Annotated in this window: 341 protein-coding genes, 2 tRNA genes, 1 other RNA gene, 5 pseudogenes, 1 riboswitch and 1 other annotated feature (1 of these 351 running past the window's edge); of the genes and pseudogenes, 150 read left to right on the forward strand and 199 right to left on the reverse strand. The window is 51.7% G+C overall.

Features of this window, described 5'->3' with window-relative positions; translation table 11 throughout:
• From feoB to ABIE10_RS18045, 3 genes are all read left to right on the forward strand, one after another.
• Positions 1–2,038, forward strand: the 3' portion of a protein-coding gene (feoB, locus tag ABIE10_RS18035) for a Fe(2+) transporter permease subunit FeoB (RefSeq protein WP_016157644.1). Its footprint begins 281 nt before the window's first position; only the last 2,038 of its 2,319 coding nucleotides appear in the window; its start codon lies off the left edge, out of view; its stop codon occupies positions 2,036–2,038.
• A gap of 11 nt (positions 2,039–2,049) precedes the next feature.
• The gene (gene feoC, locus ABIE10_RS18040; RefSeq protein WP_003023516.1) at positions 2,050–2,286 is read left to right on the forward strand and encodes a [Fe-S]-dependent transcriptional repressor FeoC; all 237 of its coding nucleotides are present in this window, start codon (positions 2,050–2,052) and stop codon (positions 2,284–2,286) included.
• A gap of 236 nt (positions 2,287–2,522) precedes the next feature.
• The gene (locus ABIE10_RS18045) at positions 2,523–3,473 is read left to right on the forward strand and encodes an Rpn family recombination-promoting nuclease/putative transposase (RefSeq protein ID WP_429156488.1); all 951 of its coding nucleotides are present in this window, start codon (positions 2,523–2,525) and stop codon (positions 3,471–3,473) included.
• Between the two features lie 44 nt (positions 3,474–3,517).
• On the opposite strand, the gene bioH is transcribed toward ABIE10_RS18045, so the two are convergent.
• On the reverse strand, positions 3,518–4,288 hold the full coding sequence (bioH, locus tag ABIE10_RS18050) for a pimeloyl-ACP methyl ester esterase BioH (protein WP_016157646.1): 771 nt from the start codon (positions 4,286–4,288) through the stop codon (positions 3,518–3,520).
• A 37-nt stretch (positions 4,289–4,325) separates the two neighbouring features.
• Here bioH and gntX point away from each other — a divergent pair, with 37 nt between their 5' ends.
• The 3 genes from gntX (at position 4,326) to gntT (ending at position 7,339) form a co-directional block, all read left to right on the forward strand.
• Positions 4,326–5,009 (forward strand): DNA utilization protein GntX, encoded by a 684-nt coding sequence (gene gntX, locus ABIE10_RS18055; protein WP_016157647.1) that lies wholly within the window; start codon positions 4,326–4,328, stop codon positions 5,007–5,009.
• A 58-nt stretch (positions 5,010–5,067) separates the two neighbouring features.
• Positions 5,068–5,643, forward strand: a complete 576-nt coding sequence (gene nfuA / locus ABIE10_RS18060; RefSeq protein ID WP_003023509.1) for a Fe-S biogenesis protein NfuA — start codon at positions 5,068–5,070, stop codon at positions 5,641–5,643.
• Positions 5,644–6,022: 379 nt separating this feature from the next.
• Positions 6,023–7,339 (forward strand): gluconate transporter, encoded by a 1,317-nt coding sequence (gntT, locus tag ABIE10_RS18065; RefSeq protein ID WP_003023507.1) that lies wholly within the window; start codon positions 6,023–6,025, stop codon positions 7,337–7,339.
• Positions 7,340–7,420: 81 nt separating this feature from the next.
• On the opposite strand, the gene malQ is transcribed toward gntT, so the two are convergent.
• Together malQ and malP are read right to left on the reverse strand one after the other, a co-directional pair.
• Positions 7,421–9,508 (reverse strand): 4-alpha-glucanotransferase, encoded by a 2,088-nt coding sequence (gene malQ, locus ABIE10_RS18070; RefSeq protein ID WP_429156491.1) that lies wholly within the window; start codon positions 9,506–9,508, stop codon positions 7,421–7,423.
• 9 nt (positions 9,509–9,517) lie between these two features.
• A complete protein-coding gene (gene malP / locus ABIE10_RS18075; protein ID WP_429156493.1) occupies positions 9,518–11,911 on the reverse strand; it encodes a maltodextrin phosphorylase in 2,394 nt (797 codons plus the stop codon).
• Positions 11,912–12,540: 629 nt separating this feature from the next.
• Here malP and malT point away from each other — a divergent pair.
• The gene (gene malT / locus ABIE10_RS18080) at positions 12,541–15,246 is read left to right on the forward strand and encodes an HTH-type transcriptional regulator MalT (RefSeq protein WP_016154810.1); all 2,706 of its coding nucleotides are present in this window, start codon (positions 12,541–12,543) and stop codon (positions 15,244–15,246) included.
• A gap of 41 nt (positions 15,247–15,287) precedes the next feature.
• On the opposite strand, the gene ABIE10_RS18085 is transcribed toward malT, so the two are convergent.
• The 3 genes from ABIE10_RS18085 to glpE all read right to left on the reverse strand — a co-directional run bounded on the left by ABIE10_RS18085 (position 15,288) and on the right by glpE (position 17,389).
• Positions 15,288–16,046 (reverse strand): DeoR/GlpR family transcriptional regulator, encoded by a 759-nt coding sequence (locus ABIE10_RS18085; protein ID WP_003023499.1) that lies wholly within the window; start codon positions 16,044–16,046, stop codon positions 15,288–15,290.
• A gap of 15 nt (positions 16,047–16,061) precedes the next feature.
• Entirely contained in the window at positions 16,062–16,892 is an 831-nt protein-coding gene (gene glpG, locus ABIE10_RS18090; protein WP_016154811.1) for a rhomboid family intramembrane serine protease GlpG, read from the reverse strand.
• A gap of 170 nt (positions 16,893–17,062) precedes the next feature.
• Positions 17,063–17,389, reverse strand: a complete 327-nt coding sequence (gene glpE / locus ABIE10_RS18095) for a thiosulfate sulfurtransferase GlpE (RefSeq protein ID WP_049271932.1) — start codon at positions 17,387–17,389, stop codon at positions 17,063–17,065.
• A gap of 198 nt (positions 17,390–17,587) precedes the next feature.
• Between glpE and glpD the strand changes: the two genes are divergently transcribed.
• On the forward strand, positions 17,588–19,096 hold the full coding sequence (glpD, locus tag ABIE10_RS18100) for a glycerol-3-phosphate dehydrogenase (RefSeq protein WP_047415950.1): 1,509 nt from the start codon (positions 17,588–17,590) through the stop codon (positions 19,094–19,096).
• Between the two features lie 108 nt (positions 19,097–19,204).
• Here glpD and glgP read toward each other — a convergent pair whose 3' ends face one another.
• From glgP to asd, 6 genes are all read right to left on the reverse strand, one after another.
• A complete protein-coding gene (gene glgP / locus ABIE10_RS18105) occupies positions 19,205–21,652 on the reverse strand; it encodes a glycogen phosphorylase (RefSeq protein ID WP_016154813.1) in 2,448 nt (815 codons plus the stop codon).
• Positions 21,653–21,671: 19 nt separating this feature from the next.
• Positions 21,672–23,105 (reverse strand): glycogen synthase GlgA, encoded by a 1,434-nt coding sequence (glgA, locus tag ABIE10_RS18110; protein WP_016154814.1) that lies wholly within the window; start codon positions 23,103–23,105, stop codon positions 21,672–21,674.
• On the reverse strand, positions 23,105–24,400 hold the full coding sequence (glgC, locus tag ABIE10_RS18115) for a glucose-1-phosphate adenylyltransferase (protein WP_016154815.1): 1,296 nt from the start codon (positions 24,398–24,400) through the stop codon (positions 23,105–23,107). Before glgC ends, glgA begins: the two co-directional genes overlap by 1 nt.
• Before the next feature lie 13 nt (positions 24,401–24,413).
• The gene (gene glgX / locus ABIE10_RS18120; protein WP_019078135.1) at positions 24,414–26,390 is read right to left on the reverse strand and encodes a glycogen debranching protein GlgX; all 1,977 of its coding nucleotides are present in this window, start codon (positions 26,388–26,390) and stop codon (positions 24,414–24,416) included.
• Positions 26,390–28,573 carry a 1,4-alpha-glucan branching enzyme gene (gene glgB / locus ABIE10_RS18125; protein ID WP_016154817.1) on the reverse strand — a complete coding sequence of 728 codons (2,184 nt, stop codon included), beginning with the start codon at positions 28,571–28,573 and terminating at the stop codon, positions 26,390–26,392. The genes glgX and glgB overlap by 1 nt, the downstream gene beginning before the upstream one ends.
• A 364-nt stretch (positions 28,574–28,937) precedes the next feature.
• Positions 28,938–30,044: an aspartate-semialdehyde dehydrogenase gene (asd, locus tag ABIE10_RS18130; protein WP_016154818.1), complete on the reverse strand. Its 1,107-nt coding sequence runs from the start codon at positions 30,042–30,044 to the stop codon at positions 28,938–28,940.
• Positions 30,045–30,235: 191 nt separating this feature from the next.
• Here asd and yhgN point away from each other — a divergent pair, with 191 nt between their 5' ends.
• Positions 30,236–30,829, forward strand: coding sequence for an NAAT family transporter YhgN (gene yhgN, locus ABIE10_RS18135; RefSeq protein ID WP_003023480.1), 594 nt, complete (start codon positions 30,236–30,238; stop codon positions 30,827–30,829).
• Positions 30,830–31,068: 239 nt separating this feature from the next.
• Here yhgN and gntU read toward each other — a convergent pair whose 3' ends face one another.
• The 5 genes from gntU to ABIE10_RS18160 all read right to left on the reverse strand — a co-directional run bounded on the left by gntU (position 31,069) and on the right by ABIE10_RS18160 (position 36,155).
• Positions 31,069–32,409, reverse strand: coding sequence for a gluconate transporter (gene gntU, locus ABIE10_RS18140; protein WP_429156497.1), 1,341 nt, complete (start codon positions 32,407–32,409; stop codon positions 31,069–31,071).
• On the reverse strand, positions 32,409–32,939 hold the full coding sequence (gene gntK / locus ABIE10_RS18145; protein WP_003023475.1) for a gluconokinase: 531 nt from the start codon (positions 32,937–32,939) through the stop codon (positions 32,409–32,411). Before gntK ends, gntU begins: the two co-directional genes overlap by 1 nt.
• A 141-nt stretch (positions 32,940–33,080) precedes the next feature.
• Positions 33,081–34,076 (reverse strand): gluconate operon transcriptional repressor GntR, encoded by a 996-nt coding sequence (gntR, locus tag ABIE10_RS18150; RefSeq protein ID WP_016157654.1) that lies wholly within the window; start codon positions 34,074–34,076, stop codon positions 33,081–33,083.
• A gap of 222 nt (positions 34,077–34,298) precedes the next feature.
• Entirely contained in the window at positions 34,299–34,994 is a 696-nt protein-coding gene (gene yhhW / locus ABIE10_RS18155) for a quercetin 2,3-dioxygenase (protein ID WP_016154822.1), read from the reverse strand.
• Between the two features lie 123 nt (positions 34,995–35,117).
• Entirely contained in the window at positions 35,118–36,155 is a 1,038-nt protein-coding gene (locus tag ABIE10_RS18160) for an oxidoreductase (RefSeq protein WP_046274517.1), read from the reverse strand.
• Positions 36,156–36,611: 456 nt separating this feature from the next.
• Between ABIE10_RS18160 and yhhY the strand changes: the two genes are divergently transcribed.
• From yhhY to ABIE10_RS18190, 6 genes are all read left to right on the forward strand, one after another.
• Positions 36,612–37,100 (forward strand): N-acetyltransferase, encoded by a 489-nt coding sequence (yhhY, locus tag ABIE10_RS18165; protein ID WP_019078130.1) that lies wholly within the window; start codon positions 36,612–36,614, stop codon positions 37,098–37,100.
• Between the two features lie 46 nt (positions 37,101–37,146).
• Positions 37,147–38,031 (forward strand): hypothetical protein, encoded by an 885-nt coding sequence (locus ABIE10_RS18170; RefSeq protein WP_429156501.1) that lies wholly within the window; start codon positions 37,147–37,149, stop codon positions 38,029–38,031.
• A 324-nt stretch (positions 38,032–38,355) separates the two neighbouring features.
• A complete protein-coding gene (locus ABIE10_RS18175; protein WP_216403576.1) occupies positions 38,356–39,570 on the forward strand; it encodes a PfkB family carbohydrate kinase in 1,215 nt (404 codons plus the stop codon).
• Between the two features lie 15 nt (positions 39,571–39,585).
• Positions 39,586–40,347, forward strand: coding sequence for a glutamine amidotransferase (locus ABIE10_RS18180; protein WP_049283109.1), 762 nt, complete (start codon positions 39,586–39,588; stop codon positions 40,345–40,347).
• 54 nt (positions 40,348–40,401) lie between these two features.
• The gene (locus ABIE10_RS18185) at positions 40,402–41,373 is read left to right on the forward strand and encodes a DMT family transporter (protein ID WP_049283110.1); all 972 of its coding nucleotides are present in this window, start codon (positions 40,402–40,404) and stop codon (positions 41,371–41,373) included.
• Positions 41,370–42,404: a phosphotriesterase family protein gene (locus ABIE10_RS18190; RefSeq protein ID WP_279265442.1), complete on the forward strand. Its 1,035-nt coding sequence runs from the start codon at positions 41,370–41,372 to the stop codon at positions 42,402–42,404. The genes ABIE10_RS18185 and ABIE10_RS18190 overlap by 4 nt, the downstream gene beginning before the upstream one ends.
• Before the next feature lie 44 nt (positions 42,405–42,448).
• Here the strand turns inward: ABIE10_RS18190 and ggt are convergent, their stop codons facing one another.
• Entirely contained in the window at positions 42,449–44,194 is a 1,746-nt protein-coding gene (ggt, locus tag ABIE10_RS18195; RefSeq protein WP_046274514.1) for a gamma-glutamyltransferase, read from the reverse strand.
• A gap of 118 nt (positions 44,195–44,312) precedes the next feature.
• Here ggt and ABIE10_RS18200 point away from each other — a divergent pair, with 118 nt between their 5' ends.
• Positions 44,313–44,753, forward strand: coding sequence for a DUF2756 family protein (locus tag ABIE10_RS18200; RefSeq protein ID WP_210591410.1), 441 nt, complete (start codon positions 44,313–44,315; stop codon positions 44,751–44,753).
• On the opposite strand, the gene ugpQ is transcribed toward ABIE10_RS18200, so the two are convergent.
• The 11 genes from ugpQ to livK all read right to left on the reverse strand — a co-directional run bounded on the left by ugpQ (position 44,750) and on the right by livK (position 55,219).
• Positions 44,750–45,493, reverse strand: coding sequence for a glycerophosphodiester phosphodiesterase (gene ugpQ, locus ABIE10_RS18205; RefSeq protein WP_047501430.1), 744 nt, complete (start codon positions 45,491–45,493; stop codon positions 44,750–44,752). The two genes, ABIE10_RS18200 and ugpQ, sit on opposite strands and share 4 nt — an antisense overlap.
• Positions 45,490–46,560 carry a sn-glycerol-3-phosphate import ATP-binding protein UgpC gene (locus ABIE10_RS18210; RefSeq protein ID WP_016154829.1) on the reverse strand — a complete coding sequence of 357 codons (1,071 nt, stop codon included), beginning with the start codon at positions 46,558–46,560 and terminating at the stop codon, positions 45,490–45,492. The genes ugpQ and ABIE10_RS18210 overlap by 4 nt, the downstream gene beginning before the upstream one ends.
• Before the next feature lie 2 nt (positions 46,561–46,562).
• On the reverse strand, positions 46,563–47,408 hold the full coding sequence (gene ugpE / locus ABIE10_RS18215) for a sn-glycerol-3-phosphate ABC transporter permease UgpE (protein ID WP_003023450.1): 846 nt from the start codon (positions 47,406–47,408) through the stop codon (positions 46,563–46,565).
• A complete protein-coding gene (gene ugpA, locus ABIE10_RS18220; protein WP_016154830.1) occupies positions 47,405–48,292 on the reverse strand; it encodes a sn-glycerol-3-phosphate ABC transporter permease UgpA in 888 nt (295 codons plus the stop codon). The genes ugpE and ugpA overlap by 4 nt, the downstream gene beginning before the upstream one ends.
• A gap of 112 nt (positions 48,293–48,404) precedes the next feature.
• Positions 48,405–49,721, reverse strand: a complete 1,317-nt coding sequence (ugpB, locus tag ABIE10_RS18225) for a sn-glycerol-3-phosphate ABC transporter substrate-binding protein UgpB (protein WP_429156506.1) — start codon at positions 49,719–49,721, stop codon at positions 48,405–48,407.
• Positions 49,722–49,969: 248 nt separating this feature from the next.
• Complete coding sequence (locus ABIE10_RS18230; protein ID WP_019078125.1) at positions 49,970–50,251, reverse strand: hypothetical protein; 282 nt, start codon at positions 50,249–50,251, stop codon at positions 49,970–49,972.
• 101 nt (positions 50,252–50,352) lie between these two features.
• On the reverse strand, positions 50,353–51,066 hold the full coding sequence (livF, locus tag ABIE10_RS18235; protein ID WP_085951092.1) for a high-affinity branched-chain amino acid ABC transporter ATP-binding protein LivF: 714 nt from the start codon (positions 51,064–51,066) through the stop codon (positions 50,353–50,355).
• A 17-nt stretch (positions 51,067–51,083) separates the two neighbouring features.
• A complete protein-coding gene (gene livG, locus ABIE10_RS18240; protein ID WP_003023438.1) occupies positions 51,084–51,851 on the reverse strand; it encodes a high-affinity branched-chain amino acid ABC transporter ATP-binding protein LivG in 768 nt (255 codons plus the stop codon).
• Positions 51,848–53,125, reverse strand: coding sequence for a branched chain amino acid ABC transporter permease LivM (livM, locus tag ABIE10_RS18245; RefSeq protein ID WP_016154835.1), 1,278 nt, complete (start codon positions 53,123–53,125; stop codon positions 51,848–51,850). Before livM ends, livG begins: the two co-directional genes overlap by 4 nt.
• A complete protein-coding gene (gene livH / locus ABIE10_RS18250) occupies positions 53,122–54,048 on the reverse strand; it encodes a high-affinity branched-chain amino acid ABC transporter permease LivH (protein ID WP_003023435.1) in 927 nt (308 codons plus the stop codon). The genes livM and livH overlap by 4 nt, the downstream gene beginning before the upstream one ends.
• Before the next feature lie 61 nt (positions 54,049–54,109).
• Complete coding sequence (gene livK / locus ABIE10_RS18255; RefSeq protein ID WP_429156510.1) at positions 54,110–55,219, reverse strand: high-affinity branched-chain amino acid ABC transporter substrate-binding protein LivK; 1,110 nt, start codon at positions 55,217–55,219, stop codon at positions 54,110–54,112.
• 424 nt (positions 55,220–55,643) lie between these two features.
• On the opposite strand from livK, the gene panM reads away from it, so the two are divergent.
• A complete protein-coding gene (gene panM, locus ABIE10_RS18260; RefSeq protein WP_429156790.1) occupies positions 55,644–56,027 on the forward strand; it encodes an aspartate 1-decarboxylase autocleavage activator PanM in 384 nt (127 codons plus the stop codon).
• Positions 56,028–56,184: 157 nt separating this feature from the next.
• On the opposite strand, the gene livJ is transcribed toward panM, so the two are convergent.
• Positions 56,185–57,288 carry a branched chain amino acid ABC transporter substrate-binding protein LivJ gene (gene livJ / locus ABIE10_RS18265; RefSeq protein WP_101700395.1) on the reverse strand — a complete coding sequence of 368 codons (1,104 nt, stop codon included), beginning with the start codon at positions 57,286–57,288 and terminating at the stop codon, positions 56,185–56,187.
• 528 nt (positions 57,289–57,816) lie between these two features.
• Between livJ and ABIE10_RS18270 the strand changes: the two genes are divergently transcribed.
• Genes ABIE10_RS18270 through dapA form a run of 6 tightly spaced genes read left to right on the forward strand, consistent with a single transcriptional unit; the run spans position 57,817 to position 62,131 of the window.
• Positions 57,817–58,218: a PTS sugar transporter subunit IIA gene (locus ABIE10_RS18270; protein ID WP_047501419.1), complete on the forward strand. Its 402-nt coding sequence runs from the start codon at positions 57,817–57,819 to the stop codon at positions 58,216–58,218.
• A gap of 6 nt (positions 58,219–58,224) precedes the next feature.
• Positions 58,225–58,710 carry a PTS system mannose/fructose/N-acetylgalactosamine-transporter subunit IIB gene (locus ABIE10_RS18275; RefSeq protein ID WP_103766958.1) on the forward strand — a complete coding sequence of 162 codons (486 nt, stop codon included), beginning with the start codon at positions 58,225–58,227 and terminating at the stop codon, positions 58,708–58,710.
• Between the two features lie 15 nt (positions 58,711–58,725).
• Positions 58,726–59,472: a PTS mannose/fructose/sorbose/N-acetylgalactosamine transporter subunit IIC gene (locus tag ABIE10_RS18280; protein ID WP_047501416.1), complete on the forward strand. Its 747-nt coding sequence runs from the start codon at positions 58,726–58,728 to the stop codon at positions 59,470–59,472.
• Positions 59,465–60,319 carry a PTS system mannose/fructose/sorbose family transporter subunit IID gene (locus ABIE10_RS18285; RefSeq protein ID WP_429156513.1) on the forward strand — a complete coding sequence of 285 codons (855 nt, stop codon included), beginning with the start codon at positions 59,465–59,467 and terminating at the stop codon, positions 60,317–60,319. Before ABIE10_RS18280 ends, ABIE10_RS18285 begins: the two co-directional genes overlap by 8 nt.
• A 1-nt stretch (position 60,320) precedes the next feature.
• Positions 60,321–61,241 carry a phosphoglycerate dehydrogenase gene (locus tag ABIE10_RS18290; protein WP_153689935.1) on the forward strand — a complete coding sequence of 307 codons (921 nt, stop codon included), beginning with the start codon at positions 60,321–60,323 and terminating at the stop codon, positions 61,239–61,241.
• On the forward strand, positions 61,241–62,131 hold the full coding sequence (gene dapA / locus ABIE10_RS18295) for a 4-hydroxy-tetrahydrodipicolinate synthase (protein WP_049283119.1): 891 nt from the start codon (positions 61,241–61,243) through the stop codon (positions 62,129–62,131). The genes ABIE10_RS18290 and dapA overlap by 1 nt, the downstream gene beginning before the upstream one ends.
• A 237-nt stretch (positions 62,132–62,368) precedes the next feature.
• Here the strand turns inward: dapA and rpoH are convergent, their stop codons facing one another.
• The 4 genes from rpoH to ftsY all read right to left on the reverse strand — a co-directional run bounded on the left by rpoH (position 62,369) and on the right by ftsY (position 66,727).
• The gene (rpoH, locus tag ABIE10_RS18300; RefSeq protein ID WP_005121585.1) at positions 62,369–63,223 is read right to left on the reverse strand and encodes an RNA polymerase sigma factor RpoH; all 855 of its coding nucleotides are present in this window, start codon (positions 63,221–63,223) and stop codon (positions 62,369–62,371) included.
• Between the two features lie 255 nt (positions 63,224–63,478).
• The gene (ftsX, locus tag ABIE10_RS18305) at positions 63,479–64,537 is read right to left on the reverse strand and encodes a permease-like cell division protein FtsX (protein WP_016154839.1); all 1,059 of its coding nucleotides are present in this window, start codon (positions 64,535–64,537) and stop codon (positions 63,479–63,481) included.
• The gene (ftsE, locus tag ABIE10_RS18310; protein WP_003023420.1) at positions 64,530–65,198 is read right to left on the reverse strand and encodes a cell division ATP-binding protein FtsE; all 669 of its coding nucleotides are present in this window, start codon (positions 65,196–65,198) and stop codon (positions 64,530–64,532) included. The genes ftsX and ftsE overlap by 8 nt, the downstream gene beginning before the upstream one ends.
• 2 nt (positions 65,199–65,200) lie before the next feature.
• Entirely contained in the window at positions 65,201–66,727 is a 1,527-nt protein-coding gene (ftsY, locus tag ABIE10_RS18315; RefSeq protein WP_429156518.1) for a signal recognition particle-docking protein FtsY, read from the reverse strand.
• A gap of 276 nt (positions 66,728–67,003) precedes the next feature.
• Between ftsY and rsmD the strand changes: the two genes are divergently transcribed.
• Together rsmD and ABIE10_RS18325 are read left to right on the forward strand one after the other, a co-directional pair.
• The gene (gene rsmD / locus ABIE10_RS18320) at positions 67,004–67,600 is read left to right on the forward strand and encodes a 16S rRNA (guanine(966)-N(2))-methyltransferase (protein WP_016157666.1); all 597 of its coding nucleotides are present in this window, start codon (positions 67,004–67,006) and stop codon (positions 67,598–67,600) included.
• Positions 67,590–67,865, forward strand: coding sequence for a DUF1145 family protein (locus tag ABIE10_RS18325; RefSeq protein WP_016154842.1), 276 nt, complete (start codon positions 67,590–67,592; stop codon positions 67,863–67,865). The genes rsmD and ABIE10_RS18325 overlap by 11 nt, the downstream gene beginning before the upstream one ends.
• Before the next feature lie 84 nt (positions 67,866–67,949).
• Here ABIE10_RS18325 and ABIE10_RS18330 read toward each other — a convergent pair whose 3' ends face one another.
• A complete protein-coding gene (locus tag ABIE10_RS18330) occupies positions 67,950–68,324 on the reverse strand; it encodes a DUF2500 domain-containing protein (RefSeq protein ID WP_016154843.1) in 375 nt (124 codons plus the stop codon).
• A 141-nt stretch (positions 68,325–68,465) separates the two neighbouring features.
• Here ABIE10_RS18330 and ABIE10_RS18335 point away from each other — a divergent pair, with 141 nt between their 5' ends.
• Positions 68,466–69,092: a lysoplasmalogenase gene (locus ABIE10_RS18335; protein WP_016154844.1), complete on the forward strand. Its 627-nt coding sequence runs from the start codon at positions 68,466–68,468 to the stop codon at positions 69,090–69,092.
• Positions 69,093–69,166: 74 nt separating this feature from the next.
• Positions 69,167–71,365 carry a Zn(II)/Cd(II)/Pb(II) translocating P-type ATPase ZntA gene (gene zntA / locus ABIE10_RS18340; protein WP_429156522.1) on the forward strand — a complete coding sequence of 733 codons (2,199 nt, stop codon included), beginning with the start codon at positions 69,167–69,169 and terminating at the stop codon, positions 71,363–71,365.
• 46 nt (positions 71,366–71,411) lie between these two features.
• Here zntA and tusA read toward each other — a convergent pair whose 3' ends face one another.
• Positions 71,412–71,657 (reverse strand): sulfurtransferase TusA, encoded by a 246-nt coding sequence (gene tusA, locus ABIE10_RS18345; protein WP_003827551.1) that lies wholly within the window; start codon positions 71,655–71,657, stop codon positions 71,412–71,414.
• Positions 71,658–71,825: 168 nt separating this feature from the next.
• Between tusA and ABIE10_RS18350 the strand changes: the two genes are divergently transcribed.
• Positions 71,826–72,491: a 7-cyano-7-deazaguanine/7-aminomethyl-7-deazaguanine transporter gene (locus ABIE10_RS18350; RefSeq protein WP_019078120.1), complete on the forward strand. Its 666-nt coding sequence runs from the start codon at positions 71,826–71,828 to the stop codon at positions 72,489–72,491.
• A 72-nt stretch (positions 72,492–72,563) separates the two neighbouring features.
• Positions 72,564–73,121 carry a DcrB family lipoprotein gene (locus ABIE10_RS18355; RefSeq protein ID WP_016154847.1) on the forward strand — a complete coding sequence of 186 codons (558 nt, stop codon included), beginning with the start codon at positions 72,564–72,566 and terminating at the stop codon, positions 73,119–73,121.
• A gap of 3 nt (positions 73,122–73,124) precedes the next feature.
• Here ABIE10_RS18355 and ABIE10_RS18360 read toward each other — a convergent pair whose 3' ends face one another.
• Positions 73,125–74,342: an MFS transporter gene (locus ABIE10_RS18360; RefSeq protein WP_047358184.1), complete on the reverse strand. Its 1,218-nt coding sequence runs from the start codon at positions 74,340–74,342 to the stop codon at positions 73,125–73,127.
• Between the two features lie 133 nt (positions 74,343–74,475).
• On the opposite strand from ABIE10_RS18360, the gene ABIE10_RS18365 reads away from it, so the two are divergent.
• Together ABIE10_RS18365 and acpT are read left to right on the forward strand one after the other, a co-directional pair.
• A complete protein-coding gene (locus ABIE10_RS18365) occupies positions 74,476–75,525 on the forward strand; it encodes an AI-2E family transporter (protein ID WP_047358185.1) in 1,050 nt (349 codons plus the stop codon).
• A gap of 62 nt (positions 75,526–75,587) precedes the next feature.
• Positions 75,588–76,178, forward strand: coding sequence for a 4'-phosphopantetheinyl transferase AcpT (gene acpT / locus ABIE10_RS18370; protein WP_216403864.1), 591 nt, complete (start codon positions 75,588–75,590; stop codon positions 76,176–76,178).
• Here the strand turns inward: acpT and ABIE10_RS18375 are convergent.
• Entirely contained in the window at positions 76,170–76,676 is a 507-nt protein-coding gene (locus ABIE10_RS18375; RefSeq protein ID WP_019078109.1) for a phenolic acid decarboxylase, read from the reverse strand. The genes acpT and ABIE10_RS18375 overlap by 9 nt on opposite strands.
• A 99-nt stretch (positions 76,677–76,775) precedes the next feature.
• Here ABIE10_RS18375 and ABIE10_RS18380 point away from each other — a divergent pair, with 99 nt between their 5' ends.
• Together ABIE10_RS18380 and nikR are read left to right on the forward strand one after the other, a co-directional pair.
• Positions 76,776–77,636 (forward strand): LysR family transcriptional regulator, encoded by an 861-nt coding sequence (locus tag ABIE10_RS18380; RefSeq protein ID WP_103928725.1) that lies wholly within the window; start codon positions 76,776–76,778, stop codon positions 77,634–77,636.
• A 91-nt stretch (positions 77,637–77,727) separates the two neighbouring features.
• Positions 77,728–78,129, forward strand: a complete 402-nt coding sequence (gene nikR / locus ABIE10_RS18385; RefSeq protein ID WP_005121550.1) for a nickel-responsive transcriptional regulator NikR — start codon at positions 77,728–77,730, stop codon at positions 78,127–78,129.
• Positions 78,130–78,208: 79 nt separating this feature from the next.
• Here the strand turns inward: nikR and ABIE10_RS18390 are convergent, their stop codons facing one another.
• Genes ABIE10_RS18390 through ABIE10_RS18400 form a run of 3 tightly spaced genes read right to left on the reverse strand, consistent with a single transcriptional unit; the run spans position 78,209 to position 83,144 of the window.
• Entirely contained in the window at positions 78,209–79,333 is a 1,125-nt protein-coding gene (locus tag ABIE10_RS18390; RefSeq protein WP_047501395.1) for an ABC transporter permease, read from the reverse strand.
• A complete protein-coding gene (gene rbbA / locus ABIE10_RS18395) occupies positions 79,333–82,080 on the reverse strand; it encodes a ribosome-associated ATPase/putative transporter RbbA (protein WP_429156533.1) in 2,748 nt (915 codons plus the stop codon). The genes ABIE10_RS18390 and rbbA overlap by 1 nt, the downstream gene beginning before the upstream one ends.
• Positions 82,077–83,144, reverse strand: a complete 1,068-nt coding sequence (locus ABIE10_RS18400) for an HlyD family secretion protein (protein ID WP_016157686.1) — start codon at positions 83,142–83,144, stop codon at positions 82,077–82,079. The genes rbbA and ABIE10_RS18400 overlap by 4 nt, the downstream gene beginning before the upstream one ends.
• Positions 83,145–83,555: 411 nt before the next feature.
• A riboswitch (M-box (ykoK) riboswitch) is annotated at positions 83,556–83,739 on the forward strand.
• 55 nt (positions 83,740–83,794) lie between these two features.
• Between ABIE10_RS18400 and ABIE10_RS18405 the strand changes: the two genes are divergently transcribed.
• Entirely contained in the window at positions 83,795–84,808 is a 1,014-nt protein-coding gene (locus tag ABIE10_RS18405) for a magnesium transporter (RefSeq protein ID WP_016154873.1), read from the forward strand.
• 38 nt (positions 84,809–84,846) lie between these two features.
• Here the strand turns inward: ABIE10_RS18405 and ABIE10_RS18410 are convergent, their stop codons facing one another.
• Entirely contained in the window at positions 84,847–86,040 is a 1,194-nt protein-coding gene (locus tag ABIE10_RS18410; RefSeq protein WP_153689928.1) for an NAD(P)/FAD-dependent oxidoreductase, read from the reverse strand.
• 229 nt (positions 86,041–86,269) lie between these two features.
• Between ABIE10_RS18410 and pitA the strand changes: the two genes are divergently transcribed.
• Positions 86,270–87,769: an inorganic phosphate transporter PitA gene (gene pitA, locus ABIE10_RS18415; protein WP_016154875.1), complete on the forward strand. Its 1,500-nt coding sequence runs from the start codon at positions 86,270–86,272 to the stop codon at positions 87,767–87,769.
• 64 nt (positions 87,770–87,833) lie between these two features.
• On the opposite strand, the gene uspB is transcribed toward pitA, so the two are convergent.
• The gene (gene uspB / locus ABIE10_RS18420) at positions 87,834–88,169 is read right to left on the reverse strand and encodes a universal stress protein UspB (protein WP_003023371.1); all 336 of its coding nucleotides are present in this window, start codon (positions 88,167–88,169) and stop codon (positions 87,834–87,836) included.
• A 393-nt stretch (positions 88,170–88,562) separates the two neighbouring features.
• On the opposite strand from uspB, the gene uspA reads away from it, so the two are divergent.
• On the forward strand, positions 88,563–89,000 hold the full coding sequence (uspA, locus tag ABIE10_RS18425; protein WP_003023368.1) for a universal stress protein UspA: 438 nt from the start codon (positions 88,563–88,565) through the stop codon (positions 88,998–89,000).
• Positions 89,001–89,281: 281 nt separating this feature from the next.
• Positions 89,282–90,754 (forward strand): dipeptide/tripeptide permease DtpB, encoded by a 1,473-nt coding sequence (gene dtpB / locus ABIE10_RS18430; protein ID WP_016157689.1) that lies wholly within the window; start codon positions 89,282–89,284, stop codon positions 90,752–90,754.
• Positions 90,755–90,953: 199 nt separating this feature from the next.
• Here the strand turns inward: dtpB and ABIE10_RS18435 are convergent, their stop codons facing one another.
• The gene (locus tag ABIE10_RS18435) at positions 90,954–91,457 is read right to left on the reverse strand and encodes an RrF2 family transcriptional regulator (protein ID WP_016154877.1); all 504 of its coding nucleotides are present in this window, start codon (positions 91,455–91,457) and stop codon (positions 90,954–90,956) included.
• A 232-nt stretch (positions 91,458–91,689) separates the two neighbouring features.
• Here ABIE10_RS18435 and ABIE10_RS18440 point away from each other — a divergent pair, with 232 nt between their 5' ends.
• The 7 genes from ABIE10_RS18440 (at position 91,690) to ABIE10_RS18470 (ending at position 98,272) form a co-directional block, all read left to right on the forward strand.
• Entirely contained in the window at positions 91,690–92,889 is a 1,200-nt protein-coding gene (locus ABIE10_RS18440) for an NAD(P)/FAD-dependent oxidoreductase (protein WP_047501388.1), read from the forward strand.
• Positions 92,890–93,340: 451 nt separating this feature from the next.
• Positions 93,341–94,150, forward strand: a complete 810-nt coding sequence (locus tag ABIE10_RS18445; RefSeq protein WP_429156552.1) for a sorbitol-6-phosphate dehydrogenase subunit — start codon at positions 93,341–93,343, stop codon at positions 94,148–94,150.
• A gap of 30 nt (positions 94,151–94,180) precedes the next feature.
• Complete coding sequence (locus ABIE10_RS18450) at positions 94,181–95,629, forward strand: PTS mannitol transporter subunit IICB (RefSeq protein ID WP_016157692.1); 1,449 nt, start codon at positions 94,181–94,183, stop codon at positions 95,627–95,629.
• On the forward strand, positions 95,626–96,054 hold the full coding sequence (locus ABIE10_RS18455) for a PTS sugar transporter subunit IIA (RefSeq protein ID WP_047501384.1): 429 nt from the start codon (positions 95,626–95,628) through the stop codon (positions 96,052–96,054). The genes ABIE10_RS18450 and ABIE10_RS18455 overlap by 4 nt, the downstream gene beginning before the upstream one ends.
• A 39-nt stretch (positions 96,055–96,093) precedes the next feature.
• A complete protein-coding gene (locus ABIE10_RS18460; protein ID WP_049283126.1) occupies positions 96,094–96,792 on the forward strand; it encodes a DeoR/GlpR family DNA-binding transcription regulator in 699 nt (232 codons plus the stop codon).
• A gap of 17 nt (positions 96,793–96,809) precedes the next feature.
• Positions 96,810–97,982 (forward strand): mannitol dehydrogenase, encoded by a 1,173-nt coding sequence (locus ABIE10_RS18465; protein ID WP_019078100.1) that lies wholly within the window; start codon positions 96,810–96,812, stop codon positions 97,980–97,982.
• A 2-nt stretch (positions 97,983–97,984) separates the two neighbouring features.
• Positions 97,985–98,272, forward strand: coding sequence for an HPr family phosphocarrier protein (locus ABIE10_RS18470; protein WP_029139725.1), 288 nt, complete (start codon positions 97,985–97,987; stop codon positions 98,270–98,272).
• Positions 98,273–98,370: 98 nt separating this feature from the next.
• Here the strand turns inward: ABIE10_RS18470 and rsmJ are convergent, their stop codons facing one another.
• On the reverse strand, positions 98,371–99,123 hold the full coding sequence (rsmJ, locus tag ABIE10_RS18475) for a 16S rRNA (guanine(1516)-N(2))-methyltransferase RsmJ (protein WP_101700420.1): 753 nt from the start codon (positions 99,121–99,123) through the stop codon (positions 98,371–98,373).
• Between the two features lie 8 nt (positions 99,124–99,131).
• Positions 99,132–101,174 (reverse strand): oligopeptidase A, encoded by a 2,043-nt coding sequence (gene prlC, locus ABIE10_RS18480; protein ID WP_429156557.1) that lies wholly within the window; start codon positions 101,172–101,174, stop codon positions 99,132–99,134.
• Between the two features lie 214 nt (positions 101,175–101,388).
• Here prlC and ABIE10_RS18485 point away from each other — a divergent pair, with 214 nt between their 5' ends.
• Positions 101,389–102,231: a 23S rRNA (adenine(2030)-N(6))-methyltransferase RlmJ gene (locus tag ABIE10_RS18485; RefSeq protein WP_016154881.1), complete on the forward strand. Its 843-nt coding sequence runs from the start codon at positions 101,389–101,391 to the stop codon at positions 102,229–102,231.
• A gap of 104 nt (positions 102,232–102,335) precedes the next feature.
• Positions 102,336–103,688, forward strand: a complete 1,353-nt coding sequence (gene gorA / locus ABIE10_RS18490) for a glutathione-disulfide reductase (RefSeq protein ID WP_016154882.1) — start codon at positions 102,336–102,338, stop codon at positions 103,686–103,688.
• 66 nt (positions 103,689–103,754) lie between these two features.
• On the opposite strand, the gene dinQ is transcribed toward gorA, so the two are convergent.
• Together dinQ and ABIE10_RS18500 are read right to left on the reverse strand one after the other, a co-directional pair.
• Complete coding sequence (gene dinQ / locus ABIE10_RS18495) at positions 103,755–103,838, reverse strand: damage-inducible type I toxin DinQ (RefSeq protein WP_003837776.1); 84 nt, start codon at positions 103,836–103,838, stop codon at positions 103,755–103,757.
• A gap of 183 nt (positions 103,839–104,021) precedes the next feature.
• Positions 104,022–105,416: a cytochrome-c peroxidase gene (locus ABIE10_RS18500; RefSeq protein ID WP_016157700.1), complete on the reverse strand. Its 1,395-nt coding sequence runs from the start codon at positions 105,414–105,416 to the stop codon at positions 104,022–104,024.
• A 425-nt stretch (positions 105,417–105,841) separates the two neighbouring features.
• Between ABIE10_RS18500 and ABIE10_RS18505 the strand changes: the two genes are divergently transcribed.
• Positions 105,842–107,491: an alpha,alpha-trehalase gene (locus ABIE10_RS18505; RefSeq protein WP_016154885.1), complete on the forward strand. Its 1,650-nt coding sequence runs from the start codon at positions 105,842–105,844 to the stop codon at positions 107,489–107,491.
• A gap of 27 nt (positions 107,492–107,518) precedes the next feature.
• On the opposite strand, the gene ABIE10_RS18510 is transcribed toward ABIE10_RS18505, so the two are convergent.
• Positions 107,519–109,108 carry an STY4199 family HEPN domain-containing protein gene (locus ABIE10_RS18510; RefSeq protein WP_429156562.1) on the reverse strand — a complete coding sequence of 530 codons (1,590 nt, stop codon included), beginning with the start codon at positions 109,106–109,108 and terminating at the stop codon, positions 107,519–107,521.
• A gap of 167 nt (positions 109,109–109,275) precedes the next feature.
• Here ABIE10_RS18510 and ABIE10_RS18515 point away from each other — a divergent pair, with 167 nt between their 5' ends.
• Positions 109,276–109,830: a GNAT family N-acetyltransferase gene (locus ABIE10_RS18515; protein WP_103766977.1), complete on the forward strand. Its 555-nt coding sequence runs from the start codon at positions 109,276–109,278 to the stop codon at positions 109,828–109,830.
• 71 nt (positions 109,831–109,901) lie between these two features.
• Positions 109,902–110,252: a glycoside hydrolase family protein gene (locus ABIE10_RS18520; RefSeq protein ID WP_103766978.1), complete on the forward strand. Its 351-nt coding sequence runs from the start codon at positions 109,902–109,904 to the stop codon at positions 110,250–110,252.
• A gap of 18 nt (positions 110,253–110,270) precedes the next feature.
• Here ABIE10_RS18520 and ABIE10_RS18525 read toward each other — a convergent pair whose 3' ends face one another.
• Positions 110,271–110,873, reverse strand: a complete 603-nt coding sequence (locus ABIE10_RS18525; RefSeq protein WP_047501367.1) for a helix-turn-helix transcriptional regulator — start codon at positions 110,871–110,873, stop codon at positions 110,271–110,273.
• A 547-nt stretch (positions 110,874–111,420) separates the two neighbouring features.
• A complete protein-coding gene (locus tag ABIE10_RS18530; RefSeq protein ID WP_181629638.1) occupies positions 111,421–112,179 on the reverse strand; it encodes an SDR family NAD(P)-dependent oxidoreductase in 759 nt (252 codons plus the stop codon).
• Between the two features lie 119 nt (positions 112,180–112,298).
• Between ABIE10_RS18530 and ABIE10_RS18535 the strand changes: the two genes are divergently transcribed.
• The 3 genes from ABIE10_RS18535 to ABIE10_RS18545 all read left to right on the forward strand — a co-directional run bounded on the left by ABIE10_RS18535 (position 112,299) and on the right by ABIE10_RS18545 (position 115,891).
• Positions 112,299–113,198, forward strand: a complete 900-nt coding sequence (locus ABIE10_RS18535; protein WP_247799344.1) for a LysR family transcriptional regulator — start codon at positions 112,299–112,301, stop codon at positions 113,196–113,198.
• A 47-nt stretch (positions 113,199–113,245) separates the two neighbouring features.
• A complete protein-coding gene (yhjD, locus tag ABIE10_RS18540; protein WP_204566500.1) occupies positions 113,246–114,274 on the forward strand; it encodes an inner membrane protein YhjD in 1,029 nt (342 codons plus the stop codon).
• A gap of 294 nt (positions 114,275–114,568) precedes the next feature.
• Positions 114,569–115,891 carry an MFS transporter gene (locus ABIE10_RS18545; RefSeq protein ID WP_003023312.1) on the forward strand — a complete coding sequence of 441 codons (1,323 nt, stop codon included), beginning with the start codon at positions 114,569–114,571 and terminating at the stop codon, positions 115,889–115,891.
• 93 nt (positions 115,892–115,984) lie between these two features.
• Here ABIE10_RS18545 and ABIE10_RS18550 read toward each other — a convergent pair whose 3' ends face one another.
• Both ABIE10_RS18550 and pdeH read right to left on the reverse strand, forming a co-directional pair.
• The gene (locus ABIE10_RS18550) at positions 115,985–118,045 is read right to left on the reverse strand and encodes an AsmA family protein (RefSeq protein ID WP_141875773.1); all 2,061 of its coding nucleotides are present in this window, start codon (positions 118,043–118,045) and stop codon (positions 115,985–115,987) included.
• A 76-nt stretch (positions 118,046–118,121) separates the two neighbouring features.
• Positions 118,122–118,889: a cyclic-guanylate-specific phosphodiesterase gene (gene pdeH, locus ABIE10_RS18555; protein ID WP_047415877.1), complete on the reverse strand. Its 768-nt coding sequence runs from the start codon at positions 118,887–118,889 to the stop codon at positions 118,122–118,124.
• 230 nt (positions 118,890–119,119) lie between these two features.
• Between pdeH and ABIE10_RS18560 the strand changes: the two genes are divergently transcribed.
• On the forward strand, positions 119,120–120,049 hold the full coding sequence (locus ABIE10_RS18560; RefSeq protein ID WP_047358201.1) for a sugar kinase: 930 nt from the start codon (positions 119,120–119,122) through the stop codon (positions 120,047–120,049).
• Positions 120,050–120,113: 64 nt separating this feature from the next.
• Here ABIE10_RS18560 and ABIE10_RS18565 read toward each other — a convergent pair whose 3' ends face one another.
• From ABIE10_RS18565 to ABIE10_RS18580, 4 genes are all read right to left on the reverse strand, one after another.
• Positions 120,114–121,607, reverse strand: coding sequence for a M16 family metallopeptidase (locus ABIE10_RS18565; RefSeq protein WP_047358202.1), 1,494 nt, complete (start codon positions 121,605–121,607; stop codon positions 120,114–120,116).
• A 222-nt stretch (positions 121,608–121,829) separates the two neighbouring features.
• Positions 121,830–123,116, reverse strand: a complete 1,287-nt coding sequence (gene dctA, locus ABIE10_RS18570) for a C4-dicarboxylate transporter DctC (protein WP_003023301.1) — start codon at positions 123,114–123,116, stop codon at positions 121,830–121,832.
• Positions 123,117–123,273: 157 nt separating this feature from the next.
• Positions 123,274–125,280, reverse strand: a complete 2,007-nt coding sequence (gene hmsP / locus ABIE10_RS18575; RefSeq protein ID WP_429156571.1) for a biofilm formation regulator HmsP — start codon at positions 125,278–125,280, stop codon at positions 123,274–123,276.
• 226 nt (positions 125,281–125,506) lie between these two features.
• Entirely contained in the window at positions 125,507–125,614 is a 108-nt protein-coding gene (locus ABIE10_RS18580; protein ID WP_016154898.1) for a type I toxin-antitoxin system toxin Ldr family protein, read from the reverse strand.
• A 425-nt stretch (positions 125,615–126,039) separates the two neighbouring features.
• Between ABIE10_RS18580 and megL the strand changes: the two genes are divergently transcribed.
• Both megL and ABIE10_RS18590 read left to right on the forward strand, forming a co-directional pair.
• Positions 126,040–127,236, forward strand: a complete 1,197-nt coding sequence (gene megL, locus ABIE10_RS18585) for a methionine gamma-lyase (RefSeq protein WP_003023295.1) — start codon at positions 126,040–126,042, stop codon at positions 127,234–127,236.
• A 117-nt stretch (positions 127,237–127,353) separates the two neighbouring features.
• Entirely contained in the window at positions 127,354–128,652 is a 1,299-nt protein-coding gene (locus ABIE10_RS18590) for an amino acid permease (protein ID WP_103283339.1), read from the forward strand.
• Positions 128,653–128,685: 33 nt separating this feature from the next.
• Here ABIE10_RS18590 and ABIE10_RS18595 read toward each other — a convergent pair whose 3' ends face one another.
• The 12 genes from ABIE10_RS18595 to ABIE10_RS18650 all read right to left on the reverse strand — a co-directional run bounded on the left by ABIE10_RS18595 (position 128,686) and on the right by ABIE10_RS18650 (position 140,726).
• Entirely contained in the window at positions 128,686–129,888 is a 1,203-nt protein-coding gene (locus tag ABIE10_RS18595) for a sigma-54 interaction domain-containing protein (protein WP_016154900.1), read from the reverse strand.
• Positions 129,889–130,064: 176 nt separating this feature from the next.
• Positions 130,065–131,069 carry a dipeptide ABC transporter ATP-binding subunit DppF gene (gene dppF, locus ABIE10_RS18600; RefSeq protein ID WP_103766980.1) on the reverse strand — a complete coding sequence of 335 codons (1,005 nt, stop codon included), beginning with the start codon at positions 131,067–131,069 and terminating at the stop codon, positions 130,065–130,067.
• Positions 131,066–132,049 carry a dipeptide ABC transporter ATP-binding protein gene (gene dppD, locus ABIE10_RS18605; RefSeq protein ID WP_019078085.1) on the reverse strand — a complete coding sequence of 328 codons (984 nt, stop codon included), beginning with the start codon at positions 132,047–132,049 and terminating at the stop codon, positions 131,066–131,068. The genes dppF and dppD overlap by 4 nt, the downstream gene beginning before the upstream one ends.
• Positions 132,050–132,059: 10 nt before the next feature.
• The gene (gene dppC, locus ABIE10_RS18610; RefSeq protein WP_016154902.1) at positions 132,060–132,962 is read right to left on the reverse strand and encodes a dipeptide ABC transporter permease DppC; all 903 of its coding nucleotides are present in this window, start codon (positions 132,960–132,962) and stop codon (positions 132,060–132,062) included.
• Positions 132,963–132,971: 9 nt separating this feature from the next.
• Entirely contained in the window at positions 132,972–133,991 is a 1,020-nt protein-coding gene (gene dppB, locus ABIE10_RS18615; protein ID WP_016154903.1) for a dipeptide ABC transporter permease DppB, read from the reverse strand.
• Positions 133,992–134,152: 161 nt separating this feature from the next.
• Positions 134,153–135,760: a dipeptide ABC transporter periplasmic-binding protein DppA gene (dppA, locus tag ABIE10_RS18620; RefSeq protein WP_016154904.1), complete on the reverse strand. Its 1,608-nt coding sequence runs from the start codon at positions 135,758–135,760 to the stop codon at positions 134,153–134,155.
• Positions 135,675–135,911 (reverse strand): hypothetical protein, encoded by a 237-nt coding sequence (locus ABIE10_RS18625; RefSeq protein WP_137398959.1) that lies wholly within the window; start codon positions 135,909–135,911, stop codon positions 135,675–135,677. Before ABIE10_RS18625 ends, dppA begins: the two co-directional genes overlap by 86 nt.
• A gap of 419 nt (positions 135,912–136,330) precedes the next feature.
• A non-coding RNA gene (locus ABIE10_RS18630) (RtT sRNA) lies at positions 136,331–136,464 on the reverse strand.
• A 33-nt stretch (positions 136,465–136,497) separates the two neighbouring features.
• Positions 136,498–136,574, reverse strand: a tRNA-Pro gene (locus ABIE10_RS18635).
• Positions 136,575–136,665: 91 nt separating this feature from the next.
• A complete protein-coding gene (gene eptB / locus ABIE10_RS18640; protein WP_016157716.1) occupies positions 136,666–138,360 on the reverse strand; it encodes a kdo(2)-lipid A phosphoethanolamine 7''-transferase in 1,695 nt (564 codons plus the stop codon).
• A gap of 210 nt (positions 138,361–138,570) precedes the next feature.
• Complete coding sequence (locus ABIE10_RS18645) at positions 138,571–139,773, reverse strand: L-lactate MFS transporter (protein ID WP_016154906.1); 1,203 nt, start codon at positions 139,771–139,773, stop codon at positions 138,571–138,573.
• Positions 139,774–140,024: 251 nt separating this feature from the next.
• Complete coding sequence (locus ABIE10_RS18650; RefSeq protein ID WP_053388700.1) at positions 140,025–140,726, reverse strand: autotransporter outer membrane beta-barrel domain-containing protein; 702 nt, start codon at positions 140,724–140,726, stop codon at positions 140,025–140,027.
• A gap of 159 nt (positions 140,727–140,885) precedes the next feature.
• Between ABIE10_RS18650 and tag the strand changes: the two genes are divergently transcribed.
• A complete protein-coding gene (gene tag / locus ABIE10_RS18655) occupies positions 140,886–141,455 on the forward strand; it encodes a DNA-3-methyladenine glycosylase I (RefSeq protein WP_103766982.1) in 570 nt (189 codons plus the stop codon).
• Positions 141,445–141,885: an N-acetyltransferase gene (locus ABIE10_RS18660; RefSeq protein ID WP_047501344.1), complete on the forward strand. Its 441-nt coding sequence runs from the start codon at positions 141,445–141,447 to the stop codon at positions 141,883–141,885. The genes tag and ABIE10_RS18660 overlap by 11 nt, the downstream gene beginning before the upstream one ends.
• Here ABIE10_RS18660 and ABIE10_RS18665 read toward each other — a convergent pair.
• The gene (locus tag ABIE10_RS18665; RefSeq protein WP_429156577.1) at positions 141,854–144,187 is read right to left on the reverse strand and encodes a molybdopterin guanine dinucleotide-containing S/N-oxide reductase; all 2,334 of its coding nucleotides are present in this window, start codon (positions 144,185–144,187) and stop codon (positions 141,854–141,856) included. The genes ABIE10_RS18660 and ABIE10_RS18665 overlap by 32 nt on opposite strands.
• A 159-nt stretch (positions 144,188–144,346) precedes the next feature.
• Between ABIE10_RS18665 and ABIE10_RS18670 the strand changes: the two genes are divergently transcribed.
• From ABIE10_RS18670 to ghrB, 6 genes are all read left to right on the forward strand, one after another.
• Entirely contained in the window at positions 144,347–145,009 is a 663-nt protein-coding gene (locus tag ABIE10_RS18670; protein WP_016157720.1) for an OmpA family lipoprotein, read from the forward strand.
• A gap of 101 nt (positions 145,010–145,110) precedes the next feature.
• Complete coding sequence (locus ABIE10_RS18675; RefSeq protein ID WP_005133828.1) at positions 145,111–146,127, forward strand: LacI family DNA-binding transcriptional regulator; 1,017 nt, start codon at positions 145,111–145,113, stop codon at positions 146,125–146,127.
• 99 nt (positions 146,128–146,226) lie between these two features.
• Positions 146,227–146,976 (forward strand): sugar phosphate isomerase/epimerase family protein, encoded by a 750-nt coding sequence (locus ABIE10_RS18680; protein ID WP_429156580.1) that lies wholly within the window; start codon positions 146,227–146,229, stop codon positions 146,974–146,976.
• A gap of 3 nt (positions 146,977–146,979) precedes the next feature.
• Complete coding sequence (locus ABIE10_RS18685) at positions 146,980–147,918, forward strand: sugar kinase (protein WP_046275780.1); 939 nt, start codon at positions 146,980–146,982, stop codon at positions 147,916–147,918.
• 70 nt (positions 147,919–147,988) lie between these two features.
• On the forward strand, positions 147,989–149,269 hold the full coding sequence (locus ABIE10_RS18690) for an MFS transporter (RefSeq protein WP_003827389.1): 1,281 nt from the start codon (positions 147,989–147,991) through the stop codon (positions 149,267–149,269).
• A 22-nt stretch (positions 149,270–149,291) separates the two neighbouring features.
• Entirely contained in the window at positions 149,292–150,266 is a 975-nt protein-coding gene (gene ghrB, locus ABIE10_RS18695; RefSeq protein WP_016154914.1) for a glyoxylate/hydroxypyruvate reductase GhrB, read from the forward strand.
• Positions 150,267–150,324: 58 nt separating this feature from the next.
• Here the strand turns inward: ghrB and ABIE10_RS18700 are convergent, their stop codons facing one another.
• Complete coding sequence (locus ABIE10_RS18700; RefSeq protein ID WP_016154915.1) at positions 150,325–151,035, reverse strand: DUF3053 domain-containing protein; 711 nt, start codon at positions 151,033–151,035, stop codon at positions 150,325–150,327.
• 380 nt (positions 151,036–151,415) lie between these two features.
• Between ABIE10_RS18700 and ABIE10_RS18705 the strand changes: the two genes are divergently transcribed.
• The 3 genes from ABIE10_RS18705 to cueP all read left to right on the forward strand — a co-directional run bounded on the left by ABIE10_RS18705 (position 151,416) and on the right by cueP (position 152,927).
• A complete protein-coding gene (locus ABIE10_RS18705; RefSeq protein ID WP_016157726.1) occupies positions 151,416–151,706 on the forward strand; it encodes an HTH-type transcriptional regulator in 291 nt (96 codons plus the stop codon).
• A gap of 279 nt (positions 151,707–151,985) precedes the next feature.
• Positions 151,986–152,198 (forward strand): transcription antiterminator/RNA stability regulator CspE, encoded by a 213-nt coding sequence (gene cspE / locus ABIE10_RS18710; protein ID WP_000014594.1) that lies wholly within the window; start codon positions 151,986–151,988, stop codon positions 152,196–152,198.
• 189 nt (positions 152,199–152,387) lie between these two features.
• Positions 152,388–152,927: a copper-binding periplasmic metallochaperone CueP gene (gene cueP / locus ABIE10_RS18715; protein ID WP_046275781.1), complete on the forward strand. Its 540-nt coding sequence runs from the start codon at positions 152,388–152,390 to the stop codon at positions 152,925–152,927.
• A 64-nt stretch (positions 152,928–152,991) separates the two neighbouring features.
• On the opposite strand, the gene glyS is transcribed toward cueP, so the two are convergent.
• The 3 genes from glyS to ABIE10_RS18730 form a co-directional block, all read right to left on the reverse strand.
• The gene (gene glyS, locus ABIE10_RS18720; protein ID WP_016157728.1) at positions 152,992–155,061 is read right to left on the reverse strand and encodes a glycine--tRNA ligase subunit beta; all 2,070 of its coding nucleotides are present in this window, start codon (positions 155,059–155,061) and stop codon (positions 152,992–152,994) included.
• Between the two features lie 9 nt (positions 155,062–155,070).
• Complete coding sequence (glyQ, locus tag ABIE10_RS18725; protein WP_001168551.1) at positions 155,071–155,982, reverse strand: glycine--tRNA ligase subunit alpha; 912 nt, start codon at positions 155,980–155,982, stop codon at positions 155,071–155,073.
• A gap of 95 nt (positions 155,983–156,077) precedes the next feature.
• Positions 156,078–156,386, reverse strand: coding sequence for a YsaB family lipoprotein (locus tag ABIE10_RS18730; RefSeq protein ID WP_016154920.1), 309 nt, complete (start codon positions 156,384–156,386; stop codon positions 156,078–156,080).
• Positions 156,387–156,559: 173 nt separating this feature from the next.
• Here ABIE10_RS18730 and ABIE10_RS18735 point away from each other — a divergent pair, with 173 nt between their 5' ends.
• Positions 156,560–157,555 carry an acyltransferase gene (locus tag ABIE10_RS18735; protein WP_046275799.1) on the forward strand — a complete coding sequence of 332 codons (996 nt, stop codon included), beginning with the start codon at positions 156,560–156,562 and terminating at the stop codon, positions 157,553–157,555.
• A 40-nt stretch (positions 157,556–157,595) separates the two neighbouring features.
• Here the strand turns inward: ABIE10_RS18735 and yiaA are convergent, their stop codons facing one another.
• The 4 genes from yiaA to xylA all read right to left on the reverse strand — a co-directional run bounded on the left by yiaA (position 157,596) and on the right by xylA (position 161,417).
• Positions 157,596–158,033, reverse strand: a complete 438-nt coding sequence (yiaA, locus tag ABIE10_RS18740) for an inner membrane protein YiaA (protein WP_142418069.1) — start codon at positions 158,031–158,033, stop codon at positions 157,596–157,598.
• Positions 158,034–158,402: an inner membrane protein YiaB gene (yiaB, locus tag ABIE10_RS18745; protein ID WP_103766986.1), complete on the reverse strand. Its 369-nt coding sequence runs from the start codon at positions 158,400–158,402 to the stop codon at positions 158,034–158,036.
• 166 nt (positions 158,403–158,568) lie between these two features.
• Positions 158,569–160,023, reverse strand: coding sequence for a xylulokinase (gene xylB / locus ABIE10_RS18750; RefSeq protein WP_429156605.1), 1,455 nt, complete (start codon positions 160,021–160,023; stop codon positions 158,569–158,571).
• 71 nt (positions 160,024–160,094) lie between these two features.
• Complete coding sequence (gene xylA, locus ABIE10_RS18755; RefSeq protein ID WP_153689912.1) at positions 160,095–161,417, reverse strand: xylose isomerase; 1,323 nt, start codon at positions 161,415–161,417, stop codon at positions 160,095–160,097.
• Positions 161,418–161,778: 361 nt separating this feature from the next.
• Between xylA and xylR the strand changes: the two genes are divergently transcribed.
• Positions 161,779–162,957, forward strand: coding sequence for a D-xylose utilization transcriptional activator XylR (gene xylR, locus ABIE10_RS18760; RefSeq protein ID WP_049282794.1), 1,179 nt, complete (start codon positions 161,779–161,781; stop codon positions 162,955–162,957).
• A gap of 42 nt (positions 162,958–162,999) precedes the next feature.
• On the opposite strand, the gene ABIE10_RS18765 is transcribed toward xylR, so the two are convergent.
• Complete coding sequence (locus ABIE10_RS18765) at positions 163,000–163,824, reverse strand: protein bax (RefSeq protein ID WP_016154930.1); 825 nt, start codon at positions 163,822–163,824, stop codon at positions 163,000–163,002.
• Between the two features lie 316 nt (positions 163,825–164,140).
• Here ABIE10_RS18765 and malS point away from each other — a divergent pair, with 316 nt between their 5' ends.
• Together malS and avtA are read left to right on the forward strand one after the other, a co-directional pair.
• On the forward strand, positions 164,141–166,171 hold the full coding sequence (gene malS / locus ABIE10_RS18770) for an alpha-amylase (RefSeq protein WP_235116992.1): 2,031 nt from the start codon (positions 164,141–164,143) through the stop codon (positions 166,169–166,171).
• 176 nt (positions 166,172–166,347) lie between these two features.
• Positions 166,348–167,598: a valine--pyruvate transaminase gene (gene avtA / locus ABIE10_RS18775; protein ID WP_407056501.1), complete on the forward strand. Its 1,251-nt coding sequence runs from the start codon at positions 166,348–166,350 to the stop codon at positions 167,596–167,598.
• A 36-nt stretch (positions 167,599–167,634) separates the two neighbouring features.
• On the opposite strand, the gene ABIE10_RS18780 is transcribed toward avtA, so the two are convergent.
• Positions 167,635–168,108: a 4Fe-4S dicluster domain-containing protein gene (locus ABIE10_RS18780; RefSeq protein ID WP_049282797.1), complete on the reverse strand. Its 474-nt coding sequence runs from the start codon at positions 168,106–168,108 to the stop codon at positions 167,635–167,637.
• Positions 168,109–168,344: 236 nt separating this feature from the next.
• Positions 168,345–169,085, reverse strand: coding sequence for a MipA/OmpV family protein (locus ABIE10_RS18785; RefSeq protein WP_016154944.1), 741 nt, complete (start codon positions 169,083–169,085; stop codon positions 168,345–168,347).
• A gap of 121 nt (positions 169,086–169,206) precedes the next feature.
• On the opposite strand from ABIE10_RS18785, the gene ABIE10_RS18790 reads away from it, so the two are divergent.
• Positions 169,207–170,160, forward strand: a complete 954-nt coding sequence (locus ABIE10_RS18790) for a LysR family transcriptional regulator (RefSeq protein ID WP_016157735.1) — start codon at positions 169,207–169,209, stop codon at positions 170,158–170,160.
• 48 nt (positions 170,161–170,208) lie between these two features.
• On the opposite strand, the gene ABIE10_RS18795 is transcribed toward ABIE10_RS18790, so the two are convergent.
• From ABIE10_RS18795 to ABIE10_RS18835, 9 genes are all read right to left on the reverse strand, one after another.
• The gene (locus ABIE10_RS18795; RefSeq protein WP_016154946.1) at positions 170,209–171,345 is read right to left on the reverse strand and encodes an HlyD family secretion protein; all 1,137 of its coding nucleotides are present in this window, start codon (positions 171,343–171,345) and stop codon (positions 170,209–170,211) included.
• A 5-nt stretch (positions 171,346–171,350) separates the two neighbouring features.
• Positions 171,351–171,674 carry a DUF3302 domain-containing protein gene (locus tag ABIE10_RS18800; RefSeq protein ID WP_016154947.1) on the reverse strand — a complete coding sequence of 108 codons (324 nt, stop codon included), beginning with the start codon at positions 171,672–171,674 and terminating at the stop codon, positions 171,351–171,353.
• Positions 171,675–171,858: 184 nt separating this feature from the next.
• Positions 171,859–173,397: an aldehyde dehydrogenase AldB gene (gene aldB / locus ABIE10_RS18805; RefSeq protein ID WP_200046815.1), complete on the reverse strand. Its 1,539-nt coding sequence runs from the start codon at positions 173,395–173,397 to the stop codon at positions 171,859–171,861.
• A gap of 92 nt (positions 173,398–173,489) precedes the next feature.
• Positions 173,490–174,641, reverse strand: a complete 1,152-nt coding sequence (yiaY, locus tag ABIE10_RS18810) for an L-threonine dehydrogenase (protein WP_151222231.1) — start codon at positions 174,639–174,641, stop codon at positions 173,490–173,492.
• Positions 174,642–174,829: 188 nt separating this feature from the next.
• The gene (selB, locus tag ABIE10_RS18815) at positions 174,830–176,674 is read right to left on the reverse strand and encodes a selenocysteine-specific translation elongation factor (protein WP_235116991.1); all 1,845 of its coding nucleotides are present in this window, start codon (positions 176,672–176,674) and stop codon (positions 174,830–174,832) included.
• Positions 176,671–178,062 (reverse strand): L-seryl-tRNA(Sec) selenium transferase, encoded by a 1,392-nt coding sequence (gene selA, locus ABIE10_RS18820; RefSeq protein WP_429156611.1) that lies wholly within the window; start codon positions 178,060–178,062, stop codon positions 176,671–176,673. The genes selB and selA overlap by 4 nt, the downstream gene beginning before the upstream one ends.
• Positions 178,063–178,160: 98 nt before the next feature.
• Positions 178,161–178,769, reverse strand: coding sequence for a glutathione S-transferase (locus ABIE10_RS18825; protein WP_047501319.1), 609 nt, complete (start codon positions 178,767–178,769; stop codon positions 178,161–178,163).
• A gap of 70 nt (positions 178,770–178,839) precedes the next feature.
• Entirely contained in the window at positions 178,840–179,976 is a 1,137-nt protein-coding gene (locus ABIE10_RS18830) for an HlyD family secretion protein (RefSeq protein WP_016157740.1), read from the reverse strand.
• Between the two features lie 2 nt (positions 179,977–179,978).
• On the reverse strand, positions 179,979–180,341 hold the full coding sequence (locus ABIE10_RS18835; protein ID WP_016154955.1) for a DUF3302 domain-containing protein: 363 nt from the start codon (positions 180,339–180,341) through the stop codon (positions 179,979–179,981).
• A gap of 534 nt (positions 180,342–180,875) precedes the next feature.
• On the opposite strand from ABIE10_RS18835, the gene mtlA reads away from it, so the two are divergent.
• From mtlA to mtlR, 3 genes are all read left to right on the forward strand, one after another.
• The gene (gene mtlA, locus ABIE10_RS18840) at positions 180,876–182,792 is read left to right on the forward strand and encodes a PTS mannitol transporter subunit IICBA (RefSeq protein ID WP_047501314.1); all 1,917 of its coding nucleotides are present in this window, start codon (positions 180,876–180,878) and stop codon (positions 182,790–182,792) included.
• A 220-nt stretch (positions 182,793–183,012) separates the two neighbouring features.
• Positions 183,013–184,161 carry a mannitol-1-phosphate 5-dehydrogenase gene (mtlD, locus tag ABIE10_RS18845; RefSeq protein WP_016154957.1) on the forward strand — a complete coding sequence of 383 codons (1,149 nt, stop codon included), beginning with the start codon at positions 183,013–183,015 and terminating at the stop codon, positions 184,159–184,161.
• The gene (gene mtlR / locus ABIE10_RS18850) at positions 184,158–184,748 is read left to right on the forward strand and encodes a mannitol operon repressor MtlR (RefSeq protein WP_005120486.1); all 591 of its coding nucleotides are present in this window, start codon (positions 184,158–184,160) and stop codon (positions 184,746–184,748) included. Before mtlD ends, mtlR begins: the two co-directional genes overlap by 4 nt.
• A gap of 12 nt (positions 184,749–184,760) precedes the next feature.
• Here the strand turns inward: mtlR and ABIE10_RS18855 are convergent, their stop codons facing one another.
• The gene (locus tag ABIE10_RS18855) at positions 184,761–184,967 is read right to left on the reverse strand and encodes a hypothetical protein (protein ID WP_016154958.1); all 207 of its coding nucleotides are present in this window, start codon (positions 184,965–184,967) and stop codon (positions 184,761–184,763) included.
• Between the two features lie 292 nt (positions 184,968–185,259).
• On the opposite strand from ABIE10_RS18855, the gene ABIE10_RS18860 reads away from it, so the two are divergent.
• The 6 genes from ABIE10_RS18860 to trmL all read left to right on the forward strand — a co-directional run bounded on the left by ABIE10_RS18860 (position 185,260) and on the right by trmL (position 191,556).
• The gene (locus ABIE10_RS18860) at positions 185,260–185,622 is read left to right on the forward strand and encodes a YibL family ribosome-associated protein (RefSeq protein ID WP_016154959.1); all 363 of its coding nucleotides are present in this window, start codon (positions 185,260–185,262) and stop codon (positions 185,620–185,622) included.
• Positions 185,623–185,884: 262 nt separating this feature from the next.
• Entirely contained in the window at positions 185,885–187,540 is a 1,656-nt protein-coding gene (gene lldP / locus ABIE10_RS18865; RefSeq protein WP_016154960.1) for an L-lactate permease, read from the forward strand.
• Positions 187,537–188,313: a transcriptional regulator LldR gene (lldR, locus tag ABIE10_RS18870; protein WP_003024170.1), complete on the forward strand. Its 777-nt coding sequence runs from the start codon at positions 187,537–187,539 to the stop codon at positions 188,311–188,313. The genes lldP and lldR overlap by 4 nt, the downstream gene beginning before the upstream one ends.
• Entirely contained in the window at positions 188,310–189,500 is a 1,191-nt protein-coding gene (gene lldD / locus ABIE10_RS18875) for an FMN-dependent L-lactate dehydrogenase LldD (protein ID WP_153646726.1), read from the forward strand. The genes lldR and lldD overlap by 4 nt, the downstream gene beginning before the upstream one ends.
• A gap of 195 nt (positions 189,501–189,695) precedes the next feature.
• Entirely contained in the window at positions 189,696–191,036 is a 1,341-nt protein-coding gene (locus tag ABIE10_RS18880) for an MFS transporter (protein ID WP_429156617.1), read from the forward strand.
• A 46-nt stretch (positions 191,037–191,082) separates the two neighbouring features.
• Positions 191,083–191,556 (forward strand): tRNA (uridine(34)/cytosine(34)/5-carboxymethylaminomethyluridine(34)-2'-O)-methyltransferase TrmL, encoded by a 474-nt coding sequence (gene trmL / locus ABIE10_RS18885; protein WP_049042808.1) that lies wholly within the window; start codon positions 191,083–191,085, stop codon positions 191,554–191,556.
• A 181-nt stretch (positions 191,557–191,737) separates the two neighbouring features.
• Here the strand turns inward: trmL and cysE are convergent, their stop codons facing one another.
• The 5 genes from cysE to ABIE10_RS18910 form a co-directional block, all read right to left on the reverse strand.
• Positions 191,738–192,559: a serine O-acetyltransferase gene (cysE, locus tag ABIE10_RS18890; protein WP_016154965.1), complete on the reverse strand. Its 822-nt coding sequence runs from the start codon at positions 192,557–192,559 to the stop codon at positions 191,738–191,740.
• Between the two features lie 77 nt (positions 192,560–192,636).
• Positions 192,637–193,656, reverse strand: a complete 1,020-nt coding sequence (gene gpsA, locus ABIE10_RS18895) for an NAD(P)H-dependent glycerol-3-phosphate dehydrogenase (RefSeq protein WP_016154966.1) — start codon at positions 193,654–193,656, stop codon at positions 192,637–192,639.
• Positions 193,656–194,123, reverse strand: coding sequence for a protein-export chaperone SecB (gene secB / locus ABIE10_RS18900; RefSeq protein WP_003024155.1), 468 nt, complete (start codon positions 194,121–194,123; stop codon positions 193,656–193,658). Before secB ends, gpsA begins: the two co-directional genes overlap by 1 nt.
• Positions 194,124–194,169: 46 nt before the next feature.
• The gene (gene grxC / locus ABIE10_RS18905) at positions 194,170–194,421 is read right to left on the reverse strand and encodes a glutaredoxin 3 (RefSeq protein WP_003024152.1); all 252 of its coding nucleotides are present in this window, start codon (positions 194,419–194,421) and stop codon (positions 194,170–194,172) included.
• A gap of 51 nt (positions 194,422–194,472) precedes the next feature.
• On the reverse strand, positions 194,473–194,904 hold the full coding sequence (locus ABIE10_RS18910; protein ID WP_005120473.1) for a rhodanese-like domain-containing protein: 432 nt from the start codon (positions 194,902–194,904) through the stop codon (positions 194,473–194,475).
• Positions 194,905–195,151: 247 nt separating this feature from the next.
• On the opposite strand from ABIE10_RS18910, the gene gpmM reads away from it, so the two are divergent.
• The 3 genes from gpmM to ABIE10_RS18925 are packed head-to-tail and all read left to right on the forward strand — an operon-like array spanning position 195,152 to position 198,964.
• Positions 195,152–196,696: a 2,3-bisphosphoglycerate-independent phosphoglycerate mutase gene (gene gpmM, locus ABIE10_RS18915; RefSeq protein WP_016154967.1), complete on the forward strand. Its 1,545-nt coding sequence runs from the start codon at positions 195,152–195,154 to the stop codon at positions 196,694–196,696.
• Positions 196,697–196,729: 33 nt separating this feature from the next.
• Entirely contained in the window at positions 196,730–197,989 is a 1,260-nt protein-coding gene (gene envC, locus ABIE10_RS18920) for a murein hydrolase activator EnvC (protein WP_230330234.1), read from the forward strand.
• Between the two features lie 3 nt (positions 197,990–197,992).
• Positions 197,993–198,964 carry a divergent polysaccharide deacetylase family protein gene (locus ABIE10_RS18925; protein ID WP_429156622.1) on the forward strand — a complete coding sequence of 324 codons (972 nt, stop codon included), beginning with the start codon at positions 197,993–197,995 and terminating at the stop codon, positions 198,962–198,964.
• On the opposite strand, the gene ABIE10_RS18930 is transcribed toward ABIE10_RS18925, so the two are convergent.
• A complete protein-coding gene (locus ABIE10_RS18930) occupies positions 198,951–199,985 on the reverse strand; it encodes a glycosyltransferase (protein WP_429156793.1) in 1,035 nt (344 codons plus the stop codon). The two genes, ABIE10_RS18925 and ABIE10_RS18930, sit on opposite strands and share 14 nt — an antisense overlap.
• Before the next feature lie 243 nt (positions 199,986–200,228).
• Here ABIE10_RS18930 and rfaY point away from each other — a divergent pair, with 243 nt between their 5' ends.
• Positions 200,229–200,915: a lipopolysaccharide core heptose(II) kinase RfaY gene (gene rfaY / locus ABIE10_RS18935; RefSeq protein ID WP_429156624.1), complete on the forward strand. Its 687-nt coding sequence runs from the start codon at positions 200,229–200,231 to the stop codon at positions 200,913–200,915.
• A gap of 67 nt (positions 200,916–200,982) precedes the next feature.
• Here rfaY and tdh read toward each other — a convergent pair whose 3' ends face one another.
• The 3 genes from tdh to yibB form a co-directional block, all read right to left on the reverse strand.
• A complete protein-coding gene (tdh, locus tag ABIE10_RS18940; protein WP_016154972.1) occupies positions 200,983–202,008 on the reverse strand; it encodes an L-threonine 3-dehydrogenase in 1,026 nt (341 codons plus the stop codon).
• A gap of 9 nt (positions 202,009–202,017) precedes the next feature.
• A complete protein-coding gene (kbl, locus tag ABIE10_RS18945; protein WP_046275754.1) occupies positions 202,018–203,214 on the reverse strand; it encodes a glycine C-acetyltransferase in 1,197 nt (398 codons plus the stop codon).
• Positions 203,215–203,493: 279 nt separating this feature from the next.
• Positions 203,494–204,351, reverse strand: a complete 858-nt coding sequence (gene yibB, locus ABIE10_RS18950) for a protein YibB (RefSeq protein ID WP_047418310.1) — start codon at positions 204,349–204,351, stop codon at positions 203,494–203,496.
• A 278-nt stretch (positions 204,352–204,629) separates the two neighbouring features.
• Here yibB and rfaD point away from each other — a divergent pair, with 278 nt between their 5' ends.
• The 4 genes from rfaD to rfaL are packed head-to-tail and all read left to right on the forward strand — an operon-like array spanning position 204,630 to position 208,815.
• Positions 204,630–205,562, forward strand: coding sequence for an ADP-glyceromanno-heptose 6-epimerase (rfaD, locus tag ABIE10_RS18955; protein WP_003827312.1), 933 nt, complete (start codon positions 204,630–204,632; stop codon positions 205,560–205,562).
• Positions 205,563–205,564: 2 nt separating this feature from the next.
• On the forward strand, positions 205,565–206,611 hold the full coding sequence (gene rfaF / locus ABIE10_RS18960) for an ADP-heptose--LPS heptosyltransferase RfaF (protein WP_046275755.1): 1,047 nt from the start codon (positions 205,565–205,567) through the stop codon (positions 206,609–206,611).
• Between the two features lie 3 nt (positions 206,612–206,614).
• Positions 206,615–207,592: a lipopolysaccharide heptosyltransferase RfaC gene (gene rfaC / locus ABIE10_RS18965; protein WP_103767011.1), complete on the forward strand. Its 978-nt coding sequence runs from the start codon at positions 206,615–206,617 to the stop codon at positions 207,590–207,592.
• A 14-nt stretch (positions 207,593–207,606) separates the two neighbouring features.
• Positions 207,607–208,815 carry an O-antigen ligase RfaL gene (rfaL, locus tag ABIE10_RS18970; RefSeq protein WP_103928752.1) on the forward strand — a complete coding sequence of 403 codons (1,209 nt, stop codon included), beginning with the start codon at positions 207,607–207,609 and terminating at the stop codon, positions 208,813–208,815.
• A 37-nt stretch (positions 208,816–208,852) separates the two neighbouring features.
• Here rfaL and ABIE10_RS18975 read toward each other — a convergent pair whose 3' ends face one another.
• The 6 genes from ABIE10_RS18975 to rfaQ form a co-directional block, all read right to left on the reverse strand.
• Entirely contained in the window at positions 208,853–209,995 is a 1,143-nt protein-coding gene (locus ABIE10_RS18975; RefSeq protein ID WP_049282862.1) for a lipopolysaccharide N-acetylglucosaminyltransferase, read from the reverse strand.
• Between the two features lie 11 nt (positions 209,996–210,006).
• Positions 210,007–211,020 carry a glycosyltransferase family 8 protein gene (locus ABIE10_RS18980; RefSeq protein ID WP_103767013.1) on the reverse strand — a complete coding sequence of 338 codons (1,014 nt, stop codon included), beginning with the start codon at positions 211,018–211,020 and terminating at the stop codon, positions 210,007–210,009.
• 90 nt (positions 211,021–211,110) lie between these two features.
• On the reverse strand, positions 211,111–212,121 hold the full coding sequence (gene waaO, locus ABIE10_RS18985; protein ID WP_429156795.1) for a lipopolysaccharide 3-alpha-galactosyltransferase: 1,011 nt from the start codon (positions 212,119–212,121) through the stop codon (positions 211,111–211,113).
• Between the two features lie 74 nt (positions 212,122–212,195).
• Positions 212,196–212,993 (reverse strand): lipopolysaccharide core heptose(I) kinase RfaP, encoded by a 798-nt coding sequence (gene rfaP / locus ABIE10_RS18990; protein ID WP_429156629.1) that lies wholly within the window; start codon positions 212,991–212,993, stop codon positions 212,196–212,198.
• Entirely contained in the window at positions 212,986–214,110 is a 1,125-nt protein-coding gene (locus ABIE10_RS18995; protein WP_047501663.1) for a glycosyltransferase family 4 protein, read from the reverse strand. Before ABIE10_RS18995 ends, rfaP begins: the two co-directional genes overlap by 8 nt.
• A complete protein-coding gene (gene rfaQ, locus ABIE10_RS19000) occupies positions 214,107–215,177 on the reverse strand; it encodes a lipopolysaccharide core heptosyltransferase RfaQ (protein ID WP_016157758.1) in 1,071 nt (356 codons plus the stop codon). Before rfaQ ends, ABIE10_RS18995 begins: the two co-directional genes overlap by 4 nt.
• A 397-nt stretch (positions 215,178–215,574) precedes the next feature.
• On the opposite strand from rfaQ, the gene waaA reads away from it, so the two are divergent.
• Positions 215,575–216,852, forward strand: a complete 1,278-nt coding sequence (waaA, locus tag ABIE10_RS19005; RefSeq protein ID WP_016154983.1) for a lipid IV(A) 3-deoxy-D-manno-octulosonic acid transferase — start codon at positions 215,575–215,577, stop codon at positions 216,850–216,852.
• A gap of 8 nt (positions 216,853–216,860) precedes the next feature.
• Complete coding sequence (coaD, locus tag ABIE10_RS19010) at positions 216,861–217,340, forward strand: pantetheine-phosphate adenylyltransferase (RefSeq protein ID WP_016154984.1); 480 nt, start codon at positions 216,861–216,863, stop codon at positions 217,338–217,340.
• A 47-nt stretch (positions 217,341–217,387) separates the two neighbouring features.
• Here coaD and mutM read toward each other — a convergent pair whose 3' ends face one another.
• The 4 genes from mutM to radC all read right to left on the reverse strand — a co-directional run bounded on the left by mutM (position 217,388) and on the right by radC (position 219,662).
• Positions 217,388–218,197 carry a bifunctional DNA-formamidopyrimidine glycosylase/DNA-(apurinic or apyrimidinic site) lyase gene (gene mutM, locus ABIE10_RS19015; protein ID WP_019078041.1) on the reverse strand — a complete coding sequence of 270 codons (810 nt, stop codon included), beginning with the start codon at positions 218,195–218,197 and terminating at the stop codon, positions 217,388–217,390.
• 98 nt (positions 218,198–218,295) lie between these two features.
• A complete protein-coding gene (rpmG, locus tag ABIE10_RS19020; RefSeq protein ID WP_003024094.1) occupies positions 218,296–218,463 on the reverse strand; it encodes a 50S ribosomal protein L33 in 168 nt (55 codons plus the stop codon).
• A 20-nt stretch (positions 218,464–218,483) separates the two neighbouring features.
• On the reverse strand, positions 218,484–218,720 hold the full coding sequence (gene rpmB / locus ABIE10_RS19025; protein ID WP_003024071.1) for a 50S ribosomal protein L28: 237 nt from the start codon (positions 218,718–218,720) through the stop codon (positions 218,484–218,486).
• Between the two features lie 276 nt (positions 218,721–218,996).
• The gene (gene radC, locus ABIE10_RS19030) at positions 218,997–219,662 is read right to left on the reverse strand and encodes a RadC family protein (protein ID WP_016154986.1); all 666 of its coding nucleotides are present in this window, start codon (positions 219,660–219,662) and stop codon (positions 218,997–218,999) included.
• Between the two features lie 172 nt (positions 219,663–219,834).
• Here radC and coaBC point away from each other — a divergent pair, with 172 nt between their 5' ends.
• The 3 genes from coaBC (at position 219,835) to slmA (ending at position 222,204) form a co-directional block, all read left to right on the forward strand.
• The gene (gene coaBC / locus ABIE10_RS19035; protein ID WP_429156797.1) at positions 219,835–221,055 is read left to right on the forward strand and encodes a bifunctional phosphopantothenoylcysteine decarboxylase/phosphopantothenate--cysteine ligase CoaBC; all 1,221 of its coding nucleotides are present in this window, start codon (positions 219,835–219,837) and stop codon (positions 221,053–221,055) included.
• Complete coding sequence (gene dut / locus ABIE10_RS19040; RefSeq protein WP_016154988.1) at positions 221,033–221,491, forward strand: dUTP diphosphatase; 459 nt, start codon at positions 221,033–221,035, stop codon at positions 221,489–221,491. Before coaBC ends, dut begins: the two co-directional genes overlap by 23 nt.
• Positions 221,492–221,607: 116 nt before the next feature.
• Positions 221,608–222,204 carry a nucleoid occlusion factor SlmA gene (gene slmA, locus ABIE10_RS19045; protein ID WP_016154989.1) on the forward strand — a complete coding sequence of 199 codons (597 nt, stop codon included), beginning with the start codon at positions 221,608–221,610 and terminating at the stop codon, positions 222,202–222,204.
• Between the two features lie 87 nt (positions 222,205–222,291).
• Here slmA and pyrE read toward each other — a convergent pair whose 3' ends face one another.
• Positions 222,292–222,933, reverse strand: a complete 642-nt coding sequence (pyrE, locus tag ABIE10_RS19050; RefSeq protein WP_429156637.1) for an orotate phosphoribosyltransferase — start codon at positions 222,931–222,933, stop codon at positions 222,292–222,294.
• A gap of 65 nt (positions 222,934–222,998) precedes the next feature.
• The gene (gene rph / locus ABIE10_RS19055; protein WP_016154991.1) at positions 222,999–223,715 is read right to left on the reverse strand and encodes a ribonuclease PH; all 717 of its coding nucleotides are present in this window, start codon (positions 223,713–223,715) and stop codon (positions 222,999–223,001) included.
• A 125-nt stretch (positions 223,716–223,840) separates the two neighbouring features.
• Between rph and ABIE10_RS19060 the strand changes: the two genes are divergently transcribed.
• Both ABIE10_RS19060 and ABIE10_RS19065 read left to right on the forward strand, forming a co-directional pair.
• Positions 223,841–224,704: a YicC/YloC family endoribonuclease gene (locus ABIE10_RS19060; protein WP_019078038.1), complete on the forward strand. Its 864-nt coding sequence runs from the start codon at positions 223,841–223,843 to the stop codon at positions 224,702–224,704.
• A gap of 256 nt (positions 224,705–224,960) precedes the next feature.
• Entirely contained in the window at positions 224,961–225,578 is a 618-nt protein-coding gene (locus ABIE10_RS19065; protein WP_003024049.1) for a trimeric intracellular cation channel family protein, read from the forward strand.
• On the opposite strand, the gene ligB is transcribed toward ABIE10_RS19065, so the two are convergent.
• Positions 225,575–227,254 (reverse strand): NAD-dependent DNA ligase LigB, encoded by a 1,680-nt coding sequence (gene ligB / locus ABIE10_RS19070; RefSeq protein WP_429156641.1) that lies wholly within the window; start codon positions 227,252–227,254, stop codon positions 225,575–225,577. The two genes, ABIE10_RS19065 and ligB, sit on opposite strands and share 4 nt — an antisense overlap.
• 261 nt (positions 227,255–227,515) lie before the next feature.
• Here ligB and gmk point away from each other — a divergent pair, with 261 nt between their 5' ends.
• From gmk to recG, 5 genes are read left to right on the forward strand one after another with little or no spacing between them, the layout of a single operon-like run.
• Positions 227,516–228,139: a guanylate kinase gene (gmk, locus tag ABIE10_RS19075; protein ID WP_019078035.1), complete on the forward strand. Its 624-nt coding sequence runs from the start codon at positions 227,516–227,518 to the stop codon at positions 228,137–228,139.
• 54 nt (positions 228,140–228,193) lie between these two features.
• Positions 228,194–228,469, forward strand: a complete 276-nt coding sequence (gene rpoZ, locus ABIE10_RS19080) for a DNA-directed RNA polymerase subunit omega (RefSeq protein WP_000135058.1) — start codon at positions 228,194–228,196, stop codon at positions 228,467–228,469.
• 18 nt (positions 228,470–228,487) lie between these two features.
• A complete protein-coding gene (gene spoT / locus ABIE10_RS19085) occupies positions 228,488–230,602 on the forward strand; it encodes a bifunctional GTP diphosphokinase/guanosine-3',5'-bis pyrophosphate 3'-pyrophosphohydrolase (RefSeq protein WP_003024038.1) in 2,115 nt (704 codons plus the stop codon).
• A 10-nt stretch (positions 230,603–230,612) separates the two neighbouring features.
• The gene (gene trmH / locus ABIE10_RS19090; protein ID WP_016155007.1) at positions 230,613–231,302 is read left to right on the forward strand and encodes a tRNA (guanosine(18)-2'-O)-methyltransferase TrmH; all 690 of its coding nucleotides are present in this window, start codon (positions 230,613–230,615) and stop codon (positions 231,300–231,302) included.
• A gap of 5 nt (positions 231,303–231,307) precedes the next feature.
• Positions 231,308–233,389 carry an ATP-dependent DNA helicase RecG gene (gene recG / locus ABIE10_RS19095; protein ID WP_016155008.1) on the forward strand — a complete coding sequence of 694 codons (2,082 nt, stop codon included), beginning with the start codon at positions 231,308–231,310 and terminating at the stop codon, positions 233,387–233,389.
• Positions 233,390–233,431: 42 nt separating this feature from the next.
• Here the strand turns inward: recG and gltS are convergent, their stop codons facing one another.
• Positions 233,432–234,637 (reverse strand): sodium/glutamate symporter, encoded by a 1,206-nt coding sequence (gltS, locus tag ABIE10_RS19100; protein ID WP_016155009.1) that lies wholly within the window; start codon positions 234,635–234,637, stop codon positions 233,432–233,434.
• A 225-nt stretch (positions 234,638–234,862) separates the two neighbouring features.
• Here gltS and xanP point away from each other — a divergent pair, with 225 nt between their 5' ends.
• Both xanP and ABIE10_RS19110 read left to right on the forward strand, forming a co-directional pair.
• Positions 234,863–236,254, forward strand: coding sequence for a xanthine/proton symporter XanP (gene xanP, locus ABIE10_RS19105; RefSeq protein ID WP_003024026.1), 1,392 nt, complete (start codon positions 234,863–234,865; stop codon positions 236,252–236,254).
• A gap of 121 nt (positions 236,255–236,375) precedes the next feature.
• On the forward strand, positions 236,376–238,085 hold the full coding sequence (locus tag ABIE10_RS19110) for an AsmA family protein (RefSeq protein WP_429156652.1): 1,710 nt from the start codon (positions 236,376–236,378) through the stop codon (positions 238,083–238,085).
• A 41-nt stretch (positions 238,086–238,126) separates the two neighbouring features.
• Here ABIE10_RS19110 and ABIE10_RS19115 read toward each other — a convergent pair whose 3' ends face one another.
• The 9 genes from ABIE10_RS19115 to ABIE10_RS19155 all read right to left on the reverse strand — a co-directional run bounded on the left by ABIE10_RS19115 (position 238,127) and on the right by ABIE10_RS19155 (position 248,330).
• Positions 238,127–238,810, reverse strand: a complete 684-nt coding sequence (locus ABIE10_RS19115) for a D-lyxose/D-mannose family sugar isomerase (protein ID WP_429156655.1) — start codon at positions 238,808–238,810, stop codon at positions 238,127–238,129.
• A gap of 49 nt (positions 238,811–238,859) precedes the next feature.
• The gene (locus ABIE10_RS19120; RefSeq protein ID WP_153689895.1) at positions 238,860–239,720 is read right to left on the reverse strand and encodes a ketose-bisphosphate aldolase; all 861 of its coding nucleotides are present in this window, start codon (positions 239,718–239,720) and stop codon (positions 238,860–238,862) included.
• 80 nt (positions 239,721–239,800) lie between these two features.
• Positions 239,801–240,652 (reverse strand): class II fructose-bisphosphate aldolase, encoded by an 852-nt coding sequence (locus ABIE10_RS19125; RefSeq protein ID WP_429156658.1) that lies wholly within the window; start codon positions 240,650–240,652, stop codon positions 239,801–239,803.
• Between the two features lie 11 nt (positions 240,653–240,663).
• Positions 240,664–241,755 (reverse strand): PTS fructose transporter subunit IIC, encoded by a 1,092-nt coding sequence (locus ABIE10_RS19130; RefSeq protein WP_003837581.1) that lies wholly within the window; start codon positions 241,753–241,755, stop codon positions 240,664–240,666.
• A 26-nt stretch (positions 241,756–241,781) separates the two neighbouring features.
• The gene (locus ABIE10_RS19135; RefSeq protein WP_016155014.1) at positions 241,782–242,102 is read right to left on the reverse strand and encodes a PTS fructose transporter subunit IIB; all 321 of its coding nucleotides are present in this window, start codon (positions 242,100–242,102) and stop codon (positions 241,782–241,784) included.
• Between the two features lie 19 nt (positions 242,103–242,121).
• The gene (locus ABIE10_RS19140) at positions 242,122–242,592 is read right to left on the reverse strand and encodes a PTS sugar transporter subunit IIA (RefSeq protein ID WP_003842172.1); all 471 of its coding nucleotides are present in this window, start codon (positions 242,590–242,592) and stop codon (positions 242,122–242,124) included.
• Positions 242,593–242,618: 26 nt separating this feature from the next.
• The gene (locus ABIE10_RS19145) at positions 242,619–244,172 is read right to left on the reverse strand and encodes a BglG family transcription antiterminator (RefSeq protein WP_016155015.1); all 1,554 of its coding nucleotides are present in this window, start codon (positions 244,170–244,172) and stop codon (positions 242,619–242,621) included.
• 446 nt (positions 244,173–244,618) lie between these two features.
• Positions 244,619–246,937, reverse strand: a complete 2,319-nt coding sequence (gene yicI, locus ABIE10_RS19150; RefSeq protein WP_429156664.1) for an alpha-xylosidase — start codon at positions 246,935–246,937, stop codon at positions 244,619–244,621.
• A gap of 10 nt (positions 246,938–246,947) precedes the next feature.
• A complete protein-coding gene (locus ABIE10_RS19155) occupies positions 246,948–248,330 on the reverse strand; it encodes a glycoside-pentoside-hexuronide family transporter (protein ID WP_016155017.1) in 1,383 nt (460 codons plus the stop codon).
• 290 nt (positions 248,331–248,620) lie between these two features.
• Between ABIE10_RS19155 and ABIE10_RS19160 the strand changes: the two genes are divergently transcribed.
• From ABIE10_RS19160 to ABIE10_RS19170, 3 genes and pseudogenes are all read left to right on the forward strand, one after another.
• Positions 248,621–248,715, forward strand: a tRNA-Sec gene (locus ABIE10_RS19160).
• Between the two features lie 283 nt (positions 248,716–248,998).
• Positions 248,999–249,398 (forward strand): annotated as a pseudogene (locus ABIE10_RS19165) (magnesium-translocating P-type ATPase); the annotation flags it as partial.
• A 16-nt stretch (positions 249,399–249,414) separates the two neighbouring features.
• A pseudogene (locus tag ABIE10_RS19170) lies at positions 249,415–249,780 on the forward strand (anti-virulence regulator CigR family protein); the annotation flags it as partial.
• Positions 249,781–249,825: 45 nt separating this feature from the next.
• Here the strand turns inward: ABIE10_RS19170 and ABIE10_RS19175 are convergent.
• The 6 genes from ABIE10_RS19175 to ABIE10_RS19200 form a co-directional block, all read right to left on the reverse strand.
• The gene (locus ABIE10_RS19175) at positions 249,826–250,344 is read right to left on the reverse strand and encodes a fimbrial protein (protein ID WP_103767026.1); all 519 of its coding nucleotides are present in this window, start codon (positions 250,342–250,344) and stop codon (positions 249,826–249,828) included.
• Entirely contained in the window at positions 250,337–250,855 is a 519-nt protein-coding gene (locus tag ABIE10_RS19180; RefSeq protein WP_429156668.1) for a fimbrial protein, read from the reverse strand. Before ABIE10_RS19180 ends, ABIE10_RS19175 begins: the two co-directional genes overlap by 8 nt.
• 11 nt (positions 250,856–250,866) lie before the next feature.
• Entirely contained in the window at positions 250,867–251,874 is a 1,008-nt protein-coding gene (locus ABIE10_RS19185; protein ID WP_429156671.1) for a fimbrial protein, read from the reverse strand.
• A 20-nt stretch (positions 251,875–251,894) separates the two neighbouring features.
• Positions 251,895–252,593, reverse strand: a complete 699-nt coding sequence (locus ABIE10_RS19190; RefSeq protein ID WP_103767028.1) for a fimbrial chaperone — start codon at positions 252,591–252,593, stop codon at positions 251,895–251,897.
• Positions 252,586–254,943 carry a PefC/AfrB family outer membrane usher protein gene (gene pefC / locus ABIE10_RS19195; protein ID WP_429156675.1) on the reverse strand — a complete coding sequence of 786 codons (2,358 nt, stop codon included), beginning with the start codon at positions 254,941–254,943 and terminating at the stop codon, positions 252,586–252,588. Before pefC ends, ABIE10_RS19190 begins: the two co-directional genes overlap by 8 nt.
• A gap of 68 nt (positions 254,944–255,011) precedes the next feature.
• Positions 255,012–255,545: a fimbrial protein gene (locus ABIE10_RS19200; protein ID WP_103767030.1), complete on the reverse strand. Its 534-nt coding sequence runs from the start codon at positions 255,543–255,545 to the stop codon at positions 255,012–255,014.
• A 344-nt stretch (positions 255,546–255,889) separates the two neighbouring features.
• On the opposite strand from ABIE10_RS19200, the gene ABIE10_RS19205 reads away from it, so the two are divergent.
• Positions 255,890–259,726, forward strand: a complete 3,837-nt coding sequence (locus ABIE10_RS19205) for a S6 family peptidase (protein WP_429156677.1) — start codon at positions 255,890–255,892, stop codon at positions 259,724–259,726.
• A 922-nt stretch (positions 259,727–260,648) separates the two neighbouring features.
• The gene (locus ABIE10_RS19210; RefSeq protein WP_429156680.1) at positions 260,649–261,473 is read left to right on the forward strand and encodes a helix-turn-helix transcriptional regulator; all 825 of its coding nucleotides are present in this window, start codon (positions 260,649–260,651) and stop codon (positions 261,471–261,473) included.
• A 186-nt stretch (positions 261,474–261,659) separates the two neighbouring features.
• Here ABIE10_RS19210 and misL read toward each other — a convergent pair whose 3' ends face one another.
• Complete coding sequence (misL, locus tag ABIE10_RS19215; protein ID WP_429156683.1) at positions 261,660–264,500, reverse strand: intestinal colonization autotransporter adhesin MisL; 2,841 nt, start codon at positions 264,498–264,500, stop codon at positions 261,660–261,662.
• A 75-nt stretch (positions 264,501–264,575) separates the two neighbouring features.
• Entirely contained in the window at positions 264,576–265,193 is a 618-nt protein-coding gene (locus ABIE10_RS19220; RefSeq protein ID WP_046276006.1) for a helix-turn-helix transcriptional regulator, read from the reverse strand.
• A gap of 577 nt (positions 265,194–265,770) precedes the next feature.
• On the opposite strand from ABIE10_RS19220, the gene ABIE10_RS19225 reads away from it, so the two are divergent.
• From ABIE10_RS19225 to ABIE10_RS19235, 3 genes are all read left to right on the forward strand, one after another.
• Positions 265,771–266,544: a winged helix-turn-helix domain-containing protein gene (locus ABIE10_RS19225; protein ID WP_049282829.1), complete on the forward strand. Its 774-nt coding sequence runs from the start codon at positions 265,771–265,773 to the stop codon at positions 266,542–266,544.
• On the forward strand, positions 266,541–267,005 hold the full coding sequence (locus ABIE10_RS19230) for a hypothetical protein (RefSeq protein WP_016155024.1): 465 nt from the start codon (positions 266,541–266,543) through the stop codon (positions 267,003–267,005). Before ABIE10_RS19225 ends, ABIE10_RS19230 begins: the two co-directional genes overlap by 4 nt.
• Before the next feature lie 343 nt (positions 267,006–267,348).
• Complete coding sequence (locus tag ABIE10_RS19235) at positions 267,349–268,845, forward strand: C69 family dipeptidase (protein ID WP_181547044.1); 1,497 nt, start codon at positions 267,349–267,351, stop codon at positions 268,843–268,845.
• 62 nt (positions 268,846–268,907) lie between these two features.
• Here ABIE10_RS19235 and ABIE10_RS19240 read toward each other — a convergent pair whose 3' ends face one another.
• Positions 268,908–269,570, reverse strand: a complete 663-nt coding sequence (locus tag ABIE10_RS19240) for a LuxR C-terminal-related transcriptional regulator (RefSeq protein ID WP_429156688.1) — start codon at positions 269,568–269,570, stop codon at positions 268,908–268,910.
• A gap of 481 nt (positions 269,571–270,051) precedes the next feature.
• Between ABIE10_RS19240 and ABIE10_RS19245 the strand changes: the two genes are divergently transcribed.
• The 4 genes from ABIE10_RS19245 to ABIE10_RS19260 are packed head-to-tail and all read left to right on the forward strand — an operon-like array spanning position 270,052 to position 274,810.
• The gene (locus ABIE10_RS19245; RefSeq protein ID WP_131347214.1) at positions 270,052–270,630 is read left to right on the forward strand and encodes a fimbrial protein; all 579 of its coding nucleotides are present in this window, start codon (positions 270,052–270,054) and stop codon (positions 270,628–270,630) included.
• Between the two features lie 51 nt (positions 270,631–270,681).
• On the forward strand, positions 270,682–271,389 hold the full coding sequence (locus ABIE10_RS19250) for a fimbrial biogenesis chaperone (RefSeq protein WP_131347215.1): 708 nt from the start codon (positions 270,682–270,684) through the stop codon (positions 271,387–271,389).
• Between the two features lie 20 nt (positions 271,390–271,409).
• Positions 271,410–273,872, forward strand: coding sequence for a fimbria/pilus outer membrane usher protein (locus tag ABIE10_RS19255; protein ID WP_429156693.1), 2,463 nt, complete (start codon positions 271,410–271,412; stop codon positions 273,870–273,872).
• On the forward strand, positions 273,863–274,810 hold the full coding sequence (locus ABIE10_RS19260; protein WP_429156696.1) for a fimbrial protein: 948 nt from the start codon (positions 273,863–273,865) through the stop codon (positions 274,808–274,810). The genes ABIE10_RS19255 and ABIE10_RS19260 overlap by 10 nt, the downstream gene beginning before the upstream one ends.
• 60 nt (positions 274,811–274,870) lie before the next feature.
• On the opposite strand, the gene ABIE10_RS19265 is transcribed toward ABIE10_RS19260, so the two are convergent.
• Together ABIE10_RS19265 and ABIE10_RS19270 are read right to left on the reverse strand one after the other, a co-directional pair.
• Positions 274,871–275,707, reverse strand: coding sequence for a helix-turn-helix domain-containing protein (locus ABIE10_RS19265; RefSeq protein ID WP_200080323.1), 837 nt, complete (start codon positions 275,705–275,707; stop codon positions 274,871–274,873).
• 355 nt (positions 275,708–276,062) lie between these two features.
• Positions 276,063–276,968 (reverse strand): LysR family transcriptional regulator, encoded by a 906-nt coding sequence (locus ABIE10_RS19270; protein ID WP_016157792.1) that lies wholly within the window; start codon positions 276,966–276,968, stop codon positions 276,063–276,065.
• Positions 276,969–277,078: 110 nt separating this feature from the next.
• On the opposite strand from ABIE10_RS19270, the gene ABIE10_RS19275 reads away from it, so the two are divergent.
• The 3 genes from ABIE10_RS19275 (at position 277,079) to ABIE10_RS19285 (ending at position 279,414) form a co-directional block, all read left to right on the forward strand.
• Positions 277,079–278,086 (forward strand): zinc-binding alcohol dehydrogenase family protein, encoded by a 1,008-nt coding sequence (locus tag ABIE10_RS19275; RefSeq protein ID WP_016155033.1) that lies wholly within the window; start codon positions 277,079–277,081, stop codon positions 278,084–278,086.
• Between the two features lies 1 nt (position 278,087).
• Positions 278,088–278,393 carry a putative quinol monooxygenase gene (locus ABIE10_RS19280; protein WP_429156700.1) on the forward strand — a complete coding sequence of 102 codons (306 nt, stop codon included), beginning with the start codon at positions 278,088–278,090 and terminating at the stop codon, positions 278,391–278,393.
• A 118-nt stretch (positions 278,394–278,511) separates the two neighbouring features.
• A complete protein-coding gene (locus tag ABIE10_RS19285; RefSeq protein ID WP_016155035.1) occupies positions 278,512–279,414 on the forward strand; it encodes a carboxylate/amino acid/amine transporter in 903 nt (300 codons plus the stop codon).
• Between the two features lie 28 nt (positions 279,415–279,442).
• Here ABIE10_RS19285 and nlpA read toward each other — a convergent pair whose 3' ends face one another.
• Both nlpA and ABIE10_RS19295 read right to left on the reverse strand, forming a co-directional pair.
• The gene (gene nlpA / locus ABIE10_RS19290) at positions 279,443–280,261 is read right to left on the reverse strand and encodes a lipoprotein NlpA (RefSeq protein ID WP_046276188.1); all 819 of its coding nucleotides are present in this window, start codon (positions 280,259–280,261) and stop codon (positions 279,443–279,445) included.
• A 171-nt stretch (positions 280,262–280,432) separates the two neighbouring features.
• Entirely contained in the window at positions 280,433–280,849 is a 417-nt protein-coding gene (locus tag ABIE10_RS19295) for a GNAT family N-acetyltransferase (protein ID WP_016155037.1), read from the reverse strand.
• Positions 280,850–280,979: 130 nt separating this feature from the next.
• Between ABIE10_RS19295 and ABIE10_RS19300 the strand changes: the two genes are divergently transcribed.
• On the forward strand, positions 280,980–281,273 hold the full coding sequence (locus ABIE10_RS19300; RefSeq protein ID WP_019078023.1) for a YicS family protein: 294 nt from the start codon (positions 280,980–280,982) through the stop codon (positions 281,271–281,273).
• Between the two features lie 92 nt (positions 281,274–281,365).
• On the forward strand, positions 281,366–282,748 hold the full coding sequence (locus tag ABIE10_RS19305; protein ID WP_429156705.1) for a glycoside hydrolase family 1 protein: 1,383 nt from the start codon (positions 281,366–281,368) through the stop codon (positions 282,746–282,748).
• A gap of 55 nt (positions 282,749–282,803) precedes the next feature.
• Here ABIE10_RS19305 and nepI read toward each other — a convergent pair whose 3' ends face one another.
• The 11 genes from nepI to rbsK (ABIE10_RS19360) form a co-directional block, all read right to left on the reverse strand.
• Complete coding sequence (gene nepI, locus ABIE10_RS19310) at positions 282,804–283,988, reverse strand: purine ribonucleoside efflux pump NepI (RefSeq protein WP_429156708.1); 1,185 nt, start codon at positions 283,986–283,988, stop codon at positions 282,804–282,806.
• Positions 283,989–284,106: 118 nt separating this feature from the next.
• Positions 284,107–284,406: a helix-turn-helix domain-containing protein gene (locus ABIE10_RS19315; RefSeq protein ID WP_016157799.1), complete on the reverse strand. Its 300-nt coding sequence runs from the start codon at positions 284,404–284,406 to the stop codon at positions 284,107–284,109.
• A gap of 8 nt (positions 284,407–284,414) precedes the next feature.
• Positions 284,415–284,756, reverse strand: a complete 342-nt coding sequence (locus ABIE10_RS19320) for a type II toxin-antitoxin system RelE/ParE family toxin (protein ID WP_016157800.1) — start codon at positions 284,754–284,756, stop codon at positions 284,415–284,417.
• Between the two features lie 100 nt (positions 284,757–284,856).
• Positions 284,857–285,309: a DUF1198 family protein gene (locus tag ABIE10_RS19325; protein ID WP_429156712.1), complete on the reverse strand. Its 453-nt coding sequence runs from the start codon at positions 285,307–285,309 to the stop codon at positions 284,857–284,859.
• 148 nt (positions 285,310–285,457) lie between these two features.
• Positions 285,458–286,849, reverse strand: a complete 1,392-nt coding sequence (gene uhpT / locus ABIE10_RS19330; RefSeq protein WP_003023929.1) for a hexose-6-phosphate:phosphate antiporter — start codon at positions 286,847–286,849, stop codon at positions 285,458–285,460.
• Positions 286,850–286,991: 142 nt separating this feature from the next.
• A complete protein-coding gene (locus ABIE10_RS19335; RefSeq protein WP_016155042.1) occupies positions 286,992–288,320 on the reverse strand; it encodes an MFS transporter in 1,329 nt (442 codons plus the stop codon).
• A gap of 9 nt (positions 288,321–288,329) precedes the next feature.
• Positions 288,330–289,832 (reverse strand): signal transduction histidine-protein kinase/phosphatase UhpB, encoded by a 1,503-nt coding sequence (uhpB, locus tag ABIE10_RS19340; protein ID WP_016155043.1) that lies wholly within the window; start codon positions 289,830–289,832, stop codon positions 288,330–288,332.
• Positions 289,829–290,422: a transcriptional regulator UhpA gene (gene uhpA / locus ABIE10_RS19345; RefSeq protein WP_016155044.1), complete on the reverse strand. Its 594-nt coding sequence runs from the start codon at positions 290,420–290,422 to the stop codon at positions 289,829–289,831. The genes uhpB and uhpA overlap by 4 nt, the downstream gene beginning before the upstream one ends.
• A gap of 195 nt (positions 290,423–290,617) precedes the next feature.
• The gene (locus tag ABIE10_RS19350) at positions 290,618–291,631 is read right to left on the reverse strand and encodes an aldose 1-epimerase family protein (protein WP_216404037.1); all 1,014 of its coding nucleotides are present in this window, start codon (positions 291,629–291,631) and stop codon (positions 290,618–290,620) included.
• 11 nt (positions 291,632–291,642) lie between these two features.
• Complete coding sequence (gene fucP / locus ABIE10_RS19355; RefSeq protein WP_003023919.1) at positions 291,643–292,959, reverse strand: L-fucose:H+ symporter permease; 1,317 nt, start codon at positions 292,957–292,959, stop codon at positions 291,643–291,645.
• Between the two features lie 27 nt (positions 292,960–292,986).
• Positions 292,987–293,907, reverse strand: coding sequence for a ribokinase (gene rbsK / locus ABIE10_RS19360; protein WP_003827124.1), 921 nt, complete (start codon positions 293,905–293,907; stop codon positions 292,987–292,989).
• 325 nt (positions 293,908–294,232) lie between these two features.
• Here rbsK (ABIE10_RS19360) and ABIE10_RS19365 point away from each other — a divergent pair, with 325 nt between their 5' ends.
• Positions 294,233–295,018, forward strand: a complete 786-nt coding sequence (locus ABIE10_RS19365) for a DeoR family transcriptional regulator (RefSeq protein WP_429156721.1) — start codon at positions 294,233–294,235, stop codon at positions 295,016–295,018.
• Between the two features lies 1 nt (position 295,019).
• On the opposite strand, the gene ilvN is transcribed toward ABIE10_RS19365, so the two are convergent.
• From ilvN to ivbL, 3 genes are all read right to left on the reverse strand, one after another.
• Complete coding sequence (ilvN, locus tag ABIE10_RS19370) at positions 295,020–295,310, reverse strand: acetolactate synthase small subunit (protein ID WP_003023914.1); 291 nt, start codon at positions 295,308–295,310, stop codon at positions 295,020–295,022.
• A gap of 3 nt (positions 295,311–295,313) precedes the next feature.
• The gene (gene ilvB, locus ABIE10_RS19375; protein ID WP_016155049.1) at positions 295,314–297,002 is read right to left on the reverse strand and encodes an acetolactate synthase large subunit; all 1,689 of its coding nucleotides are present in this window, start codon (positions 297,000–297,002) and stop codon (positions 295,314–295,316) included.
• A 107-nt stretch (positions 297,003–297,109) separates the two neighbouring features.
• Positions 297,110–297,208: an ilvB operon leader peptide IvbL gene (gene ivbL / locus ABIE10_RS19380; protein WP_003827118.1), complete on the reverse strand. Its 99-nt coding sequence runs from the start codon at positions 297,206–297,208 to the stop codon at positions 297,110–297,112.
• 522 nt (positions 297,209–297,730) lie between these two features.
• On the opposite strand from ivbL, the gene tisB reads away from it, so the two are divergent.
• From tisB to emrD, 3 genes are all read left to right on the forward strand, one after another.
• On the forward strand, positions 297,731–297,820 hold the full coding sequence (tisB, locus tag ABIE10_RS19385) for a type I toxin-antitoxin system toxin TisB (protein ID WP_003023909.1): 90 nt from the start codon (positions 297,731–297,733) through the stop codon (positions 297,818–297,820).
• A gap of 123 nt (positions 297,821–297,943) precedes the next feature.
• Complete coding sequence (locus ABIE10_RS19390; RefSeq protein ID WP_016157806.1) at positions 297,944–298,777, forward strand: DMT family transporter; 834 nt, start codon at positions 297,944–297,946, stop codon at positions 298,775–298,777.
• Positions 298,778–298,970: 193 nt separating this feature from the next.
• Positions 298,971–300,155, forward strand: coding sequence for a multidrug efflux MFS transporter EmrD (gene emrD / locus ABIE10_RS19395; RefSeq protein WP_016157807.1), 1,185 nt, complete (start codon positions 298,971–298,973; stop codon positions 300,153–300,155).
• Here the strand turns inward: emrD and ABIE10_RS19400 are convergent.
• Together ABIE10_RS19400 and dsdC are read right to left on the reverse strand one after the other, a co-directional pair.
• Positions 300,082–301,164, reverse strand: coding sequence for a cellulase family glycosylhydrolase (locus tag ABIE10_RS19400; protein ID WP_429156727.1), 1,083 nt, complete (start codon positions 301,162–301,164; stop codon positions 300,082–300,084). The two genes, emrD and ABIE10_RS19400, sit on opposite strands and share 74 nt — an antisense overlap.
• Positions 301,165–301,242: 78 nt before the next feature.
• Entirely contained in the window at positions 301,243–302,169 is a 927-nt protein-coding gene (gene dsdC, locus ABIE10_RS19405) for a DNA-binding transcriptional regulator DsdC (protein WP_016155054.1), read from the reverse strand.
• 229 nt (positions 302,170–302,398) lie between these two features.
• On the opposite strand from dsdC, the gene dsdX reads away from it, so the two are divergent.
• Both dsdX and dsdA read left to right on the forward strand, forming a co-directional pair.
• Complete coding sequence (gene dsdX / locus ABIE10_RS19410; RefSeq protein WP_429156731.1) at positions 302,399–303,736, forward strand: D-serine transporter DsdX; 1,338 nt, start codon at positions 302,399–302,401, stop codon at positions 303,734–303,736.
• Between the two features lie 17 nt (positions 303,737–303,753).
• Positions 303,754–305,076, forward strand: a complete 1,323-nt coding sequence (dsdA, locus tag ABIE10_RS19415; protein WP_429156734.1) for a D-serine ammonia-lyase — start codon at positions 303,754–303,756, stop codon at positions 305,074–305,076.
• A gap of 12 nt (positions 305,077–305,088) precedes the next feature.
• Here the strand turns inward: dsdA and ABIE10_RS19420 are convergent, their stop codons facing one another.
• From ABIE10_RS19420 to ABIE10_RS19440, 5 genes are all read right to left on the reverse strand, one after another.
• Positions 305,089–306,201 (reverse strand): anaerobic sulfatase maturase, encoded by a 1,113-nt coding sequence (locus ABIE10_RS19420; RefSeq protein ID WP_160312099.1) that lies wholly within the window; start codon positions 306,199–306,201, stop codon positions 305,089–305,091.
• Positions 306,198–306,560: a DUF202 domain-containing protein gene (locus ABIE10_RS19425; protein WP_016155058.1), complete on the reverse strand. Its 363-nt coding sequence runs from the start codon at positions 306,558–306,560 to the stop codon at positions 306,198–306,200. The genes ABIE10_RS19420 and ABIE10_RS19425 overlap by 4 nt, the downstream gene beginning before the upstream one ends.
• On the reverse strand, positions 306,550–306,897 hold the full coding sequence (locus ABIE10_RS19430) for a YidH family protein (protein ID WP_016157812.1): 348 nt from the start codon (positions 306,895–306,897) through the stop codon (positions 306,550–306,552). The genes ABIE10_RS19425 and ABIE10_RS19430 overlap by 11 nt, the downstream gene beginning before the upstream one ends.
• A gap of 98 nt (positions 306,898–306,995) precedes the next feature.
• Entirely contained in the window at positions 306,996–308,489 is a 1,494-nt protein-coding gene (locus ABIE10_RS19435) for a sulfatase-like hydrolase/transferase (protein WP_141875735.1), read from the reverse strand.
• Positions 308,486–310,201 carry a solute:sodium symporter family transporter gene (locus ABIE10_RS19440; RefSeq protein WP_047499146.1) on the reverse strand — a complete coding sequence of 572 codons (1,716 nt, stop codon included), beginning with the start codon at positions 310,199–310,201 and terminating at the stop codon, positions 308,486–308,488. Before ABIE10_RS19440 ends, ABIE10_RS19435 begins: the two co-directional genes overlap by 4 nt.
• Before the next feature lie 167 nt (positions 310,202–310,368).
• On the opposite strand from ABIE10_RS19440, the gene ABIE10_RS19445 reads away from it, so the two are divergent.
• The gene (locus ABIE10_RS19445) at positions 310,369–311,262 is read left to right on the forward strand and encodes an AraC family transcriptional regulator (protein ID WP_047498785.1); all 894 of its coding nucleotides are present in this window, start codon (positions 310,369–310,371) and stop codon (positions 311,260–311,262) included.
• On the opposite strand, the gene ABIE10_RS19450 is transcribed toward ABIE10_RS19445, so the two are convergent.
• Positions 311,259–312,581, reverse strand: a complete 1,323-nt coding sequence (locus tag ABIE10_RS19450; protein WP_019078008.1) for a 6-phospho-alpha-glucosidase — start codon at positions 312,579–312,581, stop codon at positions 311,259–311,261. The genes ABIE10_RS19445 and ABIE10_RS19450 overlap by 4 nt on opposite strands.
• A complete protein-coding gene (locus tag ABIE10_RS19455) occupies positions 312,578–314,197 on the reverse strand; it encodes an alpha-glucoside-specific PTS transporter subunit IIBC (RefSeq protein ID WP_181221018.1) in 1,620 nt (539 codons plus the stop codon). Before ABIE10_RS19455 ends, ABIE10_RS19450 begins: the two co-directional genes overlap by 4 nt.
• A gap of 222 nt (positions 314,198–314,419) precedes the next feature.
• Here ABIE10_RS19455 and ABIE10_RS19460 point away from each other — a divergent pair, with 222 nt between their 5' ends.
• Positions 314,420–315,136, forward strand: a complete 717-nt coding sequence (locus tag ABIE10_RS19460; RefSeq protein ID WP_046276201.1) for a GntR family transcriptional regulator — start codon at positions 314,420–314,422, stop codon at positions 315,134–315,136.
• On the opposite strand, the gene ABIE10_RS19465 is transcribed toward ABIE10_RS19460, so the two are convergent.
• Positions 315,137–316,798 (reverse strand): putative transporter, encoded by a 1,662-nt coding sequence (locus ABIE10_RS19465; protein ID WP_047415676.1) that lies wholly within the window; start codon positions 316,796–316,798, stop codon positions 315,137–315,139.
• A 71-nt stretch (positions 316,799–316,869) separates the two neighbouring features.
• Here ABIE10_RS19465 and ABIE10_RS19470 point away from each other — a divergent pair, with 71 nt between their 5' ends.
• Positions 316,870–317,091, forward strand: coding sequence for a hypothetical protein (locus ABIE10_RS19470; protein ID WP_131341530.1), 222 nt, complete (start codon positions 316,870–316,872; stop codon positions 317,089–317,091).
• Here ABIE10_RS19470 and ibpB read toward each other — a convergent pair.
• Positions 317,080–317,508 (reverse strand): small heat shock chaperone IbpB, encoded by a 429-nt coding sequence (gene ibpB, locus ABIE10_RS19475; RefSeq protein WP_003827096.1) that lies wholly within the window; start codon positions 317,506–317,508, stop codon positions 317,080–317,082. The genes ABIE10_RS19470 and ibpB overlap by 12 nt on opposite strands.
• 92 nt (positions 317,509–317,600) lie before the next feature.
• The gene (gene ibpA, locus ABIE10_RS19480; protein ID WP_003023882.1) at positions 317,601–318,014 is read right to left on the reverse strand and encodes a small heat shock chaperone IbpA; all 414 of its coding nucleotides are present in this window, start codon (positions 318,012–318,014) and stop codon (positions 317,601–317,603) included.
• Positions 318,008–318,080, reverse strand: a sequence feature (ROSE (Repression Of Heat Shock gene Expression) occurs in the 5'-region of heat shock genes and acts as an RNA thermometer to modulate expression.). It overlaps the preceding gene by 7 nt.
• 236 nt (positions 318,081–318,316) lie before the next feature.
• Here ibpA and ABIE10_RS19485 point away from each other — a divergent pair.
• Positions 318,317–318,652: a YceK/YidQ family lipoprotein gene (locus tag ABIE10_RS19485; RefSeq protein WP_016155062.1), complete on the forward strand. Its 336-nt coding sequence runs from the start codon at positions 318,317–318,319 to the stop codon at positions 318,650–318,652.
• Between the two features lies 1 nt (position 318,653).
• On the opposite strand, the gene ABIE10_RS19490 is transcribed toward ABIE10_RS19485, so the two are convergent.
• Positions 318,654–319,880, reverse strand: a complete 1,227-nt coding sequence (locus ABIE10_RS19490; RefSeq protein WP_181598725.1) for a DUF3748 domain-containing protein — start codon at positions 319,878–319,880, stop codon at positions 318,654–318,656.
• Positions 319,881–319,979: 99 nt separating this feature from the next.
• Here ABIE10_RS19490 and cbrA point away from each other — a divergent pair, with 99 nt between their 5' ends.
• Positions 319,980–321,098: a colicin M resistance lipid reductase CbrA gene (gene cbrA / locus ABIE10_RS19495; RefSeq protein WP_094761521.1), complete on the forward strand. Its 1,119-nt coding sequence runs from the start codon at positions 319,980–319,982 to the stop codon at positions 321,096–321,098.
• A gap of 4 nt (positions 321,099–321,102) precedes the next feature.
• On the opposite strand, the gene yidA is transcribed toward cbrA, so the two are convergent.
• From yidA to dnaA, 5 genes are all read right to left on the reverse strand, one after another.
• Positions 321,103–321,915 carry a sugar-phosphatase gene (gene yidA / locus ABIE10_RS19500; protein WP_016155065.1) on the reverse strand — a complete coding sequence of 271 codons (813 nt, stop codon included), beginning with the start codon at positions 321,913–321,915 and terminating at the stop codon, positions 321,103–321,105.
• A 130-nt stretch (positions 321,916–322,045) separates the two neighbouring features.
• On the reverse strand, positions 322,046–324,460 hold the full coding sequence (gene gyrB, locus ABIE10_RS19505) for a DNA topoisomerase (ATP-hydrolyzing) subunit B (RefSeq protein WP_016157816.1): 2,415 nt from the start codon (positions 324,458–324,460) through the stop codon (positions 322,046–322,048).
• A gap of 28 nt (positions 324,461–324,488) precedes the next feature.
• A complete protein-coding gene (gene recF / locus ABIE10_RS19510; protein WP_016155067.1) occupies positions 324,489–325,562 on the reverse strand; it encodes a DNA replication/repair protein RecF in 1,074 nt (357 codons plus the stop codon).
• Complete coding sequence (dnaN, locus tag ABIE10_RS19515) at positions 325,562–326,662, reverse strand: DNA polymerase III subunit beta (RefSeq protein WP_429156750.1); 1,101 nt, start codon at positions 326,660–326,662, stop codon at positions 325,562–325,564. Before dnaN ends, recF begins: the two co-directional genes overlap by 1 nt.
• Before the next feature lie 4 nt (positions 326,663–326,666).
• Positions 326,667–328,070 carry a chromosomal replication initiator protein DnaA gene (dnaA, locus tag ABIE10_RS19520; protein ID WP_047498800.1) on the reverse strand — a complete coding sequence of 468 codons (1,404 nt, stop codon included), beginning with the start codon at positions 328,068–328,070 and terminating at the stop codon, positions 326,667–326,669.
• A 297-nt stretch (positions 328,071–328,367) separates the two neighbouring features.
• Between dnaA and ABIE10_RS19525 the strand changes: the two genes are divergently transcribed.
• The 10 genes from ABIE10_RS19525 (at position 328,368) to ABIE10_RS19570 (ending at position 336,364) form a co-directional block, all read left to right on the forward strand.
• Positions 328,368–328,448: a hypothetical protein gene (locus ABIE10_RS19525; protein ID WP_420361643.1), complete on the forward strand. Its 81-nt coding sequence runs from the start codon at positions 328,368–328,370 to the stop codon at positions 328,446–328,448.
• A gap of 228 nt (positions 328,449–328,676) precedes the next feature.
• Complete coding sequence (gene rpmH / locus ABIE10_RS19530) at positions 328,677–328,817, forward strand: 50S ribosomal protein L34 (protein WP_003023858.1); 141 nt, start codon at positions 328,677–328,679, stop codon at positions 328,815–328,817.
• 17 nt (positions 328,818–328,834) lie between these two features.
• Complete coding sequence (gene rnpA, locus ABIE10_RS19535) at positions 328,835–329,194, forward strand: ribonuclease P protein component (RefSeq protein ID WP_003844432.1); 360 nt, start codon at positions 328,835–328,837, stop codon at positions 329,192–329,194.
• A complete protein-coding gene (gene yidD / locus ABIE10_RS19540) occupies positions 329,158–329,415 on the forward strand; it encodes a membrane protein insertion efficiency factor YidD (RefSeq protein WP_003023846.1) in 258 nt (85 codons plus the stop codon). Before rnpA ends, yidD begins: the two co-directional genes overlap by 37 nt.
• 2 nt (positions 329,416–329,417) lie before the next feature.
• The gene (gene yidC, locus ABIE10_RS19545; RefSeq protein WP_003023844.1) at positions 329,418–331,064 is read left to right on the forward strand and encodes a membrane protein insertase YidC; all 1,647 of its coding nucleotides are present in this window, start codon (positions 329,418–329,420) and stop codon (positions 331,062–331,064) included.
• A 135-nt stretch (positions 331,065–331,199) separates the two neighbouring features.
• Complete coding sequence (mnmE, locus tag ABIE10_RS19550) at positions 331,200–332,564, forward strand: tRNA uridine-5-carboxymethylaminomethyl(34) synthesis GTPase MnmE (RefSeq protein WP_429156757.1); 1,365 nt, start codon at positions 331,200–331,202, stop codon at positions 332,562–332,564.
• 180 nt (positions 332,565–332,744) lie between these two features.
• Positions 332,745–333,926: an MFS transporter gene (locus ABIE10_RS19555; RefSeq protein WP_019078000.1), complete on the forward strand. Its 1,182-nt coding sequence runs from the start codon at positions 332,745–332,747 to the stop codon at positions 333,924–333,926.
• Positions 333,895–334,854 (forward strand): HTH-type transcriptional regulator YidZ, encoded by a 960-nt coding sequence (gene yidZ, locus ABIE10_RS19560; protein ID WP_016155073.1) that lies wholly within the window; start codon positions 333,895–333,897, stop codon positions 334,852–334,854. The genes ABIE10_RS19555 and yidZ overlap by 32 nt, the downstream gene beginning before the upstream one ends.
• A gap of 166 nt (positions 334,855–335,020) precedes the next feature.
• On the forward strand, positions 335,021–335,767 hold the full coding sequence (locus ABIE10_RS19565) for a 4'-phosphopantetheinyl transferase family protein (protein ID WP_016157819.1): 747 nt from the start codon (positions 335,021–335,023) through the stop codon (positions 335,765–335,767).
• 30 nt (positions 335,768–335,797) lie between these two features.
• Positions 335,798–336,364: an NADPH-dependent FMN reductase gene (locus ABIE10_RS19570; RefSeq protein ID WP_003827046.1), complete on the forward strand. Its 567-nt coding sequence runs from the start codon at positions 335,798–335,800 to the stop codon at positions 336,362–336,364.
• Between the two features lie 115 nt (positions 336,365–336,479).
• Here ABIE10_RS19570 and adeP read toward each other — a convergent pair whose 3' ends face one another.
• Complete coding sequence (adeP, locus tag ABIE10_RS19575; protein WP_016155075.1) at positions 336,480–337,817, reverse strand: adenine permease AdeP; 1,338 nt, start codon at positions 337,815–337,817, stop codon at positions 336,480–336,482.
• A gap of 167 nt (positions 337,818–337,984) precedes the next feature.
• Here adeP and yieH point away from each other — a divergent pair, with 167 nt between their 5' ends.
• Positions 337,985–338,650, forward strand: coding sequence for a 6-phosphogluconate phosphatase (yieH, locus tag ABIE10_RS19580; protein ID WP_016155076.1), 666 nt, complete (start codon positions 337,985–337,987; stop codon positions 338,648–338,650).
• A gap of 87 nt (positions 338,651–338,737) precedes the next feature.
• Here the strand turns inward: yieH and ABIE10_RS19585 are convergent, their stop codons facing one another.
• Positions 338,738–339,646 (reverse strand): chitinase, encoded by a 909-nt coding sequence (locus tag ABIE10_RS19585; RefSeq protein WP_049040614.1) that lies wholly within the window; start codon positions 339,644–339,646, stop codon positions 338,738–338,740.
• Positions 339,647–339,867: 221 nt separating this feature from the next.
• On the opposite strand from ABIE10_RS19585, the pseudogene ABIE10_RS19590 reads away from it, so the two are divergent.
• Positions 339,868–340,080, forward strand: a pseudogene (locus tag ABIE10_RS19590) (diaminopimelate epimerase); the annotation flags it as partial.
• Positions 340,081–340,171: 91 nt separating this feature from the next.
• Here ABIE10_RS19590 and ABIE10_RS19595 read toward each other — a convergent pair.
• From ABIE10_RS19595 to asnC, 24 genes and pseudogenes are all read right to left on the reverse strand, one after another.
• Positions 340,172–342,256 (reverse strand): metallophosphoesterase family protein, encoded by a 2,085-nt coding sequence (locus tag ABIE10_RS19595; protein ID WP_200108507.1) that lies wholly within the window; start codon positions 342,254–342,256, stop codon positions 340,172–340,174.
• 113 nt (positions 342,257–342,369) lie between these two features.
• Positions 342,370–342,981, reverse strand: coding sequence for an oligogalacturonate-specific porin KdgM family protein (locus ABIE10_RS19600; RefSeq protein ID WP_233623854.1), 612 nt, complete (start codon positions 342,979–342,981; stop codon positions 342,370–342,372).
• Between the two features lie 149 nt (positions 342,982–343,130).
• Positions 343,131–343,353, reverse strand: a pseudogene (locus ABIE10_RS19605) (AraC family transcriptional regulator); the annotation flags it as partial.
• 44 nt (positions 343,354–343,397) lie between these two features.
• A pseudogene (locus tag ABIE10_RS19610) lies at positions 343,398–343,531 on the reverse strand (VRR-NUC domain-containing protein); the annotation flags it as partial.
• Between the two features lie 63 nt (positions 343,532–343,594).
• Entirely contained in the window at positions 343,595–344,320 is a 726-nt protein-coding gene (gene phoU, locus ABIE10_RS19615) for a phosphate signaling complex protein PhoU (RefSeq protein WP_047498806.1), read from the reverse strand.
• Between the two features lie 14 nt (positions 344,321–344,334).
• Positions 344,335–345,108: a phosphate ABC transporter ATP-binding protein PstB gene (gene pstB, locus ABIE10_RS19620; RefSeq protein WP_003023821.1), complete on the reverse strand. Its 774-nt coding sequence runs from the start codon at positions 345,106–345,108 to the stop codon at positions 344,335–344,337.
• A 106-nt stretch (positions 345,109–345,214) separates the two neighbouring features.
• Complete coding sequence (pstA, locus tag ABIE10_RS19625; RefSeq protein WP_016155077.1) at positions 345,215–346,105, reverse strand: phosphate ABC transporter permease PstA; 891 nt, start codon at positions 346,103–346,105, stop codon at positions 345,215–345,217.
• On the reverse strand, positions 346,105–347,064 hold the full coding sequence (gene pstC, locus ABIE10_RS19630) for a phosphate ABC transporter permease PstC (RefSeq protein ID WP_016155078.1): 960 nt from the start codon (positions 347,062–347,064) through the stop codon (positions 346,105–346,107). Before pstC ends, pstA begins: the two co-directional genes overlap by 1 nt.
• A 192-nt stretch (positions 347,065–347,256) precedes the next feature.
• Positions 347,257–348,297 carry a phosphate ABC transporter substrate-binding protein PstS gene (gene pstS / locus ABIE10_RS19635; RefSeq protein WP_016155079.1) on the reverse strand — a complete coding sequence of 347 codons (1,041 nt, stop codon included), beginning with the start codon at positions 348,295–348,297 and terminating at the stop codon, positions 347,257–347,259.
• A 333-nt stretch (positions 348,298–348,630) separates the two neighbouring features.
• Positions 348,631–350,460, reverse strand: coding sequence for a glutamine--fructose-6-phosphate transaminase (isomerizing) (glmS, locus tag ABIE10_RS19640; protein WP_016155081.1), 1,830 nt, complete (start codon positions 350,458–350,460; stop codon positions 348,631–348,633).
• Positions 350,461–350,683: 223 nt separating this feature from the next.
• Positions 350,684–352,054: a bifunctional UDP-N-acetylglucosamine diphosphorylase/glucosamine-1-phosphate N-acetyltransferase GlmU gene (gene glmU, locus ABIE10_RS19645; RefSeq protein WP_019077996.1), complete on the reverse strand. Its 1,371-nt coding sequence runs from the start codon at positions 352,052–352,054 to the stop codon at positions 350,684–350,686.
• Between the two features lie 658 nt (positions 352,055–352,712).
• Positions 352,713–353,132 (reverse strand): F0F1 ATP synthase subunit epsilon, encoded by a 420-nt coding sequence (locus ABIE10_RS19650; protein WP_003023809.1) that lies wholly within the window; start codon positions 353,130–353,132, stop codon positions 352,713–352,715.
• A 20-nt stretch (positions 353,133–353,152) separates the two neighbouring features.
• Positions 353,153–354,535 carry a F0F1 ATP synthase subunit beta gene (atpD, locus tag ABIE10_RS19655; RefSeq protein ID WP_003023806.1) on the reverse strand — a complete coding sequence of 461 codons (1,383 nt, stop codon included), beginning with the start codon at positions 354,533–354,535 and terminating at the stop codon, positions 353,153–353,155.
• Between the two features lie 26 nt (positions 354,536–354,561).
• On the reverse strand, positions 354,562–355,425 hold the full coding sequence (atpG, locus tag ABIE10_RS19660; RefSeq protein WP_016155083.1) for a F0F1 ATP synthase subunit gamma: 864 nt from the start codon (positions 355,423–355,425) through the stop codon (positions 354,562–354,564).
• A gap of 50 nt (positions 355,426–355,475) precedes the next feature.
• Positions 355,476–357,017 carry a F0F1 ATP synthase subunit alpha gene (gene atpA / locus ABIE10_RS19665; RefSeq protein WP_003023802.1) on the reverse strand — a complete coding sequence of 514 codons (1,542 nt, stop codon included), beginning with the start codon at positions 357,015–357,017 and terminating at the stop codon, positions 355,476–355,478.
• A gap of 12 nt (positions 357,018–357,029) precedes the next feature.
• Positions 357,030–357,563 (reverse strand): F0F1 ATP synthase subunit delta, encoded by a 534-nt coding sequence (atpH, locus tag ABIE10_RS19670; RefSeq protein WP_006687767.1) that lies wholly within the window; start codon positions 357,561–357,563, stop codon positions 357,030–357,032.
• 14 nt (positions 357,564–357,577) lie between these two features.
• On the reverse strand, positions 357,578–358,048 hold the full coding sequence (gene atpF / locus ABIE10_RS19675; protein WP_003827022.1) for a F0F1 ATP synthase subunit B: 471 nt from the start codon (positions 358,046–358,048) through the stop codon (positions 357,578–357,580).
• Positions 358,049–358,107: 59 nt separating this feature from the next.
• A complete protein-coding gene (atpE, locus tag ABIE10_RS19680) occupies positions 358,108–358,347 on the reverse strand; it encodes a F0F1 ATP synthase subunit C (protein ID WP_003023794.1) in 240 nt (79 codons plus the stop codon).
• A 46-nt stretch (positions 358,348–358,393) separates the two neighbouring features.
• Positions 358,394–359,209: a F0F1 ATP synthase subunit A gene (gene atpB, locus ABIE10_RS19685; protein WP_003023792.1), complete on the reverse strand. Its 816-nt coding sequence runs from the start codon at positions 359,207–359,209 to the stop codon at positions 358,394–358,396.
• Between the two features lie 7 nt (positions 359,210–359,216).
• A complete protein-coding gene (gene atpI / locus ABIE10_RS19690; protein ID WP_003023790.1) occupies positions 359,217–359,597 on the reverse strand; it encodes a F0F1 ATP synthase subunit I in 381 nt (126 codons plus the stop codon).
• A gap of 614 nt (positions 359,598–360,211) precedes the next feature.
• Positions 360,212–360,835 (reverse strand): 16S rRNA (guanine(527)-N(7))-methyltransferase RsmG, encoded by a 624-nt coding sequence (gene rsmG / locus ABIE10_RS19695; protein ID WP_141875727.1) that lies wholly within the window; start codon positions 360,833–360,835, stop codon positions 360,212–360,214.
• A 103-nt stretch (positions 360,836–360,938) separates the two neighbouring features.
• On the reverse strand, positions 360,939–362,828 hold the full coding sequence (mnmG, locus tag ABIE10_RS19700) for a tRNA uridine-5-carboxymethylaminomethyl(34) synthesis enzyme MnmG (protein ID WP_016155085.1): 1,890 nt from the start codon (positions 362,826–362,828) through the stop codon (positions 360,939–360,941).
• A gap of 372 nt (positions 362,829–363,200) precedes the next feature.
• Positions 363,201–363,650, reverse strand: coding sequence for an FMN-binding protein MioC (gene mioC / locus ABIE10_RS19705; protein ID WP_016155086.1), 450 nt, complete (start codon positions 363,648–363,650; stop codon positions 363,201–363,203).
• Positions 363,651–363,738: 88 nt separating this feature from the next.
• Positions 363,739–364,197: a transcriptional regulator AsnC gene (gene asnC / locus ABIE10_RS19710; protein WP_003023780.1), complete on the reverse strand. Its 459-nt coding sequence runs from the start codon at positions 364,195–364,197 to the stop codon at positions 363,739–363,741.
• Positions 364,198–364,348: 151 nt separating this feature from the next.
• Here asnC and asnA point away from each other — a divergent pair, with 151 nt between their 5' ends.
• Positions 364,349–365,341, forward strand: coding sequence for an aspartate--ammonia ligase (gene asnA, locus ABIE10_RS19715; protein ID WP_016155087.1), 993 nt, complete (start codon positions 364,349–364,351; stop codon positions 365,339–365,341).
• Positions 365,342–365,344: 3 nt separating this feature from the next.
• On the opposite strand, the gene viaA is transcribed toward asnA, so the two are convergent.
• Positions 365,345–366,796, reverse strand: coding sequence for an ATPase RavA stimulator ViaA (gene viaA, locus ABIE10_RS19720; RefSeq protein WP_016155088.1), 1,452 nt, complete (start codon positions 366,794–366,796; stop codon positions 365,345–365,347).
• Positions 366,790–368,286: an ATPase RavA gene (gene ravA / locus ABIE10_RS19725; protein ID WP_429156782.1), complete on the reverse strand. Its 1,497-nt coding sequence runs from the start codon at positions 368,284–368,286 to the stop codon at positions 366,790–366,792. The genes viaA and ravA overlap by 7 nt, the downstream gene beginning before the upstream one ends.
• Positions 368,287–368,616: 330 nt before the next feature.
• On the opposite strand from ravA, the gene kup reads away from it, so the two are divergent.
• The 7 genes from kup (at position 368,617) to rbsR (ending at position 376,563) form a co-directional block, all read left to right on the forward strand.
• Positions 368,617–370,485 carry a low affinity potassium transporter Kup gene (gene kup / locus ABIE10_RS19730; protein ID WP_003023768.1) on the forward strand — a complete coding sequence of 623 codons (1,869 nt, stop codon included), beginning with the start codon at positions 368,617–368,619 and terminating at the stop codon, positions 370,483–370,485.
• 192 nt (positions 370,486–370,677) lie between these two features.
• Entirely contained in the window at positions 370,678–371,097 is a 420-nt protein-coding gene (gene rbsD / locus ABIE10_RS19735; RefSeq protein ID WP_016155090.1) for a D-ribose pyranase, read from the forward strand.
• A 7-nt stretch (positions 371,098–371,104) separates the two neighbouring features.
• Positions 371,105–372,610 (forward strand): ribose ABC transporter ATP-binding protein RbsA, encoded by a 1,506-nt coding sequence (gene rbsA / locus ABIE10_RS19740; protein WP_003023764.1) that lies wholly within the window; start codon positions 371,105–371,107, stop codon positions 372,608–372,610.
• A gap of 5 nt (positions 372,611–372,615) precedes the next feature.
• Complete coding sequence (gene rbsC / locus ABIE10_RS19745) at positions 372,616–373,581, forward strand: ribose ABC transporter permease (RefSeq protein ID WP_003023762.1); 966 nt, start codon at positions 372,616–372,618, stop codon at positions 373,579–373,581.
• A gap of 24 nt (positions 373,582–373,605) precedes the next feature.
• On the forward strand, positions 373,606–374,496 hold the full coding sequence (gene rbsB / locus ABIE10_RS19750; RefSeq protein ID WP_016155091.1) for a ribose ABC transporter substrate-binding protein RbsB: 891 nt from the start codon (positions 373,606–373,608) through the stop codon (positions 374,494–374,496).
• 141 nt (positions 374,497–374,637) lie between these two features.
• A complete protein-coding gene (rbsK, locus tag ABIE10_RS19755; RefSeq protein ID WP_047498819.1) occupies positions 374,638–375,567 on the forward strand; it encodes a ribokinase in 930 nt (309 codons plus the stop codon).
• A gap of 3 nt (positions 375,568–375,570) precedes the next feature.
• Positions 375,571–376,563, forward strand: a complete 993-nt coding sequence (gene rbsR / locus ABIE10_RS19760) for a ribose operon transcriptional repressor RbsR (RefSeq protein ID WP_016155093.1) — start codon at positions 375,571–375,573, stop codon at positions 376,561–376,563.
• Here rbsR and mdtD read toward each other — a convergent pair.
• From mdtD to ABIE10_RS19775, 3 genes are all read right to left on the reverse strand, one after another.
• Entirely contained in the window at positions 376,529–377,956 is a 1,428-nt protein-coding gene (gene mdtD / locus ABIE10_RS19765; protein ID WP_046276279.1) for a multidrug transporter subunit MdtD, read from the reverse strand. The genes rbsR and mdtD overlap by 35 nt on opposite strands.
• Position 377,957: 1 nt before the next feature.
• A complete protein-coding gene (locus tag ABIE10_RS19770; RefSeq protein ID WP_016157828.1) occupies positions 377,958–378,662 on the reverse strand; it encodes a FadR/GntR family transcriptional regulator in 705 nt (234 codons plus the stop codon).
• Positions 378,663–378,884: 222 nt separating this feature from the next.
• Positions 378,885–379,069, reverse strand: a 185-nt coding sequence (locus ABIE10_RS19775) for a hypothetical protein (protein ID WP_429156786.1), incomplete at its 5' end; no start/stop codon positions are given.

Genomic DNA, 379,069 nt, shown 5'->3' on the forward strand with positions numbered 1-379,069 from the left:
TGCTTCAAACCTTGAACGCAACCTCTACCTGACGTTGCAACTGCTTGAGCTGGGCATCCCCTGCATCGTCGCGTTGAATATGCTGGATATTGCCGAGAAGCAGCAAATCCGTATTGATATCGATGCCCTCTCCGCTCGCCTTGGCTGCCCGGTGGTTCCGCTGGTATCCACCCGCGCCCGCGGCATTGAAGCGCTAAAGCTGGCGATCGATCGCTACAAAGAAAACGACACCGTCGAGCTGGTTCATTATGCCCAGCCGCTGCTGCAGGAAGCGGATTCCCTCGCCGATGCGATGGCCAAAGATATGCCGTTAAAACAGCGCCGCTGGCTGGGCCTGCAGATGCTGGAAGGCGATATCTACAGTCGGGCCTACGCGGGTGATGCCGCGCAAAACCTTGATGCCGCCATTGCACGTCTGAGCGAGACAATGGACGATCCGGCACTGCATATCGCCGATGCGCGCTATCAGTGCATTGCCGCTATCTGCGATACCGTCAGCAACACCCTGACGGCAGAGCCGAGCCGCTTCACCACCGCAGTAGATAAAATCGTCCTCAACCGCTTCCTCGGGCTGCCGATTTTCCTGTTCGTGATGTACCTGATGTTCCTGCTCGCCATCAACATTGGCGGCGCGCTGCAACCGTTGTTTGACGTCGGCTCCGTAGCGCTCTTTATCCATGGTATTCAGTGGATTGGCTACACGCTGCACTTCCCGGACTGGCTCACTATCTTTTTGGCGCAAGGTCTTGGCGGCGGGATTAACACCGTGCTGCCACTGGTACCGCAAATCGGCATGATGTACCTGTTCCTCTCCTTCCTTGAAGACTCAGGTTACATGGCGCGCGCCGCGTTTGTAATGGACCGTCTGATGCAGGCGCTGGGACTGCCGGGCAAATCGTTTGTCCCGCTGATCGTCGGCTTTGGCTGTAACGTACCGTCAGTGATGGGCGCACGTACGCTGGACGCCCCGCGTGAACGTCTGATGACTATCATGATGGCGCCGTTTATGTCTTGTGGCGCTCGCCTGGCGATTTTCGCCGTCTTTGCCGCAGCGTTCTTTGGTCAGAACGGTGCGCTGGCGGTCTTCTCACTGTACGTACTGGGTATCGTTATGGCGGTATTGACCGGTCTGATGCTCAAACACACCATCATGCGTGGCGAAGCAACGCCGTTCGTGATGGAGCTGCCGGTGTACCACGTGCCGCACATTAAGAGTCTGATTATTCAGACCTGGCAACGCCTGAAAGGCTTCGTTCTGCGTGCGGGTAAAGTCATCATCATCGTCAGCATTTTCCTCAGCGCGTTTAACAGTTTCTCGCTGAGCGGAAAAATCGTCGACAACATCAACGACTCTGCTCTGGCTTCCGTCAGCCGCGTAATCACGCCGGTCTTCAAGCCGATTGGCGTTCACGAAGATAACTGGCAGGCAACCGTAGGTCTGTTCACCGGCGCGATGGCGAAAGAAGTGGTTGTCGGTACGCTGAACACGCTCTATACCGCAGAAAACATTCAGGAAGAAGAGTTCAACCCGGCAGATTTCCACCTCGGTGACGAGCTGCTCGGCGCGGTAGATGAGACCTGGCAAAGCCTGAAAGACACCTTCAGCCTGAGCGTACTGGCTAACCCTATTGAAGCCAGCAAGGGCGACGGTGAAATGGCTACGGGTGCAATGGGCGTGATGGGCGAAAAATTTGGCAGCGCTGCCGCCGCTTACAGCTACCTGATTTTCGTGCTGCTGTATGTGCCGTGTATTTCGGTAATGGGCGCTATTGCACGTGAATCCAGCCGTGGCTGGATGAGCTTCTCGATTCTGTGGGGCCTGAACATCGCCTACTCTCTGTCGACGCTGTTTTATCAGGCGGTCAGCTACAAAGAGCACCCGACCTACAGCCTGGTGTGCATTTTAGCTGTCATCCTGTTTAACATTGTGTTGCTGGGCCTGCTGCGTCGAGCTCGCAGTCGCGTGGATCTCGCACTGCTGGCGACCAACAGGACGGCAAGCTCCTGCTGTTCCAGCACCACTGGCGACTGCCACTAAGGTTATCGACAATGGCATCGCTTATTCAGGTTCGTGATTTATTGGCTTTGCGGGGACGCATGGAGGCAACTCAGATTAGCCACACGCTGCACACCCCGCAGCCCATGATTGACGCCATGCTGAATCAGTTAGAAAAGATGGGCAAAGCGGTGCGGATTCAGGAAGATGCCGACGGGTGTCTTTCCGGAAGCTGCAAGAGTTGTCCGGAAGGTAAAGCCTGCCTGCGCGAGTGGTGGGCTTTGCGCTAGTTCGATGCCGGATGGCGCTACGCTTCCGGTCTAAAAATGACTGCAAACGTCCTGGCCGGATAAAGCGTTTATGCTGATATCCGGCTTTTTACGTAATGGATTCCACAAAGATGTCTCTGTTTCAGCAAAGCAGATCTATCCTCCAGCCTGGCGCGCATCGTGATCAACTCATGAATGATTACTGGCGACCAGGGAAGTAGAGTCTCGTCATCTTGTTTCTCAGGTGACGGATCGCCATGAATACTGACACGACTGCTACACCGCATGACGCGATTTTTAAAACGTTCTTAAACCACCCTGCTACCGCACGCGACTTTCTTCGGCTCCACCTTCCAGCCTCTTTGCAAAAACTGTGCGATCTGAAAACGCTACAACTGGAATCGGGCAGCTTTATTGAGGACGATTTGCGCACGTACTATTCCGATGTGCTGTGGTCATTAAAAACCCGCGAAGGCGATGGCTATATTTACACCATCATTGAGCATCAGAGCACCGCCGATGCCCATATGGCATTTCGGCTGATGCGTTATGCCATTGCGGTCATGCATCGTCATTTGGCTGCAGGTCACAAGAAACTCCCGCTGGTGATACCCATGCTTTTTTATCATGGCGCGGCAAGCCCATACCCCTACTCACTCTGCTGGCTGGACGAATTTGACGACCCAAAGGCCGCCAGACAACTTTATACCTCAGCGTTTCCACTGATCGATATCACCGTGGTTCCTGATGACGAGATCATGCAGCATCGCCGGATGGCGCTGTTGGAACTCATCCAAAAACATATTCGTAAACGCGATTTGATGGGGCTGGTAGAAAAACTGGCCATCCTGATTATTAAAGGACACGCTAATGACAGCCAGTTGAAAGCCTTGTTTAATTATCTAATGCAGGTCGGGGACACCGCACATTTTACCGAGTTTCTTCATGAGGTCGCCGAACGTTTACCCCAACATAAGGAAAAGTTGATGACTATCGCCGAAAGATTACGACAAGAAGGGCATCTTAATGGTCTTCAGGAAGGTCATATGAAAGGGTTACAAGAGGGATTACAAACGGGCTTGCAACAAGGTAAACGAGAGGAAGCTTTACGTATTGCATCAACCCTGCAGGCTGATGGTATCGACCCGCTGACCATCTTCAGAATTACCGGCCTGACCGCTGAGGATCTGGCTACGCGCAGCCATTAATCTCAAGCCCGGTAAGCGCGGCTCTACCGGGCAACACAACAGATTTATAGGCGTTTTTTTAACGCCACCAGCGCTGCGCAGAACTCTGCAGGATGCGAGATAAACGGAGCATGCGCCGCTTTAGCAAATATCAACGACTCGCTATGCGGCCACAGGGCATCGAGCATTGGGACCACTTTGCGCGGAACCAGTCCATCGAGATAGCCGTACAACCGCAGAAAAGGCATGTCCACAGCGCACAGAGGCTCACGCAGATCGACCGTTTTCAGGATCTCCAGTCCGCCATTGAGCACCTCGACCTTCGGCATGGGTAACGCCAGCACTGTTTTCTTCAGTGCCCGCGCATCCTGACGCGCGGTGTCCGTGCCCATCGTCTGCAACGCCAGAAAACGTTCCACCGTACGCTGGAAATCTTCGCTCAACTGCTGCTGGAAACCTGCCAGCACTTCTGGCTTGATACCCGGCCACTCGTCGCGCGCGCTAAAGCAAGGGGAAGACGCCACGGTCACCAGCGCCTGAACACGTTCAGGATGGGTTAACGCCACCTGGCTTGCGACCAACCCGCCCAGACTCCAGCCGAGCCAGATGGCTTTCTCCGGTGCCTGTTTTACTACCCGCTCAGCCATCTCTTCCAGCGACATTGCGCCGAACCCCTGGCTGCGACCAAATCCCGGTAAGTCGACAAGATGCAGCGTGAAATGCGAACTCAATTCCTCGCTTATGCAATGCCACACTTGCGCATTCAGTCCCCATCCGTGCAGCAGCACAAGATGGCAATTTCCCGAACCCTGGGTCTGCCACCAGATGTCATTCATCAGTTATTGTTCTCTTTTAGCCTGAAAGGATGCTTCTATGCTAACAGTACCGGGATTGTGCTGGCTATGCCGAATGCCCCTGACGTTAGGGCATTGGGGGATCTGTTCAGTCTGCACACGGGCAACGCATCAGCACGTCAGCCGGTGCCCTCAATGTGGACTCCCTGCCGCGCATACCGTCGTTCCCTGCGGGCGCTGTCTGCAAAAACCACCGCCGTGGCAGCGACTGGTTACCGTCAGCGACTATGCTCCGCCGTTGAGCGGGCTTATCCACCAGCTCAAGTTTTCCCGACGTGGCGAAATGGCCCCCGCTCTTTCACGCTTGCTGTTGCTGGAGGTATTACAGGCCCGGCGCGTCAGCGGTCTTCCTCTGCCGGACAGGCTCGTCAGCGTCCCGCTCTGGCAACGTCGGCACTGGCGCAGAGGGTTTAATCAGAGCGACTTACTGTGTCGTCCCCTGGCACGCTGGCTAGACTGCGACTGGGACAGCCGGGCCATCACGCGGGTTCGGGCAACCGCCACACAGCACCATCTCAGCGCCCGATTACGTAAACGTAACCTGAAAAACGCCTTTCGCCTTGAATTGCCAGTGCAGGGACTCCATATGGTCATTGTGGATGATGTCGTCACTACCGGAAGTACGGTCGCGGAAATCGCGCAGCTGCTTTTACGCAACGGCGCGGCGACTGTCCAGGTATGGTGCCTGTGTCGAACCTTGTAGAGCCTCGATGATGGGCGTATTATAACCAAGTAAAATAGTCAACTATTAGGCCATTACTATGATCCATATTTCCGATGCTGCACAAGCGCACTTTGCCAAACTGCTGGCAAATCAGGAAGAAGGGACACAAATCCGCGTATTTGTGATTAATCCCGGCACGCCTAACGCTGAATGCGGCGTTTCTTATTGTCCGCCGGACGCCGTGGAAGCAACCGACACCGCCATTAAATTTGACCTGCTGACCGCATATGTTGATGAACTGAGTGCACCGTATCTGGAAGATGCAGAAATCGATTTCGTTACCGACCAGTTAGGCTCCCAGCTGACCCTGAAAGCACCAAACGCCAAAATGCGTAAAGTTGCCGATGATGCGCCGCTGATGGAACGCGTGGAGTACATGCTGCAATCGCAGATCAACCCACAGCTGGCAGGTCACGGTGGTCGCGTCTCTCTGATGGAAATCACCGATGAAGGCTACGCTATTCTGCAGTTTGGCGGCGGATGTAACGGCTGTTCAATGGTAGATGTAACGCTGAAAGAAGGTATCGAGAAGCAGCTGCTGGCTGAATTCCCTGAACTGAAAGGCGTTCGCGATTTAACCGAACACCAGCGCGGCGAGCACTCTTACTACTAACGCCTCAACCTGTAGAGTTTCCGTAGGCCCGTTAAGACGCATCCGCGCCGCCATCGGGCATTGATGCCGGATGGCAGCGTAATCGCTTTATCCGGCCTACAACCTTGCATTTCTCCGCATATTTCCTGCAACAATCCCCCTCATAATTTGACCAGCCTCTCATAATTTAAATTTTGCCTGCCCAGGTGATTTTCAAGCGCCGCATGTTACCCGTATCATTCGCATCAGCACCTAACACACACATAACAGCCAGCTAAACTGATTAGTTTTGAAGGCAACCAGCATTGGTGCTGAGAATGCTCTGTTCCCGGTCGGGACAATCGGAATTTGTCATCTAAACACTGACGTTACCCATAACAAAGTAAAGGCCAGGTAAATCATGCCATTAGTCATCGTTGCTATCGGTGTAATCTTGTTACTCCTCCTGATGATCCGTTTCAAAATGAACGGTTTCATCGCTCTCGTCCTGGTGGCGCTTGCTGTCGGATTGATGCAAGGGATGCCACTGGATAAAGTCATCGGTTCGATTAAAGCCGGCGTCGGCGGAACCCTTGGCAGCCTCGCCCTGATTATGGGTTTTGGCGCCATGCTAGGCAAAATGCTGGCGGACTGCGGCGGCGCACAGCGCATCGCAACCACCCTGATTGCTAAATTCGGCAAAAAACATATTCAGTGGGCGGTGGTATTAACCGGCTTCACCGTCGGTTTTGCCCTGTTCTACGAAGTCGGCTTCGTGCTGATGCTGCCGCTGGTGTTCACCATCGCCGCTGCTGCCAACATCCCGCTGCTGTATGTTGGCGTGCCGATGGCTGCTGCGCTGTCCGTAACTCACGGCTTCCTGCCGCCGCACCCAGGTCCGACCGCTATTGCCACCATTTTCCACGCAGATATGGGTAAAACCCTGCTGTTTGGTACGATTCTGGCAATCCCGACCGTTATTCTCGCCGGTCCGGTATACGCTCGCTTCCTGAAAGGCATCGATAAGCCAATCCCGGAAGGTCTGTACAGCGCGAAAACGTTTACTGAAGAAGAGATGCCTGGCTTTGGCGTCAGCGTCTGGACCTCCCTGGTACCGGTTATCCTGATGGCGATGCGCGCCGTGGCGGAGATGATTCTGCCAAAAGGTCACGCTTTCCTGACGGTGGCAGAATTCCTGGGTGACCCGGTCATGGCAACGCTTATCGCGGTGCTGATTGCAATGTTCACTTTTGGTCTGAACCGTGGACGTTCGATGGATCAGATCAACGACACGCTGGTGTCCTCCATCAAAATCATCGCGATGATGCTGTTGATCATTGGTGGTGGCGGTGCCTTCAAACAGGTCCTGGTGGATAGCGGCGTGGACAAGTACATCGCGTCAATGATGCACGGTTCAAACGTTTCTCCGCTGCTGATGGCATGGTCTATCGCTGCGGTACTGCGTATCGCACTGGGCTCCGCAACCGTTGCGGCGATCACCGCTGGTGGGATTGTGGCACCGCTGATTGCAACGACCGGCGTAAGCCCTGAGCTAATGGTTATTGCGGTTGGTTCCGGTTCTGTCATTTTCTCCCACGTGAACGATCCGGGCTTCTGGCTGTTCAAGGAGTACTTCAACTTGACCATCGGTGAAACCATCAAGTCATGGTCAATGCTGGAAACCATTATCTCCGTCTGCGGTCTGGTAGGGTGTCTGCTGCTGGGTATGGTGGTCTGATAAAACTGTGCCGGGTGGCGCTTCGCTTACCCGGCCTACCTGCTATCACCCTAAAAAAAGCCGGGGAAATCCCCGGCTTTTTTACTTCTTCTTCGCGGCCGCTTTTCGGCGCTTATCTAAATCCTTAATCAGCTTGTTCACACCGTCATCGGCAAACATCTGCTCCAGCGTGGCGGTGAGCTTACGCCGCCAGTTTTTGTACTGGTCGCTGGTCCCCGGAATATTGACGGGCTCAGCCATATCCAGCCAGTCTTCCGGTTGCAGGCCCAACAGCGCACTGTTGCTGTCAGCGATGTAGCGTTGCATGCCGCGATTAAGAATCGGCGTCATCGACATCAGTGACGCCTTGTGACCAGCACGTTTTGGCAGGCACCCGTATTTGTGCAGCGCGTCCAGCAGCCCCTGTTTCGCCAGTTCTCTGTCCTGATACAACCCACGCAGCACGACTTCATCCGGGTACAGACCCAGCGCCTTACCCAGCGTCAGATCGCCGCTATCCCAATAACCTTTAAGCGTAGGAAGGTCATGCGTCGCCGCGACTGCCATTGATTGTTCCGGGTACGCTTTCGGCGCGCGGAAGTTTTTCTCATGGTCATTCTCAAAATAAAGCACTTTGTAGGAGTACACGCCGCTGTCACGCAGCTTGCTGACGATCTCTACCGGCACAGTCCCCAGATCTTCACCAATTACCATGCAGTGATGACGTTTACTTTCCAGCGCCAGAATTGAAAGCAGATCGTCGACCGGATAATGCACGTAGGCGCCGTGATCGGCAGTTTCACCGTAAGGGATCCACCACAGACGCAGCATCGACATAACATGGTCGATACGCAACGCACCGCAGTTCTGCATATTGGCACGCAGCAGTTCGATAAACGGTTCGTAAGCGCGTGCCGTGATGATATGCGGATCCATCGGCGGCAATCCCCAGTTTTGCCCGAGCGGACCGAGAATATCCGGCGGTGCGCCAACCGAGGCTTTCAGGCAATACAACTCGCGGTCGCACCAGGTTTCCGCCCCGCCTTCGGCCACGCCGACAGCCAGATCGCGATATAATCCAATCGGCATCGCAAAGCCCTGGCTGGTTTTCCAGCAATCAGCAAACTGGGTATACGCCAGCCACTGCAACCACAGGTAGAAATCCACTTCATCACGATGCTCTTCGCAAAAGCGTTTTACCTCTGGCGAATCCACCGACTGGAAAGCTTGCGGCCACACCGGCCAGCCCCAGCGCAGTGCGTCCTCTTTCACCTGATGCGCATGCAGCGCGTCAAAGGCCGCCTGCCAGTACAGGCTATCCCCTTCCTGAATCACAAACTGACGAAATGCCGCCATCTGCTCATCGTCACGTGCAGAGAAGCTTTTCCACGCCATACGCAGCGCTGTCATCTTCAATGCGGTAACGGCAGAATAATCAACCCACTCGGTATCACGCGCGCATTGCAGAGCTTGCTGAGTCGCGGGTTTCTGCCACCAGGCCTGTGCCTCTTTACTCAGGCGAAAATCGTCTACGGCGTTCACATCTATATAAATAACGTTCAGCCAGCGACGTGACGACGGGCTGTACGGACTGGCACTCTCCGGGTTCGCCGGATACAGCGCGTGAATCGGATTCAGGCCAATAAACGCGCCGCCGCGTTGCGCCACATCCACCAGCATGGCACGGAGATCGCCAAAGTCGCCAATCCCCCAGTTTTTTTCTGAACGCAGGGTATAGAGCTGAACGCATGCGCCCCACAGCTTCTGCCCGGCTAACAGCGCCTGCGGCTCATAGCAGCGTTTCGGCGCGACGATGATGCGGCAATGGGTACGCAACTCCCCCTGGGTGAGGGTAAGCGTGTGATACCCTTCCGGCAGCTTCGCCGGAAGGTTGAACGATTTACCGCCGACGGCATGTCCTTTGTGCTGCACGCCCTCTTCGGTGGTCAGCAACCAGTTAAACTCTCCGCGTCCCTCAACTGCCAGCGGCATTTTCTTACCCGCGGTATAAACCATGACATTCGGCACCGGGGTCACCGCCACCTGAACGGCGGCGGTGGAGCGATGCATAGCGTCAAGCAAACGCCGCTTGGTTTCGACGCCAATAGACTGCGGTTTACCGTGGGCATTAATGTAATTGGGGCTGATCCCCGCCGCCAACGCGGCATTATCCAGACGTTTGCTTTCCATCGCGGTTCCTTAACGTTTCGCCTGCCAGATACGAGTCTGATAATCGCGGATGGAGCGATCCGAACTGAACATGCCGCAACGCGCGGTATTCAGAATCGCCGCCCGGGTCCAGGCTTCCTGGTCACGATACAACACGTCAACCTGCTTCTGGGCCTCAACGTAGGCCGCGAAGTCCGCCATTACCAGATACGGGTCACCGCCCTGCTTGCCAATACTGTGCAGCATCTGGTCGAAAGCATGTTTATCACCGTCGCTGTATTTCCCGCTTTCCAGCTCTTTCAGAACAGCATCCAGCACTTTATCTTTCTTACGCCATTTCACCGGGTCGTAACCTTTGGCCTTGAGCGCCTTCACCTCTTCCACGGTATGACCAAAGATAAAGATATTCTCGTCACCTACCTTCTCGGCGATTTCGACGTTTGCGCCATCCAGCGTACCGACGGTTAACGCACCGTTCAGCGCCAGCTTCATGTTACCGGTGCCGGAAGCCTCTTTCCCTGCGGTGGAGATTTGCTCAGAGATATCCGCCGCTGGGATCAACATTTCCGCCGCCGAGACACAATAATCCGGCAGGAATACGACCTTCAGCTTGTCGCCCACTTGCGGGTCGTTATTGATGGTTTCTGCGACCTTGTTAATGGCGAAGATGATATTTTTCGCCAGGTAGTAACCCGGAGCGGCTTTCGCGCCAAACAGGAATACGCGCGGCACGCGATCGGCCTGCGGGTTCTCACGGATTTCTTTGTATAACGCCAGAATATGCAGCAAGTTGAGGTGCTGACGCTTGTACTCATGCAGGCGTTTAATCTGAATATCAAAGAGAGCGTTAGTCGTTATCTCAATACCGGTACGCGCTTTAATAAACTTCACCAGACGCGCTTTGTTCGCCAGCTTGATGTCACGATACTGCTGACGAAACTTCGCGTCGTCGGCGTATTTTTCCAGGTTAATCAACTGATCGAGGTCGTTGGCCCACTCTTTTTTCAGCGATTTATCCAGCAGCGCGGCAAGTGCCGGGTTGCACTGCTTAATCCAGCGACGCGGAGTAATCCCGTTAGTGACGTTATGGAATTTGTTCGGCCAGAGCTGATGATATTCCGGGAACAGATCCTTCACCACCAAATCGGAGTGCAGCGCCGCCACGCCGTTAACCGCAAAGCCGCTGACCACGCACATGTTGGCCATACGCACCTGTTTGTTGTGCACCACCGCCAGCTTCGCCCAAACTTCAGCGTCACCCGGCCAGGTTTTCTCGACCAGCTTCTTAAAGCGGTCGTTAATCTCTTTGATGATTTGCATATGGCGCGGCAGTAGTGCTTTCACCAGCTTCTCGTCCCAGCACTCCAGCGCCTCTGGCATCAAAGTGTGGTTGGTATAAGCAAAGGTCTTACTGGTAATAGCCCACGCATCGTCCCAGCTCATCTGGTGCTCATCAATCAGCACACGCAGTAGCTCAGGGATGGCGATGGTCGGGTGAGTATCGTTGAGCTGAATCACCTCAAAATCAGCCAGCTCATGCAGTTTACGCCCTGCCAGATGATGGCGGCGCAGAATGTCAGCTACGGAGCAAGCGCACTGGAAGTATTGCTGCATCAGGCGCAGCTTTTTACCCGCGGTGTGGTTGTCGTTCGGGTACAGCACTTTGGTGAGTTTTTCAGCGTCGATGCCCTGCTGCTCTGCGCGCAGGAAATCGCCGTCATTAAATTTGGTCAGGTTAAACGGATGCGCGTGGCTGGCCTGCCACAGACGCAGCGGTTGCGCCACGCCGTTACGGTAGCCGAGAACCGGTAGATCCCAGGCCTGGCCGGTGATAACAAACCCCGGCTCCCAGAGCCCTTCTTTGGTGACCTTGCCGCCAATCCCTACTTGCACATCCAGTGCCTCGTTGTGACGGAACCACGGATAGCTGCCGCAATGCCAGTCATCCGGGGCTTCCATCTGCTGCCCATCGGCAAATGACTGACGGAACAGGCCGTACTGGTAGTTGAGACCATAGCCCGTCGCCGATTGACCGACTGTCGCCATCGAATCAAGGAAGCAGGCCGCCAGGCGTCCCAATCCACCGTTACCCAGCGCCGGGTCGATCTCTTCTTCCAGCAGGTCGGTCAGGTTGACGTCATGCGCTTTCAGCTCATCGCTCACCGCCTGATACCAGCCGAGATTGAGTAAGTTGTTGCCGGTCAGACGGCCAATCAAAAACTCCATCGAGATGTAGTTAACATGGCGCTGATTTTTTGCCGGCTTCGCCGCAGGCTGGGCGCTGAGTAACTCAGCCAACGCCCCACTCACTGCCTGCCACCACTGGCGCGACGTCATTTCTTGAGCCGACAGTAAACCGAAGCGCTGCCACTGACGCGTCAGGGCAGCCTGAAATTGATCTTTGTTGAAAGTAGGCTGTGACATAGGGGTTCCAGATCCTTAGGTAATAAAACAACGTTATCGCTAGTTTGCCAGGCTCGTTGTTGACCTTCCTCATCCTGGCACGGATTAGGCAGGGAGGAGGAGCGGGGATGAGCATAAAAGTGTGATCGCTGCCACTTAAAGGGGGTGTTATCGCCCGTAAATTCGCGTAAGTCCGGCATAACGCCCCTGTAATGCCCAACGGACGGCGCATTAATAACAAGAGATAAATCGACAATATCAAATAGAGGGGTGACGATGGGAAACAATCTGTAAACAGAGAAATAGTTTCTAACCTGAAATATCCAAGGTGGATAAGATAATTCACATAAAACTTTTAAGTCGGCCACAAAATTCGGCTCTTTACATTAAGCAACTGAGTAACCTTATAAAAAGGGAGGTATTTTTCGGCTCAGCCAAAATACCGACGGATCCAGTCGCCACGCCTGTTGTGACTCTTTAAAGCAATTAATGTAATAGATGTTTAGATTTGTGACATAGTGCAAAATCAGACACACAAAAAGTCCGCTTAGCTTGCATAAAACACTAATCTGGCCGACCTTATATCTATTAATTACGAAGCGCAAAAAAAATCATTTTTCCCCATTTTCACACAGTGAAGTGACTAACTTATGTTGATTCCGTCTAAATTAAGTCGTCCGGTTCGACTCGACCATACGGTGGTTCGTGAGCGCCTGTTGGCTAAACTTTCCGGCGCGAACAATTTCAGGCTTGCCCTGATAACAAGTCCTGCTGGTTATGGAAAAACGACGTTGGTTTCACAATGGGCAGCGGGGAAGAACGACTTAGGCTGGTACTCTCTGGATGAAGGCGATAATCAGCAAGAGCGCTTTGCCAGCTATCTGATCGCCGCTATCCAGCAGGCAACCGGTGGACACTGCACCACCAGCGAAGCGATGGTGCAAAAGCGCCAATACGCCAGCCTGACGTCACTGTTTGCGCAGCTATTTATTGAACTGGCCGAGTGGCACCGCCCGCTCTACCTGGTAGTGGATGATTATCATCTCATCTCCAATCCGGCAATTCACGAAGCGATGCGTTTCTTCCTGCGTCATCAGCCTGAGAACCTCACGCTGGTCGTGCTGTCGCGCAACCTGCCGCAGTTGGGTATTGCCAACCTGCGAGTACGCGATCAGTTGCTGGAGATAGGCAGCCAACAGCTGGCGTTTAACCACCAGGAAGCCAAACAATTTTTCGATCGACGTTTGTCCTCACCTATCGAAGCGGCAGAAAGCAGCCGGATGTGCGATGACGTTGCTGGCTGGGCCACGGCGTTACAGCTGATTGCCCTCTCCGCCCGCCAGAACAACCATTCTGCGCATCAGTCCGCACGCCGCCTCGCCGGGATCAACGCCAGCCATCTGTCCGATTATCTGGTTGATGAAGTGCTGGACAGCGTCGACCTCGGCACCCGTCACTTCCTGCTGAAAAGCGCCATTCTGCGCTCAATGAACGACGCACTGATCGTCCGGGTCACCGGGGAAGAAAACGGCCAGATGCGGCTGGAGGAGATTGAGCGCCAGGGATTATTCTTGCAGCGGATGGATGACGTCGGTGAGTGGTTCAGCTACCACCCGCTGTTTGGCAGCTTTTTACGCCAGCGCTGTCAGTGGGAGCTGGCAAGCGAACTGCCCGAAATACACCGCGCCGCCGCTGAAAGCTGGATGGCGCAAGGCTTCCCCAGCGAAGCTATCCACCACGCGCTGGCGGCAGGCGACGCCCATATGCTACGCGATATCCTGCTTAACCATGCGTGGGGACTGTTTAACCACAGCGAACTGACATTACTGGAAGAGTCGCTGAAAGCCCTGCCGTGGGAAAGTCTGCTGGAAAATCCGCGTCTGGTTCTGCTGCAAGCCTGGCTGATGCAAAGCCAGCACCGCTACGGCGAGGTTAATACCCTGCTGGCGCGCGCTGAGCAGGAAATGAAAGGCGACATGGAACCGACGCTGCACGCCGAATTTAACGCCCTGCGTGCGCAGGTCGCGATTAACGACGGAAATCCTGACGAAGCCGAGCGCCTGGCAAAGCTGGCGCTGGATGAGTTACCCATCGCCTGGTTCTATAGCCGTATCGTCGCCACCTCGGTACACGGTGAAGTCCTGCACTGTAAGGGCGATCTCACGCGTTCTCTGGCGTTGATGCAGCAAACCGAGCAAATGGCGCGCCATCATGACGTCTGGCATTACGCGCTGTGGAGTTTAATCCAGCAAAGCGAAATTTTGTTTGCCCAGGGCTTTTTACAGGCCGCCTGGGAGACTCAGGAAAAAGCGTTTCAGCTGATCAAAGAGCAGCATCTGGAACAGTTGCCGATGCACGAGTTCCTAGTGCGTATTCGCGCGCAGCTGCTGTGGGCATGGGCGCGCCTGGACGAATCGGAAGCGTCTGCCCGCGCGGGTATTGAACTGCTTTCCACATTCCAGCCACAGCAACAGCTACAGTGCCTGGCGCTGCTGATTCAATGTTCGCTGGCCCGGGGAGATCTGGATAATGCGCGTAGCCTGCTCAACCGCCTGGAAAACCTGCTGGGTAACGGTCACTATCACAGTGACTGGATCTCGAACGCCGATAAGGTACGGGTGATTTACTGGCAAATGGTGGGCGACAAAAACTCGGCCGCCAACTGGCTGCGCCACACGCCGAAACCGGAATTCGCCAATAACCACTTTCTGCAAAGCCAGTGGCGCAACATCGCCCGCGCACAGATCCTGCTGGGCGAGTTTGAACCGGCTGAGATTGTGCTGGAAGAGTTGAATGAAAATGCGCGCAATCTGCGCCTGATGAGCGATCTGAACCGTAACCTGCTGCTGCTTAATCAGCTCTACTGGCAGGCAGGACGCAAAAATGACGCACAGCGCGTGTTACTCGACGCGCTGCAGCTTGCGAACCGCACCGGATTTATCAGTCACTTTGTCATTGAAGGTGAGGCCATGGCGCAGCAACTGCGTCAGCTGATTCAGCTCAATACCTTACCGGAACTCGATCAGCACCGCGCCCAGCGTATTTTGCGTGAGATTAACCAGCATCACCGCCATAAATTCGCCCACTTCGATGAAGGGTTCGTTGAGCGTCTGCTTACTCACCCGGAAGTACCGGAGCTTATCCGCACCAGCCCGCTGACCCAGCGCGAATGGCAGGTTCTTGGGCTGATTTATTCGGGCTACAGCAACGAGCAGATCGCCGGAGAATTGGCTGTCGCGGCAACGACCATCAAGACGCACATCCGCAATTTGTATCAAAAGCTCGGCGTCGCACACCGCCAGGATGCGGTGCAACATGCGCAGAAACTGCTGAAAATGATGGGGTATGGGGTTTAGTTAATGCCTGATACGCTACGCTTATCAGGCCTGGAATTAACTTAGCACAGCTCTAACTGAATATGATGATCCGCGATAACCTGCATCACGCCAGCTGGCGGCAGCGTGTCGGTATACACCGCATCCACCATGCTGATACTGCCCATATTCACCATCGCGTTACGCCCAAACTTCGAGTGATCCACCACCAGCATCACATGCCGTGAATTCTCAATAATCGCGCGCTTGGTGCGAACTTCGTGATAATCAAACTCCAGCAGGGAGCCATCGCTATCGATACCGCTAATCCCTAAGATGCCGAAGTCCAGGCGGAACTGAGAAATAAAGTCGAGGGTCGCTTCGCCCATAATACCGCCGTCGCGGCTACGCAGTTCGCCACCGGCGAGTATGATGCGGAAATCCTCTTTCGCCATCAGCGTATTCGCCACATTGAGGTTGTTGGTCACAATGCGTAAATTGCTGTGATTGAGCAGCGCGTGAGCCACCGCTTCCGGCGTGGTGCCGATATCAATGAACAACGTAGAACCGTTCGGGATCTGCGTGGCAACTTTGCGGGCAATGCGCTCTTTTTCCGCCGTCTGTGTCGCTTTACGGTCATGCCACGGGGTGTTGACCGAGCTGGAGGGCAGCGCCGCGCCACCGTGATGGCGCAAAATCATGTTCTGATCGGCCAGATCGTTAAGATCGCGGCGAATCGTCTGCGGGCTGACGGAGAAATGCTCCACCAGCTCCTCAGTACTGACGTATCCCTGTTTCTTTACCAGCTCGATGATCGCGTCATGTCGTTGTGTTTGCTTCATTATTGTTCCCTGAAATTACGTTCGTTTTCGTACATTCATAGTATCGGCAAACGCCATTGCCAGACCCACGGCCAGCCCGGCGATATGTGCGCCGTTCGCCATCGACATGCCGAACACATCAAACCAGCCGGCAACAATCCAGATCAAAGCAAAGATAATCAAACCACGCTGCAGGAAAATACCACTTTGTGGATCGCGCTCGCCGCGCAACCACACATAACCCATCAGCGCATATACCACGCCAGACAGCCCACCAAACCACGGGCCGCTAAATTTCTGCTGAACGTAGCCGCTTAGCAGGGCGCTGATCACGGTAATTACAATCAGTTTTCCGCTGCCCAGACGCTTTTCTACCGCACCGCCGAGATACCACCACCACAGCAGGTTGAACAGAATATGCATCAGCGAGAAGTGCATAAAAGCGTGGGTGAAATAACGCCAGAATTCAAATTTCAGCGAAGGGTCAAACGGCCATGCCAGCCAGAGCATCACAGTCTGGTCGCCCAGCGTGTTCATCGCGATAAACACCAGCACACACGCGGCCATCACCACCCAGGTTACCGGGCCTGCGCGTTCGCGCAATGTGGCCAGGAACGGATAACGCTGATAGCGCAGACCGCTGTCGGTATGACCCGACTGCCAGCTTGCCGCGAGGTAACGCGGATCGCCTGGATTCTCCAGAAACCGCGCCAGCTCAGCATGCACGCGCTCAGCCTGGGACTCATCCGCCAGCCAGACATCCGTTTGCTGATGTTGTTGAATCGTCAGGATAACGCCCTGTGTCGCCATATAATCAACAAATGCCTGCGCCACGCGGGGGTTAGCAAAAGAGGTAATCATCAACATGTTTGCTGTCGCTTATTCCACACAAAAGAGGACAGTATATATACCCTTCTTACTTCGAGCTGCATCTTTGTTGGCTTTCCTCACTCACTCCGGTCACGTACTGTTCGTACGCGCCCGGAGATTTGCTGCGTCGCCGTCGCGATGCAACTCGAATTAATTTGGGTATAGTCTTACGAACCGTATGCCACTTCTGCCGGAAAATGTCGATGCCAGGCGTCGAAGCCGCCGTCAACACTGTAAACCACGTCATAGCCCTGCTGAAGAAGATATTGCGCCGCGCCTTTACTGCTGTTGCCGTGATAACACATTACTAACACGGCGGTGTCGAAATCATGCTCGCGCATAAATGACCCCAGCGTGTCGTTCGTCAGATGAAACGCCTGTGGGGCGTGACCCATCGCATAGCTTTGCGGGTCGCGGATATCCACTAACACCGCGGTCCCCTGGTGCAGCTTCTGATGCGCTTCTTCGACATTAATACATTCAAACTGATCCATTGCTCTCTCTTCTTTATATTGCAGGTGACGCTTTTCAGACATGTTACTTCTTAGTGTACGTCCCGACGGCAGTTAAACGCCATAATGTTATATGTATCACTGTAAATTGTTTATCCGATGTTACCAATGGCGCGATTCTTTGCTATTATGCTCGATAACGAACATTAATGAGCTATAACGAAAGTGCGAGAGGCCAGCATGGAAACCAAAGATCTGATTGTGATAGGTGGAGGCATCAACGGTGCCGGTATCGCGGCAGATGCCGCTGGACGCGGTTTATCCGTGCTGATGCTGGAAGCGCAGGATTTAGCCTGCGCCACCTCTTCCGCTAGCTCCAAACTCATCCACGGTGGCCTGCGCTACCTGGAACACTACGAATTTCGCCTGGTGAGCGAAGCGCTGGCCGAACGTGAGGTGTTGTTGAAAATGGCACCGCATATCGCCTTCCCAATGCGCTTTCGTCTGCCCCATCGCCCGCACCTGCGTCCAGCGTGGATGATCCGCATTGGTCTGTTTATGTACGATCATCTGGGCAAACGCACCAGTTTGCCGAGTTCGACCGGTTTGCGTTTTGGCGCAGATTCCGTAATGAAACCTGAGATTGTGCGCGGTTTCGAATATTCTGACTGCTGGGTAGACGATGCGCGACTGGTTTTGGCAAACGCCCAAATGGTCGTACGCAAAGGCGGAGAGGTGTTAACCCGCACTCGCGCTACCTCCGCTCGCCGTGAAAACGGATTGTGGATTGTTGAAGCTGAAGATATCGATACCGGTAAAAAGCACACCTGGCAGGCGCGTGGTCTGGTCAATGCCACCGGCCCATGGGTGAAAGAGTTCTTCGACGACGGCATGCATCTGCCATCGCCGTACGGTATTCGTCTGATTAAAGGCAGCCACATCGTCGTGCCGCGCGTCCATACCCAGAAGCAAGCTTATATTCTGCAAAACGAAGATAAACGTATTGTGTTTGTCATCCCATGGATGGACGAATTCTCGATCATCGGGACGACTGACGTCGAATACAAAGGCGATCCGAAAGCGGTAAAAATTGATGAGAGTGAAATCAATTACCTGCTGAAGGTCTACAACGCGCACTTTAAGAAACAACTGGGCCGTGACGATATCGTCTGGACCTACTCGGGCGTACGTCCGCTGTGCGATGACGAGTCCGACTCGCCGCAGGCTATCACCCGTGATTACACGTTGGATATCCACGATGAAAACGGCAAAGCGCCGCTGCTGTCGGTCTTTGGCGGTAAGCTGACGACCTACCGTAAGCTGGCCGAACACGCGATGGAAAAACTGGCGTCGTACTATCAGGGAATCGGTCCGGCGTGGACAAAAGAGTGCATTCTGCCAGGCGGTGACATCGGCGGCGATCGTGAAGATTACGCGGCCAAACTGCGCCGTCGCTACCCGTTCCTGACCGAGTCGCTGGCGCGCCATTATTCGCGCACCTACGGCAGTAACACCGAATGGATTATCGGGGAAGCCACCTCGCTTGCCGAGTTAGGTGAAGACTTCGGCCATGAGTTCTATGAGGCCGAGCTGAAATATCTGGTCGATCACGAATGGGTGCGCCGTGCGGAAGATGCGCTGTGGCGTCGCACGAAAGAAGGTATGTGGCTGAACGCTGAACAGCAGTCGCGCATGACCCAGTGGCTGGTGGAGTACATTGAGAAACAGCAGCTGTCGCTGGCGTCTTAAGACACTCGATATAAAACTGTAGGCCCGGTAAGCGTCAGCGCTACCGGGCCTTTTGCCGGATGGCGGCTAACGCCTTATCCATCCGGCCTACAGATCGTCCTGCCCTTGTTACAACCGCACCGAGTCGATATGCCAGATGTTCTCGGCGTACTCTTTGATCGTCCTGTCCGACGAGAAGTAGCCCATGTTGGCGATATTAATCATCGACTTGGTGGTCCACTCTTCCGGGTGGCGATACAGTTCGTCAACCTTATCCTGGCAATCAACATAGCTGCGATAATCCGCCAGAACCTGATAGTGGTCGCCAAAGTTGATCAGCGAGTCAACCAGGTCACGATAGCGCCCCGGCTCCTCAGGACTGAATACACCGCTGCCGATCTGCGTCAGCACCTGGTGCAGCTCTTCGTCTTTCTCGTAATACTCACGCGGCTTGTAGCCCTGGCTGCGTAAGGCTTCGACCTCTTCCGCCGTATTACCAAAGATAAAGATATTTTCTGCGCCCACATGCTCCAGCATCTCGACGTTGGCACCGTCCAGCGTCCCAATGGTCAGCGCGCCGTTGAGGGCAAACTTCATATTACTGGTACCAGAGGCTTCGGTCCCGGCCAGCGAAATCTGCTCAGACAGGTCGGCAGCAGGAATAATCACTTGCGCCAGGCTGACGCTGTAGTTAGGAATAAACACCACTTTCAGCTTGTCACCAATTTGCGGATCGTTGTTGATCACTTTCGCGACGTCGTTGATCAGGTGAATGATGTGCTTCGCCATATAATAGGCCGAAGCCGCTTTACCGGCGAAGATATTCACGCGCGGCACCCACTCGGCATCAGGATCGGCCTTAATGCGGTTGTAGCGGGTGATCACATGCAGCACGTTCATCAACTGGCGTTTGTATTCGTGAATACGCTTGATCTGCACATCAAACAGCGATTTCGGGTTCACAACCACGTTAAGCTGCTGGGCAATGAGCGTTGCCAGACGCTTTTTATTCTCCAGCTTCGCACGGCGCACCGCCTGATTTACCAGCGGGTAATCGCAGTGCTGTTCAAGCTCGCTTAGCTGGCTGAGATCGGTTCGCCAGGTGCGGCCAATGTTCTCATCCAGCACCTCAGAGAGCGATGGGTTAGCCAGTGCCAGCCAGCGGCGTGGCGTCACGCCATTGGTGACGTTACAGAAGCGAGTCGGGAAAATCTTCGCAAAGTCAGCAAACAGCGACTGCACCATCAGGTTGGAGTGCAGCTCAGAAACGCCGTTAACCTTGTGGCTCACCACCACTGCGAGCCATGCCATACGCACCCGGCGGCCATTGGATTCATCGATAATCGACGTCCGTCCCAGCAGACTGGTATCGTTCGGATACTGTTCCTGCAACGTCTTCAGGAAGTAGTCGTTAATCTCAAAGATGATTTGCAGATGGCGCGGCAGAATTTTGCCCAGCATATCGACAGGCCAGGTCTCCAGCGCTTCGCTCATCAAGGTGTGGTTGGTATACGAGAAGACCTGGCAGCAGACCTCAAACGCATTATCCCAACTGAATTTGTGCTCATCTATCAGCAGACGCATCAGCTCAGGAATCGACAGTACCGGATGGGTGTCGTTGAGGTGAATGGCGATCTTATCTGCCAGGTTGTCGTAGGTTTTGTGCAGTTGATAATGACGGTTCAGGATGTCCTGCACCGTGGAGGAGACCAGGAAATACTCCTGGCGCAAACGCAGCTCGCGTCCGGAATAGGTGGAGTCATCCGGATACAGCACGCGGGAGACGTTCTCGGAGTGGTTTTTATCTTCCACCGCCGCAAAGTAGTCGCCCTGGTTAAATTTACCGAGGTTGATTTCGCTACTGGCCTGGGCATTCCACAAGCGCAGCGTATTGGTGGCGTCTGTGTCATAACCGGGAATAATTTGGTCGTAGGCTACCGCGAGGATCTCTTCAGTTTCTATCCAGCGCGTTTTCTTGCCTTCCTGCTGAATACGCCCGCCAAAGCGCACTTTGTAGCGTGTATTGTGGCGTTTGAATTCCCACGGGTTACCGTATTCCAGCCAGTAGTCCGGTGACTCTTTCTGTCGGCCATCAACAATGTTCTGTTTGAACATGCCGTAGTCATAACGAATACCGTAGCCGCGTCCCGGCAGACCCAACGTTGCCAGTGAGTCCAGGAAGCAGGCCGCCAGGCGCCCGAGGCCACCGTTGCCAAGACCAGGGTCGTTTTCTTCATCGATCAGATCTTCAAGATCCAACCCCATACCTTCCAGCGCATTTTTGACATCGTCATAAATACCCAACGATAACAGTGCATTGGAAAGTGTGCGGCCAATCAGAAACTCCATTGACAGATAATAAACCTGTCGAGTTTCCTGGGATAATTGCGCACGGTTAGAACGCAGCCAGCGCTCCACGAGACGATCGCGCACCGCGAACAACGTGGCGTTCAGCCACTCATGTTTATTGGCAATGACCGGGTCTTTACCAATCGTGAACATCAGCTTGTAGGCGATAGAATGCTTAAGTGCCTCTACGCTGAGTGTGGGCGATGCATAAGTAAATGGAGCATTCATATAGGTGATTCCTGGATATCTATTTCAAACGATAGTAAAGCTCACGGTATGACTTCGCCGCGACTTGCCAGCTAAAATCCATGGTCATGGCCTGACGTTGTACAAACCGCCACAACGAAGGCCGGGACCACAATACGAAAGCACGCCGGATCGCGCGTAGCAGCGACCAGGCATTACTATCTTCAAATACAAACCCACTGGCGATACCATCCGCCAGGTTTTCCAGCGAACTGTCAGAGACCGTATCAGCCAGCCCACCGGTGCGCCGCACCAGCGGCAGCGTGCCGTACTTCAGTCCATACAACTGCGTTAAGCCACACGGCTCAAAACGGCTGGGAACCAATATAACGTCGGCCCCACCCATGATGCGGTGCGAGAAGGCTTCGTGATAGCCAATCTGTACGCCCACCTGTCCCGGATGTTCCGCCGCCGCGGCGAGGAAACCTTCCTGTAAAACCGGATCGCCCGCACCGAGCAATGCCAGTTGTCCACCCTGCTCTAACAACCCCGGTAGCGCTTCCAGCACCAGATCCAGCCCTTTCTGACTGGTCAGGCGGCTGACTACGGCAAATAACGGCACTTTGTCGTTAACCTTAAGTCCCATCGCGATCTGTAGCTGGCGTTTGTTCTCCGCCTTCTCTTCCAGCGTTTCACGCGTATACCGCGACGCCAGCAGCAGATCGGTTTCCGGGCTCCAGATTTTTTCATCAACGCCGTTCAGCACACCGGAAAGACGTCCTTCACGATGACGCTGCTGCAACAGACCTTCCATGCCGTAGGCAAACTGCGGCTCGGTAATTTCCCGCGCGTAGGTCGGACTGACCGCCGTAATGTGGTCGGCGTAGTACAACCCGGCCTTCAGGAAAGAAATCTGCCCGTTAAACTCCAGTCCGTGCACGTTAAAGAACGACCATGGCAATTGGATGTCATCCATATGCTTTGCATAAAACATGCCTTGATACGCCAGGTTGTGCACGGTGAACACCGATTTCGCCGGATGGCCGCGCGCCGCCAGATACGCCGGGGCCAGACCGGCATGCCAGTCGTGCGCATGCACCACATCCGGGCGCCAGAATGGGTCAAAGCCACAGGCCATTTCACTGCCGACCCAACCCAGCAGCGCAAAACGCAGCACGTTATCGGTATATGCAAACAGGTTAGTGTCGTGATACGGGCTACCGGGACGGTCATAGAGATGCGGCGCGTCAATCAGGTAAATGCCCACACCGTTGAAATGCCCGAACAACAGCGTAATACGTCCGGCGAAGGTATCGCGACGCGTCACTACCTGCGCATCGGGAATGCCGCGACGGATATCAGGAAACGCCGGGAGCAGCACGCGGGCATCCACACCGTCCGCGATTTGCGCTGCGGGTAACGCCCCAATAACATCCGCCAGTCCCCCGGTTTTTAACAAAGGGAACATCTCTGAACAAACGTGTAAAACCTGCATTATCGCTCCTGTTTGATCTGCAGTTTGCGCAGCATTTCACGCGTGACCAGTACAATACCTTCCTCTGAACGGTAGAAACGACGAGCATCTTCTTCCGCGTTTTCACCAATCACCATGCCTTCAGGAATAACGCAGGCGCGGTCGATAATGCAACGACGTAAGCGGCACGAACGTCCCACCCACACTTCAGGTAACAACACTGCCGAATCAATGTTACAGAATGAATTCACCCGCACTCGCGGGAACAGAACGGACTGCACTACCACCGAACCAGAAATAATACAGCCGCCGGAAACCAGCGAGTTCAGCGTCATTCCGTGGCTACCGGAACGGTCCTGAACAAATTTCGCCGGCGGCAGTGATTCCATATGCGTACGGATTGGCCAGTCCTGGTCGTACATATCCAGTTCAGGCGTCACCGAAGCCAGATCGAGGTTTGCTTTCCAGTAGGCTTCCAGCGTTCCCACATCGCGCCAGTACGGCTCGGATTCCGGGTCAGACTGTACGCAGGACAATGGGAATGGATGAGCATATGCCATGCCAGCTTCGGTGATTTTCGGGATGATGTCTTTGCCAAAATCGTGACTGGATTTTTCATCGAGATCATCTTCCGCCAGCAGTTCATACAGATAATCGGCGTCGAAGATGTAGATCCCCATACTGGCAAGCGATTTGGTCGGATCATTAGGCATCGCTGGCGGGTTGGCGGGTTTTTCAACGAACTCGATAATTTTATCGGTGTCGTCCACGTCCATTACGCCAAACGCGCTGGCCTCTTCAATAGGCACAGGCATACAGGCCACTGTGCAACGCGCGCCTTTCTCAACGTGGTCGATCAGCATGCGTGAGTAGTCCTGCTTATAAATATGATCGCCCGCGAGGATCACCACATATTCCGCTTTGTAGCGTCGAATGATGTCCAGGTTTTGGGTCACCGCATCCGCCGTGCCGCGATACCAGTTTTCACCCTGCATCCTCTGCTGGGCAGGCAGCAGATCGACGAACTCGTTCATCTCTTCGCTAAAGAACGACCAGCCGCGCTGAATATGCTGCACCAGCGTGTGTGACTGGTACTGAGTGATCACGCCGATACGGCGGATCCCGGAATTAAGACAGTTGGATAAGGCAAAATCGATAATGCGGAACTTACCGCCAAAGTGCACGGCAGGCTTGGCACGCTTATTGGTTAAATCTTTCAGGCGAGTACCGCGGCCACCGGCCAGGATCAGGGCAACAGATTTTAATGGCAGCTGGCGCGCCAACATTACACGATCGTTCTTCTCTAAACTTACCATGACTAACTCCTTTTTATCTTCTCTGGAACACACACAGTCCGTGCGCAGGTCCCTGCCAGACCGCCGTAAGCACCGGATTATCCTCTCCGGCAAATGGGGGAATGGCGTGCCATTCCCCTTCAGGTAAAACGATATCTGTCACCTCAAGCGTGGCGTTTATTGCAATCAGGAAACGATCTGAAAGCAGGATTTGCATCTGCCTCGGGCCGTTATGCCACTCATCCGCACTTAAGGGTTGTGCGTACTTATTCAGCCAACGAACATTGCCATCGCCCTCTTCCCACCAGCAATCGCCTGTTAATGCAGGTATTTGCCGGCGCAGATGAATCAACGCGGCGGTAAATGTGGTTAGCCCACTGTTTGCCTGCTGCCAGTCCAGCCAGGTTAAGGCGTTATCCTGGCAGTAAGCGTTATTATTACCGTGCTGGCTATGACCATGCTCATCACCCGCCAGCAGCATCGGCGTCCCCTGGGAGAGCAACAGCGTGGTTAACAGCGCATGAATGCTGTCGCGCCGCCGCTCAATCAGGTCCAGCGAGCCGCCTAATCCTTCTTTACCATGATTGTCACTGTAGTTATTGCTAGTGCCGTCGCGATTTTCCTCACCATTCGCTTCATTGTGCTTATTTGTGAAGCAAACGCAGTCGCGTAGCGTAAAACCGTCATGCGCGGTCACCAGATTGACCGTGGCGCTGGGATTGCGGCCCGGGCGTTTAAACACGTCGCTGGATGCAGCAAAACGTCCGGCAAACTCGCCCAACGAGAGATTACGCTGGAGCCAAAAACGTCGCGTTGCATCGCGGAAATGGTCGTTCCACTCGGCAAACGGCGGGGGGAAATTCCCCACCTGATACCCGCCTTCACCAATATCCCACGGTTCCGCAATCAGCTTGGCGCGTGAGAGCAGCGGACAGTTTTGGATCGCGGTAAACAGCGGAGCATCCTGACGAAACTCAGGCGTACGCCCCATGACGGAAGCCAAATCAAAACGAAAACCATCCACATGGCAGGTTTCAACCCAGTAGCGCAGGCACTCGCATGCGTATTCCACAACGCCAGGATGGCTCAGATTGATGGTGTTCCCACAACCGGTCCAGTTGTAGTAATCGCCATCATCTCTGATCCAATAATAGCTACGGTTATCAATTCCGCGCAGCGAGAAGACAGGTCCTTCGAGATCCAGCTCGGCGCTGTGGTTTAAAACGATGTCGAGAATGACCTCAATACCCGCTTTATGCAGCGCTTTTACCGCGTCGCGAAACTCATCAAGCGCACTCTCCGGCGAGCTGGCATAGGCCGGATGCAGCGCATACATCGCCACCGGGTTGTAGCCCCAGTAGTTTGACAGGCCCAGTCGCTGAAGCCGCGGTTCGCTGGCGAAATGCGCCACCGGTAACAGCTCCAGCGCGGTAATGCCGAGGCGCTTGAAATAGTCGATCATCACCGGATGACCCAGCGCTTTGTAAGTCCCGCGAATCTCTTCCGGCAGGTCAGGATGCAAATACGTCAGCCCTTTGACATGCGCTTCGTAAATTACGGTATTGCCCCACGGCGTGCGCGGCGGGGCATCATCCTCCCAGTCATAATGGTCGGACACCACCACGCCCTTCAGCGCGATGGCGGCATTATCATGATGATCCGGTTCATTCAGACCACCGTGCAGCAGTGGGTTATCTTTTAACTCGCCATCCACCCGACGCGCGCAAGGGTCAAGCAGCAGTTTCGCCGGATTAAACCGATGGCCCTGCTGCGGTTGCCACGGACCATGTACGCGATAGCCATAGCGTAGACCGGGACGGGCGTTGGCCAGATAGCCGTGCCAGACATCGCCGCTACGCCCCGGCAGGTCGTAGCGGAGTTCGCAGCCTTGCTCATCGAATACGCATAATTCAACGCGTTCAGCGTGCGCCGAAAAGAGGGTGAAATTGACGCCATGGCCGTCATACGTTGCACCATGGGGGGTGGCGTTGCCGGTTGCCAGTTGCGTCATTATCCCTCCCGCACCAGCCAGATCGTTGCCAGCGGTGGCAACGTCAGGCTCAGTGAGTGCTGACGACCATGACTGGCGATTTCATCGCTGTGCACCGCGCCGCCGTTACCGGTATTGCTACCGTGATAATGCATCGAGTCGGTATTGAGGATCTCGCGCCATTTGCCCGGCTGATTGATACCGAAGCGATAGCCGTGGCGAGGTACTGGCGTAAAGTTGCTGATAACGATGATTTCATTACCGACTTTGTCACGACGAACGAAAGCCAGCACCGAACGTTCTTTGTCATCTACCACCAGCCACTCGAAGCCATAGGCGTCAAAATCAAGCTCGTGCAGCGCTTTGTGATGACGATAGGTAAGGTTCAGATCGCGCACCAAACGTTGTACGCCGTGGTGCCAGTTATCGCCGCCTTCCAGCAGATGCCAGTCGAGGCTGGCGTCATGGTTCCACTCACGCCCCTGAGCAAACTCGTTGCCCATAAACAGCAGTTTCTTGCCCGGGAAGGCCCACATCCAGCCGTAGTAGGCGCGCAGGTTGGCAAACTTCTGCCATGCGTCTCCCGGCATGCGATCGAGAATTGATTTTTTACCGTGTACCACTTCATCGTGCGACAGCGGCAGGACAAAGTTTTCGGTGTAGTTGTACAGCATGCCGAAAGTCAGCTTATCGTGATGGAACTGACGATGAACCGGATCCAACTTCATGTAGTCCAGCGTGTCGTGCATCCAGCCGAGGTTCCACTTATACCAGAACCCTAAACCGCCCATATCCTGCGGCCTTGAAACGCCGGCAAAGTCGGTGGACTCTTCCGCCATGCTCACGGCCCCCGGCACCTGCTCGCCAAGAATACGGTTGGTATTACGTAAAAACTCAATGGCTTCGAGGTTTTCACGACCGCCAAATTCGTTCGGGACCCACTCCCCTTCTTTACGGCTGTAGTCGCGATAAATCATCGACGCCACGGCATCTACGCGCAGCGCATCGATACCAAAACGTTCAATCCAGTACAGGGCATTGCCCACCAGATAGTTACTGACTTCACGGCGACCGTAGTTGTAGATCAGCGTGTTCCAGTCCTGGTGATACCCTTCGCGCGGGTCGCTGTGCTCATACAGATTGGTGCCATCAAACTCTGCCAGACCAAAGTCGTCCGACGGGAAATGGCCCGGCACCCAGTCGAGAATGACGTTCAGTCCGGCCTGATGCGCGGCATTCACAAAATAGCGGAAATCATCACGCGTCCCGAAACGACGGGTCGGCGCATACATACCGGTAGGTTGGTAGCCCCAGCTACCGTCGAACGGATGCTCATTAATCGGCAACAGTTCGAGATGGGTAAAGCCCATCCACTTGACGTAAGGCACCAGCTGATCCGCCAGTTCGCGGTAGCTCAGCCAGAAGTTGTTATCGGTATGACGACGCCATGAGCCCAGGTGCACTTCATAGATAGAGATCGGCGCATCAAACTGGTTGGCTTTTTTTCGCTCCTCGCTTTGCACCACTTTTTCCGGCAGACCGCAGATAAGCGACGCGGTTTCCGGGCGCATTTGCGCTTCGAAGGCGTAAGGGTCCGCTTTGATTCGCAGCTTACCGTTCGCATCGATCATCTCGTATTTATACAGTTGACCATGCTGCGCGCCGGGGATAAACAGCTCCCAGATACCGCTTTCTTTGCGCAGGCGCATCGGGTGGCGACGGCCATCCCAGTAGTTGAACTGCCCAACCACTGACACGCGTTGAGCGTTAGGCGCCCAGACGGAGAAGCGCGTACCAGTTACGCCATCCATGGTATCCGCATGCGCGCCCAGCGTTTCGTAAGGTCGCAGGTGCGTACCTTCAGATAACAGCCAGGCATCCATATCCTGGATCAGCGGGCCAAAACGATAAGGGTCATCAATCAGATTCTCCTGTCCATGCCAGACAACAGCTAACTGATAGCGAAAGAAATTTTTACGGCGGGGAAGTACAGCACAGAAAAAACCGCGAGAGTCGAGGCAGTCCAGCTTGCCGACTTTGCGCCCGGTTTTGGGTTCGATCACCCACACTTCGGTGGCGTCAGGTAATAGGGCGCGGACTTCAAGTCCAGCGTCAGTTTGGTGCATACCGAGTACGGAAAAAGGATCCGCAAAATGGCCTGCAATTAGCGCATTAATCACGTCTCTATCGATACGAACGGACATGGTTGTCATCCTGTTTTATGGTGTCACGCCTTCCAACTGATCTTCGACATCAGGTAGTGACACTTTTTTTGACCTGAACGGCGCAGCACAATTGTGCATCCTCTCTGCGTCGTCCCACCTTCAGGCAACAACTTAATACCTCCGGTACTAAGTCACCCTTAAAGAATAGCCAATGCTTTATCTTACTCCTGGTAAAAAATGAAACATCTGCGCTTACTCCTGTATTACGCAAAAAAATGGGTGACTCAGCACCCATTGTTAAAACACGAAATCACTCTGCCGGAGAGCCGTATTGACTGATCCGGCCAGGTGGTTCGCGTCGTTTGTAGGCCTGATAAACGTGGCGTCATCAGGCAGTCCCACATTACGCCAACTGACGCAGCATACGGCGCAATGGCTCTGCAGCCCCCCACAGCAACTGGTCGCCCACGGTAAAGGCTGACAGGAACTCCGGCCCCATATTCAGCTTACGCAGACGGCCTACTGGCGTGGTCAGCGTGCCGGTAACGGCCGCCGGGGTTAACTCACGCATGGTGATATCCCGATCGTTTGGCACGACTTTGGCCCACGGATTGTGCGCTGCCAGCAGTTCTTCCACGGTCGGAATAGACACATCTTTTTTCAGTTTAATGGTGAACGCCTGGCTGTGGCAGCGCAGCGCACCGACGCGCACGCACAGACCATCAACCGGGATCACGGAAGAGGTGTTAAGAATTTTGTTGGTTTCAGCCTGTCCCTTCCACTCTTCGCGGCTCTGACCGTTATCAAGCTGTTTGTCGATCCACGGAATCAGGCTACCGGCCAACGGTACGCCAAAGTTATCAACCGGCAGTTCACCGCTGCGGGACAGGGTCGTCACTTTACGTTCGATATCGAGAATAGCAGAGGAAGGGGTTGCCAGTTCATCGGCCACATGGCCATACAGATGACCCATCTGGGACAGCAGTTCGCGCATATGGCGCGCGCCGCCGCCGGAGGCCGCCTGATAGGTCGCCACAGAAACCCAGTCAACCAGGTCATTGGCAAACAGGCCACCGAGGGACATCAGCATCAGGCTAACGGTACAGTTACCGCCGACAAAGGTCTTAATACCTTTGTTCAGGCCGTCAGTGATGACATCCTGGTTAACCGGATCGAGAATGATGATGGCATCGTCTTTCATACGCAGCGAAGAGGCCGCGTCAATCCAGTAACCCTGCCAACCGCTTTCACGAAGCTTTGGATAGATTTCGTTGGTATAATCGCCGCCCTGACAGGTCACGATGATATCGAGCGCCTTCAGCGCATCCAGATCAAAAGCGTCCTGAAGCGTGCCGGTCGTGGTTCCACCGAATGTCGGTGCCGCCTGCCCGAGCTGGGAAGTAGAAAAGAAAACAGGGCGAATGGCGTCGAAGTCACGCTCCTCAACCATGCGTTGCATGAGAACAGAGCCGACCATACCGCGCCAGCCGATAAAACCAACATTTTTCATAGCGTTTTTTTCCTGCAGAGATGTGTGCTGTGTATGCTAACCAGTATCCTACTGGCCTATCCTTCACCATACAAAAAGCAGCCAAAGTCGCAAGTGAAATTAATCAATGATAGCGAAGCCATCAGTAATGCGACTTATCCCGCTGCGCAAGCAAGCAGAAAGTCCGCAGTAATTATCAGGGAATTTGAGTTATGAATGAAATCATTTCAGCGGCAGTTTTATTGATCCTTATTATGGATCCGCTCGGAAATCTGCCCATTTTCATGTCCGTATTGAAACATACCGAACCAAAACGCCGCCGCGCGATTATGATTCGCGAGCTGTTTATTGCGCTGTTGGTGATGCTGATATTCCTGTTTGCTGGCGAGAAAATACTGGCATTTCTTAACCTGCGCGCGGAAACCGTTTCGATCTCCGGGGGCATCATTTTGTTCCTGATCGCCATTAAGATGATTTTCCCCAGCGCCACCGGGAATAGCACCGGGCTTCCGGCAGGCGAAGAGCCGTTTATCGTGCCACTGGCGATCCCGCTGGTAGCGGGTCCAACAATCCTGGCTTCATTAATGCTGTTATCACATCAGTATCCGAACCAGATGGGGCATCTGGTGATTGCTCTGCTGATCGCCTGGGGTGGTACTTTTGTGATTTTGCTGCAGTCTTCGCTGTTTTTACGCCTGCTGGGCGAGAAAGGGGTGAACGCACTGGAGCGCCTGATGGGGCTGATTCTGGTGATGATGGCTACCCAGATGTTCCTCGACGGCGTAAGGATGTGGATGAAGGGGTAATCTCTCCTTTTTGGCTCAGATAGCATGTTACCCGGAGAACAGTTCCGTTCACGTCATGCTCATTACTTCTCTGAGATCTCGTCACCAGTGAACGTGTTAAGGGGGCTACGCAGCCCCCCTTAACAATCCAGGCTCTCCGGCAGGAAAATCGCCGCGCATCCTTGCGCTTCCCCGGCCTACGGTGTGGATGTGTGCTCGTTTCCAGGCCCGGTAAGCGCAAGCGCCACCGGGCAATGCCATCAGCTCAACAGCTGAAAGGCAATCATACCGACAATCGCACCGACCGTGCCGAGGATGGTTTCCATCATCGTCCAGGTCTTCAGCGTTTGCGCTTCGGTCGCACCGGTAAACTTACCGAATAACCAGAAACCGGCGTCGTTAACGTGGCTGACCACGATAGAGCCGCCCGCGATACAGATAGACAGTGCCGCCATCTGGGCACCGGAGTAGTTCAGTTGCTCAATCACCGGCATCACCAGACCGACCGCCGTTAAGCAGGCCACAGTCGCGGAACCCTGAATGATACGCACCGCCGCCGCCAGCACGAAGCAGGTGATGGCAATCGGCAGACCCATACCGGTTAACGCTTCGCCCAGCGCCGGACCGACGCCAGAATCAACCAGAACCTGTTTGAACACACCGCCCGCACCAATCACCAGCAGAATAATCCCCGCCGGCTGCAGCGCATGACCACAGATCTCCATCACGCGGTCTTTTGGCATGCCCTGGCGCACCGCCAGACCGTAAATCGCCACCAGACAGGCAACCAGAATCGCGGTAAACGGGTGACCGATAAACTCGAACCATTCATAGGTTGTAGAACCGACCGGAACAAAGCGTGCGGCGATAGTTTTCAGCCCCACCAGCACCAGCGGCAGCAGGATAAGCGATAAGCTGAAGCCAAAGGATGGCATTTTGCCTTCGCCCAGATGCGGCTCGGAAATATCTTCCGGTACGTGCAGCTCGACGTAACGGCTGATGAAATTCCCCCACAGCGGCCCGGCGATAATCATGCCCGGAATCGCGGCACACAGGCCAATCAGGATCATCCAGCCAAAGTCGGCGTGCATCTGAGAGGCCAGCAGCATCGGCGCAGGCCCAGGCAGCAGAAATGCCGCAGCAGCCGCTACGCCCGCAAACAGCGGGATCACAAGCTTAACCAGGTTTGTCCCCGTATGGCGCGCCATTGAGAATGCCACGCTAATCAGCAGCACAATCGCCACCTCAAAGAATAGCGGCAGCGCGCAAATCAGACCGGCCAGGCCAATCGCATAATGTGCGCGGCTGTGACCGAAGGATTTCAGCATTTTGACGGCAATCTGATCGACAGCTCCGGTCTCATGCAAAATCTTGCCGAACATCGCCCCCAGCGCCACAACAATCGCCAGGAAACCGAGCGTGCCTCCCATCCCTTTTTCCATGGTCGCCGCGATTTTATCGAGCGGCATACCGGAAAAGAGACCTGCACCAATGGATACCACCATCAAAGCAACGAAGGCGTGCATACGCGCCTTCATCACTAAAAACAGCAGTAATAAAACGGACCCTACTGCTGTTAAAACAAGCGTTAATATACTCACTACTTACTGCCCTGGTTAATAACCTCAATGGTGCTGGCGACCACACCGTCCAGTGGTTGATCGATATCGACCACCAGTACATCGTTTTCATTCGCACCCGGTTCTTCCAGCGCTTCAAACTGGGTCACCAGCATCTGCGTTTTGAAGAAGTGGCCTTTACGCGCTTTCAGGCGGCTTTCGATAACGTCAAAATCCCCTTTCAGATAGATGAATGAGAGGTTCGGGTTACCGTCGCGTAGCTGGTCGCGGTAGACTTTTTTCAGGGCGGAACAGACGATCAGCGAAACCTTGTTGGTACGCTGCATCGCAAAGGCGGCGTCATTCAACGCCTGTAACCACGGTTTGCGGTCGTCATCGTTGAGTGGCTCACCGGAAGCCATTTTCATGATGTTGCTGCGCGGATGGAGAAAATCGCCATCAAGAAACGCGGCCTGCAGTTGATGCGCCACTTCGCTGGCGACAGCAGATTTACCGCTGCCCGATACGCCCATCAGAACGTAAACGTGGTGATCATGATTAGTCGTGCTCAAAGCGTTGCCCCCACTGGTACAAGAATCAGGAAATTGTTACGGGTAACTGTTATCGGTAACATTGTCCAGCCGGATAAATAGAGAAGCAATATCCATTCGTGCTCGAAGTGTATAAGTGTGAGCTACTTCAAACTTGTTGGCTTAAATAGATCCGCCCGGTGACAAGGTGAAACCTAAATCTAACATTTTAGGTGTGACGGCTTCACCGCGGATGCGCGCCAGCAGACGTTCTGCGCCAATGCTGCCCATGCGTTCACGCGGCGTGAGCACGCTCGCCAGACGCGGCTCCATCACCTGCCCGATGTCGTGACCGTGGAATCCGGCAATCGCCATGTCATCAGGGATTTTCAGCCCTAAACGCTGGCATTCGAAGGCCGCCCCTACCGCCAGGTCATCGTTGGTACAAAAGACACCATCAAGCTGCGGGTATTCACGCCGCGCCTGACGGATAAGTTCAATACCGGAGGAGTAGGAAGAGGACTGCTCCACCATCACGCTGTACGGCACCAGGTCGGCATCGCGCATTGCCTGCTCGTAGCCTCTCTGTTTGATGATAGTACGTTCATCAAGGCGTGCGCCAAGATAGGCAACATGACGGTGCCCGCGGGCGATGATAGCGGCTGTCATCTGACGCGCGGCTTCGAAGTTGTCGAAGCCCACGGCAATATCAAGGCATGGGGACTGGCTGTCCATCAGCTCAACCACCGGGATACCGGCAACCTCAATCATTTTCAGCGTACGGGGCGTATGGCTACGTTCGGTGAGGATCAGGCCATCAATATTCCACGACAGCATCGATTCCAGACGCTCTTGTTCCATCTCAGGCTTATAGCCGTAGTGCGCCAGCATGGTTTGATAACCATGAGCGTCAGTGACAGCCTCAATGCCGCGTAGCACTTCAGCAAAAACCTGGTTGGTGAGAGACGGTAACAGCACGCCGATAGCGCGGCTGGTGGCGTTAGAAAGGATATCAGGAGCGCGATTGGGAATATAACCCAGCTCATCAAGTGCAGCGGCAATTTTGCCCCGCAGCGCCACGGAGACCTGCTCCGGGTTACGCAAAAAGCGGCTGACCGTCATTTTGGTCACGCCCACGCGGTCGGCTACATCCTGAAGTACGGGTCTTTTCTTTTTCATCGTCCTGAAGCGTTAAAAAGGGATAGATTCCCCCAGTTTACCACGGACGTGCGTGAACCTTCGCAGAGAAAAAAAGGAGTTTTTTATTGTGAGAAATACACAAAATCATTCGAGTTGCATCAAGGCGGCGACGCAGTAAATCCCCGGTCGCGTACATTAAGTACGCGACCGGGGTGAGCGAGGAAAGCCACACAGATGCAGCTTGAAGGATGCCGTGTATTTTTATACTGGCGGCAGATCAAACAACAACACTTCGCTGTCGCTGTCGGCATGAATAGAAATGGCCTGCTCATCCCAGATTGCCAGACCATCGCTGGTGGTCGCTTTGGTCCCGTTAATTGTCACGTTACCTTTTACTACCTGGATCCAGACGCGGCGTTCAGCGGCAATCTGATGCACCGACTGCTCATCTTTGATCAGTGCCCAACGGTACAGTTCCATATCCTGGTACACTTTCAGCGAGCCATCACGGGCATCCGGCGACAGCACCAGTTGTTTACCCTGAGCGGCATCAAAACGGCGCTGCTCATAGCGTGGGGTAATACCGTTTTCCTGCGGCATGATCCAAATCTGATACAGATGCAGCTTCTCAGTATTGCTCGGGTTGTACTCCGAGTGACGGATCCCCGTCCCGGCGCTCATTATCTGGAACTCACCGGCCGGAACCTGCTCTTTGTTCCCCATGCTGTCCTGATGTTCCACCGCGCCTTCCAGCACGTAAGTCAGGATTTCCATGTCTTTATGGGGGTGAGTGCCAAAGCCCTGACCTGCGTCGATCACGTCATCGTTAATCACGCGCAGTGCCGAGAACCCCATAAAGTTTGGGTCATAGTAGTTGGCAAAAGAGAAGGTATGCCAGGAATCGAGCCAGCCATGATTAGCGTGGCCACGGTCATTAGCTTTGCGTAAGTAGATCATTGTGTTCACCCCCAGATGTTTTCGATGGAGTAAGTGTGGACTCAATCCGCCGGGGATCATAGAGGGTGAAAATTGACTCCTCTGTTCAAAAAAAATGAACAAGCCCAGAGGAGTCTGCGCAAGCTATTTGGCGAGAGTTATCGTCGCCGGAGAAGCCTGTTCAAAGGCGCGTTCGAGGAGTTCCAGGTTGGTAAGAACTTCAGATTCCTTGACGTAATTAGGCGTACCGGCTGTCAGCGTCTGGTAAAGCGCATCATAGACGCGACCATAGTCCCCCACTTCCGGCTGCACCTCTTCTTTTACCGTCAGGCCGTCATCATTGACGTACTCCAGCATCCCAATGGAATCGTCAGCAGCGAAACCTGGCTCACCTGGCATGATATTGGCCTTCAGGCTGGTTTCCTGCTGGTCGATGCCGTACTTCACAAACGAGCCTTTGGTACCGTGAACGATAAACTTCGGATAGTCGATTTTCACCAAGTGACTGGTTTTAACAATGGCTTTCAGGGAGCCGTAGAACAGCTGTGCTTCAAAGGTATCGTCCGGGTTCGCTTTGTTGCGCAGGCTGCGGATGTCATAGGCCACGCAATCGGGACGACCGAACAGCGAGATAATCTGATCCATGGTGTGTACGCCCAGACCATAGAATGCGCCGTCCTGCGGCAGTCCCGGCTTGGTTTCCGCCTCGGGGCGGTAGTAATCGAAATGGCTTTCAACCTCAACAATTTCACCGAGCTTGCCGCTCTCAATCGCTTTTTTAGCGGTGAGGAAGCAGGAATCAAAACGACGGTTCTGATATGGCGTAACGGTCAGCCCTTTGCTTTGCGCCAGTTCGAACAGTGCTTTTGCTTGCGCAAGCGTCGGCGTGAAGGGTTTCTCAACCAACACGTTTTTACCCGCTTCCAGCGCGCGTTTGGCGTATTCAAAATGGCTGTCAGCATGGGTACAGACGATCACCAGCTTCACCTGCGGATCGTTTAAGATCTCGTCAAGGTCACTGGTGAAGTGAATATGTGAATATTGTGGCGCCTGCTCTTCCGGCTTGGCGTGGCGGCGAAAAATGTGCGCGACATGCCAGCTATTTTTGCGGTTGAGGACGTACGGCAAATGGTAGCGAGTGGTGCTTTTACCAAAACCAATAAATGCGCAGTGTAAGGTCATGAGACGATCCTTTCGAAGGTGATTGTCTACACCATAGCGCAAAGCGGCTGGAGACTGAATGTTGGATTCTTTGCCGGATGGCGCTTGAACTGCACCACAGGGCGACAGGATCGGCCGTCGGCGTCGCAGGCAGTTTGTTCACGGCAAGCGCGCAGGGCCCGGAGCGTACTAAATGTACGTGAGGAGCACGAGCACTTCCCGGGGACGAAATGGCAAGTAAGCCAGGCAGACACAAAACCTCAAAAAAAAAGCCAGCAAAAGCTGGCTAAAGTAATACTGGAAGCAATGTGAGCAATGTCGTGCTTTCAGGTTCTCCGTAGGGGTTCCCCTGAACGCAGAGCAATAATAATCATTCTCATTCGCACTTGTCTACTTCTTTTTGCAAAAAAATGCAGTTGACGGAATTTTCTTTCTCAGCGAGTGTAAATACACAATTAACCCTGCTGGAGATAAGGAATGAGTGAGATAGTGATACGCCACGCTGAACCGAAAGATTACGACGCAATTCGTCAGATCCACGCCCAGCCGGAGGTGTACCACAACACGCTACAGGTTCCTCATCCTTCCCTCGAGATGTGGCAAGCGAGGCTAACCGAGCAAGCCGGGGTCAAACAACTGGTTGCCTGCATTGACGATATCGTCGTGGGGCATCTCTGTATTGAGGTCGCGCAACGCCCGCGCCGCAGCCACGTGGCTGATTTTGGTATCTGCGTGGATGCACGGTGGCACAATCGCGGCGTTGCCAGCGCGTTGATTCGCACGATGATCGACATGTGCGACAACTGGCTGCGCGTCGAGCGTATTGAGCTAACGGTATTTGTTGATAATGAGCCGGCCGTGGCGGTGTATAAGAAATACGGCTTTGAAATCGAAGGCACAGGTAAGAAATACGGCCTGCGCAACGGTGAATACGTTGATGCCTACTTTATGGCGCGCGTGAAATAAAATTAAGGGCGAGTCTTATCGCCCTTCTTATTGAAAGGACGCAAGAGTGAAAAAGTACCTTCTCCTGGTGTTGCTGGCAGCACTCTCCCCTGCTTTCGCCACTACCGTACAAAATCTCGATTCCGTGCCCAGCGCCATTCAACACCCGGAAGGTAAACAGATTTTTGCTGAGCAAATGGCGGGAGCAACCCCAGCCAAAGGATTTGGCGAGCTTCCACAGGGATTATCTGAGAACGCGTGGATTGCCTGGGTTGCGCCGAATGAAGATCCTGACAACCTGATCCTCACGGGTGCCAAAGCCTGGGGCAAAGACGGCAAATATATCGGTGTCGCCTGTTTCGCCGACAATCCGGCCGACGCCGGGCAGGCAAAGAAATACGCGGATAACAACTGTCCGGAAAACTACAGCAACGGGCGCGCCAATAAATTATATCTCGGCGTTTTTTCCTGGCAGAACCAACAGCTAACGCCGATTGCACGCTCGGAAAAACCATTAAACCAACTCTCTGAGTGGAATAAAACCGCCGAAAAAGAGAGCGATGATGAGTCCGTCAGACCGCTGGCCTATTATACAAAACTGGATCTGGCACCGTACCGGATCGCACCCGATACGCTGGCGTTTGGGGTGCGCGGTGGATACTCTGAGGCGTATTCCGGCGGCGGCGCATTTTATGAAGTGCTGGAGCTCTATGCGATCAAAGACAACAGGATAATCAACGTGTATTCCGACCTTGTTTATCAATATACGGACATCGCCGGAGAGTGGAATAAAGACGGTACAAGACAGCACGACATCAGCGAAAGTAAATATATCCTCAAAATGCGTTCGGCAAAAACGCACGGGTTTTATGATTTAGAGAGAGTAAACCTGCAGGATAAAAGCAGCCAAATATTCCGCTGGTCTGAATCGCTGCAGCGATATGCGCCATAACCAACCAATAAGGCCGACATCGTTCCGAACGCTGTAGGCCATTATCCTTTATATCTCGCCGTTAAATTCAGGAGCGGAAGCGCTATCCGGCCCTGGCATAGAGTTTTTGATTGCAGTCCATCGTTTCCCCCGCCGTCATGTTCAGGCCTAACAACCACCTGAATTATATGGTTATTCACCTTTTTATCTTCATCGCTATTTTTCGTAACGTTAATAATATTAATATTACATTTTTGTTTTTTTTTGGTTTCTGCCATCACTTTATGGTGACAATCACAACAATATACTTCTCCTGGGACTAACTTAACCACGGTGAGGTAAAAAATGAAATTTGAACGCCATCATAGAATATTGAAAGAAATCAGTATTTCGGGAGTTGTAAAAGTTTCAAATCTGGCGAAAAGTCTCAAGGTAACAAAAGAAACCATTCGCTCAGATCTCAATGAACTTGCCGGACAGGGATATCTCACTCGCTGTCATGGTGGTGCATTTATTACCCTTGATTCTCTTGATAACGTTGCAAAAAACGAAATTGCTTATGTGCTGGAAAAATATGAATCAGCGCAGAAAATAAAAAAAGGTCTCTCTGCCATGAAAAATAATGTATGTGTTATTGGCTCGTTCAATGTTGATATTATCAGTTACCTACCGAGGCTACCCTCGACAGGAGAATCATTACTTGCCGATAAATTTATTTTTTCGCCAGGCGGTAAAGGATGTAATCAAGCATTAGCAGCAAGCTATGCCGATTCTGATGTGCATTTTATTACTAAAGTAGGGTCAGACCATTTTAGTGATTACGCCATTAATTTTATAAACTCATCAAAAATCCATAAAAGTGTAATCTACCAGACCAAAGAAACACAAACTGGTACAGCTACCATCATGGTGAATGGAGATACCGGGGATAACGTCATCGCTATCTATCCCGGTGCTAATATGACAATTTCACCTGATGAAATCACCATACAAAAAGAAGCCATTACTCATTCAGATATTGTACTTGTACAACTGGAGACAAATTACGAGGCGCTTCAGCAAACAATTCGTCTCGCACAAAAAAATGACATACCGGTAATTATCAATCCAGCGCCATACAATGAAATGGTCAATACCATCATTGATGACATCGATTACATTACGCCAAATGAAACCGAAGCTGGTCTCCTGGCAAACATGTCCGTCAATGACATTGAGTCAGCCAAATGTGCAGCGAAGATTATTCATCAGAAAGGTGTAAAAAATACCATTATTACTTTAGGTAGCAAAGGATCTCTCGCTTATGACGGAACGCAATTCATCTATTCTCCGGCATTCCCGGCAGTTGTAAAAAATACCGCAGGAGCTGGCGACGCCTTCAATGGCGCACTCGCATCTGGCCTTGCTAAAGGAAAATCACTGGCATCCGCATTATGCTACGCCAGCGCATTCGCCTCGCTTGCTGTTGAAACACCCAATGCCTCTGACATGCCAGAAAACGAATCCGTTCTACATCGCATTCAGAGTTCACATTACAAACAAACTATCTCAACTCACTAAATCAAGGAGCAGACTATGAACAATACGCAGAAAAAACTAAAGGTGCTCTTTATTGGAGAATCCTGGCATATTCACATGATTCATTCAAAAGGTTATGACAGCTTTACCTCCAGTAAATATGAAGAAGGCGCTACATGGTTACTGGAATGCTTAAAGAAAGGTGGTGTGGAAATTGATTACATGCCTGCTCACACCGTACAAATCGCATTTCCAGAAAGCATTGATGAACTAAACCGTTATGATGTCATTGTCATTAGCGATATCGGCAGCAATACATTCCTGTTGCAAAACGAGACATTCTATCAGCTCAAAATAAAGCCAAATGCTCTGGAATCAATTAAAGAGTACGTCAAAAATGGTGGTGGTCTGCTTATGATTGGCGGCTATCTGTCATTTATGGGTATTGAGGCAAAGGCCAATTACAAGAACACCATTCTTGCCGAGGTCTTGCCAGTTATTATGCTTGACGGCGATGACCGAGTAGAAAAACCAGAGGGTATCTACGCTGAGGCTGTCTCGCCTGAACATCCTGTTGTAGACGGATTCTCAGACTACCCGATATTTCTTGGATATAACCAGGTTGTCGCCAGAGAAGATGCTGATGTCGTATTAACAATAAATAATGACCCTCTATTAGTGTTCGGTAAATACCAACAGGGTAAAACCGCCTGTTTTATGAGTGACTGTTCGCCGCACTGGGGAACTCAGCAATTCATGTCCTGGCCGTTTTATACCGACCTGTGGGTTAACACGCTTCAATTCATCGCCAGAAAATAAAAAAACAATGGAGTAACGAAAGTTACTCCTTTTATAAAATATAAGGATTGATGTATGAACAAGAATAAGTACTCAACCCCCTTACTGATGCTTGCAACCATCTTAGCCGGTATGCTTTCCCCAATGCAGTCTGCCGTTAATGGGCAATTGGGACACTGGTTGCAGGATGGTAATGCTTGCGCAGTAATCTCTTTCGCCAGCGGTCTGGTCGTCATGTTTTTTATTATTATTGCGCGTAAAGAAACACGCCATCAATTCGCGTCGATCCCTACGCTGATTAAAAAGCGGAAAATCCCCTTGTGGAATTGGTTTGCCGGGTTATGCGGGGCGATGGTCGTATTTTCTGAAGGCGCATCAGCCAGCGCGTTAGGCGTTGCCACTTTTCAAACTGCTTTAATTTCCGCCCTGCTCCTTTCCGGCCTGTTGTGCGACCGTTTTGGCGTCGGTGTGGATGAGAAGAAATATTTCACGCCATGGCGCGTTACTGGCGCATTGTTCGCTGTTATTGCCACGATTTTTGTCGTGTCGCCACAGTGGCACTCAACCTCGTTTATCCTGCTGGCTATCCTTCCATTTTTGGCAGGATTACTCGCTGGCTGGCAGCCTGCGGGGAATGCCAAAGTCGCCGAGGCAACGGGATCCATGCTGGTTTCCATTACCTGGAACTTCATCGTCGGCTTTTGTGTCCTGGGTGCAGCGCTGGCGATACGTGTCGCATTAGGGCATGTCACCGTCCAGTTACCCGATACGTGGTGGATGTATCTCGGTGGCCCGCTGGGTCTGCTGTCCATCGGGCTGATGGCGATTCTGGTCAGAGGCTTAGGACTATTAATGCTGGGTGTCGCTTCTACCGCGGGTCAGTTACTGGGATCGGTGTTGATTGATGAGTTAATCCCATCATTAGGCAATACGGTCTATCTGGTCACCATCATCGGTACATTATTCGCGTTAGTAGGTGCAATTGTTACCACCATCCCCGAATACAGAGCATCCAAAATGGCGAAAAAAATGGAGGTGTCAGGATGAAAGGCTTCCTGCAAACCGTAACGGGCCCAGTGGCACACTCAGAAATGGGTCTGACGCTACCGCATGAGCACCTGTTTAACGATTTGTCATCCGTTGTTGACGAGCCACAGTATGCTTTTTCACAGCAGTTGGTGGGAAAGAAAGTCAGTGCTGACCTGCAGTGGGGACTGAAACACGACCCGTACTGCTGCGCCGATAACATGGACAGAAAAGAGATTGATGATGTCATCTTTGAAATCAATAACTTCATGTCACTGGGAGGCAGGACGATTGTCGACGCGACGGGTTCTGAATCTATTGGTCGGGACGCCACTTCATTGCGGGAAGTGGCATTAAAAACTGGTTTGAATATCGTTGCTTCTTCAGGACCTTATCTGGAAAAGTTTGAAAGCGCCAGGATCCACAAACCTGTCGAGTTATTAGCCTCACTTATTGATAAGGAACTGAATCAGGGGATTGGCGAGACGGATATTCGCGCCGGTATGATCGGTGAAATTGGCGTATCACCCGCTTTTACCCAAGCTGAGCGCAACAGCCTGCGCGCGGCGTCTCTGGCACAACGTAATAATCCCCATACGGCAATGAATATCCATATGCCAGGGTGGCTGCGGCTGGGTGATGAGGTACTGGATATTGTCCTTGAAGAGATGAACGTCTCTCCGGCAAAAGTTTCGCTGGCGCACTCAGACCCTTCAGGAAAGGATGTTGCCTATCAACGTAAAATGCTTGACCGCGGCGTATGGCTTGAATTTGACATGATTGGTCTGGACATTACTTTTCCCAAAGAAGGTATCGCCCCAGGTGTTCAGGACACCGCAGATGCGGTAGCAAATCTGATTGAACTGGGTTACGCCGACCAGATCGTATTAAGCCATGATGTTTTTCTAAAACAGATGTGGGCAAAAAATGGGGGGAATGGTTGGGGATTTGTCCCAAATGTTTTCCTCGCCTATCTGGCTGCCCGTGGCGTAGATAACGATACTCTTCGCAAGCTCTGTATTGATAATCCGGCGCGGTTACTCACGGCGTAACTAACATATAGCCCGGCGCCTGATGCCGGGCTATTAATCAACAATCAGTAACCCGCCGTTAAATCATCCACGGAACGCGGGTCGGACGCGCCATACAGTGCGCCATCCGGTCCAACCATAATGCTCTGCGTGCTGCCCATCGCTTCTTTCAGCGCCACTTTCTGTCCTTTTTGCTCCAGCAGCTTAATTGTATCCGGGCTGAAGCCCTTCTCAATACGAAGCTCATCCGGCAACCACTGATGATGGAAGCGTGGTGCGTTGGTCGCTTCGGCGACGTTCATCCCGAAATCAATGCTGTTGACCACCATTTGCAGCACAGTAGTGATAATTCGACTCCCGCCTGGGCTGCCGGTAACCAGCCAGGTTTTCCCATCTTTTACCACGATAGTCGGCGACATAGATGACAGCGGACGCTTCTTCGGTCCGACCGCGTTGGCATCGCCGCCTACCAGACCGTATACGTTCGGTACGCCCGGCTTGGCAGAGAAGTCGTCCATTTCATTATTGAGCAGAATGCCAGTGTTACCCGCCACAATACCGGTCCCGAAGGTGGTATTCAGGGTATAGGTCACCGCCACGGCATTGCCGTCTTTATCCACCACCGAGAAGTGAGTGGTCTGATTGCTTTCATACGGAGCGAGCTTGCCAGGTTTAATCTGGCTGGAAGGCTTAGCCTTGTTGATATCAATCTGATCGGCAAGCGTTTTAGCATAGGCTTTGTTGGTCAATGCCTGCCACGGCACTTTCACAAAATCGGGATCGCCCAGATACTCCGAGCGGTCAGCGTAGGCATACTTCTCCGCTTCAGCCATGACCTGCATGGCGTCGGCGCTGCCAAATCCGTATTTCTTCATATCAAAGTTTTCAAGAATATTGAGGATCTGCACGATGTGAATACCGCCAGAGGAGGGCGGCGGCATGGAGAAGACCTGATACCCGCGATAGTCACCGCTAATCGGCGTACGCTCCACGGCTTTATAGCTGGCTAAGTCCTCTTTGGTCATCAGCCCGCCGTTCTTCTGCATTTCCCCGGCGATCTGATCGGCAATAGCCCCTTTATAAAACGCATCAGGGCCGCTTTCGGCAATCATTTCCAGGCTTTTCGCCAGGTTCTTTTGTACCAGCTTATCGCCTTTTTTCAGTGGCTCGCCGTCTTTCCAGAAAATGGCTTTGCTGTTCTCGTGATTAGGGAGCACTTCACTGCCATAGGTTTTCAGATCGTCGGCCAGTGCGTCATTAACCACAAAACCCTCTTCCGCCAGCTTCATCGCCGGACGTACCACTTTGTTCAGCGGCATCGTGCCGTATTTCTCCAGCGCCAGCGAGAAACCCGCGACGGTACCCGGCGTACCGGATGCCAGATGCGACGTCAGCGACTTTTTCGCATCGGCGTTGCCCTGCTCATCAAGGAACATGTCGCGGGTCGCGCCAGCAGGGGCCATTTCGCGAAAATCAATCGCTGTGGTGTTACCGTCTTTGGTACGCAGCAGCATAAAACCGCCACCGCCCAGATTGCCCGCCTGGGGATGCGTCACCGCCAGCGCGTAGCCAACGGCCACGGCGGCATCGACGGCATTCCCACCCTGTTTAAGAATATCCACCCCCACTTGGGTGGCAAGCGCATCCACGGAGGCCACCATCCCCTGCTGCGCGCGCACGGGATGGAACACATCCTCCTCAACACCGTATGATACCGGCGGCGGTGCAGCCGGAGCGGCAGCAACGCTAAAACAACTTCCTGAGAGCAGAGCAGCAATGGCTACCCGGCGTAAAAACGTCGGTTTTATCATCGTTATTCTCCAGATGTATGGGGGTCAGCCCCCACTAAGCCTGGTGCATAACTCTGAAATAATCATCGTAACGGCGAGAAAGGAGTAAACTTAAGAGATCCCCGAGAGGAGAAAAGCGATGAAACGACTCTTACTTTTAGCCATGTTGTTGCCGTTTGCAGGCTTTGCACAGCCCATCAACACCATGAATAACCCGAATCAACCCGGTTATCAGATCCCGAGCCAGCAGCGTATGCAAACCCAAATGCAATCGCAGCAGATTCAGCAGAAAGGGATGCTCAATCAGCAGTTGCAAACGCAGACGCGTATGCAACAACAGCATATGGAAAACCAAATCAATTCCAACTCCCAGCGCGTCCTTCAGTCTCAGCCTGGCGAGTTTAATTCCAGCCAGCAGCAAATGCTGCCCAACAGCAACGGTGGGATGTTAGGTGGACCCCGTAACCCGGACAGCTCGCTGAATAAGCAACATATGCTGTCGGAGAAAAAGAACGGCGACATGCTGAAGCCCTCCAGCACGCCGCAGCCTAACGTTCCGTTAAAAACAATTGGGCCTTAACAGGGCTGGAAATCCGGACCAATCGTATCAATGGCATCGGTACAGATGCAGTCCACTCCCCAGCGTAGCAGTTCCGCCGCGCGCTGGGGTCGGTTGACGGTATACACCAGAATACGCAGCCCTGCGTCGCGCAGCGCATCCACGCGCGCTTCATCCAGCAGCTTGTGATTAAGATGAATAGAGACGCAACCCAGCCGCGTTGTCAGCTCACGCCAGTCCTCGCGCCACTCATCAAGCAGTAAGCCTCTCGGCAGTTCAGGCGCCGCCTGCTGCGCCGCTTCAAGCGCGTCAATTTCAAAGGATGACAACAGCGGTGGTGTCATTCCCGCCCACAGTTCCCGAGCGGCCAGCGCTACGGCTTTGCCGGTTAACGTTCCGGTGCCGGTGGTAGGTTTAATTTCAATATTCGCCATCATACCGTGCTGACGGCAGCGCTCGGCCACTTGCGAGAGCAGCGGTAGCGGTTCGCCTTTAAACTCACCGCTAAACCAGCCACCGGCGTCCACGCGCAATAAATCCTGCCAGTTCAGCTCGCCTGCCACACCCCAACCATTGCTGGTGCGTTCCAGGTTGTCGTCATGCAGCAAGAAGATCTCACCGTCTTTCGACAATTTAGCGTCAAACTCAATCATGGTATGCCCGTATCGCGCCCCCATGTCGATCGCCGCCAGGGTGTTTTCCGGTGCCAGCTTACCGCCGCCGCGATGGGCGACGATATGGGGGTAAGGCCAGTTACTCATACGCGTTGTCCTGTTTCGCCATCAAAAAGATGCAGATGATTTTCTGGCAGATGCAGCCACAGCGTGCTGCCTGCCGTCGGGCGATGCTGATGCGCCAGTCGCACCACCAGCTTTTGCTCACCCCAACGTCCGTGTGCCAGGTTATCCGCTCCCAGCATTTCCAGCGTGTCGACGACCAACGGCACGCCGCCTTCGGCCTGCGAGCTTAGCGCAATATGCTCCGGGCGGATACCCAACGTCATGTTGCGCCCACCAGACTCCCTCGCGCTTCTGCCGAGGGGCAACGTCATGCCGTCATCCAGTTCAAAATGGGTGCCCGAGGCGCTGATGCGCCCGTCCAGCAGATTCATCGCCGGGCTGCCGATAAAACTCGCCACAAAGCGGCTGGCAGGCTTTTCATATACCTCAACCGGCGTGCCGATCTGCTCGGCAATGCCTTTGTTCATCACCATCACCCGCTGGGCGAGGGTCATCGCTTCTACCTGATCGTGCGTCACATACAGTGAGGTGGTTTTCAGTCGGCGATGCAGATGTTGTAACTCCAGACGCATCTGTACGCGCAGCTTGGCATCGAGGTTAGACAGCGGCTCATCGAACAGGAATACCGCTGGATCACGGACAATCGCCCGCCCCATCGCCACACGCTGGCGCTGACCGCCAGAAAGCTCGCGCGGACGACGCTTGAGCAGTTCACCCAGCTCGAGAATTCGCGCCGCCTCTTTCACCCGTTCGGCAATGTGCTCCTTGCCCATCCCACGGATTTTCAGCCCCCAGGCCATATTTTCTTCCACGCTCATATGTGGGTAGAGCGCGTAGTTCTGAAAGACCATCGCAATGCCGCGATCCTTAGGCTCCATTTCGGTGACGCGTTTATTATCAATCCAGATATCGCCGCCGCTCACCCGTTCAAGCCCGGCTACCATCCGTAGCAGCGTTGACTTACCGCAGCCGGATGGGCCAACCATCACGATAAATTCTCCGTCCGCGACATCCAGCGTCAGCGGTTTAATCACCTGGGTTTTGCCGTCCCAGCTTTTGGTTACTGCCTGTAGTTTTAAACCAGCCATTTTTATTTCTCACTATCGACCAGGCCACGTACGAAGGCACGCTGCATGGCTAACACGATGATTACCGGAGGGATGAGCGTCAGCAGCATGGCTGCCATTACCTGATTCCACTGCGTGGTGCCTTCACCAGTAGCAATCATGCCTTTGATACCTGCCACCGCAGTGCCCAAATTGACATCGGTAATAATTAACAACGGCCACAAATACTGGTTCCAGCCGTAGATAAAGGTGATCACAAACAGCGCCGCCAGATTGGTTTTTGACAGCGGTAGTACAATATCGCGGAAAAAACGCATCGGTGACGCACCGTCAATACGCGCCGCCTCAACCAGTTCATCCGGCAGGGTCATAAAAAACTGCCGGAACAGGAACGTCGCAGTCGCCGATGCCATTAACGGCAGCGTCAGACCCGCATAGCTGTCGAGCATTTTCAGGTTGGCGATCACTTCCACCGTCGGGAAAATACGCACCTCGACCGGCAGCATCAGCGTGATAAAAATCATCCAGAAGAACAGGTTACGCAGTGGAAAGCGGAACCAAACGATGGCGAATGCGGAGAGCATAGAGACGGTGATTTTCCCTACCGTAATACTGAACGCCATGATGAAACTGTTGAGCATCATCAGCCAGAACGGCGCGCTGTTAACGCCCACGCCGTTGACCCAGATGTATTTCATGTTTTCCAGCAGCTGTGTGCCGGGAACCAGCGTCATCGGCGTTTCAAAGACTGCTTTGTTATCCAGCGTCGCCGCGACAAACGCGACGTACAGCGGAAACAGGATCACCATGATCCCCATAATCAACATGGCATGGCTGAATATTGTCAGCCCACGACGATTCTCAATCATTGGTAACGCACCTTACTTTCCACATAGCGGAACTGCACCACCGTCAAAATAATGACCAGGAACATCAGCACTACCGATTGGGCGGCCGAGGCGGAGAGATCCAGCCCGACAAAGCCTTCGCGATAGATCTTATAAATCAACGTAGTGGTCGCCTGTACCGGCCCACCCGCCGTGGCGGCATCGATCACCGGGAAGGTATCAAAGAAGGCATAAACCAGATTCACCACCAGCAGAAAGAAGCTGACCGGTGCAATCAGCGGCAGCGCCAGCTTAAAGAAGCGGCGAACCGGTCCCGCACCATCAATCGCGGCGGCTTCAATCAGCGACCGCGGAATAGACTGTAGTGCGGCAAAGAAGAACAGGAAGTTGTAACTAATCTGCTTCCAGACCGACGCAAACACCACCAGAAACATCGCCTGACCGCTGTTTTGCGCATGGTTCCAGTCATAGCCAAACTCACCGAGAAAATGGGTAATCAGCCCGCGCCCTGGGTTAAACAGGAAGATCCACAATACGGCGGCGACGGCGGGCGCGACGGCATAAGGCAACAGCATCAGCGTCTGGTAAAAACGGCTGCCGCGCACCACGTAATTCACCAGCGCCGCAAAAAATAACGACACCAGCAAACCGCTTACCGTGACTAACGTACTGAACTTAATGGTGGTCCAGAATGAATCAAGGTAGTACGGGTCATGAAACAGCGCGATAAAGTTTTCCAGTCCGACAAACTGGCTAGAAAGACCAAACGGATCAACGGATTGTAGTGAGTACCACAGCGCTTCACCGGCGGGCCAGATAAAGAAAATAACGGTGATAACCAGCTGCGGGGCCACCAGCAAATAGGGAAGCCAGCGCGAGCGGAACACCGGACGGGATGAAGACATGTAGGTTCTTTTCCTGGAAGGTGCCAGATTGCGGTGCACACACCGTATCCGGCCTACAAACTACACGCATTTGTAGGCCGGGTAAGTCGCAGCCGCCACCCGGCATTTCACATTACGATTTAGTCGATTGCTCAAAGCGGCGCAGTAACTGATTGCCACGCTCAACGGCAGCATCCAGCGCCTGCTGCGGGGTTTTCTTCCCGGTCCAGACGCTTTCCAGTTCTTCATCTACGATGGTGCGGATCTGCGGCATGTTGCCCAGACGCAACCCTTTGGTGAACGGCAACGGTGGCTTGTTCAGCATCTGGCGGGTGGCGATATCAGCCCCAGGGTTCTTATCATAGAAGCCCTGCTCGCGGGTCAAGTCGTACGCGGCGGTGGTAATGGGCAGGTAGCCGGTCTTCTGGTGCCATTCGGCAGCAATTTCAGGCTTCGCCAGGAAGTTGAGGAACTGCGCCACGCCTTCGTAGGTTGCTTTGTCTTTACCCTGCATCACCCACAGGCTCGCTCCCCCGATAATCGCGTTCTGCGGCGTGCCCTTCACATCGGCATCGTACGGCATCATGCCGACGCCATAGTTGAATTTGGCGTAGTGGCGGATGTCAGCCAGAGAACCGGAAGAGGCGGTGGTAATGGCACAATCCCCGTTATAGAACTTCTCGGTAGACTCGTCTTTACGCCCGAAGTAGCTGAAATCCCCTTTTTTGTTCAACTCTTCCAGCAGGGCGATATGTTTCACCTGTTCCGGTTTATTGAATTCCAGCACCGCGTCAGTACCGTCAAAGCCGTTGTTTTTGGTGGCCACCGGCAGACCATTCCAGGCGCTGAAGTTTTCAATCTGAATCCATCCCTGCCAGCCGCTGGCGTAGCCGCACTTCATGCCTGCTGCTTTCAGCTTCGCGGTGTATTCCGCCAGATCCTGCCAGGTTTTTGGCGGCTGCTCAGGGTCTAAACCGGCTTTTTTGAAGGCATCTTTGTTGTAGTACAGCACCGGCGTGGAGCTGTTAAACGGCTGGGAGAGTAAGTGTCCGCTTTTAGAGTCGGTGTAATAACCGGAAACCGTCGGCACGAACTGAGACTCATCGAAGTTAATACCAGCCTCTTTGAATACTTCATAGACCGGTTTAATGGCTTTCGAGGCCATCATCGTTGCCGTGCCCACTTCATAAACCTGCAGTAACGCAGGTGCGTTTCCGGTACGGAAAGCCGCAATACCTGCGCTCAGGCTCTGCTCGTAGTTGCCTTTGTACTGCGGAACAATTTTGTAGTCGGGATTGGCGGCATTAAAACGTTGCGCCAGTGAATCAACTTCTTTACCCAGTTCACCTTCCATTGAGTGCCAGAACGGGATAGTGGTGACGGCCAGAGCCTGACCTGCAAACGCCAGGCTAAGTGCCAGTCCTAAAGCTGTATGTCGTAACGATATCATCGGTTATCTCTCTTGTTGTGCCGGATGCGCGATATCACGCGTTTTATGCTCGCGGGGGTAACATGACATGCTCGAATGACAGAAAAATAACTTTTTTATTACAAAAAAAAGATAGTAAGGCGACAAACAGATGGCAAGGCGGTGAAAGCGTAGTGACAGGAAAATGCGGGGTGGTGCACAACAAAGCCGGGTAACGCTATGTCTTACCCGGCCAGGATGACGTTATCTGTTGCAGCCAGCAAGGAACATTAATCTTTACGCCAGCGTCGTTCATATTCATTCTGTAAACGCTGCTGTTCCCGCCGCTCACGTTCGCGCTGAATATCCGATTTCTCATCTTCCCAGCCCGGGCAGACAGAGGTGGTGAACACTTCACAGGGCGAGCTGGACTGGGCTAACGAGTTGTCCGGTTTCTCTTCCCAGATTGAAGGGTCGCGCGGGTCGAACGCTGGCGGTGTTAAGGCCAGGGTATTTGATGAAAGCGTCAAAAACAAACCGCCAATCATCATGCAGATACCGGAACGTATCATCCTTTCTCCATGTTCACTTTTATTATTGATAACTATTCTCAATAATAACATAGAGCAATAAAAAGGGGCCATATCAGGCCCCCTTGTCAATTCAGAGAATGTTAACCGCCCAGATACGCGCTGCGCACTGCTTCGTTAGCCAGTAACGCATCACCGGTGTCTTCCAGCACCACATGACCGTTTTCCAGCACGTAGCCGCGATCGGCGAGCTTCAGCGCCTGGTTAGCGTTCTGTTCGACGAGGAAGATTGTCATCCCCTGCTCGCGCAGTTGTTCGATGGTGTTGAAGATCTGCTGGATGATAATCGGCGCCAGACCCAGCGACGGCTCATCAAGCAGCAGCAGCCGCGGCTGACTCATCAGCGCACGGCCTATCGCCAGCATCTGCTGTTCACCGCCGGACATCGTGCCCGCACGCTGAATTCGACGTTCATGCAGGCGGGGAAACAGGTCATACACCCACTTGATGCGTTCCTGAAACTGGTCCTTTTCGGCAAAGAAACCGCCCATCGCCAGGTTCTCTTCCACCGTCATGCGAGAAAACACGCGACGCCCTTCCGGAACAATCGCTACCGCTTCGCGCATGATTTTCGCCGTCTGCCAGTCGGTAATGTCTTTACCATCAAAGACAATTCGCCCACTTGTCGCTCGCGGATCGCCGCACAGCGTACCAAGCAGCGTGGTTTTTCCCGCGCCGTTGGCGCCGATAAGCGTCACGATTTCACCCTGATTGATATACAAGCTGACGTCGTGCAGCGCCTGTATCTTGCCGTAGTGGGCGCTGACTTTGTCAAAGGACAACATGACTTTTTCCATATTATGCGTCACCACCATTATGCTTCACCTAAATAGGCGCGGATCACGTCCGGGTTGTTACGAATCTGTTCCGGCGTCCCGTTCGCCAGCGGCGTGCCCTGATTCACCACGTAAATACGGTCGGAAATACCCATCACCAGCTTCATGTCGTGCTCAATCAACAAAATAGTGGTGTTGTGATGGTTACGCAGTTCAGCAATCAGCTCGTCCAGCTCTTTGGTCTCTTTCGGGTTGAGGCCTGCGGCGGGTTCGTCGAGCATCAGGATTTCCGGCTGGGTCACCATGCAACGTGCAATCTCCAGACGGCGCTGGTCGCCGTAGGCCAGGTTACTGGCCTGACGGTTGGCGTGCTCCAGCAAACCAATACGCTCCAGCCAGGTGGCGGCGCGATCCAACGCTTCACTCTGCGCGCGACGGAACGACGGGGTTTTCAACAGGCCGGAGAAGACGCCGGTTTTCAGCTGCTGATGTTGCGCCACCAGCAGGTTTTCAATCACCGTCATCTCGCGAAACAGACGCACGTGCTGGAAAGTACGCACCACACCCATCCGCGCAATTTGCTGACCCGGCAGCCCTTCCAGATGCTGGTCGCGCAGTTTAATCGTCCCACCCGTCGGCTTATAAAAACCGGTCAGACAGTTAAAGACCGTGGTTTTTCCCGCGCCGTTTGGCCCGATTAACGAGACGATCTCCTGTGGTCTCAGCTCCAGTTCAACGTTGTTTACCGCCAGCAGACCGCCGAAGCGCATCATCAGGCCGTTGACGGATAATAATGGCTGACTCATGCCTGCTCTCCTTTTGCTTCCCCGTTTTTCAGCTTCAACTGCGGACGGGTCATCGGCAACAAGCCCTGCGGACGCCAGATCATCATCAGTACCATTAAACCACCCAGCATTAACATGCTGTATTCATTGAAATCACGCATCAGCTCGCGTGACACCACCAGCAGGATGGCCGCGAGGATCACTGCGAACTGTGAGCCCATTCCGCCCAGTACTACAATCGCCAGCACAAAGGCCGACTCGGCAAAGGTGAAGGATTCCGGGCTGACAAAACCCTGACGCGCGGCAAACAACGTACCGGCAAAACCGGCAAACGCGGCGCTGATGGTAAAAGCGGTCAGCTTGATACGCGTAGGGTTTAAGCCCAGCGAGCGACAGGCAATTTCATCTTCGCGCAGCGCTTCCCACGCACGACCCAACGGCATACGCAGCAGACGGTTGATGACAAACAGCGAGAAGACCACCAGCAGCAGCGCCACCAGATAAAGGAAAATCACGCGGTCAGAGGGATCGTACTTCACGTTAAAGAAGTTGCTGAAGGTATCCCAGCCACCTTCACGGGCAGTACGGCTGAACTCCAGACCGAAAAAGGTCGGTTTCGGGATCTGGCTGATACCGTTCGGACCACCGGTCACTTCGGTGTTGTTGAGCAGCAGGATACGGACGATTTCGCCGAAGCCTAAAGTCACAATCGCCAGATAGTCACCGCGCAGGCGCAGTACCGGGAAGCCGAGCATAAAGCCCGCAGCAGCGGAAACCAGCCCCGCCAGCGGCAGACAGGTCCAGAAGCCGAGTCCGTAATAGTGGTTCAGCAGCGCGAAGGTGTAAGCACCGATGGCATAGAAGCCGCCGTAACCCAGCACCAGCAGACCGGAAAGCCCCACCACCACGTTTAAGCCGAGGCCGAGGATGATATAAATCATCGTCAACGTGGCAATATCAACCGTACCGCGCGACACCATAAACGGCCACGCCACGGCAATCACCAGCAGCGCCACCAGGAACAGCTTCTGTTTAACGGTGGAGCCATCAATCGCCGGCAGAATAAACTTCGGTCCGGAGACGCTCTTCAGGCCCTTCTGGAAAGCTGGACGCAACAGTTGGAAGAGAAAGACCACGCCAGTGCCGATAAACACCCACTGCCAGCGGATATCCGCGGCGGTATCCACCACCAGTTTAGTGCCGTCAAGCTCCAACTGGACGCCCATAAAGACGCCCGCCAGGATGAAGAACATAGCGGCAGAGAGCAGCGCCATTGCAAAATGCATCGGTTTCATACTTTCTCTACCTCCGGGCGACCCAGAATACCGGTCGGCATCACCAGCAGCACCAGAATCAGCAGCGCGAATGAAACCACGTCTTTGTATTCGGTACTCAGATAAGCAGAGGAGAGCGCTTCCGCGACACCCAGAATCAGGCCGCCGATCATCGCCCCAGGAATGCTGCCGATGCCGCCCAGTACCGCCGCGGTAAAGGCTTTCATCCCGGCCATAAAGCCGATATAGGGGTTAATTACGCCGTAGAACTGGCCGAGCAGTACGCCCGCTACCGCCGCCATTGCCGCGCCAATCACAAAGGTCAGTGCAATCACGCGATCGGTATTTATGCCGAGCAGGCTGGCCATTTTCAGGTCTTCCGCGCAGGCACGGCAGGCACGGCCCATACGGGAGTAACGGATAAACAGCGTCAGCGCCAGCATCGCCAGGAAGGTTACAATCCAGATAACCAACTGCATGGTGGTGATGGAAGCAGAGAAGTTTTCGCTACTGCCGACGGTCCACTGGCCGTTAAACAGGCTGGGCAGCGCCACATCGCGCGAACCTTCCGTCAGGCTGACGTAGTTTTGCAGGAAGATGGACATCCCGATAGCGGAAATCAGCGCGATCAGGCGCTTAGAGCTGCGCACGGGCCGATACGCTACGCGTTCAATGCTCCAGCCGTAGGCGCTGGCAATCACAATCGCGCCGACAAAGCCCGCCGCGACCAGTAGCCAGCTGGAATCAATACCCATCATCATTAGCGCAGCGATGATCATAAAGGAGACATAGCTGCCGATCATATACACCTCGCCGTGGGCGAAGTTGATCATGCCGATAATGCCGTACACCATCGTGTAACCGATAGCGATCAGCGCGTAGGTGCTTCCCAGCGTGACGCCGTTAAACATCTGCTGCAAGAAATAGAGGAACTGCTCGGACATAAGGTAACCTTTCTTAACCCGCCCGTTTTGCACGGGCGGTGGGATAACTCGTCTTCAGCTATTACTTCGCGACGGTCGATGATCCGTCCGCGTGCCACTGGAAGACACCAAACTCAAATCCCTTCAAATCGCCTTTTTCGTCCCATTTCAGCGGCCCAATCACGGTGTCAGCCCCGTGTGCTTTCAGATCTTTCACCAGATCCAACGGCTCTTTGCTACCGCTGCGATCCATTGCGGTCGCCAATGACTGGACGGCTGCATAAGTGATCCACACGTACGGCCCGGTTGGATCTTTCTTGTCAGCTTTGAGCGCATCGACGATAGCTTTATTCGCCGGATCCTGGTCATAGCGTTTTGGCATGGTCACCAGCATGCCTTCAGCGGCATCACCGGCAATATTAGACAGCGACGCATTGCCCACGCCCTCAGGTCCCATAAACTGGGTATTCAGCCCGACGGAGCGAGCCTGGCGCAGCATTTGTCCCATTTCCGGGTAGTAGCCGCCGTAATAAACAAAATCGATATTTTCTTTTTTAAGGCGGGCGATCAGCGCAGAAAAATCTTTTTCCCCGGCAGTGATCCCGTCAAAGAAGACGATATTGGCTTTGCTCGCTTTCAGGCTCTCCTGCACTGAACGCGCCAGGCCTTCACCGTATTGCTGTTTATCGTGAATGATGGCGATGCGTTGCGGCTTCACCTTCTCCAGAATGTATTTCGCGGCGGTCGGCCCCTGAGAGGAGTCCAGGCCCGCTGTACGCATAATGTGTGCGTAACCGCGCTGGGTCAGTTCCGGGTTGGTCGCGCCCGGGGAAATCATCAGAATGCCTTCGTCTTCATAGATATCTGATGCGGGCTGCGTGGAAGATGAGCACAGATGACCAATAACGTACTGAATGCCGTCATTGACGATTTTGTTCGCTACCGCAACGGCCTGTTTCGGATCGCAGGCGTCGTCATATTCGACGGCAACGAGTTTGTCGCCTTTGACCCCGCCTTTGGCATTGATATCTTTAATGGCCTGACGTGCGCCATTAAATTCCATATCACCCCACTGCGCGACCGGACCTGACATCGCCCCGACAACAGCGACCTTGATATCCTCCGCCATGACCGCGTGTGACATTGCCAGTGCTATCACCCCTGCGATGATTGTTTTCGCACTCCGTTTCATTTTCCTGAATCCCCATTCGTGATGATGTATATATTTTGTATTTATGTGGTTAAAAAGCAGACTGTGCTTTTTTTGAACTGCACTATTTTTACCAGTCTCGTTAATGGTTTAGCGCAGTTTTTTAAGCAAATTACGGCTAAAATCTCTATTTTTCAGTCGATTAAGAAAAGATAATATTCTGCTTTTCACTATAGATAAACAAAAAAAAGTGCATTTGTCAGCATAAAATAACGGCACAAAGAGCGGAATAAAATGCTGCATTCCAGGGTATTATCCTGCCTGTTTTTCAATCTCTACTGTTTCAATCTGTCATTGTCGTTGTTACAAAACTATTAACCTGGTTAATCGCATTAAAAAGAGAAAGCATCCGGGCGAATTATTTCGGTACACTGATTCCATCTTTTGTGATTTGGACATGCTGTTAATGAAGCTGACCATCGTTCGTTTAGATAACTTTAGCGACCAGGACCTGATTGATCTGGGCAAAATCTGGCCGGAATATTCCGCCTCATCATTAAGCGTAGATGAAACGCACCGGATCTACGCCGCACGCTTTAACGAGCGTCTGTTAGGTGCCGTGCGAGTAACCCTGAGCGGCACACAAGGCGCACTTGATTCATTGCGCGTGCGCGATATCACCCGCCGTCGCGGCGTCGGGCAGTATTTGATCGAAGAAGTGATCCGGGAAAACCCTGACGTGAGTTCGTGGTGGATGGCCGACGTCGGCGTTGAAAACCGCAGCGTGATGGCCGCATTTATGCAGGCAACAGGGTTTGCAGAGCGGGAGAATGGATGGGAGAAACGGTAGAAAACCGCCCCCAACCAATTGTATTACGAGTATTTTCCCAAGAATTTTGTGTTGCAGGCAGGCGGCAAGTTATAAAATCCCCGGAGCTTACATAAGTAAGTGGCCGGGGTTGAATAACGCAGCCAACACACCTGCGGCACGAAAGGCGCCGGGAAAATCACTTGGCGTCTGTCGCCGTCCCGTTTGCATGCCAGTCAAACACGCCGAATTCGAAGCCTTTCAGGTCGCCCTTCGCATCCCATGACAGCGGCCCCATCACAGTTTCCACCGAGTTTGCTTTCAGATACTTGGCAATTTCAGCCGGATCGTCAGACTGGTTCAGACCGGCCTGCAAAGATTGCAGCGCGGCGTAGGTGGTCCATACGAATGCACCACTCGGATCCTGTTTCTTGGCTTTGATAGCATCTACGATGGGTTTGTTCGCTGGAACCTGGTCGTAGTTCTTCGGTTTCGTTACCAGTAAGCCTTCTGCTGATTCACCGGCGATGTTAGACAGCGACACGTTCGCTACACCTTCTGGCCCCATAAACTGGGTTTTCAGACCCGCGGCGCGTGCCTGGCGCAGGATTTGCCCCATTTCCGGGTGGTAACCGCCGTAGTAAACGAAATCGATGTTCTCTTTCTTCAAACGCGCTACCAGCGTAGAAAAATCTTTTTCCCCGGCGGTGATCCCGTCAAAGAACACCACGTTGGCGTTACCCTTTTTCAGGCCATCCTGCACCGCGCGGGCCAGGCCTTCACCGTACTGCTGCTTATCATGAATAATCGCGATGCGCTGCGGCTTCACTTTTTCAACGATATATTTGGCGGCCGTTGGGCCCTGATCGGAATCCAGACCCGTGGTACGCATCACCAGGCTATAGCCGCGCGCGGTCAGCTCCGGTGCCGTTGCCGCTGGAGTGATCATCAGAATACCTTCGTCTTCATAGATGTCTGACGCAGGCTGAGTGGAAGAAGAGCACAGGTGACCGATTACATATTTAATCCCGTCGTTGACCACTTTGTTCGCAACCGCTACCGCTTGTTTCGGGTCACAGGCATCGTCATATTTCACCATGACCAGTTTGTCACCTTTCACGCCGCCCTTGGCGTTGATATCCGCAATTGCCTGCTCTGCGCCGGTAAATTCCTGATCGCCATACTGCGCTACCGGGCCAGACATCGCCCCCACAACAGCAATTTTAATATCTTCTGCTAATGCCATGTTGCTGAATGCGAGTGCAATACATCCTGCCAGTAACGCTTTACCCTTCATTTTCATCCTGAGGTTCCTCATTGTTATGGTTGTTGCATTTGTTGTGATGTTGTTATTTAGCACATTATTCTGATATTGGCGTCACACCAAGTATAAGACATTGATATTTAGGCATGCTGACCGTGCATTTTCAGCATACTCTGCTAAAACATACCCCATTTTTATGGATTTGAAACGTGAATTTTTGCGATGACATAACATATAGGTGACAAAACTATAAATATCAATTCATCTCCATAATATGACCTTATATCATCGATATAAAATATAATTTTAATTAAGATGCATTGTTGAATATATATAAATAACAGTATTAATTATAAAAACCAAATATTATATTATTTTGTTATGCGTTATATGCATCCGCTAGAAATAGCCATATTAGTCAATACATTCAATATGTGATCTTGGTAACGTTTAAAAATCCATAAAACAATATATATTCAAAGAACAGAAACCACTCTCAAGAACGGAATCTGTTACATACAAAATATAAATCAAACATATGGATTATATATATAAGGAAGATAACCATTGAATCTCTATGATATCATCATATTAACACATGGTGACGCAGGTAAAGAGTTATTAAACAGTAGTGAAATGATTGTTGGCAAAACGAAAAATACAACGGCTATTTCTCTGATCATCGGGATGTCACCAGAAACGTTAATGGAGCAAACAAGGAAAATACTCAGACCCAATATTAAAACCGTTATTCTTACCGATATATATGGTGGAACACCATCAAATGTAGCGACGGTTCTCTCCAGAGAATACCCTATTCATTGTATTAGCGGCGTAAACCTTGCCATGCTGCTTGAAGCGAATATGTTACAAGACTCCGATAAAGAAATCACCATCGAAGAATATGTTCAATGTATTCATGATGCCGGTAAAGATATGGTTCAAAGTTATCAATTTAATAAAGGATAATAGAGTATGAGTATAGTACATGCCCGCATTGATTATCGCCTAATTCATGGACAGGTTATCACCAAATGGCTGAAAAGGAGCAACGCCGATAAAATAATTGTTATTGATGACGAATTATATAATGATCCTTTTTTAGCCGAAGTTTATAAAATGGCGGCCCCCAGCGGCATCGAAGTAATCATGACATCCATTGAGGAAACGACAACCCGCTGGAATGAGAAAAATTTCCATACTGGCAAACTTTTAATCCTTTTCAAATCTATTGATTCAGCATTAAAGACTATTCAGGGCGGATTAGAACTTGAAGAGTTGCAAGTAGGCGGCATAGAAAACATCCCTGGCAGAAAAATCGTCTTTAATCAGATATCAATAAATAAAGAAGATGCAGAAAAACTACAAGTCATAGAAGACAGGAATATTAAAGTTTATTTCCAGACTATCCCAGAAGAAGAACCAGCCAGTCTGCAAAAAATAAAGAATAAGTTACCTTAAAAAGGAGAGGAACTTATGGGCGTTTCTACAGCAATATTGATTGGTTTAGTTTATTGGATATCACAAGCGAAGGTATGGTATGGCTTTTCAATCATGCGCATGCCGTTATCTATTGCCCCCATTATGGGAATTATCTTTGATGATATGCCGACTGCATTATCAGTCGGTGCGACATTACAGATGATCTATATAGGAAGTATTGCTCCTGGTGGGAACCCGCCAGCAGATGAGGGATTGGCCTCCTGCATCGCTATACCTATTGCTCTTACTGCGGGGATAAAACCTGAAATAGCTATTTCGTTGGCAATCCCAATAGGTTTATTAGGGGTTGTCCTCGAAAACGTTCGTAAAACGGTTAATACCACATTTGTTCATATGGCCGATCGCTATGCCGAAAAAGCAGATATCAAAGGGATTCAGCGGGTAGCAACTATCTATCCTATTCTGTTGGCCTTCCCTATGCGCTTCGTTCCTGTTTTCGTTGCCTGTTTGTATGGCCCAGATGCTATTTCCTCATTTGTCAAACTGTTACCCTCCTGGACCACCAACGGCTTAGCTATCGCTGGTAATATTCTTCCAGCATTAGGTTTTGCTATCACTATCATTGTGATCGGGAAAAAACAATACATCCCGTTATTCATCATTGGTTTCTTCTTGGTCACATATTCAGGGTTAAACACCATAGGGATATCCATTTTTGGTTTATGTGCTGTTCTCTTATACATGCAATCAAAAACTGCGAAAGGAACACAAAATGGCTAATAATATCGACTTAAAGGAAGTCGAAAGCTCACCAATTACGAATAAAGATGTGCAGATTGTCTGGTTAAAATGGCATGCTTTCTCGGAAACATCATTAAATTTTGAACGGTTACAGGCTCTAGCCTTTTGTAATTCAATGACAGGGATTTTAGCTAAGCTATACCCGAATAAGAGGGATCTTTCAAAAGCGTTACAGCGCCATTTGACGATGTTTAACACACAAGCTAACTGGGGCTCAGTGGTAAACGGCATCACTATCGCACTAGAAGAAAAAGCATCCCAGGAACCTGAAGAACAGCGGACAGCCACAACCCAATTAGTGACCAGTTTAAAAACGGGGCTAATGGGTCCAGTCTCAGGTATCGGGGATACGTTAGATTTTGGCACATTGCGACCTATTGTTATTGGGGTATGTATTCCTTTTGTATTGCAAGGGTACGTATTAGCCGCATTACTGCCATTGATCTATCAAGTTGTCTATATGTTCTTCGCTAGCCGATTTGCACTTAATATTGGCTATAAAAAGGGGAAAGAGTCAATTTTAGAGATACTCCACTCTGGCAGTATCCATAAAATTATTGAAGGCGCAGGTATGTTCGGCCTGTTGATGATGGGGGCGCTTTCTGCCACTTATGTAAAGATTAAGACACCACTACATATTACTACTGGTGGGGGGAATACTATTGTCCTGCAGGACATGTTAGACAAAATTGTGCCTAACTTACTCCCCCTGGTTGCGGTTCTCGGTATTTATATATACATCCAGAAGTGTGGACCGCATTTCCTACGAATACTGGTAGCAATCCTCTCTTTAAGCCTTATTTTTTCATTCTTCGGTTTATTGTAATATGAAAAAAATACTTATAACGCCAAGGCCCTTTCTTAGTAAGGGGCAAAAATATCTGGATGAATTACAGGCAGCAGGTTATATCGTCGAATGTAATACGAGCGGAGAACGTTTTAGTAAAGAAGAGTTGATGGTAAAAATTAAAGATGCCGATGCTATTATTACAGGCAACGACCCTTTAGATCAAGACGTTATAGATTGTGCGAAAAAACTAAAAGTAATCTCAAAATATGGTGTTGGTTTAGATAATATAAACGTTGAGTATGCGAACAGCAGAAATATTGTGGTGCATAAAGCACTCAACGCCAATTCTGTATCGGTAGCAGAAATGGCTATTCTAATGATGCTATCCAGTGCCAGAAAGTATGTTGAAATCGAACAACAGGCTAAATGCAGTAATGATGTAAGATTGGTGGGTACTGAGTTACATAAAAAGACATTAGGGCTGATTGGCCTTGGTGCTATTGGCAAACATGTAGCCCACATCGCTAACGCTATGGGTATGGAGATCATTGCATACGACCCTTATATCAATCAGAGTCAGGTTTTTCCGTATATAAACTTTAAAGAGTTAGATGAGGTGTATCAGCTCAGTGATGTTATCTCGCTTCATTTGCCTTTACTAGATAGCACCAGGCACATGATTGATCAGCACGCATTCGAAAAAATGAAACCTTCCGCAATATTAATAAATACTGCACGAGGCGGTTTGATTGATGAAGATAGTTTATACAATGCTTTAATTACTCATAAAATTTCTTTTGCTAGTGAAGATATTGAACTTAAAGAACGAAAAGAAGAAACAAAACAACTCATGAATTACTCGATCACGCCACATGCGGCTTCGTTTACTCAGGAAGCAGATCTTAACACAATTCAAATCTCGATTAAAAATGTTACCAACGAACTGGAGAAAAGATAATGAAAGAACTTAAGGGAATTATTACTGCGATGGTGACACCTTTTGATGAAACGGAAAAAATGGATATCCCGGCAGCAAGAAAGATGGCTCGCTGGTTAGTCAATAATGGTGTTCATGGATTATTTATTTGTGGCACCAATGGTGAATTTCATCTGTTATCAGATGATGAAAAAGTAGAACTCACCAAAGCAGTTGTTGATGAAGTGGGTAATGACGTAACTATTTGCGCCGGTGCCGGTTGCTGTAGCACACAGCAAACTATTGCTCTGACTCAACGACTCGTTGATGCTGGCGCAGATTACATTTCAGTTGTAACCCCCTACTATCTGGTGCCTAATCAGGAAGATTTATATAAACATTACTATGATATTGCGGCCAGCACAGCAGCACCTATTATTCTATACAATCTCCCAGGGCAAACGGGCCTAAGTATTGAATACGAAACAGCGAATCGCCTGGCTGATATCGATAATATCGTGGCAATCAAAGATAGCAGTGGAAAATTTGAAGTACAAAAACAGTACCTTGAGATTTCAAAACACAAAAATTTTAAAGTATTGAACGGTTCAGATTCGCTGATGCTTGATGCATTTAAAGAAGGTTCAGTTGCCAGCGTCGCAGCCACATCAAATGTTTTACCGAAGATTGAAGTGGATTTGTATAACTACTTTATCGCGGGGCAGTTGGATCAAGCACAGGAAGAGCGTAATAAGATCGATGCGCTGCGTATGAACATTAAGAAAATGACCGCACCTGCAGTAATGAAAGAGGCTCTTAACTTAATGGGGATCACCGCAGGCATTACCAGAAGACCAATACATATGCCGAATGAAATCATCACTCAGGATATCAAAGAGATGCTGGCAGCCTATAATCTCCTGCCACAATAAGTTATACCGACAGTATTCGGCTGCATTAAGGTGACATGTTTGCCCAGAAACCGGGCAAACATGTCACCTTGTCAGGCGCAGGGGCATCAATCACTTCGGCCCCCCACCCCACAACACCAGAGAGGCAAAAGCAAACCTGGCAGAGGAAAGCGTGATAGCAGTTTGAAGTATCAATGAGACATAAAAAACCCCGGATTTTCATCCAGGGTTTATCAGCATTTCCAGGTCGGCGGAAGATTACGCTTCGATCGCCGCACGCAGTTTTTTCATGGCGTTCTTTTCAAGCTGACGAACACGTTCAGCAGAGACGCCGTAGCGATCGGCCAGTTCTTGCAACGTCGACTTGTTGTCTTCGTCCAGCCAACGGGCGCGAATGATGTCCTGGCTACGCTCGTCCAGACCCTCCATTGCGTGGGTCAGTTTGTTCGCGGCCTGATCTTCCCAGTTATCTTCTTCAATGCCGTCGGCAAAGTTAGATGATTTATCCTGCAGATACAGAACCGGCGCCATCGGCTGGCTGTCAGACTCGTCGTCTGAAGACATGTCAAACGTCATGTCCTGCGCCGCCATACGGGATTCCATTTCGCGCACGTCTTTGCTGGAAACACCCAGCTCACGAGCAACCATTTCAACTTCGTCCTGATTGAACCAGCCCAGACGCTGCTTGGTTTTACGCAGGTTAAAGAACAGCTTACGCTGCGCTTTGGTGGTCGCGACTTTTACGATACGCCAGTTACGCAGAACGTATTCGTGGATCTCAGCTTTGATCCAGTGCACGGCGAAAGAAACCAGGCGCACACCCACTTCCGGGTTGAAACGGCGCACGGCTTTCATCAGGCCGATATTGCCTTCCTGAATCAGATCCGCCTGCGGCAGGCCATAGCCCGCATAATTACGAGCAACATGAACAACAAAGCGCAGGTGAGACAGGATCAGCGTTTTAGCTGCTTCCAGATCGCCCTGGTAATGCAGCTTTTCAGCAAGTAGCCGCTCCTCGTCAGCCGACAACATCGGCCACGCGTTCGCAGCCCGGATGTAAGATTCCAGGTTACCAACAGGGGCTAAAGCTAAATTTTGCATTTCTTTGGTCATTCAAATCCTCTCAATCTTTTCATCTGACGCGTTGGCTAAAACCAATAGCAACAACCATGCCAGAGCTTATGAGCAACGAGAATATCATTCAATCTTTTATCAGACAGTGATTTTATCCACAAGTTCCATGTCGTAATGTGTATAGATTACGCACAAAATGTGACATCACAATGAATACGCTGGGAAGAGATAACAGGGACTCTTTCCCTGCAGAGCGAACTACTCAGTGCAGGGAAAGATTATACCAGAGATTTTTTAATCGGGGGTAAAGTGGCGTAAATGTTGAACCGTGGCAAGCCAGGCTGCCACCCAGCCAATCATCGAGCACACCAGCAGCAATAACAGGCATTCGTCGAATGATAAGCCGTTGATATCAAACTTAGTTCCAAAAACCTGCGCCACCTCAGTTACCGCTGACGACAGGCGCATCACCAAAATTTCTGACAAAATCAGTGAAAGAAATGCGCCGGAAAAACCGAGCAGCGCACCGCCGTAGAGGAACGGACGCAGGATAAACCCATCCGTCGCGCCAATCAGTTTCTGCACGTTAATGGTATCGCGACGCGCAAAAATACTCAGCCGCACACTGTTACCGATGACGAGGAAGACCGCCGCTACCATCAGCACGCCAATCATCGCGGAGACGCGTCCGACAAGGCCCGTCAGCGCCGCCAGACGGGCAAACCAGCTGTCATCCATGCGCACTTCATCAATACCGTTGATTTGTGCGATACGGTCGCGCAGCGTGTTCAGCGACTCCGTGCCCTGGAAGTCCAGTTTCGGGATAACTACCGCCACGGCCGGTAGCGGGTTCTCTTCCAGCATATCCAGCGCGCCGCCAAAGCCGGACCAGTTACGGAATTCGCCCAGCGCGTCATCGCGGGAAAGATAATTCACTTTCTCCACGCCCTGCTCGGCCTGCAACTGACCAACCACCCGCGCCGCTGCATCATCATCCAGCGTTTTTTGCAGGTAAACGGTGATCTGCGGAGAAGGATAATACTGGCTTGCCGCATGGTCGACGTTCTTATAAACCATGTAGCATACGCTTGGCAGCGTCAGGGAGATGGCAATAACCATCACCGTCAGGAACGTCGCCAGCGGCTTGCTTTTCAGGTCCTGTAACGCGCCCTGGAACGCGTAGCGTACCTGCTCGTTAAAGACATTGGTTTTACGCGAGTTCGGCTTTGGCGCGGCTTTCGCCCGCTTTGGCGCGTTACGACCGCCATCTCCCGGCGCGCCGCCCGATTTACGGAAGCGATCCAGTCGGCCACCGAACTGTTTGATTTGATTAATAGCGTCACGTCTATTCATGGGCCAGGCCTCCATGCAGATGTCCATCGCTCAGAACCATTTGGCGATAGGAGCGACGGGAGATCAGGCCAATATCGTGCGTGGCCATTAATACCGTGACCCCGACGCGGTTAAACTCTTCAAACAGGCGAAGGATCCCTTCCGACAACGCGTCATCCAGGTTCCCTGTTGGTTCATCCGCCAGCAATACCGCCGGTTTGTTCACCACCGCACGGGCGATGCCCACGCGCTGTTGTTCACCGCCGGAGAGCTGAATAGGGAAGTTTTTCGCTTTGTCCAACAGTCCGACCTTATCCAGCGCCGCTGACACGCGACGACGAATATCGTCCCCGCTGGCGCCCGCGATGATCAGCGGGATTGCCACGTTGTCAAACACGGTTCTGTCCATCAACAGATGGTGATCCTGAAAAATCATGCCAATCTGACGACGCAGAAACGGCACTTCACGGTTTTTCAAACGGCTGATGTCATGCCCGCTGAAGTAGATTTTCCCGGCGCTGGGCCGTTCAATTCCACAAATCAGCTTCAGCAGGGTACTTTTCCCCGCACCGGAGTGGCCGGTCAGAAATGCCATCTCGCCAGGCTGCATATGGAAGGTAACTCCCTGCAGCGCTTGTCTCCCACCGAGATAGGCCTTGCTGACATGTTCAAAGCGAATCATTGTTAATCCTCTCGGGCAAAAAGTGCCTCTATAAAATCGTCCGCTTTAAACGGACGTAAATCCTCGATACGTTCGCCTACACCGATATAGCGGATAGGGATGCCAAACTGATCGGCAACCGAGAAGATGACCCCGCCCTTCGCCGTACCGTCCAGCTTAGTCAGGGTGATACCGGTTAAGCCCACCGCTTCATGGAACAGTTTGGCCTGGCTTATCGCATTCTGCCCGGTGCTGGCGTCGATAGTCAGCATAACTTCATGCGGCGCATCTTCGTCGAGCTTCTTCATGACGCGAACGATTTTTTTCAATTCTTCCATCAGGTGCGATTTGTTCTGCAAACGCCCTGCGGTATCAGCGATCAGCACATCTACATTACGCGCCTTCGCCGCCTGGATGGCATCAAAGATGACGGACGCGGAATCCGCGCCGGTATGCTGAGCAATCACCGGGATGTTGTTACGCTGACCCCAGACCTGCAGCTGCTCTACCGCCGCCGCACGGAAGGTATCGCCCGCCGCCAGCATCACCGATTTACCCTGCTGCTCAAACTGACGCGCCAGCTTTCCGATAGTGGTGGTTTTACCCACGCCGTTGACGCCAACCATTAAGATAACAAACGGCGTCTTGCCATCAACATTCAGCGGTTCTTCCACCTTCGCCAGAATCTCGCCCATCTCTTCTTTCAGCAGGCCGTACAGCGCTTCCGCGTCTTTGAGCTGCTTACGGCTGGCACCTTCCGTCAGATTTGCAATAATCTTGCGGGTCGTTTCTACGCCCACGTCGGCAATCAGCAGTTGCTCTTCCAGCTCTTCAAACAGATCATCGTCGATCTTTTTACCACGGAACAGACTGATAAATCCGGAACCAAGGTTTTCTTTTGTTTTCAGGAGGCTGCGTTTCAGACGCGCAAAGAAACCTTCTTTCGTTGGTTTTTCCTGCTCCTGGACTCCCTCTTCTTCTGTCGGTGCTTCTACGGCAGGTTCTTCTACCGGCACCACCATCACGGCTTCTTCAACTGCCTCAGCCGCCAGCGCCTGCGCTTCCAGCTCTTCATCAGCCAGGTGCGGTTCGTTTTCGGCTTCCTCTTCAACCGCCTCAACGATTTCCACGGTTTCCGCTTCGGCCTGCCACTCTTCGGCAGAAACCTCTTCGGTTTTCACCTCTTCCGGCAGCGGCAATTCTTCGCGTTCGATAACCGTCGCCGCTGGCGTTTCCACAACAGGTTCAGCAGCGGGTTCAGCAACCAGCTCAATCTCCGGCTGCGGTTGTTCGGCAACAGGTTCTGCTTCCGGCTGCAGTTTTTCGATTTCCGCAACCTGTTCAGTCACTTCAACAACTTCAGCTGCAAAAGCTTCCGTTTCCGCCTCGCTACGGGTTTCCTCGGCGCGCGGCTGTTCGTCAACGACGGTAGTTTCTTCAGCAACCGGTTGTTGTTCTTCGTTTTTTAATTCTGTCTCGTTTTCCGGTGCCTGCTCTTTTTGACCAAAGCCCAGCCAGGAAAAAAAGCCACGTTTTTTCTCTTTCGCCATTTGCGACTACACTCCCCCGCTGTTGCTTCATGGCACAGCGTCAACGCTATGTACATAGCAGCTAAAAAAATGATGAAATAGTCTATCACTTATACCCAATGAATTTCGAGTTACGTCAAGGCGGCAAGCGCACGAATCCCGATGAGCTTACTTTTAGTAAGTGATTCGGGTGAGTAAGTGCAGCCAACGAAGAGGTAACTTGAAAGGCGACGGGTTAACTTAACTCACATCACCGCCTGGAATGACACGTCAGCAGCGGATTGAGCAATAATTGAAATGAAAAAACCGAATCACTCTGGTAGCGGCCAGATCCGCATTATTGGCGGTCAATGGCGTGGCCGTAAACTCCCGGTTCCGGATAGTCCCGGTCTGCGCCCAACCACCGACCGCGTACGCGAAACCTTATTTAACTGGCTGGCCCCGGTAATGGTCGATGCTCACTGCCTGGACTGCTTCGCCGGCAGCGGCGCGCTGGGGCTGGAAGCCCTCTCTCGCTATGCGGCAAATGCGACGCTTCTGGAAATGGATCGCGCGGTATCACAGCAGCTACAAAACAATCTCGCCACGCTGAAAGCTCCCCATGCCCGGGTCGTCAACACCAATACCCTGACATTTTTGGCCCAGACGGGTACGCCGCATAACGTGGTGTTTGTTGACCCGCCGTTTCGCAAAGGATTACTGGAAGAAACATTAACTCTTCTGGAAACTCATGGCTGGCTGGCAAATGAAGCGTATATTTACGTTGAAAGCGAAGTAGAAAACGGTTTGCCGCCGGTTCCGGTGAACTGGTCGCTGTACCGCGAAAAAGTCGCCGGACAGGTCGCCTATCGCCTTTACCAACGTGAAGCACGAGGAGAACACGATGCTGATTAACCTGGGACGCCTGCTGATGTTGTGCGTCTGGGCATTTTTACTACTCAATATTTTCCAACCCTTTCCACGCCCGCTTAACATCTTCGTTAACGTCGCACTGATTTTTATGGTGCTGATGCATGGCATGCAACTGGCGCTGTTAAAAAGCACCATGCCTAAAGATGGCCCGCAGATGACCCGCGGAGAGAAAATCCGTATTTTTCTGTTCGGCGTCTTTGAGTTACTGGTTTGGCAGAAGAAGATTAAAGATCAGTTGAAAAAGTAACTGTGATCTTTTCGCCCGGCGGCGCTTAGCAGGCCGGGGCGACAAAATCTCCAGGCCGGACAAAGCATAAGCCGCCATCCGGCATCAGTCAGATGAAACCTTAGCGTTCACTGTAAAATCAACAAAACGCGAACCTTTATAACTCAGCGTTCCCTTATCCCCGACCGTTAACGCATGGTACTGCTGGGCATCCAGACGAAACGTCTGCTCGAAGCCGCCACTTTGTGGCTTAAAACTGACTTCATAGCGCATGCTGGTCCCCGCCGGGCTCACTTCCTGCTGGCGGGATCGCCGATCGTTAAGCGGTTTTTCCCGTTTGTTACTCACCACCACCTGCTTTTGCACTAACGGCGCAGTATCATTATCGGCTTTTTCACGCCGCTGCTGAACGAAGCGAAACGACGCAGCAACAACGATTAATACAATGATAACAATGAAGAAAAGTGGTGGTTTGCTCATATTATTAACCCATCAGAAAATGCGGAAATAAGCATACATTGCCTGTTATGGTGTTGTCATCTGGCAGTGTCGACCTCTACACTGAACAGTAGAGCCGTGAGCACCCCGCTTACGAAAAAATAACGAATTCAAGGAACTAAGATGCTTTGGTCGTTTATCGCTGTCTGCCTTTCCGCATGGTTGTTCGTGGATGCTTCCTATCGTGGGCCCGCCTGGCAACGCTGGGTCTTTAAACCCCTAACCTTACTCCTGCTGGCGCTGCTGGCCTGGCAGGCGCCAATGTTTAATGCTGTCAGCTATCTGGTGCTGGCTGGCCTGCTTGCCTCGCTGCTGGGCGATGCGCTGACGCTGTTACCGCGCCAACGCCTTTTGTATGCCGTGGGGGCATTCTTCCTGTCGCATCTGCTGTATACCATTTACTTCGCCAGCCAAATGACGCTGTCGTTCTTCTGGCCTTTGCCGTTGGTGCTGGTGGTGCTGGGGGCGTTGCTGATTGCCGTGATCTGGACGCGACTGGAAGAGCTACGCATCGCTATCTGTACCTTTATTGGTATCACGCTGATGATGGTCTGGATGGCTGGTGAGCTGTGGTTCTTCCGCCCGACCGCTCCGGCGCTGTCGGCCTTTATGGGCGCATCACTCCTGTTCATCGGCAACATTGTCTGGCTGGGTAGCCATTACCGTCGCCGCTTCCGCGCCGATAACGCAATTGCTGCCGCCTGCTACTTCGCCGGACATTTCCTGATTGTTCGTTCGTTGTATCTTTAAAACGCTTGACTCTGGAGTCGACTCCAGAGTGTATCCTCCGGTTAATATGAAATGATTATCAACCGGAGGATGCCATGTCGACACCCGATTCCAGTGGCAAAAAAGCCCCACAATTTTCTTCTTTCAAGCTAACGCCTGCGCCACAAAAGACTGACGACTGCTGCTGCGAAGGAAGTTGCGCCACCCCACCACCCGTATCCGGTACCGTAATGGGTACCCGCTACTCCTGGAAAGTGGCAGGCATGGACTGTGCAGCCTGCGCCCGAAAAGTGGAGAATGCGGTCCGCCAGGTCAACGGCGTCAACCAGGTCCAGGTTCTGTTCGCCACCGAAAAACTGGTAGTCGACGCGGGTTCCGATATCCGCCTGCAAGTTGAAAGCGCAGTGCAAAAGGCAGGCTATACCCTGCGCGATGAGCAAGCGCCAGACGCCGCCCCCGAGTCGCGGTTTAAAGAGAACCTGCCGCTGATTTCGCTGATTATCATGATGGCGATTAGCTGGGGGCTGGAGCAGTTCAATCACCCCTTTGGCCAGATAGCATTTGTCGCCACCACGCTGGTAGGTTTGTATCCGATTGCCCGTCAGGCCCTGCGTCTGATGAAAACCGGCAGCTACTTTGCCATTGAAACGTTGATGAGCGTGGCCGCCATTGGCGCACTGTTTATCGGCGCGACGGCCGAAGCCGCCATGGTCCTGCTGCTGTTTTTAATTGGCGAACGCCTGGAAGGATGGGCCGCCAGCCGCGCCCGTAAAGGGGTCAGCGCACTGATGGCGCTCAAGCCGGAAACCGCCACGCGCCTGCGTAACGGCGAGCGCGAAGAGGTTGCTATCAATACTCTCCAGCCAGGCGATGTTATCGAGGTTGCCGCGGGTGGGCGTTTACCTGCCGATGGCAAGCTGGTCTCCGGATTTGCCAGCTTTGATGAAAGCGCCCTGACCGGCGAATCGATACCGGTTGAGCGCGCCACCGGCGAGAAAGTCCCGGCGGGCGCCACCAGCGTGGACCGTCTGGTAACGCTGGAAGTACTCTCCGAACCGGGTGCCAGCGCCATTGACCGTATTCTGAAATTGATTGAAGAAGCGGAAGAACGCCGCGCCCCCATTGAGCGCTTTATTGACCGTTTCAGCCGGATTTACACCCCAGCCATTATGGCGGTTGCGTTGTTGGTCACCCTTGTACCACCGCTGCTGTTTGCCGCATCCTGGCAGGAGTGGATTTATAAAGGGCTGACGCTGCTGCTGATTGGCTGCCCATGTGCGCTGGTGATTTCCACACCCGCCGCCATTACCTCTGGCCTTGCCGCCGCGGCACGTCGTGGCGCGTTAATCAAAGGCGGGGCCGCGCTGGAGCAGTTGGGTAGGGTAACGCAGGTCGCGTTTGATAAAACCGGCACCCTGACCATCGGTAAACCGCGCGTCACGGCGATTCACCCGGCAAGCGGTATTGGCGAGGCAGAACTGCTGGCGCTGGCGGCAGCAGTAGAGCAAGGCGCGACGCATCCGCTGGCGCAGGCGATTGTTCGGGAAGCCCAAACGCGCGAACTGACTATCCCTGTCGCAAAAGATCAACGGGCGCTGGTTGGCTCTGGCATTGAAGCACTGGTCAACGGCGAACGCGTGCTGATTTGCGCCGCCGGTAAGCAGCCTGCCGATGCTTTTGCCGGGCAGATAAGCGAGCTGGAAAGCGCGGGTCAAACGGTGGTGCTGGTGCTGCGTAACGATGCCGTTCTCGGCGTGCTGGCCCTACAGGACACGCTGCGCGACGACGCCCGTAGCGCCATCAGCGAGCTTAATCAGATTGGCGTGAAAGGGGTGATCCTGACGGGTGATAACCCGCGAGCGGCAGCAGCTATTGCCAGTGAATTGGGTCTCGAATTCAAAGCGGGTCTATTACCGGAAGATAAAGTACAGGCCGTTACCCATCTTAACCAACAGTCGCCGCTGGCGATGGTCGGCGACGGCATCAACGACGCTCCGGCAATGAAAGCAGCCACCATTGGCATTGCGATGGGAAGCGGGACCGATGTCGCGCTGGAAACCGCCGATGCCGCCCTGACCCACAACCGCCTGCGTGGTCTGGTGCAAATGATTCAGTTAGCCCGCGCCACCCACGCCAATATTCGCCAGAACATTGCGATTGCGCTAGGCCTGAAGGGGATTTTTCTCGTCACCACGCTGCTCGGAATAACCGGACTGTGGCTGGCGGTGCTGGCAGATACGGGGGCGACGGTACTGGTGACCGCTAACGCGCTGCGGTTACTACGTAAAGGATAATGCGTCTGTGCCGGACGGCTGTTGCATTAGCGCCATCCGGCTAAGATTACTGGCCTTTGCGCACCAGATAGCGGTACGGCAGAGAGTCGGTCTCTTTTGCTACCAGCTCATGCTCCATAAAGGTACAGAAGCCGGGAATGTCACGGGTTGTCGCCGGATCGTCGGCGACAATCAGCAGCGTTTCACCCGCTTGCATGCCGCGCACGGTTTTACGCACCATCATTACGGGTTCCGGGCAGCGCAGCCCTTGGGCATCAAGAGTATGGTCGGGAGAGGTAAACAGATCGCTCATCGTAGTCTCGTTCATTCAAAAACGGCGTTATTTTACGCTCTGTTGTGGCGTAAGCCAATCAGGTTAACGATTGCGTGAAAAACAACCATTGCAATGTGCTCTTAAAGCAGTATCATGCGACGGTTTTTTATTGGGTTCCCTCACCCCATCCAACAAAAAGGTCACAATATGACTCCGTTTACACAATCTCAACGCGTAAAAGCGTTGTTTTGGCTATCGCTATTTCATCTGCTGGTGATCACCTCCAGCAACTATCTGGTGCAGCTACCGATCTCCATTTTTGGTTTCCATACCACATGGGGCGCTTTCAGCTTTCCGTTTATTTTCCTCGCGACCGATCTGACCGTGCGTATTTTTGGCGCACCGTTGGCACGACGTATCATCTTTGCGGTAATGATCCCTGCGCTGCTGATCTCCTATGTCGTTTCATCACTGTTCTATATGGGATCGTGGCAGGGATTCGGCGCACTGCTGCACTTTAATCTGTTTGTCGCCCGTATCGCCGCCGCCAGCTTTATGGCTTACGCGCTGGGTCAAATTCTGGATGTGCATGTCTTTAACCGCCTGCGTCAGAATCGTCGCTGGTGGCTGGCGCCAACGGCTTCGACGCTGTTTGGCAACATCAGCGATACGTTAGCCTTCTTCTTTATCGCTTTCTGGCGCAGCCCGGATGCCTTTATGGCCGAGCACTGGATGGAAATCGCGCTGGTCGACTACTGCTTCAAAGTGCTGATCAGCATTATTTTCTTCCTGCCAATGTACGGCGTGCTGCTGAATATGTTACTGAAAAGGCTGGCAGATAAATCCGAAATCTCTGCATTGCAGACGAGTTAAAGGTTCATTTTCCGAGTTGTGATAAGATGGACGAATGAGCCGTTATGGCCGTTTATCGAAAGGAAGAAGTCAATGCGCAATCTGGTTAAATATGTCGGTATTGGCCTGCTGGTTATGGGGCTTGCGGCCTGTGATAATAGCGATACAAAAGCGCCAGCAGAGGGTGCTGCCGCAGAAAGTAGCGCCACTGGACAACCGGTCAGCCTGTTGGACGGTAAACTCAGTTTTTCCCTGCCAGCGGATATGACCGATCAGAGCGGCAAACTGGGCACCCAGGCGAACAATATGCACGTTTATTCTGACGCAACCGGCCAGAAAGCGGTGATTGTGATTGTTGGCGACAATACCAACGAAGACCTGGCTGTGCTGGCAAAACGCCTGGAAGATCAGCAGCGTAGCCGCGACCCGCAGTTGCAGGTCGTCACCAATAAATCTATTGAGCTGAAAGGCCACACGCTGCAACAGTTAGACAGCATCATCTCGGCCAAAGGCCAGACCGCTTACTCTTCCGTGGTGTTGGGTAAAGTCGATAACCAACTGCTGACTCTGCAAATCACGCTGCCTGCTGACGATCAGCAAAAAGCGCAGACTACCGCAGAAAACATCATTAACACGCTGGTTATCCAGTAACGGTTAAGACGATGACTCGGCCTCCGGTGACACCACCTGAGGCCGTTTTTTTAATCGCCAGGTAAGTAATAACGCCACCGCCACCAGCCCTGCCGCCGCCAGATAGATAACCGGCACGCCCGCCCAGGTCATGACCAGCCCGGCCAGCGGCCCCGTAACTCCCAGTGATAAATCCATAAACACCGTATACGTCGCCAGCGCAGCGCCCTGATTTTGCTGCGGGACGGCTTTTACCGCCACCACGCCCAGCGCCGGGAACACCAGCGAGAACCCTGCACCGGCCAGCAGGACGCCGCTTTTCGCCATCCACGGCATGGAAGCCATCCCCACCAGCAGCAACCCAACAATCTCGACGCTAAAACAGATCATCGCCACATTTAGTCCACCTAAACGGTTGATACCATTTGGGAATAACAGGCGGGTCCCCACAAACGTGCAGCTAAAAAGCGTCAGCGCGAAAGCGGCGCCGTCCCAGCCTTTGGCATCATAAAACAGGGTAATGAAAGTGGCGATCACGCCAAATCCGGCTGAGGCCAGGGCCAGCGCCATGCCGTACAACCAGACTCGCCCAAGCACCGCGCGAAACGGTAACGGTTTGCCTTTGCTGGCCTTCACCGCCGGACGAGGGAGCGCCAGCAGTATTGCCAACAGCGCCACGCCCATCACGGTCAGCGCCAGTCCCTGTAAGCCACCCCAGGCATAAAACAGAACGCCCAGCGGAGCGCCTATCGCCATCGCGCCATAGGTCACGATGCCGTTCCACGAAATCACCCGTCCGATGTGCATTGAACCAACGACCCCAACCCCCCACAGCGTAGAGCCCGTCCCGGCAAAGCTTTGCCCGATCCCTAGAATCACGCGCCCCAGGCATAACAGCAGCAGGCTGGCCAGCGGCCAGCCATTCGTGAAGCCCGCCAGGAAGTAGCCCAGACCACTTAAAAAACAGCCACACAGTCCGAATACCACAATCTTCTTTGGCCCCAGCAGGTCGGCATAGCGACCGGCATGTGGACGGCTCAGCAGCGTAGCGAAATATTGCAAGCTGATGACCAGCCCTGCCCAAAAAGCGCTAAATCCCATCACATCATGGACATAGCCTGGCAATACAGCGAGCGGCAGACCAATGGTCAGGTAGCTGGCGAAGTTAAACATCACCACAGAGACAATACGCAGATTAAGGCGTAAACCGCTAAGCGTCGGTTCAGCGACGGGTTCGGGCATGGAGGATCACCACGTTTTCACAACAGTGTTTCATTTCTACCATGTTGCCGGGCAGAAATCAGTAGTCAGTTTAGGAATATCAGTCGCAAGCCAGCCGCTACACTTAATGCAAAAACGCAAACAGGAAGACGACATGACAACCGCCCAGCCCGATAAAACGGGTTTGCACATTCTGCTCAAACTGGCCGCTCTGGTGGTGATCCTCGCGGGTATTCATGCTGCGGCGGATATCATCGTACAGCTTCTGCTGGCCCTTTTTTTTGCCATTGTATTGAATCCGCTGGTCACCTGGTTTATTCGCCGGGGTGTACGTCGGCCAGTCGCGATAACGTTAGTCGTGGTGGTGATGCTGATCGTTCTTACGGCGTTAATCGGCGTTCTGGCGTCATCCATTACTGAATTCATGGCCATGCTGCCAAAATACAACAAGGAGCTGACGCGCAAGGTTCTGTATCTGCAAGAGATGGTCCCTTTTCTGAATCTGCATATGTCCCCGGAGCGCATGCTGCAACGTATGGACTCCGACAAGCTGATGACCTTCACAACCACGCTGATGACAAGTCTTTCTGGTGCCATGGCCAGCGTCGTTCTGCTGGTGATGACGGTGGTCTTTATGTTGTTTGAGGTGCGTCATGTTCCCTATAAGCTGCGCTTTGCGCTGAACAACCCCCAAATCCATATTGCGGGGCTGCATCGGGCGCTGAAAGGTGTATCCCACTATCTGGCGCTGAAAACGTTGCTCAGCTTATGGACCGGCGCCATTGTCTGGCTCGGACTGGCGCTAATGGGGATTCAGTTTGCTCTGATGTGGGGTGTGCTGGCATTCCTGCTAAACTACGTGCCCAACATTGGCTCGGTCATTTCCGCCGTTCCACCCATGATCCAGGCGCTGCTGTTCAACGGCGTTTACGAATGCGTGCTGGTTGGGGCGCTGTTTCTGGTGGTGCATATGGTAATTGGCAACATCCTCGAGCCCCGCATGATGGGGCACCGGCTGGGATTATCGACGCTAATCGTGTTTCTCTCTCTGTTGGTGTGGGGATGGCTGCTTGGTCCGGTAGGTATGCTGCTCTCCGTGCCGTTAACCAGCGTGTGTAAAATCTGGATGGAAACCACCACAGGCGGTAGCAAACTGGCAATTTTGCTGGGACCCGGCAGGCCCAAAACCCGATTACCTGGATAAACTTGCAAACAGCATGTATAGAATGGTAAACAACCCCATTATTACTAAAGGTTAGCCTTGATATGTACCGGATCGTTCTTGGGAAAGTTTCTGTTTTAAGCGCTGGCACACTGCCTGCCGCACTGCGTGAGCAGGCCCCGCAAGGCGCTCGTCGTGCGCGCTGGCTGGCTGGTCGCGTGCTGCTTTCCCATACTCTTTCGCCATTACCGGACATCGTCTACAGCGAGCAAGGAAAACCGGCTTTTTCCGCCGACACTCCGCTGTGGTTCAATCTCAGCCACAGCGGTGATGATATTGCCCTGCTGCTCAGCGACGAAGGGGAAGTCGGCTGTGATATTGAAGTCGTTCGCCCGCGCGATAACTGGCAGACGCTGGCAAATACGGTGTTCAGTCTCAGGGAACATGCCGAAGTTGAGGCCGAACACCCGGAGCAACAGCTGGCGGCGTTCTGGCGCATCTGGACGCGTAAAGAAGCTATCGTGAAACAGCGTGGCGGCAGCGCCTGGCAAATTGTCAGCGTCGACAGCACCGTGCTAACCTCCTCACTCTCAGTCAGCCAGTGCCAGCTCGATACCCTGAGCCTGGCGGTGTGTACCCCCACGCCGTTTACCCTGACCGCCGACGCCGTGCAGCGTCTGGAAGCCTTAGCGTAAATTTTCCGGGAAGTTTTCCGGCAATTCATTGGCCGCACAGGCAATAACGCTGTCATTATTCGCCCCACAGTCACGCACGAAGGTGATGGTCGCAAACTCGTCAATCACCTCCGTTGGATATGCCGGACCCGCATCGCGATATGACATCATCAGCGGAATATGGTCATTCTGGAAACAGACCGTTTTTTGCGGATTGTTAATCACCCAGCGTGGGAAAAAGATGGTGCCGTGAAAGAGTTTGTCGCCCAGATTTACGATCAGGCTGACGTCGGTCCCGGTCGGTTCGGTCCATGAAATTTTATAAACACTCTCGCCAACCCGCACAATGTACGCCCGCTGATCCTTCACCCAACGATTCCCCACAATGCCGCTGTGAATACGGTAATCCAGAGTGGTGTCGTTTTTCACGTAGATCTCGTAATTCCAGCCATTATCGTAGGTATAGACCAGATGTTTGCCGACAAAGCCGCTCAAATCATGTTTATCAAAAGTGCTCATATTCGTTCTCCTCTTACTTGATGCGAGGATCTTACCGCTTCAAAAATTGGATGAATAACGCTATGTTTACATCATATTCATTCAATTTTTAGATGATTTATGCACAAGACAACGCTGGAGCAATGGGCCTTACTGGAGAAAGTCGTGGAGCTGGGCAGCTTTGCGAAAGCTGCGGAAGAGACCAACCGTAGCCAGTCTTCGGTGAGCTATAATCTGGCGCTACTGCAGGAGCGGCTTGGCGTGACGCTGCTGACGCCGGAAGGTCGCAGGGCGGTATTAACCCCTGCGGGAGAGCTACTGTTGGGCCAGGTCAAACCGTTACTGAAGGCCTTTTTATGGGTGGAAACCCGGGCAGCAACGTTGCAAAACGGCACGCGAACGCGGCTGGATTTCATGGTAGATAGCATCTTCCCACGCAAACGCCTGTTCGCGATCCTCAAGCAGTTTCAGCTGGCGTGGCCGCAGACGCAGGTACGTTTGACCGAAGTGCTGGAGAATGCTGACGATCGACTGGCAGCGCATGCCGATGCGGACGTGATGGTCCTGACCCGACGCCAGGATATCACCGGCCGCGGCGAATGGCTGATGAATATTGACTTCGTGGCCGTTGCCCACCGCGATCACCCGCTCTGCATGCTGGATGCGCCGCTGGATGAAGACGCATTACGCGCGTGGCCGCTGATTCGCATTGCCGATCGCGACAACCCGCAGCAAGCGGTGCGCGATGCCTGGACCTTCTCGACCATTGATGCCGCGATTGAGGCGGTGATGTATCAGGTCGGTTACGGCTGGTTGCCTGAGGAGCGAATCCAGCAGCAGCTTGAGCAGGGGTTATTACGACCGCTGCCGTTAAGCCATGGCGCTCGCCGTGCCACCCCGCTGCATCTGATCGTCAAAGACACGCTCGCGCCGCTGGATGAACAGGTAACAACCCTGCTGCGTTTATTGCGAGAGCATTAACCTTTTCCCCGGATGCCGGACGTGTGTTACAAAATACGCTATTCCCCTTACTCCCTGTGCGCCCACGCGCCACATGAAAGGTTAATTGCAGATGCAACGAGTCACCATTACCCTCGATGACGATTTACTGGAAACGCTCGACAGCCTGAGCCAGCGCCGTGGCTATAACAACCGTTCCGAAGCGATCCGCGATATTCTGCGCGGCGCACTGGCGCAGGAAACCACCCAGGAGCACGGCACTCAGGGATTCGCAGTGCTCTCGTATGTTTATGAGCATGAGAAGCGTGACCTGGCGAGCCGTATTGTTTCCACCCAACATCACCACCACGATTTATCAGTCGCCACGCTGCACGTGCACATCAACCATGACGACTGTCTGGAAATCGCTGTGCTAAAAGGTGACATGGGCGATGTGCAGCATTTTGCCGATGACGTGATTTCCCAGCGCGGCGTGCGCCACGGTCATCTGCAGTGCCTGCCGAAAGAAGAGTAATTGCTTGTTTTGTTGCCCGGCCTACATTCGCTCCCGTTTGTAGGCCGGATAAGGCGCAGCCGCCATCCGGCAATAATATTTACGCCATCGTGCCAATCGTCTTTCTGAAACGCAGCAGCGCTATCACGAAGAACGTACTGCCAATCGCCAGCAGCGTCAGGAACTGCGGCCAGACAATGTTAAATCCTGCGCCGCGGTAAAGAATCGCCTGCGCAAGGCTAACAAAATGGGTAGTCGGCATCGTCAGCATAATGTCCTGCACCGCCTGCGGCATGCTTTCACGCGGTGTAGAACCGCCGGAGAGCATCTGTAACGGCAGCAGTACCAGAATCATCAGCAGCCCCAGTTGTGGCATGGAGCGCGCCAGCGTGCCCATAAAAATGCCGATTGATGTGGTGGCGAACAGGCTCAGCGCCACTCCCAGCATAAACAGCGGTATCGAGCCTTCAATCGGTACGCCAAGCACACCTTTTACCATCAGCATCAACGACAGACCGGAAACCACCAGCACCACCAGCCCCATCGACCAGATTTTTGCCATCATGATTTCAAACGGCGTCACCGGCATCACCAGCAGGTGCTCAATGGTCCCATGTTCACGCTCGCGAATCAGCGCCGACCCGGTAAGCACAATCGCCAGCATGGTGATGTTGTTGATAATCGCCATCACCGCGCCAAAGCGGGCGGGTTCCAGATTAGGGTTAAAGCGCATACGCATTTCCAGCGCCACCGGCAGCTCGCTGTTATCGCGGAAACGCGACACAAAGCTGTTCACCTCGCCACTGATGATATTCTGGATATAGCTGTTGCCGGTAAAGGCCTGGCTCATCCGCGTGGCATCGACGTTAACCTGAATATCCGGCTGCCGCCCAGCCAGTACATCGCGCTGAAAATCAGGCGGAATGTTCACAGCGAAGGTATAGCGCCCGGCATCCAGCCCGGCATCCATCTCATCGGCGGTAATCATCTCCGGCGGTAAAAACCACGGACGATAAAAACTGTTCACAATGCGATTCGACAACTGTGACTGGTCCATATCAGCAATGGCAATCGGCGCCAGGTGCAGCGACCCTGGCAGAACGGTCGCAGAAGAGTAAACCGAGACCGTGAAGGCGAAGACGATCAGCGTCAGCATCGCTTTGTCACCCAGCAGGCTGCGTAACTCTTTGATGCCGAGGTTATAAATATTCCGTAATCGGCGCATCACCCCTCCTGTTTTTTCAGCAGCAATACGCTCAGACCAATGACCACTGGAATGGCTACCGCCAGTGGAATAAACAGCGGCCAGAGATCGGTCAGATCCAGCGCTTTAGAGAACGTCCCGCGCGCGATGGTCAGAAAATGGCTGGTCGGGTAAATTTCGCCAATCCACCGTCCCGGCCCTTCCAGCGAGGCGACCGGGTCGATCATCCCGGAAAACTGCGTCGCCGGGATCAGCGTAATAATCGCCGTACCAAAAATGGCGGCGATCTGACTTTTCATAAACGTGGAAATTAACAATCCCAGCCCGGTGGCAATGGTGACGTACAGCAGCGCGGCCAGCGTCAGGGTCACAAAACTCCCCTTATGCGGGACGCCGAATACAAACACCGACAGCGCGCACAGCAGCAGGAAGTTCAGCATGCCCAGCACGATGTAAGGCAACTGTTTGCCGAGTAAAAACTCGCTGCGGGTAGTGGGCGTCACGTACAGGTTGATAATCGACCCCAGCTCTTTCTCACGCACCACGCTCAGAGCGCTGAGCATGGAGGGGATCATCATCAACAGCAGCGGGATCACCGCCGGAACAATCGCTGGCAGGCTTTTCACATCCGGGTTGTAACGATAGCGAGTTTCAATGGTCATCAGTCCGTTTTGCCCGCTGGTATTTGGCTGACGCGCCATCACATCCTGCAGCCAGGTCTGGTGCATCGCCTGCACGTAGCCTCTGACCGTTTCCGCACGGCTCGGCATTGCGCCATCGACCCAGACGCCAATCTTCACCGGCGTTCCACGCGCGATATCGCGGCCAAAATTGGGCGGGATCTCTATGGCTACCGCGACTTCGCCCGAGCGCATCCGTTTGTCCAGCTCGTCATAACTGGTAAGCGGTGGCTGCTCGATAAAATAGCGCGATCCCGCCAGATTCAGCGTCCACGCCTGGCTGCTGACTGTCTGGTCACGATCGAGCACCGAAAAACGCAGGTTTTCCACATCCATGCTGATGCCGTAGCCCATGATCAGCATCAGGATCACCGTGCCCATCAGCGCCAGCGTTGAACGTACCGGATCACGTCGCAGCTCCAGCGCTTCGCGGCGGCTGTAGCTGAACAAGCGCCGCAGGCTAAATCCCTGGTGCGGCGGCTGACTGTTTTCATGCACTGCCGGGACATTGGCTGGCGGTAACTGAGCCTCCGGCGCCGGACCTGCCGCTTCCTGTAACCAGGAGATAAACGCCTCTTCCAGACTGGCGGCACCACGCTGTTTCACCAGCTCCTGCGGCGTACCGCTGGCCAGGACTTTTCCGGCGTGCATCAGCGACATGCGGTCGCAGCGCTCCGCTTCGTTCATAAAATGGGTGGAGATAAAAATGGTCACTTTATCCTGACGCGACAGATCGACCATCAGTTGCCAGAACATGTCTCTCGCCACCGGATCGACCCCGGAGGTTGGTTCATCGAGAATGAGCATCTCTGGGCGATGGATCACCGCCACCGCCAGCGACAGGCGTTGACGGATCCCCAACGGCAGCGCGCCGGGCAACGCGTCTTCGACATCGGTCAGCGAAAAGCGCTCACTCATTTCTTGTACCCGCCCCGGGATTTCTGCTTCGGGGATATGGAACAACCGCGCGTGTAGCTCGAGGTTTTGCCGCACGGTCAGCTCGCTGTAGAGCGAAAACGCCTGCGACATATAGCCTACCCGGCGACGGGTATCGATATTCTTCGGGTCAACCGCTTGCCCAAACAGCCACGCCTCACCTTCACTTGCGGGTAGCAGCCCGGTGAGCATTTTCATGGTGGTGGATTTACCGCAGCCGTTGGAGCCGAGAAAACCGAAGATTTCCCCGCGCGGAATACGAAAGTTAACGTGGTCAACGGCCACGAACTTGCCGAAGCGCATGGTCAGATCTTTCGCCTCGATGGCAATCTCTTCATGCTCAGCGTGATACGGCGGGATCACCACTGGCTTATGCGCCTGGCGCTGGGCTTCGGGTAACAGCGCGATAAACGCCTGCTCCAGCGTGTCGGAGTTGGTTTTTTCGCGTAGCTGCTGCGCGCTCCCGGTGGCCAGCACCTCCCCGGCGTTCATCGCCACCAGCCAGTCAAAGCGCTCGGCTTCTTCCATGTAGGCGGTCGCAACCAGCACGCTCATGTTGGTCTGCCGCTGGCGAATGCTGTTAATCAGATCCCAGAACTGGGCGCGGGACAGCGGGTCGACCCCGGTGGTAGGTTCATCGAGAATTAACAGTTCCGGGTCATGGATCAACGCGCAGCACAGCCCCAGCTTTTGCTTCATCCCACCCGAGAGTTTCCCGGCCGGACGATCGCGAAACGGCGCCAGTCCGGTGCTGTTCAGCAGCTCGGTAATCCGCGCTTCGCGCTCCGCTTTGTCATGGCCAAACAGCCGGGCAAAGAAATCGACGTTCTCATACACCGACAGCGTGTGGTACAGGTTTTTCCCCAGCCCCTGCGGCATCCAGGCAATGCGCGGGCAGACATCCCGGCGATGTTTCGGGTCGCGCATATCGCCGCCCAGCACCATCACGTTACCGTGTTCAATGACACGCGCGCCGGAGATGAGCGACAGCAGGCTCGATTTTCCGACGCCATCCGGGCCAATCAGCCCCACCATACAGCGGGCGGGGATATCCAGCGTGATATTGTTCAGCGCTACCGTTTTCCCGTAATGCTGACTCACGCCGTCAAGGTGCGCCACGGGAGGAACGGGAACCAGCGCCAGATGCGTCATTGCGGCAACCTCACCATCAGGTCGTCAGGCCAGGCTCGATTCTCATCGATACGCACCCACGCCATGCCCGGCAGACCGGTTTTCACGTACTCGAGATGCTGCTGCAACAGCTCTGGCGGGATACGCGCTTTAACGCGGAACATCAGCTTCAGCCGCTCATCGCTGGTTTCGACCGTTTTCGGTGTGAACTGCGCGACGCTTGCCACAAAGCTGATGGTCGCCGGAACACGCAGATCCGGTGCGGCATCCAGCACCAGGCGCGCTTCGCCGCCAATCTTCAGTAAGCCAGCCTGTTCGGTAGGCAAGAAGAACGTCATGTAGACATCGCTGAGATCGACCATATTCAGGACGCGCCCACCCGCAGAAAGCACCTCACCCGGCTCAGCAACGCGGTACTGCACGCGACCATCGCGCGGGGCTTTCAGTTCGCTGTCATCAATATCAGCCGCAATACGACGTTCAGTGGCCTGCGCGGCTTCTACGCGGGTTTGCGCCTGAATGATGCTGGTGCGAGCGGCTTCAATTGCGGCTTTTGCCGCTGAGACCTGCGCCTTTGCGGATTCCAGCGCCGCACGTGCGCTTTCTGCCGCGGCCCGATCGTCATCCAGTTGTTGCTCAGACACGGCCCCACGCTGGGATAGCGAACGGGAACGCACGTGGCGTTTAGAAACCGACTGCAGCTCCGCCTCGCGCTGTTTTACTACCGACTGCGCGGCGCGCATTTCACTTTGCCGCTGTTCCAGCAGCGCTCGCGCCGCCGCCACCGCGCTTTCGGCCTCTTTGATTTGCGCGATCGCTTCCAGCCGCTGCTCCTGCAGCACGCGAGTATCCATTTTCGCCAACACCTCGCCCTGACGAACGAACTGCCCTTCCGACACAAGGATCGTGTCAATTCGCCCGGCAATCTTGGTAGCAATATCCACTTCGGTGGCTTCAATTCTGCCGTTGCTGGCTGCGAACCCCTCCGGTATTCCGGCAGGACGGAGCATCCACCATGCTATCGCGGCCACCACGACCAGGATGCCCGCCCCCCACCACATTACATGACGCTTAAACTTATCCATATTCGACCCGCCGTAATCCCTGTTATCAAACGATGCGTGTCACAAAGCCCACTGAACAGCTATTCAGCGGGAGATTCCATCCGGGATGAGAAGGAATAAGAAACCATGGCCAGAGAGCGGACAGGCGTTAAGGCAACCTGCGCCGCGCAGGAAGTGAATGACGAAAATGCTGTGAAATCGGGTAGTAATGTTGTCATCATCAGCGTTCCTGGCCGGAAATGAAACACGCATACTCATAACTGCTATCTATTGAATACTAACACCTGGATTCAATATGTCTATTCGGTTGTAGTTTCCACTTCAGCCCTATCGCGCTCTGGCACAGGGAATATTTCGTATATCAACGATTGATAAACATTCACAACTATAAACATAATCAATAATTAGACATCGCTATAATAGTGGCTCATTTACCGATCTCGTTATGGCGAGGCTCCTGTACAAATACAAGTTACCGCCCTGCTGGTATCGAGAGAGGCCACTCAGGGAAATACAGGCATCCATCGAATCAAGGTGTTGCCAAGGTAACTTCTGACGATTTCACCATCGGGCAGATACGTTGTTCAGTGCTAAAACCAGGACGTAGGGATCCGCCTGCGCTAACCCTGTCTTGTTCGCCCCTATGAGAGATTTTTATAGGGAATTACACCATGTCATCTATGCCACTCTGCGCCGCCCATCATCCTATGCCGGATTTCAATGGCGATGCTATCGCGCAATATATGCGCACCGATTTTATTACCCTGCCGGATCATCTCAGCGTGAACGGCGCTCGTGAATACTTTGTCTCCCAGCTCACAACGGATGATATTCCAGGCCAGGTCTTTGTTGTAGCTGGAAAAGCGCTGCGCGGGGTGTTATCCATCAAGCGCTTATTGCAGGAAAAAGATACATCGCTGAACATCAACCATCTTACGGACAGTTGTTTATTTCATGTAAAGCCAGATGATGAACGGGCACAGGTCGTTGCCGAGTTAGCCGAACGCGAACTCGATCTGGTGGCTGTCGTTGAGAAAGGTGAGCTGGTCGGTTGTCTGATGGAAAAAGAGATCGCTCATCTACAGGAAGATGATGTTACCGAAGATGTTCAGCTTCAGGGGGCAACGTTGCCGCTGGAAAAACCCTACCTGGAGATTAGCCCGTGGACATTGTGGAAAAAACGTTCTGTCTGGCTACTGCTACTTTTTGTCGCAGAAGCCTATACCAGCAGCGTTCTTCAACATTTTGAAGAGGCGCTGGAATCTGCTATTGCACTGGCCTTTTTTATTCCACTATTAATTGGTACTGGCGGCAACAGCGGTACGCAGATCACCTCAACGCTGGTACGTTCAATGGCGCTGGGAGAAGTACGGCTGCGCGATATGGGTCGGGTGATCCGCAAAGAAGTTTCAACTTCGCTGCTGATCGCCCTGACGCTGGGTCTGGCTGGCTGCTTGCGCGCGTGGATGATGGGTATCGGAGTGGAAATCACGCTAATCGTTAGCCTGACGCTGGTTTGCATTACGTTGTGGAGCGCCGTGGTGTCATCAGTGATCCCCATGGTGCTCAAGCGTATCGGCATTGATCCCGCCGTGGTTTCGGCCCCGTTTATCGCCACGCTTATCGACGGTACCGGGTTGATTATCTACTTTAAAATCGCCCAGTATTTTCTTGGTCTGAACTAATGATAACGCCCGGCAGCCCAGGTTGTCGGGCACCACGGTCAGGCAGGTGCCAAATCCTGCGCGCATGCCCAGGCGCTCGACCACGCCCACTGGAAGTTATAGCCGCCCAGCCAGCCGGTGACGTCCATGACTTCGCCGATAAAGTAGAGTCCCGGTACTTTGCGCGCTTCCATCGTGCGCGATGACAGCTCGTTGGTATCGACGCCGCCCAACGTGACTTCAGCGGTACGATACCCTTCCGTACCGTTCGGCTGCACCCGCCACTCGGTCAGCGTCTCAACCAGCGTTTGCTGATCGCGCACATTAAGCTGCTTCAGCGAGACATCCGGGATTTGCCCTAACTGCTGTAAACATTCCACCAGACGCTTTGGCAACTGCATTGCCAGGGTGTTCTTTAAGCTTTGATTAGGGTGTGCGCTACGTTGGTCATCGAGGAAGCTCGCGAGGTCAACATCCGGCAACAAATTAATGCTGACAAATTCACCTGGCTGCCAAAAACTGGAAATTTGCAGCACGGCCGGACCAGAAAGCCCGCGGTGCGTAAAGAGCAGGTTTTCACGAAATACGGTGCCGTCCTCGGCGGTGATAACGGAAGAAACGGATACGCCAGAGAGCACCTGAAGCTGCTCCAGTAGCGGCTTATGTAAGGTGAAAGGCACCAGACCTGCGCGCGTAGGCAAAACGTTCAGGCCGAACTGTTCCGCAATTTTATAACCAAACGGCGTCGCGCCCAGACCCGGCATAGAGAGACCACCGGAGGCAATAACCAGCTTTTTCGTGCCGACACTCATCCCATTCAATTCCAGGACAAAATCGTCACCATCTCGCTCAACGCTCAGGATTTCGCTACGTAACCGCATAGTTACGTTACCTTTTTCACACTCATCCACCAGCATATCGACTATTTGCTGGGCGGAATCATCGCAGAAAAGCTGGCCTAGCGTTTTTTCATGCCAGGCAATACCGTGCTTACCCACCAGATCGATAAAATCCCACTGTGTATAACGCGCCAGCGCCGATTTGCAAAAATGCGGGTTTTGGCTCAAATACGCAGCCGGCTCGACATAAAGGTTGGTAAAGTTGCAGCGGCCCCCGCCAGACATGAGAATCTTGCGCCCGGGCTTTTTACCATTATCAATTAGCAGTACGCGACTACCTGCTTGTCCTGCCTGCGCGGCACAAAACATACCCGCTGCGCCAGCGCCTATAATAACGGTATCAAACCTTTCCACGTTGCGATCCTCTCTAAAAAGCGGGTGTGAATTGTAAAGATTCCTCAGTGGTCGCACCAGCACCAAACTACCGATAAAGGGTATTTATCTGAAATATATAGGATAATTCTTTAGTGGTGTAAAACAAAGCAGGAGACAAATCAAAAAAACTCTATATTTCACTTTGCCCGCGCCGCCAAAGTCACTGATAATGCGCCGCGTTCATGTCCTCAAAATGGCGTAACGTCCTATGCTACATTTGTTTGCTGGCCTGGATTTACATACCGGGCTTTTACTATTGCTTGCTCTGGCTTTCGTGCTGTTCTACGAAGCAATTAATGGCTTCCATGATACAGCCAATGCTGTCGCAACTGTGATCTATACCCGTGCAATGCGTTCGCAATTGGCGGTGGTCATGGCTGCGGTGTTCAACTTCTTTGGTGTTTTGCTGGGCGGTCTCAGCGTGGCGTATGCCATCGTGCATATGTTACCAACGGATCTGCTGCTTAATATGGGATCGTCACATGGCCTCGCCATGGTGTTCTCCATGTTGCTGGCGGCAATTATCTGGAACCTGGGTACCTGGTACTTTGGTCTGCCTGCATCCAGCTCCCACACGCTGATTGGCGCCATTATCGGTATTGGTTTAACCAATGCGCTGATGAACGGCACCTCGGTGGTGGATGCACTTAACATCCCGAAAGTTATCGGTATTTTTGCCTCGCTTATCATCTCACCCATTGTCGGTCTGGTGGTTGCAGGTGGTCTTATTTTCATTCTGCGCCGCTACTGGAGCGGTACGAAAAAACGTGCCCGTATCCACCTGACGCCGGCAGAACGTGAAAAGAAAGACGGAAAGAAAAAGCCGCCGTTCTGGACGCGTATTGCACTGATCCTCTCCGCTATCGGCGTGGCGTTCTCCCACGGCGCGAACGATGGTCAGAAAGGCATTGGTCTGGTGATGCTAGTGCTGATTGGCGTAGCGCCAGCAGGTTTCGTGGTGAATATGAATGCTTCCGGTTACGAAATTACCCGTACCCGTGATGCAATCAATAACGTCGAAGTCTTCTTCCAGCAGCGCCCTGACCTGCTTAAACAGGCCACAGGCGTAGACCAGCTGATTCCGTCCCCGACGGACGCGGCACCAGCGACGCCGACCGAGTTCCATTGCCACCCGGCGAATACCATCAACGCGCTGGAACGTGCGAAAGGTATGCTGGCAAATCTGGAAACCTACGACAAGTTAAGCGTCGAACAGCGTGGTCAGTTGCGCCGTATTATGCTGTGCATCTCTGATACCACCGATAAAGTGGTTAAGCTGCCTGGCGTAAGCGCTGACGATCAGCGTCTGCTGAAGAAACTGAAATCTGACATGCTGAGCACCATTGAGTACGCGCCTATCTGGATCATTATGGCCGTCGCACTGGCGCTGGGTATTGGTACGATGATTGGCTGGCGTCGCGTGGCAACCACTATCGGTGAGAAAATCGGTAAAAAAGGCATGACCTATGCCCAGGGGATGTCGGCGCAGATGACCGCCGCAGTCTCTATCGGTCTTGCCAGCTACACCGGTATGCCCGTTTCCACCACACACGTTCTCTCCTCTTCCGTTGCGGGAACGATGGTTGTTGATGGCGGCGGTTTGCAGCGTAAAACGGTGACCAGCATTCTGATGGCCTGGGTCTTCACCCTGCCAGCAGCAATTCTTCTTTCCGGCGGGCTGTACTGGCTCTCCCTGAAGCTTATCTAAGCGAATGCGCGGTAAAAAAGCGGGTCAGGAAACTGGCCCGCTTTTTTTGTATCTGTCGTTGGAATCAGTGCCAGATAATCAGCGCAACCATGCTGATTAGCACCAGGCCGCATAGCGCGCTGGTGAGAATGAACTGACCGCGAACCCGCTCACAGCGGCGAATAAATTCATCATCATGATGATCGCGGTAACGCTGAGCGTAGATATACCACACCAGACGCATCTGCTTGTTCGGTTGCCCATGCGAGGTAAAAAAGCCCCCTCCATCTACATACTGGTAAAGCAATGGATCGCAACCACGAAGTACTACTAACAGTGCGCGTAGCGAAGAAAAATAGCGCGCCATATTAACAATGCAAACGACACATAAAGCCCAGAACAATGCAATGGTGCTTATCATACCCCCTCCCCGGCGACCCGCCCACGGAACTCCTTTCCGGGACTACCGCTCCCCGATACCCTGCCAAACCATTCAGTGAAGAGTACTGAAGAAACCGTTCGTATTAGTATCACGCATTCGAACGCCCCTCTAGATAGTGTAGGAGATTAGTTAATTTTTTTGCCAGAAGGTTAATCGCTATCAATGCAATTAACTAAAAAATTTGTTTAACTGCTTGGCAAGCAAGGCGGATTGACGGATTATTCTGGTCGCTATAATGTAAGGATAGTCCTTATATGGTACGTTTTTACGACTGGGCTAGCCCCGCGCACAAGGTTCGCAGGACGCGGATGACGCGGCGGCAGAGAAACGCCAGCAGGCTAGTCATCGACAACTTATGGAAGGAGTAACACTATGGCTTATAAACACATTCTTATCGCGGTTGATCTTTCTCCGGAAAGCAAAGTTCTGGTTGAAAAAGCGGTCTCTATGGCGCGGCCTTACAATGCTAAAGTTTCCCTTATCCACGTTGACGTAAACTATTCCGACCTGTACACCGGCCTTATCGACGTGAATCTGGGCGACATGCAGAAACGCATTTCTGAAGAAACCCACCACGCGTTAACCGAGCTGTCCACCAATGCAGGCTACCCTATCACCGAAACCCTGAGTGGTAGCGGCGACCTGGGTCAGGTTCTGGTTGATGCCATCAAAAAATACGACATGGATCTGGTCGTTTGTGGTCACCACCAGGATTTCTGGAGCAAACTGATGTCCTCCGCGCGCCAACTGATCAACACCGTCCACGTCGACATGTTGATTGTTCCGCTGCGTGACGACGAAGAAGCATAAAATGCTTGCCGCCGGGAAATAGCCCGGCCTGCTGCAAGTAGTTAAGCCTGTAAACGCCCGCCTGTGCGGGCGTTTTTGTTTTTATCATTCGGACACAATTAGTACATCAATCCAACAAACAAATCATAATTAGTGTGATCAACTAATTGGATCGAAAACCATCTCTATAATACTCTACTCTCGCGGCTAATAGCCGCAGTCTATAACAAAATAAGACTTTTTCGGCGCGTTTAAGCATACGCGTTCATACTTTTCGGGATGGCTTTGAAAGGCGATGGAATATGAATAAAACTGCACCTACGGGCTTGCTGCAGCAACCTCGTCCGTTCTTCATGATCTTCTTTGTAGAATTATGGGAACGATTTGGCTATTACGGCGTTCAGGGCATCCTGGCGGTATTCTTTGTTAAGCAGCTAGGATTTTCACAGGAACAGGCATTTGTCACCTTTGGTGCCTTTGCTGCGCTGGTCTACGGCCTGATCTCGATCGGCGGCTACGTCGGCGACCACCTGTTAGGCACCAAGCGCACGCTGGTTCTCGGTGCCATTGTGCTGGCAATCGGCTACTTCATGACCGGGATGTCGCTGCTCAAGCCCGATCTGATCTTTATTGCTTTGGGTACCATTGCCGTCGGTAACGGGCTGTTTAAAGCCAACCCGGCAAGCCTGTTGTCAAAATGCTATCCACCAAAAGACGCCCGTCTGGACGGTGCTTTCACCCTGTTTTATATGTCGATTAACATCGGTTCGTTGCTGTCGCTGTCGCTGGCGCCGGTGATTGCCGATAAGTTTGGCTACGCGGTGACCTACAACCTGTGCGGAGCCGGGCTTATCGTCGCGCTGCTGGTCTACTTTGCCTGCCGTGGGATGGTAAAAAATATCGGTTCTGAGCCAGACCATAAGCCGCTGAATTTCCGTAATCTGCTGTACGTGCTGGCCGGTACGGTAGTGATGGTATTTGTCTGCGCCTGGCTGATGCACAACGTGCAGATTGCCAACCTGGTGCTGATCGTCTTGTCGATTGCCGTGACTATCATCTTCTTCCGTCAGGCATTCAAACTGGATAAAACCGGGCGCAACAAGATGTTCGTGGCCTTCATCCTGATGCTGGAAGCGGTTGTGTTCTACGTGCTGTACGCGCAGATGCCGACATCGCTGAACTTCTTTGCTATCAATAACGTGCACCATGAAATTCTCGGTTTCGCCATTAACCCAGTGAGCTTCCAGGCGCTGAACCCGTTCTGGGTGGTGCTGGCAAGTCCGGTATTGGCCGCGATCTATACCCGTCTGGGAAACAAAGGCAAAGACCTGACTATGCCGATGAAATTTACGCTCGGTATGTTCCTGTGCTCGTTGGGCTTCCTGACGGCCGCAGCTGCCGGGATGTGGTTTGCGGATGCGCAGGGGCTGACGTCGCCGTGGTTTATCGTGCTGGTATATCTGTTCCAGAGCCTGGGTGAACTGCTGATTAGTGCCCTGGGACTGGCGATGGTCGCCGCTCTCGTGCCGCAGCACCTGATGGGCTTTATTCTCGGGATGTGGTTCCTGACGCAAGCCGCCGCCTTCCTGATGGGCGGGTATGTCGCCACGTTTACTGCCGTACCGGAGAACATCACCGACCCGCTGCAAACTCTGCCTATCTACACCAACGTCTTCAGTAAGATAGGCCTGGTCACCCTGGCTGTCACGGTGGTGATGGCGATTATGGTGCCCTGGCTGAACCGAATGATTAATACGCCAGATAGCAGTAAATAAGCTTTTTTAACATTAACCGCGAGTCACATCGCGGTTTTTTTTGCCTTTTAAGTCCTGCATTGTAAGAGCGTAGTTTATACAAACAGGTCATCATGAATGGACATGACCATAAACGATATTGCGTTGATTAAGACTTCGGTCTTATCACGCCAGCGGAAAACGCTTCTCACCGAGGATGAGCACCGGGCATTTTCAATCGCTACCCTTTGCGCGCGTTAATCCACTCCTGAACTTCGACCACAAAAGTGTCCGGCGCTTTGCGGTACATTTTGCGCGCCAAATCCAGAATCGTATGCTGACCGAGCGCTTCTTCCATTCGCTGCTGAGCCATATCCATTACCGAGCGCACACCACAAATGCCTTCACAGGCCCACTCCGGCGGATGCTCCTCAAATACCGCCAGCCGCTGGCGAATTTCACGACACTCAAAGATGCGCTTATCGCCATCAATGGCATTCACCACGTCCAGCACCGTAATGTGTTCAGCAGGTTTAGCCAACTGGAAACCGCCGCCCTTTCCCTCAATGCTGCGCACCAGGCCCGCTTTCGACAAACGGGTGAAAATTTTCGCCAGGTAGTCGTACGGCACGCTTTGCAGCTCGGCAATTTCCCGCACGCTCATATCCCGCGCGTCGCCCTTGCTGTCGACCATACACATCAGGCTATGAATGCCGTACTCAACCCCGGAACTGTAAAATGCCATTCTCTTATCTCAGCCAAAATGAATCTGAGTTAATTGTAGCTTTTTCGTCTCATTCATTCCAGACAGCAGCACAACCCATATTTATATAAAAAATTTAATCATATATTTATCAAATAGATAATCAAACACCCTACGACATCAGGACAAAAAGGATCCTGATCGCATTGCAATTCTTAACTACGACAAATAAAATCCGAGTAAATTATTCGTAGTCACCAGAGAGAACCCCCCAATGCGTAAACGAATTCTGATCGTGGGCGCCGGCTTTGCCGGTATGTGGGCAGCATTAAGCGCCGCACGACTGGCGGATAAACATCAGCAGGCCATTGATATTACAGTAATTGCACCACAGCCTGAGCTGCGTGTCCGCCCACGCTTTTATGAACGCGCCGTACAAACCCTGGTCGCCCCACTGCAACCCTTGTTTGACGTTACCGGCGTCAACTTCCTGCAAGGTCACGTCGAGCAGATCATCCCGGACTCTAAAGAGGTGAGCTGGAAAGATGCCAACGGAGAAATTCATCTGCGCCGCTACGACCGCCTGGTACTCGCCAGCGGGAGTCACGTTAACCGCGACGCCGTTGTCGGTGCAGCCGAGCATGCGTTTGACCTCGACCAGCTCGAGAGCGCCACCGCACTGGAGCAGCACATTACAGACCTGGCATTACAGCCGGAAAGTGAGACTCGCAATACGGTGGTGGTCTGTGGCGGCGGCTTTACCGGGATTGAGATGGCGCTGGAATTACCTGGTCGTCTGCGTGAGATTCTGGGTGCCGATGCTAAGACCAGAGTGGTCGTAGTTGAACGCGGTGCTCAGCCTGCCGGGCGCTGGAGCCAGGAATTACGCGACGTGATAATCGAAGCCTCCGCTGAACTGGGCATCGAATGGTTGGTAAATGCAGAAGTAGAAAGCGTGGATGCTGGCGGCGTAACGCTGAAAGATGGGCAGGTTATTGCCTCTCAAACAGTTATCTGGACCGTCGGCGTGCAGGCCAATAGCCTGACAGCACAGATTAACGCCCCGCGCGATCGACAGGGCCGCCTGCATGTGAATGCCAATCTGCAGGTCGTGGGTCATGATGATATCTACGCCACTGGCGATGTGGCCTACGCCGCCACCGATGACAAAGGCAACCATGCGTTAATGACCTGCCAGCACGCTATTTTGTTGGGTAAATTTGCCGGTAATAACGCCGCTGCAAGCCTGCTAGGAGTAGAACCTTCACCGTACCGTCAGGAGATGTACGTCACCTGTCTGGATCTCGGCGCGTGGGGGGCGGTGTATACCGAAGGATGGGATCAGCAGGTCAAACTCACTCGCGCAGAAGCGAAGAAACTGAAAGTATCGATTGTCAGTGAACTGATTTATCCGCCGAAAGCGGAAAGAGCCGTCGCATTTGAGATGGCTGACCCATACGCACCGTTTGTCTAACCTCCAGTAAACATAGTCTTCCTGACGGACAATCACTCTGTCAGGAAGTCGCCAGTGCCATACAACCTCCCCAGCAATGCCCCATCAGTTATATACATGGTTCTTTATCAATTATTCCCCTCAATTTTAATCACGCATAAAGACGCATTAAAAAAGCAAACGTGCAAATAAACGCATTAATGAATCGATTAACAATCGTACAAGACAGAAATGCGATCCTTTACGCAAAACACCAGAAATCAAAGCAACCAACTGAATTAAAAGAATTTAAAATGTATCCTGTGATTAGTATCGCAAAAATCAACGATCTTCGTAGGCAATGCGTTTTTCTGCGCATAGATTATAAACACGCAAAAAACAGCATCAACATGTAAACAATATGCTGCGGGCATCGAATGTCAAATACCCAGGCAGCTGCTGTCAGTCAATCGTGAAAAGTGGGAGAACGTAAATGGATCAAGCAACAAAGTGGTTGGATCTTTCCGGTAAAGTCGTGGTCGTGACGGGTGGCAGTATGGGCCTGGGTGAAAAAATGGTTGAGAATCTCAACGCCAACGGTGCAACCGTGGTTTATGCCGATTTATCACCCAATAAAAACTTCAGCCAGTTCGACGACATCATCTTTATCAAATGCGATGTGACCAAAAAAACAGAAGTTGAGCAGCTCACGGCCTCAGTGGTAAAGAGGTTTGGTCATATAGACGGTTTAGTCAACAATGCTGGTGTCAGCCGTCCACGCCTGTTAGTCGATGTATTTAAGGAAAAACCAGAATATGAACTGAGCGAAGATGATTTCGACTTTATGGTCAATGTTAACCAGAAAGCTGTTTTTCTGGTATCGCAGTCCATTGGGCGCCAGATGGTCGAACAAGAATCAGGCGTCATTATCAATATGACTTCTGAAGCTGGTGTTCAGGGTTCACGCGGGCAGAGCTGCTATTCCGCAACGAAAGCCGCCGTTAACGCCTTCACATTTTCATGGGCGAAAGAGTTGGGCCCCCACAATGTGCGCGTTGTTAGCGTTGAGCCAGCCATCAATGTACCAACGCCAATGAACAGCGAAGCCAATTTCCGGGCGCTGGCTTACACACGAGGAACCGATCCAAATCATGTTCATAAAGACTATAAAGGCATTATTCCTCTTGGTCGTCCGGGGAAACTTGAAGAGATTGCCGACCTGATCTCTTTCCTGGTTTCCGATCATTCTTCTTATATCACCGGGTCCGTAATCAATATTACCGGCGGTAAATCGCATCATTAATCACTCATCAATATAAGAATGGAGCCGACCATGGGGAACAGTCGAATTGCCAATAGCCCTGCGTTAGCAAAAATTAGAAAGTTTGGTGGAGTTATGAGCGGCATGGTTATGCCGAATCTGGGAGCGTTTGTGGGATGGGGGTTAATGGCCGCCATCTTTATCCCTAATGGCTGGTTCCCTAATGAAAAATTAGGTGAAATGGTTGGCCCAATCCTGAATTACCTTTTTCCATTACTGATTGGCTATACCGCAGGATATAACATCCACGGTCAACGTGGAGGGGTCATTGCTGCATTCGCGACAATGGGCGTTATTGTCGGGTCCGAAATCACGATGATCAGTGGGGCGATGGTCATGGGGCCACTCTCTTCCTGGCTGTTGAAGAAATTTGACCAAAAAGTGCAGGACAAAATTAAGCCGGGATTTGAAATGTTCGTCAATAATTTCAGTCTCGGAATTATTGGCCTGATATGCGCTATTTTCGCCTATATGACCGTTGGGCCGGTTATCCGCCTGCTGATTGTCATTATCACGTCAGGGGTAAACTGGTGTACCAGCAATAATTTACTCCCTTTACTGTCCGTGTTTATGGCGCCCGCTCAGGTTCTGTTCCTGAATAATGTGGTTAACCACGGCATTCTCGCACCAATTGGTTTCGCCCAGGTTCCCGAACTGGGTAAATCAATTATGTTCCTGGTGGATACCAATAATGGCCCACTGCTCGGAACATTAATGGCGATAGCCCTGTTTGGACGTGGGCGCGCGAAGAAAACAGCACCGATGGCGATGTTTATTGCAGGTATAGCGGGGATCGGTGAAGTCTATTTTCCATTTGTGCTGGCAAATCCATTACTGGTATTCGCCACAATGGGAGGACTTGCCGTCTCCTTATTCTTACAAGTCATCATGGAAGGCGGGTTGATCGGCGTTGCATCTCCAGGCAGTTTAATCGCTATCGCCATGATGACGCCGAAAAGCGCCATCGTTGCCAATCTGGTGTCCATCAGCGCAGGGTTTATCGTGTCATGCGCGCTGGGCTGGTTAATACTTAAAATCAGCCCCGGTTCAGAAGATGATGATGAAAGCCCAGTGACTGTCGGCGGGCGTCAGGTTAAATCTGTGGCTGATTTTGTCCCGGGCTTATCCAATACCAGCGTAAAAAAGGTGCAACGTATATTAGTCGCATGTGATTCCGGGATGGGTTCTAGCGCAATGGGCGCTTCTGTTCTACGTAAACGACTACAAGAAGAAGGGCTCGGCTATATTAAGGTTATTAACGATTCAGCAAACCGAGTGGGTAGAGACTACGATATGGTAATTACTTTATCTGGGCTCCTTGAGCGCGCAAAATTAAGCTGTGAAAACACCGATACTGTGTTTATGACCGTTAATAACTTTATTAAGTTGAGTGATTATGACGAAACAGTTGCGTTTATAAAATCGCATAATCATGAAAACCATGAAGAGGTGCCAGCATGAGTGACATCTTTATCCCCGAGAACATTATTCTTAATGCACATGCCAACGATAAATTTGAAGCTATAACACTTACTGGAAATATTCTGAGAATGAATGGCTATGTGACAGATAAATACGTTCAGAGAATGAAACTCAGAGAGGAGATTGTTTCAACTTATTTAGGCAATGGTTTAGCAATACCACATGGTACCGATGGTTCAGATTGCGAAATCATTAAGTCAGGCATTTCTTTAGTACAGTTTCCTGACGGTATAGACTTTGGTGATGGAAATACTGCCTATATAACCATAGGTATCGCGGGTAAAGAAGGCGAACATATGGACTTGTTAAATAAAATCGCCTTAATTTGCATTGAAGAAAAGAATGTTCAGGCATTACGAACCGCTAATTCCATAGAATATATTTTACAAGTGCTAAACATCTAAGATATACTCATTATTCTCTGAATAAAATGAGTCATTACGATGAAAGCGGCAAGACAAGATATTATTCTTCAAATACTTGAGAAAGAGAAAAAGATTGTTGTCAGTAAATTAAGTGAGCGTCTTAAGGTTTCTGAGGACACCATAAGACGCGACTTAAATGAGCTTGCGAATCAAGGAGTAATTCATCGTGTTCATAGTGGCGCAATACGCGTCGGGCCTGCCATCACTGAGTTTAATATCCGGCAGGATCTGAACACCAGTGAGAAAGTAAAGCTGGCAAAGAAAGCCGTACATTTAATTAAAGAAAATAGCGTCATTTTAATTGACGGAGGAACAACTAACTACGAACTCATAAAGCTAATACCCAAAGATTTAAAATGCACTGTTGTTTCTAATAACATCCCTATTCTGCATTTATTAAGTGATTACAAGAATGTAGAGGTTATAGGATTAGGGGGCAGGCTTTATAAAAACTCTTTGGTTTTAATTGGTGCTGAAACTATTCGTGAATTAAATGCTATTCGCCCGGATATATACTTTATGGGTGTTGCGCATGTTGACAGTGAAGTCGGTGTAACTATTCCCGATCTGGATGAGTGTTATACCAAACAAAAAATGGCTGAAGTCTCAAATGAAGTTGCCATTCTTGTAACCGAAGAAAAACTTGAGACCAGATCTAATTTCGTGGTGTCCTCACTCAAGGATATAAATCATATATTCACGAGCAAGGATATCTAATAATATGAGGAGTTATAATGAAACGCGTATTAATTATAGGCGCTGGCCGCCTTGGTAAAGGCTTTGTGGGCGAAACATTTGACAATGCTGGCTGGGATATAACATTTCTGGATAAAGACCAAAGAGTTATTGATGAACTGAACCGTGAAAACAAATATACCGTTCAGGTTTTTCGTACTGATGACATCATTTTACACGAGATCACCAACTTTAATGCTTTTTTGACCGATGACAACTATTCTGTCATGAATGACTTTCTTGAGTCGTCTGTCATTATGTGTCCACTTTATCCAGAGGATTTTGCAGAATCCGCTCAGTATCTTGGCAAATGTTTTGAGCATCAATATCATATTGACCCAAACAAAAAAATGTCATTAATTTGCCTGACAAATAAAAATCATATTATTAAAGATATTGAAGGCTGGTACCGTGACGCAATCCCATCTGCTGAAGCGCGTCAATGGTTCGACACCCACGTAGCGATCCGCGACTCAATTGTCAGACGCTCCACCGATGCCAAAACGCACTACGCAACCCAGATAGACAGCACCGCCGTTGCCTCATTGATCATTCAAACTCCTCTTTATAACGACATCAGTGGTGTGGAATGGCTAGAGCCACGCGAACATCTGGAAATGCTTAAAGACATCAAAGTATTTACCATCAATGGCCCTCACGCTACTACCGCCTGGTATGGACACCTGAAAGGTTACAAAACCATTCCTGATGCCTCAGCCGATCCTCAGGTTTCAGATTTGGCCAATGCGGTACACGATGTCACAATTACTGCGGTAATGACCGAATACCCACAAATCACGCGTGAAGCATTAAAAGATCTGGAGTACTTACCTAAAGCTAAAAACGAACTCCCGGATTCGATTCATCGTGTCGCCTATGATCCTATTCGGAAATTGGCTTATCAGGATCGCTTAATGGGTGTAGTGCAACTTTGTCTTAAACACGACCTCGATTACACCCCCCTCACAAAAGCGATCGCTTGCGGCCTTGCTTATTATGCCGAAGACGATCAAGCCTCTGTCAAACTGCAACAGAAAATGCAACGAATGGGATTGCTGACTACCGCTGCCGAAATCATTGGCTTACCTAAAAATCACCCTGTGACGCTTAATGTTGCACAGCAATATTTAGCGCTGGATGCTGAAAATTTAATTCCAACGACACAGTGTTAATTATGATGCCTGATGCCAATTGCAATGCTCGTTTCATCATAAAAAATGAGCATGGTCTACATGCTCGTCCAGGAGCAAACCTGGTTGCGACATTAAAACCCTTTAAATGTGAAGTTAAGATCGCAAATCTTGCAAGAAGTGATAAATACGTAAATGCAAAGAGTCTAATGGCTCTCATGTCCCTGGGTATAAAAAAAGGCCATGAAGTCAATATCGTATTCCTGGGTGAAGATGCCCAAATTGCATTACAAAAACTTAGCGCCGAAATTGAAAATGGTTTAGGTGAATAAGCTAATATCATTGGCGCTTATTTTTAAATAAGCGCCAACATCCGAAGATTTGGGAGCATTATGATGACCACCACCCACGATTGAGTTAAGTGGAAAGGCTATTCAGGAGTCCCCGCGTAAATATCAAACCGATGCCCTTTCGTAACTACCGCGTTCGGCGTGGCGACATCCGCCAGCGGCGGTGCGTAATCCGGGCGCTTCACTACCACACGTTTAGTGGCTAGCTGACGCGCAGGCTCCAGCAGCCCATCCGCATCCAGGTCCGGCCCCACCAACGACTGAAACACCCGCATCTCTTTTTTCACCAGCGCGCTTTTCTGCTTATGCGGGAACATCGGGTCGAGGTACACCACCTGCGGACGCGGGGTGATATCGGTTAACGCCGTCAGGCTTGAGGCGTGGATCAGTTGTAAACGTTCCTGCAGCCACGGACCGATTTCCGGGTCAGCATACCCTCGCGCCAGGCCATCATCCAACAGCGCCGCCACGACCGGGTTACGTTCCAGCATTCGCACGCGGCAGCCTACTGAGGCCAGCACAAACGCATCGCGCCCCAGCCCTGCAGTCGCATCAACCACATCCGGCAGGTAATCGCCTTTAATGCCAACCGCCTTCGCCACCGCTTCGCCGCGACCACCGCCAAATTTGCGCCGATGGGCCATCGCACCGCCAACGAAATCCACGAAGATACCGCCGAGTTTGGGCTCATCACGTTTACGCAGTTCCAGATGTTCCGGTGTCATCACCAGCGCCATCAGGTTATCTTCATCGTGCGTAAGATTCCAGCGGGCGGCAAGAACAGATAAGGCGCCGTCTCCGGCGCCTGTTTCATCTACTAAGCAGATTTTCACGTGAATAATCAGCCTTTAATCCCGTAATGCTCCAGCATTGCATCCAGTTGCGGCTCACGGCCACGGAAGCGCTTGAACAGTTCCATCGGCTCTTCAGAACCACCACGGGTGAGAATGTTATCGAGGAACGATTGTCCGGTTTGACGGTTGAAAATCCCTTCATCTTCAAAGCGAGAGAATGCATCCGCCGCCAGCACGTCGGCCCACAGGTAGCTGTAGTAACCCGCCGCATAGCCACCAGCAAAAATGTGGCTGAAGGCATGCGGGAAGCGGCCCCACGTTGGGCCCTGCACCACGGCGACCTGCTTTTTAATTTCCGCCAGCGTTTCGAGGATTTTCGCCCCTTGCTGTGGGTTAAACTCCGCGTGCAGACGGAAATCAAACAGGCCAAACTCCAGTTGACGCAGAATAAACAGCGCCGCCTGGTAATTTTTCGCCGCCAGCATTTTATCCAGCAACTCCTTGGGCAGCGGCTCACCGGTCTCAAAGTGACCAGAGATAAATGCCAGCGCTTCGGGCTCCCAGCACCAGTTTTCCATAAACTGGCTCGGCAGTTCGACCGCATCCCACGGCACGCCGTTGATACCTGAAACACCGGCAGTTTCGATACGGGTCAGCATATGGTGCAGACCGTGGCCGAACTCGTGGAACAGGGTGATCACTTCATCGTGGGTAAACAGCGCGGGTTTGCCGTTCACCGGGCGGTTAAAGTTACAGGTCAGGTAGGCAACAGGCTTTTGCAGCGTACCGTCGGCTTTACGCATCTGGCCGACGCAGTCGTCCATCCACGCCCCGCCACGTTTATGTTCACGGGCATACAGGTCAAGATAGAAACTGCCGCGCAGTTCGTTGTTTTCGTCATACAGTTCGAAGAAACGTACTTCCGGGTGCCAGACGTCAACATCAGTGCGCTCTTTAGCGGTAATGCCGTAAATACGTTTAACCACTTCAAACAGGCCGTTAACGGCTTTGTTTTCCGGGAAGTATGGACGCAGCTGCTCGTCGCTGATGCTATAGAGGTGCTGTTTTTGTTTCTCGCTGTAGTAAGCGATATCCCACGGCTGCAGCTCATCGACACCAAATTCCGCTTTCGCGAAGGCGCGCAGTTGAGCCAGCTCTTTCTCGCCCTGAGGACGGGCACGTTTCGCCAGGTCGGTAAGGAAGTCGAGTACCTGCTGCGGGTTTTCCGCCATTTTGGTGGACAGAGATTTAAAAGCGTAGCTTTCAAAGCCCAGCAGCTGTGCCAGCTCGTGGCGCAGCGCGAGGATCTCTTCCATTATCGGGCTGTTGTCCCATTTACCAGCGTTTGGCCCCTGGTCAGACGCGCGAGTGGAGTAAGCGCGATACATCTCCTCACGCAGCCCCTGGTTATCACAGTAGGTCATCACCGGCAGGTAGCTTGGGATATCCAGCGTTAACAGGTAGCCTTCCTGCTGTTTAGCATCAGCCTGGGCTTTTGCAGCCGCCAGCGCGCTTTCCGGCATGCCGGAGAGTTCCGCTTCATCAGTCACCAGCTTAGTCCAGCCCATCGTGGCATCGAGGACGTTATTGCTGTAGAGATTGCCCAGCTCAGACAGGCGGGTGGCAATCTCACCATAGCGCAGCTGTTTTTCCTTCGGCAGACCAATACCAGAAAGCTCAAAATCGCGCAGCGCGTTATCGACCGCTTTTTTCTGTGCGGTGTTCAGGGTGGCGTAATGATCACCGTCACGCAAGTCGCGGTACGCTTTGTACAGACCTTCATGTTGCCCAACCCAGGTGCTGTATTCAGACAGCAGCGGCAGCGTTTGTTCGTAGGCTTCGCGCAATTCCGGGCTGTTTTTCACCGAGTTCAGGTGGCTAACCGGAGAGAAAATACGCCCCAGCACATCGTCAACTTCCGCCAACGGCTGGCAAAGATTTTCCCAGGTGTACGGCGCGCCCTGCGCAACCACTCGCTCAACGTTTTCGCGGCAATCGTTCAGCGCCTTAGTCACGGCAGGCACGACGTGCTCAGGCTGAATTTTAGAAAATGGCGGCAGTTCGAAGGGGGTCAGCAATGGATTGGTCATTAGCGCGGTCCTGTTGAAAAGAGTGAATGAAGCGCGTATCCGGCGCTGTGCATATTAATTTGTACAATGGGGTTAAGTGTAGAGGATTTCAATGCCAGGCGTTGCGCTTTCGCGGCAGTGACGACTTTTCTGTATACTGTGGCGATACGCTTTATTTTCGCCCGATATTGCGCTGTTTTCGGGCCTACGTTTATAACCTGGAACACGTTTACCCATGCTGAGTTATCGCCACAGTTATCACGCTGGCAACCACGCCGACGTCCTTAAACACACCGTCCAGAGCCTGATCATCGAATCGCTTAAAGAGAAAGAAAAACCGTTTCTCTATCTGGATACCCATGCTGGCGCAGGCCGTTATCAGCTGAGCAGTGAGCATGCCGAACGTACCGGTGAATATCTGGAAGGGATCGCCCGTATCTGGCAGCAGGACGATTTGCCTGCCGAACTGGAACCCTACATTGGCGTGGTGAAGCACTTCAACCGTAGCGGCCAGTTGCGCTACTACCCCGGCTCTCCGTTAATTGCTCGCCAGCTGCTGCGAGAACAGGACAGCCTGCAATTAACGGAACTGCACCCGAGCGACTTTCCTTTGCTGCGCGGCGAATTCCAGAAAGATGAGCGCGCACGCGTGGCCAAAGCCGATGGTTATCAGCAGCTAAAAGCAAAATTACCGCCGGTTTCCCGTCGCGGGCTGATCCTTATCGATCCCCCCTACGAAATCAAAAGCGACTACCAGGCGGTGGTGACCGGTATTAACGAAGGCTATAAGCGTTTCGCAACCGGCACCTATGCGCTGTGGTATCCGGTAGTTCTGCGCCAGCAAATCAAACGCATGATCCACGACCTGGAAGACACCGGTATCCGCAAAATTCTGCAGATTGAGCTGGCGGTGCGTCCGGACAGCGATCAGCGCGGCATGACGGCGTCCGGCATGATTGTAATAAACCCGCCGTGGAAGCTGGAGCAGCAGATGAACAGTGTCCTGCCGTGGTTGCACAGCAAACTGGTTCCGGCAGGAACCGGTCATACGTCGGTAAGCTGGATCGTGCCGGAGTAATCGCAGTCATCGGTGGAACCTTTTAATTTCAGGTATACAATCGCGAATATTTTGGCGGATGGCGTAACGCTTCTCCGCCCTACAATGAACATGAAGGAGCGGTCATGACCAAGCACTATGATTACATCGCTATTGGCGGCGGCAGCGGCGGTATTGCCTCCATTAACCGTGCAGCAATGTACGGCCAGAAATGCGCGCTGATTGAAGCCAAAGAGCTAGGGGGCACCTGCGTTAACGTTGGCTGCGTACCGAAAAAAGTGATGTGGCATGCCGCACAGGTCCGCGAAGCAATCCACATGTACGGGCCGGATTACGGTTTCGACACCACCATCAATAAGTTCGATTGGGATAAACTGATCGCCACGCGCACCGCTTATATTGATCGCATTCATACCTCGTACGACAACGTGCTGGGCAAAAATAATGTCGATGTGATTAAAGGCTTTGCCCGCTTTGTGGATGCCAAAACCATTGAAGTGAACGGTGAAACCATTACTGCCGATCATATTTTGATTGCTACCGGTGGTCGCCCGAGCCATCCGAGCATTCCGGGTGTGGAATACGGTATCGACTCCGACGGTTTCTTTGAGCTGCCCGCGCTGCCAAAACGCGTGGCCGTTGTTGGCGCAGGCTACATCGCCGTTGAACTGGCGGGCGTAATTAACGGTCTGGGCGCAGAAACGCATCTGTTCGTGCGTAAACACGCGCCGCTGCGCAGCTTCGACCCAATGATCGTCGACACGCTGGTTGAGGTGATGAACGCCGAAGGCCCGACTCTGCATACTCACGCGATACCAAAAGCGGTCGTTAAAAACGCTGATGGCAGCCTGACCCTGCAACTGGAAGATGGTCGTAGCGAAACGGTAGATTGCCTGATTTGGGCGATCGGTCGTGAACCTGCCACCGACAACTTCAACCTGGCGGTTACTGGCGTGAAAACCAACGAAAAAGGCTACATCGTCGTTGATAAATTCCAGAACACCAGCGTGCCGGGTATTTATGCCGTCGGCGATAACACCGGGGCCGTTGAGCTGACGCCGGTTGCCGTTGCCGCGGGCCGCCGTCTGTCCGAGCGTCTGTTTAACAACAAGCCGGACGAGCATCTGGACTACAGCAACATCCCGACCGTGGTCTTCAGCCATCCGCCTATTGGTACCGTGGGCCTGACCGAGCAGCAGGCTCGCGAACAGCACGGCGATGATCAGGTGAAAGTGTATAAATCATCGTTTACCGCGATGTATACCGCTGTCACCACCCACCGTCAGCCGTGCCGCATGAAGCTGGTTTGCGTCGGTCCGGAAGAGAAGATTGTCGGTATTCATGGCATTGGTTTTGGGATGGATGAAATGCTGCAAGGCTTCGCGGTCGCTCTGAAAATGGGCGCAACCAAGAAAGACTTTGATAACACCGTTGCCATTCACCCAACGGCATCTGAAGAGTTCGTGACCATGCGTTAATCGCGCTTCAGGAATGTTAAAGGGCAAAGAGGGGTTAGCTCTTTGCCCTTAGTTACGTTTCCGCTATCAGTTCAGCAGTTGCAGCAGATAGCGGATCAGCTCCAGCAACGCGATTAACGCTCCCAGAACGATGATTGCTTTATCAATCACCCGTTTTCTCCATCAGATGGAGTGAGAATGCATCCGCTTACTCATCCATTGCCTGTCACGGCGCATGTCCCAGTGTTAGATGATGGAACTCTCACTTCGGCCAGAACCACCAACTCGGGCTGAAGCGTAAAAAAACCGACGTGAAGTCGGTTTTTTTACGTCCGAATCTGGACCACAGAGAAATTATTTACCCTGCATATACGGTGTATATACCCCATTAAGGCTTTCGAGGAATGCCACGATATCGTCGATATCTTCCTGCGGCAGTTCTTTACCCACCTGATAACGCAGCATCAGTTTTACCGCGCCGTCGAGCGTAGGCACATCACCGCGATGGAAATAAGGCGCAGTCAGCGCAACGTTACGCAATCCAGGGACTTTCTGACGCAGCTTGTCACGTAATTCATTGGTGACGTTCATGCGGCCAATATCTGCAGCAGTGACCTCGCCGAAATTAAAGTCCTTTTTCAAACCCAATGGCTCAAATGAACGTCCGCCTAAAATAATACCGCCATGACAGGTCGCGCACTTATTATCTTTAAACAACTGATAGCCATGTTTTTGCTGAGCGGTTAAGGCCGCTTCATCACCACGCAGCCATTTATCAAACGGCGAATTTGGCGTAATCAGCGTTTTCTCAAACTCAGCAATCGCATCGGTAATATTATCCCCACTGAATCCCTGCGGATAAACGGCAATGAACTCTTGCTTAAGTTGCGGATCCTTGTCCAGTTTCTGGATAATTTCATCCCAGGATTTTGACGCCATTTCGATAGGGTTCAACGGTGGGCCACCGGCCTGCGCCTGCAGTGTTGGCGCACGGCCATCCCAGAATTGCTCAACGTTAAAGACCGAGTTAAATACCGTTGGCGCATTGATAGGGCCAACCGCGCCGCCTACACCGATTGACGTTTTCCGGCCATCCACGCCGCCCGCATTCAGGGCGTGACAGTGCGCACAAGAAATCGTGCTGTCGCCGGAAATACGCGGGTCATGGTAAAGCGTAAAACCAAGCGCTACTTTGCGGGCATCGGTCGGGATGCTTTCCGGTATCGGCTGTACAGGTTCATTACGATGCTGCGTGGCAGTATCGTTACTGGCGTAGTACTGCTCACGCTGTTTCGCAATCCAGCCCAGGATCTCTGCTCGCTCCGTATCGCTTACTTTGCCAGCCCAGTGCAGTGCGGTATAACGCGTCGGCGGCATGGTCTCGTACTGCATCACCCACTCAATTTTATTCAGATCGCTTTGCGAAACGGGTTTATCCGCGACCAGCGCCGCACGAACGGCCTCCAGATTGAATGATTTGTATCCCAGTTGAATATCGTAATTCATCAACTGCTTAGCGACGGGAAAAGAAGAATAGAAAGGTAATTCAGCCGAAGGAGTGTGACAATAATCGCATCCTTTTTCACGTAAGAACCCTAGTACTTTATTATTTTCTTCCAGCGTAGAGGCCTGAACATCAGCCTGTTTACTCCGTTGATTATCGTGATACCACACATAACCGGATAATCCAAAATAACAAATCGCGACGCCAGCTATGGCAATCACGGTAAGACGGGTAATGATTTTCATTATTTTACCCTCACCGTTGTGAGTTATTGTGACCCAGAAAATTAGAATAATTAATAGACAGTCTTTGTCAGACCTGACCATCATAGGAAATGAGGGGATTACTATTTTGATAAGTATCAAGCAATTACATGGAGGAGAACTATCGATAGAATAGCCTGTGCCTATTATAGAGTTAAACGTTACCAGGTTGTGTTCACACCTCGTTGCAATCGAATGTTCTGAAAATGGAATATCCTCAGGTTGTGCAGAATTCGGAATTCTGCATTATTTTCATTGGGATAGATTTACTTTTTGGATATTGCGCAGCACTAAAATGTGATCGACCGCACGCTTTACTCACCAGATACCGAAGCGAATGTCTACGCTTAATTGACGAGCGGGCAATAGCCTTAATCTTTCAACGTCCATCGGAGGTCTTTCGCATTATGCTCAACCAGAAACTACCCCACGCCCCTTCTGAAGAAATGACGATCGACATCGATCTGCTTTATGAAATGGATCCGTGCGAGTTAAAGCTGGATGAAATGATTGAGGCGGAGCCTGAACCAGAGATGATTGAAGGGTTACCCGCCTCAGATGCGTTAACTCCCGCCGATCGTTACCTCGAGCTGTTCGAACACGTTCAGTCGTCGAAACTGTTTGCCGATAGCAAAACCTTCCCCGACTGTGCGCCGAAAATGGATCCGCTGGATATTTTGATCCGCTATCGCAAGGTTAAACGCCACCGCGACTTTGATCTGCGACGCTTCGTCGAGAACCACTTCTGGCTCCCGGAAACGCCCTCCAGTGAATATGTTTCTGACCCGGCAAATTCGCTGAAAGAGCATATCGATCAACTGTGGCCGGTGCTGACGCGCGAACCACAGGATCACATTCCCTGGTCCTCGCTGCTGGCGTTACCGCAGTCATATATTGTGCCCGGCGGGCGTTTTAGTGAAACCTACTACTGGGATTCCTACTTCACCATGCTGGGTCTGGCGGAGAGCGGTCGCGAAGATCTGCTGAAATGTATGGCGGATAACTTTGCCTGGATGATTGAAAACTATGGTCACATCCCGAACGGTAACCGTACTTACTACCTGAGTCGCTCGCAGCCGCCGGTCTTTGCGCTAATGGTCGAACTGTTTGAAGAGGATGGCGTACGCGGCGCACGTCGTTACCTTGATCATCTAAAAATGGAGTACGCGTTCTGGATGGATGGCGCAGATTCCCTGGTACTCAACCAGGCCTACCGTCACGTGATCAGAATGTCGGACGGCTCCCTGCTCAACCGCTATTGGGACGATCGTGATACGCCACGCGATGAGTCGTGGCTTGAAGACGTCGAGACCGCCAAGCATTCGGGTCGCCCACCCAATGAAGTGTATCGGGATTTGCGCGCGGGCGCGGCCTCCGGCTGGGATTACTCCTCGCGCTGGCTACGCGATGCAGGCCGTCTTGCCAGCATACGCACCACTCAGTTCATCCCTATTGACCTGAACGCGTTCCTCTACAAGCTGGAAAGCACTATCGCCAATATTTCCGCACTGAAAGGCGACAAAGAAACTGAAGCGCAGTTTCGCCAGAAAGCCAATGACCGCCGCGATGCGGTGAATCGCTATCTCTGGGACGATGAAAACGGCTGCTATCGCGATTACGACTGGCGGCGCGAACAAATGGCCCTGTTCTCTGCCGCCAGTATTGTGCCGCTGTATGTCGGCATGGCAACGCATGAACAAGCCGACCGACTTGCCAATGCGGTCCGCAGTCGCCTGCTAACCCCCGGAGGGATTTTAGCCACAGAGCATGAAACGGGTGAGCAATGGGATAAACCCAACGGCTGGGCGCCGCTGCAGTGGATGGCGATCCAGGGTTTTAAACTTTACGGCGACGACCATCTCGGGGATGAAATTGCCCGTAACTGGTTGAAAACGGTGAATCTCTTTTATCAGGAACACCACAAGCTTATCGAAAAATACCACATCGCCGACGCCGCGCCGCGTGAAGGCGGCGGCGGAGAATATCCGTTGCAGGACGGCTTTGGCTGGACCAATGGCGTGGTGCGCCGACTCATCGGTCTGTATGGCGAACCCTAGCAGCTGACGGTCTGAATTATCAGACCGTCAGTTAATCGCATCGTACAGTTCGGCGTGAATTTTCTGCCATTTCTTGTTCTCTGGGCTTGGCTGCGCGCGAACGCGTAGCTCGGCCTGTTCAAGGTCATACTGCTGACGCGCGACAACCGCCGGCACCGAACAAAAACTTTGCAGATAGCTTTTATGCAGCGATGTGAGTGACGCCCCATTCGCCATCGCATGGCTGACCGTGGTCATAAACTGCCGACATGGCTTACTCTCACTCATCTGCGAAGGGTAACGCAGCAGCAGCCTCAACACCTCGGTATTGCCTGCCGAGAATGCCTGCTCCGTCCACGCCAGCTTCCAGTCCATCCCGCCCTGCAGGAAAAGTGACGTCACACGGGTGTCGTTGCGCTCGATAGCCGCGCGCATGTTAAAGGCATCCCAGGTGATGCCCATTCGGGTCACCGACTCCCGCGCACCAGGGGCATCACGCCGTGGCTCCTCCTGCACGATTTCAACGGATAGCCCGGAAGACGCTTGTGGCGCTGGCGAAGTGAATAACCAGAACGCGCCCAGCGAAATCACCAGCACCATCACGCCGACCGCTACCCACAACATGCCGGAAATCAGCTGTTCACGTTCTTCCGCCGTGCGCCTGGCCCGCTTCTCCGGCGGATCGATACTGTCTGCGATTTCCTGTTTATCGCCCCCTGCCTGCTCGTCTTTTTGCTTTGCGTTTTCCCAAAACTGGCGAACCGTCGCCTCATCGGACTCCATATACGACGCAGGATTAATGCGCGTACGCCGTTCTTCAAATGCCCGCTGCACAGGGTGAGTAATCTGTCGGTACTGGCAATCCAGCAACAGCAGTTGTACTGAGGTTAGCGGTTGCTGCGCGATAACGCAGTTACGGGCCACGCGGCAGTCATCCAGGAACATCCTCAGCGTGATACGTGGCTCAACAAACGACATGAGCACCGAGGTATCGTTAAAAATCTCGCTAAAATGCCGAACGAATAACTTCTTATCGACAACCATCAGCGCCAGTTCGCTAAACATCATGCCGTCCAGCGCGTCCCGACTTTCGCCCAGCTTTAACCAGCGACGCAGACGTTCACCGCCAAAGTGCTGTTTCAGGAAGCTGTTGAGCGGATGTTGATCCGGCCATACCCGCGCAATCAGGGATTTGAGGGTTAATTCTATTGCGCGAAGCTGACGCTGCGCCCGCATCTGCGCATCCGGCTCTGCACGTTCAATCTCGGTTGGATACTTCAGGAGGGGCTGTTGCTGGCGCAACTGTTCCAGAGAAGCGACAAAGCGCAGCGCAGAAATCAGCTGGTTTTCACTGACGTCCTGGCCATTTTCATATTGCGGCACGCTCTGCTGAAGATGGCGTAGCCGCAACGTGAACTGACTCAATTGCGCGTCATTCATCTGCAACCGCCTGGCGACAACGCCCCAACCTCCCAGATTCAATCGCGCCTGGTCAAGCTGCTCGAGAAACCAGCGTGGATCTTTACCCTCTGCGACGCGCACGCCAAGCATCAGCAAAATTTCTACCGAGGCCTGCCGGATTATCCCCAAACAATGTTCGAAGGGTGTACATGTCGCCTGTAACGCGCTATTGGTCATTATCTTCCCTAAAAGGACCCAAAAAGTGCGGCCTCACAATGGTGTGTAGTTATCTTTTTTAAATGCAGCGCTGTGCCGCCACAGACTAAAACACATTCATATAGCAAATAAATATGTTTTACAGTGACTTCCACACAATCATTGAAAATTATTCTGGAGATAAGCCTGTGCCTGTACTGAAAACCTCGCGTTTGATCTGCCGCCCGCTCACACATGACGACTGGGCGTTTTTCTTAACGTTACAGCAGAACGCAGATGTGATGCGCTTTGTCGCTGACTCGCGTACCGAAGAGGAGATACGGACAGTCTTTGACTCCCGCTTGCCTGAATGGTCTCCCGGCAGTCCACACTGGCTGTGCCTGGTCCTGTGCGATAAGGCATCGGGCGTACCGCTTGGGGTAACCGGATATATTCAGGATAAAAATGAATGTGCCGAGGTCGGCTTTCTGCTTACTCCCGAGGCGCAGGGAAAAGGTTATGGCGCTGAATCCCTGCATGCCGTTTGCGAGTATGCGTTTACCGCCGGAGGACTACGCCGACTGACGGCCTGCGTCACCGCAGGAAACGATGCCTCACGGCGTCTACTGGAAAAGGTCGGGTTCATTCTCGAAGGCACGCTGCGAGAAAGCTACTGGCTACATCAAACCTGGCATGATGACTGGATTTTCGGCCTGTTAAAACAGGAATATCAGCCACCCGCGCCATCAGGCGTTTTGCTGTAAAAAATGGCTGGATGGCGGCTGGCGTAACGGGGTGTGTTTCTTAAAATAGGTCTCTTTGTACAGAGATTATTATGCCGCTGCATTCGACGCATTTCACGCCCGCCTGTATCGCATTTATTAAGCAATGGCAGGGCCTGTCGCTGGAAAAGTATCAGGACAAAAAGGGGATCTGGGTCATTGGCTACGGGCACGAAATCACCGCAGATGAATCCTTTGATGCCCCAATTATGCTGATGCAAGCCGAAACATTGCTGCTCGCGGATATAAATATCTGCGAGGCATTCATCCATAAGGAAATGCCGCAAATACAAGATCGGTTTCAACAGGAAGCGTTAATTGCATGGATGCTCAGCGTGGGGATTAGCCGGTTTTGCACTGCTGAATTCTGGCCGTGGGCTATTTCACAGCCAGAAACAGTCTGACTGTGAAATATTTTCCCATTATAGGGTGTCGTTTAGCATCATTGCCGCCTGCGTACGGTTTTTTACCTCCAGGCGCTGATACAGCGATTCAAGATGGGCTTTTACCGTTCCAGTGCTGATATTTAATAATCGACCAATTTGTTTATTAGATTCTCCGGCGGCCAGCATCGTCAGAATCTCCCGCTGACGCGCGCTGAGCAATCTGATATTTTGCCCGCCACATTCGGTCGCTGTGATGCAATCTCTGGGGATAAACATCATACCTATCGCGACGCTATTGAGTGCCAGCGTGAAGGTTTCCGCATCAGAATCGCGCGGAACAATGGCCAGCACGTTTAATTGCGTGACTTCCTGTAGCCATTTTTTACGGCAGTCCGTTGCGGTTACCAGCACTTTTACCTTCGCAAAGCGCGCTGCTATCTGTTGCAGCAAGCTACGGCAGAACTCAGCGTCAAAATCTCCATCCAGCATTACCAGTGCATCAGGATTGTCTTCCAGCGTCCGCCAAAGATCATCTGCCTGACTGACACCCTGAACATTCACTCCTGGAATACGCTCTTGCAAAATTACATTCATTCCATGAATAAATATTGACTGCCTGTCAAACATTATTAACTGCATTATTTATCTCCGTCTGAATAAGATATTAGCCTTAACACGCGGAAGGGTATTATCCGAGGGGCAAAATATGAAGTCACCATTTGGCGGAGGCTATTTTACCGATAGACGGAGAAGAAAGAAGCAGACGTTATAAATAGTTACAGCTGAAACCAAAGAATCACACAAAGGATCAAAATCGGGGTCAAATATTCAGAAAATCCTCAATATTTGATGTTCAAACCTGGATTACTAATATTAATAATCCGGAGTTTATATTCTTAGCTAAAAATAAGGAACTCAAGATAACAGACAAATATGTTACAAAACAAAATATCGCATTAAATGATCATTCGGGCATGAGAATGGGGAGGTGATCATGGTTTCTGATGCAACAAATCCACTCCCGAAGAAGAATGAACTCTTCAGAACGTTTATCCCCGATCTCTTTCAGCACCGCGATTGCGGTATCAGATTCCAAATAATACCGGCAAACGCCATCAGCTATATTTTGACCTCTGATAGCGCGCCAGTTTTCTATTGCTCAAAAGGCTAAGTAAGAGGCGGTCGATTACAGGAACATCCCGCCAGAGACTTCGATACGCTGTGCCGTCATCCAGGCCAGCTCATCGCTGAGCAACGCAGCAATGGCGTCGCCAATATCGTCCGGTAACCCAACACGCCCCAGCGCCGTCTGCGATGCAATGTAGGCATTCAATTGCGCATTATCCCGCACGTTTCCGCCGCTAAAATCCGTCTCGATTGCCCCTGGCGCAATAATATTCGCCGTAATGCCGCGCTCTCCCAGCTCTTTCGCCTGGTAACGGGTTAACACCTCCATCGCCCCTTTCATGGCAGCGTAAGCGCTGTAACCCGGTAGCGCAAAGCGCGACAATCCGGTCGAGACATTAAGAATGCGTCCGCCGTTGTTGATCAGCGCCAGCAGGTTCTGTGTCAGGAAAAAAGGTCCTTTAAAATGGATGTCCAAAAGCTGGTCAAATTGCGCCTCAGTGAACGCCGGATACGGTGCGTTAATGCCAACTCCGGCATTGTTCAATAAATAATCAAAGGTGTCGCTTTGCCAGTGCGTTTGTAGGGTTTCCTGCACCTGTTGGACAAACTGAGGGAAAGTGGAAATATTTCCGACGTTCAACGGTAATGCTGCAGCTTTACCGCCAGATTGGCGAATTTCATCCACAACCTGCTGCGCTTCTTTTTCATTGCTGTTCCACGTCAGGATGACACCAATGCCTTTACTCGCCAGCTTTAGCGCCGCGTTTTTACCGAGTCCACGGCCGCCGCCGGTCACCAATGCGATACGTTGCGTCATAAGAAACCTCATTTCAGGTGTTGTGAAGATTGAGACAAAGCTTATTAGGTGGTAGAAAAACAATAAATACCGCTTACTGCGCATTACTGTTTCATTTAGAACAACAATAGGGCATGAGAATGGATAAAATTCACGCAATGCAGTTGTTCATCCGCGTCGCAGAACTGGAGAGCTTTTCGCGCGCGGCAGACACCCTCGGACTTCCTAAAGGTAGCGTATCGCGTCAAATCCAGGCCCTGGAAAATCACCTGGGCACACAGTTGTTGCACCGCACAACCCGCCGCGTTCAGCTCACGCAAGACGGCATGATCTATTACGAACGAGCGAAAGATTTGTTGAGCAATCTCGATGAACTGGATGGGCTATTCCATCACGACCCGGCCAGCATCAGCGGCAAGCTGCGCGTCGATATGCCGGTTGGCGTGGCGAGAAATCTGGTGATGCCCCGTTTACCGGCCTTCTTGCATCAGTATCCGGGGCTTGAGCTCGAACTTAGCAGCAGCGACCGCCTGGTGGACTTGATCCGCGAAGGCTTCGACTGTGTGGTACGCGTGGGAACGCTGAAAGATTCAGGGCTGATTGCGCGCCCGCTGGGGAAACTCACGCAGATTAACTGCGCCAGCCCGCAATACCTCGCCCGCTTTGGTTATCCGGAAAGCCTGGAGGATTTAGCCTCGCATGCGGTGGTGCACTACTCAGTCAATTTGGGAACGCGTGCGCAAGGCTTTGAAGTGGCGACAGACAACGGTTCTAAATGGGTTAAAACCGGCGGCATGCTGACGGTGAACAGTACCGAAACGTATCATGCGGCATGTCTTGCCGGTCTGGGCATTATTCAGGTACCGCGCGTGGGCGTGCGTGATGCCCTGCGCGCCGGTACGCTGATTGAAGTATTGCCGCAATATCGCGCCGAACCATTACCGGTTTCATTGCTCTATCCGCATCGCCGTAACCTCTCCCGCCGCGTACATCTGTTTATGGAATGGCTGACCGGCGTGATGAAAGACTATGTGGACTGACAAGCTATACTGTCCTGAGAATGAACAGAACAAGGATTACTGCCCTGATGACGCAGGAAAAAGAGATTAAACGCCCCATTCAGGAACTTGAGCACGCACCAATCCCAAAAATTGAGACCCTGGAGCGTAAAAAGACAGAAACCAACGGTAAGACCAACCAGGCGCTGAAAACCGCCCTGACCTTCGCCGATAAAATTCAACGCCAGCCCATGATTGCCCATCTGATTCGCGCCGCGGAGAGATTTAACGATCGTATGGGAAATCAGTTTGGCGCCGCCATTACCTACTTCTCGTTTCTGTCGATGATCCCTATCCTGATGGTGTCGTTTGCCGCCGCGGGTTTTATTCTCGCTTCGCACCCTACGCTGTTGCAGGATATCTTCAGCAAAATCCTGCTCAACGTCAGCGATCCGACGCTCGCCTCCACGCTGAAAAACACCATCAATACCGCCGTTCAGCAACGCACCACCGTCGGTCTGGTGGGTCTTGCCATCGCGCTCTATTCCGGAATTAACTGGATGGGAAACCTGCGCGAAGCTATTCGTGCCCAGTCGCGGGATGTCTGGGAGCGGACCCCACAGGATCAGGAAAAAATTTGGGTCAAATATCTGCGTGATTTTGTCTCATTGATTGGCTTACTGATTGCGCTGATTGTTACGCTGTCCATTACCTCCATCGCCGGTTCGGCCCAGCAGATGATTATCTCTGCGCTGTATCTCGACGGCATCGAATGGCTGAAGCCCGCCTGGCGACTGATCGGCCTGACCATCTCTATTTTCGCCAACTACTTGCTGTTCTTCTGGATTTTCTGGCGGCTACCGCGTCACCGACCGCGCAAAAAAGCGCTCATTCGCGGCACGTTTATCGCGGCACTGGGGTTTGAAGTCATCAAAATGATCATGACGTACACGCTGCCATCACTGGTGCAATCGCCGTCAGGCGCGGCGTTTGGTTCCGTACTTGGACTGATGGCGTTCTTCTACTTCTTCGCCCGTCTGACTCTGTTTTGCGCTGCCTGGATTGCCACAGCGGAGTACAAAGACGACCCGCGTATGCCGGGGAAAACCCACCGCTAATCTTTGTTAACTGCCGGATAACGCTGCGCTTATCCGGCCAACCCAATGCTTACGTCGAAATCCTGCGCATTATCAGAATTAAAATCCAGCCCGTAACTTTTGTTTAACCAAAAACCAGTTTTATCATCCAAGTTTTAAATTATGTGAAGCATTTCATGGAAGTGAAATCTCCAGCCTAAAAATTATCCCCTTTTTGCTCTATTTTTGACCGATAGCAAGGTTTGTTACAGATTGAAATGTCTCTTTTGCTGTGCGTAATATGACCTTTCGTTCGACCCAAAATAAGAAAATATTATGCAAGCAACAGCCACAACGCTCGACAACGAACAGGAACACACCCCGGTCAACTCGCGCAATAAAGTCGTCGTCGCCTCACTCATTGGCACTGCCATTGAGTTCTTCGACTTCTATATCTACGCCACCGCCGCGGTGATCGTGTTCCCCCATATCTTCTTCCCGCAGGGGGATCCGACCGCGGCAACGCTGCAGTCCCTTGCCACCTTTGCTATCGCCTTTGTGGCACGACCTATCGGTTCTGCTGTGTTCGGGCATTTTGGCGATCGCGTAGGGCGTAAAGTCACGCTGGTTGCCTCACTGCTCACTATGGGGATCTCGACGGTTGTCATTGGCCTGCTGCCGGGCTATGAAACTATCGGTATTTTCGCCCCGCTGCTGCTGGCGCTGGCGCGTTTTGGTCAGGGTTTAGGACTGGGCGGTGAATGGGGCGGCGCGGCGTTACTGGCGACGGAAAACGCACCGCCGCGTAAACGCGCGCTGTACGGATCATTCCCGCAGTTGGGCGCACCTATCGGCTTCTTCTTCGCCAACGGCACTTTCCTGCTGCTCTCCTGGCTGCTGACTGATGAGCAGTTTATGAGCTGGGGCTGGCGCGTACCGTTCATCTTCTCTGCGGTGCTGGTGATTATCGGTCTGTACGTTCGCGTTTCGCTGCATGAATCCCCGGTCTTTGCCAAAGTGGCTGCGGCGAAAAAACAGGTGAAAATCCCGCTGGGTACCCTGCTGACAAAACATGTCCGCGTGACGATCCTCGGCACGTTCATCATGCTGGCGACCTATACGCTGTTCTATATCATGACCGTCTATTCCATGACGTTCAGCACCGCCGCGGCGCCTGTAGGGCTTGGCCTGCCGCGTAATGAAGTGTTGTGGATGCTGATGATGGCGGTTATTGGCTTTGGCGTCATGGTGCCGGTGGCGGGCCTGCTGGCCGATGCGTTTGGTCGTCGCAAGAGCATGCTCATCATCACCACGCTTATTATTCTGTTTGCGCTGTTTGCCTTTAAACCGCTGCTCGGCTCTGGCAATCCGGTGCTGGTGTTCGCCTTCCTGTTGCTTGGTTTGAGCCTGATGGGTTTGACATTTGGTCCGATGGGCGCGCTACTGCCGGAGCTGTTCCCGACCGAAGTGCGCTACACGGGGGCGTCGTTCTCGTACAACGTTTCGTCGATTCTTGGTGCTTCCGTTGCCCCTTACATTGCCGCATGGCTGCAGGCGAATTACGGCCTGGCGGCGGTCGGTACGTATCTGGCATCAATGGCGGCGTTAACGCTGATTGCGCTGCTGTTAACCCACGAAACCCGCCATCAGTCATTGTGATTTTTTGGCTGTAACCACCGTCTGCGGCCTACGTTGAGCATGAAATGTAGGCCGCAGAAGCGAAGCGTTAGCGCCATCCGACAACGGCAAAAATCACTTCTTCATTTGCGACAAAATGGTCCGGCATTGATTAGCGTCTCCTTCAGAAGGTGAAATCAGCGCCAGCAAGGCCGCCGCGGGCGTCACTAACGTTGCCAGCGCGGCAGCAACCGCACCGCGCGCAATCAGCGGCCCGGCCTTCACACCGGCCTGAGGATTCTTAAAGGTGCCGCGAACATACAGCGGCGAACGCAGGGTAATAATACGAATGCCTTTGCTCTCCGGATCGATGGTTAAATCCAGTTGCTCCGACGCAAAACTCGCCGTACCAGTGACATTAATGACCGCGTTTTCCGTGTCGAAGGCAAAAATCTGCGGGCGGGCTACGCCGTTAACAATATCCAGATTCGCCGCCGCGCAGTTTACCCGTACCTCGTCATCACCAAATATCTGTCCAACAAGATAGTTGCCCAGATTCAAGCCAACAATTTCCATCAGATTCCGGCTGATCAAACCGTCGTTCATCAGCAGCTTCAGGTTGCCATTGCTGTTACCAAGCAGCGCCGCTACCGAGTTTCCGCTCCCGCTAAACCTGGCGTCACCGTTCATTTCACCGAGCGTTTTCTGCATCAGCTCCACATCCGGCATCAGCGCTTTTAGCTTCAGGCGGCGAGCCTGGATGTCCGCCTGCCCCCGCATCGGCTTTTTATCTCCTTCCAGATGGATGCTGGAGACAATGCTGCCTCCCGCGAGGCCAAATTTCAGCGGCTGCAGGCGCAGGTCGGCATTTTTCAGGATGATATGGGTGGAGAGATCGCTGATCGGCAGACTGCTGCCGTGCTCAATACGCCGTCCTTTGAAACGTACGTCAGCGTCCATCACGTTCCATTTGTCGGTTTCAAAACGGTCATACGGCAAGACCTTATCCGCGGGCTGGACGCTCTTCTCACCTTTGCGCTGTTCAGATTGTTTGGCCCGCTCCGCCCCTTTGCCTGAATCCACACCGATCAGCGGCCCCAAATCAGCCAGCCTTAGTTGGCGTGACTCAACATCCCCTTTCAGCATTGGGCGCGGCTTGCCGGTGGTATAGGCCAGCGTTCCGTGAATATCGCTGTCGCCAATTCGGCCATTAAAATCGCGGTAATCAAAAACAGAGGATTTTTCCGGGTCAATTTTCGCGACCAGATGTCCGTCGGTTTCAAACGGCGGCGTATCCGGGAGCAGCACGCCGGTCAAATCGTACAAATCCCCTAGCGAATCTCCCGAGAATTTAAGCCGCAGATCCGCCCCGCCCATATTCATCGGATCGTTTATCGTACCCATAAACGCCACACGCGTATTACCCGAACGGAAATCAGCCTGAATCGGGAAAGGAGTTCCTTCACCGCGCAGCGCCAGCATTCCGCCTATCTTCCCGCGACCGCTTAGCGGTTCGCCGTTATATCGGCCTTGCGCTTTCAGACCAAACACGTAGTCCTCAATGTGGGCGTTGCTCTCTTTACTTTTTGCGCCAGTCACTTCGCTAAAGGGCAACGGCTTACCCAGCGGATCGACCAGGATCTCAATCTCTGACTTCGTCACCTTATCGTTAATGGCGATGCGCCCTTGGTCGAACAGAATGTTATCCAGCCGGAAGGACCAGGCTGATGGCGGCGCATTGGGATCGCGGTTTTCATCCCCTGCCAGGTTAAAGGTCCAGTTATTATTTTTCTCCGACAGGCGGATAAGCCGTGCATCGGGTTTTACCAGCTTGATCCACGGGAGCCAGACGGTTTTTGTCAGCAATGCCAGTGGGGCGAGCGTGGCTTCAACGCGCGGGAGATGCACCATGGTGACGTCAGGAATGTCCGGCGGGTTGCCGAGGATGATATCCTCAGCATGAACATGCGGCCACGGAACCCAGCTACGCCAGCCGGTTTCCTGTTTTTGGCGTTCCCAAACCACGCCCAGGTCACCCCGTATGGCGAAGGGACGGTTGAGTTCTGTAGAGACTTTCTGGTTGATGGTCGGTTTGAGCCGGTTCCAGTCAAATGTCGCAATCACGATGATGAGTACGACGATCAACAACAAGAAAACCCCTATTACTGAAGTGGTTATTTTGCCTGTTCTCGTCATGTTTAACCTCCTTACTTTCTTCCTTGCCTGTCCTAAAGATAGTCCAGCAGAGGAAAGGAGGCGCTCTACATCCTTATCAAAGCGACAGAATTACGTCTTCAAGGGTATCCAGAGGCACTGGACGAGAGAGAAAATAGCCTTGCGCAGCGAAAGCCGGTGAGTTTTGCACATCACGCCACTCTTCCAGCGTTTCAACGCCTTCGACAATCACACCGCGGCAATAGCGGTTCATCAGCTGTAACAGCAGCGTAAAGAGATTGCGGCCCTCCGGCGTCTGGCGCAGCATGACAAACAGATCCCGCGCCACTTTGATATAGTCGTAACTCACTTCGCTCAGCGCCGAGAAGTTTGCCATTCCGGTACCAAAATCATCCAGCCAGAGCGGGCCAAACTCGCACATTGAGGCGAACGACGACCCCTTCGGCAAGCGGATATGTTCCACCAGTTCAAAGCGCAGCCACGGCAAACATTCGATGATTTTCAGGATTTCGGGATCCTGGCGCATTGCAATCAGCGTTGGCCCGTCGACATTCACGGATGCCAGCAGATCGTTGGCTTTGAAAAACGCCCCTTTTTGTTCAAGCTGTACAAGCTGCTCTTTCACCACATCTACACGATGTCGTACGGCCACTTCGGCGAAATAGCGGTCTGGCGCGATACGTTGGGAGGGGTTTTCAGGATGGCTCACGACGGTCAGCAGCTCAACGGCCATCAGCCGTCCGTTGGTCTGATAAATCGGTTGGTAGGTGTAAGCACGCTCGCACTGCAGCCAATAGCGTCTCTCCTGCAAGTTTTCAATACTCGCATCGAGCGTAATTAGCTGCTGGGTAACCTGCTTTATCATCTGAGATGTCCTGTGAATAAGAGTGTGACTGACCGGACTCGTCAAAGGTTATCGGCGCTCAGGCGAAGAACTTTACGTTCAGCCCTACGCAAAATAGAAACTAAGCGGCAAAAAACGACGCAGAACACGTGCTGGCTCAAAAAAATAATGGAACGATGTTTTAATATAGTTGACCACTTAACACCCACAGCGCACACTAACGCTAATTTTTTTCAGAGCAGGTTACGACTATGTCCAGAAAGATTGCCGTGATTGGCGAATGCATGATTGAGCTGTCACAGAAAGGCGCTGACGTTCAGCGCGGATTCGGTGGCGACACGTTGAATACATCCGTTTATATCGCCCGTCAGGTCGATGCTGCGGCACTTTCCGTACACTATGTGACTGCGCTGGGTACCGACAGTTTTAGCCAACAAATGCTGGAATCCTGGCAGAGCGAAAATGTGGATACCTCATTAACCCAACGCATGGAAAACCGCCTGCCGGGCCTCTATTACATTGAAACCGATAGCACCGGCGAGCGCACCTTCTATTACTGGCGTAATGAAGCCGCCGCAAAATTCTGGCTTGAGAGCGAACAGTCCGCCGCTATTTGCGAAGAACTGGCGACATTTGACTATCTGTATCTGAGCGGAATCAGCCTGGCTATTTTAAGCCCGGCAAGTCGTGACAAGCTGCTGTCGCTGCTGCAAGAATGCCGTGCCAACGGTGGAAAGGTCATTTTTGACAATAACTACCGCCCACGTCTGTGGAGCAGTAAAGAAGAGACCCAGCAGGTGTATCAGCAGATGCTGGAATGCACCGATATCGCGTTCCTGACGCTGGATGATGAAGACGCGCTGTGGGGTGAAAAACCGGTTGCCGAGGTGATTGCCCGTACTCACGCGGCTGGCGTACAGGAAGTGGTTGTGAAACGCGGTGCAGATTCTTGCCTGGTTTCCATCGCAGGTGAAGAACTCATCGACGTTCCGGCCGTAAAACTGTCGAAAGAGAAGGTTATCGATACGACCGCTGCGGGAGACTCCTTCAGCGCCGGGTATCTGGCGGTACGTCTGACCGGTGGCGATGCCGCTGATGCCGCAAAACGCGGGCACCTGACGGCAAGCACCGTTATTCAGCATCGCGGGGCGATTATTCCTCGCGACGCCATGCCGCAATAATCTGGCGTTCTGGCAGGCCGGATTAGACGCTAACGTCGCGTCCGGCCTGCAGGTCACGATTCCCTTATTGCACCGGCGGGATGTCCGTCACTTCAGAATGTGATTCATCCGTTTCTACCGACGTTGCCGCGGCGGTAACCGGCGCCATAATGCTATCCCACGTCGCCTGCAGATCCTTCATATTGAATTCAGGCTCACCCTTCGGCTGCAACAGAATTAACGCCATATCTTGCGACAGTTGCTGACGCAGGTCCTGATTCAGCATCTCAACACTCAGGTTGTTCAGGAAGCTCTGACGTAAACGCTGATACTGTTCAGGCGCAATATCTACGACCTGGTTTTGCAGCGAGCGCAAACGCTGGCTGATCAAAATATCGGTATCGGTGCGACCATAGGTGGCAAACAGCTTCTGCAGTTCCAGATTCTTTTGCGCCACCAGCGCATTAAACTCTTCTTCCGGCAGCCCCTTATCGCGCACTTTGGCCAGCTCACGCGCAACCGTGCTGAGGTTCGCGTTCAGCTTACCGTTCGGTGATTCAACGTTAATGGCACATTGCGCGCGCAGGAACAGCACCCGACAGTCAAAGCCAAGGCCAATGTCTTTGGCATTGTTTTTGGTGAGCTCCTGCTGAATGTGCCAGAACAACGCTTCACGGGCTAAATCAGCGCGCCAGTAACGTAACAGCGCGGCAGATTCACGGATCGGCTGCCACGGCGTATCCCACATAATAGACAGGCGATCCTGACGTACCGCATCGGTCATTATGCTTACGGCCTCTGCACGCAGCGGAGAGAGCGTGGGTACCGGCGCAGGCGTTTCGCGTTTACCTTTTAATTCGCCGAAGGTTTTATTGATTTGATCAGCCACGCTGCGCGCATCTACGTTACCGACGATAATCAGCGTCATCGCATCCGGGGTATACCATTTCTGGTAGAAGGACTGGATTTTCGTCGCATCAACAGGCGTTTTCAGCGGATCGGCAGGATCGTGACCCAGCAGCGTCGATCCCTTCAGACGATAGCGCCACCATCCCTCTTTGGTATCTGACGGCCAGGTTGCAACCATATCTTCGCTACTCAGCGCATGATTGACCGATTCAGGGGTGATGCTCAGATTACCGGAAATATTCGCCAGATAAGAAAGTGACTCTTTCAGCAGATCGTTGCGGCTGTTAGGCAGACTGAGGTTATACAGCGTGGAATCATAGGAAACGATAACGGGCGGCATGGGACGACTGGGATCGAACCCCTGCTGCCACAGAGAACGGGCTTGCGTAGCATCGAGGCCACCGCTTTGCGTCAGCGCGATACGCGGGATCGCATGGCTGAAACCACTCTGTTGTGTACTTTCGGTGAGTGAACCGGTATTGACCAGCAGGCGAACCTCAATACGGTCGCTGGGGCGCTGGGGAGTGGCTAAGACTTGCCACTGTAAACCATTTGCCAGCGTGCCCTGTTGCCACGCCGGGTCAGGCTGGAGCGCATCTGCCTGCACATAGCCGGCAGTGGCCATCATCAGCAAGCCGCCCGCTAAAAGTCGAATTTTTGTGCCCTGCATGTGAACCCCTGATCAACTATCCTGGAAATAAAAAGACAGCCCGCGAGAGGACTCTCTGAATATGACGTTAAAAACACTTCGTGTTAGACCGCAAGAACATAAAAATGTCACGGAGGAAGTGAAAAAATCCCGACGCCGCCGAATCGGCGGTTTCAGGCACAGGGGTTAATTATGCGCAAACGCCCGCAGTCCTGGAAGGGACTACGGGCATAAGTGGAGAGATTAAGAGGATATTTCGTGCGTTTTGCCATCCGGCGCACGATTATTCAGCACATCATCCAGCTTTTTATGGTCCAGTTCTTTCACCCATTTCGCTACTACAACAGTTGCCACACCGTTACCGACCAGGTTAGTCAGCGCACGGGCTTCAGACATAAAGCGGTCAATACCGAGAATCAGCGCCAGGCCAGCAACCGGCAAATGGCCCACAGCGGAGATAGTCGCGGCCAGAACAATGAAGCCACTCCCGGTCACACCCGCAGCACCTTTTGAAGAGAGCAGGAGCACCACCAGCAGGGTTATCTGATGGAAGATATCCATATGGCTGTTGGTGGCCTGAGCGATAAACACCGCCGCCATCGTCAGATAGATTGATGTCCCATCGAGGTTAAACGAGTAGCCCGTGGGTATAACCAACCCGACAACCGACTTGCGACAGCCCAGTTTTTCCATCTTATCGAGCATACGCGGCAGCGCGGACTCGGAAGAAGAGGTGCCCAGAACGATCAGCAGTTCTTCACGGATATAGCGGATGAATTTGAAAATGCTGAAGCCGGTTGCGCGCGCAATCGAGCCCAACACCACAACCACAAACAGAATACAGGTGATGTAGAAACAGATGATCAACTGACCCAACTGCACCAGCGTCCCGACGCCATATTTACCGATGGTAAAGGCCATGGCACCGAAAGCACCGATCGGCGCAAGGCGCATGATCATGTTGATGATGCCAAAAATAACCTGCGAGAAGCTTTCAATCACGTTGAAAATCATCTGGCCTTTGCTACCTAAACGATGCAGCGCAAAACCAAACATAACCGCAAACAGCAATACCTGCAGGATGTTGCCACTGGCGAACGCGCCAATGACGCTACCCGGGATAATATCCATCAGGAAGCCTACGATCCCCTGGTCTTTTGCCTGTTCGGCGTAAATCGCAACCGCTTTGGCATCCAGCGTCGCCGGATCGACGTTCATACCGGCACCGGGTTGCACCACGTTGACGATGATAAGGCCGATGATCAGCGCAATCGTACTGACAATTTCAAAATAAAGCAGTGCAACCGCACCGGTGCGGCCTACGGCTTTCATACTTTCCATGCCTGCAATGCCGGTCACGACAGTACAGAAGATGACAGGTGCGATGACCATTTTGATGAGCTTCACGAAAGCATCACCAAGTGGCTTCATTTGGGCGCCTAATTCAGGGTAGTAATGGCCAAGGAGAATACCTATGGCAATTGCTGTCAGGACCTGAAAGTAAAGGCTTTTGAATATAGAGGTTTTCATAGGGTGTCCTTAAAGTAAAAACCACAGGTCTTGTAAGGTTTTGTTTAACCTGCGGCCTTAAAGTAACACCCACACAACATGACAGAAATGCGCCTGGATCATAATTGATACAGAAATGTTAAAAATTTTGAGCTGGCTCGCACAAGCGAGACCTTTTTTAACTTTTGTAATCAGCGTTTTTCGGCGTCAGATAACGTTCTTCGAAGATATTCGCCGGAACCGGCCGGGCAAACAGGAACCCTTGTGCCACTTCTACCCCCGCTTGTGATAACCATTCACGTTGCGCTTCGGTTTCGACGCCCTCAGCGATCATCTGCAAATTGAGGCTATGCGCCAACTGAATGATGGCGGAGATCATGCTGCAATCTTCAGGGACGCCATCGACAAACATCTTATCGATTTTGAGTACATCCACCGGGAGCGACTTCATATGCTGCAGCTGCCGCAGACCCGCATAGCCCATACCAAAATCGTCCAGCGCGATACGCACACCCGCGTTGCGCAGCGGGCGTAAAATAGCCACAGCGGCGTTAGGATCATCAATATGCCGGCTTTCGGTCACTTCCAGAATCAACGTCCCAGGCTTGATGCGATAGCGGTTTAGCAATTCCAGCAGATCCGACACCATACTCGGATGCATCAGCTGTAGTGCAGACAGGTTCACCGAGAGCGGCAGCATCAGGCCGCGTTCCTGCCAGGCTGACAGCTGGCGGCATGTCTCCTCCAGCACCCAGTAACCGACCGTCACCATCAGGCCACAGGACTCAATCCTGTCGATTAACCCTTCTGGCAGCTCCCAGCTTCCATCTGGCTGCTGCATTCGCAATAATGCTTCTGCGCTCAATACCTTACCGCTGGACATCTCCACCTGCGGCTGCATCCAGAGCGCAAACTGATGGTTATCCAGCGCGGTAAGAATATCGTTCTCTTCCGTCAAACGCTGTTGCGCCTCTTCCATCTGCAACGGGTCAAAGAACTGAATCCGGTTTTTACCCTTGTGACGCGACGTTAACACAGCTGAGAGTGCGCGGTGGTAAAGCTGTTCTGCGGTCAAGTCGCCATTAAACATCGCCACCCCAATGTTACAGGTTGGACGGAGTTGAATGCCCTGAATCGGTAATCGCTCGTTAACGATAGTGAGCACTTGCTGACCTAGCGTAATAGCGTGCCAGGGTTCTTTCACACCATGTGCGATGATGGCAAAGTCATAGCCGCTCACCTGGGTAAGCACCATTCTGGGGGCCAATACTGACTTCAGCTTTTCAACCAGCGTAAGCAGCAGGATTTCCCGCTGGGTCTCGGATAACACACCCGCGGTATCACGCAGGGTTTCGCAGTTGACAATCATCAACGCCGTTGTCTGCTGGCGGTTCACAACCTGCTCCAGCAGCGCCATCAGAAACGACTTGTTGGGCAGCTCAGAAACCGGGAACCGCATTGAATGGTCGCTTTGCTCTTCACTGCGGCGCTGAATCAGTTGCTGATTGAGGTTGTAGCTACGCACCAGCAGGCCAATCTCGTCGTCCTGATGCAGACGCGGCAATGCCAGCTGATAGCCAATCAGATCCTGCTGGGGAATGTCGTTCAGCTCACGCGCTATTTTACGTAATGGATGCAAAATCAATCTGTTAATACACCATGAGATGGCTACCGTGAGTATTAACGAGAGAAGTAAGTAAATGGTCACTAACGTGGAGAGCGTACTCATCACGAACTTGTACATACGGTACGAATCCGCCTGCAGCACCAGATACGCCAGCGGTTGCGGATTCGCTGAACGCTCAAGAGAATAGACCGGCAGCGAAATTTGTACCGGAAGTTCAAACAGGCGAGTCACAGTAACCGGAACCGGGCGTTCAGGAATAAAGCTCATCCGCAGAGCCTGAAACTGATTGGGAAGCACCACATCGGCGCGGCTGACCACGCCTGCTGGTCGAATACTTCTTAAAATAGCTTCTGCTTCGGGAATATCCCCTTTCAGGATCGTGCCCGACAGAGGCTCACGGACGGAGCGAGCGATACTTTCCAGTTGCGTAGCCGTGTTGTAGCGATTCTGCTGGACCAGATGGAACAACAAAACGGTGCAAAAAATAAACACAAACACCATGACAACGGCCGCAACCATTGCCATCTGCTTAATTGTTAACGAGCGACTGACACGCAAACTGACTCTCCACGGATAGACGAAACTGCCGTCAGAGTATACCCGATCGTAGCGGTATTAAGAGAGGCGGTATCTGAAAACTTCCCAGCATGCATTATCCCGACAGGATAGGCACCTGGCGACGAGATTTATCCGCATTTAAGCCGAAAAAGGCCGCAAGGTTTCCCCCTGCGGCCTGGTTCGGGCGCATGTTGCCATCACGGCAGACAGACGCCCGCAAGGTGCATTACTTCCTGTTACGCAGCCAGCTCACAATCAGGCTGGCAATAATGCCAGCGATGATCGGAGCCGCTAAATCGTGCCAGAAGGCCACGCCTAACTGTGCGAGCGTCATATAGCCGCCTGTGTTGCAATGGCAACTGTTCACGGCTATTCTTGAGTTGTTCAGGTTCAAGTTAGCCCCCGTTTTGTTGCCAGGTTTATACCGAACAACGTGCGGGGGTTTTCTCTTTCCAGCAACCGATGCCGCCGGGGATCAAGCCCCCGCAACATTGCGCCTCACCGGGAATTCCCGGCTTGCCGCAGATTCTACGGTAGCCCACTTGCCATATCACTGCGCAATACACGGCTCTGCGTAGCGCCTCGCATTTCACCTGTTTTCTCACCATTACGCTGGAAAGATTCTTGCCAGTTGGCAACATTCCTGCCGCTCTTCAATACAGAAAAAGACATATCTCATTGATATCTATAATTTCATTTTCTGGCACAGCGATTGCTATTTGACTGTGAGCTGTTCTGTTCCGAATCAAAGGAGATATCATGTCTGACTGTCGTACTTACGGATTCAACACCCAGATCGTTCACGCGGGGCAACAACCCGACCCTTCTACTGGCGCGCTCAGTACGCCTATTTTCCAGACTTCAACGTTTGTTTTTGACAGCGCCGAACAAGGTGCCGCCCGCTTTGCGCTCGAGGAATCCGGGTACATTTACACCCGTTTGGGTAACCCCACCACCGATGCGCTGGAGAAAAAGCTGGCGGTACTGGAAAGAGGTGAAGCCGGGCTGGCAACCGCATCCGGTATTTCTGCCATCACCACCACGCTGCTGACGTTGTGCCAACAGGGCGACCATATCGTTTCCGCCAGCGCGATTTACGGCTGCACCCACGCGTTTTTGTCGCACAGCATGCCGAAGTTTGGGATTAACGTCAGCTTCGTCGATGCGGCAAAGCCTGAAGAAATCCGCGCCGCCATGCGCCCGGAAACCAAAGTAGTGTATATCGAAACGCCCGCTAACCCGACGCTGTCGCTGGTCGACATTGAAACGGTAGCCGGTATCGCCCATCAACAAGGCGCATTGCTGGTGGTGGATAACACCTTTATGTCACCGTACTGCCAGCAGCCTTTACAGCTAGGCGCGGATATTGTGGTACACAGCGTCACTAAATATATCAACGGTCACGGAGACGTGATTGGCGGCATCATTGTTGGTAAGCAGGAGTTTATTGACCAGGCGCGGTTTGTTGGTCTGAAAGATATCACCGGCGGCTGCATGAGCCCTTTCAACGCGTGGCTGACGCTACGCGGCGTTAAAACACTGGGTATACGTATGGAACGCCACTGTGAAAACGCATTGAAAATCGCCCGCTTCCTCGAGGGGCATCCATCCATTACCCGCGTTTATTATCCTGGCTTGTCTTCACACCCGCAGTATGAGCTGGGCCAGCGGCAGATGAGCCTGCCAGGAGGAATTATCAGCTTCGAAATTGCCGGCGGCCTCGAGGCTGGCAGACGGATGATCAATTCTGTAGAATTGTGCCTCCTCGCGGTCAGTCTCGGTGATACCGAAACCCTCATTCAGCACCCAGCGTCTATGACACATTCGCCCGTTGCGCCAGAGGAACGGCTTAAAGCAGGTATTACCGACGGGCTTATCCGTCTTTCTGTGGGTCTTGAAGATCCAGAAGATATTATTAACGACCTTGAACACGCCATCAGAAAGGCAACATTCTGACCATTATGACCTGAACCGACGCCGATCGGTTCAGGTTGTTGAGAATCAAGGCACAACAGTCTGGTAATACGCGCAATCCTGTTTCGGGGAGAGCGCGTATTTTGGGCAGGGGGTTCTATGCAGGACGACACATTACAACTAAGCAACAATACAGCAACCACCGTACCATTCTCAAAGAAAATACCGTTTACGAAATACGACTTTGGCTGGGTATTACTGTGTATCGGTATGGCAATTGGTGCCGGAACGGTACTGATGCCAGTACAAATAGGCTTAACAGGCATTTGGGTATTTATCGTCGCCTTTATTATTGCCTATCCAGCAACCTATATTGTGCAGGATATTTATTTAAAAACATTATCAGAAAGTGAAACTTGTAATGACTATACCGATATTATCAGTCATTACCTGGGAAAAAACTGGGGTGTATTTCTTGGCGTCATCTATTTTTTGATGATTATTCACGGCATATTTATCTACTCCTTATCCGTGGTTTTTGACAGTGCCTCATATATCAAAACATTCGGCTTAACCGATGCCGATCTTTCACAATCGATAATCTATAAAGTGGCCATTTTTGCCGTGCTGGTGGCCATTGCTTCCGGGGGAGAAAAGCTGCTGTTTAAAATCTCCGGCCCGATGGTGGTAGTCAAAGTGGGGATCATCATCGTGTTTGGTTTTGCGATGGTTCCGCACTGGAACTTCGCTAATATCAGCGCATTCCCTGAAGCATCGGTCTTCTTTCGCGACGTACTGCTGACCATCCCGTTCTGCTTCTTCTCGGCGGTATTTATTCAGGTGTTGAACCCAATGAACATCGCCTACCGCAAGCGGGTAGCGGACCGGGTTCTGGCCACCCGCATGGCAATACGCACGCATCGCATCAGTTACATTACGCTGATTGCGGTCATTCTGTTTTTCTCATTCTCTTTTACCTTTTCTATTAGTCATGAAGAGGCCGTTTCGGCCTTCGAACAAAATATTTCCGCACTGGCGCTGGCAGCGCAAGTCATTCCTGGGCAAATTATTCATATCACCTCAACGGTGCTAAATATCTTCGCCGTATTAACCGCATTCTTTGGTATTTATCTGGGGTTCCACGAGGCGATCAAGGGTATTATTCTTAATGTTCTGAGCCGTATTATTGATGTGGAGAAAATTAATCCCCTGGTGCTTACGCTGGGTATTTGTACCTTTATTGTTATCACCCTGGTGATCTGGGTGTCATTTCGTGTATCGGTACTGGTGTTCTTCCAGTTGGGTAGCCCACTTTACGGGATTGTGTCCTGTATTATTCCATTTTTCCTGATCTATAAAGTAACGCAACTGGAAAAACTGCGCGGGCTGAAAACCTGGCTAATCCTGTTGTACGGGATCCTGCTGTGCCTGTCGCCATTATTGAAGCTGATTGACTAATCCGTTTACAGCGCCGTCAGTCACTGACGGCGCTTAACTCACGCTCTCCAGTTGATAGCTGCGAATTTTATTCAGTACCGTGGTATGTGACACCCCCAGCGCTTTAGCGATATGCCGCGACGACACATTCTCTTCCACCATCTGTTCAATAAGCTGGCGTTCAGCACACAAAACCTGTTCTTTAAAAGGACGCTCTGTCGGCGTCAGCTCAACAGCAGGCAAATTCACCATCCCTAATTCTTCCCGCGTAATGACATCGGACTCCGCCATCAGCATCAGGCGAATGATGGTATTTTCCAGTTCGCGAACGTTTCCCGGCCAGGTGTGATGATGCAGGGCATCAAAGCAGGCTTTATCCAGAATGATCCGTCGCTGGAATTCCTTCGCGTATTTCTGCACAAAGTGGCGAATCAATAGGCTGATATCCTGCGGGCGCTCCCGCAGGGGCGGAATGGTCAGTGAAAGTACATTGATGCGGTAATAGAGATCGGCGCGCAGCAGACGTTGTTCCACCATCTCTTCCAGATTGGCGTTGGTTGCCACAATAATGCGCACATTGACCGGAATAATTTGCGCCCCGCCAACGCGACGGATCCCACCATCCTGAAGTACGCGCAGTAATTTAGCCTGTAAGCTCAGCGACATTTCACCAAATTCATCGAGAAAAAGGGTGCCTTTATCGGCCATTTCAAACAGCCCTTTTTTGCCTTTACAATCCGCACCGCTAAAAGCCCCTTTCTCATAGCCAAAGAATTCACTCTCCATCAACGACTCAGGTAGCGCAGAGCAGTTGACCGGAATAAACGGATAAAAACGTCGCTGCCCGGAATTATGGATAGCCCGGGCCAGCAGTTCTTTGCCAGTACCCGTATCGCCGCGGATCAAAACGGTATATTTGCTGTCGGCAATTTTTATCGCCTTTTCGATAAGCGAGTGCATGCTCTGGCTGCTACAAATAATGTCAGAGAAATAGCGCGGGCGTTCCGGCTCAGGCGTTGACAGTTCGCTTATCTCTTCACACAGGTAAGCGACGTTAATAATATCGGCGCGCCGGCCTAAACAGGATTGCACGCAGGAAATATCCTGTAACTGGCGGCACCAGGATTTAATCAGGATCCGTCCAGGCGTGACTTTCATAGAGATGATATTGATATCGCAGCAGGAAAATTCCTTCAGGACATCCTCAACCATCGACAGACGATCAATTGTTTTAATATCCCAGCGTATCGTGACCACATTTGCTCCTGACAGTTAGCAACTGCGAAATAGATATTTCTGTGACGAGAGGAAATCTGACTACATTTTAGACGCTGTGGAATAATGTTCTGCCAGAGGACTCACATTGTGGACGTAAAAACAAAATATAAAAAAACCGGAGCACAAGGCTCCGGTTATCAGGTCATAACCCACGTTTATTGCTGTGGATTTTCATCCTGGTCAACAGCGAAACAGGCCACGAGTTGTCCACCGTAATCCTTCAGCTGCGGCTGAAGCTGGGTACACGGACCAAAACGCCGACGGCAGCGGGCATTGAACGCACAGCCCGGCGGTGGATTCAGCGGGCTTGGCAGCTCACCGGTCAGCTTGATACGCTCGCGGCGATCGTCCGGGTTCAGGCGTGGCGTCGCGGATAGCAGCGCCTGCGTATACGGATGACGCGGATTATTGAAGATCTGATCCTTCGTTCCTTTTTCCACGCAACGGCCTAAATACATCACCATCACCTCATCGGCAATGTGCTCTACCACCGACAGGTCATGCGAGATAAAGACGTATGACAGCCCCAGTTCCTGCTGCAAGTCCATCATCAGGTTCAGCACCTGCGCACGAACAGAAACGTCCAGCGCCGAGACCGGTTCGTCGGCAATCACCACGTCTGGATCAAGCATCAGCCCGCGAGCGATGGCAATACGCTGACGCTGACCGCCGGAGAACATATGCGGATAGCGGTCGTAGTGCTCGGTTTTCAGCCCCACTTTCGCCATCATCACCAGCGCTTTTTCACGACGCTCCTCTTTGCTTAGCGTGGAGTTGATCAGCAGCGGTTCTTCCAGAATCTGCCCTACTTTCTTGCGCGGGTTCAGGGAACCGTACGGGTTCTGGAACACAATCTGGATTTTCTGCCGGCGCAGCTTCTGCGCCTGCGGGTCGTGCTTAAGCAGATCCTGCCCCTGGTAATACAACTCGCCGCCGGTCGGGACTTCAATCATCGTCAGCAGGCGACCAAGGGTGGATTTCCCACAGCCCGACTCGCCTACCACCGCCAGCGTTTTGCCGCGTTCCAGGGTAAAGGAGACGCCGTCCAGCGCTTTCACCAGGCGTTCCGGGGCGAACATCCCCTTCTTCACCGGGTAGTGTTTTTTCAGGTCAATTGCCTGCAACAGTGGCTGTGGCAAAGCGGCCTTTTGCGTACTCATAGCCCAGGCCTCCCGGCATCATCAAGTGGGTAGTGGCATTTCGACTGACGCCCGCCTTCCAGCAGGTTCAGTTCAGGTTCTTCAGCGCGGCATTTGTCGGTCGCATAGGGGCAGCGCGGGTTCAGTAAACAACCGGTCGGGCGGTCATATTTACCTGGCACCACGCCCGGCAACGAAGCCAGACGCGCTTTATCCTGTGCGAACTCCGGCAACGCGCGCAGCAACGCCTGGGTATACGGATGACGCGGCGCGCGGAAAATATCCTGTGCGGCCCCGGTTTCCACGACCTGCCCGGCGTACATCACAATGATCTTGTGCGCCGCTTCAGCCACCAGCGCCAGGTCGTGCGTGATTAAGACCAGCGCCATGTTCTCTTTTTGCTGCAATTCCAGCAGTAGCTCGATGATCTGCGCCTGAATGGTCACATCCAGCGCCGTTGTCGGTTCGTCGGCAATCAACAGCTTTGGACGACAGGCAATCGCCATCGCGATCATCACGCGCTGGCTCATCCCACCAGACAACTGGTGCGGATAGACATCCAGACGCGAGGCCGGATCGGGGATCCCCACCAGCGTCAGCAGGTCAATCGCCCGCTGAATACGCGTTTTTTTGTTGCCGCCCTGGTGCACCTTAATGGCTTCCATAATCTGGTAGCCGACGGTGTAGCACGGGTTAAGGCTGGTCATCGGGTCCTGGAAGATCATCGCCACTTCCGCGCCCACTAACTGGCGACGCTCTTTCTCAGAGATGCGCTTCAGGTCACGACCATTAAACTCCAGATTTTCGGCCATAACGCGACCTGGGTAGTCAATCAGTCCCATGATCGCCAGCGAGCTGACGGACTTACCAGAACCGGATTCCCCTACAATGCCAACCACTTCACCCTGGTTCACGCTGTAACTAATGCGGTCTACGGCACGGAATTCGGACCCCACATCGCCGAAGTGCACCGATAATTTATCTACATTTAATAACGCCATCTCGAACCTCTTACTGCTTCAGTTTGGGATCGAGCGCGTCACGCAGACCGTCACCCATCAGGTTAAATGCCAGCACCGTCAGCAGGATTGCCAGCCCCGGGAAGGTCACGACCCACCAGGCGCTTTGGGCAAATTGCAACACGTCAGAGAGCATGGTGCCCCATTCCGGCGTAGGCGGCTGTGCGCCCATCCCCAGGAAGCCGAGGGCAGCCATATCGAGAATGGCGTTAGAGAAACCAAGCGACGCCTGAACAATCAGCGGCGCAAGACAGTTAGGAAGAATATTGACGAACATCTGGCGCATCGCACCGGCTCCGGCCACGCGGGATGCGGTAACGTAGTCGCGGTTAACCTCCACCAGGACGGCGGCGCGCGTCAAACGCACATAGTGCGGCAATGCCACGAACGTCAGCGCCAGCGCGGCGTTGCCAATCGAGGGCCCAAATACCGCCACCAGCACCAGCGCCAGTAACAGGCTCGGCAGTGCCAGCATGATATCGACCACACGCATGATGACGTTATCGACAATCCCGCCAAAGTAACCGGCAATCAGCCCGAGAATCACGCCCATCAGCAGGGAGAGCACCACCACCAGACAGCCGACCAACAGAGACAAACGCGCACCGTACATCAGGCGGGACAGCACATCGCGGCCCACATCATCAGTACCAAACAGATGCGCCATGGTACCGCCTTCCTGCCACGCAGGAGGAGCCAGCAGCGTATCGCGGAACTGCTCTGCCGGGTTGTACGGCGCGAGGACGTTGGCAAAGACCGCAATCAGGATCATCACGACAACGTACACCAGCCCAACAACCGCACCTTTGTTGCGTTTAAAATAGTGCCAGAACTCCTGCAGCGGGGTCATGGGCACCGGTGCAGCAATAACTTTATTTTCAGTAACCTGTGACATGATGGCCCCTTACTTCCTATGCCGAATACGCGGGTTCACCACGCCGTACAGCAGGTCTACCAGCAGGTTGACGAGGATAATCATCGTCGCGACCAGCAGCACCCCGCCCTGTACCACTGGATAATCACGGCGTTGTAGCGCATCGATCAACCAGCGTCCCAGTCCCGGCCACGAGAAAATAGTCTCGGTCAGGATCGCCCCAGCCAATAACGTACCGACCTGCAGGCCGATAACGGTCACAACGGGCAGCATCGCGTTACGCAGAGCGTGAATGATGATGACGCGCATACGGGTCAGGCCTTTGGCGCGTGCGGTACGAATGTAATCTTCACCCAGTACTTCCAGCATTGATGAACGAGTCATACGCACAATTACCGCCAGAGGAATGGTGCCAAGCACCATTGCCGGCAGGATCATATGCGCCAGCGCATCGATAAAGTTGCCCTCTTCACCCCAAATGGCGGTGTCAATCAGCATGAAACCGGTCAGGGGATTGGAATCATCAAGGAACACCATGTCGCTCACCCGACCGGAAACCGGCGTCAGGTTCCACTGCACGGAAACCAGCATGATCAGCATCATGCCCCACCAGAAAATCGGCATGGAGTAACCGGTCAGCGCCAGGCCAACGGCAGTGTGGTCGAAAATGGAGCCGCGCTTAACGGCAGCAAGTACACCCACCGGAATACCCACCGCAACGGCGAAAATCATCGCGCAGACGCCAAGTTCCAGCGTTGCTTTAAAGCGAGGAACGAACTCTTCCCACACCGGTAATCGGCTTTTCAGCGAGATACCTAAATCACCATGCATAACCCCCCAGATATAATGGAGGTACTGCTGCCACATCGGTTTATCCAGCCCGAGTTCAGCCAACAGTTGAGCATGACGCTCAGGGGAAATTCCACGCTCACCCGCCATGATCATTACCGGATCGCCGGGGATCATATGAACGAAAGCAAAGGTGAGAAGAGTGATACCGATAAACGTGGGGATGACGAGTCCCAAACGTCGGAGAATGAACTGCAACATAACCCGGATTCTCTCTAATGACGCACGGCCTGGAACCGTGAATCTGTATTGCTCACAAATCTTATCCCCCCCTCCAGCGAGAGGGAGATAAAGCATTACTGTCAGGTGGCGCTACGGTGACCCGACTTAACGGTCCGTAGCGCTGCCTGGCTTGCTTTTAATTATTCGACAGAGACGTTTTCGAAGTGATGTTTGCCTAATGGATCAACCACATAGCCTTTCACTTCTTTACGCACTGGTTCATACACGGTGGAGTGAGCAACAATCAGAGCCGGGGCCTGATCGTGCATAACAACCTGAGCTTGCTTGTACAGTTCAATACGTTTGTTGTGATCGTCGGTCGCACGCGCCGGCTGGATCAGATCTTCAAACGGCTTGTAGCACCAGCGAGAGTAGTTGGAACCGTCTTTCGCTGCCGCACAGCTGAACAGGGTGGCGAAGAAGTTGTCCGGATCCCCATTGTCACCGGTCCAACCCATCATCACCGCCTGATGCTCACCCGCTTTGGCGCGTTTCAGATATTCACCCCACTCGTAGGTCACAATCTTGGCCTGAACGCCAATTTTCGCCCAGTCAGCCTGAACCATTTCCGCCATACGGCGGGCGTTCGGGTTGTAAGGACGCTGTACCGGCATGGCCCACAGCTCAACGGTGAAGCCTTTATCCTGACCCGCTTCCTTCAGCAGCGCTTTAGCCTTTTCAGGATCGTAGGTGTAGTCTTTAACGTCGTCGTTATAGCCCCACATGGTCGGTGGGATCAGGTTTTTCGCGGCAACGCCAGCGCCCTGATATACCGCTTTAATGATGGCTTCTTTGTTCACCGCGTAGGTCAGCGCCTGACGGACTTTCACGTCATCAAACGGTTTCTTCTCGGTATTGAAAGAAAGGTAGCCAACGTTCAGACCGGCCTGCTCCATCAGGTTAATGTTTTTATCCTGCTTCATGCGCGCGATATCTGCCGGGTTCGGGTACGGCATCACCTGGCACTCGTTCTTCTGCAGTTTGGCGTAACGCACGGAAGCGTCAGGCGTAATCGAGAAGACCAGACGGTCAATCTGTGGCTTGGTGCCCCAGTAACCTTCGAATGCTTTATACAGAATACGGGAGTCTTTCTGGTACTGCTGCAGCTGGAACGGACCGGTCCCAATTGGGTTCAGATCCACTTTCTCCGGGGAACCGGCTTTCAGCATGTTGTCTGCATATTCTTTGGAAAGAATAGAAGCGAAGTCCATCGCCAGATCAGCCAGGAAAGGCGCTTCCGGGCGAGTCAGCACGAACTGAACGGTTTTATCGTCCACTTTTTTCACTTCGGAGATCAGATCTGGCAGACCCATCCCTTCGAAGTATTCATAGCTACCGCCAGAGACTTTGTGGTAAGGGTTCTGGGCATTTTTCTGACGATCGAAAGAAAACACCACGTCATCGGCGTTTAAATCGCGCGTCGGTTTGAAATCTTTGTTGTCCTGCCACTTCACGCCCTGGCGCAGGTGGAAGGTATAGGTTTTACCGTCTTCGCTGATTTCCCACTTCTCAGCAAGGCCCGGGATCACTTCAGTTGTACCGGTTTTGAACTCGACCAGGCGGTTATAGATCGGTACGGAGCTGGCATCATAGGTCGTGCCAGAGGTGAAAAGCTGTGGGTTAAAGCCTTCAGGAGATCCTTCTGAACAATAAACCAGAGTTTTAGCCTGTACGCTTGCGGCGCAGGTCATAGCCACCAGGCTCAGACCAAGCTTCAGCATCCCTGACTTCTTCAAGGAAATACTCATTCTTCTGCTCCAAATGTGATGTTTGTTGTTTTACCCTTTGCAGTGGGTTTGCACCGCCTGGCCTTTTTTGTTTTTTACCCGGCCGGGTCGGCGTTAAGAGGATAGGGATTCCGTTCACATAAGCGACTGAGTTGCAGTGCGGATTCTCCATGAAATGCCCCTCATGCCCTACAATCTGTCAACAGAATGTGAAAACGTCAATACAGGTAACCGTGATTTACACCAACGGTGAGAATTCGCAAACAAAGATTAAAAAAAGTGCAGAAGGACATTTTCAGCAGGGAAATTTGTGCTACGCGCACTATGCCAGAATAAACATCTTAATATTTCGCAACATTTGGTGATTAACATTTATGCAAATTATTAAAACTTTCTAAATTAATGCTGCATATCTGAGCGATTAATGCCATGAACGCTAAAGCGCACAGCGGAAAATGCCAGGTTCAGCCATAAGTAGCGCAAAAAAAGTTTCAAGCAAATATAAAAAAAGGCAATGGAATATGTCACAGAATCGTTAACAGTCAGTGGGAAGTGGTGCACAATTTTTGCAGATAAAAGGAAGGTCAATTTTGGTCGGTGAGAGAGGATTACTCGCCACTGACGTGGCTCGCCCTACGGGCCGTTGCTAACGCAACGTTCTCTCGCTGCGCTCGAGTCGAACCTCTTACCCCCGGAGGTTCTCATCCTCGTGGGTTTCAAATGCAAAAAACCCTGCTCGTTGAGCAGGGTTTTGAATTTGGTCGGTGATAGAGGATTCGAACCTCCGACCCCTTCGTCCCGAACGAAGTGCGCTACCAGGCTGCGCCAATCACCGAATGCGGGGCGCATCTTACTGCTCAGCCGCGCCCCCGTCAATCCCTTAGTATCAAAATGCCATTTGATCGGCGAGAAAGTCAGCAGCCCAATTACTGAGCCGTAACCTTCTTCGCGTCCGGGATACGGCACCAGTTGTTATTCTCGTTAATACCGCCATTTGGCGAGGTATAACCGAGGCAACCCAAAATAGTGTCGTACAGTTCCACATGACGACGCGGCACCTTCATATCCGCTTCTTGCTTCAGGTGTGCAAACGCCTTCGCATGGTCTGGGTCTTCCAGATATTTGTCTGACATCCACACCAGCATTGGAACGCGGAACTGCTCTGGCGGAGCCATTTTACGCGGCGTACCGTGCAGGTGCTCACGCTCATTAATCGACTCACCGTGATCGGCGGCGTAGAACACTATCGCTTTCTTATCCCGCAGTTGATCAAACACTTTGGTAATAAAGTGATCAACATAGGTTACCGAGTTATCAAAAGAGTTAATCATCTCGGCTTTCGAGCAACCGCTATCCACATTGACACACTCCGGCTTCCACTGCGCATATTCGCGGGTGTAGCGCTGCGTGTAGTTAAAATGCGAACCTTTGGTATGCAGAATAATCAGACGTTTGCCATCATCATCCGTCGGTTGCAGAGACTGCTGCATTTCGGTAATCAACAGCATATCGTCAACGTTCTTGCCACGGTTACGCGGCTCTGCGCCAATCTGCTCTCGGTAAGCGATGTTCTCCGCCATGGTATTGCTGTAGAACCACATCTCGCTTTGCATCGCGTAGAGGTCTGTCTTGAACCCTAACTGACCGAGCACGGAAAAGACGTTTTGTTCTTTCAGGGTACGCTGCGGGTTTTCTTCCGCCCCACCTTCACGCACAAACATACAGCGCAGCGAAAGTTTGGTCGCCGTGTCACAGGAATATCCACGGAACGCGGCCAGGTTTTTCTCCTGGGCGAGCCTTGGCGTGGTATTTCGCTCATAGCCAAAAATCCCCATATGGTCCCAGCGGGTGGTTTCGCCGATAATAAAGACCACATAGGTGTCGTCGAGGTTCTTGGGCTCAACATAGGTAAATTTCTTCGCCGGGTTCATCAGCGATTTGTTGTCTGAGGATTCATCCACCTGTGCCCAGGCGTACAGACCCAGCGCAGAGAGCCAGTTTGACGGCAAGTAAGAGTTCGCCACAACCCCGCCATAGCTGGGTAAATCGATACCTGTTTCTCGCTCTACGCTTCTCTGTTGCATGCTCAGCAGGCGAATCGGCGCCCATACCATCAGGCCGGCCAGTAAAACTACCGCTACGCTACGCCACCTCATGCCCGGCGTACGAATTTGTCTCATCAACGTGTAGCGGCAGCGGTTACTCCAAATCAGCACCAAGGGAATAATACTGACCGAAACCAGCCACACGATGAAATGCCAGCCGACGACTTCTTTCGATAAATCAATATCCGTGGTCATTACGGAGGCGATAATACCGTAACCAATTACCACGTTCAGGAAGGTCATATAATAACTGGCGCCGGCAGAACACAGCACCAAACAGGTTGCCAGGACACGCCAGGCGCGGCGGCCAAACAAAGAGAGAAGGCGTAGTAAAAAGAAGGTCACCAGCACAGTGCCGGCCAATTCAACAACCGCGGAGAGTCCTTTCCAGACGGTAAAATCGTGCGCATATCCGCTAAAGCGACGGAAAAATACAGCACAGTTCATAAACAAACCGATATAGATTGCCAGCAAGAAACTGAGTTTCTGCTGCGTCATCGACTTAATGTATCTCATGCAAACAAACCCTGGAAATCGGGATAAAAAACCCTGAGCAGCGATCAATCAGACCTGACAGAGGAAAAATGCGACAACAGCAGAGGTGAAATGTCTACGGGCGCGGGTAAGTAGACCACAGGAGGGAGCAAAAGTGCTTATAGAGAATGAAAATGGCGCATAAATTTTTGTAAATATATGCGCCAGGTATTAATCATACTACTAATAGATTTAGGCGTGCGCCTCGGTATAGACGCTACGTTGTGGCTGACGAATAGTGGTAGAAAGCGCCAGCGAAATGATTAACAGCGCAAAGATAACGCAGAAGGTCACATAGAACCCGCCAAACAGCGAGGCGATAATGGAACCGCAAATGCTACCGATACCGAAGCCCAGGTAAATAACACCGTAGTTTTTAGCCAGGTTATTCAGACCGAAGAACTCGCTGACCAGTGACGGGAATACGGTGATGGTGCCGCCAAAGTTAAATGCGACACAGGCAATTGCCATAAAGAAGGTTACGTCATTCAGCGGCGCGAACAACAGTGCAGCCATACCGACCAGCGAAACGACCTGACCAATGGTGATCACGCGAATACGGGAGATTTTATCGGACAGAATCCCCAGCACCAGACGACCCGACAGGTTCGCGATAGAAATGACGGTAACCGCATTCGCCGCCGTCGCCACATCCATATGCGCCAGGCTTTGTGCGATATCTTTCGCCACGCCAATGACGTACAGACCGCTCATACACGCCGTCAGGAACATGACTGCCAGCATCCAGTACTGCGGTTTGCGCATGGACTGCGCCAGGGTGTAGTCGTTCTCAACCACGCCATTCTTCGCTTTCACTTCCTGATTCGGCGCATCTTTCATCAGCGTGGAGCCAAAGACGATCATCACCAGTACGATCGCGCCCCAAATCATGAAGGTTTTTTCCAGGCCCACGGTGCTCAGCAGTTGACTGTCGATAAATTTAAAACCGAGGCTGCCAAGGCCATAAGAACCGATGGCAAAGGCGGAAATCAGCCCTTTACGCTCAGGGAACCATTTTACGCAGTTGGAAAGCGTTAACAGGTAACCTGCACCATCCGCCAGACCAACCAGCACACCAGCGCTCAGCCACAGCATAATCAGGCTGTTGGAATGGGCGGTTAAGAAGAAACCGACGCCGAGTAAAATACCGGAAGCCATGGTGACGCGTTTCACGCCAAAACGTTCCTGCAGCTTGCCGGCAACGGAAGAGGAAATCGCCAGCCCGAGGCTCAGCAAGCCAAAAGAAAATGCCACCTGACTGACCGGCGCATCGAGCTTAGAAGAGAGCGCGCCATTAAACAGGCTCCAGGTATAAACAGAACCTAAAGCAAATTGGGTAATAATCGTGCCGATCAGTGTTAGCCAGCGTGTGCGCTGATAATCAGAAGTTTTCATGGCAGTCTTCCTGCATAAGCAAAATGGGAAATTCTCTGCCAACAACCATACCGAAGCGCTTTTATGGCCAGGAGAAAACGGCATGAAATGCCACCAGGACGGAATGAAATGCCTGGAATGCGGAATGAATGACGAGACAAAAAGTCGGGTTACTGAATTTTATCGTAAGAGTTAGTACACGCTATCGCTGAGGGGCGTGTGATTGCTGTTCTCAATATGTAACGGAGATGTTTAGCTGATGATTTTTTGCGTTAAAATTTGGCACTCACTCCCATGGTGTACATATAGTCGCTGTTATTGGCGCTATTTTCCGCCTGCGAAAGCGCCGCGTAAGCCGCCATGTGCCGGTTCAACAGCATATCTGCGCCAACGGTAACATCCAGCCAGTTACCGTCTTGACCCGCCGCCGTCATGCGACTGAGGCCCGACTGCGCTTTCCAGATATTCTCGCCAAACTGCTGGTTATAGCTGATTTGCGCCCACGGTCGCACATCACCGAACTGAGAATTGACTCGCCAGCCTAACGTGCTGACGCTGGCATGCCACAGCGGATCGTTCTGCGTTACCGACGTCACGCTATCGCCAAATTCGTTGTAAGTAGACGTGGTCGAACCGTCATAATGCAGCGCGGCCACCGGACCGGTCGTCACCTGCCCTGAAAGCGGAAAGTTCCAGCCCATACTCATGCCGCTGGTCGCATCCATAGGCGTTTCATCCGCCAGATTCACCACGGGACCCGCCACGTTTTGAGTGGAGCGAATACGTTCTTCCAGAATGTCGTTATAACGTGGTTGGTGATCGCTGTCCCATGTATAACGTTCAGCCGTATGCCCTGACATCGCATCAACGATATATTCTTGTTGCCAGCCATATGCTGTATTGATGAACAGCGCACAAACTACGACGCTCGCCAGAGTTAACCTTTGGCGACCACTACTGTTTCTTATAATCATCAACGCGACTCCAGAAAAGAGCCGAATTCGGCGATATTATTGTCATTGTGTGAAGGATATCGGGCCCATCAGGCCCTGTATTAAATATTGTCTTTTTAGCTGGCGCGTCAAGGCGGGCCGAATGAAATTTTTACGCCAGTAAAAACAGCGAGGAAGAATATGCAGCGTTGCGGATGGGTCAGCCAGGACCCACTTTACATTGCCTACCACGACAAGGAATGGGGCGTCCCCGAAACAGATGGCAACAAGCTGTTCGAAATGATCTGTCTGGAAGGCCAACAGGCCGGTTTATCATGGATCACCGTGCTAAAGAAACGAGAAAATTATCGCCACGCCTTCCACTATTTTGACCCGGAAAAAGTGGCGGCCATGACCGAAGAAGATGTGGAAAGACTGGTACTGGATGCCGGCATTATTCGCCATCGAGGAAAAATTCAGGCCATTATCGGCAACGCTCGCGCCTTTCTGACCATGGCGCAAAACGGAGAATCGTTTAGCGAGTTCGTCTGGTCGTTTGTTGATAACCAACCGCAACTGACCCGCGCCGCCAACCTGAGCGATATCCCCACCTCTACACCGGCGTCAGATGCACTGTCTAAAGCGTTAAAAAAACGCGGATTTAAGTTTGTCGGCACCACCATCTGTTACTCCTTTATGCAGGCATGCGGCTTGGTCAATGACCATGTCACCAGCTGTATCTGTTACCCGGGAGAACAACATGATTCGTGAATCAAAGGCTGACGATCTACCGTCGATTCTGGCGCTGTGGATGGAAAGCACGATCCATGCCCATCCGTTTATCGAAGAACGCTACTGGCGCGAAAGTGAATCCATCGTGCGGGATGTTTATCTGCCAGCCGCACAAACCTGGGTATGGGAAGAAGAAGGGGGGCTCAAAGGCTTTGCCAGCGTCATTGACGACCGCTTTCTCGGCGCGCTGTTCGTCGCGCCTGCCGCCATCAGAAGCGGGATCGGCAAAGCGCTGGTGCAGCATGTGCAGCAGCGCTTTTCGTTACTCAGCCTCGAGGTCTACCAGAAGAATCAATCAGCGGTGAACTTCTACCATGCGCTGGGTTTTCGCATTGAAGATGGCGCATGGCAGGAAGAGACTCACCATCCCACGTGGATTATGGGTTGGCAGGCGGATCAAACGCCGTAAGCGTCAACGTTGGTCCGCTGTATTTTTCGAGCCACGCCAGCGCAGTGTTGCCCGCGCAGCCATTCCCCAGCTTCGAGCTGGGGAGATCTTTGGTCAGCACGTTGACGGCGCCATTTTTACAAATACCGTTGGCGGCGAGATCCAAATCAGGCCAGGCGCCCTCATGAATACAGATGACACCGGGTTTAATTCCCGTCGTCACGACCGCTCCCGCCAGAACGTGCCCACGCTGGTTCCACACCCTGACCGTGTCGCCATCCGCAATACCGCGCGCTTTGGCATCCTGCGGATGAATCGTGACGGGCTCACGATCCGCTACCGCATACTGTTCGCGCAACGCGCTGTAATTTAGCTGACTGTGCAAACGGTGCGCCGGATGGGCGGAAAGCAGCTGTAACTGGCCCGGCTCGGCGTTACCGAACCACTCATCCGGCTCCAGCCACATCGGATGCCCCGCACAGTCCGCGTAACCGTAACCGGCAATCCTCGCGGAGTAGATTTCAATTTTACCGCTGTCCGTTTTCAGCGGATGCGCCTGTGGGTTGCGGCGAAAATCCGCGAAACGGATAAACTGCGCGCTGGCGGCATTTTCTGGCATTTCGATCAGCGCATTCCGCTGCCAAAACTCGGTGAATGGCGGCAACGTCACCTGCTGGCTAGCCCCACGCTGCCCGGCAATGTTGTAAAAAGTCTCCAGCCATTCCAGCTCGCTTTTGCCTTCGGTAAATCGCTCATATCCGCCCTTCTCCCAGCGTTCACTCAGCTCGGCAAAGACATCAAAATCATTTCGCGCTTCAGCCTGCGGCGATACAACCTGCTTCATCGGCACCAGATGCTGGTTGCTGTAATCGCCGGTCATGGTCAAATCATTACGCTCAAAGGACGTCGTCGCCGGCAGCACGATATCGGCATGCTTCGCTGCGGCTGTCCAGAAACACTCCGAGATAACCACCAGCTCCGGTTTTTGCCAGGCGCGGATCAGGCGGTTGGTGTCCTGATGATGGGTGAAGTTAGCGCCGCCCGCCCACCACAGCATACGGATGTCCGGGAAATGGCGGTCCATACCGTTGTGCTGATAAAAACCACCCGGGTTCTCCAGCGCTTCAACAATTCGCGCCACCGGGATTTTATCCACCGCGTCGGTGCCGTTTTTAACGCTGCCCTGCATTGAAGCCAGCACCGCAGCACGGCGCGTTGGGTTGCCGCCGTTGGCAAAATGGTACGACAGCCCAAAGCCGCCGCCAGGCGTCCCGATTTGCCCGAGCATGGCGGCCAACGTAACAATCATCCAGTGTTTCTGCTCGCCATACTGCTGGCGTTGCATACCCCATCCCGCCATCAGCATGGTGGTGTTTTGATGAAATATCGCCGCAAGTTCACGTATTTTAGCCGCCGGAACACCACAAATTTCAGCGGCCCATTCTGCCGTTTTTGCAACATCGTCAGATTTGCCCAGCAGATAGTCGGCAAAACGGTCATATCCGGTCGTACACCGGGCAAGAAAGTCCGCGTCGTGCCAGCCGTTTTCCACCAGCGTATGCGCGATACCCAGCATCAGCGCCACGTCGGTCCCCATATGCGGAGCGATCCATTCCATCTTCTCGCCAAAGAAATCGACGCTTTCCGATCGCATCGGATCGATACAGATCAACCGCTTCCCGCTGCCACGCAGTGCTTCAAAGTAAGCGAGGCCCTGCTCGTCGGAGGCGTTCCAGGCAATTTTCAGGGTATTCAGCGGATTGGCGCTCCATAACACCACCACTTCGCTGTTCTCCAGCACCACCGGCCAACTGGTCTGCTGCTGGTAAACTTCGTTACCGCCCACCACGTACGGCATGATGGCCTGCGCAGCGCCCGTCGAGTAATCCCCCAGATGCCCGGTATAACCACCCGCCAGCGCCATATAACGCTGTAGCAGGGTTGCGGCTTTGTGTAACACGCCGTTGGAACGCCAGCCGTAGGAACCGGCAAAAATCGAGGCCGGCCCGTAGCTGTCACGGATGCGTTTATGCTGCGTATGGATAAGATTCAGCGCGTCGTCCCAACTGACACGAACAAATTCATCCTGCCCGCGCACACCCTGCGGATCCTCCGGCGAGGCGAGAAAGCCTTTACGCACCATGGGAAAACGTACCCGCGTTTTACTGTGTACCTGGTCGCGCACCACGGTTTGCAAAGAGTTGGGATGGGCGGTGGGCAGCGCGCCGCGAGAGGAGAAAACCGTCTCGCCATCGGTTTCGACGAGAATAGGTCCCCAGTGGGCGGCGGTTAACACCGAGTAATGTGCGGGTGAATTAGCCAAGATGGCGCTCCTGAATGCGATGTGACGGCTTATTTATTATGCCGTTCAATGTTACTTACAAATTTCAGAGTGTTCCCTGGAATTTTCTTCATGTTCACACGTCATAATCAACCGCCACGGTCGCTGTGGTAAAGAAGAAAAAGTCATTAAGGAATTAAGATGAAGAAACGTGTTTTTGTTATTGCTGCCATCGTGAGCGGCGCCCTGGCGGTTTCTGGCTGCACAACAAACCCTTACACCGGCGAACGCGAAGCGGGTAAATCCGGCATTGGCGCGGGTATTGGCTCTCTGGTCGGCGCGGGTATTGGCGCACTATCTTCTTCGAAGAAAGATCGCGGCAAAGGCGCGCTGATTGGTGCGGCGGCTGGCGCGGCCGTTGGCGGCGGTGTCGGCTATTACATGGACGTGCAGGAAGCAAAACTGCGCGACAAAATGCAAGGGACGGGCGTCAGCGTGACGCGCAGTGGCGATAACATCATCCTGAATATGCCAAATAACGTCACCTTCGACAGCAACAGCAGCAACTTGAAACCTGCGGGTGCCAACACCCTGACCGGCGTGGCAATGGTACTGAAAGAGTACAATAAAACCGCCGTCAACGTGCTCGGCTTCACCGACAGCACCGGCAGTCAGGATCTGAATATGCGCCTGTCGCAGCAGCGCGCGGACTCCGTGGCCAGCGCCTTAATCACTCAAGGCGTCGCCGCTAACCGTATCCGCACTCAGGGTATGGGCCCGGCAAACCCGATCGCCAGTAACAGCACGGCGGAAGGTAAAGCACAAAACCGCCGCGTAGAGATCACCTTAAGTCCGCTCCAGTAACGTTTTGTGCCGGATAATGGCAGCATCTTATCCGGCATGAAGCACTTGCCATCGTTGATTTTCGCGTTAAGGTGTTGTCACCAAATTTAGGGAAATCAGCGATGAGCAAATCAACACGGGCAACCATCAGCGATGTGGCGAAAGCCGCAAAAACCGGCAAGACCAGCATTTCACGCTACCTCAACGGTGAAAAGCACCTGCTTTCCGACGCGCTACTGGCCCGCATTGAACAAGCCATTGCCGATCTCGACTACCGTCCCAGCCTGATGGCAAGAGGCCTGAAACACGGTCGTACCCGTCTGATTGGTCTGATCATCGCCGATATTACTAATCCCTACTCCGTCAATGTGTTAAGCGGGATTGAAGCCGCCTGTCGCGATAAGGGCTTTACCCCGCTGGTGTGTAACACCAACAACGAAGTGGATCAGGAGCTGCATTATCTCGACCTGCTGCGCAGCTACCAGGTCGAAGGGATTGTGGTCAACGCCGTTGGAATGCGCGAAGAGGGGCTGAACCGCCTGCAACAGTCTGCGCTGCCGATGGTACTGATTGACCGTAAAATTCCCGATTTTGCCTGTGATATGGTCGGGCTGGATAACACCCAGGCGGCAACGGTTGCCACTGAACATCTGGTCGAGCAAGGTTTTGAAGCCATCCTGTTCCTCAGCGAACCGCTGGGCATGGTGAATACCCGCCGCGAACGCCTGAGCGCTTTTCGCGCCACGCTCGCACAGTACCCCGGCGTTATCGCGCAAAATGCCGAAGTCCCGCTAACGGACAATACGCAACTGGATGATACGCTGCGCCAGTTTCACCAGCAGCATCGGGGGATGCGCAAAGCCGTTATCTCTGCCAACGGCGCTCTCACGCTGCAGGTTGCCCGCGCCCTGAAGCGCATAGGCCTTAACTGGGGCAGCGATATCGGCCTGCTCGGTTTTGACGAACTGGAATGGGCGGAGCTGGCGGGCGTCGGTATCACCACGTTGAAACAACCCACATGGCAGATTGGCTACACCGCCGTTGAGCAGGTTGTACGCCGAATTGATGGCGGCTCTGCTGCCATTCAGGAACAGGTATTCTCCGGCGAGCTGATCGTGCGCGGCTCAACCGCCCGTTAAATTTCCTTCGTGATGGTGATCATAAATTCGACATCATGAGCTTTTCTTTGGAACCGGTTCCATCTAGCGTTATAACAAGAATGCTAGTCTGGAGTTTCCATGAAAAGAAAAATTATGGTGGTTACCGCCGCCTACGGCTACGACCAGGTACGGGCCGCAGGCGGGCAAACGGCAATGTTGCCCATCATTGCCGAAGCCGGTGCTGACGGCGTCGAAATCCGCCGCGAGTTATTAACCGACGCCGAGCTGAAAACGCTGTCCACAATGGCCTCTGCAATCGAACTCTTCGGCCTGCTGGCCTGTTATTCAGCGCCTGAACCGTTATTCCTTGAGGATGGGAACCTGAATCCCCGACTTCCGCAGCTCCTCGAAGAAGCGCAGGCCCTACAGGCGCTGTGGTTAAAAGTCTCTCTCGGTCATTTTTCCCATACCGAACAGTTCGACGATTTACGTGAATGGCTGGACAACAGCGGCATGGAGCTGGTTGTGGAAAACGATCAGACCGCCTGCGGACGCCTGCAGCCGATGCAACGTTTCAATGAAGCCTGTCAGACGCAAAACCTGCCGATATCTCTGACTTTCGATATGGGCAACTGGCTGTGGGTTGGCGACTCCCCGGAACAGGCCGCGCAGAACCTGGTGCCAACCGTCGGATATATCCATGTCAAAGCCGCAGTTACGCATCGCGATAGCTACCGTGCCGTACCGCCTGATGAAGCAGATTCACGCTGGCTGGCGCTGTTAAAAACGCTGCCCAACGATGTTCCGCGCGGTATTGAGTTCCCCCTGGAAGGGCAGGATTTGACGGCGGTTACCCGCCACTACGTCGAGCTGTTACGCGAGGAGTAACACATGAAAAATTCACTGGATGCGGTCACTATTGGTGAAGCGATGGCGATGTTTGTCGCCACGCAAACCGGCGAACTGACGGATGTAGAGCAGTTTATCAAGCGCGTTGCAGGCGCTGAACTCAACGTGGCGACCGGTCTTGCTCGTCTGGGCCTGAAGGTCGGCTGGGTGAGCCGCGTAGGCAACGACAGTTTTGGTCGTTTTATCGTTAAGTCGCTGGAAAAAGAAGGGATAGATGCGCAGGGAGTTACCCAGGACGGGCGTTACGCTACCGGCTTTCAGCTTAAATCTAAGGTAGAAAATGGAACCGATCCCATTGTGGAGTATTTCCGCAAAGGGTCCGCCGCCAGCCACCTCAGCGTTGAGGATTATCACGAGGACTATTTCGCCAGCGCGCGCCACTTGCACCTGAGCGGCGTGGCGGCAGCGCTTTCTGCCAGCTCCTATGAACTACTGGCGCACACCGCCCGCACGCTGAAAGCCCAGGGGAAGACCATCTCGTTCGACCCAAATTTGCGTCCGGTGCTGTGGAAAAGCGAAGCCGAAATGGTGGAAAAACTGAACCGGCTGGCATTCCAGGCTGACTGGGTTTTACCTGGATTAAAAGAGGGGATGATTTTAACCGGCCAACAGACGCCTGAAGCCATCGCCGACTTTTATCTGCGCCACGGGGTGAAGGCCGTGATCATCAAAACCGGGGCTGATGGTGCCTGGTACAAAACAGCCAGCGGTGAACAAGGTTGCGTTGCACCGGTAAAAGTCGACAACGTGGTCGATACGGTCGGCGCAGGCGATGGCTTTGCCGTGGGCGTTATCAGCGCCCTGCTGGAAGGCCGTTCGCTGCATCAGGCGGTGACCCGCGGCAATAAAATCGGCGCACTGGCCATTCAGGTTCAGGGCGACAGCGAAGGATTACCCACACGTGAACAATTAGGGGAATAAACTCCCGGCCAACTCTGTCTCTGTACCCTACATACAGAGGCGGCGTATCAGCATAACCAGAGGGCAGTCTATGAATAGCTCAACTAATGCAGCAAAACGCTGGTGGTACATTATGCCAATCGTGTTTATCACGTATAGCCTGGCGTACCTTGACCGTGCGAACTTCAGCTTCGCCTCCGCCGCCGGTATCAACGAGGACCTCGGCATTACCAAAGGGATCTCTTCCCTGCTGGGCGCTCTGTTTTTCCTCGGCTATTTCTTCTTTCAGATCCCTGGCGCGATTTACGCAGAACGGCGCAGCGTACGAAAACTGATTTTTGTCTGTCTGATCCTCTGGGGCGCATGCGCGTCGTTAACCGGTATGGTCAGCAATATTCCAATGCTTGCCGCCATCCGCTTTATTCTTGGCGTCGTTGAAGCCGCGGTGATGCCCGCAATGCTGATTTATATCAGCAACTGGTTTACGAAATCCGAGCGCTCGCGCGCTAACACTTTCCTGATCCTCGGAAACCCGGTTACCGTCCTGTGGATGTCTGTGGTTTCCGGTTATCTGATCCAGGCGCTGGGCTGGCGGGAAATGTTTATCATCGAGGGCTTCCCAGCCATCATCTGGGCGTTCTGCTGGTGGGTATTGGTAAAAGACAAACCGTCTCAGGTCGGCTGGCTGTCAGAATCTGAAAAAGCCGCCCTTCAGGCGCAACTGGAAAAAGAGCAGCAAGGCATCAAAGCCGTGCGTAACTATAGCGAGGCCTTCCGCTCACGTAACGTCATCCTGCTGTGCATGCAGTATTTCGCCTGGAGTATTGGCGTCTATGGTTTTGTCCTGTGGCTACCGTCGATTATCCGCAACGGCGGCGCAAATCTGGGCATGGTAGAGGTTGGCTGGCTGTCATCTGTACCTTATCTGGCGGCGACGGCGGCGATGATCCTCGTCTCCTGGGCCTCCGATAAGCTGCAAAACCGTAAACTGTTTGTCTGGCCGCTGTTATTGATAGCCGCTTTCGCTTTTATCGGCTCCTGGGCCGTGGGTGCAGACCACTTCTGGATTTCTTACACGCTGTTAGTTATTGCGGGTGCGGCAATGTACGCCCCATATGGCCCCTTCTTCGCCATCATCCCGGAAATGCTGCCGCGCAACGTCGCCGGGGGTGCAATGGCGCTGATTAACAGCATGGGCGCGCTAGGCTCATTCTTTGGTTCATGGTTTGTCGGCTACCTCAATGGCGCAACCGGCAGCCCATCCGCCTCGTACATTTTTATGGGGGTAGCGCTTTTTGTCTCAGTATGGCTAACTTTAATTGTTAAGCCTGCTAATAATCAGCAATTACCTATTGGCGCACGCCACGCTTAAATTTTAACTTACGGAGATTCGCATGAAGCCGTCCATTATTCTCTATAAAGCGTTACCTGACGATTTACTGCATCGCCTGGAAGAGCATTTTACTGTGACTCATGTGCCTAACCTGCGCCCGGAAACGGTCGCACAGCACGCCGAGGCTTTTGCCAACGCGGAAGGTCTGCTGGGTTCCAGTGAAGCCGTCAATACCGCCCTACTGGAGAGAATGCCCAGGCTTCGTGCGACATCCACGATTTCCGTAGGTTATGACAACTTCGACGTCGATGCCCTCAACGCGCGCAAGGTGCTGTTGATGCACACGCCAACCGTGCTGACGGAAACTGTCGCCGATACGGTAATGGCGCTGGTGTTAAGCACCGCTCGCCGCGTGGTAGAAGTTGCTGAACGGGTGAAAATTGGCGAGTGGACCAAAAGTATCGGGCCGGACTGGTTTGGTACGGATGTACACCACAAAACGCTGGGGATTGTCGGCATGGGCCGTATTGGTCTGGCGCTGGCGCAACGCGCGCATTTTGGTTTTAGCATGCCGATTCTTTATAACGCGCGCCGTCATCACCAGGAGGCGGAAGAACGCTTCAACGCGCGTTACTGCGACCTCGATACACTGTTGCAGGAGTCCGATTTTGTCTGCCTGATCCTGCCGTTAACCGCAGAAACGCATCATCTGTTTAGTACCGAACAGTTTGCCAAAATGAAGTCCTCCGCCATTTTCATTAACGCCGGGCGTGGGCCAGTGGTCGATGAAAAAGCGCTGATTGCCGCCCTGCAAAGCGGGGAAATTCATGCCGCAGGCCTTGATGTGTTTGAGCAGGAGCCATTACCAGCAGACTCACCGCTATTGGCGCTGCCAAACGTGGTAGCCGTACCGCACATAGGTTCAGCGACGCATGAAACGCGCTATAACATGGCGGCCTGTGCGGTGGATAACTTAATCGATGCGCTGCAAGGACGCGTTGAGAAGAATTGCGTGAACCCGCAGGTCGCGCCATAAACAAAAGGCCGGGTAGCGCTTACGCTTACCCGGCCTTTTATGTATTACAGCGCCTTCATTACTGAGCGGCATTCACCGCAGCAGTCCAGGCCTGATTAAATGCCTGATGCTGAGAGGCCAACGGGCCAATCAGCGTGTTGTACTGACTTGCCTGCTGTGAAGTTGGGAACTGGATACCGTTAGCGACAAAGCTCACCTGCGTATCCTGCTGTGCCACAAAATCACCGACCTGCACTAACTGCTGCGTGAAGATTTGCGCGGCAGGGATCAGCGGCTGTAGCGCCTCTGAAGGTACAGTGACGACTTTATTGTAGACCTGGTCAAAGACCGGCTTCAGATCCTCGCCCTGCTTCAGCGCGCCATGCGCAGCATCTGCCTGCAGTTTCGCATTTTGCAACTGTTGCCCTAATACGCCCAACGCACCATTTGCCTGACGCAGCGGTTCACGCTGAGTCACATAATCCTGAGGAACACGAATCGCATTTACGCTATCAACCACCGGGCGCAGACCGGAGTCCATTGCCTGATTAACCTGCTGCGAATAGCCATACAGAATCGCGTAATCGGACACAAACGGGCCAAACTGTTTTTTCTGATCGGCGGTCAGCGTTGGTAAACGCTCTCCGCTACGCATTGCAGTATTCTGCAGAAAATCGATAAACGCTTTGCGTTGATCGCCTTCTTTATCAAAACACCCACTCAGGCCAACTACCATTAAGAGCGCCAAAACAGGCGCAAACCAGCGAGAGCAGGACTTACCTGTCGCCATTTTAATACTCCTTTCACCCAAAAATGCGCACAACGACACCCGCGTGCCTGACGTTGACAAGGATAGTCCAGGTCAGCCCCGCAAGATACCCTTTCCGCGTAATCTTGTGGGGGAAAATAACCGCTCCCGCCACCCATCGTTTTGCTAAACAATGCGCCATTTACCACACGACGTCATATTTTAGTCATCTTTACAATCGGGATCGATCGTTCGCAGATCACGACCTTTATCAGTTCGTTAGCCTGCAAAAGATTGTCGACCCCGATCCGCTGAAACGAATCCATCACACAAACCTAAAATCCGGCTTCATTTTTTCCGACTACTCTTAATGAGCTTCGATGAAATTCACGATCCCGCTGTGTGATTTGTAGGAGTTCTCAATGGAATACAAAGATCCTATGTTTGAACTGCTGAGCAGTCTGGAGCAGATTGTTTTTAAAGATGTATCGCAGACGGTTACTCTGACGCAAAAAACCAACCCTTTCACCGAATTTGAACAGCTACGACGAGGGACAGGTTTAAAAACAGATGATTTTGCCCGGGTGATGGGCGTGACGGTCGCGACGGTTCATGAATGGGAGTCTAAACGCGTAAAGCCTTCCAATACCGAATTGAAGTTAATGCGCCTGATTCAGGCAGACCCAAGATTAAGTAAGCAACTGATGGATTGAACTATTTTTCAATTTTACTTATGAACGGCCCTGTAAAAGGGCCGTTCCCTTAAGGGGGTTATCCACAAAAAAGAAAATAGTAGTTGCATCCACATGCGTAAAATGAGTTAATGCCCTCAACGGTTTGACGTACAGACCATTACAGCAGTTAGTAAGGCAAGTCCCTTCAAGAGTTATCGTTGATACCCTTCGTAGTGAGCATTTCCTTTACTGTTAAAAAATCTGTAAAGCACGCCATATCGCCGAAAGGCACACTTATTTTTTAAAAGGTAATACACTATGTCCGGTAAAATGACTGGTATCGTAAAATGGTTCAACGCTGACAAAGGTTTCGGCTTCATCACTCCTGACGATGGCTCTAAAGATGTGTTCGTACACTTCTCTGCTATCCAGAACGATGGCTACAAATCTCTGGACGAAGGTCAGAAAGTTTCCTTCACCATCGAAAGCGGCGCTAAAGGCCCGGCAGCTGGCAACGTAACCAGCCTGTAAGCTTAAAAAGCTCAAAATTCTGAATCCCTGCCAAACGGCGGGGATTTTTTTTATCTGTACTTCGCACAAGACTCCCCGCCCAAACGCTTCTTTGCATTACTTTACCCGTCCTCCCTTTGACCTTTCCCTAAGGGCAAGCTTTATAGTGAGCCAGTCTGTATTCCACAATATTCACAAGGAATTGAAGTTATGTCGAAATCCTCACTGCTGCTGGTTTTAGGTTTGCTCACAACCGGTAGCGCGTTCGCAGCAACTCCGGAAGCTGCTTTTCTGGCGGAACACGGGCTCAGCGGTAAATCCGTCGAGCAAATCGTCGAGACCATTGACCAGTCGCCACAGAACCGCCCGCTGCCGTACTCAGCATCTATCACCAGTACCGAACTGAAGCTCTCTTCGGGCGATCAGATTTATACCCTACCGCTCGGTGACAAGTTCTATCTGTCATTTGCCCCCTATGAATGGCAAACACATCCTTGCTTCAACCACAGCCTTTCTGGCTGCCAGGGCGAAATGCCGGAGAAGGCATTCAATGTCAAAGTGACGGATAACAAGGGTGAGGTGGTGGTACAAAAAGTGATGAAGAGCGGTCGAAATGGCTTCGTCGGGGTATGGCTACCGCGCAATATGGCAGGCACAATCGCGGTAAGTTACAACGGTAAAACAGCGGAGTATCCCATCAAGACGATGGAAGACAGCCAGACCTGTCTGACAAAATTACAACTGCGCTAACTACATACAAAAAAGCCGGATGGCACAATGCTTATCCGGCTTTTTCTAAGTCAGCTCAGGAGCGTTACTGCAGCAGAGAAATATCCGCTACGCGCAGGAACAGTTCGCGCAGTTTTGCGAGCATAGACAGACGGTTAATACGCAGATCTTTATCTTCCACGTTGACCATCACTTTCTCGAAGAACGCATCAACCGGTTCACGCAGTTCCGCCAACTCAACCAGCGCCTCCTGGTAACGACCAGCTGCAAAGACAGGCTCCAGCTTATCGCGCAGCACCACAACCTGCAGCGCCAGCGCAATTTCTTCCGGCTCTTTCAGCGTTGCCGAATTTACGCGGTCATTCAGCGTCTCTTCAGACTTCGCCAGGATGTTCGATACACGCTTGTTCGCTGCAGCCAGCGCGGACGCGGCCTCCAGCGTACGGAAGTGCGAAACCGCCTTCATACGTGCGTCGAAATCAGCCGGACGAGTCGGACGACGCGCCAGTACTGCCTGAATGGTATCGACGGTGTAACCTTCATCCTGATACCAGGCGCGGAAGCGACCGAGCATAAAGTCGATCACATCATCCACCACGTTGGCGTTAGTCAGCTTGTCGCCATACAGACGAACCGCTTCTTCGGTCAACGTTTGTAGATCCAGATTCAGGTTCTTCTCAACGATGATACGCAGTACGCCCAGCGCGGCACGACGCAGCGCAAACGGGTCTTTGTCGCCTTTTGGATGCTGACCGATACCGAAGATACCCGCCAGGGTGTCCATCTTATCGGCAATCGCCACGGCACAGGCAACCGGGTTAGACGGCAGGTCATCACCGGCAAAACGCGGCTGATACTGCTCGTTCAGCGCCACAGCGACATCTTCCGCTTCACCATCGTGACGCGCGTAGTGCATGCCCATCACGCCCTGAGTATCGGTGAACTCGAAGACCATGTTGGTCATCAGGTCGCACTTGGACAGCAGGCCAGCACGCGTTGCGTGGTTAACGTCAGCGCCAATCTGACCAGCAATCCAGCCCGCCAGCGCCTGGATACGGTCAGTCTTGTCGCGCAGCGTACCCAGTTGCTGTTGGAACAGCACGGTTTGCAGACGCGGCAGATGGTCTTCCAGACGTTTTTTACGGTCAGTATTGAAGAAGAACTCGGCATCCGCCAGACGCGGACGAACCACCTTCTCGTTACCAGAGATGATTTGCTGCGGGTCTTTGGATTCGATGTTAGCAACGAAGATAAAGTTCGGCAGCAGTTTGCCGTCGTTCGCGTATACCGGGAAGTACTTCTGGTCACCTTTCATGGTGTGTACCAGCGCTTCGGACGGAACAGCGAGGAATTTCTCTTCGAACTTCGCGGTCAGCACGACCGGCCATTCCACCAGCGAGGTGACTTCTTCCAGCAGGCTTTCACTCAGATCGGCGTTGCCGCCAATTTTACGCGCCGCATCTTCGGCATCGGCTTTGATTTTGGCTTTACGCTCAGCGTAATCCGCAATCACTTTGCCGCGCTCACGCAGAATTTCTGGGTACTGATCGGCATTATCGATGGTGAACTCCGGCTCGCCCATAAAGCGATGCCCGCGGATCACGCGATCGGACTGAATACCCAGAATAGTTGCCGGAATAACTTTGTCGCCCAGCAGCAGCGTCACGGTGTGAACCGGACGCACGAAGTGAACGTCAGACGCGCCCCAGCGCATCAGTTTCGGGATCGGCAGCTTCGCCAGTGAGGTGGCGATCATATTCGGCAGCAACGCTTCAGCGCTTTCGCCTTTCACATGCGCGCGATACAGCAGCCACTCGCCTTTGTCGGTGGTCAGACGCTCAGCCTGATCAACCGTGATGCCACAGCCACGCGCCCAACCTTCGGCCGCTTTGCTCGGTTTACCTTCGGCGTCAAACGCCTGGGCGATAGCCGGGCCGCGTTTTTCTACTTCACGGTCGGGTTGTGCTTCAGCCAGGGCAGCGACTTTCAACGCCAGACGACGCGGCGCGGCGAACCACTCCACGTTGCCGTGCGCGATGCCAGCATTATCCAGCTCCGCGGTAAAGTTCGCAGCAAAGGACTCAGCCAGGCTGCGCAGTGCTTTTGGTGGCAGCTCTTCAGTGCCGATTTCCACCAGAAAAGTTTTCTCAGACATGGCCGCCTCTTATTTGTCTTTGTTGCACATCGGGAAGCCAAGGGCTTCACGGGAAGCGTAGTAAGCTTCTGCCACTGCTTTGGTCAGGGTGCGAATACGCAGGATATAGCGCTGACGCTCGGTGACGGAGATGGCTTTACGCGCATCCAGCAGGTTGAAGCTATGGGCGGCTTTCAGAATACGTTCATACGCAGGCAGCGGCAGCGGATTTTCCAGCGCCAGCAGCTGCTGCGCTTCTTTCTCGTACTGCTCGAAGCAGGTGAACAGGAAGTCCACGTCGGCGTATTCGAAGTTGTAGGTGGATTGCTCCACTTCGTTCTGATGGAACACATCGCCGTAAGTGGTTTTACCCAGCGGGCCGTCGCTCCAGACCAGGTCGTAAACGCTGTCTACGCCCTGAATGTACATGGCCAGACGTTCCAGACCGTAGGTAATTTCCCCGGTCACTGGTTTACATTCCAGACCACCAACCTGCTGGAAGTAGGTGAACTGCGTGACTTCCATGCCGTTCAGCCACACTTCCCAACCCAGACCCCAGGCACCCAGCGTTGGGTTTTCCCAGTTATCTTCTACGAAACGGATATCGTGAATGGTCGGGTCCATACCCAGCTCTTTCAGAGAACCCAGGTACAGCTCCTGAATGTTGTCCGGAGACGGCTTAATCACTACCTGGAACTGATAGTAGTGTTGTAAGCGGTTCGGGTTTTCGCCATAGCGGCCGTCGGTCGGACGACGAGAAGGCTGCACATAAGCAGTCGCCATCGGTTCCGGCCCCAGCGCCCGCAGGCAGGTCATTGGGTGAGATGTCCCCGCGCCGACTTCCATGTCCAATGGTTGAACGATGGTGCAGCCCTGGCGAGCCCAGTAATCCTGTAAGGTCAGGATCAAGCCCTGGAAGGTCCTGGTATCAAACTTTTGCATATTATTTCGTGCTGGATACGTGTGGATTTAAAGGAAGCGGTCAGTATACCCGCTGGCTGCAAGATATACAGTACGAAACGGGAAAAAGGGGGAACTTAGCGCATGGAAAGGTGTAAAAACTGCCCGTCTGCATCAAAAGAGCAAACAAAACTCTCTTTACGGAAGGTAGAACCACGCATCTCATAGCTGCCCTGGAATTGTTCCAGACCGGAGATATCAATTTTCTGCACACCAGTGTTGTAGATTTGTGCCGCCTCATTTTTACACAGTGACTCCATATCCAGCGAACGTGTTGCACTGACTTTGATCTTTTGCGCCTTCTGCGCGGGTGCAGGCGGCTGGGTGTCGGCGCACGCAACCAGTAAAAGGGTAACGATCGCGGAAAAGAAATACTTCATCATCATTTTATTACCGCCTGGTTTGCTGGTCAGTCTTATTATTAAGTGTCTGGAAACGGATGCTATTTTGAGAATCTCATCAGACCATCTCAAGCTTTAGCGTAAGAACTCGGATTTTTCCAGTGAGCTACGCTCGCAAAATTTCGGTCAGACTTTTTTTAATGGATACAGAGGAACTGATGCAGCCCAAAATATTCTGGATTGATAACCTGCGCGGGATAGCCTGTCTCATGGTTGTGATGATCCACACCACGACCTGGTACATCACCAATGCGCAAAGCGTCAGCCCATTGAATTGGGATCTGGCCAATGTGCTCAATTCAGCTTCTCGCGTCAGTGTCCCGTTGTTCTTTATGATTTCGGGCTATCTGTTTTTTGGCGAGCGCAGCGCCAAACCGCGCCATTTCATGCGCATTGCGCTCTGCATCCTGTTTTACAGCAGCGTGGCGCTGGCCTACATCCTGCTGTTTACCTCGATCAACGCTGAGCTGTCGCTGAAAAACTTGCTGCAAAAGCCGGTGTTCTATCACCTGTGGTTTTTCTTCGCGATCGCCGTAATCTACTTGGTTTCCCCGCTGATACAGGTAAAAAATATCAGCGGCAAGATGCTGCTGGCGCTTATGGTGGTGATTGGGGTGATTGCCAATCCCAATACCGTCTCACAAAAAATTGGCGGTTTTGAGTGGCTTCCCATCAACCTGTACATCAGTGGCGACACCTTCTACTACATTGTGTACGGTATGCTAGGCCGAGCGATTGGTATGATGGATACGCACAAGCGCGCGCTTACCTGGCTCTGTGCGGCGTTGTTTATCACCGCAGTGTTTATTATTTCTCGAGGCACGTTGCATGAACTGCGTTGGCGAGGCAATTTTGCCGATACTTGGTATCTCTATTGCGGCCCAGCGGTGTTTATTTGTGCTGCCTCCCTCCTGACGCTGGTCAAAAATACGCTCAGTACGCGCACTCTGCCGGTACTGGGCCTTATTTCCCGCCACTCCCTGGGCATTTATGGCTTTCATGCGCTGATCATTCACGCGCTACGCACCAACGGTGTAGAACTCAAAAACTGGCCGCCGCTGGATATGTTATGGATTTTTAGCGCCACGCTGGCGGGAAGTTTACTGTTGTCTGTATTGTTGCAGCGCATCGATACGCGCAGACTGGTGAGCTAACAATAAAAGCCCTCGATCGGTAACCATCGAGGGCATACGATCACTCCGTAAAATCGTCTGCGACTGCCAGCGTTTCTTTTGGATGCTCAAAGTCACTATCACGGATATTTTTCTGCACCGCAACGGTACCAAACAGGCTTAAAAAGAAGGCCAGGCCGTAAAACCCTTTCTCGTTTAGCAGCAGCGTGGCATTCCACAAACCGATAACCAACAATGCAACCGCAATAATAAACGCGGCAAGACAGGTTATGTAGTAAATCGGCGTAGTCGGGATCCCCTCATATTTATCCCGTACCGTCTTTTGATACGACGCAGCAGAAAACAAACCAAGCACCAAAACAGCAAAGTAATACCCCTTTTCGTTCAACTGCATATCGGCATTCCACAACCCCAGCAGATAAACCACAATGCCGCCGAGAAGCGCGACCCATGACACAATACTAAATGCCGGTGAATAAGTTGATGTCCTGTTTTCCATTTAGAGGTCCTGTCCTTTAGATAAATATTCTGCTGAACGCATGAGTAAAACTTGCCCCAGTAAACATACGATGAATGCCACCGGGAACAGCCCCTTTTCGAGGGGGGATAATGGGACATTCAATACGCCCACCAACAGCACCCCGACCGTGATGAGCGCCACCATCTGACATACAGAGGCGAAGTGTTCATCGTTCTGATTGAGATTTTCTGCACGCTGATAAACGTACGTCACAAACATTCCCGTCATCAGCACGGCGAAAAAATAGCCTTTGCTACTCAATAACGGGCATGCCCGCCATAAGCCAATAACGTAAATAAATGCACCAGAGAAGAATAATATCCATGGCAACAGCCTTGTCGTCTTCATTGGGACCTCCTTATCCATCATGGATACAATATGAATAACCCGCTAAAGACAACACAGAAAAGGTCACTACGCCGGACTTTCAGAATAAATTCATGCGCGCTAATTATTAATTAGATTGAAATATATATTTGATAAATCCCCTCTGTTTATCAGAGGGGATTTAGGGTCAGGACATCAGCGGTTGTAATTGCTGATAGATTCGGCGGAAGGTTTCCCGACGCTGTTGGTAAAGGGCATGGCGCTCGGCATCAGGATAATGCGCCTGCTCCAGCGTAAGCTGAGGCAGAAGGTCTGATAATGGCTGCTGCGGATTAATGGCAATTTGCGCCAGACGCGCCGCACCGAGAGCAGGACCAACATCGCCGCCGGTACGGTAATCCAACTGCAATCCGCTGATGTCAGACAGCATCTGACGCCAGTATTCGCTACGCGCCCCGCCGCCAATCAGCGTAATGCTGGAGGGCTGCACGCCGCAGGCGTGTACCACATCCATACCCTCAGCCAATGCAAAACCAACGCCTTCCAACACCGCCTGAGCCAGCTCCGCCGGACCATGCTGATGCGTCAGACCGAAAAATACGCCTTTCGCCTGCGGGTTGTTGTGCGGCGTACGTTCACCGGACAGATAGGGTAAAAACCAGACCGGCTCAGCGTGTTCATCCGCCTGTTGCGCTGTGGCAATCAACGCAGGAACGCTCGCCAGTCCGGTTAATTTTGCCGCCCAGTCCAGGCAGGATGCTGCACTTAACATCACGGACATCAGGTGCCATCGTTCAGGCAATGCATGGCAAAAGCTATGGACCGCGCTTTCCGGTTTGCTGAGAAAGCCGTCGCTGACCGCAAAATAGACCCCGGAAGTACCCAGCGATAGCATCGCCTGACCGGCATTCATCATGCCCACGCCAACCGCCCCCGCTGCGTTATCCCCACCTCCGGCGACCACCGCAACCTCCTGCATTCCCCAGGCCCTGGCGACTGCTGGCAACAATGTTCCGGTAATCTCACTGCCTTCATAGAGCGCAGGCATATGCGCACGAGTCAGCTTACAGGCTTCCAGCATGACATCACTCCAGTCACGCTTCGCAACATCCAGCCACAGGGTACCAGCCGCATCAGACATATCGCTGGCGAAATCGCCGGTCATACGCAGGCGCAGGTAATCTTTCGGCAGCAGGACTTTATCAACCCGGCTAAAAATCTCCGGTTCGTGGCGCTGTACCCACAGCAGCTTTGGCGCGGTAAAGCCAGGCATCATCAGGTTGCCGGTGATGGCACGAGACTGCGGAACCAGGCTCTCCAGCATGACGCACTCTTCGGCGCAGCGACCATCGTTCCACAGGATAGCCGGGCGTAATACCTTCTGTTGTGCATCCAGTAGCGTCGCGCCGTGCATCTGTCCGGCAATTCCCAACGCTTTCACCTCGCGAAGTGAATGCTGCCGACCCAGGGCTTTCACAGCGCGATCCGTTGCCAGCCACCACTGTTCTGGGTCTTGTTCTGACCATAACGGGTGCGGGCGCGAAACGGTGAGTTTCTCTGTTTGCGAAGCGACCACATCGCCCTGCTCATTGAGCAGAATGGCCTTTACGCCTGATGTGCCAAGATCTATCCCGATATACATAGGGCATCGTTCCTTAAAGAAAGGCCCGGTCGCGCGAGCTGACCGGGCTTACGGACATGCTCAGAGACCCGTTATTTGTCGAACAAATAATGGTTCACCAGATTTTCCAGCAATTCCTGATGACCGCTCTGGTGCACTGGCGCCAGGTTGTGTTGTTCAGCGTACTGCGCAATTTCCGTCAGCGTCATCTGCCCTTTCAGAATTTGCTGGCCCAGCTCACCATTCCAACCGGCATAACGTTTAGCCACGCGCTGATCCAGACCACCGTCTTCAATCATACGCGCCGCAATTTTCAGCGACAGCGCCATGGTATCCATCGCGCCAATATGACCATAGAACAGATCGTATTTATCGGTACTCTGACGACGAACCTTGGCATCGAAGTTCAGGCCACCGGTGGTGAAGCCGCCGGCTTTCAGGATTTCGTACATCACCAACGCATTCTCTTCTACGCTGTTCGGGAACTGGTCAGTATCCCAGCCCAGTTGCGCGTCCCCACGGTTGGCATCGACAGAGCCAAACAGGCCCAGTGCGATAGCGGTGGCGATTTCGTGATGGAACGAGTGACCCGCCAGCGTGGCGTGGTTGGCTTCGATATTCAGTTTGATCTCTTTTTCCAGACCGAACTGCTTGAGGAATCCGTATACGGTCGCCGCATCGTAATCGTACTGGTGCTTGGTCGGTTCCTGCGGCTTCGGCTCGATAAGCAAAGTGCCCTGGAAACCGGTTTTGTGTTTGTGTTCCACGACCAGTTGCATGAATCGGCCAATTTGCTCACGTTCCTGCCGCAGATCGGTATTCAGTAGCGTTTCATAGCCTTCACGACCGCCCCACAGAACGTAGTTTTCACCGCCTAATTTATGCGTGGCATCCATAGCCGTAACCACCTGCGTGGCGGCCCAACTGAACACTTCTGGATCCGGGTTCGTGGCCGCGCCCGCGCCGTAACGTGGGTTGGTGAAGCAGTTTGCCGTTCCCCACAGCAGCTTCACGCCGCTCTGCTCCTGTTTTGCCGCCAGTACATCAACCATCTGCGCAAAATTGTTTTTGTACTCTTTCAGCGACGCGCCTTCCGGCGAGACATCCACGTCATGGAAGCAGTAGTAGGGCACGTTCAGTTTGTGGAAAAACTCGAACGCCACGTCCGCCTTGCGCTTCGCTAATTCCAGCGCTTCACCGGGCTGCTGCCACGGGCGATTAAATGCACCAACACCAAACATATCTGCACCATTCCAGCAGAAAGTGTGCCAGTAGCAGGCAGCAAAACGCAGATGATCTTCCATGCGCTTGCCCAACACGATTTCGTCTGGGTTGTAATGACGAAATGCGAGCGGGTTGGTGGACTGAGTTCCTTCAAAACGTACACGATCGAGTTGGTCAAAATAAGCCGGCATAATAAGCTCCATAATCAGGTAGTACGGCAAGTAAACTGCGATATGGCTATACTGGAATTTCCTGATTTATTGCTCAATTACGTTATTTCACACCGCGATTAAGAGAATACCCAAACGTGCGCTGGCTCCCAAAAAAACGCGCTGAAAAAAGAAATAAAAAGGCGATCACGATCGAAGGTTAGCCATTAAACAAAAAACCGTAATGCGCAGATAAAAAATGACAATTGTCATCCCGCTAGCAGTATGTAAATTTTGCGTAGCCTCAGGCAATCAGGAAATTTGTCACGCTTCATCAAGCAGTCGTACCTGCGGTTTTGCTAGTATCGACAGGCCCACGTTAACCTTTCCAGGACAGGTTCTTATGTTTGATAAACGTCACCGCATCACTCTGTTATTTAATGCCAATAAAGCCTATGACCGCCAGGTGGTAGAAGGAGTGGGTGAATATTTACAGGCATCGCAATCCGAGTGGGATATATTCATTGAGGAAGATTTCCGCGCCCGTATCGATAATATTAAAGACTGGTTGGGCGATGGCGTTATTGCTGATTATGACGACGATGATATTGCGCAATTACTTGTCGATGTCGATGTTCCGATCATCGGCGTTGGGGGTTCCTACCATCTGCAGCAAGATTATCCACCAGTACATTACATTGCCACCGACAACCACGCGCTGGTAGAAAGCGCCTTCCTGCATCTGAAAGAGAAAGGGATTAACCGCTTTGCATTTTATGGTCTTCCGGCTTCAAGCGGTAAACGCTGGGCCGCAGAACGTGAATATGCGTTTTGCCAGTTGGTTGCTAAAGAGAAGTACCGCGGCGTCGTCTATCAGGGGCTGGAAACCGCACCGGAGAACTGGCAGCACGCGCAAAATAGGCTGGCGGACTGGCTGCAAACTCTGCCGCCGCAAACCGGCATTATCGCGGTCACCGACGCGCGGGCACGACACGTCCTGCAAGTCTGTGAACACCTGCATATTCCCGTACCGGAAAAACTCTGCGTGATAGGGATAGACAACGAAGAATTGACCCGTTACCTGTCACGGGTAGCGCTGTCATCCGTGGCTCAGGGAGCCAGACAGATGGGCTATCAGGCCGCAAAACTCCTGCATCGTATGCTGGCGAATGAAGAACTGCCGCTGCAACGCATTCTGGTTCCACCGGTGCGTGTTGTAGAACGTCGTTCAACCGATTACCGCTCCTTGACCGATCCAGCGGTAATTCAGGCGATGCACTTTATTCGTAATCATGCCTGTAAAGGCATTAAGGTTGAACAAGTGCTGGATTCAGTAGGGATTTCACGTTCGAATCTGGAGAAGCGCTTTAAAGAAGAGGTCGGAGAGACCATTCACGCCGTGATTCATGCCGAAAAGCTGGAAAAGGCGCGCAGCCTGTTGATTTCTACCACGCTTTCAATCAACGAAATTTCACAGATGTGCGGCTACCCATCTCTGCAGTATTTCTATTCGGTATTTAAGAAAGAGTACGACACGACGCCAAAAGAGTATCGCGATGTGAACAGTGAAGTGTTGCTATAAGGATGATAGCCGGAGGGCGAAGTCGCCATCCGGCACTCGAAATTACATATGCGCGGCGATTAAACGCTGGTTGTCCTGATACATTGCGAACAGATAGTTGTTATAACTCTGTCCCTTAGTGGAATAACCCTTCAGCTTATGGATCATCGCGGTGGCGGTGACTTCCTGATCGGCTTTACGCAACTGCGCACGTGACTTACGGAAGGAAGAGTAGGCCGGATGCGTATTCAAATTAATGACGTAAGCATTCACCGACTCTTTCACTGATTCAAATTGTGAGTAGCCTTTCACCTTACCCGGTGCATTGTTACAACGACCCTTGCCACATTTCATGCCAAACAGGTTGTTGTTGCTACGCGCCAGCTTCGACGTACCCCAGCCGCTTTCTGCCGCAGCCATGGTTGCCACCATACTGGTCGGGATAATGTCTACACGTTCAAGCAGCGTATTCCACGGAATTTTACGCGTGTTACCAGACCAGTTCACCTTGTAGCGCTTCGCGATGTCTTTCATACGCGTACGCTCAGTCGGTGACCAGCGGTTCTGGTACTGTTTTGAAATCAGCCAGTTACGGTCCGCCGTAATGGCAGCATTTTGACTGGTAATATAAGGCATAACCGTCCGGAGAAACGCTTTTTTCCTTGGTGTTCCGGAAGGGTATTTTCGCAAATCAGGAAGTGAACTACTCTTTGCACTATTGCGAGAATACTCTTGTTTACTGCTAACCTGTTTATTACTTGCCTTGGTTATCTGGGGCTTGTGACTCGTTGTCGCCGTGTGTGTCTTTGCCAGCACCTCACCCGAAAATGCAACGGTGAGTAACATAAGAATCATTGCCCCATATCGTCGAATGGGAGTCAATATCATTAGGTCTCCTGGTCGGATTTATACATTCCAACACCTTATATTTTTCACAAAAATGAGAGATGAATCTCAAATCATATCAAAAATAGCCGTCAAGAGCACCCACAGGAATAGTCCAATTCTGAAACTATGTCACGTATTAACGGTTCTGGGTGCCATTAATTCGAAGAAAATGTGGAGGTTATCGCAAAATCAGTTCATTTTTTGCGCGCGATCGCTCACCCTCCCTTCTCCTCCTGGCGGAATCAACTCAAAGGAGGAGTTTCCGGCCTGATTTCACTGGCAAACTGGCGAAAATCGCAGCATCAAGGACAGCACTATGAAACTTGCCGCCGTTGCGCTGGCGCTAATGCCCGGCATTGCCATCGCCTCATCATGGACGTCTCAAGGACTTCCCACCTTCGAAGCGGAAGGTACGGGAAAATTCGTCAGCCATGCAGCGTTGACGAAGGGTACCCGTCCTTTAACCCTAAATTTTGACCAACAGTGCTGGCAGCCTGCTGATGCGATAAAACTCAACCAGATGCTGTCGCTAAAACCTTGTGAAGGCACGCCGCCACAGTGGCGTTTATTCAAAGACGGCGATTACACGCTGGAAATCGATACCCGCTCCGGTACGCCAACGCTGATGCTGTTGGTAAAAAGTGCTAAGGACACCGTCACCACCCAGATTCGCCAATGCCCGAAATGGGACGGTTCACCATTAACGCTGGACGTGAGCCAGACCTTCCCGGAAGGTGTCGTGGTGCGTGATTTCTACAGCCAGCAAACGGCAACGGTAAAAAACGGGTCGATTACCCTACAACCCGCCGCAACAAGTAACGGGCTGTTGCTACTGGAACGGGCAGAAACCGATGCCCCCGCCGCTTTCGACTGGCATAACGCCACGGTGTATTTCGTCCTGACGGACCGCTTTGTGAATGGCGATCCGAGTAACGATCACAGCTATGGGCGTCGCAACGACGGCATGCAGGAAATTGGCACGTTCCACGGTGGCGATTTGCGCGGGCTCGCCAGCAAACTCGACTACCTGCAACAGTTAGGCGTCAACGCCCTGTGGATCAGCGCGCCGTTTGAGCAAATCCACGGCTGGGTCGGCGGTGGCGCCAAAGGGGACTTCCCCCACTACGCTTACCACGGCTACTACACCCAGGACTGGACCACGCTTGACGCCAATATGGGAAACGAAGCGGACCTGCGTGCGCTGGTTGATGGCGCACACCAGCGCGGCATCCGTGTCTTGTTTGATGTGGTGATGAACCATACCGGCTACGCCACGCTGGCGGATATGCAGGAGTATCAGTTTGGGGCACTGTACCTATCGGGCGATGAGCTGAAAAAAACGCTCGGGGAACGCTGGACGGACTGGCAGCCAGCCGCCGGGCAAAGCTGGCACAGTTTCAATGATTACATCAACTTTAGCGATAAAACTGGCTGGGAAAAATGGTGGGGGAAAAACTGGGTCCGCACCGATATTGGGGATTACGACAATCCTGGCTTTGACGACCTGACGATGTCGCTGGCTTTCCTGCCCGATCTGAAAACCGAATCCACCACGCCTTCCGGGCTGCCAAACTTTTATCAGCACAAGCCGGATACGCACGCCAAAGCCATCGCCGGCTACACACCCCGGGATTATCTGACGCACTGGCTCAGTCAGTGGGTGCGTGATTATGGGATTGACGGCTTTCGGGTCGACACCGCTAAACACGTCGAGCTTCCCGCCTGGCAGCAGCTAAAAACACAAGCCAGCGCGGCGCTGCTCGAATGGAAGAAAGCCAATCCGGAAAAAGCGCTGGATGATAACCCCTTCTGGATGACTGGCGAGGCCTGGGGTCACGGTGTGATGCAAAGCGACTATTACCGTCACGGCTTCGATGCGATGATCAATTTCGACTACCAGGAGCAGGCGGCAAAGGCCGTTGATTGTCTGGCAAATATGGACCCCACCTGGCAGCAGATGGCGGATAAATTGCAGGACTTCAACGTCCTGAGCTATCTCTCCTCGCACGATACACGTCTGTTCCGCGAAGGTGGAGACAACGCCGCCGAGCTATTGCTGCTGGCACCTGGCGCGGTTCAACTCTTTTATGGCGACGAGTCGGCCCGCCCCTTTGGCCCAACCGGCTCAGACCCATTACAGGGTACGCGCTCAGAGATGAACTGGCAGGATGTGACCGGGAAATCTGCCGCCAGCGTCGCACACTGGCAGCGAATCAGTCAGTTCAGGGCCAGACATCCCGCCATTGGCGCCGGTAAACAAATCACGCTGCCGCTGACGCAGGGATACGGATTTATTCGTGAGCATGGCGACGATAAGGTGATGGTGGTGTGGGCCGGTCAGCCCTGATCCCGGCAGGCTTCTCGCTGTGCACGCAGCGGGAAGCCTTACTCAACATTAAAAACCAGCCAAATAAAAATCAGTAGCACAAAATCTCAATCCGGCCTGATACCCCTGATTTGCACCCTGCCATGGGTAGCGCTATGGTTAGCCACTTTACTACTCAGTTCGACAGACCACCTGCTATGACATTCTCACTTTTTGGCGACAAATTTACCCGCCATTCAGGCATCACACGCCTGATGGAGGACCTTAACGACGGTTTACGTACCCCAGGCGCCATCATGCTCGGTGGCGGCAATCCGGCGCAAATTCCAGAGATGCAAAATTACTTTCAGTCTCTGCTGACAGATATGCTGGAAAACGGCAAAGCCACTGATGCGCTTTGCAATTACGATGGTCCACAAGGTAAAACCGAGCTGCTGACTGAGCTGGCGAAACTGCTACGTGAGAAGCAGGGTTGGGATATCGAGCCACAAAATATTGCACTGACAAATGGCAGTCAGAGTGCATTTTTCTACTTATTCAATCTGTTCGCCGGACGCCGCGCCGACGGAACAACGCAAAAAGTGTTGTTCCCGTTAGCTCCGGAATACATTGGCTATGCCGATTCCGGGCTGGAAGAGGATCTCTTTGTCTCCGCGCGTCCAAATATCGAACTGTTACCAGAAGGTCAGTTTAAGTATCACGTTGATTTTGAACACCTGCACATCGGTGAAGAGACGGGCATGATCTGCGTGTCACGTCCGACAAATCCGACAGGCAACGTGATCACCGATGAAGAGCTGATGAAGCTGGACCGGCTGGCCAACCAGCATGGGATCCCGCTGGTGATTGATAACGCCTATGGCGTACCGTTTCCCGGCATCATCTTTAGCGAAGCGCGCCCGCTGTGGAACCCCAACATTGTGCTGTGCATGAGCCTTTCCAAGCTGGGTCTGCCAGGCTCCCGCTGCGGCATCATTATCGCGAATGAAAAAATCATCACCGCCATCACCAACATGAACGGCATTATCAGTCTCGCACCTGGCGGAATGGGTCCGGCAATCATGTGCGAAATGATTAAGCGCAACGACCTTCTGCGTCTGTCCGAGTCGGTGATCAAGCCGTTTTATTATCAGCGCGTTCAGGAGACGATTGCGATCATTCGCCGCTATTTATCTGAAGATCGGTGCCTTATTCATAAACCGGAGGGCGCGATTTTCCTGTGGTTATGGTTCAAAGATTTGCCTATCAGCACCGAACTGTTGTATCAGCGTCTGAAAGCGCGCGGCGTGCTGATGGTTCCTGGTGACTACTTCTTCCCTGGTCTGGATAAACCCTGGCCGCATACGCATCAGTGTATGCGGATGAACTACGTGCCAGAACCGGAGAAAATAGAAGCTGGAGTGAAGATTCTGGCTGAAGAGATCGAACGCGCCTGGCAGGAAGGCTAACGCAAGTCCCGACCTAACCACAGGTCGGGACTCACATTACTGTGGTAGTGAACCCAGGCGCTGGCGCTGAATACTGACGGCATCTATACACTGCAACGCGCTGGTCGGACAGGCTTCGACACACGCGGGTCCCGCATCACGGTGCCAGCATAAATCGCACTTTATCGCCTGCACCCGTGACGAGCGGGCGACGACATTCATAGCCCCAAACGGGCAGGCCAGCATACAACTTTTACAGCCAATACAACGCGTCTGTTCAACGAAGATATGCCCATGTTCACGACGAATTGCGTGCGTCGGGCAGACATTTGCACAGGGAGCGTCCTCGCATTGATGGCAGGCGACTGCCGTCGTAAAGGCGTCGTCTTTGATCACGCGGATGCGCGGGGTAAACGCAGTGGAAGAGACCGACGCGCAGTCCTGGTTTTGCTGGTGCGCGACGACGCAGGCAACTTCACAGGTACGACACCCAATACATTTTGCCGCATCCGCCATAATAAACTCGTTCATTGCACCCTCCGTCTGCGTGAAAACCACAGAGTGCCAGAGAGGTTGCCCCTGACGCCTTGATCGGACAGGGGAAACGGTTAAATATTGTCAGGTGCCTGAACAACTATGGCGATCCGCCTAATCGCGAACGGTAAAACCCAGCTCATTGGAAATGGCCGGATGACGATGCTTCGGGTCTTATCCGGTCTATCACATTGAAAAGATTGCCCTCCTCCCTGAGGACAAACGGGTGAGAATCAGAAACGCCAGGTCAGACCGGACATAAAGGTAAAGCTGTCATCACGGTCAACCATCGGGCTATTTTTAATATCATCTGGCAGCGCACTATAGTTGGCGCTGGCCAGCAGCGTCAGATTGCTGGTCAATGCGTATTTAGCGGACAGGCCAACATACGGTGTCCAGCTATCGCCAGGGGAGTAGCTTGATAACCCACTACGGCGGGATTCATTGCCAGAGATGCCGTAGTAATATTCGTTGAAGTTTTCGTCATAGTAGAGCACGCCAATCGCCGGCGTCAGCGTCAGCTTGCCCATCGGCATTTGGCGAAACAGAGACATTTCCCCAACCCAACCGTTGCTGTTGTCCAGCACATCCGCTGCTGCGGAGACTTTCACGCTGCCCCATTTCTCATGGTGATACCATGCAGCACCCGCCATCGCGGTTGCGTCACGCTTGTTCAGTTGCTTCATCGCTTGATCGTCGTTATCACCCGGATCAAACTCAAGCGGCATGTACGAGGCAGTAATGCTAAATTCATTACTTTCATTTTTTGAAAGAATATAACCTAACGTTGTTTGCCTAAAATAAAATGATTCACTTTCATAACTGACAAGCGGTACTGCGTGAACGTTATCATTATATCCACGATAAGGAGATTCGTTATATACAGCGCCGCCGCCAATAGAAAATTCTGCGGCAGTTGCGCTCGCCATAAATGAAAAGGCGAATAGCGCCACAATATTGCGTTTAATTAACATGCCCACATTCCATTTTAAAATAAGATACAAAACGCGTGCATAATAATGCTTACAATTTCATCGGTGCAAGATTCATATTTATATAGTAATATATACAAACATATATATATTGGGTTTGGCGATGAACAAATTACAACTCAAACACCGGGAACTGAAGATTATTTCGGTAATTGCTGCCAGTGAAAACATCAGTCATGCCGCTACGGTTCTCGGCATCGCACAAGCCAACGTTAGTAAGTATCTTGCTGATTTTGAATCCAAAGTTGGACTAAAGGTATTTGATCGCACCACTCGACAGCTCACCCTCACACCGTTTGGTACGGCGCTGCTTCCTTACATCAATGACATGTTGGACAGAAACGATCAGCTCAATAATTTCATTGCTGATTATAAGCACGAAAAACGTGGCCGGGTAACCGTATATGCTCCGACGGGCATAATTGCTTATTTATCGCAACATGTGATCGCAAAAATTCAGGATATCGGTGGAATTAGCCTCTCACTTAAAACATGTAACCTGGAACGAAAGGCATTTTTTGAAGGTGTCGACTTCCCTGAAGATTGTGATATTTTAATCACCTATGCGCATCCTAAAGATGAATCTCTGGTTGCCAGTTTCATTACCAAATATGCGGTGACGGCTTTTGCCAGCCCTGAGTATATCAAAGCACATCCTATTAGTAGCCCTGATGAACTGGAAGAACATTCCTGTATCCTGATTGATTCCATGATGATAGATGAGGCTAATATCTGGCGTTTCACTTCTGCCGGAGGCAAGGAGATGCACGATTATCGGGTAACCGGAAATTATGTCTGCGACAATACACAGTCTGCACTGGCGCTGGCACGTAACCATCTGGGCATTGTTTTTGCGCCAAATGCGAGTGTGCAAAAAGATGTTGAATCCGGGTCGCTGGTTCCATGTTTCTCAGAACAACATGAATGGTGGCTGGATTTGGTGGTGATTTTCCGCAAACGTGAATACCAGCCGTGGCGGGTACAGTTTATTCTTGATGAGATGTTGGCAGAGATCCGCCAGCAACTTACTCAGGCGCTGGAACAGCAGCCTGAGTAAGCGAAATTAGGGTACCAGGTTCAAAATGGTAAGCAAAATAGCCTGCGCCTAGTGATCGAGATACAGATAATGCACCCAACTGGTCATACGCAGCAGAACCTTACGCATCACTGACACATGGGTGAAGTGATCAGAATAAACCGCGACCTGCGCATAAATCCCATCAGGCAGAGCGTTCACATCCACATTATCATTCAGCTCAATCGTGGCGATCACCCCTTCCGATCCAGGCGTAGAATTTAAGGATTGCAGCGCCCCATTCGACTGGTATGTCCCCCCCGGTACGGCCGGACTGATGGCAGCCAGTTTGCCGCTGAAAACCTTACCCGGCAGGGCGTTAAACACCACTTCAGCTTCATCGCCTGGCTCCAATCGCAGCAACGAGTTTTGCCGGAACTGGGCGATAATTTGCCGTTTTTGATCCGGGATAAACACCATCACCGGACGCATAGGCAGCGCGGCGGCATAGGTTCCCGGTCGCATCAGCACCTGCGTAACGTAACCATCGCTGGGCGCGCGAACCACTGTCTGGTCCAGGTTGAACTCCGCTTCGGCTAACTGCGCTTTCAGGCTGGCAATTTGCGAATTCTCACCCTGCACCAGGCTGTCTAACTGACTCTGGATTTGCTGTTGTTCCGCAACGGAGGATTTCACCGCTGCTTCCTGCGCCAGATAGTTTTGCCGCGCCGCATCGATATCGCGTTCAGAAAAAGGATTGACCTTCGCCTGACTCCCCTGCGCATAACGCTGGTAATCTTTAGCTAGCTTGTCACGGGTAGCCTTTGCCCGCTGCGTGTTGGCTTGCATTTCGTCTAACTGCGCCACCAGCACCTGCTCTTTATGTTGTGCAGTGACAATATCAGCTTTCAGGCGATCAACTCGTGCCTGATAACGTCCCGGATTAAGTTTAAACAGTACCTCACCTTTTTTGATCAGCGTATTCTTCTTATCCGTCACTTCCGTCACGACCCCCGTGACCTGCGGTACTACGGGAATAGAAATTACTGCCTTTTGCGCCTTAAATGTATACGGATGGTTATAATTCATCAGTAATATAAGTCCGCAGACAATGAATATACCGCCCAATGCTGCAGTGGGTACTGTCCATTTATTGGCAGGAATTTTAAAAATCTTAAATATTGACCATGCGCACGCCACATAGGTCAGAACGATCAATAAATCCATCGATATTACTCCGCCGGAGAGGTCTTCGCCTCACCCAGTTTCTTTTCCAGATCGGCAACCCTGGCCTGCAACTGGATCAGGGAAGAATCCGCGCTTTGCATACCCCACCCGCGTTCCGGGCGATAAAGCGTTGCCCAGATCCATAAAAAGGGCCACATGACATGTAAGGTAAACAAACTCACCCATCCTGCGACATGTATTGCGTCAGCATGAGGATGGTTACGTTTCTTTGCAATGAGATAGGGAATATCATGCAGAATAATAATCCCGTAAAAAATGACTAGGAATACAAAAATAAGCACTCCTAATGCAAAATAATTAAGGAACATATTTGCCTCAGGGATTTAAATTGAAAACTCGGCTGCAATTTGATTTACACAATAGAGTTGATAATAGTAGTGGAATGACCAGATTGGATGCAATCGTCTTATTTATATAACGATATATGGGTTTATATATAACTGCAGAATAAAGATATGCCCGGCGCAAAACCGGGCAATAAGTGATGAGAAATTAAAATAGTCCCAGCGGTTTATCCGAGTAGCTCACCAGCAGACATTTGGTTTGCTGATAATGCTCGAGCATCATCTTATGCGTCTCGCGCCCGATGCCTGACTGCTTATAGCCACCGAATGCCGCATGGGCGGGGTAAGCATGGTAACAGTTGGTCCAAACACGCCCCGCCTGAATCCCACGGCCCATCTTGTACGCCAGATTTCCGTTACGGCTCCAGACGCCAGCGCCAAGCCCATATGGGGTGTCATTGGCGATTTCCAGCGCCTCTTCCATGGTTTTAAAGGTCGTGACGGCCAGCACGGGCCCGAAGATCTCTTCCTGGAAAACCCGCATGTTGTTCTTGCCAAACAGAATGGTTGGTTCGAGGTAATAACCTTCTTTTAAGTCGCCATCCAGTTGCTTGCGCCGCCCGCCGGTGAGAACATCAGCCCCTTCTTTCTTACCAATATCGATGTAATTCAAAATGGTTTCCAGTTGACCATGCGAGACCTGCGCACCCATTTGCGTCACGCTGTCTAACGGGTTGCCGCTGCGAATACTCTCCACCCGGCGAATAGCTCTTTCCATAAAACGTTCGTAAATAGATTCCTGTACTAACGCACGGCTCGGACAGGTACACACTTCACCCTGATTGAAGGCAAACAGCGCGAAACCTTCCAGCGCTTTGTCAAAAAACGCATCCTCTTCATCCATCACATCAGCGAAGAAGATATTGGGCGATTTCCCACCCAGCTCCAGCGTGACGGGAATAATGTTCTGCGTGGCGTATTGCATGATCTGCTGCCCAACTTCCGTTGAGCCGGTAAACGCCACTTTCGCAATGCGCTTAGACGTCGCCAGATACTCACCGATTTCCCCACCCGCACCGTTTACCACGTTCACCACGCCTGGCGGGAGCAGATCGCCGATGACTTCCATCAGCAACAGCACGGACAGCGGCGTGAGGCGCGCGGGTTTAAGCACGACGCAGTTACCCGCCGCCAGCGCGGGCGCCATCTTCCAGCTGGCCATCAGCAGCGGGAAGTTCCACGGGATAATTTGCCCTACCACGCCAAGAGGTTCATGGAAGTGATAAGCCACGGTCTCGCTATCAACCTCGCTTATTCCCCCTTCCTGCGCACGAATACAGGAAGCGAAATAGCGGAAATGGTCAATCGCCAGCGGAACATCTGCCGCGCTGGTTTCGCGGATGGGCTTACCGTTATCCCAGGTTTCTGCCGTCGCCAGCAGTTCCAGGTTTTGCTCCATACGATCGGCGATTTTGAACAGTATCGCCGCCCTGTCCTGCACGGATGTCTGTGCCCACTTGTCTTTTACTTTGTGCGCGGCATCCAGTGCCAGATCGATATCCTTTTTGCCGGAAGAGGCCACTTCGCACAGTAATTGCCCGGTTACCGGCGTCAGGTTTTGGTAATACTCGCCGTCCACCGGGGCAACCCAGTCACCGCCGATAAAGTTATCGTATCGGGCTTTTAACTTCAGAGGGTAACCATACTCGCCGGGATAAATACGCGTTGAAGGGGGGTTATTGGTCATGACCGTCTCCTTGCTGTAGGGGTACTACAAGGGTAGACGGGGCTGGCGAATTATTCGCCAGCCATTTACTGCTTTACGACAGGTATCACGAATTACATAGCAGCGCGATAAATCGCCATGATTTCTTCATGAGTCGCCTGAATCGGGTTAGTGAAACCGCAGGCATCTTTCAGGGCATTGGTCGCCAGTACGGCAATATCCTCTTCCTTCACGTTCAACTCACGCAGACCGGCCGGGATATTCACTTTCTGCGCCAGTTCGCGGATCGCCGCGATGCAGGCTTCCGCCCCTTGCTCTGCGCTCAAGCCAGCAACGTCCACGCCCATTGCCGCAGCGCAATCACGCAGGCGAGCGGCAGCCACTTTGCTATTGAAGACCTGCACATGCGGCAGCAGCACTGCGTTACATACACCGTGCGGCAGATCGTAGAAGCCACCCAACTGGTGCGCCATTGCGTGCACATAACCAAGAGAAGCGTTGTTAAAGGCCATGCCCGCGAGGAACTGCGCGTAAGCCATGGCTTCGCGCGCCTGAGCATTGCTGCCCTCTGCAACGGCGACCGGCAGGTTTTCCGCAATCATGGTGACCGCTTTCAACGCGCACGCATCGGTAATCGGCGTTGCAGCAATAGACACGTAGGCTTCAATGGCGTGGGTCAGCGCATCCATACCGGTTGCCGCTGTCAGGGACTTCGGCATGCCGACCATCAGCGAGGAGTCATTAACGGACAGCAGCGGCGTAACGTGCTTATCCACAATCGCCATTTTAATGTGGCGTACTTCATCGGTAATGATGCAGAAACGGGTCATTTCAGATGCCGTGCCCGCGGTGGTGTTAATGGCGATCATCGGCAGCTGTGGTTTTGCAGAACGGTCCACACCTTCGTAATCGCGAATATCGCCGCCGTTAGCCGCCACCAGCGCAATGCCCTTCGCACAATCGTGCGGAGAACCGCCGCCGAGGGAAATAACGCTATCACATTCGTTTTCTTTCAGTATATGCAGGCCAGCAGCGACGTTACTGGTCGTGGGATTAGGATGCGTACCGTCGAAAATTACGCTGAAAATATCACGTTCCTGTAATGCTTTTTGAATCTCGCCAGCCATACCTAATTTTGTCAGCATGGCATCCGTGACAATCAGCGTACGACGAAAACCATATTCCGCCATTGTATTCATTGCGTCTTTTAATGAATCAGCGCCAATTACATTCACGGAAGGAATAAAAAATGTTGAAGCAGCCATTGTACGATCCTTAATTACTCTAAAGAGTCAGGAAGCATACGAGTGAAATATCCAACAAAATATGATCGTGGTTGTTATTTTAATAACACCCACAATTAAAAAGCACATTAGGTTCATAATCTAATGTGCTTATTTCAATCAATATTTATTTTGTATTAATTCATTTAATTCCTGAATTAATTGTTTCATTACTTTTCGGGAAACAGCAAAGCATCGCGTAATAAATGATCATTTCCCCGGCGACGCGTAAAACCAATGCGGTCAAAATATTCCAGAATCTGGATAGCCAATTTGCGTCCAACGTTAAGCCTGTCGCGGAAATCGGCAGCACAGGTCGATCCTTTCTCCTGATCCAGTTCGCGGATCATATTGGCAAAGGCCACAATCCGATCGTTACGGTAATAGCGATCTTTGACGATCGCGGTGATGATGCCTTGCTGCGCTGCTTGTCGTAACGCCACACGCATCATCTGCTCATCTGTGCCCGTCTGTTTTGCCAAATCGCGCACCCACCACGGCTCATCGCCAAAAAGCGGTTCTGCTTTTTGCCAGATAGCCTGCTGCTCTTCGCTGAAACCTGCCTTATGATCCGGCAAATGCAGCCAGCCATGATGGCTATGGATGGCGCCGCTCTCACGCATCTTTTCAATCAGCAGCAGGACCAACGCTTCGTCTTCCATCGGCAAAGCCATACGGCGCAGGCGTTCTCGCCCAGGTCCTGGTTCATCACGGTGCTGCTCGTGGTACGTCGCCAGCGTATCAAGGACTTTCCGCTGCCAGCGCGCTGCAACGGCAGCATTCAACAGACTGTATCCCGCCTGAATAAAGCCATGCAGCTCAATCAACGGACGCATACCGTTGCCGTTGAGCTGACGCGCCCAGGCGAAGTCAGGAATATTCACCGCCCCGCGCGTCAGATGTAGCGCCAGAGCTTCGCCGTCACTCTGTACCTTCTCCAGCGCTGCCAGCCACTGCAAATATTCCGGCTTACGCTTCCCGCGACGCGGCGGATTGAGCGTTACCACACGCGCGCCAGCCAGTGTCGTGCGGGCCGAAATATCGCGTAGCACCAGACGGTCGTTATCGGCGAGCCAGAGCGGTGTATCAAACACCAGTTCCGCCAGCGTCCCTTCAAGCAGCGAGATTCTCCCGGTGACGTGGCTGGCCGCGTGGTGAATATGCAGCGGTTGCCACTGCATCAGCGGCGCGGCATGCTCTAAAGAGACGATCACGCGGGTAAACGCCTCTGGCGGTGCATCGGAGAGCAGCCAGTCGCCGCGGTTAAGCTCTTCTTTTTGTGCATCACCAGCAATATTCAGCGCAATACGTTGCCCCGCCTGCGCGCGATCTGTGGCCTGATTTTGCGCATGCAAGCTACGTACGCGCATCGGTTTGTTGACGCCCGTGAGCCACAGCGTGTCACCAATAGTCACCTCTCCGCTAAGCGCCGTCCCGGTCACCACCAGACCCGCGCCTTTGACCGTAAAGGCACGGTCAATCGCCAGGCGAAAGCTGCGATCGCGGGCATGCTCGCGCGACGTTAATTGCTGTAAATGATCGCGCAGTTCTTCGATTCCACGACCTTCACTGGCCGCCGTCACGAACAGAACCGCATCGGCGAATCCATAGTTTTCAAGCGCAGTATGCACCTCAGTACGTACCGCGTTGATGCGATCGTCATCCACGCGATCGGCTTTCGTGAGCGCCACGGTGATCTGCGGGTTGCCCGTCAGTTGCAGAATTTGCAAATGCTCACGCGTTTGCGCCATCACGCCGTCATCACACGCCACCACCAGCAGCGCATGGTCGATCCCGCCGACACCCGCCAGCATGTTGGACAAAAACTTTTCGTGTCCGGGAACATCGATAAATCCCAGAATCCTTCCGTCCGGCTGCGGCCAATAGGCATAGCCGAGATCGATGGTCATGCCGCGCTTTTTTTCTTCCGGCAAACGGTCGGCATTCACGCCGGTAATCGCCTGTAATAACGTTGTTTTTCCGTGGTCAACGTGTCCGGCGGTTGCAATAATCATTTCAGCATCATCTCCATAAACCGGGTCTCGTCCTCAAGGCAGCGCAGATCCAGCCATAAGCGACCATCATAAATTCGCCCAATGATCGGCACAGGCAGCGCACGCCAACGGGCGGCCAGTGCTTCGAGGCGGCTACCGCGCCCGTCATGTGGCGTAAAGGTTAATGCCGCGCTGGGCAGCCTATCAACAGGTAGCGAACCGCTGCCTATCTGCGATAAACAAGGCATAACGTTCAGGGCGAATTCGTCGCCGTAATGATCAGCAAGCCGTGCCTGTAATTGTTGTGCCTGCGCGTGGACAGCCTCCTGCGAGCGGGTGAGCTGGCGTAACGTCGGCAACTTCGCTGCCAGCGCTTCCGGGTGCAGGTAGAGCCGCAGCGTCGCTTCCAGCGCAGCCAGCGTCATTTTATCAGCCCGTAATGCACGTTTCAGCGGATGGCTCTGTAAGCGCGCGATCATCTCTTTTTTACCGACAATAATCCCTGCCTGCGGCCCTCCCAGTAATTTATCGCCAGAGAAGCTCACCAGGCTGACGCCAGCGGCAATCAGCTGTTGCGGCATCGGCTCCTGCGGTAATCCATACTGGCTGAGATCGACCAGCGAGCCGCTGCCGAGATCCGCCACTACAGGAACATCCAGCTCCTTGCCGATAGTGGCCAGCTCTGCCTCATCCACCGACTTCGTAAAGCCTTCGATGCTGTAATTACTGGTATGCACTTTCATCAGCAGACCGGTATTTTCATTTACCGCCTGACGATAATCTTTCGTGTGGGTCCGGTTGGTGGTACCCACTTCGCGCAGAATACATCCGGCCTGACACATCACGTCCGGAATACGAAACGCGCCGCCAATTTCTACCAGTTCTCCACGTGAAACGACCACCTCTTTGCCGTTAGCCGTGGCCGTCAGCATCAGCAAAACCGCTGCCGCATTGTTATTGACGATACAGGCGTCTTCCGCCCCCGTCAGACGGCAGAGTAAATCCGCCAGGGCCCGATCCCGATGTCCACGCCCGGCATCATCCAGGCTGTATTCCAGCGTCACCGGCGTGCGCATCGCCTGCACCACCGCCTCGATCGCTTCTTCGGCCTGCGATGCGCGACCAAGGTTGGTATGCAGCACCGTTCCGGTCAGGTTAATCACCGGACGCAGCGCACTTTGCGATTCTCGTTCCAATCGGGCGCAGGCCTCTTGCGCCCAGTCCTCACACCATGCAGGGAGCGCGTGCGTGTCGCGAATAGCTTCTCTGGCTTCGTCGAGCATGTGACGCAGCAGGTCAACCACCCGGGTATGACCGTGAGACTCACGTAAAGCTGGGAAGGCGCTATCGCGCAATAAACGATCGATCGCAGGAAGCTGGCTGTAGAGTGAACGCATGTCGGTTGTCATGAAAGGGCCTGGCTGTTGGTGGCCCTCTCCACCGTGGAGAGGGATATCGATATAGGAAGGATTGTACCGTGACTTTGCTCAGGCGAGTATAATGTGTATCAAGCCTTTGGCGGTTCCGTACGGGCAAAACTTTCGCGTTGAAAGAGCGTTTCCACCAGTTTGACCAGACGCGGGCGATCAACACACCAGCCGGGCGCAACCCGACGGAAATTGAGATAACCGACGGCACAGGCAATCGCAATGGTTGCCAGGTTAACCGTATCCGTTTTCAGCGTACCCTCCGCCAGATAACCTTCCAGCATATCCAGACTACGGGTAATCTTTTCTCGCTGGCGTAACAGTTCGGTTTCTGACTGCTGCGCGGCGGGGCGAGCCTGTTCGCGTACCGAGACTAAACCGGCATCCATAATGCCATCGGCCAGCGCTTCCAACTGGCGTACCTTCAGCGCCGCCAGTGGTTCACGCGGCAGCATCGCTGGCGCAATATCCAGCAGTTCTATGTATTCCGCGATGATCGGAGAGTCAAACCAGTACTCGCCCTCATCGGTAACCAACGCGGGCACTTTTCCTAACGGGTTATAGCGTGCCACGCCGTTATCTGCGTTATAGGGGAGTTCATTCACAAATTCGAAGGTGATGCCCTTTTCCAGTAACAGAATAGAAATTTTACGCACAAAAGGGCTGGTATAGCTGCCAATGAGTTTCATGCCGGGTCCTTTTTGCCAACAAAAATATCAGTATGGCTCAGGTCAGTGCAAATGGCAGGTGATGACGGTCTCAATGATCCAAATAAAGGTAATGCATCCAACTGGTCATGCGCAGCAGCACTTTACGCATCACTGAAACGTGAGCGAAATGGTCGGAATAGACCGCCACCTGGGCATAGATACCGTCCGGCAGCGCATCCACATCGGCATTGGGAGCCAGCTCAATCGTGGCCAGCACGCCATCGGTACCCGGCACCACCGTTAAGGACTGTAATGCTCCCTGCGCCTGATAAGAACCGCCCGGAACAACCGGCAGAATGCTGGTGAGCTTGCCGGAGAATACCTGGCCTGGCAGCGCGTTGAAGACCACTTCCGCTTCATCACCCGGTTTAAGACGCAGCAAGGAATTCTGGCGGAATTGCGCCACGATTTGCCGTTTTTGTTCCGGAATAAATACCATCACCGGGCGCAGAGGCAGCGCGGCGGCATAGGTCCCGGGCCGGATAAGCACCTGCGTTACATAACCGTTGCTGGGCGCACGTACGATAGTCTGCTCAAGATTGTATTTGGCTTCAGCGAGCTGGGCGCGCAGAGACGCAACCTGAGATTGCTCTCCATTGACCATACTGTCTAACTGGCTCTGAATCTGCGTCTGTTCGGCAACGGAGCCTTTGACCAGCGCATCCTGCGCCAGGTAGTTTTGCCGGGCATTGTCGATGTCGCTTTCAGAGAATGGATTAACCTTCGCCTGACTACCCTTCAAATAGCGTTGATAATCTTTATACAGGCGATCTCGTTCAGCGGAAACGCGGGTGGTATTGGCTACGGCTTCAGACAGCTGCGCTTTCATATTGTCGATGTTGTGCGTAGCGGTCACCAGGTCGGCCTGCAGCCTGTCGACCCGCGCCTGATAACGAACGGGATCGAGTTTAAATAACACCTCGCCTTTTTTAATCAGCTGATTATTTTTATCTGTCACTTCACTAACAATTCCGGTGACCTGTGGGGTAACAGGAATTGAAATAACCGCCTTTTGCGCCGTAAAGGTATACGGGTGGTTATAGTTCATTAATAAAATGAGTCCCGCCACAATAAACACCCCACCTAACGCGGCGGTAGCAAGCGTCCATTGATTTACCGGAATACGGAATATTTTAAAAATGGCCCAGGCGAATGCCACATAGGTCAGGACAATCAACAAGTCCATGATCAAATCTCCGGAAAGGTGGAGTTATCGTTTTTTTTCTCCCCATCCAGTCTATTTTCCAACTGGGTGATGCGCGCGGCCAGCGCGGCAATTTCAGGGTCAGGTTCCTTCCCGGACGGCGTGATGTGTGACTGCATTCCCCAGCCTCGTTCTGGCTGATAGAGCGTGGCCCAGATCCACAGGAAGGGCCAAATAACATGCAGCGTAAATAAGCTCACCCAACCCGCAGTATGGATGGCATCGGCATGGGGATGGTTGCGCTTCTTAGCCATGTTATAGGGAATATCATGGATGGCGATAATTCCGTAAAACAGAACCAGAAAAACGAAGATCAGCACACCTAACGCGAAATAGTTTAGAAACATACCCGCCTCGTATTCACGCTAATCAGAGCTTTCAATTGCAGGCAGCCGAAAGGAGTCATGGCTGGTAATTTGAACATAATTGCAGTTAGTCATTTCCGCCATACCACCAGGGTATAAATTTTCAGGTTGATGGCTTGCGGGGTAGTTGCAAGAAATAGGTGATGAAACAGAATCCGCTCCAGATCACACCAGGAGAAATCCAGACAAATATTTATTGCGAAGTAGATCACAAATACCCAACAAACAGCCAAAACAAAAACGTGAACAACTTCACACTTAACGCCCATTTTTAGCCAATTCTTGACCTGTGATGTTTTTTTGTACCGATATTTTGTGATGAAAATCACATTAACTAACGCCATACACCCTATATTTACGTGACAAACGTCACATAAAAAGTCGTCGACTGGACAGTTGAACGATTCAGTGCCAGATTTCGCAGTATCTACAGGGTCCGGCTACCTCCTGCCGCTACATTAACAAACCTCGGGCTTTTAGCCTGCGCGACAGCAAACAATAAGAAGGGGTGTTTTTATGTCATCCGATATTAAGATCAAAGTGCAAAGCTTTGGTCGATTCCTCAGTAACATGGTGATGCCAAATATCGGCGCGTTTATCGCGTGGGGTATTATCACCGCATTATTCATTCCGACAGGGTGGTTGCCAAACGAAACGCTGGCGAAGCTTGTCGGCCCAATGATCACCTATCTGCTGCCGCTGCTGATCGGTTATACCGGTGGTAAGCTGGTTGGCGGCGAGCGTGGCGGCGTGGTGGGTGCTATCACCACCATGGGCGTTATCGTCGGTGCCGATATGCCAATGTTCCTCGGCGCGATGATCGCAGGTCCGCTGGGCGGCTGGGCCATCAAACATTTCGACAACTGGGTAGACGGTAAGATCAAGTCCGGTTTTGAGATGCTGGTGAATAACTTCTCCGCAGGCATCATCGGGATGATCCTCGCCATTCTGGCATTCCTTGGCATTGGCCCATTGGTTGAAGCACTGTCCAAAATCCTGGCGGCAGGCGTTAACTTCATGGTTGTCCATGACATGCTACCGCTGGCGTCTATCTTCGTTGAACCGGCGAAAATCCTGTTCCTCAACAACGCCATCAACCACGGTATTTTCTCACCGCTGGGTATTCAGCAGTCCCACGAGATGGGCAAATCCATCTTCTTCCTGATTGAAGCTAACCCGGGTCCGGGTATGGGCGTTCTGCTGGCATACATGTTCTTCGGTCGCGGCAGCGCTAAGCAGTCTGCAGGCGGCGCGGCTATCATCCACTTCCTGGGTGGTATCCACGAAATTTACTTCCCGTACGTGCTGATGAACCCGCGTCTGATCCTAGCCGTTATCCTCGGCGGTATGACTGGCGTATTTACCCTGACTATCCTGAACGGCGGCCTGGTTTCTCCGGCTTCTCCGGGTTCTATCCTGGCTGTGCTGGCAATGACGCCGAAAGGTGCTTACTTCGCGAACATCGCTGCTATCTGTGCCGCAATGGCTGTCTCCTTTGTCGTCTCAGCCATTCTGCTGAAAACCAGCAAAGTGAAAGAAGATGATGACATTGATGCCGCTACTCGTCGTATGCACGACATGAAAGCGGAATCCAAAGGTGCATCTCCGCTGGCGGCTGGCGACGTGACTAACGACCTGAGCCATGTGCGTAAAATCATCGTTGCCTGCGATGCGGGTATGGGCTCCAGCGCCATGGGTGCGGGCGTACTGCGCAAGAAAGTGCAGGATGCCGGTCTGTCTCAGATTTCCGTCACCAACAGCGCGATTAACAATCTGCCGCCGGATGTCGATCTGGTCATTACTCACCGTGACCTGACCGAACGTGCGATGCGCCAGGTGCCTCAGGCACAACACATTTCGCTGACCAACTTCCTCGACAGCGCCCTGTACTCCAGCCTGACCGAACGTCTGGTTGCAGCACAGCGCCACAACGTGAACGAAGAGAAAGTCCGCGATCACCTGAAAGACAGCTTCGAAGAGGGTGATACCCACCTGTTCAAACTGGGTGCGGAGAATATCTTCCTCGGCCGTAAAGCCACTAACAAAGAAGAAGCGATTCGCTTTGCCGGTGAGCAACTGGTGAAAGGCGGCTACGTTGAGCCAGAATACGTCGAGGCGATGCTGGACCGCGAAAAACTGACCCCGACTTACCTCGGTGAGTCCATCGCAGTGCCGCACGGTACGGTTGAAGCCAAAGACCGCGTGCTGAAAACCGGCGTGGTGTTCTGCCAGTACCCGGAAGGCGTGCGCTTCGGTGAAGAAGAAGACGACATTGCCCGCCTGGTCATTGGTATCGCCGCACGTAACAATGAACATATCCAGGTGATCACCAGCCTGACCAACGCTCTGGATGACGAATCCGTGATCGAACGTCTGGCCCATACCACCAGCGTGGATGAAGTTCTGGAACTGCTGGCAGGTAAAAAAGCTTAACCATTAAGTATCTCCAAAATAGTTCGAGCTGCAGAAAGGCGGCAACGCAGCGAATCCCCAGGAGCGTACATAAGTACGTGACTGGGGTGAGCGAGGAGAGCCAACGCATCTGCAGTTCGAAATATGAAGGCGATATCCTCTCCCTTGTGGAGAGGGTTAGGTTGAGGGAAACGCCTCACCCCAGCCCTCTTGGGTAAAAACATTAATGAAGGTTAATACTATGAAAGCATTACATTTTGGCGCAGGTAATATCGGTCGTGGCTTTATCGGCAAACTGCTGGCGGACGCGGGGATACAACTGACGTTCGCGGATGTAAACCAGGTCGTGCTCGATGCCCTGAATGCCCGTCATAGCTATCAGGTTCATGTGGTGGGTGAAAACGAGCAGGTTGATACCGTTTCCGGCGTCAACGCCGTGAGCAGCATCGGCGATGATGTTGTCGACCTGATTGCCCACGTAGATTTAGTCACTACCGCCGTCGGTCCGGTCGTGCTTGAGCGTATCGCTCCGGCCATCGCCAAAGGGCTGGTTAAACGCAAGGCGCAGGGCATCGCCACTCCGCTGAATATTATCGCCTGTGAAAACATGGTGCGCGGAACCACCCAGTTGAAAGGCCACGTTATGAACGCGCTGGCAGATGAAGACAAATCCTGGGTTGAAGAACATGTTGGCTTCGTCGATTCCGCCGTGGACCGCATTGTTCCCCCTTCGGCTTCTGCGACCAACGATCCGCTGGAAGTCACCGTCGAAACCTTCAGTGAGTGGATTGTCGACAAAACACAGTTCAAAGGCGAACTGCCTGACATCCCGGGAATGGAATTAACTGATAACCTGATGGCATTTGTCGAACGTAAACTCTTCACGCTGAACACCGGGCATGCTATAACCGCGTACCTCGGAAAATTGACCGGTCATCAGACCATCCGGGACGCGATTCTCGACGAGAAAATCCGTGCAGTGGTAAAAGGTGCGATGGAAGAGAGCGGCGCGGTACTGATCAAACGCTATGGCTTTGATGCAGCAAAACATGCGGCATACATTCAGAAAATCCTCGGTCGCTTTGAAAACCCGTATCTGAAAGATGACGTTGAGCGCGTGGGTCGTCAGCCGCTGCGTAAACTGAGCGCGGGCGACCGTCTGATTAAACCGCTGCTGGGCACGCTGGAGTATGGCCTGCCGCACGCGAATCTGGTCACCGGTATTGCTGCAGCGATGCACTATCGCAGTGAAGAAGATCCGCAGGCCCAGGAACTGGCCGCGCTGATTGACGAAAAAGGTCCACAGGCCGCGCTGGCACAGGTTTCCGGTCTGGATGCCAACAGTGATGTGGTGGCGGAGGCGGTTAACGCATATAACGCAACCAAATGATAGAGAATGTGGCGCAGGTCAGCCTGCGCCCAAATGACAGATTGTCAGATATGCAGGCAATAATGGAACAAACGCAGGCCTTTGAAAATCGTGTGCTTGAGCGTCTGAATGCTGGCAAAACCGTACGCAGCTTCCTCATCACCGCCGTAGAACTGCTCACCGAAGCGGTGAATATCCTTGTGCTTCAGGTATTTCGCAAAGACGACTATGCGGTAAAATATGCCGTAGAACCCCTGCTCGACGGCGACGGTCCGCTGGGCGATCTTTCCGTTCGTCTGAAGCTAATTTACGGTCTGGGCGTACTCAGCCGGCCGGAGTATGAAGATGCGGAGCTTCTGATGGCGCTGCGGGAAGAGTTAAACCATGACGGTAATGAATACGCGTTCACCGACGACGAAATTCTTGGCCCGTTTGGCGAACTCCACTGCGTGACGGCACTCCCGCCGCCACCGCAGTTTGATACCTCAGACTCAGGTTTGCACGCAATGCAGATTCAGCGCTACCAGCAGATGGTACGCTCCACGATGGTACTTTCCCTGACCGAGCTGATTTCTAAAATCAGCTTAAAAAAAGCCTTTCAAAAATAAGACCCTGCAGGCTTACTTCTCTTCCTGCTGCGGTCGATACAGCTGCCGATAATACGCCAGACGTTGCAGATACAGCTGCGCATTCTCCTGCGGTATTTCAGTAGGGACAACGTTGCGCGGTGGTGTTTTATTCAGATATTCGCGAAAAGCCTGGCTTGAAGCCATAAAATCGACCGTCTTATCAATAAGGGCCGAAACGTTCTCACCTATTTTCGCCATAATCTTCCCTCCTCCATGTATTAACCGCGCTCAGCCTGCGCGGTTGCTCATTTAAGTTTAGGATCGGTTGGGCGATTATATTGAGGAAAACGTGCTTCACTATGAACCCGTCAATAAAAAGCACTACGGCCGACCTTATCACTTAAAATTCCTTATTAATCAAAATAGTAGTATTTTCATTAGCTGAATAATACTTGCAACATTTGATTATTTATCTTCGATTAGTTGTGAATAATCCCGCTCTGCGCGCATACTATAGGATATTCATCCTATTTTTATCAGAAGCTATCCTATGAAAGAAGTCGAAAAAAACGAAATTAAACGCCTGAGCGATCGTCTGGACGCTATCCGCCACCAGCAGGCAGACCTGTCCCTGGTTGAAGCCGCCGACAAATATGCCGAGCTGGAGCAAGAGAAAGAAACGCTGGAAACCGAGATCGCGCGTCTGCGTGACGTCCACGGCCAGAAGCTGAGCAAAGAAGCGCAAAAGCTGGCGAAACTTCCTTTCCGTCGTGCTATCACCAAAAAAGAACAGGCCGACATGGGCAAGCTGAAGAAGAGCGTGCGCGGCCTGATCGTCGTTCACCCGATGACCGAGCTTGGCCGTGAAATGGGCCTGAAAGAGATGACGGGCTTCGCGAAGAGCGAGTTCTGATCTCCCACCGGGCAACATTCGCTTGCCCGGTCCTTCCCTTCCCCTCGCAATTGGCCCTACCAATTTCAGCCAGATCCTACCAGCACCTCACATTTCATTAAAATGTGCGTACAATATCGTTGCCAACAAATAACATTTGATTAACCATTCATTGTCATTACCCCTACACAACAATATTGGCAGGGCCACTTTTACACATAATGTGACCAGGAGATGAGCACAGACTCATTCCATTATGTCGGCGGCCCCCAGGAGACCTGCAATGAATCTCTGGCAACAGAACTACGACCCGGCCGGTAACATCTGGCTTTCCAGTCTGATCGCATCGCTCCCTATCCTGTTCTTTTTCTTCGCCCTGATTAAGCTCAAGCTGAAAGGCTATGTTGCGGCGTCATGGACGGTGGTGATCGCTCTGACGGTCGCCCTGCTGTTTTACAAAATGCCGGTCGATCACGCTCTGGCTTCCGTGGTGTACGGCTTCTTCTATGGTTTGTGGCCAATTGCCTGGATCATTATCGCCGCGGTATTCGTCTATAAAATCTCGGTGAAAACCGGGCAGTTCGACATCATCCGCTCCTCAATACTCTCGATTACCCCGGACCAACGTCTGCAAATGCTGATTGTCGGTTTCTCCTTTGGCGCATTCCTCGAAGGGGCGGCAGGATTTGGCGCTCCGGTAGCGATTACCGCCGCACTGCTGGTTGGTCTGGGCTTTAATCCTCTGTACGCGGCAGGTTTGTGCCTGATCGTAAACACCGCTCCGGTCGCTTTTGGCGCAATGGGCATTCCGATTCTTGTTGCCGGTCAGGTTACCGGGCTGGATAGCTTCGAGATTGGTCAGATGGTGGGCCGTCAGTTACCGTTCCTGACCATTATCGTGTTGTTCTGGATTATGGCGATTATGGATGGCTGGCGCGGCGTAAAAGAGACCTGGCCTGCGGTGATGGTCGCTGGCGGCTCGTTTGCTATCGCGCAGTACCTCAGCTCTAACTTTATCGGGCCAGAACTGCCAGACATTATCTCGTCTCTGGTTTCGCTGGTCTGCCTGACGCTGTTCCTGAAACGCTGGCAGCCGGTACGCATCTTCCGCTTTGGCGATATGGGCGCTTCACAGGTCGATCAGACGCTGGCTCGCACCCACTATACCGCTGGACAGGTGGTCCGCGCCTGGTCTCCGTTCCTGTTCCTGACCGCCACCGTGACGCTGTGGAGCGTACCGCCGTTTAAAGCGCTGTTTGCGCCAGGCGGCGCGATGTACCACTGGGTGGTCAATATTCCGGTTCCGTACCTCGATAAGCTGGTTGCCCGTATGCCGCCGGTCGTACATGAAGCCACAGCCTACGCGGCGGTGTATAAATTTGACTGGTTCTCCGCGACCGGTACCGCGATTTTGTTTGCCGCCCTGCTGTCTATCGTCTGGTTGAAGATGAAGCCGTCCGCAGCGCTGCAGACTTTTGGCAGCACGCTGAAAGATCTGGCATTACCTATTTACTCCATCGGAATGGTGCTGGCATTCGCGTTTATCTCAAACTACTCCGGGCTTTCATCAACCCTGGCGTTGGCCCTGGCACACACCGGCAGCGCGTTTACCTTCTTCTCACCGTTCCTCGGCTGGCTGGGGGTATTTCTGACCGGGTCCGACACCTCATCAAACGCACTGTTTGCCGCCCTGCAGGCTACGGCTGCTCAGCAAATCGGCGTTTCGGATGTGCTGATGGTTGCGGCAAATACCACCGGCGGCGTGACCGGCAAGATGATCTCGCCGCAATCTATCGCTATCGCCTGTGCGGCAGTGGGATTAGTGGGGAAAGAGTCTGACCTGTTCCGCTTTACCGTGAAACACAGCCTGATTTTCACCTGCATGGTGGGTGTGATTACCACGCTGCAGGCCTATGTCTTAACCTGGATGATTCCATGATAGTGATGCCCAGACGCCTGTCAGACGAAGTCGCATCTCGTGTGCGGGCGCTGATTGAAGAACAACAGCTGGAGGCGGGCATGAAGTTGCCCGCTGAGCGCCAACTGGCCGTACAGCTCGGCGTATCGCGTAACTCGCTGCGCGAGGCGTTAGCAAAGCTGGTCAGTGAAGGCGTACTGATTAGCCGTCGTGGCGGCGGGACGTTTATCCGCTGGCAGCATGAGGCCTGGTCTGAACAAAACATCGTTCAGCCGCTGAAAACCCTGCTGGCTGACGATCCTGATTACAGTTTCGATATTCTGGAGGCCCGCCACGCCATCGAAGCCAGTACCGCCTGGCACGCAGCCATGCGGGCCACCGCCGCGGATAAAGAGAAAATCAGGCTCTGTTTCGAGGCCACGCAAAGCGAAGATCCGGATCTCGCCTCGCAGGCTGACGTTCGTTTTCATCTCGCCATTGCGGAAGCCTCGCACAACGTGGTGCTGTTGCAGACCATGCGCGGTTTCTTCGACGTCCTGCAGTCTTCGGTAAAACAGAGCCGCCAACGTATGTACCTGGTACCGCCCGTATTTTCTCAACTGACGGCGCAGCATCAGGCCGTGCTGGACGCCATTGTTGCCGGGGATGCCGACGGGGCGCGTAAGGCCATGATGGCGCACCTCAGTTTTGTCCACACCACAATTAAACGATTTGACGAAGATCAGGCCCGGCAGGCGCGTATTACTCGCCTGCCCGGTGATCCTGGTGAGAATAGCAGGGAGAACAACACATGATTATTTCAGCAGCCAGCGACTATCGCGCCGCAGCCCAGCGCATCCTGCCCCCCTTCTTGTTCCACTATATTGACGGCGGGGCGTATGCCGAGCACACCTTGCGCCGTAACGTGGCAGACCTGTCAGAGGTGGCGCTGCGCCAGCGCGTACTGAAGAATATGTCCGACCTGAGCCTGGAAACCAAGCTGTTCAACGAAACACTCTCCATGCCGGTAGCCCTCGCGCCTGTCGGCTTATGCGGCATGTACGCACGCCGGGGCGAGGTTCAGGCCGCCGCCGCCGCTGATGCCAAAGGCATTCCGTTTACGCTTTCCACAGTGTCCGTATGTCCGATTGAAGAAGTCGCCCCGACCATCAAGCGTCCGATGTGGTTCCAGCTGTATGTTCTGCGCGATCGCGGTTTTATGCGTAACGCGCTGGAGCGCGCCAAAGCGGCGGGTTGCTCCACGCTGGTCTTTACCGTCGATATGCCAACGCCTGGCGCACGCTACCGTGACGCCCATTCCGGTATGAGCGGCCCAAATGCGGCACTGCGCCGCTACTGGCAAGCAGTCACTCATCCACAGTGGGCATGGGACGTTGGTCTGAAAGGTCGCCCGCATGATTTAGGCAATATTTCGACTTATCTGGGAAAACCCACCGGCCTTGAAGATTACATCGGCTGGCTGGCGAATAACTTCGATCCGTCGATTTCCTGGAAAGACCTCGAGTGGATCCGTGAATTCTGGGATGGTCCGATGGTGATCAAAGGGATCCTCGATCCTGAAGATGCCCGCGACGCCGTACGCTTTGGCGCAGATGGCATCGTTGTCTCTAACCACGGTGGCCGTCAGTTAGATGGCGTGCTGTCTTCAGCTCGTGCGCTGCCCGCCATTGCCGATGCGGTGAAAGGCGATATTACCATTCTGGCTGATAGCGGGATCCGCAATGGTCTGGACGTTGTACGCATGATAGCGCTGGGCGCGGATAGCGTGCTGCTGGGGCGTGCTTATCTGTACGCGCTGGCGACCCACGGCCAGGCCGGTGTGGCGAATCTGCTGAACCTGATCGAGAAAGAGATGAAGGTGGCGATGACCCTGACCGGTGCGAAGTCGATTAGCGAAATCAGCCGTGATTCGCTGGTACAGGAACTGGGTAAGAGCCTGCCTGCCGCGCTGGCACCTTTGGTCCAGGGTAGCGCAGCGTAACAACATCCCCGTAAACCCCATTTTCTGAATGGTCGGTCTGTTTTCAGCCCGACCATTTTTTATCCAAAAATAACGACTAGTTAACATTTACAACCAATATATTTGACAACTTTTTATCCACCTGCCAAATGTATAGACAAGCTAATACAACAGCATTTTATACATATAACAACCATCATAACGGGCGAGGGTGACATGGCTCATTCCGGAAAAGTGAATATCCAGCAGGCGATAGATGACAGTGCTTTTTCGCGCTTCCACTGGGTCATTATTGTCCTGGGTTTTCTGGTTTTAGCCATTGACGGCTTCGATACGGCGGCGATGGGCTATATTGCCCCCACGCTTTCAGCCGACTGGGGCATCAAGAAACAAGATCTTGGACCGGTGTTAAGCGCCGCGCTATTGGGCCTCTCATTTGGTGCCCTGCTGGCCGGACCGATTTCCGATCGTATGGGCCGTAAGCGCGTCCTGGTCTTTTCCTGTCTGTTCTTTGGCCTCGCCAGTCTGGGAACCGCCTATGCCCAGACGCTGAATATGCTCACGTTTTGGCGCTTTCTCACCGGGCTTGGGCTTGGCGCGGCAATGCCCAATGCCATCACCCTGGTGTCAGAATTCGCCCCGAAACGCTGTCGTTCAATGGCGATTAACACCATGTACTGTGGCTTTCCGTTAGGGGCTGCGGGCGGCGGCGTGATCTCCTCCTGGCTGATCCCCAACTACGGCTGGCACAGTGTTCTGCTTGCTGGTGCGATCGCCCCACTGGTCCTCACCGTACTGTTGGTGCTGTTCCTGCCGGAGTCGGTTAAGTATCTGGTTCACCGCGGTAAAGGGGTTGCACAGATCAAACGCATTGCTCAACGCTTTATGTCGGGAAGTCTGGAACAGGTTACCCAGTTTTATCTGGATGAAGACCGTATCACGGTCAAAAAAAGCAGCGTGGCACAGTTATTTAGTATGCCCTGGCTGCCGGGTACGCTGATGCTCTGGATGACCTACTTTATGGGGCTGGTTATCTATTACGTGCTGCTGAGCTGGATGCCAACGCTGATGCTGGGAATGGGCTATCCGCTGGCCGAATCCGCCTGGCTGACATCGCTGTTTACCTTTGGCGGTACGGCGGGGATCCTGCTGGCCGGTTGGTTAATGGACCGCTGGGAAGCCCATAAAGTGGTGTCACTTGGCTTTATTCTGACGATGCTGTTTGCCCTCGCTCTCGGGTTTGAACATAACCACATCATCTTGTTCGGCGCACTGATCTTCCTGATGGGGATTACCATGAACGGCGCGCAGTCCGGGCTGCAGACGCTGGCCGCCACGTTTTATCCAACCCACTGCCGTGCGACGGGCATTGCCTGGATGCAGGGCGTGGGCCGCTTCGGCGGCGTAGCCGGTACGATGATGAGCGCCCAACTGCTTTCCCTGCAATGGCAGGCAGACAGTATCTTAATGTTCCTCAGCCTTCCGGCCCTGGTCGCTGCTGCCGCGACAATTTACAAGCTGCAACGCTATAAACCGCACACGCTGACCGTCGCATAGTACCCGCTCTTTCTGCTATTCTGCCCCCCGTTATCAAGGGGGCAGTATGCTTAACATCGTTTTATTCGAACCAGAAATCCCGCCAAATACCGGCAATATTATCCGTCTTTGCGCCAACACCGGCTTTCGTCTGCATATTATAGAGCCAATGGGCTTTACCTGGGACGACAAGCGCCTGCGTCGCGCGGGGCTGGATTACCATGAATTTACCGCCGTGCTGCGCCACTCTGATTACGCCGCCTTCGTCGCCGCAGAACATCCGCAGCGCCTGTTTGCTCTGACCACCAAAGGTACGCCAGCGCATAGCGCGGTATGCTATCAGGACGGGGATTATCTGATGTTTGGTCCGGAAACACGCGGTCTGCCAGCCAGCATCCTTGACGCGCTGCCGGCCGAACAAAAAATTCGTATTCCAATGATGCCAGACAGTCGCAGCATGAACCTGTCAAATGCGGTGTCGGTGGTGGTGTATGAGGCCTGGCGCCAGCTAGGGTATCCGGGCGCGGTACTGCGTAGCTGATGATTGTTGGATGGCGGCTAGCGCCTGATCCGACCTACATTAATTTGATGAAATTCATTTCGCGCGTTATCGGCGCAGACAGATTGAACACGGACTGCGCGCAGTCACTGGAGCGTACACGCAATACGTGAGGATGACGAGCACAGCTCAGGTTTAATCTGCCAGGTAATATAGCTCGAAATCAGATACCATCTCCATACTCAAAAGTATGATGTATCCCGTTGAAATGCTGATCCATATCCATGGACGGCTTATCGCTGTCAGGCTTACCGACGATGCGTGCCGGAACGCCTGCTGCAGTGGTATGCGGGGGTACCGGCTGTAAAACGACGGAACCTGCGCCAATCTTCGCGCCGCGCCCGACTTCAATGTTACCGAGAATTTTTGCTCCCGCGCCAATCATCACGCCTTCACGAATTTTCGGATGGCGGTCACCGCCGGCTTTACCGGTCCCGCCCAGCGTGACGGATTGCAAAATAGAGACGTCGTTTTCAATCACGGCAGTTTCACCGACCACAATACCGGTGGCGTGATCGAGCATAATCCCACGGCCAATTTTTGCCGCCGGGTGAATGTCTACCTGGAAGCTAACGGACACCTGATTTTGCAGGAAGATCGCCAGCGCCTGACGCCCCTGATGCCACAGCCAGTGACCGATACGGTAGGCCTGAAGCGCATGAAAGCCCTTCAGATACAGAAGTGGGGTGGAATATTTATCGACAGCCGGATCACGCGTGCGTACCGCCTGAATATCACAGGCCGCTGAGGCAATCATTTCAGGATCGGCCGCGTAGGCCTCTTCCACGACTTCGCGAATGGCAATGGCGGGCATGATCGGAGAAGCGAGTTTATTCGCCAGCATATAGCTCAGCGCACTGCCGAGGTTTTCATGCTTGAGCAACGTTGCGTGATAAAAACTGGCCAGCATTGGCTCACATTCCGCCAGTGCCCGGGCTTCCGCTTTAATGTTTTTCCAGACGATATCCAGTTCTTCACATGGCATTGCGTACTCCAGAAGGTAGCAAAACGACCGACCCGTTCTTCGCGGGTCGGGTCGTTATATTCAACAGTTCCTTACAGCTAGTGGCGACTCAGCTCGTCCCTGCGTGCACGGCCTAATAACGTCAATGCTGCCTCGCGCGCGTTTTTTCCGCAATACAATACTTGATAAATTTCCTCGGTTATTGGCATCTCAACACCAAAACGGTGCGCCAATTCACGAACTTCTTTCGTATTGCGGTAGCCTTCAACCACCTGACCAATCTTGTCCTGCGCCCCCTGCACGTCCATCCCCTGGCCGAGCATCATGCCAAAACGACGGTTACGCGACTGGTTGTCGGTACAGGTCAGCACCAGATCGCCTAAACCCGCCATACCCATAAAGGTGGCAGGATCGGCACCCAGCGCCGCGCCAAGACGAGACATTTCGGTCAGTCCACGGGTGATCAATGCGGTTCGCGCATTCGCGCCGAAACCGATGCCGTCAGACATCCCCGCGCCAATCGCAATGACGTTTTTCACCGCGCCGCCAAGCTGCACGCCAATGAAATCCGGATTGCTGTAAACGCGGAAGCTCTTGCCGCAGTGCAGCAACTGCTGGAGATCGTCAGCAAAGGTGTCGTCCGTCGAGGCCAGAGAAATCGCCGTCGGCATGCCCGCCGCCAGCTCTTTGGCGAACGTCGGACCGGAGATAACCGCCAGTGGAATAGAATTCCCCAGCGCTTCACGCGCGACGTCCTGCAGCAGGCGTCCCGTTTCCGCTTCCAGACCCTTTGTCGCCCAGACCAGACGCGCGTCAGGACGCATCAGCGGTTTGATGTTGCGCAGCACTTCGCCAAAGACGTGGCTCGGCACCACCACCAGAATATTACGACTGGCGGCCAGCGCAGTGGCTAAATCACTTTCCAGGCGCAGCGTTTCGGGAAAAGGCACATCAGGGAGGAACGCGACGTTGCAGCGATCGTGCTCGAGGGTCGCGATATGTTTCGGATCATGGCCCCACAGGACAACCTGATGGCCATTTCTTGCCAGGGTGATGGCAAGAGCGGTGCCGTACGAGCCGGCACCAATCACAGTCATTGAAGCATTACTTTGGTTCATCAGGCATCCTGATGTTCTTCAGTACCTTCGCCAGCCTGCTGCTGTAAATAGTTCATGAACAGCGCATCAAAGTTGACCGGCGCAAGGTTCAGTTGCGGGAATGTACCGCGGGAAACCAGGCTGGTGATGCATTCGCGGGCATACGGGAACAGAATGTTCGGGCAGTATGCACCAAGGCAATGCGCCATCTGAGTCCCTTCAATACCACTGATGGAGAAAATACCGCCCTGCTGAACTTCACACAGGAACGCAGTTTCTTCACCCAGAGAAGCCGTTACGGTGACACGCAGCACTACTTCATACACATCATCTGCCAGTTGGGTAGATGCGGTATCAAGATCCAGTTTAACCTCTGGCTGCCAATCTTTCTGGAAAACATGTGGTGCATTTGGCGCTTCGAAAGACACATCCTTGGTATAAATACGTTGGATCTGGAAAGCCATTTCAGTGTTATTTTGTTCTGACATGTTGAGAAAACCCTTTAGTGTTGTCCTTTAAATACTTCGGTACGCCTTAACGCAGCAGTGGATCCAGTCCACCACGTGCATCCAACGCATACAAGTCGTCACAACCACCAATGTGCTGTGCATCAATAAAAATCTGCGGAACCGTTGTACGGCCACTGCGCTTGATCATCTCTTCACGCTTCACGGCATCGCCGTCAATCGGAAGTTCCTGGAAACTCACACCCTTGCTGTTCAACAGCGCCTTTGCGCGATGGCAAAACGGGCAGGTCGCTTTGGTATAGATCTCTATATTGGCCATGACTTATCTCCAGTGTTCTTTTACCCTGAGGCATGAAAGAAGACGGGTAAATTACTTGCCGCGAACCAGTGGCAGATTCTCGCCACTCCAGCCCGCTACGCCGTCTTTCAGTACAGATACCTGCTCAAAACCGGCTTTAATCAGCGCAGTTGCTGAATCCTGGCACTGCATACCAGAGCCATCAACCACAATAACAGGTTTGTTTTTGTGTTTTTCCAGCTCGCCAAAATTGTTGGCTTTGATTTCGCTCGGCAGCAGGTTAGTGGAGCCCGCGATATGGCCTTTGCGGAAGTCGTCGCGCTGACGTAAATCCACAATCACCGCATCTTCTTTGTTGATAAGACGAGTGGCTTCTCCGCGCGTAATTACCTTCACTTTCGAAGTCAGGCTCTTAAACGTGGTAAATAATACAGCCGCCAGTAACGCAATCCAGGCGATACTCAATACAGGGTGGCGACTAACAAATTGCATAATTTCTTGCATGGGGGGTAACAACTCCCGACTTAGTGATTAAAAAACCAGGAAAGGAGTATACCTGCGCGTTGGCGCAAATACAGCCAGAGCGTGCATTGGATTGCATTTTTGCGGGGCGCTACGGAAAAAAAAACGTAAATCCGCGCCCTCTGCGACACGCTCTGGTCGATTATTTGATCTTCTGGGGCTATTTTATCGATTCAGCTGTAGTAAAATTACGCAATTATTTTTGTCTATTGAGTGTGAGGTTGTCGCAATGTCGGTTTCTAAAAAACCTATGGTACTGGTGATTCTGGATGGCTATGGCTATCGTGAAGACAGCCAGGATAACGCCATCTTTAATGCCAAAACCCCGGTAATGGATGCTCTGTGGGCAAAACGTCCGCATACCCTGATTGATGCCTCTGGCCTGGAAGTCGGCCTGCCCGATCGCCAGATGGGCAACTCCGAAGTGGGTCACGTCAACCTGGGCGCGGGCCGCATCGTGTATCAGGACCTGACCCGTCTGGATGTTGAAATTAAAGAACGGACTTTCTTCGCTAACCCAGTGCTGACCGATGCGGTCGACCAGGCAAAAAATAGCGGCAAAGCGGTTCACATCATGGGCCTGCTCTCTGCTGGCGGCGTTCACAGCCACGAAGATCACATCATGGCGATGGTCGAAATGGCAGCTGAACGCGGTGCTGAGAAAATCTATCTGCACGCTTTCCTTGATGGCCGTGATACCCCGCCGCGCAGCGCTGAACATTCGCTGCAGAAATTCGAAGAGAAATTTGCCGCGCTGGGCAAAGGCCGCGTAGCGTCCATCATCGGTCGTTACTACGCCATGGACCGCGACAACCGTTGGGATCGCGTTGAACAGGCTTATGACCTGATGACGCTGGCAAAAGGCGAGTTCCAGTTCGCTACGGCTGTTGAAGGCCTGCAGGCTGCTTATGCCCGCGACGAAAACGACGAATTCGTGAAAGCGACCGTGATCCGTGCTGAAGGCCAGGCTGAAGCCGCCATGGAAGACGGCGATACGCTGATTTTCATGAACTTCCGTGCTGACCGTGCGCGTGAAATCACCCGTGCGTTTGTTAACGCTGACTTCGACGGCTTCGCCCGTAAGAAAGTCGTTAACCTCAACTTTGTGATGTTGACTGAATACGCAGCCGATATCAAAACTGCTGTTGCTTACCCACCAGCGTCTCTGGCCAACACCCTTGGCGAGTGGATGGCGAAGAATGACAAAACGCAGCTGCGTATTTCCGAAACTGAAAAATATGCCCACGTGACCTTCTTCTTTAACGGCGGCGTAGAAGAGCCGTTCAAAGGCGAAGATCGCATCCTGATCAATTCGCCGAAAGTCGCGACCTACGATCTGCAGCCGGAAATGAGCTCTGCTGAGCTGACCGAGAAGCTGGTTGCTGCGATTCAGAGCGGAAAATACGACACCATCATTTGTAACTACCCGAACGGCGACATGGTTGGTCACACCGGGGTGATGGAAGCTGCGGTTAAAGCGGTTGAAGCGCTGGATCACTGCGTTGAGCAGGTGACTAAAGCGGTTGAATCCGTTGGCGGCCAACTGCTGATCACCGCGGACCACGGTAACGCAGAGCAAATGCGCGATCCGTCCACCGGTCAGGCGCATACAGCACACACCAACCTGCCCGTTCCGCTGATTTATGTCGGTGGTAAAAACGTCAAAGCAGTTGAAGGCGGCAAACTTTCTGATATCGCCCCGACGATGCTGACGCTGATGGGTATGGAAATCCCGCAAGAGATGACTGGTAAGCCGCTGTTCATCGTGGAATAATCCCTCCCCATGAGGGGAAAGGCGATTAATACCATCACTTGGGCCGTGAAACTGCAAAAGCTTTCAGTCAGGCCCTTGTTCTACGCCAGCGCGCTTAGCGCTGGCGTATTGCTGTGCGCCTTTTCCGCCCACGCGGACGAGCGCGATCAGCTCAAATCTATTCAGGCTGATATCGCGGCAAAAGAACGCGCGGTACGCCAACAACAACAACAACGCTCCACTCTCCTCGCTCAACTTAAAGCTCAGGAACAGGCCATCGCCGTTGCCGCCAGGCAACTACGCGAAACGCAAAACTCGCTGGCGCAGCTGAATGCACAAATCACAGAGATGAATGCCGCCCTCGCGAAGCTGGAAAAACAGCGGGCTGCGCAAGAGCGTAGCCTGGCAGCCCAACTTGACGCAGCGTTTCGCCAGGGCGAACACACCGGTATTCAGCTCATTCTGAGCGGGGAAGAGAGCCAGCGCGGGCAACGCCTGCAGGCCTATTTCGGCTATCTGAACCAGGCGCGGCAGGAAACCATCGCGCAGTTGAAACAAACCCGCGAAGAAGTCGACTCGCAAAAAGCCGAGCTGGAAGATAAGCAGAGCGAACAGCAGACGTTGCTGTACGAACAGCGCGCTCAGCAGGCTAAGCTGGAGCAGGCGCGTAATGAACGCAAGAAGACGCTCTCGGGTCTGGAGTCATCGATTCAGCAGGGTCAGCAGCAACTGGGCGAAATGCGCGCCAACGAATCACGCCTGCGCAACAGCATCGCTCGCGCCGAAGCCGCAGCCAAAGCACGCGCGGAACGTGAAGCACGCGAGGCGCAGGCCGTACGCGACAAACAAAAGGATGCGTCACGGAAAGGCTCAACCTACAAGCCAACCGAAAGCGAAAAATCACTGATGTCCCGTACCGGCGGTTTAGGTTCCCCACGCGGCCAGGCATTCTGGCCCGTTCGTGGCCCAACGCTACATCGTTATGGCGAACAGTTGCAAGGTGAGCTACGTTGGAAGGGGATGGTTATTGGCGCATCCGAAGGCACCGAAGTTAAAGCCATTGCCGATGGTCGCGTCATTCTGGCGGACTGGTTGCAGGGCTACGGCCTGGTGGTCGTCGTTGAGCACGGTAAAGGCGATATGAGCCTGTACGGTTATAACCAGAGCGCGCTGGTCAGCGTCGGTACGCAGGTTCGCGCCGGGCAGCCTATTGCACTTGTGGGTAGCAGCGGCGGACAGGGCAGGCCGGCACTCTATTTCGAAATTCGTCGCCAGGGTCAGGCGGTCAATCCACAGCCGTGGTTGGGAAGATAAGTTTTGCCTCAATTTCGTCGTCTATTATTCTCTCTCGCCAGCGTGCTGGCCTTCGCAACACCTGTTTTTGCTGGCAAACTTGCCATCGTTATTGATGATTTCGGCTATCGTCCACACACCGAAAATCAGGTTCTGGCGATGCCTTCCACCCTCTCCGTTGCCGTTCTGCCTAATGCCCCACACGCGCGTGAAATGGCGATTAAAGCGCATAACAGCGGGCATGAAGTGTTAATCCATCTGCCGATGGCGCCGCTGAGCAAACAGCCGTTAGAGAAAGATACTTTGCGCCCGGAAATGAGCAGCGAAGAGATTGAGCGGATTATTCGCGACGCGGTAAGCAAAGTACCGAATGCGGTCGGGCTGAACAACCATATGGGCAGCGCGATGACCTCCAGCCTGTTCGGCATGCAGAAGGTGATGCAGGCGCTGGAACGCTACGATCTCTACTTCCTGGACAGTATGACCATCGGCAACAGTCAGGCAATGCGCGCAGCATCAGGAACCGGCGTGAAGGTTATCAAACGCAAAGTCTTCCTGGATGACACGCAAAACGAAGCCGATATTCGCCGTCAGTTTAATCGTGCCGTTGAGCTTGCACGCCGCAACGGTTCAGCAATTGCCATTGGGCATCCTCACCCTTCGACGGTTCGCGTCCTGCAGCAAATGCTTTATAACCTGCCTACGGACATTACGCTGGTTCGCCCAAGCAGCCTGCTCAATGAACCACAGGTAGACACCTCCAGACCAAACTTTACACCGCCGAAGAATGGTAAACCTGATGCGCCACGTAATCCTTTCCGCGGGGTGAGATTATGCAAACCGAAGCAGCCGTTAGAGCCGGTTTACGCCAGCCGCTTCTTCAGCGTGCTCGGTGAAAGCATCACCCAAAGCACGCTGGTGCAGTACATGCGCCTGCAATGGCAGGGCTGGGGGAATACATCCTCACCCAGCCCTATGAACGCTAACGTAAATTAAGCGTTTTACGGGCAATACGAGAGGGCGAGGATGTTTTATCGCGCCATTTCCAGAGACGGAATGACCATAGCAGCGCCTGGTACAAAACTTTGGCGCTGCGTACGTTAGTAATCATGCGTTTATACATACCAGAGACAAAAATCTCTGCAATCATGCGTTGACGAATATGGACATCCGGCTCTTTGCGTACTGCGTGGCAAACGCGTAATGCTTCATAGGTTATTTGCTGATGAAATTCCGGATAAATAGTAATCCGACCCGCATATTCACGATTCAACTTATCCAATAACCGTGTAATTTTAATATAGTGGCGTTGGTAATTGAGATTTTTTAAGCCTTGTCTTTTAAGACGGCTAACTGATTGATCGTGTAAGAAGTATTTATACAATGATTGCTCGGTATATCGCACACGTTTGGCGTTAAACATAAACTCCGTCGTCCATACAATATCCTGATGATGCAACCCTGGAATAAACGCTATCTTGTTTTTCTCGATAACATCTCTGCGATAAACCCCCATCCAGACCACATGCGTCCAACGGCGTGAAGCCAATGCCATACGTAACCAGTCGGGGCCGGTCAATACACCCGTAGACCGCAGACGGTCCGTCGGTATTGATTGCCAGGTGTCCCCCGTTTCGAAAATGCACCAATCAGAATTGCACTGTGCCAGATCGAGATCATCCTGAAGCGCCATGGTCATCAGGGTTTCATACATATTGGGATAAACCAGGTCATCGGCATCGACAAATGCAACATAATCCCCTTTGGCCACTGCCAGCCCACTATTACGCGCGACAGATGCCCCGGCGTTAGCCTGATGTAACAACCGGACATGGGAATAGTTATCAGCATAATGTCCTGCAATATCAACAGAGTTATCCGTTGAACCGTCATCCACAATAATGATCTCTATCGCAGCCCATGTCTGTGCGATCAAAGATTCCATGCAATCCCGAAAACTATCACCCGCGTTATACAACGGAATAATAACACTCAACATATTTGTGCGGTTTCTCATCAGATAACCCAAGTTTGTCAGTACACTGATGACTTTTACTACAGTTTCATTAAGGAATTATTAAGGTTAGAACATTTAATTTTCAGAAGCGGCGCAGCGAAAGCAACCAGTATGGGAAAATGCCATGCGGCGCCTGAGTTCAGCGGCCGTGATAGCTCAGATCGTCTACATATTGAGGGACACAACCTGTATACTATACCCCTGTAAATTAACGCGCGATGTACACTGATATTGAGGAAAGTGATGGCCATCAGTAAGACACATGAAAAAGGTTATACGGTCTATTGCAAAGAGACCAAAACAGACCTTAAGTCACTGATGAATAAGTATATAAACAAAGAAATCAGTGGCAAACCGTTGAGCAGTGGTAACGCCATGCGCAGTGTAGAACTGGTCGAGTACAACTCACAAAAATTTATCATCAAAAACGACCGTGAAGTTGATCCTCGATTTGAGAAAAAAATGCAGAATTTTATCTCCGGCCCCTTTTATTCCAGGCTCATCAAGAAGCTGGACACACTCTCCCCGGAAATGCGCGCCTGTACAGCGGATCTCTACTATGCCGCTGAAAAAGTACGCCTTCGTCAGTGTCATGATGTTTATATTATTCATGAATATGTTGAAGGCACTCCTTTAAAAGAAATTAACCATAAGAATGCCGATGAAGTGAAGCAGTGCGTTCTGCGCCTTCACAAAGCCGGGTTGGCATCTAATGATATCCATCCTGGAAATTTCATTCGTACGCCAGGCGGTGAATTAAGAATAATTGACTTATCCTGTAAGGGAAATATGAAGATTTGCCAGGCTAATGATATTTTAGCTTTGCAGCGAAAATATCATATTAACATCAAAGGAAAAGGATTAATCTATAAGCTCATCTGGCTCAAAGAAGCGGTAAGATCTTTATCCAGAAAGCTTCGTGGCAAATAGTATTTATTCTTTATACGGCCAGAATAAAGAATCTGGCCGTTGGTAGCATTTAATACAAGTCGAGCATTCAATCCCAGCTCAGGATCACTTTCCCTGACTGGCCCGAACGCATCGCGTCAAAGCCCTGCTGGAATTCATCAATGGAGAATCGATGGGTGATGATCGGCGACAAATCCAGACCAGACTGAATCAATGCGGCCATCTTGTACCAGGTCTCAAACATCTCACGACCGTAGATACCTTTAATAAACAATCCTTTAAAGATAACTTTAGTCCAGTCGATGGACATGTCTGATGGTGGAATACCCAGCATAGCAATACGGCCACCGTGGTTCATGGTGTCCAGCATGGCGCGAAACGCTGGCGGCGCGCCGGACATCTCCAGACCGACATCAAACCCTTCGGTCATGCCCAGTTCAGCCATCACGTCGGTCAGACTCTCTTTCGACACGTTGACCGCGCGAGTGATGCCCATTTTACGCGCCAGTTCAAGTCGATACTCATTAACATCGGTAATCACCACGTGGCGTGCGCCAACGTGCCTGGCAACCGCTGCCGCCATAATACCGATTGGACCCGCGCCGGAAACCAGCACATCTTCCCCAACCAGATCGAACGACAGCGCCGTATGCACCGCATTACCGAACGGATCGAAGATAGACGCCAGGTCGTCAGAGATGTTGTCCGGAATTTTAAACGCGTTAAATGCCGGGATCACCAGGTACTCTGCAAAGCAGCCTGGACGGTTTACGCCAACACCGGTCGTATTGCGGCACAGGTGAGTACGTCCACCGCGGCAGTTACGGCAATGCCCGCAGGTGATATGACCTTCGCCTGAAACGCGATCGCCGATTTTAAAGCCTTTAACTTCCTGGCCGATGCCAACAACTTCGCCGACATATTCATGTCCAACGACCATCGGTACCGGGATGGTTTTTTGCGACCATTCATCCCAGTTATAAATGTGAACGTCAGTCCCGCAGATGGCTGTTTTACGGATTTTAATCAGCAAATCGTTATGGCCGACTTCCGGTTCAGGAACGTCGGTCATCCAAATGCCCTCTTCCGCTTTCAGTTTGGATAACGCTTTCATTTCACATCCTCAGGCAATAACGCCCAGTTGTTTACCAATGCGTGTGAACGCCTCAACAGCACGCGTAATCTGCTCAGGGGTATGCGCCGCAGACATCTGGGTACGAATACGCGCCTGACCTTTTGGAACCACCGGATAGAAGAATCCAGTAACGTAAATCCCCTCTTTTTGCAGCTCGCGGGCGAACTCTTGCGCCACTACCGCATCCCCCAACATGACCGGGATAATTGCGTGATCCGCTCCCGCTAACGTAAAGCCTGCGGCAGACATTTGCTCGCGGAACTGACGTGCGTTCGCCCACAGGCGATCGCGCAGCTCGCTGCCTGCTTCGACCATCTCCAGCACTTTAATGGAGGCAGAAACAATTGCAGGAGCCAATGAGTTGGAGAACAGATACGGACGGGAACGCTGACGCAGCCACTCAACAACCTCTTTGCGCGCTGCGGTATAACCGCCAGATGCGCCGCCGAGCGCTTTACCCAGCGTACCAGTGATGATGTCCACACGCCCCATAACGTCACAGTATTCATGTGAGCCACGACCATTTTCGCCGACAAAGCCGACAGCATGGGAATCATCAACCATGACCAGCGCGTCGTATTTATCCGCCAGGTCACAAACGCCTTTCAGGTTAGCAATCACACCATCCATAGAGAACACGCCATCGGTGGCGATCAGGATATGACGGGCTCCCGCTTCACGCGCTTCTTTCAGGCGCGCTTCCAGCTCGACCATGTCGTTGTTGGCGTAACGGAAACGCTTTGCTTTACACAAGCGAACACCGTCAATGATAGAAGCGTGGTTGAGCGCATCTGAGATAATTGCATCTTCTGCGCCCAGCAGCGTTTCAAACAGGCCGCCGTTGGCGTCAAAGCAGGAAGAGTAAAGGATGGCATCTTCCATACCGAGAAATGCCGCCAGTTTTTGCTCCAGTTGCTTATGGCTGTCCTGGGTACCGCAAATAAAGCGGACCGAAGCCATACCAAATCCGTGAGAATCCATACCTGCTTTTGCAGCTGCAATCAGTTCCGGGTGGTTAGCCAGCCCCAGATAGTTGTTCGCACAAAAGTTAATAACGTGGCTTCCGTCCGCCACGGTGATATCCGCCTGCTGGGCAGACGTAATAATGCGCTCTTCTTTAAACAATCCTTCCGCACGTGCGGTTTCGAGATCGTTCGTTAACTGTTTGTAAAAATCCCCACGCATTTCAATTCTCCAGACTGGGCAAATTTCAGCACATATTACCCAAAGCTATACGCTGATACGAGATGACGCATCATCACTTCTTCAAAATGAAGCATAAATCACGTATACCCACATGGCTAATCAGTGATGCCGTCGTATGGATTCATTGGACGCACTGAATCGCAACCAATTGAATTGGCTGGATTTTATAAAAAATCATAAAAAAACAACAGCAATAGCAGAAGAATGCCTTTGCAGCATTCTATCTGGTTAGGTAACCCTTCAATCTCATTCAAGCCACTACTTTCGAGTGAGAAAAATTCGCAATGCCTGGAGTTTTGCACCTAAAGCGGTTCGCCGATAAACACGGAACAGATCGAACCATTTGCCACGACCAAGGTAATTAAGCATTAATAGATCAGGGCGCTTGTAATAACACATGACAAAAATACCCTGATCATCATCAACAATATTATTTCTGAGAGTCTCTTTTTGACACTCAGTGACTAATGAGTAAAACTCTTTCCATTTCTCTGGTGAACCAACAATAGCGCCGCCGATAATATAAGTATGATTTCCGATCATAAAATCAAAAACCTGTTTTCTGGATGATATAACCAGACCCTTTTTAATCGTGAAGAGATGCATTTTATTACGGTCAAAAGGGAAGTCCCATACTTTTAATCCGCGAGTAACCTGCGGTTTACGGCAATATCCGAAGTCTACCCAGGCAACCATCGGAGTATTAACTAAGCCTGCATTTATGGCCTTCACTACAAAATATGCTTTTAAATTATTGATCAACACATATTCTGGAGACCAGTACTCAGGGTTACCTAGCTGTCGCGTCTCTAATTTACTCTTAAAAGTATCATCCTGCTGGATTTGTCTTATTTTATTATTAATATGCTTAAATTTTTTACCTAAATCTATGGTTATAATTTTTGTGGGCTTACCTTTGCGTATTTCCGCAACTCTGTCCTCAAACTCAGACGAAGTAAAAATAACCATATCATTTTCTAAAGCGGCTAACCGTTTGAAGTAGTCAAAATAGACATCAGAAGATCGGGAAAGTTTTTCACGGAAGCCTTTATTAACAGTCCACTCCCCCCTACCGATATCAAAATATGCTGTCACAATAGTGGTAGACGATTTCATAACCATTTTCAAACCATTAATAAAAAAAATATTATATCACATAGCTTTTGTTTTTGTACATATAATATACATAGATGGATATAAAAAAACTAAGTACATTTAAGATTAATTTAATAGACTTAATAACCATTAAATAAGCATTCTTATACTGGTGTTTATAGGCCTTCTACCGACCCACCATCTTACTTAAGAGGCTGAAGGGATGCCGATGTGATGGTATGATTACAGGCATTAGTGTCTGAGATTGTCTCTGACTCCAAAATTCGAAGGTTACATTTATGATCATCGTTACCGGCGGCGCGGGCTTTATCGGCAGCAACATCGTCAAGTCATTGAATGATAAAGGCATCACCGACATCCTGGTGGTGGACAACCTGAAAGATGGCACCAAGTTTGTTAACCTGGTGGATCTGAATATTGCTGACTACATGGACAAGGAAGACTTCCTGATCCAGATTATGGCCGGAGAAGATTTCGGCGATATCGAAGCGATTTTCCACGAAGGTGCATGCTCCTCCACTACCGAGTGGGACGGCAAGTATATGATGGATAACAACTATCAATACTCCAAAGAGCTGTTGCACTACTGCCTAGAGCGTGAAATTCCGTTCCTGTATGCGTCCTCTGCCGCCACCTACGGCGGTCGTACTTCTGATTTCATCGAATCCCGTGAATATGAGAAACCGCTAAACGTTTACGGCTACTCAAAATTCCTGTTCGACGAGTACGTTCGTCAGATCCTGCCAGAAGCCAATTCTCAGATTGTTGGCTTCCGCTATTTCAACGTCTACGGACCGCGTGAAGGCCATAAAGGCAGTATGGCGAGCGTCGCTTTCCACCTCAACACCCAGCTCAACAATGGCGAAACACCAAAACTGTTCGAAGGCAGTGAAAACTTCAAGCGTGATTTCGTTTACGTAGGCGATGTGGCTGCGGTGAACCTGTGGTTCCTGGAAAACGGGGTTTCCGGCATCTTTAACCTTGGTACCGGTCGTGCGGAATCTTTCCAGGCCGTTGCCGATGCAACGCTTGCGTACCACAAAAAAGGCAGCATTGAGTACATCCCATTCCCGGAAAAACTGAAAGGTCGCTACCAGGCGTTTACCCAAGCCGATCTGACTAATCTGCGCGCTGCGGGCTATGACAAGCCTTTTAAAACCGTTGCTGAAGGTGTAACGGAATATATGGCCTGGCTGAACCGCGACGCGTAAGTATGAAAATTTTGGTGGTAGGCCCGTCCTGGGTGGGCGACATGATGATGTCGCAAAGTCTCTATCGCACGCTTAAGGCGCGCTATCCCCAGGCGATAATCGACGTGATGGCACCTGCATGGTGCCGTCCGTTATTATCGCGCATGCCTGAAGTTAACGAAGCTATCGCCATGCCGCTTGGACACGGCGCGCTGGAGATCGGTGAGCGGCGTAAACTCGGTCATAGCCTGCGTGAAAAACGCTATGACCGCGCCTATGTGCTGCCTAACTCGTTTAAATCCGCGCTGGTACCGTTCTTTGCTGGCATTCCCCATCGTACCGGTTGGCGTGGTGAAATGCGCTACGGCCTGCTAAACGATGCGCGCGTGCTGGATAAAGATGCCTGGCCGCTGATGGTCGAACGCTATGTAGCCCTGGCCTATGATAAAGGCGTAATGCTGTCAGCTAAAGATTTGCCGCAGCCTCTGCTATGGCCGCAGTTGCAGGTAAGCGAAGGTGAAAAGTCCCTGACCTGTCGCCAGTTTTCCCTTTCTGCCGAACGCCCCATCATCGGCTTTTGCCCTGGCGCGGAATTTGGTCCAGCGAAACGCTGGCCACATTACCACTACGCAGATCTGGCGAAGCAGCTGATCGATGAAGGCCATCAGATTGTGCTTTTTGGCTCTGCAAAAGACCATGAAGCCGGAAATGAGATCCTGGCAACGCTGAGCGTTGATCAGCAGCCCTGGTGCCGTAATCTGGCAGGCGAAACACAGCTGGAGCAGGCCGTCATTCTGCTCGCCGCCTGCAAAGCGGTGGTCACCAACGACTCTGGATTAATGCACGTTGCCGCAGCGTTGAATCGACCTCTGGTAGCGTTGTATGGCCCCAGCAGCCCGGATTTTACTCCGCCGCTTTCACACAAGGCGCGCGTAATTCGCTTGATTACGGGCTATCACAAAGTACGCAAGGGAGATGCAGCAGAAGGCTATCATCAGAGCCTGATTGACATCACACCCCAGCGCGTGCTGGAAGAACTCAACGACCTGTTGTTACAAGAGGAAGCCTGACGGATGCGGGTACTGATCGTTAAAACATCGTCTATGGGCGATGTACTGCATACGTTACCGGCATTAACCGATGCGCAGCAGGTCATGCCGGATATTCAATTTGATTGGGTAGTGGAAGAAGGCTTCGCGCAGATCCCATCCTGGCATGCAGCCGTTGACCGGGTTATTCCAGTGGCGATCCGCCGCTGGCGTAAAGCCTGGTTTTCAGCGCCGATTAAAGCCGAGCGTAAAGCCTTTCGCGATGCGGTGCGTTTACATCAGTATGACGCGATAATTGATGCGCAGGGTCTGGTAAAAAGCGCGGCGTTGGTTACGCGTCTGGCACGTGGCATCAAGCATGGTATGGACTGGAGCACGGCGCGCGAACCATTGGCGAGCCTGTTTTATAATCGCAAACATCACATTGCCAAACAGCAGCACGCGGTAGAACGTACGCGTGAATTGTTCGCCAAAAGTCTGGGATATTCCAGGCCCCAGTCGCAGGGTGATTACGCTATCGCTCAGCATTTTCTGAAAGAAAGTAATGCTGATGCGGACCAGTATGCCGTATTTCTGCATGCCACAACGCGTGATGATAAGCACTGGCCAGAAGCCAACTGGCGGGAGCTAATTGGCCTGTTAAATAACGCTGGCATACGTATTAAACTGCCATGGGGTGCTCCTCACGAAGAAGCACGAGCCCGTAGGCTGGCAAATGGTTTTTCTTATGTTGATGTTCTTCCACGGATGACTTTGGGAGAGGTCGCTCGCGTACTGGCGGGGGCAAAATTTGTGGTGTCGGTTGATACAGGCCTGAGTCATTTAACCGCTGCACTGGATCGCCCTAATATTACGTTGTACGGTCCAACGGACCCAGGATTGATTGGTGGGTATGGGAAGAATCAAGTGGCATGTCGCTCAGGAAGTGAAAATCTTTCCGACTTGCGTTCTTCGACCGTATTAGAATCAATTAATTGCAATTTTTTAAATAATTGTCTGTAAGTATCGGAGAAATGATGGCTTTAACAAAGTTTTTTTTAGATGAGAAAAAAAACTGGAAGATAAACTGGAATAGAGGACTTATATTTCTGTTTGTCGCCACCTATTTCTTAGGTGGTATTACTCGTTATAAACATTTGATTGTCATCCTGATGACTATCACAACGATAGTTTATTTATGTAAGAATCCTCGACATTATATTCCTATTTTTAAAACATTTGTTTTTGCAAGTGTATCATTTCTTGTAATCGCTACCTTCGTCTCTTTAGTGTTCACTCCTGAACTAAAAGCTAGCCTGAAAGAGATAAACAACTCAGTTGTTGAAAATGTCTTATTATGCACTATTGCGATCCCTGTATTACTAAGAGAAGAAAGCAAAGAAACCATTTCAAAGTTGATATTCTTCTCGTTCCTTACAGCTCTTAGTTTGCGATGCCTTTCAGAACTTGTCCTTTATTATCAGGACTATCAGCAAGGGATCATGCCTTTTACTAATTACCAACATCGCGGAATTTCAGATGCAATGGTGTTTTTATTCCCAGTGCTTCTGAATCTATGGCTCATTAAATCAGCAAAATACCGTATCTTATTCCTGTCGCTAGGGGCGATATATACTTTTTTAATTCTTGGAACATTGTCCCGTGGCGCATGGTTATCTGTATTTATTATCGCTCTTACATGGATAGTTATGTACAAACAATGGCGATTGCTTACTGTAGGTATCCTCGTGGCCATTGTTGCTCTGACAGCTATATTTTCATACAAAAATATGTCAGAAAACCTGACCGTTAAATTGCAGCAAACTGACAGTTCATATCGCTATACTAACGGTACGCAAGGGAGTGCGTTTGACCTAATCTTAGAAAATCCAGTTATTGGTTATGGTTTTGGTAATAACGCTTATAAAACTGTATACAACAAGCGTGTGGTGGATTATCCAAACTGGATATTCCGCGAGTCAATTGGACCACACAACCTTATTCTCTTTGTATGGTTTGGTACAGGATTACTTGGACTTGTGGGTTTAATACTGGTGTACACTAGCATTGTGAGGGAATGTGTTACGCATGCTTTTAGGGAGAATTACTATTCCCCATACAATGCTTATATAATAATTTTACTTTCATTTGTCGGTTATTTTATTATACGTGGCAACGTTGAGCAGATTGAGTTAGATCTGTTGGGTATTTTTGCAGGTTTTCTGTTAGCGCTGAAGAATAAATAAAATAGTAAAAAAAAGGCTACTTTATGTAGCCTTTTTATCACTCGAACCAGTTACAAATAACCTCTTCAAACCGTTGTGTAACCGCAGACCAACTATAGTTTCCAAAGACATATTGCTGACCTCGTTGGGCGGTATCCGCTAAACTACTTTCCGCCATTACCCTGGTAATATCCTGAGCAATAGTTTCTGCAGTCATCGGCTCTGTAAGGTGATAGCCTGTAATTTTATCTTTAACAAACTCAACCATGCCGCCCCGAGTACTGACTAATACAGGTCTTCCAGCGCCCATAGCCTCAATAGCCACCATACAAAATGGCTCCTGAAATTGAGAAGGAATCACAACTATATCTGCCAGTGGATAGTAATAGTGCATTTTCTCGGGTGAGATACTACCTAACATAATACAATGTGGTTTGAGGCGCTCAGCTATTTCCCGAACTTCACGCTGATAATCACCTTTATCGTTCTTACTTACTTCCATGTGATCACCAACAACCACAAGCTTCAGATTTTTGTTCTCATGCAGCAACTTTTCAAAAGCCTGCAGAAGCAAGAGAACGCCTTTATCAGGGACTATACGTCCAGCAAAAAATACCACCTTGCTTTCAGGGGAAATATTTAATTTATTTTTTGATATTGATTCATATGACGATTGATAGATATCCAGGTCAATACCATTAGGCACAATAACAATATCAGCTTCAGGAAGATAAGATTGATAATAGTTCTTCAAAAACAAACTTGGTACGATCATCTTAACTTTTTTATCAAGCAACTTAGGTTCAAACGCATTATGCATATGAATCACAACTTTAGCCTGAGGAGCTTGCGAACGAATTTGTCGATATAGCTTCATACTGTTATGGACAACAATCACACTTTGATCGGTTATCTCAAATTTTTCGGCAACTTTCAGTATGCGCTTTGAATAAGGTAACGGATCCAGCCGAGTCCACTTTTGGAAAATACGCTTATATACTGAGCTAAATCCAATACGATGAATACTGCATCTTTCGTTTACGTAAGAATAATCAGAATATCCTTCGTTCTTTATACAGACAATACGATTAGGGAATTTAGTTCTCTGGGCAACCTGATACATCCAGGTCTCAACTGCTGCGGCACCACGTGGTGGAATAGAATAAATAGGTGTTACAGTAAATATGATTTTATCAATCATAAAGATCACCATTACATTGTTTTATATTTAATTGCTGCGATCAGGCCTGGAATTATTTTATTTTGATAAAGAAGGTGTTTATATTCTTCTCTATATTCGTGCTTTTGTTTTGCAACTTGATAAGGCTGATTCTTCCATGGTGAATTCTCATATACTGTGCGGAAAAATTGTGCTGAGGAATAGTCAGCCCACTCGTGCCATGGTTTTGTTACACCAGTATAATGAATAAATACTGTCTCTTCATTAATCACTGATTTATAGTAATTTTTATTTTTAATCTCAAACTCAGACTTCAATGAATAAATTGAGTTATATTTCCTCGGTAGTAATACCGCATGATGCAAAAACATGATATTTAAAATATCCTGGTCAGGATATTTTACTCTGGAAACTATACTTTCATCTGACAATAGTTCGAAGAATTTTTTCGTTAAATTAGAGTTAAGCCATTGCTGCAAGTTTATATACATGACACCCGAGTTAAAGTAGTTGCCTTTAAACTCAGGATTATGTAGACGCTCTGCACTTTTATCCTGCATTGAATCAACATCTACTACAACCGCACCATATTCCCCATCAAATTTCAGTGCGGCAAGATCCTCTAAAGAGCCTTTACACGTAATATCAGCATCAAGATATAGCAGTCGATCTAATCGTTCAGAAAAATAATCAAATGAAAGCAAGCGATAGTATATTGACACTGGCCATATATTTGTTTTAGGTAGTGACACCAACGGTTCAGAATCAATATGATATAGCTTAATAACTGTTTTATACTGTTCTGCTAATTGTGTCAATAGTACAATATATTCTTGGTCTAAATAATCCGCAATAATATGAAAAGTAAAATTAATATTATTCTGTTTATTATTTTCAAGGATTGATGCAATAGAAATTGCCGCGCCAGTTTGGTAATTTTTATCGATTCCCCATGAGATATTAAAAGTGTCACGATCATCACATGGTGTAACACGTCTGTCTAACTCAATAATATCTTTGAAGTTAGTTAATCTTTTGAAGTCCAATTTAATTACCTTTAATTATTTCAGCTATATTTCCCAGCGGCTAAGATATGCATTGCTGTTGATTATTTTAACAATGTACTTAGCCAGCAGTTAACCTTTCAACTTGGTCAGATAATAATTAAAGTAGTTACACAGTCCCTGAACGTATAACCCTTGTTTAAATTTATGCTTTGCACAATATCTGAATTGATTGCTATTGGTCGGTTTGAGAAGCGCTACTGAATGCCAGGGCGAGGCCTCTTTCGCAACTAAAAAACTCTTCGATACCGGATAGTTGGCCCACTCATGCCAGGGTTTTGTCGGTCCCACATAATGAATGAAGACAGTTTCATTATTCACAGGATTGACTACTTTATCTTTCAGTTCATAATTAATGCTAAAGCGTGTATTGTATTTACCATTGATAAAAGTTACTTTTCCGGCTAACAACACATTAAGGACATCTTGATCAAGATGAGTTATTCTTTCCACCCATTCTGGAACTCGCAACATTTCGATGGCTCGGGAAGAGATATTATTACTGTGCCATGCGTTGATGTTGATAAGTAAGAATCCAGCATTAAAGTATCCGGTGATTAATTCTGGAGTGGCCAGAGTTACAGAACGATTATGCCACCATTCGGAATCTCTTTCCGTTACAACGACAGCGATCTCATCTGCGGAAAACTTATAATCGACCAGTTCTCGTACACTACCCTGGCAAGCAATATCGGCATCCAGGTATAATAATTTATCTATTTTATTATAGAAATAATCTGCAATAACAAAACGGAAGTATGTTGCATAAGTCCAGTTTTTTGTACTAGGTAAGTCTTTTAATTTATTGCAATCAATTAGGTAAACTTTGATACAGGATTGATATTGTTTAGCAAGATCGGCGAATCTGGCTTTATCACTCTCATCGAAATAATCAGTAAATATATGAAATGTGAAATCGATTTTTTTATTCGACAATAATACAGAGGCTATTGATACACCGCAGCCAAATAAAAAATTCCTGTCAATACCATAACCGATATTAAAACAGTCTGCAGAAGCATTTTCCCGAAAATCGTACTCAAAAACAGAAAGGATAACTTCTTTATCGCTAAATTGAGACATTTGACTCTTACCAATTTTTGAGAAATAGACCATGTTCTCACATGATGCATTTCAAATAGTTCAGGATAAATTAATCACAGAGATTTACGGATTGTTCTTTCGCGTATTTTATTAGCTTTAACCTGAGCTTCCTTGAACAAATCAGCCTCCTGACTTAGGATGCTTTTCAACGGCAACTCGCAATAGATGCGTAGAAATCTATAAATATCACGCTGGGTTAATCCAATGTTCATGGAAGAAAAATAGAGACCGATCAAGTCCTTATCGCGCCAGCGTCGGGGAACAGTCGACCGAATCTGAGCACGGTGCAAATCAATCACTGAAATCTTGAGATCGTCCTCACGCCCTGAAAAAGGCAGATGTAATAAAAAGTGGCAAATATAGCAATCGCGATGATTGATACCTCCAGCATGCATCTTACGCACCATGGTGGCAACACGATCAATAATTATACGCTTCACTTTCACATCGGGAGAATTTGTGGCCCAATCAGCACAGTAATCTTCTAAGCTGATAGTTGGTGTGAGATCCTCAGTAATAATAAACGAGGTTTTAGTCAGTGGATTCAACCCTTTCTCACCAAATCCCACGCCTGTCATTGTATCCACACCTAACTGACTCAGGCGATGAATAGCATTCCATTCTCTATCAGCACCTAATACTGGCATGCGTAATGAAAGTAGGTTTTTAACAATCTCTTTCAGAGAAGTGCCTCTGTGCCATTTTAAAAAATAGCTTTTACCCGTTAGTTCAAATCGTAGAGTACGGCGAGTCTCCAGTTCTCTGAATACTTCACCATGTAAATTTTTAACTTCATCAAATGCATCTTTCCCGCGCCATAGTGTGGCTAACGGTTCTTTTAATTCAACCATCTAAACCACCCGTAATCATATCCGCAGCTTTCTCCGGTAGGCTGTATAAATCTTGCGTATCCGCATAGTGTCGTGCATTTGCCCTCCATTCCGAACACAATGAAGGCTCTACCAGCGCTTTACGTAAGGCTTCATTCAGCGTTTCTTGCCGGAATGGTTCTGTAATTGCCATACCACAATTAGCATCAACAATATAATGCGCGTAACCGCATACGGCTGTGGTCAACACCGGCAGCCCGGCAGTGATTGCTTCTAGTAAAACAATACCTGCCGCCTCCTGATAAGCTGGATGCATCAATATATCAGCCGCAGCCATTAATTCTGCAACATCATTACGGCCAGAGTAGAAATGGACATTACTGCGTACGCCAAGTTTTTCCGCCAGCGCCTCAAATTTTCTCGGTCTGTCTTGTCCAACAACATACAGTAGTGTATTAGTTCGAAGCGTTTCTGGTAACGAGGCCAGTGCACGTATTGAACGATCCACACCTTTACGAGTGAAATCAGAGCCTACCTGCAATAATAGATTTTGTTGCTCTGTTATACCGTTTTTCTGGCGATAAACTTCACGGCTATTCGGAATCTGCTGGCTATACTTCCTGTCCGGATAAATCCCTGGAGGAAGAATATGAAATCGTTGAGCTTCTGTCTGATAGTGCTTCTGAAAATCAGCAATCTGCTTATCAGTTAGCATCAATAGCTGCGTCGGTTTACCCTGCTCAAACGTCGCGCGTTCAAACGCTGCATAGTGCCGATATCGTGAAGTTAACCGATAGAGGAAACCTTTTTCTTGTGCCACTTTCTCGGCATAGCAAACGTCAGCAGCATAGTAGAGATCCAGCCCTGGCATTTTATTAAAACCAACAACCCGATCGACAGGGTGCTGAAGTAAATGTGCCTGGACCCAGGAATAATACTCCGCATTGCGACCATGGTTTGTCCGGGACTTGACCGGTACAAGAACCAATTCAAAAACGTCAGGACACTCACCTTCCCAGGACTGCGTATAGACACGAACATGGTGACCACGTGCCGCTACAGTTTGCGCAATGCGCATAAAATCACGCTGTAACCCACCGAATGGGAAGTATTTATACAAACAGAAAGCAACAATCATACGGGACTCCCCGCTTGTGGCGGCACAAGTCTACCCGGTAATAATTTATCGATAGCAGCAATAACATCGTCAGCGGGTATCACCGAAAGATACATTTCATTGCGATCGCGCTGTTCGCGTGGAGGCATCGGACGGTAATCACCAGCCCAAAATTGAATCATCTGCTTTGACCATGGTCGCCAAAAATTATGATCCGTTGCGCCAAACAGGCATATCAATGGTGTATCAACCGCAGCAGCAATGTGTCCCGGAGCAGAGTCCACCCCAATAAACAACTGCGCATGATCGATGACCGCTCCTAGCTCGGGGAAGCTCATTTTTCCCGCCAGCGCAGTAACGGGCTTTTCTTTGCAACCTTGTGCAATTTCATTCACGCAAGCCAGATCGTCTTCGCCTGGGCCAGAGGTCATAACTACCTCCAAACCACGCTGGTGTAAGGCGTCAATTACCTGTGAAAACTTTTCGTTATTCCAGCACTTGAAGCGTTGGCGTGCCGTTGGTTGAATTACAACATATTCATCACCAACCCCAGCCCGATTTAATTCTGTGCGCATACGTTCCCAGCTATCCGGAGGATAGCTCATTGTTGTATGTGTAACAGTCGATTTAAGTTTCAACGGGGCCAGCACAGACAGATTGCTTTCCACCACATTTTCACCGCTAAGCGGAGCCAGACATGTAAAACTATTTTTCCAAAAAGAAGATTGCCGATGTGCATAATCTTGAGAGATTTTGATTGGCGCGTTCAGTAGCCGCATCAGTATCGCAACCATCCACTGATCGGTAAGGTTTACAACTAAATCATACCCATTTGCGCGCAACGTTCCGATCAGGTGCAGAAAATTAGTAATTTTATCAGTTACTTTTGTCTTTTTATTTTTAATACCATAAAGGGCATTAATTTCTGGGTTTTCCGACAAAATTGGGATGGTATCCTGATAGAGAAGCACGTCGATTTTCGCATCAGGATAGTTCTGCTTTAGCGTACTAATGACCGGAGTTGTTAACAACATATCTCCGTGAAAACGCATTTTTATGACCAGAATTCTATTAATTGGCTTATCCACAAGCGGCTCTTTTATCGTGAGTGTCCGGTAAAGTTAAGCAGAAAAAAGCACGCTACCGCCCCAGGCTCAACAGCTACCTGATTACTGATATCGCACTGATTTTTTACGCGCTAGTGTATCACTTCTTTCGCCATGTTCCGACTCGAATAATTCTTGCACAGCCAATGGTTTTAAAACATGTAAATCAATGAATTAAGATGTTCAGACCTTTTGATTTTTAGCCCTCTATCTCGACTAAACCGGAAAATATCAACAGAAAACGTAAAGATGCAAAAGATGCTGGTACCCTGGACATCCCCCGCGAGGGACGCTATTTAATTTAAAAATAGGAAAAGTATTGGTAAAGCCACAGCTAAATACATAGAATCCCCAGCACATTCATAAGTCAGCTACCATTATGCTCGAATTGCTTTACACCGCCCTTTTCTACCTTATTCAGCCTTTGATCTGGGTACGGCTTTGGGTGCGCGGACGTAAGGCTCCGGCCTACCGTAAACGCTGGGGTGAACGCTACGGCTTTTACCGCCGTCCGCTAAAACCAGGCGGCATCATGCTTCATTCGGTTTCCGTGGGCGAAACGCTGGCAGCTATCCCATTAGTCCGCGCTCTGCGACATCGTTACCCCGACTTGCCGATCACGGTCACCACCATGACACCAACCGGTTCCGAGCGCGTACAATCCGCTTTTGGCCCTGACGTTCAGCATATTTATCTGCCGTACGACTTACCGGATGCCCTAAACCGTTTCCTGAATAAAGTTGACCCCAAGCTGGTGTTAATTATGGAAACCGAGCTGTGGCCGAATCTGATCGCGGCACTGCATAAGCGCCATATTCCGCTGGTCATTGCCAATGCACGTCTTTCCGCTCGCTCAGCTGCTGGCTACGCTAAATTAGGTAAATTTGTTGGCAGGCTACTGCGCCGAATTACGTTGATTGCCGCCCAGAACGAAGAAGATGGCGCTCGTTTTATCACGCTTGGTGCCAGAAGCAATCAGGTCACCGTTACCGGTAGCCTGAAGTTTGATATTTCCGTCACGCCGCAGCTGGCCGCAAAAGCGATTACATTGCGTCGTCAATGGGCACCTCACCGCCCGGTATGGATTGCAACCAGCACGCACGACGGCGAAGAAAGCATTATCATTGCCGCCCATCAGGCGTTATTAAACCAGTTCCCTAATCTTTTACTGATTCTGGTACCCAGACATCCTGAACGGTTCCCGGATGCCATTAACCTCGTACGCCAGGCTGGGCTAAGCTATACGACACGTTCTTCGGGCGAAGTTCCGTCATCAGGAACCCAGGTCGTAATCGGCGACACCATGGGCGAGTTGATGTTGCTGTATGGCATTGCTGACCTTGCATTTGTTGGCGGTTCGCTGGTTGAACGCGGTGGACACAACCCACTGGAAGCCGCGGCGCACGCCATTCCGGTACTGATGGGGCCACATACTTTTAATTTTAAAGATATTTGCGCCCGCCTCGAACAGGCAAGCGGATTGATCACCGTCACCGACGCAACTACGCTGGTGAAAGAGGTCTCTTCTTTACTGACCGATGCAGATTATCGTAATTTTTATGGCCGTCACGCAGTTGAAGTTCTGTATCAAAATCAGGGCGCGCTTCAGCGTCTGCTGCAGCTGCTGGAACCTTATCTGCCACCCAAAACGCATTGAGGCAAGTCATGCAAAAACGGGCGATTTATCCAGGAACCTTTGATCCCATTACTAACGGCCACCTCGATATCGTGACACGAGCGACAAGCATGTTCGATCACGTAATCCTGGCAATTGCCGCAAGTCCCAGTAAAAAACCGATGTTTACTCTGGAAGAGCGCGTTGAGCTGGCACAGCAGGCAACGGCGCATCTCGGTAATGTGGAGGTTCTGGGATTCAGCGATCTGATGGCAAACTTTGCCCGCGATAATCAGGCTAACATTCTGATCCGTGGCCTGCGTGCGGTAGCCGATTTTGAGTATGAAATGCAGCTGGCCCATATGAACCGTCATCTGATGCCACAACTGGAAAGCGTCTTTCTGATGCCGTCTAAAGAGTGGTCATTTATCTCATCGTCACTGGTGAAAGAAGTTGCCCGCCACCAGGGTGACGTAGCGCACTTTCTGCCGGAAAACGTTCATCAGGCATTATTGAGTAAACTGAAGTAATGCGTCTGGCCGGATGAGGCATACGCTACGTCCGGCCGATAATGGTGTTATTTCTGACAGCGACGGCAATAAAACGTTGTGCGCTGAGCGTGTTTTGTCGCAATGATTGGCGCGCCGCATACGCGACAGGGTTCACCTTCTCTCCCATAGACCTGCAGCTCCTGGGCAAAATAACCCGGCTTACCGTCACTTTGCAGAAAGTCCTTCAGCGTGGTCCCGCCCTGCTCGATAGAACGCAGCAAAACCGCCTTGATAACGCGCACCAGCAGTTCGCACTCATCCTGCGACAAAGATGACGCCAGACGGTCAGGATGGATACCAGCCGCAAACAGCGACTCGCTGGCATAGATGTTTCCCACCCCCACGACCAGCTTGTTATCCATCAGCCAGGGTTTAATCGCAGTTTTCTTCTTCGCACATTTCTGCTGCAGATAACCAGCATTGAAATCGTCGCTCAGCGGCTCAGGGCCAAGATGGGCGAGGACATTATGCCCATCCAGCTCTTTAGTCCACAGCCAGGCGCCAAAACGACGCGGATCGGTATAGCGCAGGACTTTGCCGTTACTCATCACTAAGTCGACGTGGTCATGTTTTTCTGCCGGAAGCTCTTCAGAAAGGATACGCAAACTACCCGACATCCCCAGGTGAATGATTACCCAGCCATCTGATAGCTCCAGCAGCAGGTATTTCGCGCGCCGCTGTACGCTCAGGACAGGTTTATCACTCAGACGATAGATTTCCTCTGATACAGGCCAACGCAAACGACCGTTACGCACAGTCGCGTGCATAATCGTTGCCCCCACCAGATGCGGCTCAATACCGCGGCGGCTGGTTTCGACTTCAGGTAATTCAGGCATAGTATCTCCGGCGATGTATCAGGTCTCATTAATATGGGGACGGCCAGAAAACAAAAAACCCCGCCGAGGCAGGGTTTTTCTTTACATCAAAGCGGAAATTATTTGATTTTCGCTTCTTTGTATAAAACGTGCTGACGAACAACTGGATCGAACTTTTTCAGCTCCAGTTTTTCCGGCTTAGTACGTTTGTTCTTCGTGGTGGTATAGAAGTGACCAGTACCAGCAGAAGAAACCAGCTTGATTTTCTCACGAATACCTTTAGCCATGATTTATTTCCTCTTAGTACTTAGTACTTTTCGCCACGGGCACGCAGTTCAGACAGAACTGTTTCGATGCCTTTCTTATCAATAACACGCATACCTTTAGCAGATACACGCAGGGTGACAAAACGCTTCTCGCTCTCAACCCAAAAACGGTGAGAGTGCAGGTTAGGCAGGAAACGGCGTTTAGTCGCGTTCAGTGCGTGGGAACGGTTGTTACCGGTCACCGGACGCTTGCCAGTAACTTGGCAGACTCGGGACATGTCTATTCTCCAAAAATCAAATTAGCTCGAGCTTCGTATGGGGTATTGGCGCCTCGTCAGGCTTCTCAGCCCGGTTATCGCAGTTCAATACACTAAATCTTTCATCGTTGCCTCGTCATTGGACGCAACAAGAATGATTTTGCGTATTTGCGAACTCTCGATTGCCAGGCCCAAATGCCAAACCCGAGATTCTCAAAGGTGGCGTAGTATACGCTGAGTCAGCGATGTGCTCAAGTCCCGAACAGACAAAGATCCCGATGGATCGCGTAAAGTGCGTTAAATCCAACCGCGTTCCGCAAAAGAAACGTACTCTCCGCGCCCAATGACCAGATGATCAAGCACCCGGATATCCATGAACTGACAGCATTTCACAACACGCTCGGTGATGAGTTTATCTGCTTTGCTCGGCTCTGCACACCCCGAAGGGTGATTATGTGCAAGGATCACCGCAGAAGCATTCATTTTTATCGCTTCGCGGACAATTTCTCGCGGATGCACTTCAACGTGGCTTAGCGTTCCGGAAAAAAGTTTACGGTGTTTAATCACGCGATGTTGAGAATCCATAAAGATCACATAGAAGATCTCGCGTTCCTCTTGCGAAAGCTGGCTTTGCAGAAATTCACGCGCCATTTCCGGGCTAAGTATCGCACGCTCCTCTATCACCTGTACGTTGTAGTAGCGCCTTGCCAGCTCCACTATTCCCTTCAACTGTGCGTACTTCGCGATACCGATGCCCTGAACATAGCTGAAATCCATGTAATCAGCAGACAACAGGCCATACAACGAATCAAAATGCTGAAGCATCTCTTTCGCCAGCGTAAGCACATCTTTACCCAGTATCCCGGTGCGTAGAAAAAGAGCCAGTAGCTCTACGTCGGTCAGCGAACTGGCCCCCTGCGCCAACAGCTTTTCCCGAGGCATTATACGTCCTGTATTTTCCATGCTTTTCCCCTCCTTTCGCGTCCGCATAGTGGCATAACGCCAGCGGCGAATCGACGCTCTGTTTTCACTTCTTCGTAGAGCCTCGCAAACTGGAGCGCGGGCAAAAGCACGACACATTGCGGATTGTGATAAAATATCCGCCTTCTGGTGAAACCCAACAGGAAAGATCATGATGAGCCTGGCCGGTAAAAAAATCGTACTTGGCGTCAGTGGCGGGATTGCTGCGTACAAAACCCCTGAGCTGGTGCGTCGTTTACGGGAACGCGGCGCAGACGTCCGCGTGGCGATGACCGAAGCAGCAAAAGCGTTTATTACTCCTCTGAGCTTACAGGCGGTTTCGGGCTATCCCGTATCCGACAGCCTGCTTGACCCCGCAGCCGAAGCCGCGATGGGCCACATTGAGCTGGGGAAATGGGCCGATTTGGTTATACTGGCCCCTGCGACGGCAGACCTGATTGCCCGCGTTGCCGCAGGTATGGCCAACGATCTGGTGTCTACGATCTGTCTGGCAACGCCAGCGCCTGTTGCCGCGCTGCCGGCGATGAACCAGCAGATGTACCGCGCTGCCGCAACCCAACACAATCTGGGCATTCTTGCCTCGCGCGGTTTGCTCATTTGGGGCCCTGACAGCGGTAGTCAGGCATGTGGTGATGTCGGTCCTGGACGTATGCTGGATCCGTTAACAATTGTGGATATGGCGGCAGAACATTTTTCACCTGTCAAAGATCTGCAACATCTCAACATCATGATTACAGCAGGCCCGACGCGTGAACCGCTTGATCCCGTGCGTTATATTTCCAACCACAGCTCCGGGAAAATGGGATTTGCTATCGCGGCTGCTGCCGCAAAACGCGGGGCAAACGTCACGCTGGTATCAGGTCCGGTTTCGTTACCTACACCACCTTTTGTCCAGCGCATTGATGTGATGACCGCACTGGAAATGGAAGCCGCCGTGCAATCTGCGGTGCAACAACAGCATATTTTTATCGGCTGCGCCGCAGTCGCTGATTATCGCGCTGAAACTGTCGCCAGTGAAAAAATCAAAAAACAGGCAACGCAGGGTGATGAATTAACAGTAAAAATGGTCAAAAACCCGGACATCATCGCTGGTGTTGCCGCACTGGATGCTAATCGTCCTTTTGTCGTTGGGTTTGCCGCCGAAACAAATAATGTGGAAGAATATGCCCGGCAAAAACGCATCCGCAAAAACCTTGATGTGATCTGTGCGAACGACGTTTCGCTGTCTACTCAAGGATTTAACAGCGACAGCAACGCATTACACCTTTTTTGGCAGGATGGAGATAAAGTCTTACCGCTTGAGCGCAAAGAACTCCTGGGCCAATTATTACTCGACGAGATCGTGACCCGTTATGATGAAAAAAATCGACGTTAAGATTCTGGACCCGCGCGTAGGGCAACAATTTCCGCTCCCGACGTACGCCACTTCTGGTTCTGCCGGACTTGACCTGCGTGCCTGTCTTGATGACGCCGTAGAACTGGCGCCTGGCGCAACAACGCTGGTGCCAACCGGGTTAGCTATCCACATTGCCGATCCTTCTCTTGCGGCGGTGATGCTCCCGCGCTCCGGGCTGGGCCATAAGCACGGGATCGTACTGGGCAATCTGGTCGGTTTGATTGATTCCGACTACCAGGGCCAGCTGATGGTTTCAATCTGGAACCGTGGTCAGGACAACTTTACTATTGAACCGGGCGAACGTATCGCGCAGATGGTATTTGTACCGGTCGTCCAGGCTGAATTTAATTTGGTGGAAGAGTTTGAAGCCACCGATCGTGGCGAAGGTGGCTTCGGCCATTCCGGGCGCAAGTAACCCGCAGAAAAGTATCTCACAGCGTAATAACGCAATAACACACCGCAAACACCAGTTTGCGGTCGCTGTGTGGATGCCTGCCTGGCAAGAGCTTATTTTCAGGGGTATTTTGTAACATGGTAGAAAAGCAAACTGCGAAAAGGAATCGTCGCGAAGAAATACTTCAGTCTCTGGCACTGATGCTTGAGTCCAGCGATGGTAGCCAACGCATCACGACAGCTAAACTGGCGGCCTCTGTGGGCGTTTCCGAAGCGGCCTTGTATCGCCATTTTCCCAGCAAGACCCGCATGTTCGATAGCCTGATTGAGTTTATCGAAGATAGTCTGATTACCCGTATCAATCTGATTTTGAAAGATGAAAAGGACACTAACGCGCGATTGCGTCTGATCGTACTGCTGATTTTAGGGTTCGGTGAACGTAATCCTGGCCTGACGCGAATTCTGACCGGACACGCGTTGATGTTCGAGCAAGACCGTCTGCAAGGCCGTATTAACCAGCTTTTTGAGCGAATTGAGGCGCAGTTACGCCAGGTTCTGCGAGAAAAAAGAATGCGTGAAGGTGAAGGCTACACCGTGGATGAAACGCTGCTGGCCAGCCAGCTACTGGCTTTCTGCGAAGGTATGCTGTCCCGGTTTGTACGTAGCGAATTTAAATACCGCCCAACGGATGATTTCGACATCCGCTGGCCGTTGGTTGCCGCTCAATTGCAGTAACACCGTTGTTGGATGGCGACCTCGCCTATTTTGCCTACGAACCCTGCGGTGCGTAGGCTGGATAAGCGCAGCGCCATCCGGCAGTTCTTATACGCCGTACGCTTCGCGATACGCCCGTACTGCGGCCAGGTGTTCTGCCATTTCTGGTTTTTCTTCCAGATACGCAATCAGATCTTTCAGGGTAATGATAGAAATCACGTTGCAGCCATAATCGCGTTCCACTTCCTGAATCGCTGAAATCTCGCCGCGACCGCGTTCCTGACGATCGAGAGAAATCAGTACCCCCGCCAGCGTAGCGCCGTTAGCCTGAATAATTTCCATCGACTCACGAATAGCCGTACCTGCAGTGATAACATCATCCACCAGCATTACACGCCCCTCAAGTGCGCTACCTACCAGATTACCGCCTTCACCGTGGGTCTTCGCCTCTTTACGGTTAAAGCAGTACGGCAAATCTTTATCGTGGTGTTCCGCCAGCGCAACAGCCGTGGTGGTCGCAATCGGGATACCTTTGTAGGCCGGACCAAACAGCAAATCGAACTCAATACCGGAATCCATCAGCGCTTCGGCATAAAAACGGCCTAACAGTGCCAGGCAGCGCCCGGTATTAAACAGCCCGGCGTTGAAGAAATAGGGGCTTTTACGCCCGGATTTCAGCGTAAACTCGCCAAACTTTAGTACCTGCTTGCTAAGCGCAAACTCAATAAACTGGCGCTGATACGGTTTCATGGATTCGCTCCTCATCTCACTTTATTACAGACAAAAAAAAGGCGACTCATCAGTCGCCTTTAAAATCAATTTTCTAACGCCGCCTTCTGCGTCGTTACAATGGATTCGATTCCCCCTCGGGCTAACGCCAGTAGGGTGAGAAGTTCTTCATGGCTGAACGGCTCGCCTTCTGCCGTACCCTGCACCTCTATAATGCGTCCGTCTTCAGTCATCACCACGTTCATGTCGGTTTCTGCGGCAGAGTCCTCAACGTATTCGAGGTCACAGAGCGCTTCACCGTTCACAATGCCCACGGAAACCGCGGCGACCATCCCTTTCATCGGGTTAGTTTTCAGTTTACCACTCGCAACCAGCTTGTTCAGCGCATCAGCCAACGCCACACATGCGCCGGTAATTGATGCAGTGCGCGTACCGCCATCTGCCTGAATAACATCGCAGTCCAGCGTAATAGTGAATTCACCGAGCGTCTTCAGATCAACGGCGGCGCGCAGCGCACGAGCGATCAGACGCTGGATTTCCATGGTACGACCGCCCTGCTTACCTTTCGCCGCTTCACGGGCGTTACGGGTGTGCGTGGCGCGTGGCAGCATGCCATATTCTGCGGTGATCCAGCCCTGGCCCTGACCTTTCAGAAAACGCGGTACGCCTTCATCAATAGAGGCGGTACACAGCACTTTGGTATCACCAAATTCGACCAGCACGGAGCCTTCAGCGTGTTTTGTATAATTACGGGTCAGGGTGACGGGACGCACCTGGTTGGCACTACGACCTGCTGGACGCATGATAAAATCTCCGGCTTGAAACGAATGTGGCTGCGCATTATACGGACTTCCGACTGTTATTCCTATCCTGACAAGACGTGGATGGCTATAATCCTCCCATCTCATCTTTAAAAACAGGAACGTCTATGATCCGCAGCATGACCGCCTACGCCCGGCGTGAAATCAAGGGTGAATGGGGTAGCGCTACCTGGGAAATGCGCTCGGTAAACCAGCGTTATCTGGAAACTTATTTTCGCCTGCCGGAACAGTTCCGTAGTCTTGAACCCGTTGTTCGCGAACGTATTCGCACGCGTCTGACGCGCGGTAAAGTCGAGTGTACGCTGCGTTTTGAGCCTGATGCCAGCGCCCAGGGCGAGCTGATTCTAAATGAAAAGCTCGCTAAACAGCTCGTTAGCGCTGCTAACTGGGTCAAAATGCAGAGTGATGAAGGTGAAATTAACCCAGTTGATATCCTGCGCTGGCCAGGCGTAATGGCTGCCCAGGAGCAAGATCTGGACGCCATTGCCGCCGAGATCCTCGCCGCGCTTGACGGTACGCTGGATGACTTCATCGTCGCGCGTGAAACCGAAGGTCAGGCGCTGAAAGCGCTGATCGAGCAGCGTCTGGAAGGCGTCAGCACTGAAGTCGCTAAAGTGCGTGCACATATGCCGGAAATTCTGCAATGGCAGCGTGAGCGTCTGGTAGCCAAACTGGAAGACGCCCAGGTGCAACTGGAGAATAACCGCCTTGAGCAAGAACTGGTGCTGATGGCGCAGCGCATCGATGTAGCAGAAGAGTTAGATCGTCTGGAAGCCCACGTCAAAGAAACCTACAACATTCTGAAGAAAAAAGAGGCTGTTGGCCGTCGTCTGGACTTCATGATGCAGGAATTCAACCGTGAGTCGAACACTCTTGCATCCAAGTCTATCAATGCCGAGGTGACTAATTCCGCAATTGAACTGAAGGTATTGATCGAGCAAATGCGCGAGCAAATTCAGAATATCGAGTAAACTCCATTCCACGTAGCCCACCCATAAACGACGGGGCTACGTGTTTTTCCCAACACTTCGGTTGTGACCCATCCAGTTCGAATTATATTTTCTCATCATTTATTGTCACCATTCATAAAGTAAAGCGCATGCCATAACGCATTTACAGCAAAATCACATTAGCTGTAGTTATTAAAATTGCTTCACCTTAGAAAATCTCAATCGTGACAATGCGCACAAATCGTTAACCTTAGCCCCAGCAAATCAGGGGGAATACATGCTGTTACACGTTTTATATTTAATTGGTATTACTGCCGAAGCCATGACCGGTGCGCTTGCGGCTGGGCGTCGTCGTATGGATACATTTGGCGTCATTATCATTGCCACCGCGACGGCCATTGGCGGCGGCTCGGTACGCGACATTCTTCTCGGCCACTATCCGCTCGGCTGGGTAAAGCACCCTGAATACGTCATTATCGTGGCGACCGCTGCGGTACTCACCACCATTATTGCCCCCGTCATGCCCTATCTGCGTAAAATATTCCTCGTCCTGGATGCGCTGGGCCTGGTGGTCTTTTCTATTATTGGTGCCCAGGTGGCGCTGGATATGGGTCATGGACCGATTATTGCCGTGGTCGCTGCGGTCACTACCGGGGTCTTTGGTGGTGTATTACGTGACATGTTCTGCAAACGCATCCCGTTAGTATTCCAGAAAGAACTGTATGCCGGCGTTTCATTTGCCGCTGCTGTGCTGTATATCGTGCTGCAACATTATGTCTCCAGCCACGATGTGGTGGTGATCTCTACCCTGCTCTTCGGCTTTACCGCCCGACTACTGGCCCTGCGCCTGAAGTTGGGGCTGCCAGTATTTTACTATCGCCATGAAGGCCATTAAGGCATAAAGCCCGTGATCCGCTGAGCAGCTAACCAGTTGCTCAGCGCTGTGATCTCTTTATCCTCCAGCCACTGAATAACCTGTCGTGCCCGTCGCTCTCCCATGAAAGGAAATTGCCGCCAGCTTTGTTCACTGCGATCCCGTAACTGCTGCCACGAACCATCCCGACTGGCATTCAACGTTGCCTGTGTTAACGGTATTCCCATGGCAATCACCCAGCGCGTAAATGGAAGATGGCGTGACAGATTGAACTGATGCCACAGCTTCCCCCCTTTGTTCACGCCAAATGTGGACTGTAGCTGCTCCTGCGTTAATCCAAGCCAGGAAAAGATATGTTCAAAGCGATACGTCTGATGTAGCTCCCGCCATCCCGCCTCGCCCATACCCTCCAGCCCTAACACATCTTTGGCCCCCAGCCAGACGAGCCTGGCAACAAACTGTTCCTGACACTCCGCTGTGGCATAAAAACAAGTTAGTGAATTGAAGCGCCCCTCAGGTGGTGCTGGCTTATTACGCTGGGTGCTGCGCCAGACCACCTCATCTATACGGGGAATCCCCTGTCCGGCCAGACTTATCAGAATCTGATCGCCAGGCGCAATATCCCATTCATTCCAGCGCCGGATTGAGCCAATATTGACGCGCTGCACCCGCTTATCATCCAGCATGACGGGGACCAGCAATGCAACCACCGCAATTTTCCCGCTTTTGCCAACGGAAAACTGAATACCCGTCACCTCAGATACCCTGGCCACGGGAGGATATTTCCACGCTGCCAGCCAGTCTCCCTGTCCGGGTAGCCAGTATTGCGCCCGCGGTTCTTTTCCCGTTCGCACCACAACACCATCCGTCACAAAAGGTAACGCTGAAGTCCACCACCTGGCACGCGCCTGCTCGACGTCATCCACACTCTTCACGGCCTGAGTATATCGTTGCGTGAAACTGAACCCGGCAGCAGTGAGTTGCTCAAGTCTTTCCGACATGGCAACTGGACCATCAGGCCAGGCCCAGATAAAAATAGCCAGCGAGCGTAACATTTCCGGATTGCTCTGGCGCATCATCATTCCAGCAACCTTTGAGCGGGCGTTCATTCCCCCTCTCTGCTGCTGAATATGCCCTTGTTGCTGCAAAAATATCTCCCCCTGCAACGTACTGTTAGAGAGCGGCCCGCTGGTAGTACGTGGAACGGAAGGGATCTGAACAACCTTTTGCGTCCAGTCTTCGCCTTTCAGACCGTTACCACGGCTAATCGCCCGTATCAGATTTCCATTGCGATAAACCAGCGTGACCGCCACGCCATCCACCTTCGGCTGCACCCAGAGATCGCTACGAGCATGCATCCATTGCTGTAGCGCTTGCTTATCGGCCAGTTTTCGAACTCCCGTGTGGGGAACGGTGTGCGAGACGGTTCCACTTATTGGGGGCACAGATAGATCTGGTGGGGCTTCATCGCCAAAACAGCGCTGCCACTGGATGAGCTGCGCATTGAGCTGGTCATAAACGGCGTCGTCTACGACACTTTCCCCTTGTTTCCAGTAACTGTCATTCCACTGTGTTATCTGCTGCTGTAGTCGTGAAATTTCCTCTTGTGCCCTGGCAGGCGACCAGACGGGGCATACCGCCCATGAGGGTTGATACCACATTAGCAAAACCAGCCCTATGCATTTCCATAATCCCATGCTATCTCCGCTGAACAGTACGTTTCCCGGCAGATATAACGCGAATTGAAATGGAAACAGAGCGGCAAAAAATCATCCTGCGAGCAACGTTCCTGACATTTGCACGAATTGCTGCAAATCGCGGATAAAACAGAAAACTGGTACGCAAAACGCAATAAACATGCGCAAAAAGTGTGACAAGGGCTACGTCACATAGCGGCTACGTGTATAATAAGCCCGTATGTAGGCTCTCTTTCGACAATCACATACATTAAGATACTCATGGCTCAAGGCACGCTTTATATTGTTTCTGCCCCCAGTGGCGCGGGTAAATCCAGCCTGATTCAGGCTTTATTAAAGACCCAACCGTTGTATGACACCCAGGTTTCTGTTTCGCACACCACGCGCGCACCGCGCCCGGGGGAAGTGCACGGTGAACACTATTTTTTTGTGAACCATGACGAATTCAGAACCATGATTGGCAGAGACGCGTTCCTGGAACACGCTGAGGTTTTCGGTAATTACTACGGCACCTCGCGTGAAACCATTGAGCAAGTATTAGCATCCGGCGTAGACGTCTTTTTAGATATCGACTGGCAAGGTGCGCAGCAAATTCGTCAAAAAATGCCGCATGCGCGCAGTATTTTTATTTTGCCGCCATCTAAGATTGAGCTGGATCGCCGTCTTCGTGGCCGCGGTCAGGATAGCGAAGACGTGATCGCAAAACGTATGGCGCAAGCTGTTGCAGAAATGAGCCATTACGCCGAATATGATTATCTTATTGTGAATGATGATTTCGATACCGCCCTGGGCGATTTGAAAACTATCATTCGCGCCGAACGTCTGCGCATGAGCCGCCAAAAGCAGCGTCATGACGCTTTAATCAGCAAACTGTTGGCAGACTGAACCCACATTCAGTATCATGCCCAGTCATTTCTTCACCTGTGGAGCATTTTAAGTATGGCACGCGTAACTGTTCAGGACGCTGTAGAGAAAATTGGTAACCGTTTTGACCTGGTACTGGTCGCCGCGCGTCGCGCTCGTCAGATGCAGGTAGGCGGAAAGGATCCGCTCGTACCGGAAGAAAACGATAAAACTACCGTTATCGCGCTGCGCGAAATCGAAGAAGGTCTGATCAACAACCAGATCCTCGACGTGCGTGAGCGCCAGGAACAGCAAGAGCAGGAAGCCGCTGAATTACAAGCCGTTACCGCTATTGCTGAAGGTCGTCGTTAATCACAAAGCGGGTCGCCCTTGTATCTGTTTGAAAGCCTGAATCAACTGATTCAAAACTACCTGCCGGAAGACCAGATTAAGCGTCTTCGGCAGGCGTATCTCGTTGCACGTGACGCTCACGAGGGCCAGACACGTTCAAGCGGTGAACCCTATATCACGCACCCGGTAGCGGTAGCCTGCATTCTGGCCGAGATGAAACTCGACTATGAAACGCTGATGGCTGCGCTGCTGCATGACGTGATTGAAGATACCCCAGCCACCTACCAGGACATGGAACAGCTTTTTGGTAAAAGCGTTGCTGAACTGGTAGAAGGGGTGTCGAAACTTGATAAGCTTAAGTTTCGCGATAAGAAAGAGGCGCAAGCTGAAAACTTTCGCAAGATGATTATGGCGATGGTGCAGGATATCCGCGTCATTCTCATCAAACTCGCTGACCGTACCCACAACATGCGCACGCTGGGCTCATTACGCCCGGACAAGCGTCGCCGCATCGCCCGTGAAACCCTCGAAATCTATAGTCCGCTGGCACACCGTTTAGGTATTCATCACATTAAAACCGAGCTGGAAGAGCTGGGTTTTGAAGCGCTGTACCCGAACCGCTATCGCGTGATTAAAGAAGTGGTTAAAGCCGCTCGTGGCAACCGCAAAGAGATGATCCAAAAAATCCTCTCGGAAATCGAAGGGCGTTTACAGGAGGCAGGTATTCCGTGTCGTGTAAGTGGCCGCGAAAAGCACCTGTACTCTATTTACTGCAAAATGGTGCTCAAAGAGCAGCGTTTTCACTCCATCATGGATATCTACGCTTTTCGCGTTATCGTTCATGATTCCGATACCTGTTATCGCGTACTCGGCCAGATGCACAGCCTGTACAAACCTCGTCCTGGTCGCGTGAAAGACTATATCGCCATTCCGAAAGCGAACGGATATCAGTCTTTGCACACCTCAATGATCGGCCCTCACGGCGTCCCGGTTGAAGTACAGATTCGTACCGAAGACATGGACCAGATGGCAGAGATGGGTGTAGCAGCGCACTGGGCTTACAAAGAGCACGGCGGCGAAAGCAGCACCACCGCACAAATCCGCGCTCAACGCTGGATGCAAAGCCTGCTGGAACTGCAGCAGAGCGCCGGTAGCTCGTTTGAATTTATTGAAAGCGTCAAATCTGATCTCTTCCCGGATGAGATTTATGTTTTCACACCGGAAGGGCGCATTGTCGAACTGCCTGCCGGTGCAACGCCTGTCGACTTCGCCTACGCCGTGCATACCGATATCGGTCACGCCTGCGTCGGCGCACGCGTCGACAGACAACCTTACCCGCTTTCGCAGCCGCTCTTTAGCGGCCAGACCGTTGAGATTATTACCGCTCCGGGCGCCCGTCCGAATGCAGCGTGGCTCAACTTCGTCGTCAGTTCGAAAGCGCGCGCCAAAATTCGCCAACTGCTGAAAAACCTCAAGCGCGATGATTCCGTCAGTCTGGGTCGTCGACTGCTCAACCATGCCTTAGGCGGTAGCCGTAAACTGGCTGAGATCCCGCCAGAGAGCATCCAGCGTGAGCTTGAGCGCATGAAGCTCGCCACGCTTGACGATCTGCTCGCGGAAATCGGTCTGGGTAACGCCATGAGCGTGGTAGTAGCGAAAAACCTCCAGCAGGGCGAAGCAACGGCAAACGTGCCAGCGCAATCAGGCCACGGTCATCTGCCGATCAAAGGCGCAGATGGCGTGCTGATCACCTTCGCGAAATGCTGTCGTCCGATTCCTGGCGATCCAATCATTGCCCACGTCAGTCCGGGTAAAGGTCTGGTGATTCACCATGAATCCTGCCGTAACATTCGTGGCTATCAAAAAGAGCCAGAGAAGTTTATGGCGGTGGAATGGGATAAAGAGACAGAGCAGGAGTTCATCACCGAGATTAAGGTGGATATGTTTAACCACCAGGGTGCTCTGGCGAACCTGACGGCGGCAATCAACACGACTACCTCCAACATTCAAAGTCTGAATACGGAAGAGAAAGATGGCCGCGTCTATAGCGCCTTTATTCGCCTGACCGCTCGCGATCGCGTGCACCTGGCGAATATCATGCGCAAAATCCGCGTCATGCCGGACGTGATAAAAGTCACCCGTAACCGTAACTAGAACACGTTTTATGAATACTCAACGTTATGCACGTATTTGCGAGATGCTCGCACGTCGTCAGCCCGATCTGACCGTCTGCATGGAGCAGGTCCACAAACCTCATAACGTTTCTGCAATCATTCGTACTGCAGACGCGGTCGGCGTGCATGAAGTCCACGCCGTCTGGCCTGGTAGCCGTATGCGCACCATGGCCTCTTCTGCCGCAGGCAGCAACAGTTGGGTACAGGTGAAGACTCACCGCACTATTGGCGATGCGGTCACACATTTAAAAAGCCAGGGTATGCAGGTTCTGGCAACACATCTGTCAGATAAAGCCGTGGATTTTCGCGAGATTGATTACACGCGCCCCACCTGCATCCTGATGGGCCAGGAGAAAACCGGCATCACTCAGGAAGCGTTGGATCTGGCGGATCAGGACATCATCATTCCCATGACTGGCATGGTGCAATCGCTGAACGTTTCGGTCGCCTCCGCGCTGATTCTGTACGAAGCACAGCGCCAGCGGCAAAACGCCGGCATGTACCGACGAGAAAACAGCATGCTGGCGCAAGATGAGCAGCAGCGTTTGCTGTTTGAAGGCGGTTATCCGGTGCTGGCGAATGTCGCTAAGCGCAAAGGTCTTCCCTACCCCCACGTAAACACGCAGGGCGAAATTGAAGCCGATGCAACGTGGTGGGCCACTATGCAATCTGCGAGATAAACGCGATGAAAGGCCGTTTACTGGATGCCATCCCACTCAATTCTCTGACCGGCGTTGGCGCAGCGCAAAGCAGTAAACTGGCGAAAATTGGCCTGCACACCGTGCAGGACCTTCTGCTCCACCTCCCTCTGCGTTACGAAGACCGCACGCACCTGTACCCGATTGGCGAACTGCTGCCGGGCGTTTACGCCACCGTAGAAGGCGAAGTGCTGAACTGCAATATCACCTTCGGCGGACGCCGGATGATGACCTGTCAGATCAGTGATGGCTCCGGCATTCTCACCATGCGCTTTTTCAACTTCAGCGCCGCAATGAAAAACAGTCTCGCCACCGGTCGCCGGGTGCTGGCCTATGGCGAAGCCAAACGCGGAAAATACGGCGCAGAGATGATCCACCCGGAGTATCGCGTGCAGGGCGATCTCAGCACGCCGGAATTGCAGGAAACGCTCACGCCGGTATATCCAACCACCGAAGGCGTGAAGCAGGCCACGCTGCGCAAACTGACCGATCAAGCGCTGGACCTGCTCGATACCTGCGCCATTGCCGAACTGCTGCCGCCAGAGTTGTTGCAGGGCATGATGAGCCTGCCGGAAGCTCTGCGCACATTGCACCGTCCACCGCCGTCACTGCAGTTGAGCGATCTGGAAACCGGTCAGCATCCAGCACAGCGACGTCTGATTCTGGAAGAACTGCTGGCGCATAACCTCAGCATGCTGGCACTACGCGCCGGGGCGCAACGTTTCCACGCCCAGCCGCTGATCGCAAACAACGCGCTGAAAGATAAGCTGCTGGCGGCTCTGCCGTTTAAACCCACCGGCGCCCAGGCCCGCGTTACCGCTGAGATCGAACGCGATATGGCACTGGATGTCCCCATGATGCGTCTGGTACAGGGCGATGTCGGCTCAGGTAAGACGCTGGTTGCGGCGCTGGCCGCCCTACGTGCCATCGCACATGGTAAGCAAGTTGCGCTGATGGCCCCCACCGAACTGCTGGCTGAACAGCACGCCAATAACTTCCGCAACTGGTTCGCGCCACTGGGCATTGAAGTAGGCTGGCTGGCAGGTAAACAGAAAGGCAAAGCGCGCCTGGCACAGCAGGAAGCTATCGCCAGCGGTGAGGTGCAGATGATTGTCGGCACGCACGCAATTTTCCAGGAACAGGTGCAGTTCAACGGACTGGCACTGGTTATCATCGACGAACAGCACCGTTTTGGCGTACATCAGCGCCTGGCGCTGTGGGAGAAAGGCCAGCAGCAGGGTTTCCATCCACACCAGCTAATCATGACCGCCACCCCAATCCCGCGTACGCTTGCGATGACCGCCTATGCCGATCTCGACACGTCGGTCATTGACGAACTTCCTCCGGGGCGTACGCCGGTCACCACGGTGGCAATTCCGGATACCCGTCGCAGCGATATTATTGACCGCGTGCGCAACGCTTGTACCCATGAAGGGCGCCAGGCGTACTGGGTCTGTACGCTGATTGAGGAGTCTGATTTGTTAGAAGCTCAGGCCGCTGAAGCCACGTGGGAAGAGCTTAAACTGGTGCTGCCAGAGCTGAATATTGGCCTGGTACACGGCCGTATGAAGCCCGCAGAGAAGCAGTCGGTAATGGCGGCCTTTAAGCAGGGCGAACTGCAGCTGCTGGTTGCCACCACGGTGATTGAAGTGGGCGTAGACGTACCTAACGCCAGCCTGATGATTATTGAAAACCCGGAGCGCTTGGGCCTAGCGCAGTTGCACCAGCTACGTGGTCGCGTAGGTCGTGGCGCGGTGGCCTCCCACTGCGTCCTGCTCTACAAATCGCCGCTGTCAAAAACCGCGCAAAAACGCCTGCAGGTTCTGCGCGACAGCAACGACGGATTCGTGATCGCGCAAAAAGATTTAGAGATCCGCGGGCCCGGCGAGCTGTTGGGTACGCGCCAGACCGGAACGGCAGAATTCAAAGTCGCAGATTTATTGCGCGATCAGGCGATTATCCCGGAAGTTCAGCGCATTGCCCGTCATATTCACGAACGTTACCCGCAACAGGCTGTGGCGCTGATTGAACGCTGGATGCCGGAAACCGAGCGCTACTCCAACGCATAGTCGATTCATAGCGGCGGCGGATGTGACTCCGCCGCACAGACATTATTGCGCAAAAATCGGCAGCAGCAGATACAGCTTAATCACCAGCGCATTGACGATATCGATAAAGAACGCCCCCACCATCGGCACCACCAGAAACGCCATATGGGATGGCCCAAAACGTTCTGTAATTGCCTGCATGTTGGCAATCGCCGTGGGTGTCGCACCGAGGCCAAAACCGCAGTGTCCGGCTGCCAGCACGGCGGCATCGTAGTTCTTACCCATCATGCGCCAGGTGACGAATATCGCGTACAGCGCCATGAAAATGGTCTGCACAACCAGGATTGCCAGCATCGGCAGGGCCAGAGAAGCCAGCTCCCACAGCTTCAGACTCATTAGCGCCATCGCCAGGAACAGCGACAGGCTAACGTTACCCAACACCGAAACCGCACGCTCGAACACCCGATAAAAACCCATTAACGCCAGGCCGTTACTGAGGATCACCCCAACAAACAGCACGCAGACGAAAGTCGGCAGTTCCAGCACCGTTCCGACCAGCATTTGTGCAACGATTTTACCCACCGTCAGACAGATAGCGATCAGCGCAATGGTTTCAATCAGCACCAGCGAAGTGATTATGCGTCCGACATCCGGCTTTTCAAATGCGGTAGGCACAGCCTGATCGTCCGGCATGCCGTCTGGCGTGGTAGAGTGTTTGACCAGATAGCGGGCCACCGGGCCGCCAATCAATCCGCCCAGCACCAGGCCAAACGTTGCGCAAGCCATCGCCACTTCCGTCGCATTAGCGAAACCATAGCGCTCAATAAACAGTTTGCTCCATGCGGCCCCGGTTCCATGCCCACCAGAGAGGGTTATCGAACCGGCGATCAGACCCATCAGCGGATCCAGACCCAGCAGAGTCGCCATACCAATACCGATGGCGTTTTGCATCAGCAGCAGGCCAACAACCACAATCAGAAAGATACCCACCACGCGGCCACCCGCGCGCAGGCTGGCGATATTGGCGTTCAGGCCGATAGTGGCGAAGAATGCCAGCATCAGCGGATCGCGCAGGGTCATATCGAAGTTCACTTCCCAACCCATGCTTTTTTTCAGTACCAGCAGCGCAATCGCCACCAGCAATCCGCCAGCTACAGGTTCGGGAATGGTGTATTTTTTCAGGAAGGAAACAGACTGGACGAGCTTACGTCCCAGCAACAACACAAGGGTTGCCGCAACCAGCGTTGATAACGTATCGAGATAAAACATTTACAACTCCATTAGTGCGTTTAGCACAATCACGCACGATGCATTCCAGACCGATTTTTAGCTCTTATTGAGTTTTCGGTGTGGATTTTAAGCAGAAAATCATGAAAAGTTATATAAAAATGTTTGTTTATCCGTTTTAAATATTAAGAACACCTGGTAGCAAACGTTTGCATTTCCGCCATGGTCAGATAAAATCACCGCTTTTCCACCATGGGATTGCCTCTGATGTCCGTTAACGCCGTAGAGTCAACAAATGCGCAACCGGTTGCGCAGACTCACAACAGTGAACTGATTTACCGTCTTGAAGATCGCCCCCCACTAGCCCAGACCCTGTTTGCCGCCTGTCAGCACCTGCTGGCCATGTTCGTCGCGGTAATCACCCCAGCGCTGTTAATTTGCCAGGCGCTCGGTTTACCGGCTCAGGATACTCAACACATTATCAGTATGTCGCTGTTCGCTTCCGGCGTGGCTTCTATCATTCAGATCAAAGCCTGGGGGCCGGTCGGCTCAGGGCTATTATCCATTCAGGGCACCAGCTTTAACTTTGTTGCGCCACTGATTATGGGCGGTACAGCGCTAAAAACCGGTGGTGCAGATGTCCCAACCATGATGGCGGCGCTGTTCGGTACACTGATGCTGGCAAGCTGCACTGAGATGGTTATCTCACGCGTACTGCATCTGGCGCGTCGTATCATTACCCCGCTGGTCTCAGGCGTGGTGGTGATGATTATCGGCCTGTCGCTGATTCAGGTGGGGCTGACGTCGATTGGCGGCGGCTATGCGGCAATGAGCGACAACACCTTTGGCGCACCAAAGAATTTACTGCTGGCTGGCGTCGTGCTGGCGCTGATTATCCTGCTTAACCGCCAGCGCAACCCGTACCTGCGCGTTGCGTCACTGGTGATTGCGATGGCGGCAGGTTACCTGTTGGCGTGGTTTATGGATATGCTGCCGCAAAATACCGCGCCGGTAAGTCAGGACCTGCTGATGGTGCCAACGCCGTTGTATTATGGCCTGGGTATCGACTGGAGCTTACTGCTGCCGCTGATGCTGGTGTTTATGATTACCTCGCTGGAAACCATCGGTGATATTACGGCCACCTCCGATGTCTCCGAGCAGCCCGTTTCTGGTCCGCTGTATATGAAACGCCTGAAAGGCGGCGTACTGGCGAACGGTCTGAACTCGTTTGTTTCAGCCGTATTCAACACCTTCCCGAACTCCTGTTTTGGACAAAACAACGGGGTTATTCAGTTAACAGGTGTTGCCAGCCGCTACGTTGGTTTTGTGGTTGCGCTGATGCTGATCGCGTTGGGCCTGTTCCCGGCGGTCAGCGGTTTTGTACAGCATATTCCTGAGCCAGTACTCGGCGGTGCTACGCTGGTGATGTTCGGTACTATCGCGGCATCCGGCGTGCGTATCGTATCCCGCGAACCGCTGAACCGCCGCGCAATTCTGATTATCGCGCTGTCGCTGGCCGTCGGCCTCGGCGTTTCCCAGCAGCCGCTGATCCTGCAGTTCGCTCCGGACTGGGTGAAAAACCTGCTCTCTTCCGGCATTGCCGCAGGCGGTATTACCGCTATCGTTCTGAATCTGGTGTTCCCACCAGAGAAGCAATAAGCAAAATGCGGCGTTGATTCTGAATCAACGCCGCTGTAACGCTCTTTCACCATTCCCGCCTTGAGCATTGCGCCTAAATCGTGCATAACTTGACTATGTGCACTTCGCGGGATGGAAGACCATGAAATTTATTGGAAAGCTGCTTCTTTACGTGCTGATCGCCCTTGCAGTGGCGATCCTCGGCTTATATTTTCTACTGCAAACCCGCTGGGGCGCAGAGCACGTCAGCGCCTGGGTTTCGCAGAACAGCAGCTACCATCTGGCATTTGATGCCATCGATCACCGGTTTTCTTCTCCTTCCCATATTCTGCTGGAAAACGTCACCTTTGGCCGGGATGGTCAGCCCGCAACGCTGGTCGCCAAAACGGTCGATATTGGACTGAGCAGCCGCCAAATCACCGACCCGCTGCACGTAGACACCATCCTTTTGCAAAACGGCACGCTAAATCTTTCCCAGCAAACTGCGCCGCTGCCGTTCCAGGCCGATCGCCTGCAATTGCAAGATATGGCGCTTAATAGTCCCGGTAGCGAGTGGACCCTGAGCGCGCAGCGCGTTAACGGCGGAGTCATTCCCTGGAGTCCTGAGGCGGGTAAAATTCTCGGGAGTAAAGCGCAAATTCGGCTCAGCGCCAGTTCGTTGACGCTGAACGACGTCCCCACGACCAACGTATTGATTGAAGGCAGTATTGACCATGACCGTGTGATGCTGAGCAATATTGGCGCAGACGTGGCGCGTGGCGCATTAACCGGCGTGGCGCAACGCAATGCCGACGGTAGTTGGGTAGTGGAGAATCTGCGCCTGAACGATATTCGGCTGCAAAGCGATAAATCGCTGGCCGAGTTTTTTGCTCCGTTAAGCACTATTCCTTCCCTGCAAATTGGTCGTCTGGAAGTAACAGATGCCCGTCTGCAAGGCCCTGACTGGGCGGTGACGGATCTCGATCTGAGCTTGCGCAACATGACCTTCAGCAAGGACGACTGGCAAACTCAGGAAGGAAAACTGTCGATGAACGCCAGCGAGTTTATCTACGGCTCTCTGCACTTTTTCGATCCGATTATGAACGCCGAGTTCTCGCCGCAGGGCATAGCGCTGCGTCAGTTCACCACCCGCTGGGAAGGGGGAATGGTCAGAACATCCGGAAACTGGCAGCGCAACAACAAAGCGCTGGTCCTCGATGATGCCGCCATTGCCGGTCTGGAGTACACGCTGCCGGAAAACTGGAAACAGCTGTGGATGAAACCTCTACCAGCCTGGCTAGCCAGCCTGACGCTGAAGAAATTCAGCGCCAGCCGTAATCTGGTGATTGATATCGACCCGAGCTTCCCATGGCAGCTCACCGCGCTGGACGGCTACGGTGCTAACCTCGGGCTGGTGCAGAACAATCAGTGGGGGATCTGGAGCGGGAGCGCTAACCTCAACGCCGCTGCCGGCACCTTTAACCGCACCGACGTGCGTCGTCCTTCGCTGGCGCTGACGGCGAACAGCAGCACCATCAATATCAGCGAACTAAGCGCCTATACGGAAAAAGGGTTGCTGGAGGCCACTGCCAGTATTTCACAGTTGCCTCAGCGTCAAACTCAGGTCAGCCTGAACGGGCGCGGCGTGCCAATGACGATTCTGCAGCAGTGGGGATGGCCCGCACTGCCGCTTTCCGACGACGGTAACATCCAGCTTACCGCCAGCGGCAATATTCAAGCCGATGCGCCACTCAAGCCAACGGTCAGCGGCCAGTTGCATGCGGTGAACGTGGAGAAACAGCAGGTAACGCAAACCATGCAGGCGGGCGTGGTATCCGGTAGTGAAGTTACCGCCCCACCCGCTGCGCAGTAAAATCTGACGGCCCGGCGGCGCTTTGCCGACCGGGTCGCCGTTTATCGCTGTAAGCGCGCATATTCACTGCACAACAGCCACTTCACCGGCTCGTCCTCTTCTATCGCCGGGAAGCGACCGCCTGGCTCAAGGAAGTGATTGTCATGCAGGTCGTCATTGACCATCGAGATCTCCCAGCCCAGCACGAACGCTTTCTCCGCCCAAAAGCGATGATACAACCGCGGCGGCAGGGATACCCCCTGCCCCGGTTTCAATACCAGCGTCTCGCCAGCGTCAACGGAACGCCGCTGGCCATCGACGCTAACCTCAACAATGCTCCGGGCATCATACCCGTCATCAGGCGTAGCCCACGCCAACTGCATACATAAATCACCGCCGCCGTGGTTAACGATATCTTCCATTTTATGGCGATGAAAATGCCATGGCGTCTGCTGATCCTGCTGAATCTGCAGCATCTTTTCGGCGTACGGTTTGGGGTAGCTGGCTGACCCTAACTGACCATTGCGCAACGTCAGTAACGTCAGCCCCGTTTGCGCAAAATCTCCGCGCCCAAAGTCGGTTATATCCCAGCCCAGTTGGAGATCGAGCACTTCACGCCACAGAGTGTGATCCTGTTGCCGCCAGGCGTCAGCCGTAAAATACGCAAAGTCAGGCAGGCAAACCCGAAAAGTCTCGGCGATGGCATGCGCTTTATCGACGGCATAATTAATGTGTGAACGCTTCATTCCACTTTTCCTTGTTGCGAAAAAGGCGGGTCACCCCGCCTGTATGCGGTTAGTAAAGTGACGCTTTGCCGGTTGAGCCGAACAGTTTCATTTTGTGGCGGATCACATCCCGCGCGGCGCTAATGGCTTCCGGGTAAATAATGTTCGGGTCCCACCAGGTTTCTTTCGCCAGGATTTCGCGGACTTTCTGGAAGTAAGCGTATTTCATATCGCTGGAAATGTTGATTTTGCCAACGCCCAGCGTAACGGATTCGGCAATTTCCGCATCCGGGTTCGCGGAACCTCCGTGCAGCACCAGCGGAATGTCTACTCGCCCGGCGATGTCGCGCAGGATGTTCATTTGCAGCTCTGGCTGCATCCCTTTCGGGTAGATGCCGTGTGCAGTTCCAATCGCCACCGCCAGCGTATCCGCGCCGGTACGGGCGATAAAATCCTGTGCCTGATCAGGATCGGTATAAGTGACCTTCGATACACCGCCTTCCACTGACGTCCCGGTTTGACCAATCGTACCCAGTTCCCCTTCCACCGAAACGCCTACCGCATGCGCCAGCTTGACCACTTCACGGGTCAGCGCCACGTTCTCTTCATACGGCAACAGCGAGCCATCAATCATCACCGAGGTAAACCCACACTGAATCGCCCGCAGGACATGCTCGACCGAAGCGCCGTGGTCCAGATGCAGAGTAAAGGGAACCGGGCTGCGCAGAGTGATATCACGGACGTAGCTAAAAAATGCATCGCCTACAAAATCATGTTCGCTGGGGTGAATGGAGATAATCGCCGGGGTATTGGTTGCTTCCGCTTCTTCCACTACTGCACGTACAAAGCAGCTGTCCGCCACGTTGAATGCGCCGATGGCGAAACCGTGCTGACGGGTAGGTTGCAGTAATTCTTTCATCGAAACTAACATGTTAATTCTCCAGTTTCAGGGTGTAGAAAGCCCTGCCAGTGCGTCGTCGCAGAGGCATAGAAGGCGTTACAGAAAATGAATCAGGCTTTGTCGATAGCGCCGCTGGCCTGCAGGTACGGAATAATGGCTTCCTCGCAGGCCTGCTCCATCAGGGCCAGGGCATCAACGAGTTCACCGGATGTGTCGCGACACAGGGTATGCAGTAGTGCAGCCTTTCCGGCTTCGAAAACCGCCGCGCCAACGTTTATCTTGGCGACGCCAAACGTCGGGCAGCGCTGCAGCTGGTCAAACGGCGTCCCGCTGCCGCCATGCAGCGCCAGCGGCACCGTTGATAAACGGGCAATTTCCTCCAGTCGCTGGAAATCAATGGCGGGTATGACACCGGGCGCGTACATGCCATGTGCCGTGCCGACCGAGACCGCCAGTAAATCGATACCGGTCTGTTGGATAAAGGGCTCCACATCGGCGGCCTGGGTCATCAAATCAGCGTTAGCTGCGTGATCATAGCGCGGGGCGTCGGCCAGATGCCCCAGCTCACCTTCCACGCACAGAGAAACGCTGGTCGCGAGCTCAACCACCGCCCGGGTTTGGCGAATGTTCTCCTCCAGCGCAAAGGCGGAGGCGTCGATCATTAACCCGCTGAATCCGGCGCGAAAAGCCTGGCGAATGCGCACTGGGTCCTTTCCATGATCCAGCGCCAGCGCGACCGGTACCGACGCTTCCTGTGCCAGCGTTTTGACGACCGCCACCGCTATCGGTGCAGGAAAATGGCCCAGATGCCCCTGATACAGATTCAGAATGATGGGCGCACGGTGTTTCTCAGCCACCCGCACCGCCGCACGGGCGCTTTCCAGGTTCATACAGTTGATGGCCAGCAGCGCGTACTGCTCGCGCCAGGCTTTCGTCACCATGCTTTTCATATCGGCAAACATACGGCCTCCGGTTATTCCAGGGTGAAGGTGATCTCTTCGTCTTTCAGCTTTTGATCGCTAAGTTCATCAAACTCTTCGTCACGTTCGGTCACCGGTTTCTTCCACAACGACAGCATGACGCCGCAAATCACCGTGCCGATCCCAAGCGCCAGGCAAAACAGTAGCGGATGTGTAAAGAGCGGGACCACGAACATGCCGCCGTGCGGTACCGGGCTTTCGACGCCCCACACCATAATCAGACCGCCCGCTATCGCCGAGGCCACCACGCAGGACCCCACCACGCGCAGCAGGTCGCGCGCCGCAATGGGAATGACCCCTTCGGTAATCATGCAGATCCCCATCGGGAATGCCGCTTTCAGCGCCTCGCGCTCCGCACGGGTGTACTTGTGACGTGTCAGCAAAAAGGAGAGCGTAATGCCGAACGGAGGGATCATCGAACCGACAAACTTCACCGCTTCCGGACCGTACACGCCGCTGACCAACATGCCGTCAGCAAAGAGCGACATGGTTTTATTCACCGGTCCGCCAAAGTCGAATGTCGCCATTGCGCCAAGGATGGCCCCCATTAAAAAGCGTGACCCGCCCTGCATGGACTCCAGCAGATGAATCAACGCGTCCTGCAGCCAGGCTATCGGTTTGCCAATGAGCGTCATCATCAACAGGCCGCCAATGACGGTACTCAGTACCGGCAACACCATGATGGGCATCAACCCCTGCATCGACTGCGGCAAACGGATATAGCGCTTGAGCAGCAGGACGGTATAACCGACCAGAAAACCGCCCAGCATCCCGCCGATAAAACCGGTATGAATTTCACCGCAGACAAAGCCGACAATCAGACCCGGCGCGAATCCGGGGCGGTCAGCAATGGAGTACGCAATCGCCGCACTAATCAGCGGTACGATTAACCCCATCCCCCAGCCGCCAATCTGGTTGAGCATCCAGGGTATGGTTCCTGTTTTTTCACCCACGTTAGTGCCGCCAAGTATTTGCCCGAGAGCAATACAGATCCCGGCGGCAACAATTAACGGGATCATCCACGAAATCCCCGTTAATAAATGTCTTTTTATTTCCTGAGATAGCGGAATTTTATTTTCACTCATGTGAAATCCCTCCAGAATGGGGATCGCTACTGGTTATTATTAACTAATGATTTTTCGACCTTTTCAAGAAACTGAATGGGCGATTTTATGACGATTTCAGTTTTTACTCGCACAATACGTTTATTTAAAAATCGTTCCTCCCCTTTTATTTTTACATCCACAGCGAGAATCACGACATCAGCAGCAGAAATGTCCTCTGTCAGCAGTTCGTTTTCCGTGCCGATAGTCCCCTGGGTTTCTACTCTTATATTATGACCAAGCGCTTTAGCACCTTTAATTAACTTCTCACGGGCAATATAGGTGTGCGCAATACCTGCCGTACAGGCGGCAACACAAACAATATTCATAACATGCTCCACGTTTTATTTAGCAGACATTGGATTCAGCATATTGGCTAAAAAGCTCAATAATTTTCTGTGGACTGCTTTCGACTAACAGTTGTTCAATAATGTCGTCATCCGCCAACGCGCCAGCAACCTGCGAAAGCAGACGAATATGGGTAGTGTTTTGATCTTCAAGGCGTACGGCAAACAGAATGATGCAGCGCACGTTGCTGCCGTCCAGGGTTTCCCAGGGAATATCCTGGCGGGTACGCCCAATCGCCAGTGTGGTATTGACCACCGCCGAGGATTTCCCGTGCGGAATCGCAATATGATTTTCGAAGCCGGTCGAGCCTTCTGATTCACGCTGCCAGACATCCTGAATAAACGTTTCCCGGCAGCTAATTGCCCCATCTTTTTGCAGAATATCTGTCAGTTCCTCAATAACCTCCGTTTTGTTTGTGGCCTTCATGTCCAAAATAACGCGATTTGTATTGAGTATTTTCGTGATGTCCATAAATCATACCTCATGGAGTTCAGACATTAATTTTCAACGACCAGCGACGTCGCCCGATGTAATTTTTCCGTAATAACCGTTTCTGTTACCCGCTTAATATCCGCATCATTGAAGAAGGCGGTGACATACACGACCGGCATGGCAACGGCAGGTAAATTGATCGTCGATACCACCAGTTCAATATCGTCCGTCAGGACGGAGGGCAAGCTGCCTGCCGACACCACGCCGACGATGGTCCAGTCCGGAAAGGCGCGCAGAATGCGGCTTTTGAGTAAGTGAGAGGTGCCGATACCGGTTGAGCAAACCAGCAGCACACGTTTACGCGCTATCTGACGCTCCATCGCGGCCTGAAAATGCACGGTTAAATATCCCACCTCATCATCCGACACGGCCCGCTCGCCCCAGCCGCTAAACACCCGATTCACCGCGCACTGTGTCAAACGCCAGACGTCCTGCAACTCGCCTTTAATGTCCTCCAGCAGCGGATTACGAATGCGGATCTGGTAGTTCAGGCGGTTAATCAGCGGCTTAATATGAATCAGCAATCCGTCATACAGCGCAGTGTCCTGGCTAAGATCGCAGTCAACCATTTCGGCGAAGGTGGCAATCAGCCGATGGGTAATCAAGCGTGCTTCGTCGCTGGAGTGCATATGGCCAATTACGCTCACATCGTTATGCTCTTCAATCACCATACCGGAGGAGATAATATATTGATAAATAAACCAGACTTCGTCTTCCGGCAGCGGGTGGGCAATGCGTTTTTCGATATGCTGAATCATGCGACTGGCAATGGAAAAAATGTTCTCATCACATGACGTGATGCTTTCTTCTTTTCTCGGCAGCGCATTGCCCCGCGTAATGCGGTACATCATGATCAGAATATGAGTAAAGATATTGACGTAATAAGGCTCGCCCAGCGACCAGCACAGATCGTTCTCCATTTCCTGCAACAGCGTCTGGACAAATAAAACGTCTTCTTCGCCGAAGTAATGCACTAACGCTTTATAACTGCCCGGATCAAGTCGTGAATAAATCACGCTTCCAGGTTCATTATGGTTAATCACACCGTTAATCAGCGACGCCATCGCCTGGCGCACGCCGCTCTCGCTGCCTTCAATGTGTGTACCACTCTGGCTGCGAATCAGCGACAGGCCCAGCGGGGTAATCCACGATTCAATCACTTTCAGATCGTTAACAATCGATGCACTACTAATAAAATAACGTTCGGATAATTTATTGATCGATGTTTCATGCGGCGTTTCACTTAATAATTGCGAGGCTATCTTAACCCGCCGTGAATTATTCATCATGCCGTCAGCATCATCACCCTCCGACCCTAATAACTGATCCAGATATAAAAGGTCAGTAATGTTATCGGCACTTAATATCACGCCCGCACCGGCACGTTTATCGATGGATATTTTCCATTCCGATAACCATTGCTCCAGTAACCGCAGATCGCGCTGGACGGTCTTCTCTGAAACAGATAAATATTCGGCAATTTTTAGCAGCGTAACATATTCCTTCCGGGACAGAAGAAACTTTAATAATCTGTTTTGTCGCGAGGTAATCATTTGCATTATTTACCCTTATTACATACCAGATTAAATATCTATACCCGTCATACTTCAAGCTGCATGTGCGTTGGCTTTCCTCGCTCACCTCAGTCACGTACTTATGTACGCTCAGGGGACTCGCTACGTCGCCGCCTTCCTGCAACTCGAATTATTTAGGTAATAAAGAAGCATTTATGCTCCACGTGTAATCCGTGATGATAAATATAAGAGGACTACGATGCGCCAACAATACTAAATCGTGTCCTGTATTCCGGACAGAAATAAGACAAAAAGAGGAAATAGTGAGATATTTACGGCGCAGATCACATTTTTCGCGGGAATTAGAGTGATAGCGCTCGCAAATATGGTGAGGTAAAAATTTAAGTCGGGATGTTTTTGATTTTCAGATCTGGAACGCTGCTCGCGGCGTGGGCCGGATAAGACGCATCCGGCACCACGTTCAGATTCGCTTACAGGGTTATCGTCAGCACATCTTCATCCGGCGTGACAACCGTTCCCCACTCGCTGCCCGCAGATGAACCACCCTTCACACCGCTAACCTGTGGAATATTACGCAGGCACAGCGTCCAGTTACGCGCATCTCCACTACCTTGCACGATGATGGTATTACCCGTGCGCGTCGCCTTCAGCGTGAAGATAACCGAGCCGTCAGCAGCCGGAACTTCACAGAGTGCTTCCCGCCCCTCCTGCAGATGGAACAGCTGGAACGCGGTTCCTTCATGCCAGGCGTAGTCCGGCTTCTGGTTATTGCTGCCCAGCGCCAGCAGGGTATTGTCACGCACATAAACCGGCAGACTCAGGAAGTCATGCTGCTGCTTATGCCAGCGGCTGCCGGCCACCTCATCATTACGCCACAGATGCGTCCAGCGTCCTTCCGGCAGATAGAAGTGCACATCGCCCGCCTCGCTAAACACCGGCGCGACCATCACGCTATCGCCCAGCATGTACTGGCGGTCGAGATAATCACACGCCGGATCGTCCGGGAACTCCAGCATCATCGCGCGCATCATCGGGGTGCCCTGCGCATTAGCGAGCGCTGCTTCACGATACAGGTACGGCATCATGCGGCATTTCTGTTCGGTGAAGTAGCGCACCACATCGCAGGATTCGTCATCGTACGCCCATGGCACACGGTAGGATTTACTGCCATGCAGGCGGCTGTGGCTGGAGAGCAGCCCAAACGCACACCAGCGCTTGTAGACGTGCGCCGGAGCGGTATTCTCAAAGCCGCCGATATCATGGCTCCAGAAGCCAAAGCCGGACAGGCCAATAGACAAGCCACCGCGCAGGCTTTCCGCCATCGATTCATAGTTGGCGTAGCAGTCGCCGCCCCAGTGCACCGGAAACTGCTGTGCGCCCACGGAGGCCGAACGAGCAAACAGCACCGCCTCTTCTTCACCGACGGTTTCTTTCAGCACGTTCCACACCAGTTCGTTGTAGATGTACGCATAATGGTTGTGCATCTTCTGCGGATCGGCACCGTCAAACCACTGCACATCCGTGGGGATGCGTTCGCCAAAGTCAGTTTTGAAGCAGTCAACGCCGATATCCACCAGACCTTTCAGCTTGTTGGCATACCACCCGCAGGCTTGTGGATTAGTGAAGTCATAAATCGCCAGGCCCGGCTGCCATTTATCCCATTGCCACAGGGAACCGTCCGGGCGCTTGAGCAGATACCCTTTCGCTTTCAGTTCATTGAATAGCGGGGATTTCTGACCGATGTAGGGGTTTATCCATACGCACACCTTCAACCCTTTCTCTTTCAGGCGGCGGATCATACCTTCCGGGTCCGGGAAGGTCACCGGGTCCCACTCAAAGTCGCACCACTGGAAGGCCTTCATCCAGAAACAGTCGAAGTGAAAGACGTGCAGCGGCAGATTGCGCTCGGCCATACCGTCGATAAAGCTGTTCACCGTCGCTTCGTCGTAATTGGTGGTGAACGATGTGGTCAGCCACAGACCGAACGACCAGGCTGGCGGCAACGCCGGACGGCCGGTAAAGCGGGTATAGCGATCCAGCACCGCCTTCGGCGTTGGGCCGTCGATGACGAAATATTCCAGATACTCGCTTTCAACGCTGAACTGCACTTTCGACACTTTCTCAGAGCCGATTTCAAACGACACGCACTGCGGATGGTTCACCAGCACGCCGTAGCCGCGGTTGGTGAGATAAAACGGGATGTTTTTGTAAGACTGCTCGGTACTGGTACCGCCATCGCGGTTCCAGGTTTCTACCGTCTGGCCGTTACGTACCAACGCGGTAAAACGCTCCCCCAGCCCGTACACCGTTTCCCCCACGCCCAAATCCAGACGCTCAAACATATAGTTACGCCCGCTGTGGGTATCCTGCACGTAACCGCTATTCTTTAGCTGACTGCCGGTAATACGTTCACCATTACGCAGGAAATCCAGCGACCAGAACTCACCTTTGGTCACCCGAACGCTCAGATTGCCGCTCTTCAGTTCGGCAAATTCAGCGGTGTTTCGCATCTCAACATTGACGTCCTGCAACACGTTCAGCGGGTAATGCGGGCCGGTATCCAGCGCGCCCTGGAAGTGTTCCATACGTACGCCCACCACACCTTCCTGCGGCGAGAAAAAGCGTAAGGTGAAGAGTGGGGTATCCAGTTGCCAGGTACGTTCACGCACGTCGCGCGGCGCAACGTAGACAATCATCTCGTTACCCTGCTGTTCAACGTCGAACACCTGAATTGGGTGTATTAAATTCAGGCCAGGTTGGGTCAGCCAGTTACCATCGCTAATTTTCATCGTCAGTTCCTTAGTTCTGTAATTCTTTCGTCGTGAAATCCTGCTGGTTGCGGCGCGCGCCCTGAGCCAACTGACTCATAATTTCCGTCAGATACGGCGTTTTCAGGGTATAGAAGCGTTTGGCAATCACGGCACTCAGCAGGTAACAAATCGCCGGGACAATGGTGAACAGGGCGATGATGATGCTAATGGTGGCGCTGTTCTGGGTTTTCGCTGCGGCGTCGTAGCCACCACCCGCCAGCATCCAGCCGATCAGCGCCCCGCCGAGCGCCAGACCCAGCTTGAGCACGAACAACGTGCCCGCAAAGCTGATCCCCGTCAGGCGTTTACCGTTGCACCATTCGCCGTAATCAACGGTGTCGGACATCATTACCCACTGGATTGGCGTAACGAGCTGGTGCAGTACACCAATGACAAAAATAAAGATAAACATGGTGATGCTGGCGTGCATCGGCACAAAGAACATCGCCAGGCTCGCTACCGCCAGCGCAGCGTTGGTCCACCAGAAGACGCTGACTTTGCATTTCCAGTCGGTCAGCGGTTTTGCCAGCGCAGAGCCGATCAGGTTGCCGACGCAATAGGCGGTGAGAAAGGCGACAAACACCTCCGGCTTACCCAAAATCCAGGTGACGTAATACATCATCGCCCCGCCACGAACGCAGACGGCCAGAATATTGAGGATGGTCAGCAGGCCGACGATGCGCCATTGGTCGTTTTGCCAGATGTCGCGCAGGTCTTCACGCATAGAGGTGGTGCTCGGCGGCGCTTCCACGCGTTCTTTGGTAGTGAAGAAGCAGAACGCCAGCATCAGGAACGCCACCACGGAGAGCACCGCAATCCCACCTTGAAAGCCGAACGCTTTATCCTCGCCACCAATCAGATTCACCAGCGGCATCATCAGCACGGTGGAGAGCATGCCGCCCGCCGTCGCCAGCACAAAGCGCCATGATTGCAGGGAGATACGCTGCGTAGGGTCATTAGTGATCACGCCGCCCAGCGCGCAGTAGGGAATATTGACCACGGTATAAAGCAGGGTCAGCAGCGTGTAGGTGATTGCGGCATAAATCATTTTGCCGTTCAGGCTGAGATCCGGCGTGCTGTAGGCCAGCACGCAAACCAGACCAAACGGCAGTGCGCCGAACAGCACCCACGGACGGAATTTCCCCCAGCGCGAACGGGTACGGTCGGCCAGCAGCCCCATGCAAGGGTCTGAGATGGCATCCAGCGCGCGGGCCAGTAAGAACATGGTGCCAACAAATCCGGCTGGGATACCAAAAATATCGGTATAGAAGAACATCATATATAACATGACGTTATCGAAGATAATGTGGCTAGCCGCATCGCCCATTCCGTAGCCAATCTTCTCTTTAACAGACAGAATTTCACTTTTCATTACGCATCCTTGTTAGCACTTTCACACGCCCTGATACCGGTTACAGTTCTTGTAAACCATCCCTGTGAGCGCGGGTATTCCGATATCTCGTTATCAAATTACGATTCTTGTTTTCTGTGATCAGCGTAGCGTCTAAAAATGTGTCTAAGTGTAAGTAATGGATTTTGCGGGGATTTATTTGAAACTGGTCATGGTATAGAGAAACGGAAGTTAAAAAAGTGAGTGAGGGGGTGTGGAAACGTTTGGAAGTAGCTATAATGCGCCCCGCCTCCATGTAGCAATCGAGGCGCGGAAGATCGTCATCTCCGGTGAGGTGGCTGGACTTCAAATCCAGTTGGGGACGCCAGCGTTCCCGGGCAGGTTCGACTCCTGTGATCTTCCGCCAAAATGCCTCTCCTGAGCTCCCTCGAAGTCAACAAAACCCCTGTAATACCTGATAAAAAAAAGAGAAATAACCCCACCATTGTCGCCTGAAGGTAATCGGCATCAAGTCCTTTTTTGGGGCACATTAGGGGGTGTTATTTTCCTTTAAAATATCAGCACCCCATAATGGTAAAAATGTGATTTATAACAACATGTTACAAAGATATCTTCCCTCATACAGGAAGACACCCAACCGTCGATATTAAGCCGATGGACTGGCTTGAGATTCTTCGCCGCCTTGAGCGGAAAGCGATCGGGTGCTGACGCTGCCCTGGCTGAACTGTAACAGCCAGAGAGGCGCGCGAAATCTGATGAACAGAGCGGTACTTCGCTTCGGTGAAAACCGAATTGCGCCGACAGCGAAAGTGCGTTTTGTGAAGCTTGACGAGCTGCCGTTTGATTTTGTGCGCCTCCGTGTATCTGCGTCGGTAGAGGATGTACGTAACGGTGATAATCGTCTGATTTGCAAAGGCGCAGTGGAAGAGATGCTGATGGTGACAAGGTGGTCACGCTGGATGAAACCGTCGTGAGTTACTGCTGACGAAAACGGAAGGTTACAACGCGCAAGGATTCCGGGTGTTGCTGGTGGCGACCCGCAAACGGGATGATTCAGCGCTGCACCTGCCACTCAGCACGGGTGATGAACAGGGCATAGGTACACGGCAATGGTAATAGTGGCAACCATGGCAATAATAGTGATAATCACGGAAATAAAGGGAATGCGCAGAAAGGCAATGCGGGTCAGAAAAATAACGCATCATCCGATCACCGTAAAAACTATGGCAAACCGGATCATGTCGATTCTGATATCAGTTTTTCGGCTGCCCGACATTTGGCGGTGAATTATGGCCTGAAGGGGTGTGGCTCCTTACCACCAGGCATTGCGAAAAAACCGGTTCCGGCATCGATGTTGGGGCAACGACCTTATTATCCTGGCTATGAATGGAAAATAGTAAGGAATGATTTCGTTCTTATTGCACTGAGCACCTCAGTAGTGACCGCAATTATCAATGGCGTGTTTGATTAATTGATTAACAAGCCGGGGAATTTCCCCAGCTTTTGTTATGCTATCTCAATAATAAGTAAACGTCACCGGTAAACTGGCTGTGTAATTACCTGCCGGTATGGTCCCTGTATGTGGAGACACTCTGGCCAATAAGGAGCCATCAAATTGCTTTTGGCTCACAAGAAACGGTGCTTTACTCAGCTCGATCGGCTTCCCGAATTCTACGGCTCCTCCACCTTTCTTCCATGACAAGGTGATATCAACCTTATTATTTGACGTGCTGAGTTTCGAATTACTGCCCCCTGCCAGAGTAACTTCAAATTTGGTGATATCACTGGCACAGTCAATCACAATGGGAACTTCAACGTTACTATCACCTAATAAGGCACCTGAAGTTGTGATTAGCGGAAGTTGCACGGTTTCAGGCAGGCCAAGCCCTTTATTGATTTGGCACTGAGGATTAGTGACCTGCATTGCAATGGGGAGACTTACGCTTGCCTTTTGTGCGGCCTGGTTATTAAACGCCGTTAATGTGCTTAACAGTCCCGCCAGCAATGGGAAAAAAAGACATCTCCTGTCAATCATAGGTCACCTCGACAGTCAGACTGGTGGAAATATTCCCTGCCTGGAGCGTTTCACCCGGAATTTGTTTAGGCAACAGCTGAAACTGACCAAGCGTTTCATTTTTGTTACTTGATGCAGTTGGGAGCGCAAAAGGCTTATTTAATTCTAGCGACTTAAAATCTGTGCCGGCTGGATCTTTCCATGACAACGCAAGCCCAACGCCGGATAACCCCGTATTCATCAGGTTAGTGCTGCTCTTGGAAACGTCAGCAGCAGGCGAGAATTTTAGTGAGATCCCGGTTGCGGGCCAACTGCAAGCAATATTCAAATCAACTGTCTGTGGTGTAGTTGCGTTGTTTTCAAGTTGGCTTACACTCACTTGCTGAAAATTAATATTTGCAGGTGATAGTGTTACCGCGCATGTATTTAATGCTATTTCTGCATTAATAGTTACTTTCTTCGGTATTGTTACTGCAAATCCTTTACAACAAGGGAGCATTATCAAGAACAGATATAAACACCACCTTTGCATACAACCACCAATTATCTATAAACAAGAGAAACATTTAAATAAGTAGATACAGCACCAGAAGGTAGTGGCGTAGAAGGCATAACTTTTACGTCATAATAGACTCTACCAGATGTATCTGAGGCCGATGGGGAAACCATTGGCCATAATGTGTTAAGAGGAATAGTGCTATTGGAATAAGAAGGTGTGCTTATTTTAAAAATTAAATTATTCCCACTCTTGTCTTTGGCACTAAACGTGCCTTGGGAGGCATCTATTGTGTGTTCTGGTTCATACTTGATATATACACCATTTACTGCACCTTTATTTTTACAGGAATAATCTAAGTAGAAATCCTTTTTAATATTTCCGTTATTAATATCTGGCGGGGATAAGCGTCCAAAGTTTAAGTTCTCAGTAGATAAAGACATCGTACAGGTACCTTGATTATATATATTCATTTGTCTCCCCTTTTCAATAACGGAACCAACATTGATAGTTGGGCTATTGTCTAAAACTCCCAACCCGAAACTTGGAGAGGGTATCATTACACTTCGCTGATCATCTACATGATAGTTTTTCCAATATGCTGAACCTATGAGTAATTTAGCTGATCCAATGGTTGTTCCATTAGGCCACTTAGCTTTTTGATCCCAAGGTGTACTCTTTGTCGTGGTCGAGCGTATCTTATTATTCTCGCAGACCATTCCAGTTAATTTCCATTCCGCGCCGGTCACTCCATCTATTGAGATGGTACTACTATCCTTACATTGTAGCCCATCATTTAACCTCATTATCATTCGGCTAATCCCTGTAACTCCATCCATGTAATCGGCGTCACAATACATATCACCATTAATGGTAGCTATAAGCTCCCCTGCATAGTAACTATCCACGGAGGTATAATAACCTGATGCTAAATATTCTGAACCTGCACTTCCTAAATTCCATACGATGCCGAGTCCTGTCCCACAATTTTTTGCACTGGCAGGATGTATCAATAATGAAAATGGTATCAGGAGATATAAAAAAAATTTAAGCATATAGATATTCCATCTACTAATTAATGTTGAGAAATATTATATTCTCTATCAACACCGTAATCATCAAAAGCAACGAAACTAATATTTCCAGTTAGTTTTTTGTTGAGTGATATTTTCTCAAAAGGAGAAAATACAGCTATTTTATTTTTAACATCATCTCCCAGATTTACATTTTTTCCATTTTGCTTAACATTGATTACCGCAAAATAATATGGAGAGTCATTGAACAACACCGTACTGCTTTCATCATTAATAAGTTTTATGTTCTTTTCTGCATTTTCTCTTTTGTCCTTCAATATATCAGGTCGATATATCATTTTCACCTGAGTGTGAAGGGCGATAGACAATGCATTTGCGCCATCTTTTGGTGCCTTCGGGATCTCCTGTACGTTTATCCAAAAGAGAGATTCTTTATCTTTTGGTAGCGCATCATTAATTTTCAGGATACGCAGGATCTGTTTGTGCTGATCGGCCACTTTAAAGAACGTCGGGCTGGGTACAAAATAGACGTTCTTGTCGTCTTGGTCCTGGTTTTCAATCCATATCTGTCCGCCATATTCCTGAGTAGACTGGTTATCAACCTGTACAGAGATATTCTCTCTTTTTTCATCAAACACATAACGTGTGCTGTTAAGGACAAACGCCGCATGACTTGATGCTGTAAATAACAACAGTGATGCAGAAATGAAAAACTTTCTCAGTGTATTGTTCTTAGCCACACTTAATCTCCTGTACTTTACCCATATCTTTCTGCAGCGATCGTGAATCGAATTTGCAATCACCAACCGAAATGATCCCTTCATCTTTATCTTCAAGATTCATTAACAGAATCCCGCCGTTGTTGACGTAGCCGATTTCCTGATTTTCTGCATTTTTAGCGATGCTTCCCATTGGAATAACAAAACCATTACTGCTGATGACTTTTACGATATACGTGTTAATTTTTCTGTATTTCACTTTTTTATAGATAATCGCGTTTTCCGTCGGCGTCACATTGATTGCGTTTTCTGTTAACTCAACGCTCTGTGGCAAGTTATCCGCATTGACGGTGATGGTATTATTGTTATACGCGGTTAAAGGTATGACAGCGCGCCCTTTTTTATCGCCAGGCATGGAGCCATTAAATCTGACGCCTGGAACATCATCCATTTGTACAACGGCAATTTCATCATTTTTCACTGGCGTAAAAAGAATACCTGCATCTGGCAGTCCGATAACACTTCCGCCAACCTGGAAGGAAGAGCTGGACGTGTTCCCCATTTGCGAATAGCTGGCCGAGGTTTGAACCTCATCAAACAGATAAGAAGCTGAAATCGCGCTTCCCGTGGTGTTGCGTGACTGACTGATGGATGCGTTATAACTCAGGCGAGAATTAATGCTTCCCGAAACACCGGTATTGAAATTCGTACCATTACGGCGATCGTAATTTATGCCAGAGAAGCTATAGTGCGATTTATCAAACACGCTAAAGGGCACGCTCAGTGAAATACCGGTGTTATAATCGTTTTCCATCCCCTGCAGTCGGGAATACCCGGCATTCAGAGAGACAGAAATATTATTAAAGCTCTTACTGAGGTTCAGGTTTGCACCTACCTCACTGGAACTGTCCCAATAGTCTTCCTTCCAGGCCGACATGTTGAAGAACACATTCATTTCCGGAAGCTGATAGGTGATAATCGATTCGTATCGCTGTTTAGGCCTGTTGTTTAACAGGCTGTAATAGCGATAGTTAAAATCCGTGTAATCAATATAGTTTTCTGAGTTAAAACGATAACCAATCAACTGTAAATTTGCGTTTTCCCCTAAGGCGCGGGCATATTTCACCGATGCGCTAAAGCCGTTCATGGCTTTACCATTATGGTATTTTGCCTGTGACAGGTTGCCACTCATTGCCACCGCGCCAAACCAGCCGAAAGAGCGGATCAGACCCAGACCAATGTTGTTATAGTTTTTATCGACCAGTGCAGAGGTATTGAGCGTAAAGGGCTCAAAACCGTAATCATAAGTAATTTGCGCGAATAAGCTGTCATCATCACGCTTGTCACTGTATTGGTCAACTTTACTCCCCACCGCGATATTGTAATTATAATTACCGGGTTTCAATAAATTTGGCAGCACGGCGACGGGGAATCGCTGTTCTTTTACCGAACCATCCTCTTCATAAATTTTTAAGATAATGTCGCCAGAATATACACCGGTCAGATCGTTAATCACAAAAGGACCCGGTGGAACCACGAACGACTTTAATGTGTATCCACCTTGTTCGACTGTGACACGGGCATGTGTTCTGGCAATACCATTAATGACCGGAGCATAAGACTGCGAGTCCCAGGGATACATATCCTGATTGGACTTTAACTGCGCGCCATAAAAGGTAAAACCATCGTTCAGGGTATTGTAGGACTGGGTTTTACCGATAAGAATATCTGATTTAATCGATTTTATCGCATGTGTTAACAGCAGGTTATTGCTCTCAAACTTTTCTCCCTGATATGCATACCCCCTGCCCAACAGGACCCATTCGCCGATATTAATCTGGCCTTCGATGTTACCGTATGTTGTCCGATCCTGGTCAGTAGATTTTGACGTATTAAGATCATAGGCGAGTTTGAAACCGGTACTGCCATAATCCCAAGTGCCGCCTTCCTTTTTTGAATCTATAAAGCCAGCCTGAGGCATATCGATTGATAACTCCTGCAAGGTAGGATCAAATTTTACCCGACTGTTCTTTTCTTTATCGATAAGATAGCAGTTGCGTGCGGGATTAAGATACAGTTTATAGAATTCTTTATTGATATGAATGTTTTGTTCCTGTAGCCAGTTATCAGAAAGGCAAATATGCTCAGCATCATCATTGCTGATAGCTAATTCTACAGAGGCCGCTGTCTTGGAGCCATTAAATAGTAAATCGACAACATAGTTTCCGGGTATGTTTTGCCCGGTATTCTTCAACACCTCAGGTACATCTTTACTACCACCACGGATAAAACTGTAGTTAAAATCGTCGGCAAGAATTTCATTCGACCATAAATGAAAAATGATAGCGACACATAATACTTTTATTTTCATTTTTAATCCTTGCCGACGAAAATATTATTTAAGAAGGGAGTAATAACTCCCTTTTAATAAAAAGATAATTATTTATAGGTTACAACATAGCTTGCAGATGCATTGAATGGGCCTGCAGTCAGAGCTGCGGTAGGTTTTGCAAGTACTGCGCTATAATCAAAAGATTTAACACCACCCTGGGCAGTATAATCAAAAGAGGTTTGCCCTTGTTTGATATAAGCATTATTACCTGTCTGGGCAGCGTTGGTTGCTGCAACCAACAAATAAGCGTTAGTACCCCCAGTAGCGGCGTTATTAATACCTGCCGCATCCAGCGTGGAGGATGTCCAGGCTACATTAGCAGAAGTTTTAGCAAGGCAAGTCGCATCTTGAGGTACCAACTTAAATTGGACAGGAGTACCATTTTTGGTTGATGTATTTGAAAGAACACCTAAATTAACATTTGAAATATCCCCACCAGCATTATCTTTCAAAGAAAGATCGCAAGTAGCAGTCGAAACACTACCCGTAAAGTTTACAGTACCGGTGTTTGGCGCAGCCATAGCACTAGACGCTACACCCAGAACTGCCACAATTGCCGAACCTAAAATCAGCTTTTTCATTTTATACTCCATTAATAGGCTTAATTCATAATTCAGCTCATAACAATCTTAATGAGCGAGACGGAATATATTGATCTAAAAACTCGCTGGCAAACCCAAAAATAGCAATCATTACTTTTTTATCGGTTTTTTTTATTTGCGATTCGGTCAATTTTATTATTTCAATTTTTATAACTAACTCTTTTATTTTCAATAGAGCTGATAAAAATAGAAAAAGGTGGCAGTAAATTCCTCATTACAATGCTCTTTCAGGATAAAAAAATAAAAAGACGCTTTTTTTTATTGACTGAATCTGATTTTCATTTAAATGTCATTTATTTAAGCGGATAGTGACTGGGGGAAACGTGAATAAGATATACGCGATAAAAAAGAACAGTAAAGGTGAGGCGGTTGTCGTTTCAGAAGTCAGTGAAGGTATAAGGAAGAACATCACTCCACGGATATCAATAAGCGTACTGCTAGTGAGTATGTTGGGGATATTATCTTCTGCTGCATCAAATGCTTCTGTTGTCAGCAGTGGGGTTAATTATCAAACATATCGCGATTTCGCTGAAAATAAAGGCTCGTTTAAACCAGATGCAGAAAACATCCCGCTATATGATAAAAATGGAAATGTCGTCACCACGTTAAATAAAGCGCCCATGATAGATTTCAGTTCTAATGACAGGACTGGGGTTGCTACATTAGTTGCGCCACAATATATCGTCAGCGTTAAGCACAATGTGGGCTATAAAAAGGTGAAGTTTGGTTACAACGACGACACTACCTACACCCTGGTTGACAGAAATAACCACAAGCGAGACTTCCATACCCCCCGACTAAACAAAATTGTGACAGAGGTTAGCGCTCTGGATATGACTGACGCGGGAACGGCCAAAGGCACATATCAGAATCAGGAGCGGTTCCCCGTTTTCTATCGGGTCGGTACGGGAACGCAATATGTAAAAGATGAGAGTGGTAAACTGACTAAGCTGTCAGGGGCATACTCGTATAAAACCGGGGGGATCGTAAATCATCCGTTTATTTCGGACTGGAGTTTTGTCACTAATACAACAAATACGCCACTTTCCACCTATGGTACACCTGGCGACAGTGGTTCCCCACTGTTTGCCTGGGATGCTAAGCAAAACAAATGGGTTGTCACTGCCGTGCTCAATTCTTACGCAGGTGTGAATGGAAAAACTAACTGGTATACGATCATCCCTGTCGGAGATGTGGCTGATACCATGAAACAGGACGCTGATGCTCCCATTAAATCACAACAAAATGAGGGAGATATTCGCTGGTCATATGATGATAACACAGGCGTTGGCACATTAACCCAGGGTGCAGCCTCATGGTCAATGCATGGCAATTTCGGCCCTACTGCGCCAACCTCATTAAACAGCGGTAAAGATCTCACCTTCCAGGGCGGTGGCACCGTTGTATTAGAACATGCCGTTAACCAGGGTGCAGGAACGCTGACTTTTGATGACGATTATACGGTCAAACCGCTCGACTCTCAGACCTGGAAAGGTGGTGGGATCATTATCAACGGCGATCATAGCGTTGACTGGCAAGTTAATGGTGTTCAGGGCGATAACCTGCACAAACTTGGTGTCGGGACATTAAAAGTTAACGGCACGGGAATCAACCCCGGAGGGCTGAATGTTGGCGAAGGAACTGTCGTCCTGGCACAACGGCCGGATAGCGATGGTAATGTTCAGGCCTTTAATAATGTCAGTATTGTAAGCGGTCGCCCAACCGTTGTTTTAAGCGATGACAAACAGGTTAATCCCGACAATATCAAATGGGGCTATCGCGGCGGTAAGCTCGATATCAACGGTAACAGCCTCACCTTCCATCAGCTGAACGGCGCCGACGATGGGGCGATTCTGACCAACAGCGGGAGTCAGGCCTCCGTCAACCTGGATTTCAACAAGCCAGATGTCACGACGGCGGTTGCCAACATCTGGCATGGCCATTTTACCGGTAATGTTGATGTTAAAAATACCGTGACGCCCGGAACGCAGAACGACTTTGTCATGGATGGTGGGATGAACACGGAGGGAAACTTCACCCAGCATAATGGCCGCCTGTTTATTCAGGGGCATCCGGTTGTACATGCCGTCAGTACTCAGGCTGTCGCGGATAAGCTGAAGGCGCTTGGCGACAATTCTGTCCTCACTCAGCCGGTTTCCTTTACCCAAAGTGACTGGGAGACCCGCCAGTTCAGCCTGAAACAGCTTAATCTTTACAATACTGATTTCAGTCTGGCGAGGAATGCCAGCCTCAATACAACGCTTTTTGCAGACCATTCTGCCGTGACGCTGGGTAGTGAAGATCTCTATATCGATCTCAATGACGGTAACGGTGTGAAAACCACGCCGTCATTCGGGCAGTCAAAAGCGACAAACGACGCCGATCGGAGCCGTTTCACCGGCCGCGTACAGCTGAATAACGGTTCTACTCTTAACATTAATGAGCATTTTACCGGCGGGATTGACAGCGCAGACAGCTCGGTGACGGTGGCGTCCACCGATGCCGTTCTCAACCAGAAAAGCAGCTTCAGCCATTCATCGCTGTCGCTGGCGGATGGCGCGAAGCTGACGGCAACCTTGGGTCTGATTTCTGACAGTGAAGTGGCTGCCGGTGCGGGATCGACACTTTCGCTGTTGTCCGGACAGTACTCGGCTGAGCGCTGGCGCTTTAACGGCCAAGGCACCACGCTGAATGTCGGCACGGGTAGCGTAATAACGGGAAATATTCAGGCGAATGATACTGCCAGCCTGAATTTTGGTACAGCAGAGGAAGCCAGTGAGAATCTGCTCACGGCTTATGGTGGCAACCTGAGTGCGCCACTGGCAGGCGCGGTGATGACGAATACCCTCTGGCAGGCGAACGGGCAGTCCATGGTGAAATCCCTCAACCTGGACGGTTCGCAAGTGCGCTTCAGCAAAGCCGGCTCACCAGGCTCTCTGACAGTAGACACCCTGACTGCAAGCAACAGCCAATTCGTCATGAACACTGATGGAAAAACGGCAGATACGGTAACGGTTAACCAGTCGCTGTCCGGTAAAAACAATGCGCTGGTTGTTGTCCCGTCTGTGGCTTCAGTGAGCCAGGGAATGTCATCCGTAGCGTTAGTCACAGCGCCGAAAACGACGGCTGCCGATGTGTTCACGCTCAAACCAGTGACACAGCGCGCGGGTATTCATACCTTCACGCCGCAATTGGGCATCGTGGAGAGCGAAAACAGTAAACAATGGCGGCTGGAAGGATTTGACGTGCAGCAGGACAACGCGGCGCTGCAGGCCAGCAAATCAGTTATGAATGCGGGATTTAAAAATTTCCTGACAGAGATGAACAACCTGAACTACCGCATGGGCGATCTGCGCAACACCCACGGTGAAACCGGGGCGTGGGCGCGAATCTTCAGCGGTACGGGTTCCGCTGAGGCGGGCAATTCCAACAGTTGGACACATCTGCAGATTGGAGCCGACAGAAAGCACGCGTTTGACGGCGGTGATCTGTTTACCGGTGTGACGGCAACGTTCACTCACAATAGCAGCCATGGTGATGGCTGGTCCGGTCAGACAAAATCAACCGGTATCGGTTTCTATGCTTCCGCGATGTTTGACTCCGGGCTGTATGTGGATGCAATCGGTAAATATGTCCGCCACGATAACCACTATTCGGCAAGCGAAATCGAAATGCCGGAGCAGGATTACCGCTCACATTCCTGGTATCTGGGCGCAGAAACCGGCTGGCGCTTCTCGTTACCTGACGAAACCTTTATTCAGCCGCAGACGGAATTGGTTTATGGCTCGGTGTCAGGAAACCGGTTTGACTGGCAGTCTGCAGGCTCAGACATCCGTATGCAGCGTAAGCAGGATAATCCATTGATAGGTCGTACCGGCGTTGATATCGGTAAAACCTTCACAGGTAAAGACTGGAAGTTGACCGCGCTGACGGGCGTTCATTATCAGTATGACCTGTTTAATCCTGCGAAGACGGTCATTCGTGATTTTGCCGGGAAAACGTCCATCAGAAATGGTAAAGATAGCCGGGTAAACTTTAATTTCGGTGTCAATGCTGAAATAAAAGAAAACACCAGGATTAGTCTTAATGTTGAGCGTTCGGCGTTTGGTCATTACGATATTGATAAGGCAATTAACGCCAATATTCGTTATTCATTTTGATTTTAAATTTTGAGCAAGTAAAAGCCTGAATCGATAGTTCAGGCTTTTTTATGGATTAATTGCAAGTGATAATTAAATCCATTTACACTATAAATTGTGGTACATAATTTTATCGCAATGGACTATTTTTTAGGGTGGTTTTTGTACTTTTCATACCTTATAGTCACTTTTAGTTAAGGTGTCTAATACATTTGATAGCGAAGAGTTCTTATGTCCATTGCTTTTTTATTGGCAAGTAAAAATGCTTTTTTCAATTACGGATTATCATTGCTCGCCAATGACAATTCAGATATTAAATGTTACGAGTGCAGGAATTTTTATTCTGCTCATGAAATACTGAATAAATATAAAAAAGTCTATTTGGTTTGTGACAGGGATGATTACTTATCTTACTGCTTTTTGATGGAAAAATTCCCGGTAACCTGCCTCTGCTTTAAGCAGGTATCATACCAGAATGAGCAGCTACGTGTGTTCTCAAGCCGAACACCTTCGCCTGCTTCAGTGTTCAATGGCTTGACGGATGATGAACGAAAAATAGTCTATCTGTATTTTTTTAAGAGGAAGAGAATCGGAGAAATCGCGACGCTAACGCAGCTAAAAGAGAGCAGTATTTATTATAAAATACAATCGATTAAACGCAAACTGGGGGCTGAATCCAGCCGAAAGCTTCCGATATTGCTTAAGAATTTTTTTCTTGCACCGAATGTGTGATTACCATATTTCCGCACTATTTCTAATTGAAAATATTAAAATTGTTAATCATCTCACCAAAGCCACTGGGTAATTCTTTGTATTTTAAAGAAATACATAGTTAAAAAACAAATAATTAGAATTATACACTTTTTCTATTATTAAAAAATTCCGAGTTTACATGGCTGATAACCCATGAAATTATATGCATGCAAAGCATGGGGGTGACTGTATGAATAGCCAAAGTGCTTTAAGTAACCTTATTTTCCCGGCTAAGGAAAATTTTGCACACAACAATCTGTTGGTGCTGAAAAAAATCCGTTTTTATAACTGTGCGATTATCTATCTGCGGGATGCGCAACTGCTTATAAAAACAAAAGATGGGCAGTCCTTTAATGTTCCCCCTGAATCACTTTGTTACGTCGAAAAAAACACCGTGATTGATATTACATTAAAAGTGTTAGGCAAAGGTGTTCCCTATGAGCTCTATCAAGTTGACAGTGATGTATTGAGTTGTATCTGTAAAGTGATGGAACCGCTTCTGTTGGATCCGCAAAGCGTTAACCAGATGCGGCGTAAAATATTTACTTGTTCTGTTGATGAAACAGATACAAAAATTTTCAAACGATTAACTGGAAGCGATGTCCCACAACACCGACAAGTTTATAAAATAACTTATCTTCTTTCTAAAATGAGGGATATAGAATCGTTAGTTTATTCCTTGTCAGTATCAACGGATACCACCTTTACTGAGCGGCTGAAGTCAATCATTGAAGCTGATCTCTCTAAATCTTGGAAGCTGGCAGATCTGGCGAGCATTTTACATATGTCGGAGGTGTCGATTCGTAAAAAGCTGGAGAAAGAGAGTAATAATTTTAATACGCTAGTGCTGGATATTCGCATGCATCAGGCAGCAAAACTCATCACCACTACCGAGAAGCATATTAATAGAATCGCCAATGAAGTGGGCTACACCAGTACATCTTATTTTATTCGTAACTTTAAAGAGTTCTTTGGCATTACACCGAAGCAGTTTGCTTTGAAAGTAAAAAAATAGTCCTGATGATTTATACATACAATTTTCCTTAAATTATTCTTCTATATCTTTAAGGAACTCCACAGAAAAAAACGGCTTTGGCGCAACAGGTGGGGGGATTGCTGAAATCTTTATCCGGCCTCCCCCCCACAAAAAATAAAGCCGCTGACCCATTAATCAGCGGCTTTTCCATTACCTGCAACTACGTCAGAAGTTATATTTCACGCCCAGCATACCGCGGGTATCGCTGTAGCCTTTATCGCCGACCTGTTGGGCCACGTTGCTCCACACGTTGAGCCGCGGAGTGATTTGGCCTTCAACACCGACTTTCAGCTCGCCAATGTTCTTGGTGCCACGCATGTCGTTGCTCACATCATCCATCTTCACGCGAGTCGTCTGCGTGTTGTGGATCCAGTTGGCTTCAACAAACGGCTGGAACTCACGAGATTTACCGTCGTCGATGGCGTTGTGACCGTTGATAAAGGCTTTTACCCCCAGACGGGTCATCAGGTTGCCATCGGTGTTGTCCTTCACGCGGGTACCGTTCGCTTCACGGTGGCTGTCGGCCTGCACGTCCATCCACACCACCTGAGCTTTCGGTTGCAGCCAATAGCTGTTGCGCTCATTTTCACCCAGTTTGAAGCTGTAACCGGCTTCAACAGAAGCGGTGATCCCGCTGGATTTATATTTCTCCGTCGCCTGCTCCTGGCCCATCACCTTGTTATCAAACCAGTTGTACAGCATCCAGGTGTCTACATAAGTGCCGGTCTTGTCAGCGTCATTGGCATACCAGGTGCCGTACAGCCCCACGCTGTAACCGGTGACCTGACCACGTGAATGGTAGCCGGTCAGACTGGACTGCGTGCGGTTCTGGCTGTTGGCATAACCAGCCATCGCGCCGAGGTGCCAGCGGTCGAGGCCGTCGCTGCTCCACTGCGCCAGGTCACCGCCTAACTGCAGGACATAGCTGTTGCTTTGGGTTTTCAACTGCCCGCTACCGTCTTTGAAGCGGGTATGTGCCCCGACGTTACGCATCCACAGACTGGTGACTTTTTTCTCGCCCGTCAGCATATCGACGTACTGCGTTTCCCCCAGACGATCGTGGAGTCGGGTCATGAACAGCGTGTTAGCAGCGTAGTTGTTCGCCAGATAACTGCCTGCTTCCGGGCGGTACTGCTGCTCAGTGACAGGGGGCGCAACAGGTTCTTCCGGCTCAGGGATAATCGGGTCGACAGGATCGACCGGGTCCGGGTCAACAGGACCTGGGTCAATAGGGTCAACCGGGTCCGGGTCAACGGGATCTGGGTCAATAGGGTCAACCGGGTCCGGATCGACGGGGTCCGGCTCTTCCGGATCCGGCGGAGCAGGAATAAAGCTGGTCAGATACCAGTTGCTGCCCTTTTGCACCACGTTATAGTCGTACGCACCGGCAACAATACGGCCCGCTTTCTCAAAAGTACCGTCAGAATTACCGGCCACTTCGATGATCTCAATTCCCTCAACGGTTTGCGCCCCGGTTCCGCCAATATTGTTCACCGCCACAAACGCGTTACCCGCGGTGTTGCCGAGCACTTTCAGCTTGTCGGTTTCGGAGGCATCGTCATTCAGGACGGTATTGAAAACGAGTTTTCCGCCGTTGCCGGTAAAATCTTCATTGATAGTAAGCGTCTGCCACGGTTCGCCGTCAGCATGCCCAAAGTTCACCACTGACCCGCCGTTCAGCGTCAGGTCAGTGAGCGTTGAGCTGTTGGTCATGTTCCAGGTCGCATCGCTCATTTGCAGCGAGATAACCCCCGTCCCGGCAGTGGCGCTGGTGACGTATGACGCCCCACTCCACAACGAGTTGTCAGTCATATTGAGTTTGATGGTACTGTTTTGCTGCGGCTGGGTGTTGTTTGCGGCAGTAGCACCGGCGGCGTGAAGATCGCCGTCGATAAGGAAACGCCCGCCAGCAGAACCGTCGACGATGCCGCCCGTTTCTGTACTGATGGCATAGCTTTCATTGCTGTGATTGCCCGCCATGGTAATGGCGGCGCCACCTGCCAGGTTTATCGCACCGCGTGAAATCGCATACAGGCCGCGTGGCGCTTTGCTGTATGACGCCGCTTTCGCCGAATTGTTGACGTTGATCGTTGCGTTTTCGCCGAGATTCACGGTTGCATTGGTGGAATAAACCGCATGTGCGCTGGCGCCGTTGACCGTAATCGTGGCATTGTTGCCCAGTTCCGTTTTGGAAGATGAGGCGGCATAAATCCCTGTCGAGGAAGCACCCGACGTCTCGATGGTGGCGTCATTGCCAAGGCGGATTGAGGACCCGCTCTGCCCAGTGCGGAGACCTTCTGAGCTGCTACCGGTCGTCACAATGTGTGCCCGGTCGCCGACGATAATCGTATTTTTAGCCAGCGTTTCGTCTCTCATCGCGTTTGCCGTGATGCCGCGCCCCTGGTTACCGGTGGTTTGAATATACAGATCGTCGCCGACGTAAATGTTGGCCGAGCCTTTCCAACCCTGCCCATTATTATAGGCGTTGTAACCGGCGTTAATACCATCACCATCCTGGCCGTCCACATAAATACTGGTGCGATCCCCGGTGATAATAAAGACTGGATTATCCGGCGTATTAGCCCCGTGCGTGCGGATACCGTCAACATCTTTACCATTATTAGCGGCATTCTTTGACTGTGTGCGAATCGTCAGGTCGTCACCGAAAATAACGCCCGGGCTACCCGTCGTGCTGTTCTGAATAACGGTAATGGTGTGTTCGAAGGCTTCTCCTCCTGGCCCATTCAGCGTTAATCCATGACCATAAACGGGAATGGTACCGGCACTCCACTGATAAACATAATTCGGCGTAGCGCTGGTTTTTTCGAAACTGGCATTCGCTTGTGCAGGAAATAAAGCCTGCAACTCCGGCGAAAGACTGCTCACCAATCCACTGGCAGGAAGACTATCAATATCAATCCAGGCCGCGTGGGTTGAAAATACCATTGACGTTAACGCGGTTGATACCGCTATCGCAATGCGTGAGTAATGCTTAGGTTTTTTCATAATAGCCTCCTGCTTTCGGGCGTAGGGCGTCCACCACATCGCAAAGATGTGAAAATAGTAAAAATCAAAAATGCGTTATAAAATATTCGACAGTATTTGATGAATGCTATGGCCTAATTTATCTTCAAGCCTGAGCTTGTAGACATATATTTTCTTAATATCTATATTATCTATTTTTGTAATTTGCTGAATACTTTTCCCTGACACAAATCGCTTCAGTAATATCATTTCTGTATAGTTGAGTGAGCGTCCGCGTTTACTGTTCGCAAGGTGGCCGGTAAATAATCGGCGAATTTTCTGATGCTGAACTTCATCATCATCATCGGAATATATAATCCCTTGTATTTTATTGCTTTTCGACAGCCAGTAGTTGGCTAACGGCGCGAGATTCCTGTCCGCTATCAACACAATATACATACCGCTGTAGGCCAGCCGGTCAACCCATTGCGGATCGGCGAACAGGCGCAGGTTTGGGAAGGAAAAGTCTACAAAAATAAACCCACGCGACAAATGATTTTGATTATTAAGGAGAAGTTTTTCAATAATTCCTTTTTGCAGAAAACTATTTCCCTCTGGCCAGATCGCAAAAGTGGCTCGGTGACAGTAGCTGGCGCGTACCACAGTATCCGGAAATAATTGACAGGATAATTCACAGCTTATGCAACGAACACTCTGTGATGGTGATCTCTTCATCAAAAATGACTCCTGTTATTTTTCCATAAATATTTCATTGGTAAATAAATGTGTCAATCCGACACGTGTGACATTCCTTGTCAGTTAATAACAGTGACACCTAAAAAATGTAATAAACTCCTGATATGTTATTATGTATAGGCTATAAGTAATGCGATTGCGCTAAGCTTTTTTCTGCTTTATCTCAGAATAACAGTCTGGGTATTAGGAATTTTATGCATAAATCCAAATCCCAGAATAAAAATTAAAAAAGCACTATTTGCTAAAAATTAACCAATGAAAGGGGCTCTTATTAATTACACAATTCTGATAACTCAATCCCCCTTGAAGTGCTGTTGATAAATATAATGAGAATTCAGATAAAACTGTAATGAATTCTCATTATTTAACATTAGTTAATACTTACCTAAGAACCTACACACGTAACGCATTGTATTTAAAGTGTTTTTAATCCTTAAGTGAAATTCTTATCTTCGATCACGTACAAAGAGTGAGGCATATTCACGATTTGGATGTAAAATTTAAGGTATGTGTAGGCACACGCGGTGATACGTTATAGTTACTGAGGGCTGGGCAATTGTACCTTATCAATCAGTTGGTCGAATTTAATCCTGACAGCAAAAGTCTGGTCAATCGTCAGACCGGGCGCGCAATACAACTTCAGCTCCCAGCTTCGCTTTGCTTTCTCTATTTAATTACTCACGCAAGTGACATTGTTTCGCAGAACACATTGATAAAAGTGGGTTGGGGTGAGAGAAATAATGTGACCACAACCAACACATTTTACCAGGCTATTCTGACGCTACGTAACGCGCTGGCGGATGTGGGTCTGCCACGTGATACGGTGAAAACTATTTCACGACGCGGACTCAGATTAAATGAAAATACGCAGGTAGAGGCGATAACGCATCCTCAGAGTGAAGTTTTCCAGTCACCGCTAATAGAGGAATACGCGCCCCCAAAGATAATTCCTCCCGCGGCACAACAAACGACGCGGGTCCCTTGGTGGAATATTATATTTAGCGCTGGCATCGTTATTGCCACATTGATTATCTGGCTGGTGTGGTATCAGACACGTCCTGTTATGCCGTTTAGTAAATTCATTTCTGTTTCTATGCAGGTCCCATCTCGGCAAAACTGTAAAATTTATTACTCACTGAATGATCACGATCAGGAAAATTATTTCAATCTGATGCAACTGCACCCTTCTCTCTGTGAAAACAACAAGCATGTTTTCCTTTCCGGCTACCGTAAAGCGGAGAGGATCGTGGCATTTGTTTGTGATAAAGATGCACGGGTAGATGCGCACGCGTTTTGTACTACCCATTATTACTGGATGCGCGGGCAATGAAAAAAATACACCACCTTATTTTAATCGTAATCGGCGTGGCGACATTGCTCGGCTCAGGCGGATGGCTATGGCATTCACGCTATGCCGAAAAGCAGCTAAATTGCGTTGGAAATGTCGAATGGAATATTGGCAGCAACCGCTTTGCAGGTACGGTTTCATTTCGGATGTACAAAGATGCAGGGCTAGCGACCATTACCGGAAAACTGTACGGACGTAATACCTCAGACATTAGCAGGAACATCTATTTCAGTTATACCCGGCAGCACGAAGCCCGAGTGCTACAGGCAATGCAGGTGGTCAAAACCTTCGCTGACAGCGCCGATGAAGCTGATATTAACAACACATTACCCGGATTTTACCGTCAAAGCGGACGAAACCTGAGCCTGGTTATGGAGGAGTATAAGGGCGCATGGATTTTTGCCAGCTCAAATGTCCCCTCGCTGTATTGCCGCAAAAGGTAACGTCATATCCGGATACAAAAAGCACGCCCCCTTCAATAGAATTCATATTTGCCATCATCGACTTACGCGACATGGGTCACTGAATCCACTCATATCCCATTGCTATTCTTCATCCCGAATCAGGAAACATCCTGAATACCACGATATCCATTGCGCAATAATTAAGCGAAATGGGCGTTTTATTTTGCCCAGAAGACTTCAACCTACGGATGGATATTTGGAGAAGACGTGGACAGGGGCGTTTATCTCTCTCGCGAGCAATGTCTGAGCGTTCAGTCGTTATCGCATTTCAGGAAACGGTGTGTTTCCGGTGTATTTTTGGCGTACATATGAGGGATACGTAATGTTTACTTTTAAAAAGTGCCTGATTGCACTTTCTATAAATTTGGCCGTTGTTTCATCAGGTTTTGCTTGTACGACCCTATTGGTCGGTAATGAAGCATCAGCGGACGGCTCCATGCTGGTAGCCCGTAGCGCTGACAGTGATGCCCTGAAAGCGCAGCATTTTGTCATTCATCCGGCCAAGCAGAATCAGACCGGGGTATACAGCACCAAAGCACATAATGGCGCAAATGACTTTACCTGGCCGCTACCCAAAAACTCTCTGCGTTATACCACCGTTCCAAACTGGAAAACCCAACTGCACGGCGCGACCGGATTTAACGAATTGGGCGTTGGCGTGAGCGGTACAGAATCTATTTTTGCCTCAGCAAAAGCGCTGGCTGCCGACCCCTACGTTGAAGATAAAGGGATCACCGAAGATGATATCCCGGATATTCTGTTGTCCCAGAGCAAAACCGCGCGTGAAGCCGTGGCGTTACTGGGTCATATCGTTGAGACCGTCGGCGCTGGGGAAGGTTTTGGCGTGGCCGTCGTCGACGATAACGAAATCTGGTACCTGGAAACCGGCAGCGGTCACCAGTGGATGGCGCAGCGCCTGCCGAATAACCAATATTTTGCCACCGGTAATCAGGGCCGCTTACAGGATTACGACCCTAAAAACCCGGACATGATGGCGTCAAAAAACCTGATTCAATTTGCGACCGAAAAAGGTCTGTACGAACCGGCAAAAGATGGCAAATTCAACTTCTCCAAAGCCTATACCCGTGATGATGAGCGTGACCGCACGTATAACGATCCTCGCGTATGGACCATCCAGAAAGAGTTCAATCCTTCCGTAAATCAGGATATGGCCAAAGGGCGCGAATTCCCGGTGTTCATGACACCAGAGAAGAAGATGACGCTGGACGATGTGAAGGCCGTGCTGCGTAACCATTACGAAGGCACCAGCCATGACCCGTACACCAACGGTCTGAATGGCAAAGAGCCATGGCGTCCGGTTAGCGTCTTCCGCACCTATGAAGCACACGTGATGCAGGTCCGTCCGTGGTTGCCAAAAGAGATTGGTGAAACGACCTACATTGGTCTGGGTATGGCCGACCTCACCGCGTTTGTTCCGTACTACAGCGGCCTGAAAGCGTATCCGGCAAACTATACGATGGGTACCGATAAAGCGGACGATCAGTCCATTTACTGGAAATACCGTAAGTTACAGACGCTGACGATGACCGATTATCCGAAGCTCGCGCCAATCGTCAAAAAAACCTACAAAGCATGGGAAGATAAAGTGGCGAAGGAGCAAAAAGAGGTCGAAGCAAAATATCTGAAGATGGCGAAAACCGATAAACCTGCCGCAGATAAGATGCTGAATGACTTCAACTTGCGCATCATGGCCGATGCCGAGAAGCTGACGGAAGATCTGACTAATCAGCTCTTTACCATCCGCACTAAAGACATTCAGTCTGATATCTTCTTCGCAAACGCTGCGAAAAAAGACTGAGTAACGACACGATGACATGCTTGCGCAAAGTAAGCTTCAAAACTTTGCGCCAGTAGTACGGCTTACATTTCCTTCCGCGGCAGTTGATCGAGAGCCAGACTTCTTAGATGCAAGTTGGCCCAGCAGGCTGCCTGTGTTCGGTTATTCACAGATATCTTTTTAAATATATTATAAATATGCGTTCTCACTGTATTTTCACTAATAAAAAATGCGTTAGCAATTTCTACATTAGACGCACCTTTCGACAACTCAGTCAAAATTTCATATTCTCTTTCGGTTAAAACTCCGTAGTTATCATCTGATGGCGTGAGGTTTACATACTCTGGCAGCGGTGACAGTGAGCGTGGTGGACGGGAGGTTTTTAGCCCCTCTTTAAGGAGTTCTAACAAATATTCTGTAGAGCAATTATTTGGTACGATCGACTCAAAATTTGGCCATAGCATACTCTCATAGAGTGGGAGCGACCGAAGGCAGTTAATAATATAAACGCGCAAACTATATGCGCTGTCATTGAGTAATTTTGACCAGATCTTTTTTAATTTACGGCTTGATGCCTGTATGTCATAGAGGATGATACTTCCCTCAACGATAAATGACATGTCTGGTCTGCTAATGTTAACAAAATCAACCAAGATATCGTTTTGCTTATTGAGATAATCCAGCAAGAGTTGCGTCTGTATTGATTGGTTACTAATGAGTATTATCTTACTGTCCATGTTAAGCATATGTAGCCTTCATTCAAATGATGATTGACAATATTCCTTATCGTTATTGCATGCCAAGCCAATAACAAGTCACTACTTAAGATTAAAGATAATCTGATTGAATTATAAGAATTTAGCTAATTGTGCAATTCGATCATTCGCTTTTTCCGAATGCAGGATTCGATTTTTCTTTATAGCATTTAAATAAGTATCACAATACAAACATAACATATTGTATTCCAAGTGTTTTTATTTCACCTTAGAGTTGAGGACTATCTCAATCACAATCTGCTTATAGATAATAATAATTCATTAATACTCATAGTTAATGATCATTATTAATATTATAGGATGAGTGAAATACGTCCAATCTACGATGTACAACAATAATTTATCTAACATAATTGATAGCGGGCGACAGCCTTACAGGGCGCAAGAAAAAAGGAGCCCAGACAATGTTACTGATAATAGGGACGATCTATCTCTAAATGAGGAGTGCATTATGAATAAATTATTCACTGCGATTTTAATAACATATGCAGTATCAATTCCTTCAGCGATGGCAATAGGTTTAGGCAGCAATACCCACGATCCTCAAGGCAAAGTTAATTTTACTGGTCATGTTTATTCCAGTTCCTGTAAAATTGTAAATGATGATAGTAATAAAAATGTGAAATTAAAACCGGTATTGAGCCATAAAGTTAATAAATTCAGTTCTGAGCAGGATCAGATATTCCATATTAAGGTTAAAGATTGTTATATACATGAAAAATTAATCCCTAAATTAGCATGGGTTAATAACGGCAATTTGACGAATGAAGGTTATCTCCAAAATAATGATGCTAATGGTGCCAAAAACGTTGCATTAGTGTTGAAAGATAAAAACGGGAGGACCATTGACTTAAACGATAAATCTAATCGTTTTGAGCCAGAAAATTATCAATCCATCGGTCATAATGATTCTCCATTAACATACACCTTCAGTGTCGGTTACATCAAACCGCGTAATACTCATTTTTGGGATCAGGTTACTACAGGTCCGGTAACTGCCCAGGCAAACTACAGCATTACCTATCTCTAAATACATGATGCCGTAGCACTTGCTGCTATGGCATTTTTTGCCAGAGGTCATATGAAAATCATCCTTGCTCTGTTTGTTTTTTTTTCTATTTCTATTGCACATGCTAATAACATTATCGTGAATGGTACTCGATTCATTTACTCTGAAGAAACTACCGAAATTACCATACAAATGTCCAATTCAGGAGACTCACCTTCACTGGCTCAGGTATGGCTGGATAATGGTGACGCAGGAAAATTACCCGAAGACATTTCCACTCCATTTATTATCTCACCACCGATTGCTCGTATTGATGCAAAAAATGGACAATCAATAAGAATAAAAAAAGCTATTGATAAACGCATTGCCGCGAACGATAGAGAATCATTATGGTGGTTAAATATTCTGGACATTCCCTCCGTAGATAAAAGCCAGGCTACGGAAAACACAGCCATTCTCAATTTAGCCATTCGTTCTCGGTTTAAATTTTTCTGGCGGCCGATCGGTTTAGGAGATCGGCAAAATGCCGAAAGTAAGATGGAATTTATTGCCACCTCTGACGGCATTACGTTGGTCAACCCGACGCCCTTTTTTATCACAGTTGTAGATGTTGTTAGCGCCTCAGGAAACGGGTTATTGAAAGAAAGCATCATGGTTGCGCCTAAAAGTAAAACTAAGGTCAATTCAAAACAAAAAATCAAACCTGGAGAAGCTGTAGTTTTACAAGCAGTGAACGATTACGGCAGCGTCGTGGAATTCAAAACAGCCATTAATAAATAGAAATAAAAAAGGAATACACAATGGGCTTACGTAAAAGGATCTTAACCATACCCGGCTGCGTAATTTTATATGGTTCGTTATTTTCAGCCATGCTTCATGCAGACAGCACTAGCCGATATGAATTTGATAATGCCATCTTAATGGGCAATGCTTCACTTAACGATTTGCAGTCCTTTAATGCCGCAGGCTTATTGCCTGGGACATATATCGTAGATATTTATATTAATGATAACTGGCGTGGACGTCGTGAACTCTTATTCAAAAAAGATAATCACGGCGATTTAGTTAGCTGTTATTCAGAAGCATTTCTCAAAGGCGTGGGCATTAACCCAGAAAAAATGAATCAAACGCTGGCCGCTCACCCTTCACGCTGCGGCAGCATTGCCGATTGGGACACCAGCGGGAAAGCAACGGAGAGACTCAACACCAGCCAGCTTGAGCTGCGCATCACCATCCCGCAGGCTTATGTTGATAATATCGAAAACAATTATGTCCAACCTGAACTCTGGCAACCAGGGGCGCCGGCGATTAATTTCAGCTATAACGCCGATTACTACAGCACCCAGCAACGTGGTAACGATCGTTCAAGTACGGACAGCGCCTGGGTGGGAATGGATATCCGAAGCTCTGCTGGAGGGTGGCTAATTGAACATTTTGGTAGCCAAAATTGGGACAGCAAATTAGGTAGCCATTACGCCAATAATCGCACGACGCTAAAACGGCCCATCACTCGTTGGAAATCCATGTTAAGCGCTGGCAAGTTCTATACTGACAGCCAGATGTTCGACAGTATGGCTATTCTCGGAGTGGGATTGGCTTCTGAGGATTTAATGCGCCCGGATAGCACGCTGAACTGGGCGCCGATTATTCGCGGCGTAGCTGAGACCAACGCCCGCATCACCGTCACCCAAGATGGTCAAACCATTCATCAGTCCTCGGTTCCGGCTGGGCCATTCTCGATTGATTCCGTGTTGCCCGCGAATACTGGCGGCGAGTTGCTGGTCACGATTCAGGAATCAGACGGGCGTATCCGCCGCTTTACCGTTCCATACTCTTCGGTACCACAGCTACTAAAACCCGGCATTTCGCGCTATGGCATCACTCTCGGCACCGTCGATGAAGATAATTATGATGAAGATCCGTTTTTAGCCCAGGCCTACTGGCAGTATGGCCTGAACAACTATTTAACGTTGTATACCGGGGCCTCTGGATTCGAGCGCTATCAGTCAGCCCTCATCGGTAGCGGTCTGAACACCCAGCTCGGCGCATTCGCCCTTGATATCACCCAATCGCGCCTAAAGCTTGAGGACAATCGTCAACAAGGACAACAGTATCGTCTGACATGGAATAGCACCCTACCCTGGTCGGCAACCGCGCTCTGGCTGGAAGCAAAATACAGTTCACATCACTTTTACGGTCAACGCGATGCGCTGGATGCCCTGGATGCACAGGCATTCGTCAGCCAATATTTCTCGTCACGCGAGAAGCAGTCGTTTAGCGCCAGTATTAATCAGCCGTTATCCGATACCTGGGGTTCATTCTATTTATCCGGCTCTCTTAAGAAGTTCTGGGATCAGCAGGATAATTATCGCCAGTATGCCGTGGGATACACCAATGCCTGGGGCAACCTGACCTGGAGTATATCCGCCCAGCGTTTCTGGAATGAGGATCAACAGGGTTCGGTCATCAAAGATGACCAAATCATGCTCTCATTCAGCTATTTCCTGCCCCGGGACAACGCCGGTTTTACGCAGATCTCCTCTGATAGCTACAGCAATAACGGCAAAGCCAGCAATACACGCCTCGGCTTCACGACCTCGACTGATGAGGAAAACAATATCGTTTGGGGAGCCAATACCGGCTATCTCCGCGGCGGTAGTGTGGAATGGGGAGTAAACGGCATGGTGCGTACGCCTTATACCTCGCTGAACGGGACGTGGAGTCAGAGTAACTCATGGCACCAGGTAAGCGGTGGAATGAGTGGCATGCTGGTTGGGCACGCGGGGGGAATAACCTTCTCGCCAGAGCGCTCAGATACCGTCGCGCTGGTCTATGCGCCTGATGCGCATGGCGCTCATCTTGAAGGCGTACCTGGAACCCGCTTCGATAAAAATGGCTACGCCATTCTGCCCTGGCTTCGTCCGTGGCGCGTGAATGACGTTACTATCGATCCAAAAGGTTCAACTGAAGGTCTGAACTTTACCAAAACTCAGGCCAAGGTTGCGCCTTACGAAGGTAATGTCATTCCAGTCACCTTTGAAACGACGCTCAGAAAACAGAACATTATTTATCCCCGCCTGCAGGGTCAGCAGAGAATGCCATTCGGTGCCATCATCCGCGACAATGCCAATAATCATGTCGGCTACGTCGGACAAGGCGGTGCGCTTTATATTGATGAAACCACCTCACCAGAAGTGTTCGTTTCACTGGAAACAGGGAAATGCACGATCGTGTTAAAAAACCAGGAGGCCACATGTCGGTAATACGTACCGCTTTAATTCTGGGCTGTGCCTTGGGCATTCATCAGGCAGCCAGTGCTGCATGTACCCTGAACACACAAAAGTTTATTTTATCGCCGGAAATCGTTAACGATAAGCAATCAATCCAGTCAGGGGGAGTTATTCAGACGCGCACGCTTTCGCTACAGAATATTCAGGCGTCAGGCTGTACTGACAACCACCCTTTTTCCGCACAGATTATTGGCGATCGGTCCGCAATGAAACAACCCGGTATTATACGCAGCAATGTGAGTGGGATTGGCATTAAAGTCACCCTGGAAACCTCAACCGGACAAACGATCCAGTGGCCATCAACTTTCAGAGCGACGGCAGATGAATTCAGAAACAGCAAAATAAAGATTGAGCTGATCAAACTGGATGATCAGCTTGCGGCAGGAGCCGCTGCGGGTTCCATCAACCTGCAAATCAGAAGTGAGGCTCAATCGTTGCCCGTGGTGGATATCATTGTGCCGGCAAAATATATCACGATGCTCAACCGGTCATGCGCAATCAAAGGCAACCGCTCGATCAACGTCAAACTGCCCGATATAGCACTTGAGCAATTCAGAGGCAATGGAAGCACTGCGGGAAGAAAACCATTTACTATCGACCTTCTTTGTAAAAGTGATTTTACGACGCCTTCCCGGGTTATTCTAAGCTGGAGCGACACAGAGAATGGTCACCACAGTATTATCGGTGTACTTAAGAATATCCACCCCAAAGGCGCTGCTGGCATCGGCATTCAGGTGTTAGATCAACAACAACAGCCTGTTAAATTCAATACACCTTCATATATCAATTTAGCGCCTCAAGATAAAGGTAATCATTCCATCCCGTTTTATGCTCAGTATTATCAAACAGCTAACAATGTCAGTCCCGGCATTGTACGTTCAGTTTTGTATTTCAATGCTGAGTACCAATAATTAATCCTAATTTAGGCGTACTGCGAAGTCTTTGCTCCACGCAAGTGGAGCTTTTTTACATTACATATCTATCGGAATGTAATGATCACAGGTAATTATTTTGTTTTTAAGATCCTCTTGGTCATAATGGAATATTTCAATATCATAGCCTGCCTTTCTTTTTAATTTACTCTCCGGCAACATCTTAAAATAAATATATCTTGAATAGAGTGGATAGTCCTCTTTCTTGAATCTGAATGAAAAACAGGCATACGTTCCCGAAGGACACTCATAACGATTATAGGCATTGGGCGAATGATGACTTTTATTACCAATGATGCTTTTAACTTTCAACCGCATCATTGAGTTTGGATTAGACGAGAAATCAGTTAATGCCCACACATTTTGTTTTGAACTGGTAAGTTGCTCAAATATTAGATTTAATCGATGCAGATGTGAGTCACTGGCAGGCGGGATTGGTGTGTCATAGTTGTACTGAAATCCATGCACGGTATCAGCAGGTAAGGTACGTAGTTGCAATTCGCCGACAACAATATCACTGCGTAGTACAAACGACATTAACGGCGAAAGATCCCAACTGGGATTTTTACGGTATTCTGTGGGGGTATAACCGGTTAGTTTTTTAAATTCACGGCAGAAAGATTGCTGAGAATCGAATCCCACCCGCACTGAAATATCGATAATATCCATATGAGTAAGGCGTAACAAGCTTGCTGCTTTGGTTATCCGTCGCCTACGAATATAAAGCCCCACAGGCATATTTATTCGCTGCTTTAAAATATTCTGTATATGCCTGCGGCTGTATCCGGAAAACTGTGAAATGTCATCAATACCAATGCCTGAAACAAAATTATCTTCTATATAATACAATACATCATTTATAGTCTTTGACTTCAATGGCCCTCTCCTACCCCAATAAATAACGTAATAACAAAAAGCATCAATGCGTTTAACAATCAGGCAAAGAAATAGGTATGTATCGGGGCTATTATGTTTTATATCGTAGCGGAAGGTATCTCGTCAAATACCTTTTAATAAATATACAAGTCATTAAATCATCGACCAAAAAATTCTTAACATAAATATTATAAACACTGCATTAATTTAAGAAACAATATTAATCGAAGAAACTATACTCAATGAAACAATTATCACTAACTGATCGGCGTTCCGATCAGATTAATGCCCCCAACAGAGATTAGCTATTATTTATGCGTATGGCTATCGAATAATATTCCTGCAATTGAACACCTCACGGGGAAACGCCCAACGTGTCACACCGCGCCTTCACGGCGTCATGCAGCAGACGGACAGCCGTTGAAAGCTGCTTACGATGTGGGCAAATCATATTTAGCGGGGCTTTCTCGCCCAGGTAATCAGGCATCAGTAGCTGCAATCGTCCATCACGCACATCCTCGCTGACATCCAGCCACGACTTGTACGCGATGCCTTCTCCGGCAATCGCCAGCCGTCGGATTACTTCAGCATCGTCGCTCATAATGGTGCCGTTAACCTGCACACTGCTAACCTCGCCGTTATGCGTAAACGTCCAGCGATCGTGCAGGCGTCCGCGTAAGACGAAGGTCATGGCGTTGAGCTGTGTTAAATCATCCGGGGTTTGCGGCGCGCCGTTTTGCACAACCCATTCCGGTGATGCCACCAGCACGCGTCGGTTACCAAGTGCGACAGGCAGCGCAATGTAAGATGCGTCTTCGGTGTTGCCATAGCGAAACGCCACATCGACGGGGTCTTTAAAGACATCCGTCACCTGGTCGGAGAAAAAAATCCGCAGGCGCAGCGCGGGATAGCGGCGTCGAAACGACTGAAAGACCGGCAGCAGTAGGTTCCGACCGAGATCGGAAGGTACGGCGATTTGCAGCGTGCCTGAAACTTCATCTTCCGGGGTCTGAATTTTTTGCAGTCCGGCATGCATCACGTCCAGCATCTGGCGGGCATAGGGTAGCCAGACCTCACCTTCCGGCGTCAGGCGCAGACTGCGCGTGGAGCGGGCGAACAAGCGGATAGCCAGCGTAGATTCCAGGCGCTTAATAGCAGAACTGACCTGAGCAGGCTGAACGCCGACTTCGCGTGCGGCATCGCTAAAACTATTTAGCGCCGCGGCGCGGACAAACAACGTGAGATCTTCAAGCCGGAACATTTTCACTCCCCGAGTATAAGTCCTGTCGCCGAAGGGCTATTTTTCCCGTTCTGCTACCGGTTTACCATCGAATTATTCAACAGATAGAAGGTTTATTAACCGGAGAGATTATGAAAGCCATCGCTATTACCCGCGCCGCAACCGACGGCAGTAACATTGAATTTTTACAAGAGATTGACCTGCCCATGCCCGTCGCCTCCGGGCACGATCTGCTGGTTGAAGTGAAGGCCATTTCCGTCAACCCCGTTGATACCAAGGTCCGCGAAGGTTTTAACGCTGATGTGCCCCGCGTGCTGGGTTGGGACGCCGTTGGCGTAGTGAAGTCCGTGGGTGAAGCAGTCACCCTGTTCGCTCCTGGCGATGAAGTCTGGTACGCCGGTGCGCTGGGTCGCGCTGGCAGTAACAGTGAATTTCAGCTGGTTGATGAACGTATTACCGCGCTGAAGCCGCAATCGCTGGACAACGCTTCTGCTGCGGCACTGCCGCTGACCGCCATCACCGCCTGGGAAATGCTGTTCGACCGTCTGGGCGTTGAGGAAAATGGCAATGAAAATGATGTGTTATTGATTGTTGGCGCTGCTGGCGGCGTCGGTTCTATCCTGACGCAACTGGCCAGTAAGCTGACCAAAATGACAGTCATCGGTACCGCTTCACGTCCACAGAGCCAGAAATGGGTACGTGAAGCAGGCGCTCATCACGTGATTGACCATAGCAAGCCGCTGATGGAAGAGCTGGCTCGGATAGGCATTAAAGAGGTGACGCACGTTGCCAGCCTGAACAATACCGAGCAGCACTACCCGCAAATTATTGCCGCCCTGGCGCCGCAGGGCAAACTGGCGCTGATTGACGATCCGCAAACCCTCGATGCACGTCCACTGAAGGCCAAAAGCATTTCGCTGCACTGGGAATTTATGTTTACCCGTTCGATGTTTACCACCCACGACATCATTGCGCAGCATCAGCTATTAACCCGCGTGGCACAGTTGATCGATGACAACACCATTCGCACCACGCTGGGCGAGCATTTTGGCGCAATCAACGCGGCGAATCTGCAAAAAGCGCACGCGCAAATTGAAACCGGTCGTTCAGTCGGCAAGATTGTGCTGGAGGGGTTTTAACATGTATGATTCAGAGGTGATTTCAATTATTGCGGTACTGAAAGCCAGACCGGGGAAAATCGACGCACTGAAACAGGCGCTGCAGGCTCTGCTGCTGCCCACGCGCCAGGAGCCGGGCAATATTGAGTATGCCCTGTTCCAGTTGCGCGACACACCGGATGTCTTCTACGTTCGTGAATCCTGGCGCGGTCAGGCCGGTCTGGACGAGCATATCGCCCTGCCCCATTTCCAGACGTTTATTCTGCAAATGAACGAGCTGCTGGCCGAACCGCTACGACTGGATTATCTGACGCCGATTGCGCCGTAAGATGACTGCCGAAGCCCCCTGCGGTGTGGGGGGCTGTGCCCGTCATGTCTCACTCGCTTCGCTATCTCTGCTATGATGCCTGCACACAAATAAAACAAAACAACATGCAGAGGGAAAGATGAGTTCCACCAGAAGAGGGATGATGAACGTCCTGATTGCCGCCGTATTATGGGGAAGTTCAGGCGTTTGCGCGCAGTACATCATGGAACAAAGCCAGATGTCGTCGCAGTTTCTGACCATGACGCGCCTGATTTTCGCGGGGCTCATTCTGCTGATGCTCTCTTTCGTTCATGGCGACAACGTGTTCTCCATTATCAAAAACCGCAAGGACGCCATCAGCCTGCTGATTTTTTCCGTGGTCGGGGCACTCACCGTACAGCTAACCTTCCTGCTGACCATCGAAAAATCCAACGCCGCCACCGCGACGGTGCTGCAATTTTTGTCACCGACCATTATCGTGGCGTGGTTCTCCGTGGTGCGCAAAGCGCGGCCGGGGGTTTTAGTGCTGACTGCGATCTTCACCTCGCTCATCGGCACCTTCTTACTGGTCACCCACGGTAACCCGACGTCGTTGTCTATCTCAGCTGCCGCGCTGTTTTGGGGAATAGCCTCGGCGTTTGCCGCCGCGTTCTATACCACCTACCCCTCAACGCTCATCGCGCGCTACGGCACGTTGCCGGTTGTCGGCTGGAGTATGTTAATCGGTGGAATGATCCTACTGCCGTTCTATGCCGGGCAGGGAACTCATTTCGTGGTGAATGGCAGTTTAATTCTGGCGTTTTTCTATCTGGTGGTCATCGGCACGTCGCTCACGTTTAGCCTGTACCTGAAAGGCGCGCAGATGATTGGCGGACCGAAAGCGAGCATTTTAAGCTGCGCGGAACCGTTGAGCAGTGCGTTGCTGTCCCTGCTGCTGTTAGGCATCACCTTTACCCTGCCAGACTGGCTGGGTACGCTTTTGATCCTCTCATCGGTCGTGCTTATCTCAATGGACTCACGTCGCCGCGCCAGAGCGGTTTAACCCCAACCGGCGCGGCAACGGGTGACGATTACCAGCCCGGAACTGCGCCGCCGTTGAAGATAGTTTCTGCCGCCTTCGCCACTTCCGGTGACTGATAAGATTGCAGGAATTCTTTCACATTCTCGGCATCTTTATTGTCTTCTCGCGCCACCAGAATGTTCACGTACGGTGAATTTTTGTCTTCGATAAATACGCTGTCATGTACCGGAGAAAGCCCGGTTTGCTGGATGTAGGTGGTACTGATAATCGCCACATCCACTTTTTGATCGTCCAGTACGCGCGGTAGCTGCGCCCCTTCCAGTTCCATAATTTTCAGATGTCGCGGATTATCCGTAATATCCAGCGCCGTTGGCAGCAGGCCGGTATCCGCTTTCAGAGTGATTAACTTCTCTTTTTGTAGCAGCAACAGCGCCCGCCCAAGGTTGGTCGGATCGTTAGGTATCGCAATCGTCGCACCGTCTTTTAGTTCATCAACAGTTTTGATTTTCTTCGAATAACCCGCCATCGGGAACACAAAGGTATTGCCCACCGCTACCAGCTTATAGCCGTGCGCTTTATTATCTTGTTCAAGGAATGGACGATGCTGGAAGACATTGGCATCCAGCTCACCATGATTAGTGGCATCGTTGGGCAGCAGAGAACCGCTAAACCCCACCAATTCCACCTCCAGGCCATATTTTTCTTTAGCGACTTTCTTCGCGACTTCCGCCACATCCTGCTCTGCACCGTTAATCACGCCCACTTTAATATGCTTTGCATCATTGTTCTGCTGATCGCATCCTGCCAACAATAATCCCGCCAGTAATAACGCCGCCCCAGCCCCGAAATAAGGTATCTTCAGTTTCACGTTTTTTCCTTTTGCAATAACCGCCTGATGAGTAATGAAATGACTATAGCGGGAAGGCCGCTGCGGTTTAAAAAACGAAAAAGCATCAGCAAGAAGAAAAAAGCATAATGCGAAAAGGAAAATGAGTCGGAATGTGCCGTTAGGTCATCCCTTTTGCAGTCCTTCCGGTCATCAAAACGTTTTCGACAAATAATGGCGCGCGGAACCGGTTTCTGGAAAGTTATCGAGGGTCATTTGCAACTGATAGCCGTTTTTCTGATAAAACGGCAGCGCCTGGAAACTCATCGTGTCCACCAGGGCATGCAGGCATCCTCTCTCACGCGCCGTCTGTTCAGCGGCCTGCATCAACTTTGTGCCGTAACCGCCTTTACGCAGCGAGTCATGCATCCACAGGAAATCAATGCACAGCCATTCGCCTTTGATTTTACCGATCAGCCCGCCCAGTATTTCATTGTGCTCATCGCGCCAGTACACCGCCAGGTCGCCAAAATTGGTGGTCCTCAGGAACTGGCGATTGTAGGCGCGCAATCCAACAAGCAGAGCATTTTGATCGTCTTCAGTAATGGTATCTGTAATCTGTATTTGCATCCTATCCTCCTGAAAAACTAAAACTTCTGGCTGATTTTCTTTTTAGAAATTAACACAGGCTGATGAGTGAGGCGCATGCCGTCTACACTTACTCTTGAGATGATGCGCATCGACAACAAGGATTATTATCATGAAACAAGCCGTTTTACCGCTCATTGCCATTCTTTTCATGCTGCCGGGTTTGGCGCAGGCCGATTCGGCTTATGGCTCTCTACAGTCCGTTCATGAAAAAAACACCGTATTGAAGGATTTACGCAAGATTTGTACCCCGCAGGGGTCGCCATCGGATGAGGTGTGGGAAAAAACGATTATGGCTGATACGCGTAATCAGCAACACATCCGCGAAGCCATTCTGGCAATACAAAGAAACAATCAGAACAACTACTGGGAAGCGCTGGGCAAAGTTGAATGCCCGGATTTGTAACTATCGCATTGAAAAACGAGTGCTGTAACCGGTTTCTGTTTTGCAAAATCGCCTATTGTGTAGGGAAATGAAACACATCAAGGAGCAAGATAATGCGATACCGTTTTCCCGAAAACTTTTGGTGGGGCAGTGCCTGCTCGGCGCTGCAAACCGAAGGGGATAGTCTGAACGGCGGCAAAAGCCAGACGACATGGGACGTGTGGTTCGACCGCCAGCCTGGGCGTTTCCATCAGGGGGTTGGCCCGGCGAACACCTCGACCTTTTATCAGCACTGGAAACAGGACATCGCACTGCTCAAACAGCTGAAGCACAACAGCTTCCGCACTTCAATCAGTTGGTCACGACTGATCCCCGACGGTACTGGCGACGTCAACCCGCAGGCAGTTGATTTCTATAACAACGTCATCGATGAGCTGCTGGCGCAAGGCATTACGCCATTTATCACCCTGTTCCACTTCGATATGCCGATGGTGATGCAGGAGAAAGGTGGCTGGGAAAACCGTGATGTGGTTGAGGCGTTTGGTCGCTACGCACAGACCTGTTTTACCTTGTTCGGCAATCGGGTGAAGCACTGGTTCACCTTTAACGAACCGATTGTCCCGGTAGAAGGCGGCTATCTGTATGACTTCCATTACCCTAATGTGGTGGATTTCAAACGCGCGGCCACCGTGGCGTATCACACCGTACTGGCGCATTCCACGGCGGTACGCGCGTACCACGCCGGAAGTTATGACGGTGAAATCGGTGTGATCCTGAATTTAACGCCCTCTTATCCGCGCTCACAACACCCGGCGGATGTAAAAGCTGCGCACCATGCGGATCTGCTGTTTAACCGCAGCTTCCTTGACCCGGTGCTAAAAGGTGAATATCCGGCGGATCTGATAGCGCTGCTAAAAGAGTACGATCAACTCCCAGCATGTCGGCCAGGCGACAGTCAGCTCATCGCCGATGGCAAAATCGACCTGCTCGGTATTAATTATTATCAGCCGCGCCGCGTGAAATGTCGTGATACTGCCGTCAATCCTGACGCGCCGTTTATGCCGGAGTGGCTGTTTGATTATTACGAAATGCCGGGGCGTAAAATGAACCCTTACCGTGGCTGGGAAATTTATGAGCCAGGTATTTACGATATTATTACTAATCTGCGTGATAACTACGGCAACCCGCGCTGTTTTATTTCTGAAAACGGCATGGGAGTCGAAAATGAGCAACGTTTTATTCAGCAGGACCAAATCAACGACAGCTACCGTATTGAATTTGTTTCCGCGCATCTTAAATGGCTACATAAAGGCATTAGCGAAGGGTGTAATTGTCTTGGCTACCATATGTGGACCTTTATTGATAACTGGTCCTGGCTCAACGGATATAAAAACCGCTACGGTTTTGTCCAGTTAGATTTAGATACGCAAAAACGTACAGTGAAGAAAAGCGGCGAATGGTTTGCCCATACCGCCGAAAACAAGGGTTTTGATTGATTCAGCCGTCAGATAGCGGTGTTGCCTGAAAGCTGCGCGCCATCAGGCAACAATCTCACTGTATTCTGACCTTCATCGTGACCAGAAGCGCCGTCAGCAGCATCAGGCTGCCGGAAAGCATCAGAGGCGAAAGCAGTCCGAGGTTATCGAGCGCATAGCCTCCCACCGCAGCCCCGCAGGTATTGGCAAACTGGATCACGGCGACCTGGACGGATCCGGCTTTTTCTGCCTGATCGGCAAGCGATCGGGTGATCCACGTCGACCAGCCGACCGGAACCAACGCAAACGCCAGGCCCCAGATAATCGCAATACCTGCCGCCACAACTTTGTCGCTACCCCACAGGATCAGGACCAGCGCGCTAAGCGCCAGCACCAGCGGCGCACCGGCTAAGGCCAGTTTGACCGAGCGCTTCAGAACTACCGAGGAGAGCGACGTCCCGACAAAGCTGGCGATACCAAAACTCAGCAGCACCAACGTCAGGCCATCAACTTCAAAGCCTGCCAGATTCATATAGATCGGGCGAATATAGGTAAAGAAGGCGAACTGTCCGGCAAAGGACATAAAGATGGCAATCATCCCGGCCATCACCCCCGGGCGCTGCAGCAGGATGAACATATTTTGTTTCTGATGCGAAGGTTCACCTGGCAACGACGGCAGCGCTCTCACCACCCAAATCGTGCACAGCACGCCCATTACCGCCGCCGCATTAAACACGTTGCGCCAGCCGATAATACCGCCCAAAAAACTCCCCAGCGGCGCGGCAATCACCAGCGCGACAGAGACCGCGCCAAAAATCACCGACAGCGCTTTCGGTACCGTACGGGCGGGAACCAGACGCATGGTCAGCGACGCCGACATCGCCCAGAATCCGCCAAGCGCCAGACCGAGGCAGGCGCGGCCAATGAGCAGCAGTGAAAAAGAGTTGGCAAAGGAAACCAGCAGGCAGGAGAGCGTCAGCAGCACCGAAAACACGATCACCACGTAGCGACGATCGGTCGCCTGGATAATTTGCGTCACAAACAGGCTGGCGAACATGGCAACAAATGCCGTCACAGTCACCGATTGTCCGGCAACACCTTCAGAAATCCCCAGATCCTGCGCCATCGGCGTTAACAGGCTAACGGGCAGAAACTCAACGGTTATCAGGCAGGCAACGCAGAACGCCACGGCGAATACCGCCGACCAGTTCGGTCGGGCATTTGCCTCAGCGCGGGATTTTTGTTCAACAGCTTCACTCATTTTGTTACCTGCGTGGGGTTATTGCAGAAAAGTTACGCAGTGTAACATTAAATTTGTGACGCATTTAACGTTTTGGCAACTACTTTCATCTAACACAAAATCCAGGCCACACGGATTTTTAAAGATGAAACGCGACTCTTTTACCTGTCGGTAACTTAACATCAATGCTCAGTTCGCCACCTAACGCTGTGACATAACGCTTAAGCGTCGACAGACGAGGATCGTTATCCGCCTGTTCCATTTTTGCGATTGTTGGCTGCTTAACGCCCATTGCCGAGGCAAGTTCCGCCTGAGAGAGATTCAGTTCTTCCCGTAACATATTTAACGCAATCACCTGACGTAGCACTTCTACTTTTTCAGCAATGCGCTCTTGGCTTTCCGGGCTTTGTTTCGCCATCAATTCTTTAAGCGTCGCCATAATTTTCCTTACTTATTAAGGTGATTTCGGTATTCAGCGTCAGCAAGCCTGATCATCTCTTTATAGAATTTCTTCTCGTTTAACCCTGTTTTGTCGCCAGCGCATAACACGATGCCATGGCGAGAAGGATCAAACACGAAGAACGCCCGAATCGGGTTGCCCTGATGCTGCACTCGCAACTCTTTCATATTTGAAAAAGCAGAAGCATTTACCGTATCAGCAAACGGCCTGCCTAACTGAGGACCATACTCGGATAAAATCATCATCGCTGCGAGCATATCTTCCTTGAGCGCCTCGGTCTGTACGTCAAACCATTTATCGAAAACATCCGTTGTTTCCACTTCCCACATCAACGATCCCTCATAGCTAATAAGCTATAGGTAAATTATAGCCCATTAGCTATTAAATCAATTTATATTTGCACAATTAATTCGCCAACAGGCATGACTGTCAGTGCAGCCAGTGCACGCCATCTTCGGGCTGGAAAAAGGCGTTATAGCGCATCTGAAACGCATTAAACTCCTGCATATCCGGCTCTATCTCGCGCAGAAAACCGAGCGCCAGACGCACCTGTGCGTCAGTAATCGGCGTGGCCAATCGGGCTTTTTGCAGCCAACGGTGCCATTGCAGCAGATTCGACTCACTGCCGTCGACAATAACGATTTGCCAGATCAACAACACCTGGGCAGCATTTTGCAGATGTGATTCATCTGGGCGGTGGAGGTACTGTAAAAAGGCCTCACCCTGTACTTTTCCCATCTGATCGATCATCGACTCTACCGGCACAACATCAATATTCACTCGCTCGCTCAGACGGCGAATTGCCCGTCGAGATCCGGACGTCAACACCCGAAAACCCACTACAAAAACAACGACCAATGTGGCCAGCATTATCCAAATCATGCGCACATCCATTACCAGACAGGATGCCCATCATAACGGCAAATTCCTCTCTGTCGACGACTGAACGTATCAACACGATCCAGGATGGATCCGCGACATAAAAAAGCCCGCCATCCAGGCGGGCAAAAGTTACCAATGCACACTTAACTTAAGCGACTTTCAATTGTTGAATTTTTTTCTCGCGGCGAATTTTACGTTCTTCAAACACGGCCACGATGGCCATCAGGCAGATACAACCGATGGCGGCGGTATCCAGCGCGGCGAACGTGCCCGCCCAGCCGGTCAGACCAAAAATCGGCGTGCCGTCGGCAATCATCCCCAGACCCAGCTTGGCGAAGCTGTCACCAATCAGATATGCGAAGGTGCCTTTAATCCCATCGGCTGCGCCGATCGCTTTTTTCGGTACGAATCCGACGGCTGCAACGCCGATTAACAGCTGAGGACCGAACACCAGGAAGCCCAGCGCAAACAGCGAAGCCAGATAGACATACTGGTTGCTGGCGTGCTGATAAACGCCCAGAGTTGCGATAATCAACGCCAGCGCCACGCAGGCTACCAGCGCACGACGACCGTTAGCCAGGTCAGAAAGCCAACCCCACAGTAACGTGCCGACCAACGCGCCCACTTCAAACAGGGTAAAACCCTGAATCGCCACTTCTTTGGAGAGCTTCAGCTCCTGGAAAGCGTAGACAGTGGACCACTGGTCGATACCGATGCGCACCACGTACAGGAAAATGTTGGAGAAGCACAGCAGCCAGATCACTTTGTTTTTCAGCACGTACTCAACAAAGATCTGCCATTTGGTCATCTCATTTTCTTCAGTCTCTTTGTCCTCTTCGCTTATCTCCTCGCCGAACAGCTCTTCAGCTTTACCGAGGCCATAAGACTCCGGGGAGTCGCTGCCGTAGCGCAGGCCGATAAAGCCGACAATCAGGGCGATAATTGACGGGAAGATAAACATACCAATGACGTGACCGTCGAACAGATAGTTGGCGCCAAACAGCGCCACGCCAGCCGCACCCGCACCACCGAGGTTATGGGAGATATTCCACATACCGAGGTAAGAACCCCGCTTGCGACGCGGCGTCCATTTGGTGATGGTGGAATAGCTACACGAGCCGCCAGTACTCTGGAAAAAACCGCTCAGCGCGTAGAAGGCGATCATCAGGAACAGGCTGGTTGAACCCGCTCCCATGCTGGCGCTGAAGCCGAGCATACAGATGGCGGAGAGGATCAGCATAAACGGCAGGAACTGCTTGGTATTTTTGCCGTCTGCGTAGTAGGAAACCAGCGTTTTACCCACACCGTAGGTGATGGAGAAGCCCAGGCCAATCATCCCCAGCTGCGTCATGCTCAGCCCGTAGGTGGAGATCATGTCGTTCTGCGCGATGTTGAAGTTTTTGCGGATCAGATACATGGTCAGGTAGCCAATAAAGACTACCAGATAGGACTGCATGAACGGTTTGAACCACATTTTGCGCCGCACATCGAGCGGCAGATCCAGGGTCGGCTTGCGTACCTGGTTTAGAAAGGCCAGCATTTGACACTCCCGAGCTAATTTTTATACCTGCGAATGGCAGGCATTGTAAAAATCAGCCGGGGGACGCGCCTGAGACAGCGTCCAGGTGAAACCGGGAAAATTTCTTAGTTTTACCCTACTCGGGGCAAAAAGGTGAGGTGCATCACGCTTCGTTGAGTTCGCGTGGAGCCTGGGCGTTCAAAAACGGCAGCAGCAGCAGCGCGGATATCCCCGCCGCAATGGCGATCACCACAAAGAATCCAGTCCAGTGCCAGACCTCCATCACCTTCGCCAGCGGCCAGCCGGAAAGCGATGCCCCCAGATAGGCAAACAGCCCGACAAATCCGGTTGCCGCGCCCGCTGCCTCTTTGTGCGAGCACTCTGCCGCCGCCATGCCGATCAGCATTTGCGGGCCGAAGACGAAGAATCCGGTGGTGAAGAAGCACGCCGCCTGCATCACGTAACTGGCGAACGGCATCAGCCACAACGAGCCCACGGAGAGCAAAATTCCGGCAGCAAAAATCAGGTTCATTGGACCGCGGTTGCCGTTAAACAGTTTGTCCGAGCCCCAGCCTGCGACCAGCGCGCCGATAAATCCGCCCAATTCGAACATGGTCACGGCGGTATTGGCGGTCACCAGATCCACGCCGAGCGTCTCCGACATATACAGATTGCCCCAGTCGTTGATGGCGGCGCGGACGACGTACACCAGCACGTAACACAGCGACAGCAGCCAGATATAGGGATTCAGCAATACATAGCGGGTGAGAATCTCTTTACGACTCAGCCCTGCGCCTTCCTGCTGCTGGGCGATTTCCAGCTCATCATGCCGCCAGTCGCCAATCGGCGGCAGACCAATCGCCTGCGGCCTGTCGCGCAGCCGCCAGCAGAGAAAAATCCCCACCACAATCGCCAACAGCCCAGCGATCATCATCCCGGCACGCCAGCCGTAGTGCAGCGCCGTCGCCGCCATCACGATAGGGATCAGCGCCCCGCCAACATTGTGCGCAGTATTCCACAGCGCCCACCAGCCGCCGCGTTCGGTACGCGAATACCACGCGGTCAATAAACGCGCGCAGACCGGCGACCCCCAGCCCTGGAAAAAGGCGTTCAGCGCCCAGAGCACCGCAAAAGCCCAGAGCGAGGTGGAGAAGCCAAACAGAATGTTCACCACGCCGGTGGCGATAAGCCCAAACCCCATAAAATAGCGGGCGTTGGAACGGTCACTGACGATACCGGAAACAAACTTCGACAGGCCGTAGGTGATGTAAAACAGCGTCGCCAGCAGACCAATGTCGCTGCGGGTCAGCACGCCGCTGGTGAGGATATCCGGTACGGCGGCGTTGAAGCTCTTGCGTGTGAAATAGAACAGCGCGTAGCCGAGCCAGATAGTGGTCAGAATATGTCGCCGCCAGTAGCGGTAGAGGGCATCCACTTCACGCTTATCGGTGATGAGCGGCGCGCTGACTGGGGCTTTTAAAAACGAAAACATGATCGCTCCTTACACATAACGCTGGGGTAACGACACGCTGACCCGCGTGCCGTGCGTACAGGAAATCGAGAGCGATCCCCCGAGGGCGGTAATACGTTCACGCATCCCGGTGAGGCCAAATCCCTGCTGATTCGACCCCGGCGGCAGGCCGCTGCCGTCGTCCTCAATCACCAGCATCAGCCGTTCATCCTGCTGCCAGCCCTGAAGCGTCACCGCGCTGGCGTTGGCGTGCTTAACGATGTTGTTCAGCCCTTCCTGACAAACGCGAAACAGCGTCACCCGCTGACTTTCGCTGAGTGCAGATTCGTCAATTCGCCAGTCAAGGTGGCTGACGATGCCGCGGCTTTCCAGCTCCATTTCACGCATCAATGAGCGGATCGCTTGTTCCAGCGTGAGATCATCCAACTGGCGCGGACGCAGACGACCCAACAGACGACGCACAGAATCGTATACGCCAAGAGAAAGTTGTTCGATATGCGCCCCGCTGCGCTTCACCCCTGCGTTTTCCGGCGCCAGCCGCTGGACAATGCCCGCCTGGGTGCGAATGGCGGTGATGGTCTGACCGATATCATCGTGCAGTTCGCGCGCCACATCCCGGCGCACACTCTCTTCGGTCTCCAGCAGGCGTTCAGCCAGACGGTGGTTGCGCGCTAATTCGTTTTGCAGCGACTGGTTAAGCTCGCGCAGACGCTGGATCCCCGCGCCGAGCAGCAGCCCGGTCAGGCTTTGCACCAGCAGGGAGAGCAACAGGTCAACGGGATGATCGTGCCAGGTCTGGCTGGCAATCAGCGCAATGGCGTTCATTAACGTGGCAATCAGCGCCCCCTGCCAGCCGTAGTGCCAGGCGAGCGCAATGATCGGCAGTGCGAGGCAAAACGGCGTGAAGCGCGACAGTTCATCGGGCAGGCCAAGCTGCAACCACAGGCTGACGCTAAACAGCAGCAGATACCAGACCAGATGCCGCCCGCGCCAGTTCACCGGCTGAGACACCACCGCCGGGCCCAGCGGCAACCAGGTGGTGCTGGTAAGATAGTGCCAGAAAACCAGACAGATCGGAGCCAGCGTTAATCCACCAGTGAGCGTCAGCAGTAGGGCATTCCACGCCTCTTCGCCTTGCCCAAGCCAGGGCAGCGATTGCAGCAACGCCGCCGCCGTCAGCGCCGCGCCCTGCAACAGCAGCGTGCGCCAGTCGCGCTGATGGCGGTAGCGCGAAATCAGCATCACCGGGAGTAACGTGAGGAAGCTCCCAATCATCAAAAGTAGCAAGTGAGCCAGCGCCACTTCCTGCGCCAGCCAGAAAAGAAGCAGCCATTCCGCACCCAGCAGCACCGGCCAGTAGCCGCGTGGACATTGCAGCATCAGCCCCAGACGCAGGCCAAACGGAAACAGCAGTACCGCCAACTCCGGGCGCTCAACCAGGTGCAGGCTGATACTCCACAAGCAGAACCACGCGGCAGAGAAGATAAAGAAGCAGGCAACAACGGTGATGAACCGGGAACAGAGCGTGTTCATTGCCAGCCGTCAAACATCCGGCGGGCCAGTTCGACATCGTTGCTAACGCCCAGTTTTTCCATCAGGTTAGCGCGATGCACGTGCACCGTTTTCGGCGACAGGCCCAGTTCGGCGGCAATCTCTTTAACCGCCATGCCTTGCGCCAGTTTCTCCGCCACCTGACGTTCGCGTTTGGTCAGCGGATCCTGACGACCAGCCGCCAGTTTGACGGCGATATCCGGCGTCAAATAGCAGCCGCCGGTCGCCACGGTATGCACCGCCGCGATCAGCTCATCAGGGCTACAGCGTTTAGAAAGGAAACCACGCGCGCCCGCGTTGAGCGCCTGCTCCACCAGCGCGGGGCTGTCGTGGACGGAGAGCATGATAATCGCCATCCCTTTTGGCAACTGGCTTAACAGTTCAAGACCGGAGATATCAGGCATCGAGATATCACAGATACATACCTGCACGCCACGTCCCGGTAATCCCGCCAGCGCCTCGCTGCCTGAGCCGAACTCAGCCACAACCTGCAAATCAGGTTCCAGCCCCAGCAACTGGGCAAAGCCGGAGCGGACGATAGTGTGGTCGTCGATAAGGGCAACGGTGATCATGGGTTCTGTCCTGGGGGATAAAAAACGTGCTTACCTTAACGATATACACTTTATCCTTCAAGCAGCCTCTGCATTGGCTTGGTCTGCTCACCCCAGTCACTGACTTGAGTAAGCTTCTGAGGTGAGCAGACTTGCCGCCTTATGCAGCTTGAAGGATTTTGTGTTCCGACGCGCTGCTGTTTAAGCCTTGAGCGATCAGGCGATGCCAGTTGTGACGGTAAATGTGCGGGTGTGCTGCGGTTCTAGCTGAATCAACGTGCCTTTTCGCTGTGCCGCCAGGAAGCCTTCAGGGCGACAGGTCGCAGGTAGGGCGAAGGCTGCCACCTGTTGATCGCCGTTATAGAGGATCCAACGGGTGACATAATTCAGCTCCGCGCTGGAGAAACGCGTCACGAACGTGGTGCCATCAGGTGCGATCATGCGAAATTCAGGATTATCCGTGTATCGGTCCAGTTGGTCAGCGAAGAAAACGATTTCCGGATCGTAAAAATCGGGCTCGTTGAGGCGCCCCAGCGAGGTCTCGCCCTGGATGATCCGCTGATTAAACGCCAGCCACTGCTCGGTAGGCTTAACATGCGCGGGTACCGACTCACGCAACTTCATGGCTTCATCCGGGATATTCTGGCTGAAGGTCGCTTCCGGTACGTAGGCATAGTTCATATGGCACATATACTGTAAAGGCATTGCCACTGAGGCGAGGTTGGTGACCGCCATCTGAATATCAAACAGCGCACTCGCTTTGCGCATAATCACCGCAGGATGCGCCTGATAATGATGACCGAATCCCATCACATACTCGTAGCGTCCACTCACGCGCAAATTCTCTCCCTCCAGCTCCAGCCAGGCCTCATCCATCGCGGCACAGGCCATTTCGCCATGCAACGGGTGAGAATCTTCCGGCGAAGGGCAGCCATTAGCCAATATACCCGAGTGGAAAGCAAAGCAGCCGTATGTTGCTACCACTTCCGCAGCCGGTTTCGGCTGACTGAACATGTTGCGCATGGTCAGTTCATGCCCGTCAAACTGAGCATCCCAGATCATCTGCCCCATCCAGGGCAGAATAACCAGATGTCCACGACTGTTTTCTACCTTCAGCCCTTCCACACCGCTGGCGTAACGAAATGCGGTAACCGTGAAGTCGCTATTCTTCAGTAAGATTCGCGGATGCTCTGCAAAGAGTTCCCGCCACAGCGTGATACGTGTTGTCATGATCGCTCTCCTCAGGAAACAGTCGCTTCAGCCAGGTTATTGCGCACTTTGCTTTCACGCCAGAAGTAGATACCGACGTACACGAAGCACAACATGGAGACCAGGAACGAGAGTTGTAGCGAGTGGAACATATCGGCCACATAGCCCTGAATTGCCGGAACCACCGCTGCACCAACAATCGCCATGACAATGACTGCTCCCGCCATTTCAGTATGTTCGTTATCCACGGTATCCAGCGTACCGGCATAGATTGTCGCCCAGCAGGGTCCAAACAGGACGCTCACCAGTACGGCAACGTACACGGCGCTGAAGCTTGGCGCCAGCGCAACATAGACCAGAAACAGTGCGCCAATGATGGAGTAGAGGATCAGCACTTTTTCCGGATTGAAGCGTGTCATCAAGATGTTGGCGATAAACTTGCCGATAAAGAAGCAGGCAAAGCTATAGACCATGAAGGTTGAGGCGTCGCGCTCGTTGATATCACCCAATTCCAGCGCCAGACGGATGGTAAATGACCACACCGCGACCTGCATCCCCACGTACAGGAACTGCGCCACAATCCCACGGCGGAAACGGGCATTGCTGGCCAGATAACGCAGCGTATCCATCGCTGACGGACGTTTATGACTCGCCGTTTGCGCGACTTTACAGGTCGGGAAGCGGGTCAGCAGGAACAACACCATCACCACAACCAGCACCATAATCATGTACTTGTAAGGCTCAAGGGTATTTTCCAGCATCAACACTTTAAAGTTGTGGATCTGCTCCGCGTTCATCCCAGCCATCTGTTTTTCCAGACTCTCGCCTTCAGAGAAGACCAGATATTTACCCAGCAGAATACCGGCGGCTGCACCAATGGGGTAAAAGGTCTGGCTGATGTTCAGGCGCAGGGTGGCATACGCTTTTGGGCCAATCATGGAGCTGTAGGTGTTGGCTGCAGTTTCCAGGAAGCTCAGGCCAATCGCAATCGCAAAAATTGCCGCGAGGAACATGGTGTAGGTGGCCATGTGCGATGCCGGGAAAAAGAGCGTACAGCCAACAATATAAAGGGTCAGTCCCATTAAGATGGCGATTTTATAACTGGTCTTTTTAATCACCAAAGATGCTGGAATCGCAATTAAAAAATAACCGCCATAAAAGGCACTCTGAACTAATGCCGAAGCAAAGTTGCTGAGTGAAAATACGCTTTTGAATTGCGTAATCAGAATATCATTTAATGCGGCTGCGCATCCCCATAAAGGGAATAAACAGGATAACAAAATAAACTGGAACAGAGGCGTCTTATTCAGATAGCCGTCGGGCATCTGAATGATGTTTTTATCGTTCATAGTGCTACCTTTTACAATGCAGGAGTATTATTCGTTTAAGGTAAGAAACTCATTAAATTGTTCGATGCTTGGATAAGATGATTGAGTGCCTTTCCCGGTAACGCTGAATGCAGCGAAGAGAGCGGCTTTTTTCATGGCGGCTTCGACATCACCGCTTTGAACGTAATAGTGGGCAAAACAACCGATGAAAGCGTCACCTGCGCCACTGGTATCGACAGCGTTCACTTTAAACGCCGGGACATGGACTTCCTGGTCACGCGTCATCCACAGAGCGCCTTTCTCCCCCATGGTGACGATAATATTGTTCAGACCTTTATCGACCAAAGAACGTGCCGCGGCGCGAATATGGTCATAGGTATCCACCGGCATACCGGTTAATATTTCGAGCTCGGTTTCATTTGGCACGAAGAAATCGCATTTACAGGCATAAGACATATCTAATTCCCGTAATGCAGGGGCGGGATTTAATAACACTTCAATACCGTGTTTTTTACCGAATTCAATCGCGTGATAAACCGTTTCCAACTGTACTTCCAGCTGCAGGACAATAAGTTGACACTTTTTCAGATCTTCCGCCGCGCGATCGATATCTTCCGGGGAGAGAAACTTGTTGGCACCTTTAATAATCAGAATGCTGTTGCTGGAGTTTGCATTAACAAAGATCGGTGCAACGCCGCTGCTGGTGCAGGGTACCTTTTCGACATAGGTCGTATTAATCCCCCAGGATTCGAGATTACGAATGGTGTTATCCGCAAAAATATCATCACCGACTTTCGTCAGCATCAGCACTTTGGAGTTGAGCTTAGCAGCCGCAACGGCCTGATTTGCCCCTTTACCGCCACAACCAATTTTAAAGGCGGGTGCTTCCAGCGTTTCCCCTTCTTTGGGCATCTGGTTGATGTAGGTGATGAGATCCACCATGTTGGAGCCAATAACCGCGATATCCATTTTACTACCTCTCAGAAACAATCACACAACAATGATATTAAAATAACATTATCATGTTACTTCCGTATCATTTGTGACTAGGATCGCGATTGGAGGATCATTTTATTGTTTATTTATTATGCTAAATGTTGCATCTCTATCACACTCAAAATGATTAACTTGCTTACAATTGACTGAAAACTCGCTGCTTATAATCAATAAAACGTGTAAAAACACGCTTTTATTTCCCAATGGTCAGACGTATAGTAATGCAGCAATATCATGTTCCCAGAAACACATAAATGTTACTGAAGGAACATGAAAACATGATTCGTGGAGAGTGTGCATGGAAACCAAGCAAAAAGAACGTATTCGACGTCTGATGGAATTGTTGAAGAAGACCGACAGAATCCATCTGAAAGAGGCGGCGCGCATGCTGGAGGTTTCCGTGATGACCATCCGTCGGGATCTCAGCCAGGATGACGAACCATTGCCGCTTACGCTACTCGGTGGTTACATCGTGATGGTGAACAAGCCCGCCACCCTCGTTAACGCTCCGCTCCCCGTGCAAAAGCAGTATCATCGCGACGATTTACCGGTTGCCATTCTGGCCGCGGGACTGGTCAGTGAAAACGATCTGGTCTTTTTTGATAATGGATCGGAAATGCCATTAGTCGTCAGCATGATCCCGGACGATATTACCTTTACCGGAATTTGCTACTCACACCGGGTATTCGTGGCGCTAAATGAAAAACCCAACGCCACGGTGATTCTTTGCGGGGGCACCTATCGGGCGAAAAGTGATGCCTTTTACGACACCAGCAATCCCTCTCCGCTGGATGCGCTCAACCCACGAAAAGTGTTTATCTCTGCCAGCGGAGTCCATGAGCATTTCGGCGTTAGCTGGTTCAATCCGGACGATCTGGCCACCAAACGCAAAGCGATGGAACGCGGATTGCGCAAAATTCTGCTGACGCGCCACGCCCTGTTTGATGAGGTTGCCCCCGCCAGCATTGGCCCGCTATCTACTTTTGACGTACTGATAAGCGATCGCCCGTTGCCGGCAGATTACGCAACCCACTGCCGGAACGGTTCTGTCAAAGTCATCACTCCGGATTCAGACGGCGACTAACTCACTCAAAGAAAACCGTGATTTTGTTAAACATCGACGGGTCGGACTGGTTGCGGGCCACTTTCACCACATCTTCCAGCTTGTCGATCTGGCTTATCATCTGCTCAAGACGCTGATCGTCGTTGACCAGTAGCCAGATGCGGCTCTTGTCGCTGTCCTGAATCGGTAGACAGAGAATGCCTTCCACGTTGAACGCGCGGCGGGCAAACAGCCCGCAGACGTGGGTCATTACGCCCGGATGGTTGCGTACGGTGAGTTCCAGGATTACGTTGTCATGAGTCTGCTGTTGCATGGCTTATTCCCCCACCATTTCTGTGTTTGCCGCACCCGGCGGCACCATCGGGTACACTTTTTCTTCGGCATCGATGCGCACGTGGATCAGCGCAGGTCCAGGGCGATTAATAATCTCCTGCAACGCTGCCTGTGGATCCGCTTCGTTATTCAAATCGCAGGTTTCGAGGCCAAACCCGGCGGCTATCTGCATAAAGTTAATCATCCCCGGATATGTCGCCGCAAAAACGCCCTGCTTATAGAACAAACTCTGCTGCTGATACACCAGACCCAACGCTTCGTTATTCATCAGGATGATTTTAATATCCAGCTGATTTTCGCTGGCCGTTGCCATTTCCTGAATATTCATCATCAGGCTACCGTCGCCGGAGAAGCACAGCACCTTTTTGTCCGGGTTGACCAGCGCTGCGCCAATTGCCGCCGGCAGGCCAAAGCCCATGGTTCCCAGACCGCCGGAGGTCAGCCACTGACGCGGACGGTTCAGCGGGTAAGCCTGTGCGGCCCACATCTGATGCTGGCCTACGTCGGTGGTGATAATGGCATTGTCATCCACGCAGGCCGCTACGGCGTTGATCAGCCCATAGTGGCTGAGCGGGTCGCTTTCCTGCGGAATGCTGCAGGGGAATTCGCGTTGTAAATCGGCCACCATTTGATGCCACGACTCTCGCGGCTGCGCGTCAATTAATGGGATCAGTTGCGCCAGAACCTCATCGACATCCGCCTGAATTGCCACGTGCGGCTGTTTGATTTTACCCAGTTCCGCGCGGTCGATATCCACATGGATGATTTTGGCGTTCGGACAGAACTGCTCGGTTTTACCAATCGCCCGGTCATCAAAACGCGCGCCCAGAACAATCAATAAGTCCGCTTCTTGCAGAATAAAGTTAGTGCTGCGCGCGCCGTGCATACCTAACATGCCTAACGACAGCGGATGCGCTTTCGGCAACATACCGAGCGCCATTAAGGTCATGGTGGTGGGCAGCATGGCTTTTTCTGCCAGTTCACGAACCCGCTCAGGCGCGTTAATCACGCCGCCGCCGAGATACAGCACCGGACGCTGTGCGGCGTTAATCATGGCCGCGGCATCGCGAATGCTGTCCTGGCTGAACGCCGGTGCCGCCATTTTCTGCGCGGGCTCCGGCATCTCTTCAATCTCAAAAACGGCGGTTTGAATATCCTTAGGAATGTCTATCCACACCGGGCCCGGACGGCCGGACTGCGCAATGCGGAACGCATCGCTCATGACCTGCGGTAATTCACTGATATGGCGGACCAGATAGTTGTGCTTGGTGATGGGGATAGAGATGCCGTAGGTATCGACTTCCTGGAAGGCGTCGGTCCCGATCATTGAGGCCGGAACCTGCCCGGTGATACACACCAGCGGGATGGAATCCAGCCGCGCGTCGGCAATGGCGGTCACCAGGTTGGTCGCGCCCGGTCCGCTGCAGGCCATACAGACGGCGGGTTTACCATCGGTTCTCGCCATCCCCTGCGCGATAAACCCCGCGCCCTGCTCGTGGCGCGCCAGGATATGACGGATTTGCGTGCTTTGGCTCAAGGCGTCATACACGGGAAGAATCGATCCGCCAGGAATACCGGTGACCACCTGAATCCCCTGGCGTTCCATGAAATGAACGATGAATTCTGCGCCCGTAAAACGCGTACGCTTGGATGTTATGCCCGAACTTGCCATGCTCCAGTCCTTTTATTCTGGGCCTTTGCTTCGGGCAGGTCTCTTAAACGAAAAACCCCGCCCGGTTTGCGCCGGCGGGGTTTTGGAATCGTGTGTTGATCCGGACCCTACGGCGCATTGCCGACGACCACCACCACACGCACGACGACCGCTGCGCGAGATGGCGCAGTTTTTAGTAGGGTCGCAGTCAGCATGGAAGGGTTCATTAGGGACCTGTCTGTTTGTTGATTAACTGGATTTATACAAACACAGGTTTTTCAGCGTGACAATGGAAAATTTTTCATCTGCATAAAAATGCGTCAACGATCACATTTCGCTGTGCAGAGTCGGAAAACAAAAAACCCCGCCGGAGCGAGGTTTTTTTCAGCGCTGTGCGGTTGGTAGCCGCCGAACACACTGTGTTATGTCAACGGAAAAAGTATACGCGTTCTGCGAAGAACACGCAATTTCGGCACGAATTTTGATGGTTTTGAGTATGGAACATGAATGGCACAATGTCTATAAAATACTGTTAATTTATACAGTACTTATCTATAATGTCTCGGTACGCAATGTGTTATGCGGGGGCCGCATCGTAAACCGGCGCATCAAAGTCCTGGCTGAAACGGGTGGTGCCGTCAGCGCCTTAACCCCCGTGTGAGCACACTGTGTTATGTCAACAAAGGTGCTGGCAACAGGCAGCGGCGAGGTACGTCAGCACCGTGCTCCTTGTACCAAAAGGAGAGCGTATGAGCCTCGTGGATATCGCTATTCTTATCCTCAAACTCATTGTTGCAGCACTGCAACTACTTGATGCCGTTCTGAAATACGTTAAGTAATTCGGATTCAAGTCGCACCTAAGGGGAGCGGGTAACACTCCGCTCCCCTTTCACCTTCTCCCTGGTGCTTGTCTCGCGCCAATATGTTACGTTTTTATGACATTCTCAGGGAAGAACGCCACCATGACGCTTTCTGTTTTCTGCATTTTGCTGTTTGCCGCGCTGCTGCATGCCAGTTGGAATGCCATTGTTAAAGCTGGAAACGATAAACTGTACTCGGCGATTGGCGTCAGCGGCTCCGCGGCGATTATGGCATTGATCTGCTTACCCTTCGCGCCTCAGCCTTCCGCCGCCAGCCTGCCGTTTTTGGCCGTCTCAACCGCGTTGCAAGTGGTGTATACGGTCCTGGTCGCCAAAACCTATCAGGTTTCGGATATGAGTCAGACCTATCCTCTGATGCGTGGGACAGCACCGCTGCTGGTTGCGATTATCAGCGTCTTGTTCCTTGGCGATAGCCTGTCTGTGTTTGCCTGGGTGGGGATTGCTACGATCTGTCTGGCCATTCTCGGCATGGCATTTAACGGACGCAGCAGCTCACAACGCGGGATCGTACTGGCGCTCATTAACGCCTGCTTTATCGCCGGTTACACGCTGGTTGATGGCACCGGCGTACGCTTATCAGAAACCGCGCTCGGTTATACGCTGTGGACCTTCTTTCTGAACGGTTCCTGTCTGCTGGGCTGGGCGATGATCGCCCGGCGCCGGGAAGCGTCACGCTATCTGGTACAGCAGTGGAAGAAAGGTATTCTGGGTGGAATTGGTACGATGGGTTCTTACGGTCTGGCGCTGTGGGCCATGACCCAGGCTCCGTTGGCGGTGGTCGCAGCGCTACGTGAAACCTCCATTCTGTTTGGCGCTCTGCTCGCCTGGCTGCTGCTGAAAGAAAAGGTTGCCGGAATACGCCTTGTCGCGGCCGCCGGTATTGCCGTAGGCGCTGTCTTACTTCGCTTGTCATGATCGCGCCGTAAAGCCGATGCAATCCGGCAACATTTGTTGCCGCTTTTTGTTTACATTTCCTGCCGTTCATCGCGTAAACATTCCAGCCCACTATCTGGCCTTCTTTTTCTGTTGTGGTAGATTCCACGCGCATTTATGGGAAAGTACAGCACCTTATTCTTATTTTTTCTCTTTTTTAAAAGTAATCAGCGAAATGAAAAGGCATAGAAGCGTCAATTTGTTGTTGATGTTGGTATTACTGGTGGCGGTAGGTCAGATGGCGCAAACCATTTATATCCCCGCGATTGCTGATATGGCGCGTGAACTGAACGTTCGCGAAGGAGCGGTGCAAAGCGTAATGGCCGCCTACCTGCTGACCTACGGCCTGTCACAACTGTTTTACGGCCCACTTTCCGATCGCGTTGGCCGCCGTCCGGTGATCCTTACCGGAATGTCTATTTTCATGCTGGCCACGCTGGTCGCGATAACCACCCACAGCCTGACGGTACTGATTATCGCCAGTGCAATCCAGGGCATGGGAACAGGCGTCGGCGGTGTAATGGCGCGAACCTTACCGCGCGATCTGTACGAAGGCACGCAGCTGCGCCACGCGAATAGTTTGTTAAACATGGGGATTCTGGTGAGTCCACTGCTGGCCCCGCTGATTGGCGGCATGCTGGATACCCTGTGGAACTGGCGCGCCTGTTACATCTTCCTGCTGGTTCTGTGCGCGGGCGTCACGTTTAGCATGGCGCGCTGGATGCCGGAAACGCGTCCTGCGGGCGCACCGCGTCCACGCCTTATCGCCAGCTATAAAACGCTGTTTGGTAACAGTTCTTTCACCTGTTACGTGCTGATGCTGATCGGCGGCCTGGCGGGCGTTGCGGTCTTCGAGGCCTGCTCCGGGGTATTGTTGGGCGCAAGGCTCGGTTTAAGCAGCATGGTGGTCAGTATCCTGTTTATTCTGCCCATCCCGGCGGCATTTTTCGGCGCCTGGTTCGCCGGTCGCCCGAATAAGCGTTTCTCGACGCTGATGTGGCAGTCGGTTATCTGCTGTCTGGTAGCCGGTTTAATGATGTGGATCCCGGGCCTGTTTGACGTGATGAACGTCTGGACGCTGCTGATTCCCGCCGCACTATTTTTCTTCGGTGCCGGGATGCTGTTTCCGCTGGCAACCAGTGGCGCAATGGAGCCTTTCCCATTCCTGGCAGGCACTGCCGGTGCGCTGGTTGGGGGATTACAGAACATTGGTTCCGGCGTGCTGGCGTGGTTCTCTGCAATGCTGCCGCAGACCGGGCAAGCCAGTCTGGGCCTGCTGATGACCCTTATGGGACTGTTGATTTTTGTTTGCTGGCTTCCGCTGGCGTCACGCGTGTCGCATCAGGGGCAGGCGGTTTAAGCGTATGATGGCCCGGCTTATCGCCGGGCTTTTCGCATTCAGGCGCGATCATCGTCGTCAGTAACGGCTCCAGCGCCGGACGCCAGGCACCTTCCTCGCCATCATAAAACTGCGTATCCGCATTGATAGCATAGGGAATTTTCGCTTTTTTCAGTTCGCACGCCATAAAGCGGGCAAACGCCATTTGCGAGGCAGAAGGCACGTTCCTGATGGTTTCTCCTGGCGACCAGCCTCCCACCCAACTGACATGACCCGTTTTCTGCTGCCAGTGAATGGCGGTATTGATACGAGCTCGAATAGCGGCCTTTTCTGCCGCTGTGCCTGAGGTCCACGGATATTTACCGTTATTTTTCAGCGGCCCCCACGGAAAAATATGCCATTGAGCCAGCACGGTATTCTGACTTTGCGGCGGCAGTTTCAGGTCAGGCAAATCTTCCGGCGCGGCGCGTAGTCGCGGCGCGATAAAAATCATCCGCTGCGGGTCGATGGCATGGACAGTACGAATGGTTTTGTCATACACCCGATTGAGCGATACCTGATTATGGTTGAGCTTATCAGAGGGTTCGTATATCAGGTCGAAACCCAGCAACGGCGAGCTTTGACCAAAGTAATGCGCCACCGCCACCCACCAGTTAACCACCTCTTTTTCGTTACCGATACTGGGATCTTTTTTATATTCGTCAGCCTGATAGGCAATTATCGGGATCACGCCATACTGCTCGCAGGCTTCCACCAGCTTGCGCAGATGTATAAGCCGCGCCTCCGTGGGCTCTCCCGCCACGCGAATGCGCACGTGGGTTAACCCTTTCGCCTTGTAATCCCGCACCACCAGCGGATCGAATTCACGGATACCCCGATCGGTGCGCGCCCAGTCTACGTCCATCCCAACGCCAAGCTGCTGCGCATACTGCGCCGCAGTCAGCACAGGTTGCGCGGCACACACGGTGGCGCTGGCTAACAGTAAAAGGGAAACAATCGGCTTTAACACGGTCGTCCTTACGCAAATCATCAGGAGTGATATCACGTATTTAGCATGCTTTTTCACTTTGCGTGTAGCGAGAAAGCGTAAAAAATATTCGCGGCCCGCTTATTTAACCTGTTCCTGAAGCCAGCGAATAAACGCCTCGATTTTCGGCCACTGTCTGCCTGGCAGGGTGGTGATGTAGTAGTGCTGATGGCATTTCAGCGCCATATCGCCAAAAGGCGCAACCAGCTCTCCACTGTCGAGGCGTTTTTGCACCAGCCGCTTTCGGCCCATCGCCACGCCGATATGATTCATCGCCGCAATCACCGCCAAATCAGAACGATCGAAACCAATTCCCGACGATGTCGGCAGATTCACCGAAAAATGCTGCGCCCAACTGTGCCATTCATCGGTCCCGGAGTCGTTACTCCACGCCTGTCTGTCATGCAGCAACGTACAGTGCGGTAAATTCACCAGCGAACCGGTTAGGTCATGGCGGCGAGCGTAGTCCGGGCTGCATACCGGCAGGATCTCTTCATCCATCAGGAAGTGGTGCGTGAGCTGCGCGGAGGGCGCGTCGTCAAAATAGATGGCCAGATCGACCCCGGCACGCTGCAGATTGACGTTGTCGTTCCCGGTCAGCATGGTCAGCGAAATCGATGGATAGCGACGGGTAAAGTCGCCGAGCGCCGGAACCAGCCAGCACTGAGCGATAGAAGGCCGTGAGTAGACGGTGAGCGTCCCGGACAACTCCTGATTTTTAATATCAAGGATTTCCTGATTCAGCGTATCCAGCGATGATTTCAGCGCCCAGAACACCCGCTTGCCTTCGTGGGTGAGTTCCACTTTACGATGCGAACGAACAAACAGCTGAATACCCAGCTCATCTTCCAGCTGATTAATGCGATGGCTGACAGCGCTGGGGCTTAATGACAGCTCATCTGCCGCCAGCGCAAACGACTGATGTCGGGCCGCCACTTCAAAGGTATACAGCTTTGACAACTGCCAGCCGTTGAGCAGCCGATTTCTGACCTCGCGTAAGGGATCCATGTTCACCTCCTGTCCTCCTGATTCATTCGCCGGAGTGTAAAAAAGTTCGCTGCAAAAATCAGCACAAAGATGAATCAAGGTGAACCATATCGCATAAACAAAGCGTAATTAGACGTAAATCACCTACTTGATGCAATCTGGTTCATGTGAAAGGGGATTTATATCGTTTGTCAGACCATGCCTTATTTTTGTCCAATAACCCTATATTAATCACAGGGCAAGGTGAGTTATGCACTCTCAAATCTGGGTTGTGAGCACGCTGCTGATAAGCATCGTGTTAATCGTTTTGACCATCGTGAAGTTCAAATTCCACCCGTTTCTGGCGCTGCTGTTAGCCAGCTTCTTCGTGGGTACGATGATGGGTATGGGGCCGCTGGATATGGTCAATGCCATTGAGAGTGGCATCGGCGGTACGCTGGGCTTCCTCGCCGCGGTTATCGGCCTTGGGACCATTCTTGGCAAAATGATGGAAGTGTCCGGCGCGGCCGAACGTATCGGCCTGACGCTACAGCGCTGTCGCTGGCTTTCCGCTGACGTCATTATGGTACTGGTCGGGCTGGTTTGCGGGATCACGCTGTTTGTTGAAGTCGGCGTAGTGCTGTTGATTCCTCTGGCCTTTTCAATTGCCAAAAAAACCAATACCTCGCTACTGAAGCTGGCGATTCCGTTATGTACAGCGCTGATGGCGGTACACTGCGTCGTGCCGCCGCATCCAGCCGCCCTGTTCGTGGCGAACAAGCTGGGCGCGGACATTGGCACCGTGATTGTCTACGGCTTACTGGTGGGCTTAATGGCTTCACTGATCGGCGGTCCGCTGTATCTGAAATTCCTCGGTAACCGTCTGCCGTTTAAGCCGGTTCCGGCTGAGTTTTCCGACCTCAAGGTGCGCGACGAAAGTACGCTGCCATCGTTGGGCGCTACGCTATTTACCGTACTGCTGCCGATTGGCCTGATGCTGGTAAAAACCGTCGCTGAGCTGAACATGGCGAAAGGCAGCACGGTTTATACGCTGTTGGAGTTTATTGGTAACCCGATCACCGCGATGTTTATTGCCGTTTTCGTGGCCTATTACATTCTCGGCCTGCGTCAGCACATTGGCATGGGGGCGCTGCTGACCCACACCGAAAACGGTTTTGGCTCCATTGCTAACATTTTGCTGATTATCGGCGCAGGCGGCGCATTCAACGCTATCCTCAAGAGCAGCGGACTGGCGGATACTCTCGCGCTGATCCTCTCGAACATGCATATGCACCCGATTCTGCTGGCTTGGCTGGTGGCGTTAATCCTGCATGCTGCGGTGGGCTCTGCCACGGTGGCGATGATGGGTGCGACGGCAATCGTGGCCCCGATGCTGCCGCTCTACCCCAACGTTAGCCCGGAGATCATCGCCATTGCCATCGGTTCCGGCGCGATTGGCTGCACGATCGTCACCGATTCCCTCTTCTGGCTGGTGAAGCAGTACTGCGGCGCCACCCTAAATGAGACGTTCAAATATTATACGACCGCGACATTTATCGCGTCCGTTATTGCACTGGTTTGCACATTCCTGCTTTCCTTTATTATCTAAGCGCAAAGAGACTGACTATGGAAAACATTCAAACACTTATCGCCCAGCATCCTTTAGTGGAAGATCTGGTCGCTCTCAAGGAGACGACCTGGTTTAACCCTGGCACTACCTCTCTTGCGGAAGGTTTACCGTATGTTGGCCTGACAGAGCACGATGTTCAGGATGCCCACGCTCGTCTGACGCGCTTCGCGCCGTATCTGGCGCAGGCATTCCCGGAAACCGCAGCCACCGGCGGCATTATCGAATCTGAACTGGCCGCGATCCCAACGATGCAAAAGCGGCTGGAAAAAGAGTATGGGCAGCGCATCAACGGCGAAATTCTGCTGAAGAAAGACAGCCATCTACCGATTTCCGGCTCAATTAAAGCGCGTGGCGGTATTTATGAAGTGCTAACCCACGCGGAAAAACTGGCGCTGGAGGCTGGTCTGCTGACCACACAAGACGATTACAGCATTCTGCTTTCGCCTGAGTTTAAACAGTTCTTCAGTCAGTACAGCATCGCCGTAGGCTCCACCGGCAACCTTGGGATGTCGATCGGCATTATGAGCGCCCGTATCGGCTTTAAGGTGACGGTTCATATGTCTGCCGACGCTCGCGCATGGAAAAAAGCCAAACTGCGCAGCCACGGCGTGACGGTCGTGGAGTATGAAGAAGATTATGGCGTGGCGGTTGAGCAGGGCCGTAAGGCGGCACAGTCCGATCCGAACTGTTTCTTTATCGATGATGAAAATTCCCGCACGTTGTTTTTAGGTTATGCGGTCGCCGGCCAGCGTCTGAAGGCGCAGTTCGCGCAGCAGGGGCGCGTGGTGGATGCCGACCATCCGCTGTTTGTTTACCTGCCGTGCGGCGTCGGCGGTGGGCCTGGCGGGGTGGCTTTTGGCCTGAAGCTGGCATTCGGCGATAACGTGCACTGTTTCTTCGCAGAACCGACCCATTCACCGTGCATGCTGCTGGGGATTTATACCGGGCTGCACGATAGGATTTCTGTGCAGGACATTGGCATCGATAACCTGACAGCGGCAGATGGGCTGGCGGTGGGCCGCGCGTCCGGCTTTGTTGGCCGGGCAATGGAACGTCTGCTCGACGGTCTGTACACCCTGGACGATCAGACTATGTACGACATGCTGGGCTGGCTGGCGCAGGAAGAAGGCATTCGCCTTGAGCCGTCGGCGCTGGCCGGGATGGCCGGTCCGCAGCACGTTTGCGCTTCTGCTGACTATCAGCAAATGCACGGCTTCAGCGCGGAGCAGCTCAATAACGCCACCCACCTGGTGTGGGCGACCGGCGGCGGCATGGTGCCGGAAGCCGAAATGGCGCAGTATCTGGCCAAAGGACGTTAAACGCCGCTGAACTTAACGCAGCATCGCCATCAGTTCCATCGGTGAGCGATGTTGCTTCAGAAGGTCACGCATCACGCGCATATGCGGCGCGGTATGATTGAAGAAAGCGCTGTATCCGCCGCAAATCGCACTCTTTCCACTGCTGTCGCGATGCTTTGGACAATCGCCATGGCAAAAGCGTAATAGCGAACACGCCTGGCATTCCGCGCTCAGCGTGGTTCTCTTGGACTGACCAAACGCCGCTGCCCACGGGCTGGCGTTGAGCTCACTCAACGACGTGCGATGAATATTACCCAGGCGAAAATCTGGGTGGACATAGTGATCGCACTGATACAAATCGCCATTCGCTTCCAGAGCAAAAGCATGTCCGCAGGTGGAGCTTAGCGAACACATCTGCGCCGGGTGTCCGCACCATACGCCCAGAGTTGAATCAAATAACTGGACGAATACGCGGCCAATATCTTCTCTGACCCAGATATCAAAGACGGAATTCAGGAAGGTTCCCCACGCCTGAGGCGGGACGGATTCGGCGGTAAGCTCGCCGTCTTCATCATATTCAACCAGCGGAATGAACTGCAAAAAAGGCGTGCCAAGCTGGCGAAGGTAGCGATACATCTGTCCTGGTCGCTGGCTATTCAGAGAATTAACCACTACCAGCAGATTGAACTCCACCTGATGCTTACGGAGCCTGGCAATGGCGTCCACCACCTTATGGTGAGTCGGTTTTCCGCTGCGGTTAACACGATAAGCATCGTGCAACTCGGCGGGGCCATCCAACGAAATCCCCACCAGCCAGCCGTTATCGTGCAAAAACTGACACCATTCGTCGTTGAGCAAAATCCCGTTGGTCTGGAACGCGTTATGGATTTTCTTCCCTTCCCCGTACTGTTTTTGCAACGTCACTACGCGGCGGAAAAAGTCGATGCCACAGAGGGTTGGCTCTCCGCCCTGCCAGGCGAACATCACGTCAGCCCCCGGCTGTGCGGTGATATGCTGACGAATAAACGTCTCTAAGGTGGCGTCATCCATTTCGGGTTGAGTGGGTTTATCGATGTAAAAACAGTAACGACAATCCAGGTTACAACGAGAGCTGGCTGGTTTGGCCATGACCTGACATCCTGTCATGCTAAATTCCCGATAAACGCAATAAGTTGGCGGACATGCGTTACAGCAAACAGTATTGCGAGGGATAACACCGCGAGGGAGATCATAAATTTGTCACGCACCGCGCGAGATTCAGAAAAATCGCTATGCGTAACATCCATCAGATTACGGCTGCGGGTATAGCGCCACAGAACGATTGCCACCAGCGCCAGCACCACAATTGAAACCCAAAACAGGAAGCCCGCCTGATGCCAGTTGTGCTTCAGCGCCAACGCCATTAGCGCGCCATAACCCAGAAGCGTACGAAACCAGGCCAGCGATGTTCGCTCCGGTTGTAACCCCGGATCGGCGATACGTCGCGACTTACGGCTATCCGGCATACAGCACCAGTCCCATGACAATCACCGCGACAATAAACAAAATCAGACTGATGATTAACAGGCTATGGGTATAGGGCAAATCCTCTTTCAGGCGCATCGCCCTCTCATTACGCAGCCAGCGCAGGTAGCCATAAATCGCCAGACCACCGGCAAACAGGCATAGCAACAGCGCTAAAAGCTCACGAATTACCGGCGTGGCAAAATCCGGAGCCAGTTGGTCGAGACCAACGCCCGCCGCCAGAAACCCCAGCGCGGTACGGATCCACGCCAGAAAGGTACGCTCATTTGCCAGTGAGAAGCGGTAATCCGGGGCTTCTCCAAGGCGGGAAATTTTCATTCAAACTCCTCTGGCTGTCATTGCCGGATGGCGGCTAATGCCTTATCCGGCCGACAGGTAAGTGCAAATATGAGTATCTGCGCCAATTGGCATTGTAGTCAGAACTTCTGCTTTTTCTCCTCCACTTTTACGCCCTGGGTTGGTAAACCGGTGTCGTAATCGCGTACCACGGGAGAATAGCCGTCTTGCGGGCGCGGGCGAAAAGCGCCCATCCAGCGCGGTACAGCGTCAGGACGCCAGGGACGCAAACTCCACTGATAGGTGCGGAATGGATCGCGGATTTTATCCATATAGTCCAGCAGCGCGTCGTGCATCTGGCAGCGAACATCGGCTAATTGCGGAGAATCTATCTGGTTGTGTAGCTCATCGGGATCGTTTCGTCTGTCGTAAAGCTCATCACTGGTAAACAGGTTCAGCACCAGCTTCCAGTCATCCGTCACCCAGCAACGTACCGGTATAAATCCGCCAAAACTGTCATGTTCAATCTCATAACGATTGAACTCCACCATCACACCGCGTGGTTTTTCAACGGTAAGGATGTTTTCACCCGGCAGGATTTGTGGCTTCTCAATACCCGCCAGCGCCATCATCGTCGGCAGCAGATCGATATGGCTGACCGGCGTGTCTACCTGCATGGATTCTCCCTGAGGCGAGCGCATAATCAGCGGAATTCGCGTGATGTCGTCATACATCGCTGCCCCCTTACTGATAAGCTTATGCGCCCCCATCATCTCGCCATGATCGGAGGTGTAAATGACCCAGGTGTTGTCCCGCTGCATGGGCGTTAAGGTATTAATAACCCGGCCAATCTGGTCATCGACAAAGTCGTTGCAGGCAAAATAGAGCGGATGGTGATAGCGCCCATCATCACCTACCGGCGAAGGCATCGCTTCAGACCAAAGACGATGATGTTCAGGTTTGTTACTCAAAGAGTCGTGCGCCTTCATCCCCAGGTCATAATAAAAATCCTGATATTTCTGCAGATACTCCACGGGACAGGTAAACGGGTGATGCGGCTCGTCGTAGGAAACTACCATCAGGAAGGGTTCTTCATCACGTGCAGGGTGGCGGAGGAAATCAACCGCCCGGTTACTGATGCGGTGCGCCCAGGTAAAGGTTTCATTGATATTGTTAGCCAGCAAATCCTCCACGCTGTTCAGACCGTTACGCCACAAACCGATCTCTTTGTCCGTCAGTTCCGCGAGGTAATTTGCCCCGTCATACCAGTAGTCAGCATCCCATTCGGGCGGGCACTCACCGGTACCAAAGTAATCGTGCCCGTCGAGATGCCACTTGCCGATGTAGCAGGTGTGATAGCCCGCATCCTTAAAATAGCGTCCCATGGTGGAGATATTTTTCCCCGGCGCGACGTTATTGGTCCACGGGCCGGACTGGTTGGCATAAATACCGGTAAACAGCCCAGCGCGGGCCGGGGTGCACACCGGTGAGCAGGTATAAGCAGAATTGAAGCGAATACCTTCCGCCGCCAGGCTATCAATGTTATTGGTATTCAGCGACTTACCACTATAACAGCCGACCATATTGGTCGCCTGGGTATCAGTCATAATGAACAGAAAATTAGGGCGGGTCATGCTTTATCCTTAGCGTCAGAGACAGAAAGCGCAGTGGCCAAACGACGCGTCTGCCAGCTGCTGTAAATTAAATACATCATCACTGCCGCCGTAATTGAGTAGCAGAGAATCGTCAGCCATTGGGTGTTGTACCCTCCAAACTGCGCCAGTCCGGCATAGACGCCGAGCATCGCGGTCAGGATACCGACAGAGGCAAGTTTGGCGTTTTTCCACGGCTTCATGTCTACCGCAAAAGCATCATGGAATTTAAACGGCGTCGCACGCGGCTTGATAATGCCGATAACCAGCATCACCACCACGTTGATGCAGAAGGTACAGGCCAGTACGTAAAGGAAGTGAAAGTCGAACTTCACCAGATAATTAATGGTGATGTAGCTGACGATACCGAATCCCATAGCGACTTTCGCTGCCAGCGCAGGGATGCGCGGGAAAAAGAATCCCATGATGATGATGGTCACCAACGGCACGTTATAAATACCGTTGAGCTGTTTCATCCAGCTGTAGAGTCCTTCCGGTGCATTAGCGATCCACGGTGCTACCAGCACGGAAATTACCGCGATAAAGAATCCGAACTTACGCCCAACCCGAACCAGCTGTTCCGATTGGGCGTGTTGATTAATAATCCGCCGATATATTCCCATGCTAAATAAGGTACTGGCGCTGTTTAAAAATCCATTGAATGTACTGATTACCGCGCCGAATAAAACGGCACCGAAAAACCCCACCAAAGGGACAGGCAGCACGTTATTTACCAGTGTCGGATATGCCATATCCGCCTTTGGCAGATCCTGGTATAGATGAAAAGCAATTAAACCTGGTAATACCAGCACCAGTGGATCGAGCATTTTCAATACCGCTGTGAGCAATGCTCCTTTCTGCCCTTCGGCGAGGCTTTTGGAAGCCAGCGTACGTTGTACGATGCCCTGATTAGTACACCAGTAGAAGGTATTCACCAGAATCAAACCGGTAAAGGCTGCACCTATCGGCAGCGGATCGTTCGCTCCACCAATTGAGTTTAATTTCTCCGCATGTACGGTGGTCAGTTGCTCAACACCTTGTAAAAAACTGCCTTTTCCCATCGCAATCAGGCCGAACACGGGGACCATCAATCCACCAATCACCAGCCCTATACCATTGATAGAATCGGCCACCGCCATCGCACGTAAACCGCCGATCACCGCATAAATAATCCCGGCAAGGCCCAGCAAAATAACCAGTAACCAGATTGCTGCGCCCTGAGAAATATTCAGCGATTCACCGATGTGAAAAAGGCTATTCAGCGCCAGCGCCCCTGAATAAAGCACAATCGGCAGGAAGCAGACGCCAGTGGCAATAAGAAAGCAAAAATCGATAATGATTCGCGTGGTTTTATCGTAACGCTCTTCCAGAAAATCTGGGATCGTAGCGATACCACGTTGCAGATAGCGAGGTAGAAAAATCAGCGCCAGAAAGATAAGCGTCACCGCAGAGGTGACTTCCCAACCCATAACCGACATTCCGCTTTTGTAAGCCTGACCAGACAGACCAACCAACTGTTCGGTTGAAAGATTAGTTAACATCAATGACGCGGCAATCACCGGCGCTTTCAATGAACGCCCGGCAAGAAAATACCCTTGTTGCGATCCGGTATCCGTTTTACGTACCTTCCACCAGGTGATTAGCGCCACCAGCAGCGTAAAGCCCACAAAGCTCAGAATTTGTAGCGTATTCATCTCATAGCCCTTATTTTTCATTATGTCCCGGCAGCTGTAGGGGGAATGCAAGGTAATGTGCGCCGGGTCAGGCAGTCAGATTTCTTAAAATAAAAACGTCATATCCCTGAACAGATTTTTTCTGTTAAGTTCAGGTTGTGGGCATAATTCTCCGGTGGGAAATTAAAATGAATGGAAAGATGCAAAGTTCGCATGTAAAAAACGAAACTACGTACAATATTCCCCTGTTGATTCATGAAAGTGTGATCTCCAGCGGGATTTCATTGATCTCGCTGTGGCACACCTATGCCGACGAACATTATCGGGTTATTTGGCCACGTGATAAGAAAAAACCGCTGATTGCTAATTCATGGGTTGCGGTCTACACCGTCCAGGGCTGTGGAAAAATCCTTCTTAAAGGCGGTGAACAAATCACGCTTACCGGAAACTGTATAATCTTTTTAAAACCAACCGATATACAGTCTTATCACTGTGAAGGATTGGTATGGGAACAATACTGGATGGAATTCACACCAACCAGCGTAATGGATATTCCGCTACGACAACAAAGCATTATTTATAATGGTGATATTTATAATCAGGAGCTGACCGAAGTTTCGCGATTAATTACATCCCCAGACTCAATAAAAAATAATCTGGCAGTCGCCTTTCTCACAAAAATAATTTATCAATGGATTTGTCTTATTTACGCCGAAGGTAAAAAAGACCCACAGCGAATACAGATTGAAAAACTGATTGCCACTCTACATGCCAGTCTACAAAAACGGTGGAGCGTGGCGGATATGGCAGCCACTATCCCCTGTAGCGAAGCCTGGCTACGTCGTCTTTTTTTACGCTATACCGGAAAAACACCGAAAGAATACTATCTGGATGCGCGGCTGGAACTGGCGCTGTCGCTGCTAAAGCAGGAGGGAAATACGGTCGGGCAGGTCGCTGATATACTTAACTTCTTTGACTCGTTTCATTTCAGCAAGGCGTTTAAACACAAATTTGGCTATGCGCCGTCGGCGGTATTGAAACATGCGGACCGGCACCCAGAGGATGCCGGTCAACTGGGTTAGCGCAGTTCCGGCCAGTACTCTTTGTTCGCGTCGATCAAATCATCCAGAATCGCTTTAGCTACAGACGCACTCGGCACGGTTTTCGACAGGGTGATAGCCTGCCACAAACGCTGGTAAGAGCGGTGCTCCCAGGCATCGACCACCAGCTTCTCAACCGCCACCTGCTGGCTCATCAACCCTTTCTGGAACTGCGGGATATCCCCCACCGTCAGCGGTTCCGGGCCGTTATGCCCCACCAGGCATGGGATCTCGACCATCGCTTCATCATCAAAGTTATGAATCGCACCATTATTTGGCACAATCAGCAGCATCCGCTCCTGAGTGTTAAAGGCGATGGCCGCCGCCAGATCAACAATGTAGGAAGCATGTTCGTCAATCTCCAGTTCACCGGCCGCAGAATGGCCCGCCTCAATAATGGCCCGGCAGGAACCGAACACCTGTTTTTCGCGGTGATCCATAACCTCGTTGGCACGGGTACGCTGCGGATTGGAGTGCTGGACCACGTAATCCGGGAACAGATAGTATTTCAGGTAGGTATTTGGCATGGTGTCCGGATCCAGCGCCTGCACATCCTTCGCCTTAGCGAAGGTATCGTTCCAGCTCGCCTCCGTATGCGGGTCGTTCGATGGCGGCACATAGCCATGCTTCGCCACGTATTCACGCAGCTTCGGCATCAAATCGTTACCCTGGAGATCTTCAATTGATGTCCACCAGCCAAAGTGGTTCAGCCCGTAGTAGCGCACGCGCATCTGTTTACGATCTTTAAGGCCGACGATCTGCGCCATCCGTCCTTCAATACCGATGGGCATATCGCAAATATTGAGGATTTTCGCATTTGGACGCAGTCTACGCGTGGCTTCAGCCACAATTGCCGCCGGGTTAGAGTAGTTAAGCATCCAGGCGTTTGGTGAATATTTTTCCATATAATCCACCAGTTCCAGCACACCGCCAATAGATCGCATGCCGTAGGCAATCCCGCCCGGCCCACAGGTTTCCTGGCCTAACACCCCGTGACGTAACGGGATTTTCTCGTCTTGTTCACGCATTGGGTATTTACCCACGCGGATATGTGCCATCACGAAATCAACATCGGTAAACGCAGTTTTGGGATCGGTGGTGTAACTAAACTCTATCTCCGGCGCCTGCTCTTTGAGGATGATTTTACACGCCTCGGCAATCACCTCCTGACGCGCGCCATCGTTGTCATAAAATTTCAGCGCACGAAGCGGGAAACGGTCCTGATTTGCCAGCAACATCAGCACGATGCCCGGCGTAAAGGTACTACCACCACCTGCGATAACCACTGAGAATTTTTTCATGATACTGCCTCCGTCATGGGGATCTGTTCGTTTGATAAAGTAGATTTCATTAGCGTTTCGAGCTGGTCGCGTACCTGAGGGACGTGTAAACCAACAATGACCTGAATACCATTGCCGCGACGCACAACACCGTGTGCACCCAGCGCTTTGAAGACGTCATCGCTTTGCGTTTTCGCCATGTCGTGAAGCGCAATCCGCAGGCGAGTGGCGCAGTTATTAATACTTTCGATATTGCCTGCGCCGCCTAACGCTTGCAGAAAACCGGCCGCCTGTCCCAGTTTGGTGTCTGGCGCAGCGGCGGTGGTTTGCCCACGCGCGGCTTTATAGTCAGCTTTGGTGTAGAGTTTGATTTCGCTATCTTCCCGGCCCGGCGTTTTCAGGTTGAAGCGCAGGATCAGCGCGCGGAAGATGGCAAAATAGAGTGCAGTAAAGGCCAGGCCAATCGCTATCTGGGTGAACATCATTCCGGCATGGTTGTGGAACATCGGGATCCAGTTTTGCGGCAAGAACTGATCAAGCAGGCCGCCGCCCATATTGCCTACCACCCCACAGAGATACATCACCGTTGCCATAGACGCCGCCAGCACGGCGTGTACAGCAAACAGCAAGGGTGAGATAAACAGGAAGGTGAACTCCAGCGGTTCGGTGATCCCCACCAGCACGGCCGTCAGCGTGGCGGGGATCAGCAGTCCCGCCACCTTCACCCGGTTTTCCGGAGAGGCCGTGAAGTAAAGCGCCAGAGCAATACCTAATGAACCAAAGATTTTCGAGTTGCCGTGCAGGGCAAAACCCCCTTCCGGGAACAGTGTTTTCAGCGACTCTGTGCTTTGGCTGAATTCCTGCAAATGCTGCGCCCAGTAGACCTGGATGCCGCCTTCCACCGCCGCAGGGCCGAAGATAAATGGACCATAGACGAAGTGATGCAGCCCGGTCGGGATCAAAATACGCTCAAGGAAGGTATACACCCATACCCCCAGCGCCCCCGCAGAACGCAGAAAAGCTTGCAGAGATTCAATCCCCATCTGCACCTTTGGCCAACCCAGCAGCGTCAGCCAGGCACAGGGAATCATCACCAGAAAGGCAATGATCACCACAAACGATGTTCCCTGAAAAATACCGAGAAATACTGGCAAGGGTTTGTCGAAATAACGGTTATGCAAGGCAGTAACAATACCGGAAATGACAATGGCGCCGATAATGCTGGTATCAAGTGTTTTAATCCCGGCCATCATCGTTAAGCCGCTACCTGCCGTCGGGTCTGCGCTAAAATCCACGCCGAAGAAATGTCCCCAGGTCATGCCCATGGCATTGATGAAGTAATTCCACGTAAGAAAGCTGACCAGTACCGCCAGACAAGCGCGCCCCTGAGCCTGTTTCGCCAGACCGATCGGCAGACCAACGGCGAAAATCAGCGGCATATTGCGAAATACCGTCCAGCCACCTTCTTCGATGATATGAACGATTTGTGCGAACAAACTGTTGGGATCGGTAAGCGCTTCACCCACAAACAGCGGGTTGCGCAGCATAATAGCGATACCGACGACGATACCGGCAAAGGGAAACAGCAGCACCGGGGTGAACATCGCGCCGCCAAAGCGTTGTATTTGACTGAGCATTTTCACATCCTCATATAACAACCAGTAGGGGAGAGGCTTTTTTGTAGTGATTGCTGGCCTGATACGAGAATAGAAAGTTGCGATCCTTCAGACATGGCATGCCGCTGCGATTCGTGATCGCTTTCATGGTTTTAATTTCGGCAATGAGGTCTACTTTTTACGTAAAAGTTAGACATCAAAAGGTTTATGGTGCAGTAATTAAAAGAAAAAAGAGGTCTGGTAGTGATCTACAAATCAATTGCGGAACGACTACGAATTCGCCTGAATTCGTCTGATTACAACATCGGTAGCCCGTTGCCGGGTGAAAAAAAGCTTGCCCAAGAGTTCGCGGTTTCACGAATGACGATCCGTAAAGCAATTGATATGTTGATTGGCTGGGGATTGGTCGTACGCCGTCATGGGAGTGGAACTTATGTGGCGCGCAAAGATGTCCATCATGAAACCACAAACCTTACCGGACTGGCGGAAGTACTGAAGCGACAAGGGAAAGAGGTCACCAGTGAAGTACTGGTATTTGAAGTGATGCCCGCACCACCAGCAATTGCCAGCCAACTGCGTATCCAGATTAATGAACGCATCTACTTCTCACGTCGCGTTCGCTATGTGGACGGCAAGCCGCTGATGCTTGAAGACAGCTACATGCCGGTAAAATTATTCCGTAATTTATCGCTGGCGCATCTGGAAGGGTCAAAATTCGATTACATCGAGAAAGAGTGCGGAATAACTATCAGCGGCAACTATGAAAGTCTGACTCCCGTTCTTGCCGATAAGCAGCTTTCCGCGCAGATGAACGTACCTGAACAGACGCCATTGCTGCGGATTACCTCACTGTCCTACAGCGATAGCGGGGAGTTTTTGAATTATTCGGTGATGTTCAGAAACGCCAGCGAGTACCAGGTGGACTACCACTTACGGCGCGTCCACCCAGACTCAGCCTGACTAACCCATCCCCCAAAAAATCACCGCCAGCAGTTGCGGCGTGATAATTCGCAGGAACATCACCAGCGGATAAACGGTCGCATACGACAGCGCCGCTGCCCCGCTGGTGGCATGCAGGTTGTTAGCAAATGCCAGTGCAGGCGGATCGGTCATTGAGCCAGCCAGCATTCCGCACAGCGTGAGGTAGTTCATTTTGACGAAAATCCTCGCCAGCAGCCCCACGGTAATCAGCGGAATCGCGGTGATGAAAATACCGTAACCCACCCAGCTCAGGCCATCCCCCTGCGTCAGGGTATGAACAAAATCACCGCCTGACTTCAGACCAACCACTGCGAGAAACAGCACGATACCCAACTCTCGCAGCGCCAGGTTAGCGCTGGGGGGCATAAACCAATACAACTTACCGATGCTGCCAATACGCCCCAGGATCAACGCCATAATCAGCGGCCCACCGGCCAACCCCAGTTTAAGCGCCACCGGGAACCCAGGAATGAACAGCGGGATTGAACCCAGCAGAACACCCAGCCCGATCCCGATAAATACCGGCAGCATCTGCACCTGCTGCAGTTTTTGCTGGGCGTTACCCACCACATTAGCAACAGCATCAATCGAGGAAGGTCGACCGACCAGATTGAGGATGTCGCCAAACTGCAGACTGGCGTCGCTGCTGGCTACCAGCTCAACCCCCGCACGGTTCAGACGGGAGATAACCACGTCGTATCGTTCTTTGAAACGCAGGTCGCGGATTCGTTTCCCCAGCACCTGTTCGTTGGTCACCACCACGCGCTCAACGCGTAAATCGGTGCCTCGCGTCGACAGCGATGTGTCCACCTCCTGCCCAATCACCACCTGCGCGTTGTGCAGATCAGCAGGCTGACCAACCAGGTGTAGCAGGTCGCCCATCTGGATAATCGTCCCCGGCGACGGCACCATCAATGTTTCTTCACGTTTTAAACGTGAGCAGATAATTTTGTCGCTGTTCAGGATTGGGACATCCTGAATCGCCATATTGTTGAGGTTCGGGTTTTCCACACGGATATTCATCGTCTGAATCAGCGCGTGTCCGTTGGTCAGCGTGGATTCATGCTGATGGGCTTCGGCATCGACGTTAACGCGAAAAATTAGGCGCATCAGCCACATAGTGAGCAAAATACCGCAGATACCAAAAGGATAAGCCATGGCATAGCTCATCCCCATCTGATCCACCACATCAACAGGAGTACCCAGATCGCGCAGAATCTGCTGCCCCGCGCCTAACGCCGGAGTATTGGTGACCGCACCGGAAAAAATGCCCAGCACCACGGGAAGGGGAATGGCAAAAATCTTATGCAGGATCGCGGTGACCAGGCCACCCATGATAACAATCAGCACGGCAAACAGATTCAGCCGTAGGCCCGAAACGCGCAGTGACGCAAAAAAGCCCGGCCCCACCTGAATACCAATGGTGTAGACGAAAAGAATCAGGCCAAATTCCTGAATAAAATGCAGCATGTCGCCGCTCAGGGTCATCCCTGCCTGATCGACAAAATGCCCGACAATAATACCGCCGAACAGCACGCCTCCGATGCCAAAACCAACACCACGTATTTTTATGTTGCCGATCCATAATCCGACAACTGCCACCATTGCCAGAACGCTGACCGTCAATGCTATATCACTCATTTTCCTGTTCCCTGTGAATAACATTTTATTTAACGAAGATTATGACTGAACCGTTCAGGCATGAATGCAGAGTGGCGCACATTATCATGCTACAGAGCGCCCAGGAGCGCTTAAGAAGGGCGTTCTTTACTGTTTTTCTTAACGTCGATTTGAAATTGCTGAATGCTTTTTTCTGGCAATGGCAGCGCTTCCGGCATCCTGCCCTCCCAGATAATAGTTTCATGTGGGCTGACGCACAAAAAAGCCCCGTCATTTCTGGCGGGGCAAAGGCATGGAGCTATTTAACTGTCTAATGCGGGACGTTCGCTGATGGCGATACGTTGTGGAGCGATGGTTTCAGGTTCATTCCGGGTCAAATCGATATGCAGCAAGCCGTTAGTGAAGCTTGCGCCGGAGACTTCCATATTTTCAGCCAGCGTAAAGCTCAGGCTGAACGGCTGAGTGACCAGCCCCTGATGCAACCATTTGGTCTCTTTTTCCGGCTGCTGCGGCGTACCTTTCACGGTCAGGCGTGTGCCTTCCAGTTGAATATCCAGATCTTCCTGGCGGAAACCGGCTAACGCAAGGGTAATGCGGTAGTGGTTATCATCGCTCTTTTCGATGTTATAAGGCGGGAAGCTCTGGCTTTCGCCCGTGTTTTGCAAGGCATTGGCCAGTTTGTCAAAACCGATCCATTGACGCAGCAGTGGGGATAAATCGTAGTTACGCATAATAATCTCCTTCTAAGAAGCGAGTAAGTACCTTTTGGCTCCCTGACGGCAAGCCGATTGCTTAGCAGGGCCGCCTGAAGCGGCCCACAGAATTAGTTGATTTCGATGCGGCGCGGCTTATTCGCCTCGGGAATCACGCGTTCGAGATCGATATACAGCAGACCATTCACCAGGTTCGCGCCGCGAACATGAATGTTCTCCGCTAACTGGAACTTACGTTCGAAGTTGCGCTCGGCAATCCCCTGATACAGGTAAGTACGTTCTTTTTGATCGTCCGCATGGGCACCTTTCACCACCAGCAGATTGTCCTGGGCAGTAATTTCCAGTTCGCTTTCAGCAAAACCAGCAACGGCAATCGCAATTCGGTAATGGTTTTCGTCTACCAGCTCAACGTTATACGGAGGGTAGCCGCCATTGCTCTGGCCCTGATTGTTTTCCAGCAGGTTAAACAGGCGATCAAAACCAATAGCAGAACGGTACAGTGGGGATAAATCAAAGTTACGCATAATCAATAGCTCCTGAAATCAGCGAGAATAATAGACCTTCCATCATGGACAGGTCAGGTAGCCAGGACACCCATCAGGCATGCCCTTCATTTGTCTACACTCTAAAAATGGGTCTTAATACAAACTTTTCAAGCGTATTCATCTGACTTTTTTTGCAGTTTGTTGTCTATTGCATACACTGGTGGGAGCAGTTGTTATCGTTAAATCGCGATAGCCGCCACAGTGTGACGAAATGGTGATGTTATTTTCGCAACGGATCGCTTTAACTCACCATGCAAACACAATAAATACAGATGAAAAAAATGATGATAAAAAAAATGTTGGTAACACTGACAATGTGCAGCGGGATGGCGTTTGTGAGCGGCTGTTCCAGCATTATGTCGCATACCGGAGGCAAAGAAGGGACGTATCCTGGCACGCGCGCCAGCGCCACAATGATTAGCGAAAGTGATACAAACTGGGGAACCAAGTCACTGGCGATTCTGGATATGCCGTTTACCGCAGTACTGGATACAGTATTACTTCCGTGGGATCTCTTTCGCAAAGATAACTCGGTGAGATCCCGTGTAGAAAAAAGCGAGGAGAGAACGCAGGCCGCGAATGCCGTTATCCCTCCAGCTGAAATGCCTGCTCCTTAAGTTAACGCCCTGTCTCTGTCACCCACAACTGGCGGAAACCCTCGACGTCTTCCATCCACGCAACCTGTCGACCATCAGGAGAGAAGATGATCGCATCGCCCGATGGTGGGTTGCCGTGACGGTCCGTTAGAAAATCAACCTCTCCCGTCTGAGCATCACAACAAGCAATTTTGTTATCCAGTACAAACCCCAGCCATTTCCCCGACGGATGCCAGTTGAATGCTGACTGAATATCCGTGGCGCAGCGGGTAAGCTGACGCGGTTCTCCTCCTTGTGGGGAAATCAGCCACAGTTGCACAATGCCGACGTCATCACGCATTAAAAATGCAATCTCAGATGCCTTTGGATTACTGCGCACCCAATGGCGCGGCTGATTTACCAGACCGGGAAAGGCGCGCGCATGAGTAAACGTCAGGCGGCGTTGATTAATACCAAATGGCGGCGCAGGCATTGTCGCCTCAGTGCCCTCCAGCGGAGCGTCGCCCGGCTGTTTCCAGCCGCTTTCATCCTGTGGTAAATCAACAATAAATAACTCCGGCACTTTCTCGCCCGTGACTGATAACGTATCACCGATAAACGCCAGTCTGTTTTCCCCTACCCAGCCCTCTTCATAGGCGCGGTTAATCTCATCGCTACCCGGTTTAGGCGTGGGTGTCGTCTGGGTTACCAGCACGCACCAATGGCTCCCGCTGTACTCACGGGGATGCTGCGCGGAGACCATCACCGGACCATAGGGCGCAGCCACACCGACATTGCGTAGATCCAGCGCCGGTGAGCGCTCATGCAGCACATGGTCGTTATAGGTGAAACTGACAAACTCGCCGCTCGGGCTAAATACATGCACATGACTACCGCCACGCAGCGCGCCCGGCGTATATGGGGCGGTAATATCCATTGCATCCAGATTCTCCACTTTTGCCTGCGTAGCTATCACCCCACGCCGATGATGGAAGTCGTAATGCCATGTTTCATCAGGATTTTCAGGCCCATGAATAAACACATATTTTTCCGACTTTGGATGAACGGTCACCACGCCAACGTGCGATCCCTGCATGGCCCGATAAATCACCTCCAGCTCGCCAGTATGAATATTGACGCGCTCAATTGTGTCGCCGGTAAAAGAGGCACCGGAAGGGCGCACATCAAAGACCAGCCACTGGCTGTCCGGTGTCCAGGTATTGATATTGGTAAGCTGATGATTACGCGGCGTAAAGGTGATTTGCTTCATGGAATGCCCTGATACAAGACGATTTCAGCAATCATACTTCACAAGCACTTCACTTTCAGGCTTTAGCGTATCGCCATCTTCATTTTTGCGGACAGAAAGATGGAACATTTTGACGTAGCCATTATCGGGTTAGGCCCGGCAGGCGCAGCGCTGGCGCGGCAGTTGAGTGGAAAAATGCGCGTGATCGCGTTGGATAAAAAACACCAGTGCGGCAACGAAGGTTTCACCAAACCCTGCGGCGGTCTGTTGGCCCCGGATGCCCAGCGTTCGTTTATCCGCGACGGGATAACCTTACCCGTTGATGTCATCGCTAACCCACAGATATTTAGCGTTAAAACGGTTGATGTTGCAGCCTCTTTGACGCGTAACTACCAGCGCAGCTACATTAATATCAACCGCCATGCTTTTGATTTATGGCTTAAATCTCTCATTCCTGATGATGTACAGGTGTACCACGACAGCCTGTGTCGGAAAATCTGGCGCGAGGGCGATAAATGGCATGTTATCTTCCGCGCCGACGGTTGGGAGCAGCAGATCACCGCGCGTTATCTGGTGGGAGCCGACGGCGCGAACTCACTGGTACGCCGTCATCTCTATCCCCGGCACCAGATCCGTAAATATGTTGCTATTCAACAATGGTTTGCGGAAAAGCATCCCGTCCCGTTCTATTCCTGCATTTTTGATAACGACGCAACCGACTGTTATTCCTGGAGTATCAGCAAAGATGGCTATTTTATCTTTGGCGGTGCCTACCCGATGAAGGACGGCCAGGCGCGCTTTGACGCGCTGAAAGCGAAGATGGAAGCGTTCCAATTTCAGTTCGGCAAACCGGTGAAAAGTGAAAAATGTACTGTGCTGTTTCCTTCACGCTGGAAAGACTTCGTCTGTGGCAAGGACAACGCATTTTTGATTGGCGAAGCGGCCGGTTTTATCAGCGCCAGCTCACTGGAGGGGATTAGCTATGCGCTGGACAGCGCGGAGGCACTCAAATCTGTATTGTTGCGGGATGCACCAGATATGAATCACGCTTACCGCAAAGCCACCCGCAAGTTACGTCTCAAACTGTTTGGCAAAATCCTGAAAAGTCGGGCCCTGACGTCGGCGTTTTCCCGCAAATGGATAATGCGCAGCGGCGTGGCGCATATTCCTCAAGGTGACCACTCAGTATCACAAATAATTGCTGAAACAGGGCAAATGCGCCAAGGCATTTGCCCATAACATCTTATTTCAGCGCAAACTTCTCAATGGCATACGCGACGCCATCTTCAAGGTTAGATTTCGTCACAAAGTTGGCGATTTCTTTGACTGACCCAATAGCGTTGTCCATGGCAACGCCCACACCTGCGTATTCAATCATCGCGATGTCGTTTTCCTGATCGCCAATCGCCATCACCTCTTCGGCTTTTATACCCAACGCATCGGCCAGCGATTTCACGCCAGTCCCTTTATTGACGCGTTTATCGAGGATTTCGAGGAAATACGGCGCACTTTTCAGCACGGTGTACTTCTCTTTTACTTCCGCAGGTATGCGCGAGATAGCTTTATCGAGGATCTCCGGCTCGTCAATCATCATCACTTTCAGGAACTGGGTTGCGGGATCCATTTTCTCGGCTTCACAGAACACCAGCGGAATCGTCGCAACAAACGATTCATGTACCGTGTAGTAACTGATATCACGGTTCGCGGTATACAGGGTGTTGCGATCGAGAGCGTGGAAATGCGAGCCAACGTCCCGGGAGAGCTGCTCCAGATAACGATAATCATCATAGCTCAGCGCGGTTTGCGCGACAGTACTGCCATCCCCTGCTTTCTGCACTAGCGCGCCATTGTAGGTAATGCAGTAGTCACCGGGTTCTTCCATATGCAATTCTTTCAGATAGCTGTGGACGCCGGCATACGGGCGCCCCGTGGTCAGCACCACATTTACGCCACGCGCGCGCGCTGCGGCAATCGCCGTTTTGACCGCGGGTGAAATGGTGTGATCGGGCAGCAGAAGTGTGCCATCCATGTCGATAGCAATAAGTTTGATAGCCATGAGTTCCCCGGATTAAATGAGTCCGTCCTCATGCTAACGCGATTCCGCTCAAAAAACAGCTACGAAAAGGGGGATAGAAAGGGGAATCGAGATTCCCCTTTTGCAGGACGGTTGTAGACCTGGGTGCAAGTTAGATATCGATGTTCGCCGCTTTCAGGGCGTTTTCTTCGATAAACGCGCGACGCGGTTCAACGGCATCGCCCATCAGCGTAGTGAAGAGCTGGTCGGCGGCAATCGCATCCTTCACGGTAACGCGCAGCATACGACGGCTTTCCGGATCCATGGTGGTTTCCCACAGCTGATCCGGGTTCATCTCGCCCAGACCTTTATAACGCTGGATAGCGAGGCCGCGACGTGACTCTTTCTGCAGCCATTCCAGCGCCTGCTCAAAGCTGGCAACCGGCTGGCGGCGCTCGCCACGTTCGATAAACGCATCGTCTTCGATCAGCCCGCGCAGCTTCTCACCGAGCGTACAAATACGACGGTATTCGCCACCGGTCACAAACTCGTGGTCCAGAATATAGTCGGTATCCACACCGTGAGTACGGACGCGCACAATCGGCTCAAACAGGTTCTGCTCTGCATTGTGGTGGATATCAAACTTCCACAGGCTGCCGTGCTGTTCTTTTTCGTTCAGCTCGGTAATCAACGAATTAACCCAGCGGGTAACGGTCTGCTCGTTCGCCAAATCAGCTTCCGGCAGCGTCGGTTGATAAACCAGTTCTTTCAGCAGCGCTTTCGGGAAACGACGTTCCATACGGCCAATCATTTTCTGCGTCGCGTTGTATTCAGAAACCAGTTTTTCTAACGACTCACCTGAAAGAGCAGGTGCGCTGGCATTAGTGTGCAGCGTTGCACCATCCAGAGCGATAGAAATTTGGTACTGATCCATCGCTTCGTCATCTTTAATGTACTGTTCCTGCTTGCCTTTTTTCACTTTGTACAGCGGTGGCTGTGCAATGTAAACGTGGCCGCGTTCCACGATTTCCGGCATCTGACGATAGAAGAAGGTCAACAGCAGCGTACGAATATGCGAGCCGTCGACGTCCGCATCGGTCATGATGATGATGCTGTGATAACGCAGTTTGTCCGGGTTGTACTCGTCACGACCGATGCCACAGCCGAGCGCGGTGATCAGCGTCGCCACTTCCTGAGAAGAGAGCATTTTATCAAAGCGCGCTTTCTCGACGTTGAGGATTTTACCCTTCAGCGGCAGAATCGCCTGGTTTTTACGGTTACGGCCCTGCTTCGCAGAACCGCCCGCGGAGTCCCCTTCCACAAGGTACAGTTCGGACAGCGCCGGGTCGCGTTCCTGACAGTCCGCCAGCTTGCCCGGCAGACCCGCTAAGTCCAGCGCGCCTTTACGACGGGTCATTTCACGCGCGCGACGTGCCGCTTCACGGGCACGTGCAGCATCAATAATTTTGCCAACGACGATTTTCGCGTCAGACGGGTTTTCCAGCAGGTATTCGCTCAGCAGTTCGTTCATCTGCTGTTCTACCGCCGATTTCACCTCAGAGGAGACCAGCTTGTCTTTGGTCTGTGAGGAGAACTTCGGATCCGGTACTTTCACGGAAACAACGGCAATCAGGCCTTCACGGGCATCATCACCGGTGGCGCTGACTTTGGCTTTTTTGCTGTAGCCTTCTTTGTCCATGTAGGCGTTCAGGGTACGGGTCATCGCCGCACGGAAGCCTGCAAGGTGAGTACCGCCGTCACGCTGCGGAATGTTGTTGGTGAAGCAGTAGATGTTTTCCTGGAAACCATCGTTCCACTGCAGCGCAACTTCAACGCCGATACCGTCTTTTTCGGTGGAGAAGTAGAAGATATTTGGGTGGATCGGCGTTTTGTTTTTGTTGAGGTATTCAACAAACGCCTTGATGCCGCCTTCGTAGTGGAAATGGTCTTCTTTACCATCGCGCTTGTCGCGCAGACGAATAGAGACGCCGGAGTTCAGGAACGACAGCTCGCGCAGACGCTTAGCCAGAATCTCGTATTCAAACTCAACGACGTTGGTAAAGGTTTCGTGGCTTGGCCAGAAACGTACCTGAGTACCCGTCGCTTCTGTTTCGCCGGTTACCGCCAGCGGCGCCTGCGGCACACCGTGCACGTAAGTTTGCTGATGCACTTTGCCTTCACGACGAATCACCAGCTCCAGTTTCTGTGACAGGGCGTTTACTACGGACACACCTACGCCGTGCAGACCACCGGAAACTTTATAGGAGTTATCATCGAATTTACCGCCTGCGTGCAGAACGGTCATGATAACTTCCGCCGCCGAAACGCCCTCTTCCGGGTGAATACCGGTTGGGATACCACGGCCATCATCGGTAACGGACACGGAGTTGTCAGCGTGAATCGTTACAACGATATCTTTACAGTGACCCGCGAGCGCTTCGTCGATAGCGTTATCTACCACCTCGAATACCATGTGGTGCAGACCGGTGCCGTCATCCGTGTCGCCGATATACATACCCGGGCGCTTACGCACCGCATCCAGTCCTTTCAGGACTTTGATACTGGAGGAGTCATAAGAATTCGACATCAACGTTTCTCGCTCATTTAAACTTGGGTTAATCCGTTATTTTACCCTTTTCCACGGTGAACATCTTCGAATTTTTGTCCGACATGTCCAGAACGTGTTCAGCGCTGATTGCGCTGACAAAGACCTGAGATTGCGTCGCTTTTAAGCGGCTGGCTAACAGCCCACGACGGGCATCATCAAGTTCAGAGGCAAAATCATCTATCAGGTAGAGACACCGCCGCCCACTTTCGCGGGTGAGGAACTCCCCTTGCGCCAGACGTAAGGCGCACATCAGCAGCTTTAGCTGCCCACGCGACAACGTGTCTTCCACCGGCGCACCGTCAGCGCGAATGCGAAAATCCGCTTTGTGCGGACCGTGCGCGGTGTAGGTCAACATGCGATCGCGTTCAAAACTGCGTTCCAGCACTTCGGCATAATCGGTCTCTTTCTCCCAGCCGCGCTGGAATGAGAAGGAGAGAGAAAATTCGGGTAGAAACTGCTGACAGGTATCCGCCATATCCTGCGCGATACCGGCGCTGTACTCCGCGCGCCAGGTGCTGATTTGTTCCGCCAGCGGGATCAGTTCTTTATCCCACGGACGCAGTTGCTCATAACGACTCACCTGGCGCAGGGCTGCGTTGCGCTGCTTGAGCAGTCGCTTCAGATTGCTCCAGGCGGTGAAAAATCCGGCTTCATTGTGAAAGCATCCCCAGTCAAGGAATGCTCTTCTGTATTTGGGGCCGCCATTGAGTAAAGTAAACCCCTCTGGCGTGATCAGCTGCATCGGCATCAGGTGCGCCAGTTCCGCGACCTTGTGCCCGTCAGTGCCGTCAATGCGCACTTTGCTGTCGCCCAGTTTGTCTTTCGTCAGGCCAATCGATGTCTCACGCTCTTCCCCCTGCAAACGCCCGTGTAAAACAAACGACTCCTGCTCGTGGCGAATTACGCGGCCAATCTGCAAACTGCGAAACGCCCGACCGTGGCCGAGCGTATAGATGGCTTCCAGCACGCTGGTTTTGCCGCTGCCGTTCGCGCCAACCAGGAAGTTAAAGCCAGGGGATAAAGCGAGATCCGCGCTTTCGATATTGCGAAAGTCGCGGATCAACAGACGGGTGAGCGACATTACAGTCTCATTGGCATAACAACATAAGCCGCGCTCTGGCTGGCAGCATCTTCAATCTGTACGCTCGATACGGAATCGGTCAGCAGAATACGAACGTTCTCGCACTTCAGCGCGTTCAGTACGTCCAGTACGTAGCTAACGTTAAAACCGATTTCCAGTTCAGTGCCAGGATAGGAGACATCCAGAATTTCTTCCGCTTCTTCCTGCTCCGGGTTGTTGGCGGTAATTTTCAGCTGGTTTTCACTGACATACAGACGCACGCCGCGGAATTTCTCGTTAGAGAGGATCGCCGCACGAGCAAATGCCTGTTTGAGGATATCGCAACCGGCTTCCAGATGTTTGTCCGGATTCTTCGGCAATACGCGGCGATAATCCGGGAAACGGCCATCAACCAGCTTGGAGGTAAAGATGAAGTCACCCACGTGTGCACGAATGTTGTTGCTGCCAATCTGCACGCGCAGAGGGTTGTCGCCGCCGTCGAGCATACGCATCAGTTCAATCACGCCTTTACGCGGAACGATCACCGAATGGCTGGGTAACTGCTGACCGACAGGCATTGAACAGACCGCCAGGCGGTGACCGTCGGTCGCCACGGTACGCAGCTCTTCCCCTTCGGTTTCAAACAGCATGCCGTTTAAGTAGTAACGCACGTCCTGATGCGCCATCGAAAACTGCGTGGCTTCAATCAGGCGCTTCATCGTGGCCTGCGGCAGCGTGAATTCGACTTCGCTCTGCCAGTCGTCCAGATTCGGGAAGTCGGCGGCAGGCAGCGTAGACAGCGAGAAACGGCTGCGGCCAGACCGCACCAGCATGCGATCGCCTTCCAGTTGAACGGCAATTTCCGCGCCTTCCGGCAACCCACGACAAATATCGAAGAATTTACGCGCCGGAACGGTGGTCGCACCAAGTTCATGAGGCTGGATCAGCGCCACGCGCGCCACCATCTCCATTTCGAGATCGGTACCGGTCAGAGAAAGCGCACCGTCAGCAACCTGCAGCAGCAGATTTCCGAGAATAGGCAGTGTAGGACGTCCACCCAGCGGGCCGCTGACCTGCTGAAGCGGTTTTAATAAATGTTCACGTTCAACGGTAAATTTCATAGCGTCACGAAGATAATGTTCTGATTAAATTGGAGAAATCTTCTTTAATATCATGGCTTTCTTCACGCAACTGCTCAATCTTGCGACAGGCATGAAGCACGGTAGTATGGTCACGCCCACCAAACGCGTCGCCAATTTCCGGCAGACTGTGGTTAGTGAGCTCTTTTGCCAGCGCCATCGCCATCTGGCGCGGACGAGCTACCGAGCGAGATCGACGCTTAGAAAGCAGATCCGCAATTTTGATTTTGTAATACTCCGCCACCGTCTTCTGAATATTGTCGATGGTGACCAGCTTTTCCTGCAAAGCCAGCAGATCGCGCAACGCTTCGCGCACGAAATCGATGGTAATCGCCCGGCCGGTAAAATTAGCGTTGGCGATCACACGGTTCAGTGCGCCTTCCAGCTCACGTACGTTAGAGCGTAGACGCTTGGCAATAAAGAACGCCACTTCACCCGGCAGACGAATGTCGTTTTCGTCGGCTTTTTTCATCAGGATCGCGACGCGCGTTTCCAGCTCAGGCGGCTCGATCGCAACAGTCAGTCCCCAGCCGAAGCGGGATTTCAGACGATCTTCAACGCCGTTGATCTCTTTCGGATAGCGATCCGAAGTCAGGATGATCTGCTGATTGCCTTCCAGCAGGGCGTTAAAGGTGTGGAAAAACTCTTCCTGCGATCGTTCTTTATTCGCGAAGAATTGGATATCGTCAATCAGCAGCGCATCCACGGAACGGTAGTAGCGTTTAAACTCTTCGATCGCGTTGTTTTGCAGGGCCTTAACCATGTCCTGCACAAAACGTTCGGAGTGCATATACACCACTTTCGCGTTTGGCTTACGCGCCATAATACCGTTACCGACAGCGTGCAGAAGGTGGGTTTTACCCAGACCCGTACCGCCATAAAGGAATAACGGATTGTAGGCGCCGCCAGGATTGTCCGCCACCTGCCGTGCCGCCGCGCGCGCCAGTTGGTTAGATTTACCTTCAACGAAGTTATCAAACGTGTGTTTGACGTTGACGTTAGAACGATAGGTAGGTTCTGCCGGTGCCGGGACGTTATCCCAGCCTGAGCGCGCCGACGGAGCGGCACGTTGCGGTTGCACTTGCTGAGCCACGTAAGCGGGCGCAACAACGTTGTTCACCGGCGTTTTCAGCGTTTGCGTGACGGGTTTAGTACCGACTTCAAAGCGCAGCTGCGGGGCATCCGCTCCACAGAAGTTATTGAGTAATCCATTAATATTATTAAGGTATTTATCCCTTACCCAATCAAGCACGAAACGGTTTGGCGCATACAAAGCCAGCGTGTTATCGCTCAGTTCCGCCTGCAACGGGCGTATCCACATACTGAACTCTGTGGCTGGTAACTCATCCTGCAATCGGGCAAGACACTGCTGCCAAAGCGAAAGTGACACGGCGGACTCCACTCGAACAAAAGTCGATAAATGACAAAGGCTGAAACATTCATGATTGTTGACGCACATCGACAAGACCCTATGCAAAGGGTGACGTGCGAATTGCTATCTGCAATTTTTACCCGATCAGGATCCATTGAAACGATCAGGACCGCGGATCATAGCGTAAACTGAGAAAGAGATCTTCTGTTTCTCACAGATTCTTCCCGATTTATCCACAGGATGATCCAGAATCGGCTAAGTGTAAACGATCCTGGAGAAGTGCTGCAGGTTTTAGCGCGCATATTGAAAAAATTAATGAGTAAAGATGCTTTACTGCTTAAACGATCTAATAAAGATCCCGAGCGATCCTTGCGCTTTATCCGCCAGCCCGTATAATTCTTACCCCCAGCGAGTAACGGTCGCCTTACGGCGTCAACGCTGCCTGTTTTATACGCGAAACCATGCGGAAAAAAGCGGGAAATAAGGAAAGAGAATTGACTCCGGAGTGTACAATTATTACAATCCGGCCTCTTTAATCACCCACACTGTGGCGTAAGTCGTTCGAAATTCGTTCGGGTATACGCAAAAGTCAGTGAATTTATTCAAGTTTAGGTAGAAATCGCCATGAAACGCACTTTTCAACCGTCTGTACTGAAGCGCAACCGTTCTCACGGCTTCCGTGCTCGTATGGCTAATAAAAATGGTCGTCAGGTTCTGGCACGTCGTCGTGCTAAAGGCCGTTCTCGTCTGACCGTTTCTAAGTAATAAAAGCTAGCCCCTGAGTGGTTAAGCTCGCATTTCCCAGGGAGTTACGTTTGTTAACTCCCACTCATTTCACATTCGTCTTCCAGCAGCCACAACGGGCTGGCACGCCGCAAATCACCATCCTCGGCCGCCTGAATTCGCTGGGGCATCCCCGTATCGGTCTTACCGTCGCCAAGAAAAACGTTAAACGCGCGCATGAACGCAATCGGATTAAACGTCTGACACGTGAAAGCTTTCGTTTACGTCAGCACGAACTTCCAGCAATGGATTTCGTGGTGGTGGCGAAAAAAGGGGTTGCTGACCTCGATAACCGTGCTCTCTCGGAAGCGTTGGAAAAATTATGGCGTCGCCATTGTCGCCTGGCTCGCGGGTCCTGATAGCCCTTATTCGGGTCTATCAACGCCTGATCAGTCCGCTGCTTGGGCCGCATTGCCGTTTCACTCCAACCTGTTCGAGCTACGGAATTGAGGCATTGCGCAGGTTTGGAGTGATAAAAGGCAGTTGGTTGACGGTGAAACGCGTATTAAAATGCCACCCTTTACACCCTGGTGGTGACGATCCCGTCCCGCCCGGACCATTTGATACCAGAGAACACTAACGATGGATTCGCAACGCAATCTTTTAGTCATCGCTTTGCTGTTCGTGTCTTTCATGATCTGGCAAGCCTGGGAGCAGGATAAAAACCCGCAACCTCAGGCTCAACAGACCACGCAGACAACGACCACCGCAGCGGGTAGCGCCGCAGACCAGGGCGTACCGGCCAGTGGCCAGGGGAAACTGATTACGGTTAAAACTGACGTGCTTGATCTGACCATCAACACCCGTGGTGGTGATGTGGAACAGGCTTCACTGCCAGCTTACCCGAAAGAACTCGGTTCTACCGAACCGTTCCAGTTACTGGAAACCACGCCACAGTTCATCTACCAGGCACAGAGTGGCCTGACAGGTCGTGACGGCCCGGATAACCCGGCTAACGGCCCGCGTCCGCTGTACAACGTCGAAAAAGACGCGTTTGTACTGGCTGACGGTCAGAACGAACTGCAGATCCCGATGACCTATACTGACGCAGCGGGTAACACATTCACTAAAACGTTTGTACTCAAGCGCGGTGAATATGCTGTCAACGTTAACTACAGCGTGCAGAACGCCGGCGAAAAACCGCTGGAAGTCTCCACCTTTGGTCAGCTGAAGCAATCCATCAATCTGCCATCTCATCGCGACACCGGTAGCAGCAACTTTGCGCTGCACACCTTCCGTGGCGCGGCGTACTCCACGCCGGATGAGAAGTATGAGAAATACAAATTCGACACCATTGCTGAAAACGAAAACCTGAACGTCAATGCTAAAGACGGCTGGGTCGCAATGCTGCAACAGTATTTCGCAACGGCATGGGTTCCGCGTAACGACGGCACCAACAACTTCTATACCGCTAACCTGGGTAACGGCATTGCCGCTATCGGCTATAAATCACAGCCGGTGCTGGTTCAGCCTGGCCAGACTGGCGCGATGACCAGCACCCTGTGGGTCGGCCCGGAAATTCAGGATAAAATGGCGGCAGTTGCACCGCACCTGGATCTGACCGTGGATTACGGCTGGTTGTGGTTCATCTCTCAGCCGCTGTTCAAACTGCTGAAGTGGATCCATAGCTTCCTGGGTAACTGGGGCTTCTCCATCATCGTTATCACCTTTATCGTTCGTGGCATCATGTACCCGCTGACCAAAGCGCAGTACACCTCCATGGCGAAGATGCGTATGCTGCAGCCGAAGATTCAGGCTATGCGTGAGCGTCTGGGCGATGACAAACAGCGTCAGAGCCAGGAAATGATGGCCCTGTACAAAGCTGAGAAGGTTAACCCGCTGGGCGGCTGCTTCCCGCTGATCATCCAGATGCCAATCTTCCTGGCGTTGTACTACATGCTGATGGGCTCCATTGAACTGCGTCATGCGCCGTTCGCTCTGTGGATCCATGACCTGTCTGCACAGGACCCGTACTACATCCTGCCGATCCTGATGGGCGTGACGATGTTCTTCATTCAGAAGATGTCTCCGACCACCGTGACCGACCCGATGCAGCAGAAGATCATGACCTTTATGCCGGTCATCTTCACCGTGTTCTTCCTGTGGTTCCCATCAGGTCTGGTGCTGTACTATATCGTCAGCAACCTGGTAACCATTATTCAGCAGCAGCTGATTTACCGTGGTCTGGAGAAACGTGGCCTGCATAGCCGCGAGAAGAAAAACTCCTGATACTAGTCGCAGGGGCGTTGGCTGAATTTGCTTGCCGCCTTCCTGCACTTGAATTATTTCGAGTATTCACGGTAAAGTTAATGCCAGAGAAGGCGGTCATTAGACCGCCTTTTTTACATTTACAAGAGAGCTATCATGAACCATAACGACACCATCGTCGCTCAGGCCACCCCACCGGGACGTGGTGGCGTGGGTATCCTGCGCATCTCCGGCCTGAAGGCGCGCGAGGTTGCAGAAACCGTACTGGGGAAACTACCAAAACCGCGCTATGCCGACTATCTGCCGTTTAAAGACGCGGATGGCAGCACGCTGGATCAGGGAATTGCCCTGTGGTTCCCCGGCCCGAACTCCTTTACCGGTGAAGATGTTTTAGAGCTTCAGGGCCACGGCGGTCCGGTGATTCTCGATCTGCTGCTCAAACATATTCTGACCATTCCCGGGCTGCGCATTGCCAGACCGGGTGAATTCTCCGAGCGTGCGTTTCTCAATGATAAGCTTGATCTGGCCCAGGCAGAGGCAATTGCCGACCTGATCGATGCCAGCTCAGAGCAAGCCGCTCGCTCGGCGCTGAACTCGTTGCAGGGCGCATTTTCTGCACGGGTAAATCATCTTGTGGAAGCGCTCACTCACCTGCGCATCTACGTGGAAGCGGCGATCGACTTTCCGGATGAAGAAATCGACTTCCTGTCTGATGGCAAGATTGAAGCGCAGCTCAACAACGTTATCAGCGATCTCGATGCCGTTCGTGCCGAAGCGCGTCAGGGCAGCCTGCTGCGCGAAGGGATGAAGGTGGTCATTGCCGGTCGCCCAAATGCCGGAAAATCAAGCCTACTGAACGCGCTGGCAGGTCGTGAGGCGGCCATTGTGACCGACATTGCGGGTACGACTCGCGACGTACTGCGTGAGCATATTCATATCGACGGTATGCCGCTGCACATCATCGACACTGCCGGTCTGCGCGATGCCAGCGATGAAGTTGAACGCATTGGTATCGAACGCGCGTGGCAGGAAATTGAACAGGCCGACCGCGTTCTGTTTATGGTTGATGGCACCACCACCGACGCCGTGGACCCGGCTGACATCTGGCCAGACTTTATTGCCCGTCTGCCAGCCAAACTGCCGATTACCGTGGTGCGTAACAAAGCGGATATTACCGGTGAGACGCTGGGTCTTAGCGAAGTAAATGGCCACTCACTTGTTCGCCTATCCGCGCGTACCGGTGAAGGCGTTGACGTGCTGCGTAACCATCTCAAACAGAGCATGGGCTTTGAAACCAATATGGAAGGCGGCTTCCTGGCGCGCCGTCGTCACCTGCAGGCGCTGGCAGAAGCGGCGGAGCATCTCGAGCAGGGTAAAGCCCAACTGCTCGGAGCATGGGCCGGAGAATTGCTGGCAGAGGAACTACGTCTGGCGCAGCAGAACCTCAGTGAGATCACCGGGGAATTTACCTCCGACGATCTGCTGGGAAGGATTTTCTCCAGCTTCTGTATTGGCAAATAACGTTGTGTTGCCCGGTGGCGCGATGCTTACCGGGCCTACAGTACCCGTAAGTCGGATAAAGCAAAGCGGCTAGCCGGCCACAAATGATTTCCCATATGGAAATCACTGTTGTCCAAATGGCAACTCGTGCAGTTGACTCTCTGCCCGTATGCTTAGCGCCACATTCCTCATGAGGTCGCTATGACACGCTTTCTAATCTGCAGCTTCGCCCTAGTGTTACTCTATCCCGCGGGTATTGATATGTATCTGGTGGGGCTGCCCCGTATTGCTGCCGATTTACAGGCCAGCGAGGCGCAACTGCATATCGCGTTTTCGGTTTATCTGGCGGGAATGGCGACGGCGATGCTGTTTGCCGGGAAAATTGCCGACCAGTCAGGACGCAAACCCGTCGCTATTGTCGGCGCCCTCATCTTTATTTTCGCCTCTGCGCTGTGTTCATTCGCCGAAAGCGGTACGCCGTTTCTCACAGGCCGCTTTATTCAGGGTGTAGGCGCAGGCTGCTGCTATGTGGTGGCGTTCGCCATCCTGCGCGATACGCTCGACGATCGCCGCCGGGCGAAGGTACTGTCGCTGTTGAACGGTATCACCTGTATCGTGCCGGTACTGGCGCCGGTGATGGGGCATCTGATTATGCTGAAATACCCGTGGCAGAGCCTGTTCTACACGATGATCGGTATGGGTGTGGCCGTTTGCTTGCTGTCAGTGTTTATCCTGCGAGAATCGCGCCCAGCGACGCTCCCGGCATCTGCAGAGAAGAACCACCTATCTGAATCGCTGGTGAACCGTTTTTTCTTAAGCCGTCTGGCCATCACCACTCTCAGCGTGTCGGTGATCCTGACCTTCGTGAATACTTCGCCGGTGCTGTTGATGGAAGTGATGGGCTTTGACCGTGGAGAGTACGCCACCACGATGGCCATGACCGCAGGCATCAGTATGGCGGTCTCGTTCTCTACGCCATTCGCCCTGAGCGTGTTTAAACCTCGTGTTCTGATGCTGACCTCACAAGTGCTGTTTCTGTCTGCTGGTGTGGTGTTAACCCTTGCCAGTACGCACATGGTGACGCTGTTTGGGCTGACCTTAATCTGTGCCGGGTTCTCGGTCGGCTTCGGTGTCGCGATGAGCCAGGCGCTGGGACCTTTCTCGCTGCGTGCGGGCGTTGCCAGCTCGGCGTTAGGTATTGCGCAGGTTTGCGGTTCCTCGCTGTGGATATGGCTGGCGGCGGTGCTCGGTCTTGATGCGCTGAATATGCTGATCGGGATTCTGATTGGCTGTAGCATAGTGAGTATCATGCTGATTATCACAGTTGCACCTAACCGGTCCACGCCAACTCATGAAGAAATCCCTCAGCAGTCTCGATCTTAATTTATTGCTCTGCCTGCAGCTATTGATGCAGGAACGCAGTGTTACCAAAACAGCCAAACGGATGAACGTCACGCCGTCGGCGGTCAGCAAGTCGCTGTCTAAACTGCGGGCCTGGTTTGACGATCCACTGTTTGTAAACACCCCGCTGGGGCTAACGCCAACACCGCTGATGGTCAGCATGGAACAGAACCTGGCAGAGTGGATGCAGATGAGCAACCAGTTGCTGGATAAGCCGCACCATGAAGCGCCGCGCGGGCTGAAGTTTGATCTGGTGGCCGAAACGCCGCTGGTGATGATCATGTTTAACGCGCTCTCCCGACAGATCTATCAGCGTTATCCCCAGGCGACGATCAAAATACGCAACTGGGACTATGATTCGCTGGATGCAATTATCCGCGGCGAAGTGGATATCGGCTTTACTGGCCGGGAAAGCCATCCGCGTTCGCGTGAACTGTTGAGTTTGCTGCCGTTGTCGATCGACCATGAAGTGCTGTTTTCCGATCTCCCCTGCGTCTGGCTACGTGAAGATCATCCGGCATTGCAGGAAGAGTGGAATCTGGACACATTTCTACGCTATCCGCACATCAGCATTAGCTGGGAGCAAAGCGATACCTGGGCACTGGATGAAGTCCTGCAAGAGATGGGGCGCGCGCGCAATATTGCGTTATGTCTGCCCGGTTTTGAGCAGTCGCTGTTTATGGCCGCCCAGCCGGATCATGCGCTAATAGCCACAGCTCCGGTTTATTGCCAGCGTTATAACCAACTCCACCAGCTTCCGCTCGTGGCGCGCCCTATGCCTTTTGATGCCGCGCAGCTGGAAAAAATGCGCGTACCGTTCACCCTTCTTTGGCACAAACGTAACAGTCATAATCCTAAGATCGTCTGGTTGAAAGACACCATCAAGGCGCTTTATCGCGATATGTCCTGACGTTGCACCGCCACTTTGTTGCCAAATCGACTATTCTGGCAACAGAAATGTAAATATCGCGTAATGTATTCTATTTCAGCTTACTTTTTGGGCAGCAAAGCCTGCCTGGATGCCGCGTAAATGTTACTCTGGTAATTATCACGGACCATTAATCACGGAGCGAAAAATGGCGACACATTTTGCCAGAGGGATTCTTACGGAGGGACACCTGGTTTCAGCTCGCCTCCCTTCTCCATGTCATATCGAAGCAAGAGATCTCCCCGCTCATCGCCGAACACGTTTCCTGGCTTCCCGAAGTTTACTCGCTGAACTGATGTTTATGCTTTACGGCACCAGTACGCTGCCCGAGATTGTTACTCAGGCCAAAGGTAAGCCCGTTTTTCGCGATAAGAACCTGCCGGGATTTTCGATTTCTTATGCCGGGAATATCGTTGGCGTTGCGCTAACAACTGAAGGAACGTGCGGGCTGGATATGGAACTGCAGCGAGCTACCCGCAGCTTTCACCATCCGCATTCAACGGAAACATGGCGCTTCTCCAGCAACGAAAATCTGTGGATCAATAACCAAAACGACCCCAACGAAGCACGCGCGCAGCTCATTACGTTGCGCCAGAGCGTACTCAAACTCACCGGCGATGTAAGCAATGATGATCCACACGAACTCCAGCTTTTACCCGGCGCAGGACGTCTGAAATGTGCCCATGTTGCGCAGGTTGAAGCCATTTGCGATGCGGAAGATGTTCTGGTGTGGTCGGTTGCGGTTACGCCAACCATTGAAAAACTCAAGGTTTGGGAGTTTGATGGTAAACAGGACTGGAAAAGTTTGCCTGATATCCAGACCCGCGCCAATGAGCCTACGGGTCGTCTGATCCGGTTCTCTCAATTATGCGCAGCGAAGAGCCATACGCTTTGATTTAACCTTTATGATGAAACAGGAGTCACCATGTCAGAAACATTGAATGTTGTTACGTTACTGGGAAGTCTACGCAAAGGTTCGTTTAATGGAATGGTTGCCCGTACGCTGCCCAAGATTGCTCCAGCAGGAATGGAAGTCAACGCGTTGCCATCAATTGGTGATATCCCACTGTACGATGCCGACCTCCAGCAGGAAGAAGGTTTTCCGGCAAGCGTAGAAGCGCTGGCAGAGCAAATCAGGAAGGCTGACGGTGTCGTCATCGTGACACCGGAATATAACTATTCCGTGCCTGGCGGACTGAAGAACGCCATCGACTGGCTGTCCCGCCTGCCGGATCAGCCATTATCGGGTAAGCCGGTGCTGATCCAGACCAGCTCCATGGGCGCCATTGGCGGCGCGCGCTGCCAGTATCATCTGCGTCAGATCCTGGTGTTCCTCGACGCCATGGTAATGAACAAGCCGGAATTTATGGGCGGCGTGATTCAGAACAAAGTGGACCCGCAGACGGGTGAAGTGATCGACCAAAGTACGCTGGACCATCTAACCGGCCAGCTGACCGCATTTGGCGACTACATCCAGCGTGTGAAAGCCTAAAAGAAAAAGCCCGCTGGCTGCAATGCCTGGCGGGCCGTATCCGGTTATCAAATTTGCCTGATGGCGCTGCGCTTATCAGGTCTACACGCCTCGCGCAGCACCGTCTCAGCGGCAATTAATGCGCGTCGATAAACACAATCTTCAACACAAACAGCAGTGCGACAACGATGACGCATGGGCTGAGATCGCGGAAACGTCCGGTACCGATTTTCATCACACAGTAGGAAATAAAGCCCAGCGCGATACCTTCGGTAATCGAGAAGCTAAACGGCATCATCACGGCGGTAATAAACGCCGGAACGGCTTCAGTCAGGTCATCCCACTTCACGCGTGACAGGCTTGATGTCATCAGGACGCCAACGTAAATCAGCGCACCAGCGGCCGCATATCCCGGTACCATTCCCGCCAGCGGCGACAGGAAGATAACCAGCAGGAACAACAGGCCGACAACTACCGCGGTCAGGCCAGTACGTCCACCGACAGAAACCCCGGAAGAAGACTCGATATACGCGGTAACGGAAGAAGTACCGATAAACGCACCAGCAACCGATGACACGCTATCCACATACAGCGCCTGCTTCATGCGCGGAAACTTACCCTTCGCATCCGCCAGACCGGCTTTATCCGTGACGCCAATTAGCGTACCGGAGGAGTCGAACAGGTTGACCAGCATGAACGAGAAAATTACGCCCGCAAGACCAATGTTAAACGAACCAGCCAGATCAACATGCCCGATAACGGACATTACGCTCGGCGGCGCGGAGACGATCCCGTTGTAATGGACATCGCCCAGCATCCAACCCAGCAGCGTGGTCACAATGATAGAGATCAGTACCGCCGCATGGATGTTACGTGAAGCCAGAATCGCGATGATAAAGAAGCCCAGAATACCGAGCAGTACGCTGTGGGACGTCAGGTTGCCAATAGACACCAGGGTGTCTTGGTTGGCGACGATAACACCAGCGTTTTTCAGCCCCATCATGCCGATGAACAGACCAATACCGCTGGTGATCCCCACGCGCAAACTAACCGGGATGTTGGCAATCATCCAGTAACGTACGCGGAAAATCGTCAGTAGCAGCAGACCTACCGCGCCCCAGAAGATTGCGCCCATACCGATCTGCCATGACAGGCCCATCGCGCCAACGACCACGAAGGCGAAGAACGCATTCAGACCCATAGCAGGCGCAAGTGCGACCGGCAGGTTGGCAAACAGGCCCATCAGGATGCTACCAAATGCAGCAATCAGGCAGGTGGTCACAAAGACGGCGCTGGTATCCATGCCAGCCACGCCAAGAATTTGCGGGTTAACAAAAACGATATACACCATCGTCAGGAAGGTGGTTAAACCGGCGATCACTTCGGTCCGTGCCGTCGTGCCATGTTCGCGCAGTTTGAACACGCGTTCCAGCATCCCCTGGCCAGAAGCCTGGGTTGTGTGTTGTTGACTCATTATCAATTTCCGAACAAGGAGGGAAAATTCGTCGCTATCCTATACCAAAATGCGACAATAGGGTTGGGTTATGAGCAACTTTTTTCATTGATTTTGCTTATACGGCAACGATTGCGTCGCCCAATAATGCATTACGAAAACGTTAAACTTGTTAAAACGGAAATGACATGTCCCAGATAGAAGCCGTATTTTTTGACTGTGACGGTACCCTTGTCGACAGTGAAGTGATTTGTTCTCGCGCGTATGTCAGCATGTTCCAGGCGTTCGGCATTACGCTCGATCTTGAAGAAACTTTTAAACGCTTCAAGGGGGTAAAGCTGTACGAGATCATCGACATTATCAACGAAGAGCACGGTGTCGAACTGGCAAAAGCCGAATTAGAACCGGTTTACCGCGCAGAGGTCGCACGTCTGTTCGATACGGAACTGGAGGTGATTGCCGGAGCCAATGCGCTGCTGGACAGCATGACCGTCCCTATGAGCGTGGTATCTAACGGTCCGGTCAGCAAAATGCAGCACTCGCTGGGTAAGCTGGGTATGTTGCACCATTTCCCTGATTTGCTGTTCAGCGGCTACGATATTCAACGCTGGAAACCCGATCCGGCCCTGATGTTCCATGCGGCGAAAGCGATGGACGTTAACGTTGAGAACTGCATTCTGGTTGATGACTCCAGCGCAGGTGCCCAGGCGGGGATTGCTGCAGGGATGGAAGTATTTTACTTCTGCGCCGATCCGCATAACAAACCAATCGATCATCCAAAAGTGACGACGTTTACCGATCTGGCGCAGTTGCCAGCGTTGTGGAAGGCGCGGGGTTGGAATATTACGCGTTAAATAAGCAACCATCACACAATCTGCGTTCGCGGGAAAAGATAACCCCACCGAAAACAGCGGGGTTATCGTTCTTTTTCAAATCAGCGCTTATTTGGTGAGGCCATTAACAAAATGGCTGCAATATTCCCCGGCCACACGCTGTTCCGGGTTGCTGCTGGTTGTCAGGTCAACATAGGTGTAAGACGAAGGATTGTCGCGGTTAAAATCCCAGATACCGATAAAATTCATGCCATTCTGTTTGGCAAAGGTGGCCAGCGTATCGGCATCATGAAGTTTAAACATGCTACCATCGTCATTCATACCTATCATCGGTGTAACCGCCACCGCCGAGTAGCCGCCGCTCACTGACAGAGAGGCTAACTGACTGGCGATGCTGCGGGCTGCGTCAACCGCAGATTTACCCATATCAGCACGATACTGCGCGCTGTAATAATCCATTGCCATACCGTTTACCACAAACGTTAATCCGGTATTATGCGCTTGTTTTACAATATTCACCCCAGTACTAGTTAAACCGGTTGGCATGGTGGGCAAAGTAAAGGAAATAGCGACTTCTGGATTATTTTTAGTTACCACTTTCAGCGCTTCACAAATATTACTGATATTATACTGACCATTTTCCAGATCAAAATCCAGGCCATATGCAGAATAATCATCAATAAAAGACTGGTAAATTTCAACCAATTCGGAAGTGCTAAAATAGGTTGATATATCGCTATTCACCGCGCCGCCAAAAGAAATAATAACCTTTTTACCGGCCGCATTGAGATCGTTTGCTAACGGCAATGCCCAGTCCATCGGCATGGTGTCCTGGGCAGCCCAGCAGGCTTTTTTGTTCGCTGATAAAGTAATAAAACCAAATACCAGACCGTCTACCTCCCACGCTTTAGCTTCCTGAGAATAAAGCGGATTTGGACGGCCATTGGGATAATCTTGCCAGTCAGACCATTCTGCATTTACGGTGACATCTATAAACGGGGTATAAAGCGTCTTCATATTTCACCTCATTATTTTTTCATATTAATCAATAATGCCAGAAAACTATTTATCTGGTCTCTGGCTGAGGTGATGCTATATTTTCAGAAACGGATAATTTATGACGATAGTCACACCCAAATGGTTCATGATAAAAACAAATATTTAATGATAGATATTATCATAGCAATGATGATTATCTGATAAATCTGGTCAGAAGCAGATGCCGTATAAGGGGTTTGAGGGTCAATGGGCAATTCGTGGAAGTTGTCGATCTCCATACGCTGAGGATTGGCATCCGGGAGCAGCAGTTGCGCGACTGCCAGCGCAATGCGCCGTTTAGGTCGGGTTGGTGATCGGGTTGACATCAATATGCCTGGTGAGCAGTTAAAGATTACCTTTAGGTTTGATTTCAAGTCTGTATGCGTGGCCCGGTACATAAAATCGCCAGCCTTCGCCATGTGTGGTGCTTATCGCCGTGCCCATATCGTCGGTCTGGGAATGGCGTTAAAACCTCGCCCCTGCCGATGTGGCAGGGGCGAGGTTTTAACGCGCGGAGATTTCCCCCGTTTCGCTATTCAGGTGGAAATTTCGTGAAGGGCCGCCCCGCAGGTATTTATCGATAACGCTAAAAATACTGCCAAAACGCAGGCGGAAAATAGTCTCGAAATCGCTATCCGCCATCACCGCAGAAGCCTCATCTGGTAAGGAATGCGCCAACGTGCGGGTTAGCAAATGATATTCGCGTAAGCGTTGCGCGGAAATATCGCGCAGCGCCAGCTCATCGGCATTGCGCAGACGATAAAAATCCACCGCCAAATCAAAGCCGTTCCAGGATGCAAACTGCTCCAGCGTCATTCCGGCATCCCGAGCTAAAGTTAGCGCTTTTTGCCGCGCCAACTGCCATGCTCCAGCATTTTTTTGCAGGTAAATTTGCCCGATAGACCTGACAGGAGGCACGTCTCCTTTAGCGCACACGGCACGATCGCTGCTCATAGGTACAGTCAGAACATCTTGCCAAGAGTTATGACTGCTCAACTGACTCAGCGTCAGCATTTCCGCACCATTCAGGCTAAAAAGCATCTGCCGAATTTCACACGGCCACTCTTCGGGAATAAAGCGCAGCCGGGTGAGCTCGGTAATATGCCAGTTAGTAAAGTCATAATAATCCTTCGCACTCAGCACCGCCTTGTTCCATAAATGCGCAGAGCCCGTCGCTTTCAGATGCTCCCACTCTTGCTGATAATGTTCAAAAAGCTCATTAAAGCGCGGGACGCTGTCCAGGGTAACGGTCTGAACATCGATTTCGCTACGGTTAGCGAAATTGAGGATTTTATACGCTGGGACGTAGGCCGCCATGGAAGGTGCCTGAATATTAAATAGCAGGCTGCCGTCAGGATATTTACGCACGCCGGTATCGTTAAAGTGCATATGTCCGCCAACGTGTACGCCAATACCTGTTTTCGCTAACGCATGGCTGGTATCCTCCTTCGGAGCCCGCTTCAACTGAAATTTACCTTTGCCAAAGATGGATTCCAGATCGCTGGCAGCGCCGTTATCAAACTCCACCATAGGGAAATGGCTAAAGGTAATCAGCGTCTTTTTCTGCTCTTTTGCTCGCATGGCAACGGACGTCATCCACGCCACGACCTGCTGCTTGTGAGTGAGCATTTTGTTGTAGCCTGCGTCACCTGAACCCGCGAAGTTTTTAGCAGACTGCGGATTCGTCAGGTCCGCATCCTCGCGCGGCACGTAAACATTCGCATCAACGGCCAGCAGCCATAGGCCTGGTATCGGCTCAACGAGATAGCTGCTGTCAGCGACGGTAAAACAGGGGCCATAATCTGGTTGTCGATATGAACCGCCTGTTCCCTGAGCACAGATTTCATACTGCCGCTGGCGGAAGTCGCTGGCTTGCTTTGCTTTGGCAAACGTATAATCCTGCTGCCCATAGGATGAATAAGGCGTTTCCCAGTAAATATCTTCAGGCTGCGGATCGATACCGAATGGGGACATCATTTTCATGATGTACTCATAACCACGGCTTACCATCTCTTCGCTACAGATGGTCGGCAGTTCCGCACCTGTTGAGATAAGCGCAGTTTTTCCCTGATAACCCGTACACTCTTTGGCGCCAAAACTAAAAATACGTTGAGTTTTCCCTCCCTGACCTAAGAAATCCTCTTCCCCATCGGGTAAATCAAAGGGTCGGTTTGGGTCATGATTACCCGGCGTTGCAAAGAATCGCATTGCATACTTTTGCTCATACTCCTTCAGCAGGGTTACTAACCCGCGAATATGCACAGACTGCCCGTCATCGCTAAAATCACCGGGAAGCGCGATCAGTTTGATCCCCTTTTTCCCGGCGTCATCCAGTGCTGCACGCAGGGCAAAGTAGTTTTCATTAAATAATCGCGTTGACGTGAGCTGAGCATACATGGTGCGAATCATCGCACGCTGCCCACTTTTGCGATTCTTTAGCCCGCTAAATGCGCCATCCTGAAATTCGCCGTACACATCATGAAAATGGATATCCGGCATAAATGCGACGCGATATTGATAATTTTCAGTAGCAGCAGCATGGCTACAGAGTAAAAACGCCGTTATTCCGGCTATGGAAATTACTCTCATTGAATATCCTTATTTTTATCAAAAAAAATAATTAGAGTTTGTAGGTAATACCTACGCGATAACGCATCTCCCAGGCATCACGATAAGTTTTGCCATCTTTCACATATGAACCATCATCCCAATTCGACGTAAGGCACCCAGGTTTTATTTCCTCTCCAGGCCACAGTCATATTATGCACACAATCTTTTTCTTTACCGCGCAATGCCGGGTAGTCAGGGCTAAGACCGTTGGGCAAGCAGCAACACAAACAATGTACATAGCGCATCCTTCTGGTCGATTCAGGCAATAAAAAAAGCACAATAGCGAGAGCGCGCATTGTGCTTTGAGAAAGGCAGATTTGGTTATTCACTACGCCGTCGCTATCGGCACCACTGGCGTGGCGACAAACCACGAGCTGATGCAGGCTGGAAATACGGAAGCTGAAAGTTAGCTCATCGCGCTTACGCGAGCACAGCAACACCTGCGGAAACTGACGATGAGCATATCTTTTCATTTCGCACGACTGTCTAAAACCAGAACAGAGAGCCTGACCTGCACAATCCCAAAGCAAGGACCATTTCTGGGTTATCAGGTTTTCGGCACAAGAGGTAGGAGTAATATCAATTTCAACCAAATCGTTGACGGAATTAAACCAGCATGAATCAGCAAGTATGACTTTAATTTTGCTGTCGATGGAGAGCAAAATTAAAGTCATGCTTTTTAATAATCGCAATATGAATGACATTAACATAAGCTCCCACGAAATAATAAAGCGAGTGTAGCGCAAAAAAAATGGCAATAACTGTGACTTATTGCACAGAGCATTAAATGTTTATTTTATTTTTCATCAAAAATCAGAACAAAAAATTCAGATATTAAATAAGAAAATATAATCTATTCTACTGCTATATGACCGCGCGACTGTCGCTGTTCCGGCGTCATGCCAATCTCACGGTTAGACATCAACGAAAAGTCGTAACTGCCTTCAAACCCATACTGCATCGCCAATCAGCCGTTCGGTATGTTGCAAGTATTGTGCGTGGCAGAGGTACAGCTGTCACAGGTAATTGTTGATGGTCATACCTATATGCTGATGAAACTGCTTGCGTAGCGCTCGCTAAACCGAGCCAGAAAAAAAGGACGATTACGACTGAACCGACCCCAGACCCCGCTTCCCTGCAGGTAAACCCATTCCTCTTCGTCGTTAAGCCAGCGGCTGAGTTCAGGATCTGTTGCGTCTCTTTTGACAGTGCGTTCCAGCCTTCGGCTACGCTACGCACCCCGCCCTCACTGAGGGCGGGGTGCGCCGGGTAACAAAGCCAACACACCAGCAACGTGACGGATGACGAGTATCTTTCTCACTCTTTCGGATCTTTGCCCGCCAGCAGCTTATCCAGCTCATCACCGCCCACGTGACGGAAGTCTTGTCCCTTCACGAAGTAGAAGATGTATTCGCAGATATTCTGGCAACGGTCACCGATACGCTCGATGGAGCGCGCGCAGAGCAGCGCGGTCAGCACGCTTGGAATGGTACGCGGATCTTCCATCATGTAGGTCATCAGCTGACGCACGATACCTTCATACTCCTGGTCGACTTTCTTATCTTCGCGATAAATACGTACCGCTTCGTCAAGATCCATACGCGCAAACGCATCCAGCACGTCATGCAGCATTTGTACAGTGTGGCGCCCCAGTGATTCCAGGCTTACCAGCAGCGGCTGATGCTGTTGAGAAAATTTCTCCAGCGCGGTGCGGCAAATTTTATCCGCAACGTCGCCAATACGTTCCAGCTCAGCGATCGTTTTGATAATCGCCATCACCAGACGCAAGTCACTGGCGGTCGGCTGACGCTTGGCAATGATACGCACGCAGGCCTCGTCGATCGCCACTTCCATCATATTGACGTTCTTATCGCCCTCAATGACGCGCTTCGCCAGCTCACTGTCCTGATTGTGCATGGCGGTAATCGCATCAGAAAGCTGCTGCTCGACCATGCCGCCCATGGTCATCACCTGGGTACGGATGCTTTCCAGCTCTGCATTGAACTGGCCGGAAATATGTTTATTAAGGTTAAGATTATCCACAACAAGCTCCTGAATCAGCCGTAACGACCGGTGATGTAGTCTTCAGTTTGTTTCTTCGCGGGCTTGGTGAACAGATCGTCCGTGTTACTGAACTCAATCAACTCGCCCAGGTACATAAATGCCGTGTGATCGGAACAACGCGCAGCCTGCTGCATGTTGTGGGTAACGATAACGACGGTGTAATCCTCTTTCAGCTCAGTGATCAGCTCTTCGATACGCCCGGTAGAAATAGGGTCGAGCGCTGAACACGGCTCATCAAGCAGAAGCACTTCCGGGCGAATGGCGATCCCACGCGCAATACACAGACGCTGCTGCTGACCACCGGAGAGAGAGTACCCGCTCTGGTGTAATTTATCTTTGGTTTCGTTCCACAGCGCGGCCTTGGTCAATGCCCACTGCACACGCTCGTCCATATCCGCACGAGAGAGTTTCTCAAACAGACGCACGCCAAAAGCGATGTTGTCGTAGATGGACATCGGGAACGGCGTCGGCTTCTGGAATACCATGCCCACTTTGGCACGCAGCAGAGCGATATCCTGAGTGTTGGTGAGAATATTGTCGCCATCCAGCAGGATTTCGCCTTCCGCACGCTGTTCCGGGTACAGTTCAAACATTTTATTGAACGTACGCAGCAACGTCGATTTACCACAGCCTGACGGCCCGATAAACGCCGTTACCTGGTTTTTGGCAATATCCAGGTTGATGTTCTTCAGGGCATGGAACTTGCCATAGTAGAAGTTCAAATCACGAACCTGAATCTTACCCGGGGCAGTATCAACCATACTCATTTCAATCTTTTCCTCATCATGCCTGATGGCGCGCAGCTTTCAGGCCTACAAATGTCTTCAATCGTAGGCCGGATAAGGCGTTTACGCCGCCATCCGGCACTTCGTCTTAACCGTGTTTCTTCTTCGCGAAAATGACGCGCGCCAGAATGTTCAGCAGCAGTACGCACAGGGTAATAATCAGTACCCCGGCCCAGGCCAGTTGCTGCCACTCAGCAAACGGGCTCATCGCAAACTTAAAGATAGTGACCGGCAGGTTGGCGATAGGCTGCATCATGTCGGTGCTCCAGAACTGATTGGAGAGCGACGTAAACAGCAGCGGAGCCGTTTCACCTGCGATACGTGCAATAGCCAGCAAAACGCCTGTAATGATGCCTGAGACAGACGCCTTCAGGGTGATAGCAGAAATCATCTTCCATTTCGGCGTACCCAGCGCATAGGCGGCTTCACGCAGGCTATCCGGTACCAGCTTAAGCATGTTCTCCGTGGTACGAATAACAATGGGCACCTGCAGCAGCGCCAGCGCGATAACGCCCGCCCAGCCGGAGAAGTGCTCCATTTTTGCTACCACGATGGTGTAAACGAACAGACCGACCACGATTGATGGCGCAGAAAGCAGGATGTCGTTGATAAAGCGGATCACCTCAGCCAGCCAGGACTTACGTCCGTACTCTGCCAGGTAGATGCCCGCCATAATACCAAGCGGTGTACCAAACACGGTCGCCCACAGAATTAACAGTCCGCTACCGGCCAGGGCATTCGCCAGACCACCACCAGCCGTATTCGGCGGAGGTGTCATTTCGGTGAACAGCGCCAGTGACATACCGTCAATACCGCGGGTGATCGTGGACATCAGGATCCAGATAAGCCAGAACAGACCGAATGCCATGGTCGCCATAGAGAGCGTCAGCGCGATGCGGTTCTTGAGACGACGACGCGCCTGCATTTTACGGCGGGATTCCGCAAGCGCAGCGGTGTTTTGCATTTCAAGCGTAGCCATTAGCGTGCCCCCTCGTTCTTCGCAAGGCGCATGATCATGAACTTAGACGCCGCCAGCACGATGAAGGTAATCACAAACAGAATCAGGCCCAGTTCCATCAACGCGGCAACGTGCAGTCCTGATTCCGCTTCGGCAAATTCATTCGCCAGCGCAGAAGTAATACTGTTGCCCGGCATGTACAGCGAGGCACTATCGAGCTGGTAGGTGTTACCGATGATGAACGTCACCGCCATGGTTTCACCCAGCGCGCGGCCCAGACCGAGCATCACGCCGCCGATCACGCCGTTTTTGGTGAACGGCAGGACGATGCGCCAGATAACTTCCCAGGTAGTACAACCGATGCCGTAGGCTGACTCTTTCATCAGCACCGGCGTTTGTTCGAACACATCGCGCATAACCGCCGCAATGTACGGGATGATCATGATAGCGAGGATCACGCCAGCGGCCAGAATACCGATACCAAACGCCGGACCCGCAAACAGCGCGCCAACAAACGGAATGTTGGAAAGGATGTTCCCGACCGGCTCCTGGAAGTAAGTCGCAAACAGCGGGGCAAAGATAAACAGGCCCCACATGCCGTACACGATACTCGGAATTGCCGCCAGCAATTCAATAGCGATACCCAGCGGGCGACGCAGCCAGCCAGGAGCAAGTTCAGTCAGGAATAAGGCAATGCCAAAACTCACCGGAACGGCGATCAGCAGTGCGATAAGCGAGGTGACCAGCGTACCGTAAATCGGTACTAATGCACCGTAGATATCGTTTGGCGCATCCCATTCTTTAGTCCACAGAAAGGAGAAGCCAAATTTCTGAATGCTTGGCCAGGAGGAGATAACCAGAGAGACAATAATGCCACCCAACATCAATAGCACAATCAGCGCAGCCAGTTTTACCAGCGCGCTGAATATCATGTCACCTTTTTTACCCGGTGGGTTCAAAGCAGGCTTGGTTGCAGCCATAAATCACTCTTTAAGTTTGGGCCAGGAAGCACGCATTTTATCGTGCTTCCCGGCTAACGTAATGCCATACCCTAAATAATTCGAGTTGCAGCAAGGCGGCAAGCTTGTGAATACCCAGGAGCATAGATTCACTATGTGACTGGGGTGAACAAGCACAGCCAACACAGCTGCGGCTCGAAGTATGACGGGTATTTAGTACAGCGCTTTACCGCTGCTGTCCTTCACGTTGGTCTTCCATGCAGCACGAATCTGCTCAACCACGCTGTCCGGCAGGCTGGCGTAATCCAGGTCATTAGCCTGTTTGCCACCATTTTTGTACGCCCAATCGAAGAACTTCAGCACTTCAGCGCCCTGCTCAGGTTTCTTCTGCTCTTTATGCACCAGGATGAAGGTGGTGGAAGTGATCGGCCACGCATCGTCACCTTTCTGGTTAGTCAGATCCTGAGCGAAGGTTTTGCTCCAGTCAGCGCCTTTTGCAGCGTTGGCAAAGTTTTCTTCGGTCGGACTTACCGGTTTGCCATCAGCAGAGACCAGCTTGGTGTACGCCAGGTTGTTCTGCTTAGCGTAAGCGTACTCAACGTAGCCGATAGAACCCGGCAGACGCTGTACGAACGCAGCGATACCGTCGTTACCTTTACCGCCCAGACCGGTCGGCCAGTTAACGGTAGAGCCGGAACCAATTTTAGATTTCCACTCTTCGTTCACTTTCGCCAGGTAGCTGGTGAAAACGAAGGAAGTACCGGAACCGTCAGCACGACGCACAACGGCGATATTCTGAGAAGGCAGCTTCAGACCCGGGTTCAGTTTGGTGATGGCTTCATCATCCCACTTCTTAATTTTACCGAGGTAGATGTCGCCCAGCGTTTTACCGTCCAGCACCAGTTCGCCGGATTTCAGGCCAGGGATGTTCACCGCCAGCACCACACCACCAATAACAGTCGGGAACTGGAACAGGCCTTCTTGCGCCAGTTTCTCGTCAGACAACGGTGCGTCAGAGGCGCCGAAATCAACGGTATTGGCCGTAATTTGTTTTACACCACCGGAGGAGCCGATACCCTGGTAGTTTACTTTGCTACCGGTCTCTTTCTGATAGGTATCTGCCCATTTGGCATACACTGGCGCAGGGAAGGTTGCACCTGCACCTGTCAGGCTCGCTGCTGCAAACGCAGAAAACGCGCTCATGGATAAGGTCGCGGCGACAACAGTTGCGACAGTGGTACGCATAACTTTCATAATGTCTCCTGCACGGTTTTCGTAAATCGTTGTTTGAGTTGCTACTGTGAGCAAAATAGGACAAACAGGTGACAGTTAAATGTACGAAATATGACAGTTTTATGACAATGAAAAACTCGGGAAGTTTTTTATCTAAAAATACATTTAAAACAGGATGTTAATTACCATCATGACAATAACATTTCGCTGAAATTTTCTTTTTATGACACTGAAAACAGTAGTTGAAGATGACGGTTTGTCACATAAAACAGGCGGGATAATTGATTAAAAACAGAACAAGCTAAAAAAATGCCCCACTTACAGCAGGGCATTTTCAGTTCAGTTAAGTGCGGATTACTCTACGGTAACCGACTTTGCCAGGTTACGCGGCTGGTCCACGTCGGTGCCTTTAATCAGCGCCACGTGATACGCCAGCAACTGCAGCGGAACGGTGTAGAAGATCGGTGCAATCACCTCTTCCACATGCGGCATCTCAATGATGTGCATGTTTTCGCTGCTGGTAAAGCCAGCATCCTGGTCCGCAAAGACGTACAACTGACCGCCACGAGCGCGAACTTCTTCAATGTTGGATTTCAGTTTTTCCAGCAGTTCGTTGTTCGGCGCAACTACGATAACCGGCATATCGGCATCAATCAGCGCCAGCGGACCGTGTTTCAGTTCGCCTGCAGCATAAGCTTCAGCGTGAATATAAGAGATCTCTTTCAGCTTCAGCGCGCCTTCCAGCGCAATCGGGTACTGATCGCCACGGCCCAGGAACAGCGCATGGTGTTTGTCTGAGAAACCTTCCGCCAGAGCGGCAATGCGTTTGTCCTGAGACAGCATCTGCTCAATACGGCTCGGCAGTGCCTGCAGACCATGAACGATCTCCTGCTCGATAGACGCATCCAGACCTTTCAGACGAGACAGTTTCGCCACCAGCATCAGCAGAACGGTCAGTTGGGTGGTAAATGCTTTCGTGGAGGCCACACCGATTTCGGTACCGGCATTGGTCATCATCGCCAGGTCGGATTCGCGCACCAGAGAAGATCCCGGTACGTTACAAATAGCCAGCGAGCCCAGATAGCCCAGCTCTTTAGATAAGCGCAGACCCGCCAGGGTATCCGCCGTTTCACCGGACTGGGAAAGGGTAATCATCAGACTGTTACGACGCACGGCGGATTTGCGATAGCGGAACTCGGAAGCGATTTCGACATCACAAGGAATACCAGCCAGCGATTCAAACCAGTAGCGGGACACCATGCCGGAGTTGTAGGACGTACCGCAGGCGATAATCTGGATATGCTCAACCTGAGACAGCAACTCGTTGGCACGTGAACCCAGCTCGCTTAAATCCACTTCACCGTGACTAATGCGCCCGGTCAGCGTATTTTTAATTGCGTTCGGCTGTTCGTAGATCTCTTTCTGCATGTAGTGGCGATAAATACCTTTTTCGCCCGCGTCATACTGCAGATTCGATTCGATATCCTGACGCTTCACTTGTGCGCCAGACTTGTCAAAAATAGAGACTGAACGACGGGTCACCTCCGCGATGTCACCTTCTTCCAGGAAGATAAAACGACGGGTTACCGGCAGCAACGCCAGCTGATCGGAAGCGATAAAGTTTTCCCCCATCCCCAGACCAATCACCAGCGGGCTACCTGAACGGGCCGCCAGCAGAGTTTCCGGGTTACGGGTATCCATGATCACCGTGCCATAGGCACCGCGCAACTGTGGAATAGTACGCAGTACGGCTTCACGCAGCGTACCACCCTGTTCCAGTTCCCAATGCACCAGGTGAGCAATCACTTCGGTGTCGGTTTCAGAAACAAAGGTGTAACCACGGGTTTTCAGTAGTTCACGCAGAGGTTCATGGTTTTCAATGATGCCGTTATGCACCACAACAATGTGTTCAGAAACATGGGGATGCGCGTTCGCTTCTGAAGGTTCACCGTGTGTCGCCCAACGGGTATGAGCGATACCTGTACCACCATGCAGCGGATGTTCTTCCGCAGCAGCAGTCAGCATCTGCACTTTACCCAGACGACGCAGACGGGTCATGTTGCCTTCAGCATCGACAACGGCCAGACCAGCAGAGTCATAACCACGATATTCCAGACGACGTAAACCTTCGAGAAGGATTTCAGCTACATCACGCTGCGCGATAGCGCCAACAATTCCACACATATTTTTTGATTCCGAATTTAGGCATTTGCCTGTCGTTGTCGCTGACCTGTATTTGCCCTTTCCGGGCGCCCCGAGCCTTGTAGAGAGTGGGGTTATTTTTATGGTACTGCTTGTTGAGCGGAGGATTATGTTATCCCCTCATCTCTTGTCTGCCTGATGGCGCTTACGCTTATCAGGCCTACAGAACGTCACCGCACGTAGGCCGCCATCCGGCAAAAATCACTTACTTCTTCTTCACCGGACGCTGCCAGCCCTGTTTATGGACCTGAGGTACACGGCTTAATACCAGTTCGTTATCGGCGACATTACGCGTTACGGTGGTTCCGGCGGCAATCGTCGCACCTTTACCCACGGTGACAGGCGCCACCAACTGAGTATCTGAACCCACAAACACATCATCACCAATAATGGTTTTAAACTTATTGGCACCATCGTAGTTGCAGGTAATCGTACCCGCGCCGATATTCACATTATCGCCAATTTCCGCATCGCCCAGATAGGTCAGATGACCAGCTTTAGAACCTTTACCCAGACGCGCTTTTTTCATTTCGACGAAGTTACCCACGTGCGCGCCTTCCTGCAGCTCAGCACCCGGGCGCAGACGCGCGAATGGGCCGATGGTGCAAGCGGCTTCCAGATGGGCATCTTCCACCACACTGTATGGGCTAAGCTCACAACCTTCACCAATCACGCTGTTTTTGATGATACAGCCAGCACCAATCTTGACGCGATCACCAACGGTTACGTTACCTTCAATGATAACGTTAGTATCAATTTCAACATCGCGCCCGTGAATAAGCGTACCGCGAAGATCAAAACGTGCAGGATCGCGCAGCATCACGCCCGCCAGCAGCAGTTTCTCTGCTTGCTCGGACTGATAAACACGCTCCAGACGGGATAACTGAAGACGGTTATTCACCCCTTCCGTTTCGCTAATACGTGCTGGATGTACCGCAGCAATTTCGCGTCCTTCCTGATACGCCATCGCAATGATATCGGTGATGTAGTATTCACCCTGCGCATTGTTATTGGTGAGTTTGGACAGCCAGCGCTTCATATCAGCGCCATTGGCAATCAGAATACCGGTGTTGATTTCCTGGATTTGGCGCTGCTCGTCAGTTGCATCTTTATGCTCGACGATACCGGTGACGTTACCGTTCTCACGCGTAATACGCCCATAGCCGGATGGATCATCCAGTTTTACCGTTAACAGGCCGATGCCGCCCTGCGGTTTAGCATCACGCAGGCTACGTAAGGTATCGGTAGAAATCAGCGGCACATCGCCATAGAGCATTAAAATGTCTTCGTCATCACCAAAGAATGGCGCTGCCTGCTGCATTGCATGGCCGGTCCCCAACTGCTCTGCCTGCAGAATCCAGTTTAGATTGCCATCTTTCAGCGTCTGCTTAAGCAAATCACCACCGTGCCCGTAGACCAGATGTACGTGAGTCGCACCTAATTCATTAGCGGCATCAATGACATGCTGAACCATCGGCTTTCCTGCGAGGGTATGCAGCACTTTAGGGAGATCGGAATACATACGCGTGCCTTTGCCTGCGGCAAGGATCACGACGCTCATAGCATTATTCAACATACACGTCCTGACTGTAATTTGAGAACGAATTTATACCGTTTCACATTGAAAATACTACATTTTTTTCATCGTGAAATGGACCGAAGATAAAACGTTCAATCGGGGAAATTTCCCCTCTGATAACTCTCTATTTTCGTCTATTTCGGCGTCTTTTGTCTCCCAAAAACCAGGAGTCTGCTCTTATTAAAGCCTAGGTTAATGTTTTTGCTATTTTTTTACTGCATGAATAAAGAGTTACAAAAGAAAAGTATAATTTTATTAATGTGATTCAGCGAGAAGCAGAAAAATACTGTTTTAAAAGGGAAGAGGACAAACGATAAAGCGGAGGAGGGGGATTTAATAACAGCTGGCGCGTGCTGATAACCGTATGAAGCATCGCGCCACAGAGCAGGTTGGGAAGACTAAACTTCCATGCTGCTGAAAAGGGCGATGATTTTATTAATCAGTTTCATGTTGGTATCCTGTTTTTATCTGAGTTAATTATGTGATACACATCACATAAAAAAGAGTCTACGCCTCATTTTTTAACCGATCAATATTTTTGTGATATAAATCACAAAATAATAAAACAGCTTTTTAGTTCCACTTTCACTGAAACAAAACCATAAAAAAAGCCAGCCTGGCAACCAGACTGGCTTTTGTGCTTTTCAAGCCGGTGTTACATCGCTTTTTTGGTCAACTCGATAACGCGCAGTTTCGCGATCGCTTTGGCCAGTTCCGCAGATGCCTGAGCGTAATCCACGTCACCATGAGAGCTCTTGATGTGCTCTTCAGCCTTACGCTTCGCTTCCAGGGCTCTCGCTTCATCGAGATCCTGTCCGCGAATCGCGGTATCAGCCAGAACGGTCACGCTGCCAGGCTGCACTTCGAGAATGCCGCCGGACAGATAGATAAACTCTTCATGACCGAACTGTTTAACGATGCGGATCATACCAGGCTTAATGGCGGTGAGCAGCGGTGCGTGACCCGGGAAAATACCCAGTTCACCTTCACTACCCGTTACCTGGATTTTTTCGACCAGACCAGAGAACATTTGCTGCTCTGCGCTGACGACGTCCAGGTGGTAAGTCATTGCCATATCACCCTCCGATTAAGGCGTTAAAGTTTTTTGGCTTTTTCCACGGCTTCGTCGATAGAACCAACCATGTAGAACGCCTGCTCTGGCAGGTGGTCGTATTCGCCTTCCATGATGCCTTTAAAGCCACGGATGGTGTCTTTCAGGGATACGTATTTACCCGGAGAACCGGTGAATACTTCCGCAACGAAGAACGGCTGGGACAGGAAGCGCTGAATTTTACGTGCGCGTGCTACCACCAGTTTGTCTTCTTCAGACAGTTCATCCATACCCAGGATGGCGATGATGTCTTTCAGTTCCTGATAACGCTGCAGCAGGGACTGTACGCCACGCGCGGTGTCGTAGTGTTCCTGACCAACAACCAGCGGATCCAGCTGACGGCTGGTGGAGTCCAGCGGGTCAACTGCCGGGTAGATACCCAGAGATGCGATCTGACGGCTCAGTACCACGGTTGCATCTAAGTGAGCAAAGGTGGTTGCTGGGGATGGGTCAGTCAAGTCATCCGCAGGTACGTATACCGCCTGAACGGAGGTGATAGAACCGGTTTTGGTAGAGGTGATACGTTCCTGAAGAACACCCATCTCTTCCGCCAGGGTCGGCTGGTAGCCTACCGCTGATGGCATACGACCCAGCAGTGCGGATACTTCTGTACCGGCCAGGGTGTAACGATAGATGTTATCGACGAACAGCAGAACGTCACGACCTTCGTCACGGAACTTCTCTGCCATGGTCAGACCGGTCAGAGCAACGCGCAGACGGTTTCCCGGCGGCTCGTTCATCTGGCCATATACCAGGGATACTTTGTCCAGAACGTTGGAGTCGGTCATTTCGTGGTAGAAGTCGTTACCCTCACGAGTACGTTCACCCACGCCCGCAAACACGGAGTAACCGGAGTGTTCGATCGCGATGTTACGGATCAGCTCCATCATGTTTACGGTTTTACCTACACCCGCACCACCGAACAGACCAACTTTACCGCCCTTAGCGAACGGACACATCAGGTCGATAACTTTAATGCCGGTTTCCAGCAGTTCCTGAGAGCTGGACAGCTCTTCATAGGAAGGTGCCGCGCGGTGGATAGCCCAACGCTCTTCTTCACCGATATCGCCTTTCATGTCGATCGGGTGACCCAGGACGTTCATGATACGACCCAGAGTTGCTTTACCTACCGGGACTTCGATCGGGTGCTCGAGATCTTTAACTTCCAGACCACGACGCAGACCGTCGGAAGAACCCATGGCGATGGTACGTACGATACCGCCGCCGAGCTGCTGCTGAACTTCCAGCACCAGGCTCTCTTTACCATTCATAACCTCAAGAGCATCGTACACGCGCGGTACGGCATCCTGAGGGAATTCGACGTCAACCACGGCGCCGATTACCTGGACAATTTTTCCAGTAGCCATCTTGAATCCTCTACGAATTAACCTGGTTATACCGCGGATGCACCACCGACGATTTCGGTGAGTTCCTGAGTAATGCTGGCCTGACGAGCTTTGTTGTATACCAACTGCAGCTCTTTAATCAGGCTGCCGCCATTGTCGGTCGCGGCTTTCATCGCCACCATACGTGCGGCCTGCTCGCTGGCCAGGTTTTCTACCACGCCCTGATAAACCTGAGACTCGACATAACGACGCAGCAGGGTATCCAGCAGCGCTTTCGGGTCTGGCTCATACAGGTAATCCCAGGATTTACGCTTCAATTCATCATCATCTGATGCCGGCAGAGGCAGCAGTTGGGTGATGGTTGGCGTCTGAGACATGGTGTTAATAAATTTGTTGCTGACAACGTACAGTCTGTCCAGACGACCTTCATCGTAGGCCTGCAGCATCACTTTAACCGGACCGATCAGTTCGGACAGGGAAGGGTTATCCCCCATGCCGGTTACCTGAGCAATCACATTACCGCCAACGGAGTTAAAGAAAGACACGCCCTTAGAGCCGATCATTGCGATATCGCACTGAACGCCTTTATCGGACCATGCTTTCATATCCGCCAGCAGCTTTTTGAACAGGTTAATGTTCAAGCCACCGCACAGACCACGGTCGGTCGACACCACCAGGTAGCCCACGCGCTTAACGTCGCGTTCTTCCAGGTAAGGGTGCTTATATTCCAGATTACCATTCGCAAGGTGACCAATCACTTTGCGCATGGTCTCTGCATAAGGACGGCTGGCCGCCATGCGATCCTGCGATTTACGCATTTTGGAAGCGGCGACCATCTCCATCGCTTTAGTGATCTTCTGCGTGTTCTGGACGCTTGCGATCTTACTACGTATCTCTTTTGCGCCGGCCATGAGCTTCTCCTCAATGCCTTGCGGTCCGCCCTAAAGCAGACCGCCAGACGTTACCAGGACTGGGTTGCCTTGAAGGAATCGAGGATAGCTTTCAGCTTGCCTTCGATTTCATCGTTATAGCCACCGGACTGGTTGATCTCTTGCATCAGCGGAGCGTGGTCACGGTCAACGTAAGCCAGCAGAGCGGCTTCAAAGCTACCGATTTTCGCCAGTTCCACATCTTCGAGGTAACCGCGTTCAGCCGCAAACAGCACCACACCCTGCTGTGCTACAGACATTGGGGCATACTGTTTCTGCTTCAGCAGTTCAGTTACTTTCTGACCGTGGCTCAGCTGCTTACGAGTAGCTTCATCCAGGTCGGAAGCGAACTGAGAAAACGCTGCCAGTTCACGATACTGCGCCAGTGCGGTACGAATACCACCGGACAGTTTCTTGATGATCTTGGTCTGCGCTGCGCCACCTACACGAGATACGGAGATACCCGGGTTAACTGCCGGACGAATACCGGAGTTGAACAGGTTGGTTTCCAGGAAGATCTGACCATCTGTAATGGAAATTACGTTGGTCGGAACAAACGCAGAAACGTCACCCGCCTGGGTTTCGATAATCGGCAGAGCGGTCAGGGAGCCGGTTTTACCTTTAACTTCACCATTGGTGAACTTCTCAACGTATTCCGCGTTTACGCGGGATGCGCGCTCCAGCAGACGGGAGTGGAGGTAAAATACGTCGCCCGGGAATGCTTCACGTCCTGGTGGACGACGGAGCAGCAGGGAAACCTGACGGTAAGCAACAGCCTGTTTAGACAGGTCATCGTAAACGATCAGCGCGTCTTCACCGCGGTCACGGAAGTATTCGCCCATTGCGCAACCGGCATATGGCGCCAGGTATTGCAGAGCAGCAGATTCAGACGCGGTCGCCACAACAACGATGGTGTTGGACAGTGCGCCGTGTTCTTCCAGTTTACGAACCACGTTAGAAATGGTGGACGCTTTCTGGCCGATAGCCACGTACACACATTTGATACCGGAATCACGCTGGTTGATGATGGCGTCGATTGCCATCGCGGTTTTACCTGTCTGACGGTCACCGATGATCAGCTCACGCTGGCCACGACCGATTGGGATCATGGCATCAACAGATTTATAACCTGTCTGTACTGGCTGGTCGACGGACTGACGTTCGATTACGCCTGGTGCGATAACTTCGATTGGCGAGAAGCCATCGTTATCAACCGGACCTTTACCGTCAATTGGGGAACCCAGAGTGTTCACCACACGACCCAGCAGGCCACGGCCAACCGGAACTTCCAGAATACGACCCGTACACTTAACCTTCATGCCTTCGGCGAGGTCAGCGTATGGACCCATCACAACGGCACCTACGGAGTCGCGCTCCAGGTTCAGTGCGATAGCGTAACGGTTACCCGGCAGGGAAATCATCTCACCCTGCATACAATCGGCCAGGCCGTGAATGCGGATAACACCGTCACTTACAGAAACAATAGTACCTTCGTTGTGAGCTTCGCTCACAACATTGAACTGAGCAATGCGCTGCTTGATCAGTTCGCTGATTTCGGTGGAATTCAGTTGCATGCTCCAGTCCCCTTAAGACTGCAAGACGTCTGCAAGGCGCTCAAGACGGCCGCGTACGCTGCCATCAATGACCATATCACCCGCTCGGATGATTACGCCTGCCATTACAGACTTATCGATTTTGCAATTCAGCTTAACTTTGCGTGACAGACGTTTTTCCATCGCTGCACTAATCTTCGTAAGCTGTTCATCACTCAGTGCATTGGCAGAAGTGACTTCTACCTCAGAGATAGCCTCACTAGCTGCACGCAGATGAATAAACTGCTCAAGAACATCCGGGAGCGCATTCAGACGGTTATTTTCAGCCATTACCCTAATCAGGTTTTGGCCGCTTTCGTCCAACTGCTCACCGCACACGGCGATAAACGACTCAGCGAGCGTTTCCGGCGCCAGCGCGCCAGAGAGAAGCTCTGCCATTTGTTCGTTTTTCGTCACCTCAGCGGCAAACGTCAGCATATCCTGCCAACGGTCAACGCTTTGGTGCTCAACGGCAAAGTCAAAAGCTGCTTTGGCGTAGGGGCGAGCTACCGTAATAAATTCAGACATCAGCCCCTCCCTCCTTACAGTTCAGCGACAAGTTTGTCCACGATGTCGCTATTAGCAGCTTCATCCACGGAACGTTCGATGATCTTCTCGGCGCCAGCAACAGCCAGGATAGCAACTTGCTTACGCAGCTCTTCGCGAGCACGTTTACGCTCGGCGTCAATTTCCGCCTGCGCCTGTGCCACGATTTTAGTACGTTCCTGCTCTGCTTCAGTTTTAGCTTCGTCCAGGATCTGAGCACGGCGTTTGTTCGCCTGCTCGATGATTACCTGAGCTTCCGCCTTCGCTTTTTTCAGCTGGTCGGTCGCGCTGGCCTTTGCAAGGTCAAGATCCTTATGTGCTCGTTCTGCAGAAGCAAGGCCGTCAGCAATTTCTTTTTGACGTTTTTCGATGGCAGCCATTAAAGGCGGCCATACGTACTTCATGCAGAACAGAACGAACAGGACAAACGCGATGGCCTGGCCGAGGATTGTTGCGTTAAGATTCACAGCACAATGCCTCTATCTAGTTAACGTTCTGATATTGCTCTTAATTCAAGCAACGCTTACTACGCGACAGCAAACATCACGTACAGACCCAGACCTACAGCGATCATTGGGATTGCATCCACCAGACCCATAACGATAAAGAACTGAGTACGCAGCAGAGGAATCAGATCCGGTTGACGCGCTGCGCCTTCCAGGAATTTACCCCCGAGGATGCCGATACCGATCGCAGCACCGATTGCCGCCAGACCCATCATCACAGCGGCAGCAATGTACAGCAGATCCATATTCAGGTTTTCCATGACAGTCTCCAGTTTGTTTCAGTTAAAACGTAGTAGTGTTGGTAAATTAATGCTCTTCAGATGCCATCGACAGATAGACAATCGTCAGAACCATAAATATGAAGGCTTGCAGCGTGATAATCAGTATGTGGAAAATGGCCCATGGCACATTCAGGATCCACTGTGACCACCACGGCAACAGACCAGCAATCAGAATGAAAATCAGCTCACCGGCATACATGTTGCCGAACAGTCGCAGACCAAGAGAAATTGGTTTGGACAGCAGGCTTACCCCTTCAAGGATTAAGTTGACAGGGATGAACGCCCAGTGATTGAACGGCTGCAGCGTCAACTCTTTCGCGAAGCCGCCGATGCCTTTCATTTTGATGCTGTAGAACAGAATGAGGATAAATACGCCCAGCGCCATCGACAGGGTGATGTTCACGTCGGCAGACGGAACTACACGCAGAGCCGGCAGGCCAAAGATATGCTCACCGATGTACGGCAGCAGGTCGATAGGCAGCAAATCCATCAAGTTCATCAGGAATACCCAGACGAAAATCGTCAGGGCCAGCGGAGCAATCAGCTTGCTTTTGCCATGGTACATGTCTTTCACGCTACCATGCACAAAGCCGATTACCAGCTCAATCGCGGTCTGAAATTTACCTGGTACGCCGCTGGTCGCCTTTTTAGCTACGCTACGGAACATAAGCAGGAACAACAGACCCAGAACCACCGAGAAGAAAATGGAGTCAATATTGAGCGTCCAGAAGGTGGCTGGGGGGTTGTGCGGATCCACCAGCGAGAATGTACGTAGGTCCAACTGAAGGTTATTCAGATGGTGTCCTATGTAATCCTGCGGCGTCATATTTTCTGAAGCCATGATGCCTTTACCCTTTGTTGTTAATTACAGCCGGCGCCAGTATCTGAACCACCAGCACCAAAACCCACGTAACGATCAGCGGCATGAATACCGCTTTCAAAACAGCCAACGCCACCACCAGCAAAACCAGCATAGCTAACACCTTGAAGGCTTCGCCGAAGGCGAACGTCCAGGCTACTCGGCCTTTAGCTGGTGTATGCGCCTGGTGACGCCAGGCAAATATCATAAACAACACATTAGGCAGTAACACTGCCAATCCACCGCACAATGCGGAGATGCCCCAGAAAGGGTCTTTGAGGCTAAACAGCAATCCACTTGCTATTACCGCCAGAAACTGTGTGAGCAAAAGCTTACGAGCAACGTTTCGACTCAAGAGCGACATAGACATCACGTTTTTACTCCTGCTCCCTTCGAGGTATGCCGCGTGTCGTATAAAACGTTCTTTATGGCTTAGAGTCAAGCATCAAAAAGCGGTCAAATTATACGGTGCGCCTTCGTGATTTCAAACAATAAGTAGCTAAAAAGTGAATAAATGTTTAAATATTTTTCGCTACCCCACATTTATCACTTTTAAGCAAACTGTGAACGATCATGCAAAACTGCAAATGCCGCGTAAATACTGGCGGCAAAGCGTGCACCAGATCACATATTGAACATATTCACCTTCGCATAATTTATTTACGTGGCAAATGATGCCTTTTCATCTTTTTGATATTTAAGCGTAAAAATAGCCACTATTTCAAAAACAACAGCTAACAACAAAAAAACCACGCATTGACATTTATAATAAAAAATTAACATAACGGGTGGTTCTTACGTTCTATTTTTAGCAGACTGATATTTTCACAGCTGACTTGTTTCGCTTTTAACAAAAAACGGTACGTTATAGTTATGATGCAAAACCGTAAGGCGCTAGTGAATTGTAACGACATTTAACCACACTATTCCCTATGACTTTTAACACCTGAATAGCCGTTTTTTTTCTATTTTTTTTGATAAAAATTAAATTTTGTTTGGCTTAATAACCACCAGATGACGTTCACCATCCAGTTGCGGAACGCGTAATTTTTCGACCAACTCGACGCTGAATTCTGCAGGCAACGTAGCAATTTCATCTTCTGGCAACTGCCCTTTTAGCGCATAAAAACGCCCATCCAGTCCAGGCAAATGATGGCACCAACTCACCATATCAGTAAGTGACGCGAACGCACGGCTAATGACCCCATCGAACGGCGGCTCTGAAGGGAATTCTTCAACTCGGCTTTGCACAGGAGTGATGTTAGTAAGCGCAAGCTCATGCTGCACCTGACGCAAGAAACGGACGCGTTTTCCCAGACTATCCAGCAGTGTGAAATGCGCTTCAGGGCGCACGATAGAGAGAGGAATACCCGGCAGGCCCGGTCCCGTACCCACGTCAATAAAACGCTCCCCCTTCAGATACGGCGCGACGACAATACTGTCCAGAATATGGCGCACCAGCATTTCGTTGGGATCCCGTACCGACGTCAAATTGTACGCTTTGTTCCATTTGTGCAGCATATCGACATACGCAATCAGCTGATTTTTCTGGTGATCGGTAAGAGAAATACCAGCATCAGCCAGCAGACGAGAGAGTTTGTTGAGCACGGTCGTTACCTGTTCATAATCAATTTCCCGATGCGCTATAGCTTATCGGGACTACAAATTTGTAGGGCGGGCAGGCGAAGCGCCCGCCGCCAAAATAGTGTTATCAAGCGCTGCGGCGCAGCATACCTTGTTTCTTCAGCCATACCAGCAGAATGGAAATGGCGGCAGGCGTTACGCCAGAAATACGCGATGCCTGGCCGATCGATACCGGTTTGTGATCGTTCAGCTTGGCGATAACTTCATTCGACAAGCCTGAGACCTGACGATAATCCAGCGTTGCAGGCAACAGGGTGTTCTCATTACGCTGTTGTCTTTCGATTTCTTCCTGCTGACGGGCGATATACCCTTCGTATTTCACCTGAATCTCAACCTGTTCCGCGGCCTGAGCATCGTCGAGCGCTGGTGCGAACGCAGATAAAGAGGTCAACTGAGCATAGGTCATATCCGGGCGGCGCAGGAGATCTTCACCGCTGGCTTCACGAGACAAAGGCGTAGCCAGGTGAGCATTCACTTCTGCTGCAGATTCCGCTAACGGATTTACCCAGGTTGATTTAAGACGCTGACGTTCCTGTTCGATACGCTCCAGCTTCTCGTTGAAACGAGCCCAGCGCTCGTCGTCCACCAGACCCAGTTCACGACCAATTTCGGTCAGACGCAGGTCGGCGTTATCTTCGCGCAGCATCAAACGGTATTCTGCGCGTGAGGTGAACATACGGTACGGTTCTTTGGTGCCAAGCGTACACAGATCGTCCACCAGTACACCAAGATAAGCCTGATCGCGACGCGGTGCCCAGCCGTCTTTCTCAGCAGACAAGCGTGCGGCGTTCAGACCCGCCAGCATCCCTTGCGCGGCAGCTTCTTCGTAACCGGTAGTACCGTTAATCTGGCCCGCAAAGAACAGACCCTGGATGAATTTGCTTTCCAGAGTGGGTTTCAGGTCGCGCGGATCGAAGAAGTCATACTCAATCGCGTAGCCAGGACGGACGATTCTGGCATTTTCCATTCCCTGCATGGAGCGGACAATTTGCATCTGCACATCGAACGGCAAGCTGGTGGAGATACCATTCGGATAAATTTCGTTAGACGTCAGTCCTTCCGGCTCGAGGAAGATCTGATGCTGATTACGATCGGCAAAGCGCATCACTTTGTCTTCGATCGACGGGCAGTAGCGCGGACCGATACCTTCGATCACGCCAGCGTACATCGGGCTACGATCGAGGTTATTGCGGATCACGTCATGGGTTCTCTCATTGGTATGCGTGATGTAACACGGCATCTGACGCGGATGTTGAGAAGCATCGCCCAAGAATGAGAAGACCGGCATCGGGTTATCGCTGTTTTGCTGGCCGAGCACGCTAAAATCAATAGTGCGTGCATCGATACGCGGCGGCGTACCGGTTTTCAGGCGGCTGACGCGCAAAGGCAGTTCACGCAGACGGCGTGACAGCGGGATAGACGGCGGATCGCCAGCACGGCCGCCGCTGTAGTTGTCCAGACCAATATGAATTTTGCCGTCAAGAAAAGTCCCTACGGTTAACACAACCGCTTTGGCACGGAACTTCAGTCCCATTTGGGTCACTGCACCCACAACACGATCGTTTTCAACAATCAGATCTTCAACCGCCTGTTGGAAGATCATCAAGTTGGGTTGATTCTCGAGTGCGGTGCGTACTGCCTGGCGATAGAGCACACGGTCGGCCTGAGCTCGGGTAGCACGAACGGCTGGCCCTTTGCTGGCGTTTAGTATCCTAAACTGGATACCTGCATGGTCGATCGCTTTTGCCATCAACCCACCAAGCGCATCCACTTCTTTTACCAGGTGTCCCTTCCCAATACCGCCGATCGCCGGGTTGCAGCTCATCTGTCCCAGAGTGTCGATATTGTGTGTCAAAAGCAGAGTCTGTTGACCCATTCGCGCCGCGGCCATTGCGGCCTCGGTGCCTGCATGACCCCCGCCAATGATGATGACGTCAAAAGGATCCTGATAAAACATGGTAATTGCCTCGCATAACGCGGTGTGAAAGTGGATTGAAGCCCGGGCCGTGGATTCTACTCAACTTTAGTCGATCGAGAAAGCCCTGGGATCCTGGGTATTAAAAAGAAGATCTTTTTATTTAGAGATCTGTTTTATTGTGATCTCTTATTAGGATCGCAACTTTCTGTGGATAAGGGCGATCCTTTGAATAAGATCAACAGGTTGTTGAGGATCATTAGCTGTGAATGATCGGTGATCCTGGCCCGTATAAGCTGGGAGCAGAATGAAGGGTTATACACAACTCAAAAACTGAACAACGGTTGTTCTTGGGATAACTACCGGTTGATCCAAGCTTTTAACCAGAGTTATCCACATAAAAAAGTACGATCTTTACAAATCTCTGAGCAATGGATGCCAGGATCCCAGCCAAATTTCAGCTGGATCTTCCGGAATTTCATGTTCCAGTACGTTGATCCTGAGCGTTTCGCCGATCTGTTTTGCCCCGCAGGCTTTCAGTTCAGCTTCCAGCTTGTCGATTGCGCCGCAAAAGGTGTCATATTCACGACTGCCGATCCCGATTGCACCAAAGTGCACTTGTGAAAGGTCCGGTTTTTGCTCGCATAAGGCATCATATAAAGGCTGCAGGTTGTCAGGAATGTCTCCCGCACCGTGCGTGGAGCTAATAATCAGCCAGATCCCATCAGTCGGGACCTCTTCAAGCATTGGCCCATGCAGTATTTCGCTGGAAAAACCCGCGTCGTCCAGTTTTTCAGCCAGATGCTCTGCTACATATTCCGCACTGCCAAGCGTGCTGCCGCTGATAAGAGTGATTTCTGCCATGATCGCCCACCTTTATAAAGAGGGCGTATTGTACGCTGTGAGCGAGCTGGGATCTACCTGTGGAAAAATAGGGGATTAAAAAAAGCGATCATGGCTTGATGGTACGCATGATCGGGTTTTGCAGGACGATCAGGGTCTCCGTGGACTGAATTTCATCAATTGTTTGGATCTTGTTGATAAGTACCTGCTGTAACGCGTCGATCGACTTGCACATCACCTTTATAAAGATGCTGTAGTGCCCGGTGGTGTAATACGCTTCGGTCACCTCATCGAGGCTTTCCAGTCTGGCCAACGCTGACGGATAGTCTTTCGCACTTTTCAGGATGATGCCGATAAAGCAACCGACGTCATAGCCTAACTGTTTGGGACTAACATCAATCCGCGCGCCGGTAATAATCCCGGCCTGCTTCATCTTCTCTACGCGAACGTGAATTGTCCCCGGGCTAACGCCGAACTGTTTGGCCAATTCGGCATAGGCCGTTCGGGCATTTTCCATCAGGGCGTCAAGAATGCCGCGGTCCAGATTGTCGATCTGATAATTTTCCATAGGTTTTTCTTATGTAGATTAATGATTCCCTCTATTTTAGACGTTAATTTTAACGAATCAAAATCGAAGACGGCTTTTTGTTTGTTGATTATTGAATATTACCTACATTCTGTTGCTTAATCATAGGCAACAGGACACAGGAGTACACATAATGAAAACCGCTTACATTGCCAAACAACGTCAAATTAGCTTCGTAAAATCTCATTTTTCTCGTCAGCTGGAAGAGCGTTTAGGTCTGATCGAAGTTCAGGCTCCGATCCTCAGCCGCGTAGGAGATGGCACGCAAGATAACTTGTCGGGCTGTGAAAAAGCGGTGCAGGTGAAGGTTAAAGCATTGCCAGACGCTCAATTCGAAGTGGTTCATTCACTGGCGAAGTGGAAGCGTCAAACATTAGGACAACACGACTTTAGCGCAGGCGAAGGGCTGTACACGCATATGAAGGCCCTGCGTCCTGATGAAGACCGCCTTTCCCCGCTGCACTCAGTGTATGTTGACCAGTGGGACTGGGAGCGCGTGATGGGCGACGGCGAGCGTCAATTCTCCACTCTGAAAAGCACGGTAGAGGCTATCTGGGCGGGAATTAAGGCTACCGAAGCTGCGGTGAGCAAAGAGTTTGGTCTGGCACCGTTCCTGCCAGAGCAGATCCACTTTGTTCATAGCCAGGAACTGTTATCTCGTTATCCGGGTCTTGACGCAAAAGGTCGTGAACGTGCGATTGCTAAAGAGCTGGGCGCGGTATTCCTGGTGGGGATCGGCGGCAAGCTCAGCGACGGTCACCGCCATGATGTACGTGCGCCGGATTATGATGACTGGAGTTCAGCGTCCGAGCTGGGTCACGCCGGTCTGAACGGTGATATTCTGGTCTGGAACCCGGTACTGGAAGATGCGTTTGAGCTGTCTTCTATGGGGATCCGTGTGGATGCTGACGCTCTGAAACATCAGCTGTCTCTGACCGGAGATGAAGATCGTCTGAGTCTGGAATGGCACCAGGCGCTGCTGCGCGGTGAAATGCCACAGACGATTGGTGGAGGAATTGGGCAGTCGCGTCTGACCATGCTGTTGCTGCAATTACCACACATTGGTCAGGTTCAGTGTGGCGTATGGCCGGCACAGGTACGTGAAAGCGTCGCCTCTCTGTTGTAAGAATTAACGCCGCCAGCGTCTGAGCAGGCGGCTTCGCATCCCGGTATCAAAGCGCCAGATATGATCGAAAATGCGCATGATACCGGGTTTACCATGTGCTGACATCGCCACCGCGTGAAAACGGTGTTGGTGCACCCGCTGTAATTCCCCCACTTTGCTGACAACCTCATCGGGCAATCGCTGTGCGATAAAATCTGAGATCACCACCGCATCAGCATCAAACCATTCCCGACCCTGCATGCGCTCAGTAATGGCGCGAAAACAGCTGGCAATATCGGTACCGCCGCGAAAGCGCTGACTTAAAAAACGGATCGCCTGTTCGATGCCCTCCGGGCCGGATAGCTCATAGCGCACTACTTCTGTTGAAAACAGCATGATGAAACAGCGTCGGTTATCGGCAAGGGCGACGCGCATTAGCGCCAGGCAAAAGGCTTTCGCACACTGCTCATTAAACCCGCCCATCGATCCCGAAGTATCAACGCAGACGATAAACGGTCCGCGCGGTTGCTCGTCAAAATCCTGATGCACCACGGGGCGTTCCGTGACTTTCTCACGCCATGCTTCGCCGTGCAGGCGATAGGTCAACAACTGCTTTTCCACCAGTCGTCGGTAGAACTCGTATTCCAGTTCGGTAATGCCCAGCGTGGCCAGTTCCGGCGGCAGCAGGCGCAGGATATCGTCGCTTTGCTGGATGCCATCTACTTGCTCCGGGACGGTTGCCGGTTCGCGCACCAGGGTACGGAAGGTTTCCATTGGCGCATCTTTTCGCGGTACGGATTTCGCTTCTCTGGAACGGCCTAACTGCTCAGCCAGACGCTGGAGTTCAGGTTGTTGCGTCAGGAATTCGCCATATTTCACCATCAACTGATAATCACCGCGCTTGATTTGACCTGCGCTCATATCCCACAACCGGCCTGCGGCGTTGTCATTTTCTGCCAGTACGGGTTCCAGTTGCCCGCTAAGGGTCATCCGTTCCTGTACTTCACTGAGCAAATGCTCGCGCTCTTCTTCCAGCAGTTGCTGATTCAGCGTTGTGGTTTGCACCACCAGGCTCAGGCGCCAGCGCTGGAGAAAAAGCGTATGTAGGGCAGGCGTAAACGCGCTGTTGTCATTGACCAACTGCTGCGCTTGTCCGGCCCATGGCGAATGGAGGTGGTGTAATAGCGACAATATTTGCGGTAGCTGGACGATAAACTGCGCATGAGAGAGGAGCTGGCTTTGTTGATAGCATATAACCTCTTCCGCTAACTCCGGCGGTACATGGGTATCTTTGAGGCGGCTACGCAAAGATTCACGCCAGCGGGGAATATCGTCAGTGATCGCTTTTTTAAGACGAGGGAATTTGTTAAAAAATACCACCATCTTCGGAGAAGCCAGTAGGGCGACGATCATCTCTTCGATCATCGCTTCTTCACTGACTGCCAGCATGATGTTGAGTGTATCAAGGGTCAGCATTGTTGCGCCTGGCGGATTTGTGCCCCGACATCCTGCAGGCTGGCCTCAATGCGGCCTAACCAGTCGCTATGAATAAACAGACATTTTTGCTGCTCGCTAAATGCGCTGTGCTGCTGATGCCACTCGTTATCGAGCGCTTCAAGCTCCTGTTTTATTTCTGCGGGCATACTCTCTTGTGATGTACCGGGCAATGCCAGGCGAGAGCCTTGTAAGCTGACGTCGCGTACAACCAGGTGCTGCGCGCTATCCACTTCCATGTTCAGCGTCTGGGCAAAACCAATGCCGTTTAATTTTCCGCGGATCTCACCGCCTTTGGTTAACCACAGTTCCAGCGCGCTACGTTCGAAAGCAATATGGATAACTTCCATATCATGCAGCTTTAAGGGCTTTTGCAGTAATAATGTCACGACGGAAGACGTGGCCTCCGGCGGTAAATCATAATGAGGACGACGGCTGAACATGCCGCCCTGACGGATCACGGTGAATGCTGTTTTATCGCTCTGCTGCTGCTGGAGCTGAATGCGGCGCTGCACAATACTGCCCAGACGGGTCAGCATGGCTTGTTGTTGCCATGCGTGTCCGGTCATCAATATTTCCAGCTGCTGCTGCATCAGATTCAGGCTTTGTGCGTCGTACCACAGGCAGTCTTTCAGCAGGATCAGATCGATGGGAACTACCGCATCACGTCCGCTAAAGAAGGCGCTGGCCTGGAGCAAGCGAATGGCTTTTTTCCAGCGACGATCGGACACGTAGGGGGCATTCGGTAGCGTGTCCAACTGCTGGCGCAGCATGAAAATAAGCTCAAACACGCGATCGGGAAGCGTGAGGGCGCCAATGTCCTTTTGCCACTGGTAATACTCTTCATCCGTTACCTGTAACGATGCCGGGACCGGATTGTCGCTTTCATCCTGCTGACTTAACAGCATCGAGCGGAAGTTGGCCTTGTCCTGGACTTTATCCAGCCACAGACGAATCAGCATACGGTCGTACAGCGCTTCCAGGCTGCTGTCTGCTTCAGGCAGTTCGTTGGAGGCTGCCACCAGCAGGCGCATCGGGATTTTCTCTTCATGCGCGCCGTTGCGGAAGTGGCGTTCGTTGATGGCGGTCAGCAGGGTGTTAAGAATCGCCGGTCCCGCCTTCCAGATTTCATCGAGAAAGACGATTTCAGCTTCAGGGAGATAGCCTGCCGTTAAGCGTTCATAGCGACCTTCGTCTTTTAACGCCTGAATGGACAGCGGGCCGAAAACCTCTTCCGGCGTAGAGAAGCGCGTCATCAGATATTCGAAGGCGCGAGCATTTTGAAAGGCAAATTTCAGTCTGCGGGCAATTAAGCTTTTCGCGATCCCGGGAGGACCTAATAAGAAAACGCTCTCGCCGCTAAGTGCAGCCAGCAGACACAGACGAATGGCGTGGCTACGTTCATAAAGTCCCTTTTCCAGCGCATTGCTCAGACGGGAAATTCTTTCCGCTAATAAATGTGGGTGAGCCATAATGAAGTGGCGTCCTTTCGCCAAATGTACTGCATAAACAGCGAGTATAGATGCTTCACACCAGTGCAGTAATAGACTGAAGGTGCGCTTATTTTTCTTTGAGCCAGATTAATCTGGTCTCATTTAGGGGTACGATTTTGCGATTAATCGTGCATACTGTGCGCCTTTTTGTGGGCCAAGGGACGACGCACACATTTCTTATATATACACCAAATCAATCAAGCTGCACCAAGGCGGCAATGGAGTTTTCTTCTGGGATGGGGGGAATAACGAATGCAGCCCACGCGGAGGTGGCTTGAAAGATGATGTGTATAAACGAAAGACGAGTCTATGAGCACTGATAATAAACAATCATTGTCTGCGATTACCCTTGCGGCCATTGGGGTTGTCTACGGTGATATTGGTACCAGCCCACTTTATACGCTTCGTGAATGTTTGTCCGGCCAGTTTGGTTTTGGCGTTGAACGTGACGCCGTATTTGGCTTTCTCTCGCTGATTTTCTGGCTGCTGATCTTTGTTGTCTCCATTAAATACCTGACGTTTGTCATGCGCGCGGATAACGCCGGAGAAGGCGGGATCCTGACGCTGATGTCATTGGCCGGGCGTAATACTTCAGCACGAACAACCTCCATGCTGGTGATTATGGGGTTGATTGGCGGCAGCTTCTTCTATGGAGAAGTGGTGATAACGCCTGCTATCTCGGTGATGTCGGCGATTGAAGGTCTGGAGATCATTGCCCCGCAACTGGATACCTGGATTGTTCCGCTCTCGATAATCGTACTGACCCTGCTGTTTTTGATTCAAAAACACGGTACCGGCATGGTCGGTAAGCTGTTTGCGCCGATTATGCTGTTGTGGTTCCTGACGCTGGCGGTGTTAGGCGTGCGCAGTATTATTGGCAATCCGGAAGTGCTGCAGGCGCTCAATCCATATTGGGCGGTGCATTTCTTCCTCGAATTCAAAACGTTGTCCTTTATTGCGCTGGGTGCGGTGGTGTTGTCGATTACCGGTGTTGAAGCGCTGTATGCGGATATGGGCCACTTTGGTAAGTTGCCGATTCGCCTGGCATGGTTCTCCGTGGTATTGCCTTCGCTGGTACTGAACTATTTTGGTCAGGGGGCGTTGCTGTTAAAGCATCCTGAAGCGATTAAAAACCCGTTCTTCCTGCTGGCGCCGGACTGGGCGCTGATACCGCTCCTGATCCTCGCCGCGCTGGCAACGGTTATCGCTTCACAGGCGGTTATCTCCGGCGTCTTCTCACTGACGCGTCAGGCCGTGCGTCTGGGGTATTTATCGCCGATGCGTATCATCCATACCTCGGAAATGGAGTCGGGCCAGATCTACATTCCTTTCGTTAACTGGATGCTCTATTTTGCAGTGGTTATTGTGATTGTGAGCTTTGAACACTCCAGCAATCTGGCTGCGGCGTACGGGATTGCGGTGACGGGGACGATGGTGCTGACCTCAATTCTGTCGACCACCGTGGCGCGCAAAAACTGGCACTGGAATAAATACTTCGTCTTCCTGATCCTGGTGGCGTTCTTGTGCGTCGATGTTCCGCTGTTCTCCGCGAACCTCGATAAACTGATTTCCGGCGGTTGGCTGCCTCTGACGCTGGGTCTGGTGATGTTCACCATCATGACTACCTGGAAAAGCGAGCGTTTCCGTCTGCTGCGTCGCATGCATGAGCACGGCAATTCTCTGGAGGCGATGATTGCCTCTCTGGAGAAATCACCACCGGTACGCGTGCCGGGAACGGCGGTGTACATGTCTCGTGCATTGAACGTCATCCCGTTTGCGCTACTGCATAACCTCAAACATAACAAGGTCCTGCATGAACGCGTTATTCTGCTGACGCTGCGCACGGAAGATGCGCCATATGTTCACAATGTGCGTAGGGTGCAGATTGAGCAGTTATCGCCCACCTTCTGGCGCGTGGTGGCCAGCTACGGTTGGCGCGAAACGCCGAACGTTGAAGAAGTGTTCCATCGCTGCGGTCTGGAAGGCTTAAGCTGTCGGATGATGGAAACCTCGTTCTTCATGTCGCATGAGTCGTTGATTGTTGGCAAACGACCATGGTATCTGCGTCTGCGCGGCAAGCTGTATCTGCTACTACAACGCAATGCGCTGCGCGCCCCGGACCAGTTTGAAATCCCACCGAACCGGGTTATTGAGCTCGGTACTCAGGTCGAGATTTAATCTCATCGACGCCCTCTTTCATCGCGAAAGGGGGCGTTTTGTTTTGTCCCTCCCAGTTTTCATTTCATCGAATGATAATCCTTGCGAAACGTTTCGATGGCGATCACATTTTCGTAACTTCGCGGTGGTTTTATGTCCACTCTTCGCTCTACACTTATCTTCAGCGAAACGTTTCGCTAGTGGGGAAAGAAAATGAAGAAAGGCACGGTACTCAACTCTGAAATTTCATCGGTGATCTCCCGTCTGGGGCATACCGATACGCTGGTGGTGTGTGATGCAGGTTTACCCATCCCGAATAGCACAACGCGTATCGATATGGCATTAACCCAGGGCGTACCTTCTTTTATGCAGGTACTGGATGTGGTGACACGTGAAATGCAGGTCGAGGCGGCCATTCTCGCGACGGAAATTAAACAACATAATCCGCAACTCCACGAAACGTTGCTCAGCCACATTGAGCAACTGCAACAACACCAGGGAAACACCATAGAAATTCGTTACACCACGCATGAACAATTCAAAAAACAAACCGCAGACAGTCAGGCGGTAATTCGCAGCGGAGAGTGTTCTCCGTATGCGAATATCATTCTCTGTGCTGGCGTCACGTTCTGAGGCCATCATGAACGCATTACTGCAACTCAAAGGGATCGATAAAGCGTTCCCGGGCGTAAAAGCGCTATCCGGCGCCGCGCTGAATGTCTACCCAGGCCGCGTAATGGCGCTGGTGGGCGAAAACGGCGCGGGCAAATCCACCATGATGAAAGTGCTGACCGGGATCTATACCCGTGATGCCGGTTCTTTATTGTGGTTGGGAAAAGAGACCACCTTTAACGGCCCTAAATCCTCCCAGGAAGCTGGAATCGGTATCATCCACCAGGAGCTGAATTTGATCCCGCAACTCACTATCGCCGAGAACATTTTTCTTGGCCGTGAGTTCGTTAATCGCTTTGGCAAAATTGACTGGAAGAAGATGTACGCCGAAGCCGATCTGCTGCTTGCCAAACTGAATCTGCGCTTTAAAAGCGACAGACTGGTCGGTGAACTGTCGATTGGCGATCAGCAGATGGTTGAAATTGCCAAAGTGCTGAGCTTTGAATCGAAGGTCATCATTATGGATGAACCGACGGATGCGCTCACCGATACCGAAACCGAATCCCTGTTCCGCGTCATTCGCGAACTTAAATCCCAGGGACGCGGCATTGTCTATATTTCTCACCGCATGAAAGAGATCTTCGAGATTTGTGACGACGTGACCGTTTTTCGCGACGGGCAGTTTATTGCCGAGCGTGAAGTCGCCTCGCTGACCGAAGACTCGCTGATTGAAATGATGGTGGGACGTAAGCTGGAAGATCAATACCCGCGCCTGGAAAAAGCGCCGGGTGATATTCGCCTTAAGGTCGATAACCTGTGCGGCCCTGGCGTAAACGATGTTTCATTCACGCTGCGTAAAGGCGAGATCCTTGGCGTATCGGGGCTGATGGGTGCCGGACGTACCGAGCTGATGAAAGTGTTGTACGGCGCATTGCCGCGCACCAGCGGTTACGTCACGCTTGATGGCCATGAAGTGGTCACCCGTTCGCCGCAGGATGGGTTGGCTAACGGCATCGTCTATATTTCTGAAGACCGTAAACGCGATGGTTTAGTGCTGGGCATGTCGGTGAAAGAGAACATGTCACTAACCGCGCTGCGTTATTTCAGTCGCGCTGGTGGAAGCCTTAAACATAAAGACGAGCAGCAGGCGGTAGGTGATTTTATTCGTCTGTTCAATGTTAAAACGCCATCGATGGAACAGGCTATCGGTCTGCTTTCTGGCGGTAATCAGCAGAAAGTGGCGATTGCGCGCGGTCTGATGACCCGACCAAAAGTCCTGATCCTCGATGAACCAACGCGCGGCGTTGACGTTGGGGCTAAAAAAGAAATCTATCAGCTTATCAACCAGTTTAAGGCCGATGGGCTGAGCATCATTCTGGTCTCCTCTGAGATGCCAGAAGTATTGGGCATGAGCGATCGAATTATCGTTATGCATGAAGGGCATCTCGGCGGTGAGTTCACTCGCGAGCAGGCCACTCAGGAAGTATTAATGGCTGCCGCTGTGGGCAAGCTTAATCGCGTGAATCAGGAGTAAAAAAGATGACTACCCAGGCTGTTTCTGGTCGCCGTTATTTCACTAAAGCATGGCTTCTGGAACAAAAGTCGCTCATCGCTCTGTTAGTGCTGATCGCGATTGTTTCCACCATGAGCCCTAACTTTTTTACCGTTAATAACCTGTTCAACATCCTCCAGCAAACGTCGGTGAACGCCATCATGGCCGTTGGCATGACGCTGGTTATCCTGACGTCGGGGATCGATCTGTCTGTCGGTTCTTTGCTGGCGCTTACCGGTGCGGTTGCGGCTTCCATTGTAGGGATTGAAGTCAATGCGCTGGTGGCTGTCGCTGCGGCCCTGGCGCTCGGTGCTGCTATTGGCGCGGTAACTGGGGTGATTGTCGCGAAAGGCCGGGTACAGGCGTTTATCGCGACCCTGGTGATGATGCTGCTGCTGCGTGGTGTGACCATGGTATACACCAACGGCAGTCCGGTTAATACCGGGTTTACTGACAATGCCGATCTGTTTGGCTGGTTTGGTATTGGTCGTCCGTTAGGCGTCCCTACGCCTGTGTGGATTATGGGGATTGTCTTCCTCGCGGCGTGGTACATGCTGCACCACACTCGTCTGGGTCGTTATATCTATGCGCTGGGCGGTAACGAAGCGGCAACGCGCCTGTCCGGTATCAGCGTAAGTAAAATCAAAATTATCGTTTACTCCCTGTGTGGTCTGCTGGCATCGCTGGCGGGCATCATTGAAGTAGCGCGCCTCTCCTCTGCGCAACCGACGGCAGGTACTGGCTATGAGCTGGATGCTATCGCCGCGGTGGTGTTAGGTGGTACCAGCCTGGCGGGCGGTAAAGGACGTATTGTTGGGACGCTGATCGGCGCATTGATTCTTGGTTTCCTCAATAATGGTTTGAATTTGTTAGGTGTATCCTCCTATTACCAGATGATCGTCAAAGCGGTGGTGATTTTGCTGGCGGTACTGGTAGACAACAAAAAGCAGTAACAACGATTACAGGACATCTTAAATATGAACATGAAAAAACTGGCTACCCTGATTTCTGCTGTTGCGCTGAGCGCCACCGTGAGCGCGAATGCGATGGCGAAAGATACCATTGCGCTGGTGGTCTCCACCCTCAACAACCCGTTCTTTGTTTCTTTGAAGGATGGGGCGCAAAAAGAGGCCGATAAGCTGGGCTACAACCTGGTGATTCTGGACTCACAGAACAACCCGGCGAAAGAGCTGGCTAACGTTCAGGATTTAACGGTTCGTGGAACTAAAATTCTGCTGATTAACCCGACGGACTCCGATGCTGTTGGTAACGCTGTGAAGATGGCTAACCAGGCGAAAATTCCGGTTATCACCCTTGACCGCGTTGCGTCCAAAGGCGAAGTAGTAAGCCATATTGCATCTGATAACGTGCTGGGCGGTAAGATTGCGGGCGATTACATCGCGAAGAAAGCGGGTGAAGGCGCGAAAGTTATCGAACTGCAGGGTATTGCCGGTACTTCAGCGGCGCGTGAGCGTGGCGAAGGTTTCCAGCAGGCTGTTGCGGCACACAAATTTAACGTACTGGCCAGCCAGCCGGCCGACTTTGACCGCACCAAAGGTCTGAACGTCATGCAGAACCTGCTAACCGCGCATCCTGACGTGCAGGCCGTATTTGCCCAGAACGATGAAATGGCGTTGGGTGCTCTGCGCGCACTGCAAACCGCGGGTAAATCTGATGTGATGGTGGTTGGATTTGACGGTACTCCAGATGGCGAAAAAGCAGTAAATGATGGCAAACTGGCTGCGACCATTGCTCAGCTGCCGGATCAGATCGGCGCGAAAGGCGTTGAGACTGCGGATAAAGTCCTGAAAGGCGAGAAGGTTCAGGCTAAATATCCGGTTGACCTGAAGCTGGTCATCAAGCAGTAATACCGATTCAGGTCGCTCGCGGCCTGATGGAGACATAAAGACGCCATCCCCGTATCGGGTTTTGGGGATGAAAGCGTAAAAAGAAAAGCAGGGCACGCGCCACCCTAATCCGGTGGCGCACTTTGACTTGGAACACCAAATATGAAAACCGCAGGCAACCTCGTTGTTCTTGGCAGTATCAATGCCGATCACATCCTCAACCTTAACTCTTTCCCGACACCTGGTGAAACCGTAACCGGTAACCATTATCAGGTCGCATTTGGTGGTAAAGGCGCGAATCAGGCTGTTGCTGCGGGGCGTAGTGGCGCGAATATCGCATTTATTGCCTGTACGGGTGATGATGATATTGGCGAAAGTGTTCGTAAACAGTTAGCCAAAGATAATATCGATATTGCGCCGATTAGCGTAATTTCGGGGGAATCGACCGGTGTGGCGTTGATTTTTGTGAATGGTGAAGGTGAGAACGTCATCGGCATTCATGCTGGTGCGAACGCGGCACTTTCGCCTGCGCTGGTGGAAGCTCAGCATGAGCGTATTGCCCAGGCGTCTGCCTTACTGATGCAGTTAGAGTCGCCGATCGAAAGCGTACTGGCTGCGGCAAAGATTGCACATCAAAATAAGACCACGGTAGCCCTTAACCCGGCCCCGGCACGTGAACTTTCTGACGAACTGCTGGCGCTGGTGGATATTATTACCCCGAATGAAACCGAGGCTGAAAAGCTCACGGGAATCCGGGTTGAAAACGATGAAGACGCGGCCAAAGCTGCGCATGCATTGCACGCGAAGGGGATCCATACTGTACTGATTACCTTAGGCAGTCGCGGTGTGTGGGCCAGCGTAAATGGTGAAGGTCAGCGTGTGCCAGGGTTTAAAGTGGACGCCGTTGATACCATCGCCGCTGGGGATACCTTTAACGGCGCGTTAATTACAGCGTTACTGGAAGAGACTCCGCTGCCTGAAGCGATCCGATTTGCACATGCCGCTGCGGCGATTGCGGTCACCCGTAAGGGCGCTCAGCCTTCCGTTCCATGGCGCGAAGAAATAGAAGCGTTTTTAAGTCAACAGAGGTAACGCTTGGCTACAATGAAGGACGTCGCCCGCCTGGCGGGGGTTTCCACGTCGACGGTTTCTCACGTCATTAATAAAGATCGCTTTGTCAGTGAGTCTGTCACTGACAAAGTTGAAGCGGCGATTAAAGAGCTTAACTACGCGCCCTCAGCACTGGCGCGTAGTCTCAAGTTAAACCAGACCCACACTATTGGCATGTTAATCACTGCCAGTACCAACCCCTTTTATTCCGAGCTGGTGCGCGGCGTTGAACGTAGTTGTTTTGAACGCGGTTACAGCCTGGTGCTGTGCAATACCGAAGGTGATGAACAGCGCATGAACCGTAATCTGGAAACGTTAATGCAAAAACGGGTGGACGGCTTGCTGCTGCTCTGCACGGAAACACATCAACCTTCCAGGGAGATCATGCAACGCTATCCTTCTATACCGACCGTCATGATGGACTGGTCGCCTTTTGATGGTGAAAGCGATCTGATCCAGGATAACTCCCTGTTGGGCGGGGATTTAGCCACTCAACATCTTATCGAAAAAGGTTTTACGCGCATTGCCTGCATCACCGGGCCGCTGGATAAAACTCCGGCGCGTTTACGTCTGGAAGGATATCGGGCGGCAATGAAGCGGGCGGGGTTGCCGGTCCCGGAAGGTTACGAGATTACCGGTGACTTTGAGTTCGGCGGCGGCTTTGAAGCTATGCAAACGTTGCTGTCGCATAAACAGCGACCGCAGGCCGTTTTTACCGGCAATGATGCCATGGCGGTTGGCGCGTATCAGGCTCTGTACCAATCGGGATTGCGCATTCCGCAGGATATGGCGGTGGTGGGTTATGATGATATCGAGCTGGCGCGCTATATGACGCCGCCGCTGACGACCATCCATCAACCAAAAGATGAACTGGGCGAACTGGCCATCGATGTATTAATCCACCGGATGGCGCAGCCCGCATTACAGCAACAGCGCCTGCAACTTACTCCTGTTTTGATGGAGCGGGGGTCGGTTTAGGATTATGTCGCTCTTTAATCAGGTTACGTCCATCTTTTGCTTTTAGCAGCATGAACATCAGCGCAGACACTACCGTGATAGCGCCCATCGTCATAAAGGTGTAGTGGAACTGCTCGACCGTATTGGTTCCTTCCATACCTTCATAGATACGCAGAACGGCAGCGCTGATGGCGACCCCTAAACTGATTGATAACTGCTGAGTAACGGCCAGCACACTGTTGCCGCTGCTGGCGTTTTCATCGGTCAGGTCTGCCAGAGTGATGGTATTCATGGAGGTAAACTGGGTGGACATCGCCATACCCAAAATGAACAACGGCAGGATCAACATCCAGACCGGCATGGCGGGAGATTGCAATGCGAACTGCGCAATCATCAGGCCGATAAATACCGTAACACCCACCAGTGTGGTTCTGTAGCCGAGCCGGCGCAGCACCTGCGTCACCATTGATTTCGCCAGTATTGATCCCAGCGCCGTTGGCGCCATCATGCAACCGGCTATCAGCGCCGGGTATCCAAAGCCTACCTGCAACATCAGCGGCATTAAGAAGGGCACGCACCCTGTACCCAGACGAGTGGCAAGGTTTCCGGCGATCCCGACGGAAAAAGTTCGGGTCTTAAATATAGGAAGCGATATAAGCGGCGTTGGGTGACGACGCGCGTGGCGAATGTAGGCGAGCAGTAACAGAATGCTGGCAAGAATAATGCTGAGCGCTATCCAGGTCTCGACAAGCTTCTCACCGAACAGCTCTACCCCGCTGGAAAACAACACCAGGCTCAAACCAAACAGAAAGAAACCGGTCATATCAAAACCGCGGCGCGGCGTGGTGAAGTTCGGCATATATTTGCGGGCATAGAAGATACCGGCAACCCCAATTGGAATATTAATCAGGAAGATCCAGTGCCAACTGGCCCACGTGACCAGTACACCGCCCAATACTGGACCTAAAATCGGCCCCACAAGTCCAGGCATGGTTACGAAGTTAAGCACGGGAAGCAGTTCGCTGCGGGGGTAAGCACGTAATAATGCCAGACGGGCAACGGGCATCATCATGGCGCCGCCAATGCCCTGAATGACGCGGAAAATCACCAGTTCGCTTAGGGAGCTGGACAGCGCACAGGCCAGCGAACCCAGCGTAAACAGGCTAACAGCTATCATAAAGACGCGCCGGGTACCGAACCTGTCTGCCAGCCATCCACTCACCGGGATCAGCATCGCGACCGTCAGGGTGTAACTGATAATGGCCGACTGCATGGCGAGCGGAGAGCGGTTAAGGCTGTGTGCTATTGCGGGTAAGGCGGTATTGAGGATCGTGGCGTCTAGTGCCTGCATAAAAAAGGCCATGGCTGCTATCCACGGTAGCCCGGCCATACTGCGTGATTTCTTTTCTGACATATTATTTATCCGGTAGCACGTTCGGTGCTATCAGCAATGCCTGACAGGCAGCGAAGGCGCGATCGCCATCGCTCTCATCTATTGCGTCGACAATGGCCTGGTGTAAATCCAGCTTGACCACGTCGTTATAGGTAATAGAGGTAAAGTAGGTCTGGTAAACGGAATGGAAGAGTGACGCGAAGGAGATAAGGAACGGGTTCGCACTCATTTCATAGATGTGTTCATGCCAGGCGATATCAACCTCAATCCAACGCTCGCGTCTGAAGTTTCTTTTCAGCTCGACCATTTCTTCCATCAGCGTGTTGAGATGCGCTTTCTGTTCTGCCGTACCTATAGTCGCCGCCAGTAAACACGCCTGAGGCTCCAGGCTGATACGCATCACCAGAAAATGTTTAATGACCTGAGAGAAATTATCTTCTGTCATCCACCAGGTGAGCAGCTCCTGGTCGAGGAAGTTCCAGTTTGCCTGCGGCATGACGCGTGTACCAATACGCGGGCGCGGTAATACCATACCTTTTGCCGTTAACGTCTTTACCGCTTCTCTTACCGCGGTACGACTCACGCCAAACTGATCGCCCAGCTCTATTTCGCCAGGCAATATAGCGCCCGGTGCGTATTCACCTTTTAATATTCGCTGAGCCAGCTTTTCGGCCAGAACGTAGGACAGGTTTTTCTGTGCGGCTAGCTGTTGGGCATTTAACGGCATGAATGGTTTTCCTTACTTTATTTCTTATTCATTAGTATGCCACCTGGAAGTGTTATTGCGGCTGCAAAAACGGCAATTTGCTTATTTTATGGCATGTTAATGGTGGTTTTGCTGAAAAAACACGCACTCGGAAAGTTATTTTAAATTTCCCCTTGTCAGCCTGAAATAACTCCCTATAATGCGCCTCCACTGACACGGAACAACGGATTACAAACCGCCGGGTCAGCGGAGAAAAGCGAAAATAAACGCTTGACTCTCCAGCGGGATGGCGTAATATGCACACCCCGCGCCGCTGAGAAAAAGCGAAGCGGCACTGCTCTTTAACAATTTATCAGACAATCTGTGTGGGCACTCGAAGATACGGATTCTTAACGTCGCAAGACGAAAAATGAATACCAAGTCTCTGA

This window comes from Citrobacter sp. 506, assembly GCF_050434985.1.
Taxonomy (GTDB): Bacteria; Pseudomonadota; Gammaproteobacteria; order Enterobacterales; family Enterobacteriaceae; genus Citrobacter; species Citrobacter braakii.

What these genes read in the sequence shown, in the direction of transcription:
- atpB (WP_003023792.1), bottom strand. Translation starts at nt 359,209, where the DNA reads ATGGCTTCAGAAAATATGACGCCGCAGGATTACATAGGACACCATCTG.
- yhjD (WP_204566500.1), top strand. Translation starts at nt 113,246, where the DNA reads ATGACGCAGGAAAAAGAGATTAAACGCCCCATTCAGGAACTTGAGCAC.
- ftsX (WP_016154839.1), bottom strand. Translation starts at nt 64,537, where the DNA reads ATGAATAGACGTGACGCTATTAATCAAATCAAACAGTTCGGTGGCCGA.
- nikR (WP_005121550.1), top strand. Translation starts at nt 77,728, where the DNA reads ATGCAACGAGTCACCATTACCCTCGATGACGATTTACTGGAAACGCTC.
- cspE (WP_000014594.1), top strand. Translation starts at nt 151,986, where the DNA reads ATGTCCGGTAAAATGACTGGTATCGTAAAATGGTTCAACGCTGACAAA.
- ABIE10_RS18580 (WP_016154898.1), bottom strand. Translation starts at nt 125,614, where the DNA reads ATGACGCTCGCACAGTTAGGCGTGGCCTTCTGGCACGATTTAGCGGCT.
- ABIE10_RS19135 (WP_016155014.1), bottom strand. Translation starts at nt 242,102, where the DNA reads ATGAATATTGTTTGTGTTGCCGCCTGTACGGCAGGTATTGCGCACACC.
- glpD (WP_047415950.1), top strand. Translation starts at nt 17,588, where the DNA reads ATGGAAACCAAAGATCTGATTGTGATAGGTGGAGGCATCAACGGTGCC.
- ABIE10_RS18530 (WP_181629638.1), bottom strand. Translation starts at nt 112,179, where the DNA reads ATGACGCAACGTATCGCATTGGTGACCGGCGGCGGCCGTGGACTCGGT.
- mnmE (WP_429156757.1), top strand. Translation starts at nt 331,200, where the DNA reads ATGAACCATAACGACACCATCGTCGCTCAGGCCACCCCACCGGGACGT.
- malT (WP_016154810.1), top strand. Translation starts at nt 12,541, where the DNA reads ATGTTGATTCCGTCTAAATTAAGTCGTCCGGTTCGACTCGACCATACG.
- ABIE10_RS19440 (WP_047499146.1), bottom strand. Translation starts at nt 310,201, where the DNA reads ATGAATACGCTACAAATTCTGAGCTTTGTGGGCTTTACGCTGCTGGTG.
- dnaN (WP_429156750.1), bottom strand. Translation starts at nt 326,662, where the DNA reads ATGAAATTTACCGTTGAACGTGAACATTTATTAAAACCGCTTCAGCAG.
- atpI (WP_003023790.1), bottom strand. Translation starts at nt 359,597, where the DNA reads ATGTCTATGTCGCTCTTGAGTCGAAACGTTGCTCGTAAGCTTTTGCTC.
- ABIE10_RS19320 (WP_016157800.1), bottom strand. Translation starts at nt 284,756, where the DNA reads ATGTGGGAAGTGGAAACAACGGATGTTTTCGATAAATGGTTTGACGTA.
- ABIE10_RS18910 (WP_005120473.1), bottom strand. Translation starts at nt 194,904, where the DNA reads ATGCAAGAAATTATGCAATTTGTTAGTCGCCACCCTGTATTGAGTATC.
- slmA (WP_016154989.1), top strand. Translation starts at nt 221,608, where the DNA reads ATGGTAGAAAAGCAAACTGCGAAAAGGAATCGTCGCGAAGAAATACTT.
- ugpB (WP_429156506.1), bottom strand. Translation starts at nt 49,721, where the DNA reads ATGATATCGTTACGACATACAGCTTTAGGACTGGCACTTAGCCTGGCG.
- ABIE10_RS18685 (WP_046275780.1), top strand. Translation starts at nt 146,980, where the DNA reads ATGAAAAATTCACTGGATGCGGTCACTATTGGTGAAGCGATGGCGATG.
- ilvB (WP_016155049.1), bottom strand. Translation starts at nt 297,002, where the DNA reads ATGGCAAGTTCGGGCATAACATCCAAGCGTACGCGTTTTACGGGCGCA.
- ABIE10_RS19120 (WP_153689895.1), bottom strand. Translation starts at nt 239,720, where the DNA reads ATGTTAGTTTCGATGAAAGAATTACTGCAACCTACCCGTCAGCACGGT.
- rbsC (WP_003023762.1), top strand. Translation starts at nt 372,616, where the DNA reads ATGACTACCCAGGCTGTTTCTGGTCGCCGTTATTTCACTAAAGCATGG.
- gntT (WP_003023507.1), top strand. Translation starts at nt 6,023, where the DNA reads ATGCCATTAGTCATCGTTGCTATCGGTGTAATCTTGTTACTCCTCCTG.
- coaBC (WP_429156797.1), top strand. Translation starts at nt 219,835, where the DNA reads ATGAGCCTGGCCGGTAAAAAAATCGTACTTGGCGTCAGTGGCGGGATT.
- avtA (WP_407056501.1), top strand. Translation starts at nt 166,348, where the DNA reads ATGACATTCTCACTTTTTGGCGACAAATTTACCCGCCATTCAGGCATC.
- cysE (WP_016154965.1), bottom strand. Translation starts at nt 192,559, where the DNA reads ATGCCATGTGAAGAACTGGATATCGTCTGGAAAAACATTAAAGCGGAA.
- lldD (WP_153646726.1), top strand. Translation starts at nt 188,310, where the DNA reads ATGATTATTTCAGCAGCCAGCGACTATCGCGCCGCAGCCCAGCGCATC.
- grxC (WP_003024152.1), bottom strand. Translation starts at nt 194,421, where the DNA reads ATGGCCAATATAGAGATCTATACCAAAGCGACCTGCCCGTTTTGCCAT.
- rfaD (WP_003827312.1), top strand. Translation starts at nt 204,630, where the DNA reads ATGATCATCGTTACCGGCGGCGCGGGCTTTATCGGCAGCAACATCGTC.
- emrD (WP_016157807.1), top strand. Translation starts at nt 298,971, where the DNA reads ATGAAAAGGCATAGAAGCGTCAATTTGTTGTTGATGTTGGTATTACTG.
- atpD (WP_003023806.1), bottom strand. Translation starts at nt 354,535, where the DNA reads ATGGCTACTGGAAAAATTGTCCAGGTAATCGGCGCCGTGGTTGACGTC.
- pstC (WP_016155078.1), bottom strand. Translation starts at nt 347,064, where the DNA reads ATGGCTGCAACCAAGCCTGCTTTGAACCCACCGGGTAAAAAAGGTGAC.
- glgA (WP_016154814.1), bottom strand. Translation starts at nt 23,105, where the DNA reads ATGCAGGTTTTACACGTTTGTTCAGAGATGTTCCCTTTGTTAAAAACC.
- mtlA (WP_047501314.1), top strand. Translation starts at nt 180,876, where the DNA reads ATGTCATCCGATATTAAGATCAAAGTGCAAAGCTTTGGTCGATTCCTC.
- dapA (WP_049283119.1), top strand. Translation starts at nt 61,241, where the DNA reads ATGAAAGAACTTAAGGGAATTATTACTGCGATGGTGACACCTTTTGAT.
- ABIE10_RS18505 (WP_016154885.1), top strand. Translation starts at nt 105,842, where the DNA reads ATGCTCAACCAGAAACTACCCCACGCCCCTTCTGAAGAAATGACGATC.
- atpH (WP_006687767.1), bottom strand. Translation starts at nt 357,563, where the DNA reads ATGTCTGAATTTATTACGGTAGCTCGCCCCTACGCCAAAGCAGCTTTT.
- viaA (WP_016155088.1), bottom strand. Translation starts at nt 366,796, where the DNA reads ATGCTGACCCTTGATACACTCAACATCATGCTGGCAGTCAGTGAAGAA.
- ABIE10_RS18175 (WP_216403576.1), top strand. Translation starts at nt 38,356, where the DNA reads ATGAAATTTGAACGCCATCATAGAATATTGAAAGAAATCAGTATTTCG.
- ABIE10_RS18355 (WP_016154847.1), top strand. Translation starts at nt 72,564, where the DNA reads ATGCGCAATCTGGTTAAATATGTCGGTATTGGCCTGCTGGTTATGGGG.
- ivbL (WP_003827118.1), bottom strand. Translation starts at nt 297,208, where the DNA reads ATGAACCCTTCCATGCTGACTGCGACCCTACTAAAAACTGCGCCATCT.
- selB (WP_235116991.1), bottom strand. Translation starts at nt 176,674, where the DNA reads ATGATTATTGCAACCGCCGGACACGTTGACCACGGAAAAACAACGTTA.
- asd (WP_016154818.1), bottom strand. Translation starts at nt 30,044, where the DNA reads ATGAAAAATGTTGGTTTTATCGGCTGGCGCGGTATGGTCGGCTCTGTT.
- dppA (WP_016154904.1), bottom strand. Translation starts at nt 135,760, where the DNA reads ATGAGTATTTCCTTGAAGAAGTCAGGGATGCTGAAGCTTGGTCTGAGC.
- ABIE10_RS18085 (WP_003023499.1), bottom strand. Translation starts at nt 16,046, where the DNA reads ATGAAGCAAACACAACGACATGACGCGATCATCGAGCTGGTAAAGAAA.
- ABIE10_RS18180 (WP_049283109.1), top strand. Translation starts at nt 39,586, where the DNA reads ATGAACAATACGCAGAAAAAACTAAAGGTGCTCTTTATTGGAGAATCC.
- yidA (WP_016155065.1), bottom strand. Translation starts at nt 321,915, where the DNA reads ATGGCTATCAAACTTATTGCTATCGACATGGATGGCACACTTCTGCTG.
- ABIE10_RS18335 (WP_016154844.1), top strand. Translation starts at nt 68,466, where the DNA reads ATGCTTTGGTCGTTTATCGCTGTCTGCCTTTCCGCATGGTTGTTCGTG.
- ABIE10_RS18525 (WP_047501367.1), bottom strand. Translation starts at nt 110,873, where the DNA reads ATGCAGTTAATAATGTTTGACAGGCAGTCAATATTTATTCATGGAATG.
- ABIE10_RS18520 (WP_103766978.1), top strand. Translation starts at nt 109,902, where the DNA reads ATGCCGCTGCATTCGACGCATTTCACGCCCGCCTGTATCGCATTTATT.
- yicI (WP_429156664.1), bottom strand. Translation starts at nt 246,937, where the DNA reads ATGAAAATTAGCGATGGTAACTGGCTGACCCAACCTGGCCTGAATTTA.
- mnmG (WP_016155085.1), bottom strand. Translation starts at nt 362,828, where the DNA reads ATGTTTTATCAGGATCCTTTTGACGTCATCATCATTGGCGGGGGTCAT.
- uhpB (WP_016155043.1), bottom strand. Translation starts at nt 289,832, where the DNA reads ATGAACACGCTCTGTTCCCGGTTCATCACCGTTGTTGCCTGCTTCTTT.
- ABIE10_RS19525 (WP_420361643.1), top strand. Translation starts at nt 328,368, where the DNA reads ATGAGTAAAGATGCTTTACTGCTTAAACGATCTAATAAAGATCCCGAG.
- ABIE10_RS18450 (WP_016157692.1), top strand. Translation starts at nt 94,181, where the DNA reads ATGGGGAACAGTCGAATTGCCAATAGCCCTGCGTTAGCAAAAATTAGA.
- pitA (WP_016154875.1), top strand. Translation starts at nt 86,270, where the DNA reads ATGCTACATTTGTTTGCTGGCCTGGATTTACATACCGGGCTTTTACTA.
- rbsD (WP_016155090.1), top strand. Translation starts at nt 370,678, where the DNA reads ATGAAGAAAGGCACGGTACTCAACTCTGAAATTTCATCGGTGATCTCC.
- ibpA (WP_003023882.1), bottom strand. Translation starts at nt 318,014, where the DNA reads ATGCGTAACTTTGATTTATCCCCACTGTACCGTTCTGCTATTGGTTTT.
- ABIE10_RS18880 (WP_429156617.1), top strand. Translation starts at nt 189,696, where the DNA reads ATGGCTCATTCCGGAAAAGTGAATATCCAGCAGGCGATAGATGACAGT.
- trmL (WP_049042808.1), top strand. Translation starts at nt 191,083, where the DNA reads ATGCTTAACATCGTTTTATTCGAACCAGAAATCCCGCCAAATACCGGC.
- misL (WP_429156683.1), bottom strand. Translation starts at nt 264,500, where the DNA reads ATGAAAAAACCTAAGCATTACTCACGCATTGCGATAGCGGTATCAACC.
- malQ (WP_429156491.1), bottom strand. Translation starts at nt 9,508, where the DNA reads ATGGAAAGCAAACGTCTGGATAATGCCGCGTTGGCGGCGGGGATCAGC.
- malS (WP_235116992.1), top strand. Translation starts at nt 164,141, where the DNA reads ATGAAACTTGCCGCCGTTGCGCTGGCGCTAATGCCCGGCATTGCCATC.
- rbsK (WP_003827124.1), bottom strand. Translation starts at nt 293,907, where the DNA reads ATGGATATCGCGGTTATTGGCTCCAACATGGTGGATCTCATCACCTAC.
- ABIE10_RS18835 (WP_016154955.1), bottom strand. Translation starts at nt 180,341, where the DNA reads ATGTTTCTAAACTATTTCGCGTTAGGTGTGCTGATCTTCGTTTTTCTG.
- ABIE10_RS19155 (WP_016155017.1), bottom strand. Translation starts at nt 248,330, where the DNA reads ATGAAAAGTGAAATTCTGTCTGTTAAAGAGAAGATTGGCTACGGAATG.
- glmU (WP_019077996.1), bottom strand. Translation starts at nt 352,054, where the DNA reads ATGTTGAATAATGCTATGAGCGTCGTGATCCTTGCCGCAGGCAAAGGC.
- rph (WP_016154991.1), bottom strand. Translation starts at nt 223,715, where the DNA reads ATGCGTCCAGCAGGTCGTAGTGCCAACCAGGTGCGTCCCGTCACCCTG.
- ABIE10_RS19280 (WP_429156700.1), top strand. Translation starts at nt 278,088, where the DNA reads ATGTATGATTCAGAGGTGATTTCAATTATTGCGGTACTGAAAGCCAGA.
- asnC (WP_003023780.1), bottom strand. Translation starts at nt 364,197, where the DNA reads ATGGAAAATTATCAGATCGACAATCTGGACCGCGGCATTCTTGACGCC.
- ABIE10_RS19465 (WP_047415676.1), bottom strand. Translation starts at nt 316,798, where the DNA reads ATGAGTGATATAGCATTGACGGTCAGCGTTCTGGCAATGGTGGCAGTT.
- cueP (WP_046275781.1), top strand. Translation starts at nt 152,388, where the DNA reads ATGTCGAAATCCTCACTGCTGCTGGTTTTAGGTTTGCTCACAACCGGT.
- dsdX (WP_429156731.1), top strand. Translation starts at nt 302,399, where the DNA reads ATGCACTCTCAAATCTGGGTTGTGAGCACGCTGCTGATAAGCATCGTG.
- glgX (WP_019078135.1), bottom strand. Translation starts at nt 26,390, where the DNA reads ATGACGCAACTGGCAACCGGCAACGCCACCCCCCATGGTGCAACGTAT.
- ABIE10_RS18045 (WP_429156488.1), top strand. Translation starts at nt 2,523, where the DNA reads ATGAATACTGACACGACTGCTACACCGCATGACGCGATTTTTAAAACG.
- ABIE10_RS18435 (WP_016154877.1), bottom strand. Translation starts at nt 91,457, where the DNA reads ATGGCATTTTACAGTTCCGGGGTTGAGTACGGCATTCATAGCCTGATG.
- ABIE10_RS18470 (WP_029139725.1), top strand. Translation starts at nt 97,985, where the DNA reads ATGATGCCTGATGCCAATTGCAATGCTCGTTTCATCATAAAAAATGAG.
- uhpT (WP_003023929.1), bottom strand. Translation starts at nt 286,849, where the DNA reads ATGCTGGCCTTTCTAAACCAGGTACGCAAGCCGACCCTGGATCTGCCG.
- ABIE10_RS18855 (WP_016154958.1), bottom strand. Translation starts at nt 184,967, where the DNA reads ATGGCGAAAATAGGTGAGAACGTTTCGGCCCTTATTGATAAGACGGTC.
- ABIE10_RS19185 (WP_429156671.1), bottom strand. Translation starts at nt 251,874, where the DNA reads ATGCTTAAATTTTTTTTATATCTCCTGATACCATTTTCATTATTGATA.
- rbsK (WP_047498819.1), top strand. Translation starts at nt 374,638, where the DNA reads ATGAAAACCGCAGGCAACCTCGTTGTTCTTGGCAGTATCAATGCCGAT.
- ABIE10_RS18535 (WP_247799344.1), top strand. Translation starts at nt 112,299, where the DNA reads ATGGATAAAATTCACGCAATGCAGTTGTTCATCCGCGTCGCAGAACTG.
- glgC (WP_016154815.1), bottom strand. Translation starts at nt 24,400, where the DNA reads ATGGTAAGTTTAGAGAAGAACGATCGTGTAATGTTGGCGCGCCAGCTG.
- livH (WP_003023435.1), bottom strand. Translation starts at nt 54,048, where the DNA reads ATGTCCGAGCAGTTCCTCTATTTCTTGCAGCAGATGTTTAACGGCGTC.
- ABIE10_RS19555 (WP_019078000.1), top strand. Translation starts at nt 332,745, where the DNA reads ATGACACGCTTTCTAATCTGCAGCTTCGCCCTAGTGTTACTCTATCCC.
- ABIE10_RS18285 (WP_429156513.1), top strand. Translation starts at nt 59,465, where the DNA reads ATGGCTAATAATATCGACTTAAAGGAAGTCGAAAGCTCACCAATTACG.
- uspB (WP_003023371.1), bottom strand. Translation starts at nt 88,169, where the DNA reads ATGATAAGCACCATTGCATTGTTCTGGGCTTTATGTGTCGTTTGCATT.
- atpA (WP_003023802.1), bottom strand. Translation starts at nt 357,017, where the DNA reads ATGCAACTGAATTCCACCGAAATCAGCGAACTGATCAAGCAGCGCATT.
- ABIE10_RS18735 (WP_046275799.1), top strand. Translation starts at nt 156,560, where the DNA reads ATGCAGCCCAAAATATTCTGGATTGATAACCTGCGCGGGATAGCCTGT.
- adeP (WP_016155075.1), bottom strand. Translation starts at nt 337,817, where the DNA reads ATGAGTCAACAACACACAACCCAGGCTTCTGGCCAGGGGATGCTGGAA.
- ABIE10_RS18200 (WP_210591410.1), top strand. Translation starts at nt 44,313, where the DNA reads ATGAAACGACTCTTACTTTTAGCCATGTTGTTGCCGTTTGCAGGCTTT.
- ABIE10_RS18550 (WP_141875773.1), bottom strand. Translation starts at nt 118,045, where the DNA reads ATGACGAGAACAGGCAAAATAACCACTTCAGTAATAGGGGTTTTCTTG.
- recG (WP_016155008.1), top strand. Translation starts at nt 231,308, where the DNA reads ATGAAAGGCCGTTTACTGGATGCCATCCCACTCAATTCTCTGACCGGC.
- livJ (WP_101700395.1), bottom strand. Translation starts at nt 57,288, where the DNA reads ATGAAAATGAAGGGTAAAGCGTTACTGGCAGGATGTATTGCACTCGCA.
- xylA (WP_153689912.1), bottom strand. Translation starts at nt 161,417, where the DNA reads ATGCCGGCTTATTTTGACCAACTCGATCGTGTACGTTTTGAAGGAACT.
- ABIE10_RS19260 (WP_429156696.1), top strand. Translation starts at nt 273,863, where the DNA reads ATGTCGGTAATACGTACCGCTTTAATTCTGGGCTGTGCCTTGGGCATT.
- ABIE10_RS18500 (WP_016157700.1), bottom strand. Translation starts at nt 105,416, where the DNA reads ATGAAAATCATTACCCGTCTTACCGTGATTGCCATAGCTGGCGTCGCG.
- yiaB (WP_103766986.1), bottom strand. Translation starts at nt 158,402, where the DNA reads ATGAAGACGACAAGGCTGTTGCCATGGATATTATTCTTCTCTGGTGCA.
- ABIE10_RS19365 (WP_429156721.1), top strand. Translation starts at nt 294,233, where the DNA reads ATGGAAACCAAGCAAAAAGAACGTATTCGACGTCTGATGGAATTGTTG.
- gorA (WP_016154882.1), top strand. Translation starts at nt 102,336, where the DNA reads ATGACCAAGCACTATGATTACATCGCTATTGGCGGCGGCAGCGGCGGT.
- ABIE10_RS18680 (WP_429156580.1), top strand. Translation starts at nt 146,227, where the DNA reads ATGAAAAGAAAAATTATGGTGGTTACCGCCGCCTACGGCTACGACCAG.
- tdh (WP_016154972.1), bottom strand. Translation starts at nt 202,008, where the DNA reads ATGAAAGCGTTATCCAAACTGAAAGCGGAAGAGGGCATTTGGATGACC.
- dppD (WP_019078085.1), bottom strand. Translation starts at nt 132,049, where the DNA reads ATGGCGTTATTAAATGTAGATAAATTATCGGTGCACTTCGGCGATGTG.
- yiaY (WP_151222231.1), bottom strand. Translation starts at nt 174,641, where the DNA reads ATGGCTGCTTCAACATTTTTTATTCCTTCCGTGAATGTAATTGGCGCT.
- ABIE10_RS18290 (WP_153689935.1), top strand. Translation starts at nt 60,321, where the DNA reads ATGAAAAAAATACTTATAACGCCAAGGCCCTTTCTTAGTAAGGGGCAA.
- gpmM (WP_016154967.1), top strand. Translation starts at nt 195,152, where the DNA reads ATGTCGGTTTCTAAAAAACCTATGGTACTGGTGATTCTGGATGGCTAT.
- rfaY (WP_429156624.1), top strand. Translation starts at nt 200,229, where the DNA reads ATGGCCATCAGTAAGACACATGAAAAAGGTTATACGGTCTATTGCAAA.
- ABIE10_RS18800 (WP_016154947.1), bottom strand. Translation starts at nt 171,674, where the DNA reads ATGTTCCTTAATTATTTTGCATTAGGAGTGCTTATTTTTGTATTCCTA.
- trmH (WP_016155007.1), top strand. Translation starts at nt 230,613, where the DNA reads ATGAATACTCAACGTTATGCACGTATTTGCGAGATGCTCGCACGTCGT.
- ABIE10_RS19770 (WP_016157828.1), bottom strand. Translation starts at nt 378,662, where the DNA reads ATGCCGTTAAATGCCCAACAGCTAGCCGCACAGAAAAACCTGTCCTAC.
- mtlD (WP_016154957.1), top strand. Translation starts at nt 183,013, where the DNA reads ATGAAAGCATTACATTTTGGCGCAGGTAATATCGGTCGTGGCTTTATC.
- ABIE10_RS19270 (WP_016157792.1), bottom strand. Translation starts at nt 276,968, where the DNA reads ATGTTCCGGCTTGAAGATCTCACGTTGTTTGTCCGCGCCGCGGCGCTA.
- mutM (WP_019078041.1), bottom strand. Translation starts at nt 218,197, where the DNA reads ATGCCTGAATTACCTGAAGTCGAAACCAGCCGCCGCGGTATTGAGCCG.
- glyQ (WP_001168551.1), bottom strand. Translation starts at nt 155,982, where the DNA reads ATGCAAAAGTTTGATACCAGGACCTTCCAGGGCTTGATCCTGACCTTA.
- cbrA (WP_094761521.1), top strand. Translation starts at nt 319,980, where the DNA reads ATGGAACATTTTGACGTAGCCATTATCGGGTTAGGCCCGGCAGGCGCA.
- ABIE10_RS18545 (WP_003023312.1), top strand. Translation starts at nt 114,569, where the DNA reads ATGCAAGCAACAGCCACAACGCTCGACAACGAACAGGAACACACCCCG.
- dsdC (WP_016155054.1), bottom strand. Translation starts at nt 302,169, where the DNA reads ATGGATCCCTTACGCGAGGTCAGAAATCGGCTGCTCAACGGCTGGCAG.
- waaO (WP_429156795.1), bottom strand. Translation starts at nt 212,121, where the DNA reads ATGTCTCAATTTAGCGATAAAGAAGTTATCCTTTCTGTTTTTGAGTAC.
- glpE (WP_049271932.1), bottom strand. Translation starts at nt 17,389, where the DNA reads ATGGATCAGTTTGAATGTATTAATGTCGAAGAAGCGCATCAGAAGCTG.
- glyS (WP_016157728.1), bottom strand. Translation starts at nt 155,061, where the DNA reads ATGTCTGAGAAAACTTTTCTGGTGGAAATCGGCACTGAAGAGCTGCCA.
- aldB (WP_200046815.1), bottom strand. Translation starts at nt 173,397, where the DNA reads ATGACCAATAACCCCCCTTCAACGCGTATTTATCCCGGCGAGTATGGT.
- ABIE10_RS19175 (WP_103767026.1), bottom strand. Translation starts at nt 250,344, where the DNA reads ATGATTGACAGGAGATGTCTTTTTTTCCCATTGCTGGCGGGACTGTTA.
- pefC (WP_429156675.1), bottom strand. Translation starts at nt 254,943, where the DNA reads ATGAAAATAAAAGTATTATGTGTCGCTATCATTTTTCATTTATGGTCG.
- ABIE10_RS19255 (WP_429156693.1), top strand. Translation starts at nt 271,410, where the DNA reads ATGGGCTTACGTAAAAGGATCTTAACCATACCCGGCTGCGTAATTTTA.
- waaA (WP_016154983.1), top strand. Translation starts at nt 215,575, where the DNA reads ATGCTCGAATTGCTTTACACCGCCCTTTTCTACCTTATTCAGCCTTTG.
- ABIE10_RS19430 (WP_016157812.1), bottom strand. Translation starts at nt 306,897, where the DNA reads ATGAAAATTTCCCGCCTTGGAGAAGCCCCGGATTACCGCTTCTCACTG.
- ABIE10_RS18795 (WP_016154946.1), bottom strand. Translation starts at nt 171,345, where the DNA reads ATGGATTTATTGATCGTTCTGACCTATGTGGCGTGCGCATGGTCAATA.
- ABIE10_RS18975 (WP_049282862.1), bottom strand. Translation starts at nt 209,995, where the DNA reads ATGATTGATAAAATCATATTTACTGTAACACCTATTTATTCTATTCCA.
- ABIE10_RS18705 (WP_016157726.1), top strand. Translation starts at nt 151,416, where the DNA reads ATGGAATACAAAGATCCTATGTTTGAACTGCTGAGCAGTCTGGAGCAG.
- ABIE10_RS18280 (WP_047501416.1), top strand. Translation starts at nt 58,726, where the DNA reads ATGGGCGTTTCTACAGCAATATTGATTGGTTTAGTTTATTGGATATCA.
- xylB (WP_429156605.1), bottom strand. Translation starts at nt 160,023, where the DNA reads ATGTATATCGGGATAGATCTTGGCACATCAGGCGTAAAGGCCATTCTG.
- mdtD (WP_046276279.1), bottom strand. Translation starts at nt 377,956, where the DNA reads ATGTCAGAAAAGAAATCACGCAGTATGGCCGGGCTACCGTGGATAGCA.
- rpmH (WP_003023858.1), top strand. Translation starts at nt 328,677, where the DNA reads ATGAAACGCACTTTTCAACCGTCTGTACTGAAGCGCAACCGTTCTCAC.
- ABIE10_RS19485 (WP_016155062.1), top strand. Translation starts at nt 318,317, where the DNA reads ATGATGATAAAAAAAATGTTGGTAACACTGACAATGTGCAGCGGGATG.
- pyrE (WP_429156637.1), bottom strand. Translation starts at nt 222,933, where the DNA reads ATGAAACCGTATCAGCGCCAGTTTATTGAGTTTGCGCTTAGCAAGCAG.
- ftsE (WP_003023420.1), bottom strand. Translation starts at nt 65,198, where the DNA reads ATGATTCGCTTTGAACATGTCAGCAAGGCCTATCTCGGTGGGAGACAA.
- ABIE10_RS18790 (WP_016157735.1), top strand. Translation starts at nt 169,207, where the DNA reads ATGAACAAATTACAACTCAAACACCGGGAACTGAAGATTATTTCGGTA.
- recF (WP_016155067.1), bottom strand. Translation starts at nt 325,562, where the DNA reads ATGTCGCTCACCCGTCTGTTGATCCGCGACTTTCGCAATATCGAAAGC.
- ABIE10_RS19350 (WP_216404037.1), bottom strand. Translation starts at nt 291,631, where the DNA reads ATGACAACACGTATCACGCTGTGGCGGGAACTCTTTGCAGAGCATCCG.
- rsmD (WP_016157666.1), top strand. Translation starts at nt 67,004, where the DNA reads ATGAAAAAACCGAATCACTCTGGTAGCGGCCAGATCCGCATTATTGGC.
- glgB (WP_016154817.1), bottom strand. Translation starts at nt 28,573, where the DNA reads ATGTCCGTTCGTATCGATAGAGACGTGATTAATGCGCTAATTGCAGGC.
- ABIE10_RS19235 (WP_181547044.1), top strand. Translation starts at nt 267,349, where the DNA reads ATGTTTACTTTTAAAAAGTGCCTGATTGCACTTTCTATAAATTTGGCC.
- ABIE10_RS18560 (WP_047358201.1), top strand. Translation starts at nt 119,120, where the DNA reads ATGTCCAGAAAGATTGCCGTGATTGGCGAATGCATGATTGAGCTGTCA.
- ABIE10_RS18730 (WP_016154920.1), bottom strand. Translation starts at nt 156,386, where the DNA reads ATGATGATGAAGTATTTCTTTTCCGCGATCGTTACCCTTTTACTGGTT.
- ABIE10_RS19065 (WP_003024049.1), top strand. Translation starts at nt 224,961, where the DNA reads ATGCTGTTACACGTTTTATATTTAATTGGTATTACTGCCGAAGCCATG.
- ABIE10_RS19335 (WP_016155042.1), bottom strand. Translation starts at nt 288,320, where the DNA reads ATGTTTTCGTTTTTAAAAGCCCCAGTCAGCGCGCCGCTCATCACCGAT.
- yhhY (WP_019078130.1), top strand. Translation starts at nt 36,612, where the DNA reads ATGAGTGAGATAGTGATACGCCACGCTGAACCGAAAGATTACGACGCA.
- ABIE10_RS18375 (WP_019078109.1), bottom strand. Translation starts at nt 76,676, where the DNA reads ATGAGCACTTTTGATAAACATGATTTGAGCGGCTTTGTCGGCAAACAT.
- ABIE10_RS18690 (WP_003827389.1), top strand. Translation starts at nt 147,989, where the DNA reads ATGAATAGCTCAACTAATGCAGCAAAACGCTGGTGGTACATTATGCCA.
- radC (WP_016154986.1), bottom strand. Translation starts at nt 219,662, where the DNA reads ATGGAAAATACAGGACGTATAATGCCTCGGGAAAAGCTGTTGGCGCAG.
- livG (WP_003023438.1), bottom strand. Translation starts at nt 51,851, where the DNA reads ATGAGTCAGCCATTATTATCCGTCAACGGCCTGATGATGCGCTTCGGC.
- ABIE10_RS19595 (WP_200108507.1), bottom strand. Translation starts at nt 342,256, where the DNA reads ATGAGAGTAATTTCCATAGCCGGAATAACGGCGTTTTTACTCTGTAGC.
- ABIE10_RS19435 (WP_141875735.1), bottom strand. Translation starts at nt 308,489, where the DNA reads ATGACCCGCCCTAATTTTCTGTTCATTATGACTGATACCCAGGCGACC.
- ABIE10_RS18700 (WP_016154915.1), bottom strand. Translation starts at nt 151,035, where the DNA reads ATGGCGACAGGTAAGTCCTGCTCTCGCTGGTTTGCGCCTGTTTTGGCG.
- ABIE10_RS18565 (WP_047358202.1), bottom strand. Translation starts at nt 121,607, where the DNA reads ATGCAGGGCACAAAAATTCGACTTTTAGCGGGCGGCTTGCTGATGATG.
- yidC (WP_003023844.1), top strand. Translation starts at nt 329,418, where the DNA reads ATGGATTCGCAACGCAATCTTTTAGTCATCGCTTTGCTGTTCGTGTCT.
- ABIE10_RS19110 (WP_429156652.1), top strand. Translation starts at nt 236,376, where the DNA reads ATGAAATTTATTGGAAAGCTGCTTCTTTACGTGCTGATCGCCCTTGCA.
- ABIE10_RS18670 (WP_016157720.1), top strand. Translation starts at nt 144,347, where the DNA reads ATGAAGAAACGTGTTTTTGTTATTGCTGCCATCGTGAGCGGCGCCCTG.
- tusA (WP_003827551.1), bottom strand. Translation starts at nt 71,657, where the DNA reads ATGAGCGATCTGTTTACCTCTCCCGACCATACTCTTGATGCCCAAGGG.
- ABIE10_RS18995 (WP_047501663.1), bottom strand. Translation starts at nt 214,110, where the DNA reads ATGATTGTTGCTTTCTGTTTGTATAAATACTTCCCATTCGGTGGGTTA.
- ABIE10_RS19210 (WP_429156680.1), top strand. Translation starts at nt 260,649, where the DNA reads ATGAATAGCCAAAGTGCTTTAAGTAACCTTATTTTCCCGGCTAAGGAA.
- mtlR (WP_005120486.1), top strand. Translation starts at nt 184,158, where the DNA reads ATGATAGAGAATGTGGCGCAGGTCAGCCTGCGCCCAAATGACAGATTG.
- ABIE10_RS18785 (WP_016154944.1), bottom strand. Translation starts at nt 169,085, where the DNA reads ATGTTAATTAAACGCAATATTGTGGCGCTATTCGCCTTTTCATTTATG.
- ABIE10_RS18405 (WP_016154873.1), top strand. Translation starts at nt 83,795, where the DNA reads ATGTCATCTATGCCACTCTGCGCCGCCCATCATCCTATGCCGGATTTC.
- ABIE10_RS19145 (WP_016155015.1), bottom strand. Translation starts at nt 244,172, where the DNA reads ATGCAAATGATTACCTCGCGACAAAACAGATTATTAAAGTTTCTTCTG.
- ABIE10_RS18825 (WP_047501319.1), bottom strand. Translation starts at nt 178,769, where the DNA reads ATGAAACTCATTGGCAGCTATACCAGCCCTTTTGTGCGTAAAATTTCT.
- ABIE10_RS19245 (WP_131347214.1), top strand. Translation starts at nt 270,052, where the DNA reads ATGAATAAATTATTCACTGCGATTTTAATAACATATGCAGTATCAATT.
- ibpB (WP_003827096.1), bottom strand. Translation starts at nt 317,508, where the DNA reads ATGCGTAACTACGATTTATCCCCACTGCTGCGTCAATGGATCGGTTTT.
- zntA (WP_429156522.1), top strand. Translation starts at nt 69,167, where the DNA reads ATGTCGACACCCGATTCCAGTGGCAAAAAAGCCCCACAATTTTCTTCT.
- ABIE10_RS19600 (WP_233623854.1), bottom strand. Translation starts at nt 342,981, where the DNA reads ATGTCATTCATATTGCGATTATTAAAAAGCATGACTTTAATTTTGCTC.
- ABIE10_RS19140 (WP_003842172.1), bottom strand. Translation starts at nt 242,592, where the DNA reads ATGGACATCACGAAAATACTCAATACAAATCGCGTTATTTTGGACATG.
- ABIE10_RS18645 (WP_016154906.1), bottom strand. Translation starts at nt 139,773, where the DNA reads ATGAAAACTTCTGATTATCAGCGCACACGCTGGCTAACACTGATCGGC.
- ABIE10_RS19570 (WP_003827046.1), top strand. Translation starts at nt 335,798, where the DNA reads ATGTCAGAAACATTGAATGTTGTTACGTTACTGGGAAGTCTACGCAAA.
- lldR (WP_003024170.1), top strand. Translation starts at nt 187,537, where the DNA reads ATGATAGTGATGCCCAGACGCCTGTCAGACGAAGTCGCATCTCGTGTG.
- xanP (WP_003024026.1), top strand. Translation starts at nt 234,863, where the DNA reads ATGTCCGTTAACGCCGTAGAGTCAACAAATGCGCAACCGGTTGCGCAG.
- prlC (WP_429156557.1), bottom strand. Translation starts at nt 101,174, where the DNA reads ATGACCAATCCATTGCTGACCCCCTTCGAACTGCCGCCATTTTCTAAA.
- ABIE10_RS18190 (WP_279265442.1), top strand. Translation starts at nt 41,370, where the DNA reads ATGAAAGGCTTCCTGCAAACCGTAACGGGCCCAGTGGCACACTCAGAA.
- ABIE10_RS18590 (WP_103283339.1), top strand. Translation starts at nt 127,354, where the DNA reads ATGCAGGACGACACATTACAACTAAGCAACAATACAGCAACCACCGTA.
- fucP (WP_003023919.1), bottom strand. Translation starts at nt 292,959, where the DNA reads ATGAACGATAAAAACATCATTCAGATGCCCGACGGCTATCTGAATAAG.
- livK (WP_429156510.1), bottom strand. Translation starts at nt 55,219, where the DNA reads ATGAAACGGAGTGCGAAAACAATCATCGCAGGGGTGATAGCACTGGCA.
- dppF (WP_103766980.1), bottom strand. Translation starts at nt 131,069, where the DNA reads ATGAGTACGCAAAAGGCCGCTTTGCCACAGCCACTGTTGCAGGCAATT.
- ABIE10_RS19585 (WP_049040614.1), bottom strand. Translation starts at nt 339,646, where the DNA reads ATGAAGACGCTTTATACCCCGTTTATAGATGTCACCGTAAATGCAGAA.
- ABIE10_RS19445 (WP_047498785.1), top strand. Translation starts at nt 310,369, where the DNA reads ATGAATGGAAAGATGCAAAGTTCGCATGTAAAAAACGAAACTACGTAC.
- bioH (WP_016157646.1), bottom strand. Translation starts at nt 4,288, where the DNA reads ATGAATGACATCTGGTGGCAGACCCAGGGTTCGGGAAATTGCCATCTT.
- ABIE10_RS18390 (WP_047501395.1), bottom strand. Translation starts at nt 79,333, where the DNA reads ATGCGCCGATTACGGAATATTTATAACCTCGGCATCAAAGAGTTACGC.
- yidZ (WP_016155073.1), top strand. Translation starts at nt 333,895, where the DNA reads ATGAAGAAATCCCTCAGCAGTCTCGATCTTAATTTATTGCTCTGCCTG.
- feoC (WP_003023516.1), top strand. Translation starts at nt 2,050, where the DNA reads ATGGCATCGCTTATTCAGGTTCGTGATTTATTGGCTTTGCGGGGACGC.
- ugpA (WP_016154830.1), bottom strand. Translation starts at nt 48,292, where the DNA reads ATGTCTTCATCCCGTCCGGTGTTCCGCTCGCGCTGGCTTCCCTATTTG.
- ftsY (WP_429156518.1), bottom strand. Translation starts at nt 66,727, where the DNA reads ATGGCGAAAGAGAAAAAACGTGGCTTTTTTTCCTGGCTGGGCTTTGGT.
- ABIE10_RS18930 (WP_429156793.1), bottom strand. Translation starts at nt 199,985, where the DNA reads ATGAGAAACCGCACAAATATGTTGAGTGTTATTATTCCGTTGTATAAC.
- selA (WP_429156611.1), bottom strand. Translation starts at nt 178,062, where the DNA reads ATGACAACCGACATGCGTTCACTCTACAGCCAGCTTCCTGCGATCGAT.
- uhpA (WP_016155044.1), bottom strand. Translation starts at nt 290,422, where the DNA reads ATGATCACCGTTGCCCTTATCGACGACCACACTATCGTCCGCTCCGGC.
- ABIE10_RS19240 (WP_429156688.1), bottom strand. Translation starts at nt 269,570, where the DNA reads ATGCTTAACATGGACAGTAAGATAATACTCATTAGTAACCAATCAATA.
- ABIE10_RS18365 (WP_047358185.1), top strand. Translation starts at nt 74,476, where the DNA reads ATGACAACCGCCCAGCCCGATAAAACGGGTTTGCACATTCTGCTCAAA.
- ABIE10_RS19250 (WP_131347215.1), top strand. Translation starts at nt 270,682, where the DNA reads ATGAAAATCATCCTTGCTCTGTTTGTTTTTTTTTCTATTTCTATTGCA.
- ABIE10_RS19650 (WP_003023809.1), bottom strand. Translation starts at nt 353,132, where the DNA reads ATGGCAATGACTTACCACCTGGACGTCGTCAGCGCAGAGCAGCAAATG.
- gpsA (WP_016154966.1), bottom strand. Translation starts at nt 193,656, where the DNA reads ATGAACCAAAGTAATGCTTCAATGACTGTGATTGGTGCCGGCTCGTAC.
- ABIE10_RS18440 (WP_047501388.1), top strand. Translation starts at nt 91,690, where the DNA reads ATGCGTAAACGAATTCTGATCGTGGGCGCCGGCTTTGCCGGTATGTGG.
- ABIE10_RS18275 (WP_103766958.1), top strand. Translation starts at nt 58,225, where the DNA reads ATGAGTATAGTACATGCCCGCATTGATTATCGCCTAATTCATGGACAG.
- yidD (WP_003023846.1), top strand. Translation starts at nt 329,158, where the DNA reads ATGGCGTCGCCATTGTCGCCTGGCTCGCGGGTCCTGATAGCCCTTATT.
- ABIE10_RS19220 (WP_046276006.1), bottom strand. Translation starts at nt 265,193, where the DNA reads ATGAAGAGATCACCATCACAGAGTGTTCGTTGCATAAGCTGTGAATTA.
- ABIE10_RS19305 (WP_429156705.1), top strand. Translation starts at nt 281,366, where the DNA reads ATGCGATACCGTTTTCCCGAAAACTTTTGGTGGGGCAGTGCCTGCTCG.
- ABIE10_RS18765 (WP_016154930.1), bottom strand. Translation starts at nt 163,824, where the DNA reads ATGATATTGACTCCCATTCGACGATATGGGGCAATGATTCTTATGTTA.
- pdeH (WP_047415877.1), bottom strand. Translation starts at nt 118,889, where the DNA reads ATGATAAAGCAGGTTACCCAGCAGCTAATTACGCTCGATGCGAGTATT.
- glpG (WP_016154811.1), bottom strand. Translation starts at nt 16,892, where the DNA reads ATGTTGATGATTACCTCTTTTGCTAACCCCCGCGTGGCGCAGGCATTT.
- ABIE10_RS18210 (WP_016154829.1), bottom strand. Translation starts at nt 46,560, where the DNA reads ATGGCTGGTTTAAAACTACAGGCAGTAACCAAAAGCTGGGACGGCAAA.
- ABIE10_RS19390 (WP_016157806.1), top strand. Translation starts at nt 297,944, where the DNA reads ATGACGCTTTCTGTTTTCTGCATTTTGCTGTTTGCCGCGCTGCTGCAT.
- rfaC (WP_103767011.1), top strand. Translation starts at nt 206,615, where the DNA reads ATGCGGGTACTGATCGTTAAAACATCGTCTATGGGCGATGTACTGCAT.
- megL (WP_003023295.1), top strand. Translation starts at nt 126,040, where the DNA reads ATGTCTGACTGTCGTACTTACGGATTCAACACCCAGATCGTTCACGCG.
- glgP (WP_016154813.1), bottom strand. Translation starts at nt 21,652, where the DNA reads ATGAATGCTCCATTTACTTATGCATCGCCCACACTCAGCGTAGAGGCA.
- ABIE10_RS18510 (WP_429156562.1), bottom strand. Translation starts at nt 109,108, where the DNA reads ATGACCAATAGCGCGTTACAGGCGACATGTACACCCTTCGAACATTGT.
- ABIE10_RS18860 (WP_016154959.1), top strand. Translation starts at nt 185,260, where the DNA reads ATGAAAGAAGTCGAAAAAAACGAAATTAAACGCCTGAGCGATCGTCTG.
- secB (WP_003024155.1), bottom strand. Translation starts at nt 194,123, where the DNA reads ATGTCAGAACAAAATAACACTGAAATGGCTTTCCAGATCCAACGTATT.
- ugpE (WP_003023450.1), bottom strand. Translation starts at nt 47,408, where the DNA reads ATGATTGAGAATCGTCGTGGGCTGACAATATTCAGCCATGCCATGTTG.
- ABIE10_RS18330 (WP_016154843.1), bottom strand. Translation starts at nt 68,324, where the DNA reads ATGAGCAAACCACCACTTTTCTTCATTGTTATCATTGTATTAATCGTT.
- rfaP (WP_429156629.1), bottom strand. Translation starts at nt 212,993, where the DNA reads ATGGTTGAATTAAAAGAACCGTTAGCCACACTATGGCGCGGGAAAGAT.
- rpoH (WP_005121585.1), bottom strand. Translation starts at nt 63,223, where the DNA reads ATGACCAAAGAAATGCAAAATTTAGCTTTAGCCCCTGTTGGTAACCTG.
- ilvN (WP_003023914.1), bottom strand. Translation starts at nt 295,310, where the DNA reads ATGCAACAGCAGACTCATGACAACGTAATCCTGGAACTCACCGTACGC.
- ABIE10_RS19275 (WP_016155033.1), top strand. Translation starts at nt 277,079, where the DNA reads ATGAAAGCCATCGCTATTACCCGCGCCGCAACCGACGGCAGTAACATT.
- asnA (WP_016155087.1), top strand. Translation starts at nt 364,349, where the DNA reads ATGAAAACCGCTTACATTGCCAAACAACGTCAAATTAGCTTCGTAAAA.
- rfaL (WP_103928752.1), top strand. Translation starts at nt 207,607, where the DNA reads ATGGCTTTAACAAAGTTTTTTTTAGATGAGAAAAAAAACTGGAAGATA.
- pstS (WP_016155079.1), bottom strand. Translation starts at nt 348,297, where the DNA reads ATGAAAGTTATGCGTACCACTGTCGCAACTGTTGTCGCCGCGACCTTA.
- yhgN (WP_003023480.1), top strand. Translation starts at nt 30,236, where the DNA reads ATGAATGAAATCATTTCAGCGGCAGTTTTATTGATCCTTATTATGGAT.
- nfuA (WP_003023509.1), top strand. Translation starts at nt 5,068, where the DNA reads ATGATCCATATTTCCGATGCTGCACAAGCGCACTTTGCCAAACTGCTG.
- ABIE10_RS19490 (WP_181598725.1), bottom strand. Translation starts at nt 319,880, where the DNA reads ATGAAGCAAATCACCTTTACGCCGCGTAATCATCAGCTTACCAATATC.
- ABIE10_RS18830 (WP_016157740.1), bottom strand. Translation starts at nt 179,976, where the DNA reads ATGGACTTGTTGATTGTCCTGACCTATGTGGCATTCGCCTGGGCCATT.
- ABIE10_RS19130 (WP_003837581.1), bottom strand. Translation starts at nt 241,755, where the DNA reads ATGAGTGAAAATAAAATTCCGCTATCTCAGGAAATAAAAAGACATTTA.
- dut (WP_016154988.1), top strand. Translation starts at nt 221,033, where the DNA reads ATGATGAAAAAAATCGACGTTAAGATTCTGGACCCGCGCGTAGGGCAA.
- pstB (WP_003023821.1), bottom strand. Translation starts at nt 345,108, where the DNA reads ATGAGTATGGTTGATACTGCCCCGGGTAAGATTCAGGTTCGTGATTTG.
- ggt (WP_046274514.1), bottom strand. Translation starts at nt 44,194, where the DNA reads ATGATAAAACCGACGTTTTTACGCCGGGTAGCCATTGCTGCTCTGCTC.
- ABIE10_RS19325 (WP_429156712.1), bottom strand. Translation starts at nt 285,309, where the DNA reads ATGATTTGGATAATGCTGGCCACATTGGTCGTTGTTTTTGTAGTGGGT.
- dsdA (WP_429156734.1), top strand. Translation starts at nt 303,754, where the DNA reads ATGGAAAACATTCAAACACTTATCGCCCAGCATCCTTTAGTGGAAGAT.
- livF (WP_085951092.1), bottom strand. Translation starts at nt 51,066, where the DNA reads ATGGAAAAAGTCATGTTGTCCTTTGACAAAGTCAGCGCCCACTACGGC.
- ABIE10_RS18230 (WP_019078125.1), bottom strand. Translation starts at nt 50,251, where the DNA reads ATGATACGTTCCGGTATCTGCATGATGATTGGCGGTTTGTTTTTGACG.
- ABIE10_RS18465 (WP_019078100.1), top strand. Translation starts at nt 96,810, where the DNA reads ATGAAACGCGTATTAATTATAGGCGCTGGCCGCCTTGGTAAAGGCTTT.
- tag (WP_103766982.1), top strand. Translation starts at nt 140,886, where the DNA reads ATGCAGCGTTGCGGATGGGTCAGCCAGGACCCACTTTACATTGCCTAC.
- ABIE10_RS19230 (WP_016155024.1), top strand. Translation starts at nt 266,541, where the DNA reads ATGAAAAAAATACACCACCTTATTTTAATCGTAATCGGCGTGGCGACA.
- rbsA (WP_003023764.1), top strand. Translation starts at nt 371,105, where the DNA reads ATGAACGCATTACTGCAACTCAAAGGGATCGATAAAGCGTTCCCGGGC.
- dppB (WP_016154903.1), bottom strand. Translation starts at nt 133,991, where the DNA reads ATGTTGCAGTTCATTCTCCGACGTTTGGGACTCGTCATCCCCACGTTT.
- ABIE10_RS18460 (WP_049283126.1), top strand. Translation starts at nt 96,094, where the DNA reads ATGAAAGCGGCAAGACAAGATATTATTCTTCAAATACTTGAGAAAGAG.
- ABIE10_RS19200 (WP_103767030.1), bottom strand. Translation starts at nt 255,545, where the DNA reads ATGAAAAAGCTGATTTTAGGTTCGGCAATTGTGGCAGTTCTGGGTGTA.
- ligB (WP_429156641.1), bottom strand. Translation starts at nt 227,254, where the DNA reads ATGGGATTATGGAAATGCATAGGGCTGGTTTTGCTAATGTGGTATCAA.
- livM (WP_016154835.1), bottom strand. Translation starts at nt 53,125, where the DNA reads ATGAAACCGATGCATTTTGCAATGGCGCTGCTCTCTGCCGCTATGTTC.
- ABIE10_RS18160 (WP_046274517.1), bottom strand. Translation starts at nt 36,155, where the DNA reads ATGACCTTACACTGCGCATTTATTGGTTTTGGTAAAAGCACCACTCGC.
- dtpB (WP_016157689.1), top strand. Translation starts at nt 89,282, where the DNA reads ATGAATAAAACTGCACCTACGGGCTTGCTGCAGCAACCTCGTCCGTTC.
- ABIE10_RS18325 (WP_016154842.1), top strand. Translation starts at nt 67,590, where the DNA reads ATGCTGATTAACCTGGGACGCCTGCTGATGTTGTGCGTCTGGGCATTT.
- ABIE10_RS18360 (WP_047358184.1), bottom strand. Translation starts at nt 74,342, where the DNA reads ATGCCCGAACCCGTCGCTGAACCGACGCTTAGCGGTTTACGCCTTAAT.
- ABIE10_RS18350 (WP_019078120.1), top strand. Translation starts at nt 71,826, where the DNA reads ATGACTCCGTTTACACAATCTCAACGCGTAAAAGCGTTGTTTTGGCTA.
- ABIE10_RS18445 (WP_429156552.1), top strand. Translation starts at nt 93,341, where the DNA reads ATGGATCAAGCAACAAAGTGGTTGGATCTTTCCGGTAAAGTCGTGGTC.
- acpT (WP_216403864.1), top strand. Translation starts at nt 75,588, where the DNA reads ATGTACCGGATCGTTCTTGGGAAAGTTTCTGTTTTAAGCGCTGGCACA.
- atpE (WP_003023794.1), bottom strand. Translation starts at nt 358,347, where the DNA reads ATGGAAAACCTGAATATGGATCTGCTGTACATTGCTGCCGCTGTGATG.
- pstA (WP_016155077.1), bottom strand. Translation starts at nt 346,105, where the DNA reads ATGGCTACGCTTGAAATGCAAAACACCGCTGCGCTTGCGGAATCCCGC.
- gntX (WP_016157647.1), top strand. Translation starts at nt 4,326, where the DNA reads ATGCTAACAGTACCGGGATTGTGCTGGCTATGCCGAATGCCCCTGACG.
- rbsB (WP_016155091.1), top strand. Translation starts at nt 373,606, where the DNA reads ATGAACATGAAAAAACTGGCTACCCTGATTTCTGCTGTTGCGCTGAGC.
- gmk (WP_019078035.1), top strand. Translation starts at nt 227,516, where the DNA reads ATGGCTCAAGGCACGCTTTATATTGTTTCTGCCCCCAGTGGCGCGGGT.
- ABIE10_RS18455 (WP_047501384.1), top strand. Translation starts at nt 95,626, where the DNA reads ATGAGTGACATCTTTATCCCCGAGAACATTATTCTTAATGCACATGCC.
- ABIE10_RS19115 (WP_429156655.1), bottom strand. Translation starts at nt 238,810, where the DNA reads ATGAAGCGTTCACACATTAATTATGCCGTCGATAAAGCGCATGCCATC.
- ABIE10_RS19125 (WP_429156658.1), bottom strand. Translation starts at nt 240,652, where the DNA reads ATGTTTGCCGATATGAAAAGCATGGTGACGAAAGCCTGGCGCGAGCAG.
- yibB (WP_047418310.1), bottom strand. Translation starts at nt 204,351, where the DNA reads ATGAAATCGTCTACCACTATTGTGACAGCATATTTTGATATCGGTAGG.
- gyrB (WP_016157816.1), bottom strand. Translation starts at nt 324,460, where the DNA reads ATGTCGAATTCTTATGACTCCTCCAGTATCAAAGTCCTGAAAGGACTG.
- nepI (WP_429156708.1), bottom strand. Translation starts at nt 283,988, where the DNA reads ATGAGTGAAGCTGTTGAACAAAAATCCCGCGCTGAGGCAAATGCCCGA.
- ABIE10_RS19295 (WP_016155037.1), bottom strand. Translation starts at nt 280,849, where the DNA reads ATGCAAATACAGATTACAGATACCATTACTGAAGACGATCAAAATGCT.
- yieH (WP_016155076.1), top strand. Translation starts at nt 337,985, where the DNA reads ATGTCCCAGATAGAAGCCGTATTTTTTGACTGTGACGGTACCCTTGTC.
- uspA (WP_003023368.1), top strand. Translation starts at nt 88,563, where the DNA reads ATGGCTTATAAACACATTCTTATCGCGGTTGATCTTTCTCCGGAAAGC.
- ABIE10_RS19455 (WP_181221018.1), bottom strand. Translation starts at nt 314,197, where the DNA reads ATGCTCAGTCAAATACAACGCTTTGGCGGCGCGATGTTCACCCCGGTG.
- mioC (WP_016155086.1), bottom strand. Translation starts at nt 363,650, where the DNA reads ATGGCAGAAATCACTCTTATCAGCGGCAGCACGCTTGGCAGTGCGGAA.
- coaD (WP_016154984.1), top strand. Translation starts at nt 216,861, where the DNA reads ATGCAAAAACGGGCGATTTATCCAGGAACCTTTGATCCCATTACTAAC.
- ABIE10_RS19060 (WP_019078038.1), top strand. Translation starts at nt 223,841, where the DNA reads ATGATCCGCAGCATGACCGCCTACGCCCGGCGTGAAATCAAGGGTGAA.
- glmS (WP_016155081.1), bottom strand. Translation starts at nt 350,460, where the DNA reads ATGTGTGGAATTGTTGGCGCTATCGCGCAGCGTGATGTAGCTGAAATC.
- yhhW (WP_016154822.1), bottom strand. Translation starts at nt 34,994, where the DNA reads ATGATCTACTTACGCAAAGCTAATGACCGTGGCCACGCTAATCATGGC.
- ABIE10_RS19400 (WP_429156727.1), bottom strand. Translation starts at nt 301,164, where the DNA reads ATGATTTGCGTAAGGACGACCGTGTTAAAGCCGATTGTTTCCCTTTTA.
- rpmG (WP_003024094.1), bottom strand. Translation starts at nt 218,463, where the DNA reads ATGGCTAAAGGTATTCGTGAGAAAATCAAGCTGGTTTCTTCTGCTGGT.
- ABIE10_RS19425 (WP_016155058.1), bottom strand. Translation starts at nt 306,560, where the DNA reads ATGCCGGATAGCCGTAAGTCGCGACGTATCGCCGATCCGGGGTTACAA.
- atpG (WP_016155083.1), bottom strand. Translation starts at nt 355,425, where the DNA reads ATGGCCGGCGCAAAAGAGATACGTAGTAAGATCGCAAGCGTCCAGAAC.
- rbbA (WP_429156533.1), bottom strand. Translation starts at nt 82,080, where the DNA reads ATGACGCATCTGGCGCTGGTTCCCGTTCCTCCCGTGGCGCACCTTGAC.
- ABIE10_RS18380 (WP_103928725.1), top strand. Translation starts at nt 76,776, where the DNA reads ATGCACAAGACAACGCTGGAGCAATGGGCCTTACTGGAGAAAGTCGTG.
- ABIE10_RS19450 (WP_019078008.1), bottom strand. Translation starts at nt 312,581, where the DNA reads ATGAAAAAATTCTCAGTGGTTATCGCAGGTGGTGGTAGTACCTTTACG.
- ABIE10_RS18485 (WP_016154881.1), top strand. Translation starts at nt 101,389, where the DNA reads ATGCTGAGTTATCGCCACAGTTATCACGCTGGCAACCACGCCGACGTC.
- ABIE10_RS19420 (WP_160312099.1), bottom strand. Translation starts at nt 306,201, where the DNA reads ATGACAGGATGTCAGGTCATGGCCAAACCAGCCAGCTCTCGTTGTAAC.
- ABIE10_RS18185 (WP_049283110.1), top strand. Translation starts at nt 40,402, where the DNA reads ATGAACAAGAATAAGTACTCAACCCCCTTACTGATGCTTGCAACCATC.
- ABIE10_RS18625 (WP_137398959.1), bottom strand. Translation starts at nt 135,911, where the DNA reads ATGGAGAATCCGCACTGCAACTCAGTCGCTTATGTGAACGGAATCCCT.
- kbl (WP_046275754.1), bottom strand. Translation starts at nt 203,214, where the DNA reads ATGCGTGGGGATTTTTACAAACAGTTAACGAACGATCTCGAAACCGCA.
- ABIE10_RS18780 (WP_049282797.1), bottom strand. Translation starts at nt 168,108, where the DNA reads ATGAACGAGTTTATTATGGCGGATGCGGCAAAATGTATTGGGTGTCGT.
- ABIE10_RS19285 (WP_016155035.1), top strand. Translation starts at nt 278,512, where the DNA reads ATGAGTTCCACCAGAAGAGGGATGATGAACGTCCTGATTGCCGCCGTA.
- dppC (WP_016154902.1), bottom strand. Translation starts at nt 132,962, where the DNA reads ATGTCACAGGTTACTGAAAATAAAGTTATTGCTGCACCGGTGCCCATG.
- kup (WP_003023768.1), top strand. Translation starts at nt 368,617, where the DNA reads ATGAGCACTGATAATAAACAATCATTGTCTGCGATTACCCTTGCGGCC.
- ugpQ (WP_047501430.1), bottom strand. Translation starts at nt 45,493, where the DNA reads ATGAGTAACTGGCCTTACCCCCATATCGTCGCCCATCGCGGCGGCGGT.
- xylR (WP_049282794.1), top strand. Translation starts at nt 161,779, where the DNA reads ATGTTTGATAAACGTCACCGCATCACTCTGTTATTTAATGCCAATAAA.
- gntR (WP_016157654.1), bottom strand. Translation starts at nt 34,076, where the DNA reads ATGAAAAAGAAAAGACCCGTACTTCAGGATGTAGCCGACCGCGTGGGC.
- rfaF (WP_046275755.1), top strand. Translation starts at nt 205,565, where the DNA reads ATGAAAATTTTGGTGGTAGGCCCGTCCTGGGTGGGCGACATGATGATG.
- malP (WP_429156493.1), bottom strand. Translation starts at nt 11,911, where the DNA reads ATGTCACAGCCTACTTTCAACAAAGATCAATTTCAGGCTGCCCTGACG.
- ABIE10_RS19180 (WP_429156668.1), bottom strand. Translation starts at nt 250,855, where the DNA reads ATGCAAAGGTGGTGTTTATATCTGTTCTTGATAATGCTCCCTTGTTGT.
- lldP (WP_016154960.1), top strand. Translation starts at nt 185,885, where the DNA reads ATGAATCTCTGGCAACAGAACTACGACCCGGCCGGTAACATCTGGCTT.
- tisB (WP_003023909.1), top strand. Translation starts at nt 297,731, where the DNA reads ATGAGCCTCGTGGATATCGCTATTCTTATCCTCAAACTCATTGTTGCA.
- rpoZ (WP_000135058.1), top strand. Translation starts at nt 228,194, where the DNA reads ATGGCACGCGTAACTGTTCAGGACGCTGTAGAGAAAATTGGTAACCGT.
- ABIE10_RS18650 (WP_053388700.1), bottom strand. Translation starts at nt 140,726, where the DNA reads ATGATTATAAGAAACAGTAGTGGTCGCCAAAGGTTAACTCTGGCGAGC.
- ABIE10_RS18675 (WP_005133828.1), top strand. Translation starts at nt 145,111, where the DNA reads ATGAGCAAATCAACACGGGCAACCATCAGCGATGTGGCGAAAGCCGCA.
- ABIE10_RS19300 (WP_019078023.1), top strand. Translation starts at nt 280,980, where the DNA reads ATGAAACAAGCCGTTTTACCGCTCATTGCCATTCTTTTCATGCTGCCG.
- ABIE10_RS19565 (WP_016157819.1), top strand. Translation starts at nt 335,021, where the DNA reads ATGGCGACACATTTTGCCAGAGGGATTCTTACGGAGGGACACCTGGTT.
- yiaA (WP_142418069.1), bottom strand. Translation starts at nt 158,033, where the DNA reads ATGGAAAACAGGACATCAACTTATTCACCGGCATTTAGTATTGTGTCA.
- gltS (WP_016155009.1), bottom strand. Translation starts at nt 234,637, where the DNA reads ATGTTTTATCTCGATACGTTATCAACGCTGGTTGCGGCAACCCTTGTG.
- ravA (WP_429156782.1), bottom strand. Translation starts at nt 368,286, where the DNA reads ATGGCTCACCCACATTTATTAGCGGAAAGAATTTCCCGTCTGAGCAAT.
- panM (WP_429156790.1), top strand. Translation starts at nt 55,644, where the DNA reads ATGAAGCTGACCATCGTTCGTTTAGATAACTTTAGCGACCAGGACCTG.
- ABIE10_RS19315 (WP_016157799.1), bottom strand. Translation starts at nt 284,406, where the DNA reads ATGGCGACGCTTAAAGAATTGATGGCGAAACAAAGCCCGGAAAGCCAA.
- ABIE10_RS18660 (WP_047501344.1), top strand. Translation starts at nt 141,445, where the DNA reads ATGATTCGTGAATCAAAGGCTGACGATCTACCGTCGATTCTGGCGCTG.
- eptB (WP_016157716.1), bottom strand. Translation starts at nt 138,360, where the DNA reads ATGAGATACATTAAGTCGATGACGCAGCAGAAACTCAGTTTCTTGCTG.
- ghrB (WP_016154914.1), top strand. Translation starts at nt 149,292, where the DNA reads ATGAAGCCGTCCATTATTCTCTATAAAGCGTTACCTGACGATTTACTG.
- ABIE10_RS18400 (WP_016157686.1), bottom strand. Translation starts at nt 83,144, where the DNA reads ATGGATAAGTTTAAGCGTCATGTAATGTGGTGGGGGGCGGGCATCCTG.
- rpmB (WP_003024071.1), bottom strand. Translation starts at nt 218,720, where the DNA reads ATGTCCCGAGTCTGCCAAGTTACTGGCAAGCGTCCGGTGACCGGTAAC.
- dctA (WP_003023301.1), bottom strand. Translation starts at nt 123,116, where the DNA reads ATGAAAACCTCTATATTCAAAAGCCTTTACTTTCAGGTCCTGACAGCA.